Annotated in this window: 398 protein-coding genes, 5 tRNA genes and 1 riboswitch (1 of these 404 running past the window's edge); of the genes, 148 read left to right on the top strand and 255 right to left on the bottom strand. The window is 67.0% G+C overall.

Annotation, left to right across the window (positions count from 1 at the left end; all coding sequences use genetic code 11):
* Window positions 1-1010, top strand: a 1010-nt coding sequence (locus AC1D1A_RS05040; protein WP_476947256.1) for a DUF222 domain-containing protein, incomplete at its 5' end; no start/stop codon positions are given.
* Window positions 1011-1965: 955 nt separating this feature from the next.
* On the opposite strand, the gene AC1D1A_RS05035 is transcribed toward AC1D1A_RS05040, so the two are convergent.
* The 3 genes from AC1D1A_RS05035 to thiO all read right to left on the bottom strand — a co-directional run bounded on the left by AC1D1A_RS05035 (window position 1966) and on the right by thiO (window position 4339).
* On the bottom strand, window positions 1966-2751 hold the full coding sequence (locus AC1D1A_RS05035) for a thiazole synthase (protein WP_476947265.1): 786 nt from the start codon (window positions 2749-2751) through the stop codon (window positions 1966-1968).
* 44 nt (window positions 2752-2795) lie between these two features.
* A complete protein-coding gene (gene thiS / locus AC1D1A_RS05030; RefSeq protein WP_476850364.1) occupies window positions 2796-3032 on the bottom strand; it encodes a sulfur carrier protein ThiS in 237 nt (78 codons plus the stop codon).
* On the bottom strand, window positions 3029-4339 hold the full coding sequence (gene thiO / locus AC1D1A_RS05025; RefSeq protein WP_476947255.1) for a glycine oxidase ThiO: 1311 nt from the start codon (window positions 4337-4339) through the stop codon (window positions 3029-3031). Before thiO ends, thiS begins: the two co-directional genes overlap by 4 nt.
* Window positions 4333-4453: riboswitch (TPP riboswitch) on the bottom strand. Its footprint overlaps the gene before it by 7 nt.
* A 26-nt stretch (window positions 4454-4479) precedes the next feature.
* Here thiO and thiE point away from each other — a divergent pair.
* A complete protein-coding gene (thiE, locus tag AC1D1A_RS05020; RefSeq protein WP_476947254.1) occupies window positions 4480-5178 on the top strand; it encodes a thiamine phosphate synthase in 699 nt (232 codons plus the stop codon).
* Between the two features lie 37 nt (window positions 5179-5215).
* On the opposite strand, the gene AC1D1A_RS05015 is transcribed toward thiE, so the two are convergent.
* A complete protein-coding gene (locus AC1D1A_RS05015) occupies window positions 5216-5890 on the bottom strand; it encodes a ferritin-like fold-containing protein (protein ID WP_230008586.1) in 675 nt (224 codons plus the stop codon).
* A gap of 38 nt (window positions 5891-5928) precedes the next feature.
* Here AC1D1A_RS05015 and AC1D1A_RS05010 point away from each other — a divergent pair, with 38 nt between their 5' ends.
* The 3 genes from AC1D1A_RS05010 (at window position 5929) to AC1D1A_RS05000 (ending at window position 10449) form a co-directional block, all read left to right on the top strand.
* Window positions 5929-7422, top strand: coding sequence for an RNB domain-containing ribonuclease (locus tag AC1D1A_RS05010; RefSeq protein WP_476947253.1), 1494 nt, complete (start codon window positions 5929-5931; stop codon window positions 7420-7422).
* Between the two features lie 382 nt (window positions 7423-7804).
* Window positions 7805-9568: a DEAD/DEAH box helicase gene (locus AC1D1A_RS05005; protein ID WP_476855773.1), complete on the top strand. Its 1764-nt coding sequence runs from the start codon at window positions 7805-7807 to the stop codon at window positions 9566-9568.
* Between the two features lie 8 nt (window positions 9569-9576).
* Window positions 9577-10449, top strand: coding sequence for a DNA-methyltransferase (locus AC1D1A_RS05000; protein WP_223913905.1), 873 nt, complete (start codon window positions 9577-9579; stop codon window positions 10447-10449).
* A 135-nt stretch (window positions 10450-10584) separates the two neighbouring features.
* On the opposite strand, the gene AC1D1A_RS04995 is transcribed toward AC1D1A_RS05000, so the two are convergent.
* On the bottom strand, window positions 10585-11430 hold the full coding sequence (locus tag AC1D1A_RS04995) for a PHP domain-containing protein (RefSeq protein ID WP_476947252.1): 846 nt from the start codon (window positions 11428-11430) through the stop codon (window positions 10585-10587).
* A gap of 123 nt (window positions 11431-11553) precedes the next feature.
* Here AC1D1A_RS04995 and AC1D1A_RS04990 point away from each other — a divergent pair, with 123 nt between their 5' ends.
* The gene (locus AC1D1A_RS04990; protein WP_476947251.1) at window positions 11554-13137 is read left to right on the top strand and encodes an aminopeptidase P family protein; all 1584 of its coding nucleotides are present in this window, start codon (window positions 11554-11556) and stop codon (window positions 13135-13137) included.
* 112 nt (window positions 13138-13249) lie between these two features.
* On the opposite strand, the gene AC1D1A_RS04985 is transcribed toward AC1D1A_RS04990, so the two are convergent.
* Window positions 13250-14146 carry a YflT domain-containing protein gene (locus tag AC1D1A_RS04985; RefSeq protein ID WP_476947250.1) on the bottom strand — a complete coding sequence of 299 codons (897 nt, stop codon included), beginning with the start codon at window positions 14144-14146 and terminating at the stop codon, window positions 13250-13252.
* 77 nt (window positions 14147-14223) lie between these two features.
* On the opposite strand from AC1D1A_RS04985, the gene AC1D1A_RS04980 reads away from it, so the two are divergent.
* From AC1D1A_RS04980 to AC1D1A_RS04970, 3 genes are read left to right on the top strand one after another with little or no spacing between them, the layout of a single operon-like run.
* The gene (locus tag AC1D1A_RS04980) at window positions 14224-15507 is read left to right on the top strand and encodes a magnesium transporter MgtE N-terminal domain-containing protein (protein WP_028275668.1); all 1284 of its coding nucleotides are present in this window, start codon (window positions 14224-14226) and stop codon (window positions 15505-15507) included.
* A complete protein-coding gene (locus tag AC1D1A_RS04975; RefSeq protein WP_476947249.1) occupies window positions 15488-16318 on the top strand; it encodes a DUF1003 domain-containing protein in 831 nt (276 codons plus the stop codon). The genes AC1D1A_RS04980 and AC1D1A_RS04975 overlap by 20 nt, the downstream gene beginning before the upstream one ends.
* A gap of 11 nt (window positions 16319-16329) precedes the next feature.
* Window positions 16330-17457, top strand: a complete 1128-nt coding sequence (locus AC1D1A_RS04970; RefSeq protein WP_476947248.1) for an Mrp/NBP35 family ATP-binding protein — start codon at window positions 16330-16332, stop codon at window positions 17455-17457.
* A gap of 55 nt (window positions 17458-17512) precedes the next feature.
* Here the strand turns inward: AC1D1A_RS04970 and AC1D1A_RS04965 are convergent, their stop codons facing one another.
* The 3 genes from AC1D1A_RS04965 to sigE all read right to left on the bottom strand — a co-directional run bounded on the left by AC1D1A_RS04965 (window position 17513) and on the right by sigE (window position 20049).
* Complete coding sequence (locus AC1D1A_RS04965; protein WP_230008673.1) at window positions 17513-17908, bottom strand: twin-arginine translocase TatA/TatE family subunit; 396 nt, start codon at window positions 17906-17908, stop codon at window positions 17513-17515.
* Between the two features lie 81 nt (window positions 17909-17989).
* Complete coding sequence (locus AC1D1A_RS04960; RefSeq protein ID WP_476947247.1) at window positions 17990-19387, bottom strand: hypothetical protein; 1398 nt, start codon at window positions 19385-19387, stop codon at window positions 17990-17992.
* Window positions 19388-19395: 8 nt separating this feature from the next.
* Window positions 19396-20049, bottom strand: a complete 654-nt coding sequence (sigE, locus tag AC1D1A_RS04955) for an RNA polymerase sigma factor SigE (RefSeq protein WP_079550334.1) — start codon at window positions 20047-20049, stop codon at window positions 19396-19398.
* A gap of 272 nt (window positions 20050-20321) precedes the next feature.
* Here sigE and AC1D1A_RS04950 point away from each other — a divergent pair, with 272 nt between their 5' ends.
* On the top strand, window positions 20322-20954 hold the full coding sequence (locus AC1D1A_RS04950) for an O-methyltransferase (protein ID WP_018773821.1): 633 nt from the start codon (window positions 20322-20324) through the stop codon (window positions 20952-20954).
* 109 nt (window positions 20955-21063) lie between these two features.
* On the opposite strand, the gene AC1D1A_RS04945 is transcribed toward AC1D1A_RS04950, so the two are convergent.
* The 4 genes from AC1D1A_RS04945 to AC1D1A_RS04930 form a co-directional block, all read right to left on the bottom strand.
* Window positions 21064-21231, bottom strand: a complete 168-nt coding sequence (locus AC1D1A_RS04945; protein WP_079550332.1) for a DUF3117 domain-containing protein — start codon at window positions 21229-21231, stop codon at window positions 21064-21066.
* A gap of 253 nt (window positions 21232-21484) precedes the next feature.
* The gene (locus AC1D1A_RS04940; RefSeq protein ID WP_476947246.1) at window positions 21485-22876 is read right to left on the bottom strand and encodes a hypothetical protein; all 1392 of its coding nucleotides are present in this window, start codon (window positions 22874-22876) and stop codon (window positions 21485-21487) included.
* Window positions 22873-23229 (bottom strand): DivIVA domain-containing protein, encoded by a 357-nt coding sequence (locus tag AC1D1A_RS04935; protein WP_476855767.1) that lies wholly within the window; start codon window positions 23227-23229, stop codon window positions 22873-22875. The genes AC1D1A_RS04940 and AC1D1A_RS04935 overlap by 4 nt, the downstream gene beginning before the upstream one ends.
* 48 nt (window positions 23230-23277) lie before the next feature.
* Window positions 23278-24171, bottom strand: coding sequence for an LOG family protein (locus tag AC1D1A_RS04930; RefSeq protein WP_476947245.1), 894 nt, complete (start codon window positions 24169-24171; stop codon window positions 23278-23280).
* Between the two features lie 213 nt (window positions 24172-24384).
* Between AC1D1A_RS04930 and AC1D1A_RS04925 the strand changes: the two genes are divergently transcribed.
* Genes AC1D1A_RS04925 through AC1D1A_RS04910 form a run of 4 tightly spaced genes read left to right on the top strand, consistent with a single transcriptional unit; the run spans window position 24385 to window position 27619 of the window.
* A complete protein-coding gene (locus AC1D1A_RS04925) occupies window positions 24385-25140 on the top strand; it encodes an amino acid ABC transporter ATP-binding protein (RefSeq protein ID WP_028275678.1) in 756 nt (251 codons plus the stop codon).
* A gap of 58 nt (window positions 25141-25198) precedes the next feature.
* Entirely contained in the window at window positions 25199-26083 is an 885-nt protein-coding gene (locus AC1D1A_RS04920; protein ID WP_243180934.1) for a glutamate ABC transporter substrate-binding protein, read from the top strand.
* Window positions 26084-26135: 52 nt separating this feature from the next.
* The gene (locus AC1D1A_RS04915; protein ID WP_223913898.1) at window positions 26136-26786 is read left to right on the top strand and encodes an amino acid ABC transporter permease; all 651 of its coding nucleotides are present in this window, start codon (window positions 26136-26138) and stop codon (window positions 26784-26786) included.
* Window positions 26783-27619 (top strand): amino acid ABC transporter permease, encoded by an 837-nt coding sequence (locus AC1D1A_RS04910; protein WP_223913897.1) that lies wholly within the window; start codon window positions 26783-26785, stop codon window positions 27617-27619. Before AC1D1A_RS04915 ends, AC1D1A_RS04910 begins: the two co-directional genes overlap by 4 nt.
* A gap of 120 nt (window positions 27620-27739) precedes the next feature.
* Here the strand turns inward: AC1D1A_RS04910 and dapE are convergent, their stop codons facing one another.
* On the bottom strand, window positions 27740-28837 hold the full coding sequence (gene dapE / locus AC1D1A_RS04905; protein ID WP_476947264.1) for a succinyl-diaminopimelate desuccinylase: 1098 nt from the start codon (window positions 28835-28837) through the stop codon (window positions 27740-27742).
* 209 nt (window positions 28838-29046) lie between these two features.
* Here dapE and dapD point away from each other — a divergent pair, with 209 nt between their 5' ends.
* Together dapD and AC1D1A_RS04895 are read left to right on the top strand one after the other, a co-directional pair.
* Entirely contained in the window at window positions 29047-30069 is a 1023-nt protein-coding gene (gene dapD / locus AC1D1A_RS04900) for a 2,3,4,5-tetrahydropyridine-2,6-dicarboxylate N-succinyltransferase (protein WP_476931056.1), read from the top strand.
* A gap of 111 nt (window positions 30070-30180) precedes the next feature.
* Window positions 30181-31032, top strand: a complete 852-nt coding sequence (locus AC1D1A_RS04895) for a hypothetical protein (protein ID WP_476855764.1) — start codon at window positions 30181-30183, stop codon at window positions 31030-31032.
* Between the two features lie 95 nt (window positions 31033-31127).
* On the opposite strand, the gene AC1D1A_RS04890 is transcribed toward AC1D1A_RS04895, so the two are convergent.
* The 5 genes from AC1D1A_RS04890 to fdxA all read right to left on the bottom strand — a co-directional run bounded on the left by AC1D1A_RS04890 (window position 31128) and on the right by fdxA (window position 35638).
* Entirely contained in the window at window positions 31128-31739 is a 612-nt protein-coding gene (locus tag AC1D1A_RS04890; protein ID WP_028275685.1) for a hypothetical protein, read from the bottom strand.
* Window positions 31740-31786: 47 nt separating this feature from the next.
* Window positions 31787-32458 (bottom strand): TetR/AcrR family transcriptional regulator, encoded by a 672-nt coding sequence (locus AC1D1A_RS04885; protein ID WP_476947244.1) that lies wholly within the window; start codon window positions 32456-32458, stop codon window positions 31787-31789.
* Window positions 32459-32638: 180 nt separating this feature from the next.
* Complete coding sequence (locus tag AC1D1A_RS04880; protein WP_028275687.1) at window positions 32639-33922, bottom strand: citrate synthase; 1284 nt, start codon at window positions 33920-33922, stop codon at window positions 32639-32641.
* 228 nt (window positions 33923-34150) lie between these two features.
* The gene (gene dapC, locus AC1D1A_RS04875) at window positions 34151-35299 is read right to left on the bottom strand and encodes a succinyldiaminopimelate transaminase (RefSeq protein WP_476947243.1); all 1149 of its coding nucleotides are present in this window, start codon (window positions 35297-35299) and stop codon (window positions 34151-34153) included.
* 12 nt (window positions 35300-35311) lie between these two features.
* The gene (gene fdxA, locus AC1D1A_RS04870; protein ID WP_028275689.1) at window positions 35312-35638 is read right to left on the bottom strand and encodes a ferredoxin; all 327 of its coding nucleotides are present in this window, start codon (window positions 35636-35638) and stop codon (window positions 35312-35314) included.
* Between the two features lie 150 nt (window positions 35639-35788).
* Between fdxA and AC1D1A_RS04865 the strand changes: the two genes are divergently transcribed.
* Window positions 35789-36037 (top strand): putative acetyltransferase, encoded by a 249-nt coding sequence (locus AC1D1A_RS04865; RefSeq protein WP_476850345.1) that lies wholly within the window; start codon window positions 35789-35791, stop codon window positions 36035-36037.
* 490 nt (window positions 36038-36527) lie between these two features.
* Here the strand turns inward: AC1D1A_RS04865 and AC1D1A_RS04860 are convergent, their stop codons facing one another.
* The 3 genes from AC1D1A_RS04860 to typA all read right to left on the bottom strand — a co-directional run bounded on the left by AC1D1A_RS04860 (window position 36528) and on the right by typA (window position 39909).
* Entirely contained in the window at window positions 36528-37337 is an 810-nt protein-coding gene (locus AC1D1A_RS04860) for a type IV toxin-antitoxin system AbiEi family antitoxin domain-containing protein (protein ID WP_476870518.1), read from the bottom strand.
* 229 nt (window positions 37338-37566) lie between these two features.
* Window positions 37567-37953, bottom strand: coding sequence for a hypothetical protein (locus AC1D1A_RS04855; protein ID WP_476931061.1), 387 nt, complete (start codon window positions 37951-37953; stop codon window positions 37567-37569).
* Window positions 37954-37980: 27 nt separating this feature from the next.
* Window positions 37981-39909 (bottom strand): translational GTPase TypA, encoded by a 1929-nt coding sequence (gene typA / locus AC1D1A_RS04850; RefSeq protein ID WP_079550304.1) that lies wholly within the window; start codon window positions 39907-39909, stop codon window positions 37981-37983.
* Between the two features lie 282 nt (window positions 39910-40191).
* On the opposite strand from typA, the gene AC1D1A_RS04845 reads away from it, so the two are divergent.
* Window positions 40192-41124, top strand: a complete 933-nt coding sequence (locus AC1D1A_RS04845) for an SGNH/GDSL hydrolase family protein (protein WP_476947242.1) — start codon at window positions 40192-40194, stop codon at window positions 41122-41124.
* Between the two features lie 303 nt (window positions 41125-41427).
* On the opposite strand, the gene AC1D1A_RS04840 is transcribed toward AC1D1A_RS04845, so the two are convergent.
* The 5 genes from AC1D1A_RS04840 to AC1D1A_RS04820 form a co-directional block, all read right to left on the bottom strand.
* Window positions 41428-43149, bottom strand: a complete 1722-nt coding sequence (locus AC1D1A_RS04840; protein ID WP_223913888.1) for an ABC transporter ATP-binding protein — start codon at window positions 43147-43149, stop codon at window positions 41428-41430.
* An 11-nt stretch (window positions 43150-43160) separates the two neighbouring features.
* Window positions 43161-44159: an ABC transporter permease gene (locus AC1D1A_RS04835; RefSeq protein ID WP_230007110.1), complete on the bottom strand. Its 999-nt coding sequence runs from the start codon at window positions 44157-44159 to the stop codon at window positions 43161-43163.
* Window positions 44149-45078: an ABC transporter permease gene (locus AC1D1A_RS04830; protein ID WP_230007109.1), complete on the bottom strand. Its 930-nt coding sequence runs from the start codon at window positions 45076-45078 to the stop codon at window positions 44149-44151. The genes AC1D1A_RS04835 and AC1D1A_RS04830 overlap by 11 nt, the downstream gene beginning before the upstream one ends.
* Window positions 45079-45301: 223 nt before the next feature.
* Window positions 45302-46942: a peptide ABC transporter substrate-binding protein gene (locus tag AC1D1A_RS04825; protein ID WP_230007108.1), complete on the bottom strand. Its 1641-nt coding sequence runs from the start codon at window positions 46940-46942 to the stop codon at window positions 45302-45304.
* 305 nt (window positions 46943-47247) lie between these two features.
* Window positions 47248-49074, bottom strand: a complete 1827-nt coding sequence (locus AC1D1A_RS04820; RefSeq protein WP_230007107.1) for an ABC transporter ATP-binding protein — start codon at window positions 49072-49074, stop codon at window positions 47248-47250.
* A 78-nt stretch (window positions 49075-49152) separates the two neighbouring features.
* Between AC1D1A_RS04820 and AC1D1A_RS04815 the strand changes: the two genes are divergently transcribed.
* Entirely contained in the window at window positions 49153-49782 is a 630-nt protein-coding gene (locus tag AC1D1A_RS04815; protein ID WP_476850339.1) for a PH domain-containing protein, read from the top strand.
* Between the two features lie 24 nt (window positions 49783-49806).
* Here the strand turns inward: AC1D1A_RS04815 and AC1D1A_RS04810 are convergent, their stop codons facing one another.
* The 5 genes from AC1D1A_RS04810 to AC1D1A_RS04790 form a co-directional block, all read right to left on the bottom strand.
* A complete protein-coding gene (locus tag AC1D1A_RS04810; RefSeq protein ID WP_476850371.1) occupies window positions 49807-50925 on the bottom strand; it encodes an ABC transporter permease in 1119 nt (372 codons plus the stop codon).
* A 26-nt stretch (window positions 50926-50951) separates the two neighbouring features.
* Complete coding sequence (locus AC1D1A_RS04805) at window positions 50952-52493, bottom strand: ABC transporter permease (RefSeq protein ID WP_476947241.1); 1542 nt, start codon at window positions 52491-52493, stop codon at window positions 50952-50954.
* A 179-nt stretch (window positions 52494-52672) separates the two neighbouring features.
* The gene (locus AC1D1A_RS04800) at window positions 52673-54454 is read right to left on the bottom strand and encodes an ABC transporter family substrate-binding protein (RefSeq protein ID WP_223913883.1); all 1782 of its coding nucleotides are present in this window, start codon (window positions 54452-54454) and stop codon (window positions 52673-52675) included.
* A 294-nt stretch (window positions 54455-54748) separates the two neighbouring features.
* Window positions 54749-55936, bottom strand: coding sequence for a PD-(D/E)XK nuclease family protein (locus tag AC1D1A_RS04795; RefSeq protein ID WP_476947240.1), 1188 nt, complete (start codon window positions 55934-55936; stop codon window positions 54749-54751).
* Between the two features lie 216 nt (window positions 55937-56152).
* The gene (locus AC1D1A_RS04790; protein WP_476855757.1) at window positions 56153-56857 is read right to left on the bottom strand and encodes a class I SAM-dependent methyltransferase; all 705 of its coding nucleotides are present in this window, start codon (window positions 56855-56857) and stop codon (window positions 56153-56155) included.
* Window positions 56858-57073: 216 nt separating this feature from the next.
* On the opposite strand from AC1D1A_RS04790, the gene AC1D1A_RS04785 reads away from it, so the two are divergent.
* On the top strand, window positions 57074-57769 hold the full coding sequence (locus tag AC1D1A_RS04785) for an alpha/beta fold hydrolase (protein ID WP_476850335.1): 696 nt from the start codon (window positions 57074-57076) through the stop codon (window positions 57767-57769).
* Window positions 57770-58678: 909 nt separating this feature from the next.
* Here the strand turns inward: AC1D1A_RS04785 and AC1D1A_RS04780 are convergent.
* Complete coding sequence (locus tag AC1D1A_RS04780) at window positions 58679-59248, bottom strand: TetR/AcrR family transcriptional regulator (protein ID WP_476850334.1); 570 nt, start codon at window positions 59246-59248, stop codon at window positions 58679-58681.
* A gap of 55 nt (window positions 59249-59303) precedes the next feature.
* Between AC1D1A_RS04780 and AC1D1A_RS04775 the strand changes: the two genes are divergently transcribed.
* Both AC1D1A_RS04775 and AC1D1A_RS04770 read left to right on the top strand, forming a co-directional pair.
* The gene (locus AC1D1A_RS04775; protein WP_230009803.1) at window positions 59304-59807 is read left to right on the top strand and encodes a DUF4188 domain-containing protein; all 504 of its coding nucleotides are present in this window, start codon (window positions 59304-59306) and stop codon (window positions 59805-59807) included.
* Between the two features lie 210 nt (window positions 59808-60017).
* Window positions 60018-60695 (top strand): GNAT family N-acetyltransferase, encoded by a 678-nt coding sequence (locus AC1D1A_RS04770; protein WP_476850332.1) that lies wholly within the window; start codon window positions 60018-60020, stop codon window positions 60693-60695.
* A 207-nt stretch (window positions 60696-60902) separates the two neighbouring features.
* Here the strand turns inward: AC1D1A_RS04770 and ychF are convergent, their stop codons facing one another.
* On the bottom strand, window positions 60903-61988 hold the full coding sequence (ychF, locus tag AC1D1A_RS04765; RefSeq protein WP_028275710.1) for a redox-regulated ATPase YchF: 1086 nt from the start codon (window positions 61986-61988) through the stop codon (window positions 60903-60905).
* Window positions 61989-62206: 218 nt separating this feature from the next.
* On the opposite strand from ychF, the gene AC1D1A_RS04760 reads away from it, so the two are divergent.
* Window positions 62207-63445 carry a DNA recombination protein RmuC gene (locus AC1D1A_RS04760; RefSeq protein ID WP_476947239.1) on the top strand — a complete coding sequence of 413 codons (1239 nt, stop codon included), beginning with the start codon at window positions 62207-62209 and terminating at the stop codon, window positions 63443-63445.
* A gap of 92 nt (window positions 63446-63537) precedes the next feature.
* On the opposite strand, the gene AC1D1A_RS04755 is transcribed toward AC1D1A_RS04760, so the two are convergent.
* Window positions 63538-64626 carry a 4-hydroxy-3-methylbut-2-enyl diphosphate reductase gene (locus AC1D1A_RS04755; protein WP_018773787.1) on the bottom strand — a complete coding sequence of 363 codons (1089 nt, stop codon included), beginning with the start codon at window positions 64624-64626 and terminating at the stop codon, window positions 63538-63540.
* Window positions 64627-64635: 9 nt separating this feature from the next.
* Window positions 64636-65496, bottom strand: coding sequence for a hypothetical protein (locus AC1D1A_RS04750; protein ID WP_476947238.1), 861 nt, complete (start codon window positions 65494-65496; stop codon window positions 64636-64638).
* A 255-nt stretch (window positions 65497-65751) separates the two neighbouring features.
* Here AC1D1A_RS04750 and xseA point away from each other — a divergent pair, with 255 nt between their 5' ends.
* Both xseA and AC1D1A_RS04740 read left to right on the top strand, forming a co-directional pair.
* Entirely contained in the window at window positions 65752-67038 is a 1287-nt protein-coding gene (gene xseA / locus AC1D1A_RS04745) for an exodeoxyribonuclease VII large subunit (protein WP_230009060.1), read from the top strand.
* 116 nt (window positions 67039-67154) lie between these two features.
* Window positions 67155-67385 carry an exodeoxyribonuclease VII small subunit gene (locus AC1D1A_RS04740; RefSeq protein WP_018773784.1) on the top strand — a complete coding sequence of 77 codons (231 nt, stop codon included), beginning with the start codon at window positions 67155-67157 and terminating at the stop codon, window positions 67383-67385.
* Between the two features lie 36 nt (window positions 67386-67421).
* On the opposite strand, the gene AC1D1A_RS04735 is transcribed toward AC1D1A_RS04740, so the two are convergent.
* From AC1D1A_RS04735 to AC1D1A_RS04695, 9 genes are all read right to left on the bottom strand, one after another.
* Window positions 67422-68276, bottom strand: coding sequence for a polyphosphate kinase 2 family protein (locus AC1D1A_RS04735; RefSeq protein ID WP_476850328.1), 855 nt, complete (start codon window positions 68274-68276; stop codon window positions 67422-67424).
* 70 nt (window positions 68277-68346) lie between these two features.
* The gene (locus AC1D1A_RS04730; RefSeq protein ID WP_079550274.1) at window positions 68347-69567 is read right to left on the bottom strand and encodes a pyridoxal phosphate-dependent aminotransferase; all 1221 of its coding nucleotides are present in this window, start codon (window positions 69565-69567) and stop codon (window positions 68347-68349) included.
* A 131-nt stretch (window positions 69568-69698) separates the two neighbouring features.
* Entirely contained in the window at window positions 69699-70664 is a 966-nt protein-coding gene (locus tag AC1D1A_RS04725; RefSeq protein ID WP_223913874.1) for an ABC transporter substrate-binding protein, read from the bottom strand.
* The gene (locus tag AC1D1A_RS04720) at window positions 70661-71407 is read right to left on the bottom strand and encodes an ABC transporter permease (RefSeq protein WP_223913873.1); all 747 of its coding nucleotides are present in this window, start codon (window positions 71405-71407) and stop codon (window positions 70661-70663) included. The genes AC1D1A_RS04725 and AC1D1A_RS04720 overlap by 4 nt, the downstream gene beginning before the upstream one ends.
* Window positions 71404-72144 (bottom strand): ABC transporter permease, encoded by a 741-nt coding sequence (locus tag AC1D1A_RS04715; protein ID WP_476947237.1) that lies wholly within the window; start codon window positions 72142-72144, stop codon window positions 71404-71406. Before AC1D1A_RS04715 ends, AC1D1A_RS04720 begins: the two co-directional genes overlap by 4 nt.
* Complete coding sequence (locus AC1D1A_RS04710) at window positions 72144-73247, bottom strand: ABC transporter ATP-binding protein (RefSeq protein WP_476947236.1); 1104 nt, start codon at window positions 73245-73247, stop codon at window positions 72144-72146. Before AC1D1A_RS04710 ends, AC1D1A_RS04715 begins: the two co-directional genes overlap by 1 nt.
* Before the next feature lie 226 nt (window positions 73248-73473).
* Window positions 73474-74640 carry a ribosome small subunit-dependent GTPase A gene (rsgA, locus tag AC1D1A_RS04705; protein WP_476947235.1) on the bottom strand — a complete coding sequence of 389 codons (1167 nt, stop codon included), beginning with the start codon at window positions 74638-74640 and terminating at the stop codon, window positions 73474-73476.
* Window positions 74641-74980: 340 nt separating this feature from the next.
* Window positions 74981-75436 carry an NUDIX hydrolase gene (locus tag AC1D1A_RS04700; protein ID WP_028275721.1) on the bottom strand — a complete coding sequence of 152 codons (456 nt, stop codon included), beginning with the start codon at window positions 75434-75436 and terminating at the stop codon, window positions 74981-74983.
* 34 nt (window positions 75437-75470) lie between these two features.
* Window positions 75471-76409 (bottom strand): N-acetylglucosamine kinase, encoded by a 939-nt coding sequence (locus AC1D1A_RS04695; RefSeq protein ID WP_476947263.1) that lies wholly within the window; start codon window positions 76407-76409, stop codon window positions 75471-75473.
* 51 nt (window positions 76410-76460) lie between these two features.
* On the opposite strand from AC1D1A_RS04695, the gene AC1D1A_RS04690 reads away from it, so the two are divergent.
* The gene (locus tag AC1D1A_RS04690; protein WP_476947234.1) at window positions 76461-77531 is read left to right on the top strand and encodes a nitronate monooxygenase; all 1071 of its coding nucleotides are present in this window, start codon (window positions 76461-76463) and stop codon (window positions 77529-77531) included.
* Window positions 77532-77701: 170 nt separating this feature from the next.
* Here AC1D1A_RS04690 and AC1D1A_RS04685 read toward each other — a convergent pair whose 3' ends face one another.
* Complete coding sequence (locus AC1D1A_RS04685) at window positions 77702-78724, bottom strand: LysR family transcriptional regulator (RefSeq protein ID WP_476870508.1); 1023 nt, start codon at window positions 78722-78724, stop codon at window positions 77702-77704.
* Between the two features lie 92 nt (window positions 78725-78816).
* Here AC1D1A_RS04685 and AC1D1A_RS04680 point away from each other — a divergent pair, with 92 nt between their 5' ends.
* Entirely contained in the window at window positions 78817-80142 is a 1326-nt protein-coding gene (locus tag AC1D1A_RS04680) for an MFS transporter (RefSeq protein WP_476947233.1), read from the top strand.
* Window positions 80143-80158: 16 nt separating this feature from the next.
* On the opposite strand, the gene AC1D1A_RS04675 is transcribed toward AC1D1A_RS04680, so the two are convergent.
* Window positions 80159-81322: a trans-sulfuration enzyme family protein gene (locus tag AC1D1A_RS04675; RefSeq protein WP_476887728.1), complete on the bottom strand. Its 1164-nt coding sequence runs from the start codon at window positions 81320-81322 to the stop codon at window positions 80159-80161.
* Window positions 81323-81455: 133 nt separating this feature from the next.
* Here AC1D1A_RS04675 and AC1D1A_RS04670 point away from each other — a divergent pair, with 133 nt between their 5' ends.
* Entirely contained in the window at window positions 81456-81953 is a 498-nt protein-coding gene (locus tag AC1D1A_RS04670) for an Lrp/AsnC family transcriptional regulator (protein ID WP_018773770.1), read from the top strand.
* 78 nt (window positions 81954-82031) lie between these two features.
* Here the strand turns inward: AC1D1A_RS04670 and AC1D1A_RS04665 are convergent, their stop codons facing one another.
* Window positions 82032-83270 (bottom strand): MFS transporter, encoded by a 1239-nt coding sequence (locus AC1D1A_RS04665; protein ID WP_476873768.1) that lies wholly within the window; start codon window positions 83268-83270, stop codon window positions 82032-82034.
* Between the two features lie 177 nt (window positions 83271-83447).
* Between AC1D1A_RS04665 and AC1D1A_RS04660 the strand changes: the two genes are divergently transcribed.
* Both AC1D1A_RS04660 and corA read left to right on the top strand, forming a co-directional pair.
* On the top strand, window positions 83448-83987 hold the full coding sequence (locus tag AC1D1A_RS04660; RefSeq protein ID WP_476870539.1) for an Lrp/AsnC family transcriptional regulator: 540 nt from the start codon (window positions 83448-83450) through the stop codon (window positions 83985-83987).
* Between the two features lie 7 nt (window positions 83988-83994).
* Window positions 83995-84990 carry a magnesium/cobalt transporter CorA gene (corA, locus tag AC1D1A_RS04655; protein ID WP_230009012.1) on the top strand — a complete coding sequence of 332 codons (996 nt, stop codon included), beginning with the start codon at window positions 83995-83997 and terminating at the stop codon, window positions 84988-84990.
* Here corA and AC1D1A_RS04650 read toward each other — a convergent pair.
* The 5 genes from AC1D1A_RS04650 to AC1D1A_RS04630 all read right to left on the bottom strand — a co-directional run bounded on the left by AC1D1A_RS04650 (window position 84987) and on the right by AC1D1A_RS04630 (window position 88832).
* Complete coding sequence (locus AC1D1A_RS04650) at window positions 84987-85310, bottom strand: hypothetical protein (protein ID WP_476850318.1); 324 nt, start codon at window positions 85308-85310, stop codon at window positions 84987-84989. The genes corA and AC1D1A_RS04650 overlap by 4 nt on opposite strands.
* A 158-nt stretch (window positions 85311-85468) precedes the next feature.
* Complete coding sequence (locus tag AC1D1A_RS04645) at window positions 85469-86212, bottom strand: hypothetical protein (RefSeq protein ID WP_476947232.1); 744 nt, start codon at window positions 86210-86212, stop codon at window positions 85469-85471.
* 166 nt (window positions 86213-86378) lie between these two features.
* On the bottom strand, window positions 86379-87971 hold the full coding sequence (locus tag AC1D1A_RS04640) for an ABC-F family ATP-binding cassette domain-containing protein (RefSeq protein WP_476947231.1): 1593 nt from the start codon (window positions 87969-87971) through the stop codon (window positions 86379-86381).
* The gene (locus tag AC1D1A_RS04635) at window positions 87968-88438 is read right to left on the bottom strand and encodes a GatB/YqeY domain-containing protein (protein ID WP_018773763.1); all 471 of its coding nucleotides are present in this window, start codon (window positions 88436-88438) and stop codon (window positions 87968-87970) included. The genes AC1D1A_RS04640 and AC1D1A_RS04635 overlap by 4 nt, the downstream gene beginning before the upstream one ends.
* 25 nt (window positions 88439-88463) lie before the next feature.
* Window positions 88464-88832, bottom strand: a complete 369-nt coding sequence (locus AC1D1A_RS04630) for a hypothetical protein (protein WP_476850315.1) — start codon at window positions 88830-88832, stop codon at window positions 88464-88466.
* A 277-nt stretch (window positions 88833-89109) separates the two neighbouring features.
* On the opposite strand from AC1D1A_RS04630, the gene AC1D1A_RS04625 reads away from it, so the two are divergent.
* Window positions 89110-89625, top strand: coding sequence for a hypothetical protein (locus AC1D1A_RS04625; protein WP_476947230.1), 516 nt, complete (start codon window positions 89110-89112; stop codon window positions 89623-89625).
* Here AC1D1A_RS04625 and AC1D1A_RS04620 read toward each other — a convergent pair.
* From AC1D1A_RS04620 to galU (AC1D1A_RS04595), 6 genes are all read right to left on the bottom strand, one after another.
* Window positions 89622-90251: an N-acetyltransferase family protein gene (locus AC1D1A_RS04620; protein ID WP_476947229.1), complete on the bottom strand. Its 630-nt coding sequence runs from the start codon at window positions 90249-90251 to the stop codon at window positions 89622-89624. The two genes, AC1D1A_RS04625 and AC1D1A_RS04620, sit on opposite strands and share 4 nt — an antisense overlap.
* Window positions 90252-90402: 151 nt before the next feature.
* Window positions 90403-90475, bottom strand: a tRNA-Ala gene (locus AC1D1A_RS04615).
* A 46-nt stretch (window positions 90476-90521) separates the two neighbouring features.
* Window positions 90522-91334 (bottom strand): SDR family oxidoreductase, encoded by an 813-nt coding sequence (locus AC1D1A_RS04610; RefSeq protein WP_476947228.1) that lies wholly within the window; start codon window positions 91332-91334, stop codon window positions 90522-90524.
* 108 nt (window positions 91335-91442) lie between these two features.
* The gene (locus AC1D1A_RS04605; protein WP_476887744.1) at window positions 91443-92441 is read right to left on the bottom strand and encodes a hypothetical protein; all 999 of its coding nucleotides are present in this window, start codon (window positions 92439-92441) and stop codon (window positions 91443-91445) included.
* Between the two features lie 143 nt (window positions 92442-92584).
* Entirely contained in the window at window positions 92585-93205 is a 621-nt protein-coding gene (locus tag AC1D1A_RS04600; RefSeq protein ID WP_026537630.1) for a GNAT family N-acetyltransferase, read from the bottom strand.
* Between the two features lie 5 nt (window positions 93206-93210).
* On the bottom strand, window positions 93211-94128 hold the full coding sequence (galU, locus tag AC1D1A_RS04595) for a UTP--glucose-1-phosphate uridylyltransferase GalU (protein ID WP_476855733.1): 918 nt from the start codon (window positions 94126-94128) through the stop codon (window positions 93211-93213).
* Between the two features lie 104 nt (window positions 94129-94232).
* Between galU (AC1D1A_RS04595) and AC1D1A_RS04590 the strand changes: the two genes are divergently transcribed.
* From AC1D1A_RS04590 to AC1D1A_RS04580, 3 genes are all read left to right on the top strand, one after another.
* Entirely contained in the window at window positions 94233-94895 is a 663-nt protein-coding gene (locus AC1D1A_RS04590; RefSeq protein WP_476947227.1) for a 5-formyltetrahydrofolate cyclo-ligase, read from the top strand.
* 139 nt (window positions 94896-95034) lie between these two features.
* Window positions 95035-95286 carry an FmdB family zinc ribbon protein gene (locus AC1D1A_RS04585; protein ID WP_476931075.1) on the top strand — a complete coding sequence of 84 codons (252 nt, stop codon included), beginning with the start codon at window positions 95035-95037 and terminating at the stop codon, window positions 95284-95286.
* A gap of 279 nt (window positions 95287-95565) precedes the next feature.
* Window positions 95566-96360 carry an RcpC/CpaB family pilus assembly protein gene (locus AC1D1A_RS04580; RefSeq protein WP_476947226.1) on the top strand — a complete coding sequence of 265 codons (795 nt, stop codon included), beginning with the start codon at window positions 95566-95568 and terminating at the stop codon, window positions 96358-96360.
* Between the two features lie 98 nt (window positions 96361-96458).
* On the opposite strand, the gene AC1D1A_RS04575 is transcribed toward AC1D1A_RS04580, so the two are convergent.
* The 7 genes from AC1D1A_RS04575 to AC1D1A_RS04545 all read right to left on the bottom strand — a co-directional run bounded on the left by AC1D1A_RS04575 (window position 96459) and on the right by AC1D1A_RS04545 (window position 108001).
* Entirely contained in the window at window positions 96459-100703 is a 4245-nt protein-coding gene (locus AC1D1A_RS04575; RefSeq protein WP_476947225.1) for an AAA family ATPase, read from the bottom strand.
* Window positions 100704-101011: 308 nt separating this feature from the next.
* Complete coding sequence (gene guaA / locus AC1D1A_RS04570; protein ID WP_079550220.1) at window positions 101012-102601, bottom strand: glutamine-hydrolyzing GMP synthase; 1590 nt, start codon at window positions 102599-102601, stop codon at window positions 101012-101014.
* A gap of 174 nt (window positions 102602-102775) precedes the next feature.
* Window positions 102776-103285 (bottom strand): DUF3817 domain-containing protein, encoded by a 510-nt coding sequence (locus AC1D1A_RS04565; RefSeq protein ID WP_476947224.1) that lies wholly within the window; start codon window positions 103283-103285, stop codon window positions 102776-102778.
* Window positions 103282-104214 (bottom strand): SURF1 family protein, encoded by a 933-nt coding sequence (locus AC1D1A_RS04560; protein WP_476947223.1) that lies wholly within the window; start codon window positions 104212-104214, stop codon window positions 103282-103284. The genes AC1D1A_RS04565 and AC1D1A_RS04560 overlap by 4 nt, the downstream gene beginning before the upstream one ends.
* A gap of 228 nt (window positions 104215-104442) precedes the next feature.
* On the bottom strand, window positions 104443-104931 hold the full coding sequence (locus AC1D1A_RS04555; protein ID WP_028275739.1) for a PTS sugar transporter subunit IIA: 489 nt from the start codon (window positions 104929-104931) through the stop codon (window positions 104443-104445).
* Between the two features lie 89 nt (window positions 104932-105020).
* Window positions 105021-106772 carry a glycerol-3-phosphate dehydrogenase/oxidase gene (locus AC1D1A_RS04550; RefSeq protein WP_476850306.1) on the bottom strand — a complete coding sequence of 584 codons (1752 nt, stop codon included), beginning with the start codon at window positions 106770-106772 and terminating at the stop codon, window positions 105021-105023.
* A gap of 92 nt (window positions 106773-106864) precedes the next feature.
* Window positions 106865-108001, bottom strand: a complete 1137-nt coding sequence (locus AC1D1A_RS04545) for a GuaB3 family IMP dehydrogenase-related protein (RefSeq protein ID WP_230007196.1) — start codon at window positions 107999-108001, stop codon at window positions 106865-106867.
* A gap of 54 nt (window positions 108002-108055) precedes the next feature.
* Here AC1D1A_RS04545 and AC1D1A_RS04540 point away from each other — a divergent pair, with 54 nt between their 5' ends.
* Window positions 108056-108688, top strand: a complete 633-nt coding sequence (locus AC1D1A_RS04540) for a hypothetical protein (protein WP_230007195.1) — start codon at window positions 108056-108058, stop codon at window positions 108686-108688.
* Here the strand turns inward: AC1D1A_RS04540 and AC1D1A_RS04535 are convergent.
* From AC1D1A_RS04535 to AC1D1A_RS04525, 3 genes are all read right to left on the bottom strand, one after another.
* Window positions 108675-110525 carry an ABC transporter ATP-binding protein gene (locus AC1D1A_RS04535; protein WP_028275742.1) on the bottom strand — a complete coding sequence of 617 codons (1851 nt, stop codon included), beginning with the start codon at window positions 110523-110525 and terminating at the stop codon, window positions 108675-108677. The genes AC1D1A_RS04540 and AC1D1A_RS04535 overlap by 14 nt on opposite strands.
* Window positions 110526-110657: 132 nt before the next feature.
* Entirely contained in the window at window positions 110658-112169 is a 1512-nt protein-coding gene (gene guaB / locus AC1D1A_RS04530; RefSeq protein ID WP_018773740.1) for an IMP dehydrogenase, read from the bottom strand.
* Between the two features lie 280 nt (window positions 112170-112449).
* Complete coding sequence (locus AC1D1A_RS04525) at window positions 112450-114534, bottom strand: acyltransferase family protein (protein WP_476947222.1); 2085 nt, start codon at window positions 114532-114534, stop codon at window positions 112450-112452.
* A gap of 217 nt (window positions 114535-114751) precedes the next feature.
* Between AC1D1A_RS04525 and AC1D1A_RS04520 the strand changes: the two genes are divergently transcribed.
* Complete coding sequence (locus AC1D1A_RS04520) at window positions 114752-115684, top strand: DUF389 domain-containing protein (RefSeq protein WP_476947221.1); 933 nt, start codon at window positions 114752-114754, stop codon at window positions 115682-115684.
* Window positions 115685-115740: 56 nt separating this feature from the next.
* On the opposite strand, the gene AC1D1A_RS04515 is transcribed toward AC1D1A_RS04520, so the two are convergent.
* The 4 genes from AC1D1A_RS04515 to AC1D1A_RS04500 all read right to left on the bottom strand — a co-directional run bounded on the left by AC1D1A_RS04515 (window position 115741) and on the right by AC1D1A_RS04500 (window position 121243).
* Complete coding sequence (locus tag AC1D1A_RS04515; RefSeq protein WP_476947220.1) at window positions 115741-117813, bottom strand: acyltransferase family protein; 2073 nt, start codon at window positions 117811-117813, stop codon at window positions 115741-115743.
* A 267-nt stretch (window positions 117814-118080) separates the two neighbouring features.
* The gene (gene groL / locus AC1D1A_RS04510; RefSeq protein WP_476947219.1) at window positions 118081-119691 is read right to left on the bottom strand and encodes a chaperonin GroEL; all 1611 of its coding nucleotides are present in this window, start codon (window positions 119689-119691) and stop codon (window positions 118081-118083) included.
* Window positions 119692-119772: 81 nt separating this feature from the next.
* Complete coding sequence (gene groES, locus AC1D1A_RS04505) at window positions 119773-120069, bottom strand: co-chaperone GroES (RefSeq protein ID WP_028275747.1); 297 nt, start codon at window positions 120067-120069, stop codon at window positions 119773-119775.
* Window positions 120070-120808: 739 nt separating this feature from the next.
* On the bottom strand, window positions 120809-121243 hold the full coding sequence (locus tag AC1D1A_RS04500) for a hypothetical protein (protein ID WP_476850299.1): 435 nt from the start codon (window positions 121241-121243) through the stop codon (window positions 120809-120811).
* A 66-nt stretch (window positions 121244-121309) separates the two neighbouring features.
* Here AC1D1A_RS04500 and AC1D1A_RS04495 point away from each other — a divergent pair, with 66 nt between their 5' ends.
* Window positions 121310-122533, top strand: a complete 1224-nt coding sequence (locus tag AC1D1A_RS04495; protein ID WP_476850298.1) for a class I SAM-dependent methyltransferase — start codon at window positions 121310-121312, stop codon at window positions 122531-122533.
* A 96-nt stretch (window positions 122534-122629) separates the two neighbouring features.
* On the opposite strand, the gene AC1D1A_RS04490 is transcribed toward AC1D1A_RS04495, so the two are convergent.
* Window positions 122630-123463 (bottom strand): shikimate 5-dehydrogenase, encoded by an 834-nt coding sequence (locus AC1D1A_RS04490; RefSeq protein ID WP_476947218.1) that lies wholly within the window; start codon window positions 123461-123463, stop codon window positions 122630-122632.
* A 308-nt stretch (window positions 123464-123771) separates the two neighbouring features.
* Here AC1D1A_RS04490 and AC1D1A_RS04485 point away from each other — a divergent pair, with 308 nt between their 5' ends.
* Window positions 123772-124923, top strand: a complete 1152-nt coding sequence (locus AC1D1A_RS04485; protein ID WP_476873023.1) for a glutamate--cysteine ligase — start codon at window positions 123772-123774, stop codon at window positions 124921-124923.
* Between the two features lie 52 nt (window positions 124924-124975).
* On the opposite strand, the gene tsaD is transcribed toward AC1D1A_RS04485, so the two are convergent.
* The 6 genes from tsaD to AC1D1A_RS04455 all read right to left on the bottom strand — a co-directional run bounded on the left by tsaD (window position 124976) and on the right by AC1D1A_RS04455 (window position 130508).
* Window positions 124976-126076, bottom strand: coding sequence for a tRNA (adenosine(37)-N6)-threonylcarbamoyltransferase complex transferase subunit TsaD (gene tsaD, locus AC1D1A_RS04480; protein WP_476947217.1), 1101 nt, complete (start codon window positions 126074-126076; stop codon window positions 124976-124978).
* Entirely contained in the window at window positions 126073-126540 is a 468-nt protein-coding gene (rimI, locus tag AC1D1A_RS04475) for a ribosomal protein S18-alanine N-acetyltransferase (protein WP_476855785.1), read from the bottom strand. Before rimI ends, tsaD begins: the two co-directional genes overlap by 4 nt.
* A 47-nt stretch (window positions 126541-126587) precedes the next feature.
* Entirely contained in the window at window positions 126588-127259 is a 672-nt protein-coding gene (tsaB, locus tag AC1D1A_RS04470; protein ID WP_476887059.1) for a tRNA (adenosine(37)-N6)-threonylcarbamoyltransferase complex dimerization subunit type 1 TsaB, read from the bottom strand.
* Window positions 127259-127885, bottom strand: a complete 627-nt coding sequence (gene tsaE / locus AC1D1A_RS04465) for a tRNA (adenosine(37)-N6)-threonylcarbamoyltransferase complex ATPase subunit type 1 TsaE (protein WP_476947216.1) — start codon at window positions 127883-127885, stop codon at window positions 127259-127261. Before tsaE ends, tsaB begins: the two co-directional genes overlap by 1 nt.
* Window positions 127882-129102, bottom strand: coding sequence for an alanine racemase (gene alr / locus AC1D1A_RS04460; RefSeq protein WP_028275756.1), 1221 nt, complete (start codon window positions 129100-129102; stop codon window positions 127882-127884). Before alr ends, tsaE begins: the two co-directional genes overlap by 4 nt.
* 314 nt (window positions 129103-129416) lie before the next feature.
* On the bottom strand, window positions 129417-130508 hold the full coding sequence (locus tag AC1D1A_RS04455; RefSeq protein WP_476850291.1) for a carbohydrate kinase family protein: 1092 nt from the start codon (window positions 130506-130508) through the stop codon (window positions 129417-129419).
* 93 nt (window positions 130509-130601) lie between these two features.
* Here AC1D1A_RS04455 and AC1D1A_RS04450 point away from each other — a divergent pair, with 93 nt between their 5' ends.
* Window positions 130602-132077 carry a family 4 glycosyl hydrolase gene (locus AC1D1A_RS04450; protein ID WP_476947215.1) on the top strand — a complete coding sequence of 492 codons (1476 nt, stop codon included), beginning with the start codon at window positions 130602-130604 and terminating at the stop codon, window positions 132075-132077.
* A gap of 68 nt (window positions 132078-132145) precedes the next feature.
* Here AC1D1A_RS04450 and AC1D1A_RS04445 read toward each other — a convergent pair whose 3' ends face one another.
* Window positions 132146-132673: an N-acetyltransferase family protein gene (locus tag AC1D1A_RS04445; protein ID WP_476931088.1), complete on the bottom strand. Its 528-nt coding sequence runs from the start codon at window positions 132671-132673 to the stop codon at window positions 132146-132148.
* A gap of 127 nt (window positions 132674-132800) precedes the next feature.
* On the opposite strand from AC1D1A_RS04445, the gene mshA reads away from it, so the two are divergent.
* The 3 genes from mshA to AC1D1A_RS04430 all read left to right on the top strand — a co-directional run bounded on the left by mshA (window position 132801) and on the right by AC1D1A_RS04430 (window position 137007).
* Window positions 132801-134066: a D-inositol-3-phosphate glycosyltransferase gene (gene mshA, locus AC1D1A_RS04440; protein ID WP_243181048.1), complete on the top strand. Its 1266-nt coding sequence runs from the start codon at window positions 132801-132803 to the stop codon at window positions 134064-134066.
* An 89-nt stretch (window positions 134067-134155) separates the two neighbouring features.
* The gene (locus AC1D1A_RS04435) at window positions 134156-135868 is read left to right on the top strand and encodes a formate--tetrahydrofolate ligase (protein ID WP_476855719.1); all 1713 of its coding nucleotides are present in this window, start codon (window positions 134156-134158) and stop codon (window positions 135866-135868) included.
* Between the two features lie 179 nt (window positions 135869-136047).
* Window positions 136048-137007, top strand: a complete 960-nt coding sequence (locus AC1D1A_RS04430; protein WP_476850286.1) for a hypothetical protein — start codon at window positions 136048-136050, stop codon at window positions 137005-137007.
* Window positions 137008-137191: 184 nt separating this feature from the next.
* Here the strand turns inward: AC1D1A_RS04430 and AC1D1A_RS04425 are convergent, their stop codons facing one another.
* From AC1D1A_RS04425 to glmS, 8 genes are all read right to left on the bottom strand, one after another.
* Window positions 137192-138277 carry an inositol-3-phosphate synthase gene (locus AC1D1A_RS04425; protein ID WP_018773719.1) on the bottom strand — a complete coding sequence of 362 codons (1086 nt, stop codon included), beginning with the start codon at window positions 138275-138277 and terminating at the stop codon, window positions 137192-137194.
* Window positions 138278-138452: 175 nt separating this feature from the next.
* Complete coding sequence (mgrA, locus tag AC1D1A_RS04420; RefSeq protein WP_476850284.1) at window positions 138453-139493, bottom strand: L-glyceraldehyde 3-phosphate reductase; 1041 nt, start codon at window positions 139491-139493, stop codon at window positions 138453-138455.
* Window positions 139494-139508: 15 nt separating this feature from the next.
* Window positions 139509-141314: a malto-oligosyltrehalose trehalohydrolase gene (gene treZ / locus AC1D1A_RS04415; protein ID WP_476947214.1), complete on the bottom strand. Its 1806-nt coding sequence runs from the start codon at window positions 141312-141314 to the stop codon at window positions 139509-139511.
* A 51-nt stretch (window positions 141315-141365) separates the two neighbouring features.
* Window positions 141366-143702: a malto-oligosyltrehalose synthase gene (treY, locus tag AC1D1A_RS04410; RefSeq protein WP_476947213.1), complete on the bottom strand. Its 2337-nt coding sequence runs from the start codon at window positions 143700-143702 to the stop codon at window positions 141366-141368.
* The gene (gene glgX / locus AC1D1A_RS04405; RefSeq protein WP_476947212.1) at window positions 143699-146056 is read right to left on the bottom strand and encodes a glycogen debranching protein GlgX; all 2358 of its coding nucleotides are present in this window, start codon (window positions 146054-146056) and stop codon (window positions 143699-143701) included. Before glgX ends, treY begins: the two co-directional genes overlap by 4 nt.
* 91 nt (window positions 146057-146147) lie before the next feature.
* Window positions 146148-147686 (bottom strand): NAD(P)H-hydrate epimerase, encoded by a 1539-nt coding sequence (locus AC1D1A_RS04400; RefSeq protein WP_476947211.1) that lies wholly within the window; start codon window positions 147684-147686, stop codon window positions 146148-146150.
* A 68-nt stretch (window positions 147687-147754) separates the two neighbouring features.
* A complete protein-coding gene (locus tag AC1D1A_RS04395) occupies window positions 147755-148102 on the bottom strand; it encodes a holo-ACP synthase (RefSeq protein WP_018773713.1) in 348 nt (115 codons plus the stop codon).
* A 4-nt stretch (window positions 148103-148106) separates the two neighbouring features.
* Window positions 148107-149999: a glutamine--fructose-6-phosphate transaminase (isomerizing) gene (glmS, locus tag AC1D1A_RS04390; RefSeq protein ID WP_223913835.1), complete on the bottom strand. Its 1893-nt coding sequence runs from the start codon at window positions 149997-149999 to the stop codon at window positions 148107-148109.
* 145 nt (window positions 150000-150144) lie between these two features.
* Between glmS and coaA the strand changes: the two genes are divergently transcribed.
* Window positions 150145-151110, top strand: coding sequence for a type I pantothenate kinase (coaA, locus tag AC1D1A_RS04385; RefSeq protein WP_026266484.1), 966 nt, complete (start codon window positions 150145-150147; stop codon window positions 151108-151110).
* A gap of 10 nt (window positions 151111-151120) precedes the next feature.
* On the opposite strand, the gene AC1D1A_RS04380 is transcribed toward coaA, so the two are convergent.
* A complete protein-coding gene (locus AC1D1A_RS04380) occupies window positions 151121-151411 on the bottom strand; it encodes a hypothetical protein (RefSeq protein WP_476947210.1) in 291 nt (96 codons plus the stop codon).
* Window positions 151412-151490: 79 nt separating this feature from the next.
* On the opposite strand from AC1D1A_RS04380, the gene AC1D1A_RS04375 reads away from it, so the two are divergent.
* Window positions 151491-152060 (top strand): M15 family metallopeptidase, encoded by a 570-nt coding sequence (locus AC1D1A_RS04375; RefSeq protein ID WP_476931096.1) that lies wholly within the window; start codon window positions 151491-151493, stop codon window positions 152058-152060.
* Window positions 152061-152238: 178 nt separating this feature from the next.
* Here AC1D1A_RS04375 and glmM read toward each other — a convergent pair whose 3' ends face one another.
* A complete protein-coding gene (gene glmM, locus AC1D1A_RS04370; protein ID WP_476887047.1) occupies window positions 152239-153600 on the bottom strand; it encodes a phosphoglucosamine mutase in 1362 nt (453 codons plus the stop codon).
* Between the two features lie 220 nt (window positions 153601-153820).
* Between glmM and AC1D1A_RS04365 the strand changes: the two genes are divergently transcribed.
* Together AC1D1A_RS04365 and AC1D1A_RS04360 are read left to right on the top strand one after the other, a co-directional pair.
* Window positions 153821-155038, top strand: a complete 1218-nt coding sequence (locus AC1D1A_RS04365; RefSeq protein WP_476947209.1) for a bifunctional glycosyltransferase family 2/GtrA family protein — start codon at window positions 153821-153823, stop codon at window positions 155036-155038.
* Between the two features lie 161 nt (window positions 155039-155199).
* Window positions 155200-156966, top strand: a complete 1767-nt coding sequence (locus AC1D1A_RS04360; protein WP_476947208.1) for a glycosyltransferase family 39 protein — start codon at window positions 155200-155202, stop codon at window positions 156964-156966.
* Between the two features lie 83 nt (window positions 156967-157049).
* Here AC1D1A_RS04360 and rpsI read toward each other — a convergent pair whose 3' ends face one another.
* Together rpsI and rplM are read right to left on the bottom strand one after the other, a co-directional pair.
* Complete coding sequence (gene rpsI / locus AC1D1A_RS04355; protein WP_018773707.1) at window positions 157050-157559, bottom strand: 30S ribosomal protein S9; 510 nt, start codon at window positions 157557-157559, stop codon at window positions 157050-157052.
* A gap of 36 nt (window positions 157560-157595) precedes the next feature.
* The gene (gene rplM / locus AC1D1A_RS04350) at window positions 157596-158039 is read right to left on the bottom strand and encodes a 50S ribosomal protein L13 (RefSeq protein WP_015937805.1); all 444 of its coding nucleotides are present in this window, start codon (window positions 158037-158039) and stop codon (window positions 157596-157598) included.
* A gap of 320 nt (window positions 158040-158359) precedes the next feature.
* On the opposite strand from rplM, the gene AC1D1A_RS04345 reads away from it, so the two are divergent.
* From AC1D1A_RS04345 to AC1D1A_RS04260, 18 genes are all read left to right on the top strand, one after another.
* Complete coding sequence (locus tag AC1D1A_RS04345; protein WP_476947207.1) at window positions 158360-159085, top strand: prepilin peptidase; 726 nt, start codon at window positions 158360-158362, stop codon at window positions 159083-159085.
* Window positions 159086-159355: 270 nt separating this feature from the next.
* The gene (locus tag AC1D1A_RS04340) at window positions 159356-159559 is read left to right on the top strand and encodes a Flp family type IVb pilin (protein ID WP_476947206.1); all 204 of its coding nucleotides are present in this window, start codon (window positions 159356-159358) and stop codon (window positions 159557-159559) included.
* A 108-nt stretch (window positions 159560-159667) separates the two neighbouring features.
* A complete protein-coding gene (locus AC1D1A_RS04335; protein WP_476947205.1) occupies window positions 159668-160075 on the top strand; it encodes a TadE/TadG family type IV pilus assembly protein in 408 nt (135 codons plus the stop codon).
* Window positions 160076-160089: 14 nt separating this feature from the next.
* Window positions 160090-161085, top strand: coding sequence for a pilus assembly protein TadG-related protein (locus AC1D1A_RS04330; RefSeq protein ID WP_476947204.1), 996 nt, complete (start codon window positions 160090-160092; stop codon window positions 161083-161085).
* Between the two features lie 19 nt (window positions 161086-161104).
* The gene (cpaB, locus tag AC1D1A_RS04325) at window positions 161105-161887 is read left to right on the top strand and encodes a Flp pilus assembly protein CpaB (RefSeq protein ID WP_476947203.1); all 783 of its coding nucleotides are present in this window, start codon (window positions 161105-161107) and stop codon (window positions 161885-161887) included.
* Window positions 161884-163089, top strand: coding sequence for a CpaE/TadZ family protein (locus AC1D1A_RS04320; RefSeq protein ID WP_476947202.1), 1206 nt, complete (start codon window positions 161884-161886; stop codon window positions 163087-163089). Before cpaB (AC1D1A_RS04325) ends, AC1D1A_RS04320 begins: the two co-directional genes overlap by 4 nt.
* Window positions 163086-164558: a CpaF family protein gene (locus AC1D1A_RS04315; protein ID WP_476947201.1), complete on the top strand. Its 1473-nt coding sequence runs from the start codon at window positions 163086-163088 to the stop codon at window positions 164556-164558. Before AC1D1A_RS04320 ends, AC1D1A_RS04315 begins: the two co-directional genes overlap by 4 nt.
* Window positions 164559-164779: 221 nt before the next feature.
* Window positions 164780-165511, top strand: a complete 732-nt coding sequence (locus AC1D1A_RS04310; protein WP_476947200.1) for a type II secretion system F family protein — start codon at window positions 164780-164782, stop codon at window positions 165509-165511.
* Window positions 165512-165527: 16 nt separating this feature from the next.
* Entirely contained in the window at window positions 165528-166409 is an 882-nt protein-coding gene (locus tag AC1D1A_RS04305; RefSeq protein ID WP_476947199.1) for a type II secretion system F family protein, read from the top strand.
* A gap of 253 nt (window positions 166410-166662) precedes the next feature.
* Window positions 166663-166902: a Flp family type IVb pilin gene (locus AC1D1A_RS04300; protein ID WP_223913825.1), complete on the top strand. Its 240-nt coding sequence runs from the start codon at window positions 166663-166665 to the stop codon at window positions 166900-166902.
* 100 nt (window positions 166903-167002) lie between these two features.
* The gene (locus tag AC1D1A_RS04295; RefSeq protein ID WP_476947262.1) at window positions 167003-167377 is read left to right on the top strand and encodes a TadE/TadG family type IV pilus assembly protein; all 375 of its coding nucleotides are present in this window, start codon (window positions 167003-167005) and stop codon (window positions 167375-167377) included.
* The gene (locus AC1D1A_RS04290) at window positions 167365-168411 is read left to right on the top strand and encodes a pilus assembly protein TadG-related protein (protein WP_476947198.1); all 1047 of its coding nucleotides are present in this window, start codon (window positions 167365-167367) and stop codon (window positions 168409-168411) included. Before AC1D1A_RS04295 ends, AC1D1A_RS04290 begins: the two co-directional genes overlap by 13 nt.
* Window positions 168412-168457: 46 nt before the next feature.
* Complete coding sequence (gene cpaB / locus AC1D1A_RS04285; RefSeq protein ID WP_476947197.1) at window positions 168458-169234, top strand: Flp pilus assembly protein CpaB; 777 nt, start codon at window positions 168458-168460, stop codon at window positions 169232-169234.
* The gene (locus AC1D1A_RS04280; protein ID WP_476947196.1) at window positions 169231-170421 is read left to right on the top strand and encodes a CpaE/TadZ family protein; all 1191 of its coding nucleotides are present in this window, start codon (window positions 169231-169233) and stop codon (window positions 170419-170421) included. The genes cpaB (AC1D1A_RS04285) and AC1D1A_RS04280 overlap by 4 nt, the downstream gene beginning before the upstream one ends.
* Window positions 170421-171929, top strand: coding sequence for a CpaF family protein (locus AC1D1A_RS04275; protein WP_476851473.1), 1509 nt, complete (start codon window positions 170421-170423; stop codon window positions 171927-171929). The genes AC1D1A_RS04280 and AC1D1A_RS04275 overlap by 1 nt, the downstream gene beginning before the upstream one ends.
* Before the next feature lie 7 nt (window positions 171930-171936).
* Window positions 171937-172872: a type II secretion system F family protein gene (locus tag AC1D1A_RS04270; protein ID WP_476851474.1), complete on the top strand. Its 936-nt coding sequence runs from the start codon at window positions 171937-171939 to the stop codon at window positions 172870-172872.
* Window positions 172873-172879: 7 nt separating this feature from the next.
* Window positions 172880-173764, top strand: coding sequence for a type II secretion system F family protein (locus AC1D1A_RS04265; RefSeq protein ID WP_476947195.1), 885 nt, complete (start codon window positions 172880-172882; stop codon window positions 173762-173764).
* A 127-nt stretch (window positions 173765-173891) separates the two neighbouring features.
* A complete protein-coding gene (locus AC1D1A_RS04260) occupies window positions 173892-174407 on the top strand; it encodes an Hpt domain-containing protein (RefSeq protein WP_476947194.1) in 516 nt (171 codons plus the stop codon).
* A 65-nt stretch (window positions 174408-174472) separates the two neighbouring features.
* On the opposite strand, the gene AC1D1A_RS04255 is transcribed toward AC1D1A_RS04260, so the two are convergent.
* Window positions 174473-175240, bottom strand: coding sequence for a response regulator transcription factor (locus AC1D1A_RS04255; RefSeq protein ID WP_476947193.1), 768 nt, complete (start codon window positions 175238-175240; stop codon window positions 174473-174475).
* Window positions 175241-175475: 235 nt separating this feature from the next.
* Here AC1D1A_RS04255 and AC1D1A_RS04250 point away from each other — a divergent pair, with 235 nt between their 5' ends.
* Entirely contained in the window at window positions 175476-177125 is a 1650-nt protein-coding gene (locus AC1D1A_RS04250; RefSeq protein WP_476947192.1) for a sensor histidine kinase, read from the top strand.
* Between the two features lie 155 nt (window positions 177126-177280).
* Here the strand turns inward: AC1D1A_RS04250 and truA are convergent, their stop codons facing one another.
* The 31 genes from truA to rpsJ form a co-directional block, all read right to left on the bottom strand.
* Window positions 177281-178171, bottom strand: coding sequence for a tRNA pseudouridine(38-40) synthase TruA (truA, locus tag AC1D1A_RS04245; protein WP_476947191.1), 891 nt, complete (start codon window positions 178169-178171; stop codon window positions 177281-177283).
* A gap of 31 nt (window positions 178172-178202) precedes the next feature.
* A complete protein-coding gene (gene rplQ / locus AC1D1A_RS04240; RefSeq protein WP_476887033.1) occupies window positions 178203-178775 on the bottom strand; it encodes a 50S ribosomal protein L17 in 573 nt (190 codons plus the stop codon).
* Between the two features lie 76 nt (window positions 178776-178851).
* Complete coding sequence (locus AC1D1A_RS04235; protein WP_018773683.1) at window positions 178852-179862, bottom strand: DNA-directed RNA polymerase subunit alpha; 1011 nt, start codon at window positions 179860-179862, stop codon at window positions 178852-178854.
* 133 nt (window positions 179863-179995) lie between these two features.
* Window positions 179996-180397, bottom strand: a complete 402-nt coding sequence (gene rpsK, locus AC1D1A_RS04230; RefSeq protein WP_018773682.1) for a 30S ribosomal protein S11 — start codon at window positions 180395-180397, stop codon at window positions 179996-179998.
* 52 nt (window positions 180398-180449) lie between these two features.
* The gene (gene rpsM / locus AC1D1A_RS04225; protein ID WP_028275004.1) at window positions 180450-180824 is read right to left on the bottom strand and encodes a 30S ribosomal protein S13; all 375 of its coding nucleotides are present in this window, start codon (window positions 180822-180824) and stop codon (window positions 180450-180452) included.
* Window positions 180825-180997: 173 nt separating this feature from the next.
* Window positions 180998-181111, bottom strand: a complete 114-nt coding sequence (gene rpmJ / locus AC1D1A_RS04220) for a 50S ribosomal protein L36 (RefSeq protein WP_009358722.1) — start codon at window positions 181109-181111, stop codon at window positions 180998-181000.
* Between the two features lie 69 nt (window positions 181112-181180).
* Window positions 181181-181402 (bottom strand): translation initiation factor IF-1, encoded by a 222-nt coding sequence (gene infA / locus AC1D1A_RS04215; RefSeq protein ID WP_009358723.1) that lies wholly within the window; start codon window positions 181400-181402, stop codon window positions 181181-181183.
* 188 nt (window positions 181403-181590) lie between these two features.
* The gene (locus AC1D1A_RS04210; RefSeq protein WP_476947190.1) at window positions 181591-182625 is read right to left on the bottom strand and encodes a P1 family peptidase; all 1035 of its coding nucleotides are present in this window, start codon (window positions 182623-182625) and stop codon (window positions 181591-181593) included.
* 121 nt (window positions 182626-182746) lie between these two features.
* Window positions 182747-183574: a type I methionyl aminopeptidase gene (map, locus tag AC1D1A_RS04205; RefSeq protein ID WP_476947189.1), complete on the bottom strand. Its 828-nt coding sequence runs from the start codon at window positions 183572-183574 to the stop codon at window positions 182747-182749.
* A gap of 245 nt (window positions 183575-183819) precedes the next feature.
* Window positions 183820-184389 (bottom strand): adenylate kinase, encoded by a 570-nt coding sequence (locus AC1D1A_RS04200; RefSeq protein WP_173403039.1) that lies wholly within the window; start codon window positions 184387-184389, stop codon window positions 183820-183822.
* Between the two features lie 5 nt (window positions 184390-184394).
* The gene (gene secY, locus AC1D1A_RS04195) at window positions 184395-185705 is read right to left on the bottom strand and encodes a preprotein translocase subunit SecY (protein ID WP_026266474.1); all 1311 of its coding nucleotides are present in this window, start codon (window positions 185703-185705) and stop codon (window positions 184395-184397) included.
* A 187-nt stretch (window positions 185706-185892) separates the two neighbouring features.
* Window positions 185893-186384 (bottom strand): 50S ribosomal protein L15, encoded by a 492-nt coding sequence (rplO, locus tag AC1D1A_RS04190; RefSeq protein WP_018773677.1) that lies wholly within the window; start codon window positions 186382-186384, stop codon window positions 185893-185895.
* A complete protein-coding gene (gene rpmD, locus AC1D1A_RS04185; RefSeq protein ID WP_018773676.1) occupies window positions 186385-186591 on the bottom strand; it encodes a 50S ribosomal protein L30 in 207 nt (68 codons plus the stop codon).
* Between the two features lie 3 nt (window positions 186592-186594).
* Window positions 186595-187275 carry a 30S ribosomal protein S5 gene (gene rpsE, locus AC1D1A_RS04180; RefSeq protein ID WP_173403037.1) on the bottom strand — a complete coding sequence of 227 codons (681 nt, stop codon included), beginning with the start codon at window positions 187273-187275 and terminating at the stop codon, window positions 186595-186597.
* A 26-nt stretch (window positions 187276-187301) separates the two neighbouring features.
* Window positions 187302-187685, bottom strand: coding sequence for a 50S ribosomal protein L18 (gene rplR, locus AC1D1A_RS04175; protein WP_018773674.1), 384 nt, complete (start codon window positions 187683-187685; stop codon window positions 187302-187304).
* 2 nt (window positions 187686-187687) lie between these two features.
* Window positions 187688-188224 carry a 50S ribosomal protein L6 gene (gene rplF / locus AC1D1A_RS04170; protein ID WP_011692797.1) on the bottom strand — a complete coding sequence of 179 codons (537 nt, stop codon included), beginning with the start codon at window positions 188222-188224 and terminating at the stop codon, window positions 187688-187690.
* 18 nt (window positions 188225-188242) lie between these two features.
* On the bottom strand, window positions 188243-188641 hold the full coding sequence (gene rpsH, locus AC1D1A_RS04165; RefSeq protein WP_018773673.1) for a 30S ribosomal protein S8: 399 nt from the start codon (window positions 188639-188641) through the stop codon (window positions 188243-188245).
* Window positions 188642-188737: 96 nt separating this feature from the next.
* Window positions 188738-189319: a 50S ribosomal protein L5 gene (gene rplE, locus AC1D1A_RS04160; RefSeq protein WP_018773672.1), complete on the bottom strand. Its 582-nt coding sequence runs from the start codon at window positions 189317-189319 to the stop codon at window positions 188738-188740.
* The gene (gene rplX, locus AC1D1A_RS04155; RefSeq protein ID WP_028275000.1) at window positions 189319-189678 is read right to left on the bottom strand and encodes a 50S ribosomal protein L24; all 360 of its coding nucleotides are present in this window, start codon (window positions 189676-189678) and stop codon (window positions 189319-189321) included. Before rplX ends, rplE begins: the two co-directional genes overlap by 1 nt.
* 3 nt (window positions 189679-189681) lie before the next feature.
* Window positions 189682-190050, bottom strand: coding sequence for a 50S ribosomal protein L14 (gene rplN, locus AC1D1A_RS04150; protein WP_003803789.1), 369 nt, complete (start codon window positions 190048-190050; stop codon window positions 189682-189684).
* Window positions 190051-190610: 560 nt separating this feature from the next.
* The gene (rpsQ, locus tag AC1D1A_RS04145) at window positions 190611-190919 is read right to left on the bottom strand and encodes a 30S ribosomal protein S17 (protein ID WP_018773670.1); all 309 of its coding nucleotides are present in this window, start codon (window positions 190917-190919) and stop codon (window positions 190611-190613) included.
* A complete protein-coding gene (gene rpmC, locus AC1D1A_RS04140; RefSeq protein ID WP_018773669.1) occupies window positions 190916-191245 on the bottom strand; it encodes a 50S ribosomal protein L29 in 330 nt (109 codons plus the stop codon). The genes rpsQ and rpmC overlap by 4 nt, the downstream gene beginning before the upstream one ends.
* 2 nt (window positions 191246-191247) lie before the next feature.
* Window positions 191248-191664, bottom strand: a complete 417-nt coding sequence (gene rplP, locus AC1D1A_RS04135) for a 50S ribosomal protein L16 (protein WP_018773668.1) — start codon at window positions 191662-191664, stop codon at window positions 191248-191250.
* Window positions 191665-192507, bottom strand: coding sequence for a 30S ribosomal protein S3 (rpsC, locus tag AC1D1A_RS04130; RefSeq protein ID WP_028275116.1), 843 nt, complete (start codon window positions 192505-192507; stop codon window positions 191665-191667).
* Complete coding sequence (gene rplV / locus AC1D1A_RS04125) at window positions 192508-192873, bottom strand: 50S ribosomal protein L22 (protein ID WP_003803798.1); 366 nt, start codon at window positions 192871-192873, stop codon at window positions 192508-192510.
* A 38-nt stretch (window positions 192874-192911) separates the two neighbouring features.
* On the bottom strand, window positions 192912-193193 hold the full coding sequence (gene rpsS / locus AC1D1A_RS04120; protein ID WP_018773666.1) for a 30S ribosomal protein S19: 282 nt from the start codon (window positions 193191-193193) through the stop codon (window positions 192912-192914).
* A gap of 12 nt (window positions 193194-193205) precedes the next feature.
* A complete protein-coding gene (gene rplB, locus AC1D1A_RS04115) occupies window positions 193206-194045 on the bottom strand; it encodes a 50S ribosomal protein L2 (RefSeq protein ID WP_026266473.1) in 840 nt (279 codons plus the stop codon).
* Between the two features lie 29 nt (window positions 194046-194074).
* Window positions 194075-194380 carry a 50S ribosomal protein L23 gene (gene rplW, locus AC1D1A_RS04110; protein WP_018773664.1) on the bottom strand — a complete coding sequence of 102 codons (306 nt, stop codon included), beginning with the start codon at window positions 194378-194380 and terminating at the stop codon, window positions 194075-194077.
* Window positions 194377-194997 (bottom strand): 50S ribosomal protein L4, encoded by a 621-nt coding sequence (rplD, locus tag AC1D1A_RS04105; protein ID WP_028275117.1) that lies wholly within the window; start codon window positions 194995-194997, stop codon window positions 194377-194379. Before rplD ends, rplW begins: the two co-directional genes overlap by 4 nt.
* Before the next feature lie 4 nt (window positions 194998-195001).
* Window positions 195002-195652, bottom strand: a complete 651-nt coding sequence (gene rplC, locus AC1D1A_RS04100; RefSeq protein ID WP_003803812.1) for a 50S ribosomal protein L3 — start codon at window positions 195650-195652, stop codon at window positions 195002-195004.
* Between the two features lie 17 nt (window positions 195653-195669).
* Entirely contained in the window at window positions 195670-195978 is a 309-nt protein-coding gene (rpsJ, locus tag AC1D1A_RS04095) for a 30S ribosomal protein S10 (protein WP_003803825.1), read from the bottom strand.
* Between the two features lie 410 nt (window positions 195979-196388).
* On the opposite strand from rpsJ, the gene AC1D1A_RS04090 reads away from it, so the two are divergent.
* Window positions 196389-197813, top strand: coding sequence for a GH1 family beta-glucosidase (locus AC1D1A_RS04090; RefSeq protein WP_476851484.1), 1425 nt, complete (start codon window positions 196389-196391; stop codon window positions 197811-197813).
* 17 nt (window positions 197814-197830) lie between these two features.
* On the opposite strand, the gene AC1D1A_RS04085 is transcribed toward AC1D1A_RS04090, so the two are convergent.
* The 7 genes from AC1D1A_RS04085 to rpoB form a co-directional block, all read right to left on the bottom strand.
* Window positions 197831-197956: a hypothetical protein gene (locus tag AC1D1A_RS04085; RefSeq protein WP_256860042.1), complete on the bottom strand. Its 126-nt coding sequence runs from the start codon at window positions 197954-197956 to the stop codon at window positions 197831-197833.
* Window positions 197957-198100: 144 nt separating this feature from the next.
* Entirely contained in the window at window positions 198101-199291 is a 1191-nt protein-coding gene (gene tuf, locus AC1D1A_RS04080) for an elongation factor Tu (protein WP_018773660.1), read from the bottom strand.
* A 267-nt stretch (window positions 199292-199558) separates the two neighbouring features.
* Window positions 199559-201673, bottom strand: a complete 2115-nt coding sequence (fusA, locus tag AC1D1A_RS04075; RefSeq protein ID WP_079550516.1) for an elongation factor G — start codon at window positions 201671-201673, stop codon at window positions 199559-199561.
* A 69-nt stretch (window positions 201674-201742) separates the two neighbouring features.
* Entirely contained in the window at window positions 201743-202213 is a 471-nt protein-coding gene (gene rpsG, locus AC1D1A_RS04070; RefSeq protein WP_011692813.1) for a 30S ribosomal protein S7, read from the bottom strand.
* A gap of 1 nt (window position 202214) precedes the next feature.
* Entirely contained in the window at window positions 202215-202589 is a 375-nt protein-coding gene (rpsL, locus tag AC1D1A_RS04065; protein WP_018773658.1) for a 30S ribosomal protein S12, read from the bottom strand.
* Window positions 202590-202988: 399 nt separating this feature from the next.
* On the bottom strand, window positions 202989-206888 hold the full coding sequence (locus AC1D1A_RS04060; protein ID WP_223913813.1) for a DNA-directed RNA polymerase subunit beta': 3900 nt from the start codon (window positions 206886-206888) through the stop codon (window positions 202989-202991).
* A 105-nt stretch (window positions 206889-206993) separates the two neighbouring features.
* A complete protein-coding gene (gene rpoB, locus AC1D1A_RS04055) occupies window positions 206994-210509 on the bottom strand; it encodes a DNA-directed RNA polymerase subunit beta (RefSeq protein WP_028275121.1) in 3516 nt (1171 codons plus the stop codon).
* A 397-nt stretch (window positions 210510-210906) separates the two neighbouring features.
* Here rpoB and AC1D1A_RS04050 point away from each other — a divergent pair, with 397 nt between their 5' ends.
* Both AC1D1A_RS04050 and AC1D1A_RS04045 read left to right on the top strand, forming a co-directional pair.
* Window positions 210907-212106 carry an acetyl-CoA C-acetyltransferase gene (locus AC1D1A_RS04050; RefSeq protein WP_476872994.1) on the top strand — a complete coding sequence of 400 codons (1200 nt, stop codon included), beginning with the start codon at window positions 210907-210909 and terminating at the stop codon, window positions 212104-212106.
* Between the two features lie 90 nt (window positions 212107-212196).
* Window positions 212197-212682 carry an aminoacyl-tRNA deacylase gene (locus tag AC1D1A_RS04045; RefSeq protein WP_223913811.1) on the top strand — a complete coding sequence of 162 codons (486 nt, stop codon included), beginning with the start codon at window positions 212197-212199 and terminating at the stop codon, window positions 212680-212682.
* 95 nt (window positions 212683-212777) lie between these two features.
* Here AC1D1A_RS04045 and AC1D1A_RS04040 read toward each other — a convergent pair whose 3' ends face one another.
* The 10 genes from AC1D1A_RS04040 to AC1D1A_RS03995 all read right to left on the bottom strand — a co-directional run bounded on the left by AC1D1A_RS04040 (window position 212778) and on the right by AC1D1A_RS03995 (window position 221687).
* Window positions 212778-214631 carry a bifunctional metallophosphatase/5'-nucleotidase gene (locus AC1D1A_RS04040; protein WP_476947188.1) on the bottom strand — a complete coding sequence of 618 codons (1854 nt, stop codon included), beginning with the start codon at window positions 214629-214631 and terminating at the stop codon, window positions 212778-212780.
* A 242-nt stretch (window positions 214632-214873) separates the two neighbouring features.
* On the bottom strand, window positions 214874-215245 hold the full coding sequence (gene rplL / locus AC1D1A_RS04035) for a 50S ribosomal protein L7/L12 (RefSeq protein ID WP_028276543.1): 372 nt from the start codon (window positions 215243-215245) through the stop codon (window positions 214874-214876).
* A gap of 77 nt (window positions 215246-215322) precedes the next feature.
* Entirely contained in the window at window positions 215323-215916 is a 594-nt protein-coding gene (rplJ, locus tag AC1D1A_RS04030) for a 50S ribosomal protein L10 (protein WP_028276542.1), read from the bottom strand.
* A gap of 326 nt (window positions 215917-216242) precedes the next feature.
* On the bottom strand, window positions 216243-217352 hold the full coding sequence (locus AC1D1A_RS04025; RefSeq protein ID WP_028276541.1) for a GNAT family N-acetyltransferase: 1110 nt from the start codon (window positions 217350-217352) through the stop codon (window positions 216243-216245).
* Window positions 217353-217519: 167 nt separating this feature from the next.
* Window positions 217520-218659 (bottom strand): GNAT family N-acetyltransferase, encoded by a 1140-nt coding sequence (locus AC1D1A_RS04020; protein ID WP_476947187.1) that lies wholly within the window; start codon window positions 218657-218659, stop codon window positions 217520-217522.
* A gap of 173 nt (window positions 218660-218832) precedes the next feature.
* Window positions 218833-219540 (bottom strand): 50S ribosomal protein L1, encoded by a 708-nt coding sequence (gene rplA, locus AC1D1A_RS04015; RefSeq protein ID WP_018773648.1) that lies wholly within the window; start codon window positions 219538-219540, stop codon window positions 218833-218835.
* Window positions 219541-219724: 184 nt separating this feature from the next.
* Entirely contained in the window at window positions 219725-220156 is a 432-nt protein-coding gene (rplK, locus tag AC1D1A_RS04010; RefSeq protein ID WP_018773647.1) for a 50S ribosomal protein L11, read from the bottom strand.
* A gap of 129 nt (window positions 220157-220285) precedes the next feature.
* A complete protein-coding gene (gene nusG, locus AC1D1A_RS04005; RefSeq protein WP_476947186.1) occupies window positions 220286-221137 on the bottom strand; it encodes a transcription termination/antitermination protein NusG in 852 nt (283 codons plus the stop codon).
* 113 nt (window positions 221138-221250) lie between these two features.
* Window positions 221251-221535, bottom strand: a complete 285-nt coding sequence (secE, locus tag AC1D1A_RS04000; RefSeq protein ID WP_028276538.1) for a preprotein translocase subunit SecE — start codon at window positions 221533-221535, stop codon at window positions 221251-221253.
* Window positions 221536-221614: 79 nt separating this feature from the next.
* Window positions 221615-221687: transfer RNA gene (locus tag AC1D1A_RS03995), tRNA-Trp, on the bottom strand.
* Window positions 221688-221963: 276 nt separating this feature from the next.
* On the opposite strand from AC1D1A_RS03995, the gene AC1D1A_RS03990 reads away from it, so the two are divergent.
* Window positions 221964-223181 (top strand): pyridoxal phosphate-dependent aminotransferase, encoded by a 1218-nt coding sequence (locus tag AC1D1A_RS03990; protein ID WP_476858998.1) that lies wholly within the window; start codon window positions 221964-221966, stop codon window positions 223179-223181.
* Window positions 223182-223263: 82 nt separating this feature from the next.
* Here AC1D1A_RS03990 and AC1D1A_RS03985 read toward each other — a convergent pair whose 3' ends face one another.
* Together AC1D1A_RS03985 and AC1D1A_RS03980 are read right to left on the bottom strand one after the other, a co-directional pair.
* Window positions 223264-223923 carry a LuxR C-terminal-related transcriptional regulator gene (locus AC1D1A_RS03985; RefSeq protein WP_223913807.1) on the bottom strand — a complete coding sequence of 220 codons (660 nt, stop codon included), beginning with the start codon at window positions 223921-223923 and terminating at the stop codon, window positions 223264-223266.
* A gap of 23 nt (window positions 223924-223946) precedes the next feature.
* Window positions 223947-225329 (bottom strand): ATP-binding protein, encoded by a 1383-nt coding sequence (locus tag AC1D1A_RS03980; protein ID WP_476947185.1) that lies wholly within the window; start codon window positions 225327-225329, stop codon window positions 223947-223949.
* Window positions 225330-225453: 124 nt separating this feature from the next.
* Between AC1D1A_RS03980 and AC1D1A_RS03975 the strand changes: the two genes are divergently transcribed.
* The 5 genes from AC1D1A_RS03975 to AC1D1A_RS03955 all read left to right on the top strand — a co-directional run bounded on the left by AC1D1A_RS03975 (window position 225454) and on the right by AC1D1A_RS03955 (window position 229689).
* Entirely contained in the window at window positions 225454-227088 is a 1635-nt protein-coding gene (locus tag AC1D1A_RS03975) for a PspC domain-containing protein (RefSeq protein WP_476947184.1), read from the top strand.
* Between the two features lies 1 nt (window position 227089).
* Window positions 227090-227353 (top strand): hypothetical protein, encoded by a 264-nt coding sequence (locus AC1D1A_RS03970; RefSeq protein WP_028276533.1) that lies wholly within the window; start codon window positions 227090-227092, stop codon window positions 227351-227353.
* Window positions 227354-227356: 3 nt separating this feature from the next.
* Window positions 227357-227611 (top strand): PspC domain-containing protein, encoded by a 255-nt coding sequence (locus AC1D1A_RS03965; protein WP_476851311.1) that lies wholly within the window; start codon window positions 227357-227359, stop codon window positions 227609-227611.
* Between the two features lie 226 nt (window positions 227612-227837).
* On the top strand, window positions 227838-228863 hold the full coding sequence (locus AC1D1A_RS03960; RefSeq protein WP_018773638.1) for a 6-phosphofructokinase: 1026 nt from the start codon (window positions 227838-227840) through the stop codon (window positions 228861-228863).
* A gap of 115 nt (window positions 228864-228978) precedes the next feature.
* Complete coding sequence (locus AC1D1A_RS03955; RefSeq protein WP_476947183.1) at window positions 228979-229689, top strand: GNAT family N-acetyltransferase; 711 nt, start codon at window positions 228979-228981, stop codon at window positions 229687-229689.
* 16 nt (window positions 229690-229705) lie between these two features.
* Here the strand turns inward: AC1D1A_RS03955 and AC1D1A_RS03950 are convergent, their stop codons facing one another.
* The 7 genes from AC1D1A_RS03950 to AC1D1A_RS03920 form a co-directional block, all read right to left on the bottom strand.
* Window positions 229706-231268, bottom strand: a complete 1563-nt coding sequence (locus AC1D1A_RS03950; protein ID WP_476855680.1) for an MFS transporter — start codon at window positions 231266-231268, stop codon at window positions 229706-229708.
* An 83-nt stretch (window positions 231269-231351) separates the two neighbouring features.
* Window positions 231352-231915 (bottom strand): PadR family transcriptional regulator, encoded by a 564-nt coding sequence (locus AC1D1A_RS03945; RefSeq protein ID WP_476947182.1) that lies wholly within the window; start codon window positions 231913-231915, stop codon window positions 231352-231354.
* A gap of 139 nt (window positions 231916-232054) precedes the next feature.
* On the bottom strand, window positions 232055-232450 hold the full coding sequence (locus tag AC1D1A_RS03940; RefSeq protein ID WP_028276529.1) for an ankyrin repeat domain-containing protein: 396 nt from the start codon (window positions 232448-232450) through the stop codon (window positions 232055-232057).
* Window positions 232451-232464: 14 nt separating this feature from the next.
* Entirely contained in the window at window positions 232465-233547 is a 1083-nt protein-coding gene (gene ygfZ / locus AC1D1A_RS03935) for a CAF17-like 4Fe-4S cluster assembly/insertion protein YgfZ (RefSeq protein WP_476859400.1), read from the bottom strand.
* A 101-nt stretch (window positions 233548-233648) separates the two neighbouring features.
* Window positions 233649-234398, bottom strand: a complete 750-nt coding sequence (locus AC1D1A_RS03930; protein ID WP_476851316.1) for a flavodoxin family protein — start codon at window positions 234396-234398, stop codon at window positions 233649-233651.
* A gap of 53 nt (window positions 234399-234451) precedes the next feature.
* Window positions 234452-235066, bottom strand: coding sequence for a nitrobindin family protein (locus AC1D1A_RS03925; RefSeq protein ID WP_476851317.1), 615 nt, complete (start codon window positions 235064-235066; stop codon window positions 234452-234454).
* 167 nt (window positions 235067-235233) lie between these two features.
* Window positions 235234-235968, bottom strand: a complete 735-nt coding sequence (locus AC1D1A_RS03920; protein ID WP_223913795.1) for a permease — start codon at window positions 235966-235968, stop codon at window positions 235234-235236.
* 243 nt (window positions 235969-236211) lie between these two features.
* On the opposite strand from AC1D1A_RS03920, the gene AC1D1A_RS03915 reads away from it, so the two are divergent.
* From AC1D1A_RS03915 to asd, 10 genes are all read left to right on the top strand, one after another.
* Window positions 236212-236910 (top strand): winged helix-turn-helix transcriptional regulator, encoded by a 699-nt coding sequence (locus AC1D1A_RS03915; RefSeq protein WP_277526303.1) that lies wholly within the window; start codon window positions 236212-236214, stop codon window positions 236908-236910.
* Between the two features lie 325 nt (window positions 236911-237235).
* Window positions 237236-238258 (top strand): mycothiol synthase, encoded by a 1023-nt coding sequence (mshD, locus tag AC1D1A_RS03910; protein ID WP_476947181.1) that lies wholly within the window; start codon window positions 237236-237238, stop codon window positions 238256-238258.
* Window positions 238259-238347: 89 nt separating this feature from the next.
* Window positions 238348-240612: an RNA degradosome polyphosphate kinase gene (locus tag AC1D1A_RS03905; protein WP_223913793.1), complete on the top strand. Its 2265-nt coding sequence runs from the start codon at window positions 238348-238350 to the stop codon at window positions 240610-240612.
* Window positions 240613-240623: 11 nt separating this feature from the next.
* Complete coding sequence (locus AC1D1A_RS03900) at window positions 240624-241601, top strand: NUDIX hydrolase (RefSeq protein WP_476855676.1); 978 nt, start codon at window positions 240624-240626, stop codon at window positions 241599-241601.
* A gap of 78 nt (window positions 241602-241679) precedes the next feature.
* On the top strand, window positions 241680-243326 hold the full coding sequence (locus AC1D1A_RS03895; RefSeq protein WP_476947180.1) for a hypothetical protein: 1647 nt from the start codon (window positions 241680-241682) through the stop codon (window positions 243324-243326).
* Window positions 243323-243724: a GntR family transcriptional regulator gene (locus AC1D1A_RS03890; RefSeq protein WP_476947179.1), complete on the top strand. Its 402-nt coding sequence runs from the start codon at window positions 243323-243325 to the stop codon at window positions 243722-243724. The genes AC1D1A_RS03895 and AC1D1A_RS03890 overlap by 4 nt, the downstream gene beginning before the upstream one ends.
* Before the next feature lie 33 nt (window positions 243725-243757).
* Window positions 243758-244561: a thymidylate synthase gene (locus tag AC1D1A_RS03885; protein ID WP_079550143.1), complete on the top strand. Its 804-nt coding sequence runs from the start codon at window positions 243758-243760 to the stop codon at window positions 244559-244561.
* Window positions 244558-245151, top strand: coding sequence for a dihydrofolate reductase (locus tag AC1D1A_RS03880; protein WP_476851323.1), 594 nt, complete (start codon window positions 244558-244560; stop codon window positions 245149-245151). The genes AC1D1A_RS03885 and AC1D1A_RS03880 overlap by 4 nt, the downstream gene beginning before the upstream one ends.
* Entirely contained in the window at window positions 245151-245378 is a 228-nt protein-coding gene (locus AC1D1A_RS03875) for an NF038396 family protein (protein WP_028276519.1), read from the top strand. The genes AC1D1A_RS03880 and AC1D1A_RS03875 overlap by 1 nt, the downstream gene beginning before the upstream one ends.
* Window positions 245379-245423: 45 nt before the next feature.
* Window positions 245424-246566, top strand: coding sequence for an aspartate-semialdehyde dehydrogenase (gene asd, locus AC1D1A_RS03870; protein ID WP_476947178.1), 1143 nt, complete (start codon window positions 245424-245426; stop codon window positions 246564-246566).
* 68 nt (window positions 246567-246634) lie between these two features.
* On the opposite strand, the gene AC1D1A_RS03865 is transcribed toward asd, so the two are convergent.
* Entirely contained in the window at window positions 246635-247741 is a 1107-nt protein-coding gene (locus tag AC1D1A_RS03865) for a winged helix DNA-binding domain-containing protein (RefSeq protein WP_476947177.1), read from the bottom strand.
* A gap of 89 nt (window positions 247742-247830) precedes the next feature.
* Between AC1D1A_RS03865 and AC1D1A_RS03860 the strand changes: the two genes are divergently transcribed.
* Window positions 247831-248349 carry a hypothetical protein gene (locus tag AC1D1A_RS03860; protein WP_476855671.1) on the top strand — a complete coding sequence of 173 codons (519 nt, stop codon included), beginning with the start codon at window positions 247831-247833 and terminating at the stop codon, window positions 248347-248349.
* 78 nt (window positions 248350-248427) lie between these two features.
* Here the strand turns inward: AC1D1A_RS03860 and AC1D1A_RS03855 are convergent, their stop codons facing one another.
* The 4 genes from AC1D1A_RS03855 to AC1D1A_RS03840 are packed head-to-tail and all read right to left on the bottom strand — an operon-like array spanning window position 248428 to window position 251811.
* Window positions 248428-249495: a UDP-N-acetylmuramate dehydrogenase gene (locus AC1D1A_RS03855; protein ID WP_223913784.1), complete on the bottom strand. Its 1068-nt coding sequence runs from the start codon at window positions 249493-249495 to the stop codon at window positions 248428-248430.
* 56 nt (window positions 249496-249551) lie between these two features.
* A complete protein-coding gene (locus AC1D1A_RS03850) occupies window positions 249552-250877 on the bottom strand; it encodes an MFS transporter (RefSeq protein ID WP_476947176.1) in 1326 nt (441 codons plus the stop codon).
* A 14-nt stretch (window positions 250878-250891) separates the two neighbouring features.
* Window positions 250892-251329 (bottom strand): MaoC family dehydratase, encoded by a 438-nt coding sequence (locus AC1D1A_RS03845; RefSeq protein ID WP_476947175.1) that lies wholly within the window; start codon window positions 251327-251329, stop codon window positions 250892-250894.
* A 2-nt stretch (window positions 251330-251331) separates the two neighbouring features.
* On the bottom strand, window positions 251332-251811 hold the full coding sequence (locus tag AC1D1A_RS03840) for an FAS1-like dehydratase domain-containing protein (protein ID WP_476947174.1): 480 nt from the start codon (window positions 251809-251811) through the stop codon (window positions 251332-251334).
* 196 nt (window positions 251812-252007) lie between these two features.
* On the opposite strand from AC1D1A_RS03840, the gene AC1D1A_RS03835 reads away from it, so the two are divergent.
* Together AC1D1A_RS03835 and AC1D1A_RS03830 are read left to right on the top strand one after the other, a co-directional pair.
* Window positions 252008-252421, top strand: coding sequence for an ArsR/SmtB family transcription factor (locus AC1D1A_RS03835; protein WP_476851331.1), 414 nt, complete (start codon window positions 252008-252010; stop codon window positions 252419-252421).
* Window positions 252418-254115, top strand: coding sequence for a SulP family inorganic anion transporter (locus AC1D1A_RS03830; protein WP_243181115.1), 1698 nt, complete (start codon window positions 252418-252420; stop codon window positions 254113-254115). Before AC1D1A_RS03835 ends, AC1D1A_RS03830 begins: the two co-directional genes overlap by 4 nt.
* Here the strand turns inward: AC1D1A_RS03830 and AC1D1A_RS03825 are convergent.
* The 5 genes from AC1D1A_RS03825 to AC1D1A_RS03805 all read right to left on the bottom strand — a co-directional run bounded on the left by AC1D1A_RS03825 (window position 254105) and on the right by AC1D1A_RS03805 (window position 259153).
* A complete protein-coding gene (locus AC1D1A_RS03825; RefSeq protein ID WP_476947173.1) occupies window positions 254105-254329 on the bottom strand; it encodes a DUF3188 domain-containing protein in 225 nt (74 codons plus the stop codon). The two genes, AC1D1A_RS03830 and AC1D1A_RS03825, sit on opposite strands and share 11 nt — an antisense overlap.
* A gap of 128 nt (window positions 254330-254457) precedes the next feature.
* Window positions 254458-255402: a DUF2797 domain-containing protein gene (locus AC1D1A_RS03820; protein WP_476947172.1), complete on the bottom strand. Its 945-nt coding sequence runs from the start codon at window positions 255400-255402 to the stop codon at window positions 254458-254460.
* Between the two features lie 25 nt (window positions 255403-255427).
* The gene (locus AC1D1A_RS03815; protein ID WP_223913776.1) at window positions 255428-256291 is read right to left on the bottom strand and encodes an HpcH/HpaI aldolase/citrate lyase family protein; all 864 of its coding nucleotides are present in this window, start codon (window positions 256289-256291) and stop codon (window positions 255428-255430) included.
* A gap of 163 nt (window positions 256292-256454) precedes the next feature.
* On the bottom strand, window positions 256455-257450 hold the full coding sequence (locus AC1D1A_RS03810; RefSeq protein ID WP_476859388.1) for an aldo/keto reductase: 996 nt from the start codon (window positions 257448-257450) through the stop codon (window positions 256455-256457).
* A complete protein-coding gene (locus AC1D1A_RS03805; RefSeq protein WP_476851335.1) occupies window positions 257447-259153 on the bottom strand; it encodes a glycoside hydrolase family 13 protein in 1707 nt (568 codons plus the stop codon). Before AC1D1A_RS03805 ends, AC1D1A_RS03810 begins: the two co-directional genes overlap by 4 nt.
* 103 nt (window positions 259154-259256) lie before the next feature.
* On the opposite strand from AC1D1A_RS03805, the gene AC1D1A_RS03800 reads away from it, so the two are divergent.
* Window positions 259257-260435, top strand: a complete 1179-nt coding sequence (locus AC1D1A_RS03800) for an ROK family transcriptional regulator (RefSeq protein WP_476870447.1) — start codon at window positions 259257-259259, stop codon at window positions 260433-260435.
* 15 nt (window positions 260436-260450) lie between these two features.
* Here AC1D1A_RS03800 and AC1D1A_RS03795 read toward each other — a convergent pair whose 3' ends face one another.
* The 5 genes from AC1D1A_RS03795 to AC1D1A_RS03775 form a co-directional block, all read right to left on the bottom strand.
* Window positions 260451-262022, bottom strand: a complete 1572-nt coding sequence (locus AC1D1A_RS03795; RefSeq protein WP_028276506.1) for a Na+/H+ antiporter — start codon at window positions 262020-262022, stop codon at window positions 260451-260453.
* An 85-nt stretch (window positions 262023-262107) separates the two neighbouring features.
* Window positions 262108-262767: an NAD(P)H-binding protein gene (locus AC1D1A_RS03790; protein ID WP_223913773.1), complete on the bottom strand. Its 660-nt coding sequence runs from the start codon at window positions 262765-262767 to the stop codon at window positions 262108-262110.
* Complete coding sequence (gene yidC, locus AC1D1A_RS03785) at window positions 262764-263564, bottom strand: membrane protein insertase YidC (protein ID WP_476947171.1); 801 nt, start codon at window positions 263562-263564, stop codon at window positions 262764-262766. The genes AC1D1A_RS03790 and yidC overlap by 4 nt, the downstream gene beginning before the upstream one ends.
* Before the next feature lie 146 nt (window positions 263565-263710).
* Window positions 263711-265114, bottom strand: coding sequence for a sensor histidine kinase (locus AC1D1A_RS03780; RefSeq protein ID WP_476947170.1), 1404 nt, complete (start codon window positions 265112-265114; stop codon window positions 263711-263713).
* Window positions 265111-265794 carry a response regulator transcription factor gene (locus AC1D1A_RS03775; protein ID WP_476859381.1) on the bottom strand — a complete coding sequence of 228 codons (684 nt, stop codon included), beginning with the start codon at window positions 265792-265794 and terminating at the stop codon, window positions 265111-265113. Before AC1D1A_RS03775 ends, AC1D1A_RS03780 begins: the two co-directional genes overlap by 4 nt.
* 132 nt (window positions 265795-265926) lie before the next feature.
* On the opposite strand from AC1D1A_RS03775, the gene AC1D1A_RS03770 reads away from it, so the two are divergent.
* Entirely contained in the window at window positions 265927-266334 is a 408-nt protein-coding gene (locus AC1D1A_RS03770) for a hypothetical protein (RefSeq protein ID WP_476947169.1), read from the top strand.
* Between the two features lie 55 nt (window positions 266335-266389).
* On the opposite strand, the gene AC1D1A_RS03765 is transcribed toward AC1D1A_RS03770, so the two are convergent.
* The 4 genes from AC1D1A_RS03765 to AC1D1A_RS03750 all read right to left on the bottom strand — a co-directional run bounded on the left by AC1D1A_RS03765 (window position 266390) and on the right by AC1D1A_RS03750 (window position 269992).
* Window positions 266390-266463 (bottom strand) — tRNA-Met (locus AC1D1A_RS03765).
* A 62-nt stretch (window positions 266464-266525) separates the two neighbouring features.
* A tRNA-Thr gene (locus tag AC1D1A_RS03760) sits at window positions 266526-266597 on the bottom strand.
* Between the two features lie 233 nt (window positions 266598-266830).
* The gene (locus tag AC1D1A_RS03755) at window positions 266831-268948 is read right to left on the bottom strand and encodes a DEAD/DEAH box helicase (protein ID WP_476947168.1); all 2118 of its coding nucleotides are present in this window, start codon (window positions 268946-268948) and stop codon (window positions 266831-266833) included.
* A gap of 390 nt (window positions 268949-269338) precedes the next feature.
* Window positions 269339-269992: an MOSC domain-containing protein gene (locus tag AC1D1A_RS03750; protein ID WP_459385436.1), complete on the bottom strand. Its 654-nt coding sequence runs from the start codon at window positions 269990-269992 to the stop codon at window positions 269339-269341.
* A 187-nt stretch (window positions 269993-270179) separates the two neighbouring features.
* Here AC1D1A_RS03750 and AC1D1A_RS03745 point away from each other — a divergent pair, with 187 nt between their 5' ends.
* The 5 genes from AC1D1A_RS03745 to AC1D1A_RS03725 all read left to right on the top strand — a co-directional run bounded on the left by AC1D1A_RS03745 (window position 270180) and on the right by AC1D1A_RS03725 (window position 275515).
* The gene (locus AC1D1A_RS03745; protein ID WP_476855657.1) at window positions 270180-270776 is read left to right on the top strand and encodes a Tat pathway signal protein; all 597 of its coding nucleotides are present in this window, start codon (window positions 270180-270182) and stop codon (window positions 270774-270776) included.
* Between the two features lie 2 nt (window positions 270777-270778).
* Complete coding sequence (locus AC1D1A_RS03740; RefSeq protein ID WP_476870442.1) at window positions 270779-271990, top strand: glutathionylspermidine synthase family protein; 1212 nt, start codon at window positions 270779-270781, stop codon at window positions 271988-271990.
* Window positions 271987-273525: an APC family permease gene (locus tag AC1D1A_RS03735; protein WP_476947167.1), complete on the top strand. Its 1539-nt coding sequence runs from the start codon at window positions 271987-271989 to the stop codon at window positions 273523-273525. The genes AC1D1A_RS03740 and AC1D1A_RS03735 overlap by 4 nt, the downstream gene beginning before the upstream one ends.
* Window positions 273526-273534: 9 nt before the next feature.
* Window positions 273535-274743, top strand: coding sequence for an acyl-CoA dehydrogenase family protein (locus tag AC1D1A_RS03730; RefSeq protein WP_476931139.1), 1209 nt, complete (start codon window positions 273535-273537; stop codon window positions 274741-274743).
* Between the two features lie 289 nt (window positions 274744-275032).
* Complete coding sequence (locus AC1D1A_RS03725) at window positions 275033-275515, top strand: hypothetical protein (RefSeq protein ID WP_476872971.1); 483 nt, start codon at window positions 275033-275035, stop codon at window positions 275513-275515.
* Between the two features lie 81 nt (window positions 275516-275596).
* Here AC1D1A_RS03725 and AC1D1A_RS03720 read toward each other — a convergent pair whose 3' ends face one another.
* The 6 genes from AC1D1A_RS03720 to AC1D1A_RS03695 all read right to left on the bottom strand — a co-directional run bounded on the left by AC1D1A_RS03720 (window position 275597) and on the right by AC1D1A_RS03695 (window position 282495).
* A complete protein-coding gene (locus tag AC1D1A_RS03720) occupies window positions 275597-276358 on the bottom strand; it encodes an SDR family oxidoreductase (RefSeq protein ID WP_230008024.1) in 762 nt (253 codons plus the stop codon).
* Between the two features lie 83 nt (window positions 276359-276441).
* Window positions 276442-277800, bottom strand: coding sequence for a glycosyltransferase 87 family protein (locus tag AC1D1A_RS03715; RefSeq protein WP_230008025.1), 1359 nt, complete (start codon window positions 277798-277800; stop codon window positions 276442-276444).
* Between the two features lie 108 nt (window positions 277801-277908).
* Window positions 277909-279270 (bottom strand): MFS transporter, encoded by a 1362-nt coding sequence (locus AC1D1A_RS03710; protein WP_230008026.1) that lies wholly within the window; start codon window positions 279268-279270, stop codon window positions 277909-277911.
* Window positions 279267-279788 (bottom strand): winged helix-turn-helix transcriptional regulator, encoded by a 522-nt coding sequence (locus AC1D1A_RS03705; RefSeq protein ID WP_223913761.1) that lies wholly within the window; start codon window positions 279786-279788, stop codon window positions 279267-279269. Before AC1D1A_RS03705 ends, AC1D1A_RS03710 begins: the two co-directional genes overlap by 4 nt.
* A gap of 95 nt (window positions 279789-279883) precedes the next feature.
* On the bottom strand, window positions 279884-281092 hold the full coding sequence (locus tag AC1D1A_RS03700; protein ID WP_476947166.1) for a cystathionine gamma-synthase: 1209 nt from the start codon (window positions 281090-281092) through the stop codon (window positions 279884-279886).
* 17 nt (window positions 281093-281109) lie between these two features.
* Window positions 281110-282495: a cystathionine beta-synthase gene (locus AC1D1A_RS03695; protein ID WP_476947165.1), complete on the bottom strand. Its 1386-nt coding sequence runs from the start codon at window positions 282493-282495 to the stop codon at window positions 281110-281112.
* A gap of 81 nt (window positions 282496-282576) precedes the next feature.
* Between AC1D1A_RS03695 and AC1D1A_RS03690 the strand changes: the two genes are divergently transcribed.
* Entirely contained in the window at window positions 282577-283770 is a 1194-nt protein-coding gene (locus AC1D1A_RS03690; RefSeq protein WP_476851355.1) for an ArsB/NhaD family transporter, read from the top strand.
* 34 nt (window positions 283771-283804) lie between these two features.
* Here AC1D1A_RS03690 and AC1D1A_RS03685 read toward each other — a convergent pair whose 3' ends face one another.
* Complete coding sequence (locus AC1D1A_RS03685) at window positions 283805-284233, bottom strand: VOC family protein (protein ID WP_476851356.1); 429 nt, start codon at window positions 284231-284233, stop codon at window positions 283805-283807.
* 164 nt (window positions 284234-284397) lie between these two features.
* Here AC1D1A_RS03685 and AC1D1A_RS03680 point away from each other — a divergent pair, with 164 nt between their 5' ends.
* Window positions 284398-285378: a DNA-3-methyladenine glycosylase family protein gene (locus tag AC1D1A_RS03680; RefSeq protein ID WP_476855646.1), complete on the top strand. Its 981-nt coding sequence runs from the start codon at window positions 284398-284400 to the stop codon at window positions 285376-285378.
* A gap of 99 nt (window positions 285379-285477) precedes the next feature.
* On the opposite strand, the gene AC1D1A_RS03675 is transcribed toward AC1D1A_RS03680, so the two are convergent.
* Both AC1D1A_RS03675 and AC1D1A_RS03670 read right to left on the bottom strand, forming a co-directional pair.
* Window positions 285478-286395 carry a hypothetical protein gene (locus AC1D1A_RS03675; protein WP_476872967.1) on the bottom strand — a complete coding sequence of 306 codons (918 nt, stop codon included), beginning with the start codon at window positions 286393-286395 and terminating at the stop codon, window positions 285478-285480.
* 132 nt (window positions 286396-286527) lie between these two features.
* On the bottom strand, window positions 286528-288216 hold the full coding sequence (locus AC1D1A_RS03670) for an AMP-binding protein (protein WP_476947164.1): 1689 nt from the start codon (window positions 288214-288216) through the stop codon (window positions 286528-286530).
* A 111-nt stretch (window positions 288217-288327) separates the two neighbouring features.
* Between AC1D1A_RS03670 and AC1D1A_RS03665 the strand changes: the two genes are divergently transcribed.
* A complete protein-coding gene (locus AC1D1A_RS03665) occupies window positions 288328-288606 on the top strand; it encodes a putative quinol monooxygenase (protein WP_223913755.1) in 279 nt (92 codons plus the stop codon).
* A 108-nt stretch (window positions 288607-288714) separates the two neighbouring features.
* Here the strand turns inward: AC1D1A_RS03665 and trxA are convergent, their stop codons facing one another.
* The 3 genes from trxA to AC1D1A_RS03650 all read right to left on the bottom strand — a co-directional run bounded on the left by trxA (window position 288715) and on the right by AC1D1A_RS03650 (window position 290534).
* Window positions 288715-289128, bottom strand: a complete 414-nt coding sequence (gene trxA, locus AC1D1A_RS03660; protein ID WP_018773584.1) for a thioredoxin — start codon at window positions 289126-289128, stop codon at window positions 288715-288717.
* A 78-nt stretch (window positions 289129-289206) separates the two neighbouring features.
* Entirely contained in the window at window positions 289207-289752 is a 546-nt protein-coding gene (locus tag AC1D1A_RS03655; RefSeq protein WP_028276979.1) for an acyl-CoA thioesterase, read from the bottom strand.
* 53 nt (window positions 289753-289805) lie between these two features.
* Complete coding sequence (locus tag AC1D1A_RS03650) at window positions 289806-290534, bottom strand: Type 1 glutamine amidotransferase-like domain-containing protein (protein ID WP_476947163.1); 729 nt, start codon at window positions 290532-290534, stop codon at window positions 289806-289808.
* Window positions 290535-290716: 182 nt separating this feature from the next.
* Here AC1D1A_RS03650 and AC1D1A_RS03645 point away from each other — a divergent pair, with 182 nt between their 5' ends.
* Entirely contained in the window at window positions 290717-291151 is a 435-nt protein-coding gene (locus AC1D1A_RS03645) for a DUF7144 family membrane protein (RefSeq protein WP_043436157.1), read from the top strand.
* Window positions 291152-291165: 14 nt separating this feature from the next.
* On the opposite strand, the gene AC1D1A_RS03640 is transcribed toward AC1D1A_RS03645, so the two are convergent.
* From AC1D1A_RS03640 to AC1D1A_RS03620, 5 genes are all read right to left on the bottom strand, one after another.
* Complete coding sequence (locus tag AC1D1A_RS03640) at window positions 291166-291615, bottom strand: VOC family protein (RefSeq protein ID WP_476947162.1); 450 nt, start codon at window positions 291613-291615, stop codon at window positions 291166-291168.
* Window positions 291615-292157 (bottom strand): GNAT family N-acetyltransferase, encoded by a 543-nt coding sequence (locus tag AC1D1A_RS03635; RefSeq protein ID WP_476947161.1) that lies wholly within the window; start codon window positions 292155-292157, stop codon window positions 291615-291617. The genes AC1D1A_RS03640 and AC1D1A_RS03635 overlap by 1 nt, the downstream gene beginning before the upstream one ends.
* A gap of 84 nt (window positions 292158-292241) precedes the next feature.
* Window positions 292242-292973 (bottom strand): MgtC/SapB family protein, encoded by a 732-nt coding sequence (locus tag AC1D1A_RS03630; protein ID WP_476870429.1) that lies wholly within the window; start codon window positions 292971-292973, stop codon window positions 292242-292244.
* 117 nt (window positions 292974-293090) lie between these two features.
* Window positions 293091-294683, bottom strand: coding sequence for an ABC transporter permease (locus AC1D1A_RS03625; RefSeq protein ID WP_476947160.1), 1593 nt, complete (start codon window positions 294681-294683; stop codon window positions 293091-293093).
* Window positions 294676-295608 carry an ABC transporter ATP-binding protein gene (locus tag AC1D1A_RS03620; RefSeq protein WP_476947159.1) on the bottom strand — a complete coding sequence of 311 codons (933 nt, stop codon included), beginning with the start codon at window positions 295606-295608 and terminating at the stop codon, window positions 294676-294678. Before AC1D1A_RS03620 ends, AC1D1A_RS03625 begins: the two co-directional genes overlap by 8 nt.
* A gap of 116 nt (window positions 295609-295724) precedes the next feature.
* Between AC1D1A_RS03620 and AC1D1A_RS03615 the strand changes: the two genes are divergently transcribed.
* Entirely contained in the window at window positions 295725-296201 is a 477-nt protein-coding gene (locus AC1D1A_RS03615; protein ID WP_476947158.1) for a DUF1810 domain-containing protein, read from the top strand.
* Here AC1D1A_RS03615 and AC1D1A_RS03610 read toward each other — a convergent pair.
* From AC1D1A_RS03610 to AC1D1A_RS03595, 4 genes are all read right to left on the bottom strand, one after another.
* Window positions 296198-297346 (bottom strand): EAL domain-containing protein, encoded by a 1149-nt coding sequence (locus AC1D1A_RS03610; RefSeq protein ID WP_476947157.1) that lies wholly within the window; start codon window positions 297344-297346, stop codon window positions 296198-296200. The genes AC1D1A_RS03615 and AC1D1A_RS03610 overlap by 4 nt on opposite strands.
* Window positions 297343-297519 (bottom strand): DUF1059 domain-containing protein, encoded by a 177-nt coding sequence (locus AC1D1A_RS03605; protein WP_162159079.1) that lies wholly within the window; start codon window positions 297517-297519, stop codon window positions 297343-297345. Before AC1D1A_RS03605 ends, AC1D1A_RS03610 begins: the two co-directional genes overlap by 4 nt.
* 133 nt (window positions 297520-297652) lie before the next feature.
* On the bottom strand, window positions 297653-298030 hold the full coding sequence (locus AC1D1A_RS03600; RefSeq protein ID WP_476870425.1) for an META domain-containing protein: 378 nt from the start codon (window positions 298028-298030) through the stop codon (window positions 297653-297655).
* A 70-nt stretch (window positions 298031-298100) separates the two neighbouring features.
* The gene (locus AC1D1A_RS03595) at window positions 298101-298694 is read right to left on the bottom strand and encodes a DinB family protein (protein ID WP_476947156.1); all 594 of its coding nucleotides are present in this window, start codon (window positions 298692-298694) and stop codon (window positions 298101-298103) included.
* Window positions 298695-299013: 319 nt separating this feature from the next.
* Here AC1D1A_RS03595 and AC1D1A_RS03590 point away from each other — a divergent pair, with 319 nt between their 5' ends.
* On the top strand, window positions 299014-299391 hold the full coding sequence (locus AC1D1A_RS03590; RefSeq protein ID WP_476947155.1) for a LysM peptidoglycan-binding domain-containing protein: 378 nt from the start codon (window positions 299014-299016) through the stop codon (window positions 299389-299391).
* A gap of 104 nt (window positions 299392-299495) precedes the next feature.
* Here AC1D1A_RS03590 and AC1D1A_RS03585 read toward each other — a convergent pair.
* Together AC1D1A_RS03585 and AC1D1A_RS03580 are read right to left on the bottom strand one after the other, a co-directional pair.
* Window positions 299496-299577, bottom strand: a tRNA-Tyr gene (locus AC1D1A_RS03585).
* A 172-nt stretch (window positions 299578-299749) separates the two neighbouring features.
* Window positions 299750-300004 carry a hypothetical protein gene (locus tag AC1D1A_RS03580; RefSeq protein WP_028276970.1) on the bottom strand — a complete coding sequence of 85 codons (255 nt, stop codon included), beginning with the start codon at window positions 300002-300004 and terminating at the stop codon, window positions 299750-299752.
* 196 nt (window positions 300005-300200) lie between these two features.
* Here AC1D1A_RS03580 and AC1D1A_RS03575 point away from each other — a divergent pair, with 196 nt between their 5' ends.
* Entirely contained in the window at window positions 300201-300692 is a 492-nt protein-coding gene (locus tag AC1D1A_RS03575) for a YajQ family cyclic di-GMP-binding protein (RefSeq protein WP_018773569.1), read from the top strand.
* Window positions 300693-300804: 112 nt separating this feature from the next.
* Here AC1D1A_RS03575 and htpX read toward each other — a convergent pair whose 3' ends face one another.
* Window positions 300805-301674 (bottom strand): zinc metalloprotease HtpX, encoded by an 870-nt coding sequence (gene htpX / locus AC1D1A_RS03570; RefSeq protein ID WP_243181996.1) that lies wholly within the window; start codon window positions 301672-301674, stop codon window positions 300805-300807.
* A 70-nt stretch (window positions 301675-301744) separates the two neighbouring features.
* On the bottom strand, window positions 301745-303016 hold the full coding sequence (locus AC1D1A_RS03565; RefSeq protein WP_476947154.1) for an MFS transporter: 1272 nt from the start codon (window positions 303014-303016) through the stop codon (window positions 301745-301747).
* Between the two features lie 102 nt (window positions 303017-303118).
* On the opposite strand from AC1D1A_RS03565, the gene AC1D1A_RS03560 reads away from it, so the two are divergent.
* From AC1D1A_RS03560 to AC1D1A_RS03550, 3 genes are all read left to right on the top strand, one after another.
* On the top strand, window positions 303119-303586 hold the full coding sequence (locus AC1D1A_RS03560) for a Fur family transcriptional regulator (protein WP_026537503.1): 468 nt from the start codon (window positions 303119-303121) through the stop codon (window positions 303584-303586).
* 22 nt (window positions 303587-303608) lie between these two features.
* A complete protein-coding gene (locus AC1D1A_RS03555; RefSeq protein WP_223913739.1) occupies window positions 303609-305108 on the top strand; it encodes a catalase in 1500 nt (499 codons plus the stop codon).
* 189 nt (window positions 305109-305297) lie between these two features.
* The gene (locus AC1D1A_RS03550; protein WP_476947153.1) at window positions 305298-305948 is read left to right on the top strand and encodes a DUF2461 domain-containing protein; all 651 of its coding nucleotides are present in this window, start codon (window positions 305298-305300) and stop codon (window positions 305946-305948) included.
* Window positions 305949-305956: 8 nt separating this feature from the next.
* Here the strand turns inward: AC1D1A_RS03550 and AC1D1A_RS03545 are convergent, their stop codons facing one another.
* From AC1D1A_RS03545 to AC1D1A_RS03515, 7 genes are all read right to left on the bottom strand, one after another.
* On the bottom strand, window positions 305957-306562 hold the full coding sequence (locus AC1D1A_RS03545) for a TetR/AcrR family transcriptional regulator (RefSeq protein ID WP_028276965.1): 606 nt from the start codon (window positions 306560-306562) through the stop codon (window positions 305957-305959).
* Window positions 306563-306702: 140 nt separating this feature from the next.
* Window positions 306703-308259 carry an amino acid permease gene (locus AC1D1A_RS03540; protein ID WP_459385461.1) on the bottom strand — a complete coding sequence of 519 codons (1557 nt, stop codon included), beginning with the start codon at window positions 308257-308259 and terminating at the stop codon, window positions 306703-306705.
* A gap of 174 nt (window positions 308260-308433) precedes the next feature.
* Window positions 308434-308844, bottom strand: a complete 411-nt coding sequence (locus AC1D1A_RS03535) for a DUF779 domain-containing protein (protein ID WP_223913736.1) — start codon at window positions 308842-308844, stop codon at window positions 308434-308436.
* A gap of 16 nt (window positions 308845-308860) precedes the next feature.
* Complete coding sequence (adhP, locus tag AC1D1A_RS03530) at window positions 308861-309871, bottom strand: alcohol dehydrogenase AdhP (protein ID WP_476851259.1); 1011 nt, start codon at window positions 309869-309871, stop codon at window positions 308861-308863.
* Between the two features lie 163 nt (window positions 309872-310034).
* Complete coding sequence (gene exaC / locus AC1D1A_RS03525) at window positions 310035-311558, bottom strand: acetaldehyde dehydrogenase ExaC (RefSeq protein WP_230008636.1); 1524 nt, start codon at window positions 311556-311558, stop codon at window positions 310035-310037.
* A gap of 145 nt (window positions 311559-311703) precedes the next feature.
* A complete protein-coding gene (locus AC1D1A_RS03520) occupies window positions 311704-313083 on the bottom strand; it encodes a GAF domain-containing protein (RefSeq protein ID WP_476851253.1) in 1380 nt (459 codons plus the stop codon).
* A gap of 115 nt (window positions 313084-313198) precedes the next feature.
* Window positions 313199-314644, bottom strand: a complete 1446-nt coding sequence (locus AC1D1A_RS03515) for an FAD-dependent oxidoreductase (protein ID WP_476855629.1) — start codon at window positions 314642-314644, stop codon at window positions 313199-313201.
* A gap of 151 nt (window positions 314645-314795) precedes the next feature.
* On the opposite strand from AC1D1A_RS03515, the gene rarD reads away from it, so the two are divergent.
* The 4 genes from rarD to AC1D1A_RS03495 all read left to right on the top strand — a co-directional run bounded on the left by rarD (window position 314796) and on the right by AC1D1A_RS03495 (window position 318697).
* Complete coding sequence (rarD, locus tag AC1D1A_RS03510) at window positions 314796-315800, top strand: EamA family transporter RarD (protein WP_476859354.1); 1005 nt, start codon at window positions 314796-314798, stop codon at window positions 315798-315800.
* 92 nt (window positions 315801-315892) lie between these two features.
* Entirely contained in the window at window positions 315893-316297 is a 405-nt protein-coding gene (locus AC1D1A_RS03505) for a DUF7793 family protein (protein WP_223913730.1), read from the top strand.
* Window positions 316284-317816, top strand: coding sequence for a putative bifunctional diguanylate cyclase/phosphodiesterase (locus AC1D1A_RS03500; protein WP_476859353.1), 1533 nt, complete (start codon window positions 316284-316286; stop codon window positions 317814-317816). The genes AC1D1A_RS03505 and AC1D1A_RS03500 overlap by 14 nt, the downstream gene beginning before the upstream one ends.
* A 50-nt stretch (window positions 317817-317866) precedes the next feature.
* Entirely contained in the window at window positions 317867-318697 is an 831-nt protein-coding gene (locus tag AC1D1A_RS03495) for a class I SAM-dependent methyltransferase (protein WP_476863705.1), read from the top strand.
* Here the strand turns inward: AC1D1A_RS03495 and AC1D1A_RS03490 are convergent.
* Complete coding sequence (locus tag AC1D1A_RS03490) at window positions 318664-319536, bottom strand: universal stress protein (protein ID WP_476947152.1); 873 nt, start codon at window positions 319534-319536, stop codon at window positions 318664-318666. The two genes, AC1D1A_RS03495 and AC1D1A_RS03490, sit on opposite strands and share 34 nt — an antisense overlap.
* 192 nt (window positions 319537-319728) lie before the next feature.
* Here AC1D1A_RS03490 and AC1D1A_RS03485 point away from each other — a divergent pair, with 192 nt between their 5' ends.
* The gene (locus tag AC1D1A_RS03485; RefSeq protein ID WP_476947151.1) at window positions 319729-320505 is read left to right on the top strand and encodes an AMIN-like domain-containing (lipo)protein; all 777 of its coding nucleotides are present in this window, start codon (window positions 319729-319731) and stop codon (window positions 320503-320505) included.
* A gap of 191 nt (window positions 320506-320696) precedes the next feature.
* Here AC1D1A_RS03485 and gabT read toward each other — a convergent pair whose 3' ends face one another.
* Window positions 320697-322061 (bottom strand): 4-aminobutyrate--2-oxoglutarate transaminase, encoded by a 1365-nt coding sequence (gene gabT, locus AC1D1A_RS03480; protein WP_476947150.1) that lies wholly within the window; start codon window positions 322059-322061, stop codon window positions 320697-320699.
* A 77-nt stretch (window positions 322062-322138) separates the two neighbouring features.
* On the bottom strand, window positions 322139-323569 hold the full coding sequence (locus AC1D1A_RS03475) for a gamma-aminobutyraldehyde dehydrogenase (protein WP_476947149.1): 1431 nt from the start codon (window positions 323567-323569) through the stop codon (window positions 322139-322141).
* A gap of 146 nt (window positions 323570-323715) precedes the next feature.
* Between AC1D1A_RS03475 and AC1D1A_RS03470 the strand changes: the two genes are divergently transcribed.
* From AC1D1A_RS03470 to AC1D1A_RS03450, 5 genes are all read left to right on the top strand, one after another.
* Window positions 323716-325158: a PucR family transcriptional regulator gene (locus AC1D1A_RS03470; RefSeq protein ID WP_079550035.1), complete on the top strand. Its 1443-nt coding sequence runs from the start codon at window positions 323716-323718 to the stop codon at window positions 325156-325158.
* 159 nt (window positions 325159-325317) lie between these two features.
* A complete protein-coding gene (locus AC1D1A_RS03465; RefSeq protein WP_476947148.1) occupies window positions 325318-326610 on the top strand; it encodes an MFS transporter in 1293 nt (430 codons plus the stop codon).
* Window positions 326607-327287, top strand: a complete 681-nt coding sequence (locus AC1D1A_RS03460) for a FadR/GntR family transcriptional regulator (protein ID WP_476947147.1) — start codon at window positions 326607-326609, stop codon at window positions 327285-327287. The genes AC1D1A_RS03465 and AC1D1A_RS03460 overlap by 4 nt, the downstream gene beginning before the upstream one ends.
* Window positions 327288-327628: 341 nt before the next feature.
* Window positions 327629-328498 (top strand): polyphosphate kinase 2, encoded by an 870-nt coding sequence (ppk2, locus tag AC1D1A_RS03455; protein ID WP_476947146.1) that lies wholly within the window; start codon window positions 327629-327631, stop codon window positions 328496-328498.
* A 28-nt stretch (window positions 328499-328526) separates the two neighbouring features.
* Window positions 328527-331295: a cation-translocating P-type ATPase gene (locus AC1D1A_RS03450; protein WP_476931161.1), complete on the top strand. Its 2769-nt coding sequence runs from the start codon at window positions 328527-328529 to the stop codon at window positions 331293-331295.
* A gap of 94 nt (window positions 331296-331389) precedes the next feature.
* On the opposite strand, the gene AC1D1A_RS03445 is transcribed toward AC1D1A_RS03450, so the two are convergent.
* Complete coding sequence (locus AC1D1A_RS03445; protein WP_476851241.1) at window positions 331390-331926, bottom strand: hypothetical protein; 537 nt, start codon at window positions 331924-331926, stop codon at window positions 331390-331392.
* A 256-nt stretch (window positions 331927-332182) separates the two neighbouring features.
* On the opposite strand from AC1D1A_RS03445, the gene AC1D1A_RS03440 reads away from it, so the two are divergent.
* Both AC1D1A_RS03440 and AC1D1A_RS03435 read left to right on the top strand, forming a co-directional pair.
* Entirely contained in the window at window positions 332183-333022 is an 840-nt protein-coding gene (locus AC1D1A_RS03440) for a DUF1206 domain-containing protein (protein WP_476947145.1), read from the top strand.
* 113 nt (window positions 333023-333135) lie between these two features.
* The gene (locus AC1D1A_RS03435; RefSeq protein ID WP_476931162.1) at window positions 333136-333717 is read left to right on the top strand and encodes a hypothetical protein; all 582 of its coding nucleotides are present in this window, start codon (window positions 333136-333138) and stop codon (window positions 333715-333717) included.
* 25 nt (window positions 333718-333742) lie between these two features.
* On the opposite strand, the gene AC1D1A_RS03430 is transcribed toward AC1D1A_RS03435, so the two are convergent.
* The 12 genes from AC1D1A_RS03430 to AC1D1A_RS03375 all read right to left on the bottom strand — a co-directional run bounded on the left by AC1D1A_RS03430 (window position 333743) and on the right by AC1D1A_RS03375 (window position 347625).
* Window positions 333743-334744: a DNA topoisomerase IB gene (locus AC1D1A_RS03430; protein WP_476886967.1), complete on the bottom strand. Its 1002-nt coding sequence runs from the start codon at window positions 334742-334744 to the stop codon at window positions 333743-333745.
* 237 nt (window positions 334745-334981) lie between these two features.
* Complete coding sequence (locus AC1D1A_RS03425; RefSeq protein ID WP_476947144.1) at window positions 334982-336457, bottom strand: FAD-dependent oxidoreductase; 1476 nt, start codon at window positions 336455-336457, stop codon at window positions 334982-334984.
* A gap of 88 nt (window positions 336458-336545) precedes the next feature.
* A complete protein-coding gene (gene cobA, locus AC1D1A_RS03420) occupies window positions 336546-337832 on the bottom strand; it encodes a uroporphyrinogen-III C-methyltransferase (RefSeq protein ID WP_476947143.1) in 1287 nt (428 codons plus the stop codon).
* Between the two features lie 123 nt (window positions 337833-337955).
* Window positions 337956-338252: a putative quinol monooxygenase gene (locus tag AC1D1A_RS03415; RefSeq protein ID WP_223913715.1), complete on the bottom strand. Its 297-nt coding sequence runs from the start codon at window positions 338250-338252 to the stop codon at window positions 337956-337958.
* Window positions 338253-338451: 199 nt separating this feature from the next.
* The gene (locus AC1D1A_RS03410; RefSeq protein ID WP_143264635.1) at window positions 338452-339390 is read right to left on the bottom strand and encodes an ABC transporter permease; all 939 of its coding nucleotides are present in this window, start codon (window positions 339388-339390) and stop codon (window positions 338452-338454) included.
* On the bottom strand, window positions 339380-340105 hold the full coding sequence (locus tag AC1D1A_RS03405; RefSeq protein WP_230010266.1) for an ABC transporter ATP-binding protein: 726 nt from the start codon (window positions 340103-340105) through the stop codon (window positions 339380-339382). Before AC1D1A_RS03405 ends, AC1D1A_RS03410 begins: the two co-directional genes overlap by 11 nt.
* A 44-nt stretch (window positions 340106-340149) precedes the next feature.
* Window positions 340150-341325 (bottom strand): ABC transporter substrate-binding protein, encoded by a 1176-nt coding sequence (locus tag AC1D1A_RS03400; RefSeq protein ID WP_476947142.1) that lies wholly within the window; start codon window positions 341323-341325, stop codon window positions 340150-340152.
* Between the two features lie 283 nt (window positions 341326-341608).
* The gene (locus AC1D1A_RS03395; protein WP_476947141.1) at window positions 341609-343048 is read right to left on the bottom strand and encodes a sulfate adenylyltransferase subunit 1; all 1440 of its coding nucleotides are present in this window, start codon (window positions 343046-343048) and stop codon (window positions 341609-341611) included.
* On the bottom strand, window positions 343048-344115 hold the full coding sequence (gene cysD, locus AC1D1A_RS03390) for a sulfate adenylyltransferase subunit CysD (protein ID WP_476872940.1): 1068 nt from the start codon (window positions 344113-344115) through the stop codon (window positions 343048-343050). The genes AC1D1A_RS03395 and cysD overlap by 1 nt, the downstream gene beginning before the upstream one ends.
* On the bottom strand, window positions 344112-344897 hold the full coding sequence (locus AC1D1A_RS03385; protein WP_476947261.1) for a phosphoadenylyl-sulfate reductase: 786 nt from the start codon (window positions 344895-344897) through the stop codon (window positions 344112-344114). Before AC1D1A_RS03385 ends, cysD begins: the two co-directional genes overlap by 4 nt.
* Window positions 344898-345001: 104 nt before the next feature.
* Window positions 345002-346747: a nitrite/sulfite reductase gene (locus AC1D1A_RS03380; protein WP_028276668.1), complete on the bottom strand. Its 1746-nt coding sequence runs from the start codon at window positions 346745-346747 to the stop codon at window positions 345002-345004.
* Between the two features lie 131 nt (window positions 346748-346878).
* Entirely contained in the window at window positions 346879-347625 is a 747-nt protein-coding gene (locus AC1D1A_RS03375) for a sirohydrochlorin chelatase (protein WP_476947140.1), read from the bottom strand.
* A gap of 61 nt (window positions 347626-347686) precedes the next feature.
* Here AC1D1A_RS03375 and AC1D1A_RS03370 point away from each other — a divergent pair, with 61 nt between their 5' ends.
* Both AC1D1A_RS03370 and AC1D1A_RS03365 read left to right on the top strand, forming a co-directional pair.
* Window positions 347687-348352, top strand: a complete 666-nt coding sequence (locus AC1D1A_RS03370) for a trimeric intracellular cation channel family protein (protein WP_476859335.1) — start codon at window positions 347687-347689, stop codon at window positions 348350-348352.
* 20 nt (window positions 348353-348372) lie between these two features.
* Window positions 348373-348801, top strand: coding sequence for a hypothetical protein (locus tag AC1D1A_RS03365; RefSeq protein ID WP_223913705.1), 429 nt, complete (start codon window positions 348373-348375; stop codon window positions 348799-348801).
* 173 nt (window positions 348802-348974) lie between these two features.
* Here the strand turns inward: AC1D1A_RS03365 and AC1D1A_RS03360 are convergent, their stop codons facing one another.
* From AC1D1A_RS03360 to AC1D1A_RS03345, 4 genes are all read right to left on the bottom strand, one after another.
* Window positions 348975-349796: an endonuclease domain-containing protein gene (locus AC1D1A_RS03360; RefSeq protein WP_476947139.1), complete on the bottom strand. Its 822-nt coding sequence runs from the start codon at window positions 349794-349796 to the stop codon at window positions 348975-348977.
* A 508-nt stretch (window positions 349797-350304) separates the two neighbouring features.
* Window positions 350305-351405: a polyprenyl synthetase family protein gene (locus tag AC1D1A_RS03355; RefSeq protein WP_230007829.1), complete on the bottom strand. Its 1101-nt coding sequence runs from the start codon at window positions 351403-351405 to the stop codon at window positions 350305-350307.
* Between the two features lie 9 nt (window positions 351406-351414).
* Entirely contained in the window at window positions 351415-352794 is a 1380-nt protein-coding gene (locus AC1D1A_RS03350; RefSeq protein WP_476947138.1) for a geranylgeranyl reductase family protein, read from the bottom strand.
* Between the two features lie 12 nt (window positions 352795-352806).
* Window positions 352807-353598 (bottom strand): demethylmenaquinone methyltransferase, encoded by a 792-nt coding sequence (locus AC1D1A_RS03345; RefSeq protein ID WP_476947137.1) that lies wholly within the window; start codon window positions 353596-353598, stop codon window positions 352807-352809.
* A 153-nt stretch (window positions 353599-353751) separates the two neighbouring features.
* On the opposite strand from AC1D1A_RS03345, the gene AC1D1A_RS03340 reads away from it, so the two are divergent.
* The 4 genes from AC1D1A_RS03340 to AC1D1A_RS03325 all read left to right on the top strand — a co-directional run bounded on the left by AC1D1A_RS03340 (window position 353752) and on the right by AC1D1A_RS03325 (window position 358160).
* A complete protein-coding gene (locus AC1D1A_RS03340; protein ID WP_476947136.1) occupies window positions 353752-355158 on the top strand; it encodes an isochorismate synthase in 1407 nt (468 codons plus the stop codon).
* A 268-nt stretch (window positions 355159-355426) separates the two neighbouring features.
* Window positions 355427-356380, top strand: coding sequence for an ABC transporter substrate-binding protein (locus AC1D1A_RS03335; protein ID WP_476870399.1), 954 nt, complete (start codon window positions 355427-355429; stop codon window positions 356378-356380).
* 35 nt (window positions 356381-356415) lie between these two features.
* Complete coding sequence (locus tag AC1D1A_RS03330) at window positions 356416-357387, top strand: amino acid ABC transporter permease (RefSeq protein WP_476851222.1); 972 nt, start codon at window positions 356416-356418, stop codon at window positions 357385-357387.
* The gene (locus AC1D1A_RS03325) at window positions 357384-358160 is read left to right on the top strand and encodes an amino acid ABC transporter ATP-binding protein (RefSeq protein ID WP_028276658.1); all 777 of its coding nucleotides are present in this window, start codon (window positions 357384-357386) and stop codon (window positions 358158-358160) included. Before AC1D1A_RS03330 ends, AC1D1A_RS03325 begins: the two co-directional genes overlap by 4 nt.
* An 81-nt stretch (window positions 358161-358241) precedes the next feature.
* Here the strand turns inward: AC1D1A_RS03325 and menD are convergent, their stop codons facing one another.
* From menD to AC1D1A_RS03305, 4 genes are all read right to left on the bottom strand, one after another.
* Window positions 358242-359975: a 2-succinyl-5-enolpyruvyl-6-hydroxy-3-cyclohexene-1-carboxylic-acid synthase gene (gene menD / locus AC1D1A_RS03320; RefSeq protein WP_476947135.1), complete on the bottom strand. Its 1734-nt coding sequence runs from the start codon at window positions 359973-359975 to the stop codon at window positions 358242-358244.
* Complete coding sequence (gene argS, locus AC1D1A_RS03315) at window positions 359972-361807, bottom strand: arginine--tRNA ligase (RefSeq protein ID WP_476859329.1); 1836 nt, start codon at window positions 361805-361807, stop codon at window positions 359972-359974. The genes menD and argS overlap by 4 nt, the downstream gene beginning before the upstream one ends.
* A 154-nt stretch (window positions 361808-361961) precedes the next feature.
* Window positions 361962-364058 (bottom strand): PhoX family protein, encoded by a 2097-nt coding sequence (locus AC1D1A_RS03310; protein ID WP_476947134.1) that lies wholly within the window; start codon window positions 364056-364058, stop codon window positions 361962-361964.
* A gap of 158 nt (window positions 364059-364216) precedes the next feature.
* Window positions 364217-365254, bottom strand: a complete 1038-nt coding sequence (locus tag AC1D1A_RS03305; protein WP_476947133.1) for an o-succinylbenzoate synthase — start codon at window positions 365252-365254, stop codon at window positions 364217-364219.
* A gap of 359 nt (window positions 365255-365613) precedes the next feature.
* On the opposite strand from AC1D1A_RS03305, the gene AC1D1A_RS03300 reads away from it, so the two are divergent.
* A complete protein-coding gene (locus tag AC1D1A_RS03300) occupies window positions 365614-366687 on the top strand; it encodes a phosphatase PAP2 family protein (RefSeq protein WP_476872930.1) in 1074 nt (357 codons plus the stop codon).
* A gap of 60 nt (window positions 366688-366747) precedes the next feature.
* Here AC1D1A_RS03300 and AC1D1A_RS03295 read toward each other — a convergent pair whose 3' ends face one another.
* The 5 genes from AC1D1A_RS03295 to AC1D1A_RS03275 all read right to left on the bottom strand — a co-directional run bounded on the left by AC1D1A_RS03295 (window position 366748) and on the right by AC1D1A_RS03275 (window position 371728).
* On the bottom strand, window positions 366748-367254 hold the full coding sequence (locus AC1D1A_RS03295; protein WP_476855601.1) for a hypothetical protein: 507 nt from the start codon (window positions 367252-367254) through the stop codon (window positions 366748-366750).
* Between the two features lie 227 nt (window positions 367255-367481).
* Entirely contained in the window at window positions 367482-368696 is a 1215-nt protein-coding gene (locus tag AC1D1A_RS03290) for an MFS transporter (RefSeq protein ID WP_476855600.1), read from the bottom strand.
* Window positions 368697-368734: 38 nt separating this feature from the next.
* Window positions 368735-369472, bottom strand: coding sequence for a GAF and ANTAR domain-containing protein (locus AC1D1A_RS03285; RefSeq protein WP_223913693.1), 738 nt, complete (start codon window positions 369470-369472; stop codon window positions 368735-368737).
* A 36-nt stretch (window positions 369473-369508) separates the two neighbouring features.
* Window positions 369509-370795: a MinD/ParA family ATP-binding protein gene (locus tag AC1D1A_RS03280; protein WP_476855598.1), complete on the bottom strand. Its 1287-nt coding sequence runs from the start codon at window positions 370793-370795 to the stop codon at window positions 369509-369511.
* 117 nt (window positions 370796-370912) lie between these two features.
* Entirely contained in the window at window positions 370913-371728 is an 816-nt protein-coding gene (locus tag AC1D1A_RS03275) for an MBL fold metallo-hydrolase (protein ID WP_476855597.1), read from the bottom strand.
* 231 nt (window positions 371729-371959) lie between these two features.
* Here AC1D1A_RS03275 and AC1D1A_RS03270 point away from each other — a divergent pair, with 231 nt between their 5' ends.
* Window positions 371960-372586 (top strand): TMEM175 family protein, encoded by a 627-nt coding sequence (locus AC1D1A_RS03270; protein ID WP_476931636.1) that lies wholly within the window; start codon window positions 371960-371962, stop codon window positions 372584-372586.
* Window positions 372587-372635: 49 nt separating this feature from the next.
* Here AC1D1A_RS03270 and AC1D1A_RS03265 read toward each other — a convergent pair whose 3' ends face one another.
* From AC1D1A_RS03265 to pdhA, 3 genes are read right to left on the bottom strand one after another with little or no spacing between them, the layout of a single operon-like run.
* On the bottom strand, window positions 372636-374219 hold the full coding sequence (locus AC1D1A_RS03265) for a dihydrolipoamide acetyltransferase family protein (protein ID WP_476947132.1): 1584 nt from the start codon (window positions 374217-374219) through the stop codon (window positions 372636-372638).
* Between the two features lie 2 nt (window positions 374220-374221).
* Window positions 374222-375334, bottom strand: coding sequence for an alpha-ketoacid dehydrogenase subunit beta (locus tag AC1D1A_RS03260; RefSeq protein WP_018775128.1), 1113 nt, complete (start codon window positions 375332-375334; stop codon window positions 374222-374224).
* Window positions 375331-376560 carry a pyruvate dehydrogenase (acetyl-transferring) E1 component subunit alpha gene (gene pdhA / locus AC1D1A_RS03255; protein ID WP_476887298.1) on the bottom strand — a complete coding sequence of 410 codons (1230 nt, stop codon included), beginning with the start codon at window positions 376558-376560 and terminating at the stop codon, window positions 375331-375333. The genes AC1D1A_RS03260 and pdhA overlap by 4 nt, the downstream gene beginning before the upstream one ends.
* Before the next feature lie 159 nt (window positions 376561-376719).
* On the opposite strand from pdhA, the gene AC1D1A_RS03250 reads away from it, so the two are divergent.
* Complete coding sequence (locus AC1D1A_RS03250; RefSeq protein ID WP_026537452.1) at window positions 376720-377184, top strand: Lrp/AsnC family transcriptional regulator; 465 nt, start codon at window positions 376720-376722, stop codon at window positions 377182-377184.
* Here AC1D1A_RS03250 and galU (AC1D1A_RS03245) read toward each other — a convergent pair.
* The 7 genes from galU (AC1D1A_RS03245) to paaA all read right to left on the bottom strand — a co-directional run bounded on the left by galU (AC1D1A_RS03245) (window position 377181) and on the right by paaA (window position 383070).
* Complete coding sequence (gene galU, locus AC1D1A_RS03245; protein ID WP_476855591.1) at window positions 377181-378071, bottom strand: UTP--glucose-1-phosphate uridylyltransferase GalU; 891 nt, start codon at window positions 378069-378071, stop codon at window positions 377181-377183. The two genes, AC1D1A_RS03250 and galU (AC1D1A_RS03245), sit on opposite strands and share 4 nt — an antisense overlap.
* A 98-nt stretch (window positions 378072-378169) precedes the next feature.
* The gene (locus tag AC1D1A_RS03240; RefSeq protein WP_476947131.1) at window positions 378170-378949 is read right to left on the bottom strand and encodes an enoyl-CoA hydratase/isomerase family protein; all 780 of its coding nucleotides are present in this window, start codon (window positions 378947-378949) and stop codon (window positions 378170-378172) included.
* Between the two features lie 41 nt (window positions 378950-378990).
* Window positions 378991-380217 (bottom strand): 1,2-phenylacetyl-CoA epoxidase subunit PaaE, encoded by a 1227-nt coding sequence (gene paaE, locus AC1D1A_RS03235; RefSeq protein ID WP_476870389.1) that lies wholly within the window; start codon window positions 380215-380217, stop codon window positions 378991-378993.
* Between the two features lie 15 nt (window positions 380218-380232).
* Window positions 380233-380817 (bottom strand): 1,2-phenylacetyl-CoA epoxidase subunit PaaD, encoded by a 585-nt coding sequence (paaD, locus tag AC1D1A_RS03230; RefSeq protein WP_476859407.1) that lies wholly within the window; start codon window positions 380815-380817, stop codon window positions 380233-380235.
* A gap of 11 nt (window positions 380818-380828) precedes the next feature.
* A complete protein-coding gene (gene paaC / locus AC1D1A_RS03225; RefSeq protein ID WP_476947260.1) occupies window positions 380829-381725 on the bottom strand; it encodes a 1,2-phenylacetyl-CoA epoxidase subunit PaaC in 897 nt (298 codons plus the stop codon).
* 20 nt (window positions 381726-381745) lie between these two features.
* Window positions 381746-382048, bottom strand: a complete 303-nt coding sequence (gene paaB, locus AC1D1A_RS03220; protein WP_079554945.1) for a 1,2-phenylacetyl-CoA epoxidase subunit PaaB — start codon at window positions 382046-382048, stop codon at window positions 381746-381748.
* Window positions 382045-383070: a 1,2-phenylacetyl-CoA epoxidase subunit PaaA gene (paaA, locus tag AC1D1A_RS03215; protein WP_476859315.1), complete on the bottom strand. Its 1026-nt coding sequence runs from the start codon at window positions 383068-383070 to the stop codon at window positions 382045-382047. The genes paaB and paaA overlap by 4 nt, the downstream gene beginning before the upstream one ends.
* A 104-nt stretch (window positions 383071-383174) precedes the next feature.
* Here paaA and arfB point away from each other — a divergent pair, with 104 nt between their 5' ends.
* Window positions 383175-383597, top strand: coding sequence for an alternative ribosome rescue aminoacyl-tRNA hydrolase ArfB (gene arfB, locus AC1D1A_RS03210; protein ID WP_476855587.1), 423 nt, complete (start codon window positions 383175-383177; stop codon window positions 383595-383597).
* A gap of 138 nt (window positions 383598-383735) precedes the next feature.
* Window positions 383736-384359, top strand: coding sequence for an arsenate reductase/protein-tyrosine-phosphatase family protein (locus AC1D1A_RS03205; protein ID WP_476947130.1), 624 nt, complete (start codon window positions 383736-383738; stop codon window positions 384357-384359).
* Between the two features lie 69 nt (window positions 384360-384428).
* Here the strand turns inward: AC1D1A_RS03205 and AC1D1A_RS03200 are convergent, their stop codons facing one another.
* A complete protein-coding gene (locus AC1D1A_RS03200; RefSeq protein ID WP_028277742.1) occupies window positions 384429-384755 on the bottom strand; it encodes a hypothetical protein in 327 nt (108 codons plus the stop codon).
* Between the two features lie 377 nt (window positions 384756-385132).
* Here AC1D1A_RS03200 and AC1D1A_RS03195 point away from each other — a divergent pair, with 377 nt between their 5' ends.
* From AC1D1A_RS03195 to AC1D1A_RS03170, 6 genes are all read left to right on the top strand, one after another.
* The gene (locus tag AC1D1A_RS03195) at window positions 385133-386128 is read left to right on the top strand and encodes an LCP family protein (protein WP_476947129.1); all 996 of its coding nucleotides are present in this window, start codon (window positions 385133-385135) and stop codon (window positions 386126-386128) included.
* A gap of 74 nt (window positions 386129-386202) precedes the next feature.
* Window positions 386203-387300 carry an LCP family protein gene (locus AC1D1A_RS03190; protein ID WP_476947128.1) on the top strand — a complete coding sequence of 366 codons (1098 nt, stop codon included), beginning with the start codon at window positions 386203-386205 and terminating at the stop codon, window positions 387298-387300.
* Window positions 387301-387327: 27 nt separating this feature from the next.
* The gene (locus AC1D1A_RS03185; RefSeq protein ID WP_476947127.1) at window positions 387328-389544 is read left to right on the top strand and encodes a S9 family peptidase; all 2217 of its coding nucleotides are present in this window, start codon (window positions 387328-387330) and stop codon (window positions 389542-389544) included.
* 245 nt (window positions 389545-389789) lie between these two features.
* Window positions 389790-390572 carry a peptidoglycan-binding protein gene (locus AC1D1A_RS03180; RefSeq protein ID WP_476947126.1) on the top strand — a complete coding sequence of 261 codons (783 nt, stop codon included), beginning with the start codon at window positions 389790-389792 and terminating at the stop codon, window positions 390570-390572.
* Between the two features lie 7 nt (window positions 390573-390579).
* The gene (locus AC1D1A_RS03175; protein ID WP_476947125.1) at window positions 390580-393141 is read left to right on the top strand and encodes a hypothetical protein; all 2562 of its coding nucleotides are present in this window, start codon (window positions 390580-390582) and stop codon (window positions 393139-393141) included.
* Window positions 393142-393490: 349 nt separating this feature from the next.
* The gene (locus AC1D1A_RS03170; RefSeq protein WP_476947124.1) at window positions 393491-394117 is read left to right on the top strand and encodes a dihydrofolate reductase family protein; all 627 of its coding nucleotides are present in this window, start codon (window positions 393491-393493) and stop codon (window positions 394115-394117) included.
* A gap of 87 nt (window positions 394118-394204) precedes the next feature.
* Here the strand turns inward: AC1D1A_RS03170 and AC1D1A_RS03165 are convergent, their stop codons facing one another.
* The gene (locus AC1D1A_RS03165) at window positions 394205-394768 is read right to left on the bottom strand and encodes a GNAT family N-acetyltransferase (RefSeq protein WP_223913678.1); all 564 of its coding nucleotides are present in this window, start codon (window positions 394766-394768) and stop codon (window positions 394205-394207) included.
* A gap of 60 nt (window positions 394769-394828) precedes the next feature.
* Complete coding sequence (locus AC1D1A_RS03160) at window positions 394829-395998, bottom strand: acetate kinase (protein ID WP_476872917.1); 1170 nt, start codon at window positions 395996-395998, stop codon at window positions 394829-394831.
* A gap of 222 nt (window positions 395999-396220) precedes the next feature.
* Here AC1D1A_RS03160 and AC1D1A_RS03155 point away from each other — a divergent pair, with 222 nt between their 5' ends.
* Window positions 396221-396484, top strand: coding sequence for a hypothetical protein (locus tag AC1D1A_RS03155; protein WP_028276372.1), 264 nt, complete (start codon window positions 396221-396223; stop codon window positions 396482-396484).
* A gap of 31 nt (window positions 396485-396515) precedes the next feature.
* Here the strand turns inward: AC1D1A_RS03155 and pta are convergent, their stop codons facing one another.
* Complete coding sequence (pta, locus tag AC1D1A_RS03150; protein ID WP_476947123.1) at window positions 396516-398627, bottom strand: phosphate acetyltransferase; 2112 nt, start codon at window positions 398625-398627, stop codon at window positions 396516-396518.
* A gap of 91 nt (window positions 398628-398718) precedes the next feature.
* On the opposite strand from pta, the gene AC1D1A_RS03145 reads away from it, so the two are divergent.
* From AC1D1A_RS03145 to gad, 7 genes are all read left to right on the top strand, one after another.
* The gene (locus AC1D1A_RS03145) at window positions 398719-399261 is read left to right on the top strand and encodes a hotdog fold thioesterase (RefSeq protein ID WP_476931648.1); all 543 of its coding nucleotides are present in this window, start codon (window positions 398719-398721) and stop codon (window positions 399259-399261) included.
* 16 nt (window positions 399262-399277) lie between these two features.
* A complete protein-coding gene (paaK, locus tag AC1D1A_RS03140; RefSeq protein ID WP_476850180.1) occupies window positions 399278-400606 on the top strand; it encodes a phenylacetate--CoA ligase PaaK in 1329 nt (442 codons plus the stop codon).
* 31 nt (window positions 400607-400637) lie between these two features.
* Window positions 400638-401243 (top strand): TetR/AcrR family transcriptional regulator, encoded by a 606-nt coding sequence (locus tag AC1D1A_RS03135; RefSeq protein WP_028276376.1) that lies wholly within the window; start codon window positions 400638-400640, stop codon window positions 401241-401243.
* 69 nt (window positions 401244-401312) lie between these two features.
* The gene (locus AC1D1A_RS03130; protein ID WP_476872914.1) at window positions 401313-402173 is read left to right on the top strand and encodes a DUF427 domain-containing protein; all 861 of its coding nucleotides are present in this window, start codon (window positions 401313-401315) and stop codon (window positions 402171-402173) included.
* Between the two features lie 266 nt (window positions 402174-402439).
* On the top strand, window positions 402440-403816 hold the full coding sequence (locus tag AC1D1A_RS03125; protein ID WP_476872913.1) for a chloride channel protein: 1377 nt from the start codon (window positions 402440-402442) through the stop codon (window positions 403814-403816).
* A complete protein-coding gene (locus AC1D1A_RS03120; RefSeq protein WP_476850183.1) occupies window positions 403809-404510 on the top strand; it encodes a hypothetical protein in 702 nt (233 codons plus the stop codon). The genes AC1D1A_RS03125 and AC1D1A_RS03120 overlap by 8 nt, the downstream gene beginning before the upstream one ends.
* Window positions 404511-404540: 30 nt before the next feature.
* On the top strand, window positions 404541-405920 hold the full coding sequence (gene gad / locus AC1D1A_RS03115) for a glutamate decarboxylase (RefSeq protein WP_476855571.1): 1380 nt from the start codon (window positions 404541-404543) through the stop codon (window positions 405918-405920).
* A 41-nt stretch (window positions 405921-405961) separates the two neighbouring features.
* On the opposite strand, the gene AC1D1A_RS03110 is transcribed toward gad, so the two are convergent.
* Window positions 405962-406843, bottom strand: a complete 882-nt coding sequence (locus AC1D1A_RS03110; RefSeq protein ID WP_476947122.1) for a helix-turn-helix transcriptional regulator — start codon at window positions 406841-406843, stop codon at window positions 405962-405964.
* A 297-nt stretch (window positions 406844-407140) separates the two neighbouring features.
* Between AC1D1A_RS03110 and AC1D1A_RS03105 the strand changes: the two genes are divergently transcribed.
* The 4 genes from AC1D1A_RS03105 to AC1D1A_RS03090 all read left to right on the top strand — a co-directional run bounded on the left by AC1D1A_RS03105 (window position 407141) and on the right by AC1D1A_RS03090 (window position 409884).
* On the top strand, window positions 407141-408022 hold the full coding sequence (locus AC1D1A_RS03105) for an aldo/keto reductase (RefSeq protein ID WP_476947121.1): 882 nt from the start codon (window positions 407141-407143) through the stop codon (window positions 408020-408022).
* An 18-nt stretch (window positions 408023-408040) separates the two neighbouring features.
* The gene (locus AC1D1A_RS03100; RefSeq protein ID WP_476947120.1) at window positions 408041-409069 is read left to right on the top strand and encodes an aldo/keto reductase; all 1029 of its coding nucleotides are present in this window, start codon (window positions 408041-408043) and stop codon (window positions 409067-409069) included.
* 72 nt (window positions 409070-409141) lie between these two features.
* Window positions 409142-409474 (top strand): carboxymuconolactone decarboxylase family protein, encoded by a 333-nt coding sequence (locus AC1D1A_RS03095; RefSeq protein WP_476850188.1) that lies wholly within the window; start codon window positions 409142-409144, stop codon window positions 409472-409474.
* Between the two features lie 8 nt (window positions 409475-409482).
* Entirely contained in the window at window positions 409483-409884 is a 402-nt protein-coding gene (locus tag AC1D1A_RS03090) for a (R)-mandelonitrile lyase (RefSeq protein ID WP_476870370.1), read from the top strand.
* Window positions 409885-410048: 164 nt separating this feature from the next.
* On the opposite strand, the gene AC1D1A_RS03085 is transcribed toward AC1D1A_RS03090, so the two are convergent.
* Together AC1D1A_RS03085 and paaZ are read right to left on the bottom strand one after the other, a co-directional pair.
* Window positions 410049-410456, bottom strand: coding sequence for a VOC family protein (locus AC1D1A_RS03085; protein WP_476855566.1), 408 nt, complete (start codon window positions 410454-410456; stop codon window positions 410049-410051).
* 189 nt (window positions 410457-410645) lie between these two features.
* Window positions 410646-412748 (bottom strand): phenylacetic acid degradation bifunctional protein PaaZ, encoded by a 2103-nt coding sequence (paaZ, locus tag AC1D1A_RS03080; RefSeq protein ID WP_476947119.1) that lies wholly within the window; start codon window positions 412746-412748, stop codon window positions 410646-410648.
* Between the two features lie 165 nt (window positions 412749-412913).
* Here paaZ and AC1D1A_RS03075 point away from each other — a divergent pair, with 165 nt between their 5' ends.
* Window positions 412914-413330, top strand: coding sequence for a PaaI family thioesterase (locus AC1D1A_RS03075; RefSeq protein WP_230009251.1), 417 nt, complete (start codon window positions 412914-412916; stop codon window positions 413328-413330).
* A 234-nt stretch (window positions 413331-413564) separates the two neighbouring features.
* Window positions 413565-414845 (top strand): globin domain-containing protein, encoded by a 1281-nt coding sequence (locus AC1D1A_RS03070; protein WP_476947118.1) that lies wholly within the window; start codon window positions 413565-413567, stop codon window positions 414843-414845.
* A 109-nt stretch (window positions 414846-414954) separates the two neighbouring features.
* Here AC1D1A_RS03070 and AC1D1A_RS03065 read toward each other — a convergent pair whose 3' ends face one another.
* Both AC1D1A_RS03065 and AC1D1A_RS03060 read right to left on the bottom strand, forming a co-directional pair.
* Window positions 414955-417855 carry a S1 family peptidase gene (locus AC1D1A_RS03065; RefSeq protein ID WP_476947117.1) on the bottom strand — a complete coding sequence of 967 codons (2901 nt, stop codon included), beginning with the start codon at window positions 417853-417855 and terminating at the stop codon, window positions 414955-414957.
* A 24-nt stretch (window positions 417856-417879) separates the two neighbouring features.
* A complete protein-coding gene (locus AC1D1A_RS03060) occupies window positions 417880-418617 on the bottom strand; it encodes a tyrosine-protein phosphatase (protein WP_476947116.1) in 738 nt (245 codons plus the stop codon).
* A gap of 153 nt (window positions 418618-418770) precedes the next feature.
* Here AC1D1A_RS03060 and AC1D1A_RS03055 point away from each other — a divergent pair, with 153 nt between their 5' ends.
* On the top strand, window positions 418771-419607 hold the full coding sequence (locus tag AC1D1A_RS03055) for an SGNH/GDSL hydrolase family protein (RefSeq protein ID WP_476947115.1): 837 nt from the start codon (window positions 418771-418773) through the stop codon (window positions 419605-419607).
* Here AC1D1A_RS03055 and AC1D1A_RS03050 read toward each other — a convergent pair.
* The 5 genes from AC1D1A_RS03050 to AC1D1A_RS03030 form a co-directional block, all read right to left on the bottom strand.
* Window positions 419604-420227, bottom strand: a complete 624-nt coding sequence (locus AC1D1A_RS03050) for a GNAT family N-acetyltransferase (protein WP_476947114.1) — start codon at window positions 420225-420227, stop codon at window positions 419604-419606. The two genes, AC1D1A_RS03055 and AC1D1A_RS03050, sit on opposite strands and share 4 nt — an antisense overlap.
* Window positions 420228-420259: 32 nt before the next feature.
* Complete coding sequence (locus tag AC1D1A_RS03045) at window positions 420260-421132, bottom strand: 3-hydroxyacyl-CoA dehydrogenase family protein (RefSeq protein ID WP_476947113.1); 873 nt, start codon at window positions 421130-421132, stop codon at window positions 420260-420262.
* 2 nt (window positions 421133-421134) lie between these two features.
* Window positions 421135-421968, bottom strand: a complete 834-nt coding sequence (locus AC1D1A_RS03040; RefSeq protein ID WP_476947112.1) for an enoyl-CoA hydratase/isomerase family protein — start codon at window positions 421966-421968, stop codon at window positions 421135-421137.
* Complete coding sequence (locus tag AC1D1A_RS03035; RefSeq protein ID WP_476870364.1) at window positions 421968-423179, bottom strand: thiolase family protein; 1212 nt, start codon at window positions 423177-423179, stop codon at window positions 421968-421970. The genes AC1D1A_RS03040 and AC1D1A_RS03035 overlap by 1 nt, the downstream gene beginning before the upstream one ends.
* A gap of 109 nt (window positions 423180-423288) precedes the next feature.
* A protein-coding gene (locus tag AC1D1A_RS03030) for a pentapeptide repeat-containing protein (protein ID WP_476870363.1) crosses the window boundary here: on the bottom strand, window positions 423289-423567 show its end. Its footprint extends 399 nt past the window's final position; the window shows 279 of its 678 coding nt (coding positions 400-678); the start codon falls outside the window, past its right edge; the stop codon is at window positions 423289-423291.

Here is a 423567-nt window from a genome sequence, read left to right as displayed (position 1 = left end):
CGATGGAGCACGCCCTGACCCGCACCGCGGCCGAGAACGACGCCGACTTCCTGGCCCGGATCAGCCGCAGCTGGGCCGAGGCACTGGACCAGGACGGCGCCGAACCCTCCGAGGAACTGCTCCGCCAGCTCCAGGGCGCCTTCCTCCGCAAACCCCGGCACGGCCTGCAACACCTGGAAATCTTCGCCACCACGGACCAGTTCGAACACCTGATCACCGTGATGAACACCGCCACCAACCCCCGCACCGACCCAGACACCGGCCAAGGCACCACCACCGGCCACACGGCGGGTGACGGGTCCGCGGCGGCGGGTGCGCCCGGCCCGGCTGCGGAGCCCGCCACGGTGGAAGAGGACCCGTCGCTGCCGGTTCTGGACCTCCGCTCCCGGCCGCAGAAGCTGCTCGACGGCCTGGTCGGTGCCTGCAAAGCAGCCCTCGCCACCGGAGGGCTACCCGCCGCGGGCGGGCTCCGGCCCCAGGTCATGGCCACCATCGACTACCGCGACCTGCTCACCAGGCTCGGGACGACTCCCGCCGAAGCAAGCGCCCCTGCCAACACCGCACAGCACGGCACCGGAACCAGGCACGGCACCGGGACGCTGCTGTTCACCGGCCCCGTCACCGCAGGCACCATCCGCAAGCTCGCCTGCGACGCCGACATCATCCCGGTCGTCCTCGGCGGCGAGGGCCAGGTCCTGGACATCGGCCGCGCCTCCCGCATCTTCCCGCCCCACATCCGCAAGGCCATCACGGCCCGGGACCGGGGCTGCGCCTTCCCGCAATGCACCATCCCGGCCCCCTGGTGCGAGGCCCACCACATCACCTACTGGTCCCGCGGCGGAACCACCGGAACCGGCAACGGCACCCTGCTCTGCTCCCATCACCACCACGTGATCCACAAGGAACACTGGAGCATCCAGATGCGCACCGGCATCCCCTGGTTCATCCCGCCACCCCACCTCGACCCCGCCCGGACACCCCGCCGGAACACCTACTTCCGCCTGGAGTGACCCCGTGGCCGCCGCGTGACAGACGCCCTGACGGCCGGGTCACCGTGGGGGTCGAACGGCAGCGGCCCGGACGGCCGGGTGGAACAGATACTTCCGCCCCCACCAGTAGCGCCCCGCGGCGCTTACGGCTAGTCCCGCCGACACGTCACCGCCTCCACCGCGCGCAATATCGGCTGCGACTTCGACATGATCCCCGTCGTCCTCGGCGGCGAGGGCCAGGTCCTGGACACCGGCCGAATCTCTCCGCGTCCGGGGGCGAAGCCCACCCAATCACGTAGTAGTTCCGCGCCGGAACCACTGGGCTGGACAACGGGACAGGTCGATAATAAGAGCTCTGGGAGCGGTGGTTATTCCTCAGAGAATCTTGCGCCGAAGACTCACGATTGCAACGCAGTTAGGGCTGCGATAGTTTGTGCCTTGAACGACACAATCATGTGGAACCTGGGACGCCACTGTTAGGTGGCGCTCAAGTGTGGATATGAGCCACGCGCGTACTCTTTCAAGAAGGGTTTCGCTCGATGGCAAGCTGCACCAAGATCACCTACTCCACCACCTGGCACGCGAACCGCGCGCTCAAGGAAATCATCCGGCAGGGCTCGTCATCTGGGGGCAAGTTGCCCGCGAGCATATACCCATGCGGAGGCTGCAAGGGATGGCACCTGACCTCGAAAAGGGCAGCTGGAAAGGCAAAGAAGTGGCAACGCCATTCTTCGTGAAAGTTTCACCAGCGCGCTAATGGGACCCTGCGTACTCGCACAACCACGTGATCCACGAGGACTGTGGACCATCCGGATGCGGACCGACGGCATACCCGGTTCGTCCCCGCCGCACGTCGACCCGGCCGGGCCGGACCGGGCCGGGCCTACCGATGATCGCGCCGGCGCGTCATCAAGAGCAAGGGTGATCAGGAGGTCCGGCCGGCGCAACCAGATCAGCCCCGCCGGCCGAGCGGGCGTTAGAGGAACTCGGCCCGGCCTTCCATTGCCGAGGACGCCAGTGCGTGTTCCCGCCGCGGGATCCTGCCGGCCGCTTTCGCCAGCCTGCCGGCGATGACGGCATGTTTGAAGGCCTCGCCCATGAGCACCGGATTCTGCGCACGGGTCACCGCCGTAGCCAACAGCACGGCGTCGCAGCCGAGTTCCATCGCCAGGGCAGCGTCCGAGGCCGTGCCGATCCCGGCATCCAGCACCACGGGCACGGACGCGCGCGAGACGATCAGCTCGATGTTGTGCGGGTTCAGGATGCCCAGTCCGGTGCCGATCGGGGCGCCCAACGGCATCACGGCCGTCGCGCCGAGGTTTTCGAGCCGGAGGGCAAGCACGGGGTCGTCGTTCGTGTAGGCGAAGACCTTGAAGCCTCGGGCCACGAGCTGTTCGGTTGCGTCCACGAGTTCGACGGCGTCCGGCAGCAGTGTGTGCTCGTCGGCAATGACTTCGAGCTTGACCCAGTCCGTTTCCAGGGCCTCCCGCGCCAGCTCGGCGGTGAGGACGGCGTCCTTGGCGGTGAAGCAGCCTGCCGTGTTGGGCAGTACCCGGATCTGATGGTCCTCGAGCAGCTGGAACAGCGAGCCCGTCTCCGCCGGCGAATAGCGGCGCATCGCCACCGTGGTCAGCTCCGTCCCGGACGCCACCAGCGCCGCCCCGAGCCCGTCCAGGCTCGGCGCACCGCCGGTTCCCATGATGAGGCGGGAGCCGAGCCTTACGCCGTCGACCACGAACGGATCGGCCACCGCACCGGCCATGGGGACGGCCTGTGTTCCTGCGAACGTCGTCTCGTTCATGCTGGTCATCCTCCCTGGACTGCCGTGACAAGTTCGACGTCGTCGCCGTCGGCGAGCGCCGTGGCGTGCCACTGGCTGCGCGGCACCACTTCGGCGTTGCGGGCGACGGCGACACCGAGCTTCCGCCCGTCGGCGGCGCGGCCGTCGGGGCCGATGCTCCGGCCAGTGAGCTGGCTGACGAGTGCGGAGACGGAGGCGCCGTCGGCGACGCTCTGATCCGTTCCGTTAAGTCGGATGTTCATGCTGCTTCCTTCTTAGGGCTGTCCCCGGACGTAACCGGGATGCGGGAAAAACGGTCGGGGCGGAACCCGGCCCAGCGCGGGTCCGGCGTGAAATCCATGAGTTGCCGGCACACGGCGGCAGCGGCGGGGGTCAGCAGGACGCCGTGCCGGAAGAATCCTGTGGCGATAATGAGTCCCGGGACGTCGCCGCCGTCCGCTTGTGCGACCCGCCCCAGCAGCGGGGCATTGTCCGGGGTTCCGGGCCGCGCCCGCGCCGTGGCTTCCAAAAGCTCCAGCTCGGCGACCGCAGGCACCAGCTGCTGGGCATCCCGCAGCAGCTGGTAAATGCCGCCGGCGGAAACTGCGTGCGGATCCGACGGTCCATCCTCCCGCTGGGTGGCCCCGATCACCACGGTGCCGTCCTGGCGGGGGACGATGTACACCGGGATGCCGCGCACCATGCCCCGCACGGTGGCCGTGAGCAGCGGTTGCAGATGCGGAGGCACGCGGAGCCGGAGGATGTCGCCGTAGACGGGCCGCAGCGGCAGCACCAGCCCGGCCGGTAGCTCCTCGAGCGCGGCGGCGCCGAGCCCGTTGGCGACCACGGTCTCGGCAGCCCGTACGGTACCGCCGCCGGCCAACCGCACACCCGCCACCTGTCCGTCCTGCCACAGCAGGCCTGCCGCGCGCCGCCGGACGAAGCTGCCGCCTTCCGCACCGAGCACGCCGGCGAGCCGGGTGATCAGCAGGCGGGGGTCCACCTGGTGGTCGGCCGGGATGTCGAAGGCACACGAGATGCCGGGACTCAGCAGGGGCTCCCGGGTGCGCGCCTCGCGCACTGTCAGTGGCTCCACGGCCAGGCCGCATGCCTTCTGGACTTCCCTCAAGTCCGCGAGCGCGCGCCGGTCCGCCGCGTCGGCCCCCACCGCCAGGGTCGGCGTCGTTAAGTAGCCGGTACCTGCCGGGGAATCCGCGCCGGCGGCACCGGCGTCGAGAGCCGCAGCGAATCCTGGCCACAACCGGGAGGCCTCAAGCATCAGATCCAGGAGCTGTTCCTCCTGGTAGTGCAGTTCACTCACGGGGGCCAGCATGCCGGCCGCGGCCCAGCTGGCTCCGCTGCCGGGAGCATCATCGATCAGGACCACGGATCGGCCCGAGCGGATGGCCTCGAACGCGATGCCATGGCCGATCACCCCGCCGCCGATCACGGCCACGTCGGCAGTCGTATCCCCCGCGATGATTCCCTCTGCGGTACCGGGCCCCGTGTCACAAACCTGGGCGTCGGCGTCATTTGCGGCTCCGGCCGCACGGCCTGCTCGTGTGCCCATGAAGAATTCCTTCCCTACGCCGGTACTAGCCGGATCAGGTCAAGCGGTCGGCTCTGACGCCCTCTCAGCCGGGCAGCGGCGACATGGCTGCTGCGGGCTCCCGCGGTATGCGCCCAGTTTAGAGGAACTAGGCTGGTCCCATGAGCCAGGACCCTCTCCACACCACCGCCCGCCTCTATCTCTGCACCGACGCCCGCAGGGACCGCGGCGACTTCGAGGACTTCGTGGACGCCGCCTTCGCCGGCGGCGTGGACATCATCCAGTTGCGCGACAAGTCGCTCGAGGCCTCCGAGGAGCTGGAACTGCTGGAGGTCCTGCACACCGCGGCGCAGCGCCACGGGCGGCTGTGGGCCGTCAATGACCGGGCGGACATCGCCTCCCTGTCCGGGGCTCCGGTGTTCCATGTCGGTCAGAAGGACATTTCGCTCGACGCCGCCCGCGGCTTTCTCGGCAAGGATGCCGTGATCGGCCTGTCCACCCACAGCCCGAAGCAGGTGGACGCCGCCATCGCTGCCGCGCCAGGCCGCAAAGGGCTCGATTATTTCTGTGTGGGCCCCGTGTGGGCGACGCCCACCAAGCCCGGACGCGCCGCCGTCGGCCTCGATCTGGTGCGCTACGCCGCCCAGGCGATCGGCGGGGCGGACGCGGAGGGAACCGGCAAGGTCAACGAAAACGTCCTGCCGTGGTTCGCGATCGGCGGGATCGACCTCAGTAACGTGGAGCAGGTAGTCGATGCCGGTGCCCGGCGGATCGTCGTGGTCCGGGCGATTACCGACGCCACCGATCCGGCCCACGCCGCCGGAGCCTTGCTGGCGGCGCTGGACGCCGCCGCATCCTAAGCAGGTCCCCAGCCCGTAATGCCGGCCGGCACTGAAACTATCCGGCGAGACCCAGCTCCGTCATCCGGCGCGCGTGATTCGCTGCGAGTTCGGCCGCCAGGCCGTTGACCAGCGCCCGGGCGCCGGCGTCGTCCAGCCCCGACAGTCCGCCGAGGAACGCGTGCTCGGCGCTGACGCGCTGGGCGTGGTTCAGTACTTCCCCCAGCAGACGCCTGGCCCACAACGCCAGGCGCGACGCCAGCCGCGGGTCATCGGCCAGGGCCGCCTTGATGCGCGCCTGCAGCACGGCCGTGGACTCACCGGTGGAGCGGACCTGCCCGATCAACTCACGGGTCGCGGCGTCGACGTACCGGCCCACGACGCCGTAAAAGTCCGCGGCGACCGTGTCGATCACGTAGGCCTTCATGAGGGCCTCGTACCAGTCCGACGGGCGCGTGCGTTCGTGGAAGTGGTCCACCGAGGGCTGGAACGGCAGCATGGCGGCCTCCGTATCCAGGCCCATGTGTTCGAGCCGGATTCGGACGAGTTCGTAATGCTGGAACTCGACCACCGCCATCCTGCCCAGCAACGCACGGTCATGCAGCGTGGGCGAATACCGGGCACTCGAGGACAGCCGCTCGAAGGCGGAAAGCTCGCCGTACGCCAAGACTCCCAGCAGGTCGGCAAGGAAGCTGTTGTAGAGGGCAGGATCGTCCGCAGTTGCGCTCATCATCCAAGACTAATAGCGGAAATCGGGCTACCCTGATTTTCGTGTCACATCATCGCCTGACCCCCAGTGTCCACGAGCAGCAGAACCAGCTTGCCGGGGCACTCAAGGCGTTGCGCACCACGCTGGAACTGCCCGGCCCGTTCCCCGAGGGTGTGCTGCGCGACGCGGAGGCGGCGGTGGCCGAGCACAAGCTCCCGGACCTTGACCTCACGCACGTCGAGTTCGTGACTATCGATCCGGCATCGTCCACCGACCTGGACCAGGCCCTGTTTATCGAACGGAGCAACGGCGGTTACAAGGTCTTCTACGCCATCGCCGACGTCCCCTCCTTTGTCGCCCCGGGCGGGGCGCTGGACGCCGAGACCCGGCGCCGCGGCCAGACCTTCTACACCCCGGACGGCCGGATTCCGCTGCATCCGGAGATTATCAGCGAGGCCGCCGGCAGTCTGCTCGCCGGGCAGCTGTGCGCGGCGTTCGTCTGGGAGTTCGAGCTCGACGCCGCGGCAGAGGTCGCCTCGGTCCTCGTGCGCCGGGCACAGGTCCGCAGCCGCGCGAAGCTCAACTACAAAGGCGTCCAGGCCCAGCTCGACGCCGGCACCGCGGCGCCCGTGCTGCAGCTGCTGAAAGAAGTAGGCCTCAAACGGGTGGAACTGGAACGACTGCGCGGCGGCGCGAGCCTGAACATGCCGGAACAGGAGATCCAGCAACTGCCCGACGGCGGCTACCGGATCGTAGCGGCCCCGCCGCTGCCGGTGGAGGACTGGAACGCCCAGATTTCACTCATGACCGGGATGGCCGCCGCGGCGCTCATGCTCCAGGGCAAAGTCGGCATCCTGCGCACCATGCCCGCCCCGGACGAGGCATCACTGCGCCACTTCCACCGGCAGACCCACGCCCTCGGCAAGCCCTGGGACGGGGAAATGCGCTACGGCGAGTACCTGCGGACCCTTGACCCGACGGACCCCCGGCAGCTGGCCATTGTGCATTCGGCCGGGATGCTCTTCCGCGGTGCCGGATACACACCCTTCGACGGCACAGTGCCCAACGCCGCCGTCCAGTCCGCCATCGGCGCCGCGTACGCCCATTCCACGGCACCGCTGCGGCGGCTGGTCGACCGCTTCGTGCTGGTAATCTGTGAGGCCCTGAGCAACGGCACCGAAGTTCCTGCCTGGGCCCGGGAGGCGCTGCCGTCCCTCCCCGCCATCATGGGCACCTCGGACCAGTTGGCGGCAAAACTGGAGCGGCTGGCGCTGGACACCGTTGAGGCGGCCCTGCTCGTCAACCACGTCGGCCAGGAATTCGACGCTGTCGTCATCTCCGGTCCCAAGCCGGCCAAGGGCACCAACGGCACCAGCAACGGCAACGGCGGGAAGACCAACGGCAACGGAAACGGCCCGTCCGGGATCGTCCAGATCGCCGAGCCCGCCGTGACCGCACGCTGCCCCGGCGAGCTGGAACCGGGCACCAAAGTCCGGGTCCGGGTGGTGTCCTCGGACATCGTCACGCGGGAAATCCAGTTGGAGCTCGTGGGCTGACGGCCGGCTATCGGTCCGTTGACGGCCCGCTGGCCGTCCTCACGCCGTCCCCACGCCGTCGCCAGCCAGCGCTCCCGGCCGCCCTCCCGGTCACTTCCCGAGGCGCAATCACCCGCCCAGTCGAGGATCCACGCCTTGTACAGCTAGACTGAAGAGGTAGAAATGGATGCCCGGTCGTTGATTTCCATGATTTTCGAATTCAACAAGCCCGCCCCTACGCGATCTTGAGATACACCCGCTGGTCCCCAGTGCCAGCATTTAGATAGCCCGCGATCGGCTTCCACTGGAATTGCTTGCGCGCCTGAGCGTGCTCCGGAACGGCCACCACGGCCGGCCCCGTTGAGCAAGCAGCGCAGCCCAAAATGAATAAGGAAACTCCCCTGTGAGTGAATTGCACACGCACCAGCTTCTGACCGATGAGTCCGGCACGGAGACCATCGAGCCCGAAGAGACCATCATCTCGGACGAAAAGCCGCACGAGATTGCCGAGAAGACCTTTGCCGACTTCAATGTCCGTGCCGACATCGTGGAGTCCCTGGCCGACGCCGGCATCACCCACCCCTTCCCGATCCAGGCCATGACCCTGCCGGTCGCACTGGCAGGGCATGACATCATCGGCCAGGCCAAGACCGGTACTGGCAAGACCCTCGGCTTCGGCATCCCGGCGCTGCAGCGCGTCGTCGGCCGCGACGACGCCGGCTTCGACAAACTGGCCGTTCCCGGCGCCCCGCAGGCCCTGGTGATCGTGCCCACCCGCGAGCTGGCCGTCCAGGTAGCCAAAGACCTCGAAAACGCCGCCAAGAAGCGCAACGCCCGCATCGCCACCATCTACGGTGGCCGCGCTTACGAGCCGCAGGTCGAGGCGCTGCAGAACGGCGTCGAGGTTGTCGTCGGTACCCCCGGCCGCCTGATCGACCTCTTCAAGCAGAAGCACCTGAGCCTGAAGAACGTCAAGATCGTTATCCTCGACGAAGCCGACGAGATGCTGGACCTCGGGTTCCTGCCGGACGTCGAGACCCTGATCGCCGGCACGCCCGCGGTCCGCCAGACGCTCCTGTTCTCCGCCACCATGCCCGGCCCGGTCATCGCCATGGCCCGCCGCTACATGACCCAGCCGACACACATCCGCGCCGCGGACCCGGACGACGAGGGCCTGACCAAGCGCGATATCCGCCAGCTGATCTACCGTGCCCACAGCATGGACAAGGTGGAAGTGGTGGCCCGCATCCTGCAGGCCCGCGGACGCGGCCGGACCATCATCTTCACCAAGACCAAGCGCACCGCCGCGAAGGTGGCCGAGGAACTGGTGGACCGCGGTTTTGCTGCGGCCGCCATCCACGGTGACCTCGGGCAGGGCGCCCGCGAACAGGCGCTGCGCGCCTTCCGCAACAACAAGGTGGACGTCCTCGTTGCCACCGACGTCGCCGCCCGCGGCATCGACGTCGACGACGTCACCCACGTGATCAACTACCAGTGCGTCGAAGACGAGAAGATCTACCTGCACCGCGTGGGCCGCACCGGCCGTGCCGGCAACAAGGGCACCGCCGTGACGTTTGTCGACTGGGACGACATGCCGCGCTGGGGGCTCATCAACAAGGCCCTCGGCCTGAGCTACCCCGAGCCCGTGGAAACCTACTCGTCCTCGCCCCACCTGTTCGAGGAACTCGACATCCCCGCAGGCACCAAGGGCCGGCTGCCGCGCGACAAGCGTGTGCTGGCCGGGGTCGACGCGGAGGTCCTCGAAGACCTCGGCGAGACCGGCAAGAAGAACTCGCGCACCAGCGCAAAGGACGGCGCAAAGGACGGCAGCCGCACGAGCAGCCGTGACGGCGCCCGTGAAGGCAGCCGCACGAGCAGCCGTGACGGTGCCCGCGAGGGCAGCCGGACCGGCGGACGTGACTCGCGCCGCAGCGGCACCGAAGCCGGCGGACGCTCCGGCGACCGCCGTCGCCGTCCCGCCGAGGCCGATGCCGCCACGGCGTCCACTGCGAACGGACAGGGACCGGAAGCTGCTGCCGCCGCGCCGGCGAAGGCCCCCACCGAGGTGGACCGGGCTACCCGTGCCCGGCGCCGGACCCGCACCCGCCGCCGCAACGGCGAGGTAGTGGCCGGCGGCGACGCACAGCCGAGCGGCGCCGAGGCCTAATCCCCTCCATGACTGACACCGTCTGGGCGCCGGACGGCAGCAACCTGGTGGTTCACGCGGACAACGCGGAATACCTCCCCACGCTGCCGGACGGCGCCTTCACACTGATTTACGTGGACCCGCCCTTCAACACCGGCCGGGTCCAGCGGCGCCAGGAAACCAGGATGGTGCTCAACGCCGGCGGCGAGGGTGACCGCGTCGGGTTCAAGGGCCGGTCCTACGACACCATCAAGGGCGCGCTGCACAAGTACGACGACGCGTTCAGCGACTACTGGTCCTTCCTCGAGCCCCGGCTCGTGGAGGCCTGGCGGCTCCTGGCCGACGACGGCACCCTGTACCTGCACCTGGACTACCGCGAGGTGCACTACGCAAAGGTCATGCTGGACGCGATCTTCGGCCGCGAATGCTTCCTGAACGAGATCATCTGGGCGTACGACTACGGTGCACGGGCCAAGTACCGCTGGCCCACCAAGCACGACAACATCCTCGTCTACGTCAAGAACCCGGCGAAGTACCACTTCGACAGCGCCGAGGTGGACCGTGAGCCCTACATGGCGCCCGGACTGGTGACCCCCGCCAAGCGCGAGCTCGGCAAGCTGCCCACGGACGTGTGGTGGCACACGATCGTTTCGCCGACCGGCAAGGAGAAAACCGGCTACCCGACGCAGAAGCCGGAGGGGCTGATCCGCCGCGTGGTTGCGGCCTCGAGCCGGCCGGGCGACTGGTGCCTGGACTTCTTCGCAGGTTCCGGCACGCTCGGGTCCGTGGCCGCGAAACTCGACCGCAGGTTCGTGTGCGTGGACCAGAACCAGCCGGCCATCGACGTGATGGCCAAACGCCTGGCCGCGCAGGCGCAGTTCACGTCTTTCCCGACCCTCTGACCCGCCGCCCTCACCACGCCCCGCCGTTCCCGCCCGTTGCGCTAACACTTGTGGCGGCTATTCGGGTCCTGGGGGGCCTCATAGGGACGCTAAGTGATAGCTCAACACGGGTCCAGGGTCTCAGCGGACTGGGTCTCAGCGCACCACGGACGAGCCCGTGCCCAGTTCCTCGATCCGGGCAAAGACTTCTGCGGAGGTCAGATTCTCGCCCAGCAGGTTCGGCTTTCCCGCGCCGTGGTAATCGGAGGACCCTGTGATCAGCAGGCCATAGCGTTCGGCGATGCGGCGCAGGAACGTCCGGCCCTCCTCGGGGTTGTCCCGGTGGTAGATTTCCAGGCCGGCCAGGCCGGCGTCGATCATCTCCCGGTAGGTCCCCTCCCCCACGATCCGGCCGCGGGCGGATGCCACTGGGTGGGCGAACACCGGGACGCCCCCGGCTGCACGGACCAGTTCGACGGCGAGCGCCGGCTCCGGCGCATAGTGCTGGACCCAGTAGCGCGAGCGTGCTGTGAGGATGGAACCAAAAGCCTCGGCCCGGTCTTCCACCACACCGGCCGCGACGAGCGCGTCGGCGATGTGGGGGCGGCCCAGGGTGGCACCCGGCGCGACGTGATGAATCACGTCGTCCCATGTCAACGGGTAGTCCTCCGACAAAAGGGTGACCATCTTCTGCGCCCTCGTGTGCCGGGCGTCCTTGGACTTGGTGATTTCCTCAAGCAGCCCGGGATGCGCGGGGTCGTGGAGGTAGCTGAGCAGGTGAACGCTGATGCCTTCCGCGGTGCGGCAGGAGATCTCCATCCCCGGGACCAGCGCGACCCCGGCTTTCCGGGCGGCGATGGCGGCCTCCACCCACCCGGCAGTGGAATCGTGATCGGTCAGGGCGACGACGTCGAGGCCCGCGGCGGCGGCGGACTCCATGACGCCGGCCGGCGCCTGGGTGCCGTCGGAAACGTTGGAGTGCGCATGCAGGTCGATCCTCACCTCACCAGCCTAGTAGATGGCAGGATCCAAAGCCTCTGCCCCGTAGTGCCGGGGCCCGGCAGCGGCCCTGCAGCGCGAGCGCGCCGTTGGCCTAAGCCGCGGCGCTGGTGAGACTATGGGACGGTGAACGATGCAGATAACACCCTAGTCTCCGCTTCCCAGCCCCTCGAAGAGCGCGTCAACAACCGCTCGCAGCGGCCCAGCTCCGACGCCTTCAAGGCCTTCATGGCCAGCAACTGGGCGCCGGCCTCGCAACAGCTCCCCGAGCGGGATGCCGTCGCGGGCCACGCCGCAGGCCGGCGCCGCTCCATCTCAGGCCAGTTCAAAGGTGAACGCCTGGTCATCCCCGCCGGCCCGCTGAAGGTCCGCTCGAACGACTGCGACTACCGCTTCCGGCCGCACTCCGCCTTCGCGCACCTCACCGGCCTCGGCCTGGACCACGAACCTGATGCGGTCCTGATCCTGGAACCGGTCGCGGAGGGCACCGGCGACGACGGCGGAAACCACCACGCCACGCTGTACTTCCGCCCGTTGGCCGGCCGCGACACCGAGCAGTTCTACGCCGATTCCCGCTCCGGGGAGTTCTGGATCGGCGCACGCCCGACCCTGGCTGAGTTCAAGGCCAAGCTGGGACTGGACACGGCCGACATCGCCGAACTCGAACTGGCCATCACCAAGAATGTCGGTGCGCCGGAGATCGGCGGAATCTCCATCAGGCTGGTCCGCAAGGTTGACGAGAACATTGATGCCCTCGTCGACACTGCCCGCTACAACACGGCCAAGGACCCCGACAACCTCGACCTGAGTGTGCTCGACGCCCTGGACGAGAAACTCACAGAGGCCCTCTCGGAACTGCGCCTGCTCAAGGACGAGTGGGAAGTCGAACAGATGAAGAGTGCCGTCGCCGCCACCGTGGCCGGCTTCACGGAGGTGGTCAAGGCGATCCCGCGGGCGCTGACCCACCACCGCGGCGAGCGCGTCGTGGAAGGGGCGTTCTTCGCCCGGGCCCGCGAAGAAGGCAACGAGCTCGGCTACGACACCATCGCCGCCTCCGGCAACAACGCCACCGTGCTGCACTGGACCCGGAACACAGGCAAGATCAACGCCGGCGAACTGCTGCTCCTGGACGCCGGAGTCGAGGCCGACTCCCTCTACACCGCGGACATCACCCGCACCCTGCCGGCCAACGGCAAGTTCTCCGAGGTCCAGCGCAAGGTCTATGAGGCAGTGCTCGACGCCGCCGACGCCGGCTTTGCCGCTGCCCAGCCGGGCACGAAGTTCCGGGACATCCACACCGCAGCCACCACGGTGCTGGCCGAGCGGCTCGCCGAATGGGGCCTCCTGCCCGTCTCCGTCGAGGAAGCCGTGAGCACCGAGGGCCAGCAGCACCGCCGGTGGATGCCGCACGGCACCAGCCACCACCTCGGCCTCGACGTCCACGACTGCGCCCAGGCGAAGCGGGAACTCTACCTCGACGGCGTGCTCACGCCCGGCATGGTGTTCACGATCGAACCCGGCCTGTACTTCAAGAACGAGGACATCGGCATCCCCGAGGAATACCGCGGCATCGGCGTCCGGATCGAGGACGACATTCTCATGACGGCCGGCGGGCCGGTCAACCTCAGCGCCGCACTGCCGCGCAAGGCCGACGACGTCGAGTCCTGGATGGCGGGCATCTACCTGGAAGCGGACGGCCAGACGCCTTAGGTCAGCCAGGCAGTAGACAGCAGCAAATAGCAGCAAAAAGGGAGCGTCCCGGCACCGGGACGCTCCCTTTTTGCTGCTATTTGCTGCTATTTGCTGCTGTTTCCTGCCTGAATCAGTGCTGCTGGCCGTCCTGGCCTGCCGCGGGCTTCTCGCTGTCCGTGACCCTGACCCCGTACTGCGGGCGGCCGTCCGGGAGATCCGGATAGCTCACCCCGGAAACCCGGCCGGSCGGCCGGGCCGCCGCCTCCTCAGCCGCGGCCGCGGCCGGTGCCGTCGGAGCGGGGCCTGCGGGGCCCTCCTGCTGGGGTGCACCGCCCTGGTACTGTCCGGCGGGGTCTGCGCCGGTCTCCGGCGTTCTCTGGCCGTACGGGTCGTTCCAGCCCGCGGGGCGCTGCGGCGCATGGCTCTGCTGTCCCGGCTGCTGCGGGCCCGGCTGCTGCGGTGCCTGATGGCGGTAGTCCTGCTGCGCGAAACCGCCGGCTGCGGCACCGGACGCGTCATGCGCCGTCATGGGCAGCTGGTGGAGCAGGCGCCGCGCTTCGCCGGCGGCCTCGAAGGAGACCACGACGTCGTAATTGGTCGCCACCACCTGGCTGGTTGAGGTGAAGTCACGCTTGCCGCGCTGCATGGCGTACGTGACGATGCCAAACAGCATGAAGAACGCTGCACCCATCAGCACTGACGTCACAATCGAGAAATAACCGGGGGTTGTGGAGAAGAACGACAGCATGACGCCGACGAACAGGCCGAACCACATGCCGCTGAGGGCGCCGGAGAGGGCGACGCGGGGGTAGGTAAGCCGGCCGGTCACCCGCTCGACCATCTTCAGGTCATTGCCCACGATCGACACCATCTGCACGGGGAACTGCTGGTCAGCCAGGTAGTCCACCGCCTTCTGGGCATCCAGGTAGGAGTTGTAGGAACCGACAACGTCGCCTCTCGGGACGGTGCGTGCCTCGTCCGAGCCGTTGGGGGCACCGGCCCTGGGAGCACCAAAAATGTTTGACATATGCCCATTCTCACCCATCGGGCTGGTGTGCGGCTGGAAATTCAGCTAAAAGAGAGCAGACTCGGTAGCCTGTAGGGGTGAGCACGAATCTTTCGCGAGTGTTTGTCGCGCGCCTCCTCGGACTGGACGTCTTCGACCCATTGGGTGACCGTCTGGGTCGGCTGCGCGACGTCGTGGTGCTCTCCCGCGGAACCAGGGGCGCCCCGCACGTGGTGGGCATCGTCGTCGAGGTCCCCGGCAAGAAGCGCGTCTTCGTGCCGATGACCCGGATTACGTCCATAGACCAGACCCAGGTCATCTGCACCGGGCTGGTCAATCTTCGCCGTTTCGAACAGCGCGGCGCGGAAACCCTCGTGGTGGCCGAAATGTTCGACCGCCGGGTGACCCTTGCGGACGGCAGCGGCGACGCAACCATCGAGGACATCGCCATGGACCGGCACCGCTCCGGCGACTGGTTCGTCAGCAAGCTCTTCGTCCGCCGCGGCCACTCCCTCTCGCCCCTGAGCCGGCTGCGCCGCAATGAAACCCTCATCATCGACTGGGCCGATGCCCGGCAAGGCGCCAAGACCGAGCCCCAGGCCGCCACCCAGTTCGTGGCCACGCACGAGGACCTCAAGCCCGCCGACTTCGCCGAGGCCCTGCAGGAAATGAGCGACAAGCGCCGCTTCGAGGTTGCGAGCGAACTCCAGGACGAACGGCTCGCGGACGTCCTGCAGGAGATGCGCGAAGGTGACCAGGTGGAGATCCTCTCCGCCCTGGACGTCAACCGCGCCGCCGACGTCCTCGAGGAAATGGATCCGGACGACGCCGCCGACCTCCTCGCCGAACTCCCCAGCGCCCAGGCTGAAGAACTCCTGCAGTTGATGGAACCCGAAGGCGCCGAAGACGTCCGCCGCCTGCTCGAATACGACGAGGACACCGCCGGCGGGCTCATGACGCCCGTGCCGGTGATCCTGCCCCCGGAAGCAACCGTCGCCGAGGCACTCGCGCACGTACGCCGGGAGGAACTCTCCCCCGCCCTGGCGTCGTCGATCTTCGTCGCCCGGCCCCCGTTGGAGACGCCGACGGGACGATTCCTCGGTGTCGTCCATATCCAGCAGCTCTTGCGCTTTCCGCCGCCGGAGCCGCTGGGCAATCTGGTGGACAAAAGCCTGGAGCCGGTCTCCGACCAGGCCCACATCAGCGAGGTCGCCCGCGCGCTGGCAACGTACAACCTCAACTCGCTTCCAGTTGTCAACGATGACGGACGGCTTGTGGGGGCGGTGACTGTTGACGACGTGCTTGATCATCTGTTGCCGGACGACTGGCGCGCCCACGAGGACGATGCCCCGATAAGAAAGCTTGGAGGCCGCATTGGCTGATCCCACAGCACCACGGACCTCCAATGTCCGCCCTGGCGGCAGGACCACCGGCGGCCTCGACACGCCACTAAGCGGCCGGCAGCGTATCCTGCCCAACTTCCGTCCCGACCCGGACGCCTTCGGCCATGCCACGGAAGGCTTCGCCCGTTTCATGGGCACCCCCGCGTTCCTGATGTACATGACGGTGTTCTGCTTGTTCTGGCTGGGCTGGAACACGTGGGCGCCGGAGGAATGGCAGTTCGATTCACGGGCGCTGGGCTTCACGCTGCTGACCCTCATGCTGTCCCTGCAGGCCTCCTACGCCGCGCCCCTGCTGCTGCTGGCCCAGAACCGCCAGGACGACCGCGACAAGGTCTCGCTGCAGCAGGACCGCCAGCGGGCCGAGCGCAATCTCTCCGACACTGAATACCTGACCCGGGAACTTGCGTCCCTGCGCATCGCGCTGCGCGAGGTCGCCACCCGCGATTACGTCCGCGCCGAGCTCCGCAGCCTGCTGGAGGACATGCTGGAGGCCCAGGAGGAACTGCGCACCCACGATCCTTCAGCCGGCGCCCACGAGACCCCGCGGGAAAAGGTCAAGGAGAAGATGAAGGAGCGGCGCGACAAGCAGCGCAGCCCCCGGACCCAGCAAATCCCCCGGGTAAAAGCCGGCGGCAAGCGCGATGACCCGGCGAGGGACCGTGCGCAGGGCTCTTCGCAGGACCCGACAGGGAACCCTTCGGGGAAACTGCCGAACCCGTCGGCGAACCACTCCGGGGCCGTGGTCGATCCCACCCGCCAGCCCGCACACCGCACAATCCCCGAAAGCTGAGCATCGCCCGCATGAGCACCCCGCTGGAACAGGCAGTGCACGGCGCACTTGCCACCGTGATCGACCCTGAGCTCCGCCGCCCCATCACCGAGCTCGGCATGGTGGAGTCCGTTGAGATCGGCGACGGCGGCCGCGTGCGGATCGCGGTGCTGCTGACCATCGCGGGCTGCCCGCTGCGCGGAACCATCACGGCGGACACCGAGGCTGCCCTGTCCGCCGTCCCGGGCGTCACCGGCGTGGACGTGGACCTCAAAGTCATGACGCAGGTCCAGCGCGACGCCCTCAAGGAGCAGTTGCGGGGCGCCGGCGCCCAGCGCGGCATCCCGTTCAACGCGCCGGGCTCGCTGACCAAGGTGTACGCCGTCGCCAGCGGCAAGGGCGGCGTCGGCAAGTCCTCGGTCACTGTCAACCTGGCGTGCGCCCTGGCCGCCCAGGGGCTCCGTGTAGGGATCGTGGACGCGGATGTGTACGGTTTCTCCGTTCCGGCGCTGATGGGCATCACACAGGCCCCCACGCGGGTGGACGACATGATCCTGCCGCCCGTGGCCTACGGGGTCAAGGTCATCTCCATCGGCATGTTCGTCACCGGGAACCAGCCCGTGGCGTGGCGGGGCCCGATGCTGCACCGGGCGCTGGAGCAGTTCCTCACCGACGTCTACTTCGGCGACCTCGACGCCCTCTTCCTGGACCTGCCCCCCGGCACCGGCGACATCGCGATCTCCGTCGCCCAGCTGCTGCCCAAGGCGCAGATCCTCGTCGTGACCACCCCGCAGGCGGCCGCCGCGGATGTTGCCGAGCGGGCGGGTGCGATCGCCACCCAGACGGGCCAGACCGTGGCCGGCGTCGTGGAAAACATGTCCTACCTTGAAATGCCCGACGGCGGCAGGATGGAACTGTTCGGCAGCGGCGGCGGCGCCGTGCTCGCCGGTCGCCTCTCGGCCACCGTGGGTGAGGACGTGCCGCTGCTGGGCCAGATTCCGCTCGAAGTCCTGCTGCGTGAGGGTGGGGATTCCGGAGTGCCGCTGGTGCTGGGCCGTCCGGAGACGCCTGCGGCCGTGGCCTTGACGGGGATCGCCGGCAGGCTGGCGTCGGTTCCCCGCGGCCTCAAGGGCATGCCGCTGGGTCTGCAGCCCCGCTGACAGTGCCCGGCCGCATCCCTGCGCAGGCACTGCGGCAGGCCCGCCGCGGGAAGTCCTAGGTCGCCTCTGAGTCGAAGGGTGCCGGTTCGCCCTCGGGCAGCCGCTCGAGCACCCGCTCGGGGCGGTGCGCGGCGACAGCAGTCGCGGCAGCGGCCGTGGAGACCGTTGCCGGTGCCCCGGCGCTCATCGGCTTGGTGTCATCGTCAAGGAGCGCTTCCTTGATGATCCGGCGGGGATCGTACTGGCGCGGATCGTACTTCTTCCAGTCGACCTCATCGATGTCGATGCCGACTTCTTCCTTGATCTGTTCCCGCGCACCTGACGCCATCCGGCGCACTTCCTTGACAATATTGGCAAGTTTTTGGGTGTATTCGGGCAGCCTGCTGGGACCAATCACCAGAAGGCCGATGATCAGCAGAAGTAAGAACTCCGGTCCATTGATTCCAAGCACTTTAGGAAGGTTACCCTCTCGCTCGGGCTGGCGACGATTCCGCGAAGTCCGTATGCCGGCCATGTCCGGCCCGTCCCTGCCTCACGGTGCCAGGTGCTCCAGGATTCGGCTCAATCCGCGCTCGATCCGTTCCGGAATTCCGTTGTGCGAGGCCGGCACGGGAGTGCCACTGCTGACCCGGGTCAGCGCGGCAACGCCGTCGTCCGCCTGCTCGGCCGGCAGGTCCGAAATGTACGTGTATGTCGCCGCCGACGTCTGGTAGATGGCCCGGTAGGGCGGGGCGGGGTTGACCCAAAGAAAGCCATACCCGGGTTCGGGGGCGGCCGACGGCGTGCCGGCCTTGGCCGGGATAAAGCCGTCAGCCACGGCGGCGTGTCCGGTCAGCACGTTGATGGGCGAATCTTCGGCCCGTGCGGGTGCGGGGGGCGCCGCGGGCGCCCGCGTCGAAGCGTGCTGCTCAAGGACCGTGGCGAAGTGCCGGCCATCCGTGAGGCGAAGTTCCAGGACCTCGTCCCCGGAGATGACGCCGGCACGGGCCCAGATGAGGTGGAATCCGAGCTCGCGCAGCTCCGGACATGTCCACCCCTGCGACCGGAACGCAGCAAGCTCACCGGTGTTCAGCGTCCCGGCAGGGGTGAAGTCGGGCTCGCCGCCGAGGCCGAACGCAACACGGGGCCCGGTTCCCTCAGCGCCGGGGACGCCGGATCCGCTGGCGTCGAACAGCTCCGTTGCACCGAGCGGCTCACCGCTGCCGGGCAGCCCGGGGGCATCCGGGTGGGCGAGGGTGGCAGTCCCTGCGCCCTCGGCGGGGACCGCGTCGTCGCCTCCCATGACGTACGCGGTGCCGGTCATGAGGGCCAAAGCGGCGACGGCCCCGCCGACAGCAAGCACCGGCAGGCGCGGGCCGCGGCGACGGGCGCCGTGTGGACCCGCGGCGGCGGCGCGACCGGCGACCGGTCCCGCCGTCCCTGGCCGACCCGGCACGGGGTGTCCTGCCGGGAACCGGTCCGAGGGCCACGGACGATGGCCGGCCCCGGCGGCGTCCGCCGCGCCCGGCCGTTCCGCTGCATCCAATACGTCCGCTGTGTCCGCCGGGTCGGGGCGTTCCGCCATGGCCCGTTCCGGAGCTGAAGGTGCCGAAGGTGTAGGAGCCGTAGGTGCCGGAGCTGTAGCTGCAGGCACCGCAGCTTCCGGGGCTGTTTGTTCCCGCTCCGCTTCGGCTGTCCGTTCAGCCGCCGCCCGTTCCGCGGCCAGCTGACCGGTCCGTGCCAGGAGCCGTGCAGTCAGGTCCTCACTGGCCTCGGGCACGGCGGCGCCGCGGAGCTTCTCGAGGTACTGGCGTTCGCGCTGTTGCCGGGCGCGGCATTCGGCACACGATTCCACGTGGTCGTGGCGGCCGGCGGCCCATTTCCGGGTAGCCCCGGGCCCGCCCCAGAACCTGCAGCCTGGTGCTCCCAGCAGCCGTCTCAGCAGACCCATTGACCGGTTCAGAGGAGGCCGGCGATGCGCGGCATCTTGAGCCGCGGCTTGAGGGACTGCTTGGCCGGCTGCGCCGGGCGCGGGTCGCGGTGCGCGAGCTTTTCACGGAGCATTGTCCGGCCGCGGTGAATCCGGGACCGGACGGTCCCGAGTTTGATGTCCAGCGCGGCGGCGACTTCGTCGTAGGAGAGCCCTTCGAGGTCGCACAGCACGACCGCGGCGCGGAAGTCGGGCGGAAGTTCCTCGAGCGCTGCCTGGACATCGACGTCGAGGTTGTTGAATTCGAAGCTTTGCTCCGGCCCGGGCTCCCGGCCCGGCAGCCGCGACTCGGCGTCGTCGGCCAACGCATCAAAGCGGATCCGGCTCTTGCGCCGGGCCTGGTCCAGGAACAGGTTGGTGGTGATCCGGTGCAGCCAGCCATCGAGCGTGCCGGGCTTGAAGTTCTCGAGCGAACGGAAGACCCGCACGAACACCTCCTGGGTGAGGTCCTCGGCGTCGTACTTGTTTCCGGTCAGACGGTACGCAAGGCGGTAGACCTTGGCGGAGTGGTTCGTCACCACTTCCTCCCAGGTCGGCCGGACCCATTCGGCTTCCGCCGCGGTCCGGGACTGGCCGGTTGAATCTGTTGCCTCTGTTGCCGGGACAGGTGCCAGAATCGACATCGTCCACTCCCCTCGTGGATGGTACCTACGCCTGAATTGTGCCTGCTTGCACAGGTTCCTGCACCCTTCATTCGACGCCGATCACCACGCGGATGAGCGGATACCCATCATTTCAAAATAAGCTGGGAATTTCCTGATCCACCGCGGTCTTCCGCCGAAGGCAGAACGACCCCCTCCGGCCGGGGCCACGGTGCTGCCGCTTCCGCGTCCCGTCCCGCCGGACACAGTACGCTGTAGGGAACACTCCCCTGCCGCCCAGAAAGCGATATCCCATGAGCGCCGATAAGTCCACGAGCTGGTCCTATGCAGAAGATCTGCCTGCCGAGGATGAGGTCCTGTTGCACGCGCGCGAACGGTCCTTCGAGCTTGGCGTGACCCCGATCGGCCCCGGCGTGGGCGCCGTGCTGACGGTGCTGGCGGCGGCGTCCAAGGCACAGACCGCCGTGGAGATCGGCACCGGCGCAGGCGTGTCCGGCGTGTGCATCCTGCGCGGGCTGGGTCCGCAGGCTGTCCTGACCACTATCGACGTCGACGTCGAACACCTCAAGGCAGCGCGCGAAGCGTTCCAGGAGGCCGGCAGCCCCGCCAACCGCACCCGCACCATTTCGGGCCGGGCCGGGGATGTCCTGCCCCGGCTTACGGACGGCGCCTACGATCTCGTCTTCATTGACGCGGACAAACCGAACTACCCCAGTTACGTCGAACAGGCCGTGCGGCTGCTCAAATCCGGCGGGCTGCTGATCGTCAACGATGCCCTCGACAAGGACCGGGTCGCGAACCCGGCCGCCCGGGAAGCCACCACCGTGGTGTTGCGCCAGATCGGCAAGTCCATCCGCGACGACGACCGTCTCGCTTCCGCCATGCTGCCCACCGGAGACGGCCTGCTGATCGCGGTGAAGAAGTAGCCGCCAGGATTCACTAGCCCGGGTGCAGGGGCGGGCGCTGACAGCAAAGGGCGGGGTCCGCAGCCTGGTGGCCGGGACCCCGCCCTGTTGCAAAGCTCTTGGCGTGACGCTATTCGGTGACGCCGACGAGGCATTCCTTGAGGTTCGTCGCCTCAGCGGCATTGAGTTCGACTACAAGCCGCCCCCCGCCTTCGAGCGGAACACGCATGATCAGGCTTCGTCCCTCTTTCGTCACTTCCATAGGGCCGTCGCCGGTGCGTGGTTTCATTGCCGCCATAAGGAATATCCCCTCCATTAGTCCCTGACATACCAGCCCGGCCGGGCTGCGTCCGCTTGGCCAATCAAGCCGTCCGGCAGCGCTCCAGGAGGCTGCCGTGACCGGCAAACTCACAAATAAACCGCTTACAAACTGTGTGCTTCTTGTCCTTGCTTATCCTCTATTATCGCGTAACAATCCGCCCGTAGCTAATCGTTGGACTTTCCAGCGCGTCCCGCCAGGCCGGGCCGGCACCGCCAAATGGTGCTGTGCGTCACGGCGGGTAGTCCCCTCCGCCCGGCAGTTGCGCCCACGCCCACAGCCACACAATCCAGACGACCTGCAGCAGCACGAACATGACCACCACGGTGCCGCGGTAGGCGCGGGAACGCGAGAGAAGGGCGGCGCTGAGGGCGAGCGGGAACAGCGGCAGCAGCATCCTGAACGTGCTGGTCTGGGGGTGCAGGAAGACCAGCAGGTAGCCCATATAGCAGCAGCACCAGAGCCTCAGCTCGGTGCCCAGGGCGACGACCGGCCGGGACATCATCAGCAGCGTGAACGCGGCAACGAACACGAACGGAGCCAGCACGCCGAAGGTCGGCCCGAACAGCATGATGCCGGCGTCGAACCATGGCTTGAACGGCACCAGGTCATCGCCGCGCCATGCGGTTTCGGTCTTGGTGTAGGCGCCCGGATCGCCGGTCGCGGCCCAGGCGATGGCCGGCCACAGCAGGGCACCGATGCCGCTGACGGCGGTGAGCCCGCCCAGTGACCACAGCTCGGCGTTGCCGGGGAGGGCGAGGCCGTCCCGGCGCTGCACTGTGACGCCCTGTGTCGCGGGGCTCTGGTTCGCGGGGTGTTGTGCCGTGGCGTGTTGTGCCGTGGGATGCTGCACAGTGCGGGTCTGCGCAGTACGGGTTTGCGCAGTGAGGCGCTGCCAGAGACGGTAGAGCAGCAACAGGCCCATCATCGCGGCAAACGGAACCCCGGTAGGCCGGGAAAGGCACATCAGGACCACAACGGGCATGGCCCACAGGTACCGGCGCTCCATGACAAGCAGCAGCGCGGCGCCGAGGAGCAGCAGGTTGAGGGATTCGGCGTAGGGCACCTGCAGCACCGGCGCCACCGGGAAAGCCGCCAGGAACACCGTCCCCCAGAGCGCCGTGCGGTGCGTGGCCCGGTGCCGGAAAATTCTGTACGCCACGAGGGCTGCACCCACACCGGAGACCAGGGCGATGGCCGTCAGGGACCACGCCGGGCCCGTGCCTGTCAGCCCGGACACCACCCGGCCCAGCACCGGAAACAGGGGGTAGAAGGCCCACGTGTTCTCCTGGACGGTGCCGGCGTCGTCGGTCGGCAGAAGCGCCGGATACCCCGCCTGCAGCGCTTGGGCGTACCAGCGGGCATCCCAGATATTGATGAAGTTCCAATAGTCGGGCTTGGCGGGAAACCACGGATTCACGCCCTGGTGCAGGGCGGCGGCCATGAAGATGCAGGCGCTGACCAGCCTGGCGGCGATGTAAAGTCCGGCCACCTGCGCCCACCAGGGCCACCGCGCCATCCCGGCGCCCGCGGCGGCGATGCGGCTCCACAGGGCCGCGTTCAACCCCTGGGGCTTCCGGGCCTCAGGCGCCGCGACGGTCTTCGGGTCTTCCACGCGGCTCACGGACGCTGTTCGGTCGGCGGACGGAGGCGCTCCAGTTCCTCCCCGAGTGCCTCGATCTCCTGGTCCTTGGCGGTGATCTGCTCCCGCAGGTCATCCAGGACCTGATCCACCTGGTCCATCCGGTAGCCGCGGAGTCCGACGGCGAAGCGCAGACGGTCAATGTCCGCCGCGGCCGCGCGCTCGGGCAACAGGACCGGCGGCAGGGATGCGACCGGCTCGTCGAAACCGTCGTCAAAGGAACCGCCCGCACCGCCGTCCCGGCGGCGACGGAAGATCTTCGGTGCCAGGCCGGTGCCCAGGAGGACGGCGACGCCGATCAGCACAATCGCCAGGAAAACCAGGAAGAGACTCACTAGACCATCGTGCCAGAAGCCGGACGCCGGAGCGCTCAGGCGGACGGATCAGCCCCGCGTTCCCTTGATGTCCGCCGTGCCGGTCCCGTTGGTGGAGCCGCCGTTCGGGTTCCGGTGGCGGGCGGCGCCTTCCACGACCAGCTCGACGGCCCGCGCGGGGTCGTCCACCACCTGCACGAGGTCCAGGTCCTCGGCCGAGACCATTCCCTCCGCGACGAGCGTGTCCCGGACCCACTCGAGCATGGGGCTCCAGAACGCGGTTCCCACCAGGACGATCGGGAAGGAAGTGACCTTGCGGGTTTGGACCAGGACCATGGCTTCGAAGAGCTCATCCAGGGTGCCGAGGCCGCCGGGGAGCACGATGAAGCCCTGGGCGTACTTGACGAACATGGTCTTGCGGGCGAAGAAGTACCGGAAGTTGATGCCCAGGTCCACCCACTGGTTCATGCCCTGCTCGAAGGGCAGTTCGATTCCGAGCCCCACGGAGACGCCGTTGCCCTGCACGGCGCCCATGTTGGCGGCCTCCATCGAGCCGGGGCCACCGCCCGTAATCACGGCCAGGCCGGCCTCGGCCAGCCGGCGTCCGACCTCGACGCCGAGCTCGTAGTACGGGCTCCCCGGCACGGTTCGGGCGGAACCGAAGACGCTGACTGCCGGACCGAGATCGGCCAGCGCGCCGAATCCTTCCACGAACTCGCTCTGGATCCGCAGCACGCGCCAGGGGTCGGTGTGGACGAACTGTCCCGGCCCTTTGGTGTCCAGCAAGGTCTGGTCGGACATCGTGACCTTGGCGGCCTTGCGGCGCAGCTCAAGCGGACCCTTGTGGCGGATCCCGTTGGGCGCCGGTGTGCTCCGGGCCTCCCTTGCCGGCTTTCCGCCGGGATTCTGTTCCGGGTTCTGTTCGGGGTTTTGCTTGGGGCCGTGCTGCGGATCGGTACTCATGCCCATAGGCTAGCGCGGAACCCGGCCGCCGCCGCGTCGGCGCGTCGGCGCCGCACGGCCGCAGCCGCCTGCCGAGGCCGTATGCCGAGGTCAACGGCGAATGTCCGACACAGTCCAGCAAGGGGCCTGACGTGCAGGTATCTCTTGAATCACGATCTGCACCAAAATGAGTGATTGCCGTCATATCTGGTCAATCTTCGCTAGATTCGTACTATGACTACTCAAGTGCCCGGCGATGCCCTCGTCTCCCTGAAGGCCGTGAACAAGCATTACGGCCAGCTGCACGTCCTGAAGGACATCAACCTGAACGTCCGCAAGGGTGAAGTTGTTGTTGTCATCGGCCCCTCGGGTTCCGGCAAGTCGACGCTCTGCCGCGCCATCAACCGCCTCGAGACCATCGACGACGGCGACATCAAGATCGATGGCAAGGAACTGCCCGAGGAGGGCAAGGAGCTGGCCAAGCTGCGCGCCGACGTCGGCATGGTCTTCCAGTCGTTCAATCTGTTCGCCCACAAGACCATTCTGGAAAACGTCACCCTCGGCCCCATCAAGGTCAAGGGCGTTGCCAAGTCCGAAGCCGACAAGGACGCCATGGCCCTCCTGGAGCGGGTCGGCGTCGGGCATCAGGCCCCCAAACTTCCGGCCCAGCTCTCCGGCGGCCAACAGCAGCGCGTTGCCATCGCCCGTGCCCTGGCCATGAAGCCCAAGGTGATGCTCTTCGATGAGCCCACCTCTGCCCTCGACCCGGAAATGATCAACGAGGTCCTGGACGTCATGGTCCAGCTCGCCAAAGAAGGCATGACCATGATCGTGGTCACCCACGAGATGGGATTCGCCCGCAAGGCGGCCGACCGTGTCGTGTTCATGGCCGACGGCCAGATCGTTGAGGACGCGACCCCCGAGGAATTCTTCAACAACCCCAAGAGCAGCCGGGCCAAGGATTTCCTGTCCAAGCTGCTGACACACTGACCGACTACGTTTTCGCACCCTGGCTGCCGGACGGCGGCCGCCCAATGAAAGGAATGTCATGATGGCATTTTTGACCCGAAGGAAATCCCTTCTGGTTGCCGCTTCCGCAGCACTGGCACTCAGCCTGAGCGCCTGTGGCGGCAGCTCCTCCACGACCACCAACCCGCCCGTAGCCGAGAAGCCGAGCTTTCCCGCCGATTCCACCATGGCCAAGCTTTCCTCCGCGGGCAAGATCACCATCGGCACCAAGTTCGACCAGCCGCTCTTCGGCCAGAAGGGCCTCGACGGCAAGCCCGTCGGCTTCGACGTCGAAATCGGCAAGCTGATGGCTGCCAAGCTGGGCATTCCCGCCGACAAGATCGAGTGGGTCGAAACTGTCTCCGCCAACCGCGAGCAGTTCCTCAAGCAGGGCAAGGTGGACATGATCGTCGCCACCTACACCATCAATGACAAGCGCAAGGCCGAAGTCGACTTCGCCGGACCGTATTACGAGGCCGGACAGGCGCTCATGGTGAACAAGGACAACAACTCCATCACCAAGCCCGAAGACGTCAAGGGCAAGAACGTCTGCTCCGTGACCGGCTCCACGCCAGCCTCGACGATCGTGGAGAAGTACGGAGCCGTCCTGGTTCCGGCCGCGACCTACTCAGCCTGCCTGGAACCGCTGCGGAACCACCAGGTTGAAGCCGTCACCACCGACAACGTCATCCTGGCCGGTTTCGTGTCCAAGGAACCGGACGCCTTCAAGCTGGCATCGGATCAGACCTTCACCAAGGAGCCGTACGGCATCGGCCTGAAGAAGGACGACACCGCCTTCCGGACGTGGGTCAATGACCAGCTGGAGGCCTCCGACAAGGACGGGTCCTACAAGAAGGCCTGGGAAGACACGGCCGGCACCGTCATCAAGACCACGCCCGCGCTTCCCACGATCGACCGCTACTAGCCGCCACTCCCGTCTTTCGCCTGGAATCCCCTCAACGCAGCTGAAGGAACTTATGGACGTCATTATTGAAAACCTCCCCCAGTATTGGGACGGTTTTCTCCGAACCCTTTTCCTGTCCCTGGTCTCGGGGATTATCGCCTTGGTCTTCGGCACCATCCTGGCTGCCGCCCGTGTCTCGCCCGTCGCCGCGCTGCGTGGCTTCAGCATGACGTACGTCGAGATCGTCCGGAACACCCCGCTGACCATCGCGTTCTTCTTCGCCGCAGTGGTTCTGCCCCGCCTCGGCGTTACGTTCCAGCAGTTCGAGGTCGCCGCCATCATCGCCCTGAGCGCCTACACCTCGGCCTTCATTGCCGAGGCCGTGCGCTCCGGCGTCAACAGCGTCCCGGTGGGCCAGGCGGAGGCCGCCCGCAGCATCGGCATGCAGTTCACCCAGGTGCTCTCGCTGATCATCCTGCCGCAGGCCCTGCGCACCGTGATCCCGCCGTTGATCAACATTCTGATTGCCCTGGTCAAGAACTCTTCTGTGGCCGGCGCGTTCTACGTGCTGGAACTCTTCGGCCAGGGCAAGCAACTGGCCAATGCCAACGGCGACGCCGTCATGTGGGTCCTGGTCGGCATCGCATTCTTCTACCTGCTGATAACCATCCCGCTTGGCTTCCTCGCCAGCGTCGTTGAACGAAAGGTGGCGATCGCACGATGAGCTCTGTTCTCTATGACGTCCCCGGCCCCAAAGCCCGACGGGTCTCGCTGATCGGCTCCATCATCGGCGTGATCGTGATCGGCGGCCTCCTCGTCCTGGCAGTCGTGACCCTCGCCCAGCAGGGAATCTTCGACCCCAAACGCTGGGCGGTCTTCCAGCTTCCCGAGGTCTGGGCCCTGATCGCCGCCGGCATCGGCGCCACGCTGGCCGCCGCGGCCGTGTCGGCCGTGATTGCCTTCCCGCTGGGCCTGCTCCTGTGCCTGATGCGCATCTCGGACAACGCCTGGATCAGGGTGCCCACCCGGATCGTGCTGGAATTCCTGCGCGGCATGCCCGTCGTGCTCATGATGCTGTTCGTGCTGCTCGTCTTTGCCACCAGCTCGTTCATCGCCGTCGTGGCCGGCCTTGTCCTTTACAACTCGGCGATTTTCGCCGAGATCATCCGCGCCGGCGTCCAGTCGCTGCCCAAGGGCCAGCGTGAGGCCGGCCTGGCGATCGGCCTGACGAGCTTCCAGTGCCGGCTGACCATCGAGCTGCCGCAGGCCATCCGGCGCATGCTGCCGTCCCTGGTCGCGCAGCTCGTGGTGCTGCTGAAGGACACGTCGCTCGGCTACATCGTCGCCTACGGCGAGCTGCTCCGGGCCGTGCAGGTCATGGCGGACTTCCTGGGTCCGCAGTACCTGTTCCCGGTGTTCTTCGTGGCCGCGGCCATCTACATCGCGATCGACCTGGCAGTCTCCCGCCTGGCCATCTGGCTCGAACGCCGCGGCTCCAAGCGCGCCGCCGGCGGCGTGGCGCACGTGCCGGTCGCCGGTATTCCGGCCGCCAAGTAAGCCGTCCCGCGCACAAAGGGTCCGGAACCTCACGGAGGTTCCGGACCCTTTGTGCGTTGCGCCTTGTTTCCTGCCTTGTTTCCTGGTCGTGGTGTCCTGGGCGTTGCTTCCTGGCCTTTGCTAAGCGCTCAGCCAGGTCCGCAGCGCCCGCAGGCATTCGCGGATGGCGTCCGCCTCGACGTGCTCATTGTCCTTGTGCGCCAGCAGAGCATCGCCGGGTCCAAAGTTCACCGCGGGGATGCCCAGTTCACTGAAGCGTGCGACGTCGGTCCAGCCGTACTTGGGCTTCGGCTCCCCGCCGACGGCGGCGACGAAGGACGCCGCCGCGGGGTGGTGCAGGCCCGGCCTCGCGCCGGCCGCGCTGTCGGTGCGCATGACGTCGAAACCGTCCAGCAGTTCGCGCACGACGGCCTCGGCTCCGTCCGGGGTCTTGTCCGGCGCGAAGCGGTAGTTGATTTCCACGACGCATTTGTCCGGAATGACGTTTCCGGCCGTGCCGCCGTGGATCTTCACGGCGTTGAGGCTTTCGCGGTAGTCCAGGCCGTCAACCGTCACGGTCTGCGGCTCATACGCCGCCAGCCGGGCCAGGATCGGGGCCGCGGCGTGGATGGCATTGCTCCCCATCCAGGCCCGGGCCGAGTGGGCAGCCTCGCCGTTCGTAGTCACTTCGAAGCGGCTGGTGCCGTTGCAGCCGCCCTCCACCGTCCCGTCGGTCGGCTCAAGCAGGATCGCGAAGTCCCCGCCGAGCAGGGAGCCGTGATTGCGCACCAGACGGCCCAGGCCGCTCTTCACGGCCTCGACCTCCTCGTGGTCGTAGAAGACGAACGTGACGTCCTTGCCTGGTTCCGCCCCGCCGTCGAACATGGTGGCCGCCAGCGCCAGCTGCACTGCGACGCCGCCCTTCATGTCAGTGGCGCCGCGGCCGTAGAGGATCCCCTCTCCAGGGGCCCCGGAGGGCCAGTACGCCGGCACGGTCCCCAGCGAGCCCTCTGTGGTGGGCAACGGCACGGTGTCCAGGTGGCCGGCCAGGATGACGCGCTCGGCCCGGCCCAGGTTGGTGCGGGCGATGATCGAATCGCCGTCACGGACCAGCTCCAGCTGCGGCAGCTGGCGGAGGGCATGTTCCACGGCGTCGGCCAGGACCCCCTCGTTGCCGGAGACGCTGTTGATGTCGATCAGGGCGGCCGTGAGCAGGGCGACGTCCTGGCGGAGGTCCAGATGGACCGGTGTGCGGACAGGGACGCTGGCGGTGGCACTGGCAGGGGTGCGCGGGTTCGTGGGGGTCACCGTTCCACCTTATCTGTTTGCCTCCCCGTCCCACCTGAGTCGCTGCAGGGGCCGTTTCCAGGCGTCGAGAGGCCCTGCAGCGTGTCAATCAGGTTGTCATGAGTTTCAGCGCCCGACGGGCCTCTCGTTAGACTTGGGCCATGACTGAAACTGCTGCTTCCGCTGTGCCCGCCGACGCTCGTTCCGACGCCCGCTCTGCCTATGGCTACGGGGTGGCCACCGTGTCCACCCGCAACGGTGACGCCACCGTGCTGGACGTGTGGTTTCCGGCGCCCGCGCTCGGAGTCGCCGCGGAGCACCAGCGTGACGTGAAGAACGCGGACCAGTCGCTGATCGACATCGCCGCCAGCGGCATTGACCCGGACCGGGGCACAGAGCAGATCGTTGTCTTCGCCCAGATCAACCTGGATGCGGCACCCGCGGACACGGCGGACGCCTACCTTCGCTTGCACCTGCTCTCCCACCGGCTCGTCCAGCCCAACACCATCAACCTTGACGGCATCTTCGGCAAGCTTCCCAACGTGGTGTGGACCAACTTCGGCCCCGCAGCCGTGGAGGACTTCGAGCTGACCCGGGCGCGCCTGCGCAAGCGCGGCGCCGTCACGGTGTTCGGCGTGGACAAGTTCCCGCGCATGGTGGACTACGTCGTTCCCTCCGGCGTCCGGATCGCCGACGCCGACCGGGTCCGGCTCGGTGCGCACCTGGCCGAAGGCACCACGGTCATGCACGAGGGCTTCGTGAACTTCAATGCCGGAACCCTGGGTACCTCCATGGTCGAGGGCCGGATCTCGGCCGGCGTCATCACCGGCGACGGGTCCGACGTTGGCGGCGGGGCCTCGATCATGGGAACCCTCTCCGGCGGCGGCAAGGAAAAGATCTCCCTCGGCGAGCGGGTCCTCCTCGGCGCCAATTCCGGCGTGGGCATCAGCATCGGCGACGACTCGGTGGTGGAGGCAGGCCTCTACGTCACCGCCGGCACCCGTGTGCGCGTGATCGGCCCCAAGGACGCCGACGGCGAAGACACCAGCCGGATCGTCAAGGCCGTGGACCTTTCCGGCGTTCCGAACCTGCTCTTCCGCCGCAATTCCACCACTGGTGAGGTTGAGGTCCTCCCCCGCAAGGGCCAGACGGTGGAGCTCAACGAGGCCCTGCACGCCAACTGACCGCACCGGCTGGTACGGTATGGCGGGCGGCGAAGACCGCGCGGGCGGGGCCGACCCGCCCCGACGAAAAAGCCGATGACGCAGCCCGCAGGGGCCTGAGGGAGTATTTTCGTGGCACGACGAGGGAGCTGGCGGCGCCGGATTGTCCTTCTGCTGACCCTGGCGATGGTCGCGGGCGGCATCTACACCGCGGTGACGTTCCTGCAACGGTCGGAGACCTTGATCACCGAACGCTGCACGGCCACGGGAAGCGGCGGCGATGACCTCTCCACCGACCAGGCGGCCAACGCCTCCCTCATCACCGCCGTCGCGGTCCGGCGGGGACTTCCGGCCCGGGCCGCCAGCATCGCGCTGGCCACCTCGATGCAGGAATCCAAACTGCGCAACATCGGCCATGGCGACCAGGCCGGTCCCGACTCCCGCGGACTGTTCCAGCAGCGGCCGTCCCAGGGTTGGGGCACCACGGCGCAGGTGATGGACCCGTACCACGCCAGCAATGCGTTCTACGATGCCCTCGTCGAGGTTTCCGGGTACGAGTCGCTCGATATCACCGTTGCCGCCCAGCGCGTCCAGCGCTCGGCGTACCCGGAGGCCTACGCCCAGCATGAGGTGATGGCCCGCGCGTTCGCCTCCGCCCTGAGCGGGCAGACGCCCGCAGGCCTGGACTGCTCGCTGCGCTCCCCCGACGCCGCCGGGAATCCTGCCGCCGTCACCGCAGGGCTGACCGCTGCACTCGGGGACGTGACGGCGTCCACCGACGGCCGGACCCTGCTCGTCGAGGCCGAAGGAACCCAGGCCTGGGCTGTGGGCCAGTGGGCCGTGGCCAACGCCAAGGAGCTCGAAATCACCAGCGTGGAGGTCGAGGGCCGCGCCTGGAACCGGCAGTCCCGCGACGGCTGGCAGCCGGCCCAAGTCCCGGCCGGCCAGGTCAGGGTTACCGTCGCAGACGCCCCCGGCACCTGACCGCTACCGGGGGTCAGTTGGCAGCGGGGTCAGTTGCCACCGGGTCAGTTGCCGGCGGGGCAGTTGCCAGCGGGGGCAGCCGTCACCGGGCGGGCTCAGACGAGGAGATCGACCACCGGCTGCACGTAGCTGCGGAACAGCTCCGGCTGGGACAACAGCTCGTGGCTCATGATGATCTTGTCGGGCTCGAGATACCAGGCCCGCGGCTCCGCAAGCGGGAGCTCGATGATCGTCAGGCCGAAATCCTTTGAAGCCCGTCCCACGTCAAGCAGGCGGTCCTCCACCATGTCGGCCAGCAGCTCGTTGTTGCCGTTGGCTTCGCGCTCCGCCTCGAGGGTTCCGTATTCGGCGAGGCGTTCCCGGGCCCACGTCAAAGCGGCCCCGAAGTGGGCCTGCAGCACGCGCCGGAGGGCCGGCGAATTGCTGAACGCACGGAAGCCCGGAGGGGAGAGCTCGGGGGACATTTCCGGGTGGTCTTTCAGCAGCTGTTCCCACCAGGCCTCCCATTCGGTCTTGAGCGCAGCCGGGCCGCCAACCTCGGCGATCAGGTGGGAGTGGTCCGAGGCGCGGATCTTCGGTGCCGCATGGCAGAGCGCCGGGTGTCCCGCGGTGTCCAAGCCGGCGGCGTCACGAACGTAGAGGGCAATGAGCATGGGACCAGAAGTATCCATCGTGATCCGCCAGCCTGGTCCGCCGGTGTGGTGCATCCAATTGCCTCCTTGGCAAGACGTACGATCTCAGTCTATTCCTGTTGTTATGAGGCGTTAACGGCTGGCTGCCCGGCCGCCAGCCGTCGGTTCAGGCCCGCCAGGTGGGCTTCGAGCACATCCTTGCACATCACGGCCGTCATCCACTCGGGCTGCAGGAGTGCGTGCATCGTCAGGCCGTCCAGGACTGCCAGCAGCAGTTCCGCTTCGGTGACGAGCACCTGCTGGTCGAGGCCGGCCGCGTGGTCGGCGTCAGCGCCTTCAGCCTCGGCCAGCCCCAGGATGAGCCCGCCCACGACGGCGGCCACCGCCCGGTGGCTGCGGTCGGCCTCGGCGGCCAGGAACGGCCTTGTCCGGGCGGCATTCTTGAAGGCCATCCAGACGCAGGCATCAACCGCCCGTTCCTCGTCCAACGGAAGAAACTCACCCAGCAGTGCCAGGACGGCCGCATGCTGCTCCCCTGAAACCGGCGGCGTATTGCCCAGCCGGGAGTCCGCGTCGGTGAGGCGGCCGACGATTCGGTCCACCACCACGGCGAACGCGTGGGTCAACAGCTCGTCGCTGCTGGCGAAGTAGTGCCGCACCGAGCCGACGGCCAGCTGCGCTTCATCGGCAACTTCCCGCAGCGAGGCCCGCTCGAGGCCATCCGTTGCGATGATCCTGAAGACTGCGTCAACTATTTCCTGGCGCCGGATGACGGCGTCGACAAATTTAGGCACTGGTCTTTTTTAGCACGTACGTGCCGCGGCCGCCCCGGGCCACACCGGTCCCGGCGGGGACGTGGCGCGGGTCACAGCGGCACGGTGCCCCCATAAGGACGACGCCGGCCGCGCACCTCAGCAAAAGGTGCGCGGCCGGCGTCGTCCTGTCTATCGCGCACGCCGTGGCCGGCGGGCGGGCTACAGCGACGGGTAGTTGCGTTCCGGTTCGCCGACGTAGAGCTGGCGCGGGCGGCCGATCTTCGTATTGGGGTCGCTGATCATCTCGCGCCACTGGGCGATCCAGCCCGGCAGGCGCCCGATGGCGAACAGCACGGTGAACATCTTCTCCGGGAAACCCATGGCCTTGTAGATCAGGCCGGTGTAGAAGTCCACGTTGGGGTAGAGCTTGCGCTGGATGAAGTAGTCATCGCCCAGGGCTTTCTCTTCAAGGCGCATGGCGATGTCGAGGAGCTCGTCGTTTCCGCCGAGCTTGCTCAGGACTTCGTGGGCCGTGGCCTTGATGATCTTGGCGCGCGGGTCGTAGTTCTTGTAGACGCGGTGCCCGAAGCCCATGAGGCGGACGCCGTCTTCCTTGTTCTTGACCTTCTCCATGTAGTCCTCGGGCTTGATGCCGTCGGCCTGGATCTGGCGCAGCATCTTCAGGACGGCCTCGTTGGCACCGCCGTGGGCGGGGCCGAAGAGGGCGTTGATGCCGGCGGAGACGGAGGCGAACAGGTTCGCGTTCGAGGAACCGACCAGGCGGACGGTCGACGTCGAACAGTTCTGCTCGTGGTCGGCGTGCAGGATCAGGAGTAGGTCCAGGGCCTTGGCGATGACCGGGTCCACCTCGTACTGCTCGGCCGGCAGGCCAAAGCTCAGGCGCAGGAAGTTCTCCACCAGGTTCATCGAGTTGTCCGGGTACAGCATGGGCTGCCCGATCGACTTCTTGTGGGCGTAGGCGGCGATGACCGGCATCTTGGCCATGAGGCGGATGGTGGACACCTCCACCTGCTCGGCGTTGAACGGATCCAGCGAGTCCTGGTAGAACGTCGACAGCGCCGACACGGCCGAGGACAGCACCGGCATCGGGTGGGCGTCACGGGGGAAGCCGCTGAAGAAGCCCTTGAGCTCCTCGTGCAGCAGGGTGTGGTGGCGGATCCGCTGGTCGAAGGACTCCAGCTCGGTGGGGGTCGGCAGGTTGCCGTAGATCAGCAGGTAGGAGACTTCCAGGAAGCTCGAGTGCTGGGCCAGCTGCTCGATCGGGTAGCCGCGGTAGCGCAGGATGCCGGCGTCACCATCGATGTAGGTGATGGCCGAGGTGGTGGCCGCGGTGTTCATGAAACCGGGGTCGAAGGCGACGGCGCCGGTCTGCTTCAGCAGCTTGGAAACGTCGTAGCCTTCGTTCCCTTCTACAACCTTGATGCGCGGGAGTTCGAGTTCGCCGCCGGCATGGCGCAGGGTTGCGCTGGTGGTTTCAGTCATGGAGTCTCCTCATGAGGCATCGGGGCCTCTGTCGAAAGCTGGTCCAACATCTGGTGAAGCTGCCCGCGGATCCTGTGCGGACAGGATTTCCAAAGGCTGCGCTGCCTTCTTGTGGAAAGCCACCATTGATCGTCAGTTAAAAAGTACCTTCACTTCGCGGGTGGCACTAATCCGGGGGGGCCGTAAAACGCCAAAAACACGCCACATGTGGCACGCGTCACAGCATTGTTACGCTTCCGGGTCAAGCCGCGAGACGGCGGCGTCGATCCTTTCGTCGCTGGCGGTCAGCGCCACCCGGATGAACCCGTTGCCGGCGTCGCCGTAGAAGACCCCGGGGCCAACGACGATTCCGCGGTCCGCGAGCCGGCCCACGGTGTCCCACGTCGCCTCGCCGGCGGTGGCCCATAGATAAAGGCCCGCCCTCGATTCATGGATTGTCAGGCCGAAACCTTTGAGCGCGGGCACGATCCGTTCCCGACGGCCCCGGTACAGGTCCTTCTGGGCCTGGACGTGGGCGTCGTCGCCGAGGGCCACGCGCATGGCTTCCTGGACCGGATAGGGCACAATCATCCCGGCGTGCTTGCGGCTGTTGACCAGGTTCGCCATGATCACCGGATCGCCGGCGACAAATGCCGCGCGGTAACCGGCCACGTTGGACTGTTTGCTCAGCGAATAGACGGCGAGCAGGCCATCGTGGGAGCCTTCTGCGACCTGCGGATCCAGGACGCTCGGGACCGGGGCGCCGCCACGTTCGAGGTCCCACTCCCCCCAGCCGAGTTCGGCGTAGCATTCATCGGACGCGACGACGGCGCCGAGCTCGCGGGCCTGCCGGACGATCCGCCGCAGCGACGCGATGTCCCGGACGCTGCCGGTGGGGTTGGCCGGCGAATTGACCCAGACCAGGCGCACGCGGGCCCGGGTGCCGGCGTCGAGCTCGTCAAGGTCGTCCGCGGCGACCTGCTCCGCACCGGCGAAGGTGGCCCCGATGTCATAGGTGGGGTACGCAACCGTGGGCCGGACGACGACGTCGCCCGGCTTCAGGCCGAGCAGGAACGGCAGCCACGCGACGAGTTCCTTGGAACCCACCGTTGGCATCACATTCTGCGGGTCGAGCCCGGGGACGCCGCGCCGGCGCGCAAACCAGCCGGCGATGGCTTCCCGCAGGGCCGGCGTCCCGTGCACCGTGGGATAGCCGGGGGCGTCCGCGGCGGCGCGCAGTGCGTCCTGGATGAGGGCCGGCGTCGCGTCCACCGGGGTTCCGATGGAAAGGTTGACGGCTCCTGCCGGGTGCCGGGCTGCCGTGGCGAGATACGGGGCCATGGCCTCCCACGGGTAATCGGGCAGGCTCAGGCCGAAGGTGCGCACCGCGGATGTCACCGTAGCGCCGTCCTAGTTCTCTTGGTTCTGCGGCGGCAGGGCGGCGATCATGGGGTGGTCGGTGTGGGTGTTCCCAACCTTCGCGGCGCCGCCCGGGGACCCGAGTTCGTCGAAGAACTCGACGTTGGCCTTGTAGTAGTCGGCCCATTCTTCGGGGGTGTCGTCCTCGTAGTAGATCGCCTCCACGGGGCAGACCGGCTCACAGGCACCGCAGTCCACGCACTCGTCGGGGTGGATGTACAGGGAACGCTCACCCTCGTAAATGCAATCGACGGGGCACTCCTCAATACATGCCTTGTCTTTGACATCTACACACGGCTGCGCGATTACGTACGTCACGTCCCTGGCCTCTCCACGTTGGTTCCGGCGACCGGCCGGATGATTTCCAGGCCCTGAGCCGGGCTGCTGACTTCTGAGCCTATTATCTCCCAGCCTGTTCCCGCGAACCTAGCCGGACGTCACACATGCTCCGCGTCTTACGATGATCTGATGAGCTCGCCTTTGCCCTTGCCCCAGCAGTTTCTCTCCGCCGCCCCGCTCGGCACCCGCGTTGTGGTCCGGTACAGGATCGACGGCGGCCTGACGGATGCCCTCGGCGAGCTCGTGGATCGCGCCGACGGCGTATGCACCGTCCGCACCCGCCGCTCCGACGTCGTCATTGCCCTCCCCCTTGTCGTGGCAGCCAAGGAAGTCCCGCCGCCCCCGCCGCGCCGCGCCCCGCGGGTGCAGGAGCGCTGACGGGCGGTTCCGGGGTGGGCGCGTCGGTGGTTGCGCCGAGGGGACATGCCCTCCGCCCCACCCGACCACTGGACATGCCCTCCGCACCTGGCCAACCAATGGACATGCCCTCCCCTGCTGGCCAACCACGCACATGCCCAGCCTCACCCCCGGCCACCAATGGACATGCCCTCCCCTGCTGGCCAACCACGCACATGTCCAGCCCCACCTCCGGCCATCAATGGACATGCACTCCCCTTGCTGCTGGAGATGGACATTTCGGCGCCGTGCTCATCGCCGCCAGCCACCGCGGGACATGTCCAGCGGTAAACCAACAGAACAAGGGACATGTCCAGCGGTAAACCAACAGAACAAGGGACATGTCCAGTGGTGCATCGAAAGAGCGCGGGACAATTTCAGCGGTGGCTGGGCGCGGTGCAGGATCAGAGTGCAGGACCACAGTGYCGAACCGCATCGCAAGGGCACACGAAGCCGGACGTGGAGTCTGACTCTAGGCGGCGGCAGACAGCCTGTTCAGGGCTTCGCGGACCATGGCGATGAAATCCTCGGGGTGGTCCCTCAGCAGCGGGTACGTCACAACAAGAGTCGGGATTCCGCGGCGCGTGGTGACGTTCCAACGCCGCCGGTCTTCCTCGAAGCTTGCCCTGTCCATGTGGAATCCCGCCCCGTCAGTCTCGATGCCGAGACGGCCGTCGACCATCAGGTCCAGGTGTCCCATCCCTGGAACGTTGACCTGCGATTCAACATGGAAGCCGGCCCGCCGCAGCAGGAACCGGGCCAGGCACTCAATGAGCGACTGCGACTGCGGGACAATCGCCGACACGATCCGGCGCTCCCGGGTGTCGTTCCGGCCATCGAGCCGCTGACGCAATGAACCCAGCGGGAGTCCCTTCAGCACGACGGCGGATTCGGCGATGATCAGCCCGTGAGGTTCGGGTAGGCAGCGCAGGCATTGGATGACCGTGTCCAGGAGTGTCGGCGGCGCGGGCGCCCGGTGGCAGACGAAGCCCTGGTAGCTCCTGCTGTGTGTGAGGGCAACGTGCGGCTGGGCCGGGGCTTCAAGGACCCACAGCCCGCTGAAGTGTGCCGCGGTGATGCACGCCGGTTCCGCCGGAAGCGAGCGTATGGCGATCAGCTGCGCGTCTGCACCGGGCAACGCATAGACGCCGCGGGCCACCCGGGACACGGCTCCCGAGTCCATCGCGGACTTGAGCTGAAAATCGGAGACCCCCGCGGCGGCAATGTATTTGGCGCGGGCGACGCCGTCGTAATTCGAGAGCACCTCGATGACGTTGGCCATTCACCCATGGTGGAGCCGCACTCTGCGCTCTGGAAGTCGGATCCCGCACTATGTGGAAAACTGCACCGGCCGGATGGGGGCGATGCCGGACAGGTCCGACCATGAGGGCGGGGCATGTCCCGCGCACCAACCCGGGGCCGGACATAATGCCATTGTGCCCACTCGAGCGCCCGAAAAATGGGCATGTCCCGCGGGGAGCCGGGCAGGGCGGTCCGGTCCTGGCCCGTCGTCACCGGTCCTGGCCGGCCGGCCTCCTGTAGCGCCGGCACCAGGCGAGCATGGCCACGGTGATGCCTGCGATGCCGAAGACCCAGATATTGCCCGCGGCGTCGCCGATGACCAGGCGCTTGCCCGTTTCCAGGGTGGACCACCAGCCAATCAGCGCGTAGCAGAGGACTCCGCAAGCCGCCGTCGGGATGACAGAACGGAATGCCGCCCCCAGCCACAGCTGGACCGAGCCCAGCAGCACGAGCGCAGCGACGGCGCCCCACGGGACGTCCACTCCGCCCAGGACCAGATCGTGGCGGTGCAGGGCGGTGCCGGCCAGGGCAACAAAAAGAGCTGCCGGCACGGCGGCGGCAATGCCGCCTGCCGTACCGGCAGCTCTCTTAATCACGTTGTGGCTGAAGCCCGGAGACCGGGATCAGACCTTGGCGCGGGCGCGGTTGGCCTTGGCACGCTCGTTGGTGTCCAGGATGACCTTGCGGATACGGATTGAATCCGGGGTAACCTCAACGCACTCGTCTTCGCGGGCGAATTCGAGGGACTCTTCGAGGGTCAGGTCGCGCGGGGGCGTCAGGTTCTCGAAGGTGTCCGAGGAAGCTGCACGCATGTTGGTGAGCTTCTTTTCCTTCGTGATGTTCACGTCCATGTCGTCGGCGCGGGAGTTCTCGCCCACGATCATGCCCTCGTACACCTCGGAGGTGGGCTTGACGAAGAAGGATCCGCGTTCCTGCAGGTTGATCATGGCGAACGGGGTCACAACACCGGCGCGGTCGGCGATCATCGAACCGTTGGTGCGGTATTCGATGGGGCCGGCCCACGGCTCGTAGCCTTCGGAGATGGAGGCGGCGATGCCGGCGCCGCGGGTGTCCGTGAGGAACTTGGTGCGGAACCCGATCAGGCCGCGGGCCGGAACGATGAACTCCATGCGGCACCAGCCGGTGCCGTGGTTGGCCATGTTGGTCATGCGGCCCTTGCGGGCTGCCATCAGCTGGGTGACGGCGCCGAGGTACTCTTCGGGCACGTCGATGGTCATGTGTTCCATCGGCTCGTGGACCTTGCCGTCGACGGTCTTGGTAACCACCTGCGGCTTGCCGACGGTCAGCTCAAAGCCTTCGCGGCGCATCTGCTCGACCAGGATGGCCAGTGCAAGCTCGCCACGGCCCTGGACTTCCCAGGCGTCGGGACGCTCGGTGGGGAGAACCTTGATGGAGACGTTACCGATCAGTTCCTTGTCGAGGCGGTCCTTGACCTGGCGGGCCGTGACCTTGGCGCCCTTGACCTTGCCGGCCAGCGGGGAGGTGTTGATACCGATGGTCATGGAGATGGCCGGGTCGTCAACAGTGATCAGCGGCAGCGGCTGCGGGTTCTCGGCGTCGGTCAGGGTCTCACCGATGGTGATCTCCTCGATGCCGGCGACGGCGACGATCTCGCCCGGGCCAGCGGACTCAGCCGGGACGCGGTCCAGTGCCTTGGTCGCGAGAAGTTCGGTGATCTTGACGTTCTTGAGCTCGCCATTGGCGCGTGCCCAGGCCACGGTCTGGCCCTTGCGCAGGGTGCCGTTGTAGATGCGCAGCAGCGCCAGGCGGCCCAGGAACGGTGAGGCGTCCAGGTTGGTGACGTGTGCCTGCAGGACACCGTTCGGGTTGTAGGTCGGGGCCGGGATGTGCTCGATGATGGCCCGGAAGAGCGGCTCGAGGTCTTCGTTTTCCGGGGCGCTGCCGTCGGCGGGCTGCTCGAGGGAGGCGCGGCCGACCTTGGCGGCGGCGTAAACAACCGGCACGTTCAGGATCTTGTCCAGGTCGAGGTCCGGAACTTCGTCGGCGAGGTCGGAGGCCAGGCCCAGGAGCAGGTCCATGGATTCGTGGACAACTTCTTCGATCCGCGCGTCGGGGCGGTCGGTCTTGTTGACCAGGAGGATCACCGGCAGGTGCGCGGCGAGGGCCTTACGCAGCACGAAGCGGGTCTGGGGCAGCGGGCCCTCAGAGGCATCGACGAGGAGGACGACGCCGTCGACCATGGACAGGCCGCGCTCCACCTCGCCACCGAAGTCGGCGTGGCCGGGGGTGTCGATGACGTTGATGGTGATGGTTTCGCCGTTGGAGGACGGTCCGTTGTAGGCCACCGTGGTGTTCTTGGCCAGGATGGTGATGCCCTTTTCGCGTTCCAGGTCACCGGAGTCCATGACGCGGTCTTCGAGGTGGTTGTGCTCGGCAAAGGAGTTGGTCTGCTTGAGCATGGCGTCGACCAGCGTGGTCTTGCCGTGGTCAACGTGGGCCACGATCGCGACGTTGCGCAGGTCACTGCGCGATGCAGTGGCTACCGCGGTGTTGGTGGTGGTTTCAGACATGCGTTATTGCTCGATTCAGTGGTGAAGTCAGCTGTGGTATCGCGACATTTCCAACCGGAACGCACGACAGATAAGTCCCTTTGGCACAGGGCACCTACTACCATTCTAAACGCTAGGTCATTTATTGGCCTAAAATGCGGATCGGTGACCAGCGTCCGCGCTGTCGCCAGAGCAGGACGGGCGCACGGAAATGGTCTATCACGTGTGAGTAAAGTCACTGGATTTTCCAGCGCCCATGCACCATCATTGCTCTGATAGCAGCAAGCAAGCCCGGAGACATTCATGCGAAACGCCTCGGCCCTGTCCCGCTTCGTCGCAATGATGATCGCCACCGGCGTGGTTCTTGGCGGCTGCGGACAGACCTCTTATTCACCTGCGCCCGACGCGGGCTCTTCCGAAGTGGGCTCTTCCGACGCTGGATCATCAGAGTCGGAAGCTGTGGGCACGCCACTGACCGGCAGCGGGGCCGGAGCGGCCGTTGGCGCCGGAGTCCCGGTCGCGGCCGGGTCCGCGGCCAAGACGCGCATCGGGTCCACCATCGACCCCGCCGCACTGCCGGGCGGCTCGACCTACCGCAATCCTGCCAACGGCCGCAACGAGATCATCGTCAAGGACACCAGCAATGTCGCCGTGCTGATTGGCGACTCGCAATCGGAACCTTCCTACGGCTGGCCCAGGCAGGGTCTGGCCGCTGCTGGGTACAAAGTCTTCTTCTGTGGCCGGGGCGGCACCGGTTTCGTGGCGTCCAACGGCAAGACCGGCAACTACATCGACGCGCTTCAGCGCGGCGACTGGAAACTCCCGTACGGCACTCCTCCCCTCGTGGTGATCGAAGGCGGCGGGAACGATGCCGCACGCGGCGCCTCCGATGCGCAGATCGTCTCCAACGCGGAACGGCTGATCGCCAGCATCCAGCAGCGTTACCCCGCTGCCCGGATACTCATGGTCGGCACACTCGGGCGCGGCGCCCACTACGGCGGAGGACGCCGGAGCGAGGTGGACGCGCTTTTGGGGCGGGTGGCGGACCATCACGGGCTGTCGTTCGTCAGCGCAGGCGATTGGCTCACCCGGTACAACCTGACGGGCTCGATGGCGGACCGGGTCCACCTGAACCGGCAGGGCCACGCGGCCCTGGGCGCCGTTTTCGGCCAGCGGCTGCAGTCCCTGGGGTTTGACTACGCCGACCCCGGCATGCTCGCCGGCTTATCCCACTAACGCAGGTTTGTCCCACCGGCGTGGGCACCGCCAGCGGACGCGCCACCGGCGCAGGCACCGCCAGCGCCTGGCCACCGGCGTGGGCACCGCCAGCGCCGGGCCACCGGCGTGGGCACCGCCAGCGCCGGGCCACCGGCGTGGGCACCGCCAGCGCCTGGCCACCGGCGTGGGCACCGCCAGCGCCGGGCCACAGCACAACAAAGGAGCCGGTGTCCGCCCCGAAGGGAGGACACCGGCTCCTGTACTCCCAACTGCTAAGCGCTGCCGGCGGCGGACTTCTTCAAGCCCTCAGGAAGCGGCCGCTCAGGCCACGTCCATTTCCGGCGGCAGCATGAGGCCGGCGCCGGGGATGGCGTTGAGCAGCGCCCGGGTGTAGTCCTGCTGCGGCGACTCGAAGACGTCGTCCGTCGAGCCTGTTTCCACCAGCTTGCCCTTCTCCATGACGCACACGCGGTCGGCGATCTGCCGGACCACCGCGAGGTCGTGGGTGATGAACAGGTAAGTCAGGCCGAGCCTGGACTGCAGTTCGGCGAGCAGGTTCAGCACCTGCGCCTGCACCAGCACATCCAGTGCCGAGACGGCCTCGTCGCAGATGATCACTTCGGGGTCCAGGGCCAGGGCGCGGGCGATCGCGACCCGCTGGCGCTGGCCGCCGGAGAGCTCGTTGGGGTACCGCTGCATGGTGGACTGCGGCAGCGCCACCTGGTCCAGCAATTCCCGGACCTTCTTCTCGCGGCTGGCCTTGTCCCCGATCTTGTGGGTCCGCAGCGGTTCCTCGATGGTCCGGAAGATGTTGTACATCGGGTCCAGGGACCCGTACGGGTCCTGGAAGATCGGCTGTACACGGCGCCTGAAGGCGAAGAGCTCTTTGCTGTTCAGCGTGGAGGTGTCCACGCCGTCGAAGATGATCTTGCCGGAGGTCGGCGTCAGGAGGTTCAGGACCATCTGCGCCACCGTGGACTTGCCGGAACCCGACTCCCCCACGATCGCCGTCGTGGTTCCCCGCTTGACGTTGAAGGAGATGTCGTCGACGGCGGTGAAGTCCGTGGACTTGCCCAGGCCCGAACGCAGCTTGAAGACCTTCCTGAGGTTCTGGATCTGCAGGACGTCGTCGGACTTGGCCGGCTCAACCACGCCGGTCTCGCTCGGGGCGAGCATGTCGTCGGTTTCCACGCCGAGTTCCTTGGCCGCCTGGATGCGCCGGGACGCCAGCGACGGCGCCGAGGCGACCAGCCGCTGGGTGTACGGGTGCTGCGGGTTCTGCAGCAGCTCCAGCGAGGGTCCGGATTCGACAACCTGGCCGCGGTACATGACCACCACCTGATCAGCACGCTCGGCGGCGAGGCCGAGGTCGTGCGTGATCAGCAGCACCGCGGTGCCCAGTTCCGTGGTCATCTTGTCCAGGTGATCGAGGATCTGGCGCTGCACGGTCACGTCGAGCGCCGAGGTCGGCTCGTCCGCGATGAGCAGGCGCGGCTGGCAGGCGAGCCCGATCGCGATCAGCGCGCGCTGGCGCATGCCGCCGGAGAACTCGTGGGGGTACTGCTTGGCGCGGCTTCCGGCGTCGGGCAGCCCGGCCTGGGAAAGGACCTTGGCGACGTCGTCGGGGCCGCTCGGGAGTCCGTTGGCCTTCAGCGTCTCGCGGACCTGGTCGCCGATCTTCCACACCGGGTTCAGGTTGGACATCGGGTCCTGCGGGACCATGCCGATGCTGTTGCCGCGCAGTTCGATCATCCGCTTTTCGCTGGCGTTGGAGATGTCCTCGCCATCGAACAGGATCTGGCCTGCCGCGACCCGCCCGTTGCCCGGGAGCAGGCCGATAGCAGCCAGCGCGGTGGTGGACTTGCCGGAGCCCGACTCGCCCACAATCGCGACGGTTTCGCCCGGCATGACGGTGAGGTGGGCGTTGCGGACGGCGTTGACCTCGCCGTTGCTGGTGGTGAACCCGATGGCCAGGTCCTTGATTTCCAGCAGCGGGCGCTCAGTGGCGTACTCAGCTTCCTGGAAGTCAACAGAGGCGCTCATGGTGTCCCCTTTCATCGCTTGCGGGCTTTGGGATCGAGGGCATCACGCAGGGCATCGCCCAGCATGATGAAGCTCAGGACGGTGATGGACAGCGCGATGGCCGGGTAGATCAGTGGCATCGGGTTGGACCGGAGGGAAGCCTTTGCCGCGTCGATGTCATTGCCCCAGGACATGACGCTGGCCGGCAGCCCGATGCCGAGGAAGGACAGCGTGGACTCGGCCACGATGAACGTTCCCAGGGAGATGGTGGCCACGACGATGATCGGAGCCAGCGAGTTCGGCAGGACGTGGCGCATGAGGGCGCCGAACTTCGAGACGCCCAGCGACCGGGCGGCCGTGACGAAGTCGGCGTTCCGGACCTCAACGACGGCGCCGCGGGTGATGCGGGCAATCTGCGGCCAGCCGAAGATGATCAGGATGAGCACCAGCGTCCACACGGTCTTGTTAGCCCGGAACATCGGCAGCTGCATCAGCACGATCGCGCCCAGGATCAGGGGAAGGGCGAAGAAGATGTCATTGATGCGGGCCAGGACCGAGTCGATCCAGCCGCCGTAATAGCCGGCGACGGCACCCATGATGCCACCGATCAGCAGCACGCCGATGGTGGTCAACAGGCCCACGGTCACCGAGGACCGCGTACCGAAGATAACGCGGGCGTAGACGTCGCAGCCCAACTGGGTGAAGCCCAGCGGGTGGCCCGCGGCGGGGCCGGCGTCGGAGTTGGCCAGCTGGCAGGCCTCCGAGGTCGGGTCGATCGGCGAGAAGAGCCCCGGGAAGAGCGACACCGCCACGACCACGAGGATCAGGAACACGGAGATGATGAAGAGCGGCTGCTTGCGCAGGTTCTTCCAGGCCTCACCCCACAGGCTTAGCGGTGCGGCTTCGTCCTTGACCCGGTCCGTTACCTGGAGCGGAGTCTCGGAGACATCGGCCACGAAGTGCACGGTCCGGCGGGCCGGGCGGCGCGAATCGGCGTGCCGTGCGGTGGTGGTGGTGTTATCAGGAGTCATAACGGATCCTCGGGTCAAGCCAGCCGTAAAGCAGGTCAACGAGCAGGTTGGAGAGGCAGTAGATCAGCACCAGGACGGTGACGATCGAGACCACCGTGGGCCCTTCGCCGGACAACACGGCCCGGTAGAGCCGGTTGCCTACGCCCGGAACGTTGAAGATTCCTTCCGTGACGATTGCCCCGCCCATCAAGGCACCGAGGTCGGCGCCCAGGAAGGTAATGACGGGAATCAGGGAGTTGCGCAGGATGTGGACGCGGACCACCTGGAACCGGGAGAGGCCCTTGGCGGTGGCGGTGCGCACATAGTCGGCGTTCATGTTTTCGATGACGGACGTGCGGGTCAGGCGCAGGACGTAGGCGAACGATCCCAGTCCCAGCACGATCGCCGGCAGGATGAGGTCCGGGATGGTCGCCGCAGAGCTGACGGTCGGTTTGGCCCAGCCGAGCTGGACTCCGATGGTGAACTGCAGCAGGAAGCCGAGGACGAAGATCGGGATGCCGATTACGATCAGCGAAAAGATCAGGACCGTGGCGTCAAAGAGCTTGCCCTTGCGCAGGCCGGCGATGAGGCCGAAGATGATGCCGAAAAAGGCCTCGAAGATCAGCGCCATGATGGCCAGCCGCGCCGTGACGGGGAAGACCTCGCCGAGCACGGCGGCGATGGGGCGTCCGGAGAAGTCCTGGCCGAGGTCGAACGTGAAGATGCTCTTGAGGTAAAGCAGGTATTGCATCCAGAACGGCTGGTCCAGGTGGTACTGCATGCGCAGCTTGGCTGCGACCGCCTCGTTCACCGGCTTGTCGCCGAACAGGGCCACGATGGGGTCACCGGGCAGGCTGAAGACCAGGAAATAGACCAGCAGTGTTGCGCCCAGGAAGACGGGAATCAGTTGCAGGAAACGCTTGAGGATGTATGTCGACATCAGCGAGTCACACCCTCGTTGGCAGGCATCCTGTCCAGGGATGCGGCGGAGTTGTTCATCAAAGAACCTTTTCACTATGGATGCAGGCCGGCGCCGGTTTGCTCACGGCGGCAGGGCTGCGAAAAGTTCGCCCGAAAGAGCCGGGCATCAAGAAAATAAATGGAGGGGAAACACGACGACGGCGGAGGCCCCAGTATGGGCGGCCCCCGCCGTCGTTTTGTTGTTACTTACCGGTTACGTTGTAGTACAGCGGGACGCCGTCCCAGCCGTAGTCGACGTTGGTGACCTTGTCGCTCCAGCCGCCCTGGGCAACCTGGTACCACAGGGGGATGGCCGGCAGGTCCGTCAGGAGGATCTCCTGGGCCTTGTTCATGGCCTTGTTGCCGTCGCTGACCGACGCGGCGTTCAGGCCGTCGGAGATGGCCTTGTCGAACGTCGGGTTGGCGTAGCTGGCGTCGTTGGAGCCGGCACCGGTCTTGTAGATCGGGCCGAGGAAGTTGTACAGCGACGGGTAGTCTGCCTGCCAGCCGGCACGGATGGAGCCGGTGAGGGTCTTGGCGGTGGCGTCGTTGCGGGCTTCCTTGAAGGTGGCGTACGGCTTGCCTTCAACCTTGATGCCGAGCGTGTTCTTGAGCTGGTTGACTACTGCCTCAACCCAGGCCTTGTGTCCGCCCTTGTCGGCGTTGTAGGCAATGGTGAACGTCTTGTTCGCGTCCCACTTCTGGATGGCGTCAGCCTTGGCCCAGGCTTCCTTGGCCTTGTCGGCGTTGAAAGTCAGGTTCTCGGCTCCGGCGATCGAGTCGCTGTAGCCGTCAAGCACGGGTGCCGTGAAGTCCTTGGCGGGCTGGCGTGCACCGTTGAAGATCACCTTGGTGATCTCTTCGCGGTTGATCGCCATGGAGATCGCCTGGCGGCGGAGCTTGCCGGCGTCGCCGCTCCATTCCGGCAGGTATTCCGGGATGGCGATGGTCTGGTTGCCGGCGTACGGCTTGTTGATGGTGCGGTCGCCGAGGTCAGACTTGAAGTTCTTCAGCGCGCTGGTCGGGATGGTCTGCAGGATGTCCAGGTTGTTGGACATCAGGTCCTGGTACGCCGAGTCGTCGTTCTGGTAGATCTTGAACGTCACGCCGGCGTTCTTGGCCTTGCGCGGGCCGTTGTAGTCCGGGTTCGGAACGAGCTGGATCTGCACGTTGTGCTGCCAGCCGCCGTCCGCGAGCTTGTACGGGCCGTTGCCGACCGGCTTCTCGCCGAAGCCCTTCGGGTCCTTCAGGGCACCGGAGGGAACCGGAACAAACGCGGTGTAGCCAAGGCGAAGCGGCCAGTCAGATTCCGGCTGCTTCAGTTCGACGGTGAACGTCTGGTCGTCAACGACCTTCAGGCCGGACATGGTCTCAACCGTGGAGCCCTCTGCGCTGGCTTCGTCGTAGCCCTTGATGCTTTCGAAGAAGCCACCGCTGAGCTGGGCGTTCTTGGCTGCGGCGCCGAAGTTCCAGGAATCGACGAAGGACTTGGCCGTGATGGCCTCGCCGTTCGTGAACTTCTGGTCCTTCTTGACCTTGATGGTGAAGTGCTGGCCGTCCTTGCCCTCGATGGACTCGGCGAGTTCGTTGACCGGCTTGCCGCTGGGGTCGTAGCTGACCAGACCCGCGAAGATCATGTCGATGACCTTGCCACCGCCGACTTCGTTGGTGTCGGCGGGCATGAGGGGACGCTGGGGTTCGGAGCCGTCGGCGAGGATCACTTTGCTGGTGTCGCCGCCGGTACTGCCGCTACCGGTTGCGGAGCCGCTGGCACCGCATCCGGTCAGGGCGAGGGCGGCGATAGCCACCATGCCCAGTGCTTTGGAAGTGCGCGAAAAACGCATTCCGCCTCCTATGAGTTGTGGGAGTTCGTGAGGGAAAAACTTATGCTTCCCCGTAAGCAGGCACAGGGGTATCCCCTGTGACGTGGCCTACATATGGAAGTAGCCTAGCCCTAAACCGTCCAAATGTTGGAACTCTGTTGCCAAACCGTGATCCGACAATCTCATGACGAGTAACGTCAAGCGGAGTGTATTTCAAGTCACACGCTACCGGCTGGTAGTATTCGCCCGCGGTGTGACCTGGGTTACTCGCCCTTAACTGGAATCTGCCGGTTTTGGCCCCTGTTCCAACCCCCTCCAGGCAAGCCTCAGCTGGCCCCTGACAGCAGCTGCGCGCGCAGTTCGCGGCGCTCGCGCTGCTTGTCCGGATCCGGCAGCGGAACCGCCGCCAAAAGCCGCTGGGTGTAGGGCTCCTGGGGATTGCGGAGGATCTGGTCGCGGGTCCCCTGCTCCACGATCCTGCCGCGCTGCATGACACATATCCGGTCCGCGAGCACGTCCACCACCGCGAGGTCATGGGTGACGAAGAGGCAGGCGAACCCCAGTTCCTTCTGCAGGTTCTGGAAGAGATCGAGCACCTTGGCCTGGACTGAGACGTCGAGGGCGGAGGTGGGCTCGTCGGCGACCATCAGCTTGGGCTTGAGCGAGAGGGCCCGCGCGATCCCCACGCGCTGCTTCTGCCCGCCGGAGAGCTCGTGCGGGTAGCGGTTGCGGTAGTCGCGCGGCAGCTCGACCTGGTCCAGCAGCGCCTCAATCCGCCGCTGCAGGTCGGCGCCCTTCGCGGCCCGTGCCAGGAACATCGGCTCCCCGATGCTTTCCCCGATGGGCAGCCGGGGGTTCAGGGACGACGACGGATCCTGGAACACCATGCCGACATGCCGGCGCATCTCGTGGAGCTGCCGGCCGTTCCTCTTGGCGGCGGAAATGTCCTGCCCGACTACCCGCATGGTGCCTGCCGCCACCGGCAGCAGGCCGACGGCGGCCCGGCCGATGGTGGTCTTTCCGGAGCCGGACTCGCCGACGAGACCGACCACCTGTCCGGGATAGATGACCAGGTTGGCCCCTTCCACGGCACGGAAGGCCGGCACCCGGCCCTGCTTCGGGTACTCGATGGCGACATCGGTGAGCTCCAGGACCGGCTCGCCCTTCGGCTTGGCCGCTTCGGCCGCGGCCAGGGCGGCGGCGTTTTCGCGCTCGCGCCGGATCAGCTCGTCTTCAGGAATGGAGAGGATCTCGACGTGGGTCGCGGCGGCGAGGGCAGCGGTGACGTCCACGTCCGCCGTGGAATCCGCGCCGCCCTGGCCCAGGTGTGGGACCGCAGCCAGCAGCGCCTTGGTGTACTCGTGCTGCGGGTTGTGGAAGATCTGCGCTGCCGTGCCCGTCTCCACGATCAGGCCCTTGCGCATGACGGCGATCCGGTCGGCGAGGTCGGCCACCACTCCCATGTCGTGGGTGATGAGCACAATGGCGCTGTCCAGTTTGTTCCGCAGGTTGCGCATGAGGTCAAGGATTTCGGCCTGGACGGTCACGTCGAGGGCCGTGGTCGGCTCATCGGCAATGAGCAGCTTCGGGTCGCAGGAGAGCGACTGCGCGATCATGGCGCGCTGGCGCTGGCCGCCGGAAAGCTGGTGCGGGTAAGACCGGAAGGCCTTCTCCGGATCGGGCAGTTCGACAAGTTCCAGCATGCGCAGGGCCCGGAGCCGGGCTTCTTCCGGGGAAACTTCATTGTGCAGACGCACAGTTTCGACGATCTGCGACCCCACGGTGTACACCGGGTTCAGGGCCGTCATCGGCTCCTGGAAGATCACCGCGACGTCCTTGCCGCGCACCGCGCGGATATTGGCCTCATTGCTCCCCAGCAGCTCACGGCCGGCAAGCTTGACACTTCCTGTCACACGGCTGTTACTCGGCAGCAGGCCCAGCAGCGCCATCGAACTGGCGCTCTTTCCGGAGCCGGACTCCCCCACGATGGCGAGCACTTCGCCGGCCCGGACCTCGTAGTTCAGGCCGATCGCTGCCGGGACCCATTTCTTGTCCACGCCGAAATCCACGCTGAGATCCCGGACCTCCAGGACAGGTTCGCCTTTGCCAGGCACAGGTGACGCCGGCGGATCGAGGGTGATGAAGTCAGTCATGATGGGCTATCCTTCCGCCCGGGCCGCCGGTGCACCGGGGATTAGTGCTGCGGCTCGGAATACTGAATTATTGGGGGCATGAGCTCTACGCCGCACGCCGGAAATGTTGAAGTCTTCAAAGCACGAACCAACAAATGGTTCGCGTTGCTGTCCTGGGCGGTGGCCGCGTTCGGTGTCGTGGTCACGGTCGTCATGGCGGGTCCGGGGGCGCTGGGCGGCATCGCCCCGCTGGCCTTCATTGCCTTCATGGGCTGGCAACTGTTCTGGATGCCGTCCGTTGTAGTCCACGATGCCGGCGTCACCCTGGAGAATCCGTTCCGCTCGATTGAGGTGCCGTGGGCAGCGCTGGTGCACGTCGATACCCGTTTTGCGCTGACGCTGGTCACCGCCCGGAAGAGCTACACCTCCTGGGCCGCGCCGGCCCCCGGTATCTGGGGCGGCCGCCATGCCCGCCCGGAGGACCTCCACGGCCTGCCGGCAACCACCTACGGTCCCGGCAAGTCGGTCCGTCCGGGAGATCTGAAGACCACGGACTCCGGCCAGGCTGCCATGCTGGTGCGGGCCCGGTGGCATGACCTCGTGGAAGGCGGGCAGCTTGCCGCCGGCGACGCCGCCAGCACCGCGGCAACGGTGACCGTCCGCTGGGTGGCGATTGGCGCCGTCGTACTGCTCCTGGCGGCAAGCTACCTGGCGATTACCGCCGGTTAGAGCGTTCCTGCACGGGGCCGGCATCTACTGGCCCCGTGTTCCGTCAGCCGGCCCGTCGTTGCGGGGATCCTCAGGCGCCGAGGCGCCAAGTCCGGTGACGGTACCTGCCTGCACCGCGGCACCCCCATGATCGGCCGCCTTCTTGGCATTGAACTTCTTCTGCCGTGGGTCAAAGGCGTCCCGCAGGCCGTCGCCGATGAAGTTGATGCTGAGGCAAATGAGCACGATGAACATGCCCGGGAACCAGAAGAGCCAGGGCCGTGTGGCGAAGGCCTGCTGGTTCTGGGAGATGAGCAGGCCCAGCGACGTGTCCGGGGCCTTGACGCCGACGCCGAGGTAGCTCAGCGCCGTTTCGGTGAGGATCGCGGCGGACATGGTCAGGGTCACGTTCACGATCAGCACGCCGACGGCGTTGGGCAGGATGTGCTTGAAGATGATCCTGGCGTTGCTGGCGCCGGAAATCCGGGCCGCATCCACGAACTCGCGTTCGCGCAGGGACAGGAATTCGCCGCGCATCAGTCGGGCCAGGGCGACCCAGCTGATCAGGCCAAGGAAGATTCCGAGGGCCAGGACGCCGTTGGTGCTGGCGAAGGAGGCGAACCAGCTCCCCTGGTCCCGGCGGCCGGCGAGGGCGGCCATGACGGCGGCCAGCAACAGGGCCGGAATGATGATGATGACGTCGGTCAGGCGCATCAGGATGGCCTCGGACCAGCCTCGGAAGTACCCGGAGATGGCACCGACCACGACGCCGATCAGGCCGGCGATGAGGCCGATCACGATCATGATGGTGATGGACTGCTGCGCGCCGCGCATGGTCATGGCGAAGAGGTCGCGGCCGATCCGGTCCTGGCCGAACGGATGTTCGCCCCAGGCCAGCGGCCACAGCGAGGAGGTCGGTGCGCCGCCGTTGACCAGTGGCGAGACTTGCGTATGGGAGTACTTCCACCAGCCGGGGATTCCCAGGTAACCCACCGAGGTGAAGGCCAGGATGAAAATGAAGGCGAACACCACGAGGCCGATAATGGCGCCGGAGTGTCCGAGGAAACGCTTCCGGACGATCTGGCCCTGGCTGAGACCCTTGGCCTCAAGGACCGGCTCAACGCCGGCCGCGGCTGATATCCGCGAGGCTTCGTCTTCGGCCATGATTACTTCCTGCTGACTTGGCTGGCTCATGCTTTTACCCTTACGCGCGGATCCAGTGCGGAGTAGGCGAGGTCCGCGATGAGGTTGAAGACCATGGCCGTGATGGCCACGCAGATGAAGACGCCCATGACCGGGTTGGGATCGGTGTGCGCGATCCCGTCCAGGAACAGGAAGCCCATGCCGCGGACCGAGAAGACGGTTTCGGTGATGACGGCACCGCCGATCAGCGCCCCAATGTCGAAGGCCACGATCGTGGCGATCGGGATCAGGGCGTTGCGGAAGGCGTGGCGCATGATGACGGTCCGCTCGCTCAGGCCTTTGGCCCGGGCCGTGCGGATGTAGTCCATGTTCATGATTTCGAGCATCGAGGCCCGGGTGAAGCGGGTGTAGCTGGCCAGTGAAATGAGAATCAGGGCCAGGGTGGGCAGGATCAGGTGCGTGAAGGAGTCAAGGCTCAGGACCCAGAAGTCGCCCTGGATGTTCGGCGTGCTGGCACCGATGGTGGCGATCGGCCGGCCGCGCACACGGCTGTTGTTGAAGTAGCTGGGCCACGCCTGCATGTACCGGTCCAGCAGGATCAGGAAGCCGACCAGGAACGAGGTGATGGCTGCCGCCCGCATGGACTGCCCGCGGTCGTAGCCGCCCACCAGGTAGCCGATGCCCATGCCGATCAGGACGAAGGCGACCGCCAGGAGCACGATCATCAGGAACGTAGCCTCGTTGAGCAGCGGCTGAAGGAGGAAGTAGAGCACGACTCCGACGCCGACGGCGATGAGGGCCGACTGCAGGGCCTTGCGGTTTTTCAGCCCGGCGGAGAGCAGGGTCACGGCGAACGCGATGCCGACACCGGCGATGGCGATGACCACGGGGCCCATGCCCGGGGTCTTGAACCATTCGGTGGCGGAGAAGTAAATGAGCACCGCGGTGACGAAGGCGAAGGCGACGGCGCCGGCCAGCAGCCGGCGCCGTATGGTCCCGCCCGCCGCGACGGCTGTCGCTGCGCCGACGACGACGCCGATCCCGAGGGCCGCGGGCAGCGGCACGTCGGGGTTCCGCAGGAAGTCGTTGAAGCCGATGGCGCCGAATTCCTTGAGCAGGACGGCGACCCAGAAGATCGGCAGTGAGAAGAACAGGAAGGCCATGAACGTCACGCCGTAATCCAGGGTGCTGTACTGCCGCAGGGCGGTGACGATGCCCAGGGTGATGCCGATCAGGATGGCGAGCACCGTTGCCGCGGTGACGAGGGTCAGGGTCTGGACGAGCGCGAAGCCGAGGGCTTCGGTGATGGGCTGACCGGCGATGTTTTTCCCGAGGTCACAGGAGTTGGCGAACGGAACGAGGCACTGGACAGCGCCGCCGAACCATTTGAAGTACCGCAGCGGGGCCGGGGTGTCCAGCTGCAAGAGCTCGGTCCTCGCGTCCATGAGCTGCTGCTTCTGGGGCGTGGGGTTGGCGCGGAATTCCTCGAGGGGATCGCCGGACGCCGCTGTCAGGAGATATACGAGGTAAGACGCACCGAGAAGGATGAGGGCGGCAGTCACGAGCCGCCGGAAGATGTAGGTCACCATTGGAATAGAACCTCGGAATTCGGGCCCAGGGATTGCCCGGACCGGTCGCGGAGTTTGGCCGGTTCCCGCCGATGTGGCGGCGGGACCACGGCATCGTCAGGGATGTCGCCAGAAAGGCGCCGGGACCGAAGAAGCTGTGGTCCCGACGCCTTTCCAGCAGTGTTACTTGGGGTCGCGGGCTACTTCTGTGCCCATTCCCAGAAGTTCCACCAAACGCCGGTCTGGTTCGGCATGTACTTCACACCGGTGATGCGGTCGCTGTACGCGTCCACGCCAACCGACTGGAACAGCGGCAGGCCGTAGGCCGAATCCCAGATCATCTTGTCGATCTGCGCAACGAGGCCGTCCTGCTTGCTCTTGTCGGTGGTGACAATCAGTTCGTCCATCAGCTTGTCGGCTGCGGGGTCGCTGAACTGGTTGAAGTTGGAGTCGTTGCCGGACTTGAAGATCTGCGGAACGCCGGACACGCCGACACCCGAGTTGCTCCAGCCAAAGATGGTGGCATCGTAGCTGCCGTCACCGAGGGCCTTGCCCCAGTCAGACTTGCCGAGGCCGCCGTCGACGATCTTGAAGCCGGCCTTGGTGGCGGACTCGCTGATCAGGGAGAAAGCGTCAACACGGTTGGGGTTGTCCTTGTTGTACATGATGCGAACTTCGGGGGTGGCGCCGTTGAGGAGCTTCTTGGCACCCTCGATGTCCACACCCTGGTAGGCGGAGGAACCATTGTTCTTGGCCGAGTCGGCGTACGGGGCCTGGTCCGGAACGAACAGCTGGGAGTCAAGCGGTGCAGCTTTCGGGTCCAGCTTCTTGACGATCTTGTCGACGATGTCCGTACGCGGGACGGCCTTCATGAACGCCTCGCGGACGTTCTTGTCGGCAAACGGGCCCGAGTAGTTCAGGTCGATGTGGTCGTACGCGAGCTGGTTGCCGACGTCGACCGTCACGCCCTGGCTTTCGAGTGCCTTGAGCTGCTCCACGGTGTCCGCGGATGCCTGCGGGGCGATGATGTCGGCCTCGCCGTTCTTGAGAGCCTGGACCTGGGCGGGTGCCTCACCGATGTAGCGGACGGTGATTTCGTCCAGATTGGCTTCCGGTCCCCACTTGTAGTCCTTGTTCTTGACCATGGTCAGGGACTGGTCCTGGTTGACGCTCTTGACGATGAACGGACCGTTGGAGAGGTAAAGGCTCGGATCGGCCGGCAGGGTCTTGGTGTCAAAGCCGGTGTTCCACAGGTCCGCCATAGCCTTGAGCTGGGCGTTCGCCGGCTTGGGGGCCTTGGAATCGCCGCGGGGCATGCCCTTCAGCAGGTCAATGAACGCCTTGGTGTCCGCCAGGCCTGCCTTCTTGGCCAGGACGTGGGCGGGGATGTCGACGCCGGGGCCGCCGATGGCGATTTCCCAGTCCGCGAAGGGCTTGGAGTACTTCAGCGTCATGCTGCGGCCGTCGTCACCGAGTTCCGGGAAGTCGGTGAGGGCGATACCGGTGGGGTCACCGGCGTAGGAGAAGTAGGACGTTCCGGTCTTACCTTCCGCGTCGGCGTCGTTGTAGTAACCGGAGAAGGCGGCCCACTGCAGCACAAGGTCGGCTGCGGTAACAGGAGTGCCGTCGGACCACTTCACGCCGTCGTTGATGGTGTACTTCACCGTCAGCGGATCGTCAGAGACCTTTTCCATCTTGCCGAACTTCTCATTGCGGACAACGTTGAGCTTGTTGTCGATGTAGAAGAAGCCCGAGTGCGTGGCGTAGCTGACCTTTGAATTGATGTCAGTGTTTCCATCGGCCGTGTTCGGGTTGAACGTATTAAACGCGTTGACCTCTACTACAGTTGCCGATCCGCCTTGCTTGCTTGCTGCCGCCGCAGTGGTCGGGGTTGTCCCGCCACTGTTGCCCGCGCAGGCGCTGAGGGCGATGGCAGCTGCTGCCGCCACGCCCACTGCTTTGGAAATACGACCCAAGCGCATTCCGCCTCCTTGTTTCTGTGGTGTGGGTGAGACCGGCGCCGAAGGCGCCAGACAGACGTCCACACTCCCCCAGCGGCAGTGTGGCCCGTCTCACATGGCATGAAGCGTAACCCCAAAGACCGTCCGGAGCCACCAAAGTTGACTCACCGTAAAGTTCGTTATGGAGCTGCAACATTGGGCAGGTTCCACAGGGCCAGCTTTCCCACAAAACGTTGACGTCGGCGTAACAAAAGGATAAAAGCGCCGCACACAGAAAAAGCCCCAATCCGAGAATCGGGGCCCTCCAGTTAATCCTTAATTACTTGGCAGAATTACCGCGCTGAGCAACCCAGTAATCTCGTCGTGAAGCCTGGGGTCGGCGGGTCCGAGGCCGTCAAGCACGTCTTGGATACTCACGGTCGACTGACGGACTTCCTTGACGCCGGCCCGCGTGAGGAACAATCGCGAGTAGTCCGCTTGGCCCGATTCGACCGTTCGGGTCCAGCTCGGATCCCGTTCGTTGGCGAACCACGCGGACGGCCCGAACTTGAGCTGGAGCCTCGACTGGCCCAGGTCGTTCGGTTCTTCTTCCACGTCGAGGTTGATGGTCCACTGGTATATCCCCGCTAATCTCGCGTCGACTCCGCGCACAAACCCCTCGCCCCGAGTCGCGTTGAGCTGTCGTCTGAGCGGTCCTTCGCTGAAGGCGCTGAGGCGCCCCTTGACTCGCTGGAGGAGGTCGCGGCCCTCGCCAAACCGTTCCCTCGCTTGCACCGCAAGATCATCAGCAAAGCGCTTGGCGGCTACTTCCTGCGGCTGCTCCTGATATCTGCGTACCTCCCCGGTATCACACATGGCAACAACGAAGTTGAGCACTTCCTGGTCACCCACGCGACCCTTTCCTCTAACGAACTTACGGTGCAACTGTTCGATGAACGCGTAGGCATCGGGATTCTTCCGCTGGTAAGCCCTGTCGCCACCGACGTGTTCCAGCAGTCGCTCAGCCAACTTGCCATACGTGAGGACCGCGGCGTTCTCCCACCCCATGGACTGCAAGGACGCATCCTCATCGCGACACAAGAGAACGACGGAACCCCGTTTGCCGTCCCGCACGCTGAACGCCAGGTAGCCGCTGTAACTGTGTCCGTGACCGTCAGAGGTGAAATAGTTCTCGACGACGACGACCGCAGCTTCGCTCTCAAGGACAAGGTCGGCGATGTCCGCTCCCCACGCGCCCATCGCGACGTTCACCTCCTGACGCACCAAGTAGCTGCCATGCGGAAGCGGTTCGCTCCCCGCCGAAACCCGGTTCAACTCGTCGATAAAGATCCGCAGGAAACGGTCGCCCAGGTTGTGCGTCTGTTCGGGGTCCAACAACCACCTAAAGATATTCGAGATCTGCTTTTCGTGGAGTCCGTGGTGCATAACGTCAAAGACGTTGAAACCCAACTCCAGGGACCTGCCAAGCACTGGCAGGAGCCCAGTTACCAAGCCATCTGACACGACACCCTCCCCGAGCATAGAACGTGAAGGCCAGATGGAAGACGGCGACGCCGCGAGACCCCCACATGGCTATGACTGGGCACTATACATTGAATCGGAGTTCCACCCGCGTTTCGTCACGGAGAGCCTCCGTCTCATCACGGCTGACCATCGCGACAGGTCGTTGGCGTGAACTGGGACGGCGGCGGCTCGTGTCCTCACGTTCCTCAGCTGCCATCAGCCGGCTTCGAGGACGAAGAAGATGAAGGACAGGAACGCTGTCTTCTCGCCGGTGAGGATGCGCGGCGGAAGGAGTTCGTGCGGTGTGTTTGGAGATGGCCCTGGTTCGCTCACGGTGGCGACGCGGTATCCCGCCGATGTGAAGGCGTTGATCATCGCGTGAAGTGGTCGGTGCCAGAAGGTCAGAACCGCAGGCTCGCCATCGAACTCGTAATCCTCCGAGTACTGCCGGATGGCGAAGTAGTCCTCGGCTGGTTGGGTGATCACGCTGACGGTGGGGTGGTTGACCGACAGGATCAGGCGACCGCCCGGCTTCAGCACGCGCCGCAGTTCGCCAAGCGGCGCTGACCAGTCCTCCAGGTAGTGCAGAACCAAAGACGAGACAACGTCGTCGAAGGAGCCATCCGCGAAAGGCAGCGGCTTGCTGAGGTCGGCCAAGTATAGATCCGCGGTTCCGCCAAGTCGCTGTCTTGCCAGTTCGAGCATCGCAGGACTGGAATCGAATCCGGTCATGATCGCGCCCTTCGCGCTCAGTGCCGCGGACAGGGGCCCGGAGCCGCACCCTGCATCCAGGACCCGGTGGCCGTCGACGTCGCCGGCGAGGCCAATCATCGCCGGCCGCTCGTAGTAGGCGTTGAGGAGGCTGGACTCGTTTTCCGCCGAGTAGCTCTCGGCAAAACTGTCATAATGGTCGGCTTTCACGGATCCTCGCTCTCGGGTAAACGCTCATGGTCAGTAGGGTCGGCCCGATCCTAACAACGTGGCCGTAAAGCCCGTAAGCATCGCCCGTTGATAACAGATTCGGTTTCGTGTGTTGGATCAACGCGGTTGGTCTGTTCTGGTGGTCGAAATGATTACCGTGAGCCAGAACGCCTGCGTCGATAGTTTATTGTCGGCAGGTGCAGCAAGACTGAGAACGTGAATATTGTCCTGATACCGCCTCTGCTCTGCTCTCCGCTCGCTTACGCCCCGGTGATCGATACCGTCTGGACGCGCGGGCAAGTCACTTTGGCCGACACCCGGCACGACGACACCATTGCGGCCATGGCCGAACGGATCCTCCGCGAGAACGTCGGCGACATTGCTGTTCTCGGAACAAGCATGGGAGGGTACGTCGCCCTCGAAGTCATCCGCCAGGCGCCCGATCGCGTCACCGCTCTCGCACTCGTAAGCACGTCCGCCCGAGCCGACTCCGCGGAGCAGCTCCAAGCGCGGGCGCGCCAGTCCGCGCTCGTTGAAGGCGGGCATTTCGACGCTCTTGTCGACGCCGCCTTCCCTGGCGTCGTCGCGGCAGACAACGAATCCGACGATGCACTCCTAGCCACTTGGCGCTCCATGACCAGCCCAGTCGGTGCAGAAGCCTTTCTCCGACAGCAGCAGGCAGTCGTGCAGCGCGCCGATCTTCGCTCGATTCTGCCGTCCATCGCCTGCCCGACAGCGATCATCCACGGAGCCCAGGACCGCCTCATCCCTCTGAACGCTGCGGAAGAAATGGCAGAAGCGCTGCCCACGGCCCGGTTCACCGTCGTCGAGGGTGCCGGCCACTTCCTGTTCCATGAGCAGCCCGCCGCCGCACGGGACGCCGTTAGCTCCTGGCTTGAGTCCGCCACATAGCCAACTGTCCGTGAAGCCCTCACCCGCTCGCAAAAGCGATAGCCGCCAAGAACACGTGTTCTTAGCGGCTATCGCTTTTGGCCTCAGGGAGATCAGAAACCAGACGTTGAAGCGGAACTCCACGACGTTCCGCAGTCGAACAACGTCACGGGTGGCCGTTCGTGCTTCTCAGGAGGTCGAGGATGGCGGCTTCCTTGGACGGGGCCTGGATGGGTCGGGCCACCACCAGCGATGTCGCGATCGGCGCTCAGCCCTGCGTTGGGCCGCGTCCAGATAGTCCTCGCGCGCCGCATCAAAGACCTCGTGAGGAAGACTCAGCGTTGCACGGCTCAACTGGCGTCCTACCAGCAGATCGCTGATTGCCCCCGGGATCTCCCGCGTCCCCCGAGCACCTTTCACGGACCGCCTGAGCTGCACGCCCTGCTCCGTGAGCCGCATCCCCCAGGATGAGTCGACCTCAGCAAGGCTGGAACCGACCAGGACCGCTATTGCCGTCTCTACCCGTTCCCGGGAAGGGACGTCGGCCTGCAGCATGTCCCACCCCGGCAGCAGCGCACGGAGCGACGAGGAGCGCCTCCCATCATGCAGCAGGGTCACGAGCGTTGCAGCGTCATCCATGTCTATGCGGTCCACGCCGTTCAGGCTAGCGCACTCCGAGCCGCCACCGCCTCGGGAACAATCACCGTCTCGGAAGAACGTTAAGTTCCCCAACACTTCGGCCGAGGATTCCCGGGAGGTACCGGAGCTGACTCAGACGTTAAAGCGGAACTCCACCACGTTCCGTCACCAAACAACCCGTTGTAGAACAGGGGGTACGCTGACGAACATACTGGTCGACCATCACGAGATCCGGATTTCGACGGCTACTGCGACCCCATGGTCCGCCGGCTGCTTGAGGACTAATGTTCCCTAGCGTCGCAGCGAGCGGCCAATCTGGCTGATAGCGGCATCATAGGCCACATCCCAGATCCAGCCAGCAGCCGGTGCACCGGCCAGCTCCAGTGACACCAGCCCGTGGACTTGGCCCCACACGACGGCGACCATCGAGGCGATCTCGTCATCCGCTGCTCCGGGCAGCGCTGCGGCAACCGCGGCGAACAGCGGCGCGATCGACGGCTCAGTGGCACCCGGCGTCGGCCGACACGGCACCTGGCCGGCCAGTGAGCCGCCGAACATCAGGCCGTAGAGGATCGGATGCTCCAGTGCCCAAGTTCGGTAAGCCCGGCCCAATGCTTCGAGGCCGGCAGCGGCGACCTCTTGTTGGGAGGCAGCAAAGGAAGCGAAGCCATCGTCGAGCACGGCAGTCAACAGCTCCGCCTTGCCCCCGAAGAGCGAATACACCGCCGTCGTCGACGTCCCAGCGGTAGCGGCAATACTGCGCAGCGATAAGGAGGCGGCGCCGTCGCGGGCGATGAGGGAGGCTGCGGTGTCGAGCAGCCTGCGACGCAGGGTCTCATCGTGGACTATGGGTCTTGCCATAGGACAAGTATTGCATAACACTGTTCTGTAACAGCGTTATGAATAGGAGAAGCCCATGTCGGAGCAAGTGCACGCAGGACGTTTCACTGCCGATCCCGGAGGCGGCCCGGTGACAATCTTCCTGATTGGGATGCGCGCCAACCGGTGGTGGAAATTCGGGAAAGTGGCAAGGGTGGGGGCGGCCATGCCCAGGATGCTTGCCCACCTGGCCAAGACGCCGGAGGCTGGATTGTTGGGCTACCAGCAATGGTTCGGGCGGACGACCATCATGGTCAGCTACTGGAGGAGCCCGGAGCATCTGCAGCGGTTCGCGGCCGACCGGTCGGCGCCGCACCTTGAGCCCTGGCGCCGATTCATGCGCGAATCCGCCGGTACTGGCGACATCGGCGTATGGCACGAAACCTACGAGACGATGCCCGGTGGCAGGGAAAGCGTGTATAGCGATATGCCGGTCTTCGGGCTGGCAGCCGCTACCGGTCACGTACCAGTGGGAGCGGGACTGAACACCGCACGCCAGCGCTTGGAGGCAGACGAGGTAAGTTGGCGCCTGTCCGAATGAGCCGTCTAGATTGCAGTTTCTCACTGTGCAAGGTCCCCGGCCAATAGTGAAGGCAGAGCCTGTTGATTGGAGTCATCGCCGCGATTCTCCGCCACGGACGGCGACCCGGCACGCTTCCGGTGAACCCGGCGCAGCAAGCCTCACCACCGTGCGAACGGGCCGCAGCACTCCCGAAACAAATCCAAAGTTCCTACGAGGAGAAGAAACTAAATGCCGACTTTCAACGGCCCCGAAACAGGACCCGCTGTCGCCCATTTCGAAACACCGCGCCTTCATGCCCGCCCATTCCATCCGGCAGATGCAGAAGCCTTTGCCGCCTATCGCGCCCAGCCCCAGGTCGAGCGGTACCAAAGCTGGAGCAATTACACCCTTGAACAAGGTCGCACCCTCATCAACTCGATGCAAAACATCCAGCCCGGCATACCGGGAGAGTGGTACCAGTTCGCCCTCGAAAGACGTGCCGACGGCATTCTCATCGGCGATGTTGCATTAAAGGTGAACGACACTGAAAAGAGCGAGGCGGAATTGGGATTTACGCTAGCGCCCGAGCACCAGGGGCACGGGTATGGCCGTGAGGCGGTTCTGGGGCTCCTCGGCTACGCCTTCGAGCAGTTGCATCTCCACCGCATACTAGCTGTCACCGACGCGCTCAACGATTCTGCGGCCCGGCTTCTTGAGAGGGTGGGAATGCGGAGGGAAGCCCACTTCCACGAAAACGTCTTTTTCAAAGGTACGTGGGGAAGCGAGTTCGTCTTCGGAATACTGGACCGGGAGTGGACTGCAGGTCCACGGAGCGTACCGGATCTGCCTCCGACGGAATCGGGCCATAAGGAAACGACCGGGATGGCCCCCTCCCCGGTCGGCATCAAGGGGTTAGCTGTGAAATGACTCGTGAGCGCTGGTAAGGGAAAGACCCGCATCGCCTCGCGTTGGAGTCGCAGGTCATTGGGTATCCGGGGAAAAACCCCGAAATTTCCTATGCACCCGGACTCCGTCCGAAGGTCCTCGACGCTACGACTATCAATTCTGTTACAAGAAATGCCGCCCTCGTACGTTTCACGGAGGGCGGCATTTCTACTGATTCAGGCGAAGAATCTACACATTAAATCTAAATTCCACGACGTCGCCGTCGGCCATGATGTATTCCTTGCCTTCGATCCGGACCTTGCCACGGGCCTTCGCCTCGGCCATGGAACCGGCCTCGATCAGGTCATCGAAGGAGACGACCTCGGCCTTGATGAAACCGCGCTGGAAATCGGAGTGGATCACGCCAGCCGCCTGCGGGGCAGTGTCGCCCTGGCGGATGGTCCACGCGCGGGTTTCCTTGGGGCCGGCCGTCAGGTAGGTCTGCAGTCCGAGGGTGTGGAAGCCGACGCGGGCCAGCTGGTCCAGCCCGGATTCATCCTGGCCGTTCATTTCCAGCATCTCGCGGGCTTCTGCCTCGTCGAGCTCCACCAGGTCGGACTCGAGCTTGGCGTCCAGGAAGATGGCGTCGGCGGGGGCCACGAGGGCCCGCAGTTCGGCCTGCTTCTCCGGGCTGCCGAGGATTCCCTCGTCGGAGTTGAAGACATAGATGAAGGGTTTGGCCGTGAGCAGGCCGAGTTCCTTGAGGTGCTCCATCTCCAGCTTGTCGCTCTTGATGGACGAGAAGATGGTGTCGCCGCGTTCCAGCACTGCCTGTGCCGCCAGGATGGCCGCCAGTTCGGCCGCCTCCCGCTTCTTGATCTTGACTTCTTTTTCGATCCGCGGGATGGCCTTTTCGATGGTCTGCAGATCGGCCAGGATCAGCTCGGTGTTGATCGTCTCCATGTCGGAGCTGGGATCGACCTTGCCGTCGACGTGGATGACGTCCGGGTCATCGAACACGCGGACAACCTGGGCGATGGCCTCGGCCTCGCGGATGTTGGCGAGGAACTGGTTGCCGAGGCCCTCGCCCTCGGAGGCGCCCTTGACGATGCCGGCGATGTCCACGAAGGACACGGCGGCGGGCAGCAGGCGCGCGGAGCCGAAGATGCCGGCCAGCTTTTCAAGCCGGGCATCCGGCAGGTTCACGACGCCGATGTTGGGCTCGATCGTGGCGAACGGATAGTTCGCCGCGAGGACCTGGTTGCGGGTCAGTGCGTTGAAAAGGGTTGATTTGCCGACGTTGGGCAGTCCGACGATGCCAATAGTAAGAGCCACGAGCATATATTCTACCCGCACCAGCCGCCGGCCGTTGCTGCGGCCTGCGGCTGCGCCTGTGGCGCGGCAGGGTGCCGGCGCGGGCGCGGGGCGGTGTGGGGTGTTCCCGGGGCGTTGTCGGGTGGTGCGGCGGGTACATCCCGGAGTGTTCCAGGGTGTTTCAGGGTGTTCCGGGCGTCGAAGCCAAAACTGTCACAGGGGCATGTCACAGTGAAGACATGGAAGCTTTTTCTCTGATTCTCGCCCTGCTCATGCTGCTCGCGGGCGCCGTCACCGGCGCCGCCGTCGTCTATGTCCTGCTGCGCCGGCGCTATCTGGCCGTGGAACAGGACTTCGACGGCGTGTCAGCCCGGCTGTCCGAGGTCAGCGCCCAGTTCGCCGCCGCCGACGCCGAGAGGCGCCTGCTCGCGGCCCAGAACCGGGAACTCGGCGAGTCCCGGAACCACGACGGCAGTGTGCTCCGTGCGCTGGCGCCGGTGGCAGAAAAGCTCACTGCCGTGCAGCAGCAGGTATCCCTGCTCGAACGCGACCGGCTGGAGCAGTACGGCCAGCTGGCCCAGCAGCTGCAGGAGGCCCGCCTGTCCGATGAGCAGCTGCTGCGGTCCACGCATGCGCTGGAGTCCGCTCTGCGCTCCAACAGCGCCCGCGGCCAGTGGGGCGAGGTCCAGCTGCGCCGGGTGGTCGAGGCGGCAGGCATGCTGCGGCACGTGGACTTCCACGAACAGCTCCACAGCGGGCAGGCCCACAGCTCCGGCACGGACGGCAGCCTCCGGCCCGACCTCGTGGTGCAGCTGCCCGGCGACAAGCAGCTGGTGGTCGACGCAAAGGTCCCGCTGGCGTCGTATCTTGCCGCCCAGGACCTCGGCGCCGCCCAGGCGGGCCAGCAGTCCTCGCAGCTGCCCGGCAGCCAGCAGGCGCACCTCGCCGCCCATGCCAAGGCCCTGAAGGCCCATGTGGACGCGCTGGGCAGCAAGAAGTACTGGGACATCCCAGGCAACTCTCCGGAGCTGGTGGTCTGCTTCCTGCCGGCGGAATCAATCCTGGCCGCCGCCCTCACGGCCGACCCGGCCCTGCTGGACTACGCACTGGCCAAGAACGTGGTCCTGGCCTCCCCCGGGACCCTGCTGGCGGTGCTGAAGTCGGTGGCGTTCACGTGGCGGCAGGACGTGTTGACGGACAGCGCCCGGGAACTCTTCGAGCTCGCCCGGCAGCTCTACGACCGGATGGGCACGCTCGGCGAGAACGTCACCAAGCTGGGGTCCTCGCTGAAGACCTCGGTTGAGCGGTACAACTCCATGGTCGGGACCCTTGAGGCGCGCGTCCTGCCGACCGCGAGGAAACTCAACGCCCTGGAAGCCGCCGGACTGGCCACTCCCCCCGCCGTCGAAGCTACACCGCGGGCAGTCGCGGCCCCGGAACTTCAGTCCCGTGACGAGTCAGAAGAGTCCGCGGCCTAGGTGCCCTGCGCTTGGGTCTCAGCGCCCAGGACTGCCCAATGCCCAGGAGTGTCCAGTACCCAGGACGTCCAGTGCTTAGGAGTGTCCGGTGCCTAGGACTGTTCGGGGCGGGTGCCGCGGCCGCCGAGGGCGCGGGTGACGTCGCCGGCCTGCTTCAGGGTGGCCCGGAGCTCCTTCGGCAGGGAGAACAGGAGGTCTTCCTCGGCCGTGACGACTTCCTCGACCGATCCGTAGCCGTAGTCGGCGAGGAGCCGCAGCACATCCTTGACGAGGACTTCCGGGACAGAGGCCCCCGACGTCACGCCCACCGTGGCGACGCCCTCGAACCACGTCTCGTCAACCTCGTTGGCGAAGTCGACCCGGTAGGAGGCCTTGGCGCCGTATTCCAGCGCCACCTCCACGAGGCGGACCGAGTTTGAGGAGTTGGCGGAGCCCACCACGATCACCAGATCCGCCTGGGGCGAGATCTTCTTGATGGCCACCTGGCGGTTGGTGGTGGCGTAGCAGATGTCGTCGCTGGGCGGGTCCTGCAGGGTGGGGAACCGCTCCTTGAGCAGGCGCACGGTCTCCATGGTCTCGTCCACGCTGAGGGTGGTCTGCGAGAGCCAGATGACCTTTTCCGGGTCGCGGACCGTGACCTTGTCGACCTCGTGCGGGCCGTTGATGATCTGGATGTGTTCGGGGGCCTCGCCGGCGGTGCCTTCGACTTCCTCATGGCCGTCGTGGCCGATCAGCAGGATGTCGAAGTCATCCTTGGCGAACCGGACGGCTTCGCGGTGCACCTTGGTGACCAGCGGGCAGGTCGCGTCAATGGTGCGCAGGCCGCGGTCCTCGGCGGACTGGACGACGGCGGGCGAGACTCCGTGCGCGGAAAAGATCACGAGGGCGCCTTCCGGAACCTCGTCGGTTTCATCGACGAAGATGGCGCCCTTTTCCTCCAGGGAGCTGACCACATGGACGTTGTGCACGATCTGCTTGCGGACATATACCGGCGGGCCGTAGTGTTCCAGGGCTTTTTCCACCGCGATGACTGCACGGTCCACGCCGGCACAGTAGCCGCGCGGGGCTGCCAGAAGGACCTTTTTGGGACCGGCGACCGGGGCCGCGGCCAGGACGTCTTCCGGGGAACGCCGCCTGCGCGGAACGGATGGCATCGGAACGGAGACAGCGGTGGTGGTCATGCTCCCATGCTACCGGTGTTCAATCCTGCCCCGTTTGCGGCCGCCGGCGACCCGGACAGCCACTCCCGTGGCTACCAGTGCTGCTCCCGCGACGGCAGCAGCGACGATCCACTGGCCGAAGCTGGCAGAGCACGCCGTGACGAACTCGTTCTTGAACAGCTCCGCCACATCGTTGCCGCTCGAGGTCCCGGCGACAGCGGCGCCGGCGGCATCGCTGGCAAGCTTCCATACCCCCGCGAGCACCAGCGTCCCAACGCCCATTCCGACCAGCACGGTCCACCGGCGTCGGGCCGCAACGAACGCCAGAATGAAGGCGATGGCCGCGCCGACGGCAACGGCGTAGCCCATCGGGGCGTAGACGGTGACGCGTTCGATCATCTGGCGCTGGTCGGACTGCCCGATATGGATCAGCACCTGGCCGGGCGCCTCCAGCGGAAGGGTGGTCGCCGCAGTGACCTGCTTGGCCACCAGCCCGGCAAGCGGCGCGACATCCAGGGTGAGCGAGGACGACCCGTCAACCTCCGGCGGCAGCGTGCTGGGGTCGGCGAACGTGAGGCGGTGGCTCTTGCGCAGGGTTTCAGCCCAGGCCTCGGGGTAGCCGGGCAGTCCCGTCAGCGAGCGCGCCGCGCTGTCCAGGACCGGCCGGGCCAGCTCCGTGAAGGCTTCGGGAATGCCGGCGCTGGCGGCCAGGCCGTCAACGGCGGCCGCGGCCAGCCGCTGCTGGAACGCCGGGTCCTTGCCCAGCGGCGCGGTCAGGGCAACGAAGCCCTTTTCCTGGACGATGTTCTGGTCCACCCACATGGCTGGAACGGCGACGGCTGCCATCAGGAGCCCGATGAGGACGGCGACGGCAGAGACAAAAGTGCGCAAGGGATTCCTAGGAGGTTGATGGCATCCCTCCCATCCTAGGGCGGGGCCGGGCGCGGCCATAAAGTCGGACCCCGGTGGTAGAGCTATGGATAGAGTTGACAGAGACAACTTCCGGCTGCCGGCTGGCCCACCCGCCGGGGAGCGGGCCGCCGGCAGTCGCGGTGTAAGGACATGCAGTAAACGGCACGCAGCAAAGGACACGCACACATATGCACAAGGCACTCCACCAGGCACTCCCGGCCATGGAGCCCACGCATGCCTGAGGACGCGGCGGCGGCCACCACGCTACCGGCCACCGCGGCCCAAACCAGTCCGGACAACCCCTGGCCGCTGCAGTTGCTGTCCCAGAAGCTCAAGATGCATATCGACCGCGCGCCCTCGGCATGGGTTGAGGGGCAGGTAATCGAACTCAACCGGCGTGGCAGCAACGCCTACCTGACCCTGCGGGACATCGACGCCGAAATCTCGCTGCCGGCATCGGTCTGGACCACAGTGCTGGACCGCCAGGCCGCCCCGCTGGAACGCGGTTCCCGGGTTGTAGCCCTGATCAAGGCCGAATTTTGGCTCAAGACGGGCCGGCTGAACATGTCTGTGAAGGACATCCGGCCCGTGGGCCTCGGCGACCTCCTGGCCAGGATCGAGCGGCTGCGCCAGGCCCTCGCCGCCGAAGGACTCTTTGCCGATTCGCGCAAAAAGCGGCTTCCATTGCTCCCGCACCGGATCGGCCTGATCACCGGCCGCGACTCTGACGCCAAGAAGGATGTACTGCGCAATGCCGCCCTGCGCTGGCCGGCCGTCGAATTCGAGATCCGCGAAGTAGCGGTCCAGGGGAACACCGCCGTAGCCCAGATGATCGCGGCTTTGCGGGAACTCGACGCCCACCCCGTGGTCGACGTCATCGTCATCGCCCGCGGCGGGGGCGCCCTCGAGGACCTGTTGCCGTTCAGCAGCGAGGAGCTCATCCGGGCCGTCGCGGACGCGTCCACCCCCGTGGTGAGCGCGATCGGGCACGAAGCGGACCGGCCTATCCTCGATGACGTCGCAGACCTCAGGGCATCAACGCCCACCGACGCCGCGAAGAGGATAGTTCCCGACGTCGCCGAGGAGCTTGTCAGGGTCCGGCAGGCACGGGACCAGCTCCGTCGCGGGGTCACCCGGCTCGTTGAACGCGAGGGCGACCGGCTGGCCTCCCTGCGTTCGCGCCCCGTGCTGCTCTCCCCCGACGTCATGATCAGCCAGCGCCACGAGGACGTCGAACGGCTCAAGGTCCGCTCGCACTCGGCGATCAGCGCCGCCGTCGTGCGGGCAGCGGACCAACTGGTCCACCTCAAGGCGCAGGTGCGCGCACTCTCGCCGCAAAAGACACTGGATCGCGGCTACGCGGTGGTCCAGCTCGCCGGCGACGGAAACGCCCCCGCGGCGCACCGGGACGTTGTGCGCCATCCGTCCCAGGTGCCCGCCGGCACGGACCTCACGGTTCGGGTGGCCGGCGGCCGGTTCACGGCCCAATCCACCGGCGGCCAGGAACCGGCCGAGGAATAACCCCGGCGGACGGACGTGCCCACACGGCCACCCGTCAGCGCCCCGAACAGGCACCACCGTCAGCACCACAGACAGCGTCACCGCGGCACAAACCGCGACAATCAAGGAGCACCCACATGGCAGCAGAACCCAACCCGAACGCCGACATCGAGGCCCTCAGCTACGAGGACGCCCGCGAGCAGCTGGTCGCCGTGGTGGGCAAGCTGGAGGCCGGCGGCGCAAGCCTGGAGGAATCGCTTGCGCTGTGGGAACGCGGCGAAGCGCTGGCCAAGCGCTGCGAACAGTGGCTGGAAGGCGCCCGCAAGCGGCTCGCCGCGGCCCGGGACCAGGCCGCGGACAAGAACTAGGCACCGGCACGCCGCGGCGTGCCGGTTCCCTCCGTATTAGGAGCGCTCGACCAGATCCCGTTCCAGATCGACGTCGAACTCCGGATCCGGCCACTGCAGCTTCAGCCCTTCCAGGGCGTCCAGCATCAGCTGCTGCACCGCGATGCGGGCGTACCACTTCTTGTTGGCCGGCACGACGTACCAGGGCGCGATGTCAGTGGCCGTCTTCTCGAACGCCTCCTGGTACGCATCCATGTAGTCGTTCCAGAAGGCGCGCTCCTTGAGGTCGGTGCTGCTGTACTTCCACACCTTGGTTTCGTCATCCAGCCTGGCGAGCAGCCGGTCCTTCTGCTCGTCCCGGCTGATGTTGAGCATGACCTTGACCACCGTGGTCCCGGCTGCCGCCTGCCTTGCCTCGAATTCGTTGATGGCCTTGTAGCGCCGCTCCAGTTCCTCGGGACTTGCCCAGCGGTGGACCCGGTGAATCAGGACGTCCTCGTAATGCGAGCGGTCAAAGACGCCCACCATGCCGGCCCCCGGCACTGCCTTCTCGATCCGCCAGAGGAAATCGTAGGATTTCTCCTCCGGGGTCGGCGCCTTGAAGGACTTGAGCTGGACACCCTGCGGGTCCATCTGGCCCATGACATGGTTGACGATCCCGCCCTTGCCTGCGGTATCCATCGCCTGCAGGACCAGCAGGATGCGCTTGGTGCCGCCGAACCGGGATTCGGCGAAAAGCTGCTCCTGCAGGGTGGTCAGCTTGCCATCGAGCTCTGCCAGGAGCGCCTCGCCGTCGGATTTCCCGCCCGGGTAGCCCGGGGTGGAATCCGGGTCGCAGTCCTTCAGCTTGAATTTTTTTCCGACCAGCAGCGTCTCGGCGGGGTGCCGCTCGAACATCACAGCATCTGTCATGGAAAGCCTCTTTCCAGTTTCGTGCAGCCGCTTCGCGGGCGAGTCCCCGAGCTCCGCTGCTGACCGAAGCCTAGTTCCCCTTATACCGGCTCAGGAAGTCCGCCATGCGGTTGATTGCTTCCTCGAGGTCCTTGACGTTCGGCAGCGTCACCATCCGGAAGTGGTCCGGCCGGACCCAGTTGAACGCCCTTCCGTGGGACAGCAGGATCTTCTGCTCGCGGAGCAGGTCCAGGACAAATTTCTCGTCGTCGCGGATGTGGTAGACCTCGGGGTCCAGCTTCGGGAACAGATACATGGCCCCGCGCGCCTGCTGCGTGCTGACGCCCGGGATGGCGTTGAGCATGTCATAGGCCTTGTTCCGCTGTTCCAGGAGGCGCCCGCCGGGCAGGATGAGGTCGTTGATGCTCTGGTAGCCGCCGAGGGCGGTCTGGATGGCGTGCTGGGCCGGCACATTGGCGCAGAGGCGCATGTTGGCTAGCAGGTTGATGCCCTCGAGGTAGTCCGCGGCGGCCTTTTTCGGCCCGGAGATGGCCATCCAGCCGGCCCGGAAGCCGCAGACCCGGTAGGCCTTGGAGAGCCCGCTGAAGGTCAGGCACAGGACATCGTCGCCGGTGAGCGAGGCGAGGTTTACGTGTACCGCGTCTTCGTAGAGGATCTTCTCGTAGATCTCGTCGGCGAAGAGCACCAGGCCGTGTTTCTCCGCGAGGGCAACGATCTTCTTCAGCGTCGCCTTCGGGTACACCGCACCTGTCGGGTTGTTCGGGTTGATGACCACGATGCCCTTGGTGCGCGGCGTGATCTTCGCTTCCATGTCCTCGAGGTCGGGCTGCCAGCCGGATTCCTCGTCGCAGAGGTAGTGCACGGGTTTCCCGCCGGCCAGGGCAACCGAGGCCGTCCACAGCGGGTAGTCCGGGGTGGGGATGAGGACCTCATCGCCGTCGTCGAGCAGGGCCATGAGCGACATTGTGATCAGTTCGCTGACGCCGTTGCCGAGGTAGATGTCATCCACGTGGATGTTCTGGATCCCGCGGGTCTGGTAGTACTGCGAGACGGCGGTGCGGGCCGAAAAAATGCCGCGCGAGTCGCTGTAGCCCTGGGCATGCGGCAGGTGGCGGATCATGTCCACCAGGATCGCGTCCGGCGCTTCAAACCCGAACGGGGCCGGGTTTCCGATGTTCAGTTTGAGGATGCGATGACCCTCCGCCTCCATCTGCTGGGCGGCCTGAAGAATCGGTCCACGGATGTCGTAAAGGACATTATGAAGCTTGGTGGACTGCTTGAATTCTGCCATTCATCAAATATGCCATATGGAGGATGTACTTCCGCTGAGACATGACTCACACGCGGGCGCCGCAGTAACAACAACGACGCCGGTGCCCGGGCTGTAAGGCCGGACACCGGCGTCGCAGGGTCGCCAGTGGCCTACTGCTGGGCGAGGCCCTTTTCCTTCAGCCACGCGTCGGCGGCATCTTTCGGGTTCTGCTTCTGGCTGCCGCTCACGGCACGGTTGAGGTTGATGAGGTCTTCCGTGGTGAGGACCTTGGACACTGCGTTGAGCGTTTCCTTTGCCTTGTCCGTCATCTTGGCCGAGTTGTACAGCGGCAGCACCTGCTGGGCGATGAAGTTGTTCTTCGGATCCTCCAGCACCACGAGGTCGTTGTCCGGGATGGACGGGGTGGTGGTGTAGATGTCTGCGACCTGGACCTGGTCCGAGAGCAGCGCCTTGAGCGTGACGGCGCCGCCGCCGTCGCTGAACGGCTCGAGTTTCTTGGGCACGCAGTTGTAGTTCTTCGCCAGGCCCGGCAGGCCGTAGGCGCGCTCGGCGAAGGTCGCCGGGGCGCCGATGACGAGATCGCCGCAGACCTTCGCCATGTCTTCGATGGACTTCAGCTGGTGCTTCTCGGCCGTGGCCTTGGTGACCACCATGGCGTCCTTGTCCTCAGCCTTGGAGGCATCGAGCACGGCCAGGCCCTGCGGGAGCTTGGTCGGGAGTGCCTTCGCGATGTCTTCGGCGGAGACCTCGGTGGCGTCCTTGTTTACATACAGCAGCAGGTTGCCGCTGTAGTCGGGAACAACGTCCACCGAGCCGTCCTGGACTGCTTTGATGTAGACCTCGCGCGAGCCGATGTTCGGCTTGGTGCTGGCGGTGACGCCCGCGGCGTTCAGGGCACCGGCGTAGACCTCGGCCAGGATCTGGCTCTCGGGGAAATCAGCCGACCCGATCACCAGGGCACCGCCGGAACCGGAGGCGGCACCGCTGCTGGCCGGGGCCGAGCTCAGCGGGTTTGATGAGCCTCCGCAGGCGGACAGGGCCATGGCCAGGCCGACGCCGACGGCCAGGCCGCCGAATGCGCGCCGGCCAAGGCCTCGTTGGCGGGATTCCTTCATGACGTACCTCCTTGAACAACAGTCTCCGCGATCACGGGGTCTGTGAGATCAACCGCAGCCTGCTGGCTGCGGTTCGGCTTGGATGAGGCGCCCCGTGACAGGAACAGCCTCTGAATAAGGGCAAGGATAAGGTCGACGCTGATGGCAAGGGCGGCGATCAGCAGCGAGCCTCCCAGCATTTGCGGGAAGTCGGAGAGCACGAGCCCGTCGAACAGGTAACGGCCCAGGCCGCCCAGGTTGATGTAGGCGACCACGGAAACGGTGGCGATCACCTGGAGCACCCCGGTCCGGAACCCGCCGTACATCACCGGCAGCGCGTTCGGGAATTCCGCCCGGAACAGGACCTGCCACTCGGTCATGCCCATGGCGCGGGCGGCATCCACCACGTTGCGGTCGACGCTGGAGATTCCGGCGTAGGTGCCGGCGAGCAGCGGCGGGACGGTCAGGATCACGAGCGCCCAGATCGGCGGCATCAGCCCGATGCCGGCGAGCAGGACGAACAAGGTGAGCAAGCCGAGGGTGGGCAGGGCGCGCAGCGCGCCCGCGACTGACACGATCGCAACCCGCCCGCGGCCGGTATGCCCGACGAACAGGCCGATCGGGACGGCGATGGCGATGGCGATCACCATCACCAGGCCCGTGTAGAACAGGTGTTCGGCCAGGCGCACCGGGATTCCGGCACTGCCGGACCAGTTCTCCGGATCGCTGAGCCAGGCAAAGGTGTCCGTGACGACGTTATTCACGCGTTTCCCCCTCCGGTCTTGGGACGCGAAAACCGCATCGCCGCCGCGGCGGGGCCAGTCCTGTCCGGGCCCGCTCCCGAACCGGTGCTGCCACCCGTGGCCGCCGCGGCCCGGGTCCAGGGCGTCAGCAGCCGTTCAAGCAGCACCAGGACGGCGTCCATCAGCAGAGCCAGGAGAAGGATGGCGATGATGCCCACCACCACTTCGGTGACGAAGTCACGCTGGAGGCCGGAGGTGAAGAGCATTCCGAGGTTGCCGATGCCGAGCAGTGCCGCGACGCTGACCAGCGAGATATTGCTGACCGAGACCACGCGCAGCCCGGCGAACAGCACCGGCAAGGACAGCGGCAGGTCGATCTGCATGAATCGGGCGAAGGGTTTGAACCCCATGGCTACGGCGGCCTGCCGCAGGTCCTCGTCCACCGAGTCGAAGGCATCCAGCGTGGCGCGCACCAGCAGGGCGATGGCGTAGATGGTCAGGGCCACCACCACGTTGACCGGATCCAGGATCCGGGTTCCGAGGATGGTCGGAAGGATGATGAAAAGCGCCAGCGAGGGGATCGTGTACAGCAGTGAGGACCCGGTGAGCACCAAGGACCGGAGCCCGCGGCTCTGCCGGGCGAGCTGGGCCAGCGGAACGGCTATGAGGACCCCGAACACCATCGGCAGGATGGCCAGGATGAGGTGCTGGCCGGCGAGGCTGAAGACTTCGGCCCTGTTGGCCAGAAACCACTCCATCAGAGCCCTCCGTGCCGGACGTTGCGGTCTGACTCGATGACGGCGAGGACTTCGGCGGCTCCGATGACTCCGGCCACCCGGCCGTCGTCGTCCACGGCGACGCCGAGGCCCGAGGGTGAGGACAGGGCCGCGTCCAGTGCCCGGCGGAGCGTGTCCCCCTTCCGGAACAGGGAGCCTCCGGGAACCATCGCCGGGGCGGTTCCGGTGGCGCGGCGGGGCCCGGCCCAGCCCAGGGGCCGGAGAGCGTCGTCGACCACCAGCTGCCATTCATCGGAGCTGCCCTCAGCCCTGAGCTGATCGGGCGTCAGAGTGGGGACGGGGTGGATGGTGACACCGTCCGAGGGGCTGAACGCAAGGTGCCGGAACCCGCGGTCACGGCCCACGAAGGAGGCCACGAACTCGTTCGCCGGTGCCCGCAGGATCTCCGCCGGGGCGGCGTACTGCGCCAGCTTGCCGCCGACGGCGAACACGGCCACTTTGTCGCCCAGGACGGTGGCCTCGTCGATGTCGTGGGTGACGAAGACGATCGTCTTGGCCAGGTCGTGCTGGAGCCGGAGGAGCTCCTTCTGGAGTTCGTCGCGGACCACCGGGTCCACGGCGCTGAAGGGCTCGTCCATGAGCAGCACCGGAGGATCGGCCGCGAGTGCCCGGGCCACGCCTACGCGCTGCTGCTGTCCGCCCGAGAGCTGGGACGGGTACCGCTTGCCGAGCGAGGAGGCCAGCCCGACGACGTCGAGCAGTTCCTGGGCGCGCTTGCGGGCGTCGGCTTTGGACACGCCGTTGAGCCGGGGAACGGTGGCGATGTTGTCCAGCACGGAGCGGTGCGGCATCAACCCGGAGGACTGCATGACGTAGCCCATGGACCGCCGCAGCTGCGCGGCAGGGACTGAAGTGACATCGGCCCCGTCCACGGTGATGACGCCGGACGTGGGCTCCACCATGCGGTTGATCATCCGCAGGGACGTGGTCTTACCGCAGCCGGAGGGTCCGACGAAGACAGTGATGGCGCCCTTATCGATGGACATGGTCAGCCCGTCAACGGCGGCCTGACCGCCCTGGTACTGCTTGGTGACGTTCTGGAACTCGATCATGGCTTCGGCCATTTCCGGGCTTACCTAACTGTTGGCGGCGACATTGGTCGGGCCAGCGCACGGTTCGTCAGTGTGCTGGCCATAAAGCAGTTAGCTCATAGACTAACCAGCACCCCGGACTATGTCAGCGGCGCGGGGCTCCCGTAAGGCTTCGGAAGCACAACGATTTTGGATGGGTGGCGCGCCGGAAATCCTTCCGGCGCGCCACCGCGGCCCTTGTCTCACCCGGCGGTGTGCTTCAGCGGGGCCGCCGCGCACCCTTCGCGCCACTGGTGTTTCTGCTATTTCCGCCCTGGCGGCTCTTTCCGCCGCCGTGCGCGTTCTCGTGGTTGTCCCGTTCGGCTGACCGCTGGCTCTTGCCCGCTACGACGATCTTCTGGTGCCATTCGCGCTGGTAGGCGCGCCGCGCGGCCGCGTCGTGGCGGCGCGCCAGGGCGGCGAGTTCGCGTTGCAGCTTCAGGTAGCTGGCCCACCGGCGGTCCTCCAGTACGCCGTCGGCGAGCGCGGCCTGCACGGCACAGCCGGGCTCCCGGCCGTGCGCGCAGTCCGAGAAGCGGCAGTGCTCGAAGAGCTCTTCGAGGTCGCCGAACATCTCCTCCATTCCTCCCTCGGCGTCGAAGACCCCGAAGCCGCGCACCCCCGGCGTGTCCATCAGGACGGCGCCGCCGGGCAGGGGAACGAGCGCGCGGGACGTGGTGGTGTGCCTGCCCTTGCCGTCGCCCGCCCGCACTGCCCCCGTCTCTTGGGCCGGGACGCCGGCGAGGGCATTGATGAGCGTGGATTTTCCGGCGCCAGAGGGCCCCAGCAGCACCAGCGTGCCGCCGGGCAGCAGATGGCCCAGCACTTCGTCGAGGCCATCGCCGTTCTCGGCAGAGGTGGTGACGACGTCGACGCCGGCTGCCTGGCGCACGACCGTCGCCACGACGTCGTCCGCGAGGTCCACAATGTCCGCCTTCGTGATGATCACGAGCGGCGTGGCACCGGAGTCCCACGCCGCAACCAGGGTCCGTTCGAGCCGGTTGTGCGTGAGCGGACGATCCACCGGAACGACGATCCCGACGACGTCCATGTTGGCGCCAAGGACCTGCGCCTCGGACGAGGCCTCGAAGGCACGCTTGCGGCTCAGCTCCGAGTGGCGGGGCAGGATGCCCACGATGGCGGGCTCCCCCGCCGCGTTCGGACCCAGCCAGACCCAGTCCCCGGTGGCGGGAAGCTCCCCGCCGCGCGGGTAGGGCAGGTGGGCGGTTCCGCCGCCCTCGGCCACCAGGACGAGGTTGCGGTCCACCCGGATGACGCGGCCAGGGCGGTCGCCGCCCGGCACCGGCTGGGCCGCGAACCGCTCGGCGACGCCGGCCGTGTAGCCGTAGAGGACAGGACCTTCGGGGCCAGCCTCATCGGAGGGCACGGCCGTATGAAGCACAGATAAATGAGGTTCGGATGAATTGGTAATGAGGGCGCTGCCGGCGCCCCGGGATGCAGGATGAATGGTCAACGAAAACCCTTTGGTGGGGCCCCGTGGTGCGCCGCATTGCGGGCGGCGGCGGTTTGGATGCCGCGCGCGGAGACTAGCGCTCGATGGCTAGGCTGCGCCGTGGGACGGGGCAGGAGTAATGACATGGCTTGTATCGGTGCGCTGCGCGCTCAGAAATATCGCATTCATTGCTTCCACCTCCCCGTCAATTGCCGGCCTGCTGCGGCCGGCGGTTTCTACAGGATAGCCATGGTGCCCGTGCCTGGCCAGCGGTTTAGCCGGAAAGTTTTCCGTTCAGCGGCCGCTCACGGTACAGACGCAGCCCGGCATCCACGAGCGAGACCCGGTTTAGCTGCGCCACCTCATCCAGTGGAATCCAGGCCGCGTGGGTGGTGCTGCCGTTCACTTCGTGACGCAGTTCCCCGCCCGTGATCGTCGCCTCGTAGACCAGCCGGAGCGACTGGAAGTCCCGTACGCCGCCGTCGAGCCGGACTTCGGACGGCCAGTGCCCGACGTCGATCCCCAGCATGGCGCCGACCTCGGCGTCGTAACCGGTTTCCTCGTGAATCTCGCGTCGGCACCCGTCCACCGGGTGTTCAGCCAGGTCCAGGCCGCCGCCGGGCAGCGTCCAGCCCTCGCGGCCGTCCTGCTTCCAGTACGCCAGGAGGATCCCGGCATCGCGGATGATGACGGCGTAGGCGGCGGGCCGGGTGTCGAATTGCATGCTCATCCCCCCAGCGTAGTGGCCGGAGGATTGCCTCCGCCTACTCCTGTTCCGCCACCAGCTGCAGCACCCCGAACACCGGCTCCTGCGCCAGGACCCGGACATCGGTGATCCCCGCGGCGGCCAGTGCCGTGCGGAACGACTCCTGGAGCCCCGTCACGTTCATGCCGAGTCCGCCGCCCAGGATGACGGGGCCCTCGATGCCGAGCTGCCGGACGGTCTGCGCGGCGAGGTCGGCGAGGTCGCGCCCGGCCTGCTCCATGAGGGCCCGGCTCGGCGCATGCCCGGCGTCTGCAGCCTCCACCACGAGACGGGCCTGCTGGGCCCAGAACCGGCGCCCGGTCTCGGGCGAGTGGAACATGGCGATCAGCTTGTTCGGGTCATCCACCCCGCAGGATGCCAGCAGGGCAGTGGAGAGTTCGTCGGGTTCCAGCCCCTGGTTCATCCGGCGCAGGCTGTGGCGGACTGCCTCCCGGCCCAGCCAGTAGCCGCTGCCCTCGTCGCCGAGCAGGTAGCCCCAGCCCCCGGCCCGTGCTTCCTCGCCGCGGCCGTTCTTGCCCCACGCGGCCGATCCGGTGCCGGCGATGACCGCGACGCCGGTGCTGGCACCGCCTGCGGCAAGCAGCAGCCGGGAGTCGTGGACCACCGTGATCCGGGCACCGGGCACGTGCGGGGCAATCAGTGCCGCGAGCGCCGCGGCGTCGTCATCGGTGTCGATGCCGCCGGCTCCGGCGTAGACCTGGGCGACGTCTCCCCCGCCGATCCTGGCGAAGAGTTCCGCGAGGTTGAAGGCGGCTTCCTCGGGGCTGACGTTCTGGACATTGGAGCTGCCCACCGATTCATCGGCAACGGGCGCGCCGTCCTCGAACCTGACGCCCCGGGTTTTGGTGCCGCCGATGTCCAGTCCGATCACGGCACCTGTCCTCGCCGTGGCAGATGGCGTGGTGGAAGATGGAACGGAGTCCGCCGCCGGCGGCATATCAGTGTTAGTCACTGGAACAGGTTACTGAATCGCTGCAAGGAGCCCGCAATGCCCCACGATCTTTTCGGCACACCCGTCATCGCGGCGCCCATGGCCGGCGGCACCTCCACACCGGCCTTCGTCGAAGCCGTACACCGGGCTGGCGGGCTGGGCTTCCTCGCGGCCGGCTACAAGAGCGTGGCGGCCATGCAGGCGGAAATCCGCACCATCCGGGAGTCCGGCGCCCGGTTCGGCATGAATGTGTTTGTCCCGGATCCGGCCCAGCTGCCACCCTCCGCGGCGGTGCTGGCGGAACTCGAGGATTACCGGCAGCAGCTGCGCCCCGACGCCCGGCGCTACGGCGTCCAGCTTCCGCAGTTGCGGCTCGACGACGACGACGAATGGCAGGGAAAGATCGATGCCCTGCTCTCAGAGCCCGTGGAGCTGGTCAGTTTCGCGTTCGGGCTGCCCGGCCCGGACGTCGTTCGGGCCCTGCAGCGGGCGGGGTCGGCGGTGCTGGCCACTGTCACCACCGCGGCCGAGGCCGTGCAGGCGGCAGGGCAAGGCGTGGACGCCCTCGTCGTGCAGCACACGAGCGCCGGCGGACACAGCGCAGCGTTCCTTCCGGCCCCGGAGCCGCAACCGGCTTACACAGCGGAGCCGGGCGGCACAACTGCGCAGCCGGGCGGCACGACGGCGGAGCTGCTCGCCGAGGTGCGGTCCGTCGTCGACCTTCCGCTGGTGGCTGCGGGCGGCATCATGGATGCGGCCGGGCTGGACGCCGTGCTGCGTGCCGGGGCCGTCGCAGCCCAGCTCGGCACCGCGTTTCTCCGCACTGACCAAAGCGGCGCCAAGCAGCTGCACAAAGATGCCCTGGCCGATCCGCACTTCACCCGAACCCGGCTGACACGCGCATTCACCGGCCGGCAGGCCCGGGCCCTGGAGAACGAATTCGTCCGCGACCACCCCGAGGCGCCGGAGGCCTACCCTGCCGTCCACCACCTCACGGCGCCCCTGCGGGCCGCGGCCACCGCAGCCGGCGACGCGGAACGCCTGAACCTGTGGGCGGGCACGGGCTGGCAGAAGGCACAAGCCGGACCGGTGGCCGGCGTCGTGCAAGGGCTGCTCCCCGGCCGCTGACCGCAGCAGCAGCCCCCGCCGACCCCGTCCGACCCCCACCATCGGAATCCGGCCGGACCTGGCCGAACGCCGAAGTCGCCGGAAGCATGCCAAACCGCCGTCACTTTACGGCGACCTCGGGGCCAACCGGCGACCGGAGCGCACCGGCCCGGCACACCCGTCTGCCCGGCTCAGCCTGCCGAGCGTTCGCGCACGAAGCCTGCCAGGAGCGCCGGACCGTCGCGGAGCACGAATTCGCGGAACAAGCGCACGGGATCGGACTCGCCATCGGCCACGGCATTCCGCGAAACCGGCTCCCGCCAAGCGAGGCCGATCTCGCGGAACGCCAGGACTGAATCCAGGGGAATCTCAACCCAGCCCGGTCCGCCGTCGTCGGCTTCGGTGCCCCGCGACGGGTGGTGGCTGTTTTGTGCGGCTCTGCCGGGTGCGGAGCCGCCGGGCGGCAGAATGCTGACGCCGAGCCCGGCCGAGACGAGGCCGCGGACGGTGTGCGAGTCCTGGCTCTCGAAGGCAATGCGCGGGCGGAACCCCGCCTCCCGGAACAACGCGTCGGTCAGCGAGCGCATGCCGTAGCCGGACCCCATCGCTACGAAGGGCTCCTGCCGGATCTCGGCAACCTTGGCCCGACGGCGGCCGGCCAGGGCATGCCGGTGGTGGACCACCAGGCGCAACGGTTCGCGGTACAGCGCGGCCGAACCGATTCGCTTGCTGGGTGTGGCAACGGGTGCCGTGAGCGCCACGTCGGCGGAGCCCGCGGCCAGTTCCGCGAGGCAGCCGTCCCGTGCACCCTGGCTGAGGTCAAAGGCAGTCTGCGGGTGCCTGCTCCGGAACGCACTGATGAGCAGCGGCAGCATTGCCTCGCCGAAGGTGTGCTGGAACGACACGGCGATCCGGCCGCGGACCACCTCCGATTCGTGCCTGACGCTGTCCAGCCCCGTCTGGAATTCGGCCAGGGCAGCCTCGATGTGGGGCATGAGCGCCTTCGCCGCGGGCGTCAAACGCACGCCCCGGCCGTCCCGGATCAGCAGCTCCGTCCCCACGATGGCGCTGGCCCGCGCAATGGCACGGCTCACGGTCGACTGCGGCAGGCCCAGGAGCTCGGCCGTCTCGGTAATGTGCTCCGTCCGCCCCAGTTCCGCCAGCATCGGCAGCAGGGGCAGCAGCTGCACGAGCTGCCTGTGTTCGACGTCCATGTTCCCCTCCAGCACACTGATCCATATTTGCTATCTATTCTATGGAAATCATGCATTGGAAGCATCCCTCGGGCAGGCTTTAGCCTGAAGGCATGCCACGCATTTCCGCACCCACCGGCACCGGCCCACGCCCCGCGGCCAAGGACGCAGCCAATCTCGCAGCTGATTCTGCAGCCAACGCTGCCGCATGGGCTGGCCATCCGAAGGGCTCCACGGCCTACCGCCGGATCCTCGCCGGGCTTGCCTTTGCCGGCGTCGCAACCTTCGCCCAGCTCTACTCCACCCAGGCGGTGCTCCCGCTCCTGGCGGCGGATCTTCGCGTCTCGGCCGCCGAGGCCGCGCTGACCATCTCCCTGGCAACGGTAGGGCTGGCCCTGACGGTGCTCCCCTGGTCCTTCCTGGCCGACCGGATCGGCCGGGTCCGGGCAATGATGTGGGGCATCTCAGCGGCCACCGTCCTGGGCCTGCTGGTCCCCCTGGCCCCCAGCTTCCCCGTGCTGCTGTGCCTGCGGATGCTGGAGGGAATGGCCCTCGGCGGCATCCCGGCGATCGCGATCGCGTATCTCAACGAGGAGGTCAACAAGGCCCACGCCGCCGTCGCCGCCGGGAGCTATGTCGCCGGGACCACCCTGGGCGGCCTGGCCGGCCGGCTGGTCGCCGGACCCGCGGGTGAACTGTGGGGCTGGCGGGCCGCGGCCCTGGCGGTCTCCGTTCTGGCTAGCGGAGCGGCAGTCCTGTTCCTTGTTCTGGTGCCCCGGGCCAAGGGCTTCACCGCCGCGGCCGCGGGCGGCTTCCGCGGGGCCTTTCGCACGCTGGCCGGCCATGGCCGCAATCCCCGGCTCTTGGCCCTGTACGTCCAGGCATTCCTGCTCATGGGCGGTTTCGTGGCCGTCTACAACTACCTCGGATTCCGGCTGTCAGGGGAGCCGTTCAGCCTGCCCGCCACCGCGATCAGCCTGATCTTCCTGGCCTACCTCTCCGGAACCGTCTCGGCGCGCTGGGCAGCGGGCCTGACGTCGCGGTTCGGCCGGCGCACCGTCCTGATCGCCGGCACCGCACTGATGGCAGGCGGCCTGGCCCTGACGCTCACGGAACAGCTGGCCGCGATCCTGGCGGGATTGCTGCTGTTCACGGGCGGCTTCTTCGCGGCACACAGCATCGGATCCGGCTGGACCGGGCTGATCGCCACGACGGGCCGGGCGCAGGCCGCCTCGCTGTACAACCTTGCCTACTACCTCGGCTCCAGCGTGCTTGGCTGGGCCGGCGGCCTGGTCTTCCAGCGGTTCGGCTGGACGGCCCTTGCGCTGACGGTCATCGGACTGGCCGGCGCGACGGCGGCAATCACCGCCGTCGCGCATCCCGCGCCGGTGCCCGCAACCGGCACCGCGGCCGCCGGCAGGGTCACGGCATCGGGCTAGGCACCGGACCCTCGGGCTACTGCGTTGCCTCGATCGCCTGCACGAGGTCGGCGACGATGTCGGCCGGGTCCTCCAGCCCCACCGAGATCCGCAGCAGGTTCGCGTGCGGCTTGGCCGCGGCTTCGACCGGCCGGTGGGTCAGGCCGGCCGGGTGCTGGATGAGGGTATCAATCCCGCCGAGGGACACGGCGTGGGTGATCATGCCGACGGCGGCCGGGATCCGCTCGGCGTGCTCGGCGCTGGCGAGTTCGAAGGCCATGAGCGATCCCGGCCCGGACATCTGTGTGCCCACCAGGCCCTGCGGGTCGCATTCGGCCAGTCCCGGGTAGTAAACCCGCCTCACGAGCCCGTGCCCTGCCAGGGCAACCGCGATTTTTTCGGCGCCGGCCTGCTGGGCGCGGACCCGGACCGGGAGCGTTGCCAGCCCGCGGTGCAGCAGGTACGCCGGCCACGGGGTCAGGATGCCGCCGGTCACGGCCCGGATCTGGCGCAGGCGCACTGCCCATTCAGAGCCTGCGGCCACCACGCCGCCCATAGCGTCCCCGTGGCCGCCCAGGAACTTCGTGGCGCTGTGCAGCACCATGGCCGCGCCGTGCTTGAAGGGTTGCTGCAGTACCGGGCTGGCGAAGGTGTTGTCCACCAGGAGCGGCACACCGTCGGCGGCGGCTGCCACGCGGGCGATGTCCACCAGCTCGAGGGTCGGGTTGGCCGGCGTCTCGAGGATCACCAGGCCGGTGTCCGGCCGGAGGGCGGCGCCGACGCCCTCCGGCGTCGTGAAGGTGACCTCGTTGCCAAGGACGCCGGAGGCCAAAAGGTAGTCGCTGCCGCCGTACAGCGGGCGCACGGCGACAACGTGCTTCTTGCCCGCGGCCACAACCGCGAGGAGCACGGCGCTCAGCGCCGCCATTCCGGTGGCAAAGGCGACAGACTCGGGCGTGCCTTCCAGGACAGCGACGCCTTCTTCGAAGCGTGCCACCGTGGGGTTCCACAGCCGCTGGTAGACCGTGCTTTGCCCCTCCACATGTGAGCCGCCGGTGGCCATGTGCTCGTAGGCAAGGCCTCCGTCGTGCACGGACGGCAGGGGCGCCGTCGTGGACAGATCGATGGGCACCGCGTGGACGCCCAGTTCCGTGAGCCCGCTCCGGCCTGCGTGGACCGCCAATGAATCTTGAGAAAGCACCCTTGCTCCTTACGAATATTCACCATTGAATTCCGCAAGTATCTGGCAATAATTCGCGCTTTTGTAGAGGTTCTGAATGGAACTGTCGGATAACGCCGTTTATGATGAACGGAGAACACTACTAGGAGGATCCGTGAGCAGCACCGCGAAGAATGTTCGGCCGGGAGCCAGCGAGCCGCTGGACGCGATCGACGAGCGCCTGCTCGCTGCCCTCGTCGCGGACGCCCGCATCTCGAACAAACAGCTGGCAGAGCTCGTGGGGATCGCGCCGTCGACCGCGCTGATGCGCACCCGCGCCCTGTCCGAGCGCGGCATCATCGAGGGCTTCGAGGCCAATCTGAGCCTGTCCGCGATCGGGCGTTCGGTCCAGGCCCTCATTGCGGTCCGGCTCCGGGCCCATGACCGCGAGCAGATCGACCGTTTCACTGCCCGGGTGCCCAAACTGCCGGCAGTGCTCTCGACCTTCCACACGTCCGGGTCAGTGGACTACCTGCTGCACATCGCCGTCGCCACCACCGAGGACCTCCGGGACTGGGTTCTGGACAACCTGGCCACCGACCCCGTGGTGGGCCACACCGAAACCACGCTGGTCTTCGACCACATCCAGGGCAACCACGGCCCGCTGCCCTAACGGGCCCGGCCGGCGCAGTTAGACCCGGCGCAGTCAGACCCAGCGCAGTCAGACCCAGCGCAGTCAGACCCAGCGCAGTTAGCCCCGGCGCAGTGCGCCTCGCAGCGTAACGGCCGCCAGCGTCAGCGCGGCGGCCGCGCACACCGTGACGAAACCGGCGACGGCGCTCTGCAGCCCGACGATCCCGGCCGCGAGCCCCAACCCGATCACCGGGAAGGCGCTGCCAAGGTACGTGATCACATAGACGGTGCTGATGATCTGGGCGTGCCGCGCGGCCTCCACCCTGCCGGCAACGTCATTGAACACAGTCCTGAAGGCCACGCCCTGCCCCACGCCGGCAGTGATGCTGGCCAGAATCAGCAGCCACGGGCTGCTCCAGGCGGCGGCCGCGGCGATCAGCAGGACGGAGACGCCCAGGACGGCCAGGCCGGCGGACACGGCAAATCGTCCCCGGATGGCCAGCAGCTGGCTCAGGGCTGAGGACCCCAGCGTCAGCCCTGCCAGCAGGCCGATCAGCGGCCGCGAATCGGCGTGGACAATCTGGGCGAAATAGCCGGGTGCGAGCGAGAGGCAGAAACCAAAAACGGTGAAGCTCAGGAAGCCCACAGACGACGCCAGCCAGAAGGCGCCGCGCGCGTCGCTGGAGACCGAGGGTCGCCGCGGTGCCAGGACCCGCAGGGTCTGGGGACCGGCATGCAGGCTGATGGCGGGCCGCGCCTTGAGCAGGTACAAGGGCACCAGCACGGCGGCGAGGACGATGGAGTGCAGGTAGTACGGCGTCGACGTCGGGCCCGGCAGGAGGGACAGCATTCCGCCGATTGCGGGGCCGGCCGCCACCCCGCCGGCGGAGGCCAGGAGCGTGAACCGTGAGGCCCACTCCGGCCGGCTGGGCAGCAGCTCGCGCAGGGCAGCCGAGCTGGCCCCGGTGGCGAGCGCTACGGCGACGCCCTGCAGGGCGCGCCCGGCGGAGAGCGCCACGAGGTTGCCCGCGGTGGCGAAGACAAAGCCGCCGGCCAGGCCCACCAGCACTGCCAGTACGAGGGCGGCGCGGCGGCCGATGTGATCGGACCAGTGGCCGGCCAGGACGAGTGTGGCCACGAGGGCCAGGACGTAGGCCGAGAACGCCACCGTGACATCGAGCGCCGTGATTCCAAGTTTTGCCTGCAACAGCGGGTACAGCGGCGTCGCAAGATTCGCGCCGACCAGCAGCGTAAAGATCACAACCCCGGCCATCACGAGCCGTGCGGTGGTGGAAGCGTCCCAGCCCCAGCGGTCAGCTGTGGCCGGGCGCATGCGGAGTTCGCTAAAGACTGTCATGGCCGTGCCCTTGCATGAAATCGGGCCGCATGCGTTCCCTGTGGGGAACACCGACGGCCCGGTCGAAAAGATTGGTACCTACAGAATGCAATACCAATGATCTGGATGTCCAAGTTCTGTGCCAAAATTGAGCAAAACAGTCATTCTCAGACTGCTCAAGTGAACCGGAGTGATGATTTGAACAGTCTGGACCCCACCGACCTGAAGATCCTGCTGGAGCTGATCCGGGATCCGCGGATCCAGATCGGCGAGCTCAGTGACACCCTGGGCATCGCCCGGAACACCGCCCAGTCGCGCGTGCGGCGCATGCTGCGCTCCGGTGTGCTGCACGACGGCGGCCGTGAAATCGATTTGGAGGCGGTGGGGTACGACGTCGTCGCCTTCGTGACGATCGAGGTCAACCACCGGGAACTCGACGGCGTCGTGGGGGCCCTGCGGCTGATCGCCCAGGTTCTGGAAGTCCACGAGATCTCCGGGCGCGGCGACGTCTGGTGCCGGGTGGTGGCGACGGATACGCACAATCTCCAGGCGGCCCTCCGGTCGATCCTTCGGATCAAAGGCGTCATCCGCACCGAGACCGTCCTGGCGCTGCACACCCATATCCCGTACCGGACCGAGCCGCTGATCAGCCGGCTCGCCCAAGGCAACGCGCTCGCCCCCGGCCGGTCCGCGTCGCGGCGGGCCGGGTCCGCCGAATTCCAGGTGGACAAAGGATAATGTCCCGGTGACTATCATCGACAACGCCGTCTACGTTGACGGCATCCGCAGCGCCGAGCCGCGGAACCTCGAGCAGACTTTTGAGACCCTGACCGAGCACGGGGGCATGGCCTGGATCGGCCTGTACCGGCCGACCACTGAGGAAATGGCGGCCGTGGCGGCAGAATTCAACCTGCACGGGCTGGCGGTGGAGGACGCGATCTCTGCCCATCAGCGCCCCAAACTGGAACGCTACGACGACAATCTGTTCACTGTGCTCCGCCCCGCCAGATACCTGGACGAGACCGAAACCGTGGAGTTCGGCGAGCTCCACGTCTTCACGGGGCGCAACTTCGTGGTCACCGTCCGGCACGCCGAGACGAAAGTCGTGGGCCAGGTCAGGCGCCGGATGGAGGGCCGGCCCGATCTGCTGCGCCACGGGCCCGAGGCCGTCCTGTACGCGCTCATGGACCAGGTGGTGGATGACTACGGTCCCGTGGTAGCCGGGCTGGAAAACGACATCGACGAGATCGAGGACCAGCTCTTCAGCGGCGACCCCCTGGTGTCCCGGCGGATCTACGAGCTCGCCCGTGAAGTCATCCATTTCCAGCGCGCCATCCACCCGCTCCCGGCAATGATGCAACAGCTCCGGCGGGGCTTCGAGAAGTACCGGGTGGACATCGAACTGCAGCACAGCCTGCGCGACGTCGAGGACCACGTGGAACGGCTGATTTCCCGCGCCGATTCGTTCCGTGACCTGCTGCAGAATGCGCTCACCCTGGACGGAACCCTGACCGCCAACCGCCAGAACGAGGCCAGCGCGGAACAAAACGAACAGGTCAAGAAGATCTCGTCGTGGGCCGCGATCTTCTTCGCGCCGACATTTGTGGCCGGACTGTATGGCATGAACTTCGACAACATGCCGGAGCTGCACTGGACGCTTGGCTACCCGATGGCAATCACGCTCATGGCCGGCACGGCGGCGCTGATGTACGCCATCTTCAAGAAGAAGGGCTGGCTCTAGCCAGCGGCGCGGCGGTTCCGGACCTGGACCATGAGCCGTCGGAACGCCAGGACGAACACGACCTCGATCAGCACCATCAGCCCGAGCAGCAGCCACTTCCCGCTGCCGATGAAAACGATGGCTCCGGTGAGGACCAGAATGCTCCCCAGCGCCAGGGAGTAGACGGCAAATCCGAGGGCTACCCTGGCGCTGCGGACGCCCGTGCGGAAGCCGAAGCCCTGCGGTTTCCCACCGGGGTACCCGGCAACCCGGTCCGGACCGGCGGGCTGGAGCTTGTCGAACTCCTCCCACGGGTCGCGGTCCTGCTGCTGATTGGTCATGGTTCCATTATCCCGCGGGCCCGGAAACGCCGCGCCCCTGAGACCGAACCGTTGGACACTTTCGCGCTGAAACACTTTCGCGCTGAAACATTTTCGTGCCGTCACGACGACGGGGGCAGGACCAGTGGTCCGGGCCCCGTCATTGCATGCCGATTGGGCTACTTGCTGTGGCCGTGCCCGCCCGAGTCGCCGCGCTTGCTGGTCTTGGCGGCGTGATCGCTTTCAAGACCGGCCGGAGCGGCACGGTGCTCGGCGGCTTTGGCCTGGCTGGCCGCGCGGTGCTCGGCGGCCTTGGCCTGGCCGGCGGCGCGGTGTTCAGCGGCGTTGGCCTGGCCGGCGGCGCGGTGTTCAGCGGCGTTCTGGTGTGCCCATCCGCTGTTGCCGTTCGATGCGTGGGACGCGTCGGCTTCCGGCGCGTCGGCCGAATCCTTCGCATCGTGTCCGGCGGGCGCCGGGGCCGGAGCAGCGGGGGCCGGAGCCGGGGCAGCAGGCTCCTGAGCGTCCGCGACCCCTTCCGCCCCCTGGTCGTCCGCGTTCTGGTCGTCCGCGACCTCTTCCGCGCCCTGATCGTCCGCGTTCTGATCGTCCGCCTCCTGGTCATCCGACTCAGCCGGATCGCCCGGTTCAGACGATTCAGCCGGATCGCCCGGTTCAGACGATTCAGACGATTCGTGATCGGCGGCTTCCTGGTCGCCCACTACCGGAGTCTCCGACCCGGCCGACTCGACCGGCTCAGAGGTTTCGGTGCCGGTCGCCGTCATGGTTGACGTCGGGTCAGCCGGGAGATTGGTGGTCGCGGTGGCCGCCGCTGCGCCGGCGCCGCCGGTGACGACGACGGAGGCCACTACTACTGCCTTGCCTGTGGTGCCCAGAGCACTGAGCCAGCCGATGATTCCTGCCACGGGAGATTCCTTTCAAAGCGGATAAGAGACCGCTGCCGTCCCCCCGGTCGGCAGCCAGCGCCACACTACCGCTCGGAAACGACCACTTGTCCGCCCTTTAGCCGCTCAGGCCACATCCTGAGCCAATGTTGAGCAAACACTGAGCCTCGGGGCAATCACCACGTCCTTAGGCCGCGCGTACGTCGACCTCGCCGGGTTCTGCGCCGTCGGTGCCGAAGACCAGCTGACGGGTGGCGATCTTTTCGGTGAAGAAGCGGTCGTGGCTGACCACGACGACCGCGCCGGGGAAGTGGAGCAGTGCCCGCTCCATCACCTGGGTACTGGACATGTCCAGGTGGTTGGTGGGCTCATCCAGCAGCAGCACCGAGGCCCCGGACAGCAGGCACTGGGCCATGGCGACGCGGGCTTTCTGTCCGCCGGAGAGGTTCCCGATCTTCTGTTTGAGGTCGGCTTCGGAGAACTGGAACATGGCGAGGAACCTGTTGACGGACTTCTTCGTGGCGCTGAAGGCCAGGCTGTCCGGCAGCGCGTTGACCGCGTGCGAAACGGTGTCGGCGTCGTCGAGCTCTTCCAGCATTTTGTTGTAGGAAACAAAACCCGGCCCCTTCGCCCAGACCACTTCACCGGAATCCGCCGGTTCCTCCCCGGTCAGCACTTTCAGCAGCGTGGACTTGCCGCTGCCGTTGGAGCCCAGGACCACAATCCTGTTGCCGCGGCGGATCTCAAAGCTCAGGTCTTCGAACAAGACCTTGTCGCCATAGGACTTGCCCAGTCCTTCGACCCTGCAGAGGACATCCTTCACGTGCAGCCCGCCGTAGATCTCGGTGACGATCTGGTCCACGGGACGTGGTGTCCGCGCTTTCTTGATCTTGGCCAGCTGGTTCCCCAACCCGCGGCTGGCGGCCTTGGCGGCCTCCCGGCGGTCGGCGATGCCCTCCGCCTCAAAAGCCAGGAGCTCGGACTCATGGACGAACTGGGCCTCGAGCGTCTTGAGCCGGAACTGCTTCTGGACCACGTACTCGACGAAGTTGCCGGGGTACTCGTGCAGGTGGAAGTTTTCCACTTCGATGATCCGGGTGACCACCGCGTCGAGGAACTTCCTGTCGTGCGAGACGATGATCGCGGCGCCGCGGTAGTCGCGGAACCAGTTTTCGAGCCATTCGACACCGGCCACATCGAGGTAGTTGGTGGGTTCATCCAGCAGCAGGACGTCCGGGCCCTCCAACAGGATCTTGGCCAGGGCGGCGCGGTTGCGCCACCCGCCGGAGAGTTCGTCGATCGCGCACGTGCGGTGGGCGTCGCTGAACCCCAGAGTGGTCAGGACCGTGTCGATGCGCCGCTTGTAATCCCATCCGTCGAGGCGGTCCATGTCCTCGAACAGCTCGGCCTGGCGCCGGATCAGCCGGTCCAGCTCCGCCTCGGCGGGGTCAGCCGCAATGGCGGCGTCGATGGCTGCCAGCTCGGCCTCGGCAGCCTTGATCTCGACAAACAGTCCGTCAAGGACCGCAAGGATGGTTGCCTCGCCGTCGAGCTCGGAAAACTGGGAGAAGTACCCCACCCTGGTCCCCTGCTCCACGGTGACCGTTCCGGTGTCCGGGGAGACCTGGTCCAGGACGAGCTTGAGGATGGAGGTCTTCCCGGAGCCGTTCTTGCCGATCAGGCCCACCCGGTCCCCGGGCTCCAGACGGAAGAACGCCTCGCGCAGGATCTGTGTGTTGTCGAAGCGGACGCTGACGTCGTGCAGCCGGACCAGGCTCACTGCTGCGCGAGACGGTTGCGGACGATTTCGCTGACGGCCTTGCCGTCAAAACGTCCGGCCACCGTGGCGGTGACGGGCTTCATCACTGCCCCCAGCTGACGCATGGACAGCTCGACGCCGTCGGCCTTGAGCGCCGCGATGGCCTCGTCCACGATCGTCTCGACTTCCGCCGCGGTCAGTGGCTTGGGCAGGTAGGCCTCGATCACCTCGGCCTCGGCGATCTCGGCCGCGGCGCGCTCGGCTTCGCCGGCCTCGGTGTAGATGCGGGCCGTGTCGCGGCGCTTGGCGGCTTCCTTTTGCAGGAGTGCGGTCACCTGTGCGTCGTCCAGCACGATTGGCGTCTTGCCCGATTTCTCCCGGGTCTCGATCTCGCCCAGGACGTTGCGCACGGTGGTCAGGGCAACCTTGTTGCGGTCCTTCATGTGGCTCACGACGTCGGCGTGCAGGCGTTCTTTCAGGGTGGTCATAGTTCTCCTCGTGTTGTTAACAAGGCTAGCGGCAGAACCCGTTGGCCCCGATCGCCGAGATGATCCGCTGGGCGTCTTCGTCCGGGAGGGCAGGGACGTCCCCGCTGAACTCCGTCTTTGCGGCAGCGATGAGCTGGTCCGCCGTCGATTGACCCAGCAGTCGGCCGCACAGGCGGCGCGCCTTGTCGATTGCCTGGTCGTCTGGCAGGCGGGGGTTGATCTTGGCCAGCGCGGCCAGGAGGGCTTCCTGCTGGGCCGGGTCAGGCTTGGGCAGCGACGCCGGCAGGCCCGCCGCAGGGGTCCCGGCGGACGGCTCGGGGCTCGGGGAGGCGGAGCAGGCCGCGGTCAGCAGAACAGACAGCAGGGCCAGGGCGATCGGGGTGGTGTTCTTCATCGGTGGTGGCCTTGTCTGCGCTGGATGTCTGTCTTGGATGCCTGCGCTGGATTCGGCTGCCTTGCCGCTGGATTGCACGATGGTCTTGCCGCGCGGATTGCTGCGCCGGCGCGGCCACGGCGCCGTTCACGCAGGTTCACACCATCTCATGAAATCACTGGCGTTCCGTACCGGTGACCGGTCGGGAGCGCCGAACCACGCCGCGCCCGCCACACCGCCTTGCCGCGTTGCCGCCGCGCCGCCTGCCACTGTCCGGGCCGCGGCTTAGGCTGGTCGCATGCCGCCAACACCTGCCCCGTCTCCGGTTCCGGTTGAAGTCCTCCTCCACACGGGTCCGGCCGAGTGGTGGCAGATCGTTGCCGCGCTTGCCCCTGTTGCTGTACTTGTAGCGGCAGCCGTGGGAGCGTTCATGGCCTGGCGGACTCTGCGCCAGAAGGCCGTCGCCGACGACCGGGCCGAGTGGTGGAAACGGACCCAATGGGCGCTGGACCGTGCCCTGGACGAGGACGAAGACAGCAAAGCCCTGGGGCTGGCAGCGCTGGATGTGCTCGCCCGCAGCGAGTTGGCCCGCAACGAGGAGCTTGAGCTTCTGGACATCGCGTGGGAGTCCGTGAAGGGGGCCGGGGAAAGCACAGGCAACGGGCAGCACGTCGCTGCGCAGGTTACCGGTTCGGCTGCCCTCTCGCATCACCGGGTCCGGGTCGCCGCCGCCAGGCTGCGCGTCAGACTGGACAACCGGCTCGGCCGCAGGACCCCTCCCGGCACTGCGGCCCTGGCCAAGGAAGCGCTCTAGCCGCGGCTGGCCCTGCCCTCGAGTGGGAGCACCAGGATGACGGCCGCGCAGACGCACCCGGCGCCGCAGAGGGGGCAGAGGTAGCCGGCCGCCTGTTGGTCGTCCGCCCAGAAGGCGGGGATCGTGGCCACCTGCGCAAAACCGGCCCGCTCCAGCATCCCCAGGGAAGAGTGCTGTGGATCGGCCGAGACCCAGGATGCGGACACGACATCGTGGCAGCCGCGGGCCTTGAGAAAGTCCAGGCTGGCCGCGAGCATGATCGAGCCGACGCCCGTCCCCCTGGCTGCGGGCGCGACGACGATGGACTTCAGCTCCCCAACCCGGCGGCCGTCCAGGCCGGCGTCGACCCCGGTGATGCGCAGGCGGTCCTGCAGTGCGGCGTGGGACGCACGGTCCAGGACGCGGGCGGTCGCCGCGCCCAGGAGCCCGCCGTCCCGGCCGCGGGCACGGATAAGGACTCCCCCGCCATCGGCTGTGAGTTGCGCCAGCGCTGATGGCTGAGTGAAACCGGAGCCGAGGGATTCGTTGAGCAGCGCTGCCGTTTCGCTGGCCACAGCGGGTCCCGGTGCGCCAACGTGGAGGCTGACGTTCGACGCCGGCCGGGTGCCCATCGTTGCGGCTTCCATGTTTGCTCCTCGTCGGCGGGCATTAGTCGGCGGGCATCAGTACGCACCATCGCATAGCCCTGGAACCGGGCAGGGACGCGCCAGGCGGGCGGCAAATGTCATTTCACGCACTCATTCGAGCACTCAAAGGTTCAAAAACCCTTGAAATCTGTGGAGCTAAGGAGATTCGAACTCCTGACCTCTTCGATGCGAACGAAGCGCTCTACCAACTGAGCTATAGCCCCGAAGCAACGCCGGTCCTGACGGAACGGCGTTGCCGGTGTCCCTAGGCTACAAACTATCTGCGCTGTTTTCCAGCCAGCCCCGGAAAGTCTCGGTGCCGTGTCGCGCCTCCGGCACCAGGTTCAACCCCTCGCGCAGGTAGCGGCCCATCGCGCCGGGCAGTGGGAAGCGCACGAGTTGACCCTTTGCGCGGGTGGCCCGCTGCCATTCCCGGGCAAAGTCGACCATGTCTTTGGATTCGGGGCCGCCGAGGTTCAGTACCCGGTGCCGCGGGCCCGCGGCTGGAACGGACGCCGGCTCAAGGGCGGTCTCCAGCAGAACCGCGGCTGCGTCGGCCGGCGATACCGGCTGGAACCGGGCACCTCTGACCACGGGGATGATCCGCAGCTTTGAGCCGGCGTCGAACATCATCGCGAGCAACGAGTGGAACTGGGTGGCCCGGACCACCACGGTCTCGAGTCCGGACAGCTCGTAGGCGTGTTCTTTGGCAGCTTTCGATCGGTAGAAGGACGAGTTGCTGCGATCGCAGTTCACGATGGACAGCATGACGGCCCTGGCCGTTCCCGCGTCCTGTGCAGCGGCCAGAAGCCGCGCACCGCCGTCGGCGAAGTTCTTGCGCGCCTTCCCGGCGCGCCCTTCCAGGCAATCGATCACGACGTCGGCGCCGGCCAGGGCGGCCGCTATTCCCTCTCCCGTCGTGACGTCCGCGCGGAAGTACTCCGCGCCCGGGATGTTGCCGGCGGCGCCGGCCCCCGGCGGGTTGCGGCTGAGGACGGCCACGGCGTGCCCGGCGTCGACGGCCAGGCGCACCACTACTCGGCCCACTTGCCCGGTTCCACCGGCAATGCAGATCCTTGTCATGACCCGAGGCTACCGCAGCGGAGCCCGCCGGCGACGCTGCGGGGACATGAAAAACCCCGGGCCGCCATCGCTGGCTGCCCGGGGTAATCTCCGGAAGGACGGGGCGGATCAGGCGCGGCGCCGCTGGAGGACATCATCCAGGTTGCTCAAGGCGCTCTGGGCCTTGCTGAGCTGCTTAGTCTCAGAATCGTCGGCGGTCTGCGGATCGGACGCTGCCGGTCGCGCCGAGGCCTGCTTGAGAGACGGTTTCCCTACGGCCTTCGGCGCCTCGGGAAGGTCGAGGGGCATTGGGGCTGCACGTTCGGCCTTCGGGGCTTCGACGTAGGTGGGCTTGGGAACCTCGACGGGCTCCCAGCTCGTGCCCTCCGCTACTGCACCTGCGTCGGCTGCCATGGCCGCCGAGGCATCCCCAGAGGCGACGGCTTCAGCGAGGGCGGCCTGGCGGAGTTCCAGTGCCGTCAGCGGCTTCGGCGCGGGCTCGGGCGTGTCGCGGCCCGCTTCGGCGTCGAAGAGCGGGCTTTCCGGCCGGGCAGCGGGACGTCCGTCGGGAAGGGAGGGGGTCTGTTCGGGCACCGACGGCCGCGCAGGGGTGCGTTCCGGGCTGCCCATGGCTGCACGGAATGCAGCGTTCATCTTCCGCCGGCGATCGCGGACGGCAAGACGACGAAGCAGCGCCACTGCGGCGAAGGCGCCCAGGAGGGCGGTCACCGGCAGCCAGCCTGAACCGATGCCGAAAAGCCGAAGGGCTCCGGACACGACTGCCGTGAGGAGAGCCAGGAGCCCGGCTACCGCCAGCACCAGCCGCGCCCAACGAATCCGGAATGCCGGGGAGCCCGACGCAGCAATCGGATTCACCCGAGGGGTCGCCGCTTTGCCCGCCCCAGTCCCAGGTGTGCCGCCGGCCGGGTCTGCGCGCTGTGTGCTGATCATGGGTTTCTCCTGCTGCGCCGCCATTTTCATAACCTTCCCCGCATGTGGATCTGCTGGTTCCATGTCAATGACATCCGCCAGGAAGTCGCCTGCAGGCTGCAGCTGGTGGCGTCCGTTCCGGAGAACGTAAGGCGCCACCCACACGATCCAGAGCGCAACAGCAATGACAAGGATCACAGAGCTGCTAAGAGGGAAGTCCACACTCAAAACCGTATGAGGTATATGAGGTGCTGCCCCGCATTGTCAGGGGTGTGTCGCGCGCGCAGCGGCGACTGGCCGGCGTCGGGGCGTCGTGGCTGGTCAGGCGGCTCTCATGGGCCTCAGGACTGGCGGGTTCTCAGCCACCGCGCGAGGAGGCCTTCCGGCACTTCCTCAGCCGTGAGCGCGAAGGTCCGGTGGTCTGCCCATTCACCGTTGATGTGCAGGAACCTGGGCCGGAATCCCTCGTCACGAAACCCGAGTTTTTCCACCACGCGCAGGCTCGGCGCGTTCTCCGGCCTGATGTTGATCTCCATGCGGTGCAGGCCAAGGGTGCCGAAGCAATAGTCGGTCGCCATGGCCACGGCGGTCGGGGCGATCCCCCGGCCGGCCCGTTCCTTGTCGACCCAATAGCCAAGCGTCGCCATCATGGCCGACCCCCAGACAATCGAGGACACCGTCAGCTGCCCCACGATCACCGGCGCCTGATGGCCTGGTGTCCATTCCGCGATGACGAACGGCAGGGCCGTGGCCTGCGCGGCCTGGGCCTTGAGCGAGCGCACCATCTGCCGGTAGTCCGGCAGGCCGCCGCCGGGGACCGGGTTCGATGCCTCCCAGGGGGCCAGCCACTCGCAGTTGCGGGACCTGAGCGCTGTCCACTCCTTGCGGTCCCGGTACCGGATCGGGCGCAACACGATGTCGCCGCTCTCCAAGGTCACCGGCCAGGTGAAGCTGCCCCCCACGGGAGTTATTTGGCGAGGCTGGGGGCCAGGCTGGACGCGAAGCCGGGCAGCCATTCGCGCAGGCCCGGGCCGAGGTCCTCACTGTCGCAGGCGAGCTGGACACAGGCCTTGAGGTAGCTGAGCTTGTCGCCGGTGTCGTAGCGGCGGCCGCGGAAGATGACGCCGTACACGCCGTAGCCCTCGCCGGTGCCGGCCGAGAGTTCCTGCAGGGCGTCCGTGAGCTGGATTTCCCCGCCGCGGCCGGGCGCGGTGCGTTCCAGCACTTCAAAGACGGCCGGGTGCAACACGTAGCGGCCAATTACGGCCAGGTTGGACGGGGCGTCCGCGACATCGGGCTTCTCCACGAGCTGGTTGATGCGGACGTAGTCCTCACCGCCGATTGCCTCGACGTCCGCGCAGCCGTAGGCACTGATCTGGGACGGGTCCACCTCGATCAGAGCGACCACCGACCCGCCGGTCTTGGCCTGGACCTCGATCATGGTGCTGAGGAGCTCATCGCGGGCGTCAATGAGGTCATCTCCCAGGAGGACGGCGAACGGCTCATGCCCGACGTGCTGCTTGGCCCGGAGGACCGCGTGGCCGAGGCCCATGGGATCGCCCTGGCGGACGTAGTGGATGTCACCGAGGTTGCTGGCGGCCTGGATGGATTCGAGCTTCGCAGTGTCACCCTTCGCCTCCAGGGTGGACTCCAGCGCGGGGACGCGGTCGAAGTGGTCCTCCAACGCCCGCTTGTTGCGGCCAGTGATCATCAGGATGTCGTTCAGGCCGACATTCACGGCCTCCTCGACTACGTACTGGATGGCCGGCTTGTCAACGACAGGCAGCATTTCCTTGGGCATGGCCTTTGTGGCCGGGAGAAACCTGGTACCAAGGCCCGCGGCGGGGATAACGGCCTTGCGGACGGAAGCGATGGGTGTATTCACACGACTAATCTAACGGAGGGACCAATCATTGCGTAATCATTATGCGAACCGCCTGCCGGGCCCCCCGCTGCAGCGCGGCCGCAAGAGGCAGAGGACGGGCCAAGATGGCGTCAAAAGAGGAAATTCGCTCCAGCCACAGGGCGGCGCGTTCCGCACTCCCGCTGGCCGCACAGGACACCGCCGCGGCGGGCATCGCCAGCCACGGGCTCGCGTGGGCCTCCGGGCTTGGCCGCGGCCGCCAGGGCACCTTCGCGGCGTACCTCGGTGTGGGCGCCGAACCGCCCACACTGCCACTGCTGACTGCCCTGGTCGAAGCCGGGCACCGGGTGCTGCTGCCCGTTTGCGAACCCGACATCGAGCTCAGCTGGGTGTATTGGACTCCCCAGTCCGGGTTTGTCCGCAGCCGGTACGCGCCCATCCAGGAGCCTGTCGGAGAGCGCCACGGTACCGAAGTCATGCGGGACGCCACCGCAATCTTCCTGCCGGCCACCGCGGTGGATTTCTCGGGCAACCGAATCGGGCAAGGCGGCGGCTACTACGACAAGTTCCTTGCCGCCCTGGCTGCCATGTCCTCCGCGCCCGGCGGGGCGGACGCCGGGGCGGCCGACGCTGCAGCCGACGCTGTCGCGTCGCCGACTGCCGCCGTCGTCTATGACACGGAGGTGCTGCCCGCAGGCAGCATCCCCGCGGAGTCGTTCGACCGGAAAGTCGACACGGCGCTGACCCCGGGCGGGATCGTCCGACTCGGCCGATCCCGGCCCGCCTGATCCTGGTTCCCGCCAAGGTGATAGAATTGGCACTCAGGCCCTGCGACTGCTAAGGACGGAACAGGTCGATAGACATATCGGCGGTGATCCGGACTCCGCAGCACGGGACCTGCTCGTTTGCCCCTGAGGAGGATTTCCAGTGCCCACGTATGCATACGCCTGCAAGGACTGCAGCCACGCCTTCGAGATCGTGCAGTCGTTCAGCGACAACTCCTTGACGTCCTGCCCCGAGTGCCAGGGCACGCTGCGCAAGAAGTTCAACAGCGTCGGCGTAGTGTTCAAGGGCTCCGGCTTCTACCGGACCGATTCGCGCGACGCCAAGGGCAGCACGGTTTCCCCGGCTCCTGCAACTCCCGCGGCCACCCCCGCGCCCGCCGCAGCGGCCAGCTAAGGCACCTGCCGGGTTGGCACCGGCCGCCGGCTGGGCTACGGCCGGCTGATTCTCGGCACTGCCTGAATCCCTGTCCCCTGTCCGCTGTTGCCGTTGCCGTTGCCGCTGTTGCCGTTGTCCACATAGGACGTTCCGCAGCTGCCGCCGCTCTGCGCAGATCCGTAGCGTGGCGGCATGGAACTTTTCCTCACCGCGGTTTCCCCGCCTTCGTTCAAGACGGCTGCCCCGGCGGCGCCTGTGCCGTCTTCCACGCCTTCGTTCAGGCCGTTCCGCGCCGCAATGCCTGAAGCTGGCCCCGGCCGCTGGTCCCGTACCGGGATCCGCCCAACGAGACTTCCTGCCGCCACGTTTTCCGCCGCAGGCCTTCCGTTCCGGAGCCGGATCGGTCCCGCGAAACCCCGCCGGCGTCCGCCCCGCGGCCGCCCGTCGTGGCGCCGCCTGCGCGGCTGGCTGAACCGGAACCGGCGGCTTATCGCGGCCCTCCTGTTCTGCATCCCCGCCGGACTGACAGTTCAGCAACTGGCTCCAGCGCCCACTGACACTGTCGCAGCCTTCGCCGCCGCGGCCGATCTGCCCGCTGGAAAGTTTCTGGAACCCGGCGATCTCAGCAGGATCAGCGTGCCACCCGGCCTTATTCCTGCGGGCAGCCCCGGCAGCGAGACCGCGTTCGAGGGAAAACAGCTGGCCGCACCGTTGCGCCAGGGCCAGCTCCTCACCGACGCCCAGATCCTGGGACCGGGCCTGCTCGCCGGAAGCCCGCGAGGCTCTGCGGCCGTGCCGCTGAGGATGGCAGATCCGGCCTCCATCCAGCTGGTCTCCCCCGGGCAGCTCGTCAACGTGGTGCTCACTGCCGGCAACGGCATGGAACAACCCGGCGAAAGCCAAATCCTGGCCGAAGCCGTACCAGTGCTCTGGACGTCGGCGCAGGGCGGCAAGGCCGGCTCCTGGCCCGCCACTGCGGAGACTGACGGGCTGGTGGTGGTGGCAGCGACGGCCGACCAGGCCCGCAGGCTGGCGGGCGCGTCTACCCAGGGCAAATTGTTTTTCGTGCTTGTGTCGTCACCGCCGGGCTAGCCGTCCAGCCAGCAGGGCGTTTCCGCCGGGCCAGTGGCCCGGGCCGTAGGCTCCGACGCGGGCCGCGCCCGCAGGCTCTGGGCTGCGGGCGCGGCCCGTCAGCCCCAGTGCGGCGGCTTCTGTTCCTGGAGCCAGGCGTCGTGATCGTAATTATCAGGCTGGTCACCCCAGCGCCGGGGGTCGTCTTCCGCCGCCTTATTCGGCAGCACACCCTCCGGAACGGTGGCCTGTGCCTCCGAACGGCGCGACGTCTCCTTCGCGGCCTCCTGGTCCGGCCCGTCGCCGGTCGATTCCCCGGTCGATTCGCCGGCCTTCGACCCTGCGGTGTCGGCCGCGGCCCCCGTCGACTCACCCGGCTTCGGCCCCGCGGTGTCGTTCGTGTCGCCGGTCTCGCCGGTGTTGCTAGTGATGCCGTCCGCACTCATGCCGCCGGCCTCCTTACTGCCTGTATTGCCTGTCATTGCTGATGCTGGTGCCTGCCGGCGGAATTCTTGGCCAGCAGTTTCGTGGCCGCGGAACACCTGTCCCGAGGGTTCGGCCGCCACGTGGTACTCGGCGGCCCGCGCCTCGTCGATCGCCAGGTGTTCGATGCCGTCGTCGAAGAAACCGTGCGATGTCCGCAGCCGGCTGGACACGGCGGGCTTCTCCAACCCGAGGTAGCCGCCAATCCGGTCGGCGCAGGCCGAGGGGTCGGTGAAGACCTCTATGGTCCACAGGGGCATGTACCGCCAGCCAAGCCGCTCCAGGAGCTGCGGCCGGAGCCTGCTCCGTTCACGGACGCTCATCCGCCGGTAATGGCTCGTACCGTCCGACTCGATCGCCACCGGACGGGGAATCTCCGCATCGTCCTGGCCGATCGTGGTCATCGGATCGGCGGCCGCCACCATGTTCAGGACGCCGTCGTACTGGTGCCACACACGTGCCCCGCGGGCCCGGAGCCGGTCACCCAGGTCGGCCACGAGCGGATCGGCGCCGAGCGCCTGCTCGCTGGCCGCAGCCCGGGAGGCGGGGCTGCCAAGATCCGTGTTGCCCGCGATCTCACGGTCCAGGAGCTCGTAGAAGTCCACGGCGCCGTGGCTGAGGCGGCTGACATCAAGGTCTTCGGGCCGGAAGCAGCTGAGCACGTGCAGGGACCGGCGGGCACGCGTCATCGCCAGGGCGAATTTTGCTCGGCCACCTTCGGCGGAAAGCGGCCCGAGGCTGTGGAGGGTGCGCCCATGCGGGGTACGGCCATAGCCCGGGGAAAAAATGACGTGGTCGCGGACCAGGCCCTGGGCCCGTTCCAGATCCACTACGCGGAAGGACTCATCCCCCGCAGTGAAGAAGCTGCCCAGCATGGGGTAGTTGGGCAGTTGCGCCCTGATGGCCTCGCCGATCCGGGCGGCATGGCGAAGGCTGCCGGTCACCACGGCCAGCGACGTCCGGGGGCGGAGCCGGGCGTGCTCGAAGACCAGCTCCACCGCGCGGTTGACCTCGGCAACAACCGATTCGACGCCGTCGTGGTCAGCGCTGGGCAGCCCCGTGCCGTCGGGGAGGTACTCCACGCTGAGGGTACGGTCCAGCCCTGTGGCAGATTGGCCCTCCGGGAGGCGGGTGAGTTCCCCGCCGTAAAAACCCTTGCTGAGCTGGCGCACCAGGTCTTCATCGACCGCACGGTACACGGTCCTGAGGTTCCAGACCGGAAGCACGGCAGAGAGTGCCCGGAACGAGCTCTCAACGCTTTGGTAGGAGCTCTCCCCCGCGGCGAGCCGTTCGACGCCCACGGTAAAGGTCCGGGGGCTGGCGATCTGTTCGTCGCCGAAGGCGATGACCTGCCGGGACCGGGCGATCGCCGGGAGGACGGCCTGCAACGAGGTCGTCTCGGCGTCGAGAATCACGACGGCATCGAAGGTCTGCTCGATCGGCAGCAGACCCGTCATGAGGTAGGGGCTGACGGACCACACCGGTACCAGTGTGGGCAGCAGCTCCTGCGCCTGGCCGCTCAGGGCTGCCAGGGTCACCCGGCCGTCCTTCAGCAGGCTGCGCAACAGCTCGGCCTGGCGGGGGTACGCCGAGATGGCAGTGCGCCAGCGCTCGGACAGGTTCCAGCGCAGCCGGGCAGCGCCGCTGGCGATATGGGCGTTGTCCGCGAGACGGTACTCCGCCTCAAGCTGGCGCAGGGCGTCGCCGTCGGACATGGCGAGGTAGTCATCGCCGCTGATCATGGCCTCCAGGGCCGACTGCCACCAGGCCAGCTCAAGTTCGGCGGTCACCGAACCCTCCGGGACCTCTCGCTCGGCAAGGTCGGCGAGAAGCTCGCCCAGGCCGTGCTCTCGCATGCTTTCGACGAGCAGCGTGCGCTCCGGAAGGGTTTCAAGGGTCGCGGTGTCGGCGACGAGCCGCCGCACCCGGGGCAGGAGTTCGTCGTAGGGTGCGCGCTCCAAGTCGCCGCCGGCGGCGGTGTGCTTGACAGCCAGGCCCAGTTCAGCCAGTTCCGCTGCGAGCTCCCGGTAAAGGCCGCTGATTTCAGCCAGCCCGGACGGCACGGCCGGGTGCCGCTGCGTGGTCGCGTAGCCGGACCAGGCGGCGCGCTGTTCCTGCACCAGGACCAGGGAGCTGTGCAGGTCCGCGATGTGCACGCCGGGCCGGACGTACTCCTTGGCCACCCTGCGCAGGCGTGAGCGCTGCATGGACGGCATTTCGATCCCGCGTTCCCTGCGCCAGGCGGAGGACGCGGTGGCCGAGATCAGGTCGTGGACGGGCCGGTCAAAGATGTCGGGAGTGAACTTGTCCAGACTTTCGCGGACGGCCACGAGAAGTTCGATCTGCTCGCCCCATTCGGCGAAGGTCCGGCCGAGCCGGATCTCTGCGTGTTCCGCCACGGCATCCATGCGCCCGCGCAGCAACGGCAGTTTTTCCGAAACGGACTGGGCAACGCCCTGCGCTTCCTGCGTCTCCTTGCGGGTCAGCAGGCGCGCGCCGTGCCAGGGGCTGGTGGTCGACGCGCGGCTGAAGCTGCCGAGCTCGGCGGCGCGGCGGAGCCGGCCTGCGAGCTCCTCGCGGTCCCGGATATTGTCCAGCACGCTGCGCTTGAGCCGGACGGTCGTCGCCGGTGCCGGCTGGATGGAGGTCAGCTCTGCAAGGGACTGCATGGCCTCATACGGCGAGCAACCCCAGCGCGCCCGGACGTTGTGCAGGGAGGCTACGTGGTCCATGAGGGCGTGGCGGTGCCCGGTCAGGGTGGCGTGCAGGTTGCTCAGTTGCGGCTGCAGCGACTTCTCGTTGCGGACGATCGCCCGGACCAGCTGGCCCTTCAGCTGCAGCGGGCTGGCGCTGCCCGTCAGCTGCAAGAGGACCGAATCCAGGCCGAGGCCATCCAGCTGCCCGGAGATCTCGGCGAGGCTGGCCCGCCTGTCGCCAACCACCAGGACGGACTTGCCCTCGTCCACCAGGGCGCCGATGGTGTTGATGACTGTCTGGGTCTGGCCCGTGCCCGGCGGGCTGCTGACCACCAGCGAGTCGCCCGCCCGGACGGCGTCGATCACATACTGCTGGTCTGTGTCGGCGTCGAGCAGCAGAAGCTCGTCCGCGGGGTCACGGTCGTCCGTGCTGGGGAAGCGGCCGGGTTCCAGAGCAGGCACGTCGACCAGTTCGCCGGAACCGGACCGAGCCAGCGCGGTGACCAGGGGGTTGTTCTGGTTGATCCACGGATCATCGAGGTTGCCGGAGAGGTCGGCGAACGTGGAGACGAGCAGGTTGTGTTCGACCTCCGCGCCGTGAATCGGCTGGACCAGGGTGCCCAGGCGGTCCAGAACGGGCTGCGGGTCGTAACGGGCCGTGCTGTACGCCATCCTGGTCACCGCGTTGACGTCGAAAACGATCCCGTGGACGGTCTTGAGGTGCCGGACAAGCGCCGGGTTGATCTGCGCCTGTTCGGTGAGCTGCAACTCATAGTCGTCCTCGCCGGGGCGCACCGTGAGGGATATGGCGGTGAGCATGACCGGGGCCGAGATCCGTTGCGGCTTACCGCCGACGGCGGACGTCCAGACGACCGTGCCGGCAGAGAAATACCCCGCGTCGATGCCGCGGTCATTGGCGAGTTCGAAAATCTTGGAGCGCAGGTTTCGTGATGCCCTGGCCGCGACAACGAATTGCTGGCGGTCGCGGATCAGGGTCGAGAGCCGGGTACGCCGCCCTGCCATCAGCTGGGCGAGCCCCGAGGGATGGGCATGGGTCAGGTCAATTGAGCCTTCGGGCGTCTTGGTGAAGCGCAGCATGGTATCTGCACCGGTGACGGGCTTGAGCCCCGACAGCCATTTCCTGAACTCCTCGGAGCCCTCGGGGTGGCCTTGACCAACTGACACTGCTGCCTTCTTTTCTGTGCTCGACGTCTCTGTGCCGGACCGCGGCGGGCTCGGCTCTGGCGGGTTCGTCGTATCAACGCTCGTCTGTGTTGCGTCCGCGCTTTCCCTGGCCGCATCTTGTGTGCTCGCGGTTGCCAGGCTCGCGCGGGACGCCTTGGACCATACCGGCATGCTTTCGAGGGTAGCCCGAATCCCCCGCAGGTGCGGGGCCGCAACACTGGGCGGTGCGAAATTCAGGCTGAATTGTCAGAAACATTGTCAGGAACAAAATGAAATGGCCGGCCTCGAAAGGCCGGCCACTCAGATTGCTATTCCCACTCGATGGTTCCCGGCGGCTTGCTGGTCACATCCAGCACCACGCGGTTGACGCCTTCCACCTCGTTGGTGATCCGGTTGGAAATCCGGGCCAGGAGATCGTAGGGCAGCCGCGACCAGTCGGCGGTCATGGCGTCCTCGGAGGACACGGGGCGCAGGACAATCGGGTGTCCGTAAGTGCGGCCGTCGCCCTGGACGCCCACGCTGCGGACGTCCGCCAGCAGCACCACGGGCATCTGCCACACTTCGTCATCCAGTCCGGCCGCGGTCAGCTCGGCGCGGGCGATCGCGTCGGCCTTGCGGAGCAGGTCCAGGCGTTCCTTGGTGACATCGCCAACAATCCGGATGCCGAGGCCCGGGCCGGGGAAGGGCTGGCGGCCAACGATTTCCTGCGGCAGGCCGAGCTGGGCACCCACCGCGCGGACCTCGTCCTTGAACAGGGCGCGCAGCGGTTCAACCAGTTCAAACTGCAGGTCCTCGGGGAGCCCGCCCACGTTGTGGTGGCTCTTGATGTTGGCCGCACCCTCGCCGCCGCCGGATTCGACGACGTCGGGGTACAGGGTGCCCTGGACGAGGAACTTGATCTTCTCCCCGTGCGCCGCTGCCTCGGCGATGATCGCCAGTTCGGCTTCCTCGAAGGCGCGGATGAATTCGCGGCCGATGATCTTGCGTTTGGTCTCGGGATCGCTGACGCCGGCAAGGGCGCTCAGGAAGCGCTCCTGCTCGTTGGCGACGTAGAGCTTGACGCCGGTGGCGGCCACGAAGTCGCGTTCGACCTGTTCGGCTTCGCCCTCGCGCAACAGCCCGTGGTCCACGAAGACGCAGGTCAGCTGGTCGCCGACGGCGCGCTGTACCAGGGCGGCGGCCACAGCCGAGTCGACGCCGCCGGAGAGGCCGCAGATGACCCGGGCGTCGCCGATCTGGTCACGGATCCGCTGGACCTGCTCTTCCAGAATGTTGCCGGTGGTCCAGTTCGGTTCCAGCCCGGCGCCCTTGAAGAGGAAGTTTTCCAGGACCTGCTGGCCGTAGGCCGAGTGCTTGACTTCGGGGTGCCACTGGACGCCGTAGAGGCGCTTGTCCTCATTGGCGAACGCCGCGACGTCGGCGCCCGCCGTCGTCGCCAGGACCTCAAAGCCCTCGGGGGCTTCGTGGACGGAGTCGCCGTGGCTCATCCAGGTGCTCTGGTGCTGGGGCATGCCGGCCAGGATGGAACGGCCCTCGCCGAGGGTGGTGGTCTCGGTGGCGCCGTATTCGCGCAGGCCCGTCTGGGCCACCTTGCCGCCGAGGGCGTTGGCCATGGCCTGGAAGCCGTAGCAGATGCCGAAGACCGGGACGCCGGCCTCGAAGAGGTCGGCACCGACGCTGGGGGCGCCGTCGGCGTAGACGCTCGAGGGCCCGCCCGAGAGGATGATCGCGGCGGGATTCTTGGCCAGCAGCTGCTCGGTGCTGTACGTATGCGGAACCACTTCCGAATACACATTCGCTTCCCGGACGCGGCGGGCAATCAGCTGCGCGTACTGGGCACCGTAGTCAACAACCAGAACCGGCCTGTGGGACGTCTGGGATGCAGTGGGAGTAGTCACCCCACTAGCCTACTTTGCGCCGCTGCCCGCCCGCACATTGAGAAGCCGGTGCGGGCCCGAATCGCGGGCCGAGGTAAGCGAACTCACATGCCCGACGGCGGCTGCCGGCGTCGTGTCACTGTTCCGGAAGGACTGATCGGGACGGATCAGGAAGGGCGCCGGGCCAGGAGGGGTTCAGTACCGCTGGGGCGCCTGCGGGTTTGCTGCGAGTTCGGCCTCGACCTCGGCGTGGAACTTCTTCTCGACGAAGAAGGACAGGAACGGCACGACGCCACCCAGGGCCATAACCACCAGCTTGGTGAACGGCCAGCGCATGAGCGACCACAGCCGGAAGTTGGAAATCAGGTACACGACGTACATCCAGCCGTGCACGATCAGGACCGTGATGGAGAGGTTGACGCCCCCGATCACCCCTGGCGGCTCGGCGTCGGCGAATCCGAGGCCGAACGGCTGGCCGGTGACGGCGTTGGTGCCGCCGGCGAAGAGGTACTGACCGAAGCCGTACCGGGCGATCAGTTCGGCGCAGAGCAGCAGCAGCATCGTGCCAGTCAGGTAGGCGAGCACCTTGTAGAACTTCAGGGCGGACCGGATTTGGGCCTCGGTGCCGCCGAAGCGGCGCTTCTTCCCGGCATTCCCCGTGCCGTTGGTGGACTGCGGCTGGATGGCGGGCTGGGGCTCGATCATGATTGCACTCTCGGGTCTGTGGGTTGGGGGGCTGTGGGATGGGAGTCGGTGGGCGCTTGTGCCGCCTGGTGGTGGGCCGAGTTGTGGTGGGCCGCGTGGTGGTGGGCCGCGTGGCGGTCGGTTGGGGGCTCTTCGCCGGCCGTTTCCTCGTCGAGCGCGTCTTCGAGGTCGCGGCGGTAGTCGTCCTTGACGAGCCGCCACCAGATGAACAACGCGAAACCGGCGAAGACCACCCATTCCACGGAATAGAAGAGGTTGAGCCAGTTGACCTGCTGCGCGGGCGGCTGCGGGCCGATCCGGAGGGGTTTGACGTCGCCGCCTGCGGCCGCGGCCCCGACGTCGGTGCCGCCGGCCAGTTCGGTGGTCGCTGCGACAAAGCCCGGGTAGCTGCTGACGTTCCAGTCGTTGATGAGTTCGGCAACCGAGACGGCGCTGGCGCGGCCGGGTCCGGGATCCGTCCGCGGCAGCGGGGACTCGGACGGCAACAGCCGCCCGGTCAGTTCGATGGTGCCCGACGGCGGCGCCACGGCGTCCGCGGGATCCGCCACCCATCCGCGTGCGACCGGAATCCAGGTCTGCGGTGTGGCCCCGCCGCCTTTCAGGGCCGGGGCATCCTTGACGGCGAAGGCCGACACGATCCAGTAGCCCTTCGCCCCGTCATTGAGCCGGCCGGGGACGAGGACCTGCTTCTGGGGGTCGTAGCTGCCGGTGGCGGAGACCATCTGGTCAGCCACGGATCCGGGGAAGAACCCACCCGGCTGCAGGACCGAGGTCAGCTGCCGCGTTTGCTCCGTTGTGGTGGAGACCGGGGCTTCGGCCTGCGTTGAACGGCCGAACTGCCACTGGCTGAGCAGCACAAAGACCCCGGAAATGGCGATCGCGAACACGAGTCCTGCGATCCAGCGGGGTTTGAGGGCAGTTTTCAGCACCCCTTAAAGGTACTTCGTCCCTGTGTAGAACAGCGAAACGGGCCATCGAGAGTGGGGCAGCCGGGTCCCTGCGTGGCGACGGAGTCGACACGAAAGGGCCTGCCCCTAGAGAGGGGCAGCCGGGTCCCTGCGTGGCGACGGAGTCGACACGAAAGGGCCTGCCCCTAGAGAGGGGCAGCCGGGTCCCTGCGTGGCGACGGAGTCGACACGAAAGGGCCTGCCCCAATCTCAGTGGTCGAAGAACACCAGGCTGGAATTGATCAGTTCGGCGATCACTTCGGCGTCGTAGGCGCGGCGGAGCGATTCGCGGAAGGACTCTTTCGACAGTGAGCGTGCCAGCGTCGCGAGCACTTCGAGGTGATCGGAAAAGGAGCTCGCCGGGGTGGCGATGAGCAGAATCACTGTGGCCGGGCCGTCGGCCGCGCCGAAGTCCAGCGCCCTGCCGTACTTCGTGATGCCGACCGCGATGGATGTCTGTGACACGAGCTCGCTGCGGGCGTGCGGCAGGCCGACACCGCCGGGCAGGCCGGTTGCGAGCTGGTGCTCCCGGGCATTGACCTGCTTGAGGAAGCCCTCGAGATCGGAGATTCGTCCGGCAGCATGCATGCGTTCAGCGAGCTGGGCAGTGGCGTCGAGCTTGTCCGTGGCATCCATTTCGAGGATCACCATCTCGGGTGTGGTGAGCTCGGCGTCGTACCGGTCCAGTGGTTCCGCCAAGAGATGTCCCTTCGAAGTGGCGTCAGTGACGCCGGCCGGCAGTCCAATGACTAGCGTTGCAATCCTGCACTGCCGGCCGGCGCTGAGTCTTAGCGCAGGGGCACGATGTCCTCCACGCCCAGCCGTGCGGCATCGGCGGATTCGTCGTCCGGCTGCTGTTGGCTCAGGCGCTCGGCATCAACCCGGGCCAGATAGTGCTTGATTTCGCCCTCGCGCTGCGCATCACTCCAGCCGAGAACGTCTCCCATTAGTTTAGCGACTACCGGAGCGGCGGACACACCGCGGTCCCACGCTTCAATCGAAATCCGGGTGCGGCGGGTCAGGACGTCCTGGACGTGCCGGGCGCCCTCGTGCGTGGCCGCGTAGACGGCTTCGGCAGCCAGGTAGTCGTCAGCGCCCGGCAACGGTTCGGCCAGTTCCGGGCTGTCGGCGATGAGCGCCAGGACCTCCGGCGTCATGGCACCGTAGCGGTTGAGAAGGTGTTCGATCCGGGCAACGTGGACGCCGGTCTCCTCCGCCATCCGGTTCCGCTGGTTCCACGCGGCCTTGAAACCGCTCGCCCCCAGCAACGGGACGGATTCCGTGCAGCTGGCCGGGACACGCTCGTCCATGCTGCGCGTCGCCTCGTCGACGGCGTCCTTGGCCATGACCCGGTAGGTGGTCCATTTACCGCCCGCCACCACCACGAGACCCGGCACGGGGTGGGCCACCACGTGTTCGCGGGAGAGCTTCGCGGTGGAATCGCTTTCGCCGGCCAGCAGCGGCCGCAGCCCCGCGTAGACGCCCTCGACGTCCTCGCGGGTCAGCGGGCGCTTGAGGACCTTGTTGACGTGCTCGAGCAGGTAGTCGATGTCCTTGCTGGAGGCCGCGGGGTGGGCCTTGTCGAGGTGCCAGTCGGTGTCAGTGGTCCCGATGATCCAGTGCCTGCCCCAGGGGATCACGAAGAGCACGGATTTCTCGGTCCGCAGGATCAGCCCCACCGTGGACTGGATCCGGTCGCGGGGCACCACGAGGTGGATGCCCTTGGACGCCCGCACCTTGAGCTGCCCGCGGTCTGTCACCATGGCCTGGGTCTCGTCCGTCCAGACCCCGGTGGCGTTGATGACCTGCTTGGCGCGGATTTTGAAGCTGGAGCCGTCCTCGTGATTGACCACCTTGGCGCCGACCACGCGCTCGCCCTCGCGCACGAAGTCCACAACCGACATCTGGTTGACCGCGTGGGCGCCGTAGTGCGCCGCGGTCCGCACGAGGTTGGCGACGTACTTGGCGTCGTCGACCTGGCCGTCGTAGTAGCGGATGGATCCGACGAAGGCGTCGTCCTTGAGGCTGGGGGCGGCCCGCAGGGTCCCTCGCCGGGACAGGTGCTTGTGGAAGGGGACGCCGCGGCTGTGCCCGCCGGTGATGGACATCGCGTCGTACAGGGCGATTCCGGCGCCGACATAGGGCCGCTCCAGGAACGGTTTGTGGAGCGGGTACAGGAACGGGACCGGCCGGGCCAGGTGCGGCGCCAGGACGGAGAGAATGAGGCCGCGCTCATGCAGTGCCTCTTTGACCAGGCCGAAGTCGAGCATTTCGAGGTACCGGAGGCCACCGTGGATGAGCTTCGAGGACCGCGACGACGTCCCCGCAGCCCAGTCGTTCGCCTCGACGATGCCGACACTGAGCCCGCGGGTCACGGCGTCGAGGGCGGCGCCGGCACCCACGATGCCTCCGCCCACGATCAGGATGTCGAGCTCTTTGCCGGGGGCGGTGCTGCCCCTGAGCACAGTGATTGAAGCCTCGCGAGCCGTTGGCCCGAGGGCACCTCCGGCCTCGGCAGAACCGCCGGGAAAACTGTTCATGTCACGCCTCCATCCGGATCAAACCTCGTAGGGCACCAGACTACGTCCAAGTTTCCCGGATGGGCAGGGCCCTCAACGGCCCGCGCGCGGTTTCAGTTGCCGGCGTACGGCGAGACGACGACGTCGACGCGCTGGAATTCCTTCAGGTCCGAGTAGCCGGTGGTAGCCATTGAACGGCGCAGCGCGCCGACGAGGTTGGAGGTGCCGTTGGTGTGGTGGCCGGGCCCGAACAGAACCTCTTCGAGCGGCCCGACCGTTCCCACGTTGACCCTGTCGCCGCGGGGCAGTTCGAGGTGGTGGGCTTCCTGGCCCCAGTGCCAGCCCTTGCCGGGGGCTTCGTCGGCGCGGGCCAGGGCGCTGCCCAGCATCACGGCGTCGGCGCCCATGGCGATGGCTTTGACGATGTCGCCGGAGGAGCCCATGCCGCCGTCGGCGATCACATGGACGTAGCGTCCGCCGGACTCGTCCATATAGTCCCGGCGGGCCGCCGCGACGTCGGAGATCGCGGAGGCCATGGGCGAGTGGATGCCCAGGGCGCGCCGGGTGGTGGTGGTGGCTCCGCCGCCGAAGCCGACCAGCACGCCGGCGGCGCCGGTGCGCATCAGGTGCAGGGCCGGGGTGTAGCCGGCCGCCCCGCCGACGATCACGGGGACGTCGAGTTCGTAGATGAACTGCTTGAGGTTCAGCGGCTCGTGGTCCTTGGAGACGTGCTCGGCCGAGACAGTGGTCCCGCGGATGACGAAGATGTCGACGCCGGCGGCCACCACGGTCTTGTAGTGTTCCTGCGTGCGCTGCGGGGTCAGGGAGCCGGCCACCGTGACGCCGGCGGCGCGGATCTCGGCGAGGCGGGAGGTGATCAGCTCAGGCTGGATCGGCGCCTGGTAGAGCTCCTGCATGCGCCGGGTGACGGCCGGGCTGTTGGTCTCGTCAGCGAGGCCCGCGATTTCGTCCAGTACGGACTGCGGGTTCTCGTACCGGGTCCACAGGCCTTCGAGGTCGAGCACACCGAGTCCGCCGAGGCGGCCCAGGGCGATGACGGTCTCCGGCGACATGGCCGAATCCATCGGCGCAGCGATGACCGGCATGTCGAACTTGTAGGCATCGATCTGCCAGGAGACGGAGACGTCCTTGGGGTCACGGGTGCGCCGGTTGGGGACGATCGCAATGTCATCCAGGGAGTAGGCACGACGCCCACGCTTGCCACGGCCAATCTCAATCTCGTAAGTCACTGCTCTAGGTTATCCCAGCGGACGCGGGGCGCCGCTTCGGCGTACTGTGGCGTCATGCTTTGGCGTAACGGACAGCGTTGGATCTTCGACGGACACATTGCCGGACTCGGCACGGGATCGGGCCTGCGCGCGGTGGTGGGCCTGTGGACGCAGTCCCCGTTCGGGTCCTTCACCGACGCGATGGTCCAGCTGCCCTCCGGCCACCGGATCCTGCTGGCACCGAGCGTCGAGGCCGCCGGCTTCATCAGCGCGGTCTATAACTTCGACGAGACCTGCATCGTGCCCCTGGCATCAGAGCATGGGGCGGGGCAGCTCGCCGTCGACGCCGGGCCGCTGCGGATCCGCGCCCGGCTCGGGTCCCGCACCCGGCTGGGCGCCGTGGCGCGGCTGGTCCCCCGGGCTCTGGCGGTGCATCCGCGCTGGCTGCGTGCGGTCAACCCCATTGCGGGCAGAATCATCCCCGGCGTGCGCACTGCGGGCACGGCCAAGGGCGGCCGGCGGGAATACTACGGGGTCACCGATCTGCACCGCATCGACTCCGCGACCGTCAGCTGGGACGGCGCCGACGCCGGCCCGCTCACCGCCATCCGCCCCGCCGTCAGCTTCGGCTTCAGCAGCGTCCCGCCCGAACCCAGCCTGGCCCGGGTGCGGACGACCATCGAGGGCGCTCCGCTTACTCGCCGCTGACGTTCTCGGTGTCCGGGACGGTGAGCTGGGACTCGAACATCCGGAAGTACCGGCCGCGGCGCGCCACAAGTTCCCTGTGGGTGCCTTGTTCCACGATGCGGCCTTCCTCGAGCATGTAGACCACATCGGCCTTCTCGATCGTGGCCAGGCGGTGGCTGATGGCGATGATGGTGCTGCTGCGGTCGGCGAAGAGCCGCGTGAAGATCCGGTGTTCCGCCAGCGCGTCGATGGCCGACGTCGGCTCGTCCATCACCATGAACGATGCGCCGCGGTAGAAGTTCCGGGCCATCGCCAGCCGCTGCCACTGCCCGCCGGAAAGGCCGGAGCCCTTCCGCCCGCGCGGGTCCTCCATCCAGTTRCTGACGTGGTTGTCCAGGCCGTTGGGCAGTTTGTTGATGAATTCGAGGGCCTCGGCATCCGCGGCGGAGCGCCGGACCCGTCCGTCGTCGCGGGGCGAATCGACGTCGCCGAAGAAGATGTTTTCCGCCGCGGTGGCGAATTCATACTTCAGGAACTCCTGGCTGAGCACCGCCAGGTGCCGGTGCCAGGAGGTGACGTCGACGGCCGCGAGGTCCACGCCGTCGAGCATCACCTGCCCGGAGTCGGGACGGTACAGCCCGGCCAGGATACGGATCAGGGTGGACTTGCCGGCGCCGTTCTCCCCCACGATCGCGATGTGCTGGCCCTGCCTGATGGTCATCGAAATGCCGCGGATCACCTCCAGTTCGCTGCCGGTGTACGTGAAGCGGATGTCCCGCAGTTCCACCGTCTTCGGCGCCTGCAGCAGCGGCGGCGCGTGGCCGGACGGCACGGGCAGGGCCATGAAGAGCTCGTAGTCCGTGAGGTTCGCCAGGTCCTCATCGATTGAGCTCAGTGAGGAGACGAGGCTGTTGGCGGTCGAAAGGGCGCGGCTGACAATCTGCTGGACATAGAGGAACTGCCCCACCGGCTGGGCCCGGGCGATGATCTGGCCCACCACCCAGATCAGCGAGACCACCTCGGCGCCGTACTGCAGGGCATCGGCCGCGAGCTGTTTGGGGATGTAGCGCTTCTGGAAGTCCAGCCGGCGCTTTTCATCGGCGTCCCGCAGGCGGGAGCGCAGGCCCATCAGGTAGCCGACAATCCCGTAAAGCCGCATCTCGGCGATGTGCTGCGGCCGCAGGAGGTTGGTTTCGATCATCCTGCGCTGCCGGCGCGAATCGACCTGGGTGTTCCAGTGCGCGATCTGTTCGCGGGAGAGCTTGAACTGCAGGTAGACGCTGGGGACGATCGCAACCAGGACGATCACGGCGATCCACCAGCTGACCAGCAGCAGCGCGCCGATCGCCAGCAGCACGGAGACGAGCTGGGTGAAAATCGCGGCGATCCGGTCCAGGACGCGGGCGTAGGAGTCGGAGAAACGCTTCGCCCGGTCATACAGGTCCACGGTCTCTTTGTCGTCGTAGCGCCAGAAGTCCAGGGTCAGGAAGCGCTCGTACATCAGGTCACCGACGATCGCGCCGACCCGGAAACTCATGAGCTGCTGGATGTAGCGGTCCACGCTGCTGAACGATCCCCAGAAGAGCCCGAGTGCCGCGGTGATGATGACGTACACGACGGCCTGCGCGCCGGCGTCGGCGTCGCCCGCGTAGGCGGCGGCCAGCGCCGTGGTGGTCAGGGCGGCGAAGTACGTCGTGACCAGCGGCAGCAGTGCCGAGATCAGCGAGCCCAGGACCTTCATGACGACGGCGGCGGGCGAGGCCCGGAAGCTCACCCGCAGCACTTGTGCCACGGCGCGGGCGTAGGGCTTGAGCGCGAGCTTGCGTTTGGGCGCGCGTGCCGGCAGGAGTTCGGACATGCCTCCAGCCTAGTTCCGGGACCGGAGCCTGGGCGTGAGCGGCACCGCCGCCGGGAATCGGGGCGCCCTTAAACCGGGTGAGCCCGCCGAAACCATGATTTCGGCGGGCTCACCCGGTTCGGGCAGCGGGTCTTAGCGCGACCCGTAGTTCGGTGCTTCGACCGTCATCTGGATGTCGTGCGGGTGCGACTCCTTGAGCCCGGCCGCGGTGATGCGGACGAACTTGCCGCGCGCCTTCAGCTCCGCCACGGTCGGTGCGCCGGTGTAGAACATGGTCTGGCGGAGCCCGCCGACCAGCTGGTACGCCACCGACGACAGCGGACCGCGGTACGCGACCCGGCCCTCGATGCCTTCCGGGATGAGCTTGTCATCGCCGGAGACGTCGGCCTGGAAGTAACGGTCCTTGGAGTACGAGGTGTTCTTGCCACGGGTCTGCATGGCGCCGAGGGAGCCCATGCCGCGGTAGCTCTTAAACTGCTTGCCGTTGACGAAAATCAGGTCGCCCGGGGATTCGTCGCAACCGGCCAGGAGGGAACCGAGCATCACGGTGTCGGCGCCGGCGACGAGCGCCTTGCCGATGTCACCGGAGTACTGCAGGCCGCCGTCGGCGATCAGCGGCACGCCGGCCGGGATGGCGGCCTTCGCCGACTCGTAAATGGCCGTGATCTGCGGCACGCCGACGCCGGCCACCACACGGGTGGTGCAGATGGACCCGGGACCGACGCCGACCTTGATGCCGTCGGCACCGGCGTCGATCAGGGCCTGGGCGCCTTCGCGGGTGGCGGCCTGGCCGCCGATGATATCCACGTGCGCGGCAACGGGATCGGACTTGAGCCGGCGGATCATTTCCAGCACACCCTGGGAGTGGCCGTTCGCGGTGTCCACGAAGAGGGCATCCACACCGGCGTCGATCAGCGCCATGGCGCGTTCCCAGCCGTCGCCGAAGAAGCCGATCGCCGCGCCGACGCGCAGGCGGCCTTCGTCGTCCTTGGTGGCGAGCGGATACTGCTCGGCCTTGGTGAAGTCCTTCGTGGTGATCAGGCCCTTGAGCCGGCCCTGCTCGTCAACGAGCGGGAGCTTCTCGATCTTGTTCGTGGCCAGCTTGTGCGAGGCTTCCTCGCGGCTGATGCCGACGTGTCCGGTCACGAGCGGCATCTTGGTCATGACATCGCTGACCAGCCGCAGCGGGAAATCGGATTCGGGCACGAAGCGGGTGTCGCGGTTCGTGACGATGCCCAGCAGCCTGTTGCCCTCGTCCACGACCGGCAGGCCGGAAACGCGGTAGCGTGCGCAGATTTCGTCCAGCTCGGCCAGCGTGGCCTCGGGGCCGATGGTCAGGGGGTTGGTGATCATGCCGGATTCGCTGCGCTTGACCCGGTCCACCTGGTCGGCCTGGTCGGCGATGGAGAGGTTGCGGTGCACGACGCCGAGACCGCCCTGGCGGGCCATGGCGATGGCCATCCGGGACTCCGTGACGGTGTCCATCGCGGCGGAGAGCAGCGGGGTCTGGACCGTGATGCGCTTGGAGATCCGGGACGACGTGTCCGCTTCCGAGGGGATCACGTCGGTGTGGCCGGGCAGGAGCAGGACGTCGTCGTACGTCAGGCCGATGAAGCCGAAGGGATCGTGTTCGGGCTGGGTCATGAGTGCGCCTCTTACCTTGGGTTACGGGTTCACGGGTAGGGGTTGCAACAGATGACCAGCCCGTCATTACGGGTCTGGCCTGTGCAGAAGGTCATGCAGAAGGTTCGTGCAGATGATTCGTGCAGAAGTCCTCAATAAATAGTAGAACCTTGGCGGCGATAGCCATATTCCGGGCGGTAATGTCCGGTTTCAATGTAAGCCGCCCCATGCCGGACGGCTCCCCCGGCTCCCCCGGCTCCCCCGTCCGGCCGGTGCTGCTCCCCGGCCGGTCGGCGTCGGACTACTTCCAGCCGGTGGCGGCGAGCAGCCGCCGTTCGAACATGGGGATCATGGTCTGGACGTACGTCTTGGTCAGGTGGTTGTCGTCCTTGTAGACGTACACGTTGCCGACCACCGCGGGGCATGTTCCGTTGGCGCAGATGAAATCGCTCATGTCCATGAGGTGCAGCCTGGGCACCTGGCCGCGGTACGCGTCCAGCGGCGAGGACCCCGCGAGCGATTCCTGCTCCGGCACATTGCACTCCGAGGCATCCGGGCCGTTCTTCTGGACGCACTCGGGCATATTGATGGTGAAGCGGGGGTTGTCGCGGATGCCCACCACGTCCATGCCGGCGTCGGTGAAGGGCTTGATGCCCGCCAGGTACTCAGGCACTTCGGTCTCGAACGGCGCTTCCTTGTGGGTCAGGGACGCAACCGTGAAAACGGCGTCGGGGCGGTGGTCCAGGACGTACTGCGCGCTGGCCCGGTTGAAGGCGTTGCAGTCCGCGTCCCGCTCCGGGGACTCCCCGCCGAAGCGGCAGTTGCCCTTCAGGAGCGTGACAACTTCCCAGCCGTGGCTTTTCGCGATGGGGCCCAGCGCCGCCATGTACTGCTGGGCATGGGAGTCACCGAGCACCACGATCCGTTTGGTGACCTTTTCCGGCTTGTTGTTCTGCAGGCACCCCTGAAGCAGGGGGTCGCTGGGGACGTTGGCGTCCGTGCACAGCCCGTCGATGTCCGCCCACTCGTTCTTCATCGCCGCCGGCGCGGGGATGATCTTGGCTTCCGGCGTGGGTTTGCCGGCGTTTTCCGGGGCCAGGGCGGCCGCGCCGGGAGTCAGTTCCTTGGGCTGGGACGCCGCCTCGGCTTCGTCGGCCAGGAGCTGGCTCTGCCACACGGCGACGGGACCCGCCAGCAGGGCACCACAGGCGGCAATCACGACGGCGGTGCGCCAGGCGCGGCGCTTGGGCCAGTGCCATTCGCGCAGCGGCTTCTCGACGAAACGGGTGGTGAGCACGGCCAGGAAGAGGGACGCGGCAACGATGCACAGCCCCTGGAACAGGTTGGGCGCCGTGATGCCCGCCCCGGCGAGGGCCAGGACCAGCAGCGGCCAGTGCCAGAGGTAGAGCGCATAGGAGTTATCCCCCAGCGCCACCAGGGGTTTCCAGGTCAGGAAGCGGTCAACCCCGAAGCGGCTGCCGCTTTGACCGGCGGTGATGATCGCCGCGGCGGCCAGCGTGGGCCACAGCGCGATGAATCCGGGGAACGAACGGTCCACGGTCAGCAGGAGCCCGCAGGAGAGCATGGCCACGAGGCCGGCCCAGCCGAGCACGACGCGCAGGACCCTGCCCGGTTTCAGGTACGGCAGGGCGAGGGCCAGGAGCGAGCCGAGCGCGAACTCCCAGAGCCGGGCTCCGGTGTCGAAGTAGGCGTGGGCCTGGTTCGTTGCGGTCTGTTGGATCGAGTAGGCCAGGGACACCGCGAAGATGGCGCCGAAGGCCGCGGCCAGCAGGGAGCGGTAACGCAGCAGGACGTGGTCCTGGCGGGTCCGGCGGCGGAGCAGGCGGGAAAGAAGTGCGGTGCCGGCAAAGACGAGCGGCCAGAGCACGAACACCTGGCCCTGGATCGAGAGTGACCAGAAGTGCTGGAGCGGGCTCGCACCCGAATGGTCCTGGGCGTAGTAGTCCACGGCGCTGTCCGCCAGGAGCCAGTTCTGCCGGTACAGCAGGGAGGCCCAGGCCTGTTCAAGGACGTCGGGCCAGCGGCTTTGCGGCAGGATGGCCCAGGTGCCGGCGAGGACGCCGAGAACCACCACGACGACGGCGGGCAGCAGGCGCTTGAGCAGATGCAGCCAGTGGCTGAGCAGCCGCAGCGGCGCGCCGCTTTCGACTTTCCGCGTGAAGCTGAGTGTCATCAGGAAGGCTGAAATGAGGAGGAAGATGTCCACGCCGCCGGAGACCCGGCCCAGCCACACGTGGTACGTGACCACCATGAGGACCGCGAGGGCGCGAAGGCCCTGGACTTCGGGGCGGTAGCTTGTTTTTCGGGTCGCCGGAGAACCTGCATCCGCCCGTGGCGGGGTGAAGGTGGTTCGCTCGTTCGACACAAAGATCCCTTCAGGCCGGTTTCCAAAACATCAATGTTACCGAAACGTAATTTTCTTTGCCAATCACACGGGCCCGGCGGTGTCCTTCACACGCCTGGCCGGCGGCGCACCCAGGGGGGGCGGCGGCGCCGTCGGCCGCGGGGCGGAAGCTAGGCTGGTAGGAGTCTGAGGAGGCCGCCACGTGATCGTGCAGGTGCGCATTTGTGTTCCGGGTGAATTGTCCGGAGTTGTTCTCGAAAGTTGTACAAACCACGTCGGCGTCTCGGAAGTGGCGCTCGCGAAGGCCTCTTCCGTCACGCCGCCCGGGGACGTCATCGAGGTTCTGCTGGCCCGGGAATCCGTGGAGGGGCTCGTGGAGAAGCTGCACGCCCTCGACGTCCAGCAACGGGGATCGATTACGGTCATCGCACCGGACCTTGTGCTCTCGGACCGCGCCGACAGGGCGGAGGCGGAGGCTCCAGGTGAGGGCGCGGACGCCGTGATCTGGGACGAGGTGTCGCGGCAGACCGGCGAGGATTCGCGCCTGACGTGGAGTTTCCTGGCGTTCCTGGTCCTGGCGACCCAGCTGGCGGCCATCGGCATCGTGACGGACTCCACCATTGCGATCGTCGGCGCCATGGCCGTGGGCCCGGAGTTCGGCCCGCTGGCTGCCCTGGCCGTAGCCCTGGTCCGGCGCCAGCGGCGGCTCGGACGTGACGCGGCGCTGGCCCTCGGCGTCGGTTTTCCCGTCGCGATGCTGGCCGCCGCGCTGACCGCGTGGCTCTCCGTGCCACTCGGGCTGTTCCCCGCGGACGCGCTGGACCACGGTTCAGCAGTTGAATTCATCTACCACCCCGGCCCTTATTCCCTGATCGTCGCCGTCCTCGCCGGGACAGCCGGGATGCTGTCGGTCATCAGCCGGCGCTCGGCGGCGCTGATCGGGGTGTTCATCTCCGTCACGACGGTGCCGGCAGCCGGGTTCGTGGCCGTGGCACTGGTCCTGGGCGAGTACCAGAAGGCAGCCGGCTCCGCCCTGCAGCTGTTCCTGAACCTGCTCGGAATCGTGGTGGCCGCCGTCGGGGTCCTGCTGTTCTACCGGCTGGTGACCAGGCGGCTGGCGCCGGACGCTGCCCGCCAGCTGCGGCGCAGGGCGGACCGCTCCAAACGCTGACGGGCGCCCGCGGTGGCTGCCTGCTAAAGCCCGCAGGGTAAGGACCGGCACGGTCCTTACCCGGCGTTCCAACCGGTAGCTGCCATGAACTCGGTCTCAAAGTACGGAGTGAGGCTCTCCATGTAGGTTCGTGTGACGTGGTTGTCATCCTTGTAGACCATCACGTTGCCGATCACGGCCGGGCAGAGATCGTCCGGGCAGAATAACCGGCTGAAGTCGAGAAACTTGGTGGCCGGCAACTCCCCGGCCACGGCTGCATCGGGCGACGCTGCCTGATAGTTCTCAGCGGTCGTCGTTCCGCAGGCGGCGTAGTTGTCGGGGTTGCTTTCGAGGCACGCGGGAACGGCCTCGTGCATGCGCGGGGTGTCCCGCAGCGCCACGACGGGAATCCCCGCGTCGTTGATGGATTTGATCGGCGGAACCCACCCCGGATCCATGAATTCTGTGTTGCTCGGATCGGGGTCAGTCCGGGTGCTTGTTGTCACCACGAGATCCGGCTTCATCTCGAGCACCTTCTTGAGGGTGTCCTTGTTGAAGTCCAGGCAGCCCTCCGAGAGGCCCGCGGCCTGGTGGACTGTCACGGGGCAGTACCCCTTGGTGATGGCCTCCACCCTCCAGCCATGCTTCTCTGCCATAGTGAGGATGGGGGTCGCCCAGACGTGGGCATGCGAGTTGCCAATGATCAACACGGTCTTCGTGGCATTCTGCTTGCCGTTGTTGCAGACGTTCGTGAATTCCTTTTCATCCGCGGTGCAGCCGCCCGCGTACCTGGGCCATTCTTCCGCTGCCGTGGCGAGGGTGGGAAGGAGCGGGGCGGATTTGTCAGCCCCGTCGACGTAGGCGGGGTCCAACGACCGGGCACCCGGATTATTGGCCCAGGCCTGGCTCGCCGCGGCTGCCGTGGCGTAGTTGATCTGAAGCTGCCAGCCGGCCAGCGGCACGATGGCGGTGACCACAGCCGCGGCGATGGCGATGAATGCGCGGCGCCGCTGCACCTCCGGCCACTTCCATTCCCGCCATGGTTTCTCCACAAAGCGGGTGGTGAGATAGGCGAGCACCAGCGACACGGTGACGATGACGGCGCCCGTGATCGGCCCCGCACGGTCCCTGTGCGTAGCGGCAAGCGAGATGACCAGGACCGGCCAGTGCCACAGGTACAGGGCGTACGAGATGTCTCCCAGCCGGACCAACGGCTTCGAACTGAGTATCCGGTCGACGCCCAGCTTGCTGCCAGACTGCCCGGCGGCGATGACGCAGGCTGCCGCCAGGGTGGGCCAGAGTGCCACGAACCCGGGGAAGGACGCCTGGACATTGAGCAGGAGGCCGCAGCTGAGCATGGCCACAATGCCCAGCCAGCCCAGGCCAAGCCGCCAGCCCCGCGGAAGCCGCAGGGCAGGAAGGGCCAGAGCCACCAGGGTGCCGAGCGCGAACTCCCATAGCCGGGCCCAGGTATCGAAGTACGCCTCCGTCTGGCTCGCCTGGGTGAAGACGATTGAGTAGACCAGCGAAACAACGAAGATCAGGGCGAAGATGTAGCACAGCAGCACGCGATAACGGAGCCTGAAGCGCTTGGCGAGGATTGCTGCTCCGGCGAAGATGAGCGGCCACAGGATAAAGACCTGCCCCTGGATTGAGAGGGACCAGAAATGCTGGAAGGGGCTGGCCTTGCTGTGGTCCGAGGCGTAGTAGTTCGTGGCCTCGGACTGCAGGAGCCAGTTCTCGGCGTAGAACAGGGAGGCCCACCCCTGGTTGATGACTTCCAGCCAGCGAGTCCGGGGCAGAAACAGGATGCTTGCGGCGAGTACGGCCACCATGACGGTGACGGCGGCCGGGACGAGGCGCCGGAAAAGGTGCAGCCAGTGTTTGATGAGGGCCATGGACCGGCCCTGCTCGAAGCGGCCCACGAACTGCAGCGTCATAAGGAAGGCCGAGATCAGCAGGAAGACGTCCACGCCACCGGAAACCCGGCCCAGCCAGATGTGATAGCTCATGACCATCAGCACAGCGAGAGACCGGAGGCCCTGGATTTCAGGCCTGAAGGTGGATTTTCGGCCGGCCTTGGCTGCGGGATCATGCCCCGCCGCGGCAATGTGCCGGGCAGGCCGGGGCAAGGTTCCTTGCTGTGTCATAGAACTACCCCTCAACCAGATAACCAAAGCCTCCATGTTACCAAAACGTAATTTTGATGGCCAATCGTCACGGCGCCACTGATCCCCATTGAGGCATGCCAACGTGGGAGTTTCCAGTGAACCCGCGACGCTGGAGCGGCACCTGACGGGTTAACTCTGCCAGAATCACGGCAACTTGCGGCCACGAACACGGCAGAACGGCAGCAGTGACTCGACAGAAAAAGGGACGGCCCGGCAGATGCCGGACCGTCCCCCTGCGGGCAGAGCCTAGTGCCTGTGCCCTGCGTGCTCGTCTTCGTCAGCCGGCTTCTCCACCACGAGGGTTTCCGTGGTGAGGACCAGCGCCGCGATGGAGGCCGCGTTGCGCAGAGCCGCACGCGTCACCTTCACGGGGTCGATCACGCCGGCGGCGATCAGGTCTTCGTATTCGCCGGACTTGGCGTTGAAGCCCTGGTTCACGGCGGATTCGGCGACCTTGGCAGCCACGACATAGCCGTCGAAGCCGGCGTTCTGGGCGATCCAGCGCAGCGGCTGGACCAGGGCGCGGCGGACGATGCCGACGGCCGCAGCCGCGTCACCTTCGAGGGCCTGGACGGCAGCGTCCTCGTCGAGCGCCTTCAGCGCGTGGATGAGGGCGGAGCCGCCGCCGGCCACGATGCCTTCTTCGAGGGCAGCGCGGGTGGAGGACACGGCGTCCTCGATGCGGTGCTTCTTTTCCTTCAGCTCAACCTCGGTGGCGGCGCCGACCTTGATCACGCCGATGCCGCCGGCCAGCTTGGCCAGGCGTTCCTGCAGCTTTTCCTTGTCCCAGTCCGAATCGGTGCGGGTCAGCTCGGCGCGCAGCTGGGCAACACGGGCGGCAACGTCCTCGGCCGAACCGGCGCCGTCGACGATCGTGGTGTTGTCCTTGGTGATCGTGATGCGGCGTGCGGTGCCGAGCACCTCGAGGCCAACGGTGTCCAGGCTCAGGCCCAGCTCCGCGGAGACAACCTGCGCACCGGTGAGGGTCGCGATGTCCTGGAGCATGGCCTTGCGGCGGTCACCGAAGCCCGGCGCCTTGACGGCGACGACGTTCAGCGTGCCGCGGATGCGGTTGACGATCAGCGTGGACAGGGCCTCGCCCTCGACGTCTTCGGCGATGATGAAGAGCGGCTTGGAGCTCTGCAGCGCCTTTTCCAGCAGCGGCAGGAAATCCTGCACTGAGGAGATCTTGCCCTGGTTGATCAGGATCAGGGCGTCCTCGAGGACGGCCTCCTGGCGTTCCGCGTCGGTGACGAAGTACGGGGACAGGTAGCCCTTGTCGAACTGCATGCCCTCGGTCAGGACCAGCTCGGTCTGCGTGGTGGAGGACTCCTCGATGGTGATCACACCATCCTTGCCGACCTTGCCGAACGCCTCGGCCAGCAGCTCGCCGACCTCGTCGCTCTGGGCGGAGATTGCGGCAACGTTGGCAACCTGCGTGCCTTCAACCGGGCGCGCGTTCTCCAGCAGGCGGGCGGCGACGGCCTCGACCGAAACCTCGATACCGCGCTTGATTTCGCCCGGTGCGGCGCCTGCCGCTACGTTGCGCAGGCCTTCCTTGACCAGGGCCTGGGCCAGGACGGTGGCGGTGGTGGTGCCGTCGCCGGCAACGTCGTTGGTCTTGGTGGCGACCTCCTTGGCAAGCTGCGCGCCAAGGTTCTCGTAGGGGTCATCCAGCTCGATTTCACGGGCGATGGTCACACCATCGTTGGTGATCGTGGGGGCGCCCCACTTCTTGTCCAGTACGACGTTGCGGCCGCGCGGACCCAGCGTGACCTTGACGGTGTTGGCGAGCTTATCGATGCCGGCTTCAAGCGACCGGCGGGCAGCGTCGTTAAACGCAAGCTGCTTTGCCATGGTTTTGTCCTTTCAAGACAGAACCCCGCGCAACTGATCCATTCAATGCGAAAGGATCGGCTGCGCGGGGGTCCAAGAGAGTTACTTTACGACGATCGCCAGAACGTCGCGGGCGGAGAGCACGAGGTACTCGGTGCCGCCGGTCTTGACTTCGGTTCCACCGTACTTGGAGTAGATGACGACGTCGCCAACGGCAACGTCAACGGGAACGCGGTTGCCGTTGTCATCGAAGCGGCCGGGGCCTACTGCAACAACTTCGCCTTCCTGCGGCTTCTCCTGCGCGGAGTCCGGGATAACCAGGCCGGAAGCCGTGGTCTGCTCGGCTTCGAGCGGGCGGACAACAATACGATCCTCAAGAGGCTTAATAGAGACCGACACTCGGACCTCTCCTTTTCGTCAGCAAATTCGTGGACTATGAAGCGGTGATGCCAAGGCGCACAGACCGTCGTCGCGGTGCCGGCAGCGTGCCTGGCGGAACGCGCTTCATGTGTTAGCACCCTCCTAGGGAGAGTGCTAATGACGACTCTATGTAAATGGTTAGCACTCGGTCAAGGCGAGTGCCAGAAATTCGTTCCGGGTGAACATTTTCCCCCTAGGGGACATGCCCATTTTTCGCTGCGGCCAGAGGACACTGGGGCATCATGCTCTGTGCCCGTGCTGAGCGATGGACATGCCCTACGACGGCGGGCGGTCCAGAGGGCCATGCCCATTCTTCGTTGCGGCCAGAGGACACTTGGACGTCGTACTCTGTGCCCGCGCTGAGCGATGGACATACCCAACGGGTCCGGGCTGCTGGGGAGGACGTGTCCATTTCTTGCTGCGGCCAGAGGCCACTTGGGCATCATGCTCTGTGCCCGTGCTGAGCGATGGACATGCCCAACGCATACGGGCGGCCCGGGAGGACATGCCCATTTTCGCTGCGGCCAGAGGACACTTGGGCGTCGTACTCTGTGCCCGTGCTGAGCGATGGACATACCCAACGGGTGCGGGCTGCCGGGGAGGACATGTCCATCCGTGGCGCAGGAGGCTGGGCATGTCCCCTGGCCCGTGGCCGTTGGCCGTTTGGCGGTGCGGTGCGCCCCCACCAGCGGCGTCTATTCGCGCGCCTACTCGCTGGCTACTGGTCTGCGAGGTCGTCGAAGTCCACGTCCTCGCCGTCGTCTTCGTCCGTGTTCTGGCCTTCGTCATTCCGGTGCCGGAACGACAGCACGGCGCCGGCGGCGGCCAGCAGAATGCCGGCGACGAGGAAGATGATGCCGCCGAGCCGGGCCGCGGCATAGGTCTCGCGGATGGCCCGGGCCTCGTCCGTGGCGTCCTGGACGTTCTTCCCGCCGACGGAATACACGGTGGCGTTGAAGGAATCGAGGAAGAAGATAATCACCAAAAGTGCGACGGACACGACGGCGATCACCGCGCCGGCGATCAGCGCCGGTTTTGCGTAGCGGGCAAGTCCCTGCGGCCGTCGGCGCTCCTGCCTGGCGTCGTCGTCGCCGGCCGTGTCCTGCCCGGCCGTGTCCGCTGAGATGCTGTCGCCTGTGCCGCTGTCTTCCATGCCATCAAGCCTAGCCCCCGCCGTCCGGTCACAACGCGCCCGCGGACCTCAACTACGCTGGATGCCATGACTGACGCACCGCAGGAACATATTGCCCCGATCCTCACCCCCGAGGGCTGGGAGCTGCTGGCGTCGTTGGGCCCGTACCGCGAGGACGAGGCCTTCCGCCTCACGGCGTCGCTGCGCAAGGCCGGCCACTCCCCCGAGCTGGTCTCGGCCGTGCTCACCCAGTCCCGGCTGCGGACCAAGGCTGAGGCGAAGTTCGGCGAATTCGCCCGGCAGATGATTTTCACGAAGGCCGGTCTGGAGCAGGCCACCCGGCTCACGGTGGCGGCACGGCACGCGCAGCGGTTCGCGGAGGCCGGGATCGGCCACGTCGCGGATCTCGGCTGCGGGCTCGGGGCGGACTCCATGGCCCTGGCCTCCCTGGACCTGGTGGTCACCGCCGTGGAAATGGACGAGGCCACGGCCGCCTGCGCCACGATGAACCTGATCCCGTTCCGCAACGCCACGGTGGTCCATTCCGATGCAACGTCGGTATCCCTCGAGGGGATCGACGGCGTCTGGCTCGACCCAGCCCGGCGCACGACGTCCACTTCGGGAACCAAGCGGATCTGGGATCCGGAGGATTTCTCCCCGCCGCTGTCCTTCGTGGAGTCACTCGCCGGCACCGGCCGCGCCGTCGGCGTGAAGATGGGCCCCGGCATGCCGCACGATTCCGTGCCGGCCGGCTGCGAGGCGCAGTGGGTCTCTGTGGGCGGGGACGTGACCGAGGTGGCCCTGTGGTTCAACGCAGTGCGGCGTCCGGGGGTGCGGCGCGCGGCCCTCGTGCTCGGCCCCCTTGGTTCCGCTGAGCTCACCAGCGGCGAGGACTTCGGCGCCGGCCCGGTGGCGCCCGTTGGGCCCGTGGAGGGGTACCTGTATGAGCCCGACGGCGCGGTGATCCGCGCCGGCCTGGTGGCCGACGTCGCGCTCCAGCTGGGCGGGCACCTCGTGGACGAGCACATCGCCTACATCTGCGCCCCGGAGCTGCATGACACCCCGTTCGCCAAGGCGTACAGGGTCCTGGAGGTGATGCCGTTCAACGTCAAGGCACTCAAGACGTGGGTCAAGGATCAAGGCATCGGGGTCCTGGACATCAAGAAGCGCGGTATGGCTGTCACGCCCGAAGAGCTGCGCAAGCAACTCCTGCCCGGCGGCAGCGCAAAGCACAAGGACAAGAAATCCGCCACCCTGGTCCTCACCAGGATCGGCGAGGACCGGGTGGCCGTCTCGGTGGAGCCGGTCTAGCCCCGCCAGCGGGATCCCACCGGCCGAGTGCCCCGCGGCGCCGTGCCCCGCCGCCGCCGGATGTCAGCGAAGCGGCCGGTCAACTGGGCTGTCGGGCTACTGGGCCCGCGTGAACTCCTCGGCTGCCCGGATTTGCTCGTCGGTCGGCCGGATGCCGGTGTACAGCACGAACTGCTCGAGCGCCTGGATCGTGGCGACCTCGGCTCCGGTGATCACGGTCTTGCCGGCCGCGCGGCCGGCCTTGATCAGCGGTGTCTCGGCCGGGAGCGCGACGACGTCGAACACCACTTTGGCGGCATCGATGGCCTCCTGCGGGAAGGGCAGCGAGGCGGCGTCCGGGCCGCCGGCCATCCCGATGGGGGTGACGTTGATGAGCATGTCCGCCGTGCCGGTACCGGAGTCCGCAGAGCCCAGGTCCGCGCGCCAGGCGAAGCCGTACTGTTCGGCCAGGGCGCGGCCGGAGCCCTCGTTGCGGGCCACGACGGTCACGTCCTTGAACCCGGCATCCCGGAGCGCGGCCACGGTGGCCTTGGCCATGCCGCCGGAGCCCAGGACCAGCACCGAGTAGTCCGTGGGGACTGCATTGCTCTGCAAGAGCTGCTCGATTGCGGTGTAGTCGGTGTTGTACGCCGTGAGCCGGCCGCCGTCGTTGACGATGGTGTTGACCGAGTCGATGGCCTTCGCCGACGGGTCCATGACGTCAACGAGGGCGATCACGTCCTCCTTGTAAGGCATGGACACCGCGCAGCCGCGGATGCCGAGGCCGCGCACCCCGGCGATCGCCTGGGCGAGGTCGGTTGGGGCAAAGGCCTTGTAGATCCAGTTCAGGCCCAGCTGTTCGTACAGGTGGTTGTGGAAGCGCGTCCCATTGTTGCTGGGCCGGGCCGAGAGCGAGATACACAGGGTCATGTCTTTGTTCAGAATGGGCACAGCTCCATTAAACGCCAGGATCGCTCCGGCCACCCGCAGCCCAACGCGCAACCGCGCGCGCCGTCGCTGACCAGCGACGTTGTGAATACACTCACGCAGCAGCGGCAACTTTGACACCGTCCCGGGGCCGCCCCTGCACTAGACTTGGACCACCCGTAGCCCTGCCGGCCCCCGGCCGGCGCACTGGTGTGTGGGAAATTGCACGTGACACCGCCGGTGCCATGTGCAGAGGCATGTCCGAGGATGTTCGCCAGCGCATTTCCCCACCAGGACCACGGCCAGCGACAGCAGAACAGTGAAGGGACCACATGAAGATCGAGTTCGCTTCATCCAGGCAGTCGACTCTTGGCGTGGAATGGGAGCTGGCGCTCGTCGACGCCGAGACCGGTGAGCTGGCCTCCGTGGCGAACCAGGTGCTGCGCGGCGTCGCTGCCCGGCATCCCGAACTCAATGAGGACGACGAGCACCCGCACATCAAGCAGGAGCTGCTGCTGAACACCGTGGAGCTCGTCACCGGCATTTGCACCACCGTCGCGGAGGCCAAGGCGGACCTGAGCAGCTCGCTCGCGGCTGTCCGGGACGTGACCGATCCGATGGGCGTGGAGATCTTTTGCGCCGGGAGCCACCCCTTCAGCCCGCCCCAGCTGCAGCCCGTCACGGACAAGGAACGCTACGCCAAGCTCATTGACCGGACCCAGTGGTGGGGCCGGCAGATGGTCATTTACGGCGTCCATGTGCACGTCGGACTGGACAGCCGGGACAAGGTCCTTCCGGTGCTGGACGGCCTGGTCAATTACTTCCCGCACTTCCAGGCGCTCTCCGCGTCCAGCCCGTTTTGGGGCGGCGAGGACACCGGATACGCCTCGCACCGCGCCCTCATGTTCCAGCAGCTGCCCACCGCCGGGCTGCCGTTCCAGTTCGCCAGCTGGGAGGACTACGAGTCCTACGTACAGGACATGTTCACCACCGGCGTGATTGACACGCTCTCCGAGATCCGGTGGGACATCCGCCCCGTTCCGGCGCTTGGCACCATCGAGATGCGCATTTGCGACGGCCTGGCGACCCTCGAGGACGTTGGGGCGATCGCGGCGCTGACGCAGTGCCTTGTCGACGAGTTTTCCACCACGCTGGAAAACGGCGGCACCATTCCCACGATGCCCCCATGGCATGTGCAGGAAAACAAGTGGCGCGCGGCCCGGTATGGCCTGGACGCGATCATCATCCTCGACGCCGACGGCAACGAGCAGCTCGTAACAGAGCACCTGCGCGAGACGCTCAAGCGGCTTGAGCCTGTGGCGGCGAAGCTGGGCTGCAGCGCCGAACTGGCCGACGTCGAGAAGATCATCGAGCGCGGCGCCGGCTACCAGCGGCAGCGCCGGGTCGCCGCCGAGCACGGCGGGGACCTGCGCGCCGTCGTCCTGGACCTGGTCAAGCAGATGCGCCAGGGCCCGGACGCCTAGCTCCGGCGCCCAACAGCCGCCACGCAGGCGGACGAAGCCTCAGGCTGTGGCCTCAGGCGGAGACTGTCGTGACCGGCATTGAGGAATCCGGCGCGAAGCCGATCCCGCTCGGTTTCACGCCGGCCATCACCAGTTGCGCCCCGAGCGCGGCCACCATGGCGCCGTTGTCCGTGCACAGCGGCAGCGGCGGCACCGTCAGCCGGATGCCGGCCGCACTGCAGCGTTGTTCGGTGAGCTGGCGCAGCCGCGAGTTGGCGGCGACCCCGCCACCCAGGAGGACCTCCGTGACGCCGTTTTCGCGGCAGGCGAGCACTGCCTTGGCGGTAATGACATCCACCACGGCTTCCTGGAAGGCCGCGGCGATGTCCGCCACGGGCACCTCCTCGCCGCGGGCCTCGAACTGCTCCACGCAGCGGGCGACGGCAGTCTTGAGCCCGCTGAAGGACCAGTCGTAGCGGTGCGGCCCGGGTTCCTCGGCGGTCCCCATGTACTTGGGCTGGGTGAGCCCGCGCGGGAACCGGATGGCTTTGGCGTTGCCCGTGCGCGCGAGCTTGTCGATGGCCGGACCGCCCGGGTAGCCCAGGCCCAGGAGCCGCGCCACCTTGTCATACGCTTCGCCGGCGGCGTCATCGATCGTGGAGCCCAGCAGCTCGACGTCGTCCGTGATGCTCCGGATCCGCAGGATCTCGGTGTGGCCGCCGGAGACCAGGAGCGCGCCCATATTCTCCGGCAGGGCGTGCGGCGTTGTTTGCGGCGACGGTGCGCCGGCGCCCTGCTGCAGGAGCCCGACGCCGACATGCGCCACCAGGTGGTTGATGGCGTAGAGCGGTTTGCCGGTAGCGACGGCGAGCGCCTTGGCCGCGCACACCCCCACCATGAGGGCACCTGCCAGGCCCGGCCCGGAGGTGACGGCGATCGCGTCGATGTCCGCGAGCGTCACTCCCGCCTCCGCGAGGGCCTCCTCGAGGGTGGGGACGAACGCGTCGAGGTGGGCGCGGGAGGCGATCTCGGGGATCACGCCGCCGAAGCGGACGTGTTCGTCCATGGAGGACGAGACGGTGTTCGTCAGCAAGGTGGTTCCCCGGACGATGCCGACGCCGGTTTCGTCGCAGGAGGACTCGATGCCGAGCACGAGCGGCTGGGTGCGGTTCATGGTCGGCCTGCTTCCGTTGGCTGGGGGCTGAGCGGTTCGCGGGGCAGCTGGAGCCGCATGATCAGGGCGTCGACGCCGTCCCGGTAGTAGCGGGGCCGGACGTGGATCTGTTCGAAGCCGAAGCGCAGGTAGAGCTGCTGGGCCCGGGGGTTGTCCGCCCTGACCTCGAGCAGCACGTCCTGGGCGTGCCGGCGCCGGCTTTCCGCGATCAACTCGGTGAGCAGGGCAGAGCCGATGCCCTTGCCTTCCTGCTCGGGCACCACGGCGATCGTCTGGACGTCCGAGATCGGTTCGATGCACATGAGCCCGGCATAGCCCACGATCCCGCCGTGGATCTCCGCCACGAGGTAGCGGCGGGTATCCACCTGCGCCAGCTCGTCGTGGAACATCTGCAGCGGCCAGGCATCCACGGGAAAGAGCCGGAGTTCCAGGGCGTGGATGGCGGGGATGTCCGCGGCGTCCATGTCCCGCAGGGTGACTCCGCCGGGCAGCCGGACGGCTCGCTCCGCGCTCACAGGGCACGCTTTCGGGGTCCGGGCACCTGGGCGTCGGATTCGCGCAGGTACAGGGGGGTGGAGTCCAGGAGCTGTTCCCCGGCGGAGAGCCGGGCGAGTGCGAACTGGCCGAGCGAGAGGGCCTCCGGCTGGCGGGTGCTGAATTCCGCGACCGCCTTGACGGCCTCGGAGTAGATTCCTGCCCCTGCACCGTACACGGGCAGATCCGGCAGGTCCGCGGCGAATCCCACGTGCGGGCCGTCCTCCAGATGCGGCAGCTGGGCATCGGAGAGGGTGTACCGGGCCCAGTACACTTCCTTGCGGCGCGCATCGGTGGCGACAATGAACTCCGCGGCCGAGTCGGTGGATTCGGCTACTTCCAGGGCGATCGCGTCCAGGCTCATGACGCCGTACAGCGGCTTGCCCCAGACAAAGGCAAGGGTGCGGGCCGTGACGATCCCGGAGCGCAGTCCCGTGAACGGGCCGGGGCCGACGCCGGTGACGATAGCGTCGACGTCGTGGCCGCTGACGCCGGCCTCAGCCAGGAGCCCGTCGATCCCCGGGGCCAGGACCTCCGCGTGGGTGCGCGTGTCCTCGGTGGCGAAGCTGGCGAGCACGGATTCCGGCGCATCATCGGAGACCAGGGCGGCGCTGGCGACAGCTGAGGTGTCGATGGCGAGGATCAGCATCAGGGATTCCGTTCCGGGGTCTGGGGCGTGGTCCCGGGCAGGGGCTCGGCACCGGGCAGCGTCGGCGCTTCAGCCCAGCGCGGACCGAAGCCGCGGATCACGACGGTCCGCGGCTCGTCGTCGTCGTCCGTGTCGAAATCCAGAACGGGACTGGCGCCGGTTTCGGCGGGGGCTTCGGGGGTTTCGGCGGAAGCGGCGGCGCCTCCGCGGGTGCGGTGGAGTTCCACCTCCAGCCGGCTGTCGCTGAGGTGCTCAACCCGGCCGCGGCCCCACTCGACCACGGTCACGGCGCTGTCCATGGTGTTTTCAAGATCGATGTCGTCGATTTCAGCGGCCGACTCCAGCCGGTAGGCGTCCACATGCACCAGGTCCGGTCCGCCCGGCCGGGGTCCTCCGGGCAGGTTGGGGTGGATGCGCACCAGGACAAAGGTCGGCGAGATAATGCCGGCCCGCACTCCCAGGCCCTCCCCCAGCCCCTGCGTGAACGTGGTCTTGCCGGCACCCAGTTCGCCGGTCAGGACCAGCAGATCGCCGGTTTCCAGCACGGCGCCGAGGGCCGCGGCGAGCGCATGCGTCTGCGCCGCCGTGTGGACCTCAAGGCTCCGTTCCCACGCGGGCGCGCTCACGGCCGCTCTTCGCCGGTGGAGGGCTCTTCGTTCAGGTAGCGGCGCGGCACGCGGGGGCTGATCCTGGTGACGATCTCGTAGTTGTTGGTACCGGCGGCCTTGGCCCAGTCATCTGCCGTGGGTCCGCCGTCGGCGCCGTCGCCAAACAGCACTGCCTCGGCGCCGAGGATGCTCGGGCCTCCGGCCGCCACGTGGCGGGGTCCGAGGTCGATCACCATCTGGTCCATCGCAATGCGACCCACTACCGGATAGTTCACGCCCTCGACCCGGACGGGGCCGCCGGTGGCGATGCGCGGCACGCCGTCGGCGTAGCCCAGCGGGATGAGCCCGAGGGTGCTGACGCCGTCCGTGCGGTAGTTCAGCCCGTAGGAAACGCCCTGCCCGGCGGGCACGTCCTTGCAGTGCGAGACCACCGTGCGGACCGTCATGGCCGGGCGCAGCCCGAGTTCGGCCGGGCTTTGCCCTTCGAAGGGTGACAGCCCGTACAGGCCCAGCCCCACGCGGACCAGGTCAAAGTGGGTGTCCGGCCGGGAGAGGGTGGCCGGGGTGTTGGCGAGGTGTCGGACCTCGGGGTCCACGCCGGCGTCCTGGGCGACGGCGAGGACCTGGCGGAACGCGGCGAGCTGCTCGTCGGTTTCGGGCCGTTCGGGTTCGTCGGCGACGGCCAGGTGGGAGAAGATCCCCACGACCCGGAGCAGGCCCTGGTCCTGGTGTTCCATGGCTTCGCCGACCAGGCTGTCCCAGGCGTCGAGGGTTGCGCCGTTGCGGCCGAGCCCGGTGTCGACCTTCAGGTGGACGCGGGCGGGCCGTTCCTGCTCGCGGGCTGCGGCCACGATCCGGTCCAGTTCCCAGCCCGAGCAGCCGATGTCGATTCCTGCGGCCACTGCGGCGGCGAAGTTACTGTCCGGGGTGTGCAGCCAGGCCAGCAGCGGCGCCTCGATCCCGGCGGCGCGCAGGGCGAGGGCCTCGGAGATGTGGGCGACGCCAAGCCAGCTGGCCCCCGCGCCGAGGGCCGCGCGGGCCACCTGGACGGCGCCGTGCCCGTAGGCGTCGGCCTTGACCACGGCCATGACCTGCGCGGGTGAGGCCACCGCTGCGATGCGGCGGACGTTGTGCCGGATGGCGTCGAGATCGATTACGGCTGAGCGCTCCTCAGCGTGGGCCGGCACTGCCGCCGAACCGGGCAGGAGATCGCCTGTTGCTGCTTGGTAAGTCACCTAACGATTCTAGGCGCGGCGCTGCGGGCCGAATAATCGGCCGGGCCCGGCCACCGCTGGACATGCCCATTCCTCCCCGCGGGACATGCCCAATCTTCACACCAAAGGCCGCGCAGAACGGGTCCATGCCCCCGCCCCGGCCCCAGCGGAGGACATGCCCACTGGTGGCACAAATCCGGCCGCCCCCCCACCCCGGGACATGCCCAATCTTCACGCCCAAGGCCGCGCAGAACGGGTCCATGCCCACGAATCCGGCCGCAACGGAGGACATGCCCATTGGTGCCAGCCACGAAAGCCCAGCCGCGCCCGCCCGTCTACGCGTCGGACTGGTGGGCGATGGTCGCCGTCGCGCGCCGCTGCGCCTCGGGCGGGACGTCGTGCACGATCTCTTCCAGGAAGCGGTAGCGGCGAAGCCATTGGCTGCTTTGCCGTTCCTTCCGTGCGTTGGCCCGCTGCCACCAGTCGGCAATGTCGCCCCAGCCGGGCGCGGCCAGCGAGCCGCCCACCTCCTGGACGGCCAAGGCGGCGCACAGATTGGCGAAGCGGAGACGGTCTCCCAGCGGCCAGCCGGCCAGGGAGCCGACAATGAAGGCCGCACCGAAGCAGTCACCGGCGCCGGTGGGATCGTAGGCCCGGACCGGCAGGGACGGGACCCACTCCTCCTCCCCCGTTTCCGAATCCACGGCCATGGATCCCTGGGCGCCGAGGGTGACCACCGCCACCGGAACCCGGTCCGCAAGCGAGTACAGGGCGGACCAGGGGTCGTCGCAGCCCGTGAAGTTCATGGCCTCGTGCTGGTTCGGCATGAAAGCGTGGAAATACTTCAGATGGTCCAGCCGGGTCGAGGACCACGCGCCGGTGGGGTCCCAGCCGACATCGCCGAACAGCTGGACCCCGTTCTTGTGCGCGTCGACAGCCCACGGTTCGAGTTCCTCCCCCAGCTCCGCAACGGCTGCGAGCGCCGGCGGCGGGCATCCAACCAGCTCGGTGGAGGTCACCGGCGCCGGGTGCCCGTGCGTCACCATGGACCGGTCCTTCTCCACGCTCAGGGACACCGTGACGGGCGAATGCCAGCCCGGAACACGCCGGGACAGGGACAGGTCCACGTGTTCCTGGGCGGCCAGAATCTTCCAGTTGTAGTCACCGTAGCCGTCATCGCCGAACACGGCGGCAAGACCGGTCCGCAGTCCCAGCCGGGAGGCGGCGATGGCCTGATTGGCAACGCCCCCGGGGCAGCTGCCCATCCCGTCGCTCCAGATTTCCGTGCCGGGCTGCGGCGCGTGGGGCAGCCCGGTGAAGATGATGTCCTGGAACACGGTCCCGGTCAGGAGCAAGTCGAATCCGTCCGCGGCCGGGCTGCGGACGGCAGAGAGCGGATCAAATCGCCGCGCCGGGGTCGCGTCCATATACGGCACATTACGCCGTACCGCCGTCGAGGGATACCAGGGGAATGCGGGGCCCAAACCGGCGGCGAACAGGGCGGGGAATAGACTGTCCGCATGCGGCTCACGATCGCCGGCGGGGGCGGCTTCCGCGTCCCCCTGGTCTACCGGGCGCTCTCTGCCGGGCCTTTCGCGGGGCTGGTGCGGGAGCTGGTGCTCTACGACGTCGACCCCACCAGGCTGGCGGCCATCGAGGCGGTCCTGGCCTCCCTGGCCCAGCAGGGCCCGCCGGGTTCCGGCCCGCCGGGTTCCGGCCCGCAGGGTTCCGGCCCGCAGATCCGTGCCGTGTCCTCGCTCCCCGAGGCCTTGGACGGCGCCGACATGGTCTTCGCCGCCATCCGGCCCGGCGGCACCGCCGGCCGGACCGCCGACGAGCGGATCGCCCTGGACCTCGGACTCCTGGGCCAGGAAACCACCGGCGCCGGCGGGATCTCCTACGCGCTGCGCTCCATTCCGCCGATGCTGCGGCTCGCGGAGGAAATGCGGAGCCGCTGCCCCGGGGCGTGGCTGCTCAACTTCACCAACCCCGCCGGCATGGTCACGGAGGCCCTGGTCCCCGTGCTCGGTCCCAGGGTGATCGGGATTTGCGACTCCGCCAGCGGCCTGGTGCACCGTGCGGCGCGTGCCGCCGGCGTCGCGCTGCCCGAGGGCACGCTCGACGGCGTGGGCTACTACGGACTGAACCACCTCGGCTGGCTGTACCGGCTGGAGGCCGGGGGCCGGGACGCCCTCCCGGCACTGCTCGCGAACCCTGCGGCGCTGTCGGAATTCGAGGAAGGCCGGCTGTTCCCGCCCGGGTTGCTGGCCAGCCTTGGCTGCCTGCCGAATGAATATCTATTTTACTACTACGACACCGTTCGGGCGGTGGCCGGCATGCGCGCCGCAGGTCAGACCCGGGGGGAATCGATCGCCCGGCAGCAGACCGAACTCTATCCCCGCCTGGCTGCCGCCGGAGCCGAGGCTTTTGCGCTGTGGGAGGATGCCCGCAGATCCCGCGAGGAGGGCTACCTCGCGGAGGCCCGCACCTCGGGCGAACGCCGCGACGAGACCGACCTCGCCGGCGGCGGCTACGAGCGGGTGGCGCTGGCGGCCATGCGCGCCCTCTCCGGCGGCGGCCCGGCGGACCTGATCCTCAACACGCGCAACGCCGTCACCACGCCCGGGTCCGCCGGCCCGGAAGCGGCGCCCGCCGGCCCGGAAGCGGGCGGCGCCGGGTCCGGAGCGCAGGTGGTGCCGGCTGTCCCGGGGCTGCCGGCCGACGCCGTCGTCGAAGTTCCGTGCCGGGTGACGCCCGACGGCGCCGAGCCAGTCCCGCAGGACGGCCCGGGACCGGCGCAACTGGAGCTGCTGCGGCGCGTCAAGGACGTCGAACGGCTCGTGGTGGAGGCGGCGACGACCGGCCGGCGGGAGGCGGCCCTCGCCGCGTTCGCCAGGCATCCGCTCGTGGACTCGGATGACCTCGCCGGAAAACTGCTGGCCGGCTATGAAGCAGCCTTCCCGGAACTAGGCCGTCTCTGGCACGGCGGGCCGTAGCTGCCCGCGGGCCTTAACGGCCCGCCAACATCAGCGTCCCGGCGTCCCGCGGCACCGGGCCGGCAACCCTACAGCTTTCGGTACATCACGTGCAGGCCCACGTAGCCCAGTTCAGGGTGGTTGAATGCCTCGGGAATGGTCGCGAGCACCTCGAAGCCCATGGATTTCCACGCTGCCACGGCCCGGACATTGCTTTCCACCACGGCGTTGAACTGCATGGCCCGGAAACCGGCGTCGCGCGCGGCGTCGAGCGAATAGGCGCAGAGGGCCCGGGCCAGTCCGCGGCCGGCCTGGCCCGGGTGGACCATGTAACCCGCGTTGGCCACATGGCTGCCGCCGCCGCCCTGGTTGGGGTGCAGCTCGCCGGTGCCAAGAACCGCGCCGATGTCGGAGGCAACCGCGACGAACGTCCGGCCCGGCGCCTGCTTGAACCAGCGTGCGCGGGCCTCGTCCTCGGCGGTGTCCCGGTCCCAGGTGAAGGTCTCCCCGGCCCGGACGACGGGTTCCAGGATCGCCCAGATGCCCGGCCAGTCCTCCGGGCGGGCCTCCCGGATGGTCCAGCCGGCTGCAGGTTCTTGTCCTGTCGTTGTGTTCACAGCGGCCACGTTAGCAGCACGCCCCGGTCTGCGAACCGAACGGGCCCGTGAACCGGGCGGCACTTCAGGAGTAATGTTTTATCGACATGCATTGGGCAGAAAGAAATGGGCAGAGGAAAGGGGAACCGTGTCGCTGATCCGCCGCGTCGCTTTCCTTTCCCTGCACACCTCGCCCATGGAACAGCCCGGCTCCGGTGACGCCGGCGGCATGAACGTGTACGTCCGGGCGCTGGCCGCCGCCCTCGCCGAAACCGGCGTGGAAGTGGAGATCTTCACCCGGTCCACCTCGGCCACGCAGCCCGCCGTCGAACACCCGTCCCCGGGCGTGTGCGTGCACAACGTCCTCGCCGGCCCGCCCCGTAAGCTGCCCAAGGAGGAGCTCCCGGGGCTGCTGCACAGCATGGTCGCCGAGATCAACCGGATCCGGCAGCTCCAGCCGCACGGCCGGTATGACGTCATCCATTCCCACTACTGGGTCTCAGGGGTGGCCGGGCTGGAGCTCGCGGAGCTGTGGCGGCTGCCCCTCGTCCACACCATGCACACGATGGCGAAGGTCAAGAACCAGCTCCTCGAGTCCGGCGAACAGCCCGAGCCGCGGCGGCGTGAGGACGGCGAGCACCGGATTGTCGACGGCGCCACCCGGCTGATCGCCAATACCGGCACCGAAGCGGCCGAGCTGGTCTCGCACTACAACGCCGACATCGACCACATCGACGTCGCGCCGCCCGGCGTGGACCTGGCCGTCTTCACGCCGGCCTTCAGGAACCGGGCCAGGGCCCAGCACGGCATCGCCCCTGGCAAGTTCCATCTGCTGTTCGCGGGCCGGATCCAGCGGCTCAAGGGCCCGCAGATCCTGATCAAGGCGGCGGCGCTCCTGCGCTCCCGGCGCCCGGACATCGACCTGCAGCTGACCATCCTGGGGGCCGTCAGCGGCGCCAAGGACTTCAACCTCAAGACGCTGATCAGCGCCGCCGGAATGGACGACGTCGCCACCCACCACCCGCCGGTGAACGCCCCGGAGCTGGCCGGCTGGTACCGGTCCGCCGACGTGGTGGTGATGCCCTCCTACAGCGAGTCCTTCGGCCTGGTGGCGCTGGAGGCGCAGGCCTGCGGGACGCCGGTCCTCGCCACGAAAGTCGGCGGCCTCTCCCGCGCCGTCCAGGACGGACGGACCGGGATGCTGATCGAGGGCCACAAGGCCAGCGACTGGGCGGACGCCCTCGAGTCGCTCTTCGACGACACCCAAACCCGCACCGACATGGGGCGCGCCGCCGCGATCCATGCCCAGGAGTTCGGCTGGCAACGCACCGCCGCGATTACGCTGGAGAGCTACCACACCGCCGTAAGCCAGTATTTTGGAAGCCTGACCATCCCGGTGGGCCACACACCCTGAACCGGTTCCACCACCTCCGCCCGCTCCAACCCCGCCCGGCAACACCGGACCGGGACAAACCCGCCGACGCCACGAGCCGAAGGACAACGATGTCTGAGACCACCACTGCCGGGAACAACGTCCCCAGCGACCTGGAAATTGCCCAGCGGGCAGTCATGAAGCCGATCGGGGAGATTGCGGCGGCCGCCGGCATCGCCCCGGACGCGCTGGAATTCTACGGACCCTACAAGGCCAAGATCGACCCGGCGAAGCTGACCGTTCCGGCGGGCGCCCCCGTGCGCGCGCCCGGCAAGGTGGTGCTGGTCTCCGCGATGTCGCCCACCCCCGCCGGCGAAGGCAAGTCCACCACGACGGTGGGGCTCGCGGATTCCCTGGCCCGGGCCGGGCACAGCGTGATGATCGCGCTGCGCGAGCCCTCGCTCGGCCCCATCCTGGGCATGAAGGGCGGCGCGACCGGCGGCGGCTACTCCCAGGTGCTGCCGATGGACCAGATCAACCTGCACTTCACGGGCGATTTCCACGCCATCACTTCGGCGAACAACGCCCTCATGGCCCTCGTGGACAACCACATCTTCCAGGGCAACGAACTCAACATCGATCCGCGCCGGATGACGTTCAAGCGCGTCCTGGACATGAACGACCGATCCCTCCGGGAGGTCGTGATCGGCCTCGGCGGGCCCGCCCAGGGCACGCCGCGGCAGGACGGCTTCGACATCACCGTGGCCTCGGAGATCATGGCCGTGTTCTGCCTCGCCACGGACCTGAACGATCTGCGCGACCGGCTCGGCCGGATCACGTTCGGCTACACCTACGACCGCCGGCCCGTCACCGTTGCCGACCTCGGCGTCCAGGGCGCCCTGACCATGCTGCTCAAGGACGCGATCAAACCCAACCTCGTGCAGACCATCGCCGGTACCCCGGCGCTGGTGCACGGCGGGCCCTTCGCCAACATCGCCCACGGCTGCAACTCCCTCATCGCCACGCAGACGGCCCGCCGCCTTGCGGACATCGTCATCACCGAGGCGGGGTTCGGCGCGGACCTCGGCGCCGAAAAGTACATGGACATCAAGGCGCGGATGGCCGACGTCGCCCCGTCCGCCGTCGTCCTCGTGGCCACCGTCCGGGCGCTCAAGATGCACGGCGGCGTGCCGAAAGACCTGCTCAAGGAGCCCAACGTGGAGGCGCTGGCCGCCGGCGTCGCCAATCTGCGGCGCCATATCCGCAACGTCGAGAAGTTCGGCATCACCCCGGTCGTGGCGGTCAACAAATTCGCCACGGACACCGCCGAGGAGCTGGACTGGCTGCTTCAGTGGTGCGCCGCGGAGGGTGTCCAGGCCGCGGTGGCCGATGTCTGGGGCCGCGGCGGTGGCGGCGACGGCGGCGACGAGCTCGCGGCGAAGGTGGCGGCCGCGATCGACGCCCCGCACGGCTTCCGGCACCTGTATCCGCTGGAGATGTCCGTGGAGGACAAGATCCGGACCATCGTGCAGGAGATCTACGGCGCCGACGGCGTGGATTTCTCCGTGCCCGCGCTCAAACGGCTGGCCGAGATCGAGAAGAACGGCTGGTCCGGGATGCCGGTGTGCATGGCGAAGACCCAGTACTCCTTCACCGACGACGCCACCCGCCTCGGCGCGCCCAAGGGCTTCACCATCCACGTCCGGGATCTCATCCCCAAGACCGGTGCGGGCTTCATCGTTGCCCTCACCGGCGCCGTGATGACCATGCCGGGCCTGCCCAAGGTGCCGGCAGCGATGCGGATGGACGTCGACGACGCCGGCAACCCGGTCGGCCTCTTCTAACCCGCCTGACGCTCCCTCCCCTCCTGCATCCCCCCAACCAACGATCCCTCAGGTCCGGCAACTCCCCAACCGACGCTCCCTCAGGTCCGGCGCGGCGCTTGCGCCTGCCGCCGCGGGCCGATCCGGGACATCTGTGGATAACTCCTGCGCGGCTCTCCAAATAGGTTCAAAATGCCAGCATGGAAAAGCCTACGAAGCTTCCCGGTCCACTCAGCGCAGCACCCTTTACCATCGCGGATGCAAGGTCCTTGGGAGTGCCGAGAACCAGGCTCAGGCACTCCGACGTAATTCACATCAGCCGGGGTCTCTACCGGCCCACGGATTGGGACTTCGAGCTGGAGGCGGCGGCTCGTGCGTTGGCCGCAGCGTCGCCCGGCGCCTGGATCTCCCACGTCACCGCTGCCAGGCTCCGATGCCAGATATTGCCTCCTTGGCTCTCGGACTCGGAGGAGCTACACCTGAGCAAGCCGCGGGCGCTCCCGGAGGTCCGGCGCAAAGGCATTCTCGGACACACGGTTCTTGCGTTGGAGGGCGAGGTCGAGACAGTGGACGGGATCCGGATCAGCACGCGCTCCCGGACGTGGCTCGACCTCGCCCTGCGGTTGAGCCTGCCGGAGTTGGTCTGCCTGGGTGATGAGCTGGTGCGGATTCCCCGACTGGGGTTGGAAGGGCGCAGTGATCCCTTTGCGACCATCGATGAGCTGCGTTGGATGGTGGGCCGTCACCCGAACCTGCAGGGAATCGTCCGCGCCCGTGCCGCACTGGACTTGATGCGCGTGGGCTCGGATTCAGCGCCGGAGACGTTGCTGCGGCTGGCGATGTGCGACGCCGGGCTCCCGGAACCGGAACTGCAGCTCCCGCTGCGACCGGACAGTCCTGCCGCGCCGACGGCGGACCTTGGGTATCGCCGTCGGCGGCTGGCGGTTCAGTACGACGGCGGGCACCACCTGCTCCCCGCACAGATCTTCAGCGACCGCCGCCGTGACAAGGCCTTCGAGGCAGCCGGATGGACAGTGCTCGTCCTGACAAAAGATGACCTCGCGGATGGCTTCTCCGGCGCCGTCACCAAGATGAAGCGAATCCTCCGCACCTCATACCTCAGCCCGCCGGCCGCAGCTGGCTTTTCCAGCGCAATCTGAGGCAGCGAGCCGCCGATGTCTGCAAGACGTGAGGGAGGATCGGGTCGGTATCGGCCAAAGGTGAGGGAGCATCCCGGACCCAATCCGAAAACGACGACGCTCCCCCACCATTGGTGAGGGAGCGTCGGGTTGGAACACGCCAAACGTGAGGGAGCGTCCAGAGGCAGGGCGGCAGCGGGGGCGGTTAGCGCTCCAGGTCGCCGCGGATGAAGGCCTCGACCTTTTCACGGGCGAGGTCGTCGTTGAACTGCTCCGGCGGGGACTTCATGAAGTAGCTCGACGCCGAGACCAGCGGGCCGCCGATGCCGCGGTCCAGGCCGATCTTGGCGGCACGGATGGCGTCGATGATCACGCCGGCGGAGTTGGGCGAGTCCCAGACTTCGAGCTTGTATTCCAGCGACACCGGGGCGTCGCCGAAGTTGCGGCCCTCAAGGCGGACGAAGGCCCACTTGCGGTCATCGAGCCACTGGACGTAGTCGGACGGGCCGATGTGGACGTCCTTGGCGGCGAGCTCGGCCTCGACGTTGGAGGTAACGGCCTGGGTCTTGGAGATCTTCTTGGACTCCAGGCGGTCGCGCTCGAGCATGTTCTTGAAGTCCATGTTGCCGCCGACGTTCAGCTGGTACGTGCGGTCCAGGGTGACGCCGCGGTCCTCGAACAGCTTGGCCATGACGCGGTGCGTGATGGTGGCACCGATCTGGCTCTTGATGTCATCGCCCACGATCGGCACGCCCGCGGCGGTGAACTTGTCCGCCCACTCCTTGGTGCCGGCCAGGAAGACCGGCAGGGCGTTGACGAACGCCACGCCGGCATCGATCGCGCACTGGGCGTAGAACTCGGCGGCCTGCTGGGAGCCGACCGGCAGGTAGCAGACCATGACGTCAACCTGGGCGTCCTTGAGAGCCTGGACGACGTCGACCGGCTCCTCCGGGGACTGCTCGATGGTCTCGAGGTAGTACTTGCCCAGGCCGTCCAGGGTGTGGCCGCGCTGGACCGTGACGCCGGTCGGCGGGACGTCGGCGATCTTGATGGTGTTGTTTTCGCTGGCCAGGATGGCGTCGGACAGGTCCTGCCCCACCTTCTTGCCGTCGACGTCGAACGCGGCAACGAACTGGACGTCGCCGACGTGGTACTGGCCGAACTCCACGTGCATCAGGCCCGGGATCGTGGCCTTGGGGTCGGCATCTTTGTAGTACTGGACGCCCTGGACCAGCGAAGCGGCGCAGTTACCTACGCCGACGATTGCAACACGAATCGGATGTGAAGACACGGAACTCCTTTTGAGAAACAAGGGTGACCGGCGCGGCCGCACTCTGAGGTACTGCATCAGTTGTGCGGGCGGCAGGCGGACACGACGCCGTAAGGCGCCCTTAGTAGTCTAGTCAACGCCGCCGGGGCCGCGGTTGTTCCCCGGCGGCCCCGGCACTTGTGTTAACTGCGGATGCCTACGACTTCTGGGCCCACAGGTTGATATCTGATTCGACGGCGAACTCATCGATCGCGTCGATCTCATCGGCCGTGAAATCCAGGTTGTTGATCGCAGACAAGGTGTCCTCAAGCTGCCGGACGCTGGACGCGCCCACCAGTGCGGACGTGACCGACGAGCCCTTGCCCTGATCGCGCAGGATCCAGGCGATGGCCAGCTGCGCGAGCGTCTGCCCGCGGCCCTCGGCGATCCGGTTGAGCCCGCGCACGCGGTCCAGCTTCTCCTCGGTGATCATGGATTCGCCCAGGGACTTGTGCTGGGCGGCCCGGGAGTCGGCCGGAATGCCCTTCAGGTAGCGGTCGGTGAGCATGCCCTGGGCCAGCGGCGAGAACGCGATGGATCCGGCGCCCACCTGCTCCAGCGCCTCGAAGAGGTTGGGGCTGCCGTTCTCGGTCCAGCGGTTGAGCATGGAGTAGCTGGGCTGGTGGATCAGCAGCGGGGTGCCGAGTTCCTTGAGGATCCCCGCGGCCTCGATGGTCTGTTCCGGGGTGTAGGACGAAATGCCTGCGTAGAGCGCCTTGCCGGAGCGCACGGCCTGGTCCAGGGCGCCCATGGTTTCTTCCATCGGCGTTTCGGGGTCCGGGCGGTGGCTGTAGAAGATGTCCACATAGTCCAGGCCCATCCGGCCCAGCGACTGGTCCAGGCTGGCCAGCAGGTACTTGCGGGAGCCAAAGTTGCCGTACGGGCCCGGCCACATGTCGTAGCCGGCCTTGCTGGAGATGATCAGCTCGTCGCGGTACGGCTTGAAGTCGTCCTTGAAGTGGCGGCCGAAGTTGGTCTCGGCACTGCCATAGGGCGGGCCGTAGTTGTTGGCGAGGTCAAAGTGGGTGACGCCCAGGTCGAAGGCCCGGCGCAGGATGGCGCGCTGGATCTCGAACGGCTTGTCGTCGCCGAAGTTGTGCCACAGGCCCAGTGAGATGGCCGGGAGTTTCAGGCCGCTGCGCCCCACGCGGCGGTAGGGCATGGAGTCGTAGCGGGTATCAGCTGCCAAATATGTCATACGTCATATCCTGCCTTAGTGGGTGAGTACCGCGGCGCTGTGGCCGGGTAGATGCAGTGGTGTGGCCGGCGCCGCGCCGCCAGGAGCGGGTTCAGCATCGGAAGCCGGGTCCAGCCGGACGCCGTCGTCGGTTGCCAGGGCCAGGGCCGCCCCGCGGACCGGGACCCGCCGCGCCTCGGCGGAAAAGTTCATCGCCACCTCGGTGCGGCCGCGGCGCAGCAGCAGCCAGCCCTCGTCCTCGCTGACGTCGACGGCGGTGTCCTCGAAACCGGGTTCCGTCAGGTCCGGCGTGGTGCGGCGCAGCGCGATGAGCGCCCGGTACAGCTCCAGGAGGCGGGCGTGGTCCCCTCCCGAGGCCTCGGCCCAGTCCAGCTTGGACCGGGTGAAGGTCTCCGGATCCTGCGGGTCGGGGACGACGGCGGGGTCCCAGCCCATGCGCTCGAACTCCCTGATCCGGCCCTCGGCCGTCGCCTTGCCCAGCTCCGGTTCCGGGTGGGAGGTGAAGAACTGCCACGGGGTGGTGGCCCCGTATTCCTCGCCCATGAACAGCATGGGCGTGAACGGCGAAGTCAGGGTGGCGACGGCGGCGAGCGCGAGCGGCCCGTAGCCCAGGGTCTGGGACAGCCTGTCCCCGGTGGCACGGTTGCCGATCTGGTCGTGGTTCTGGCTGCACACCACCAGCGCGGCGGGGTGGACCTGGGCCGGGTCGATGGGCCGGCCGTGGTGGCGGGCGCGGAAGCTGGAGTAGCTGCCGTCGTGGAAGAACCCGCGCTCCAGGACCTTGGCCAGCGCCCCGATCGAGTCGAAGTCGGCGTAGTAGCCGGTGGTTTCGCCGCTGACGTTGACGTGGACGGCGTGGTGGAAGTCATCGCTCCACTGCCCGGCCAGCCCGTACCCGTTGGTGTCCCGCGGGTAGAGCAGGCGCGGGTTGTTCAGGTCCGATTCCGCGATCATCGTGGCCGGGCGTCCGGTCTCGGCGGCTATTTCGTCGGCGAGGGCGCCGAAGTCCTCCAGCAGGTGCACGGCGCGCTCGTCCTTGAAGGCGTGCACGGCGTCCAGGCGCAGGCCGTCCACGTGGTAATCGCGCAGCCACATAGCGGCGTTGTCCAGGATGTAGCGGCGCACCTCGTCCGACTCCGGGCCGTCCAGGTTAACCGAGTCGCCCCAGGTGTTGCCCTCCCCCGATTTCAGGTAGGGCCCGAACCGGGGAAGATAGTTGCCGCTGGGGCCGAGGTGGTTGTAGACGACGTCCTGGATGACGCCCAGGCCGGCGGCGTGGGCGGCGTCCACGAAGCGCTGGTACGCGGCGGGTCCGCCGTAGCCTTCGTGCACGGCGTACCAGAGGACACCGTCGTAGCCCCAGTTGTGGGTGCCGTTGAACCCGTTGACCGGCAGCAGCTCGACGAAGTCGATGCCCAGCTCCGCCAGGTACGCCAGCTTCCCTGCCGCGGCGTCCAGTGTTCCCTCCGGCGTGAAGGTGCCCACATGGAGTTCGTAGATGACGGCGCCCTTGAGCTCCCGCCCCGCCCACTGGCCGTCAGCCCACTGGTATTCTCCGGCGTCGAACGTGCGGGAGAGCGCGTGCACGCCCGCGGGCTGGCGGCGGGACCGCGGGTCCGGCAGCGGGGTGGGATCCCCGTCCACCAGGTAGCCGTAGTCCACGTCCCCGGCGGCGGGCGCCCCGGCGGCGGTCCACCAGCCGGGTGCCTCCGCGCCGCGGCGGGTCATGTCGTACTTCCGGCCGTCAGCGAGGAGCGTGACGTCCTGCGCTTCCGGTGCCCAGAGATCGAAGCGGTCGCTTCCGTGTGCAGGCGAGGTCATGGCATTCTTCCGTTCCCCATGTCGGTACTTTTCCCCATATCGAAGGACTGCTTAGGCGGTGGGCACCAGGAGGGCCACGGGGTAGTCCCTCAGGATCTCCCCCACCGCCACGGTGCCCGGACCGTGTGTGGCACCGGTCAGTTCATCGGCCATAGCCGCGGCGAGCTCGACGGTCGTGTCCTGCCAGCCGCCGCGCTGCTCCAGGCCGCGGGGCAGCCGGGTGGCGAGCGTCAGCGCGCCCGGGGCTGCGGGAGTCCCGCGGTCAAAGGCGAGCAGGTGCGCAGCGGCGTCGCCCGTGGCGGTGACCGGGGCGTACCCGGTGAACAGCTCCGGACGGTCCCGGCGCAGCCGCAGGGCCCGCGAGGTGACGAGGAGTTTCGCTGCCTCGTCCAGGAACGACGCCGGACGCTCACCGGCGTCGAGCGCGGCGAGGGCGCGCCGGCGGGCACCGAAGTCGAACGGCCGCCGGTTGTCCGGATCAGTCAGCGAGCGGTCCCAGAATTCGGTGCCCTGGTACACGTCCGGCACCCCGGGCATGGTGAGCTGCACGAGCTTGGCGCCCAGGGAATTGGCGGCCCCGTAGGGCTCCAGCAGGGCCACGAGGGACTCCAGTTCGGCGGTCACCTCCGGGGTGTCGAAGGCGGCGTCGACGGCGGCTGCAAGTTTCGCTTCAAAGGCCTCGTCCGGATCGATCCAGTTGGTCGAGTTCCCGGCCTCCCGGGCGGCTTTTTGCGCGTAGGACTGCAGCCGGTCCCGGTCTGCGGGCCAGACGCCTGCTAGGGCCTGCCACAGCAGGTTGGCCAGCGGGCCGTCCGGCAGCGGCGCCAGCTTCTGCAGCCGCTGCAGGGATGCCTGCCATTCCGGTGCGAGCTCGGCCAGCACCGAGATCCGGGCCCGGGTGTCCTCGCTGCGCTTGGTGTCGTGGGTGCTGAGGGTGGTCATGGACAACGGCTGCTCGGCCTGGCGCCGGGCCATCCGGGTGTGGAATTCTTCCGGTGCCACGGCGAACTCGGTGGGGTCGGCGCCGACTTCGGTCAGGGTGCCCAGCCGGGTGTAGCGGAAGAACGCGGTGTCTTCCACGCCCTTGGCCATGACCATCCCGGAGGTCTGCTGGAAGCGCATGCCCAGTTCTGCGGAGGGGGCTGCCTGCGCGTCGAGCAGCAGCGGCAGCAGCACGCCGACGGCGCCTTCCAGTTCGGGGCGGCGGCGGACCGCGAGTTCGCATGCCTCCTTCAGGACGTCAGCACCCTCCGGAAGATAGCTGCGGTAGACCGGGAACGCGGCGATGATCTCGGACAGTGCGTCCGCCGCGGCTTCCTGGCCCAGTCCTGCCGCGGCAGGGACCAGCCGTGCCAGCCGGAGCATCTCCGAGTGCAGGATTCCGTCCGTGATCCGGCGTTTGGTGCCGCGGATCATGTCCTCGTAGTCGGCAGCGCCGCCGCGCAGTTCGGCGTCGAGCGCGTCAAGCGGGCCCTGGCCCGCGGCGTCGACGAACACCCGGTCCACGTCAGCGAGGGCGTCGTAGCCGGTGGTGCCCTCGCACTCGAAGCCGGCCGGCAGGGCCTCGCCCGGTTCCAGGATCTTCTCGATCAGCAGGTAGCTGCCGCCCGTGGCCTCCCGCAGCCGGTGCAGGTATCCCTCCGGATCGGCGAGGCCGTCCGGGTGGTCGATCCGCAGCCCGTCGACGAGCCCCTCCCGGAACCAGCGCACAACCTCCGCGTGGGCTTCATCGAAGACCTCGGGGATCTCCACCCGGATCCCGGCCAGGCTGTTGACGGCAAAGAACCGGCGGTAGTTCAGGTCCGTGTCGGCCCGGCGCCAGCCGATCAGTTCGTAGTGCTGACGGTCGTGGACCTCGCGGGGATCGTCTGCAGTGGAGTCACCTGCGGTATACGTGCCCTCTGCAAGCGGAAAGCGGTGGTCGTAGTAGCGCAGTTCCCCGTCCTTGATTTCCAGCGCGTCGACGTCGGAGTCGTCCCCCAGCACCGGGATCCGCACCCGGCCGCCGCCGAAGTCCCAGTCGACGTCGAACGCCTGCGCGTAGCGGGACTGCTGCCCCTCCTTCAGGAGCGACCACCACCACGGGTTCTGGGCCGGGGTCGCGACGCCGACGTGGTTGGGCACGATATCGACCAGCACCCCCATGCCGGCCTCCCGCGCGGCGGCCGACGCCGCCAGCAGGCCGTCCGCGCCGCCCCGGTCCGGATCAATGGCGGAGGGATCGGTGACGTCGTAGCCGTGGTCCGAGCCGCGCTCCGCCGTGAGGATCGGCGAGAGGTAGATCCAGTCCACGCCCAGCGACTTCAGGTACGGCACGGTCTGCGCGGCGTCCTGCAGCGTAAACCCGGGCCGGATCTGCAGCCGGTACGTCGAGACGGGGGTTCTCATTTAGCCCGGCCCTTCGGGGTCTTCGGCTTGTCGGCCCCCGCCTTTTTCGAGCCGGAGGCTTTAGCCGAGCCCTTGGAGGCGCCGGTTGCCGGGGCCTCCGGAGCCGGGTCCGCCGGAGCCGGCGCCTCCGGTGCCGGGTCCGCCGGAGCTTCCGGTGCCTGGACCGCAGAACCTGCATCCGCCGAATCCTCGTGCTCGGCCATCGCGGCGAGGGAGGCTGCCGCGGAGTAGTCCACCTCCACCTCGGGGCCGGAGTGGGCCCGGAGCACCACCATCGACTTTGCCGCCAGCTTCAGCACGGACCCGGCTTTCAGCGGGGCCTCAGTGTCCGCCTGGTCTGCGGTGTCCACCAGCACGTCCCAGAACCGTGAGTACTCCTCGGCCGGCAGGGCGAAGTCCACGTCGCCGTCGTGGGCGTTGAAGCCGAGCAGGAAACTGTCGTCGGTGATCCGGCGTCCGCGGGAGTCCTGTTCCTGGATGCCGTGGCCGTTGTAGAACACGCCGATGGTCCGGCCGAAGCCGCTGCCCCAGTCCTCCGGGAGCATTCCGGTGCCGTCGGTCTTCAGCCAGACGATGTCCGGCAGTTTCTCGCCCTCACCGCGGACCACCGGGCGGCCGTCGAAGAAGCGGCTGCGGCGGAACGTCGGGTGGTCGTGCCGGATCTTGTTGACGACGGCGGTGAACTCCACCAGCGGCTGGTCCATCGCGTCCCAGTGGATCCAGCTCAGCTCGGAGTCCTGGCAGTAGGTGTTGTTGTTGCCCTGCTGGGTGCGGCCGAGCTCGTCGCCGTGCAGGAGCATCGGGACGCCCTGCGAGAGCAGCAAGGTGGCGATGAAGTTGCGCTGCTGGCGGGCACGGAGGGTCAGGACCTGGTCGTTGTCCGTGTCCCCTTCCTCGCCGCAGTTCCAGGAGCGGTTGTGGGATTCGCCGTCGTTGTTGCCTTCGCCGTTGGCGTCGTTGTGCTTCTCGTTGTAGGACACGAGGTCGCGCATGGTAAAGCCGTCGTGCGCCGTGACGAAGTTGATCGAGGCCACCGGGCGCCGGGCGGAGCTTTCGTAGAGGTCCGCGGAACCGGTCAGGCGGGAGGCGAATTCGCCCAGGGTCGAGGGCTCGCCGCGCCAGAAGTCGCGGACCGTGTCGCGGTATTTGCCGTTCCACTCGGTCCACTGGGGCGGGAAGTTGCCCACCTGGTAGCCGCCCGGGCCGATGTCCCACGGCTCGGCGATCAGCTTGACCTGGGAGACGATCGGGTCCTGCTGGATGAGTTCGAAGAAGGTGGACAGCTTGTCCACGTCGTAGAACTCGCGGGCCAGGGTGGAGGCGAGGTCGAAGCGGAAGCCGTCGACGTGCATTTCCGTCACCCAGTAGCGCAGGGAGTCCATCAGCAGCTGAAGGGAGTGCGGGTGCCGGACATTGAGGGAGTTACCGGTGCCGGTGTAGTCCATGTAGTGCTTCAGGTCATCGTCCACCAGCCGGTAGTAGGCCTGGTTGTCGATGCCCTTGAAGGACAGCGTGGGGCCGAGGTGGTTGCCTTCAGCGGTGTGGTTGTACACCACGTCCAGGATCACTTCGATGCCGGCCTTGTGCAGCTCGCGGACCATGGCCTTGAATTCCTGCACCTGGTGCCCGACGTCGCCGGAGGAGCTGTAGGTGTTTTGCGGGGCGAAGAAGCCGATGGTGTTGTAGCCCCAGTAGTTGTTGAGGCCCTTCTCCTCGAGCGTGCCGTCGTTGACGAACTGGTGGACGGGCATGAGCTCGATCGCGGTGACGCCGAGCTTCTTCAGGTGCTCAATCACGGCCGGGTGGGACACGCCGGCATAGGTGCCGCGCTGCTCTTCGGGAATTTCCGGGTGGAGCTCGGTCAGGCCCTTGACGTGCGCCTCGTAGATGACCGACTGGTGGTAGGGGATCCGCAGCTGGCGGTCGCCGTCCCACTCGAAGAACGGGTTGATGACGACGCCGTGCATGGTGTGCGGGGCCGAGTCGCTGTCATTGCGCGAGTCGGGGTCGCCGAATTCGTAGGTGAAGAGCGCCGGGTCCCAGTCGATCTGGCCCTGGACGGCCTTGGCGTAGGGGTCCATCAGCAGCTTGTTCGGGTTGAAGCGGTTGCCGTGTTCGGGTTCGTACGGGCCGTGGACCCGGTAGCCGTACTTCTGTCCGGGCTGGACCTGCGGCAGGTAGCAGTGCCACACGTAGCCGTCCACTTCGGTCAGTTCGATCCGGGTTTCGGTGAGGTCGTCAGCGAGGAGGCACAGTTCCACCAGCTCGGCACGCTCGCTGAACAGGGCAAAGTTGGTGCCAGTGCCGTCAAAAGTGGCTCCCAGCGGGTAAGCCGATCCGGGCCAGACTTCCATGTGTACTCCTCGTGCGGAACGAATATTCTCTAGACAGACTACTTGTAAGTAGGGTTAGTATTTGCCCGGGCGCTCGGAGCGCCCCCGTTTGTTACAGCTCCCGCATCACCTCCGGAACGGCACGGGCGATGGCCGTTGCGGTCACTGGCCCCCCGCGGGAAGCCCGGACTCCGGCAAGACCGTGGATGCTGGCTGCCATCGCCGCGATCGCCGCCCATCTGGCGTCGGGGTCGATGTCATATGCACCGAAGCGCCCGACGTCGGCGCCCAACTGGGCCAGCAGCGCGCCGATGACTCCGGCCAGGACGTCGCCGCTGCCTGCTGTGGCGAGCCAGGGCGTGCCTTCGGACTGGCTGAAGAAGTCCTGGAAGGGGGAGGCCACAAGGGTCGTGGCGCCCTTGAGCAGCACGGTGGCTTCAGTCAGGCCCGCAGCCCGCCGCACAGCGCTGAGGGTGGATGCTTCGACGGCGGAGCGGTCCAACCCAGCCCCGAGGCGCTGAAGCAATGCCGACAGTTCGCCGGCGTGGGGTGTCAGGATCACTTGCGGGGCGAGCACATCAGGCAGGGCCGGCAACGCGCCGGCGTCGGCGATCGTCGGCAGGCCCGAGTCTGCGGCGTCACGGGCGCGCTGCAACTGCTCCTCATCGGAGTCATCGAGTCCGGAGCCAACGAGCCACGCCTGAACGTGCGTGTCGGCCACGGCGCCGGCGCTGCACACCACCTCGGGACAGGAACGGCGAACCAGGTCGGCGACGTCCGGCGGCCCCAGGTACCGCACCATTCCGGCGCCGGCTGCCAGGGCGCCCTGGCAGGCCAGCACCGCGGCGCCGGGATAAGCGCCGGAGCCCGCGACCACCCCCAGCACCCCCCGGGAGTACTTGTGCGCCCGCCGCTGCGGGCGTGGCAGGAGGGCGGACAGGTCTGCGGCCTCAAGCCGTCGCAGGGACGGCCATGGCAGCGCCTGCTCGATTCCGATCGGGACCACCCGGATGGCGCCCGCGAAGTCCGCGCCCGGGTCCGCCAGCAGGCCGGCCTTGGCGGCCCCAAAGGTCACCGTCATGTCGGCCGCCAGCACCGGTGCGTGCGCCTCCCCCGTGTCCGCGTCCACCCCGCTGGGGATATCGCAGGCCACCACCAAGGGGGAACGGGAGCCTGGCCGGGAACGCTCCAGGGCCGCGACCAGTTCGGCGGCCGGTCCACGCGGCCGGCCCTGGGCTCCGGTCCCGAGGACTGCGTCGATCACGACGTCGGCGCCGCCGGCCAGCGCGGCGAGTTCGGCCGCGTTGTCACCGGTGAGGGCCACGGCATGCCCGCCGGCCTTCCGGAACGCCGCCAGCCCGGTGTCGTGGGCCGCGCCCGCGGTGAGCACCGCCGTCGTGCGCATGCCGCGGCGGGCCAGCAGCGCGGCGGCGAAGAGCCCGTCTCCGCCGTTGTTGCCCTTGCCCGCCAGCACGGCCACGCTGGAGCCGTACAGCCGCTGCCCGCGGCTCCGCAGTTCGCGGATCACGGCGTTGGCGAGGCCGTACGCGGCCCGCTGCATAAGAACAGCGCCCGCACCGGAGCCCAGGGTGTCGTCGAGAAATGGCTTTTCGGCCTCTCGCACTTGGGTTCCGGTGTAGGCGCTGATCATGGTTTCAGTCCATTCGCGGTCGCTGGGGAATGCTCGGCGCTGGGGCCGGTTCTGCCTGGACGGCCGTCTCAGCCTTCGGCGACAACCGTCGCCGTGGCGATCCCGCCGTCGTGGCTCATGGACAAGTGCCAGCGCTTGACGCCCTTGGACTCCGCCACGGCCAGCACGGTGCCTTTGACCTGGACGGTGGGGCCGTTCTGGTCCAGCCCGATCCAGCAGTCCTGCCAGTTCATGCCGGCCGGCGCCCCCAGCACCTTGGCCACGGCCTCCTTCGCGGCAAACCGCGCGGCGAGGGACCGCGTGTTCAGTTCCCGCTCGGCGGGGACGAACAGCCTGTCGCGCAGCCCGGGGGTGCGCTCAAGCTGGCGCCCGAACCGCTCAATGTCTACGACGTCTACGCCTATGCCAACAATCATGGCGTTATTCTACGGTCACGCTCTTGGCCAGGTTGCGTGGCTGGTCCACGTCGTAACCCTTGGCCGAGGCGAGTGCGAGGGCGAAGATCTGCAACGGAACCGTTGCGAGCAGCGGCGCCAGGAGCGTGGGGGTCTCCGGGATGTAGAAGACGTGTTCGGCGTACGCCTTGACGGCCTCGTCGCCTTCTTCGGCGATCACGATCGTCTTGGCGCCGCGGGCACGGACTTCCTGGATGTTGGAGACCACCTTGGAGTGCAGCGAGTCGCGGCCGCGCGGGGAGGGGACCACCACGAAGACGGGCTGGCCTTCCTCGATCAGTGCGATCGGGCCGTGCTTGAGTTCTCCGGCGGCGAAGCCCTCGGCGTGGATGTACGCGAGTTCCTTGAGCTTGAGCGCGCCCTCCATCGCCACCGGGAAACCGACGTGGCGACCCAGGAACAGCACGGACTTGGCGTCAGCCATGGACTGGCCGAGTTCCTTGATCTGGGCCTCGTTGTCGAGGATGCGCTGGATCTTGGCCGGGATCTTGCCCAGGTCGGCCAGGATGTCCTTGATCTCGCCCTGGAACTTGTTGCCGCGCAGCTGTGCCAAATAAAGGCCCAGCAGGTAGGCGGCCGTGATCTGGGCCAGGAACGCCTTGGTCGAGGCCACGGCGATTTCGGGTCCGGCGTGCGTGTAGAGCACGGCGTCGGATTCCCGCGGGATGGTGGAGCCGTTGGTGTTGCAGATGGAGACGGTCTTGGCGCCCTGTTCCTTGGCGTAGCGGACCGCCATGAGGGTGTCCATGGTCTCGCCGGACTGGGAGATGGAGACAATCAGCGTGTTCTCGTCCACGATCGGATCCCGGTAGCGGAATTCGTGCGAGAGCTCGACCTCGGTGGGGATCCGACACCAGTGCTCAATGGCATATTTCGCCACCTGCCCGGCGTAGGCGGAGGTGCCGCACGCGAGGACGATGATCTTGTTGACGTTCTTGAGCAGCTGCGGATCGACGCGGAGCTCATCAAGCGTCAGCTTGCCGTGGATGTCGGAACGGCCCAGCAAAGTCTGAAGCACGGCATCCGGCTGGTCGTGGATTTCCTTTTCCATGAAGGACGGGAAGCCGCCCTTTTCCGCCGAGGCCGGGTCCCAGTTGACGTGGTATTCCTTGCCCTCGGCGGGGGCCCCGTAGAAGTCCGTGATTTCCACGGAGTCGGCGGTGATCGTGACGATCTGGTCCTGGCCGAGTTCCACAGCGCGCCGCGTGTAGTCGATGAAGCCGGAGACGTCGGAACCGAGGAAGTTCTCGCCTTCGCCGAGACCGACGACGAGCGGGGAGTTCCGGCGGGCAGCGACCACAACGTCGGGCTGGTCGGCGTGGACGGCGAGGAGCGTGAAAGCGCCTTCGAGCCGCTGGCAGGCAAGCTGCATGGCCCGGGTGAGGCCGCCGTTGCCGGCGTCACCGCCGAGCTGGTTCCGGTACACATCCCCGAGCAGGGCGGCCGCCACTTCCGTGTCGGTCTCGGATTCGAAGGTGACGCCCTTGCGCTGGAGCTCGAGCTTGAGCTCGGCAAAGTTCTCGATGATGCCGTTGTGGATCAGGGCCAGCTTGCCGCCGTCGGACAGGTGCGGGTGCGCGTTCTGGTCCGTCGGGCCGCCGTGCGTCGCCCAGCGCGTGTGGCCGATTCCCGTGAGGGATTCCGGCAGCGGGCGGGCGTCCAGCTCCGCAATGAGGTTGCTCAGTTTGCCGGACTTCTTCCGGGAAGAAATCGTGCCGTCGGCCACTACAGCGATACCCGCGGAGTCGTAGCCGCGGTACTCCAGGCGCCGCAATCCTTCAAGGACAACGTCCAAGGCATTGTGTCCAGCATTTACCCGGCCATCTGAGTGGCCCACATATCCAACGATTCCACACATGGTCATAAGCCTAGCGGGTTTCCGGGAGGGAGGACGTGGGACGGCGGGGCGTGACGGCCCCTGCGCGGGGCTCAGGACGGCCTGCCCCGGCTTCCACCGGCCAGTCCATTTCGCTCTCGGCGTTGTGAAGGGCAGAATCTCTAGGGTGACTTTGCAACGCAATGAAGCGAACGGGGAAGGTGTCTCCCCGTTCGTGGAGCTGGACCGGCAGACCTGGTCCCGGCTCGCTGCCCAGATGGAGCAGCCCCTTAATGAAGAGGATGTGTTCCGCCTTCGCGGCCTCGGGGACCCCCTCGACATCAAGGAAGTGCGCGAGGTCTATCTGCCGCTGTCCCGGCTCCTGCACCTTTATGTGGAAGCCGCGGGCCAGCTTCACGCGGCCACCACCACCTTCCTCGGCGAAAGCACCCAGCGCACGCCGTTCGTGATCGGCGTGGCCGGTTCGGTGGCCGTGGGCAAGTCCACAATCGCCCGCGTCCTGCGCGAAATGCTCAGGCGCTGGCCCGGCACCCCCAACGTGGAGCTCATCACCACGGACGGATTCCTCTACCCGCTCGCCGAGCTCAAGCGCCGGCAACTGCTCGAGCGCAAGGGTTTTCCGGAGTCCTACGACCGCCGTGCCCTGCTGCGCTTCGTGAGCGAGATCAAGGGCGGCGCCGAGGAGGTCCGGGCCCCCTGGTATTCCCACGTCACCTATGACATCGTCCCCGGCAAGGAAGTGGTGGTGCGCCGCCCGGACGTGCTGATTGTCGAGGGGCTGAACGTCCTGGCCCCGGCCCGGCCGCGGCAGGACGGCAGGCAGGGCCTGGCCCTGAGTGACTTCTTCGATTTCTCCATCTACGTCGACGCGAAGACCTCGTATATCGAGGAGTGGTACGTGGACCGGTTCCGCAAACTGCGGAGCACAGCCTTCGCCCAGCCGGAATCGTACTTCCACCGTTACGCAACCCTCTCCGATGCCGAGGCCGAAGAGACCGCCCGTGAGATCTGGAAGCGCATCAACGAGCCCAACCTCGAGGAAAACGTCCTCCCGACCCGGGGCCGCGCGCAACTGGTCCTCACCAAGGACGCCGACCACTCCATCCGCCGGATGCTGCTGAGGAAGGTCTAGCACAGATGTGCTACGACGACGCGGACGGGACGGCGGGACGGCAGGAAGCCGGCCAGGAATCGCCGAGCCGCCGGGCCTTCAGCCGCCTCCTGCTGGCGGGCACGGGCCTCGCGGCGCTGTCCGCCTGCACCCCGGCCCAGTCCTTCACCCCGTCCGGCACGCCGGGGCCGACGCCGGGCACGGGCAGTTCGACGCCGAACGCCGCCGCGGCGTCGACCCCGCCGGCAAGCTCATCGTCGGCTTCCGTTCCGGAAAGCACCACTGCGGCGGCACAGACGCCGACGACGGCGCCGTCTGTCACTCCATCGGCCGCGGCGCACCCTCCTTCGGCCGCGGCGCCGGGGCCGCAACATTCCCTCTCGGACCCCACCAGCCCGTGGGTGGTCGTCAACAAACACCGCCCGCTCTCCCCCGCCACCTTTGTGCCGCCTGACCTGGCCCGGCCGGCCGTCCGCCTGGCAACGTCGGGCGAGGCGGCGCTGGTGAACGGCACGACGGCGGCAGCGGCTGAGAGGATGTTCGCGGCCGCGGCTGCCGACGGCGTCATCATCACCCTGGCCAGCGGGTACCGTTCGTTCGCGACGCAGCGGGCCACCTACGGCAGCTACGTGAATTCCCGCGGACAGGCGGAGGCAGACACCGCCTCGGCCCGGCCCGGCTACTCAGAGCACCAGACGGGCTGGGCGTTCGACATCGGCGACGGCAGCGGGGCGGACTCTTTCACGCCCCAGTTCAAGGACCGTCCGGCGGCGATCTGGGCAAAGGCGAATGCCCACCGCTTCGGCTTCGTGGTCCGCTACCCGTGGATGCTGCACGAAATCACCGGGTATTTCTACGAGCCATGGCATCTGCGCTTCATCGGCAAGGAGGCGGCCGCGGACATGCGCGCCCGCGGCATCGGCACGCTCGAGGAATACTTCGGCCTGGAAGCCGCCCCGGCGTACTTGTAGGGCGGCGCCCGCCTACCCGTGGGGCAGCGTCGGTCCGCGCGGAATTTCCCCATCTTTGCCACCACGACGCCGGCACACGCCGGCGCAACCGGCCCACACGCCGTCGGACGCGGGCACAGGTGGGGAAACCCGGCGTCGCCGGGCACAGCGATTCGCGGACGAAACGGTTGCCGGCCGGCTACTCGGGGACGAGCTCCAAAGCCAGTTCGGTCCGGACCACCTGGGCCAGTCGCTCCGCGACGCCCTGGGCGGTTTTGTGGTCTGCGGCCTCCACCATCACGCGCACCACCGGCTCGGTGCCCGAGGGGCGCAGCAGGACGCGTCCGGTGTCGCCGAGTTCGGATTCTGCCGCGGATACTGCCTGTGCCACCACCGCATCGCCCTTGACCCGGGTACGGTCCACGCCCTTGACGTTGATGAGGACCTGGGGCAGCTTGGTCATCACCGTGGACAGCTCCTTGAGCGGGCGGCCGGTGAGTGCCACCTGGGCGGCAATCTGCAGTCCGGTCAGTACGCCGTCGCCGGTGGTGGCGTGGTCGGCAAAAATTACGTGCCCGGACTGCTCGCCGCCAAGGCTGTAGCCGCCGTTGCGCATTTCCTCGAGGACGTAGCGGTCCCCCACGCCGGTTTCGCGCAGGCTGATCCCGGCGTCGCGCAGGGCGATCTTCAGGCCGAGGTTGCTCATGACGGTGGCCACGAGGACATCGTCCCTAAGCTTTCCGGCGTTCTTGAGTGCCACGGCCAGGATGGCCATGATCTGGTCGCCGTCCACCTCGTTGCCTTCGTGGTCCACGGCGAGGCAGCGGTCGGCGTCGCCGTCGTGCGCGATGCCGAGGTCCGCCCCGTGGTCCAGGACGGCCCGTTTGAGCGGGCCGAGGTGCGTGGAGCCGACCCCTTCGTTGATGTTGAGCCCGTCAGGTTCGGCGCCAATGACGATCACGTTGGCCCCGGCGTCCTTGAACACCTGCGGGGAACAGCCGCTGGCCGCGCCGTGGGCGCAGTCGAGGACGACCTTCAGGCCGTCCAGGCGGTGCGGAAGCGTGCCGAGCAGGTGCACGATGTAGCGGTCCTCGGCGTCGGAGAAGCGCTGGATGCGTCCCACCTCACCGCCGACGGGCCGGAAGGGCTCCTTGCCGAGCTGCACTTCGATGGCGTCCTCGACGTCGTCGGGCAGCTTCTGGCCGCCGCGGGCGAAGAACTTGATGCCGTTGTCCGGCGCGGGGTTGTGGGAGGCGGAGATCATGACGCCGAAGTCGGCGTTGAGGTCCGCCACGAGGTAGGCGGCGGCCGGGGTGGGCAGCACGCCGGCGTCGTAGACGTCGATTCCCGAGCTGGAGAGCCCCGCCTCGACGGCAGCCGCGAGGAACTCGCCGCTGGCTCTCGGGTCGCGTGCCACCACTGCGATCGGCCGCTTTCCGGTCGTGTTGCGGTCATGGCCAAGTATGACGGCGGCGGCCTGGGCCAGCTGCAAGGCGAGCTCGGCGGTCAGCAACCCGTTCGCCAGGCCCCGGACTCCATCGGTTCCAAATAATCTAGACATCGGCCCAAGTTTAGTCGATGGGTGGCCGTACGCGGTGGCGCGTCGGTTTCGGTCATCTTTCGACCCGACCGCTCCGTTGGCCCGGACGAGCCCATGTCGGGCTGGAAGCCGCCGTCGACTACTTGGTTCCAGAGATTCGTGTACTCTATTTTTCCAAATTGCTCGCCCCCCGTTCCGGTGTCCGTTTATGCTTCGTGGCATGACACCTAGCTCTGGGGGCTTGGCGCTTGAAATTGTTGTACCGGTCTTTAATGAACAGTCGGTACTCGAAAAGAGCATCACGAAGCTCGCGAATTATTTATTGCAGGAAATGCCTTCAACGTGGCAAATTACAATCGCGGATAATGCCAGCACGGACAATACAGGCGCTATTGGCTCGCGTTTGGCTGCGCAACTGCCTAACGTCGCCTATCGCAGGCTGGAGGTCAAGGGGCGCGGGTTCGCGCTGAGGGATGCTTGGAGCGCGTCCTCAGCCAAGGTCTTGGCGTATCTCGACGTTGACTTGTCAACAGACCTCGCCGCCCTTCCTCCACTGGTCGCTCCGCTATTGTCGGGGCATTCTGATGTTTCCATCGGGACCAGACTGGGGCAGAGCTCCAGGGTCAGCCGGGGTCCCAAGCGTGAATTCATCTCCCGCGCGTACAACTTTCTGCTGAGGCGGACCATGCAGGTGCGTTTTTCGGACGCCCAATGTGGATTCAAAGCCATCCGTGCAGATGTCGCTAAGCGGCTCCTCCCCCACATTGAGGACAATGGCTGGTTCTTCGACACGGAATTGCTGATCATTGCAGAGCGCTCCGGCCTCCGGATTCATGAAATCCCCGTGGACTGGGTTGACGACCCCGACAGCAGGGTCAATATCAAACAGACGGCTGTGGACGATCTCCGTGGCCTGGTCCGCGTTGCAGGTGCACTCCTGAGGGGAAGCATTCCCGTACAAGCAATCTACGCCGAGCTGGGACGGCGGCCCATCGTTCCACCTGGACGACCGAGCTTCTTCGGTCAGGTACTGCGGTTCGGATTGGTGGGCGGGGCTTCCACCATCATTTTTGCTTTGCTCTATCTGACCCTGCAAGCGCCCTTTGGCGCGCAACAGGCGAACTTCCTTGCGCTACTTCTGACCGCCGTCGGCAACACCGCCGCCAACCGCCGGTTTACGTTTGGCATCCGAGGTCCTGCGAAGCTGTTCGCCCACCAGTTCCAGGGACTTGTGGTGTTTTTGCTGGCTTGGCTAATAACGTCGTCGTCACTGGCCATCCTCCATGCGGTCAATCCCGAGGCCCCCGCGAACCACGAGCTGATGATGCTTACAGCAGCGAACATTCTTGCAACCCTCATGAGGTTTGTGCTGCTGCGCGCGTGGGTATTTCGAACGGCTCGTGCCGAAGGTCGCCCTGCCGCGCGCGGCCTGGCGCCAGCCCCAGGGCCGGTACATTGAGTCGAACCACTGCTGGCCTCGGCCGCGCAATCGGGGCATCTGGGGTCCGGCCGCACCATCGCATACTCGGGCGGCAACTTTCGAAGATTATTCGAGGCCCATCTGCGGATCCAACTTGGGAACGCCCGGCGTTGCTGGTCCTCCTTGCGTCGACTACGTTGATGTACGCGTGGGGCCTGGACCGCAACGGATGGGCGAATTCGTTCTATTCAGCGGCCGCGATGTCCGGCTCGCTCGATTGGACGGCTTTCCTTTTCGGTTCCTCGGATCCAGGCAATGCCATAAGCGTGGACAAACCCCCGCTCAGCCTCTGGGTCATGTCACTGTCGGTCCGGCTCTTTGGACTGAATTCTTGGAGCCTGCTGCTCCCCCAAGCCCTCATGGGCGTCCTTAGCGTGTATCTTCTCTACCGCATGGTCCGCAAACGCACTGATGCGGCGACTGCACTGTTGGCTGGATCCTTTATGGCCGCCATCCCGGTCGCCACAGTCATCTTCCGCTACAACAACCCAGATGCCCTCTTGACGCTGCTCGTGATTGGCATTGTGTACTCGACCCTCGAAGCCGTAGACAGCTCCAGGTTCCGGTGGCTTCTGCTGGCCGGCGTTCTTACGGGCGCGGCGTTCCTGACAAAACAGCTGCAAGTCCTTTTGGTGTTACCGTCCGTGGGCGCGACCTACCTGGTCTTTGCAAGGACCTCGATGGTCAGACGGTTCCTGCAGCTGTTGGGGGCACTCGGGGCGGCTTTGCTTGCCGGGGGATGGTGGTTGCTCCTGGTCCAGCTAACGAGCCCTGCCAACCGACCCTTCATCGGCGGATCCAGGCACAACAGCGTCATCGAACTGACTTTGGGCTACAACGGGCTTGATCGTCTCACAGGCGTGGACGCCAGCAGGACCATGAGCGTAGACGTCACTGGGCCCTCGGAAGTGTTGGATGTGGGCTTCCAGCGCTTCCTTCACCCGCAGTTTTCCGGCCAAAGCGGCTGGTTTCTTCCACTCGCAGTTGCGGGCCTGTGCGTGGGCATCTGGTGTTTGTGGCGGCGTCAGGGGCCGCCCGCGGCTCGCCCGCTCATTTTGGCATCCTGCGTCTGGTTTGTCTGCGCCGCAACTGTGATCGCTTTCATGTCAGGAATTGTTCATTCCTACTACGTGCTCACGGCGGTCCCGCCGTTGTGTTTCCTGGCAGCAATGGCCTTGGTGCGCTTCCTGCGGGGCAGGCAACGGCTCAGAATCCGTATCTTGTTCGGCCTCACCCTGATCGCGAGCATGATTTTCGCCTTTGTCACGGTCTCGCGCTCCGCTGACGAATTTCCATGGCTCCCTGTGTTCATCCTGCTGCTGTGGGGGCTGGCAATCGCGGTGGTCCTGGTCCGGCCACCCAACACCACAGTGGCAAAGATGACGGCCCCTCTAGTCATTGTCGCGTTGTTCACCGGCCCCCTCATCTGGTCCGGGAATACTGTCCTGAGCCCTCATTCGGGGGCAGGCGTTATCGCCGGGCCCAGTATTCTCGGGGCGCGGACCGATGACAGCTCCCGCGCCTCACCGGACATTCCAGCAAGCTACCTGTCGGTTTCGTACGGAGATCTGCCGTCACGATCGCTGCTGGAGAGGCTCCGTCAGTCGCCGTCGTCCGAGACGTGGGCCGCAGCTGTCGTGGGCTCGGAGACGGCAGCTAATTATCAATTAAGCCTGGGCAGGGCGGTGTTGCCGCTCGGTGGCTTTGATGGCACTGACCCGTTTCCAACCCTGGAGCAGTTCAAAGTCTTTGTCATGGAGGGCCGCATAGGATCCGTCGTGATCCAGGGGCTTCCGCCGCAGACTCTTGAGGGCCGTGGCGAGTCGGCCAGAATCGTCGAGTGGGTAAGGCAGCGATTCGTTGCCGAAGATATCGACGGTGCGCAATATTTCCGCTTTGGCCGTTAGGAACGCGTGAAACGGCGAAAGCCCGCCCCGCCGAGTGGCGGGACGGGCTTTCGTGCAAGTGCCAAAGGCGCTTGGAAGCAGAATTAACGCTTCGAGTACTGCTGAGCCTTACGGGCCTTCTTGAGACCGGCCTTCTTGCGCTCGATGACGCGAGCGTCACGGCGCAGGTAACCGGCCTTCTTCAGGGTGGCGCGGTTGTTCTCGGTGTCGATCTCGTTCAGCGAACGGGCGATGCCGAGGCGCAGGGCACCGGCCTGGCCGGAGATGCCGCCACCGTGGATGCGGGCAATGACGTCGTAGGCGCCGTCAAGATCGAGGATCTTGAAGGGCTCGTTGACGTCCTGCTGGTGCAGCTTGTTCGGGAAGTAGTTCGCCAGCTCGCGGCCGTTGATGGTCCACTTGCCGGAGCCGGGCACAACGCGAACGCGCGCAACGGCTTCCTTACGACGGCCAACTGCAGCGCCGGCAACGGTCAGTGCCGGGCGTTCCTTCTTCGGCGCAGCTGCTTCCGCAGCACCGCTCTCCGAGGTGTAGCTGGTCAGGTTTTCCTCAGCCTCAACGGCTTCGGTGGTCAGTTCTTCGTTCTGAGCCACGATTCTCCTTGATAAAAAGTTGGTTGGTGGCCAGGACTACTGGGCGACCTGGGTGATTTCGAAAGTCTTGGGCTGCTGGGCGGCGTGGGGGTGCTCTGCACCGCGGTACACCTTCAGCTTGCCCAGCTGCTGTGCAGCGAGGGAGTTCTTCGGGAGCATGCCCTTGATGGCCTTCTCCACGGCGCGAACCGGGTTGGACTCAAGCAGCTCCGCGTAGTTGACGGAGGTCAGGCCGCCCGGGTAGCCGGAGTGGCGGTATGCGCGCTTCTGCTCCAGCTTGGCGCCGGTGAGGGCAACCTTTTCAGCGTTGATGATGATGACGAAGTCGCCCATGTCCATGTGGGACGCAAAGGTGGCCTTGTGCTTGCCGCGCAGCAGGATTGCGGTCTGGCTGGCAAGACGACCAAGGACAACGTCGGTGGCGTCAATGACGTGCCACTGGCGGTTGATATCGCCGGGCTTCGGGGTGTACGTACGCACGGTGTTTGCCTCGTTCTTGTTCTGGCGTTCTTGTTTTAGGCGTCACTCTTACGGTGCACCTACTATCTATGCGCTACCGGAACAGAGGTGAGGGCTCCATGTAACCAGTCATCCTGAGGTCTCGAATGTGCACGTTGAGTAGCTATCCTGCAACCGGATTCTCAAGCGGGCACGCACCATCGAGATAGGACACGCACAACGACTACCAAGAATAGCCGACGGCGGCCTGTTGGGTCAAAATGGGGTGTCCGGATGCATCCTGTCTGCTCCCTGTTTCGTCAGACAGCCCCGTGCCGGCCCGTCACATCCTTGGAGGAACCGTGTCCGATCCCGCCGCCGGCACCATCTACCTGCTGCTTGGGCAGCCGACCCTCCTGGCGCAGCCGGTCGGGCCGCTCACCGGACTTCCCTTCATCGCCTTCATAGCCAGTGTTGGTCTCGCCGCCGCATGCCTGTCCCTGCTGGCCGACTTCATCATCCGGCGCACACTCCCCCACCTGGGCGGGCCGGTGACCGTTCGCACGAGAATCACGACGGCGGCGGCCACCTTTGCACTGTCCGCACTCATTGCGTGGCGGTTCGGCGCCTCCCCGGAGCTTCCGGCCTACGTATTACTGGCGGTCGCCGGCGTCCAGCTGGCGCGGATCGACATAATCCACCATCTGTTGCCAAACCGAATGGTCTTGCCGCTACTGGGGGCCGGCCTGGTACTCCTCGGGGCCGCAACTGCGGTGTCCGGCGAGGCAGGTAACCTGCTACGCGGGGTCACCGGCGCCGCCATATTGTTCGTTTTGTACCTTTTTCTGGCCCTGACCAGCCGAAACGGCCTCGGAATGGGCGATGTGAAGCTCGCAGCCCCGCTCGGACTGTACTTGGGCTACCTAGGCTGGTCCCAGTTGTTTTACGGTGGTGCCCTGGGGTTCGTCGCAGGTGGCGTCGCCTCCACGCTCTGGGTCCTCAAAAACCGCGGAAACAAGCCGAAGGAAGTGCCCTACGGGCCCTCGATGCTGGCCGCCGCCCTGGCAATCACCCTGCTGCTCCCCTAGGTGGTCGCCGCCTTCACCTGGACTGCTAATTAAGTAAGACGGCTGATCAAACCAAGTAATCGAGCCCCTGCCCTACTTGGAAACTGAGTACACCCCGGTTTCGGGGCAGGTGATACCCATTTTTTCCTCCAAAAAGTCGAGTATCGAACATCATTGCCGTGCCGATTGCGGCCGTGCAAATGTTGTTCCAACGAAGATCCAGCAAATAAGCAATCGGGGATTTGCTGGAAATTCGTTCAATATTCAAAACTCTGGAAAAGGATAAATAAAATGACTGGTCTCATGGTCTCAATGCTCGTTTTTGTTGCCGGCGTCAAGGACAAGCTCACCTCAGAAAAGGGAGCCACCGCGACGGAATATTCGCTGCTGGTGGGTCTCATTGCTCTCGGCATCGTTATCGGCGTCGGCGCTTTCGGCACCGCCCTCAACACCTGGTTCACCAACCTCGGCGGCCGGGTCGCCCTCTGGGTCTAGCCCGCCAGACTCAACTACAGGTCTCAGCAACAGGGTGTGCCGCGTCCGCAGAACGCGGACGCGGCACACCTTCCCTTTTTAAGCTGCATCTATCCCGGGGGGGATCCAATGAAACGCAGCAGGCCAAGAGCGCCCGGATCTCGGACGCACGGACGTGAACGGGGGGCGGCCGCCGTCGAGTTCGCACTTGTCGCGCCCGTCCTTCTCGCCCTCGTCGGCGGGATCATTGAATTTTCGTACACGTATAACCTGCAGATTTCCGTCACCCAGGCTGCCCGCGAAGCCGCCAGGACGATGGCCATCTTCAACAATCAAGGACAGGCCAAGGCGGCCGCCGTGGCTGGCGCACCTGGGCTCAGCCCGGCCGGCTTCGCGTATACCTTTACGGGGGCCTGCCCCGACGGCAGTACCGGCAATGCCCAGGTCACCGTTAACTACACGGCCAACACCATGACCGGGATCTTTGGCACTGCCGTCACCGTTCGCGGGACAGGAGCCATGCGATGCCACGGCTAAAAGCCGCCCGTGAAGTGAAGCACGACAAGGAACGCGGCGCCGCCGGCGTCCTGGTCGCAGTGATGATGCTGGTGCTGATCGGAGCCGGGGCTCTGGCCGTCGACACCGGCCAGATCTACGCCGAACGCGCACAACTGCAAAACGCTGCGGACGCGGGAGCGATCGCCGCTGCGCAACAGTGCAATAGGGCCGGCGGCTGCACAGTCGCTCAGGCAAAACTCTGGGCGGAAGAGCTCACCGGGGCGAACTCCAACGACGGCGCCACCACTGTGGATTCCGTGGATCTTTCCGTTCCACGCCAGGTGAAGGTCGTCACTTCCACCCGCAGCGGCGCCAATGGCTTTCTTACAAAGATGTTCGCCAGCGCGCTGAATGCACCGCCGGTGACGGTCCGCGCCGCCGCCACGGCATCGATGGACCCTCCGAGCGGCGGTTCCGGATTCCCTCTGGCGATCTCGAATCACTGCTACAACCTCTCCGGGGCGAGTCCTACCGGCGACGTCCAAAAGATCGCCTACAAGCCAGGCGGAACCTGCACTGGTCCGTCAGGGACACAGATCCCGGGCGGGTGGGGCTGGCTGGATCAGAGCTCCCCCTGCGTAGCAACGACCCAAACCGGGGACAACAACATGGGTTCGGACCCCGGCAACAATCCGCCGAGCGGTTGTTCCACGATCCTCGACGGCTGGAAAGCGACGATCTTGGCAGGGGGTGCGGTCAACGTAGCATTCCCGATCTTCGACAATGCCACTAATCAGGGACAGAACGGCGCCTTCCACATTATCGGCTACGCCACCTTCAAAATCTGGGGCTGGAAGTTCGGCAACAACCACTCCTACGAGTTCCGCAACTCAGCGGGCGACCCCGGGATGACTGCGGACCTGGCCTGCGACTCCGGCAATGATCGCTGCATTATCGGCCAATTTGTGAAGTTCGAAACCATTGATTCCTTCGGCGGCTCCGGAACCGGCACAGATTTCGGCACCGCTCAGATCAAATTAGTTAAATAAGAAATTCTAAGGGGATATCATGAAAACACGCCTGCTGGGGGGCATCGCCGCATTACTTGTGGCAATTATTGGAACAGTCTTGCTGGTCACCTACGTGCAGAATGCTGATAAACGAGCACTGGCCGGTACGGAAACAGAATCAATCTATGTTGTCCAGAAAGCCATTCCGGCTGGAGCCTCCGCTGAGACGATCGCTGCCTCCGTCACGACTAAATCAGTACCCAAACTCGCCGTCGCCGAAAACACGGTGACGGATCTGGCATCCCTGGGCTCGAAAGTCTCCGCCGTGGCCCTTATGCCCGGCGAGCAGTTGCTGTCCTCGCGGATGGTGGAGCAGAACGCCTACCTCGGCCCGTCCCGGGTCCAGGTTCCCTCCGGGCTCCAGGAAGTCACGCTCAAACTACCCATTGAACGCGTGGCCGGCGGGGTACTGAAGGCCGGCGACACCGTGGGAGTCTTCCTCTCGCTGGAACAGGCCGCTGACTCAAAGGCGGGCGGCAAAGCGAGCAAGACTCAACTCAGTTTTCACAAGGTCCTGGTAACCGCGGCGCAGTTCAGCGACGGCGCAGCTACGCAGACTGGCGCTTCGGATACTGCTTCGGGTGCCAGCCAGGTTTCTTCGACATCGAGCAGCAATACCCAGAGCGACGGCAACTACCTCATTACCTTGGCCAGGAACTCTGCCGACGCAGAACGAATCGTCTTCGCCGCGGAGTTCGGCAAGATCTACCTGTCCAAGGAACCGGGCGATGCACTTGAGTCCAGCACCGGTGCCGTAGACACTGCGGGGTTGTTCCGATGAGCCGCTTCGTACTGATCAGCCCAAACGGCGATTTTGAACGGCTGGTCCGTCTCGCCGTCACCGGACTCCACGGCAGCCTGCACGTATTTCAGGTCGACTATCTCCCCGAAGGGCCATCCGACATTCTTCGCCAGATGCAGGGCGAACCCCCGGAGGTCCTGATCCTCGGACCCGGCCTGCCGGTGGAGGGGTCGCTCAAGCTGGCTTCCGTTGTGGACCTCCAGTACCCGGAAATCAGTGTTGTGCTGGCCGCCACGGCTACCCCCGAGGCAGTGTTGCAGGCCATGCGGGCCGGCGTTCGGGACTTCCTGGATCCGGCAGCCGACACCGACACCATCCGCATCATGCTGGAACGCGCCAGCCTGGCGGCGGCCGGCCGGCGGCGCGGACTCGCCCCTCAGACGTCAGAGCACGTCGATCATGGCGGCGCTGGCCGCGTTATCGCGGTGATGTCGCCCAAGGGCGGTGTAGGCAAGACCACGGTGGCTACGAACCTCGCGGTTGGGCTCGGAAAAGCCTCACCGATGAGTGTGGTGATCGTCGATCTCGACCTCCAGTTCGGTGATGTGGCCAGCGGGCTGATGCTCGAGCCTGAGTTCACCATCACGGATGCCGTGATGGGCGCCGCAAGCCAGGACTCCATGGTCCTCAAGACCTATCTCACAGTCCACCCTGCTGGCATCTACGCTCTGTGCGCACCGCGTACCCCCATCGAAATGGACCGGATCACGGGGGCACACGTTTCCCACATGTTGGACCAGCTGCGGCAGGAATTCCGCTACATCGTGGTGGATACGGCTCCGGGCCTGGGTGAACATGTTCTGGCGACCCTCGAGCAGGCTACGGATGCGGTCTGGATTTGCGGCATGGATGTTCCGAGCATCAGAGGCATGCGGACTGGCTTCCAAATCTTGGAGGAACTCAACTTGGTGCCGGAGCGACGCCACATCGTATTGAACATGGCGGATCGGCGGGCGGGCTTGACTCTCAAGGATGTCGAGGCGACCGTCGGCGCCCCAGTTGATGTGGTGTTGCCGCGCTCCAAGAACTTGCCGTTCTCCACGAACAAGGGAGTTCCCGTCCTCCAGGACGGCAGCCGGGATCCCGCCTCTAAAGGGTTGCGCCAGCTGGTTGAGCGCTTCAGGCCCGAGTGGGAAGCAAGAACTCACAAGCAACTGCACAGAAGGGCGGTATTCCAGTGAGCCTCACAGACCGATTCCTGCAACTGCGCGGGGAGGCCCCCGCCGGAAAGCCCGAGGAGCCACAGCATTCGGCTCCGGTGGATGTATTCCAGTCCCCATCAACGCTTGGTCGCATTCACGAGGCCAAGACAGCCGCCGAGGCGCGGAGCGACGTTGTTGAGGTCCAGCAGACCGCTTCCATCGCCAGCGAGGCGCTCAATGCGCTCAAAGAGAGGGCCAGCCAAGCGCTGTTCGAACGTCTGGGCTCCAGGATTACCGACTCGTCCATCGGTGAGGCTGAGCTCCATCAGTCTGTCAAGGACGAGCTCAAACTGGTGGTCGAGGAAGAACAAATCCCGCTCACTGGCCAGGAACGCCAGCGGCTGATCCGTGAGATCATCGACGACATCCTCGGTCACGGGCCTATTCAGAGGTTCTTGGACGACCCTGCCGTCACTGAAGTCATGGTCAACCGCTTTGACCAGATCTACGTGGAACGCGACGGTCAGCTGCACCTGACGGACACGAAGTTCACGTCGGATGAGGCCCTCCGCAGGGTGATCGAACGAATCGTGTCCAACGTGGGCCGGCGCATCGATGAGTCTTCGCCTCTGGTGGACGCCAGGCTGTCTGACGGCTCCCGAGTCAACGCCATCATTCCGCCACTGGCCGTGAACGGACCCGCGCTGACCATTCGCAAGTTCGGAAGGGATCCGCTGACTGTCAACAACCTGATCTCGATGGGCAGTCTGTCCCCTGAGATGGCCGAGCTGTTGCAGGCCTGCGTGCAGGCCAGGATGAACATCATCGTTTCCGGCGGCACCGGCACTGGCAAGACGACCCTGCTAAACGTACTTTCCTCGTTCATTCCCCCCTCGGACCGGATTGTGACCATCGAAGACGCCGTGGAACTGCAACTCCAGCAGGACCACGTCGTCCGGTTGGAAAGCCGGCCCCGGAACATCGAAGGCAAGGGTGAAATATCCATCCGTGACCTTGTCCGGAATTCGCTGCGCATGCGGCCGGACCGAATCGTCGTCGGCGAAGTCCGCGGCGGTGAGTGCCTTGACATGTTGCAGGCCATGAACACTGGCCACGACGGCTCCATCTCAACGGTGCACGCCAACTCACCCAGGGATGCCATCGCCAGACTTGAGACCCTGGTACTCATGGCCGGCATGGACCTCCCCTTGCGGGCCGTCCGTGAGCAGGTGGCCTCGGCCGTGAACCTGATCGTGCACATCTCCAGGCTTCGGGACGGCTCCCGCCGAGTCACGCATATCACGGAGGTTCAAGGCATGGAGGGCGACATCGTCACCTTGCAGGACGCCTTCGTTTTCGATTACTCAGCCGGCGTTGACGCCAGCGGTCGGTTCCTCGGCAAGCCCATCCCTACAGGGGTCCGTCCGAGATTCACCGACCGGTTTGCCGATTTGGGTATCTCGATCTCCCCGGCGGTCTTCGGGGTCCAGCCGGTCAGGGGGCGGTAGCGATGCTTCCAGAAATTTCTCCCGTCGCTTTCGTGGCGGGCCTCCTGATGGTCTACGGTGCGCTGGCGATCACGTTCACAGTCGTGCTGAAGTCACGGTCGGCGGTTCCGCTGTCTCGTCGGCGCCCCGACGCCGTACCGCAATCCTCGGCCTTCACTAAGTTGACGGATCAGACGGTCCGGGCCATTAACAGCGGAGTTCGTGGCAGCAGTGGCGGAATCTTGAGTCGCGATCGTCTTGATGCCGCCGGCCTCAAGAAGGGACCCGGCGACTATCTGCTGATGGCCGGAGCATCTACCCTGGTGGCCGGAGTCTCGGGATATTTTGCCGGCGGATTCTTCTACACCATCCTTTTTGCAATGCTGGCTCCGGTAGGGCTGTGGGCGTTGCTCACTGTGCTGATCTCCCGGCGGCGGCGGAAATTCGATGAGCAGGTTCCGGACACGCTGCAGTTGTTTTCCGGTGGCCTCCGGGCAGGCCACAGTCTCCTTCGGGCGATTGATGCCGCGGCCCAGGAAAGCGACGCGCCCATGGCCGAGGAACTGAACCGAGTGGTAAACGAAACGAGGATCGGCCGGGACTTGGGCGAATCCCTCGACGAGGTGGCACGCCGGACAGACAACGAAGACTTCGGCTGGATCGCCCGGTCCGTGGAAATCCACCGCGAGGTCGGCGGTGACCTCGCCGAGGTCCTGGACCATGTGGGGGAAACCCTTCGGGACCGGAACCAGATCCGTGGACAAGTCCGGGCCCTGAGCGCCGAAGGAAGGATCTCGGCCGTTGTCCTGATGGCGTTGCCGATCGTCATGTTCGTGGGGCTCACCTTCCTCAATCCCTTTTATTCCAGAATCTTCACAACCACGGTGCCTGGGTATCTCATGATCGCCGCTGCGGCGGTTCTGCTGGCTGTTGGTGGTTTCTGGCTCAGCCGGCTCATTAAGCCGAAGTTCTGAAAGGAAGGCGAACATCATGGACATGATTGCCTACGCTGCGATTCTGGCGGTTATCGCACCGCTATCGGTGATGACCTGGCTGGTCGTCACCGGCGACCGTGCCGGGTTGAGAAACATCCAATCCAACCTCGGCAACCGCCCACAAAACAGCGGACCGGCGCTCGGCTCCAAGGGACAGCTCGCGGCCTGGAGCCTGAAAGTGACCCCAACGGGTTACACCGGCTGGCTGGACAAGCAGCTGGCCGGTGCCGGCCGGCCCAAGGCGTGGCCGTTGGCCAGGCTCGTTACGGTAAAGCCATTGCTCGCGCTGGCCGGGGCCGTACTCGGCATTTTTGCTTATGTTTCTGACCACTCGGCACTGAAGTTTGCCCTGATGCTCGGCCTCCCCGTCCTGTTCTATTTTGTGCCGGACATCCTGGTCCGAAACTACGCGGAAAAGCGCAGAGCCGAAATCAAGCTGGAACTTCCCAACGCTTTGGACCAAATGCTGATCTCCGTCCAGGCTGGCTTGGGCTTTGAGTCCGCCATGGCACGCGCCGGCGAAACAGGCAAAGGGCCTCTGGCAGATGAACTCGTCAGGACCCTTCAGGACATTCAGGTGGGGCGTTCCCGCAAAGAGGCGTACCTCGCTTTGGCCCAACGCGTAGATGTACCGGACCTCCGTTCCTTTGTCCGGTCCGTCGTCCAAGCTGACACCTACGGAATCGCGATCGCCAACGTCTTGAAGTCCCAGGCGCAGGTCATGAGGGTCAAACGGCGGCAGCGGGCCGAAGAACACGCGATGAAGATGCCCGTGAAGATCCTCTTCCCACTCATCTTCTCGATCCTTCCCGCCATGTTCATCATTGTTCTCGGTCCAACAGTACTGAGCATCATGGACATGTTCGCGGGCCGCTAGTCCCGCCGCCCGTTCCTCGGGCACCGACAGACCGGACCCCCTCGGACCCCAGAGCCGAGGGGGTCCTCCTGTGTGTCAAGTCAAAGGCGCATGCCCCAGCGCAGAATGGGCGCAGGGAATGTACAGGAAACGTGCAGTTTGGGAAGCCTTGGCACAGGATGCGTCAAAGGCGAATCGTCGGCGTGTCGGCGGTTGCTAAGTTCCTCTCAGTGCTGGTGCAGGGCCAGCCGCCCAACTCGCTCAGGAGTCCCAAATGCGTTCCTTTCTCTCCGCTTTCGCAAACCGTCTTCGCCGCGATCAGCGCGGCGCCACCGCCGTCGAATACGGCATCATGGTCTCCCTCATCGCCGTCGTAATCATCGTCGCAGTGGGCCTGCTCGGCGGACAGCTGAACTCCACCTTTGAGTCGGTGAACTGTTCCATGAAGGGCGGCACCATGGGGGCGGCCACCACCGTTGGCACCGTGACGACCCCGGGTACCTGCTCGAAGTAGGAAACCCAGTGCGACTGGGCAGGGTTGGGCAGGACTCCGGTCTTCCCCAACCCTGTCTGGTTCAGGCGTTCACGCACGCGACCCGGGAAGGCGGTCCCCCATTTCCAAGAAATCAGAACGGGGTGCCGTCGCCGTGGAATTCGCTCTCCTCGCGCCCGTCCTGGTGATGCTTCTGCTCGGCATCACTGAATTCGGACGGGCCTACAACGTTCAGATATCCCTTTCCAGCGCCGCCCGTGAAGGCGTGCGGGTCATGGCGATCGGGAACAACCCAACCGCTGCCCGTACTGCGGCCAAGAATGCTGCCGTTTCAGTGCAGCCCGGGCTCAGCGACGCCAACATAACCTTCAGCCCCGCAATATGCACCCCAGGGGCCCAAATGACTCTCACGATTAAGTACAGCCTGTCCACCATGACAGGCATCGCTGGCCCATTTGCCATGGAAGGCAAGGGGGTGATGCTGTGCAACGGCTAAACGACACACCCGCCCACTCTGACCGCGAGCGCGGCGCCATCAGCGTCCTGGTCGCGATCCTCATGGTGACCCTGTTGGGGTTCGCCGCGCTGGCGGTCGACGTCGGCATGCTGTACGCCGAGCGGACCCAGCTCCGCAATGGGGCTGATGCGGCAGCCCTCGCCATCGCGCAGAAGTGCGCCCGCAACATCAACGACGCCGACTGTTCCACCACCTCCGCCCTCGCCCGCAGCCTCGCCAACAGCAATGCTGGCGACGGCAAAAGCAACATTTCGGACCTCGTACTGGATAAAGCAGCCGGCACCGTCAGGGTCACCGCTGGCTCCCAGGAAGCCGGGAAGGAACCCAATAAGGTTTCGCTCTTCTTTGCACGCGCCATGGGGTTCAATAATGCGGAGGTCACGGTCGGGGCCACTGTGCGATGGGGCCAACCTGTGGCAGGGCCCTTGCCGTTTCCGCTCGCTTTCTCTGTTTGCCAGGTCAGGTACCACGTGGACGGCGGCCTGCAACAACTCCAAAGCCACGGCGACAACGCGAATCCCGACTGTATGTACGGGCCCGACGGAGCTGCCGTTCCAGGCGGTTTCGGGTGGCTCGTGAGCAGTCCGGGCGCCTGTGGCGGCCTCATCGACATCACCGTGGGGGACGCCAGCAACAGTTCCGGCAACAGCTACCCCGGCGTCGTGTGCGACAGCGTCCTGCAGAAGTGGGCGGCCGACATCACCGCAGGCAAAGACGTCACTGCCCTGCTGCCGGTCTTCAACGTAGTGACAGGAACAGGGGCCAACGCCAAGTACCATCTCACGTCCTTTGCCGCCTTCAACGTCAAGGGCTGGAAGTTCAGCGGTACTGACAACGAGTTGCCGAAATCGTTCCACAACACGAGTACGTCAGTGCCCAGCTCCGTCGCCTGCACGAACAACTGCCGCGGCATCATCGGCAGCTTCATCCAGTACGTCTCGCTGGCCGACGGCTACACATACGGAGTGACCACCGAGGACTCTGGCGCCGACATAGTGCGGCTCACGCAATAGCACCCAACGTCGCCACACCCTCCACTAACCAGTTCAGGAGCAGTTTTTGAAGTCACGCTTATTGGCAGGAATCGCGGCCCTGGTGCTGGCCGTCGTCGGAGCCATCCTGGTAGTCAGCTACGCGCAGGGCGCCGACAGCAGGGCGGTGCAGGGCCTGCAGCCCGTCACCGTTCTCGTGGTGTCGAAAGCTGTGCCGGCCGGCACGTCGGTCGCGGCCTTGAAAGCATTCGTGACCAGCCAGGATCTTCCCGGAAAAGCCGTCTCGAAGTCGGCTCTCACGAACCTGGACGGGCTGGCCGGCAAAGTCACCGCCGTCGACCTCCTCCCTGGCGAACAGCTCGTCGCCGAGCGGCTGATTGAGCCGGAGGCACTAAAGGCGAGCGGAGCGATTGAAGTGCCTAAGGGCCTGCAAGAGGTTTCCTTCCAGCTCGAGCCCCAGCGGCTCGTCGGCGGCCGTCTCGCGGCGGGCGACCATGTGGGTGTCTTCATCAACCTCAAGGACGGCGGCCTCGAGGCGAAGGCAGACAAAGAGACTACCCAGCTGACGGTACACAAGGCTCTCGTGACGGCTGTCCAGCGCGCCCCGGTGGTGGCCCCGTCCCCGCAGCCCTCTGCCGCCGGCTCCCCCGCGGAAGCCGAGGACACGTCGCTCCCCACCGGCTCCATGATCGTTACGGTCGCCGTGAATGATATGGACGCCACAAAGATTGTCTATGCCGCAAACTTCACGGAATCGGCCAGCATCTGGCTGAGCAAGGAACCGCTCAACGCCACGGACAGCGGCCGCCCCGGCATCGTAACGCGACCAGAGGTGTACAAATGAGCCGCTTTGTCCTGATTTCGCCGAACACTGATTTCGATGCCCGCGTCCGCCAGGCCCTGGCCGGCGGCCTTCCGGGCGGCCTGCAGACCTTCGCGTTCGTCAATCCCGCGAACCCGGCGGAGCTCTTCGCCAGCCTCAACCAGGAACGGCCCGAGGTCTTGATCCTGGGACCGGATGTGCCGGTGGAGGACGCCCTGCGCCTGGCGACGGTATTCGACGTCCAGCTTCCCGAGCTCAGCGTCATCCTGGTCGGCGAGGCCGATCCGAACTTCGTCCTGCTGGCCATGCGGGCCGGCATCCGCGACATCCTCAGCCCGGCGGCGGACCCGGCCCAGATCCGGGTGCTGCTGGAGCGGGCCTGCCAGTCGTTCGCCACCCGCAACCGAACCACGGCGGCCAGCCAGCCTGACAGCGCCAGGGGGTTGGTGATCGGCGTCTTCTCCCCCAAAGGCGGGGTCGGCAAAACCACGATCGCCACCAACATCGCCATCGGGCTGGGCAAAGTGGCGCCCATGGGCGTGGTCATTGTGGACCTGGACCTGCAGTTCGGGGACGTGGCCTCAGGCCTGTACCTGCACCCGGAGCACACCGTGACCGACGCCGTCTCGTCCGCGGCCAGCCAGGATTCCCTCGTCCTCAAAGCCTTCCTCACCGTCCATCCCGGGAGCATCTACGCCCTCTGCGCCCCCCGGACGCCCGAGGAGGCCGACGACATCACACCCCAGCAGGTCACGCGCCTGCTCGAACAACTGGCCGAACAGTTCCAATACGTCGTGGTCGACACCGCACCCGGGCTCCCGGAGGTCGGGCTGGCCGCCCTCGAGCAGTGCACCGACGCCGTCTGGGTGACTGCCATGGACGTGCCGAGTATCCGCGGGCTGCGCTCCGGCCTGGATATCCTCCGGCGCCTGGACCTGCTGCCCGAGACCCGCCACGTGGTGCTGAACATGGCGGACTCGAAGTCCGGGTTGAGCGTCCAGGACGTCGAGGCGACCATCGGCGCGCCCGTGGACGTCAGCATCCCGCGGTCCAAGGCAGTGGCGTTCTCCACCAACCGCGGCATCCCGGTCCTCCAGGACGGACGCAAAGATCCTGCCGTCAAGGGACTGAAACAGCTCGTCAACCGGTTCGATCCCGCCTGGCGCGCCACCGCCCAGAAGAAACTGCACCGCCGGGTGGTGGTCTGATGAAACTGTCCGAACGGCTCCGCTCCGCCGAGGGAACGATTGCGTCCGCCCCACGGGCCGAATCCCCGCAGGCCGCATCTCCGTTGGCCATGTCCCCCACCGGAGGAAGCGCGACGACGGCGGCAGCGCCGGCCGCCGTCGTGCTCCAGAAGACTGACCGCCCACCGCTGCCGGCTTTCCCGGAGCACCAGGACTCCCGCGCCCGGGGCCAGCAGCCCGTCGACGCTTTCGCCGCCCTCAAACAGCGGGCCGCCACTGCGTTGTTCGAGCGCATGGGAACCCGCTTCAACGATTCGGCAACCACGGAAGAGGACCTCCGCACCTCCGCGCGGGAGGAGCTGACGCGCATCATCGACGCCGAACAGGTCCCCCTGTCCGCCGAAGAGCGCTCCCGGCTGGTCCGCGACGTGGCCGACGACGTCCTGGGCTACGGCCCGTTGCAGCGCCTCCTGGACGATCCCGCCGTCACGGAAATCATGGTCAACCGGATGGACCAGATCTACGTGGAACGCAACGGCAAACTGACCTTGACGGAGTCGCGGTTCAGCTCCGAGGACCACCTCCGCAAGGTGATCGAGCGCATCGTTTCCAAAGTGGGCCGGCGCATCGATGAGTCCTCGCCCCTCGTGGATGCTCGGCTCGAGGACGGGTCCCGCGTCAATGCCGTTATCCCGCCGCTCGCCGTCGGCGGTTCGTCGCTGACCATCCGAAAGTTCAGCAAGGTGCCGCTGACTGTCCGGAACCTCATCGAGTTCGGCACGTTGACGCCGGAAATGGCGGAACTGCTGAACGCCTGCGTGAAGGCCAAGCTCAACATCATCGTCTCGGGCGGCACCGGCACCGGCAAAACGACACTGCTGAATGTCCTTTCCTCGTTCCTGCCCCACGACGAGCGGATCGTGACGATCGAGGACGCCGTCGAACTCCAGATCCAGCAGGAACACGTGGTGCGGCTGGAAAGCCGGCCGTCGAACACTGAGGGCAAGGGCGAGGTGACCATCCGCGAACTGCTGCGGAACTCCCTGCGCATGCGACCGGACCGGATCGTGGTGGGCGAGGTCCGCGGCGGCGAATCGCTGGACATGCTCCAGGCCATGAACACAGGCCACGACGGGTCGCTCTCGACCGTGCACTCCAACTCGCCCCGGGATGCCGTGGCCCGTCTGGAGACGCTGGTGCTCATGGCCGGCATGGACCTGCCGCTGCGCGCCATCCGGGAACAGATCGCCTCGGCCGTCAACCTGATTATCCAGATCTCCCGGCTGCGGGACGGCACCCGGCGGATCACCCACGTCACGGAGGTCCAGGGCATGGAGGGCGACATCGTCACGCTTCAGGACGCCTTCGTGTTCGACTACGCCGCCGGCGTCGACGCCCACGGCCGGTTCCTTGGCAGGCCCGTCCCCACCGGCATCCGCCCGCGTTTCATCGACCGTTTCGAGGACCTGGGCATCCATGTCTCCCCCGCTGTGTTTGCCGCGCCGCTGACCCCGGCTGGAAGGGCGTGATCTGTCCATGACTCTGCTGCCCATCGGCGTCGGCCTGCTCTTCAGCGCAGTGGTGGTCCTGGGATTCGCGCTGCTCTCCCCCGGCGGGGCCAGTGTCCCCCTGGACCGGCGCAGGCCCGTCCAGGGCCAGGCCGACTCGCAGCTGACGCGGTTCGCCGGCTCGGCCGTCCACCTGGTCGACGGATTCTTTTCCGGCCGCAAAGTCCGGCTCTTCAACCGCGAGTCGCTGGAACAGGCCGGCCTGCGCCTGGGCCAGGCCGACTTCTACGTCCTGCTCCTGGCCGGAGCGGTTGCGGGGGGCCTCGCCGGGTTCGTCGTCGCGGGCCCGTTGCTGGCGGTCCTTCTGGTGCTCCTGGCGCCGGTCGTGGGCCACCTCGTGCTCCGCATCCTGGCCGGCAAGCGCCGCACCAAGTTCGACCAGCAGCTCGGCGATACCTTGCAGCTGCTGTCCGGCGGCCTCCGGGCCGGGCACAGCATCATGCGCGCCATTGACGCCGCCGCGTCCGAATCCCAAAGCCCGACGTCGGAAGAGATGCGCCGCGTGGTTACAGAGACCAGCCTGGGCCGGGACCTCCTGGACTCCCTGAGCGACACCGCGGACCGGATGCGGAACGAGGACTTCGTCTGGATCGCCCAGGCCATCCAGATCAACCGTGAAGTGGGCGGGAATCTGGCCGAAGTCCTGGACCAGGTCAACGAGACCATCCGCGAGCGCAGCGAGATCAAAGGACACATCAAATCCCTCGCCGCCGAGGGAAAGTTTTCCGCGTACATCCTCATGGCCATGCCGATCGGGATCGTGGTGATGCTGATGCTGGTCAATCCCGGCTACATGAACCCGATGTTCACGCACCCGCTGGGCTGGGGCATGATGGCCGCCTCCGTCATCCTCATGACCATTGGCGGGCTGTGGATGCGCAAAATCATCGACCTGAAGTTCTGAGGCGGCCATGGCACCTGCTGTACTTCTTGCCACGCTGCTGGTGGCCTTGCCGCTCGGCTATCTGGCGTGGTCGCTGCTCTCCGTCGACCGGAGGTCACAGCGCGCCATGCGGGAGATGCTGGCGCTGGGCACCGACCCGGCCGAGCTCACCCATCGGGAGCACAGCAGCCTGCTGGAACGGGCCGGCTACCGGCTGACTCCCCCGGCGTACGTCCGCAAACTGGACCGGCTGTTGTCCCTCGCCGGGCGCCCCGCGTCACTGCCGTTGGGCCGCGTGCTCGCGGCCAAGCCGCTCCTTGGGCTGCTGGGCGCCCTGCTGGGCTTCTGGATCAGCGCCAACAGCCCGACGCCGGTCCTCAAGCTCGTGGGAATCTTTGTGTTCCTGCTCGGCTACTTCATCCCCGACCTCCTGCTCTACAGCAGAGGGCAGGAACGCCAGAAGACCATGCAGCTGGAACTGGCCAACACGCTGGACCAGATGCTGATCTCCGTGGAAGCGGGCCTGGGCTTCGAAGGCGCCATGGCCCGGGCCGGCGAGAACGGCAAGGGCCCCCTGGCGGAGGAACTTATCCGGACCCTGCAGGACATGCAGGTAGGGCGCAGCCGGCGCGAGTCATACGTGGCACTGGCGGAACGGACCAACGTGCCCGAGCTGCGCAGCTTCGTCCAGGCCGTGGTCCAGGCCGACACCTACGGCATTGCCATCAGCCGGGTGTTGCGGGTGCAGGCGAAGGTCATGCGGGTCAAGCGCCGGCAACGGGCCGAGGAGAAGGCCATGAAGCTGCCCGTCACCATCCTGTTTCCCCTGCTGTTCTTCATCTTCCCCGTGCTTTTCATCGCCATCCTGGGCCCGGCCGTCATCAACGCCATCGACACGTTCAGTGGCCAGTAAACGGCCGCCGACACGGCCACGGCCGGCACCAGCGGCCGGGATTGGTTCCCCTCGGGAAAGCCTCAGGGTTTCCGCAGGATAGACCGGGCTGCAAGGCATCGGCCGCATCAGCAAGTAGCGTGGTCACATGTCCCTTCCAAGCGCTTGCCCCGACGACGGAGATGCGGGCATTGCCCTCGCTCCCACCACCTCTCCGGGACTGCCGGCGCCTGCCCTCACGGCATCCAGCGCGGCAGCGGCCTTCCCAGAGGTCTTCCCGGAGGTCCTCCCGGAGGACCTGCCGCCGGCGGCCCCGCTCGTGGACCCGGCTGCGCTTCAGGACCTGGGTGCACAGCTGGAAAATCCGGCCGTGGCGAAGGGATTTGCCAGGGACTACACCCGGATGTGGGACCAGCGCTACCGCTCGCTGGCCTCAGCCCTCGAACGCGGGGATCTCGCGGGCTCGATGGACGCTGTGCTGAGCCTGAAGACGTCCTCGGCCATGGTCGGAGGCCTGCGCCTGGCCCAGCTCGCCGGCGAACTGGAGAATGCCCTCAGGGCCGGAGACATTGGCCGCGCACTGTCACTCCTGCGCGACGTTGCCGCGCGCGGCGGGGAAACCGTCGACGAGCTCCAGTTCAGCTACGTCCTGTGGGACAGCTAGGGCCGGCGGGACCGCTGCCGCCAACGGGTGTCCCGGGTGCCTGGCGCCGGAAGCCCCTCCGGAGGCTACCGCGCCGGCGACAGCCGGTAGCCCACGCCGCGGACGGTCTGCAGCCAGCGCGGCTGCACGGGGTCCTCGCCGAGTTTCCTCCGCAGGTTGCCGATATGCACCTCGACGGCGCGTTCGTCGGATTCGCTGATGTAGGCGTCCGCCCGGTAGTAATCGCCCCGGACCACGCGCACCAGCTCGGTCTTGGACCGCACGGCGCCGGCGCCCTTCAGGAGCGCCTGCAAGAGGTCGAACTCGCTGCGGGTCAGGCTGACCGCCACGCCGTCGACACTCACGGACCGGGTCTCGGGGTTCAGGTCCAGGCCGTTGTGGTGCAGCACCGGACTCTGGGACGCTGCAGGGGCGGCGGCCGCCCCAGAATCCATCGCGGATCCGTCCGCGGCGCCGAGGTCCTGCCGGGGCCGGCGCATCATGGCACCCACACGGGCGCGCAGCTCCCGGGGCCGGAATGGCTTCGCCAGGAAATCATCAGCCCCGGTATGAAACGCCGTCAGCGTGTCCAGTTCGTCGGTTCGCGCTGTCAGCATGACCACGTACGCGTCACTGAACTGCCGGATCCGGCGCAGCACCTCGAAACCGTCGATGTCGGGAAGCCCGACATCGAGGGTGACCACGCTTGCCTCCCGTGCCCTCACGACGTCGACCCCTTCACGTCCGCCGGCCGCCGAGTGGACTTCGAACCCTGCCTGGCTCAATACGGCTTCGACAAGGTTCCGAACATCTTCGTCGTCTTCTACAACGACGGCGACTCCCATGTCGGTCATGGCCCCCCTCATGTGTCACGCTACGCTGCCGTTCGCGGATGCGGCGGCAGCAATTATCTCGCCGGCCCCCACCAGCAATGTCAGAATACCCACCCTAAGGGGCAAATTCGCGGCTGCCCGGTAACAGAAATAGCAAAACTTCGATTTATGTCAAATTTGCGTGACACAGGGTGTAAAACTGGAGCAACGGGAAGGGGGCACGGCGTCTTTGCTTAGACAGCGGCTGATCCGCAGTGTGGATCGACACGGGAAGGCTTTGGGGCCGCGCGGGCGGGTCCTCGTATGCCAGTTGCCGCTGGCCGTGATGCTGGCCGGAATCGTCATGGCTGCCCCGGCCGCCTGGCCCGGCCTTCCGGACAGCATCCTGTGCCGGTACGCCTTTGCCCTGCAGGCCGCCCTCCTCGTGGCCTGCGTACTGGTCCCCTGGCAGCGTTTTGGGCCGTTGGCGCCGCTCGTCATTCCTGTCCTGGACCTGGTTGCGATTGGGCTGCTCCGGGACGGCACCACCGCCGGGCTGCCGGATCCCGGTGTGCTCTCCGTCTTGCCCGTGGTGTGGATTTCGGCGTCCAGGCTCTCCGCCCCCGCGAGCCTTTCACTGAGTTTCTCGGTGCCCCTCCTGGCCGCCCTGCCCTGGCTCCTGGCGGACCGATCGGCACCGCTTGCGGCCCGCACGGCCGAAGCCCTGCTGGTGCCCCTGATGATGCTCGCGGTGTCCCTGGCCATGCGTTTCGCGCGGGCGCGCCTGCGGCGCGAGCAGCGGCGGATCAGGTCCAAGGAAGCCGAGCTGGAGGTCCTGCTCGCGGACAGCCGGGAGCGCGAACGGCTCCTGAACACCATTCTTGACACCGTCGACGTCGGGATCGTGGCAGTGGATGCCAGCGGCCGCCGGCTGCTCACGAACACGTGGCAGGCCGAACTCGAGGAATCCGCGGCCGCGGCGCCCCGTCCTACGGCCGAACCGGCGGGGGAAGTACTGCCGGAGGAAGAGGGCCAACTCGTGCTGACCGGGCAGGACCGAAGCACCCCCCTGCCGCTGGAGCGCCGTCCCATCCGGCGGGCGCTTGCAGGCGAGTCGTTTGCCGACTACCTTGTCTGCTTCGGTGAGGCGGCGGCCAGCCGCGTGGTCTCTACCGGGGCCCGGCCCCTGAAGAACGACGCCGGCGACTTCCGCGGCGCCGTGGTGGTCTTCAACGAGGTCACCGGCCTGGTGGACGCCCTCGCAGCGAAGGACGAGGTCGTCTCCACTGTCTCCCACGAATTCCGCACGCCGTTGACGTCCATCATCGGCAACCTGGACCTGGTGCTCGCCGACACCGAGGGCCTGGACAGTCCGGTGGTCCGCCGCGTCGAAGTGGCGCAGCGCAACGCGGAGCGGCTGCTGGCCCTGGTCTCGGACCTTCTCATGTCCGCCAGCGCCGCCGTCCATGTCCATCCGCGCCGCACCGACCTCGCCGGCATCGTGGAGGCGAGCCTCGGCTCGGCCCAGGCCCACGCCCAGGCGTCCCGCGTCTGCCTCGCCACGGACGTCCAGGGTCCGCTCTGGGCCCACGTGGACCCGCTCCGGATCAGCCAGGCCCTGGACAACCTCGTTTCCAACGCGATCAAGTACTCGCCCGACGGCGGATCGGTGCGGGTCTCCGCCAGCTCCGGCGACGGCCTGGTGCGCCTTCACGTCGAGGACACCGGGATGGGCATGACCGCCGCCGACGCCGGGCGGGTCTTCACCCGTTTCTTCCGCAGCCCGGCCGTCCGGGACGGATCCATTCCGGGCGCCGGCTTAGGGCTGTCCATCACCAAGGCCATCGTGGAAGGGCACGGCGGATCCATCTCGTGCCGCACCAGTCCGGGCCACGGCAGCACTTTCACCCTCGAGCTTCCCGCCTAATTTAGGCCCGCAGGCCCACCGCCTTTTCGTGCCCACATGGCTGTGGTGGCGTCAGAGATTCCCCACCTTTGGTAGCCGACGCCGGCGTGTTGCGCCGACCCGCCGGCGTATAGCGGCCTCGCTCCGGCAAAGGTGGGGAAAATCGGTGGCGCAGTTTAGGCCCGCAGTGCCCGCGTCAGTTCGGCCCGGGCCAGCATGCCGCTCTCTGTCGGGTAGGCCACTTCCTCGAGCACCAGCGGGTGCGGGGCTGCGAGAACGGAGCGGGCGTCGCGCTGCCGGGCGAGGAGCCGCTCGTAGAGCCATTCCGGGGCCTCTTCGCCCTCCCCCACGTACAACGCCGAGCCCACCAGGGAGCGGACCATGTTGTGGCAGAACGCGTCAGCCTGAACGGTGACGACAATGACCCCGTCCGTGCCGCGCGCGAATTCGAAGCGCTGCAGTTCACGGATGGTCGTGGCCCCCTCGCGGGGCTTGCAGTACGAGCGGAAGTCCTGCAGGCCCAGCAGCGGCGCGGCGCCCTCGTTGAGGAGCCCGACGTCCAGCGGAACCTTGTGCCACAGGGTCGAGGCGCGTCCCAGCGGGTCCCACAGCGCGGGGCCGTCCGCGATCCGGTACGAATAGCGGCGCCAGAGGGCGGAGAACCGGGCATCGAAGCCAACGGGTGCCACGCTCACCCGGTGCACCTCGATGGCGCCGCTGAGGTCGCCCAGGCCACGGCTCAAGGCACCGCGGATGCGGCGGAGAAGGGCGATGGCGGGATCCAGTTCGGCGCCCCGGTTCAGGCCCAGCCACTCCGCCTCGCTGAGGTCCAGGTGGACCACCTGGCCGCGGGCGTGCACCCCGGCGTCGGTGCGCCCGGCAACCGTGACCCGGACGGGGCGGCGGATCAGCAGCGCGAGGGCCTCCTCCAGGACGCCCTGGACGGTGCGCAGTCCCGGCTGCACGGCCCACCCGCTGAACGGGCCGCCGTCGTAGGCCACATCCAGCCGGATACGCAAAAACCCGCCGCCCCCCAAGACGGGGGCAGCGGGTTTGAGCTCGTTCATAGACTTAAGTCTATAAGAAAGATTTAGCGAATTACTTCGCGTCCTTCTCGGACTCAGCGGCTGCTTCCTCAGCGGCCGGAGCCTCTTCGGTAGCGGCTTCGGCCTCAGCGGCTGGAGCCTCTTCGGTCTCAGCAGCCTCTTCGGTCTCGGCAACCGGAGCTGCGTCGGCCTTTTCGGCGTCCTTCTTGTCAGCGTCGCGCTTGGCAGCAGAGGTAGCCTCGGCTACCACGGCCTGCTTTGCGGAAACCGGCTCGAGAACCAGTTCGATGACAGCCATGGGAGCGTTGTCGCCCTTGCGGTTGCCGATCTTGGTGATGCGGGTGTAGCCGCCATCGCGGTTTTCCACTGCCTGTGCGATGTCGGTGAACAGCTCGTGGACGACGCCCTTGTTGCTGATCAGGCCGAGTACACGACGGCGGGACGCGAGGTCGCCACGCTTGGCGAAAGTCACCAGGCGCTCGGCGTACGGCTTCAGGCGCTTGGCCTTGGTCACCGTGGTGGTGATCCGCTTGTGCTCGAAAAGTGCGGCGGACAGGTTCGCGAGCATAAGACGCTCGTGAGCCGCTCCGCCTCCGAGGCGCGGACCCTTAGCGGGGGTAGGCATTATAGTTTCTCCTCATTGGAAGCCGTTGGGCTGCGCACACCAGGGTGCATCCAGCCAGCCGGCCAAGATCTGTTGGTTAGAGCTCGTCGTCGCTGAACGCGGCGTCGTCCTCTTCGATGGCTGCGGCACGTGCTGCGAGATCGAAACCGGGAGGGGAGTCCTTGAGGGACAGGCCCAGTTCGACCAGCTTGGCCTTGACCTCATCAATGGACTTCGCGCCGAAGTTGCGGATGTCCATGAGGTCAGCCTCGGAGCGGGCAACGAGTTCACCCACGGTGTGGATGCCCTCACGCTTGAGGCAGTTGTAGGAACGGACCGTCAGGTCCAGATCCTCGATCGGCAGTGCCATGTCGGCTGCCAGGGCAGCGTCCGTCGGCGACGGACCGATCTCGATACCTTCAGCTGCGGTGTTCAGCTCGCGGGCCAGACCGAACAGTTCCACCAGGGTGGTACCTGCCGAAGCAACGGCGTCGCGCGGGGCGATTGCCTGCTTGGTCTCGACGTCGACAATGAGCTTGTCGAAGTCAGTGCGCTGCTCAACACGGGTAGCTTCCACGCGGAAAGTAACCTTCAGAACCGGCGAGTAGATCGAGTCGACCGGGATGCGGCCGATCTCGGAGTCGCCGGACTTGTTCTGAGCTGCCGAAACGTAGCCGCGACCGCGCTCGATGGTCAGTTCGAGTTCGAACTTGCCCTTCGAGTTCAGCGTGGCAATGTGCAGATCCGGGTTGTGGAATTCGACGCCGGCCGGCGGAGCGATGTCCGCGGCGGTGACGACTCCCGGTCCCTGCTTGCGCAGGTAAGCAACAACCGGCTCGTCGTGCTCGGAGGAAACCGACAGGTTCTTGATGTTCAGGATGATCTCAGTGACATCTTCCTTGACACCCGGAACCGTGGTGAACTCGTGCAGCACGCCATCGATCCGGATGCTCGTTACAGAGGCACCGGGGATGGAGGAGAGCAGGGTACGGCGGAGGGAGTTTCCGAGGGTGTAACCAAAGCCCGGCTCCAGCGGTTCGATGATGAACCGTGAGCGGTTTTCGGAGACGACCTCTTCGGAGAGGGTGGGGCGCTGTGCAATGAGCACTTAGGTTTCCTTTCGGCGAGCATCCGCTATATGACGCAACACAGGTGGTGGAAAGATCGGTCTGAAGACTTAACGCGGCCGGGCCTGCCCGGACCGGTGAGGGTCCGGGCAAGCTCCTGGGCGCTGGAAAGCCTTAGACGCGGCGGCGCTTCGGCGGACGGCAGCCGTTGTGGGCGCTGGGGGTGACGTCCTGGATGGAGCCAACCTCGAGGCCAGCGGCCTGCAGCGAGCGGATGGCCGTTTCGCGTCCGGAACCCGGTCCCTTAACGAACACGTCAACCTTGCGCATGCCGTGCTCCTGTGCACGCTTTGCGGCGGCTTCGGCGGCCATCTGGGCAGCGAACGGGGTGGACTTACGCGAGCCCTTGAAGCCAACCTCACCGGACGAAGCCCAGGAGATGACAGCACCGTTCGGGTCCGTGATGGACACGATGGTGTTGTTAAAGGTGCTCTTGATGTGCGCCTGGCCCAGCGCGATATTCTTCTTGTCCTTCTTACGCGGCTTGCGAACCGCGCCACGAGTCTTCGGGGGCATTTTTTCTCCTACAGAAAGTTATCGGGGGAAAACCGAGTTAATCCCTCAGGGATTAACGGGCCTTCTTCTTGCCTGCGACGGTGCGCTTCGGACCCTTGCGGGTACGCGCGTTCGTCTTCGTACGCTGACCGCGCACTGGCAGGCCCTTGCGGTGGCGAATACCTTCGTAGCTGCCGATTTCAACCTTGCGGCGGATATCAGCGGCTACTTCGCGGCGAAGGTCACCCTCAACCTTGTAGTTGCCTTCAATGTAGTCACGCAGCTCAACCAGCTGCGCGTCGGTCAGGTCCTTGACCCGAACGTCAGCGCTGATGCCGGTAGCAGCCAGGGTTTCGTGTGCACGGGTCTTGCCCACGCCGTAGATGTAAGTAAGCGCAATTTCCAGCCGCTTTTCGCGGGGAATGTCTACGCCAGCGAGACGAGCCATATTGGCAGTACTCCTTGTATAAACCGGAGGTCGTAGGCAGTACACCCGCATGTTCAGTGCGGCCCCAGCCTCCGACCGGGGGTTAGCTGTCCGGGCTCATACGTCCCAGTTCAGCTTGTGCTGCCTTTATTTACTTGCGTGGGTTAGCAACCCAGGGTTTCCAGTGAAGGAAATTAGCCCTGGCGCTGCTTGTGGCGCGGGTTCTCGCAGATCACCATGACCCGGCCATTACGGCGGATCACTTTGCACTTTTCGCAGATCTGCTTGACGCTCGGCTTGACCTTCATGGCGTTCCTTTGCGTGTTGCAGTTGGTCAGCTGGACCGGCCCTCGGCTATTGCCCTGGCCGCCCAGTGTTTACTTGTAGCGGTAGACGATACGACCACGTGTCAGGTCGTAAGGGCTCAGCTCCACCACTACGCGGTCCTCGGGGAGGATCCTGATGTAGTGCTGGCGCATCTTTCCAGAGATGTGTGCCAGAACGATGTGCTTGTTGGTGAGCTCAACGCGAAACATCGCATTGGGCAGCGCCTCGGTCACAACGCCCTCGATCTCAATGACCCCGTCCTTCTTGGCCATACCCTCCGCTAACTGTTGTTGCCGCAGCCTCCCGGTTTGCACCGGTCATGACCGCGGACGTTTTTGATTGATTGGCTGGTGCCACCCGACCCCAAAAGGGCACAACGGGGCAGACAACCAACAGACAACACTACGCCATCGCGGCCGGATTGTTAAATCCGAAGTTAAATCCGCCCATCGTAGCGCACTCAGCGTCCGTACGCACCTAGCGTCCCGGCCGCCGTCGTCACTGCCTCCGCCTGCGAGATCCCGTCGAGGATGGCCATCCGGACGACGTCGGCGGCCGCGCTCTGCAGGGTAATGAGGCTAATCTGCCGGGCCGCCGGGGTGCTGCGGTCAAGCGCGACGGCGCCCGTCGCCAGCGCGAACACGGTATCGCCGTCGGCGAGGGTGTGGCTTGGATTCAAAGCCCGGGCCACTCCGGCATGGGCCGCCGAGGCGGTGCGTTTGCAGTCCGCCTTGTCCAGGACGGCGTCCGTGGCGACGACGACGAGCGTGGTGTTGAGCGGCGGGGGCGTACCGCCAACGCCGTAGTCTGCGGCTTCGGCCTCACCTCCCGCCCCAACAGCCGAAACCCTCTGCGTGCTCGCTCCTTCGTCGCTTAGACGCACGCTGCCGGGTTCCGCCTGCTGCGGCGATGTGCCCCACGGCAGTCCGAGCGCGTTGACGACCGCAATGGCGCCGACGGTCACCCCGTTTTCTAGGGTGAGGGAGGCTGTGCCCACTCCCCCTTTGTACGTGCCCCTGCCGATTGCCGCTCCTGTGCCGGCGCCGACGTTGCCGCGTTCGACGTCGTGCCCTTCCGGCTGCCCGGCGGCGGCGGCCGTCGCCGCGTAGCCCATCGCCTCTCCAGGGCGGGCGGAGAAATCGCCGCCGCGGCCCAGGTCGAAAATCGCGGCCGCCGGCACGATCGGAACAAGCCCGCCGGGGACCGTGAAGCCTCGGCCGTTCTCCTCGCACCAGCGCATGGCGCCGCCCGCGGCTGCGAGGCCAAAGGCGCTGCCCCCGGTCAGGACCACGGCGTCCACGGTCTGGGACAGCGTGGTGGGATCCAGTGAGTCCGTCTCATGCGTCGCAGGCCCGCCGCCCCGGACGTCGACCGAGCCGACGGTGCCCGGCGGCGGGAGAACCACAGTCACTCCGCTCAGCCAGCCGTCGCCGGACTTCTGGACATGGCCTATCCGGATGCCGGCCACGTCTGTGATGGCTCCTGTTGCTCCCATGGCTCCATTGTGCGCCCCGGCTGACCTGCGACACGCAAAATCCCTGGCGCTACCGTATTCCGGTGTCGCCAGGGATTTTGCGCGTCGCCAGAAATCCCGCGAGTCGCCTTGTAGTTCGGGCCTAGGGAATCGGGACGGGCACGACGCCGAGCGGCGCCAGTTTCGCCGCTCCCCCGTCAGGTGCCGAGAGGACCCAGATCCCCTTCTCGTGCACGGCCACCGAGTGCTCCCACTGGCAGGAGCGCTTGCCATCCGTGGTGACGACGGTCCAGTCGTCGTCCAGGATTGCGGTCTCGATGCTGCCCCGGACCAGCATGGGCTCGATTGCGAGGCACAGCCCCGGGCGGATCTTCGGCCCGCGGTGGCCGGTGCGGTAGTTCAGCACGTCCGGCGCCATGTGCATCTCGGAGCCGATTCCGTGCCCTACATAGTCCTCCAGGATGCCCAGCGGTTTGCCCGGCACGGAGGAGACGTAGTCGTCCACGGCGTTGCCGATATCGCCCACGAATTTCCCGGCGGCCAGGGCTGCGATGCCACGCCACATGGCTTCCTCGGTAACCTCGGAGAGGCGAACGTCTTCGGGATCGGCGGTGCCGACAATCACGGTCCGCGCCGAATCGGAGTGCCAGCCGTCCACGATCGCGCCGCCGTCGATCGAGATGATGTCGCCGTCCGCCAGGACCCGGCCGCCGGGGATGCCGTGCACCACCTCTTCGTTCACCGAGGTGCAGATCGTGGCCGGGAACCCGTGGTAGCCGAGGAAGTTGGACTTGGCGCCGGCGTCCTGGAGCACGGCGGCGAAGACCTCATCCAGCCGGGCAGTGGTGACGCCGGGGGCCGCGGCGGCCACCGCCGCATCCAGTGCCCGGCTCAGGACTAGTCCGGCCTCGTGCATCGTGCGCATCTGGGCGTTGGTCTTGTATTCAATGCGTGCCTGGCCGAATGCCATCGCTACCTCAAAATTTTCTCTCGCGGTCCGGGCGGGCTGGATCCCGGGCCTCCACCATGGGTCATCAACCCAAGTCTTCAAGCTCTATTCTCCCGTACCGGTTCAACGGTTCGGAACGGGCTCGCTGCGGGGCCACCCAACGCCGAAGGGCGCGTCCCGTACCCGATGGTACGGAACGCGCCCTTCTGCACTGCGTCTCTGTTCTGCGTCAGCCGCAATGAGCATGCGTGGATCAGGGGTGAGGATCAGGCGGCCTGGGCCGACTTGATCGCTTCCATGACGCGCTCGGTGACTTCGTCGATGGCACCGATGCCGTCCACCTGGGTCAGGATGCCGCGTTCGGCATACTTGGCCACCACAGGTTCGGTCTGCTCGTGGTACAGGTCCAGCCGGTGACGGATAACGCCTTCGTTATCGTCGCTGCGGCCGGTTTCCTTGGCACGGCCCAGGAGGCGGGTAACCAGTTCCTCGTCGTCAGCGGTGAGCTGGAGCACGACGTCGAGCTTCTGGTCAGCGCCGGCGAGGATGTCTTCGAGGTAGTCCACCTGCGCGGTGGTGCGCGGGTACCCGTCGAGCAGGAAGCCTGCCTCGACGTCGTCCTCATTGAGGCGGTCGCGCACCATCTTGTTGGTGACGCTGTCCGGGACGAAGTCGCCGGCGTCCATGTACTTCTTGGCTTCGACGCCGAGCGGAGTCTCACCCTTGACGTTGGCGCGGAAGATGTCTCCGGTGGAGATCGCAACGACGCCGAGGCGTTCTGAAATGCGTTCCGCCTGCGTTCCCTTGCCGGACCCGGGAGGTCCGATAATCAACATTCTCGTCATCGCAAAAGCCCTTCGTAGTGACGTTGCTGTAGTTGCGCATCAATCTGCTTCACGGTCTCCAGACCGACGCCCACCATGATCAGGATCGAGGTGCCGCCGAACGGGAAGTTCTGGTTCGCGTTAATCAGGACCAGTGCAACCAGCGGGATCAATGCCACGAAGCCGAGGTAGAAGGCGCCGGGCAGGGTGATCCGGGATAGGACGTACTGAAGATAGTCCGCGGTCGGTTTGCCGGCGCGGATGCCCGGAATGAAGCCGCCGTACTTCTTCATGTTGTCCGAGACCTCTTCGGGGTTGAAAGTAATCGCAACATAGAAGTAGGTGAAAAACACAATCATGGCGAAATACAGTGCCATATAGATCGGGTGGTCGCCCTTGGTGAGGTTGTTGTTGATCCACTCAACCCAGGGCTGTACCGGCTCGCCGGCCTTGGGCTGGTTGAACTGTGAGATCAGCCCCGGCAGGTAGAGCATGGACGAGGCGAAGATGACGGGCACGACGCCGGCCATGTTCACCTTGATGGGGATGTAGGTGCTGGTTCCGCCGACCGTGCGGCGGCCGATCATCCGCTTGGCGTACTGCACCGGGATCCGGCGCTGGGACTGCTCCACGAAGACCACCAGCGCCACGGTGAGCAGGCCGATGATCAGGACCAGGAAGAACGTGCCGGGGCCCTGGGCCTTCCAGATCGCACCGAGCGAGCCGGGGAAGCCTGCGGCGATGGACGTGAAGATCAGCAGGGACATGCCGTTGCCGACGCCCTTTTCCGTCACGAGCTCGCCCATCCACATGATCAGGCCGGTGCCGGCCGTGAGCGTGATGATGATCAGGACCGTGGTGACGATCGAGCTGTCCGGGATGATGGGCAGCTGGCAGTTAGGCAGCAGCTGGCCGGAGCGTGCCAGCGACACCAGTGTCGTGGCATTGAGCAGGCCAAGTGCGATCGTGAGGTAGCGGGTGTACTGGGTCAGTTTCGACTGCCCTGACGCGCCCTCCTCGTACAGCTGCTGGAAGCGGGGAATGACCACCCGGAGCAGCTGGACGATGATGCTGGCGGTGATGTACGGCATGATGCCGAGGGCAAAGATGGACACCTGCAGCAATGCACCGCCGCTGAACAGGTTGACGAGCTGGTAGATCCCGCCCGAGGTCTGACCGTTCTGCAAGCATTGCTGGACATTCTGGTAGCTCACACCAGGCGAGGGGATGAAGGCACCCAAGCGGAAGATTGTGATGATTCCCAGCGTGAACAACAACTTGCGTCGCAGATCAGGCGTGCGAAAGGCCCGGCCAAATGCGCTAAGCAAGCGTCCTCCTGAGTAATAAGTAAAGTCGTGTGAGACAGGTCAAATAAACCCAACAACCGAGTCTAACGGGTGGATGCGCCCCGCGAACAATCGGCGGGGCCCGGAAAATGAAAAAAACTCCCGGCACCGGGGGCCTGAGCCCCTGGTACCGGGAGTTTCAACAACGGGCAAATGCCCCGCCGCCTCGTTAGAGGGCGGTGGTGCTTCCGCCTGCTGCAGCAATCTTGTCAGCAGCGCTGGCCGAGAATGCGTGGACGGTGACGTCAACCTTGACGGTGATGTCGCCGGTGCCCAGCACCTTGACGGGCTGGTTCTTGCGAACGGCACCCTTTTCGACCAGGTTCTCCACGGTGACAGCGCCACCTTCCGGGAACAGCTCGTTGAGCTTGTCCAGGTTTACAACCTGGTACTCAACCCGGAACGGGTTCTTGAAGCCGCGCAGCTTCGGCAGGCGCATGTGCAGCGGCAGCTGGCCGCCGGCAAAGCCAGCCTTGATCTGGTAGCGGGCCTTCGTACCCTTGGTACCGCGACCAGCGGTCTTACCCTTGGAACCTTCACCACGACCAACACGGGTCTTGGCGGTCTTGGCACCCGGGGCGGGACGCAGGTGGTGAACCTTCAGTGCGTTCTGCTTCTCAGCGGCGCCCTGTGCCTTTTCGGCGGTGTTCTTCTCTGCCATTTACTTCGCCTCCTCTACCTTTACCAGGTGCGGAACCGTGTTGAGCATCCCGACGGTCACGGCGTCGGCGGTGCGGACAACGGTGTGTCCGATCCGCTTCAGGCCGAGGGACCGCAGGGTGTCGCGCTGGTTCTGCTTGCCGCCAATGGCGGACTTGATCTGAGTGATCTCCAACTTTGCGTCGGAGACAAGCACGTTCTTAGCCATGACTCAGACACCTGCCTTCTGGTTCAGGAGCGCCTTGACCATTGCCGGCGGGGCGATCTCGTCGAGCGGCAGGCCGCGGCGTGCTGCCACTGCTGCCGGCTCTTCGAGGCGCTTCAGCGCGTCAACGGTCGCGTGAACGATGTTGATGGCGTTGGAAGAACCGAGCGACTTGGAGAGGATGTCGTGGATGCCCACGCACTCCAGTACTGCACGGACCGGGCCACCGGCGATAACACCGGTACCGGCGGAAGCCGGGCGCAGCATGACGACGCCTGCGGCGGCCTCACCCTGAACGCGGTGCGGGATGGTGCTGCCGATGCGGGGAACGCGGAAGAAGGACTTCTTGGCCTCTTCAACGCCCTTCGCGATAGCGGCAGGAACTTCCTTTGCCTTGCCGTAGCCGACGCCGACCATGCCGTTGCCGTCACCGACGACGACGAGGGCGGTGAAGCTGAAGCGACGACCACCCTTGACGACCTTGGAAACGCGGTTGATGGTTACGACGCGCTCTACGAACTGGCTCTTCTCGGCCTCGCGGCCGCCGTCACGGCCACCACGGCCGCCACGGTCGCCACGGCCCTGGCCGCGGTCGCCACGCTCGCCACGACGAGCGCCACCACGGCGGTCGTCAGTGGTAGCAGGCGCAGCGGTCTCAGTTGCCGGAGCAGCTACAGCTTCAGTCACCTGAATGTCCTTTTCGTTATTTTCGGTCACAGTGCCAGCCCACCTTCACGTGCGCCGTCAGCGACGGCGGCGATCCGGCCGTGGTACTTGTTACCACCGCGGTCGAAGACAACTGCTTCGATACCGGCAGCCTTGGCACGCTCGGCGACCAGTTCGCCAACGCGCTTGGCCTTGGCGGTCTTGTCACCGTCGAATGCACGAAGGTCGGCTTCCAGTGTGGAGGCGCTTGCCACGGTCAGGCCCTTGGTGTCATCGACAACCTGGACGAATACGTGACGTGCGGAGCGGTTGACGACCAGACGCGGGCGTACAGCCGTTCCGGAGATGCGCTTGCGGATACGAAGCTGGCGGCGGCTGCGCTGGGCAGACTTGCTCTTGTTCGTACGCTTCTTGTTAATTGCGATCGCCATGGTTACTTACCAGCCTTTCCGACCTTGCGGCGGATGACTTCGCCTGCGTAACGGATGCCCTTGCCCTTGTAGGGGTCCGGCTTCCGCAGCTTGCGAATGTTGGCAGCAACCTCGCCGACCTGCTGCTTGGAGATACCTGAAACAGAGAGCTTGGTCGGGGTCTCAACTGCAAAGGTGATGCCGTTCGGTGCCGAGACGTTGACCGGGTGGCTGTAGCCCAGAGCGAACTCCAGGTCAGAACCCTTGGCCTGGACGCGGTAACCGGTACCGACAATCTCAAGCTTCTTCTCGTAGCCTGCGGTGACGCCCTGGATCATGTTGGCGATCAGGGTGCGGGTCAGGCCGTGCAGCGAACGTGAGGCGCGCTCGTCGTTCGGGCGGGCGACAGTCAGGGTGCCATCTTCCAGGGAAACCTCGATCGGGCTGGCCACAGTGTGGCTCAGCTCGCCTTTGGAACCCTTGACGCTGACGACAGAGCCGTCAACCTTGACCTCAACGCCGGCAGGAACGGTGATGGGGAGACGTCCAATACGTGACATTATTCTCTTCCTTTCCCGTTACCAGACGTAAGCGAGGACTTCGCCGCCCACGCCCTTCTTGCCGGCCTGCTTGTCAGTCAAGAGGCCGGAAGAGGTGGACAGGATTGCGACACCCAGGCCACCGAGCACGTGCGGCAGGTTGGTGGACTTTGCGTAAACGCGCAGTCCCGGCTTGGAAATACGACGAACGCCAGCGATTGAACGCTCGCGGTTCGGACCGAACTTGAGCTCGAGGGTCAGCTTCTTGCCAACCTCAGCGTCTTCTTCTTTCCAGGAGGCGATGTAACCTTCAGCCTTCAGGATGTCGGCAACGCGTGCCTTGAGCTTGCTGTACGGCATGGTCACGGAATCGTGGTATGCCGAGTTAGCGTTGCGCAGACGCGTAAGCATGTCTGCGACGGGATCTGTCATTGTCATGTGGGCTCTTGCCCTTCCTCATAACGGTTTCCGCCGTGCTGGTTGTCCCGAACAGAATTCGGAAAGGAGCGCGGGCGGACCTTTTACGTAGCTAGATTAGTCTTCGGTCTTGAACGGGAAGCCAAGCGCCTTCAGCAGCGCGCGGCCTTCGTCGTCGGTCTTGGCAGTGGTCACGACGGTGATGTCCATACCGCGAACGCGGTCAATGGAATCCTGGTCGATCTCGTGGAACATAACCTGCTCGGTCAGACCGAAGGTGTAGTTGCCGTTGCCATCGAACTGCTTGCCGCTGAGGCCACGGAAGTCGCGGATACGCGGCAGGGCCAGCGTGACCAGACGGTCCAGGAATTCCCACATGCGGTCCCCACGCAGAGTTGCGTGTGCACCGATCGGCATGCCTTCGCGCAGCTTGAACTGTGCGATCGACTTGCGGGCCTTGGTTACCTGCGGCTTCTGGCCGGTGATCAGGGTCAGATCGCGGACAGCGCCGTCGATCAGCTTGGAGTCCTTGGCGGCATCTCCAACACCCATGTTCACAACGACCTTCACCAGGCGGGGAACCTGGTTGACGTTCTGGTACTTGAATTCCTCAGTCAGCGTGTTCTTGATGGAATCGGCGTACTTGGTCTTCAGACGAGGAACGATCTTGCTTGCCGGAGTCTCGAGAGTCTCAGTCATTAGATGTCCTTCCCTGAGCTCTTGGCCACGCGGACGCGCACGTCACGCTTCACGCCATCGCGCTCAACGGTCTCGGTGCGGAAACCGACGCGGGTGGGCTTCTTGGTGGACGGGTCAACCAGAGCCACGTTGGAGATGTGGATCGAAGCCTCGACGACCTCGATGCCACCGGTCTTGGTGCCGCGCTGCGACTGACCGACCTTGGTGTGCTTGGTTACGCGGTTAATGCCTTCAACCAACACGCGGTTGGTCTCCGGGTACACGCGCAGAACCTTGCCCTGCTTACCCTTGTCGCCACCGCGCTCAGCCTTGGCGCCAGTGATGACCTGAACGAGGTCACCCTTTTTGATCTTAGCCATGGACTAGAGCACCTCCGGAGCCAGAGAAACGATCTTCATGAACTTCTTGTCGCGAAGTTCACGACCAACCGGTCCGAAGATACGGGTACCGCGGGGGTCACCGTCGTTCTTCAGGATGACGGCTGCGTTCTCGTCAAACTTGATGTAGGAACCATCCGCACGGCGGCGTTCCTTCTTGGTACGGACGATGACAGCCTTGACGACGTCGCCCTTCTTTACGTTGCCGCCCGGAATTGCGTCCTTGACGGTAGCGACGATTACGTCGCCAATGCCTGCGTAGCGACGGCCAGATCCACCGAGAACGCGAATGGTAAGGATTTCCTTAGCACCCGTGTTGTCGGCGACCTTGAGTCGCGACTCCTGCTGAATCACTATTTACTCCTTGCGTCGCGCTGGTTCTCAGACCGAAAATCTTCCTACGGAATGAGCCTTGCGGAACGGTTGATCGGGGTGTCTCTTGACCTGCCTGGATTTTGCCAGACCAGGCCTAAACGCCCGTGCCAAAAACATTTGCTTCCCAGGCGGTTCCCGACGAGTCGGGGCGCAAGGGGGCACTATGCCGTGGCACGATTGTTTACGAGGTTGATGACGGCGCGCAAAAGGCGCCATACAAACTCAAAATCTTAGCACGTTTTAGGCGTATCCCCATATCACAGCCATGGAGCCTGCACACCTCTCCCCGCAGCCGCGGCGCCGCCACGCCGGACAGGCTTTGGGCCCGCCCGCCGCCGCGCGCCCCGGGAACCCGGACCGCCGGCGTCGTAAGCCCCCAGTCGTAAGCCCCCAAAGGCTGCTTCGCGTGACGGGCACGGTAAACGGCTGCCGCCGGTCGCAGGCTGCCGCTGCGGCGGCTGCCGGCAACGCAGAAGCCCCCGCTCCCCCAAAGGGGAACGAGGGCTTCTGCTGTATCACCAGGCAAACAGGTGCAGGTGTTACTTGGCCTTCTCGAGGATCTCGACCAGACGCCACCGCTTGGTAGCGGACAGCGGGCGGGTCTCGGCAAGGAGCACCAGGTCGCCGATGCCGGCGCTGTTCTCTTCGTCGTGAGCCTTGATCTTGGCGTTGCGGCGGATGACCTTGCCGTAGAGGGCGTGCTTCACGCGGTCTTCGACCTGGACAGTGATGGTCTTTTCCATCTTGTCCGAGACGACGTAGCCGCGCTTCGTCTTACGGTAACCGCGCTCGTCAGCCTTGGCTGCGTCGGAAACAGTTTCCGTCACGTTCTCGTCCTTTTCACTCACTTGGCATCCTCCTCGGATTCAACCGTTTCAGCCTTCTCAGCCTTCTTGGTTGCAGCCTTCTTGGACTTCTTCTCTTCCTTGGCTTCCACAACCGGTGCGGCAACCTCGGCACGAATGCCGAGTTCGCGCTCACGGAGAACGGTGTAGATGCGGGCGATGTCCTTCTTTACCGCGCGCAGACGACCGTGGTTCTCCAGCTGACCGGTGGCGGACTGGAAACGCAGGTTGAACAGCTCTTCCTTGGCCTTGCGGAGTTCTTCAACGAGACGCTCGTTGTCGAAACCGTCCAGCTGTGCGGATGCAAGTTCCTTGGATCCTACTGCCATTTCTACTCACCACCTTCGCGACGCACAATGCGTGCCTTCAACGGCAGCTTGTGGATTGCCAGGCGCAGGGCCTCGCGAGCTACCTCTTCACTGACACCGGAGAGTTCGAAGAGAACCCGGCCCGGCTTGACGTTTGAGACCCACCATTCCGGAGAACCCTTACCGGAACCCATGCGGGTTTCGGCCGGCTTCTTCGTCAGCGGACGGTCCGGGTAAATGTTGATCCAGACCTTTCCGCCACGCTTGATGTGGCGGGTCATCGCGATACGGGCAGATTCGATCTGACGGTTCGTGACGTAGGCCGGGCTCAGCGCCTGGATGCCCCACTCACCGAAGGAGACCTGGGTGCCGCCCGTAGCAGCGCCGGAACGACCCGGGTGGTGCTGCTTACGGTGCTTGACTCGACGTGGGATAAGCATTTAAGCCTGTCCTCCTTCTACTGACTGTGCCGTGCCTGCGGCACCGGCTTCGACAGCCGGAGCTTCGGCGGCAGGTGCTGCCTCGGCTGCGGGGCGGTCGGGACGACGGCGGCGGTCACCACGGTCGGCGCCACCCGGGCGGCCCGGGCGGTCGCCGGCACGGCCACGGGACGGAGCAGCAGCTGCCTGCTGAGCCAGTTCCTTGGCAGTGACGTCGCCCTTGTAGATCCAGACCTTCACGCCGATGCGGCCGAAGGTGGTCTTGGCCTCGTAGAAGCCGTAGTCGATGTTCGCACGCAGGGTGTGCAGGGGCACACGGCCTTCGCGGTAGAACTCCGAGCGGGACATTTCTGCGCCGCCCAGTCGACCCGAGCAAGCGATCCGGATGCCCTTGGCACCGGCGCGCTGTGCGGACTGCATGGCCTTCTTCATCGCACGGCGGAAAGCCACGCGGGAAGTCAGCTGCTCTGCAACGCCCTGGGCAACAAGCTGGGCTTCCATCTCGGGGTTCTTGACCTCGAGGATGTTCAGCTGAACCTGCTTGCCCGTGAGCTTCTCAAGCTCGCCGCGGATGCGGTCTGCTTCAGCGCCGCGGCGGCCGATGACGATGCCCGGACGTGCCGTGTGGATATCCACGCGGACACGGTCGCGGGTGCGCTCGATTTCGACCTTGGCGATACCGGCGCGCTCCATGCCCGTGGACATGAGCTGGCGGATACGGATGTCTTCGCGAACGAAGTCCTTGTACCGCTGGCCGGCCTTGGTGCTGTCGGCGAACCAGTGCGATACGTGATCGGTGGTGATGCCGAGTCGGAACCCGTGCGGGTTAACTTTCTGTCCCACTTAGCGAGCCTCCTCTTTCTCCGGGGTAGCGACTACCACGGTGATGTGGCTCGTGCGCTTCTTGATCTGAAATGCACGACCCTGGGCTCGCGGCTGGAACCGCTTCATGGTCGGGCCTTCATCAACAAACGCTTCGCTGATGATGAGGTCACCTTCGTCAAACGCCACGCCGTCGCGGTCCGCGAGGACCCGGGCGTTGGAGATTGCCGACTGAACTACCTTGAATACCGGCTCCGAAGCTGCCTGGGGGGCAAACTTCAGAATTGCCAGAGCCTCATTCGCTTGCTTACCACGAACAAGGTTGACGACGCGCCGGGCCTTCATAGGCGTTACGCGGATGTGACGCGCAATTGCCTTGGCTTCCATTGCTTTCCTTCTCTCGTCTTTGACGTAAGTGCAGGCGCCTAGCGGCGCTTGCCCTTACGGTCGTCCTTGACATGGCCGCGGAATGTCCGCGTGGGAGCGAATTCGCCGAGCTTGTGCCCGACCATCGACTCAGTGACAAACACGGGGATGTGCTTGCGTCCGTCGTGTACGGCGATCGTGTGGCCGAGCATGTCGGGGACGATCATCGAACGGCGGGACCAGGTCTTGATGACGTTCTTGGTGCCCTTTTCGTTTTCCCTGGCTACCTTTACAAAGAGGTGCTGGTCAACGAAAGGACCTTTTTTCAGGCTGCGTGGCATGTGTCCAGGCTCCTATCGCTTGTTCTTGCCAGTACGACGGCGACGAACAATAAGCTTGTCGCTCTCTTTGTTGGGACGGCGGGTGCGGCCTTCGCGCTTACCGTTCGGGTTGACGGGGTGACGTCCACCGGACGTCTTACCCTCGCCACCACCGTGGGGGTGGTCAACCGGGTTCATGGCGACACCACGGACGGTCGGGCGAACGCCCTTCCACCGCATACGGCCGGCCTTGCCCCAGTTGATGTTCGACTGCTCGGCGTTGCCGACCTCGCCGACGGTTGCGCGGCAGCGCACGTCAACGTTGCGGATTTCGCCGGAAGGCAGACGCAGCTGGGCGAAACGGCCTTCCTTTGCAACGAGCTGGATCGATGCGCCGGCGGAGCGGCCCATCTTGGCGCCGCCACCCGGACGCAGTTCGACTGCGTGGATTACGGTACCGACCGGGATGTTGCGCAGCGGAAGGTTGTTGCCGGGCTTGATGTCAGCGTCGGCGCCGGCCTCTACGAAGTCGCCCTGGGACAGCTTGTTCGGGGCGATGATGTAACGCTTGGTGCCATCAACGTAGTGCAGGAGGGCGATCCGAGCCGTGCGGTTCGGGTCGTACTCGATTTCGGCAACGCGGGCGTTGACGCCGTCCTTGTCGTGGCGACGGAAGTCGATCAGACGGTACTGGCGCTTGTGTCCACCACCCTTGTGACGGGTCGTGATCTTACCGGAGTTGTTACGGCCACCCTTTTTCGGGAGGGGACGTACCAACGACTTTTCCGGCGTCGACCGCGTGATTTCAGTGAAGTCCGCTACGCTCGAGCCGCGACGGCCCGGGGTAGTCGGCTTGTATTTACGGATTCCCATAATTTATTTCCTCGTTAAAGTGGTCTCCGCTATGAAAGCGGACCGCCGAAGATGTCGATAGTGCCTTCTTTGAGGCTCACAATTGCACGCTTGGTGTTCTTGCGGGTACCCCAGCCGAATTTGGTGCGCTTGCGCTTACCGGCACGGTTGATGGTGTTGATCGATTCGACCTTGACGGAGAAAATCTTCTCCACGGCCAGCTTGATCTCGGTCTTGTTCGAGCGGGGGTCCACCAGGAAGGTGTACTTGCCCTCGTCGATCAGGCCGTAGCTCTTTTCCGAGACAACGGGTGCAAGCACGACGTCACGCGGGTCTTTGATGGTGGCTGCACTCACTTGGCATCCTCCTCGTTCTTTGCAACCTTGTCAGCAACGAATGCTTCGTAGGCAGCCTTGGTGAAGACTACGTCGTCGGAAACGAGAACGTCGTAGGTGTTCAGCTGGTCTGCGTACAGAACGTGAACTTCCTCGAGGTTGCGCACGGACAGTGCAGCAACATCGTTGGCGCGCTCAATGACAACGAGCAGGTTCTTGCGCTCGGAAACTCCGCGCAGGGTTGCCAGTGCTTCCTTGGAGGACGGCGTGGAGCCGGCAACCAGGTCAGCAACGACGTGGACGCGGCCGTTGCGGGCGCGGTCCGAGAGTGCGCCGCGCAGTGCAGCAGCAATCATCTTCTTGGGGGTGCGCTGGCTGTAGTCACGCGGCGTGGGGCCGTGGACAACGCCACCACCGGTCATGTGAGGAGCACGGATGGAACCCTGACGGGCGCGGCCGGTGCCCTTCTGCTTGAACGGCTTGCGACCTGCACCGGAAACCTCGGCGCGGGTCTTGGTCTTGTGGGTACCCTGGCGAGCAGCAGCGAGCTGGGCAACGACGACCTGGTGCAGCAGCGGCACGTTGGTCTGTACGTCGAAGATCTCTGCAGGCAGGTCAACCTTGACAGTGCTAGTCATTGAACTAGGCTCCCTTCACGGCGGTGCGTACGAGTACGACCTGGCCGCGGGCGCCGGGAACGGCGCCCTTGATCAGGAGCAGCGACTTCTCGACGTCAACCGCGTGGACCGTGAGGTTCAGCGTGGTGTGACGAACGGCGCCCATGCGGCCGGCCATTTTCATGCCCTTGAAGACGCGGCTCGGGGTGGATGCGCCACCGATTGAACCGGGCTTACGGTGGTTCTTGTGGGCACCGTGGGAAGCTCCAACGCCGTGGAAGCCGTGACGCTTCATAACACCGGCGAAGCCCTTACCCTTGGTGGTGCCAACGACGTCGATCTTCTGGCCGGCTTCGAAGAGCTCTACGGAGAGCTCCTGGCCCAGCTCGTAAGAGTCAGCATCTGCAGTGCGCAGTTCTACGACGTGGCGGCGAGGCGTGACGCCTGCCTTTTCAAAGTGACCAGCCAGCGGCTTGGTGACCTTGCGGGGATCGATCTGGCCGTAGCCGATCTGAACGGCGACATAGCCATCAGTTTCTGCGTTGCGCAGCTGCGTGATGACGTTCGAGTCAGCCTGGACCACAGTGACGGGGATGAGCTTGTTGTTCTCGTCCCAGACCTGGGTCATGCCGAGCTTCGTGCCCAGCAGGCCCTTTACGTTACGGGTTGCGGTCATAGTCTCTCAGCACCTCCCTACAGCTTGATTTCGATGTTCACGTCGGCCGGCAGGTCGAGACGCATGAGCGAATCAACAGCCTTGGGCGTGGGGTCGATGATGTCGATAAGACGCTTGTGCGTGCGCATTTCGAAGTGCTCGCGGCTGTCCTTGTACTTGTGCGGAGAGCGAATAACGCAGTAAACGTTCTTCTCCGTCGGCAGCGGCACGGGGCCAACTACAGTTGCGCCTGCGCGCGTGACCGTCTCAACGATCTTCCGTGCTGAAACGTCAATGACCTCGTGGTCATATGACTTCAGCCGGATGCGGATTTTTTGTCCCGCCATGTCGCCTGACTCTCTTTCAGTCTGTGCTTCCCCTGATTAGGGCTGCCCTGTTCACTTACTAGTTGTATGGCTGCCGAAGCATTTGAAGTCGTGACTACCACCCGCCGCACAAGCTGAATCCGGAAAGATCCGGGTTCCTCAACCTGCCGACGCAACCGACCCCCGCGGTCGGGCGTGTCGCATGTTTTCACACGTACGCGTCCGCAATTCCATGGGGAGTGGGTTATGTTTGGTCTCTTACTTGGACCCTGGCATCCGGCATTATCCGGATCGGGACGCGAAAGAGCGCTTGAACAACTCATCTAGTATGCCGGAATTTGCGGGCAGAAGCGAATCAGCCCTCTGCACGGCGGTGCAATCACTGCCGGAGGGCCATTGTCCTGAATCGCCGTCGAATGGATGATAGGGGCATGACTGTGCAGGACTCTGTAGCAGTTCAGGCCCTCGCCGCACGCCTGAGCCCGGGATTCACCCTGGGTGTTTCCTCCGCGGCATTCCAGATCGAGGGCAGCCTTGCCGCCGGCGGCCGCGGCCCCTCCGGCTGGGACGCCTTTGCCGAAAAGCCCGGCAACATCCTGCACGGGCACTCCCCCGCCGTGGCCTGCGACCACTACAACCGCGCCGAGGAAGACATCGAACTGATGCGGGATCTCGGGATCGATTCCTACCGCTTTTCGATCTCGTGGCCGCGGGTCCAGCCCGAGGGCAGCGGCCGCTTCAATGCGGCCGGGCTGGACTTCTACGACCGCCTGATCGACCGGCTCCTCGCCGCCGGCATCTCCCCCATGGCCACTCTCTACCACTGGGATACGCCGCTGCCCCTCGAGCACCGGGGCGGCTGGATGAACCGTTCGACGGCGGAACGGTTCGCCGAGTACAGCGCGGCCGCCGGCAAGCGGTTCGGCGACCGCGTGGCGCAGTGGGTGACGCTGAACGAGCCCGCCTCGGTTACCCTGAACGGCTACGCCCTGGGCGTCCACGCACCCGGCCGCGGCCTGCTCTTCGATGCCCTGCCGTCGGTGCGGCATCAGCTCCTGGGGCACGGGCTGGCGGTTCAGGCGCTGCGCGCGGAGGGCGTCGCCGGCGCCGTCGGCGTCACGAACCTGCATTCCCCCGTCCGGCCTGCTTCCGGTTCGCCAACAGACAGGATGCTGGCCAGGGTGTTCGACTTCGTGCTGAACCGGCTCTACGCTGACCCGATCCTCCTGGGCCGCTTTCCCCGGCTGCCGCTGATCGCCCGGCCGTGGTTCCGTTCAATGCGGAGCATCAGCGACGCGGACCTGGCCACGATCCACCAGCCGCTGGATTTCTACGGTCTGAACTATTACTACCCCGTGAAGGTGGCCACGGGCCGCGGCGTCGACAGCCCCTCGGCAACCGCGGAGGCGATGCTGAAAGTCCCGTTCCACATGGCCGCGTTCCCGGAGTATGAACGCACAGGATTCGGCTGGCCGGTCGCTCCTGACCACCTGGGGATCCTGCTCCGGGAGCTGAAGGACCGGTACGGGTCCTCGCTGCCGCCGCTCTACATCACCGAGAGCGGGGCGAGCTTCCCCGAACCGGACCACGTCACCGGCCCCATTCCCGATGCCGGCCGGATCAGCTATCTCGCCGCACATCTCAGCCAGGCGGTGGAGGCGACCTCCCCCGGGGGCGTGGCCCACGACGTCGAACTGCTCGGCTATTACGTCTGGACGCTGATGGACAACTTCGAATGGGCGGCCGGCTACTCGCAGCGCTTCGGCCTGGTGCACGTCGATTTCACGAGCCTCAAGCGCACGCCGAAAGACTCGTACTACTGGTACCAGGCCCTCGCGCGGGCACGCCGGGCCTGAGCCCCGCCCGGCCGCTGCTACTGGTTGCGGTTGGACCTATTGATGCGCTTGGCGCGCTCGATCTCCTGGCGGAAGTGCCTCTTCGCCCAAAAGAACGCGACGACGACCGCGGCGGCGATCAACAGAAAAATGAACCAGCCCATGGTGAGCTCCCTTCCCTTCCTGCAAAGGTATCAGGAACTTAAAAGGAACAGCCCCGCTGCAAGTGCAGCGGGGCTGTTCCCGATCCTCTTCTCAGCTGCCAGACGGCTGGCTGATCAGGGGCAAAGCATCAGATCGGCAAGTAATTACTTGATGATCTTGGTGACGCGTCCTGAACCAACGGTGCGGCCGCCTTCGCGGATAGCGAAGCCGAGGCCCTCTTCCATTGCGATCGGCTGGATGAGCGCAACGGTCATCTCAGTGTTGTCGCCGGGCATAACCATTTCCGTGCCTTCCGGCAGGGTGATAACGCCGGTTACGTCCGTGGTGCGGAAGTAGAACTGCGGGCGGTAGTTGGAGTAGAACGGGTTGTGACGTCCGCCTTCGTCCTTGGAGAGGATGTAGACGTTAGCCTCGAAGTCGGTGTGCGGGGTGATGGAACCCGGCTTGACGACAACCTGGCCACGCTCGACATCGTCGCGCTTCAGACCGCGGAGCAGGAGGCCACAGTTCTCGCCGGCCCATGCTTCGTCGAGCTGCTTGTGGAACATCTCGATACCGGTAACCGTGGTCTTCTGGACCGGGCGGATGCCGACGATCTCGACCTCGGAGTTGATGGCGAGGGTTCCACGCTCGGCGCGGCCCGTAACAACGGTGCCACGGCCGGTGATCGTGAAGACATCTTCGATCGGCATCAGGAAGGGCTTGTCACGGTCACGTACGGGGTCCGGAACGGACTCGTCGACAGCAGCCATGAGGTCCTCAACGGACTTGACCCAGACGGGGTCGCCTTCGAGGGCCTTCAGGCCGGAAACGCGAACAACCGGAGCCTCGTCGCCATCGAAGCCCTGCGAGCTGAGCAGCTCGCGAACTTCCATTTCAACGAGGTCGAGGAGCTCTTCGTCGTCAACCATGTCAGCCTTGTTCAGCGCGACCAGCAGGTAGGGAACGCCAACCTGGCGGGCGAGCAGAACGTGCTCGCGGGTCTGAGCCATCGGGCCGTCAGTGGCGGCAACCACGAGGATTGCACCGTCCATTTGAGCAGCGCCGGTGATCATGTTCTTGATGTAGTCAGCGTGACCCGGAGCGTCTACGTGTGCGTAGTGGCGCTTCTCGGTCTGGTACTCAACGTGGGAGATGTTGATGGTAATGCCGCGCTGACGCTCTTCGGGAGCAGAGTCAATCGACGCGAAGTCACGCTTCTCGTTGAGAGTCGGGTACTTGTCGTACAGCACCTTGGAAATGGCGGCCGTCAGCGTCGTCTTACCGTGGTCAACGTGACCAATGGTACCGATGTTAACGTGCGGCTTAGTCCGCTCGAACTTTGCCTTTGCCACAGGTTCCTCCTAGAACGTTTTCAAATTGACTTACCCTTCGGCCGCGCTTGTCGCGGCAGAAACTCCAGTAAGTCTACTTGGGGGGCTTTGGATTGATGAAATTGCAGATTCAGGTACTAATGCTAGTGCCTAGAGCCTGTTCGTGCAGGCGGCCGAACTCCGGCCTGGCCGGACTACAGCTGACCGGAGTCCGGCCACTTGCACCAGATGTGTCTCCGCTGGCGGAGACGCACCCGAGTTTCTTGTTGCTGCGAGGCGTCTAGAAGACTACTCGCCGCGGTTCTTCTGGATGATCTCGTCGGCGACTGCCTTCGGGACCTCGGCGTAGCTGTTGAACGTCATGGAGTACACAGCGCGGCCCTGGGTCTTCGAGCGCAGGTCACCGATGTAGCCGAACATGCCGGACAGCGGGACGTGTGCGCGAATAACCTTGACGCCCTGGGCATCTTCCATGGACTGCATCTGGCCACGGCGGGAGTTGAGGTCACCGATAACTTCACCCATGTATTCCTCAGGGGTGCGGACCTCGACATCCATCAGCGGTTCGAGCAGGACAGGGTTCGCCTTGCGTGCGGCTTCCTTGAAAGCCATACGGCCGGCGATCTTGAACGCCATTTCCGAGGAGTCAACATCGTGGTACGCGCCGTCAATCAGCGTCGCCTTGATGCCGACAACCGGGTAACCGGCCAGGACGCCGTCGTTAAGCGCATCCTGGATGCCGGCGTCGACCGACGGGATGTACTCGCGCGGAACGCGGCCACCGGTGACCTTGTTCTCGAACTCGTACAGCTCGCCACCTGAGGTGTCCAGCGGCTCGATCGCGATCTGGATCTTTGCGAACTGGCCGGAACCACCGGTCTGCTTCTTGTGCGTGTAGTCGTGACGCTCTACAGCACGCTTGATGGTTTCGCGGTAAGCAACCTGCGGCTTGCCAACGTTTGCCTCGACCTTGAATTCGCGGCGCATGCGGTCCACCAGGATGTCCAGGTGGAGCTCGCCCATGCCGGCGATGATGGTCTGGCCGGTGTCCTCGTTGAGGGAGACCTGGAAGGTCGGGTCCTCAGCGGAGAGCTTCTGGATGGCCGTGGAGAGCTTCTCCTGGTCACCCTTCGTGTTCGGCTCGATCGCAACCGAGATCACGGGCTCCGGGAAGCTCATGGACTCGAGGACAATCTGGTTGGCCGGATCGCACAGGGTGTCGCCCGTGGTGGTGTCCTTGAGGCCGATCGCTGCGTAGATGTGGCCGGCGGTAGCGCCTTCGACGGGCATTTCCTTGTTGGCGTGCATCTGGAACAGCTTGCCGATGCGCTCCTTCTTGCCCTTGGTGGAGTTGACCACCTGCGAGCCTGCTTCCACGTGACCGGAGTACACGCGGACGAAGGTCAGCTGGCCGAAGAAGGGGTGCGCGGCGATCTTGAACGCCAGTGCGGAGAAAGGCTCTTCAGAGGAGGGCTTACGGGTAAGCTCCTTCTCTTCGTCGCGGGGATCGTGACCGATCATCGGCGGGACGTCGAGCGGGTTCGGCAGGTAGTCCACCACAGCGTCGAGCATGGGCTGAACGCCGCGGTTCTTGAATGCAGAACCACAGAAGACCGGGTAGATCTCAGAGTTGATCGTCATCTTGCGGATGCCGGCCTTGAGCTCATCGATGCTGATCTCTTCGCCCTCAAGGTACTTCTCCATGAGTTCCTCGGAGGACTCGGCAACGGTCTCAATGAGCGTTGCGCGGTACTCTTCGGCCTTCGCCTGGAGGTCAGCCGGGATCTCGCGGATCTCGTACTTGGCACCCATGGTGACGTCACCCTTGGCGTCGCCGGGCCAGACCAGCGAACGCATGTAAAGGAGGTCGACGACGCCGATGAAGTCGTTCTCGGCGCCGATCGGCAGCTGCATGACGAGCGGCTTGGCACCGAGGCGGCTGATGATGGTGTCGACGGTGAAGTAGAAGTCAGCGCCGAGCTTGTCCATCTTGTTGACGAAGCAGATGCGCGGAACGTTGTACTTGTCAGCCTGGCGCCAAACAGTCTCGGACTGCGGCTCCACGCCTTCCTTGCCGTCGAACACGGCGACTGCGCCGTCGAGGACGCGCAGGGAGCGCTCAACCTCGACCGTGAAGTCCACGTGGCCGGGGGTGTCGATGATGTTGATCTGGTTGTTTTCCCAGAAGCAGGTCACGGCGGCAGACGTGATGGTGATGCCGCGTTCCTTTTCCTGTTCCATCCAGTCAGTCGTCGAAGCGCCGTCGTGCGTTTCGCCGATCTTGTGGTTCACACCCGTGTAGAACAGGATGCGCTCGGTAGTAGTGGTCTTGCCAGCATCGATGTGGGCCATGATGCCGATATTGCGGACCTTGCTAAGGTCGGTAAGCACGTCCTGTGCCACGGTGTCTCCCTTTCGGATGGACTGCACGTTCGCCGCCGGCTCAGTCGAGCCGGCGGCGTCCGGGAAGTATTACCAGCGGTAGTGTGCGAAGGCCTTGTTGGACTCGGCCATCTTGTGGGTGTCTTCGCGACGCTTCACAGCGGCACCGAGACCGTTCGAGGCATCCAGGATTTCGTTCTGGAGGCGCTCGGTCATGGTCTTTTCGCGGCGGGCCTTGGAGTAGCCAACCAGCCAGCGGAGGGCGAGGGCCGTGGAACGGCCCGGCTTGACCTCAACGGGAACCTGGTAGGTGGCGCCACCAACACGGCGGGAGCGGACCTCAAGCGAAGGCTTGACGTTCTCCATGGCCTTCTTGAGGGCTGCAACGGGGTCGCCGCCGGACTTGGCGCGAGCACCCTCGAGTGCACCGTAAACGATGCGCTCTGCGGTGGACTTCTTGCCGTCAACCAGCACCTTGTTGATGAGCTGGGTGACCAGCGGGGAGCCGTAAACGGGATCTAGAACTAGCGGCCGCTTGGGGGCCGGACCCTTGCGAGGCATATTACTTCTTCTCCATCTTTGCGCCGTAGCGGCTGCGAGCCTGCTTACGGTTCTTGACACCCTGGGTATCGAGGGCGCCACGGACGATCTTGTAGCGGACACCCGGAAGGTCCTTCACGCGGCCGCCGCGGACGAGCACAATGGAGTGCTCCTGCAGGTTGTGGCCCACACCGGGGATGTATGCGGTGACTTCAATGCCGCCGTTGAGGCGTACGCGAGCAACCTTACGCAGAGCCGAGTTCGGCTTCTTCGGGGTCGTCGTGTAAACGCGGGTGCAAACACCGCGGCGCATCGGGCTGCCGTTAAGCGCGGGAGCCTTGGTCTTTTTGACCTTAGGCGTGCGGCCCTTGCGGACCAGCTGGTTAATCGTAGGCACTCTCGTGTTCTCCGTTTTATCCGGAGCGGCCGTTGGCGGCCGCTCTCTTGTCGCTGCGCCTCGCCGCCCGAGCTTTGAAGTTCTCTCCAGAGCAGCTGAGGCGAAGCCTTAATAGTCGGACCGCACGCCGGGGTCCAAGGACTTTCGACCCGAACTGCCCCTAGGCATGCGAAAATGTGGCATACGTTGCACAAGAACCCTGCAAACCGGAAACGTCGTCCTGGTTGAACCTTTCAGCTGCAAGCTGTCTGGCTCAAACCGGCGCACTCATCCACTGCCACAATAACAATTAGTCTCAAGTCTAACACGGACGGGTCCCAGCCCTTAATCGGCGGGGTTTTACCACTGGAAAGGCCCCGCCCCCACCGAGGTGGGAACGGGGCCTGTCAGTCACTCAGCTCAGCGGAAGTCGCTGCCGAGATCGTAGTCATCCAGCGGGATGGCGTGGAACTCGGGAGCTCCGTCGCCGCCCAGCGAGTCGTAGGAGAAGTCACTGAATGCGCTGGGGCCGGTGAACAGGTTGGCCTTTGCTTCTTCAGTGGGTTCCACGGTGACCTCGGTGTAGCGCGGGAGACCCGTGCCGGCCGGGATGAGCTTACCGATGATGACGTTTTCCTTGAGGCCGAGCAGCGGATCGCTCTTGCCTTCCATGGCCGCCTGCGTCAGAACGCGGGTGGTCTCCTGGAAGGAAGCTGCGGACAGCCAGGACTCGGTCGCCAGGGACGCCTTGGTGATGCCCATGAGCTCGGGACGCCCGGATGCCGGCGTCTTGCCCTCGGACACAACGCGGCGGTTGGCCTCTTCGAAACGGCTGCGTTCGGCGAGCTCGCCGGGCAGCAGGTCCGATTCGCCGGACTCGATGACCGTGACGCGGCGCAGCATCTGGCGGACGATAACCTCGACGTGCTTGTCGTGGATACCGATGCCCTGGCTGCGGTACACGCCCTGGACTTCGTCCACCAGGAACTTCTGCGCGGCACGGGGACCCATGATGCGCAGCACCTGCTTGGGGTCGACCGGGCCGTTGATGAGCTTCTGGCCAACGCTGACGTGATCGCCGTCTTCGATGAGAAGACGTGAACGGCGCAGCACCGGGTAGGCGATCTCTTCAGATCCGTCATCCGGGGTGATGACCAGGCGCATCTGGCGCTCGGACTCTTCGATGGTGATGCGGCCGGCTGCTTCAGCAATCGGTGCGACACCCTTCGGAGTACGGGCTTCGAAGAGCTCCTGGATACGGGGCAGACCCTGGGTGATGTCGTCGCCACCGCTGGCGGAAACAGCACCACCGGTGTGGAACGTACGCATGGTCAGCTGGGTACCCGGCTCACCGATGGACTGCGCGGCAATGATGCCCACGGCCTCACCGATGTCGACGGTCTTGCCAGTGGCCAGCGAACGGCCGTAGCACAGGGCGCAGGTGCCGACGCTGGACTCACAGGTGAGTACAGAGCGGACCTTGACCTCGGTGATGCCGGCTGCGAACAGTTCGGCAATGACGACGTCGCCGCAGTCGGTGCCGGCAGCTGCCAGGACCTTGCCCTTGGAGTCGACGACGTCGACGGCCAGGGTGCGGGCGTAGGCGCTGTTCTCGACGTTCTCGTCCAGGACGAGGACGCCGTTGGCGTCGGCCACGGCGATGGCGGTCATCAGGCCGCGCTCGGTACCGCAGTCCTCTTCGCGGACAATGACGTCCTGCGACACGTCCACCAGACGACGGGTCAGGTAACCCGAGTTGGCGGTACGCAGGGCGGTGTCAGCCAGACCCTTACGGGCACCGTGCGTGGCGATGAAGTATTCCAGCACCGAGAGGCCCTCGCGGTAGGAGGACTTGATCGGACGCGGGATGATTTCACCCTTAGGGTTGGCCACCAGGCCACGGATACCCGCGATCTGACGGACCTGCATCCAGTTACCACGTGCGCCCGAGGACACCATGCGGTTGATCGTGTTCATCGGGGACAGGCTGTCACGCATCGCCTGGGCGATCTCGTTCGTTGCCTTGTTCCAGATTTCGATCAGTTCCTGGCGACGCTCGTCGTCGTCGATCAGGCCCTTGTCGTACTGGCCCTGGATCTTGGCGGCCATGGTCTCGTAACCGGCGAGGATCCGCGGCTTGTCCGTGGGCACCTCGATGTCGGAGATGGCAACGGTCACGCCGGAGCGGGTGGCCCAGTAGAAACCGGCATCCTTCAGGTTGTCCAGCGTTGCCGCCGTGATCACCTTCGGGTAGCGCTCGGCGAGGTCGTTGACGATCCGGGACAGCTCGCCCTTGTCGGCAACATCCTCAACCCACGGGTAATCCGCGGGCAGCGTCTGGTTGAAGATGACCTGGCCGAGGGAGGTCTCGACCAGTGCCATCTGACCGGGCTCCCAGCCCTCCGGGGCTTCCCAGCCCGCGTAGGGCACGAAGCCCTCGAGCCGGATCTTGACCTTGGAGTTCAGGTGCAGCTCGTGAAGGTCGTAGGCCATGATGGCTTCCGCGACCGAGGAGAAGATCCGGCCTTCGCCAGCTGAACCGACACGCTTGGTGGTCAGGTGGTAGAGACCGATGATCATATCCTGCGACGGCAGGGTCACCGGGCGGCCGTCAGACGGCTTCAGGATGTTGTTCGAGGAGAGCATCAGGATGCGGGCCTCGGCCTGGGCTTCGGGGCTCAGCGGCAGGTGGACTGCCATCTGGTCGCCGTCGAAGTCGGCGTTGAAAGCGCCACAAACCAGCGGGTGCAGCTGGATTGCCTTGCCTTCAACAAGCTGCGGCTCGAACGCCTGGATGCCGAGACGGTGCAGGGTAGGTGCACGGTTCAGCAGCACGGGGTGCTCGGTGATGATCTCTTCGAGGACGTCCCAGACCTGCGGACGGTAACGCTCCACCATGCGCTTGGCCGACTTGATGTTCTGGGCGTGGTTGAGGTCCACCAGGCGCTTCATCACGAACGGCTTGAAGAGCTCCAGGGCCATCTGCTTGGGCAGACCACACTGGTGCAGCTTCAGCTGCGGGCCGACGACGATGACCGAACGGCCGGAGTAGTCGACGCGCTTGCCGAGGAGGTTCTGGCGGAAACGGCCCTGCTTGCCCTTAAGCATGTCGCTCAGGGACTTCAGCGGACGGTTGCCCGGTCCGGTGACCGGACGGCCACGGCGGCCGTTGTCGAAGAGGCTGTCAACAGCTTCCTGAAGCATGCGCTTCTCGTTGTTGACGATGATCTCCGGAGCACCGAGGTCAAGCAGGCGCTTGAGGCGGTTGTTGCGGTTGATCACTCGGCGGTAGAGGTCGTTGAGGTCGGAGGTCGCGAAGCGGCCACCGTCCAGCTGGACCATCGGGCGCAGTTCCGGCGGGATCACCGGGACGGCGTCCAGCACCATGCCGAGCGGGCTGTTGTTGGTCGTCAGGAACGCGTTGACCACCTTGAGCCGCTTCAGGGCACGGGTCTTGCGCTGGCCCTTGCCGTTGGCGATGATGTCGCGCAGCATGTCCGACTCGGCCTGCATGTCGAAGTTCTCAAGACGCTTCTTGATGGCCTCGGCACCCATGGAGCCTTCGAAGTACATGCCGTAGCGGTCGCGCAGTTCGCGGTACAGGCCTTCGTCACCTTCGAGGTCGGCGACCTTGAGGTTCTTGAAGCGGTCCCAGACCTGCTCGAGGCGCTCGATTTCGGCGTCGGCACGCTTGCGTACGTTCGCCATCTGGCGGTCAGCGGAGTCGCGGGCCTTCTTCTTGTCGGCAGCCTTCGCGCCTTCGCCTTCGAGACGGGCAAGCTCGTTCTCAAGGTCGCGGGCGATCGTGGCGATGTCCGAGTCGCGGTTGTCGATCAGCTGCTTCTTCTCGATGTCGTGCTCAACCTGGAGGTTGGGCAGTTCTTCGTGGCGGCTGTCGGCGTCGACGCTCGTGATCATGTAGGCCGCGAAGTAGATGACCTTTTCGAGGTCCTTCGGTGCCAGGTCAAGGAGGTAGCCCAGGCGGGAGGGAACACCCTTGAAGTACCAGATGTGCGTGACCGGGGCGGCGAGTTCGATGTGGCCCATGCGCTCACGGCGGACCTTCGCACGGGTGACCTCAACGCCACACCGCTCGCAGATGATGCCCTTGAAGCGCACGCGCTTGTACTTACCGCAGTAGCATTCCCAGTCGCGGGACGGGCCGAAGATCTTCTCGCAGAAGAGGCCGTCCTTCTCGGGCTTGAGCGTGCGGTAGTTGATGGTTTCCGGCTTCTTAACCTCGCCGTACGACCAGCCACGGATGTCTTCCGCGGTGGCGAGGCCGATCTGCATGAGGCCGAAGGAGGATTCGCTGGACATATGGTCCCTGTTCTCTCTTGTTCTCTAAATTCTGAAGTCTTGGGTTACGGGAAGAGGGAGGTGGCTTACGACGGCGAGTGCGAACCCGCCGTCGTAAACCCCCTGCTAAACCTCTTCTACGGAACTGGGCTCTGCACGAGACAGATCGATGCCCAGTTCTTCCGCAGCCGTGAAGACTGCGTCATCAGAGTCACGCATTTCAATTGTGGTTCCGTCCGTGGAAAGCACTTCCACGTTCAGGCACAGCGACTGCATTTCCTTGATCAAGACCTTGAAGGACTCAGGAACGCCCGGCTCGGGGATGTTCTCGCCCTTGACGATGGCTTCGTAGACCTTCACACGACCGTGGATATCATCCGACTTGATCGTCAGCAGTTCCTGGAGCGTGTACGCGGCGCCGTAAGCTTCGAGCGCCCACACTTCCATTTCACCGAAGCGCTGGCCACCGAACTGTGCCTTACCACCCAGCGGCTGCTGCGTGATCATGGAGTACGGGCCGGTGGAGCGGGCGTGGATCTTGTCGTCCACCAGGTGGTGGAGCTTCAGGATGTACATGTAGCCGACCGAGATCGGATCCGGGAACGGCTCGCCGGAGCGGCCGTCGAACAGACGGGTCTTGCCGGAAGAGTTGATCAGGCGGTCGCCGTCGCGGGTGACGTTGGTGGAATCGAGCAGGCCCGTGATTTCCTCTTCACGCGCACCGTCGAAGACCGGCGTCGCCACAGTGGTCTGGCCACTCTCGCGCGGCAGGTTCGGCAGCTGCTTGACCCACTCGGGCTCGCCCTCGATCTTCCAGCCGGTCTTGGCAACCCAGCCGAGGTGCGTTTCCAGCACCTGGCCGACGTTCATGCGGCCCGGAACACCCAGCGGGTTCAGGACGATATCAACGGGGGTGCCGTCGGCAAGGAAGGGCATGTCCTCGATCGGAAGGATCTTGGAGATAACACCCTTGTTGCCGTGGCGGCCGGCGAGCTTGTCGCCGTCGGTGATCTTGCGCTTGGCAGCGACGTAGACGCGCACCAGCTGGTTGACGCCCGGGGGCAGCTCGTCGTCGTTGTCGCGGTCGAAGACGCGGACACCGATCACGGTGCCGGACTCGCCGTGCGGCACCTTCAGGGAGGTGTCGCGCACTTCGCGGGACTTCTCACCGAAGATGGCGCGCAGCAGGCGCTCTTCCGGGGTCAGCTCGGTCTCGCCCTTGGGGGTGACCTTACCGACCAGGATGTCGCCGGCCTCAACCTCGGCACCGATGTGGATGATGCCGCGCTCGTCCAGGCCTGCCAGGACTTCCTCAGACACGTTCGGGATGTCACGGGTGATTTCCTCGGCACCAAGCTTGGTGTCGCGGGCATCGATCTCGTGCTCCTCGATGTGGATCGAGGACAGGACGTCCTCGGCCACGATGCGCTGGGAGAGGATGATGGCATCCTCGAAGTTGTGGCCTTCCCATGACATGAATGCCACGAGCAGGTTCTTACCGAGGGCGAGCTCGCCCTGGTCCGTTGCCGGGCCGTCAGCGATGATGCCGCCGACCTCCAGGCGCTGGCCTTCGCTTACCAGGACACGGTGGTTGTAGCAGTTGCCCTGGTTGGAACGGGCGAACTTGTTGATGCGGTAGTTGGTTTCCGTACCGTCGTCGTTGAGCATGATGACCAGCTCAGCGGAGACCTCGGTAACCACACCGGCCTTCTTGGCGATGACAACGTCACCGGCGTCGACGGCTGCGGCGCGCTCCATGCCGGTACCGACGAACGGTGCCTCGGAACGGACCAGCGGCACGGCCTGGCGCTGCATGTTGGCACCCATGAGTGCACGGTTGGCATCGTCATGCTCGAGGAACGGGATCAGGGCGGTAGCCACGGACACCATCTGGCGCGGGGAAACGTCCATGAACTCGACGTCGGCGGCGGGAACCAGCACAGGCTCGCCTCCACCACCGCGGGCACGGACCAGGACGGTCTCTTCCGCGAAACGCTTGTTCTCGTCGAGCGGTGCGTTGGCCTGTGCGATCAGGACCTCGGCTTCGTCGTCGGCCGTGAGGTACTTGACCTCATCGGAGACGACACCCTCGGCGACAAGGCGGTACGGGGTTTCGATGAAACCGAACGGGTTGATGCGTCCGTAGGAAGCCAGCGAACCGATCAGACCAATGTTCGGGCCTTCAGGAGTTTCGATGGGGCACATACGTCCGTAGTGGGACGGGTGCACGTCACGAACTTCCATGCCGGCACGGTCACGGGACAGACCACCCGGGCCAAGCGCGGACAGGCGGCGCTTGTGGGTCAGACCCGAGAGCGGGTTGTTCTGGTCCATGAACTGGGACAGCTGGGAAGTTCCGAAGAACTCCTTGATGGCTGCCACGACGGGACGGATGTTGATCAGGGTCTGCGGCGTGATGGCCTCGACGTCCTGGGTCGTCATGCGTTCGCGGACAACGCGCTCCATGCGGGACAGGCCGGTGCGGACCTGGTTCTCGATGAGCTCGCCGACGGCGCGGATGCGGCGGTTGCCGAAGTGGTCGATGTCATCGATCTCGACGCGGAGCTCGTGGTCCTGGCCGTCGCGCTTGCCCATGAGGGTCTTCTCGCCGGCGTGCAGCGCAACCAGGAACTTGATCATGGCCACGATGTCTTCAACGTGCAGGACCGAAGCTTCCTTGTCGCCAAGGGAGCGGTCGATGCCAAGCTTGCGGTTGATCTTGTAACGGCCGACCTTGGCCAGATCGTAGCGCTTGGAGTTGAAGTACAGGTTGTCCAGCAGGGACTGGGCAGCCTCAACCGTGGGCGGCTCGCCCGGTCGCAGCTTCCGGTAGATGTCCAGCAACGCGTCTTCGCGGGTCTCGGTGGCGTCCTTCTCCAGCGTGGCGCGCATGGAGTCGTACTGGCCGAATTCCTCGAGGATCTGGCCTTCGGTCCAGCCGAGGGCCTTCAGCAGCACGGTGACGGACTGCTTGCGCTTGCGGTCAAGACGGACGCCGACCTGGTCGCGCTTGTCGATTTCGAGCTCGAACCAGGCGCCGCGGGAGGGGATGATCTTCGCGGTGAAGATGTCCTTGTCGCTGGTCTTGTCGGCGGTGCGCTCAAAGTAGGCGCCCGGCGAGCGGACCAGCTGGGAGACGACGACACGCTCGGTGCCGTTGACGACGAAGGTGCCCTTCTCGGTCATCAGCGGGAAGTCACCCATGAACACGGTCTGCTGCTTGATTTCGCCCGTGTTGTTGTTCATGAACTCGGCCTTGACGTACAGCGGAGCCGAGTACGTTGCGTCCCGGTCCTTGCACTCAGCCATGGTGTATTTGGGGTCAGCGAACTCCGGCTCGGAGAAGCTCAGGGACATGGTGCCCTGGAAGTCTTCGATCGGGGAGATCTCTTCGAAGATGTCGGACAGACCCGAGGAGGTGGCGACGCTGAGGTCGCCTTCTTCGACGGCCTTCGCAACGCGCGCCTGCCAGCGTTCGTTCCCGACCAGCCAGTCAAAGCTGTCGGTTTGCAGGGCGAGCAGATTCGGAACATCAAGGGGTTCGTGAATCTTTGCGAATGAGAGCCGGCGGGTTGCACCGTCGGTGCTGTCGGCATTGATAGCGGTAGCGTTGTTTACATTAGAGGTGCTCGAGGCGACCAAGAGGGATCCTTCCACAGACCTTCAGGCGTTGTCAGATCTCCCCCGTTATGCACTCTGCAGAATGACTCCGCAGCGCTACCAGTCCGGTTCCGCTATATGACCCGGGACCCGCGCTGTCCATAGCTGGTGCACGTGGTAGACGGCACATTGATGGAACAGCTGTCAGGCTAAGCCCACCGCTATATGAAGGCTGAAGGTAAACAGGGAAGACGCAAATATCTACGATACGGCAAAGCAACCTACTTGTCTACCCCACTTCCGGCGGGATTGCAAGCACGAAGTTTGGCGGAATTTCCACTGACTCCTGGCGGCGACCGTGTCCGCCCTGCCGAATGGATAGGTGACGGGGCTCACGATAACGTAGACATAAGTCGAAAGAAGATCGGAAGAAAACACCATGAGCAATCCTGCAGACAACAACGATGTTGTCATTCTCGCCGCAGCCCGCACCCCCCAGGGGCGCCTGAACGGGCAGCTGGCCAGCTTCACCGCCGTCGAGCTCGGCACCCACGCCATCCGCGCGGCCCTGGCCGCCAGCGGCGTCAAGGCCGACCAGGTGGACAGCGTGATCATCGGCCAGGTCCTGCAGGCCGGCGCGGGCCAGAACCCTGCGCGCCAGAGCGCCATCGGCGCCGGCATCGGCTGGAACGTGCCGACGGTGACCATCAACAAGGTCTGCCTCTCGGGCCTCACCGCCGTGATCGACGCCGCCCGGATGATCCGCAGCGGGGACGCCACGGTGGTGGTCGCCGGCGGCCAGGAGTCCATGACCCGCGCACCTCACGTGCTGCCCGGTTCCCGGCAGGGCTGGGCGTACGGAACGGTCCAGGCCCTGGACGTGGCCGCGCACGACGGCCTGACCGACGCCTTCGACGGGCAGTCCATGGGACTGTCGACCGAGAGCAAGAACCTGACCCTCGGCATTGACCGGGCCTCCCAGGACGAGGTGGCGGCCCAGTCGCACCAGCGTGCCGCCCGGGCCGCGAAGGACGGCGTCTTCGACGGCGAGATCGCCCCGATGAGCGTCAAGCAGCGCAAGGGCGATCCGATCGCCGTCACCTCCGACGAGGGCATCCGGCCCGACACGACCGTCGAGTCGCTGTCCGGCCTGCGCGCGGCGTTCGTCACTGACGGAACCATCACCGCCGGCAACTCCTCTCCCCTGTCCGACGGCGCTGCCGCCCTGGTGCTGAGCAGCCGGAAGTTCGCCGAGGACAACGGCCTCGAGTATCTCGCGGTGGTCGGCAAGCCGGGCCAGGTCGCCGGTCCGGACAACTCGCTGCATTCCCAGCCGTCGAACGCCATCAAGAACGCCCTGGACAAAGCCGGCTGGTCCGCCGCGGACCTCGACTTCATCGAAATCAACGAGGCTTTCGGTTCCGTCGCGGTGCAGTCCCTGAAGGACCTCAACTATCCGCTGGAGCAGTGCAACATCCATGGCGGGGCCATCGCCCTGGGCCACCCGATCGGGGCCTCCGGGGCCCGGCTGGCCCTGCACGCGGCCCACGAACTCAAGCGCCGGGGTACCGGCAAGGCGGCCGTGTCCCTGTGCGGCGGCGGCGGCCAAGGCGAAGCGCTGCTGCTGTACCGCGACTAAGACCGGTAACCGGCGGGCCGGGCGGGCCCGGACCACAGGGCGGCCGGGCGGACCGGAAACAGCCGCCAGGAGTCAGGAAGGTTTGACGCGATGCCAGAGCAGAAAACAACCAGCGGCCGCGAACGGTTCCTCGCCGACGCCGCGGCGCGGGGGCTGGACGTGGAGATCGTCGAACGCCTCGCCGCCCGCAGCCTTGAGGAGGCGGCCGGTATCCTCGGGATCCGGCCCGCCGATATCGTGAAGTCGCTCGTGGTCAAGCACAAGGACGGCAGTTTCCTGTTCGCGCTGGTCCCCGGAGACCGGCAGATTTCCTGGCCCAAGCTGCGGGCGCTGCTGGGCGTCAACAAGCTCTCGCTGCCGGCGGCGGATACGGCTTTCGAGGCCACCGGGTACGAGCGCGGGACCATCACGCCGCTCGGCAGCATCCGCCCCTGGCCCGTCTACGCCGACCAGACCATCACGGGCCGGCGGATCTCCATGGGCGCAGGGGAACATGGCTACAGCGCGTTCGTGGACGCGGATGCCCTGACGGCGGCGCTGGGCGCCGTCGTCGCCGACATCACTGAACCCAACTAGCGCGCCCGGGTTAACAACAACGCGGGGTCACTTGGAGCCCATCCCGACCGCCGGGATGGGCCGGAAGTGACCCCGCGTTGCTGTTTGACCGGGCGTCAGGCCGTAACCGAGAGGGGCGCCCCGTTGACGGTGAGGCGCCAGTTGGCCTGGCTGAACACGGCGACGTCCAAGGTCCCGCGGTCCACGACGTAGTCGATGATGCGCTGCCGGATCTCCTGCTGGCTGTTGGACAGCACGGGCGCGCTCTTCACGGCCGGGAAGTTGCCGCCCCCGCTCTGCCGGTAGTTGTTGATGGCCAGCGCGAATTCCTGCTCGAGCCGCAGCGGCTCGCCACCGTAGGTCAGCTTGACGATCCGGTCCCCTGCCGGCCGGGCGAGGTCGATCTCGTAGTTCAGCGGCGCGTCCAGGCCGTAGACAACGTCGTAGTTGTAGTCCGGCGTGCCGTTCGGTGCCGTGGCGGTCACGGCATTGGTGACGTCCTGGGCCCTGGCTGTGGCAGCGGTCACCGGTTTGAAGTATTGGGCGGACCACTCCAGGTATGCCTTGACCTGCGCGCCAGTGACCTTGACGGAGAGCAGCGTGTTGTCGAAGATGTACAGCCCTGCGACGTCGCGGATGGTGAGCGCCCCGGCCTTGACATCAACGGCGCGGGAGAAGGCCGCGGCAATGGACAGTACGGGCAGCCCGGCCGCGGGACCGTTGGCCAGCTCAGCCTTGATGGTGCTCGCCTGGACGTAGTTGATGGCGTCGATCGCTGCGGAGTCCTCCCAGCAGGCGGTGGCCGTGCTGAGCGGTGCCGTGGAGGTTCCGATGACCTCATTGACGTAGTTCACCGTGGCCTCATGCCCGGCCTGCACGGCCCGGACGACGGCGGGATCCGGGTTCACCGTCTTGGCGTCCAGCAAGTGCGAATGCGCCGACGTGACGGTCCACCGCCCCTGCACCTTGGCGAGCTCGAGGTCCATGACAGATACCCGCATGCCCCACTTGAGCGGCTCGGTCAGGAGCACCTGCTTGCCGGTGGCCTTGTTGGTGACGAAGCGCTCGGGGATCTCCAGGTGGGCGTGCCCGACCAGGATGGCGTCAATGCCGGGCACTTCCTCCGCCAGCTGGGTGGAGGCGTTCTCCGGGAACGGCAGGGCGTCGCCGTAAGAAGACCCCGGCGTCGCCCCGGAATGGCTCGTGACAATGACGATGTCCGCGCCGGCGGCCTTCACCTGCGGAATGACAGCTTTGGCCTCTTCGACGATGCCGTTGAAATCGAGCCTGCCTTCGACGTTGTCGCGGTCCCAGAGGGCGCAGCCGGGCGTCACGAACCCGACCAGGCCCACCGTCACCCAGCCGTTGTCCGTCTTGACCCGCTTCAGGACGTACGGCGTGAAGGCGCGCTGGCCCGAGACGGCGTCGTGCACGTTGGCGCCCAGGAGCGGAAAGTCCAGCTGCTTCTCCCAGGTGCGCAGCAGTGGAATGCCGTAGTTGAACTCGTGGTTTCCCAGCCCCGCGGCGTCATAGCCGATCGCGTTCATGGCCAGCGCCATGGGGTGTTTCACGGTGGCCGAGATGGGCTGGATTTTGGCGAAGTAGTAGGCCAGGGGCGTGCCCTGGATGGTGTCCCCGGCGTCGATAGTCAAGGTGTTCGCCGCTCCGCGCTCGGCCCGCATTGCGTTGATCAGGGTGGCAGCCTGGGCAATCCCGATCTTGTTCCCGACGGCGTCGGCATAGGGCACGTTCTTGAAGTAGTCCCAGTTGAAGACGTTGTTGTGCAGATCTGTGGTGCCGAGCACTGTCAGCGTGAAGTGCTCCTTGCCGTCCGGCCCGCCCGTGGCCGCCCGTTCGCCAGCGGCTTGGGCTGCGGGGGCTCCCGCCAGTGCGGCTGCGGCAGCGCTGCCGCCGACGAGGGCGGCTGTGAGCATCGCGCGGCGGGAGGGTGCATCGTGTGGGTTCGGCATGGTGGGTGAACTCCTGAACGTAGGGGGCCGGTGGGCACAAATCCACAGTCTAGGGGCGGCTTTACAACTGCGACAGGGGTATCAGAAAAACTTTGCCAAATCCTTGGACGCCGTTCATCCCGGGCGACGGGAGCGCTCCAGCCAGCGTGGATTCCGGTCCGGGAACGCAGGAAACCCCGCCCACTGAGTGGACGGGGTTTCCTTTGAGCAGTGCGGACCGCGATGGATCCGGACGGCGGGTGTTACTTGAGGGTAACGCGGGCGCCAGCTTCTTCGAGCTGAGCCTTTGCCTTCTCGGCAGCTTCCTTGGTGGCGCCTTCGAGAACAGCCTTGGGTGCGCTGTCAACCAGGTCCTTGGCTTCCTTGAGGCCCAGGGAGGTGATGGCGCGAACTTCCTTGATCACTGCGATCTTCTTGTCGCCAGCAGCTTCGAGGATGACGTCGAAGTCAGTCTTCTCTTCAGCTTCTTCTGCAGCAGCGGCGGGGCCGGCAACGGCAACGGCAGCAGCAGTAACTTCGAAGGTCTCTTCGAAGAGCTTGACGAACTCGGAGAGCTCGATGATGGTCAGTTCCTTGAAAGCTTCAATGAGCTCTTCGTTGGTGAGCTTCGCCATGGTGTGGCGTCCTTCCTATAGTGGTGCGCGGCGGCCCTGAGGCTCGCTGTCGCACCGGAGTCTTATGGAGAAGAGGACTAGTTCTCTTCGGGGGCTGCGGCTTCGGCCGGTGCTTCGGCCTCGGCTGCTGCATCTGCTGCGGGAGCTTCTTCAGCGGCGGGTGCTTCGGCTGCTGCCGGTGCACCGTTCTCTTCTTCAAGCTTGAGGCGCAGTGCGTCGATGATGCGTACAGCGGCGGCAGCAGGAGCCTTGAGGATCCCTGCAACCTTGGCGAGCTGCAGCTCACGGGACTCGAGTGCTGCCAGGGCAGCAACTTCGCTGGCGTTCAGTGCCTTGCCCTCGAAGTAACCGGTCTTGATGACCAGCTGCTTGTTGGCCTTGGCAAAATCCGTCAGGCTCTTGGCAGCTGCAACTGCGTCACCCTTGATGAACGCGATTGCAGTGGGGCCGGCGAGCTGACCGTCGAATGCTTCGACACCAGCTTCCTTGGCTGCAATGGCGGTCAGGGTGTTCTTGACGACCGAGAACTTGGTTTCCTGGCCGAGAGAGACACGCAGCTGCTTGAGCTGTGCAACGGTGAGCCCGCGGTATTCGGTCAGGACAGCGGCGTTCGATTCCTTGAAATCGTTAGTGATCTCAGCTACTGCTGAAACCTTGCTAGGCGTTGCCATAACCCTCCTTCCGGGGATAGTGCCGGTATGTCCGGGTCCCCGCTCAAAAGAGCTAAAAACTAAAAAACGCCCCGCGCAGATGCACGGGGCTTGTCTCGACGCGGTCCATGACCGCGGAGCTTTGCTTCGTTCACCTGCGCCGGCCGCCCTATGTTCAGGGTCCTTCGTCCGGAAATCCACTGCGCTCTCCCGGCGCGACTGCAGAAGTGAGTCTTGCTTGGGAGAGTGGATTTCCAACAACCGACGGTCTTTGGTCCTCCAAGCTTACGGGACACGGCGCGCGTGTTCCAAATCGGGCCCGGCGGGCAGTGCTGGGTGAACAGCCCTCAGCTGACAGCCGGTCCGAAGTTGGGGAGTTCTTTTTGCCAGAGACCCGTCACGCCCGCTGTCGTGAAGCCCAGCTGCTGGTTGACCTTCAGGAGGTAGCGGTTCTCCGGGGCGTTCCACGTGTACAGGACCCGGGCGTCCGGGAACTGTTCGCTGAGCCGTTCCATGTTGGCGACCTTGATCAGCAGCCCGAGCTTGTTGCCGCGGTGTTCCTGCAGCACTACCGTGTCGTCCTGGAAGACGACGTCCGGGCGCAGGGCCAGGACACTGATGGTGGTCAGGCCCACGAGCGTTCCGCTGGCGATGTGCTCGACGGCAGTGACCACCGTCCGGCGGCCCTGGGCTATGGTGACTTCCTCCGCTTCCCGGAGGATGCCGCCGTCGAACACCATTTCCTGGGCATCCGGCCCCGGCACTTCGTCCTCGCCTGCCTGGTTTTCCAGCGCGGCGACGGCCTCGAGCCACTGGTCAGGGCACCGGTCCGTCCAGTGGTGCAGACGGTAGCGGCCGGCATTGGCTTCCTCGGCCTCGGCCTCCAGGTCGGCGACGAGCTTGGTGTCCAGCGGCAACGCACAGGAGCTGAACTGCTCGATGTGCTGCAGGGTGTAGCCGGTGTGGCGGGCAAATTCCACGTCACGGCTGCCCAGCGGGACGAACCCGACACCGCTGCCGGGCACGAGCTGTTCGGCCTCCGGGTCCGTCAGGGTTGATCCCGGGTGGTTGGTGTCGATCAGGATCGTGTGGCGGCCCTCGTCCCGGGCGAAATGTTCGGCGGCCGCCAGCAGCTGCCTCCCCACGCCCTGGCGCCGGAATTCCGGCAGGATGTCGAGGGTGAATTCGGCGAGATCGAGGTTGTCCACGAGCGGCAGGGCGATGTCCGCCGTCCCGACAATCACGCCGTCGATCTTGGCGACGAGGATCACCTGGCGTTCGTAGGGGTCCGCCATCTCAAGCAGCTTTTCCTGCGGCGCGTAGGCGAGGTCGTCGGTGCCCCAGGTCTGCATCCGGACCCTGCGCCCCACCTCGATGGCGGCGAGAAAGTCGGCGGCATCGGGCGCGTCAAGGGAATCGGGGATCCACAGCTGCTCAATCCGTACATCGTTTGCCATAGAGGGCATCTTCCCAGCCGTTGTGCCACCCACCATCGGTACGGCCCGGCTCAAACCGGGCTTTCAACCGCCAGCATATGCTGGTTTGGGCCGCTGTTCCATTGGTGACGCAGGGCAGTTTCCGCTCCAGTCTGCGCCCGGCGGCTTCCGCCCCAGCCGGCGCCTGGTCAGTTCCGGATCTCATTGCCGGTGGCTGCGTCCGCGGCGGCAGCGGTCCGCTGCCATTCGCCGTCGTAGCCCGCCGGCTTGAAGCCCAGCGCGATGTTGATGCCGAGCATATGGTCGTTTTCGGCGGCGTTGTACGTCAGGACGCGCCGGACCGCTGGGTGGGACTCCCGCAGCAGGCGCAGGTTGCGGATCTTGATGAGCATGCCAAGCCGGTGGCCGCGGTGGCCCACAGCGACGAGGGTATCGTCCTGGTTGGCCAGCCAGGGCTTGTCGGCTGTTGTCTGCAGGACGGTATAGGCGGCCAGTTCGCCGCTGGCCCGGTGCCGTGCCGCCACCACGAGGGAGGACTGGCCGGCGCGCCGCCAGGTGTCCTCGACGTGGCGGACCCGGGCGACGTCCCAGATTTCCGGCTCGTAACTCAGCGCACCGGAGGGGGCGTCGGTGCTCATGCGGGACATGAGCACCGCGAGCTGGGCGGCATGTTCCTCCGGGCAGGAGTCGGTCCAGTGCAGCAGCTCATAGTCCCCCGCGCGGGCCAGGGCGTCCCGTTCCAGGGCGTCGAGGTCCGCGGCGGGCGGGACGTCGAGCGAACTGAACCGTTCGACCTGCTCCAGGCGGTAGCCGGCTTTTCCGGCGAAGCGGACGCCCGGCGCGCCGGCGGGCAGCGCTCCGGTCCCCGTGGCGGGCTTGATGAGGTTGGTGCCATCGACGTCGAAATCGGCCGGGTGCTCGGTGAAGGTCTGCAGGATGGTCCTCCCGTCGGCGGCGGCCAGCGCCTCGGCGTGCTCCAGCAGTGCCCGGCCGATCCCCCGCCCGGCGAAGGCATCCAGGACGCTCACGTGCAGCAGCGCACTGCCCAGATTCTCCTGCAGTTCACAGCGGACCCAGGAGTTGGCCGCCATGCGTCCGTCGACGCGGACGAAGAAGAGCCGCAGCCGGGTGTACGCCGTGTCCCGCCAGTACTGCAGGCGGGCCGCCGCGGACGATGCCCGGTCCAGGTTGCCCCAAGTCTGCAGGATGAGCTCATCACAGAGTTCCATGAATTCGAGGAACTCTGCCGTATCAGCGGCATCGGTGTCGGCAGCATCAAGGCTGGCGGGCAGGGAGAGTTCCTCGATGAGGTACGACGGCGTAGTCACCGGGACAGCCTAACCGGCAAGTCCGGCGGCACCAAGGGTCCCGGATGCCAAACGTTTCGCACGCCACGGGGTCCCGGCGCAGGACGGCAAAAGGCCGCCCCGCAGTTGCGGGACGGCCTTTGGCTGGAACCGGCGACGTCAGCGAAGCCGCAGTTCCGTGGATCCGGTGAGGACTAGACCTCGGTCAGGACCTTGGTGACGTTGGGGTCAACCGAGATGCCCGGGCCGAACGTGGTGGCCACGGTGGCCTTCTGGATGTAGCGGCCCTTGGAAGCGGACGGCTTGAGGCGGAGGACCTCTTCCAGTGCGGCTGCGTAGTTCTCGGCCAGCTTGATGGCGTCGAACGAAACCTTGCCGATGATGAAGTGCAGGTTCGAGTGCTTGTCGACGCGGAAGTCGATCTTGCCGCCCTTGATGTCGTTGACGGCCTTGGCGACGTCAGCGGTCACGGTGCCGGTCTTCGGGTTCGGCATCAGGTTACGCGGACCCAGGACCTTACCGAGGCGGCCAACCTTGCCCATGAGGTCAGGGGTGGCGACGGCGGCGTCGAAGTCGGTCCAGCCGCCGGCGATCTTTTCGATCAGGTCATCGGAACCAACGAAGTCGGCGCCGGCCGCGATTGCGGCCTCAGCCTTGTCGCCCGTTGCGAAGACGAGGACGCGGGCGACCTTACCGGTGCCGTGCGGCAGGTTGACGGTGCCGCGGACCATCTGGTCGGCCTTACGCGGGTCAACGCCGAGGCGGAAAGCGACCTCAACGGTGGCGTCGAACTTGGACGGGTTGGTGTCCTTGGCGAGCGTCACTGCCTCGAACGGCGCGTAGAACTTCTCCGCGTCGATCTTGGCCGCGGCTGCCTCATATGCTTTGCTGCGCTTTGCCATGCTGCTTATTTCTCCTTGTGCAGTTGTGGTCTGCGGACCGCGCTGGGCCCTGCCACAGGCGGCATTCCGGCTGGTGTATCCGTTCCGGAATTCCGCTCTTCATTGTTTAGGTGGTGCCGGCTGGCCGGCGGTGCTGACGGCGTCGTGACCGGTTTCCCGATCCCGGCGCATCAGCGGTGGGGAATTAACCCTCGACGGTGATACCCATGGAGCGGGCGGTGCCGGCGATGATCTTCGCTGCGCCTTCGAGGCTGGTGGCGTTGAGGTCTTCCATCTTGGTGGTGGCGATCTCGTTGACCTGGGCCTGGGTCAGCTTGGCAACCTTGACGGTGTGCGGGGTAGCCGAACCCTTGGCGACGCCTGCAGCCTTTTTGATGAGCTCTGCAGCCGGCGGGGTCTTGGTGATGAACGTGAAGGAACGGTCCTCGTAGACCGTGATTTCCACGGGGATAACGTTGCCGCGCTGGGCTTCCGTCGCAGCGTTGTACGCCTTGCAGAATTCCATGATGTTGACACCGTGCTGGCCGAGCGCAGGACCGATCGGCGGGGCCGGGTTAGCGGCACCTGCCTGGATCTGCAGCTTGATGAGGCCGGTGACCTTCTTCTTGGGAGCCAATGTAGGTCCTTCTCTCAAATACGTCCTGGGGCACAGGAGCGTGCCTCAGGTTGGTGGCCGCCATGGCAAGGCGGCCGGCCGCTCCGTGGCTGCTAAGCGGGCAGCCCGGGGCGAATTCTTAGGGAAAAGCTAGATCTTGCTGACCTGGTTGAACGCCAGGGTGACCGGAGTCTCGCGCTCGAAGATGGATACCAGCACCACGAGGGTCTGGGAATCGATCTTGATCTCGGAGATCGTGGCGGGGAGGGTCTCGAACGGGCCTTCCTTGACGATGACCGACTCGCCAACCTCGAAGTCGACGTCGACCTGGGCGGCGGCGTGCTTGACCGGCTTGCCCTTCTCGGCCTGCTCTTCTTCGAAGACCGGCGCGAGCATGGAGAAGACCTCATCGAGGCGCAGCGGGACCGGGTTGTGGGCGTTGCCCACGAAGCCGGTGACACCGGGGGTGTGGCGGACGGCACCCCAGGAAGCGTCGGTCAGGTCCATGCGGACCAGGACATAACCGGGGATGCGGACACGGTTGATGACCTTGCGCTGGGCGTTCTTGATCTCAACGACTTCCTCCATCGGAACCTGGATTTCGAAGATGTAATCTTCCATGTCCAGGGTCTGGATGCGGGTCTCAAGGTTGGCCTTGACGCGGTTCTCGTAGCCTGCGTAGGAGTGAATGACGTACCAGTCACCCTCCTGGCGGCGCAGCTTGGCTTTGAACTCGTCCGCGGGGTCGACGTCGGCCTTGGCGGCCGCCGCTGCTAGCACGTCGGCGTCAGCCTCATCAGCGTCGGTGTCGTCGGCCTCTGCGTCGGCTGCAACTGCTGCCTCTGCGTCGTCTGCCGCTTCTGCTTCCGTGGCTACGGCCTCGTCAGTGACGTCGGATTCGGGCGCAGCAGACACAGCCTCGGACTCTTCCGCGGCTTCCACCGCGGCGTCCTGGCTCTTATCCAGCTCAGTCTCAGTTACCTCGAGCTCCTGCTCAGACACTTGGTCTCCTGCTTCCTCATTGCCTAACATGCCTATTTAAATGACTCAATTCCGCACACCCCGCGGAATCTCCGGTTTCCCGGGGCATCCACGCAGTCTGCGGACCGGTCGCCTTAGCTGTCCGTGGGGCCGCTGCCGCCGAAGACCCAGCTGACCGCGGTCCCAAAGGCCAGGTCCAGCAAGGTGACGATCACCATCATGATGGTCACGAACACCAGTACCACGAGTGTGTAGTTGATCAGTTCTTTACGGGTCGGTGCGACGACCTTCTTCAGTTCGCCAATGACCTGGCGGATGAAGATCGCGATACGAGCGAAGAAGCCGGGCTTGGCGGCATTCTTGGCGGGGCGGCCTTTGGAGCTGCTGGCAGCTGTTTCGGTCACCTGGTCCTCACTCATCCTCGCAATGATCGGATACCCGGCTCTGAACTGAACCATGGTTGCTGCGCTGGTTCCGGATAATCCGGAACAGCATGCGCAGGGCAGACAGGACTCGAACCTGCAACCTGCGGTTTTGGAGACCGCTGCGCTACCAATTGCGCCACTACCCTTCGGGGAGAAAAACCGCTCCGGCCGATGCGTCCCACAGGCTTCCCTGAGGCGCAGGCCATCATCGTGTTTTCAACACCGGAGAACCAGTCTACGCAACAACTGCGTCTACGTCGAACCGGCCCTCTTCGGACCCCTGCGTGCCTGCGAAAACCAACTGACAGCCGTCAGTCACATTCGGGTTCAGGCACCCCGGGGGATCCGCTGAACAGCATAGAGTAGATTTCGTCGAATCCCATATCCAGCCTTCCAGCTGCCAGCGAAGAACGGACCCGCCCATGTCTGCTGCCCGCATTTCCCAGCGCATTTCCGCCATAGCCGAATCCGCCACTCTGGCCGTCGATGCCAAGGCGAAGGCGCTGAAGGCAGCCGGTCGTCCGGTTATTGGCTTCGGAGCCGGGGAACCCGACTTCCCGACCCCCGGCTACATTGTGCAGGCCGCCATCGAGGCCGCCAGCCAGCCGAAATACCACCGCTACTCCCCCGCCGGCGGGCTCCCCGAACTGAAGCAGGCCATCGCGGACAAGACCTTCCGGGATTCCGGCTACCAGGCGGCGGCGTCCCAGGTGCTGGTGACCAACGGCGGCAAGCAGGCCGTCTACAACACCTTCGCCACCCTGCTGGATCCGGGCGACGAGGTCATTGTTCCGACCCCGTTTTGGACCACATACCCGGAGGCCATCCGGCTGGGCGGCGGCGTGCCGGTAGAGGTGTTCGCGGGCCCGGAGCAGGGCTACCTGGTCACCGTGGACCAGCTGGAAGCGGCCCTCACCGAGCGCACCAAGATCCTGCTCTTCGTCTCCCCTTCCAACCCCACCGGCGCCGTGTACTCGCCGGAGCAGGTCAAGGAGATCGGCCAGTGGGCAGCGTCCAAGGGCCTGTGGGTTGTCACCGACGAGATCTACGAACACCTGACCTACGACGGCGTGCCGTTCACCTCGATCGCCACCGCGGTGCCCGAGCTCGGCGACAAGGTGGTTATCCTCAACGGCGTGGCGAAGACCTATGCCATGACCGGCTGGCGTGTGGGCTGGATGATCGGGCCCGCGGACGTCATCAAGGCCGCCACCAACCTTCAGTCGCACGCGACGTCGAACGTCTCCAACATCCCCCAGGTCGCCGCCCTCGCGGCCGTGTCCGGGCCGCTGACCGCCGTCGATGAGATGAAGGTGGCATTTGACCGCCGCCGCAAGGCGATCGTCGCGGGCCTGAACGCGATTGACGGCGTTGACTGCCCGACGCCGAAGGGCGCGTTCTACGTGTACGCGGACGTCCGCGCGCTGCTGGGCAAGGAGTTCCCGTCTGCGAACGGCCCGGCGCGGCCGGCCACCTCTGCCGAACTCGCGGCGCTGATCCTTGACGAGGTCGAGGTGGCCGTGGTTCCCGGCGAGGCGTTCGGCCCGTCCGGCTACCTGCGCCTGTCCTATGCACTCGGCGACGACGACCTGGCCACGGGCGTCGCCCGCCTGCAGGACTTCCTCGGCAAGGCGAACTAACACGTCACAAACCCCGATGCGCTATCACTTCGGGTCCTTATTCCAGTGCGATAAGGACCCTAAGTGATAGCGCATCCTTGGGTTAAAGCAGGCGGCGCTCGGCGGCCCAGCGGGTCAGCTCGTGGCGGCTGGAGAGCTGGAGCTTGCGCAGCACGGCCGAGACGTGGGTTTCAACGGTCTTGATCGAGATGAACAGTTCTTTGGCCACCTCCTTATAGCTGTAGCCGCGGGCGATAAGGCGCATCACTTCGAGCTCCCGCGCCGAGAGTTTGTCGAGCTCGTCGTCGGCGATGTCCGCGGGGGCCGTGCCGAACGCGTCCAGGACGAAGCCCGCCAGCCGGGGTGAGAAGACGGCGTCGCCGCCTGCCACGCGGCGGACAGCGCCGCTGATCTCCGCGCCGGAAATGGTCTTGGTGACATAGCCGCGCGCGCCGGCCCGGATCACGGACACCACATCTTCTGCCGCGTCGGAGACGCTCAGCGCCAGGAACCGCGTGGTGCCCAGCAGGGGCGCCGAGCCGGCCAGGACCTCGCGTCCGCCGCCACCCCGGCCGCCGGGAAGATGGACGTCAAGGAGCACGACGTCGGGGCGTTGGACTGCGATGACGGCGATTGCCTCCTCCACCGTTCCGGCCTCCCCCGCGACGACGATGTCCGGGTCCAGGTCCGCCTTCAACCCGGAGCGGAAGATGGCGTGGTCGTCCACGATCACCACGCGAATCGGTGCGGGGTTTCCTTGCACAGGGTTTCCTGATGTTGGGCTGGTCACGGTTTGGCCTCTCCGTTGGCGTTGTTGGCGGCGGCCGAGGCAGTTCCGGCAGAGGCGGCGGCGACGGGCAGCCGAAGCCGCACTTCGGTGCCGTCCGGGCTGCTGGTGATCGCGGCGGTGCCGCCGTGGCGGTTCATCCGGCCGATGATCGATTCCCTGACGCCGAGCCGGTCCGGGGGAACGGAATCCGGATCGAAGCCCGGGCCCCTGTCCTTGACGAAAACTTCCGCGGCGGCGTCGGTGACTTCCAGGTAGACGGACACGGCGCCGCCGCCGTGCCGGGCGGCGTTCAGCATGGCCTCTCGGGATGCCTGGACGAGGGCCTCGTGGCGTTGAGTCATGGCGCAGTCCCCCACGCTGACCACCTCGACGGCGTTCCCCAGGGCGTCCTCGACCTCGGCTGCGGCGGCCTTGATGCCGTCGGACAGCTGACCGGATTCCTTGTCGGCGTCCCGGTACAGCCAGCCACGCAGCTCGCGCTCCTGCGCGCGGGCCAGCCTGATGACATCGTGCTCGTTGCCGGCCCGGCGTTGGATCAGGGCGAGGGTCTGCAGCACGGAGTCATGGAGGTGGGCGGCGATCTCGGCACGCTCGGTGGCGCGGACCCGCCCCGCGCGCTCTGTTTCCAGGTCGCGCCAGAACTTCAGCCCCCATGGCAGAAGCACCAGGGCCACGCCGCCGAGCACGGCCACCGAGGCCAGGAGGGCGAGCCAGGTCTGTTCCCAGGACCCCGAGCCGGACACCATGACCAGCACGCCGGCCACGACGAGGGCGAGCCCGGCCGCGAGGCGGGCCCAGCCGCCGGCCTGGTCCGCTTTGGTCTTGTCCACGAGCCCCGCCCGGCGGGTCTCGTCCAGTTGCATCCAGGCGATCGCGGCACCGCCCAGGATCGCCGCGACCGGGATCAGGGTACCCAGCGGCACGTCGACCCCCAGGAGCCGGGCGATCAGGATCCCGGCGGCCAGCAACAGGCCCGCGCCCAGCAGGATCTCCTTGCCGAAGGGCATGCCGGAGACTTTGGACCGCCAGGACCTCGGCGCCGCCGTCGTTGGCGTTCCACTGGTTCCGGGGGCTCCCGGCATGCCGGGAGCCTCCATCAGGTTTGCCACGCCTGGGGTGTCCGGGAAGCTCACTGCCGGAGCGATGGGCGACGCCGGGCGGCGGGCGTTGCGCCGGGCGTTTTCATCCGCAGTGGGGACCATGATCCAAAGCCAGGCGTAGAAGGCCACCCCGGCCCCGCCGGCGAGCGCAGCCACTGCCATGCCGATCCTGACCATGCGCACCGGCCAGCCCAGGTGGTTGGCGAGGCCCGCGCACACGCCGGCAATCACGCGGTCGCTGCTGCGGACCAGCGGCGGGCGGGCGGGCGCGGTTGTCATGCCTCAATCCAAGCACGGATCGGGGTTTCCCGGACGCGTTTGAGGGCCCAACCGGGGGCCACTCAGGGACCGTTCAGGGTGTTCCCCAGTAGAGGCCGGCGCCGGGAACGGGAAGGATCGAAGTATGAACCCGCACACTCCGCACCCCGATGAAGGCCCGGCCTCCGCAGACCGGCCGGCCACGGATCGATCCCACCCCGAACTTCCAGAATCGGAACTTCCAGAACCGGAACCTCCCGCCACGGATCTTCCGCACACTGAGCGTTCCGTCACGGACCTTCCGCACACGGAACGTCCCGACCCCGAACTTCCAGGCACGGGCCAGCCCGCTCCGGCCTTCTCCGGGCCGGGCGGCGCGCCGCCGGAGCCGCCGCGGCTTTACCCGCCCGGCGATCCGAATGGGCCGTTGCCCGGCCGGCAAACCCAGAATTTCTTCGACTGGATCCGCAGCCAGGGCATTTACCGCGGACGCGACCGCTGGATCGGCGGCGTGGCCAGCGGCATAGCCCACCGGCTCGGCGTCGATCCGCTGATTATCCGCGGCGTCCTGATCGTCCTGACCGTCTTCGCCGGAATTGGCGTTCTCGCCTACGGCCTGGCCTGGGCGTTGCTGCCCGAACCCGACGGCCGCATTCACGTCCAGGAGGCCGCCGCAGGGCGGTGGACAGCCGGCATGACCGGCGCGCTCATCACCTCGGTCATCGGTTTCCCCAGCCTGGGCACCGGGGTCTGGGGCTGGGACCGCTTCGGCTTCGGCGCCTTCGTCTGGACCGTCTTCTGGGTGGGCGGTGCCATCTACCTCATCTACTACCTGACCCAACGCAACAAGATCCGGGACGGAGCCACTGGCATGCCTTCGCGTTACGACGCAGGCAGCCCGGCCGGCGCCGCGGCTTTTGCGGCTAGCCCCCGCACCGCCGCCGGGCCGCAATCAGCAGGCAGCTTCCCGCAGGGCGGCGGCCGGACATATGGCGACCCGGCTGACAGCTCTCGAGTCACCGGCACCGGCCCGGACTGGGGTCCGCCTCCGCCGTCGGGACCCATTGCGTCCGGCCCCGTCCCGCCCGGCCCTGTTCCCCCAGGCGGCTACGGACCGGGGTCCGGCGCCACACCGCCCGCACCGGCCGCGCGCAACCTTGGCCCGGGCGCTCCGGCGGTCGCCATCACCGTCGGCTCCGCCCTCCTGGTGGGCGGGGGCATCAAGGCCCTCGACGCCGCCAACGTGATCGATCTCGGCGATGCCGGCAACGCGCTGGTCTGGGCCTTCGGCGCGGCCATCCTGGGCCTCGGGATCCTGTTCGCAGGGCTGCGGGGCCGGACCTCCGGGATCCTGGGCTTCTTCGCGGTCGTGGCCCTGCTGATCGGCGCCATCTTCAGCGTGGTCCCGCACGGGGACCGGTTCCGCTTCCAGAACGCCGACTGGACGCCGGCGAGCATTCAGCAGGCCCAAGGCGGCTTCGAGATCACCGGCGGCGCCGGAACCGCGGACCTGACCAAGCTGGCGCTGAATCCGCCCCTGGGCTCCGACGTCGTAGTTCCGATCGACGCGACGGCCAGCAACCTCACCGTCGTCATCCCCGCCACCGTTCCGGTGCACATCCAGGCGGACATGACCATGGGCAACCTCCACGACGGCAACCAGGACCGCGGCGGCATGACGACGCAGCAAAGCGACTACAACACCGCGAAACCGGGCGCCCGGCTGGTCCTGGAGATCTCCGGCACCGTCAGCAACGTGACCATCAAGGAAGGCAACTGACATGAGCAGCTATGACGACTCGCCGCTGGCCGATGCCGGGCACGACCCCGAAGCGGGTTCGCCCGCCCGGGTGGGCACAGTGGTCTGGGGACTGACAGTGGTGGCATTGGCTGCACTGATCATCATTTCCCGGCTCGGCCTTGTGGCCCTCAACGGCACCTATGTGCTGATCGGCCTGATGATCGGGGCCGGGGGTGCCCTGGTCGTGGGCGGCCTGGTCTCGGCACGCAGGCGTGACAATAAGTCAACTACAGGGAAGTCTTGACCCATGGATAAATTCTTTGACACCATCCGGGGCCTCGGCCTGAAACGTGGTCCGCAGCGCTGGGTTGGCGGCGTTTGCGGCGGGGTTGCCGCCAAACTGAACGTTGATGTGGCCTATGTCCGGATCGCCTACCTGCTCCTGAGCCTGCTCCCTGGCCCGGCGTTCGTGGTCTACCTCGCGGCCTGGCTCCTCCTCCCGGACCAGCGCAACGCAATCGTCCTCGAAAGCTTCCTCTCGAAGCGTTCCTCCCGGCCCTGACATCCATCACAGGCCATCCGTCACAGGCCGGCCCGGCCCCGCGGCCCGGCCCGGCGGCAACCTTCCCCGGTAGCTGCGCCGCACCACGAAAAGGTGCCCCCGCCATCATGGCGGGGGCACCTTTTGTAACCGTTTGTGTCCTGCCCCACACCCGCCACTAGACTCTAGGGTGAGCTCAGCGTGGCGCTCTGCCTGTACCCCTTCAAACCAGGATTTGAGCCAAGACATGAAAATTGGAATCCTCACCAGCGGCGGAGACTGCCCCGGCCTGAACGCCGTCATCCGTGGCGCCGTCCTCAAAGGAATCGCGGTCCACGGCCAGCAGTTCGTAGGATTCAAGGATGGCTGGCGCGGCGTTGTCGAGGGCGACATCGTGGAAATTCCCCGCACCATGGTCCGCGGCATCGCCAAGCAGGGCGGCACCATCCTGGGCACGTCCCGCACCAACCCGTTTGAGAACGGCGGCGGTCCCGAGGTCATCAAAGCCAACATGGACCGGCTCGGGATCGACGCCATCATCGCCATCGGCGGCGAGGGCACCCTGGCCGCCGCAAAGCGGCTCACCGACGCCGGCCTCAAAATCGTGGGCGTGCCCAAGACGGTCGACAACGACCTCGACGCCACGGACTACACCTTCGGCTTCGACACGGCCGTGGAAATCGCCACCGAGGCAATCGACCGGCTGCGCACCACCGGAGAGTCCCACCACCGCTGCATGATTGCCGAAGTCATGGGACGGCATGTGGGCTGGATCGCCTTGCACGCCGGCATGGCCTCGGGCGCCCACGCCATCCTGATCCCGGAGCAGAAGGCCTCCATGGAACAGATCGCCGAATGGGTCGTCTCCGCCCACGACCGTGGCCGCGCCCCGCTGCTCGTCGTCGCCGAGGGGTTTGTGCCCGAAGGCCAGGAGTCCCCGCATTCGGAGCGCGGCCTCGACACCTTTGGCCGGCCCCGCCTCGGCGGCATCGCCGAAATGCTTGCCCCCGAACTGGAGGCACGCACCGGCATCGAGACCCGCGCGACGGTCCTTGGCCACATCCAGCGCGGTGGCGTCCCGACGGCGTTCGACCGGGTCCTGGCCACCCGCCTGGGCATGGCCGCCATCGATTCGGTAGTGGAAAAGCGCTGGGGCACCATGGTGTCGCTGCACGGCACGGATATTGTGCACGTCGGTTTCGACGCCGCACTCGGCAACCTCAAGTCCGTACCGCAGAGCCGCTACGACGAGGCCGCAGTCCTCTTCGGCTAAGCGGACACCGGCGGGGTCCGGCTCGGGCGCGGCCCGCAGGGAAGAAGCGGGCCGGCAGCGCCGCAGCCAGGCAGGGGGCAGCCGGACGCGCGGCCGCGATGGGTAGGGTTGATTCATGACTCTTGAGCCCGGTTCCGCAGAAATTGTCCAGCTCGCATGGGCGCGCCGCCTGGGGTTCGACGACGGCGCCTTCGCGGCTGCCGCCGGCGTGAGGCTCACCCGGGCGGATGAACCAGCCCGGTCCCTGCAGTTCGTCCGCCTGTTCGGCAACTCCGCGCTGGTGGGCCCGCAGTGGGCGCTGGACGCCGCCGAGGGTCTCTCGGACGAGGAACTGGCCCAGCACGTGACGCTGCTGACCATCACCCGCGGGCACGGCGGCCACGGGCTCGGCGCCGCGGCACTCTTCTTCGCCGACGACCTCCCCCTGCAGCAGCCTGCCGGGGAGCTGACGGTCTCGCACGGGAACCCGGAAGCGATCGAACTGGAGACCTTCTGCCCGCCCGACGACGTCAACGAGGTGGGCCTCGCCGACCTGGAACACCGCTTCACCGTCCTGCATCTGGAAGACGGGCGGCGGACGCCCGTGGCCTGCGGGGCGTATGCCGAATGGGAAGGGCTCCTGGCCCATATGGGCGTGCTGGTCGCGCCCGAATGGCGGCGCCACGGCCTGGGCAAGCTGGCCGCCTCAGTAGCCGCCCACGAGGCCCTCGCCGCCGGACTGACGCTGCAGTGGCGTTCAGAAGTCAGCAACAAGGGGTCGCTGGCGCTGGCCCGGAGCCTGGGATTTTCCGCGGGCGGCATCCAGACCAGCGTGCTGCTGGGCTGATCCGGATGCCGCCAGGCTAGCCGCGCTCCGCGGCGGCCCTGCCTGCGGCGGCCCTGTCCGTGTCTGCCTTACCCGTGTCCGCTGCTGCGGCTGTGGCTGCGGCAGCATCTGGTTCGCCCCAGCCTTGGACCGGCTTGGGCTTGGCGAAGAACAGCGCCACGGCAGCGCCGAGCAGGATGACCGCCGCCGGCAGCAGGATGGACTGGCCCATCGCCGTCGAGAACCCCTCATGAAGCTCCGCCGGCAGGGCCCCGCCGAAGCCCATCGGGCTGGCGTCTGCGCCTGCTCCGGGCCGGGCGGGGAGCTCGGCCGCCAGCCGCGACTGGATCAGGACGGCGATGGCGGCGCTGCCGAGTACGGCGCCGATCTGGCGGGTCGTGTTGTAGACGCCTGAGCCGGCTCCGGCCTGCCGCGGCGGCAGGTTGCGTGTGACGGTGGAACTCAGCGGCGCCCAGATGCCTGCATTGGCGAAGCCCAGAACTGCGCTCGGCAGCAGGAACAGCCAGATGGGGGTGTCCGGGTGCATGAGCAGGGCATTCCAGAACAGCGCCACGGACATCAGGACCAGGCCGGTCGCGGTGATGAATTTCGGGTTGACCTTGTCGATGATCCGGCCGACGACGGGGGCGAGCCCGCCCGAGATCAGCGCCATCGGCACCATCATGAGCGCCGACTGGGTCGGGGTCAGTCCGCGGACGATCTGGTAGTAGAAGATCAGCGGCAGGCTGAACGCGGTGACGGTGAAGCCCACGGTGGTGATCGCAATGTTGGCGAGCGAGAAGTTCCGGTCCTTGAAAAGGGACAGGGGCAGCAGCGGTTCACCCGTGTTGAACTTCTGCCACAGGACGAAGACCACCAGCACGGCGATGCCGCTGATGATCAGGCCCCAGACGGTGATGGGGCCGGCGATGGTGCCCCAGTCGTACGTCGCCCCCTCCTGGATGCCGAAGACCAGGAGGAACAGGCCGAGGGCGCTGAGCAGCACGCCGGGAATATCGAACTTGTGCGGGTGGGTGGTCAGCGAGGGCACGAAACGCTGGGCGAGGATGAAGCCGACAATCCCGACGGGAACGTTGATGAAGAAGATCCATTCCCAGCCGAGGCCGTCCACCAGCACGCCGCCGAGGATCGGGCCAACCAGCGTGGCGACGCCGGCCGTGGCACCCCAGATGCCCATGGCCGCTCCGCGGCGGTCCGGGGGGAAGATCCGGGTAATGACGGCCATGGTCTGCGGCGTCATCATCGCCGCGCCGAGGCCCTGGACCACACGGGCCGCGATGAGGATCTCGACGCTGCCGGAGAGGCCGCACCACAGCGATGCCACGGTGAAGACGACGAGTCCGGAGAGGTAGAGCTTTTTCGGACCGAAACGGTCCCCGAGCCGGCCCGTGATCAGCAGCGGCACGGCATAGGCGAGCAGGTAGGCGCTGGTGACCCAGATCACCGAGTTAATGTCAGTGTTGAGGCCCTCCATGATGCTGGGGTTGGCCACCGAGACGATGGTGGTGTCGATCAGGATCATGAAGAAGCCGATCACCAGGGACCAGAGTGCCGGCCATGGCCGGGCTACGTTTTCCATGCGGTTCCTTAGGGGCTGGTGTGAAACGGTGGATGGGCTGTGTGTGGGGGCGGCCGGGTTCCGGCCGCGGTCCTGTGCGGAGTTCACCACGGCAGTTCGCCGGAGCGGAGCTGGTCCTGAAGGCTGCGGATCCAGGCGATTTCGGCGCGCAGCGTGCTCTGCTGGAACTGGACATCGATCCAGTACTTGCGCTCCACGCCCTTCTTCGTGAGCAGTTCCTCGCCGGAGACCAGGAAGCCGAGCTGTTCCTCCAACGCCTGAAGGCGCCGGTCGAGGAGTTCGACGACGACGCCGGCGGGCAGGTTGTAGGCCTCGGAGACGGCCAGCGGGAAGGCCGGGTATTCGTTGACCGGGGCGGCGAGCATGTCCTGCAGCCACGCCGTGAACGCTTCGCGGCCGGCAGCCGAGATCGTGTAAGTGGTGCGCTCCGGACGGTTGCCTCCCCGGTCCGTTCCCGTGGCTGTGACCAGCCCCCGATCCTCGAGCCGCCCGACGGCGTGATAAAGCGTTCCTGGCCGCACCTTGACCAGCCGGTCCTCGTGCCGCGCGATCAGGAGCTGGTACATCTCGTAGGGATGCATCGGTTCTTCCACGAGCAGGGAAAGTGCGGCGACACCCAGGGGTGTCAATGCGGTTGCCCGGGCCATGGTGCAGTCCTTCTCGGTTTAGCAGTGTTCTCTTCGGCCTAAACGGCAGTTACTCCACTAAAGATTATTCCACGTGGAGTATTTGTGGGCAATCCTCCCCAACCCGGACCGGCCGCGCCCCGGCCCCAGGCGCGATTGGTCAGCCGAGGAGGGCCAGGATGTCCGTCCGGGCGAACATCTGCGCGGCGGCCCGCGCGGTGGGGGTGCCGGCGTCCGGGTCGGCCCCGGCGTCCAGCAGTTCCCGGGCCACGTCCGTGTAGCCCTTGAAGACAGCACCGGCCAGCGGGGTCTGGCCGCGGTCGTTCGGCGTGTTGGCGTCGCCGCCGTGGTCCAGGATCAGCCGGACAGTGCCGGCGTGGCCGTGGTAGGCCGCCAGCATCACCAGCGAGTCGCCGGAGGAGGTGGTCAGCGTGGCCGGGGCGCCGGCGGCCAGGTAGCTGCCCAGCAGCGCGGAGTTGCCCTCGCGGGCGGCGTCGAAGAGCGCGTGCGCCAGCGCGAGTGTCTCGTCGTCGGGCGCGGCGCCCGGCTCGTTCACTTTGGACCCGCCGCTCATCGGGTGCCCCGCAGGAAGCCGGTCTGGCGGCCCACCACCTGGCCGGCGTCGGGGGCCACAATGACTTCCTGGGCCGCGGAGTACGGCTCGTCCCCGTCCACGACGGTCAGGACCTCGTCCGGGGCGACGGAGCGTTTGATCACGGCCAGGGCGACGGGGCCCATCTCGTAGTGCTGCGCCACGGAGGTCACGGTGCCCACCTTGCGCTCGCCCGCACGCACCTCGCTGCCGGCCGCGGGCAGGGTGTGCTGGGAACCGTCGAGCTGGAGGAACACGAGACGGCGCGGCGGGTGGCCCAGGTTGTGGACGCGCGCGATCGTCTCCTGGCCCTTGTAGCAGCCCTTGGCCAGGTGCACGGCAGTGCGGAGGAGGTCGAGCTCATGCGGGATGGTCTTGTCGTCCGTTTCCGCGCCCCACCGGGGCCGCCACGCCGCAATCCGCAGCGCTTCGGAGGCCATGGTGCCGGCGAGGGCACGGTCGCCCACGGTCGCGACCAGTTGGTCCGCGGGGACCAGGTACTCGAACCACGGCCGTTCCAGTCCCGGATGGGCGTCCTCGCCCACCACAGCGTAGGAGTAGCCGCCGGCGCCGACGTGCGGCCACGGGTCTTCCCAGGCCTGCAGCGCGTCCCATTCCGGGATGCGGTGCGTGGAGCCGAGTACGGCCCAGTCGGCGGAGACGTCCGCGATTTCGACCCGGAGCATGAATTTCATCTTGTTGAGCCATTCGGCGAGCGGGGCCGCCTCGGCTGCCTCGACGATCAGCCAGGTCGTGGCGCCGTCGTCCACCACCCTGGCGTCAAATTCGATCCGGCCCTGCACGCTCAGCAACAGCAGTTCGGTGGACTGGCCAGGGGCCAGGGAAGTGAGCTGCTGGGAGGACAGCGTGTTGAGCCAGCTCAGGCGGTCCGGCCCGCTGACCGTCACCACGCCGCGGTGTGAGAGATCGACGACGGCGGTGCCGGCGGCCAGCGCCCGCTGCTCCCGGAGCGGCTCGCCGTAGTGGGCGGCGACGCCGGCATCGGCGCCGCCGGCCTCAACCGCGGCCGGGCGCGACAACAGGGGGCTTTTGATAGTCATATTGAAAGGAACGTCCTTAGCTCTGTGCGTATTCCGGCCCCGGCAGGTTCCGGCCCCGGCAGGGACAATCTGGCTCCGCCGGACTGTGGGGCAGGCCGGTCCTAGCGGTATTCCGGATTTTCAAAGTCGAAGCGGGTGCCCGCTTTCCAGGCGTCGGGCAGGTTTCCGTAGGCGGGAATGCCGCCCGCGTCCTTGAGCATGCGCGCCAGGTGCAGCATGTTCCAGGTCATGAAGGTGGTGTTGCGGTTGGTGAAATCGCTCTCCGGCCCCCCGGACCCCTGGTCAAGGTAGCTCGGTCCCGGCCCGACGGGACCGATCCAGCCGGCATCGGCCTGCGGCGGGATGGTGAAGCCGACGTGCTGGAGGCTGTACAGGACGTTCATGGCGCAATGCTTGATGCCGTCCTCATTGCCGGTGATGAGGCAGCCGCCCACCTTCGGGTAGTAGGCCCACTGGCCCTTCGCGTTCAGCTGCCCGGAGTGGGCGTAGAGGCGCTCGATGAGCTTCTTCGTCTGCGAGGAGTTGTCCCCCAGCCAGATGGGCCCCGCGACGACGACGATGTCCGCTTCCTGGACGGCCGGGTAGAGTTCCGGCCACTCATCGGTGGCCCAGCCGTGTTCGCGCATGTCCGGGTAGACCCCGCTGGCGATGTCGTGGTCCACCGTGCGGATCACGCGGGTGCTGACGCCCTGCTTCTCCATGATCCGGCGGCTGACCTCGATCAGGCCCTGCGTGTTGGACACGTCCGGGGACTTCTTGAGCGTGCCGTTGAAGAACACGGCCTTGAGGTCGGCGTAGCTGGCGCTGCCGGGTGCTGTGCTGCCGGCTGAGCTGGTGACTGTGTCATTCACGGTATTTCTCCTGGGTCGATGGTGACAACGGAAAAATCAGTGAGACCGCGTAATTAGCCTGCTTTGGCGAGGATGGCCGATGCGTGGGCCTCCAGGCCGCCGCCCGCCGTCGAATTCTTGCCGGTGGCCACGTCCCAGCGCCACAGCAGGTTTCCTTCCACCAGCCCGAAGATCCGGGTGGCCGCCGTGTACTCCTTGGAGTGGCTGCCGCGCATCACCATGTCGGTGCTGAGCTGGATCTGGGGGCCCTTGATCTGGCCGTAGTACAGCTCCGAGATCCCGCCGGGGTGGGCGATGGAGACCGAGATGTCGAAGCCGCCGTCGCTGTTGCGCAGGGCCTCCACCTCGTCGGCGCTCTTGAGCACCGGGACGATGTCCGCCGGGATCAGGCCGGGGCCGCCGTCCTCCTCGCGCTGCTTACGCTCCAGCGCCCAGAAGCCGGTCTCGACAGTGAGGGGACGCAGCTTCGTGCCCTCGTCGTCGGTCAGCCAGCTCTCGGCGCGGTACTGCAGGTACGGCAGGCCGTTGTGCGTAAACGAGACGTGTTGCAGGAAGTGCTCGGAGTCCTCGTCTCCAGCCCCCAGCCGGCCGCTGCCCTCCCACTCACCAATGAGCCAGGACAGCGGAACGATTTCGGGGGTCAGATCAGTAGGGATTTCAATCGGCACAGCATCTACCTCTGGAAGCTACGGGGTCTGGAACGTGTTACTTCTGGCCTTTGAAGAGGCGGTACACGACAAAGCCGGCAAACCACGCCATGGACAGGCTGGCCACGCCAAGCAGGACAAGGAAAAAGATCTCATATGCAAGTACGGACATGATGCCATCCTAACGCTTAGTAGATGAGTAGTTTGTCTATGAAGTAGGCCAGGGAACCGACAGCAGAAACCGGCCCGAGCCCCATGCCCACGGCCGCCAAAACATTAAGGCCTTCACCGTTGAGGATGACGAGGCGGCGGAAACTCACCAGCACCGCCCCCACGACGACGCCGACGAGGGCCGCCGGCAGCACGGCGATGTCGGAGAACACCAGGCCGGCGAGCGGCCCGGCAAGGCCGGCGCTCACGATGCCCAGCGGCGCCACGATCCGGTCCGGCCAGCGGATCAGCCCCGCCAGCAGCGCGATCGCCGAGCTGATGGCCGCCACGAGGATCATTTCGCGGACCCCGTTGAAGCGCGAACTCGCAATCCAGCCGGCGCCGAGGCAGGAGAGCAGGACACCCGCGCACGAGCCCAGGGTGGATTCGAGGCGCTGGGCCTGACCGGTGCCCCGGATCAGCTGCATGACGAAGATTGCCATGACCCCGACGGCCAGGAATGACGGCGTCCAGTCCAGGAAGCCCGGAGCCGGGAGATAGGTCGCAGCCACTGCCGACCCGACGCCGGGCAGGCCAATCAAGACCGCGAGGGTCTTCTTGGCGGGGATGCCGAGAAAGTAGGGCCAGCCGATACCGATGCCGGCGGCGGCGAGCGCCGCGACGGCCAGGAGGACCTCAGGCGAGGCATAGGCTCCGGCGACAATCGCCGCGAGACCGGCCAGGCCGATGATCCCGACGCTCCACGGCTTCACTGTCTGCTCGCCATCGGCAGACCCAGCATGGCCAGACCTTCGCTCACTGCGGACCCCAATTCGACTCGGCTCAATTTCGACGGGCCGCGGGCCCTGACGGTTCAATCCTGCCCTATGTGAACGGTATGTGTCGCAAAAGGAGGCGCCGGAGGTGACGGGACCATGGCCGGAATGGGGCCTTTAGGTATACTCAACATCAGCAACAAGACGCCCAACGATGCGCGGACACCCCTTGGAGGAACAATGTCGCACATCCTGCTATTGACGAACAGCACGGGAACATCCGTGGACGTCCTGCCTGCTCTGGAACTGCTGAACCACCGGGTGCATATCCTTCCGGCCGAGCCCACTGCCCTGCTCGAGACCGACCCCTGCGACATCGTCCTGCTCGATGCCCGCAAGGACCTCGTCGGCGCACGTTCCCTCACCCAGCTGCTCAAGGCGACCGGCCTCAGCGCCCCATTGATGCTGATCCTCACCGAGGGCGGCATGGCCGCGGTCTCCTCGGCGTGGGCCGTGGACGACATCCTCCTGGAATCCGCGGGCCCGGCAGAAGTCGAGGCCAGGATCCGGCTCGGCGTCGCGCGCGCCGTTCCGGACAAGGAAGACGTGCCGACCGAAATCCGGGCCGCCGGCGTCGTGATTGACGAGGCCAGCTACACCGCACGGGTCAACGGCGCCGCGCTCAACCTGACCTTCAAGGAATTTGAACTGCTGAAATACCTGGCCCAGCACCCCGGCCGGGTGTTCACCCGCCAGCAGCTGCTGACCGAAGTCTGGGGCTACGACTACTACGGCGGCACGCGCACCGTGGATGTCCACGTCCGGCGGCTGCGGGCCAAACTGGGCGCCGACCACGAGAACCTGATCAGCACCGTCCGCAACGTCGGCTACCGCCTGACCCTGGTCCGCCAGCCCGAGGACGAACTGACCGAGGCCTGAGCGCGCCACGGCCGCCACAGCGCGGCGGGGCCGGTACGCAGGGACTGTACACAAGCACTGAACGCAGGCACTGAACGCAGAAGGCCCCGGACTCTGGAWTCCAGAGTCCGGGGCCTTCTTGGTGCACCAAACCATCGGCACAAACTTCTCAGTATTTAACAGTATTTCTCAGTGGAGGACATACGGGTCGAACGTATCGAGGCCACCCCAGTGGTGGATCCCCCTCGCATCTGGCTCAACGCCGGACGAGATAACGACTATACGCGGCCGTCCGCAGTTCGACAAAATCGGCCGCTGACCCCCATGCACCCGATAGCCTTGCACCATGAGCCCTGCGCACCCGGAAAACTGGCCCGTACACACTGAAAAAGGAACCGTGGACGCCGCGCTGCTGCGGGACGTCGCCGCCCTTGTCGCCGCGGCGGAAGAGTCAGACGGCAATCCGCCGTTGTCCGAACAGACACTTGTCACGCTGCGCGCCGGCGATGCGGGCGAGCACTCGGTGCTTGCCCTGGCCCTCTATGCCCCTGACGACAAGTTGGATCCCGCGACGGCGCAGGACCTGGCCGGCGTCGCCGTCGTCATCGAGGAACCCGACGGCACCGGCATCCTCGAGGTCGCCGTCCATCCCAGCTACCGCAACCAGGGCGTGGGCGACCGCCTGCTGGGCGAACTGAAGACTGTCCGCGGCTTCGCCGGCCTGAAAGCCTGGTCCCACGGAAACCACGAGGCCGCGGCCGACCTCGCAGCCCGCTACGGCTACGGAGCCGTGCGTGAGCTGTGGAAGATGCGGTTGATGACGGCGGCAGCGGCCCTGCCGGAGGTCCAACTCCCGGACGGCGTACAGCTCCGCGCCTTCGTGCCCGGCCGGGACGAGGACGCCTGGCTGGCCGCAAACAAGGCCGCCTTCGCCCACCACCCGGAGCAAGGCAACATGACGCGGGCCGATCTGGACGCCCGGATGGCCGAACCGTGGTTTGATCCCGCGGGCTTCCTGCTGGCCGTCGACCCGGCGGACCGGCTCCTGGGATTCCATTGGACCAAAGTGCACCCCCGGCACGGCGACCATCCCGCAATGGGCGAGGTCTACGTGGTGGGCGTGACCCCCGATGCCCAGGGGTCCGGGCTGGGCAAGGCCCTCACGGTCGCCGGCATCAGGCATCTTCAGGGCCTGGGGCTCCGCGCCGTCATGCTCTACGTCGATGCCGACAACACCCCCGCCGTCGCCCTCTACCGCCGGCTCGGATTCACCCGCTGGGATGTCGACGTGATGTACGCGCCGCTGCCGCAGCAGCCATCACCGGCCGCCGCTCCCGCGCCGGACGGCGTTAGTCAAGTCGGCGGATAACCGTCCCGGCCCGGGCCGAAACCTGGGGTCATCCGGCCATGATTGCTTGTAAGGTTGAAGCTACATCGCGCCAGCATTGAGGAGACACCATGCCACGGGATACCGCCCGGACATCCACGTCTGAACCAGCAACGCCGGAAAAGGGGGCGCGTCCGGTACGTGCCCGCTTTGGCTCCTCCGAAGTGCCGGCCTCGCGCGCCACGCAGGACCGGATCGACATTCCGGAGTTCGCACCGAACCTGGAACCGGAAGGCGACATCCGCCCCGACCGGTTCCTGGACCGGGAACTGAGCTGGCTTGCGTTCAACGCGCGGGTCCTGGAATTGGCCGAGGACCCCAACCTGTACCTGCTGGAGCGGGTCAGCTTCCTGTCCATCTTCGCTTCCAACCTGGACGAGTTCTTCATGGTCCGGGTGGCCGGGCTGAAGCGGCGGATCGCCACGGGGCTCGCCGTCCCCTCCCCTGCCGGGCTGAGCCCCATGCAGGTCCTGGAGCAGATCGGCGAGGAGGCCCACCGGCTGCAGCAGCGCCACGCCCGGGTCTACGCCGAACAGATCCGTCCGGCGCTGGCCTATGAGCACATCCACCTGATGCACTGGGAGGAGCTCGACTCGCAGGCCAAGGACCAGCTCAGCGCCATGTTCGCGGAAAAGGTTTTCCCGATCCTGACGCCGCTGGCCGTGGACCCGGCGCACCCGTTCCCCTACATCTCCGGGCTGTCCCTGAACCTCGCCGTGGTGGTCCGCAACCCGGTCAGCGACAAGGAGCTCTTCGCCCGTGTCAAGGTCCCTGACCAGCTCCCGCGCCTGATCTCCATCGACGGCGCCCGCGCCGGCTCCGTCCCGGGACGGGTGGCACGGTTCATCGCGCTCGAAGAAGTGATCGCCGTGCACCTGGACCAGCTGTTCGCCGGCATGGAGGTCCTGGAACACCACATCTTCCGCGTGACCCGCAACGAGGACGTCGAGGTCGAAGAGGACGACGCCGAAAACCTGCTGCAGGCCTTGGAGAAGGAACTCCTGCGCCGCCGGTTCGGCCCGCCCGTCCGCCTTGAGGTCACCAATGACATCAACCCGAACATCCGTGCCCTGCTGATCCGCGAGCTCGGCGTCGAGGAATCCGAGGTCTACTCCGTGCCGGCGCCGCTGGACCTGCGCGGGCTCTCGGTGATTGCCGGGATCGACCGGGCGGACCTGCACTACCCCAAGCACGTCCCGCACACCTCGCGCTACCTCAACGAATCGGAAACGTCCAAGGCGGCCAACGTCTTTGCCGCCATGCGGCGACGGGACATCCTCCTGCACCACCCGTACGACTCCTTCTCCACGTCGGTCCAGGCGTTCCTGGAACAGGCAGCCGCGGACCCCAAAGTCCAGGCCATCAAGCAGACCCTGTACCGCACTTCCGGTGACTCCCCGATTGTCGATGCCCTGATCGACGCCGCCGAGGCCGGCAAGCAGGTCCTGGCGCTCGTGGAGATCAAGGCGCGCTTTGACGAACAGGCGAACATCTCCTGGGCCCGGAAACTGGAACAGGCCGGCGTCCATGTGGTGTACGGCATCGTGGGGCTCAAGACCCACTGCAAGCTCTCCCTCGTGGTCCGCCAGGAAGTGGACGGCCTGCGCCGCTACTGCCACATCGGCACCGGCAACTACCACCCCCGCACGGCCCGCTACTACGAGGATCTGGGCCTGCTGACGGCGAACGAACAGGTCGGCGAAGACCTTTCGAAGCTGTTCAACCAGCTCTCCGGCTACGCGCCGAAGTCCACGTTCAAGAGGCTGCTCGTGGCGCCGCGCTCGGTCCGTTCCGGGCTGATCGACAGGATCGAAACCGAGATCAGGAACGCCCGGGCCGGCATCCCCGCCCGCGTCCAGATCAAGGTCAATTCGATGGTGGACGAAGCCATCATCGATTCCCTGTACCGCGCGTCCCAGGCCGGGGTGCAGGTGGATGTCATTGTCCGCGGCATCTGCTCCCTGCGGCCCGGCGTTCCGGGCCTGAGCGAGAACATCACGGTCCGCTCCGTGCTGGGCCGCTTCCTGGAACACTCCCGCGTCTTCGCTTTCGCCAATGCCGGCGACCCGGTGGTTTACATCGGCTCGGCCGACATGATGCACCGCAACCTCGACCGCCGCGTGGAAGCCCTCGTGCAGCTGACGAGCGGCGACGACACGAGCTACGTCCTGGACTTGCTCAACCGCTACATGGTGCCCGAAACCGCGAGTTGGCATTTGGACAAGCAGGGTGAATGGACCCGCCACCACCTGGCGGAAGACGGCCAGGACCTCAAGGACGTGCAGTCCTGGCTGCTCGCCTCCCGCTCGCGCCAGCGCTCGACCAGCCTGCGGTAGGGATCGTGAGTGTGAGCAGCGATGCACTGGTTGCGGACCAGGCTGACCAACCCGGCGAAGAGGTTTCCGTCACGGCGGCGGGCGCCATCCCCTGGCGCCTCAATTCGGTAAACAAGGACCAGCTCGAGGTCCTGCTGATCCACCGTCCGCGGTATGACGACTGGTCCTGGCCGAAGGGCAAAATCGACGCCGGCGAGACCATCCCGGAGTGCGCCGTGCGCGAGGTGGAGGAGGAGATCGGGCTCACCGCCCCGCTGGGGATCCCGCTCCCGCCCATTCACTACCACGTGGCGGCCGGGCTGAAGGTGGTCCACTACTGGGCGGTCGACGTCGACGGCGCCGTCTTGATCCCGGACGGCACGGAAGTCGACAGCGTCATGTGGTGCCCGCCCGAGAAGGCCGCCCGCCTCCTGAGCAACCCGAGCGACATCGAGCCGCTGCAGCACCTGGTGAACGCCCACGACCGCGGGGAGCTGGCGACCTGGCCGCTGCTGATCGTGCGCCATGCGAAGGCCAAGCCCCGCTCGTCCTGGTCCAAGGCCGAGGGCGACCGTCCGCTGGCCGCCACCGGCATGCGGCAGGCGCAGTCGGTGGGGCGGCTCCTGCAGGCGTGGAAGCCCGCGCGGATCGTTTCAAGCCCGTGGCTGCGGTGCGTGGCCACCATCGCACCCTACGCCAAGGCGGCCGACGCCAAGGTCAAGCTCAACGAGGCCCTCACCGAGCACCGGCACAGCCGCAGCCCGCACAAGACGGCAGCCGTCGTCGAGGGATTGTTCGACAAGCAGCGGGCCGTCGCGCTGTGCACGCACCGTCCGGCCCTGCCCACGGTCCTGAAGCAACTCGCGAAGCACATGAACTCCCGGCTGCGGGACCTGCTGCCGTCCTCGGACCCGTTCCTGGCGCCGGGCGAGATCGTGGTCTGCCACGTCGCCCGCGGCAGCAAGAAAAAAGTGGTCGCGGTGGAGCGGTTCAAGCCGTTCGACGACTGAGGTCCTTGACCCCGGGGGGCCCTAAGCCTAGTTTGTATCAATAGCTTGATACATTACTGCTGAATCTTGGGGGATTCCGTGCCGGTCCTGTTGAACGTGCCGCCGATGCTGTTGCTCGGCCCGGCGATCGCCGCCCTGCTGGTGTATGCCGTCCTGCGGTGGGTGATCTGGGCTCCCGGGACCGGAACGTCGCCGCAGACAGTATCGGAGCACGGGCTGTGGGTAGGTGTGATCGGCTGGCTCGCAAGCTCACTCCAGGGCGCCATGACCCTGGGCATCATCCCGGCCAATCCGTCAGCGTCCGCCGTGGTGGGCGCCGACTCGATCATCCCGGCGCTGGCATGGCCGGTCCTGGGCTGCCTGGGCGTGCATGCCCTGGGACAGGTCACCTACCCGGGTCCGCGGCGAATGCGGCGGCAGGCCGTGCTGTCCGTGCGGCGCATCAAAGACTTCCTGCCCCGCAGGCTGGCATTGACCACGGCTGCGATCTTCGTCTCGGCTGCCGCGGCCATCGCCCGGACTGCCACGCTGCCCGGGTTCGCGGCCGTGGCTCCCACTACGGTCAGCGACGGCGCGTACGGCTACTACAACAGCGGCGGCGACGGCCGTATCCCCGGACCGGAGGTGGCCGCATGGCTCGGCGGCGCCCTGCTGGTGCTGGCCGTCGGCACGTGGCTGGTTTTGTGGCTGATCGCCCGCCGCCGGCAACTGGAGGCCCTTGACGCGGCGGACAACGCTGTACTGCGGACCATCGCGATGAACCGGCTGCTGCGCACAGTGTCCACAGTGGCTGCCGGCTTGGCGGTCATCGCGGGGAACTTCGCGGCCCGTCCCGATCCGGCCCAGCAAACGGGATCGTGGACGAACTTCGCCGGCCTCGCGGCGACCGTGGTCCTGCTCGTGATGTGGTGGTGGCGGCCGCCTCGGCTTGCTTCCGCCGGGCTGGGCGTCCGGAACCGGCCGGAATCAGGGATCGCCGCCGGCCGCCAGCACCCGGCCGCCAGGCTGGTCTCCTCACTTGGAGCGCTCCTGGGCCTCGCGGCCGCCGTGCCGCTGGTCGCCGGAGCCTTCCTCGCCCCCGTGATCATGGCTGCCGCCGGCTACGGACTTGCGGGACTCGTGGCCGTGATGGGCACCTGCGTCCTGCTGGTCATCGCCGGAGGCGAGCTGGTCCTGCAGCGCAACTACGGAACGCCGGAGGCGCCGCGCACCTGGCCCCGGCAGCCGGTCAGCCCCGCCCTGCTGACCACGGCGGTCCTGGCGCTGCTGGTCTTCCTGGCAGCCCTCGCCGTCACCGCCGCGGGACAGGCCCTGCTGGCCGAAGATCCCGGCTGGGTTCCGGTTGCAGTGCTCACCGCCGGGACCTGCGTTGCCGCCCTGCCGGCGTTCCTCCGGGCCCGGTCCCGCCAGGGCGTCCGCGACGCCCCGCGCGGTCTGGACGCCGCACTGCGCGCCATCACTGTCCACCGCGTCGTGCGGACCCTCGCAGCAACCCTCACGGCCCAGGCCGGTGTCCTGCTGCTGACCCAGACCAATGCCTGGGCGGCGGTGTTCGGGCCGGACGCGTTCGGCGACGCCGTCGATCCGGCCGCCGGATCGTGGTGGCCGGCAACCCTCGCCGGCGCTGTCCTGGCCGCCAGTGCCGTGGTCATCGCCGTCATCCCCGTGGGCGGCCTGGCCCGGAAGACCCCCGCTCCCCTGCCGCGGAAGGAAGTCGCCGCGTGACGGCGGGCATCGCCATCAACCTGCGTTCGCCAGTTCCCCCTTTCGAGCAGATCCGGACGCAGATCGCCTCCCTCATCAGCGTCGGGACGCTGGCAGCGGGAACCCGGCTGCCGACCGTCCGCAGCCTCGCGTCGGACTTGGGCCTCGCGGCCGGGACAGTCGCGCGGGCCTACAAGGAACTCGAACTGGCCGGACTGGTCGAAACCCGGCGACGCAACGGCACGGTGGTCGCCGGCAGCCAGCCGATCCTGATCCCGCCCGCACCTCCGCCGGGCACGGTCCCGATGGAGGTGATCGCCGCCGTCGACCGCTGCATTGCGGAAGGCCGCACTGCCGGGCTCGACGACGCGGCACTGCAGGCGATCCTGCGGGCGAGGCAGGGAGGGTCACACAAATAAGGAGAGCCGGCGAGTTCTCAGTAGACTGGAACGGTGAGCATCCCTACGCCCTATGAAGACCTCCTGCGCGACGTCCTCGAGCACGGCACGCACAAATCGGACCGCACCGGCACCGGCACCCTGAGCGTTTTTGGCCGCCAGCTCCGCTTTGACTTGAGCAAGAGCTTCCCGCTGATCACCACCAAGCGGGTGCATTTCAAGTCCGTGGCGGTGGAGCTGCTCTGGTTCCTCCGCGGCGACACGAACGTCAAATGGATGCAGGACCAGGGCGTCACCATCTGGGACGAATGGGCCGACGCCGACGGCGAACTCGGTCCCGTTTACGGGGTCCAGTGGCGTTCCTGGCCCACGCCCGACGGCGGGCACATCGACCAAATCGCCGAGCTCATCGAGAACCTGAAGTCCAACCCGGATTCGCGCCGGCACATCGTCTCGGCCTGGAACGTCTCCGAACTCAAGGACATGGCCCTGCCCCCGTGCCACGCGTTCTTCCAGTTCTACGTGGCGGACGGCAAGCTTTCGTGCCAGCTGTACCAGCGGTCGGCGGACACCTTCCTGGGCGTGCCCTTCAACATCGCGTCCTACGCCCTGCTGACACGCATGATCGCGCAGCAGACCGGCCTGGAACCGGGCGAATTCGTCTGGACCGGCGGGGATGTCCACATCTACGACAACCACATGGACCAGGTCCTCAAGCAGCTCGCCCGCGAGCCCTACGACTACCCCCAGCTGAACATCACCCGCAAGCCGGACTCCATCTTCGACTACACCCTCGAGGACTTCGAGGTGGTCGGCTACCAGCACCACCCGACGATTAAGGCCCCGATAGCCGTATGAGCAACGACAACACCGCGGGCGTGCAGCCCGGCGATTTCACGGAACAACTCCGAGCGTCCACCACTGGCCTCGGGCTCGTCTGGGCCCAGACCAGCACCGGGGTGATCGGCAAGGCCGGCGACATGCCGTGGCACCTGCCCGAAGACATGTCGCACTTCAGCCGCCTCACCACCGGCCACCCGGTCATCATGGGACGCAAGACCTGGGAATCATTCCCGGACAAGTACCGCCCCCTGCCCGGCCGGACGAACATCGTCATCACCCGCCAGGCCACCTGGCAGGACACCCCCGGCGCGGAAGGCGCCGTCGCCGTCGCGTCGCTCGATGACGCCTTGCTTGAATCCCAGTTCGTGGCCGGCCATGAGACCGTGTGGATCATCGGCGGCGGCGAAATCTTTGCCCAGTCCCTGGACCTTGCCGACGTCGCCGTCGTCACCACCATCGACACCAACGCCGAAGGGGACACCTTCGCTCCGGAACTCGGCTACGACTGGACCGTCTCGGCCAGCCTCCCGGCCAACGGCTGGCTGACCTCCGCCAACGGCACCCGCTACCGGATCACGCTGTGGCGCCGGACGGAGGCCAAGTAATGCTGAGGAAGCCAGAAACACTCTTTGTCCTGGGGTACATGCTCCTGCCCCTGCTCGCACTGCTCTCCGCGGTCGTGGGGCTGACCATGATCCTGGGCGGCAACAAGATCCTCGGGGCGATCGTGCTGGTGGTGGTGACCCAGGTCTTCACGTTCGGGGCGGTTTTCGCGCTGCGCCGGCGCAAGGCGGCGCTGCTGGAAGAGCCCCGCGGCGACTATAACGCGTGACGTAACCGACTGCGCCGGGCGGGCCGTGAAGTCTAAACTGGGCCCATGACTACAGCAGCTACCCCGTCCGTCGGCCTGGTTGGTTGGCGTGGCATGGTCGGTTCCGTCCTCATGCAGCGCATGCAGGATGAGGGCGACTTCGCCAACATCAACCCGGTCTTCTTCTCCACCTCGAACGCGGGCGGTGCCGCCCCGGCCCTGGCCGGCGCCGCTGCGGGCGCCGCCGGCAAGCTTGAGGACGCGTTCGACCTCGAGACCCTGGCGAAGCTGCCCATTATTGTCACCGCCCAGGGCGGGGACTACACCAAGCAGGTCCACGGCGAGCTCCGCAGCCGCGGCTGGGACGGCCTCTGGATCGATGCCGCCTCCACGCTGCGCATGAATGAGGATTCCATCATCGTGCTGGACCCCATCAACCGGGACGTCATCGACGCCGGCCTCTCCGGCGGGGTGAAGGACTTCGTCGGCGGCAACTGCACCGTGTCCTGCATGCTGATGGGCCTGGGCGGGCTCTTCAAGAACGACCTGGTCGAATGGGGCACGTCCATGACGTACCAGGCGGCCTCCGGCGGCGGGGCGCGCCACATGCGTGAACTGCTGAACCAGTTCGGCAGCCTCAACGCCGAGGTCAGCACCGAACTGGACGACCCGGCGTCGGCGATCCTCGAGATCGACCGCAAGGTCCTGGCACACCAGCGCGCCGGCATCGACGCCACACAGTTCGGCGTTCCGCTGGCCGGTTCGCTGATCCCCTGGATCGACGCGGACCTCGGCAACGGCCAGTCCAAGGAGGAATGGAAGGCCGGGGTGGAGACGAACAAGATCCTTGGCACCTCCGCCGCGAACCGCGTCGTCATGGACGGCCTGTGCATCCGGATCGGTGCGATGCGCTCCCACTCCCAGGCCCTGACACTGAAGCTGCGCGAGGACCTCCCGATCGCCGAGATCGAGAAGCTCGTGGACGCGGACAACCAGTGGGCCCGCGTGGTGCCAAACACCAAGGAAGCCTCAATGGCCGAGCTCACGCCCGTGGCGGCGTCCGGCACCCTGGACATTCCGGTGGGCCGGATCCGCAAGCTCGAGATGGGTCCGCAGTACATCAGCGCGTTCACGGTGGGCGACCAGCTGCTGTGGGGCGCCGCGGAGCCGCTGCGGCGCATGCTCCGCATCGCCACCGGAAACCTGTAGGAGCCCGTCCGGGACACCCTACAGGCATACGTTCAGACACCCCTTCAGGCACCTTTTCCGGCGCCTGTTCAGGCGCCAAGGAATCTGCGGTATTTCGCGGCCTGCAGCCCAAAAGACTTTTGGGCTGCAGGCCGCAGCCCGTTAACGACGTCGAAGGGTTCAGGCACGACGCCGGCACCCCTGCGGCCCGGCGGCCCGGCCCAGGTGCCGATCACGCCGCCGCCGGCCACAATGGTCTTCTTGAACACGCCGTTGCCGCCGGGGACGATCTTGTCGGCGTGCTCCGGCGGCAGCACGAGGGACCGGTCCGCGTAGCCGAGCAGGAATTCGTCGAACCCCGGCAGCGCCAGCACCGTGCGCTGACCGGGGACGCCGTCGTCGAGCAGCGCGGCTGTCTCTGCAGAGAGCCAGTAGCTGGTCCCCTCAAACTCCAGTTCCGCCAGCCGGTCCGACACCCGGGCCAGGGCGGCCCGGGTTTCCGTCAGCGGAATGCCGGCCCACCAGGCAAAATCACGTTCCGTGGCGGGGCCGTGACTGCGAAGGTAGCGCAGCAGCCACTCGGCGATGCCGTCGGAACGGTCCAGGGTCCGCGACTCGGTGATCCAGTCGCCGAAGGCCACGACCAGCTGCTGGTTGCCGGCCAGCGGACCCTGCACCAGCAACCCCCGCTGGCACAGGATCCCGAGCAGATGGATGCCGCGCTGGCCCGCCGTGGACTGGCCCGCCCGTTCGAAGGCCTGGAACAGCTCCGCCCGGCTGGCAGCTCCTCCGGAGACCAGCTGCAGGGCAGTTGCCGCGGCGGCGTCGACGTCCGCGGCCGTGATCTCGAGCTCCCGGTGGCGCCGGGCCAGGCCCTGGATCAGCCGGTCGGAGGTGATGGCCAGCATCCATTTCAAGTCCTCGGGCGCCAGCACGTGCAAGGTGCCGCGCATTGGCCAGGAACGGACGATCTCCGCCCGGTCCAGCGCCCCGCGTACGTCTTCGGCGCGGGAACCCGGCACGCGCTGGCCGACGGCCCAGAGCACGGCCTGCAGGTCCTGGGCCTGCATCGCAGTCATGCCGCGGACGGCGTCGGGGACGGACTGAAACCCCGGTCCCAGCAGTCCCTGGGCGGCGAGCCGCAGCCTGCCGATGATTCCGGGGCCAAGCCGGCGGACGCCCGTCACTGCTGCCATGGAACCATGGTAAGTCGCGTGTGCTGCCTGTCGGGTTGTTGCCCGGCTGTTCCCAGCCGCCATCCAGCAGGCTTCCCTACCCTTGAATCATGACTATGAGTGAGGTGTGGCCGCTACTGCGGCCCCTGTGCCGGAAGCTGGCCCTGCTGGGCTGGGCGTCCAGCGCCGCCGGCATGGCTGCCGGGCTCGCCGTCGCCATCGCCAGCGGTACCCGGCTCTCGCCCATGATGAGCACCCTGCAGCTGGTGGCCGCCTCGTCCATGGCGGTGTCCGTGGCCAGCTTCGTCACGGCCGCGGCGTTGCAGCCGCGGGCACGGTCTCAGGCACGGGTGCAGGCGGCCGTGAAGCACGGAAGCATCGCCCCGCAGGGCCGGGAGCTCCAGCTCGACTATGGCGGCGAATTTCCGGCCACCGTACAGGCCTTCCTGCTCGGCTCCCTGGCGTTCCTCGCCGGCGCCGTGGCGTTTGCGTGCGCCGGACTGGTGCTGCAAAGCGGGCCCAGCGTCCAGTCCGTGGCGTTCTGCCAGGTCTTCCTGCTCGGGGCCGCGGCCTCCGGTTTCACCTTCATGCTTTTCAGCAAGGTGGCACCCCGCCACACGGAACCGTAGCCGGGGCGCGGCGGTGCCCGGCCGGCGCTGCCCCGGCCTTGCCCGGGCAGCGGCCCTTTTCCTGGGGCCGGACTTTCCCTAGAGATCGACGCCGATCAGCAGCGGCTCCGGGTGCAGTTCAATGCCGAAACGTTCGACGACGCCGTGGCGGACCTCGCGCGCGACGGCCAGCATGTCCGCCGCGCTCGCCCCTCCCCGGTTGGTGATGGCAAGGGTGTGCTTGGTGGACAGCGAGGCCCGGCCGCCCGAGACGCTGTCCGGGTCCAGGCCGAAGCCCTTGGCGAACCCGGCCTGGTCGATCAGCCACGCCGCCGAGAGCTTGGTCAGCCCGTCCGCACCGGCGGGGTACCGCGGGGCCTCCTGCGGCAGCCGTGCCGCGACGTCCTCGGTCACGATCGGGTTCGTGAAAAAGGATCCCGTGGAGTAGGTGTCACGGTCGTCCGCGTCCCAGACCATGCCCTTGGACGCCCGGAGCCGCAGCACCTCGCGCCGGACGTCGGTGGAGTAGGCGCGCTGGCCCTGCTCGACGCCGAGCACCCGGGCGAGTTCGGCGTAGCGGACCGGGGCGCTCTTCCGGCCGAGCGGGAGCTGGAACTCCACGGTGAGCACCACATAGCGCGGTGAGCCGTTGACGGTGGTCTGCTTAAGGATGGAGTCCCGGTAGCCGAACTTGAGTTCGGAATTCGTGAAGGTCTTCACCGCGTTGCGTTCCCGGTCCCAGGTGCGCACGACGGCGATCGTCTGGGAGACGTCGGCCCCGTAGGCGCCGACGTTCTGCACGGGGGTGGCGCCCGTGGCACCGGGGATCCCGGAGAGTGCTTCGACGCCGGACCAGGCATGCTTCACAGCGTGTTCAACGAAGGCGTCCCAGTTGTGGCCGGCCTGGACCACCACCGCCACGCCGCCGCAGGAGTCCTCGGCGTCGACGGTGAACCCCTCCGAGGCGATCTTCAGCACCGTGCCGGGGAACCCGGCGTCGGACACCAACAGGTTGGAGCCGCCGCCGATGATCAGCAGGGACTGGCCGGCGGCGTCCGCGGTGCGCACGGCGTCGATGATCTCGGCCTCGGTGCGGGCCTCGATATAGCTGCCGGCGGGGCCGCCGACGGCGGAGGTGGTCAGGGCGGAGAGCTGGATCTGGGTCACCTGACCAGCCTAGCCGGGATCATCCGCCCGGCTAAGCCGGTACTGGCGGCACCTGGCTAGCTGTACTGTCCCGGCACGGGTACGGGCGCGGGGAGTTTGCGGGCCACCGGGGAGAGCAGGAAACTGACGATCAGCATCACCATGACGCCCAGCAGCGAGTGGAGAATGCCGACGTGCTCGGCCAGCAGGCCCAGCAGCGGCGGCCCGCACAGGAACGCTCCGTAGCCGATCGTGGACACCACGGACACCCGCGCGGCGGCCTTGACGGGGTCGTCGGCCGCGGCGGACATGCCGACCGGGAAGCCCAGGGACGCGCCGAGTCCCCAGATGGCCAGGGCCACGTAGGCCAGCCACGGTACCGGGGCGAAGACGAACAGGCCGAGGCCCAGAACCGCCAGCGCGGCGCACCAGCGCATCACCGGGACCCGGCCGAAGCGGTCCAGGACCAGGGTGCCGGCGAAGCGGCCGATGGTCATGAAGGTGACGAACAGCCCGTACCCGGCAGCTCCGGCGGCGTCGGTTTGGCCGTGGCCGTCGGCCAGCGCCAGCGCCACCCAGTCCCCCGCCGCTCCTTCGGCCAGGGCCAGCCCGAGGACCAGCACGCCCAGCAGCAGGGTGCGCCTGTCACGCCAGGCCTGGGCAATGAGGCGTTTGTTGTCCAGCGGCGGCTCCGGGACCGCGTCCGCCTGCCGGACGATCGGGATGGGACCGGTAGAAGGATCCTCGAAGGTGTCTGTCCCGGACGCCTTGAAGGGCCGCTCTGCCTCGAGGGGCGTGATGTCCGACCGGAACCAGGCCGCCGCGGTGGTCACCGAGCCGGCCACCAGCAGGCCCACCACGGCCAGGTGCAGGAAGACGGGGATCCCGGCGGCGGCAGCCCAGGCGCCCAGCCCGGCGCCCGCAACAGTGCCCAGGCTGAAGGAGCCGTGCAGCCGGGGCATGATGTGCCGCCGGACGGCGCGTTCCACCGCCGCCCCTTCGACGTTGGACGCGGTGTTCCAGCTGGCGGTGCCCAGCCCGATGATTGCCAGACCCGCGGCAACCGCCACCGGGCTGGCGAGCACCGAGGTGCCGAAGCCTGCCAGCGCCAGCCCGAATCCGACCATGATGCTGCCGATCCGGATGGTGCGCTTGGAGCCAAGGCGAAGAACAATCAGGCCCGAGGCGGACACGGACACGAAGGATCCCGCCGTCATGCAGAGCAGGAGCAGCCCGATCGTGCCCGGGGTCAGGTCCAGACCGTCGCGGATGGCCGGCAGCCGGGACACCCAGGTGGAGAATGCGATTCCGCTCGCGGCGTAGGCCACCACCACGGCGTTTCGCCAGTGCGTGATCTCGGCGGGCGGGACGAAGACTTCCTTGGTCACAGCAGCCAGATTCACAGCAACGCCATGGGCTAGGCCACCCTGACGACGGCCTGGGCCTTGACGAGGACCTTCTGGGCGGCCGAGACGACCGTGAGGTCGACGCGGGCGGTGCCGGCGTCGGCGTCGAGGGCCCCGATGGCCCCACTGATCTCGATCACGGCACCGGACTCCGGTGTCCCCGTCGTGTCGGCGACGGGAACCGGCTTCGTAAAGCGGGTCTGGAAGTCGACGACGGCGGCGGGATCGCCGGCCCAGTCGGTCACGAGCTGGACGGCCGCACCCATGGTGAACATGCCGTGCGCGATCACGCCCGGCAGGCCGACGCCGGTGGCGAAGGCCTCGTTCCAGTGGATCGGGTTGAAGTCACCGGATGCGCCGGCGTACTTGACGAGGTCGGTGCGGGTGACGGTAATGCTGCGGCTGCCAATGTGCTGGCCGACTGTGAGTGCTGCGATGTCGATGCTCATGGCTACTGTCCCTCTCCGCGGACCAGGATGGACGAGGTGGTGGTGGCGACCGGCTCCCGGACGTCGGCGGCACCGGTGGCATCGCCGGGGGCAAGGGCGAAGATTTCCGAGCGGGTGGTGATCATGGCTCCGCCGCCCATGGCGCGGACGCCGTCGACGTGCAGTTCGGCGACCAACCGGTCGCCCGCGACGATCGGGCGGTGGTGCGTGAACCGCTGGTCGGCGTGGACCACGCGGGAGAAGTCGATCCCGGATTCCGGATCCTCGATCAGCTGCGCGTCGGCGCGCTGCGCGACGATAATGGCGAAGGTCGGCGGCGCCACGAGGTCGCTGTGACCCAGCGCCTCGGCGGCGGCAACATCGAAGTGGGCAGGGTGGGTGGCCTTGACCGCGCGCGCGAACTCGCGGATCTTCTCGCGGCCGACGTCATACACCTCTGCGGCAGGGTAGCTGCGCCCCTGCAGGTCCGGATTGATAGTCATGGTTCCAGCCTATCGCCACGCCCGGAGCCGTCCGGCTTCGTGACAGGGTGCGCGCCGGGGACCGGGCGGGCACTGACGGGCGCTCCGGCGGTTCTTGACCGATACGATATGATGAAAACATCAATCCATCAATCCGAATCGCCTAGGGCGCCCCCGGACCGCGCCGCGAACGGATGCGAGAAAGTGTTTCCCCGCCATGATCTCCGCCGCGCAGACACCCCTGTACGAAATTAAGGCCAACCTGTTCAAAGCCCTGGCGCACCCGGCCCGAATCCGGATCCTCGAGCTTCTGGCGGCCGCGCCGGACAATACGGCACCGGTCAGTTACCTGCTCGCCGAGACGGGGCTGGAGCCCTCGCATCTGTCCCAGCATCTGGGGACGCTGCGCCGGCACGGTGTGGTGACGTCGGTCCGGACGGCGAATGTCGTGACCTATCGGCTGGCTCATCCCAAGATCAAGGAGCTGCTCGCGATCGCCCGGGTCTTCCTGCTGGACACCCTGGCCGGTTCCAGCGAACAGCTCCGGATAGCGCAGGAGCTGCCGGCAGGCCACCTCGACCGCGCGGGCGACGCCGACAGTACCGGCCACCTCGACGCCGCGGCAACGTGAGCGCGGCCCAGGCAGCAGACCCGGCGACGACATCTGCCACGGCCCGGGGACGCTTCGCCCGGTTTGTGCCGTCCCGCCGCGACTACGAGCTCTTGAGGTCCGCCTGGAAGACGGATCTGTTCGCCGGCATCACGGTGGGCATTGTGGCGCTCCCCCTGGCCCTGGCCTTCGGGGTCAGTTCCGGGGTCGGGGCGGAGGCCGGACTCATCACCGCGGTGGTGGCAGGACTTGTCGCCGCCGTCATGGGCGGATCCAACGTCCAGGTCTCCGGCCCGACCGGCGCCATGGTGGTGGTCCTGGCCCCGGTGGTCGCCGTCCACGGCGTCGGCAGCATTGCCCTGGTCTCTGTACTGGCCGGGCTGCTGGTCGTGGTCCTGGGCGCCAGCGGGCTGGGCCGGGCCGTCGCGTTCATCCCGTGGCCGGTCGTGGAGGGTTTCACGCTCGGCATCGCCGCCATCATTTTCCTCCAGCAGGTTCCCTTGGCCACGGGCACCGAGGGAACGCCGGGCCACAACACCCTCCTGGCCGCCGTCGAGAGCGCGTCGCAGGCCACCATGCCGACCGTGCTGGAGACGCTCGCGGTGGTGGCCTGCGTCGCGGCCGTGATGTACCTGCTGCCCAGGCTGAATAAGGCCCTGCCCGCGAGCCTGATCGCGGTGCTGCTCACCACCGCGGCGTCGGAGATGCTGGCGCTGGACATACCGCGGATCGGCGCGCTTCCGCACTCCCTGCCGGCGCCCTCGATGCCCTCTGTCGATCCGGCCGCGCTGGGAGGCCTGCTGATGCCGGCCGTGTCCATCGCGACGCTCGCCGCCATCGAATCCCTGCTCTCGGCCCGGGTGGCCGCCGGCATGGTCGGCCCCGACGGCCGTCCGTCCGGCGCGTACAGCCCGGACCGGGAGCTCACCGGCCAGGGGCTGGCCTCGATCGCTGCCGGGTTCTTCGGCGGCATGCCCGCCACGGGCGCGATCGCCCGGACCGCCGTGAACGTCCGTTCCGGGGCCAAGACCCGGCTCTCCGCGGTGGTGCACGCCCTGGTGCTGCTGGCCATCATCTACCTGGCGGCGGGGCTTGTCGGCAGGATCCCGCTGGCGGCGCTGGCCGGCATCCTCATGGTCACGGCCGTCCGCATGGTCTCGCGGCACACCGTGACGGCGATCCTGCGCTCCACCCGGGCCGACGCCGCGGTCTTCGTGGTCACCGCCCTCATTACCGTCGCCTTCGACCTCATTGTGGCCATCCAGATCGGACTCGCCGCGGCCGCCGTGTTCACGCTGCGGACATTCGCTTCCCTGAGCGGGGTCCGGCGCGAGGACATCCCGGGGCCGCCTGTTCCGGGCGACGAGCACATCGCCATCTTCCGGCTGGACGGGGCCATGTTCTTCGGTGCAGCGGAGCGGGTCCTGCAGGAGATCAGCCAGGTCAGGGACATCCAGGTGGCCGTCATCCGGCTCTCCCAGCTGCGGATGCTGGACGCCACGGGCGCCCACATGCTCGTTGAGGTGGTCTCCGCGCTGGAGCTGCGGGGGGTCACGGTCCTACTGAAGGGGGTCCAGCCGCAGCATCTGGAGCTCGTGACCAATGTGGGGGTCATCCGCTCACTGCGGCATCACAAGCACCTGTTCACATCCCTCCCGGACGCGGTGGAGCATGCCCGGAGCCATGTGGTGCGGAACGCGGCCGCTAGCGCTTGAGGTTTTTCCGGATCGCCTGGCCGCGGACCACAAGCCCGGCAAGGTGCAGGATCAGGCCGAGTCCGATCACTGCCAGTGAGGCGAGGGCAAGGGGCTGGTTGCCGGTGCTGTTGCCCACCACGCTGAGGATGATGCCGAGGGCGATCAGGCCCATGGCGCTGAAGACAATCACCTTGTAGGTGGTTGACGCGGTGGCCCAGAATTCATTCAGCACCGTGCCAGTCTACCGGGACGGCCGGACGACACCGCGAGCCGCAAAATTCCTGGCGACACTCACATTGCCTGCCGACGCGGGAATACGGGCGCGCCCGGTAATTTGCGCGTCGCGAGGCAATTCCAGCGTCAGAACAAGGCTTCCTGCACGGCCGGGACATCCGAGCCGTGGTCACCGAGTTCGATCACCCGGGCCTTGAGCTGGCCCAGGTTCACCACGAATTCCAGTCCGCTGCCATCCAGCGCCGCGAGGGCAATGCTGCCGCTCAGCGCGTCGATCCGGAACCCGTGCGCTCCGGCCGCCAGGTCGTGCGGATAGGCATGCCGGGCGGCCGGGGCGCAGGCCTTCGCGGAGAGTTCCGGCCGGTCCCACCGCTCATCCACCACCGCGAAGCCCTCCCCGCCGGCACCGGCAATCAGGGTCCGGGCCTCCCCTGCCAGCCGTCCGTTCAGGGCGTCGAGGTCGACGGCGGCTGCCGGGGCGAGCAGCGCAGCGGCCTTGGCGGCAGCGCGGACCTGCTGCGGCAGCCCGGCCTCGCGCGTGATCATGTCTTCAAGGAGGCGGACCACGCGGCCGTCCTCGGCACGGGCGACGTACCGGGCGACGACGGCGCCCTGCTCGGCGAGCCGGTTCCATTTGCGCCGGTGGGACGCGGTGCCGACCTTGCTGGCCCCGTTGGCGAAGGTGGCGACGTAGAGCCAGTGCGGCTGCATCAGGTACGCGCGCAGGCCCGGCGGGACCCGGCCGCCGCGGTGGAAGTCATGGATCAGCCGGAATTCATCCAGGACGAAGCACCGCCCGCACTGGCTGCCCCTGGCGGCGGGAGCCCGGTCCGGGCACAGGACGTGGTCCCGGTCGGCGGGTCCGTGCACCAAGTGATGCCCAAGGCACTGTTTCCCCGCGGCGGCGAGCCGGAAACCGAGGCGGGTGCCGGCGTCGAGCGTCACTGCGGTGAGGGCGCCGCCAGGGTCCTGCAGGCGCATCGCCGGCGGCCTGCCGCCGGACGCTGCGGCGGGCCCGGGCGCCGGACCATCCCAAAAGACCCCGTGCACCAGATAGCGGGTATCGGTCACGGGGTCTCCTCGAGTGGTGTGGCGGCTACAGGGCCGGCTGCACGCCAAAGGCTACCGCGAGCTTCATGATCTTCTCGGCCCGGCCCAGGCGCGGCAGGTCGGAGCCGTCCCGGATGACGCGGCCGTTGGCTTCGAAGTCGGCCATGAAGTCGGTGGCCCAGGCGACGTCGGACGGCGTGGGGCTGATGACCTCGTTGATGACCGGGGTCTGGTCGATTGCGAGGCAGAGCTTCCCGGTCATCCCCATCATCACCGTGATGCCGGTCTGTTCGCGCAGGATCGGGTGGTTCGTGCCGACGGTGGGGCCGTCGATGGGGCCGGGGAGGTTGCCCACGCGGCTGGCCACAACGAGCTTGGCGCGGGGGTAGGCCATGGCTTCCGCGGTGGCCGCCATGCCGGTGTCGCGGCGGAAGTCGCCCGAGCCGAAGGCCAGGCGGAAGGCGCCCTGGGCCTTGGCGATGTTGTTGGCTTCCTCGATGCCGACGGCGGACTCGACCAGGGGGATCACCGGGGTCTTGCCGTCCATCCGGTGGAAGCTCTCCGTGACCTGGTCGGCCGATTCGGTTTTGGCCAGCATGATGCCCAGCAGGCCGGGGGTGCCGCGCAGGCCGGCGAGGTCGTCGGCCCAGAACGGGCTGGTGGCGTCGTTGATCCGGACCCACGCGCTGCCGCCGGCTGTCAGCCAGTTCACGACGTTGGCGCGGGCGGCGTCCTTCTGCGAGGGGTCCACCGCGTCTTCGATGTCGAGGATGATCGCATCGGCCCGGGAGACGGCGGACTGGTCGAAGAGATCGGTCTTCATCGCGTTAACCAGCAGCCAGGAGCGGGCGATGTCGGCCGGGATGTTGCGTTGGGGCCGAAGTGATTCGGCGGTGGTGGTAGAGGTCATGCATCTACGCTAGTCGCCCGGGGGCACTTGCCGCTAAGCGATCCGGCCCTCAGCGGCGACCATTACGACCAAAATCACGTCCACACCCAGCTGGCCGGCAGCAGAAGCCGTTTTCGGGCTCCCAACGGCCTCGGCTGCCGGCCAGTTGGGTGGGACGGACAGGCTAGGGGATGTTGCTTCCCCGGGCCGCGACCCAGAGCCCGTACCACTCGGCGCGGGTCATCGCCGCGGCGGCCTCGGCGGCTCCGGCGCAGGCGAGGATCCGGTCCGGGTTCGCGGTGCCGATCACGGGCGCAATCCCGGCAGGGTGCCTCATGAGCCAGCCGAGCACGATCGCTTCCCCCGTGGTCCCCTTCTCGGCGGCCAGGGCGGCCACGAGGGAGGTGGCGGCCTCCTCGGCCGGCGTCCTCGCGGCCGCCGGCGCCCCGGTGTAGAGGCCGCGGGCCAGCGACCCGTATGCCTGCAGCCGGATGCCGTTCCGGACGCAGTGCTCGACGGTCCCGTGCGGGAAGCTGTAGTCCGTGCCCTCGGCATGGTTGACGAGCACTGTGCTTTCCAGCCACGCCCGTTTCAGCAGGCTCATTTCGAGCTGGTTGCCCACCACGGGAACCTCGAGCCGGTCCTGCAGCATCTCGATCTGCGGGCCCGACATGTTGGACACGCCCACGGCCCGCACCTTGCCTTCGGCCATGAGCTGCCCGACGGCGGAGGCCACCTCCGCCGGATCCATCAGGGGATCCGGGCGGTGCAGCATGAGCACGTCGACGTAGTCCGTCCGGAGCCGGGCCAGGCTTTCGTTGACCCGCTCCAGGATGCCGTCCCGGCTGAGGTCGTAGTAGGCCTCCAGGCCCTGCTCGTTGAGCCGGATGCCGCACTTGGTCTGCAGCCGGATTTTCTCCCGCAGCCCGGCGGTGCGGGCCAGGACCTCGCCGAAGACGGCTTCGGCCTTGCCATTGGTGTAGATGTCCGCGTGGTCGAACAGTGTGATGCCCGCGTTCAGGGCGGCTTCGACGGCCGCGGCCGCCTCGTCCACGTGCGCGGACGAGTACGGCTCGGCCGACCAGTCGCCGCCCAGGCCCATGCAGCCGTAGACGAGTTCCTGGGGGAGGTTCCCGGCGCCGGCGGGCGTGCCGGGCGAAGCCTGCGGTGCGGGGCTCACCGCAGCCAGACGGTGGTGTTGGCCGGCAGCTGCCCGCCATCCAGCGGGCCGCTGCTGACCAGCACCTCGCCGGCCGGCAGGTCAACCGGCGCGTCGCCGAAGTTGGTCACCGTCTGCCAGCCGCCGGGACGGCTGAAGCGCAGGACGTCGGCGCTGCCGGATTCCTGCCACTGCAGTTCCTCCGAGGTCTGCAGTTCGCGGCGCAGCTTCAGGGCCTTGCGGTAGAGCTCGAGGGTGGAACCTTCCACGCCGTCCTGGGCTGCCACCGCGTAGCGGCTGAACCAGGCCGGCTGCGGCAGGTGTGCCCCGCCGGCGCCAAAGCCGAACGAGGTGCCCTCCGGGGCCCAGGGCAGGGGCACGCGGCAGCCGTCGCGGCCGATCTCCACGCCCTTGTTCCGGAAGAAGGTGGGGTCCTGGCGCTCGGCGTCGGGGATCTCCGTGACTTCCTGCAGGCCCAGTTCCTCGCCCTGGTACAGGTAGGCCGATCCCGGCAGGGCCAGCATCAGCAAGGTCGCGGCGCGGGCCCGGCGCAGGCCGAGTTCGACGTCGAGTTCCTCGACGGGGGCGCCGGCCAGCAGCCAGCCCTTGCCGTCCTGGCCCTGGGCGTGCTTGCCCCCGCCCTGGGGCAGGCCGTAGCGGGTGGCGTGGCGGACGACGTCGTGGTTGGAGAAAACCCAGGTGGAGGAGGCACCGGACTCGGTGGCCTCGGCGAGGTTCCGGGCGATGATTTCGCGGAACTCGCCTGCGGCGAAGTCGGCCTGCAGGAGGTCGAAGTTGAACGCCTGGCCCAGGCCCTCCGGGCTGGCGTAACGGGCGCGGCGGGTGGCGTGCACCCAGGCCTCGGCGACGGCGGTGCGCGGCGGGTTGTACTCGTTGAACACCTCGCGCCATTCGGCGTAGATCTCGTGGACTTCATCGCGGTCCCAGAACGGGTGCGAGCCGTCCGGGAAGCCGTCCGTTCCGGTGTTGGCGGCGCTGAGCTCCACCTTGGAGATCAGCGGCTCGGTGAGGTCCTTGGTCAGCGCGTGGGCGACGTCGACGCGGAAGCCGTCCACGCCGCGGTCGGACCAGAAGCGGAGCGTCTTGAGGAAGTCGTCGCGGATTTCCCGGTTGGCCCAGTTCAGGTCCGGCTGTTCCTTGGCGAAGATGTGCATGTACCACTGCCCGGGCGTGCCGTCGGGCTCGGTGATGCGCTCCCAGGCGGGGCCGCCGAAGACGGATTCCCAGTCAGACGGCGCGAGTTCGCCGTTTTCGCCGAGGCCGTCGCGGAAGATGTAGCGCTCGCGGGCCGCGGAGCCGCGCGGGGAGGCCAGAGCCTCCTGGAACCACTCGTGCCGGTTCGAGGAGTGGTTGGGGACGATGTCGGCGATGAGCTTGATGCCGGCGGCGTGCAGCGCGGCGGACATCTCGTCGAAGTCCGCCAGGGTGCCGAGCTTGGGGTCCACGTCGCGGTAGTCGTCGACGTCGTAGCCTCCGTCGGCGAGCGCCGAGGGGTAGAACGGGGAGAGCCAGACGGCGTCGATCCCGAGTTCCTTCAGGTACGGGACCTTGGCGGTGATGCCCTTGATGTCGCCCAGTCCGTCACCGTTGGAGTCCGAAAAGCTCCGCGGGTAGATCTGGTACACCGATGCCTGGCGCCACCAGTTGGGGTCGGCGGCGAGATCGGAACCGGACAGGGTTGCCAGCGTGGCGGTGTTGGTCAAAGGAGATTCCTTCGGGTCTGGGAGGGCTTCTGGTAATTTAGATACAAGCTAAATATATTGCCTGAACAATTATGGGTCCGGGGACAGAAGAGGTCAAGAAGTGATGCCGCACGCAGCCGCCGCCACGCCGCAGCTGCTGCGCCGCGTCAACGCCCAGGCCGTGCTGCGCCACATCCGCGGCGCCGATGTGGCCACCGGAACCGAGTTGATGGCACTGACCGGGCTGACCCGGGCCTCGGTGATTGCTGTCTGCGAGGATCTGATCGGCCGGGGCTGGATCGTGGAGCAGGACCAGCCCGCAGACCCTGCCAGTCCGCGGAAGGGCCGGCCGGCCCGGCGCTTTGCCTTCAACCGGGAAGCGGGTTTCGTGTTGGGCCTGGACATTGGTGCCGCGACCACCACCGCCGCCGTGGCCGACCTCCGCGGCACGGTGATCGGCCGTTCCAGCGGGAGCTTCCGTGCGGCGGACATCCCCGCGCAGGAGCGGATCGGCGTCGTCGATCTCGCCTGCCGCGAGGCGCTGGAAGCGGCGGGAGCTGACCCGGGCAGGGTCCTGGCCGTCGGCGCCGGGATCGCAGCGCCGGTGGACCGCGACGGCAACGTTCTGGTGACGCAGCGGTTTTGGAGCCTGTTCGACGTCGGGCTCCGCTCCGCGCTGAAGGAGCTGCACGGCTGGACCGTGCTCCTGGAGAACGACGCCAACCTGGCTGCGCTCGGTGAGCGCTGGCGCGGGTCCGGCGTGGGCGTGGATGATCTGGTGGTGCTCCTGGCCGGCGAACGCCTCGGCGCCGGCGTGATGGAATCCGGCCGCCTGCTCCACGGCCGCGGCGGGGCCGCCGGCGAGATGGGCTATCTGGACATGGTGGAGGGTGTTGGCTCCAGCGACGGCATCGCCGCCCTGGTGCGGCAGTGGTCGGCGGCCGGCGGCGGACCCTCCGCGGGCGGCCCTGCCAGTGCGCCGCGCGTCTTCGCGGACGCGGCCGCGGGAGACCCGGCGGCCCTGGCCATCCTGGACCGGATTTCGGAGCGCATGGCCCGGGTCATCGCCTCGATCGCGAGCCTGATCAACCCCGAGCAGGTGGTGATCGGCGGCGCCGTCGCCGAGTCCGCCGGGGCGCTCCTGCCCGGCATCACAGCGCTGCTTCCCCGCTTCACCGCGACTCCCCCGCGGGTGACAGTCTCACCCCTGGGCGACGCGATCGTCACGGCGGGCGCGGTCCGGCACGCCCTGGACTACGTCGAGGCGAATGCCTTGGAGCTGGCCCTCCCCGCGCGGGGCTGACCCGGATCCGTTGCCTTAGTCCGGCATGATCATGGTGCGCAGGTCCAGCTGCCGCAGCACCCGGTCCGCGACTTCCGGGTCCATGCCCGGCTCGTTCCGGGCCGCTACGACTTCCCGGCGGGCCGCATCGAGGGCGATCGTCTGCACCGCGATCGCCAGTTCCCGGCCACGCTTACGCTGCTCCCCCGCGCTTTCATTCCGCAGGCTCCCGTCCAGCAGCTCGGCGTGCAGCCGGGTCATTTTCTCCTTCACGAGCGCCACCTTATCCGCCGGCAGCTCCTTCATGAGCTCGTTGTCCTTCAGGGCCGCGATGGCTGCCTGTTGCGCCCGGCTTGCCAACACGCGGGCGGCGTCGCGTTCTTCGGAACCGTCCTCGGACGCCTTCAGGACCCGCATGAGCCACGGCAGCGTCAGCCCGGGCAGCACCAGGGTGGCCAGCAGCACGGCGCAGGCGATCACCAGCAGCTCGCTGCGGGCCGGGAACGGCGTGCCGTCCGCAACGGTCAGCGGAAGAGCCAGGGCCAGCGCCAGGGTGGCCAGGCCGCGCATGCCGCACCACGTGAGTATCAGCACGTCCTTGGCCGAAGTAGGGCGCAGAACATCCTTCCTCGCCCGGGAGAGGCCGGACATCATGGCCAGCCAGGCGAAGCGTGCGGCGAACACCAGGACGCACACCACCGCAGCCGTCCCGACCATGCCGAAAACGCCGCTGCCTTCGTCGTGGATGACTTGCCGTACTTCCAGGCCCACCAGCCCGAACGCCAGGCCGGTGACCAGCAGTTCCACGACGTCCCAGAACGCGGTGCGGGTGACCCTCTCCGCGGCGTCCCCGGGCCGGGAGTGGCGCTGCATTTCCAGCGCGGTGACGACGACGGCGATCACCCCGGAGGCGTGCACCTCCTCGGCCAGGATGTAGGCGGCAAACGGCACCACCAGGGTGACGGCGCTCCGGGCCACCATGGAGGTCACCAGGCGGGTGATCAGGCTCGTGAGCCAGCCCATGCCGATCCCCACAACCACCGCGATCGCAGCTCCCAGGACAAACTGGAGGACAACGTCCGAGGCGATCTTGGTGCCGGCGACGGCGGCGGCCACGGCCGCCTGGAAGATGACGATGGCGGCGGCGTCGTTGAACAGGCCCTCGCTCTGGAGCACGTTGATGAGCCGCCGCGGCATGTGGACCCGGCTGGCGATGGAGTCCACGGCCACGGGATCGGGCGGGGCCACCATGGCGCCCAGGGCGATCGCGGCCGGTATGCCGATGCCCGGGATCATGAGCCAGGCCGCGCCCGCGACCACCGCCGTCGAGACCACCACGAGCGCGACGGCAAGCATCAGCAACGTGCGCCAGCGGACCCGGAAAACAGCCCACGAACTGCGCTGCGCGGTCGCGAAGAGCAGCGGGGGCAGGAAAATGGGCAGGATCAGCTCGGGCGGGATCTGGATCTCCGGGAAGCCGGGGATGAATGTCAGGGCAACGGCCAGGATCAGCATCAGCACCGGGTAGGGTAGCCGCAGCTTCTCTCCGAGACCGACAGCGCCCACCGTAGCCAGCAGAAGTCCAACGATGAGTGCCAACTGATCCATGTGCCCGCTTTCCCCGGAGGCGGGCCGGGGCATCCCGGGTGGATGCGCGGACCGCCCCCACCACCCTATCGGGAAGAGTCCTGGGCTAGCCCAACGTTTCCAGCGCTGCCGCGAGCGGGAGCGTGCCGTCCCGGAACTCGATGGTGCGCCCGATCGTGGCCGGCAGCCCGAGGACCGCCGCCGCCACCAGGGCGACGTTGGCCCGGGCGGTTTCGGTGCCGTCGGACGTGTCGGCGGGGTCGACGTCGATCATCCCGTTGCCGGGTCCCGCGGTCAGCGTCCCGGGGCCCAGGACGGTCCAGTCAAGGCCTGAACCGCGCAGGTACTCATCCGCCGCGGCCTTGGCTTCGGCGTAGGCGAAGAAGCCGTTGTCCGCGGGGACTCCGTGGTCCGGCCCGGCCCCGAAATAGGACACCATGACGTACCTGCTGACGCCGGCTTCCGCCGCAGCGTCCATGGAACGGATCGCGGCGTCGCGGTCCACGGCGTAGGTCCGTTCGGGGCTGCCGCCGCCGGCTCCGGCCGACCACACCAGGGCGTCGTGTCCGCGGAGGGCTCCGGCGATCTGCGCCGTCGTCGCGTTCTCCACATCCAGCAGCGCCGGTGTGGCGCCGGTGGCCGCGACGTCGGCCGCATGGTCCGGGTTGCGGATAAAGGAGGTCACCCCGTGCCCTTCCGCCGCGAGGATCCTGGACAGTTCCAAAGCCACCTTGCCGTGGCCGCCGATAATTGCGATGCGCGTCATGGTCCCATTCTGTCCCACCGGACAGCGAACTGCTGCCCCATGGTCCACAGGTTGGTGGTGGTCCAGTAGATCAGGACGCCGATGGGGAACAAGATCCCGCCCACACCGAAGACGACCGGCAGGCTGTACAGCAGCACCTTTTGCGGGCCCATGAACGGAGTCGCCACGGCCTCGCCGGACAAGCTCCTGGCCATGATCTGCCGCTGCGTGATGAGCTGCGAGGCCGTCATGGCCAGGATCATCGCAATGGAGAGGATCCACACCGAGAGCTGGCTGCCGCCGACGCCGTGCAGCAGCGAGGCCGAGAGCGGGGCGCCGAAAATCGTGGACTCGTCGAACTGCGCGACCTGTTCGGGGCTCATGGCCCCGACGGCTTCGCCCTGGCCGGCCGCGGCGCTGATGCCGGACAGCATCTGGAACAGCGCGAAGAAGAAGGGCATCTGGATCAGCAGGGGCAGGCAGGCGGAGAACGGGTTGGTGCCGTGCGCCTTGTAGAGGGCCATCTGTTCCTGCGCCATGGCCTGGCGGGAGAGCGGATCGGTCTTGCCTTTGTATTTGTCCTGGAGCTTCTTCAGGTCCGGCTGCAACCGCCTCATGCGCTGCTGGACGTTGACCTGTTTGAGGAACACCGGGATCAGGGCGGCGCGGATCACCAGCACCAGCCCAATGATGGACAGCGTCCAGGTCCAGCCGCTGGCCGCCGGCATGCCGATGGCGCTGAGTCCGTCATGGAAGCCCGCCATCATGGCTGAGACCAGCCATTTGAACGGAGCCATGATGGTGCCAAGAAGGTCCACTGATATCCCCAACCGTCAGTTGCTGCAAAGCTACGGCGAAAAGTGCCTCTTGTCACGGGCGCGCGTTGCGGGAAGGCACACGGCTGACCAGGAGACGATTCAGCCGGTGTCCGGGCGTGCCCGCACTGCGCTGACGCCGTTGATTTTTAGGCTGATCTGAATTGCACGCAGGCGTCCAGGCCGGTGGTGCCCGGTGCGGGCCCGGGGGCCCTGGGCCTGAGTGTTGCTTCTGCCCCGCTGGCCCGGGCCAGTTGGTGCACGATGGACAAACCGAGGCCGCTGCCCTCGCCGCCCTGGGTGCCGCGCCAGAAACGGCCAAATGCCCGTTCGCAGTCTTCCGGGGAAAGCCCGGGGCCCTCGTCCAGGATGTGCAGTTCGATGGTGCCTGGCTGTTCACCGTGGGAGACCACGAGCTGGATCAGTGACCCCGGCGGGGCGACGGCGAGGGCGTTGTCGATCAGGTTGTCGATGATTTGCTCGGCGGCCCCGGGCAGGATCAGGATGTCTGCCGCAGGCGGGCCGTCCAGGCTCAGGCGCACACCGGTCTCCTCGGCGAGGGCCTCCCATTGTTCCTTGCGGGCCTTCGCTGCCTCGACGAGGTCGGTGGTGACCGGCACGGCCGGGCTGCCTTCGGCCTTGCTGAGCAACAGCAGCCCGTCGATGATGCGCTGCAGCCGGTACGTCTCCTCCAGCGAGGCGGCCACCATGGTCCGGCCCGCTTCCGGGTCGGCGGGGATCGTGTCGTGGGCGTTCTCGAGCCTGAGCCGCAGCCCCGTCAGCGGGGTGCGGAGCTGGTGGGAGGCGTCGGAAGCGAAGCCGCGTTGTTGCTCGAGCAGGTGTTTCATCCGGTCCGCCATGCGGTTGAAGGAACCCGCGAGGGCTTTGATCTCGGGGGCGCCCCCTTCGTCGGTTCGGGTGTCCAGGTTTCCGTCGGCGAGCAGTTCCGTGGCGTCCCGCAGCCGCTGGAGTCTCCGGGTCACGGCGCCGGCCATGACGTAGGCCAGGATGCCGGCGAGCAGTACCGTGGTTCCGGCGACGGTCCAGATGGTACGCAGCTGGCCGTTCACCTGTTCGGCCACGACCGACGCCGGATACGTCAGCCGGACGACGCCGGAAATCTTCTCACCGCTGAGGACGGGAACGGCGACGTAGAGCAGGTCCAGGCCCAGTGTCTGGGAATACCGTTGGCCCGCGTTGATCTGACCGGTCAGCGCGGAGGCGATCTCGGGCCGCGAACTGTAGGGCGATCCGGTGGCCGCCTGATCGTCGTCCGAGGTCGCCACGGCCGTCCCGACGGCGTCGACGATCACCACACGGGCCCCGCCCGCCTCCCCGTACCGGCGCACGTCGGCCGCGACTTCCGGAGGCAGTGGACCGCCGGCTTTCAACGCGTCGCCGGCCCGGCCGGCCAGGAGAAAAGCGTCGCGTTCAAGGGACGTGGTGAGGCGCTCCCGTTCCACACGGACCAGATAGTTTCCCAGCGGAATGTCCTGGACCAGGACCACCAGCAAGGTGATGAGCATGAAGGCGCCGATCAGCCGCCATCTCATCCAGGCACCCCGAGCCTGAACCCGACGCCGCGGACGGCCTCGATCCAGCGGGGGTCACCGAGCTTTTTGCGGATTCCGGCAATGTGGGCATCCACGGTCTTCGTGGTGCCGTACCAGTCGCCGTCCCAGACCGCTCGCAGGATTTCCCGGCGCTCGAACACCGCGCCGGGGTCGGCGGCCAGGAAATACAGGAGTTCGAACTCCTTGGCGGTCAGATAAACCTCGGCTCCGTCCAGGAGCACGCGGCGCGAGCGCTGGTCAATACTCAGGCCGCCGATGTTCCTGCTGAGCTCCGTCCCGGGCCGGCCATCCGGGAGCCGTTCTTCGGAGCGGCGCGCCACCGCCCGGATTCTCGCGATGAGTTCCCGCATCCCGAACGGCTTGACCAGATAGTCATCGGCGCCCAGTTCCAGCGCCAGGACCCGGTCAATCTCTTCATCCCGGGCACTGACCACGATGATCGGAATCGAGGTCAGCGCCCGAATGGCGCGGCACACATCGGTGCCGTCCATGTCCGGCAGCCCCAGGTCCAGAAGGACAAAATCGGGACTGGACGCGCGGACCACCTCCAGGGCCTGGCCGCCAGTTCCGACGTGGCTGGCCCCGAAGCCGGCCCGGCCCAGTCCGTCAAGGACTCCGGTGGCAACTGATTCGTCATCCTCCACTACCAGGATCTGCATACCTGATTATGTTCCTGCCTGCCGCGAATTCTGCCGCAATCCGCGTGAGTTGGCTGATCGGGGGCGCAAACTTGGACAACTCTTGGATTTCCCCAAGACCCGTCCTTTCCCACGGATTCCTAGGGTGGAGACATGAAAACTAAAACAGTCCTCGTCCTCACGGCAGCCGGTGTCCTGCTCACCGGATCCGCGGCCCTTGCAGTCAACGCCCAGACCTTGAACGGCTCACCGGCCGGATCAACGAACCCCGCCAATACCGTCCTCCTGCCGCAAAACGCCACCACCGCCGCTTCCGGCTCCCCCACATCCACGGGCAGCACGTCCGGAACCGAGGACCGCAGCCCGGCCTCCTCGCCGAGTCCCTCCGCCACCGAGGACGCGGTCCCCGCCCCAGCACCTGCCGGCTCCAGCGAACCGGGCGAGGACCGGACCGCGGTTCCCGCCCCGGCACCTGCCGGCTCCAGCGAACCGGGCGACGACCACGGCGGACACGGCGAAAACGAGCCCGGCGACGACAAGCACAAGGGAAGCGATGACTGACAGTGGGAAGACAGAAAAACCCCCGGAATCTCAATGATTCCGGGGGTTTTGTCTGTAGCGGTGGGGAGGCTCGATCTCCCGACCTCACGATTATGAGTCGTGCGCTCTAACCAACTGAGCTACACCGCCGTAAATGAGGAAAACCTGCGCTAAGCCGGTCAAAAACCGCCTTGACACAGGCCCTCATTCAGAGCCCCCCACCGGAATCGATCCGGTGACCTCGTTCTTACCAAGAACGCGCTCTACCACTGAGCTAGGGGGGCAACGAGTAAATACTCTACCGGAAGATTCGCCCACCAACAAATCGGCGGCCGTACGACGCCGGACCGGCCGGAAACAGCGGAAATCCGGGCTCCCGGCGCGGTTTTGGGGGCCCGGATCGGCTCCCGGGACCAATCGGCGGCCGCGGCTGTGACGAAGCGAACACGGGGCCGGAATGCTTAAACAAGAACGGACCGGCTCAGGGAGCCGGCCCGTTCTCAGATGGTGCTAGTGGTTACCACTTGTTGCGGGGCTTGAAGCCGCCTTCGGTGCGGGGCTTGCGGGTGTCCGCGCCGAAGGTGCGCTGCTCGGAACGCTCGCTGAAGGAGCGGCCGCCACGGTCAGCGGAGGACCGCTCGCCGTCGCCCTTGCGGAATTCGCGCTTGAAGCCGCCGTTGCCCTTGAAGTTGCCGCTGCCGCCGGAGTAGCCGCCGCGCTCGCCGCCACGGTTGCCCTGGTAGGAGCCGCGGTCGCCGGAGGGCTTACGGCCGTTGTCGAGCTCCAGGTGGATCAGCTCGCCGCCGATCCGGGTGCGGGACAGTGCCTTGAGCTGATCGGCGCTCAGGTCCGCCGGGAGCTCCACGAGGGAGTGGTCCGAGCGGATGTCGATGCCGCCGATCTGGGCCGAGGAGATGCCGCCTTCGTTGGCGATGGCGCCAACGATGGAACCCGGCATGACGCGCTGGCGGCGTCCGACGGCGATCCGGTAGGTGGCGTTGCCCTCGGTCAGGGTGCGGGTCGGGCCGCGTGAGCCGAAGCCGTCCTTGGAGCGCTCGCGCTTCTGGAACTCGGGCGCTGCCGGCAGTTCCTTGACCAGCAGCGGCTGTCCGCCCTGGGCCATGACGGCCAGTGCGGCGGCGATTTCCGAGGCCGGCACGTTGTGCTCTTCCTCGTAGGAGGAGATCAGGTCGCGGAACGCTGCAACGTCCTCGGACGCGAGGGTCTCCGTGATGCGCTCGGCGAACTTGCCCAGGCGCAACGTGTTGACGGTCTCGGCCGTGGGCAGGTGCATCTGCTCCACCGGCTGGCGGGTTGCCTTCTCGATGGAACGCAGCAGGTACTTCTCGCGCGGGGTCATGAACAGGATCGCGTCGCCGGAACGGCCTGCGCGGCCGGTGCGGCCGATGCGGTGGACGTAGGACTCGGTGTCGTGCGGGATGTCGTAGTTGACCACGTGGCTGACACGCTCGACGTCCAGGCCGCGGGCGGCGACGTCGGTGGCGACCAGGATGTCGATCTTGCCGTCGCGCAGGGCCTCGACCGTGCGCTCACGCTGCTGCTGCGGGATGTCGCCGTTGATGGCGGCAGCCTGGAAGCCGCGCGAGCGCAGCTTGTCGGCGAGGTCCTCGGTGGCCATCTTGGTGCGGACGAAGGCGATGACGCCTTCGAACTCTTCGACCTCGAGGATGCGGGTCAGCGCATCGAGCTTGTGCGGGCCCATGACCTGCAGGTAGCGCTGGCGGGTGTTGGCGCCCGTGGTGGTCTTGGACTTGACCTGCACCTCAGCCGGGTTGTTCAGGTACTGCTTGGAGAGCCGGCGGATCTGGCTCGGCATCGTGGCGGAGAACAGCGCAACCTGGCGGCCCGCGGGGGTCTGCTGGAAGATCTGCTCCACGTCTTCGGCGAAGCCCATGCGGAGCATCTCGTCGGCCTCATCCAGCACGAGGTACTGAAGTTCGGACAGGTCCAGGGAACCCTTGGCGATGTGGTCGATGACGCGGCCGGGGGTACCGACAACAACCTGGGCACCGCGGCGCAGGCCGGCGAGCTGGGGGCCGTAGGCGGAGCCGCCGTACACCGGCAGGACGGTGAAGTCGTCGATGTGCTTGGCGTAGGAGGTGAAGGCCTCGGCAACCTGGAGCGCGAGCTCACGGGTGGGAGCCAGCACCAGGGCCTGGGTCTTGCGGGACGGGCCGTTGAGGTCGTGGAGCTCGGCCAGGCGGGAAAGTGCCGGTACTGCGAATGCTGCAGTCTTACCGGTACCCGTCTGGGCCAGGCCCACGACGTCGCGGCCTTCGAGCAGCAGCGGGATGGTTGCTGCCTGGATCGGGGACGGCTTCTCGTAGCCGACGTCCTGCAGGGCGGCCAGGACACGGCCATCGATGCCGAGGTCTACGAACTTGACGCCTTCTTCCTCGGCGTCCTCGTCCTTGGCCGGGGCGGAGGTGGCCTCGGTCTTGGTGTCAGCCTGCGGGGCAGCTTCGGCCGCCGGTGCTACAACGTTCGCAGGAGCCTCGGTGAATTCCGGGGCGGAGCCGGCTGCGGGGGCAGCCGTTTCAGAAGTCTCGACGTCGGCCTGGGTGTTCTCGGTGGCGAGTTCGGTGTCGACGGAGTTGTTCTGATTTTCGGGCATAGGTGAAATTTCCTCATCCATAGGGGCCAAGCGGCACAACCCGAGGTGAGCGGAGCCGCAGTACGCGTGACACGAATTGCCGGGCGTACGGTTGACCGGCGGGTCACATAGAAGTCCGGCGCTTTCGCAATCCCGTGGCAGGACTTCCCGCTGCATCTCTTGGCTGCTATCCCAGCAGTCTGTACAGCGTTTTCTTTTGCCGGCTCTCCCTATGAAAATGCCCGCATCACATTTGCGGGCCCCAACACTTGCCAGTCCTGCCTCAAGAATTGGGCAGGAATAAGGGATTTCCGGAGTGGGGGATATTTCAAGTGTAGGGCATGGAGCGGAACAGTGGTAATTGAGGGGCCGACGGGGGCTGGTGAGCTTGCGCACACCGGCTCCCCACGCCTAGACCCCGAGACGGCGCTGCAGCTGTTCGAACCTCTGGTGGTACTCGGGCTGCAGGCGGATCTGGCCGTCGGCGTCGGCGTCGCGCAGGGCCTCCATGTCCTCCAGGGTGGGATCGGTGAACCACTTGGCGATTGTCACGCCGTGGGCAGGGACAAAGAGCCGGTGGATGTGGTCTCCGGCCTCGATGCTGCCGGTCCGGACCACGCGGAGGTAGGTGCCCACCCTGCCGGCCTCGGTGAACCGCTGGACCCAGTGCGGCTCGCCCATCCGCCGCTGGAAGGTGGCGCAGGGGATGCGCGGGGAGGTGACTTCCACCTCGACGTCCAGTCCGACCTTCCACCGTTCGCCGATCACGGCGTTGGAGGCGTTGAGGCCCGTGATCCGCAGGTTTTCGCCGAAGATGCCCGCTGGCATGTCCCGGCCGAGTTCGCCGGCCCAGTAGTCGGCGTCGTCCTGCGAGTACGCGTAGAGTGCCTGGTCCTCGCCGCCGTGGTGGATCCTGCTCGCCTGGATATCACCGCGCAGGCCAAGTTTGTGGACTTTCACCGGTCCGTCCACGGGGCGCTTGTCGATCGCGGTGACCCCGACGCTGCCGGGATCATCGAGCAGCTGGTGAACCCTGCAGACAGCAAGCACGGATGCGGTTTCCATGGCACCAGTGTAGGCCTGCGGCGTGCCCGCGGCCCCGGACTCAGCGCCGGCACGCTTCCCACGCGCCCGCCGCAGACACGGCACGCCCTTTCCATCGCCCGGGATCCGGAGGCCGGTTAGGCTGGCGTCGGGAAAAGCACGCAAGCCTTCCGCGGGATACCCTGCGGCCAGACGTGAGGGGACACATTTGGGCCGAAACGACGAGCACCCGGACAGTCCACGGCAGGACCGGAAGCAGCCTCCGTGGCAGATTCCACAGCCGGAGCTCCGGCCCGAGCTGCAGAACCAGCCCGGCCAGCCCGCGCCGCCGGGACTTCCGGCTGACCCCACTGCCCCCGCCGTGGTTGACCCCTTCGCCCTGGAACGCGAGCGCGGCCTGGCGGCCGCGGCGGCGCGGAAGAAGCGTTCGCAGCGCCGTACCGCCGTCGTCGGGCTGGGCGTCACGGCGCTCCTGGCCGGCACGATCACCGCCATGGTGGCCAGCAACGAGGACGAGGCCGACTACGCCCAGGTGTGCTTCAACGACGACACCGGCGAGCGGGTCGACGATGCGCAGTGCAACAACAGCAGCACGGACGGCCGCAGCTCCGGCATCTACGCCTGGTACTTCTACTCCCGCGGCGCCAGCGTGCCCGGGTTGGGCCAGAACCGGTCGGGCTACCCCAGCTACAGCAGGACAGTTCCCACCGGGGCCAAGGCGTCCACGGGGTACAGCGCCAAGGGCGGCACGGTCAGCAGGGGCGGCTTCGGCGGCAGCGCCAAGGGCGGAAGCACGGGAGGCTAGGGATGAAACGACTGGGATCCGCGCCGCGGCCGGACTGGAAAGAGCGGATTGAAGCACAAGGCCTGGTTTTCTCCACCACGGCCCTGCCGGACGGCACGAACGTCGAGTACTGGCACGAAGGCGCCTACTACGAATTCACCATGGACGAAGTGGAGACCCTCGAACAGGCCGCCGAGGACATGCACCGCATGTGCCTCGAGGCCGCGAAGTTCCTCGCCACCGGGGCCATGGGCAACATCGGGATCGGGCCGCAGGCCATGGAACTGGCGGCTGCATCGCTGCAGGCCGGCGATGTGGACGTCTACGGCCGCTTCGACTTCGTCTACGACGGCCGGGGCGGCCCGGCCAAGATGCTGGAGTACAACGCGGACACCCCTACCGGACTCATTGAGGCCGCCGTCGCCCAGTGGTTCTGGCTGCAGGACGTCCATCCCGAAAAGGACCAGTGGAACGGCATCCATGAAGCCCTCATCCGGCAATGGAAGAGGCTGCAGTACCGCACCGGCATGAGCACGCTCCACGTCGCCCACTCCGAGGCGGAAGAATCCGGCGAGGACTGGATGACGGCAGCCTACATGCGGGACGTCGCGAGCCAGGCCGGCTGGACCACCATCGGCATCAACATGTCCGACATCGGCTGGGATCCGAACCTCAACCGCTTCGTGGACCTGGACAACTTCATGATCAGCACCATGTTCAAGCTCTACCCCTGGGAACTGATGATGAAGGAGCCGTTCGGGCAGCGGCTGCTGCAGCGCGCCCACAATCCGCGCTGGGTGGAGCCGGCCTGGAAGATGCTCCTGTCCAACAAGGCCCTGCTCGCGGCGCTCTGGCACCTCTACCCGGACCACCCCAACCTGCTTCCGGCCTATCTTGACGGTCCCGGGCCACTCACTGAGTGGGTGGCCAAGCCGCTGCATGGCCGCGAAGGGGACAACATCAGGATCCACGCCGCCGGCATCGACCTCGAACAGCCCGGCGACTATGGCCGGGAAGGCTGGTGTTACCAGCAGTTCCATGCCCTTCCCGATTTCGACGGCAACCGCCCTGTGCTCGGCCTCTGGGTGGTCGACGGCGAATCGGTCGGCTGCGGCATCCGCGAGTCGGACGGGCCCATCACCGACTACTTCTGCCGCTTCGTGCCCAACACGATTGACGCGCCCGCCCCGGCCTCGAACCAGGCCCACTCCAGCAAGGCAGGTATTGCCCTATGAGCACCGGAACCACGACGACGACGACGGCCGGCGGCCCCGGGGGTCCCGCGGCAGTTCCGGCCAAGGGACTGCGCGCCGGGATCCTGGATCTCGGAGACTCCGTCATGTTGGGGCTGGCCTCCACCGCGCCGGTCTATTCGCTCGCGGCGACCCTGGGACTGATCGTGGCGGTGAACGGCAACTACACCCCGTTGATCCTGCTGCTGGGCTTCGTGCCCGTGCTCTTCATCGCCTTCGCCTTCCGTGAGCTCAACAGCGCCATGCCGGACTGCGGGACCACCTTCATCTGGGCCCGCCGGGCGTTCGGTCCCTGGGCCGGCTGGCTGGGCGGATGGGGCGTGGCCCTGGCCGGCGTCGTGGTCCTGGCCAACCTCGCCCAGGTCGCCGGGCAGTACCTGTGGCTGCTGATCGGCGACGGTTCGCTGGCCGGGAACAGCCTCGTGGTCACCGCCACCGGCGTGCTGTTCATCGTGTTCATGACCCTCGTGAACTACCGCGGCATCCGCCTCGGGGAACATGTCCAGCGGGTCCTGACCTACGTGCAGTACCTCTCACTGGGCATCTTCGCGATGGCCATCATCTTCCGGATCGCGGGCGGGGTGCCCGGCGCGGCCACTGGCCAAGCCTTCGACCTTGAGTGGTTCAACCCCGCCGGTGCGTTCGCCGATCCGGGCGCGGTGGTGCACGGAGCCCTGCTGGCCCTGTTCATCTACTGGGGCTGGGATACCTGCCTCGCGGTGAACGAGGAGACCGAAAACCCTGCCACCACGCCCGGCCGAGGCGCCGTCATTTCCGCGCTTGTCCTCGTGGCGATCTACGTCTCTGTGGCCCTGCTGGTGATGATGTATGCCACGGTGGGCACGGATGGGATTGGGCTGGGCAACGAGGCCAACCAGAACGATGTCTTCCTGGCCATGAAGGACGTGGTCCTGGGCCCCTGGGGCTGGCTGATCGTCGTCGCCGTCCTGGCCTCGGTGCTGTCCTCAACCCAGACCACCATCCTTCCCACGGCCCGCGGCACCTTGTCTATGGGCGTGCACGGAGCCGTGCCGCGCAGGTTCGGCGAGGTCCACCCGCGCAACCAGACGCCGGGGTATTCCACCCAGGTCATGGGTGCCGCGGCCGTCGCCTATTACGTCCTGATGAGTCTCCTGAGCGAGAACCTGCTCGCCGACTCCATCACTTCGATCAGCTTGTTCATCGCGTTCTACTACGCCCTGACCGGCTTCGCGTGCGTCTGGTACTTCCGCTCGACCCTGCGCGGCTCGGCCCGGAACTTCTGGTTCCGCGGCGTCATGCCCCTGCTCGGCGCCCTTATGCTGACTGCGGCATTCTTCGTCTCGGCGGTGCAGATGTGGGATCCGGACTACGGTGATACGCAGATCTTCGGCGTCGGCGGGGCCTTCATCAGCGGCGTGCTGCTCCTGGGGCTGGGCGTGGTGCTGGCCGCCGTCTGCCGTTTCGCGCCGTCCACGCGGGGCTACTTCCTGCAGCACCAGCCCGCCGCCGGCGCGCCCCTGCAGGTGCGGCCGTAGGATGCTGGCATGAGCAACGAAGCTGGCATGAACAATGAGGCCAACCTTTCCGACGTCTCCGATGTCCTGGCCATCGATTCCCTGCTGAGCGCGGAGGAGCGCAGCGTGCGCGAGCGCGTCCGCGATTTCACGAACCAGCGGGTCCGGCCGGGCATCCCCGGCTGGTACGAGGACGCCGTGTTCCCCCTCGAGCTCGCCCCGGAACTTGGCGAGCTCGGCGTGCTCGGCATGCACCTGGAGGGCTACGGCTGCCCGGGCCGTTCCGCCGTCGAATATGGCCTCGCGGCGATGGAACTCGAGGCCGGCGATTCGGGCGTCCGCACGTTCGTCTCCGTGCAGGGCTCCCTCGCCATGACGGCCATCCACAAGTGGGGCTCCGAGGACCAAAAGCAGGAGTGGCTCCCCCGGATGGCCGCCGGCGAACTGATCGGCGCGTTTGCCCTGACCGAGCCCACGGCCGGCTCGGACCCTGCCTCGATGAAGACCTTCGCCCGCCGCGACGGCTCCGGCGATGACGCGGGCTGGATCCTGGACGGCGCGAAACGCTGGATCGGGCTCGCCTCCGTGGCGGGCGTGCTGGTGGTGTGGGCCATGACCGACGACGGCGTGCGCGGCTTCCTCGTCCCTGCCGGCACCGCGGGCGTCACCGCGACGCCGATCGGGCAGAAGCTCTCGATGCGCGCCTCCATCCAGTGCGACATCACGTTCGACGCCGTCCGGCTGGGCCCGGAGGCGCTGCTGCCCGCGGCGCGCGGGCTGAGGGGTCCCTTCTCCTGCCTCAACGAGGCCAGGTACGGGATCGCATGGGGAGCTATGGGCGCCGCGCGGGATTCCTATGAGGCCGCGCTGGCCTACTCCCAGGAGCGGCTGCAGTTCGGCAAGCCGCTGGCCGGGTACCAGCTGACGCAGGAGAAGCTGGTGAACATGGTCCTGGAGATCCAGAAGGGCACACTCCTGGCCCTGCACCTGGGCCGGCTCAAGGACGCCGGCAGGCTGAGCCCGGAGCAGATCTCACTCGGCAAGCTGAACAACGTGCGGGAGGCGCTCAGCATTGCCCGGGAGGCGCGCACGATTCTGGGCGGCAACGGCATCACGCTGGACTATTCCCCGCTGCGGCACGCCGCCAACCTGGAATCCGTCCGGACCTACGAGGGCACCGACGAGGTCCACACCCTGATCCTGGGCCAGCACATCACGGGTCTCCCCGCCTTCCGTTGAGAGCCGCGGGGTATTTCGCGGCGGTGTTCTGTGTCCGCTCGTCACGCGCTACGGATGAGGCCAGTGATACAAGTGGTGACTGCCGGGTTTACGGGTAGCCAACACTCGTGTCCTCCCGGGGGCGCATTCGTACAGTGGTGCCATCGCCACCGGAGCAGAGGCAGCCAAATAGCCCCCGGCACTTCTTCTCTGGCCGGTCGAACCGACGTAGTCCCGCCCGTCCCAGACAGGAGCTGAGCACTCTTCCTGCCCGACGGGTGGAACAGGCTGCCAAGTAAAGGGGGACATCATGAGTCTCAACGCAAAGCCAGCCGCGTGGACACTTCGTTTCTTTCCGGCACGTCACGCCACTGCCGGCGCGGGCGGGGACGGCCAGGACAGGTCCGCTTCCGGCCAGGGACCCCACCGGCACCGGGCCCGCATCAGCGCGGCACTCGTCCTGGACCGCGACCGGCTTCAGGAGAGCACGGGGACGGTCCAGTCGTGGAAGTTCCACGACTTCGTCAGCACATTCCAGCTCATGCTTCCCCACCGGGTCGAAAAGATTCACCAGGCCCTGGCCGGCGGGGACTGGGAGGGCGCGCGCCTGGCCGCCCAAAGCCTGTCCTGGTCCGCATCCAAGGCCGGTGCGTGCCGGCTCGAACTCATCGCCGACCTCATCGATGCCGACCTCCAGTCCGGACGCAAGACCCGGGCACGGGAGACGGCCTGCCTCCTCCAAGGCGCCGCCACCGAACTGGCAACCGCCCTCGCCCTGCTGACCGCCGGCTGAGCGCCGGCTGACCGGGTCCGGCCACCACCGGACGCCGCCCCAACACCACACACGCTCCATGAATCAGAGCGTTCCCGCGGTTCAGGCGGAGAATCCGCCGTCGGCCTTGACCAGCTGCCCGGACATCCAGCGGCCCTCGGGCGAGAGCAGGAACGCGACGGTGCCGGCCACGTCCGCCGGTGTGCCCAGCCGGCCGCCGGGTTGCCGGCGGGCCAGTTCGTCACGGAGCGGCTCATCCATCCAGCCGGTATCCACCGGTCCCGGGTTCAGGACGTTGGCGCTGATCCCGAGCGGGCCGAGTTCGCGGGCGGCGGCGATCACGATCCGGTCCAGGGCGCCCTTTGATGCCCCGTAGGGCAGGTTGAAAGCGGTGTGGTCGCTGGTCAGGGCCACGATGGCGCCGCCCTCGGGACCGGCCTGCCGGGCGAAAGCGGCAATCAACTGCCAGCTGGCCCGGGTGTTGACCGCAAAGTGCCTCTCGAAGCTCTCCAGCGACGTGTCCAGGATGGAGGAGTCCACGGATTCGGCGTGGCTGAGCACCAGACCCTGCAGGGTTCCGGCCTCCGCCGCGGCGGCGGACATCAGCCGGTCCACGGCGTGCGGGTCCTGGAAATCCGCCGGCAGCGCCACGACGGCGGCGCCGATCGCCTCGAGCTCGGCGGTGAGGCGTTCGACGTCGTCCGATTGGACTCCCCACGGCATCCGCGCGTCGTAGTCCTGCCAGTACGTCAGCACGAGGTCCCAGCCGTCCGCGGCGAGGCGGCGTGCGATGCCTGCGCCGATTCCGGCGAGCCGGCCGACACCGGTGACAAGGGCCGTCTTACGTCCGTCGGGGGAGCTCATGCCGACCAGCCTAGCGGTGGCGGCCGGCGCGGCGCCTACCAGGTGCGCGGCCTGCTAAGTGCGCGGCCTGCTACGAGCGGTGCCTACAAGGAGGCTGAGGAAGTGGAGTCGGCGGCCCGGACGTCCCGTTCGGCAGCCGGCCCGCGTGCAAGGTCCGGCTCCGGCCCCAGCGGATCCCGTCGCAGGGCCACGAGCCAGCAGACCAGCACGGCCAGGGCGCAGAAGACGCCGGCGCTGGAGGCCATGATCCACAGCCCGGGCGTCTGGATGTCGAGGTTTTCGGCGCCGAGGGCCGTACCGATGGTCTTGGGCGAGAACAGGAATACGAGGATCGACAGGCCCAGCACGCCGCCCATGGTCCAGCGCATCCCGACGTACCGGCGCGGAGCTTCCCGCAGGGTCCAGGCGAAAGCCGGAAAGACCGCCGCGACCCACACCCAGTGGTGGGACCACGAGACCGGGCTGATCAGCAGCATGGTGAGCGCGGTCGCCGATACGGCCACGACGCGGGCACCCTGATCGCTGGCGGCCTTGATCACTGCGGCGCCCACGGCCACAACCGCCAGGCTCAGCAGCAGCCACGGCACGGTGACGCGCGCTTCCGGGACCCCGAAGTGCAGCAGGGCGCCCTTAATGGACAGGTTGTCCACATAGCCCGCTCCCCCCATCCGGGAGGTGTCGGGCAGCATCTGGAGCCAGAACTGCAGGGATTCGGCGGGCCGGAGCAGCCACCCGGCCGCCACGGTGGCGGTGAAGCCGGCGGCCATGTTGCCCAGCCCGCGCCAGTCCCTGCGGACCAGAAAGTAGAGCCCGAACACCAGGGGCGTCAGCTTGATGCCGGCGGCGACGCCCACCAGGAAGCCGCTGCCGGGGAAACCGCGGGCCCAGCGCCGGTTGCGGGCCAACAGGTCCACGGCGATCAGGCCCATCAGCAGGGCGTTGATTTGGCCGAACACCAGGGTCTCGCGCCAGGGACCCAGGTTCAGCACCGCCAGGACCAGGACGGCGGCCGCCCAGCCGTTGCCCGGTGCCCGGAAGGTGTCGCGCCAGGAGGCTTTCGCGTTCCAGTACCGGACCGTTCGGACCGCGGCCAGGATCGCCACCCCGGCGCCGGCGGCGTTGAACAGGGTCAGCGCCGCCGCCAGGGGCAACCGGGCCAAGAGGCCGAAGACGATGGCGGCGAACGGCGGGTAGGTAAACATCAGCGCCGGTCCGCCGGCCCAGTCCACGTTGCCCGCATACAGCGCTGAGGGTGCCGCGCCGGCGTCGTTGAGGATTTTACCGCCGTACCAGTAGACGCTGAAGTCCAGGCCGTGCTTGCCCCAGACTCCGAGCGAGATCCAGATGAAGTAGCCCACCGCGGCGATGGCCGGGATGACGGAGAACCGGAACAGGTGCGGGACGGGTGAATACCGCGCCGGGCTGCGGTCTGAAACGGGCACTGACATGTACTCCCCCATCGGGCTGCTGATGTAGACGCTGGCCGTTTGGTCGGTTCCGTCCAGGGCGGCGCAAACGCGCCCTCGCTGTCGGGTCAGTCTACAGAACAGCTACGCCGGGACCGGGACGGACTCCGGCTTCCGGGCGTCCTTGCGGATGCTGGCGCTGATGACGGCGGCGATGGTGCACATGGCAGCGGCCGCAAACCAGGCGTAGGTGTACTGGCCGGTGGCGTCCCGGACCGCCCCGGCTGCCAGGGCCGCGGCGGCCGCGCCGAGCTGGTGGGCCGCGAACACCCAGCCGAACACGACGCTCCCGTCGGCACCGAACACCTGGCGGCAGATCGCGGCGGTCGGCGGCACCGTGGCGACCCAGTCCAGGCCGTAGATGACCACGAACACGATCATGCTGGGCTGGACGGTGGCGCTGAGCAGCAGCGGCAGGACCAGCAGCCCGATCCCGCGGAACTGGTAGTACACGGCGAGCAGGATCCGGGGGTTGAAGCGGTCCGTGAGCCACCCGGAGGCGATGGTGCCGATGATGTCGAAGAGGCCGACGACGGCAAGCAGGCCCGCCGCGGTGGTTTCGGGCATGCCGTGGTCGTGGGCGGAGGGGATGAAGTGGGTGCCGATCAGCCCGTTGGTGGTCGCGCCGCAGATCGCGAAGCCGGCCACCAGGGCCCAGAAGGTACGCACTTTGCTGGCCCGTTTGAGGACCTGCAGGGCACGGACCGCTGCGTTCCGGCGGGGCTCCTGCACTTCCTGCCCGGCGGCCGGTCCTGTCGGTTCGGGCCCGCTGGATTCCGTGCCGGCGTTCGGGCCGGGGGCCGGCGGCGTCGCCCCGTAGGGCAGCACGCCGACGTCGGCCGGTGAGTTCTTCAGGAACATCAGCACGAGCGGCACCACGGCCAGCGCGCCGGCACCGATGAGGAGCGAGGCCTGCCGCCAGCCCGGGTCCTGGGCGAGGGCGGCGATGAAGGGCAGGAACACGAGCTGTCCGGCGGCGCTGCCGGCGGTGAGGATGCCGATGACCAGGCCGCGGCTCTTGGCGAACCAGGTGTTGGCGATGGTCGCGGCGAAGACCAGCGCCATGGACCCGGTGCCGAGCCCGATCAGCAGCCCCCACGTCAGCAGGATCTGCCAGGACTGGGTCACGAGGACCGTCAGTGCGCTGCCGGCGCCGATCAGCACCAGGGCCACGGCTGTGACTGCGCGGATGCCGAAGCGTTCCATGAGCGCTGCCGCGAACGGTGCCGTGAGCCCGAAAAGCACGAGGTTGATGCTGACCGCGGCGGAGAGCACGGTGGTGGACCAGCCGAACTCGTTCTGCAGCGGCACCATCAGCACACCCGGGGCCGCCCGGAACCCTGCCGCGCCGACCAGCGCGAGGAAAGCCACGGCGGCGACGGTCCACGCCGGGTGGATGCGGCGGCGGACCGGCGCCGGGGTCACGGTGGTTTCGGGGGCATTCATGCGGCGGTTCCGTTCTGGACAGGGGTCCCGGTGCCGGCCGAGGCCAGCGGCACGGGGTCCGCGGTGCGGGAGAGGCTGTGCCAGCTCGTGTTGGCGGCCGTCAGCGGTTCCCCGCAGGCCGTGCACGTGTCAGCCGAGGAGGTCCGCTCCCCGCAGCCGCTGTGGATGACGAACATGTGTGCCTGCCCGGACGGCGCCGGGAGATGCTTTTCGGCCCAGATCACGACGGCGTTGAGCACCGGGAGGGCGTCTTCGCCCATGGCGGTGAGGACGTACTCCTGGCGGGTGCGGCCGCCGTCGTCGTAGGGCCTCCGGGCCAGGAGCCCGGCGGCGACGAGCCCGGCGAGCCGCTTGGTGAGCACGGAATCGGCCGCCCCCAGCCGGGCCTTCATGGCTTCGAAGCGGCCGTTGCCGAAGAACACCTCGCGCAGGACGAGCACGCTCCAGGGATCGCCCAGGATGTCGAGGCCGCGGGCCATGCTGCAGGTCCGTTGGGACCAGTCGGATCGAAGTGCCATGCGGCCACCCTAGCTGACTCTCTTAGAGAAAGCTAGGGTGGCCCGGCGGAATGATCCGGGCGCCGGGGTCGGTTGCCGGTGCAGCTACGGTGCAGTTAGCTGCCGGCGGCCAGGGAGGAAATCGCGGCGTCGAGGTCGGCGATCAGGTCCTCCACGTCCTCGATGCCGCACGAGAGCCGGATCAGGTTGACCGGGACCGCCAGTTCCGTGCCCTTGACCGAGGCGTGCGTCATTTCGGACGGGTAGTTCATGAGCGATTCGATCCCGCCCAGGGACTCCGCCAGGGTGAACACGGAGGTCGATTCGGCCACCTTGCGGGCCGCGGCCTCGCCGCCCTTGAACTGCACGGAGATCATGCCGCCGAACTTCTTCATCTGCTTTTTGGCCAGCTCGTGGCCGGGGTGGGTGGGCAGGCCCGGGTAGAGCACGGCCTCCACTTCGGGGCGCTCCAGCAGCCATTCGGCCACGGCCTGGGCGTTGTCGCTGTGCCGGTCCATGCGCACCCCGAGGGTTTTCAGCCCGCGGGTGGTGAGGAAGGCGTCCATCGGCCCGGACACGGCGCCGACGGCGAACTGCACAAAGCCGATCTTCTCGGCGAGGTCGGGGTCGTTGACCACGATCGCGCCGCCGACGACGTCGGAGTGCCCGCCGATGTACTTGGTGGTGGAATGCACCACCACATCGGCGCCGAGGGCCAGCGGGGTCTGCAGGTACGGGGAGGCGAAGGTGTTGTCTACCACGAGGAGCGCGCCGGCGTCGTGCGCCACCTTCGCGAGCGCCTCGATGTCGGTGATCTTCATCATCGGGTTCGACGGCGTCTCGACCCACACCAGGCGGGTCTTGCCGCCACCGTCGGCCGTGCCGCCCGCTGCGACGGCGGCCGCGACGGCGTCGAGGTCGGACATGTCCACCGGGGTGTTGCCGATGCCCCACTCCCCCAGGACCCGGCTGATGAGCCGGTACGTGCCGCCGTAGGCGTCGTTGCCGAGCACAATGTGGTCGCCGGGGCGGGTGAGGGCGCGGATCATCGAGTCCTCGGCGGCCAGGCCGGAGCCAAAGGAGAACGCGGCGCTCCCGCCTTCCAGGGCCGCCAGCTGCTCCTGCAGCGAGTCACGGGTGGGGTTGGTGCCCCGGCCGTATTCATAACCGGCCCGCAGCCCGCCGATGCCGTCCTGGGCATAGGTCGAGGAGAAGTGCACGGGGGGCACCACCGCCCCGGTGCGGGGCTCAAACGCCTGGCCGGCGTGGATGGCGCGGGTGTTGAAACCCTGGTTTTTCGAGGACGGGCTTTCAGGCACAGACATGGGACTCCTTGAACTGGTCAGTTGCTGAGGTACGCGAGGAGGTCGTGGCGGGTCAGGATCCCCACCGGGGCGCCGACGAACGTCACCATGAGGGTGTCGGCGTCGGAGAGGAGTTCGCGGGCGGTCGAGATCGATTCGAGCGAGCCGATCACGGGGAGCCGGGCCTCCATGTGTTCGGAAATCTTGTCCGAGAGCTTGGCCTCGCCGCGGAAGAGCTTGGCCGTGAGGGTGCGTTCGTCCACGGCGCCCAGCACCTCGCCCATGACGACTGGCGGTTCCTGGGACAGGACGGGGATGTGCGAGACGCCGTACTCGTTCATGATGTTGATGACGTCGCGGACGGACTCGTTCGGGTGGATGTGCACGAGGTCCGGGAGTTCACCGGTCTTGGCCTTGAGGATCTCGCCCACCGACGCCTCGTCCCCGCCGGCCAGGAAGCCGTAGGAACGCATCCACTGGTCGTTGAAGATCTTGGCCAGGTAGCCGCGGCCGGAGTCCGGCAGGATGACCACGACGACGGCGTCGGCCGGGAGGTCCTTGGCGACTTCCATGGCGGCCACGACGGCCATGCCCGAGGACCCGCCCACCAGCAGGCCTTCCTCGCGCGCCAGCCGGCGCGTCATCGCGAAGGAATCGGCGTCGCTGACGGCAATCACGTCGTCAGGGACGGACTTGTCATAGTTGGCCGGCCACATGTCCTCCCCGACGCCCTCGACAAAGTACGGGCGGCCCGTGCCGCCGGAGTACACCGAGCCTGCGGGATCCGCGCCGATGATCTTTACGACGCCGCCCTCGGCCACGGGCCGCCCGGCGGAAACTTCCTTGAGGTACCGGCCGGTGCCGGTGATCGTGCCGCCGGTCCCGGCGCCGATCACGCAGTGGGTGATGCGTCCGTCGGTGTCGTGCCAGATCTCAGGGCCCGTGGTCTCATAGTGGCTGGCCGGGGCGGCGGGGTTGGAGAACTGGTCCGGCTTGTAGGCGCCGGGGATTTCAGTGACGAGCCGGTCGGAGACGCCGTAGTAGCTTTGCGGGCTGTCCGGCGGGACGGCGGTGGGCGTGACCACCACTTCCGCGCCGTAGGCCTGGAGCACGGCCCGCTTGTCCTCGCCGACCTTGTCCGGCACGACGAAGATGCAGCGGTAGCCCTTCTGCTGCGCCACGAGCGCCAAACCGACGCCGGTGTTGCCCGAGGTGGGTTCCACGATCGTGCCGCCGGGCAGGAGCTGGCCCGTTCGTTCGGCCTCCTCGATCATCTTGACCGCAATGCGGTCCTTGATCGAACCGCCGGGGTTCAGGTATTCGAGCTTCACCAGGACCGTGGCTGCGATGCCATCGGTCACGTGGTTGAGTTTGACGAGCGGCGTATGGCCAATGAGGTCCAGGACGGACGGGGCGTACTTCATAGGTACAAAGTTACCGTCTCCGGCGCGGCGGGCACGTCGGCGCGGCCACGGCGCTCCCACGGCTCTGGCAGATGCGAGGATATGGCTGTGAAGAGGATCGCCCGGCTGAAGAAGTTCAAGAGCTACGCGCTGCCCGCGGGCATGCTGCTGGCCGGGTGCGCGGCGCTGGTGTCCGGGCTGCTGCCGGTCCCCGCCTTCCAGGCGCTGGCAGCACGCACCGTGCCGATACTGGCGTTCGTGGTCGCCATGTCCATTGTCACCGAACTGGTGGATGAGGCCGGGCTCTTCCGCGTCGTCACGGAGCGGCTGGCCGCCCTGGGCCGCGGCCGGGTCCTCTTGCTGTGGTTCCTCGCGATCGCCCTGGCCACCGTTTCCACGGTGTTCCTGTCGCTGGATACGACGGCGGTGCTGGTGACTCCCGTCGTCGTGCTGCTGGCCATTCACGCCCGCATTCCGCCGCTGCCGTTCGCGCTGACCACGGTGTGGCTGGCGAACACGGCCTCGCTGCTGCTGCCGGTCTCCAACCTGACCAACCTGCTCGCGCAGGAGCGGCTCAACCTCAGCCCCGCCGCGTTCGCTTCGCTCGTGTGGGCCCCGGCCCTGGTTGGCATCCTCGTGCCGCTGGTGCTCCTGTGGCTGGCGTTCCGGAAGGACCTGCGCGGCACGTACGGCCCCCAGCCCGTCCATAAGGTCCGGGACCGGGTGCTGCTGTACTCGGCGTCGGGGGTCATGGTGGTCCTGCTCCCGGCGCTTGTCTCCGGGGTTCCGGTGCAGATCCCGGCACTCGCGGCGGCTGCTGCCCTGCTCCTGCTCTTCCTCTGGCGGCGGCGCTCCGTCCTGCGCTGGTCCATGATTCCCTGGCGCCCGCTGATGCTCACGTCCGGACTGTTCATGGTGGTGGAGACCCTGCACGCCAACGGGCTCACCCAGTTCCTGACCGGGATCGCCGGCACGGGCGAGAGCCTGCCGGCGCTCCTGCAGCTCGCCGGCCTGGGCGCCGGGGCAGCCAACGCGGTCAACAACCTCCCCGCGTATCTGGCCCTGGAACCGGTGGGCGGCTCCCCGGCCCGGCTGGCGGCCCTGCTGATCGGCGTGAACCTGGGCCCGCTGGTGACCCCCTGGGCGTCCCTGGCCACGCTGCTGTGGCACGAGCGGCTCCGCTCCCTGAATGTGGAGATCCGCTGGGGAGGCTTCGCCCTCGCCGGCGTGGCCGCCGTCGTCCTCACCGTCCCGTTGGCGGTCGTGGCGCTGTGGCTCACCACCGGGATGCAGTGAGGTGGATGCACTGCTGCCCGGCGTGCCCGGCGCGTCAGGCGCCGATGTCATTCCCGGCGTTCGCTGCCCCGGCGCCGCCCTCACGCGGGGCGTTCTGCCAGAGGCCGACCACATTGCCCTCAGTGTCCCGGAAGTAGGCGGCCCAGCCCATGGTGCCGATTGCCTCGCGCGGTAAGACGGTGCTGCCGCCCAGTGCATTGATCTTCTCCAACGCCGCGTCGATGTCATCGACATCCACAGTGACCACCGGGGATGTGAGGTCGCCTTCGCGGCGGAACATGCCGCCGTTGATGGAGCCCGGCACGGAGGGCATGCCGTTGGCATCCGTCGGCGTCGTCTTGATCATGGCGTAGCTCATCTCCGGCACCTGGCTTACCTCCCAGCCGAACGCCGAACTGTAGAACTCGCGTGCGCGGCCCTCGTCTTCTGCGGGGATTTCGAAATGTACCACTCCACCAGCCATCACACTCTCCCAAGAACAAGGATTCGGGGCCAAGAGGCGGGCGCGGACACATCACGCCACAGCCGGATTTTAGCCCCGGCAGCGCGGGAGGTTAAGGGCCCTACGGCCCCTGCGTCGTTGCCGCGGATGCCGCTGCTGTCAGCGGGCCGTGGGAACATGTTCGAATGAGCCTTGCAGACGCCCCCGCAGGCATTGCCGCCGCGGCGGACGCCTCATTGCGGTGGCACCCGGGCGGCCCGTTCGACTTGATGCAAACCATCGGCACGCTGCTGCGCGGCCACGGCGACCCGTCCATCCGCACTGCCCCGGACGGCATCTGGTTCGCGTTCACGACGCCCCGCGGTCCGGCCACGCTGCGCCTGGCAACGGCCGGGGCGCAGGCTGACCCTGCCGTGGACGCGCAGGCCTGGGGTCCCGGAGCGGGGGACGCCGTCGATTCCGTCCCGCGCATGCTCGGGAGCGACGACGACTGGTCCGGCTTCGACGAGCCCGCATTCCACGCGACCCTCCCGCGCATGGTGGTTGAAGCCCGGCGCCGGAACCTCGCGATCCGGCTGCCTGCAACCGGCAGGATGATCGATTCACTCGTGCCGACCATCCTGGAGCAGAAGGTCACCGTTATCGAGGCCCGCCGCGGATACCGCTACCTGATGTACCGCTTCGGGACGGCGGCGCCGGGCGCCGGCACCGTCGCGCCCGCCAATCTGCTGGTCCAGCCGACGGCCGCGCAGTGGCTGCACATCCCGTCCTGGGAGTGGCACAAGGCCGGCGTGGGCCCGCAGCGGTCGGGAACCGTCATGCGGGCGCTGCGTTCGGCCGCCGCGCTGGAACGGCTCGCCGCCCTCCCCGCCGCGGAGGCGGCAGCCAAGCTGCAGACGCTGCCCGGAATCGGGGTCTGGACGGCGGCGGAGGTAGTGCAGCGCACGCACGGCTGCCCGGATTCGATCTCGGTCGGCGACTACCACCTTGCGGCCTACGTGGGCGCCGCCCTGACCGGCCGCCGGACAGACGACGCCGGCATGCTCAGGCTGCTGGCTCCATGGGCGGGGCACCGGCAGCGGGTGGTCCGGATGATCGGGCTGAGCGGCTTCCGGAAACCGACATTTGGCCCGCGCATGACCATCCAGGACCACCGCAGCCACTGACCTCAGGAGCAACGCGGGGTCACTTACGGCCCATCCGGGGCCCTTTATGGGCGCGATCTGACCCCGCGCTGGGGGCGCTTCAGGAGGGCAGGAGTTTGCTTAGGCGCGGAGCCGGGCCCTCTTGATCCGGGTGATGACGCTGTCGAATCCCTCGGCAAGATCATCGGCGTTGACTTTGAAATACGCCCATCCGGCGCTGCGGAACGCTTCGTCTCGCCGGTTGTCCCGGGTCTGCTGTTCCCGCGTGAGGTGGTGGACGCCGTCGTACTGCATGGCGATCCCGTACCTCCGGTAGCCCATGTCTGCAGCCGGTGAGCGCGGGTCTTCCGGGTCGAGCCTCAATTGCAGCTCCGGCTCCGGCAGACGCGCATCCAACAGCGCCAGCCGCAGGAATGTCTCCGGGAAAGAGTCTGCTCCCACCCGCATCTCGTCCAGCGCAAGCCGCGCCTTCTCGACGCCCTTCATGTTGGGATGCTGGCGGATCAGCAGCCGCAGGCCATCCTTGTAGGCGTAGGGCTCCGACCTCAGTTCGAGGCTGGGCCTGGGCTGTCGGATGAGCTGGTCTCCCATCGCGATGAGGTAGTTGAGCGGCAGGACTGCGGCCAGATCCAGCCAAGTGCGGGGCGGCGCCGTGACAGGGATGCCGTCGACGTCGGTCAGCTCGCCCGGAATGAGCCGCACGCGGTGACCCGTGACCCCGGCACGGCGGACTCTGGGCAGTTCATGGGGTTTGCTGAGGTGGATGGTGGGGCATTCGCCCAACCATGGCGGCAGCCCGAGCCTGGTCAGCACGGCCGCGGTTTCATGGGACGCCCAGGCACCCGGGGTAGCAGCGGCGAGGACCCTGGCCCGTTCGACGATCTCAAGCTGCCGGCCTGCCGGCAGATAGATAAGGCGGCCGCCGTCGGACAAATCGTGCGCCCGTAGACGTTTGGGCGGAATACCCAGCGCGCGCGACTCATAGACGGTGAACGGTGTGAGGGTGAGGCTTTCGGGAAGCGGCACAATGCGGACCATGCGCACCATTGTGACCGCGGATCAGCCTCGGCGCTGAGGTTATCCACAGGCCCTCCGGAATCGCCGCAACGCGGGGTCACTTACGGCCCGTCCGGCGCCCCGGGATGGGCCGTAAGTGACCCCGCGTTGCTGTCAGCCGCCGGTCTGGAGGCCCAGCCGGGCCGCGGCCTCCTGGCGCATGTCCACCTTGCGGATCTTGCCGGAAACGGTCATCGGGAAGCTCTCCCGGACATCCACGTAGCGCGGGATCTTGTAGTGCGCCAGCTTGCCGCGGCAGAAATCGGCCAGGCTGGCGGCGTCCATCGGCGCAGCCCCCGGCTTCAAAATGACGCAGGCCATCAGCTCCTCGCCGTACTTTTCGTCCGGGACACCGATCACCTGCACGTCCTGGATGTCCGGGTGGGTGTAGAGGAATTCCTCGATTTCGCGCGGATAGACGTTCTCGCCGCCGCGGATCACCATGTCCTTGATCCGGCCCTCGATCACGATGTACCCGTCCGCGTCCATCCGGGCGAGGTCCCCGGTGTGCATCCAGGCGTCGGCGTCGATCGCCTCGGCGGTCTTGTCAGGCTGGTTCCAGTACCCGCGCATCACCGCGTAGCCGCGCGTGCAGAGTTCGCCGATCCCGCCGCGCTCCACCACCTCTCCCGTGACCGGGTCCACGATCCGGCTCTCCAGGTTCGGCATGGTCCGGCCCACAGTCTCGGTGCGCTGGGCCATGGTGTCCACGCTCCGGGTCATCGTGGACACCGGCGAGGTCTCCGTCATGCCGTAGCAAATGGCGACGTCTTTCATGTTCATTTCCGTGATGACCCGGTTCATCACCTCGATGGGACACAGCGAGCCGGCCATGACGCCCGTGCGCAGTGTCGAGAGGTCGTAGGAGGCGAAGTCCGGCAGGGCGAGCTCGGCGATGAACATGGTCGGCACGCCGTACAGCGAGGTTCCGCCGAAGTCCTGCACAGCTTCCAGCGCCGCGGCCGGCGAGAATGACCGGCCGGGGATGATGGTGGCGGCCCCGTGGCTGAGCGCCGCGAGGTTCCCGATCACCATGCCGAAGCAGTGATAGAAGGGCACCGGGATCACCACGCGGTCGTGTTCCGTGTAGCCCAGCTGTTCGCCGATCGAAAAACCGTTATTAAGGATGTTGTGGTGCGTCAGCGTGGCGCCCTTCGGGAACCCCGTGGTGCCGGAGGTGTACTGCAGATTGACGGGGTCCTGCGCGTCCAGTGCCGCCATGCGCGCTTTCAGCTCGGAGTGCCCGACGTCGTCGGCCCGCTTGAGCAGCTCGGCATAGGTGCGCTCCGCGTCAGTGCCGGGTTCGCCGGCGGTCAGCCCGTCCAGGCCGGTGCCCGGGAGGAAGACCAGCTCGCGCAGATCCGGGCACGCCGCCAGGGCCTGCCGCGCCATCGCTGTGTAGTCGCTGTTCCTGTCAGACGGCGCGGTGACCAGCATGCGCATGCCGTTCTGGGTGACCACAAACTCGAGCTCATGGCTGCGGTAGGCGGGGTTGACGTTGACCAGGATCGCCCCGACCTTCGCGGTGGCGTACTGCAGGATGGTCCACTCGGCGCAGTTGGGGCTCCAGATGCCGATCCGTTCGCCCTTCGCGACGCCCAGGGCGAGGAGCGCACGTGCCAGGCGGTCGACGTCGTCGTTCAACTTGGTGTAGCTCCACCGCCGGGCCTCTTCGCCGGGTACCGCAGCCGCCTCGATCAGGGCGTCGTGGTACGGGAACCGCGCCGCGATCCGTTCGAAGTTCGCGCCAATGGTTTCCTCGAGCAGCGGGACGTCAGTGTCCCCGGCTGTGTAAGCAAGCATGGTGTGACGCTACCAACAGTGCGGAGGCAAAAGAAGGGCAAAGCTTGGAAGTCCTATGAAATCTTGGGTCATGGTCCGGCGCCTGCCCGGCAGCCCGGTAGGGTGATTGCCATGAGTGCACCCGTTGACCTTCAGGCCATTTTCATCCCCAACGACGGCGAATTCTTCCGCGTGAAGCTCGCCCTGGACATCGCGATCGACGAGGTGGTCAACGAGCCCGGCTGCATCCGCTACGAGCTCACCGAGGCCAGCGAGGACAAGCTCGTCCTGACCGAACGGTGGGCCAGCCAGGCGGACCTGGACAAGCACTCCAAGGGCACGGCCGTCCAGGACCTGAACGAATCCCTCAGCGCGCTGCTGGCCGAGCCGGTCAAGCTCGAAACGCTCTAACCCACCCTTCCATCCACAACGCGGGGTCACTCCGCGCCCATCCCAGAGGGATTTATGGGCGCGGAGTGACCCCGCGTTGCGTTAAGCCTGGGATTAAGCCGTGGCGGTTCAGGCCTCCGGGATTTGGGTGCCGTCCTGCTTGGCCGCAGCTGCGGCGGCCTCGGCCTGGGACCGGGCCACGTGGGCGTGGACTTCTTCCATGTCCAGGGCCTTGACGGCGTCGACCACCTGCTCGAGCTGCTGCGCGTTCAGGGCGCCAGGCTGCGAGAACACCAGGACCTTTTCGCGGAAGGCCATCAGCGTGGGAATCGACGTGATGCCGGCCTCGGCGGCGAGCTGCTGCTCGGCTTCGGTGTCGACCTTGGAGAAGACGACATCCGGGTGCTTCTCGGAGATCGCCGAGTACGTGGGGCCGAACTGCTTGCACGGGCCGCACCATTCGGCCCAGAAATCGACGAGGACAATGTCGTTATCCTCGACTGTCGATGCGAACTGTTCACCTGTGATGTCTACGGTAGCCATGAGTCAACGGTACGGGAGGGGGCGCGGATTGTCCCCGGCATTTCGCTGTTGGCACATCCGGGCGGGGCTGTAGGCGGGTCACGCCCAGGCGTGCGGGGCCGGACGCCTGGCGCCGGGCAGGGCGTTGGTTTCGCGCCATTCGTGGATCCACCCGGGCAGCTCCAGATCCGCCGGCGGGGCGCCGAACTCGCGGATGATCTCCTCCTGGCTGACGGGCTTGCCCTTGCTCAGAAGCCGGGTGGCGATATAGGCCCGCGCGTACACTTCGCCGTCCACCACCATCCGCTGTTCGAAGTAGATGGCCTTAGAGTCCAGGCCGATGATCCTGGACTCGATCGTGTACTGCTGCCAGAGCTGCAGCGAACGGCGGAACGCGATGGTCTCCCCCGCCGCGACCGGCGTCCAGCCCCGGCGGCGCATCTTCTTCCAGGTGCCGCTGCGGGCCATGAGGTCGAAGCGTCCGAGGTCCATGAGCGAGAAGTACATGCCGTTATTGACGTGCAGGGCGATGTCGATGTCCGTGGGCAGGACCCGCAGCGGCAGCGAGGAGTTGTCCCAGATGCTCAACGGTGAGCGGCGTGAGGACGTGAACAGCAGCAGGAGAGTCCGGAACAGGAGATGCATGAGTCATATGTTACCCGCGGGTAACAAGTGTGCCAAGGGGTGGGTGCCGGAACCTAGCTGTGCGCCGACAGAACCGAGACGGTGGCCTTGGTGCCGACGCCGCGAATCGTCCAGCAGTTCCCGGTGCCGATCACGTCCAGCTCCTCCAGGTCCGCGTGGTGCAGGACCAGGGCAGTGTCCTCGTCCACGGCGACCGCGCGGTCCACGAGACCTTTTGCCACCGCCCCAACGGCCCGGCCGAGGGTTCCCGCCTGCGCGGCGTGCACGTCGACGGCGAAAGGCACCAGGCCCAGCCCGTCGCGGATCTCCACTTCTTCCAGGCCCTCCGACCAATCCGCCGGGCAGACCTCGGTGCCGCGGATCCGGTAGCCGCCCACGATTACCCGCACCGGCGCCACCATCGCGCCGGCTGAGAATCCCATATACGGCACACCGTCGGAGACCAGACTGCGGATGGGCTGCGCGGACGGCAGCAAGCCTTCCAGATAGCCCGGCGTCGGCCCGCCCCCGACGACGATGCCGTCGACGTCGTCGAACGCGGCAGGGTCCGCGCCCCGGTTGAAGCCGAGGAGGACCGGGACGACCTCGCAGGCTGTCCGGGACTCCAACGGCACCACATAGGCAGGCAGGAAATATTCCGAGCTGCCCTCATGGTCAAAGAGAACCACAGCGACGCGCGGAACCCCGCCGGTGGCCCGGTGCCGGAGTTCCTTGACGAAGCGGTCGAAGACGGCAGCTGTGGTTACGGTGTCCGGGCCGCCGCCAACAAGCAGGATGGTCATGGTTCAACGTACCCGGATCCACGGCAATCGCAATGAGCCTGGCGCGGGCGGCTCCGAGGACCTATAGCGATTGACCGGTCCGGACTGCGAGGAACATAATCGGAATCGGTACTAGCTTCACCCCACGACTGCGCCGACCATGAGGCCGACGGCAGAGCATTCAACGGAAAGCGGTCGACACTATGAGTACTGCCCATCACCCTGTCACTGCGACCGGCTGGACCGGTTGGGTCCGTTTCGCCGGAGTCATTCTGATCATCAACGGCGTTTTCAGCGGCCTTCAAGGCCTCGTCGCGCTCACCGGACCCGACACCTACTATTTGTCGACCCCGGGAACCCTGTTCCTCTTCGATGCGAAGGGGTGGGGCTGGTGGAATGTCGCCCTCGGGGTGCTCTTGATCCTCACCGCCGTCGCGCTCTTCGCCGGCGCAACGTGGGCTCGAGTCGTTGGCGTCGTCGTTGCCGGCTTCAGTGCGGTCGTTCAACTGATGCTCATTCCGCAGCAGCCGTGGTGGTCCGTCATCGTCATCGCCATGGACGTGCTGATCATCTACGCGATCATCGCCCACGGCGAGGAACTGAAGGCCGAGCAGGCACCTCCGACAACCAATCCGTAGGGCACCGACGCCATTCAGCCTGCAGCAATCAGCTCCACTTCGTAGCCGTCCGCGTTCACGAGGTAGGCGGCGAAGTGGGCGGGGCCGCCTGCGTGCGGATACTTGTCCGGAAACAGCTCGGCCCAGCCGTGGCTGACGCTCTCGCCCGCCATGGCGTCCACGTCAGCCCGGGTCCCCGCGCTGAACGCCAGGTGGTTCAGGCCCGGGGCTTTGCGGTCGTGCGCGGTTCCGGTCAGCGCCGGGGACTGCTCGACGACGATGTACGTCGGCCCGCGGCGCCAGCTGCACCCGTGGGCCCAGTCCTGGTAGGCCTCGTAGCCCAGCCTGCCCAGCAGCCAGCCCCACTGGTCCCTGGCCCGCTGCAGGTCCGGCACCCAGAGTTCTACATGGTGCAGGGCACCAAAGTCCCCCGGTGCGATGGGAACCGGTGCAATGGGACCTGGTGCAACCGGAACATCAGCCATCAGAACAGTATCCGCTGGAAGAGGATGTGGTCCTGCCAGGATCCGGCAATCCGAAGGTACTGGGCTGCCAAACCGATCTCCTCAAAGCCAGCCCGCTTCAGGATCCGCTGGGACGCGGCGTTGTGCGGGAGGGTTGAGGCCTGCAGCCGGTGCAGTCCCAGTTCGTTGCGCGCGGTCTGGAGGGCGAACTCCACCGCGGCCGAGCCAATTCCCCGCCCCGTCAGGTCCTTGTCCACCCAGTAGCCGAGGTGGGCGCTGAGGAATGGCCCCCGGACAATCCCGCTGAGGTTGATCACCCCGATGATGCGGGAGCCTTCCACGAGGATCCAGGGCACATCCGTTCCCGCGATGAACAACCCGAGCTTGGATTCAATGCTGGCGGCCTGTCCCTCTGCGGTGAAGAATTCCTCAAACCGCACCGGTTCCCAGGGCGCCAGGTGCTCCCGGTTCCGCCGGTAGGCGTCGGCCAGGTGCCCGGCGTCGGACCTGCGCAGCACCCGCACGCACACGGTATCCGTCAAAGCGACGCTGTTCTCGGTCATCCGCAGACTCTAACGGTCATCCCGAACGGCTTCAATCAGCGTGCGCCAGTCACGGGAGTCCCGGTGGTGTGCTTGATGGGGTTCTCAGGCGCTGGGATCGTCGTCGTCCTCGTTCGGATCGCTGCCGCGAACGGTCACACTCTGCACGCCGGGCACATCAAGGAGGTAGGGGACGAGTTCCCGCAGCGGAAGATGACCATGGAAGCGGATGTCCATGAGGACGATCGGCTTTTGTTCATCGCCCGCCTTATTGATGCTCAGGATCGACGAGCTGAACCCCATATTCGTGGCGATCTCCAACACTTGCCGCAGCACGCCCCGGTTGTCGTCATAGCCCAGGTGCAGGACCCGGTGGGCGTCGGGGGTCGGGATCTTCCTGATCACGGGAGAAACGACGTACAACGTGATGAGGTGGAAAGCGGTCAGCGAAACAGCCAGGGACAGCATTCCGGCCCCGCACGCCATGCCGACGGCGGCAGAAACCCAAATGCTGGCGGCCGTCGTCAGGCCGCGGACTACGTTCCGTCCCTTGAAAATCACCCCGGCACCGAGGAAGCCGATGCCGCTGACGATTTGGGCTGCAATACGGGACGGGTCCATGGTGGCCCCGGGCGCCAGCGCGGCGGCGAAGCCGTAGGCGGAGATCAGGGTGAACGTGCACGATCCGAGGCCGACCAGGACGTGGGTGCGGTAGCCAGCGACCTTTTGCCGGACCTGCCGCTCAGTGCCAATCAGGGAGCAGAGGATAAATGTCGCCAGCAGAAGCCCGATTTCCACCAGCGTGGTCGGGGTATATAGCCCGTATGCGTCCTGCATCCCGCCCTCCGACCCGGCCCGAGAGTGGCGTCCCGTCAGTGCCGGAATGCGCCAAGAACTCCCGAATCTGATATTACCGCTGCCCCCTAGTGGCGAGTAGTGGCTGCTCTGGCCCGCTCACGGGGCCAGATCCCGGCGGCGCCAGCCGGCGTACCCCAGCGCGGCGAGCGCCGCGGCAGTCACCGTAAGTCCGAGCAACGGCCCGACGGCGCCGGAATCCAGGGGCAGCAGCGGCGAGTGCCGGAACGGGGAGAGCTCCATCAGCCACTCCGGGGCATTCCACAGCACGCCAAACTCACCAAGCGCGACGAAGAGCAGCAGCAGTGCCCAGACCGTCCCGGTGAGCCGGGGCGCCCAGCCGAACACCGCCAGCACCGCAGCGGTCATGACCCAGGCCGCGGGGATCTGGGCGGCAGCGGCCAGTGTGACGCGGCCAAGTTGGTTGGCATCGGCCAGGACGGTGGCTGCGCCGGCCCCGACCGACACTCCGGCCAGCAGCATGAGCACGGCGACGCCGGCCAGCGCCAGGGCGAAATGGCTGGTCGCCCACCGCGGCCGGGTGGTGGCGGTGCCCAGCAGTGCCTCGACGTGGCCGTCGGTCTCCTCGTCACGGAGCCGGCTGGCCGCGGACAGTCCGTAGGCAGCGGCCAGCAGTCCCATGATGCTGATCTCCGCTGCAATGAAGGCATCCGTCATGGCCTGGGTTCCGCCCAGCATCATGATCAGGTCCTGCGCGTTGGGCGAACTCAACAAGTCCATGACGTTGCCGGCCAGCGATCCGATCACCACGCCGAACACCACGAAGGCGACCGCCCAGGCCGCCAGCAGCCGGAACTGGAGCCGCACAGCGAGGTCCCCAACCCCGCGGAGCGAGCCGCGAGCCGGGCCGGGGCGCTCCTGGCGCAGGCCGGAGCCGAGGTCCCGACGGGCGCGGAGTGCCAGGGCCACGGGCACGAGTAAGGCGCACAGTGCCAGTGGCAGGGCGAGCACCCACCACTGGTCCCCGGCGAAGGCCCGGATCTGCTGGTTCCAGCCGATCGGCGAAAGCCAGGACAGGGCGGAGGGCCCCGGTTCGGCGAGGTCCCCCACCGCACGCAGCGCATAGGTCACGGCAACGACGCCGAGGCTCATTCCCGTGGCCGCCCGCGCGCTGGCCGTCAGCTGGGCGGTGACCCCGGCCACGGCACTGAATGCCATGCCGGTGGCGGCCCAGCCCAGTCCGAACGCGATCGAGCCGGCCGCCGGAAGTCCGCCGGCGGCCAAAGACACCGCAGTGACCAGCCCCAGGACAATGCTGGCTCCGAAGCTGATGGTGAGGGCGGCCGCGAGCGGCGCGTCACGGCCCATCCGGCCGCCGCCCAGGAGCTCGAGCCGCCCGGACTCTTCGTCGCTGCGGGTATGGCGAACGGTAATGAACACCATCAGGACGGCGAGGATGGCAGCCATGAACGCCGTGTACTTGATGAGGGACAAGGCACCGAGGGACGTGGGGTCGTAGACCCTGCCGAAGAGGGCCACGAGCGAGGCCGTGGCATTCAGGGCCGTCGCGGCCTCGACCCGGCTCCCCACATCGGGGTAGAGCTCGGCGCCGGCCACCGCGGTTGAATACGTTGTCGCGGCGAATCCGGCGATCCACGCCGGCAACAGCCATCGGTCGCGGCGGAGCCCGAGCCTGATCAGGACTCCGGTCCCCGCCAACGTTTCACGCATCGGCGGTGCGTCCGCTGCTCGACCCGGCCGCGGCCACGGGCACCGCAGGGCCGTAGTGGCGAAGGAAGAGATCCTCCAGGGTGGGCGGCTGGCTGGTCAGCGCGACGAGTCCCGCGTCGGTCAACGCCCGCATGAACGGGGCCAGGCCGGACGGTTCCACTTGGGCGCTGACGCGGTGGTTGGTGACGACGACGTCGTGCACGCCTGGCAGGGCATCCAAGCCCGCCGGTACCACCGCGACATCGGCAGTGACGGAGGTGCGGGTCAGGTGCCTGAGTTCATCAAGCCGCCCCGTCTCCACCACCCGGCCCTCACGGATGATGCTCACGCGGTCCGAAAGTGCCTCGGCCTCGCTGAGGATATGGCTGCTGAGCAGTACCGTGCGGCCCTGGTTACGCAGTTCCCGGATACAGCGGCGGAAGGCCTCCTCCATCAGGGGGTCCAGTCCGCTGGTGGGCTCGTCCAGCAGGAACAGCTCAGCGTCGGTGGCCAGGGCAGCGACCAGGGCCACTTTCTGCCGGTTGCCTTTGGAGTAGGCCCGGGACTTCTTGGTCGGATCGAGGTCGAAGAGCTCCAACAGCTGGGCCCGCCGGGCCAGGTCCTGGCCGCCCTGGAGCCGGCCGAGGAGGTCGATCACTTCTCCGCCGGTCAGGTTGGGCCACAACGCCACATCCCCGGGGACGTAGGCCAGGCGCCGGTGGAGGCTCGCGACGTCGCGCCACGGGTCAAGGCCCAGCACCCGGATGGAGCCAGCATTGGCGCGAAGCATGCCCAGCAGCAGGCGAATCGTGGTCGATTTGCCGGAGCCGTTCGGTCCGAGGAAGCCGTGGACCTCGCCCGCCTCGACTGAAAAGTCCAACCCATTCAAGGCAACCACGGGACCGAACCGCTTCACAACGCCGACCATCTCCAAGACATTCGCCATGGGGGACACGATACGCCCGGGATCGGCAATCCCGCCCCGGCCGAATGACCCCTTCGCCCGCGCGCGGCCTGTCGCCGTGCTGTCACTCCGGCACCGGGGGACGTAGCCTAGCGGGCATGGAAGACCCTTACGATCTTGAACGGTTCGTGGCGGCCCAGGACGCCGGCGGAACCTACGGGCACGCCCTGGCGGAGTTGCGGTCAGGCATGAAGAGGAGTCACTGGATGTGGTTCGTTTTCCCCCAGCTCGAGGGCCTGGGCCGCAGCGAAACCGCCCGGAAGTACGCCATCTCCTCCCTGGCCGAGGCCCGTGCTTACTGCCGGCACGGCGTCCTTGGCCCGCGGCTGCGGGAGGCCGCCGCCGCAGTGGCCGAACTTCAGGGGCGGTCCGCGGTGCAAATTTTCGGCGGCATCGACACCCGGAAACTGCACTCATCCATGACGCTGTTCCAGCGGGCCGCGCCCGGCGAAACCGTGTTCCGCGTCGTCCTGGACCGCTATTTCGATGGCCTGTCCGATCCCGCCACGGACCAGCTGCTGGAAGGCCAGTTGCGGGACGGACAACCCGGCGGCCCGGACCCGGCGGACGGTTAGCTGTCCGCGGCCAGCGCCGTGATCATCCGCTCCATGCGGGCGACGCCGGCAAAGCGGCCGGCGTTGTCCGTCACCAGCAGGGGGTCAAACCGGTTGGCCTGGGTCCGCGTCATGGAACGGGCCAGGGCCTCGCTGAGCGGAGTGTCCAGGTTGACCCGCATTCCCGGGCTCACGACGCCGAGGGCCGCCGCGGAGGGGTCGAGCACCGCAACGGGCCGCAAATGATCGCCCATCAGCACCACCGACTGCAGGGCCGGGTTGTCATCAAACGCGGCCGCCGCCGTCGCAGTGGTGGCGGCCGTCGTCGCGGGTTCCACGATGTCTCGGATGATGCTCTGGTGCGTCGCCGGGGGGTTGGACGCCAGCCGGTGGGCAACGTCGAGATCGATTTTTTCCCACGCCGGCCCGGGCCGGGCCAGGCAATACCCCTGCACCAGGGGTACGCCGAGGGCGACGAGGGCGTCCAGTTCCTCCACGCGCTCCACTCCCTCGGCCAGGATCCAGGCATCGACGCGGCTGGCAAAGGTTCCGAGCATGGAGATCAGGGCACGCTTGGCTTCGTCACGGTCAACATCCTGGATCAGTTCACGATCCAGCTTGATCAGCGAGGGCCGCAGGGCCAGCAGGTGCCGGAGCCCGGCATAGCCGGCACCGGCGTCGTCGACGGCGATCAGCGCGCCGGCAGCGCGCAGCTGGTTGAGGTCGGGCTCAAGCTCCAGATAGGAGTCGATCGGGGTCTGCTCTGTCAGCTCGACCACCAGTCCGGCGAGGTTTCCCTGGCCGCGCCAGATGCCACGGATCTCCTCCGTCAACAGCAGCTCCGGTGAGACGTTGAGGGTCAGGAAGCAGTTCGGCGGCAATGTGGGACGCGCCGCGAGCGCCGCCCGCAAGGCTGCGGCCTCGAGCTCGGCTGCCAGGCCATGCGTGCGCGCGGCGGCAAACCACACCTCAGGATTTTTTTCGGCGAAGCCCGGAAACCGGGCCAGGGCCTCATAGCCCACCACCGTGCCGCGCGCGGTATCAACAATGGGCTGGTAGGCCGCGGAAAGGCCAACACCCCGGCAGGCGGCCGCCAGTTGCTTCTCCCAATCCGGGCCCGGCGCGGCCCCGGCGTCGGGCGGGAGGCCGCCTGCCTCGTGAATCAACTAACGGGAACGATGGCTCTGTGGACCGACTGCACGACGTCGGCCGGCAGCTCCTCCAGCCCATGTGCGGACGCCGCGTGGGCGGCCACATTGACCAGAATTTCATCGTCGGTACTGCACACCCAGCGGGCGTCACAACCGGGAACCACATCACCACAGGCAAACGACTTCACGAATGCTCCTTCTTCTTCAACAGCGGACCGGACCACCCTACGTTGGCTCCGCACCGAAAACTGAGATTTAGCTTGCAGAAAAGCGGGGTGTTTGCCGGAACACGAACGCCCACAGAGTGCGAAGACGGCAATGTCACTGCTTGGCCAGGGTTCCGATCTTGTTACCGCTGTTGTCGTAGACGACAAGCACAGTCCCATCCACTTTGGCGGCGTGCGCCTGCGATAGCCACGTGTCGACGTCGTTGCAGGCCATCATGGTGGATGCGATCGGGCCGAAGTCGAAGGAATCGCCCGAAATCGATCCTTTGCCCGTCAAACGATTGCAGCCGTCCGTTCCTTGGAAGGAGCCGTCGTCGGTGATCGTCAGGTTGGGCTGATCTTTGACGGTCTGTCCCCAACTTCCGGCGAACGACTTCAGTGCCGGGCCGGAGCACCCCGTGATTGCCGCTAGCGCCATGCCGGCAACCAGCATGGCAACAACCAGCAGACCGCTTCGACGCAACCGACTCATGCCGCCATGCTAGTTGAGCTATTTCCCGCACGGAAGGATCATTCCGCCTCTCCGGGGCGCCTTCGGGCTCCTACCGGCCTGCCCCCGCTGCTTCGGCAGCGACGGCGGCAGCCTCGATGCGGGCCCGGTGCACGGCCCATTCCTCGGCGGTGCGCGGCGAAAGGTTCGGATCCCCGGGACGCTGGCCCGCGCTGCCGTCGATGAGTTCGCGCAGGATGTCGGCGTGTCCGAGGTGGTGGGCGGTCTCCACGCACATGTGCACGAGGATCTGCTGCAGGGTCACGTGCTTGCGCTCGTCCGGCCACCAGGGCACCACACCGGGCGCGTCGAGCGGGAGTTCGTCGATGGTGGCATCGCTGTGGGCCGCCGAGAGCCGGTGCAGCTCAGTGATCTGCTCCCGCGTCTCGCCCGGGGCTGCCCACATGTCCGCATCCGGCTCCGCGTCGTCGGCAAACCACGCCAGCTTCAGCTCGCTGGGACGGCCAAAGACCTCGCCAAAGTAGCCGAGTTCGACGCTGGCCACGTGCTTGACCAGTCCCAGCAGGTTGGTTCCCGTGGGCGTGAGGGGCCGGCGCACGTCATACTCGCTGAGGCCTTCGAGCTTCCCGAGGAGGTCTTGGCGCCGGGTGCGCAGGTAGGTGTGCAAGATCGCTTTGTCTTCCATGACCCGCACTATACCGAACGCGCGGGCGCTGCCTGGCAGAACAGCCTGGCAGAACAACGGGTTTCATAAAACGTATGGAATAATTGGCGCCAACGGGCCTCGGGGGGAGGCCCCGATCGACAGGACACCCAGGGTGAATCTCGATTCCGGTGCACATCGGGTCCGGCCCGCCGCAGTTCTCCTGGCCGCGGCTCTCGCCATTCTTTTGGCAGCCTGTTCTTCCGGCGCAGTGGCCCCGGACGGAGTTCCGGCGGGCCGGCCTGCGGCGTCCGCCCCCGCAACGTCCCCGGCGTCCGGAGGCCTGCGGGGGACGACCGAAGTGAACGGGTTCCTCCTGCCGATGCGCTACGCGGCCGTCGACGGCGACACCTGGGAGGGCATCGCCGCCCACTTCCGGATGACTCCGGAGATCCTCAGGAGCTTCAACGAAGCGGTGTCCGTTGCCGCAGGAGAGATTATCGACCTCAGGGGCGTGGACGTGCCCCAGCTAGGGGCCGGCGGCAGCGTGGCCGGGCAGGACGGGCAGGGACGGCTCCTGTACAGGGTGGGCGCCGGAGACACTCCCTCGGGCATCGCGAGCCGCTACGGCGTCCCGCTCTATGCTTTGCGGATAGCCAACCTGAACCTGTTGACCGGAGGCGAATGGATTCCGCCCGCCGGCACGACGGTAACCATTCCGAATCCCCCGGCCGACTGAGGCAGGCCTTTGAGGCAGGCCTTTGCACTGTGGAGACGGGCCGTTGGGCCGCGGACAAAGAAAAAGCCTCCGGAACCTAATGGTTCCGGAGGCTTCTCCAAGGGTGGCAGATGAGGGATTCGAACCCCCGTAGGCGTTGCCAGCTGATTTACAGTCAGCCCCCTTTGGCCGCTCGGGTAATCTGCCGAACTTCAAAAGAAGATCACTCGCGGTTTCCAGTCCCGGAACGCCTGTTTCCAGTCCGTTCCGCTTCCAGCACCCGCGGGCAAGACAACTTTACAGAACTTCCGCCGAAGAATCGAATCGGCGCCTCAGCAGATCATAAAAGGGCCGAAAAAGGGCCAAAATCCGCGGAATTTCAGGCCTCGCCGAGAATCCGCCCCGCCAGTCTTGCCTCGAATCGTGCCGCCTGCTCGGCGGTGACCTGGTTCAGCTCGACGGCACGGGCCAGGTCCGTGTGGACCCCGTCCATGCGGACTGATGCGTCGGCGGCCGGGCTCAGGATGATGGACGCCGCCAGCGCGGCGGCGGCAACGGAGCTCGCCGTCGCGGCCAGAGTGCTGGCAGCGGCGGCGGTAGTGCGGTTGACGTAGCGGACGGCTTTTTGGTGCATGTTCTTGCCTTTCAGCAGCGGTTCCAACTCTTGCAACTCTGGCCAGCCCGGCTTCGTTCCCGCCGTGATTGAGCTATGAGCGGACTGTGAAACCCGGGCCGCAAGGCCGGCCGCCACATCGGGGGCATCCGTACTAGTCTGGAATGCAGACATCCCGGCCTCACGCAGGCACCCGGCAAACATCAGGAGGAAAGTCATGGCAGGCGAATCCACGTTCGACGTCGTCAGCAAGGTAGACAAGCAGGAAGTCGCCAACGCGCTGAACCAGGCGCAGAAGGAAATTGCCCAGCGCTACGACTTCAAGGGCGTCGGCGCCGAGGTCGATTTCAGCGGCGAGAAGATCCTGATGAAGGCCAACTCCGAGGAGCGGGTGCTCGCGGTGCTCGATGTGCTGCAGTCCAAGCTCATCCGCCGCGGCATTTCGCTGAAGTCCCTCGACACAGGTGAGCCCTACGCCTCCGGCAAGGAATTCCGGCTCGAGGCCTCCATCAAGGAGGGCATCGCCCAGGACCTCGCCAAGAAGATCAACAAGTTGATCCGGGACGAGGCCCCCAAGTCCGTCAAGTCACAGATCCAGGGCGACGAGCTCCGGGTGACCTCGAAGTCCCGCGATGATCTCCAGGAGACCATGAACCTGCTGAAGGGCTTCGACGAGGCCGACCTGCAGTTCGTTAACTTCCGCAGCTAGCGGCCCGTCCGCGGCGCAAATTTGCGCGTCGCGGAAAAGGGCTGGCGACGGTGTCGCCAGCCCTTTTGCGTGTCGCGGAACTACTCGCGCGTCGCCAGAGCCGCAGCCTGCCTCAGCTGAGCGGGCGCCCGGCCATCCGCTCCAGCCGGCCGATCCGCTCGGCCATCGGCGGGTGGGTGGAGAACATCTTGGCCACGCCTCCGCCTTTGAACGGGTTGGCGATCATCATGTGCGAGGCGTTGACCAGCCGCTGGTCCTGCGGCAACGGCGCCAGCTGCACGCCCTGCTCGATCTTGCGCAGGGCGGAGGCGAGCGCCAGCGGATCTCCGGTCAGCGACGAGCCGTCCTCGTCGGCGTCGTACTCCCGTGTACGGGAGATGGCCATCTGGATCAGGGATGCGGCGAACGGGGCCAGCAGGGCCATGGCGATCGCGGCGAACGGGTTCGCATTGCGGCGGTCCCCGCCGCCGAACAGCAACATCATCTGCGCCACCGAAGTGATGACGCCGGCGACGGCGGCCGCCACCGACGCCGTCAGGATGTCCCGGTTGTAGACGTGCATCAGTTCATGCCCCAGGACGCCGCGCAGTTCGCGGGCGTCCAGCATCCGCATGATGCCCTCGGTGCAGCACACTGCCGCGTTCTGCGGGTTCCGGCCGGTGGCGAAGGCATTTGGCGCCATGGTGGGCGAGACGTAGATGCGCGGCATCGGCTGGTTGGCCCGGCCGGACAGCTCCCGGACGATCTGGTACAGCTGGGGCGCCTCGGCCTCCGTGACGGGATAGGCCTGCATGGCACGGATGGCGAGCTTGTCGCTGTTCCAGTACCCGTAGGCCGTGGTGCCGACCCCGATCAGGGCCATGATCCAGATCGGCGCCGCACTGCGGGTCCCCGCGGCGATGAACGCCCCCAGGCCCAGCAGGACCGCCCACAGCACTCCGAACAGCGCCGCGGTCTTCAGTCCGTTGTGATGCTTGTGCACTGGTCCTCCTGATACGTGTACTGCAAGCTGATGCCCTGTAATTCACTGACCTACCAAGGAAAACGAACCGCTACGGCACCGGGTTCCGCGCGTCGTACCGCAGGAATCCGACCTGCTGGCGGGCCAATATCCAGGCCACAGCAATGCACAGCACGCCGCCGAGAAGCAGGACCCACCCCTCGTTCAAAAGTTTAGTCGCGCCGCCGGCCAGCATGTCCCCGATCCGGGGTCCGCCGGCGACCACCACCACAAAGACGCCCTGCAGACGCCCGCGCAGATGGTCGGGGGTGGAGGCCTGCAGGATGGTGGTCCGGAAGACTGCGCTCACGGAATCCGCGATGCCGGCCAGCGCGCAGCACAGGGCGGCGGGCAGCAGCCACATGCCCACGCCGTCGTCGCCGGAATGACCGGCCAGGACCACCACCAGGCCGAAGGCCGCCACCGAGCCGCCCCAGCCCATCACGGACCACACCACCGCGGCCCCCTGCCGGCGGACGCCGCCCAGCGGCCCCGAGAACAGGCCGGCCAGGAACGCCCCCACGGCCATCGAGGCCAACAGGATCCCCACTGTGGCCTCACCGCCGCCGATCATCAGAGCGCCGATGGCCGGCAGGAGCGCCCGGGGCTGGGCAAAGATCATGGCCACGAGATCGATCACGAACGTCATGCGGAGGTTGGGCCGGGTGCCAAGGAAACGGAACCCCTCCACCACGGAACGCAGCCCGGCCGGCCTGGCGTGCTCGCCCGGCGGCATGGAAGGCAGTTTCAGGAGGGCCCAGAACGCAAACGCAAAGCTGATGACGTCGATCGTGTACGTCCAGCCGAACCCGGCCCACGCCACGAGCACGCCGGCCAGCAGCGGGCCGGCGGTCATGGTCAGCCCGAAAATCATCATGCTCAGGGCATTTGCGGCCGGCAGCAACTCCTTGCGCACCAGCACCGGGATGATGGCGCTGCGGGCCGGCTGGTTGATGGCCTGGGCGCCGCTCTGGACCGCCACGAGCGCATAGAGCAGCCACACGTTGCCCACTTCCAGCCACGCCTGGAGGGCCAGCGCGGCGGTGGTCAGCCAGAGGACGGACGAGGCCAGGAGGGCCACGGTGCGGCGGTCATGGGCGTCGGCGATCGAGCCGCCCAGGAGGCCGCCAAAGACCAGCGGCACGAGGGCGAAGAGACTCAGCAGGCCCACGTAGAGGCTGTCCTGGGTCAGCCGGTAGACCTCCAGGCTGACCGCCACCAAGGTCAGTTGGCTGCCCAGGGCGGAGACGGCGGACCCAAGCCACAGACGGCGGAAGGCCGGACTTTCACGCAACGGCGTGATGTCCGCCAACAATTTCTCCACCGGGCAACTCTAGTGGCGAACCGGGAGTGCCCTGTGACACGGCCGGACAATATTAGCCACGCCTTATTGTGAGGCAGTCATAATAAGTGCTTGAATGAGGGTATGACGGATTCCTCGGGCACCCACGACGCATGGGCAGCCGCCCTGCGTGCCCACGGCCGCCGGGTGACCAAACAGCGCCTGGCCGTGCTGGCCGCCGTCGAACATCACCCGCATTCGCCGGCAGAGGCAATCCTTGCCGCCGCCCGGCAGGAATTGCCGGACCTGACCGCCCAGTCCGTCTACGTGGTCCTCGGGGACCTCACGGATCTGCACATGCTGCGCCGTTTTGAGCCCCCGCACTCCCCCGCGCTGTACGAGACGCGGGTCGGGGACAACCACCACCATGCTGTGTGCATCAGCTGCGGCCGGGTGGAGGACGTCGAATGCGCCGTGGGCCACGCGCCCTGCCTGACCCCGCACTGGAACGCGGACGCCAAGCCGATGACCATCCAGATCGCGGACGTGCTGTACCAGGGCATCTGCCAGGACTGCCAGCGAACCCAACAGCTTCCCTCCGAACGAAACTAAGAAACCCAACCCAAGGAGAACTATGACTGAGATCATCTCTGCGCCCGCCGTGTCCACGACACAGTCCGGGGCTCCCGTCACTTCCGACGCCCACTCCAAGTCCGTCGGCGCCGACGGCGCGATCATCCTGACCGATCACTATCTGATCGAGAAGCTCGCGCAGTTCAACCGCGAGCGCGTCCCGGAGCGCGTCGTGCACGCCAAGGGCGGCGGCGCCTTCGGTACCTTCAAGACCACCGAGGACGTCTCGAAGTTCACCAAGGCCGCACTGTTCCAGCCCGGTGTTGAGACGGACATGCTCATCCGTTTCTCCTCCGTTGCCGGCGAGGCCGGCTCCCCCGACACCTGGCGCGACCCCCGCGGTTTCGCCGTGAAGTTCTACACCACCGAGGGCAACTACGACCTCGTCGGCAACAACACTCCGGTGTTCTTCATCCGCGACGGGATCAAGTTCCCGGACTTCATCCACTCCCAGAAGCGCCTCCCCGGCACCCACCTGCGCGACGCCGACATGCAGTGGGACTTCTGGACCCTCTCCCCCGAGTCCGCCCACCAGGTCACCTGGCTCATGGGTGACCGCGGGCTGCCGGCCTCCTGGCGTGAAATGCAGGGCTACGGCTCGCACACCTACCAGTGGATCAACGCCGAGGGCGAGCGCTTCTGGGTCAAGTACCACTTCAAGTCCAACCAGGGCGTCAAGTCCATGACCGGCGACGAGGCCGAGGCCCTTGCCGGCGCCGACGGCGACTTCTACATCCGCGACCTCCAGGAAAACATTGCCGCCGGCAACTTCCCCTCCTGGGACCTCCACGTCCAGGTCATGCCGTACGAGGACGCCAAGACGTACCGCTTCAACCCCTTCGACCTCACCAAGGTGTGGCCGCACGCGGACTACCCGCTGGTCAAGGTCGGCACCATGGAGCTGAACAAGAACCCGGAGAACTACTTCGCGCAGATCGAGCAGGCCACCTTCGCGCCGTCGAACTTCGTGCCGGGCATCGCCGCCTCCCCGGACAAGATGCTGCAGGCCCGCATCTTCTCCTACGCGGACGCGCACCGCTACCGCGTCGGCACCAACCACGCCCAGCTCCCGGTGAACCTGCCCAAGAGCCAGGTCAACAACTACAGCCAGGACGGCGCCGGGCGTTACCACTTCAACGCCCCGTCCGTTCCGGTGTACGCACCGAACTCCGTGGGCGGCCCGGCTGCCGTTGAGCCCGGCGTTGCGGGCGGCGGCTGGGAGAACGACGGCGAGCTCACGCTCTCCGCGCACTCCCTGCACGCAGAGGACGGCGACTTCGGCCAGGCCGGCACGCTGTACCGCGAGGTGTACAACGACGGCGAGAAGGCCCGCCTGCTGGAGACCGTCACCGGCGCCGTCAGCGGCGTCAAGAACGCCAGCATCAAGGAACGCGCCATCGCGTACTGGACCAACGTCGACGCCGAATTCGGCGCCAAGCTGCGCGCCAACCTCGGTGCCGGCCAGGTTGAGTCCGACGCCGAGGCCGCCAACAAGGTCTGATGGTTGCATCGAACGTTGCCTGACGGCCGGCCTTGACGGCCGCCTGGGCGGCCGGTGACCGGCATTCGGTGACCGCTGGAGCCAACAAAACGCCCCGCCACGGACTCCCGTGGCGGGGCGTTTTGCGGTTATCCACATGGGTGCGCGTGCCCCTCGCCACCGTGTGCCGCGGCTCCGTAGGATTTGGGCATGACCGCATTCGCTGGCACTCCATTCGCAGGCATTCCAAGTGACGCCTTCCGGTTCTATGCCGATCTTGAACAGAACAACAACCGGGACTGGTGGCTCGAACACAAGCCGGTCTACGAGGCCGCGGTGAAGGGGCCGCTGACCCAGCTGCTGGCCGAGCTCGAGCCACGCTTCGGACCGGCCAAGCTCTTTCGCCCCAACCGGGATGTCCGGTTCTCGCCGGACAAATCACCCTATAAGACCGCGCAGGGGGCCTTCGCGGCGGTGGACGAAGGCGTGGGCTTCTATATCCAGCTCAGCGCCGACGGCCTCCTGATCGGCGGCGGCTGCCACACCCACACTCCGGCCCAGCTGGCACGCTTTCGCGGTGCCGTAAACGATCCCGACAGCGGCGATGCCCTGCAGGCGATCGTGCGGAAGGTCGAGGCGGCAGGGTTCGCGGTGGAGGGCGAACGGCTAAAGACGGTGCCGCGGGGCTTCGACAAGGACCATCCCCGGGCGGAGCTGCTCAAGCACAAATCCCTCACGGCCGGCGTCAACGTGGGCCAGCCCGGCTGGCTTACCGGTCCCGGGGCGGTGGAGGAATTGGCACAGCGCTGGGAGCAACTGCGCCCCCTCGTGGAGTGGGAGGGCCGCTACGCTGCTCCCTGAGGTTCTGCTCAGATGTGCTGGCCGTCGGTGGCGAGGCGCCTGTCGAGGTTGTTGAAGAAGACCAGCATCATCAGCTCAAAGGCCTTGGTGGCTTCCTCTGGCTGGTTGTTGACGACGAAATCGAACTGCAGCCCGTAGAACGCGGCCGTGAACAGGCGGGCGTCGGTGTCGGCGAATTCCGGCTGGATGCCCTGGATGACCAGCCAGTCCCGGGCCTTCTCGTGCAACATCCGGAAGTGCTCCTGCGCTGTGCCGCGCGGCACCGCCGCCACAATGTCCTGCGCCGTGGCCTCAAATTCAAGCCGGGCCAGGTGCCGGTTGCGCTGCGCCATGGTCCACTGCCAGGACTCAAGCAGAAAGGCCCGCCACGCGTCCCGGTCGATGTCCCTGACGTCGGTGGCGCGGATGCTGTCCAGCCGGGATTCGATGCCGCGGATGATCTCGTTGATCAGCTGTTCGCGGTGCCCGAAGTGGTAGACCAGGACGTAGCTGCTGACACCCAGCCCGTCGGCCAGGCCGCGAAACGTCAGCTCCGCCAGGGTCTTGTCCATGAGGTAGTCGAGAATTGCCGACAGCAACTCTGATTTGCGTTCCGGTCTTGCTGGGCGGGCCATGTGTCCATCTTAGGGAGCGCCGCCCTGACGGAGCGGCGCCCGAACGCCGAAGTCGCCGGAGCCGTGCGGATACGCCGGAAATTTCCAGCGTATTCGCACGGCTCCGGCGACTTCGATGCGGGGGCCCGATCGCTCCCTTCTCAGGAGCGGGTGAGCGCGTCCTCGTTGTCCTCCGCGGGCGCTCCCGCCACGCTGGCCGTGCCGTTCACCGAGGCGCGGGCCTCCGCGAACTTTTCATTCAGCCGGGAGTGGCGCTGGCCGTAGGCGAAGTAGATCGCAATACCGATCACGAGCCAGATGGCGAAGAAGATCCAGGTTTCCACGGCCAGGTTCGTCATGAGATACAGGCACAGGACCGCAGAGACGACAGGGAGCACCTTGCCAAACGGGACACGGAAGGCCGGCTTCAGGTCCGGGCGCTTCTTGCGCAGCACCAGTATGCCAAGGCTCACCATCACGAAGGCGGACAGGGTCCCGATGTTGATCATTTCCTCGAGCAGGTCCACGTTGGTCAGGCCGGCGACGAGCGCCACTCCGGCGCCGCAGATGATCTGCAGGCGGGCCGGCGTCCCCCGCACCGAGCTGGTCTTGGACAGGGAGCGCGGAAGCAGGCCGTCGCGGCTCATCGCGAGCACCACGCGCGAGAGGCCCATGAGCAGCACCATGATCACGGTGGTCAGGCCCACGAGGGAGCCAAAGGCAATGACCTTGGCGGCGTCGGTGTTGCCGACCGCCTCGAAGGCGGTGGTGAGCGTCGGGTTCTTGGCCTCAGCCAGCTGGGTGTAGGAGACCATGCCGGTCAACGCCAGCGACACCAGGATGTACAGCACGGTAACGATTGCCAGGCCGCCGAAGATGCCGCGGGGCAGCGTCTTCTGCGGGTTCTTGACCTCTTCGGCCGAGGTGGCGACGACGTCGAAGCCGATGAAGGCGAAGAAGACCAGGGCTGCGCCGGCGAAGATACCGAGGGTTCCGTACTGGGCCGGGGCGGCGCCGGTCAGGAAGCCGAAGAACGACTGCTTGAGGACATCCGCGGTTCCGGTGCCTCCGGTCGGCTCGGAGGCCGGGACGAACGGGGCGTAGTTCTCGAACTTCACGTACGTGAAGCCGACGACGATCACGAAGAGGACCACCGCGATCTTGATGAGCGTGAAGATGTTGCCGACGCGGGCGGAGAGCTTGGTCCCGAGGACCAGCAGCACGGTGAAGATGGCAACGATCAGGAAGGCGCCCCAGTAGAGGTCGACGCCGCCCAGGGAGATCGACGGCGGAATGTCCACGCCCATGAGCGCAAAGACTTTGCTGAGGTAGATGCCCCAGTACTTCGCAATCACGGCGCCGGCAGTGAAGAGTTCGAGGATCAGGTTCCAGCCGATGATCCACGCCAGGATCTCACCCATGGTCGCGTAGGTGAAGACGTAGGCGGAGCCTGCCACCGGAATGGCCGTGGCGAACTCGGCGTAGCACATGATGGCGAGCGCGCAGGTGACGGCGGCGATCGCGAAGGAGATGGTGACGGCGGGGCCGGCAAAGTTCGCGGCGGCCTTGGCGCCGACCGAGAAGATCCCGGCGCCCACGGCAACCGCGACCCCCATGATCATGAGGTCCCACGTGCTTAGCGTGCGCTTCAGCTTGCGTCCGGGTTCATCGGCGTCGGACATGGACTGCTCGATGGATTTGGTCCGGAAAAGGTTCATTAGGAAAGTCCGCAATCTCGATAACTGGGGTGGAAACAGACCTATCCATCTTAGAGTCCATCCACTGGACGGCCATTTTTATCCCACATAGTGAGACGCAAAAGCGGGCCGTGCAGGTTTATCCTGCACGGCCCGCTTGCGCGCAGCTGCTCCGTTTCAGACCACCCAGGCCGCCTAGACCGGCCAGTTTTCCATCAGCGTCGAGCGGATCAGGAACCGCTTGCCTTCCGGCGCTTCTACCGAGAAACCACTCCCCCGGCCAGGAACGACGTCGACAGTCAGGTGCGTGTGGCTCCAGTAGTTGAACTGCTCCCGCGACATCCAGAATTCCAGCGGCTGGGGCCGCAGCCCGTCGGAAATGTCGAACAGGCCGAGCAATACGTCCGAGTCCCCCGTGATGAACTCCCCGGCGGGATAGCACATTGGCGACGAACCGTCGCAGCAGCCGCCGGACTGATGGAACATCAGCGGTCCGTGCTGCACCCACATTTTGAGCAGCAGTTCCACCGCCTCCGGGGTGAGAGCCACCCGGGAGAAGTCCTCCCCGGGGAGGGTCACGGCGGCGTCGAGCTTTGTCGCTGGCATCAGAGTCCGTCCTTCATCAGTACTTGATGACCACTCGGCCGTCGATCTTGGCGTGCTTCATCTCGTCAAGAACGGCATTGACCTCGGAGAGTTCCCTCGTGGAGACCGTGGGGTGGATCTTGCCCTGGGCGTAGAACTCGAGCGCCTCCTCCAGGTCCTGCCGGGTGCCCACGATGGAGCCGCGGACCGTCAGGCCCTTGAGCACAATCTCGAAGATCGGCGCCGGGAAGTCCCCCGGCGGCAGCCCGTTGAACACGATCGTTCCGCCGCGCCGCGCCATCCCGATGGCCTGCCCGAATGCTGACGGGTGCACTGCCGTGACCAGGACTCCATGGCAACCTCCGGTTTCGCGCTGAATAACTTCGGCCGGATCCTCGTGCAGGGCATTGACCGTCAGCTCGGCGCCGTGCTTCTTGGCCAGGGCCAGCTTGTCATCGGCGATGTCCACAGCCGCGACCCGCAGGCCCATCGCTACGGCGTACTGGACGGCGATGTGGCCGAGGCCGCCGATGCCGGAGATGGTGACCCACTGGCCGGGCCGGGCTTCGGTCATCTTCAGGCCCTTGTAGACGGTCACGCCGGCGCAAAGCACCGGAGCCACCTCGACGGGGTCCGAGCCGGCCGGGATCCTGGCCGCGAAGCGGCTGTCGACCAGCATGTACTCGCCAAAGGAACCGTCCACGCTGTAGCCGGCGTTCTGCTGGGCCTCGCACAGGGTCTCCCAGCCCGTGCGGCAGTACTGGCAGTCGCCGCAGGCGGACCAGAGCCACGCATTGCCGACCAAATCGCCGATGGCAAGGTCCGTGACGCCCTCGCCGAGGGCGACGACCTCGCCGACGCCTTCGTGGCCGGGAATGAACGGCGGGGACGGCTTGACCGGCCAGTCTCCCTCCGCGGCGTGCAGGTCGGTGTGGCAGACCCCGGTGGTCAGCACCTTGACCAGTGCCTCACCGCGGCCCGGCACGGGAACGGGGAGGGTCTGGATCTGGAGGTCCCTGCCGAATTCGGTAACTACCGCGGCTTGCATTGTCGTCGTCGTCATTGTCGTCGTCATGGCGAAATCCTTGCGTCATCAAACTTGGGTGTGGCTAAAGGGCGTGTGCAGTGAGCCGGCGTCCCTCCGTGTAGGTGCACAAGTGGTGCGGGCGGGGCGGATCATGCGCGATCCGCCCCGCCCGGGTCAGTGCGGCTTAGAAGAAGCCGAGCTTGTTCTCGTTGTAGCTGACCAGGAGGTTCTTGGTCTGCTGGTAGTGGTCCAGCATCATCGAGTGGTTCTCGCGGCCGATGCCGGAAGACTTGTACCCGCCGAACGCGGCCCCTGCCGGGTAGGCGTGGTAGTTGTTGACCCACACGCGGCCGGCCTGGATCTCGCGGCCGGCGCGGTAGGCGACGTTGCCATTGCGGGACCAGACGCCGGCGCCCAGGCCGTACAGGGTGTCGTTGGCGATGCCCATGGCGTCGTTGTAGTCGCTGAAGCGGGTCACGGAGACAACCGGGCCGAAGATTTCCTCCTGGAAGATCCGCATCTTGTTGTGGCCCTCGAAAATGGTGGGCTGGACGTAGTAGCCGCCGGCCAGGTCTCCGGGCATTTCGGCCCGGGCACCGCCGGTGAGCACCTTGGCGCCCTCCTGCTTTCCGATGTCAATGTAGGAGAGGATCTTTTCCAGCTGGTCGTTGGAGGCCTGGGCACCGAGCTGGGTTTCGGTGTCCAGCGGGTTGCCCTGGATGATTTTCTCCACCCGGGCCACGGCGTCGGCCATGAAGGATTCGTAGATGTCTTCCTGGATCAGGGCGCGCGACGGGCAGGTGCAGACTTCACCTTGGTTGAAGGCGAAGAGCGTGAAGCCCTCCTGGGCCTTGTCGTAGAACGCGTCATTGGTGTCCGCGACGTCGTTGAAGAAGATGTTCGGGCTCTTGCCGCCAAGCTCCAGCGTGACCGGAATCAGGTTCTGGCTGGCGTACTGGCTGATCAGGCGGCCCGTGGAGGTTTCGCCGGTGAAGGCGATCTTGCGGATGCGGGGGCTGGAGGCCAGTGGCTTGCCGGCCTCGACGCCGAAGCCGTTGACCACATTGAGGACACCGGCCGGCAGCAGGTCGCCGATGAGTTCCATCAGCACCAGGATCGAAGACGGCGTCTGCTCGGCCGGCTTCAGGACGACGGCGTTGCCGGCGGCGAGGGCCGGGGCGAGCTTCCAGACGGCCATGAGGATCGGGAAGTTCCAGGGGATGATCTGGCCGACGACGCCGAGCGGCTCGTGGTAGTGGTAAGCGGTGGTGTCGTCGTCGAGCTGGGACAGCCGGCCCTCCTGGGCGCGGACGGCGGAGGCGAAGTAGCGGAAATGGTCGGCGGCGAGCGGAATGTCGGCGTTGAGGGTCTCGCGGATCGGCTTGCCGTTGTCCCAGGACTCGGCGACGGCGAGCATCTCGGTGTTCTCATCGATCCGGTCGGCAATCTTGTTCAGGATCGCGGCACGCTCGGCCACGGAGGTCTTGCCCCAGGACGGTGCAATCTTGTGGGCGGCATCCAGCGCCAGTTCGATGTCCTCGGCGGTGCCGCGGGCCACCTCGCAGAAAGCCTTGCCGGTCACCGGGGTGATGTTCTCGAAGTACTGTCCCTTGACCGGCGCAACCCACTCGCCGCCGATCCAGTTTTCGTAGCGGTCCTTGAAGGTGACCTTCGAGCCCTCGGTTCCGGGCTGGGCGTAAACAGTCATTGCTAGCTCCTTTGCTGTGCAAGATGGGGGGCTGCAAGGCGCTTCCGGCCCCCGTTGCACCCAGCGTAGGCGCGTGAAGGTTGCAGTCAGGTTGCAACCGGAGTGAGCCAGGTCACTGGCGGGGCATTCCGGCGGTCCGCGACGGTCAGGCGCTTAGCTCGCGGTCCAGCCGTTCCAGATCGGCGACGACGGCGGCGCGCTTGGGCGAGCGCGGCGCCAGCAGCTTCAGCGCGGCGATGCGGACGTCGACGTCGTCCTTTGCTTCGGGCAGCGCGGCGTATTTCAGGAGCGATTCCGCGCTGCCGTCCGTCAACAGGGCCTCGCGCATCAGCGCGGAGACCCTGGCCCGCAGCTCCACGATGCCGGGGGCCTCGGAGCGGGGCAGCACGGCGCCGCGGTAGATTTCCAGCGCTATCCGGTGGGCGCCGCGCTGCAGGCAGTCCAGCACCTGTCCGGCGTCGGGGACCAGGTCCAGCGGCAGCCGGTAGGGGCGTGATTGCGGCACGGCATCGGGGTTGAGCTGCTGAAGTACCTTGCGCAGCCGCACCATCTCGGCGCGCAGCGTCATGGTGGAGGCGTCCCCGGGGTACAGGAGGGCGCAAAGCTCCTCGGCATTCAGCCCCGCCGGGTGGGTGCTGAGCAGGGCCAGGATCTCGCTGTGCCGGGCGGACATGGCCACGGTGCGGCCGTCAATGCTGAGCAGGGCCTGGTCGCGGCCGAGCAACTGGAGGCTGTTGCGGTAGAGGCTGCTGGCGCCCGGTCCCCCGGCCGTTTTCGGCGTCGAGTTCCGCCGCCTGGACGGCGAGGACTGGCCGGCGGCGGCCAGCTGCAGCCGCTCGACCCGTAGATGCGCCTGGGCCGCGGCGACCGTCGCCTCTACCAGCGACAACGTATGCGGGGCCACGGCCGACTCCGTGCCGGTGATGTCCACGACCCCCAGCAGGGCGCCGGAATCCGGATCGTGGAACGGCACCGCCGTACAGCTCCACGGATGCACGGAGCGCTTGTAGTGCTCGGCGCCGGAGATCTGGATTCCCCGGCCCAGGGCCAGCGCGGTGCCGGGGGCGCTGGTGCCGACCGTCGCCTCGGACCAGTCGGCGCCCGGGACGAACATCATGCCCTCGGCCCGGCGCTGCAGGGCGGCGTCCCCTTCCACCCAGAGGAGCCTGCCGACCTCGTCACCCACGGCTACCAGCATTCCGCTGTCGTGGCTGGGCAGGACCAGGAGCTTGTGGATCACGGGCATGATGGCGGCCAGGGGGTGCTGGCGGCGGTATTCTTCGAGTTCCTCGCGGTCCATGGCCAGCGGCGCCTCGGGGTTGTCCGGGTTGGCCTGCAGCCGGACGGAGCGCTGCCACGATTCCTGAATCAGGGTGCTGATCCCGGGCAACTGCAGGCCCTCGGAGAACGCCATTCCACGGGAATCCAGCTGCTCATGGCCCGCGCTGGCATATTGCTGGCGCAGCGCTGCGGTGACTCCGCCTGCCGGCGGCAACAGTGCTGCGGGATGGACCAGTTTCCTCATTGAACTCCCACCGGACGGGCTCGACGGCGTGCCGAAGGCCGCCTCGTCCGGCCCAGTCTAGTTCCGCGCGGGGCGTTTGGAAACGCACCGGCCTGCCGCCTCAGGCTGTCACAGCCTAGCCGCGGGAAATCTCGATCATGTCCTCGCGCGGCACCACCTTGATGCGCTCCCGTTCGATGCCGTTGGCGGACTCCGCCGCGGACCACTCGGCGCCGAGGGCGAGCTCGTGGGCATCGAGCTTGATCCACCCTTCCCACGTGGTGTACTCGATGCCGCGCTCCTGGAGCAGGTCGATGATGGCCTGCGGGTCCGGGTTCTGCGCCGGCGGCAGCGTCAGCCGGTCCTCCAGCAGGAAGCCGATGGTCTCCAGCGCGTCGCCCTTGGTGTGGCCGATCAGCCCGACGGGGCCGCGCTTGATCCAGCCCGTGGCGTAGATTCCGGGCACGGGGTTGCCCTCGGCGTCGAGCACGCGGCCGCCTTCGTTCGGGACGACGCCGCGGCGGGCATCGTATTCCAGCTCATCCAGCGGCGAACCGTGGTAGCCGATCGCGCGGTAGACGGCCTGGACCGGGTAGTCGAGGAACTCACCGGTGCCCTTGACGTTCCCGGTGCCGTCCAGCTGCATGCGTTCGAACTTGATGCCGGCGACCTTGCCGGGGTTCGCGGCGTCGTCTGTTGTTCCATAGATTTCGACGGGGCTGTGCAGGAAGTGCAGGTGCAGCCGGCGCGAGGACGGTTCCTCGGCCTCGGCGTGCTCCTCGACGAGCCAGTTCGTGAGGGTGTTGACCATGGTCCGGATCTGGTTGTTGCTGCGAATGGCCTCGTCCGAAGCCTCGTCGAATTCGAAGTCCTCTGGATACAGGACGATGTCCACGTCCTTGGCATGGCTGAGTTCGCGCAGCTCCAGCGGCGTGAACTTCACCTGGGCCGGGCCGCGGCGGCCAAACACGTGGACGTCGGTGACCGGCGAATCCTTGAGCGCCCGGTAGACGTTGTCCGGGATTTCGGTGACCAGGAGTTCATCGGCGTGCTTGACCAGCATGCGGGCCACGTCGAGGGCCACATTTCCGTTGCCGATCACCGCAATCTCCTTGGCCTCCAGCGGCCATTCCCGCGGCACGTCCGGGTGGCCGTCGTACCAGGAGACAAAGTCGGCCCCGCCGAAGGATCCCTCCAGGCCAATCCCGGGAATATCCAGGTCCGCGTCCTTGATGGCGCCGGTGGAGAAGATGACGGCGTCGTAGAACGCGCGGAAGTCATGCAGCGTCAGGTCCCGGCCATAGGTGACGTTGCCGAGGAACCGGATGTCGCCGCGGTCCAGGACCTTGTGGAGCGCGTTGACAATGCCCTTGATCCGCGGATGGTCGGGGGCCACTCCGTAGCGGATGAGGCCGTAGGGCGCCGGATACGCCTCGAAGAGGTCGATGCTGACCTGGAAGGCGCCGTCCTTGACCTCATTGGACTTCGTCAGGATGTCCGCGGCGTAGACACCGGCCGGGCCGGCGCCAACAATCGCGACACGGAGGGGACGGGAGGATGTGGATTCGGCCGAGTTGGACACCGGGAGCCCTTCTGAGTCTTAGGGACAGCGCCAGTAGTTACAGCGCACAGGCCCCCATTCTAAATGTGACCGGCCCGCTCGCGCTCCGATTGGCAGGAATAGGCGCCGCGCAGGTGGTGTTATTGGTCTTGTGTCTAAGCCCGAAGGATCCTTGTCCCCCGCCCCATTGACAGCGCCGGCCGGCCCGGCCGCTGGGGCGGGGCCGGCGCCGGCCCGGCCGGGCGGACCGGCACCGGTGGACAAGGACACGACGGCGGGAATCCTGTTCGGTATCGGCGCCTACGGGCTCTGGGGGCTGCTGCCCCTGTACTTCTACGTCCTGCATCCGGCCGGTGCGGTCGAAATCGTCGCCAACCGGGTGGTCTGGTCCCTCCTGTTCTGCGTCCTGCTCATCACCGTCACACGGTCCTGGCGGGTGCTGGCTGCTGCTTTCCGGGACCGCACGGTGATTGGGCCGCTGTCCATCGCCGCTGCCCTGATCGCGGTGAACTGGCTGACGTACACCTACGGCGTGACCACCGGCCAGGCTGTCGAGGCCTCCCTGGGCTACTTCATCAACCCGCTGGTCTCCGTATTGCTGGGGGTCTTCGTCCTGAAGGAGAAGCTGCGGCCGCTGCAGTGGGCCGCCGTCGGCATCGGCTTCGTGGCCGTCGGGGTGCTGACGGTCTCCTACGGCAAGCTCCCCTGGATAGCACTGACACTCGCGCTGAGCTTTGGCCTGTACGGATTCGTCAAGAAGCGCGTGGGCCCGCGGGCGGAGGCGATCACAAGCCTTACCGTGGAGACGATCGTCCTGGCGCCCGTAGCTGCGGCCACCATGATCTTCCTCGCGGTCAGCGGGTCGGCAACTCTGGCCGGAAACGGTGCGGGCCATTTCTGGCTGCTGGTGGCGTCGGGCGTCATCACCGCGGTGCCCCTGCTGTTCTTCGGCGCGTCCGCCCGCCGTCTGCCGATGACCACGATCGGGCTGCTGCAGTACTTCGCGCCCGTCCTGCAGTTCATCGTGGCGCTCGTCGTGTTCAAGGAAACCATGACACCTGACCGGTGGGCCGGTTTCGGCGTCGTCTGGCTGGCGCTGCTGGTACTGACCGTGGACATGCTGCACACGGCCCGGAAGAACTCCGTGACCCGGAAACGGGCCCGCGCCGCCGCCTAGCACTACCCCCCCGGCGGGTTGGCGGCCTGCTTACCCCTGCCGCCGTGCGTTAGTGTCATCATGAAGGGGACATGTCGGGGCGAAATTGAGGATTGCTGGTGCCACAAGAGGATCGTGAAACTCAGGGCGGGCGCGACATCTCGTCCCTGGACTTCGACAGCAACGGCATCTTGCGCCTTCAGTGGGCCCGCGGCGTGGTGATTGATGCCCCCAACGCCCAGCTGGCCATGGATCGTGTCAATGAGTTGTGCGGCGGCCGGCCCACGCCGCTGCTGATCGACATGGCCACCACGGAGTCCGTCAGCCGGGCCGCCCGGGCCGTGTTCGCCAAGCACTGCGACGCCTCGGCAATCGCGCTCCTCGGCTCCTCCGCCGTGGACCGGGTCCTCGCCAACTTCTTCCTCGGCGTCAATTCCGCGCCGGTTCCGACACGCTTTTTCACCAACGGTGAAGAGGCGGTCCGCTGGCTGACCTCGCAGGGCCATGACGGGGCGTGATGATGACCGCCGCCTCGAGGACCTCGTGGACGGCATCGTCGTACTGTCCTCGGGCGATCTGTCGAACCGGCTGCCGGTCTCACCGGCCCGGGACGGGATAGACGCAGTCACCACCGGCATCAACCTCCTGGCCGAAGAGCTTCAGAGCATGTACGAGGACCTGGAAGTCCGGGTCGCCGAGCGGACCGCGCTCCTGGAGGCGGCCAAAGCCGAACTCCGGCGCGTCATCAACACCGATGAGCTGACCGGCCTGGCCAGCCGCTCGCTGCTGCAGGAAAAAGTGGCCGAAGCCGTTGCCGGGGCCGGCACGGGACGCCAGCCGGCCCTGATCCTGATGGACCTTGATTCCTTCCGGCTCATCAACGACAGCCTCGGCCACGCCGCCGGGGACGCCGTGCTGCGCGAGACGGCCCTGCGGCTTAGCGCCGCGGCCGGACCGGGCCACTTGATCGCGCGCCTCAGCGGCGATGAATTCGCGGTGCTCGTCGCGGACCAGGACACGGAGTCCGTGCTGCAGACCGCTGCCCGGCTCGGCGAATCACTGAAGGACAGAATCGTTGCCGGCGGTGTGGCGGTCGCCCTCACGGCCGGCACCGGTGTCCGGCTGGGGGAACCGGGCCTGCGAAGCGAGGAACTCATCCGCGATGCCGACATCGCCATGCACGAGGCCAAGAAACGCGGCAGGGACACCCTCCTGGTGTTTTCCGCGGCCATGCACGAGGCCGCCAAGCAGCGGGTCCACCAGGTGGCGGAGCTGCGGACGGCACTGGCGATGGACCAGCTCGAGCTGGAGTACCAGCCCATCATGGACCTGCGCACCGGAGCGATCGCCGGCGCCGAGGCCCTGATCCGCTGGCGCCACCCCGCCTTGGGCCTGCTGGGGCCGGATACCTTCCTCGACGCCGCCGACGAGGCCGGGCTCACCGTGGAAATCGGCCACTGGGTGCTCCGGAACGCCATCGCACAAACCGGCCGCTGGAAGTCAGATCCGGGGCTTTCCGCGGACTTCAGCACGCACATCAACCTCTCCCCCGCGGACCTGCACCACGTCGATCTGGCACCCTACGTCGAAGGCCTGCTGGCCCAGCACGGCGTCGAGCCCCTCCATATTTCGATCGAAATCACCGAAACCGCGATCATGCGCGGCGGCCCCGAGGTGGCCGCCACCATGCAGTCACTCAATGACCTCGGCGTCCGGATCGAGATCGACGACTTCGGCACCGGCTATTCCTCCATCAGCTACCTGCGCACGCTCCCCGCCGCGCAGGCGAAGATCGATAAGTCCCTGCTCGACGGGCTGACCACGGACCGGCAGCAGGAAACCTTCGTCGCCGCCATCCTGCAGCTGATCCATTCGGCCGGGCTGGGCGCCGTCGCCGAAGGCATCGAGGACAGGGAGCAAGCCAACAGGCTGCGGCAGCTGAACTGCGAATTCGGCCAGGGCTATTTCTTCAGCCGCCCGCTCCCGGTGGCGGACATGACGGACCTGCTCGGGCACAGAGACGGCGCCGTCGCGTGAGCGTTCCGGCGGGCAGACGCAAGACAGGAACACGCAAGACAGGAAAACGCGTGCACAGGGTGGCAGACACTGTCCGGCTCGCGGCCAGGGTTGCCGTGCTCTCCCTGCACCGTCCGAGCCGCCCGGACCGGCGCTGGGATGCCTTCTGGCGCGGCGTGTCCCAGGGGTCCCTCCGGGAACCGGTCATTTGGGACGCAGCCCCGGGCGCCGGGAACGAAGAGATCCGGCACCACCTGCAGGTGATGGCCGGCGCGATGGACACCAGCCTTCCGGTGATCGATCTCGGCTGCGGGAACGGCACCATCACACGGCGACTCACCGCCATCTTCGCCTCGGTCCTCGGCGTCGACGTCTCACCCCAGGCCGTGGCAGCCGCGCATTCCGCGCAGCCGCAGGTCGCTGGCCTCAGTTTCCGGAGCCTGGATGCCACGCAGCCGGCCGCGGCGGCTGCGCTGGCGCGCGAACTCGGCGACGCCAACGTCTTTGTCCGCGGCGTGCTCCATGTCCTCAGCCGGCGTCGGCAGGCACGCCTCGCAGGCTCCATCGAAGCACTCCTGGGAACCCGGGGCAGGATCTACCTCGTCGAAACGAACGTCCCGGGCGGCGCCCTGAGCTACCTGAGGGAACTCGGCGCCACCGGCAAGCGGATCCCGGGACCGCTCCGCCAGGCCATTGCCTCGTTGCCGAAACCGGGCCACTTCGGTGCCGGGCAACGCTCCCGCGTGTTTCCCCCGGACCGCTGGACCCTCATCGCGGAGGGACCCACCGTCCTGAAGACGGTGCCGATGGAGGCCGGTGGACCGCCCAGCAACATTCCCGCGTATTGGGCGGTCCTGGCCCCGGGGCCTCAGACCTCCGGGAAGGCATCCACCCGCTGGTAGTCGCGCGGGACCACGACCATGGGAACGGGGAGCGCCCGCAGCACCTTGAAAGCCGTGCTGCCAATGAACAGTTTGTGCTTCTCCGCCAGGCGGGAGGACCCGACGATCATGACCTCGCCGTCGTCCCATTCCAGGTCATCGATCGCTTCCTCGATCGTGCGGCCGTGGGCGACCTCCACGCTGACGTGGTGGCCCTCGGGCAGACGGTGCGCGGCGGCAGCGAGGACGGTGTTGGCGTGGATGTGGGCGGCGTTGACGTTCTCCCCGCCGTCCCCCTCGACGTCCAGTTCCACGAGGGAAACCAGCCGAAGTGGCACCCCGCGGCGCTCGGCGGATTCGATCGCGACGTCGATCGCCGCCTCCGCTCCGACGCGCTGGCCCATCGCGAGGGTCAGACGCGTGATGGCTTCGGTATGGCGGTAGCCGCGCGGCGCCAGTGCCACCGGAACCGGGGCAGCGTGCAGCAGGGCGTTGGCCACGTTGCCCACGGTATGGCGCTTGAACAGGCCGCTGCTGGCGGCACCCACCACGATCAAGCCTGCCCTGTACTCGAGTGCGGCCTCAATGAGGCCGGCCGCGAACGATTCTGCCTGTCGGACATGGAAGTGCGCCTCCAGCCCCTCAGGGACCAGTTCCATTCCCTGGCGTTCCGCTGAGCGGATCTGCTGCTCCGCGGCGCTGACCTGGTTTCCTTCCGGATTCATCGCCACATAGGGCGTGTGCCGATCCACCACATAGACCAGGTCGAGATGCGCTCCCTGCGCGCGGGCCATGGCTGAGGCCAGGGCAACGGCGTCCGCACCACGTTCGGTGGGTGTATAGCCGACTACGTATCGCATGTATGAACCCCTTTTGGGTCTGGGGCAGATGCCAGCTGCGCCCCGGGGGTTCCGGGCGACGTCGGCCGGTCTGCGTTCCTGCAGTGGATAGGAACGACTCTAGTCCAGCGGAACCTCAAAAAGGTGGTGACTTATTACCCTGACCAGCACAATCTTCCGGACCTACGCTGGAATGGTCGAGGGGAGCGCACCATGGACGCCATTCGCAACGGACGGACGCGGGCCGCGGGACTGGGAACCCTGACGCTCCTGCTGGTCCTGACTGCCTGCACGCCGCCGGCCCCGCAGCCCTCCGCCGGCAGCCAGCCGCCGTCGCAGTCCCCGACCGCCTCCGCCGGCCCGACCGCCAGCCCGTCGCCGTCGGCAACCGGGGATGCCGACGAAACGGCACCGCCGCAACCAGGCGACAAGGTGATCTCCTCCACGGTCACCCACGACTGGTCCGTGCCGGGGCCAACCACCCCGTTCCATACGGACCACAAGAACCCTGTGCCGATCGCGCCCCCGCCGGCGGCACCGCTGCCGACGCTGTCCGCCATCGGCGCGGGCCAGCACCCCTCCGACGCGCCGCCGTACGACCAGTTGAGCTTCCGGTTCACCGGTGGCTTCCCCAGCTACGACGTCGAAATGGTCCCCGAACTCGTCGACGACGGCAGCGGCCTGCCCATCCCGATGCCCGGCACGGGAACCCTCCTCGAGGCGACCTTCCGCGGGGCCCAGTCACACACCGCGGACGGCACGGCCAGCACCGTGACCAGTGCGCCGCCGCCGGCAATCGGATACCAGGCGCTCACCAGCTACGCGCCGGCCGGGGACTTCGAGGGCGTGCTGAGCTACGGGATCGGCGTCGGCCGTCCGATGGGCACGATTCCGGAAACGAAGGTGCGGGTCACTGAGGTGGAGAAGATCGAGCAGGGCCAGCACCTGTACGTGGTGGCGATCCAGCTGGACGCGACCGCCTGGAAGTAGGACCGGATGCAGGGCCCGGATGCAGGGCCGGACAAGCCAGGGCCCGGATGCAGGGTCGGAAAAGCCAGGCCGGAAACAGCGGAGGAGCCACGGACATGGTGTCCGCGGCTCCTCCGCTGTGTAGCCCGTTTTCGGGTAGCGCCGGCTCGCCGGGAAAGGATCGCCTTCCCGGCAGCTCATTGGGCCTTGGGCTAGGCGTTGGCCTTAATGGCCGCGGCCAGGACCCCGAGGCCGTCCAGCAGCAGCTCGTCGCTGATGACCAGCGGCGGCAGCAGCCGGATGACGTTGCCGTAGGTGCCGCAGGTGAGGATGATGACACCCTCCTTGAGGCAGGCTGCGGCGACGGCCTTGGTCAGCTCCGGGTTCGGCTCCTTGGAACCGGCCTGGACGAGTTCAATGGCCAGCATGGCGCCGCGGCCGCGGACGTCACCGATCACCGAACCGTCAGCAAGCTCAGCGGCGAGTTCGCGCAGCTTGCCGAGGGCGATCTCTTCAATGTGCTTGGCGCGGCCGTTGAGGTCGTACTGCTCCATCGAGCCGATCGACGCCAGCGCTGCTGCGCACGCCACCGGGTTGCCGCCGTAGGTGCCGCCGAGGCCGCCCGGGTGGACGGCGTCGAGGAGATCGGCGCGGCCCGTGATGGCGGAGAGCGGCATGCCGCCGGCGATGCCCTTGGCCATGGTGATGATGTCCGGGATAACACCTTCGTGGTTCACGGCGAACCATTCACCGGTGCGGCAGAAGCCGGACTGGACCTCATCGGCGATGAACACGATGCCCTTGTCCTTGGCCCAGTCCGCCAGCGCGGGCAGGAACCCGTCGGCGGGGACAATGAAGCCGCCTTCGCCCTGGATCGGTTCGATGATGATCGCGGCAACCTGCTCGCCGCCGATCTGCTTCTCGATCATGGTGATGGCGCGCTTGGCGGCCTCGGCACCGGTGATCTCCGGGTTTTCCTCACGGAACGGGTAGCTCATCGGCATGCGGTAGACCTCGGGCGCGAACGGGCCGAAGTTGGTCTTGTAGGGCATGGCCTTGGCGGTCAGCGCCATGGTCAGGTTGGTGCGGCCGTGGTAGGCGTGGTCGAACGCGACGACGGCGTCCCGGCCGGTGGCCAGGCGGGCCACCTTGACGGCGTTTTCGACCGCCTCGGCGCCGGAGTTGAACAGCACCGTGCGCTTTTCGTGGTCGCCCGGGGTGAGGCGGTTCAGCTGCTCGGCGACGGCGACATAGCCCTCGTACGGCGTGACCATGAAGCAGGTGTGGGTGAAGTGCTCCACGGCTTCCTTCACGGCGCCGACGACGGCGGGGTCCGAGGCGCCGACGCTCGTCACGGCGATGCCGGAGCCGAGGTCAATGAAGGAGTTGCCGTCGACGTCGTGGATGATGCCGCCGTCGGCGTCGGCCACGAAGACCGGGACGCTGGACGCGACGCCGGCGGCGACGACCGCCTTGCGGCGTTCGGTCAGGGCGACGGACTTGGGGCCCGGGAAGTCGGCCTGGACGCGGCGCTTCTGCTCGAGCCGGTAGGTGATGTCATGTGCGGTGGTGGTCATGGGAAGGCCTTCCTAAGCGTGCGGTTGAGGCGCGCGAGTTATGCGTCAGGTTGAGGTGGCAGCGTTATGCGTCGGCGTTATGCATCTAATGCAGACATGACGTGCTTGATTCGGGTGTAGTCCTCCACGCCGTACATGGACAGGTCCTTGCCGTAGCCTGACTGCTTGAAGCCACCGTGCGGCATTTCGGCGGTGAGGAGAATGTGGGTGTTGATCCAGACTGCGCCGAAGTCGAGGTCGCGGCTCAGGCGCATGGCGGTTCCGTGGTTCGTCGTCCAGACGCTCGAGGCCAGGGCGTAGTCGACGTCGTTGGCCAGCTCCACGGCCTCGTCCTCGGTGCTGAACTTCTGCACCGTGATGACCGGGCCGAACGTTTCCTTCTGGACGATGTCATCGCTCTGCTTGGCGCCGGTGACGATGGTGGGCTCGAAGAAGAAGCCCTTCTCGCCCGCGCGGTGGCCGCCGGTCTCGATCTTGCAGTTGGCAGGCAGGTGCTCGACAACTGAGGTGACCGCGTTGAAGTGGTTGACGTTGTTCAGCGGGCCGAAGTAGTTGTCTTCGTCGTTCTGCGAGCCGGTGTGCAGGGTCTTGGTGTGCTCCACCATGGCGGCGACGACGTCGTCGTGCACCGAATCCTGGACGAGGACGCGCGTAATGGCCGTGCAGTCCTGGCCGGCGTTGAAGAAGGCGAACTCGGCGATCGCCGCGGCGCTCTTCTTGATGTCGGCGTCGGCGAACACAATGGCCGGGGCCTTGCCGCCGAGTTCCAGGTGGGCGCGCTTGAGTCCCTTGGCCGCACCCGAGGCGACAGCGATGCCGGCGCGGACGGAACCGGTGATGGAGACCAGGCCGGGGACCTTGTGCTCGACCATCATGGCGCCGGTTTCGCCGGTGCCCAGGACAACGTTCAGGACGCCGGCCGGGAAGATCGCACCGGCGAGCCGGGCCAGCACCAGGGTGGATTCGGGGGTGGTGTCCGAGGGCTTGAGGACCACGGTGTTGCCGGCAGCCAGGGCAGGCCCGATCTTCCAGATGGCCATGAGGAACGGGTAGTTCCAGGGGGCCACCTGCGCAACAACGCCGATCGGCTCGCGCCGCACGTAGGAGGTGTGGCCTTCGAAGTACTCGCCGGCGGACTTGCCTTCCATGATGCGGGCGGCGCCTGCGAAGAAGCGCAGCTGGTCGGCGCCCGCGGCCACTTCCTCGGAGGCGATCAGGGAGCGGACCTGGCCGGTGTTGCGGTGCTGGGCCTCCACGAACTCGTCGCTGTTGGCCTCGACGGCATCCGCCAGCTTGAGCAGCATGAGCTGCCGCTGCCCGGGCGTGGTGTGCTTCCAGGTCTTGAACGCGTTCTTGGCTGCCGTCATGGCGGCGTCGACGTCGGCCTGCACCGAGATCGGCGCCTGCGCCACCACGTCACCGTTGGTGGGGTTCACGATGGGCAGCAATCCTGTGCCGGCGGGGGTGACAAACTCGCCGTTGATGAAGTTCTGCAAGGTTTGAACCACGGTGTACAACCTCTTTCTTACTGCCAATGACGGATGTGTGACTGGTCACGAGCCTATGCCAGCAGGTCAAGGCAGGGAATAGGCACCTGCACACCATCCCCGCAGAACTTTAGTGCGCTTGACCAGCACCCGGCTATTCTGAATCCATGGCCATTTCACTCGCAGCTCTACTGGGAGTTCCGTCCCTGAATCTCACCAAGGCCGGACTCGCCGAAACCACCTGGCACCAGGACATTCTTTGGGTGGCCGTCACCGAACAGGAGGATCCGCAGCGGTTCCTCAATGGCGGCGAACTCATCCTGACGACCGGTATGCGGCTCAAAAGTGCCGCGGAGCAGCGCCGGTTCGTGCGTCAGGTCCAGCGGGCAGGCGCGGTGGGCATCGGGTTCGGGGTCGGCCTGACGCACGACGCCGTTCCGCCGGCCCTGATCGCCGAAGCCAACCGGTGGGGGCTGCCGGTGGTGGAAGTGCCCTACGAGACACCGTTCATCGCGATCGGAAAGCTCGTGGCCGACGCCCAGTCCGCGGACCACCTGGTCAAGCTTGAGCGGCTCATCGCCGGGCACCAGATCCTGGCCCGCGCCCTGCTGACGGGCGGCGGCCTGGCCGAGCTCCTGAAACACCTGGGGTCGATGCTGCGCACCGAGATCGTCCTGACCCAGTTCACCGCCCAGCTGTACAACAGCGTTGCGGGCCACCCGGCGCCCAAGGCCGAGGGTTGGGCGTCCTATCCCATCCCCACGGGACGCCGCGACGCCTGCACCCTGTGGGTGAAGCAGCCGTTCGAGGACACGGGCATCGTGGGCTACGCCCAAAACCTGATCAGCGTTGAGCTCAACAACATGGTCAAGCAACGGCAGGCGCAGCGGGCGCTGGCGGGCCAGGTCCTCGACGACGTTATCCACGGGACGCTGGAGGCGTCCGAAGCCACCCGGCGCCTGGCCGGCGTCGGCATCAACAGCACCCGCAAGAACGTGGTCCTGCTCGCCGAATCGGCCGCCCACCAGAAGCAGTTGGGCAGCTCTTCGCTGCCCCAGCCGCTGGCCGCGGCGGTCGGCTCCGTCGTCGGGAAGGACCTCGTGGTGGTGGTGGCCGACGACGGCAGCGGCGCGAGCGCCCTTGCCCGCAGCCTCAGCGACCACCTCGCCGAGGCCGGGATCCATGCCACGATCGGCATAGGCGGGGCGTACACCAAGCCCAACGGCCTGCGCTGGAGCTATTTCGAGGCCCGTGACGCGGCCAGCCACGGGCTGCCGGTCAACGAGCCCGAGCGGCTGAGTCTGACCTCGCTGCTGCTCGCGAGCGAGGACGTTCCGCTGGCGGACATGGCCAACGAATCACTGAACCCGCTGCGGGCCTTCGACGCGGCGCACGGCGCCGAACTCATGGCCACGCTGGAAAGCTACCTCGGCAACAACGGCTCGGTGGCGGCCGTCGCCGAGGAACTGACGCTGCACCGCAATACGGTCCGCTACCGGCTGGCGCAGATCACCGAACTCACCGGATACGACCCCGCGCAGACAGCGGACCGGGTGCAGCTCTGGCTCGCGCTCGCGGTGCAGCGGCTCAGCGCCCGGCATCCGCGCTGACGGCGCTTCTAGTCCGGCCCGCAGGCAACGCGGGGTCACTTAGCGCCCATTGAGCGGCCCGGGATGGGCGCTAAGTGACCCCGCGTTGCTTTCTGTCACTTGCAGAGATATTCGCCACTAAAGGCTGAGTCTCAAACATCAAACGTCTAACCTTTAGCTATGACTAGCAGCACGGCGGTTTCCGCACTTTCCCAGACAGCTCCACCCGGCGCGGTCCGCCCGCGGGGCGTGATCGTGGCCGGCGTCGTGGCGCTCGTGCTCATTGGGCTCAACCTGCGTGCCGGCATCACCGGCGCCGCCGCGCTTTTCCACGACCTGCAGGCTGTCCTCGGCTACGGCCCGCTGATCGCAGCGCTGCTCCCCTCGATCCCCACGCTGTGCTTCGCGGTGGCCGGCGCTGCCACGTCCTGGCTCACCCGGCAGCTGGGGCTGGAAAAAGCCATCCTGCTCTCCCTCGTGATGCTGGCGGCCGGGCTGCTGCTCCGCGGCGTCCCGTCCACCGGGATGCTGTTGGCCGGCACCGTGGCGGGGATGTCCGGGCTGGCCATCTGCAACGTGGCCATGCCCTCTTTCATCCGCGTGCACTTCGCGGACCGCACGTCCCTCATGACCGCCGTCTACACGCTGACCATGACCACAGGCGCCACTGCCACCGCCGTGCTGATCGTTCCGGTGGCCCAGGCCCTGGGCTCGCCGTCGGCGGGCGTCGGCGCGATCGGATTCCTGGCCCTGGGGGCGTGCCTCGGCTTCCTCCCGATCGCGGTGCACGCTCACCGCAACGCATCCCCCGGCAAGGCCGCCCGGGTTTCCCCGTGGCCCCTGCTGCGGACCCGCACCGGCGCGATGATCACGCTGGGCTTCACAGTGCAGGCGCTCCTGGCCTACGCCGTCCTCAGCTGGTTCCCCTACATGCTGGCCACGACGGGGCTCTCCGCGTCCGACAGCGGGCTGATGTTCGGGCTCATGCAGCTCGTCTCCGTCCCCGCCGGCATGGTGCTGGTGGCCATCGGATCACGCCCCCGGATGCTTCGGACCGCGTTCTATCTGGCCACCGTGACCATGGCCCTCGGCGTCCTCTCGATGCTGGTCGTGCCGACGGACTGGGCTCCTTTGACCGCGGTGCTGCTGGGATTCGGACTCGGCATTTTCCCGCTGGTCATGGTGATGATCAGCCGCAGCGGCCGCAGCACGTCCGAGACCACCGCGCTGTCCACCGTGGCCCAGTCCGCCGGGTATCTGCTGGCGACGCTCGGCCCGTTCGGCATGGGCCTGCTGCACAGCGCCACCAATTCCTGGACGTTGCCGTTGGCCCTGCTGCTGGCCGTGGCCCTCGGCCAGATCGCGGTGGGCCACCTGCTCTCGGCCGGACCGAAGGAGCTGCGGGCCAAGGAACTGGCAGCCAAAAAGCTGCGGGCCACCGCCCCGCACGCCCCGGAAGGAACCCGGCGATGACACTCACAGCTTCGCACCGGCCACCGCTGGCGGAGGAAGTCACTGCCAAGCTGCGGGCCCTGATCCACTCGGGCGAGTGGCCGCTGCAGCAGCGCATTCCGGCCGAACCTGAGCTGATGGCCGCCTTTGGGGTCTCCCGTGGCACCCTGCGTGAGGCCATCAAAGCGCTGGCCCACAGCGGAATGCTCGACGTCCGCCGCGGGGACGGCACGTATGTCCGCGCCACGAGCGAGATCGCAGGCGCCACGCAGCGGATGTATGAGGACCACTCCCAGGAGCACATCCTCGAGGTCCGGGTCGGGCTGGACACCCAGGCGGCCAGGCTCGCTGCACGCCATGCGACAGCCGACGACCTCACCGCCCTGCGCGGTTTGCTCACTGCCCGCCGTGCCGCCTGGCTCGCCGAGGACTACGCCGCGTGGGCCCGGGCAGACTGGGACTTCCATGCGCGCGTGGCGGAGGCGTCCGCCAACCCGCTGCTGCATGAGCTGTATGTCAGTTTCGGCAGCGTATTCCACAACGACCTGCTCCGCCAGCAGCGTCGGGGAGGCTTCAACGGCCTGCCGCACGAGGGCCACGACGAACTCGTGGCCGCAATTGCCGCCCGCGACGAGGCGGCCGCCGTCGAAAGCGTCACCCGGAACCTGAATTCCTGCGCGGAATGGCTCCAGGACTAACCCAAGGCTTTCCCAAGGTGCGCGGAAGATGCTCTGTCTCAGTGGCGGCCGCCACCCGCGCACCGGCCTAGCGGCCAGGCGGGTTTCCGTCATCATCGGCGCCAGCGCCGAGCCCGGACGGCCGGCCCCTGCGCCCAGCAGCAGGGGCCGGCTCGGCCGAGACACCCGGTTCCGCCGCTGCCCATTAGGGTCTTAGTGCCGTAGACCGGACCCGAGCCGCGGTCAACACTAAGAATGGCAGGACGCCGCACGAGGGTGCCCGCGACAAGTGCAGCCGCGCCCCAGTCCCGGGCCGGGGTGCCGGTCTCGTTGGATGACAGTCTCGCCGGTGTCGCAGTGTTGTGGTTTACCTCAGCAAGTACGTCGCGAGGAGGTCGATGGTGGGCAAGAAGAAGAAAAAGTCCAAGGGCTCCGACGCAGAGGACGGGCGCGCCGGGAAGAAGATGCCGCGCAAGAAGTACGAAGCGGAGATGGAGGTCCTGCAGGGTGAACTGGTCGCCATGCAGGAGTGGGTGAAGTCCACCGGAGCCAAAATCTGCATCGTCTTCGAAGGCCGCGACACGGCCGGCAAGGGCGGCACGATCAAGCGCATCGTCGAGCGGGTGAGCCCCCGGGTGTTCCGCGTGGTCGCGCTCCCCACACCGACCGAGCGGGAGAAGTCGCAGATGTACCTCCAGCGCTACATGTCTCACTTCCCGGCGGCGGGCGAGGTGGTCATCTTCGATCGCAGCTGGTACAACCGTGCGGGCGTCGAGCGGGTGATGGGTTTCTGCACACCGGAACAGACCCAGAGGTTCCTCGACATGACCCCGATGGTGGAGAAGGCGATGGTCGACTCCGGGATCATCCTGCTCAAGTACTGGCTCGAGGTCAGTGCGGACGAGCAGACCAGGCGGCTCGAGAGCCGCATGGACGACCCCCGCAAGACCTGGAAACTCTCTCCGATGGACCTGAAGTCCTACAAACGGTGGTACGACTATTCCCGGGCCCGGGACTCCATGTTCGAGGCGACCGACACCGCCTGGGCGCCGTGGTACATCGCGCACAATGACATCAAGAAGCGCGGCCGGCTCAACGTCATCAGCCATATTCTCAGCCAGGTGCCCTACGAGCCGTACCCGGGGCTCGACGTCGAGCTCCCCAAGCGCCAGAAGGCCGGCGATTACACCGAACCGGCACTGTCCGTGCGGCACATCCCCACCCCGTTCTAAGCAGCGCCCCGGCGATGAGGAGGAAGTCATGAGCGACGATCCCGGAGCAGTAGCTGGGGTGGCCCCGGCGGAGGCTGACGCGAGCTGGTACGCGCTGGCACCCGCTGAAGTGGCGGCCGAGCTGAAGGTGGATCCGGCTGGCGGATTGAGCACGGGAGAGGCGCAGCAGCGGCTGCAGGAGTACGGCCCGAACGCCCTGGCCGCCGCTAAGCAGGAGCCGGTGTGGAAGCGGTTCTTCAAGCACTATCAGGACTACATGCAGATCGTCCTTGTGGTCGCCGCCCTGGTCAGCTTGCTGATTGCGGAATACGGAACCGCCATTGGGCTTGCCCTGCTGACGCTGTTCAACGCGTGGCTGGGGTACCACCAGGAGGGCAAGGCCGAAGAAGCCGCCGCCTCCCTGGGGCAGATGATGAAGGCTATGGCCAAGGTGCGCCGCGACGGTGACGTTGTGGAGCTCCCCGCCGAACAGATCGTCCCCGGCGACATCGTGGTGGTCGATGCCGGTGACCGCGTCCCCGCCGACGGCCGGATCATCCTGGCGGCAACCCTCCAGATCGAGGAGGGCGCCCTGACCGGGGAGAGCGTCGCCGTCGAGAAGGACACCGAGACCATCGGCCGGCACGACGTCGGCATCGGCGACCGCCTGAACATGGCGTTCATGAACACGAACGTGACGCGGGGCCACGGCGAAATCCTCGTCACCACCACCGGCATGGGCTCGGAGGTCGGCCACATCGCCCACATGCTGTCCGGGCAGAAAGTGGAGAAGACCCCGCTCACCAAGCAGGTGGACCGGCTCACCATCTTCATCATTATCGCGGCCCTCTTCGCGTTTATCGCCATCGTCGTGATGGGCCTGGCCTCCGGCGAGTCCTTCGCGGTGCTCTTCGGAATCGGTGTGGCGCTGGCAGTCGGCTCCATCCCGGACGCGCTGCCCGCCGTCGTCACCACCATCCTGTCCGTCGGGTCGGTCAATATGGCCAAGAAGAACGCCATCATGAAGGTCCTCCCTGCGGTCGAGACCCTGGGCTCCACCTCGGCCATCAACTCGGACAAGACCGGCACCCTGACCCTGAACCAGATGACGGTCCGCGAGATCACCACAGTGCAGCACCACTACACCGTCAGCGGTGAGGGCTACAGTTTCGACGGCCAGATCCAACGGACCACGGGGGACGCCGAACGGGACCTGGACTACGTGATGTTCTCCTGCGCCCTGTGCAACGACTCCGATATCAACGACGGCGAGGTGGTCGGGGACCCCACCGAGGCGGCGCTCTACGTGCTCGCGCAGAAAGGCGGCGTGGACGTCAGGGAATTCCGCCGGAACAACCCGCGCGTGGCGTCGGTACCGTTCGATTCCGACTACAAGTTCATGGCCACGTTCCACCGGATGCCGGGGGCCGATGGCAGGCCCGTGATCCGGGCCTACGTGAAGGGGGCACCCGACGTCCTCCTGAGCAGGTCCTCGTTCGGCCGGATGCCGGGCGGCCACGCCGAGCGCCTCACTGACGAAATGCGGGGCAAGGTGCTTGCCGAGAACGAACGCATCGCCAGCCAGGGCAGGCGGGTGCTCGCCCTGGCGCAGCGCGAGTTCGACCCGGCGACGTTCCAGCCTTCGGGCGACCTGATGGCGCTGATGCAGGATCTGGAGATTTCGGCGCTGATCGGCGAGGTTGACCCGCCGCGCGCCGAGGCGGTGGCCGCCATCGCCAAAGCAAAGCACGCCGGCATCCGGGTCCGGATGATCACCGGCGACCACGCCGTCACCGCTGCGGCGATCGCCGACGAACTGGGCATCAGGGGCCGCGCGGTGACCGGGGCCGAGTTCGCGGCGATGAGCGACGCGGAGGCTGACAGCCAGGTGGACGGGATCGGCGTGATCGCGCGTGTCGCCCCCGAACACAAGGTCAGGCTGGTCGAGGTGCTCAAGCGCAAGGGCAACATCGTGGCCATGACCGGCGACGGCGTGAACGACGCGCCGGCCATCGCGGCCGCCGACATCGGGATCGCGATGGGCATCACCGGCACCGACGTCGCCAAGGGTGCGGCCAAGATGATCCTGGCCGACGACAACTTTGCCACCATCGTGGCGGCGGTCGAAGAGGGCCGGCTCGTGTACGACAACCTGCAGAAGTTCATCCGGATCCAGGTCGCCAACCTGTTCATGTTCATTCTGGCGTTCATCGGATCCTCGGCCTTCGCCATAGCCGGCACGGCCCTGCTCAGCCCGGCCCAGGTGCTGTGGATCCACATGGCGATCGTCGCCCCGATTGGGGCGGTGATGGGCCTGGATCTCGCGACGCCGGGCATCATGGACCGCAAACCACGGCCCTTCAACCAGCCGATCCTCGTCCGGTCGATGATGGTGCGCCTGTTCGTCGTCGGGCTTTTCATGGCGGCCGCGACGCTGATCCTCGTGCAGATCGGCAAAACCACCTACGGTTCACTGGAGGTCGGCCAGACCATGGCTGTGGTGGGGCTGGGGCTGATGAACATCTTCGTGGCGCTCAATCTGCGTTACCCGACCGAGAGCGCCTTCGGGCCCGCCACGGTGTCCAACCCGAAGCTGCTCTGGGCGTTCGCGTGGGCCGTCCTCGGCTCGATGCTGATCACCCAGATGAAGGTGATGCAGGACCTGTTCGGCACGCTGCCGCTTTCCGGCCAGCAGTGGCTGCTCTGCCTGGTGCCGGGCGTGGTGTTGCTGTTCCTCGGTGAAATCTTCAAGATCATCCTGCGGGCCCGGCAATCGAAGGGCCGGGCCGCAGTCCCGGCTCCCCCCGTTCCGGCGTGAGAGTGCTGTTCCGGCGAGAGTGCGACTGCCAATGTTGAGGGCCGGAACGCGATGTTCCGGCCCTCAACAGTGGCGCATACCGGCTGTTCCGGGGCTAGCGGACGAGGCCCTTCAGGACGTTCTTGGGCCGCTGCATCTCGCCGTGCTTGGCGCCGAGCACGATCACCCAGCCGGCGAACACGGGGATGGTCCACTGCAGGATCTTCAGCTGCTGCTGCGCGGAACGGAGTTCCTCGGAGGCACCCGGCTTCGGCTCGGTGGCACCCTTGGCGCCCTCGGCGGCCAGCTTGTCCACCTTGGCTCCCTGCAGGCCCGCGTACAGGGTCACAGCGGCACCGGCGAGGGTGACGACGGACTTGTAGACGCTCAGGCGCGTGACGCCGTCCTGCTTGGCCATCCGGCCCTTGTTCTCCCACATGACGGCGAGGCCCGAAAGAAAATGCGCCCCAAACGCCGCCGCCTGGTACGGCGCCCACTTCTTCCAGCCCAGGCTTGAGAGGCGGGTACGTTCCGCCGGGTCCTTGGCAGCAGCCGTGGCACCGTTGAGCCCAATGGCGCCCATCAGGGAACCGCCGAACCAGGCGGCCGCCGTCAGGTCGTGAATGGATCGGGCAACAAGATTACCTGCCATGTTGAGCTTCCTATCATCTGTCTTCGAATCCGAATCGCAGGGGCAGCAAGGCTGCCGGTCCGCGGCATGTCCACGAGCGGGGCCATGACCCGGCTATGGTAAGCACACTTACCATAAACGCGGTAGTCCAAGCGGCTGCCACTTCGCCGCGCGTAGAATCGGCGCCATAGGCACACCGCCGTAAGGCACAACACCGGCACACCGCCCTTGGCACGACACCGTTCCACCGGACCAGATGAGGAATAGCCGCATCACCATGGCAGAAGAAGAGTCCGGGATCGAAGCCGCCATCGGCGACGCCGTCGACACCGCGGAGGCGGCGTCGAACAGCACCGCGCTCGACGTCGTCGCCCGTTCCGGATTCGCGGTGATGGCACTGCTTCATATCGTGATCGGGGCCATCGCCGTCGCCCTGGTCCTGGGCGCGCCGGGCCAGGCCGAACCCACCGGCGCCATCGAACAACTCGCTGCCAACCCCTGGGGTCCGGCGGTGATGTGGGCGGCCTGCATCGGCTGCGCGGGACTCGCGCTCTGGCAGCTGAGCGAGGCGACGCTCCGGGGCCGCCACCTGCCGCGCCGGGAGCAGCTGGGCAAACTCATTTCCTCCGGCTTCCTTGCCATAGCGTACGGGAGCGTCGGGCTGAGCTTCGCGGGCTTCGGGCTCGGCCAGCGCGGCGATTCGGGCGACTCGACCCGGGATTTCAGCACGGCCCTGATCCAGTCACCGTTGGGGGTTCCGGCCCTGGTCGGCCTCGGGCTCACCATCATGGGAATCGGCGTGTATTTCGTCGTCAAGGGCTTCGGGAAGAAGTTCAAGGAGGAACTGCAGCATTTCGAAGGGACCCGCCGCGGCAAACTGATCAGCGTGCTTGGCGTCACCGGCCACGTCTCGAAAGGGCTGGCGCTGATCCTGACCGGGCTGCTCTTCGTCGTGGCCGCGGCGACCAACAATCCCGGTTCCTCCACCGGCCTGGACGGCAGCCTCAAGGCACTCCGGGACCACCCCTTCGGCCCGTACCTGCTCCTGGCAATCGGGGCCGGGTTCATTGCCTACGGCGTGTTCGCGCTGGTCCGGGCGCGTTTCGGCCGGATGTAGCCGCCGCCCTGGGTGGGGATTTTCTTGTTTGGCATCTGCCCGCGGGACTATCGTGGAGCTACCCCGGGCCGGGCTGGGACGGCCACCGGCGCCAGGTCTCGCAGAGGTATGGCATGAGCTACGTTCCGGTGAGCAGACGCACCCTCCGACGGCATCGTGAATCTGAGCGGTCCACGCGGCGGCTCGTGGCCGCCCTGTCCGCCGCGGCCGCGGCGGCCTGGCTGCTCTCGGTTACGTTGTCCACCGCGGTCCATGTCGACACCTATGTCCACCATGTCGCCGTCGTGCTGCACGTGCTGTCGATGGTGGTGGCCTTTGGCGCCGTCGTCCTGGTGGACTGGCACGGCTTCCTGTGGCTGATCGGCAGACGCGACCTGGCCGAAACCATCAGGCTCGACGGCGCGGCGACACCGCTGATCTGGGGCGGCCTGGCCGGCATGCTGGCCACGGGCGTGTTCCTGAATCCGCACCTGAGCAACCCGATGACGGACCTCAAGCTCGCCGCCGTCCTTGTGCTCAGCCTTAACGGGATCATGCTCATTCCGCTCATGCGGCGGCTGGCCAGGCTGACGCCCGATGCCTCGTTCAAGGACCTGACCGCCGGGCAACGGGTCCATCTGCTGCTGTGCCTGGTGATCTCGCAGCTGTGCTGGTGGACGGCGATTGTCATCGGGTTCATCAACGCCGAGTTCTGAGGTGCCGCCGGGCCGCGCCCGGGAACTAGCCGGCGGCCTTCCGCAGCGGCACCACGTCGCCTTCCTGGTACAGCAGGGCGCGGATCTCGGACTCGGCGGAATCCAGCCGCCTCGGGTCGATCGTTTCCCCGGCCGCGAAGTGGTCCAGCAGCCGGGGATCCACGTAGCTTTTCCGGGCGATCGACGGTGTGTTGCCCAGGACCGCGGCCGCGTCCTGCATGGCCTGGCTCACCGCACTCTTCCGGGCCGAGACTTTCGGCTGCGGGCCGCTCTGCGCCAGGCTGACCGCTGCCGCCGCCGTCCCCCGCAGGGTGCGGAAATCCTTCGCGGTGAAGTCCTCCCCCGTGCGCTCCTTGACGTACCCGTTGATGTCCGCGCTCGACACCGGATGCCAGCTGCGGCCGTCCTTGTAGGCCAGCAGGCGGGCGTTGCCGCCGCGGCGCTTGAGCTGGCGCACGACGGCGGCGAGGTCGGCGTCGTCAATCCGCGACTCCCAGGTCTTGCCGCTCTTGGCCGGGAAGCTGAGCCGGAGTTCGTCCTTGCGCACCGTGACGTGGGCGCAGAGCAGGGTGGCGAGGCCATGGCTGCCGTTTTCATTGGTGTAGCGCTCCGAGCCGACGCGCAATGATCCGCTGTCGAGCATCCGAAAGGCGGCCGCCAGCACGCGTTCCCGCGTCAGCCCTTCGGAGCGCAGGTCCATGGTCACCAGGCGGCGTGCGGTCGGCAGGGTCTCAGCCAGCTGGAGCGAACGGTCGAACTTCAGCCGGTCCTTCCGTTCCCGCCAGCTCGGATGGTAGATGTACTGCCGCCGGCCCACCGCGTCCACTCCCGTGGCCTGGATGTGCCCGTTGTCGTACGGGGCGATCCAGACGTCGGTCCAGGCCGGCGGGATCCCGATGCCCTCGAGCCGTTCCCGCACGGGGCCCGGCGGCAGGGTGGAGCCGTCCAGGTCCTTGTAACTGAACCCGGTCCCGGCGGGGACCCTGCGGTATCCTCGGCCGGACGCGTTGCTGTGGCGGAGCCTCATTGGCCGGCCCTGGGCGAGTGTTCATCCATGACGGTAAGCCTACTGACTACCGCCCGGGATTCCACGTAAATCAAACAACGCGGGGTCACTTAGCGCCTATAATCCCTTCCGGGATGGGCGGGAAGTGACCCCGCGCTGGTCTGCGTCGTTGTTCTGTGTTGCTCTGCGTCGTTGCTCTGTGTTGCTCTGTGTTGCTCTGTGTTGCTCTGCGTTGCTCTGTGTTGTTCTGTGTTGAGGCTAGACCTCGACGGCGGCGCCGCGGGAGATCTCCACCATGTCCTCGCGGGGCACCACCTTGATGCGCTCGCGCTGGACGGCGACGCCGTGCGACCCGCCGGCAGCGGTGGCCTTTTCACCCAGGGCGCGCTCGTGCTCGTCCAGGGCCAGCCAGCCTTCCCAGCTGGTGTACTCGACGCCGCGGCCCGCGAGGAGCTCGACGATCGCCTCGGGGGCGGGCGCCGAGGCCAGCGGCAGGTTTTCGCGGTCCTCAAACAGGTAGGTCACGGTTTCGAGGGCGTCACCCTTGGTGTGGCCGATCAGTCCCACCGGGCCGCGCTTGATCCAGCCGGTCGCGTAGATCCCCGGCATGTGGGTGCCGGCGGCGTCCAGGACCCGGCCGCCGTCGTTCGGGACGACTCCCTTGCTGTGGTCGAACTCGACCTCGGGGAGGGCGGAACCGAAGTAGCCGATGGCGCGGTACACGGCCTGGACCGGGTACTCGACAAACTCGCCCGTGCCGCGGGCGTTGCCGGTGCCGTCCAGTTCGGTGCGCTCGAACTTGATCCCGGCGACGCGGCCGGGCGCGTCGGCGCCGTCTGTTGTTTCTGCGTAGATCTCGACGGGGCTGTGCAGGAAGTGCAGGTGCAGCCGGCGGGACGCGGTGAGCTCGGAGAGGTCCTCGGGCTGCTCGGCGATCCAGTTGGTGAGCGTGCCCACCATGGTCTTGGTCTGGTTGTTGCTCTGGATCTGCCGGTCCGATTCGGCGTCGAACTCGAAGTCCTCGGCGTAGAGGATGATGTCCACGTCCTTGGAGTGGGAAAGTTCGCGCAGTTCCAGGGGCGTGAACTTGACCTGGGCGGGCCCGCGCCGGCCGAACACGTGCACGTCCGTGACCGGCGAGGACTTCAGCCCGGTGTAGACGTTGTCCGGGATTTCGGAGACCAGGAGGTCGTCGGCGTGCTTGGAGAGCATGCGGGCCACGTCGAGGGCCACGTTGCCGTTGCCGATCACGGCGATTTCCTTGGCCTCCAGCGGCCATTCGCGGGACACGTCGGGGTGCCCGTCGTACCAGGACACGAAGTCGGCGCCGCCGTAGGAGCCCTCCAGCTCGATGCCGGGGATGTTGAGGTCCGCATCCTTGATGGCGCCGGTGGCGAAGATGACGGCGTCGTAGTGGGTGCGGAGGTCATCGATGGACAAGTCCGTGCCGTAGTCCACGTTGCCGAAGAACCGGATGTCGCCGCGGTCCAGGACCTTGTGCAGGGCGTTGACGATGCCCTTGATGCGGGGGTGGTCGGGGGCCACGCCGTAGCGGATCAGACCGTAGGGTGCCGGGTAGCGGTCGAAGAGGTCGATGCTGACGGTGAGTTCGCCGCTCTTGACGGCTTCGCTCTTGGTCAGGATGTCCGCGGCGTAGACGCCGGCGGGACCGGAGCCGACGACGGCGACGCGCAGCGGGCGGGCGGCGGTTCCTACGGGGGTGCTAGTTGACACGGCTGTGTTCCTTTTTTCTTCTGCATCCGTTGCTCCACAAACGCCCTTTGGGGCTTGATAACGGCAGTTGTGGAGCAATCGACGGGTGTTAGGGGGTCAGTACGCGGGTCTTGGTGGTGCGGGGAGCGTTCGGGGAGGTGGTGCTGTAGTCCGCGGTCTTGAAGTGCGACGGCGCGAACGGGCTGACGCGGACCACGTCGCCGATCACGATCACGGCGGGATTCGCTACGCCTGCGGCCTCCGCCTGGTCCGCGATGGTCCCGAGGGTTCCGATGGTCACCCGCTGGTTTGGCAGGTATCCATTCTCTACGATGCCAACAGGCGTCTGAAGAGGCAAACCGGCGCGGGCCATGGAGGCTGCGGAATCGCGCAGCTGGCCCACACCCATGAGCAGGATCACAGTGTGGTCGGCACGGGCCGGGACTTCCGAGAGTTCCTCATGGCCGGTGACCACACTGAAGCCTTTGGCCAGCCCGCGGTGCGTGACCGGGATGCCGGCGGCGGCGGGGACGGAAATGGCCGACGTGACGCCGGAAACCACTTCGACCTCGACGCCGTGCTGCCGGCAAAATTCGGCTTCCTCGCCGCCGCGGCCCAGCACGTAGGGGTCACCGCCCTTGAGCCGGACCACGCGGTGGCCCTGCAGGGCTTCCTCGACCAGGATCCGGTTGATTTCAGACTGCGGCACCGGATGGTGGCCGGGGGTCTTGCCGACCTCCACCACACGGACATCGGGGGCCAGTTCGGCCAGGAGTTCACGCGGGCCGAGCCGGTCCGCCACCACGACGTCGGCCTGGCCAAGGAGCCGGCGGCCGCGGACGGTGATGAGTCCGGTGTCGCCGGGACCGCCGCCGACGAGGGCCACGGATCCGGGAGTTGCCCCCGTGCCGGAAACTCGGTGCCGGCGCAGCGGCAGGTCTCCGGTGGCCAGGGCGGTGGCGACGGCGTCGCGCAGGGCCATGGCGCGGCGCGGGTCTCCGCCGGCGTTGACGGCGATCTTGACGTCGTCCACCACGGCGACGGCGGGCGTCCAGGCGGCGGAGGCTTCGTGGTCGGAGGCGTTGACGCACCAGATGCGCTGCGCCTCGGCGTCGGCGGAGACCTGCGCGTCCACGGCGGCGTCGCCGGTGGCGGTCTGGACGAACCAGACGCCGTCGACGTCGGAGCGGCGGTACTGGCGGGGCTCCCAGTTCAGGAGGCCGGCGTCGGCAAGTTCAGCGAGCGCCGGGCAGGCGGCCGGTGCCACGACGGTGACGCGGGCTCCGGCGTCGAGCAGCCCCTTGGTGCGCCGGGCGGCCACCGGGCCGGCGCCGACGACCAGCACGGGACGGCCGAGGAGGCGCAGGGCCGTGGGGTAAATGTCCTGAATTGCCATGCATCGACGATAGGGCGGCGTCACATAGCGGAACAACGGTGCGGCAACACCAGTTCACGCAAGGTAACGCCGCGTCACATAATGGCAATCGCCGCTCCTGATCTGCGGCGGCCGGGGGCACCCCTATTTCACGGCGATGAGTTCGATCAGCTTGATGTCGGGATCCTTGGCGAGCAGGGCGGGACCGTGTTCGCCGAGGGCGGCGGGGATGGCGCCGCTGAGGTGGGCCTGACGGTCCTCCTCGGTATCGAAGGTGTCGAAGATGCCGAAGGTGTTCTCGTTGACCCGGAAGGCATACCAGGTGCGCGTTCCGGGCTCGTTGAGCACTATTTCGCGCCCTCCGTTCAGGAAGTCCCAGACGTCCTGTTCCTTCCCCGCTTTGGCTTCGACCAGGGCCAGCACGCCAAATTTTGCCGCCACAGCGACCTCCTAGGAATCGGGCTTTGCATCAGCCGTGGAAGGGGCCGCAACCCGGCCTCTAGGCGTGAGTGTAGGCCCGTGCCTGTACCCGGGCAAGGAGCCATCGAAAAAGCAACGCGGAGTCACTTACGGCCCATAAACCAATGGATTATGGGCCGTAGGTGACCCCGCGTTGCTTTGGAGGAGCTGGGTGGCTGGCCTAGCGGGTGCTGCCGGCCAGAAGGCCGCGGCGGCGGAGCAGCCGCTTTTCAATCGGTGCGAACACGAGCAGCTCGATCAGGATTCCGACGGCGAGGATCAGCAGGATGGCGGACATGACGATGGTCATGTCGGACAGGACGCGGCCCTGGTCCAGCATGGAGCCCAGACCGAAGCCGATGGTGCCGCCGACTGCGATGATTTCCGCCGCCATGAGCGAGCGCCAGGAGAACGCCCAGCCCTGTTTGAGACCGCCGAGGTACCCGGGCAGGGCCGCCGGCAGGATGATCTGCAAGGCCAGCTGGAGCCGGGACGCACCCAGGACCTTTCCGACGCTGCGGTACTGCGGCGGAATCTGGTCCACACCGGAGATCAGGCCGTTGATGATCGAGGGAATCGCACCCATGAACACCACGAAATACACGGTGGCATCCGTGATCCCAAACCAGAGAATAGCGGCCGGCACCCAGGCCACCGACGGCAGGACCTGCAGCCCGGAGATCAGCGGCCCGAAAGCGCGCCGCAGCGGTGCCACCTGGGCCAGCACGAGACCCACCGGCGTCGCGATCACCACGCTGATCAGGAAGCCCACGACGCCGCGCTGCAGCGAGGTCCAGACGGCCTCTTGAAGCTTGCCCTCCCCCCACAGGGTTCCGACCTGGCCGATGACATCCAGGGGGCCGGGCACGACGTCGCGCCGCTTGAAGCCGAGGGAGACGTACAACTGCCAGAGGATGATCAGCACCGCGAGCGCGGCCACCGGCAGCAGGATCCGGCTCCAGTCGATGCGGACCTTGCGGATGGAGTCTGACTGCAGGGAGTCGAGGCCCGCTTCGAGCTCGCGGAGGTCTTCCTTGCCGGTGGAGGAACGGGTCAGGGCGGCGTGGACCTTGCGGGTCTCCACCGGCGCTTCCGCCACGGGAAGCTGGTTACTTGGCATGGCGGCGGATCTCCTCGCGTAGCCGGGCGGTGATTTCGCCGGTGAGCTGGCCGGCCAGTCCGGCGTCGGTGCGGTGCTCTTCGCTGACGTGCCATTCCCGCACCACGCGGCCGGGCCGGGAGGAGAGCAGCAGGACGCGCTGGCCCAGCCGGACGGCCTCGCGGACGTTGTGGGTGACAAAGACGATGGTCCGGCCGGTTTCCTTCCAGATCCGTTCCAGCTCGTCATGGAGCAGGTCCCGCGTAATCGCGTCCAGGGCCGCGAACGGCTCGTCCATGAGCAGCAGCTGGCGGTCCTGGGCCAGCGACCGGGCCAGGGAGACGCGCTGGCGCATCCCGCCGGAGAGCTCGTGGGGCCGTTTGTCCCCCGCACCGCCCAGGTGCACCAGGTCCAGCAGCTCCCGCGCCCGGACCCGGCGGTCGGCTTTCCCGACGCCGCGCAGCTTCAGGGCCAGCTCGATGTTCTCCCGCGCGGTCAGCCAGGGAAACAGTGCCGCGTCCTGGAACATGAAGGCGGCGCCGTCGCTGGGCACTTCCAGGGCGCCCGACGTCGGGGCCTCCAGTCCCGCCATGATGTTGAGCAGGGTGGACTTGCCGCAGCCGGAGGCACCGAGCAGGGCGACAAACTCGCCCTGCCCGATGGTGGCGTTGACGTCGTCCAGCACCGGGGCGCCGGCGCCGAAGCGCTTGCCCAGGTGTTCCAGTACGACTGGCATGGTCTGGTCCTTACTGTTGTGGCGGATGGCTGGGGGCCCGGGCGCTAGTCCTTGCCGAGCCCCTCGGCGGAGATCTTCTTGCCGGCACTCTCGCTCAGAACGCTGTTGAGCGCCGTGAGGTCGAAGATGCCGTTGATGTCGGCCTGCTTCGTGGTGCCGGCGTCGACGCCGTCCTGGAGCAGCTTCTTGTACGTCCCWGCGAGCGGGTCGGTGGTGAAGAGAATGTTCTTCAGGGACCGGTCGATGACGTCGGCCGRCAACGCCTTGCCTGCGGCGGCCTTGAGTCCGTCGTTGAGGACGGTGGCTTTCTCGGCGGCGGGCGCCGCGTTGAGCCAGTCCACGGATTCGACATGGCCCTTCAGCAACGCCTGCACCGTGGCAGGGTGCTCGGCCGCGAACGTCTTGTTGACGATCAGGACGGTGGTGACGAACTCGCCCTTCTCCCACAGGTCCTTCTCGTCGACCAGGACCTTCGCGCCGGCCTGGAGCACCAGGCGGGAGGCCCAGGGCTCAGGCAGCCACGCGCCGTCGAGCTTGCCGTCCTGGAACAACTTGAGGGTCTGGGCGTTCTCGGTCGGGTTGATCGAGACGTCGCCGCTGCCGTCCGTGGAGGTCTTGAACCCCTGCTTGCCGAGCCAGGCGCGGAGGGCCACGTCCTGGGTGCCGCCGAGCTGCGGCGATGCGAGCGTCTTGCCCTTGAGGTCGGCCGCCGAGTTGATGCCGGGCTTGACCACCAGCTGCGCTCCGCCGGCCGCGGCGCCGGCGATGATGCTGATGGACTGGCCGTTGCTCTTGACGTAGGAGTTGATGGCCGGGTTGGGGCCGATGTAGGTGGCGTCGATGGCGCCGGCGTTCAGGGCCTCGAYCGCGGCCGGGCCGGCGTTGAACACCTGCGTGCTGAGCTTGGTCGCCCCGAGGTCCTTGGCGATGAACCCCTTGTTGACACCCACCAGGGCCGGAGCGTGGGTGATGTTGCCAAAGTAGCCGAGCCTGAGTTCCGTGGCCGGGCCGGCGTCCGCCGTTGCCGCTGCGGGGGCGGTTTCGGGGTTGCGGGACAGCGAGGATGCAACTGCTGCGCCGGCGCCGATCAGGAGCACGAGGCCCGCGACCAGGGCGATCTCCAGGGTGCGCTTGCGTTTGGGTTTGCCGGTCTCGCCGGCGACGATCCGGGTGGTGCCGGGCTGTGTGCCGGGCCCGGGGTTTTCGGGGGTGTGTGACATGGGTGAAGTCCTGTTCTGGGGTGTGTGCGGAAGGGCCGGGCGGATGGTCAGCGCCGGCGACATCGCCCCTGGAAGTCCCTGCGGGGGAGGCCGGGGAACCGTTCCTGTGTCTTCATTCATTCACCATAGGGAGTGTCATATTCGGGGTTCAACGGCCCGGAAACCGGGGGTCACGCGGGTTCACGCAGCGTCACATTCGGCCCCAAAAGACGGCAGCTTGTTTCCCGGACAGCCGCCCATGGCGACCGACCGGGGAACAAGCTGCGCCCATGTGACACGTGGCCTAGATCGAGTAGCGCTCGTCCTCGTGGTCGCCGGGGTGGTCGTTGACCAGGCCTGCGGCGAGGGTGTTGCCGTCGAGCGGGTCGATCACGAGGAACGCCCCGGTGCGGCGGTGGTGCAGGTAGTTCTCCAGCGGCAGCGGCGCGGCGAGCCGGAGCTGCGCGTGCCCGATGTCGTTGAGCTCCAGGGTGGTGGTCGGCTCCAGGCCGAAGCTGGCGAGGTCGAGCCTGCCTGTCACGTTCCGCACCAGGGCCTGGACTGTGCGGGTGCCGTGCTTGACCAGGACCTTGGAGCCCTCCCGGAGCGGCTTGGGCGAGAGCCAGCACAGGGCGGCGTAGAGGTCTGCCGATGCCTCGCGCACCGTCCCGGCCGCCGCGATCGTGTCACCGCGGGCGACGTCGAACTCATCGGCCAGGCGCAGGGCCACGGACTGCGGTGCAGCCGCCTCGGCGAGCTCGCGGCCCGCGAAGTCGATCCCGGTGATGGTGGTGGTGCGCGGGGCCTGGCCCGGGGTCAGGATGCTGACCTGGTCCCCCAGTTTCACGGAGCCTTCGGTGATCTGGCCGGCGTAGGCACGGTAGTCGCGGTAGGCCTCAGGATCGAGGCCGCCGGCGATGGCGTCCGGAGCCAGCGCGCCCTGCGGCCGGATCACAAGCTGGACCGGGAAACGGAAGCTTTCGAGGTGGCTTTCGAGTTCGTCGGCGGCCGGCAGCGTCTCCAGGACCTCCAGGAGCGCCGGGCCGTCGTACCACGGGGTCCGCTCCGAGCGGTCCACCACGTTGTCGCCGTCGAGGGCGGAGACGGGGACGACGAAGAGATCGGAGACCCCGTCTGCATTTGAATCGTCACGGCCGAGACCGAGTTCGCGCCCGACCTGCTGGACTTCCGCCTCGATCCCGCGGAACACTTCCTCGCTGAAATCCACAAGGTCGATCTTGTTCACGGCGACGATCACGTGTGCCACGCGCAGCAGCTGCAGCACGGACAGGTGCCTGCGGGTCTGCTCGAGGACACCCTTGCGGGCGTCGATGAGCACGACGACGGCGTCCGCGGTGGACGCACCGGTCACCGTGTTCTTGGTGTACTGCACGTGCCCGGGGCAGTCCGCGAGAATGAAGCTGCGCCGGTCCGTGGCGAAGTAGCGGTAGGCGACATCGATCGTGATGCCCTGCTCGCGCTCCGCGCGCAGGCCGTCGGTCAGCAGGGCGAGATCGATCGCTTTTGTGCCGGTGGCCCCTTCACCGCCGAACCCGCGGTCCGCCGAGGTGCGGGCGACGGCGTCGAGCTGGTCGGCGAGGATCGCCTTCGAGTCGTGCAGGAGCCGGCCCACCAGTGTGGACTTGCCGTCGTCGACGGAGCCTGCGGTGGCGAAGCGGAACAGCGTGGTGGGCAGCGCCGCGGCAACGAGGTCCGGGCCCGGGAGAAACGTTTCCGTGCTCATTAGAAATAGCCGTCCTTCTTGCGGTCTTCCATGGCGGCCTCGGAGATGCGGTCGTCGGCCCGGGTGGCGCCACGTTCGGTGATGGTCGAGGCGGCAACCTCAATGACGACGTCGCGCACCGTGGCGGCGGCCGATTCCACGGCGCCGGTGCAGGACATGTCGCCGACGGTCCGGTAGCGGACGGTCTTGGTGATGACTTCCTCGTGATCGCGCGGCTGGGAGACCTCGCCGACGGCGCGCCACATGCCGTCGCGGGCGAAGACTTCGCGGCGGTGGGCGTAGTACAGGCCCGGCAGCTCGATGTTCTCGCGCTCGATGTAGCGCCACACGTCCAGTTCGGTCCAGTTGCTGATGGGGAACGCGCGGACGTGCTGGCCCACCGTGTGCCGGCCGTTGTAGAGGTTCCACAGTTCGGGGCGCTGGTTGCGGGGGTCCCACTGGCCGAACTCGTCGCGCAGGCTCAGGATCCGCTCCTTGGCCCGGGCCTTGTCCTCGTCGCGGCGGCCGCCGCCGAAGACGGCGTCGAACTTGTTGCGCTGGATCGCATCCAGCAGCGGGACGGTCTGCAGCGGGTTCCGGGTCCCGTCCGCACGCTCGGCCAGCTCACCGGAGTCGATGAACTCCTGGACGGAGCCAACGACGAGCTTCAGGCCCAGCCGTTCCACAGTGCGGTCGCGGAAGTCGATGACCTCGGGAAAGTTGTGGCCGGTGTCCACGTGCAGCACCGGGAAGGGCACCTTGCCGGGCCAGAAGGCCTTCGTGGCCAGGTGCAGCATCACCACGGAATCCTTGCCGCCGGAGAAGAGCAGCGCAGGCTTCTCGAACTCGGCGACGACCTCGCGGATGATGTGGATGGCCTCGGACTCGAGGGTGTCGAGGCTCGAGAGGCGTGAACCTGCGACGCCGATTGCCGCCCCCGCCCCTGCGCCGCGCGGCTGATCTTCGATCAGCCCAGCGCGCGGCTCCGACAGGCCCGATGCCACTCCCTGGGCGGCAATCGGCGTCTCAGCTGCGTCGTTGTCCAGCACCGACAGCTCCAGGTCCTCGTTGGTGATTTGAGTTCTCATACGTGTAGTCCGCATTCTGTCTTGTCGGTTCCTGCCCAGCGTCCGGCGCGGGGGTCGTCGCCGGGCGCCACCTTGCGGGTGCAGGGCTGGCAGCCAATGGACGGGTAGCCCTGTGAAAGCAGCGGGTTGACGGGAAGAAGGTTGTCGTCGGAGTACTGCACCAGCTGGTCGAAAGTCCAGGCCGCCACCGGGTTGACCTTGACCAGGCCGTTGGCCTCGTCCCAGGTGACCAGCGGCGTGTTGGTGCGGGTGGGCGCCTCGTCGCGGCGGACTCCGGTGAACCAGAGCTCGTAGCCGGCCAGGGTGCGGCGCAGCGGAGCCACTTTGCGCAGGGCGCAGCACTGCGCGGGGTCGCGGGCGAAGAGGTCCTTGCCCAGGAGCCGGTCCTGCTGCTCCACGGTGTTCTCCGGCAGCACGTCCACGACGTTGACGCGCAGGTTGGCCGCGACCTCGTCGCGCGTCGCGTGCGTCTCCGGGAAGTGGTAGCCGGTCTCCAGGAACAGGACGTCGACGCCGGGGAGCTGGTCCGCGACCAGCGCCGGGAGGACTGCATCCGCCATGGAGCAGGCGACGGCGACAGTCGGCAGCTCGAAATTGCGGGCCACCCAGGCAATGACGTCGCGGGCCGGGGCGTCCCAGCCGAGCTCGGCGGCGCCGGCCTCGGCGAGGGCCTTGAGCTCGTCGTGGGAGCGGAGTGCGACGGGGCCGTTGGCAGGCGGTGCCGCCCCCGCCCCTTCGCCGCGCTGCTGATCTTCGATCAGCTCAGCGCGCGGCTCCGACAGCGGCAGTGGCCTTCCCGAAGCTCGCAAGCTCGCATCGGGTCCCTCGGCCAGTGCCTTCGATGCCACTCCCTGGGCGGCACCGCCTGTCAGCGGCTGAATGTTCGTCACTGGAGATCACCCTCCTCCGCGGCGAAGGCCCACTCGGCGAAGCTCTGGCCCTCGGAGCGGTCGGCGACGAACTTGCGGACCACGCGTTCCACGTAGTCGGGCAGTTCCCCGGCAGTGACCTTGAGGCCGCGGACGGTGCGGCCCAGGCCTGCCTCCTCGCGGCTGTCGGACGCCAGCCCGCCGCCGAGGTGGACCTGGAAGCCCGGGGTGGGGTCGCCGTCGGGCGTTGGCAGCATCATGCCTTTGAGGCCGATGTCCGCCGTCTGGATCCGGGCGCAGGAGTTGGGGCAGCCGTTGATGTGCAGGGACAGCGCCTGGGGCAGCTGCTTGCTCTCGGCGAGGTCGGCGAGCCGGCGCTCCAGCTCGGCAACCGCCGTCGCCGCGGTCACCTTCGTTTCCACGATGGCGAGCTTGCAGAACTCGATGCCGGTGCAGGCGATGGTGCCGCGCCGGAACACGGACGGGCGGGCGGACAGGCCCAGCGCGTCGAGCTCGGCCACGAGCGGGTCCACCTCATCCTTGGGCACGTCGAGGACCACGAGTTTCTGGTGCGGGGTGGTGCGCAGGCGCTGCGAGCCGCGGGCCTCCAGGGTGTCCGCGAGCTTGACCAGCTGGCTGCCGGAGAGGCGGCCGGCCAGCGGGGTGGCGCCGATGAAGAACTTGCCGTCCTTTTGTTCGTGCACGCCAATGTGGTCGCCGGGCGTGGAGGGCTTCGGGGCGGCCGGGCCGTCGGCGAGCTTGTAGCCGAGGTATTCGTCTTCGAGGACCTGGCGGAATTTCACCGGCCCCCAGTCGGCCAGCAGGAACTTCAGCCGGGCCTTGGTGCGCATGCGCCGGTAGCCGTAATCGCGGAAGATGCTGGTGACGCCGAGCCACACGTCGGCGGCCTGGTCCGGCCGGACGAAAGCGCCGAGGCGCTTGCCCAGCATGGGGTTGGTGGAGAGCGCGCCGCCCACCCAGAGGTCGTAGCCGATGCCGAGTTCGGGGTGGACCAGGCCCACCAGGGCGACGTCGTTGATCTCGTGCACCACGTCCTGGCTGGGGTGGCCGGTGATGGCGGTCTTGAATTTGCGCGGCAGGTTGGCCAGTTCCGGGTCGCCGATGAACCGCTCGGCGAGTTCCTGGATCAGCGGCGTGGGGTCGATGATCTCGTCCTTGGCGATGCCCGCCACCGGCGAGCCGAGGATGACGCGGGGCACGTCGCCGCAGGCTTCCGTGGTGGACAGTCCCACGCCTTCGAGCCGGCGCCAGATTTCGGGCATGTCTTCGACCCGGATCCAGTGCAGCTGGATGTTCTGGCGGTCCGTGAGGTCGGCCGAGTCGCGGGCGAAGTCCACGGAGATCTGGCCGATGACGCGCAGCTGCCCCGTGGTGAGCGCACCGCCGTCGATCCTGACGCGGAGCATGAAGTATTTGTCTTCGAGCTCGTGCGGCTCAAGCGTGGCGGTCTTGCCGCCGTCGATCCCGGGTTTGCGCTGGGTGTAGAGCCCCCACCAGCGGAAGCGGCCGTGCAGGTCGGTGCCGTCGATCGAGTCGAAGCCGTGCTTGGAGTAGACGGACTCAATACGCTCGCGGACGTTGAGGCCGTTGTCTTCCTGTTTCCAGGTCTCGTTGGCGTTCAGCGGCGTGGTGCCGTCCACTTTCCACTGGCCGTGCGGCTTTGCGGCCGGGCGGGGAGGGCGCTTGGTGCGGCCGGCGGCAGCCTCGTCCGTGGACGCTCCGGCTAGAGCTGTATCAGTCATGCATCGACTGTAGGGGCGGCCGTAATCCCGTCACAAAGGGTCAGAAACGGGGAGTCACCTAGGGCAACATTTCGTCACGAACCGCCGAAAACCCTTGAAGTCGCCCTGCAGCTGTGCATCTGCGCGGACCGTCAGGGCCGGGGCTGCCGGGCCCCGGCCAGCGCCGCGTCGTAACGTTCCAGGGCAATTTCGGCGAGGACCGGAGAGGGCAGCAGCGGCGCCGTCACCAGGTCCGCGCCGGCCTTGGCCAGCTGGTCATGGAAGAAGCCGGGCGCCAGGAGATACGAGGCGATGACGACGCGGCCGCCAAGGTCCACCGCTCCGGCCGACTCCCCCGCGCCGGCACCGCCGGCGGCCTCCTCGCGGAGCATGGCGACGGCGTCGGGAACCGAGGGTTTGGCGGAGGCGCCGTAGGCGGCCACGATCCGGTTGGAACGCAGGGCACGGAGCTGGTCCGTGAGTTCCTCGACATTCTGTGCGGCGCTGGGATCGGAGGACCCGGCGGCGGCGAGGACCACGGCGTCGTTGTCCGTTACCCCGGCCTCGCGCAGCCGCGCATCGAGCAGCGCCGCGAGCCGCGGATCCGGCCCCAGCGGCGCCGCGGCCAGGGTGTCCGGCCGGCTCTTCACGGCGCGGGCGATGTCCACCCTAACGTGGTATCCGACGCTGAGCAGCAGCGGAACCACGACGGCGGTTACCCCCGCCGGGAGGCCCGCCACGACGGCCGGCAGGTCCGGGTCCTGCACGTCGACGTAGGCCTCGCGGACGTCCAGCCCGGGACGGAGCCCCGCGATGCCGTCCCGGAGCGCGTTGACCTCCGCGGCCCCGTGTGGGCTCGACGTGCCGTGGGCGCAGGCGATCAGGATGGGGGTATTCATAGCCGTTAGCGTAACCTTGGAGCCGCCCTATCCGCCCCCCTGCAATCGACCGGGACGCTTCATGACCTTCTCCTTCAGCCTTGTCCTGGTCTGGCTTGACCTCGCCGGCGTGTTCTTCTTTGCGGTCTCCGGCTCATTGCTCGCGGCGCGGAAGCAGTTCGACATCATCGGCTCGCTGCTCCTGGCCTCGGTGGTGAGCCTGGGCGGCGGCGTCATCCGCGACATCATCATCAACGCGGGCCCGCCCGCCGCCTTCACCAACCCGGCGTACCTGGCACCGCCCCTGTTTGCCACGGTGCTGGTGTATTTCCTGTTCTCCAGCGTCCAGCGCTTCACGTCGCTGCTGATCCTGTTCGACGCCGGCGGGCTGGCCCTGTTCTGCATCACCGGCACACTGAAGGCGCTGGCCGCCGGCATGAATCCTGTGGCCGCCGTCCTGCTGGGTGTCACGACGGCGGTGGGTGGCGGCCTGCTGCGGGATATCACCGCCAACGAGGTCCCGCAGCTCTTCGACCCCAAGGATCTGTACGCACTGCCGGCGTTCGCCGGGTCGGCGTCGACCGTGCTCCTGTCCCTCACGGGGACCTTCACCGCGGTGAGCGCCTGCGCCGTCGCCGGGCTTGTCTTCGCCTTCCGGGTCACGGCCTGGCGGCGCCACTGGTACGTTCCGCTGGCGGTGCGCGGCTGGCACCGGCTGGGCCTGGACACCGCGGAAAACGACCGCTGAGGATTAGCTAGGATAAGACCATGACTGACATGTTCCTCGAGAAATTCCGCGCGCTTGTCCCGAAGTATCTCGAAGACGAATGGCAGGAAGAAGATGGCCTCCCGGCCGACGAACTCGACGCCGCCCTGGCCGAACACCAGTTCCAGGTCCCGATGGTCCTGCGCGAGTTCTACCTGGCAGTCGGCGGCTGCGAGGACATCATGGAGGCCTACCACTACTTCTGGGACCCCGAAGAGCTCGAAGTCGATGACGAGGGCTTCCTCATGTTCCTCGAGGACGAGGAAGAGCAGTTCACCTGGGGCTTCCGCGTCGGGGACCTCAGCATCCCGGATCCCATCGTGTACCGCCGCAACAACGCCCGCGGCCAGTGGAAGAGCGAGGAAGGGACCTTCTCCGAATTCGTCTTCGACATGTTCGAGTGGGCCTTCAACGACGAGGACGAAGACTAGGCTCCACGGCCCTCTCCTCCCATCTCCCGCCGACTCTCCCCTCTCTCCTGCGGCCGCCGATTCTCCCCTCTCTCCTGCGGCCGCCGACTCTCCCCTTGTTTGGCGTCCCCCACCGGCGTGTCCGGCGGAACCGCCGGCATTCTGTGGCAACGGGATTCCATACGTGGGGAAATTCAGCGGATGACCCTGCCGCGCAGCACCTGCCACACCTCATCGATCACCTTCTGCGGGTTGTAAACGACGTCGTGATATCCGTACCGGAGGACGGCGTAGCCGGTCAGGATGCTGGCGTTGTTCCGGCCTCGGTCCTTCTTGACCTGCGCGCGCTCAAGATGGGTGCTCCCGTCGATCTCCACGATCAGGAATCCTTCAAGCAGGAAGTCCACGACGCCGATCCCCCGCAGGTGCACCTGCGTCTGGGTGTAGATTCCCTGGCTCCGGAAGAGCAGCCTGGCAACGACCTCGATCGCCGAATCCGCCGTGCCGTCAACCAGCTCCAGGACTGCACGGGCGGCCCCGTTCCGGTTTCCCGGCAGCCGCTGGCGCAGATAGTCCAGCGAGGTGCGGCCCTGCAGCAGGGCACTTTCCACCATGACCGCCGCATCCACCGGGGGCAGGCAGCGCAGCGCGTGGAGCAGAGCGTCGGTGAGTCCGGCCACGGGGCGCGGGTATTCCGTCGGGACCAGGCTGCCGCGGTGGATGACCATTCCGGGCGCTGCGCCGTGCGCGCACAGCAGGTGCAGCCGTGCGGGCTCGTGGAGGCGCCATATGCCGTGGAACGGCGCGGCGGAGGCGCAGGTGAGCATGCCGGTCGCGAGCACGGCGGCCACGAAGTCCGCCCGCGCCCCGGGCAGCGCCACCACCCCATGGCGGAGGCGGCGAATTTCCCCGGCAGCCACGGCAGCGCGGATCCTGTTCGACGTAAAACCTGCCTGCAGCAGCGTGGCCGTGCGGGCAACCGAGCCCGCGTATTCCAGATAAACCTTAGCGTCCATGGGGCAAGCACACACGCGGCATGACAGCCCCGGGGGCCACAACATCGGTTATGTGGACAACTCCGCACCATCCGCGCCGCTGGTATTCCCCGCTTTTGACCATGTCCGACGGCGTGTCCCGCCCGCGGCCGGCGTGTCCCGAAGCTGTCCGGCCAAAGGTGGGGAAACTCAGCGCGACAACGTCCGGCAATGAATCGAAATCTTATGACAAGAAATTTACAGATAGGTCTGGACGCTATGACATAACTGTCATAGAGTTGTTTCTGGGTTCACCAAATGCCTCCGGTGGATCTGATGCGAACGGAGAAATGGCCCCGGTTCGGCACAACGGAAGACTCGGACGTTGTGAGGAACCGGGGCCATTCCGTTTAAGCCGGAAGCCAGGCTAATCGTGAGGCTGCACCCAGCCGGAGGAACCGGCCGGGGAGCGACTCCGGCCCGGCTGGACCGCCGGGCCCGGCCTAGCTGGTGTGGCCGGAGGCGGGCCCAGCGGCCGGAGGCCGGGGACCTAGCTGCTGCGGTCCACTACGGCGTGGGCGAAGCTGGTCAGCGAGGCCTTTACGACGCCTTCGGGCAGCGGGGCAAGGGCGGCAATGGCCTCATCGGCCCAGGTGCGTGCCACCACCCAGGACTGTGCAGTGACGGGGTGCTCCCGGAGTCCGGCCACGGCGGCGGCCAGGGCCTCATCCGAGCTGAGGTCACCGTCTATCAGCGTCAGCAGTTCGACGGCGGCCTGGTCGCCGTCGCGGGCCGCGTTGCGCAGCAGCAGCACGGGCAGGGTGGGCACGCCTTCGCGCAGGTCGGTTCCCGGCGACTTGCCGGACTTGACCTTGATCCCGGTGACGTCGATGACGTCGTCGGCGAGCTGGAAGGCAACGCCCACCTTCTCGCCGTACTCGACCAGGATCGGCTCGTAGGCTTCGTCGGCGCCGGAGAAGATCGCGCCCAGCTGCCCGGAGGCGGCAACGAGCGAGCCGGTTTTGTCCGCGATGACGGAGAGGTAGTGCGCCAAGGGGTCCTCGTCCGGGCGCGGTCCCACGGTCTCGTGCAGCTGGCCCAGGCAGAGCCGTTCAAAGGTGCGGGCCTGGATGCCAAGCGCCCGGGACCCGAGTTCTGAGACCAGGATGGAGGCGCGCGCAAAGATGAGGTCGCCGGTCAGGACCGCGACGGAGTTGCCCCAGACCTCGTGGGCCGTCGGCGCCCCCCGGCGGAACGGCGCGGAGTCCATGACGTCGTCGTGGTAGAGGGTGGCGAGGTGCGTCAGTTCGACGACGACGGCGGCCTGCACCACTGCGGGCAGGGAGGCGTCGCCAAGGTGGGCGCACAGCAGGGTCAGCAGCGGGCGGATCCGCTTGCCGCCGGCTTCCACGAGGTGGCGCGACGTTGCGTCAGCCAGGGGATCGGAGTTGGCAATGGCTTCGCGCAGCTTCTTCTCGACGCGCGCCAGGTTGGTGGTGAGCGCCGGGCCCAGCTCGGCGTCGCCCGCGATGGCCGAGAAGCCTGCCGGCAGTTGGAGGCCGGTGGCGATCGCGGTGGTGTTGAGGCTGGGTTCAGCGCTCGGCAGGCCGTGTCCGGCGTGCGTCCAGCTTTGGTCTGCAGAGTTGGTCACGGGTTAACCCTAACTTTTTGTTGCGGAAACCGCGGAGTTGGCGCCGGAGTGCGGAACGCTGTCCGTGGTGGACGCGGCCTTGTTGGACGTTGCCTGATTGGACGTGGCGGGAACCAGGGATTCCAGGACCCGGATGACCCGGTCCTCGAAGCCCTTGGCGGCGGGATCGGTAAGGTTGGCCAGCATCCGCACCACGAAACGCATGAGCACGGGGACAGGCATACCGGTCCGGAGGGCCAGTTTCATGACGGCCGGCTTGCCGATCAGGGCGGCGAACGCCCGTCCCAGTGTGAAGTGTGAGCCCCACTGCTGGCGCACGTAGTCGGCGTACCGGGCAAGGTGCGCGTCGGCGGCTCTGGAAGCCTCCGTCCCGGTCCCCCAGCCGGCGGACGCCGACCGGGCAGCCGCGTCGGCGATGAATTCGGCCGCGAAGCGGGCGGACTCCATGGCGTAGGAGATGCCCTCGCCGTTGAACGGGGAGACCATGCCTCCGGCGTCGCCGAGGAGCAGCAGGCCCGGAGAATAGTGCGGGGTGCGGTTGAAGCCCATGGGCAGCGCGGCACCACGGATTTCGCCCACCTGGTTGTCCGGGGTGAAGCCCCAGTCGGCGGGCATGCCGGCGGTCCATTCGCGCAGCACCTGCTTGTAGTCCAGCTTGCCGAAGTCCTTCGAGGAGTTCAGGATGCCCAGGCCCACGTTGGAGGTGCCGTCGCCGACGCCGAACACCCAGCCGTAGCCGGGCAGGAGTTTGCCGTCGCGGCCGGGAAGCTCGAGCCAGCCTTCCATCCAGTCGTCGTCGTGCCGCGGCGAGGTGAAGTAGGTCCGCACGGCCACGCCGAGCGGCCGGTCGTCGCGCTTGCCGATGCCCAGTGAGACGGCGGTGCGCGTCGAGTTCCCGTCGGCGGCGAGGACGACGTCGGCGCTGAAGTCGCGCGTCTCGCCGGTCTTGCGCCCGGAGTTGTCCAGCAGCGCTGCGCGCACGCCGGTGACCCGGCCATCCTCGGAGCGCAGCGCCTCGGTGACGCTGTGGCGTTCCAGCACGACGGCGCCCGCGGACTGGGCATGCCGGGCGAGCTGTTCGTCGAAGCCGAGCCGGGTCCAGATCAGCCCGTACTGCGGGAAGTCGGCAACCTCCGGCCAGGGCAGTTCGATCGTGCGGCCGCCGGCGATCAGGCGCAGGCCCTTGTTCCGCCGCCAGCCGTCGGCTTCGGGGTGGGCGAGGCCCAGCTTCTGGATCTCGCGGACCGCGCGCGGGGTGAGTCCGTCGCCGCAGACTTTCTCGCGGGGAAAGCTGGTTTTCTCCAGCACCGTGACGTCAATGCCGGCTTTGGCAAGGTAGTAGGCGGCGGTGGATCCGGCCGGGCCCGCCCCGACGATCAGTACATTCACAGCAGGGATCGGCTATCGGCCGGGCCGGGTGATGTTGCGGCGCAGCTTGGCCACGGGTCCGGTGTGGGCGGCCAGCGCAGCAGCGCCTGCGGCAGGGCCGTTCGAGGGGTCTGCCGGTTTCTGGGCCCGGTGCACGGCCACGATGCCGCCGCTGAGGTTGCGGTAGGTGACGGATTCCCAGCCGGCCTCCTGCAGCCAGGCCGCAAGGTGGTCCTGGTCCGGCCAGGCGCGGATGGACTCGGCGAGGTAGACGTAGGCGTCGGGGTTGGAGGAGGCCTTGACGGCGATGGCCGGCAGGGCCCGCATGAGGTATTCGGTGTACATGGTGCGCCACAGCGGCACCACTGGCTGGGAGAACTCCGCGATGACCAGCCGGCCGCCGGGCTTGGTGACCCGCAGCATCTCGGCCAGGGCCTTCTTCGGCTCGTTGACGTTGCGCAGGCCAAAGGAGATCGTGCTGGCGTCGAAGGTGTTGTCCGCGAACGGCAGGCGGGTGGCATCCCCGGCGATGAAGTCGATGTCAGGGCGGCGGCGCTTGCCGACCTTGAGCATGCCGAGGGAGAAATCGCAGGCGATGACGTTGATGCCCGCATCGGCGTACGGCTCGCTGGAGGTGCCGGTGCCGGCGGCGAGGTCCAGGACGTGCTGGCCGGCCGATACGCCCATCGCCTCCACCACCACCTTGCGCCAACGCCGCGTCTGCCCCAAGGACAGGACATCGTTGACGACGTCGTATTTGGGGGCGACGTCGTCAAACATCGTGGCTACTTCGTCCGGACGCTTATCCAAGGATGCTCGGTTCACCCTGACATTGTCTCAAATGATCGGCGCTCCCACGAACGGGCCGCCAATTGACGCGGCTTTCACCTGCGGCAACGGCCGCGGCGGCCCCGCACAGGCCCGGCCGGCCCGTGTATATCCACCCAATGGGCGATCACGGGCTAGTGTTATGCCATCATGACGAGCACGTTCCGCACCTTGACAGTCCCCCTCGATGCCGAAACTTTCCCCGGGGGCCTGCCGTCGTTTCTGGTCCGGGACGATGTCCTCTGCTGGACCCGCCGCGAGGCCGGTCTCGTGGGCTTCGGCGAGATAGCCCGTTTCACCGCCACCGGACCCGAGCGGTTCCTGGAAGCGGACATCTGGTGGCGCCACCAGGTCCTGGAGGCAGACATCCAGGACAGTGTGGGCTGCCCCGGCACCGGACCGGTCGCCTTCGGCTCCTTCGCCTTCTCCAAGGCCTCCGCCCATGAGTCCCGGCTGCTGGTCCCGGAAATCGTCGTCGGGCTCCGTGACGGCCAGGCCTGGCTGACCCAGCTCACGTTCGACGACGGCGACCTCACCGAAGCCGGTGCCCGCGCCGCCCTGGACCGCTGGCTTCACAGCACCAGCGCCAATCCCGGCTCAAATCCCCGAGCCAGCGCCAATCCCGGGACCAGCGTGACCGTGGTGGATGACCCGGTGCCGGCACCCGCGCAGACCGGTGGCGCCGTCGTACGTCCTTTGCCATTGGCCGCAGGGGCAACGTTGCACACCGGCTCGCTCAGCGAGGAAGACTGGATGGCCGCCGTTGCCGCCGGCGTCGCGGAGATCCGGACCGGCGCCCTGGAAAAGCTGGTGCTGGCGCGGGACGTCGTGGCCACCGTCCCCACCGGCGTCAAGGCCGCCGAGGTGCTGCGCGAACTGTCCGCCCGGTACCGCGAATGCTGGACGTACGGGGTGGACGGGCTGGTGGGGGCCACTCCGGAAATGCTGATCCAGGTGGAGGGCCGCACCGCGCAGGCGCGCGTCCTGGCCGGCACCCTGGACCGCCGCGACGCCGATGGCATGGCGGGCTCGCCGCTGGAATTCGCCGAACGGGTGCTGGCCGGCTCCGAGAAGCAGCGGCACGAACACGACATCGCAATCCAGTCCCTGACCACGCAGCTGGCCCCGTTTTCCGAGGCCATGAACGCGCACAGCGAGCCCTTCATCCTCGAACTGCCCAATGTGTGGCATCTGGCCTCGGACGTCAAGGCTGAGCTGGCTGAGGTGGAAGGCCACGTCCCCACGTGCCTGGCCCTGATCAACGCGCTGCATCCGACCGCCGCCGTCTGCGGTACCCCCACCACCGTGGCCGGGGCGCTCATCCGCAAGCTCGAGCACCTGGACCGCGGCCCGTACGCCGGGCCGGTCGGCTGGCTCGACGCGGCCGGCAACGGCGAGTGGGGCATCGCCCTGCGTGGCGCCGTCATCGAATCCCCGCACACGGTCCGGCTCTATGCGGGCTGCGGCGTGGTGGACGGCTCGGTTCCCGAGACTGAGCTCGCCGAGACGTGGGCGAAGTTCCGGCCGATGCTGGAGTCGCTCGGCATCAGCAGCTAGTGTGCGGGGCTCGCGAGGCCCAAGATGCGGGTGGGGCCCGTGACGCCGGCCGGGCCGGCGAATCGGCCGTCGGACTTGCACCGCAGGAACTGGCGAAACGGACAGGAATCCGGGATCACAGACAGATCGGGCATTAAAGATATTGCATTCCGGTCTGGTTTAGTTATCCAATAGTGAAACTTAGTTTTCTGTGACGTACATCTCTTGTTCGGCGATACACTATAAATCGGCCTCGTTACGCATCCCTCCGGCAACAAAAGGTAAGAAAATGCAGATCTCCCCTTCGCTCCTGAGCAACCCCGCAATGAAGGTCGCCACGGTGCTCGCCGTCGGCGCATTGGCCTTGACGGCCTGCACGAACGCTTCCGAGACCGGCCCCTCCGGCGCGGCTTCCGCTTCGGGCAGCGCCGCGGCCAGCTTTGACCCCAGCACGGTCCAGAAGGACGACACCCTGGCGGCCATGTTGCCCGAGTCGATCAAGTCAAAGGGCACCCTGACCGTGGGCTCGGATACCTCCTACGCCCCCGCGGAATTCCTCGGCACCGACGGCCAGACCCCCGTGGGCTACGACGTCGACATCGCCAAGGCGATCGGCGCGGCGCTGGGCCTGAAGGTCCAGGTCCAGACGGCCGAATTCACCGGCATCCTTCCGGCTCTCGGCCCGAAGTACGACCTCGGGGTCTCTTCCTTCACGATCAACCCGGAGCGGCTTGCCGCGGTGAACATGGTCAGCTACTACCAGGCAGGTACCGGCTGGGCCGTTCAGAAGGGCAACCCCAAGAAGATCTCCCTCGATGACCTCTGCGGCAAGTCCATCGGCGTGCAGACCGGCACCATCCAGGAAGATCCGGACCTCTCGGACCGCAACAAGAAGTGCACCGCCGAGGGCAAGCAGCCCATTAACATCGTGACCCTCAAGACCCAGACGGACATCACCACCCGACTGGTCAACGGCAGCATCGATGCCATGGCCGCCGACTCCCCCATCATCGGCTACGCACTGACCCAGACCAACGGCCAGCTCGAGAAGCTCGGCGAAGTCTACGATTCTGCTCCCCAGGGCATCGCCGTCGCCAAGTCGGACACGGCCCTGGCGGACGTCGTCCAGAAGACCATGACCAAACTGATGGAAGACGGTTCCTACAAGAAGATCCTTGAGGGCTGGGGCGTCACCGACGGTGCCATCACCAAGTCCGAGGTCAACCCGGCGGTCGCGTCTTGAGCCTCCCCACAACCGGATCCGCAGCAGGGGCAGAGATGGACAGCCATCAGGACCCTCACGCCGCACCGGTACTGAACAATGCAGTACCGGTACGGCACCCCGGCCGCTGGATCAGCGCCATCATCATCGTCGGCTTCCTGCTTGCCTTCCTGCAGAGCCTGTTCACGAACCCCAACTTCCGCTGGGACGTCGTCGGCACCTACATCCTGGACACCAAGGTGGTCCAGGGCGTCGTCTGGACCCTGTTCCTGACATTTGCGTCCATGGTCCTGGCCATCGTCCTGGCCATCCTCCTGGCGTTCATGCGGCAGTCCGACAACCCGGTGTTCCGCTGGTCCAGCTGGACCTGGGTCTGGTTCTTCCGCGGCACCCCGATCTACACCCAGCTGCTGTTCTGGGGGCTCGCCACGGTTCTCTATCCGACGATCGTCCTCGGAATCCCGTTTGGTCCTGCAACCTTCACCTGGGTGACCTCGGACCCCACGCACGGCCTGATCCCGGCAATCCTGGGCCTGGGCCTGAATGAGTCCGCGTATCTCGCAGAGATTTTCCGGGCCGGCCTGAAGTCCGTGGACCAGGGCCAAAGTGAGGCCGCCGAGGCCCTGGGCATGACGAAGGGCAAGATCATGCGGCGGATCATCCTGCCGCAGGCCATGCGCGTCATCGTGCCGCCCACTGGCAACGAGACCATCGGCATGCTGAAGACCACGTCGCTGGTCCTGGCGGTGCCGTTCACACTGGACCTGACCTTCGCGACGAACGCCCTGGCCAACCGGATTTACCTTCCCATTCCGCTCCTGATTGTCGCCGCCTTCTGGTACCTCGTCATCACCAGCATCCTGATGGTGGGCCAGCACTTCATTGAGGCGCACTACGGCAAGGGCGTGGACAACCGGGTTCCGGCAGCGATCAACCCCGCCGCCGCCAAGGCGTCCGCAGCCGTGGCCCCCAGCGCCGGGGCCGAGCCGGACCTCAAGATGGACTTCCCCGAGGAGGAGGCGAAATGACGATCACCACAGAGCAGCCCCTGGTCAAGATCGAGGGCCTTCACAAGTACTACGGCACACACCACGTGCTGCGCGGCATCGACCTGACCGTCAACCAGGGCGAGGTGTCGGTTGTGATCGGCCCGTCCGGTTCGGGCAAGTCCACCATGCTGCGCTGCGTGAACCTGCTGGAGACCATCAGTGCCGGGCGCATTTCGGTGGGCGGCGACCTGATCGGCTACCGCGAGGTCAAGGGCAGGCTCCATGACCTGAAGACCAAGGAAATCGCCGCCCAGCGCCGCGAGATCGGCATGGTCTTCCAGCGCTTCAACCTGTTCCCGCACAAAACGGCGCTGCAGAACATCATGGAAGCCCCGGTCCAGGTCAAGGGGCAGTCAAAGGCCGTCGCCCGCAAACGCGCCCTGGAGCTGTTGGACCGGGTGGGGCTCGGCGATCGCGCCGGACACTACCCGTCCCAGCTCTCCGGCGGCCAGCAGCAGCGCGTCGCGATTGCCCGGGCCCTGGCCATGGACCCCGAGCTCATGCTGTTCGATGAGCCCACGTCCGCGCTCGACCCGGAGCTCGTGGGCGATGTCCTGAACGTGATGAAGGACCTCGCCAAGTCGGGCATGACCATGATCGTGGTGACCCACGAGATCGGCTTTGCCCGGGAGGTCGGCGACCGCCTGACCTTCATGGACGGCGGCATCGTCGTGGAGTCGGGCGACCCGCGGGAGGTCCTGGCCAATCCCCAGCACCCCCGCACCAAGGAGTTCCTCAGCCGCGTGCTGTAGTTCCGGATTTCCGCACCGATTTCGGGCAGCCGCTACGTGGATCCACGTAGCGGCTGTCCTTTTTCGTAGCGGAAACGGGCGCTACGTCTGCGGGAGGCCCTCCACGGCCGTGGCCACCGCGGCCCGGACGGCGCGGTGCAGTTCCCCGAGCCGGTGCCGGTCCGTGCGCACCTCGATGATGCTGCGGCCCTCCGGCGGGCCGGACAGCGCCTCGGCGAGTTCCGCCGTCGTGCCGACCAGGCGGTGCGGGACGCCGTATGCCGCGGCCAGCGCGGCGAGGTCCACCCGCTGCGGGGTGGCGAAGAGGCGTTCGACGGCGTCGCCGTAGCGCCCCGCCGCGGCGACTGTGCCGTGCTCCAGGAGCCCGAAGATGGCACCGCCGGCGTCATTGAGCACCACGATCCGCAGCTGCGGTTCGGCCTCCCCGGCGCCGAGCAGGAGTCCCCCGGCGTCGTGCAGGAACGTCACATCCCCCATGAGCACGGTGGTTTCCTGGCCGCCGCCAAGCGCGATCCCGGTGGCGGTGGACGTGGTGCCGTCGATCCCGGCCAGGCCCCGGTTGGCGAACATTGTGGCCTGGGGTTCCGCGGGCGGCGCCCCAGCGAGGTCGACGTCGCGGATCCCGTTCGAGGAGCCCAGGACCAGCTGCCCGCGGGCATGTTTCCAGACTTCGGCGCCCACCGACGGACCGGTCGCGGCCGGGGATGCGGCCAGGATCAGGTCCACGGCATGCTGCGCGGCGGCTCCTGCCAGCAGCCAGGCATCGAGCCAGGCGGCAGATCCGCGGCCGGCGAAGTCCGCCAGGTCCGCCAGGGTTTCCAGCGGCAGTTCGGTGCGGCGGCCGGGTTCGTACCAGGCCACCGGAACCGGCTGGTACAGGGCCGACGGGACATCCGCCCGCTCCAGCAGCGCGCTCACCGGCCGGGAAAGCGTCGGCCGGCCGAAGAGGACCACGCGTTCGATCGGCTGTGCCGCGTCCGCGCCGAAGTGCTCGATCAGCAGCCGGTAGGGGCCCACCGCGTTGGGGCCGAAGCGGGCGTTGGAAGACGGCTCGGCCAGCAGCGGCAGGCCGTGCGCGCGGGCGAAAGCCTCGGCGACCGGGCCGGCGTCGTGCCCGGCCAGCACCACGGTGCGCCGCTCCGGCAGCGCCGTCGACGCGGCCGGAAAGTCCAGGGCCAGGGGGTTCCGGGCGGCCCGGTAGATGCCGTGACCGGCGGCCGCGGGCAGTCCGTCGCCCACGGCCGGGACCAGCGGGTCGCGGAAGGCGAGGTTCAGCTGCACCGGCCCGGGCGGGGCGTCCTCGAAAGCTCCGGTGGCGGCACTGAGGGCCGTTTCGACGGCGCGCTGCGGATCGCTGCCCGCGGGCACGTCGACGGCGAAGCGGACGTGGTCGCCAAAGAGGTCCAGCTGCACGGTGGTCTGGTTGGCGCCGGTCCCCCGCAGCTCCTCAGGCCGGTCGGCGGAGATGACCACGAGCGGCACCGCGGCGTGGTTGGCCTCCATGACGGCCGGGAGGAGGTTGCCGACGGCGGTCCCGGACGTGGTCAGGACGGCGGCGGGCGCGCCGGCGGACAGGGCCAGGCCCAGGGCGGTGAAGCCGGCGGACCTTTCGTCGATCCGGACCAGCAGCTCCACCCGTCCGGCGGCTTCGGCCTCGGCCAGGGCGTAGGCCATGGGCGCCGAGCGCGATCCCGGGGACACCACCACCTGGCGCACACCGGCGGCGAGCAACGTGTCGACGGCGATGCGCGCAGCCTCCACCGCGGTCAGGCCGCCAGGAGCGGATGAGCCGGCAGCGGAATCCGCCGGACTCACATGTTCTCCGGCGTTTCGATGCCCAGCAGTTCCAAGCCGCCGGAGAGGCGGCGCAGAGCCAGCGCGCACAGGGCCAGCCGCGAGTCCCGGACGGATTCCTCGGCCTTGAGCACAGGGCACTGGTCGTAGAACGTGGTGAAGAGCTGTGCGAGCTCAAAGAGGTAGCCGCAGAGCCGGTGCGGCTCCAGCGCGTCCCGCACCTTGTTCAGCGTTGCGTCGAACTCCAGCAGGTGCAGGGCCAGCGCGCGTTCTGCGGGTTCGACGACGGCGATCGCCGTGGCGGGGCCGCCGGATGCTTCGGCTGCCGGAGTGCCGGCCGCCGGAGTTCCCGCGGCGCCGGCTGACGGCGAGCCGCCGTCGCCGGTGATTTCTTCCAGTACCCCGGCTTTGCGCAGGATGGAGCGGATCCGCGCCGCAGCGTACTGCACGTAGGGTCCGGTGTTGCCGCTGAGGGCGAGCATGCGGTCGAAGTCGAAGACATACTCGGTGTCGTGGCCGGTGGAGAGGTCGGCGTACTTGACGGCGCCGATGCCCACCTGGCGGGCGGTCACGGCGCGCTCCGCCTCGCTGAGCTCGGGCCGGCTCGCGTCGATGACGGCGCGGGCACGGTCCACGGCCTCTTCGAGCAGGGCCATGAGCTTCACCGGGGCGCCGGAACGGGATTTGAGGATCTTTCCGTCCTCGCCAAGCACGTTGCCGATCTGCACGTGCACGGCCTCGACCGTCTCCGGAAGCCAGCCGGCGTCCCGGGCACTGGCCATGACCATGCGCAGGTGGACGTTCTGCGGGGCGCCCACGACGTAGAGGATCCGGTTGGCCGCCAGGTCGCGGACCCGGTAGCGGATGGTGGCGAGGTCCGTGGTGCCGTAGCCGTAGCCGCCGTCGGACTTGCGGATAATCAGCGGCAGCGGCTGCCCGTCGCGGCCGGTAAATCCTGCGGGGAAGGTGCACAGGGCGCCGTCGCTGATCCGGGCCAGGCCGCGTTCCTCGAGTTCCTGGCACAGCTGTGCCAGATGCGCGTCGTAGGAGCTTTCGCCGGCGATGTGGTCATCGGTAAGGCTGATGCCGAGGGTGGAGTAGATGGCGTTGAAGTAGCGCTTGGACTGGGCGACCAGCCGCTGCCAGACGGCGAAGGTCTCCTGGTCGCCGCCCTGCAGGGCAACGACGCGGAGCCGGGCCCGGGTGGCGAAGCCGTCCTCGTCGGTGGCGGAGGCATCGAACTTGGCCCGGGCGGCCTGGTAGAACGCGCTGGGGTCCTCCACCAGCAGCGCCGCCTCCGGGGAGTCCTCGCCGATCTCCAGCCAGTGTTCGATCAGCATCCCGAACGGGGTGCCCCAGTCACCGATATGGTTCTGCCGGATCACGGTGTCGCCGAGGGCTTCGAGCACCTTGACGAGGCTGTCCCCCACCACGGTGGTGCGCAGGTGGCCGACGTGCATTTCCTTGGCGACGTTCGGGGAGGAATAGTCGACGACGACGCGCTGCGGTGTCGCGGCGGGCGTGACGGCCGTGGCCGGGGACGCGGCCTGGACCGACTCCGCATTGAGCAGCTCCTCGATCCAGGTGCCGTCAAAGCTCAGGTTGATGAAGCCGGGCCCCGAGATTTCCACACTGGTGCAGATGCCGTCCAGGTTCAGGGCGTCCACGATCCTGGCGGCGGCGTCCCGCGGCGGCAGGCCGGCCTTTTTGGCCAGGGCCATGGCGGCGTTGATCTGGATGTCGGCGAACTGGGAGGGCCTGACCACCGGATCCGTCTGCCGGAACTCTTCGCCAAACGCGGTGGCAATTGCAGCCTGGACTCTGGGGACAACCAATTCGGCCGGATTATTCACAGTCCCAAATTATCAGTTCGGCAAAAACCCGACGCTCCCTCACGTCCCGCCGCCAAAAACCCGACGCTCCCTCACGTCCCGCCGCAAAAGTAAGGGAAGTGAGGGAGCGTGGGAAGGAAACCTGCCAAACGTGAGGGAGCGTGGCGACAGGAAGCTAGCCGCCGGTGCGGAACACCTGGACCACGGATGGACGCGGGGCGCGCACCTGGCCGGGCTTCGGTGTGGCGCCGGCCGCGACGTAGTCCGGGAAGTACGAGTGTTGTTCGGCGAAGGTGCCTTCCTCGCCCGGGTGCTGAACGGCAACGAAGACGGTGCGCTCCTCGTCGTGGATGACCGGGCCGCAGGTCTCGGCGTCGCGCGGGACGGCGAGGAACTGCTCCACCTTGCCGCGTTCGGCACCGTCCAGGGTCACTTTGAAGAGCCCGTCGGCGTAGCCGATGCTGGAGGGCGCGCCGTCGGTGGAGATCCAGAGGTTGCCCACGGAATCGAAGGCCACGTTGTCCGGGCAGGAGATCGGTGAGACCTGGCTGGCAGGGAACCCGGCGAAGTAGGTGGCGGAGTTCTTGGCCGGATCGCCGCAGACCATCAGCAGGTTCCAGCCAAACGTTGTAGAGCTCTGGTCCCCGGTCTCGGTGATTTCGACGATGTGGCCGTCGCGGTTGAGGGTACGGGGGTTGACCTCGGTGGCACCTTCCTTGCCGGGCTTGCCGCGGTCCGCGTTGTTGGTGCAGACCACGTAGACCTTGCCGGTGTGCGGGCTGGGCTGGACGTCCTCGCAGCGGTCCATCTTGGTGGGGCCCACCTTGTCGGCGGCGAGGCGGGTGTACACCAGTACCTCTTCCACGGACATCCCGGCCACCTTGGACTGTCCGCCCACCACGAGGGGCAGCCAAACACCGGCGCCGTCGAAGGCGCCGTCGGCCGGAAGCTTGCCCGCGCCGTCGAACCCGTCGGCAGGGGAATTGCCCGTGAACTTCGCGACGTACAGGTCGCCTTCCGAGAGCAGCGTGAGGTTGTTCCTGCGGTCCTCCGCCGTCTTTCCGGGCCGGTACGTGCCGGCCGAAACGAACTTGTACAGGTAGTCGAAGCGCTCGTCGTCGCCCATGTAGGCCACCACGTGACCGGACTTGGCGACGATCACGTTGGCGCCCTCGTGCTTGAAGCGGCCCATCGCGGAGTGCTTGCGGGGCGTGGAGGAGGGATCGAAGGGATCCACTTCCACGATCCAGCCGAAGCGGTTGGCCTCGTTCTGATATCCGGGGTTGCGGGTGTCGAAGCGCGGGTCATCGAGTTCCCACTGGCGGGCGGTGGGCTTGCTGGTCAGGCCGTAACGCTTGTCGGCGTCGGAGGTTCCGGGCGCGGCGAAGTAGCCGTTGAAGTTTTCCTCGCCGGAGAGGATCGTGCCCCACGGGGTGGTGCCGCCGGAGCAGTTTCCCAGGGTGCCCTGGATGGCCCGGCCGGAGGGGTCGGCGGCGGTCTTCAGCAGCGGGGACCCGGCGGCGGGGCCGTCGAGCTCGTAGGTGGTGTCGGTCAGGAAACGGCGGTTCAGCCCGGCGCCCCGGACGTAGCTCCAGGGCTTGTTCTTGTTCGCACGCTCCAACTCGACCACCGTGAGGCCGTGGGCCGCACGGCCGATCGCGCGGGCCTCGGCGGCGTCGAATCCGGCCGGCAGCATGATGGACTCGTTGGTGTATTCATGGTTGGTGAAGAGCACGGCCCGGCGGTCCTTGGAGCTATCGATCGGCAGGATGTCGGTGTAGTCGTTGTTGTAGCCGAACTGGCGGGCCTGCGCCGCCGCGCTCTGGTGGTCCAGGTCGAAGGCCGGCGAGTCGTTGAAGAGCGGGTCGCCCCAGCGGATGACCGGCTGCCAGGTGAACCCGGCCGGGACGGTCAGCTTGTCCACGCTGGCGTCCACCGGAGCGATGGCGGTGAACTGCAGCTTGGATTTTCCAAACCCGTCCTTGGCCGCGGCGGCGAGGCCCGGGCCGCCGTCGGCCACTGCCGTATCGGCGGACGTCACGGCGTTGCCGAGGACGACGGCGAGCGCGCCGGCGGCGCCGAAGCCCAGCGCGGCGCGGCGGGACATGGTGGCGGAGGCGATGTCCCGGAAGTAGCTGTTGTTGCTGGTGTTGCAGACCTCGCCCGAGCAGGCGTTGTCGCACTTCAGCGCGCAGGTGACGGGGCTTCGCTTGCCTTTGGTGTGGCCGAGCATGGGGCGCAGGGAAAATTTGCGTCCGGAGGTGACAGACATGGAGAGACCTTCCATGGGGTGAGTTGCGGTCGCGCCCACCCTTCCAGCCGCTGGCTACCGAGAGGCGTCTGTCAGATGAAGTCCCGGTGAATGCTTCGCCGTGCCGCCGAACCCATCGGTTGCTCCGTAATCGCCGTTTTCGAGGTCCTGAAGGGCCGTTACGGAGCAGTCGATGCGGCCAGTACGGCATGCACCCGCCGCAGCCGGTCCAGCCACCAGTCCCGGCGTTCCGGCGAGGCGGCGTGTTCGGCCAGCAGCTCGGGTGCCGGGCGGACGTCACGCAGGGCGATCGCGCCGTCGTCGGGTACCAGCGGATCGTGAGTGACATCGGCGGCGAGCAGGGACACCGTGCCCAGGCCGCAGGCATACGGCAGCTCGGGCAGGGCGGCGGCCAGGGCCAGTCCGGCCCGGATCCCCACCGAGGTGTCCAGCGCCGAACTCACGACGGCGGGCAGCCCGGCCTGCGCCACGATCCGCAGGGCGCGCCGCACTCCCCCGAGCGGGGCCACCTTGACCACGATCAGGTCCGCGGCGCCGGCCCGCGCCACTTTGAGGGGGTCGTCCTCCTTGCGCACGCTCTCATCCGCGGCGATCAGCACGGGGACGCCGGCGGCCCGGAGCTGCCGCCTGACCTCGGCGAGGCCCTCGATCTCCGGCACGGGCTGTTCGGCATATTCGAGCCCGACGGCGGCGAGCCGGGTCAGTGCCGCAACGGCCTCCGGCACGTCCCAGCCGCCGTTCGCGTCCACCCGGATCACGGCGTCCGGCAGCGCCGCCCGGACGGCCGCCACCCGGGCGGCGTCGTCGTCCAGGCTCTGGCCGCGCTCCGCGACCTTGACTTTGACCGCGTCCACCCGGCCGAAGCGGGCCAGGATATCGGGCACCCGGTGCGCCGGCACGGCAGGAACCGTGGCGTTGACCGGGATGCTGTCCCGCAGGGGCTCCGGGAACCCTTCCCAGCCGGCCTCGATGGCGGCCGTAAGCCAGCGGGAGGCCTCGGGGTCGCCGTATTCGGGAAAGGGACAGAATTCGCCCCAGCCCAGCGGCCCCCGGAGCAGCAGGGCCTCGCGCTGCAGGATGCCCCGGAACTTCACGCGCATCGGCAGGCTCACAACGTGGGCACCGGCCAGGAGTTCATCAAGGCCGGGCAGGGGCGCGGCGGGACGTGCCGGGGGGTCCATGGGGAGGGCAGGCATGGAGCCACTGTACTGGGAATGCACTGCGGGGAATGCACTGGGAGAAATGTACAGCGGAGCTTTCCCGGACACCGGTCGGGGACGCAGGGCGCGGGAACGCGGCACCGGGAGCCGGATATGGACCTTGATTGGGCCGGCGTCGACTGGGGGTGAGTCCCTGGTCCAGGAAACTCGTCTCCGCCGGCCCCGCTCAAGGAGCGCCGTGCCGGGGACAAGCCGCGCCAGCACACACCCGACTCTACAAATCCCGGCCCGGCGGCGCACCAGTAGTAAGTACTCGTTTATTGACGGGCACTACCCTCCGCGCCGCGCGCCGGCCCTTCAGCTGGCGCGCAGGGTTCTATGGGACTCTTAATGGCATGACTTTTCGGCAGGAACGCACCCCTTGGGACCCGTCTGCCCCGGTCTATGAAACAGAGGCCCAGAGAACCCAGGCCCGGGAGATCCCGGCCCAGGAAACACAAGTCCTCCCGGCGAGTGCGCCCGAGACGCCAGAGCGCAGCACGCGGGACCGCACAACACCGGATCCGCAGGCGCGGTGGTCCCCCGGCAAGGCCACGGCAGCCTTGTTCGTGCTGGCCACGGTTGCCTGCGTGGCCGCGCTGGCCGTCACCTATGTCTTCTTTGTCCGTACCACCACGGGCCAGTTCATTGACGAATCGGCCCTCGTGGAAGCCGTGGCGCTCAGCGGGACCGCGGGCAAGGCCGCCACCAAGCTGTTGGACTGGCTGCCGGCGCTCTCCGTGGTGATCGCGTCGGTTGTGGTCGTGTTCGTCACCATCTTGCGGCGCCGCTGGTCTGCGGCGGTGATTGCGATTGCGGCGTGTGTGGGCGCCAACCTTGCCACCCAGATCCTGAAGGACTGGCTTCCGGTCCGGCCGTACCGCGGGGTTGAGACGCTGGAGCTGAATTCGCTGCCCTCGGGCCACACCACCATGGCGGCCTCGGCCGCCGCCGCCGTGTTCCTCATGGTTTCGCCGCGCTGGCGGCCGCTGGCCGGCTATCTGGGCGGCAGCTTCGCCGTCGCCACGGGCGTGTCCACGCTGATCAACCAGTGGCACCGGCCCGCCGATGTGATGGCGGCCTTCCTGGTGGTCGGGGCTTTCATGATCCCGGCCGGCTGGCTGATCATCCGCCGGGGCCCGGGCTGGAACGTCTGGAACGGCTACAACGAACACTGGGCCTCGGCCAGGGTATGGGTGGCGCTTCCCGTCCTCACCGGTCTCGCCGCGGCCGGGGTGGCGGCCGTCGCCTTACTGAGCATCGGCCCGGGCGGCCAGGAGGTCAGCACATCCAGCTACTTTTGGGCCGGCACGTCCCTGATCGTCATTGCCGGCTACCTCGCAACGGTGGCCGGCGTGTGGCTGTTCGGCCTGGCCGCCCGGCAGCCGGACCCACGACGGCGGGACAGGCCCCTGCACCAGGAACGCTAGCGCGGCGCACGTAGGCCCGGGAACAACAGCGCGCCCGGGCCCACGCAGATCCTGCGATAGCTACTTGAGACGTGCGCAGATGTCCACGGCTTTGCCTCCGCTGGAGTCCACGGAGAGCACGTTCACGGTCGCCGGCGAGTCAATGGTGAGCTTTAACTGTCCGGTGTACTGGAAGGCCCCGGCCCCGGGCGCATCTGTCGGAAAGAAGATAAACCCAAAGTGGCCTGCGGCGCTGAACGTCCAAGTTTTTCCGTCCGGATTTTGGGTGAATTTGGCCACTGTTCCGGCCGTGTTTACCCTGTACGTCTTCCCGTTGCTCAAGTTGGTATAGGTCAGTATGACTCCCTTGCCAACCTGAAAGAAGTTGCCGTTCTTGAAGTCAATCCGTGTAATCTTTCCGCCGGTGCCGGAGACGCCCAGATCAAAGCCGCACGCTAGGTCGGCCGGAACAACAAAATCCGGCGGGTTGGGCGGACGTGTGACAGTTGCACCCGCGGGCGAAGCAGCAAATAGCAGAGCCGCTGTTGCGGCCAGGGGCGCGAACCAGCGGGACTGTTTTCCTAACATGAGCATCTCCTCATTTTTTTGCGTCGAAACGCATCACCCATCCGGGCGGAGACCATGCGCTGCAAATAATCACGGGCGGACCCTGACTGCGGCACTCGTGCCGCCCACGAAGGGCCGGTCTCGATGCACCGGCGCGCTTCCCCGACCTTACTGAGCCCACGCAGGCGTCGCCCGAGTAGTCGCTACCTGATAATCACTGCCTGCTTGGGCGCCGGCGCCCAAGCAGGTCAGTAGTTCCGGCGGTGCTTGAGCCGCGGAATGGTCACGGCGAACACGGCCGCGGCGGCGAAGCCGATCACACCGGTCGCGGCCACGCCGGCCCCCAGGGACACGGCGGCGGTGACGGCGGAGAGCAGCACGGGCCCGCCCGTCGCGCCGGCGTCGGCCATGAAGCGCCAGATGCCGAGGAACTGGCCGCGGCCGTTGTCCGGCGAAAAGTCGGCCCCGAGCGTCATGTTCAGGCCCGAGCTGATCCCGTTGCCGAAGCCGATCAGGAGCGCCGCCAGCATGAGCGAGACGAAGCCCGTGCTGAGCGGAATCAGCACCATGGCCGTCCCCATGATCAGTGTGGACGGCACGGCCACCCATTGCCGGCCCTTGCGGTCCATCAGCTTTCCCGCCGGATAGAACACCAGCATGTCGATCGCCCCGGAGATCCCGTAGATCAGCGAGGCCTGGGTGGGGTCCAGGCCCAGGTGATCGGCCCACAGCGGGATGACCACCTGGCGCGAGGCGCGCAGCCCGCTCAGCAGCAGCACCCCGGCCCCCACGCTCAGGAAGACGCCGGCGTGGGACACCGCGACGCTGCGCAAGGTGGGCTGTTGCACGGGAAGGCCGTCGGCCGGTTGCGGCTTCGCCTCGAGGTCGGGGATGGTGACTGACACGGCCGCCGCGGCGGCCATCGCCACGACGCCGGCCCAGTAGGCCCCGCTGATGCCGGCAAACTGCATCACGGCGGCGCCAACGAACGGGCCGATGAAGATCCCGATCCGGTTGACGCCGCCGAGGGTGGACAGGGCCCGGGCCCGGAGCATGACCGGCACGGCCTCGGTCAGGTATTTTTGCCGGGCCAGGCTGAATACGCTGGCGGCCATGCCGACCACCACCATCGCCGCTGCCAGCACCCAGAGGCCGCCGGAAAACAGCGGAGCGACCGCCGCCGCGGCGAGGGCGAACGCGCTGGCGGCCGCGGCCCCCACAATCGCCCAGCGTTCCCCGAATTTCAGGGTGATCAGCGACGCCGGCAGGTTGAAGAACCACGATCCGAGGCCGATCAGCGTCACAATCAGCGCGGCCCCGGCCACGGAGGCGCCAAGATCACGGGCGGACAGGGCGACCACGGGCAGGATCGCGCCCTCCCCCAGGCTGAACATGAGGGCCGGCCCGAACGCGGGAACGGCGATGCTGCGGAGGCTGAAGGGCGCGAGGCGTGTGGTGGTCATCCCCTTCATCCTAGGCACCCGCCGCGGCCGTCCCTGCCCTACGCGTCGAAGTGGGTGCGGACTTCCTCGCTGGTGAGGTGCCGGAGCACGTCCTCGGCGACCTCCCGGAGCTTTTGGTTCCGGTTGCTGGAGACCCTGGTGAGGATGGCCATGGCCTGGTCCTGGGAGCAGCGGTTCTGGGCCATGATCACGCCGCACGCCAGATCGATGGAAGTGCGGTGTTCCATGGCCGCCTGGAGATCTTCGGCCCGGGATTGGAAGGTTCCGAGCCGCACGGCCAGCCGGAGGGCGCGGCCGGCGAGGTCGGCGAATCCGGCCGCCTCCGCAATGATGTCGTCCGTGAACAGCCCGGTGTCCGCCCCGAAGAAGTTCAGGGCCGCGGCGGCGTCGTCGCCGATTTCCAGCGGAACGCCCAGCGTGCTGCGGCACCCGTTGGCGGCAAGTTGGCGCTGGTAGTCGGGCCAGCGGGGATCGGCGTCGACATCCGCCAGCAGGACCACGGACCTGGTCCGCAGCGCCTCGATGCAGGGGCCGTCGCCGAGGGTCTGTTCGATGCGGTCCAGGGTGACCGCCCGCGGGCTGCTGCCCGCGACCGTCATGGTCCGCTTGCGGCGCTGCAGGGTCACGCCGCAATCAATCTCGGCGCCGGTCGTACGGCTCAGCGTGGCGGCCGAGAACTCTGCGAGGCGGCCCAGGAAGTCCTCGACGTTGTCGGTCCCCAAAAGCAAGTCCTGGAGGTGGCGGGCGGCGTCGACCCCGAGCGAGTTGTTGGCCATGCTCAAATGTACCGCGGAGGTCGGCACGGGTCGCGCTTAGACGTATCCGTCGACGATTGCCGCGGCGATCTCCCGGTACGCGCGCCGCGTTTCGGGGCGAAGCACATCAAGGGTGACGAGGTCGCCGTCGGCCACTCCGCGGTCGTGCGGAACCGCGATCAACTGGCGGCAGATGCCGGACAGGTGTTCCTCGATGGCGTCCTTGTCCACCCGGGTGGACACCTCGTCCTTGTCCGTGATGACCACGACGGCGTTGCGGGCCAGGTCTTCGTAGCCGTGGCTGGCCAGCCAGTGAAGCGTGCTGCGGGCCCGCTTGGCGCCGCTGACGGCATAGCCGGCCGCGATGATCAGGTTGTCCGCCGACTGCAGGATGCCGCTCATGGCATTGTGGGTCACGCCCGTGCCGCAGTCGATCAGCGCCACGGAGTAGTAGGCGGAGATGAGCTTGCGGATCCGCAGGTATTCCTCGGCCGTCAGCGAATCTGAGACCTCGGGGTCCTGCTCGCCGGCAATGAGGTGGAGCCTGCCGGCGTGGTGCATGTAGCGGGCCAGGGCGGTGAGGGAATCGACTGACTCGATGTTCCTGAGCAGGTCCGTGATGGTGCGCGGGCTCTGCTGCTGGTAGATCCCCTCGCCGAGGGCGCGCTCGACGAGATCGCCGGAATCGGGGTTGGCGTCGATGGCGCACGGAGGATCGCCGCGGAACTCGGCCAGGGTCAGTCCGACGCCGACCGTCGTGGAGGTCTTCCCGATGCCGCCCTTGAGGCTCAGGACGGCCGTGTTGTAGCTGCCCTGGAGCTGGCGGGAGATGCGCCGGGCCAGTTCGTCTTCCTCACGCTGCCTGGCGCTCGGGCCAAGGTTCAGGCCGCCGCCGGTCAGGTTGTAGAGGGCACCGCGGAAACCGCCGACGGGCCGGGGCTTCTGCTCGCGGACAAAAAGACCCGGTGAGCTGATGAAGTCGGGCAGCGGGGCATCGGCCAGGGCCGCGGCTTTGCTGGCCGAACGGGTGGAACGGGTGGGCTGGGCGGGCACGGCAGGTGCGGCCTCGGGGGCAGGCGGCTTCAGCACGGGATCCTTGGACGGTTTGGCAGGCTGCGGGCGCGCCGGCGCGTCAGCGGCAGCGGCGGCCTCCGCCCAGGAACTGCTGGGGGCTGTTGGGCGCTGTTCGGCCTGGTTGCTCGAAATGATGGGCATGGTTCCTGTCCAGGCGTCGGAGTCGTCGCCGCGGCGGCGGTCTCTCCGACGCGGGAGTTGGGCCTGCTCTGCAGCTGTTTCAGCTTCAGCGAGGGCGTTGGCGGTCTTGTTTTCGACCGGTTCTGGCATGTTCGTTCCCCCCAGGGATCACAGCGCAGACCGCTGCAGTGCTCGATTGACATCGTTCAAGGAACAAGTCTAGGGGCAGTAATGAGCACACTTACCATTACCGCCCATTTCCCGGCCCTAGCGGTGGGCCCGCGTGTCCTGCAGGCGCTTGATGAACCAGCGCGACTGTTCGGGGCCGTACGGCAGGATCGGGATGGCCTTGGTGGCGTCGTCCGGGGTTTCCCGGGTGGCCTGGATCGCCTGCCGGACCGCGGTGGTCATGGTGTTGGCCATGGTCTTGACGAACTGGTCCGAGCACGGTTCGCCGTGGCCGGGAATCAGGAATTCGTAGCGGTGCCGCAGCGCGGAGAGGTGCCGGAGGGCGTCGGCCCAGTCTTCCGGGAATGAGTCCTCGAAGGACGGGTGGGAACCCTGTTCGACGAGGTCGCCGGCGAAGAGGGTGCTTGCCGTGCCGACCAGGAGGTCGCCGTCGGTGTGTCCGCGGCCCAGATAGAACAAGGTGGCGGTCTGCCCGCCAAGATCCACCAGGACCGGCTGGTCCTTCACGATGGCGTTGGGAACCACCAACTCAGCGTCGGAGCCCTGACCGGCCGCCATTTCGGGTTCCGCGGAGGCCACGAGCCGGCGCTGCTCGTCACCGTTCTCCTCGATTTCCGCGGCGCAGTTCTCGTGAGCCCAGAACTCCGTGACGCCCTCACTGGCGAAGACTGCGTTGCCGAAGAAGTGGTCAAAGTGGGCGTGCGTGTTGACCACGACGAGCGGCAGCCCGGTCTTTTCCCGCACGGCAGCCAGGATCTCGCGGCCCTGCCGGGGCCCGCCGCCGGTGTCGATCACCATGGCGCGTTCGGTGCCGACCACCAGACCCGTGTTGAGCAGGGAACCTTGAGTTGTCAGTACGTAGTTGTCCGGACCGACCTCGAGCCATCGTGACATTGAATCTCCGTATTTCCGACGCTTTTCCGGCATTGTTGGTCCAGCGTTGTTGGTGCTGTACAGGCCTCGATTCTACCCGCGCTGGCTGGCATTTCCCTTCAGGGCATGCCCGTCCCGTCCCTGTGGCGGGTATGCCCGGACCCCTCGTCGTGGCCCGCGCGGCGGTGTAGCCTGTGGGCTACTTCCCTCGATGAGCCAGGTGCTCCACCGAACGAATGGGGGTGGCTCCCGTTGAAATCCGGCACGTCCCTGGAGCGGATGGTGTTCTTCAGCGATGCCGTCTTCGCCATAGCCCTGACCCTCCTGGCCCTGGACCTGAAACTGCCTGAAGGAATTCCCGCGGACCAGGTGGACGACGCCCTGGTTGCTGCCCTGCCGCAGCTGCTGGCGTACGCCCTGTCCTTTGTCATCATCGCCAAGACGTGGATGTCCCACCACTCCGACTTTGCCCTCATCCGCCGCTTCAATGCGAACCTGGCCTGGCTGAATCTTGCCCTCTTGTTCTTCATCGCCATGCTGCCCGGTCCGACGTCGATCCTCAGCGACTACGGGGACGACCCCACCCCGTGGCCGAGCGTCCTGTACGCCGCCAACATTGCCGCTGTCTATTTGATGCTGGCGGCCATCTGGGGCTATGCGAAGCATGCGGGGCTCATGGACCGCGAGATGGCCGCCCACGTCCACCGCCGGATCTTTTATGCGCGGATTGCCGTGGCGCTGGTCTTCCTGCTCTCAATTCCCGCGGCGTTCGTCCTCAAGGCCTACACGCCGTTCGCGTGGCTGCTGCTCCTGCCGGCGTCGTGGCTGGCACAGTGGCTTTCGGCGCGGCAGGGGACGGCAGGGGCCGCACACGACTGATTGTGCGGCCCCTGTCCCCTCACCCGGGATGCAGATCCCCGGTTAAGCCTCACATGTCCGCGAGTGCCGACCCCGGGTTCTCGATCGCGTCCGCGACGTAGCGCAGGAAGCCGCCGGCCGCTCCGCCGTCGCACACCCGGTGGTCGAACGTGAGCGTCAGCTCGGTGACCTTGCGGACGGCGAGCTCGCCGTTGACCACCCAGGGCTTGTCGATGATCCGCCCGACGCCGAGGATCCCCACCTCGGGGTGGTTGATGATCGCGGCGGAACCGTCAACCCCGAACACGCCGTAGTTGTTCAGCGTGAACGTGCCGCTGCCCAGTTCCGCCGGGGTCGCTTTGCCCTCGCGCACGACGGCGGTGAGGCGGCGGATTTCGGCGTCCAGTTCGCGGGCGCTGAGCTTGTCCGCGTTCCGCACCGACGGCACCATCAGTCCGCGGTCGGTCTGTGCCGCGAACCCGAGGTTGACGCCGTCGAAGGCCACAATCTCCTGCATCGCCCCACCCGCGGCATCCTCCGTGGTCACGATCCGGGTGTTGAGCTCCGGGAACTTCTTGAGCCCGGCAGTGACAAACCGTGCGATGAAGGCCAGCAGGCCCGGGGTGTTGTGCGGGTCCGCCTTTTTCAGCGCGGCACGCAGCTCCACCAGCGCAGTGGCGTCCACGTCCACCCACACCGTGGCTTCCGGGATCTCGGAGCGGCTGCGCGACATGTTTGCCGCGACGGCCTTCCGCACTCCCCGGACCGCCGTGCGTCCGGAAATGCCCAGACCGGTGCGCGCGTCGGTGCCGGAACCCGTGGCGGGCGCGGCCGGCGCGGCAGACTCCGCAGCAGCCGGACGCTCAACCACCGGCGACGGCTTGATGATGGCCTCGACGTCGCGCCGCATGATGAGCCCGCTGGCCCCTGAGCCCTGGAGTTCCCCCAAATCAACCCCATGGTCGCGCGCCATCCGGCGAACCAGCGGAGAAATAACGGCCCCCAATTTCCCGGGAACCCGGGTGCGCAGCAGCACCAGGTCATCGGCAGCCTCCTCTGCAGCCGAAACCCCGGAAACCGGCTCGGCCCCCGCAGCCCGCTTAGGAGCCCGGGTCCGCCGGGCAACCCCATGCCCGCCCGGAGTCCCATAACCAATCAGGACATTGCCGGACCCGGCCTTCTCCTCCTCGCGATAAGCCTCAGCCGCAACAGCAGCAGGCGAAGAAACAGGAGCGGCGGCCGGTGTGCCAGCAGCGAAACCAGCCGGCGCGGATGATGCCGCCCCGGGAGTGGCATCGGGCCTTCCGGAGCCGGCAGCATCGTCCGCAGGACGAATGCTGTCCGGCGAAGGGGCGGGGGCGGCATCATCCGTGCCGGCCCCACCGACGGAAGCGCCGGAAACAGCAACACCGACCGGCATCACAGAGATCAGCGGCTTGCCGACGTCGAGCGTCTGGCCGGGCTCGCCGTGCAGCACGGCCACGGTGCCGGCGTACGGGGAGGGCACCTCCACCATGGACTTGGCGGTCTCCACCTCGGCGATCGGCTGGTCCACGCGGATCTCGTCGCCCACGGCCACGAGCCAGTTCACGAGCTCGGCTTCGGTGAGGCCTTCGCCCAGGTCCGGCAGGAGGAATACTTTCGGTTCGCTCATGGTCAGTCTTCCCACTGGAGGTCGTCAACGGCGTCGAGGATGCGGTCCACGCCGGGCAGGTAGTAGTGCTCGAGCTTCGGCGCCGGGTACGGCACGTCGAAGCCGGTGACGCGGCGGATCGGTGCGGCCAGGTGGTGGAAGCAGCGTTCCTGGACCCGGGCGACGATTTCCGAGGCCACGGACGCGAAGCCGTGGGCTTCGGCGATCACCACGGCGCGGCCGGTCTTGCGGACCGAGGCGCAGACGGTCTCATCATCGAACGGCACGATCGAGCGGACGTCGATCACTTCCAGCGAGCGGCCTTCCTCGGCGGCGGCGGCCGCTGCGGCGAGCGCCGTCGGAACGGACGGACCGTAGGCGATCAGCGTGGCGTCGGTGCCGGGGCGGGCGACGGCGGCCCGGCCCTCGGAGGACGTGCCGCGCTCGGTGTTCGCGGCGTGCTCGGCGCGCAGCGCGTCCAGGTCCACCTGGTCCTTGGACCAGTACAGCTTCTTGGGCTCCATGAACATCACGGGGTCATCGGAGTCGATGGCTTCGCGAAGCATCCGGTAGCCGTCGGCCACGGTGGCCGGGGTGAAGACCTTCAGACCGGCAGTGTGCGCGTAGTAGGCCTCGGACGAGTCGCAGTGGTGCTCCACTCCCCCGATGCCGCCGGCGTAAGGGACCCGGATGACCATGGGCAGCTTCACGGCGCCCTTGGTGCGGTTGTGCATCTTGGCGACGTGGCTGACGATCTGTTCGAAGGCCGGGTACGCGAACGCGTCGAACTGCATTTCGATGACCGGGCGCATGCCGTTCATTGCCATGCCGACGGCCATGCCGACGATGCCGGATTCGGCCAGCGGGGTGTCGAAGCAGCGGCTCGTGCCAAAGGTCTTGGTGAGCCCGTCCGTGATGCGGAAGACGCCGCCGAGCATGCCGACGTCCTCGCCGAAGACCAGGACCGAGGGGTCCGCGTGCATGGCGTCCGCCATCGCGGTGTTCAGGGCCTTGGCCAGGGTGATGGTCTGCGGGCCGGCCTGCTCGGCCGCAACAGCAGCCTTGGCGGCGGCGCGGGCGGTCGCGGCGCTGACGTTGCCGTTCGCCTCGGAGGACGTGGTGATGGTGGGGCTCATTTCCCGGCCTCCCTTGAGGTGGATGCGGATGCGGCGTCCCGGGCCAGTTCGTCGGCGAGCATGGCGGACTGTTCTTTCAGCTGTGGTGTGGGGGTGGAGAAGACGTACTTGAAGAGATCCTGCGGTTCCACCGGAACCTCTTCGCTGAGGCCTTCGCGCAGCTGCGTGGCTACCGCCTCCGCCTTGTCGGCGATCACGGCGGCGCGGTCGTCGTCCAGCAGGCCGCGGTCCGTCAGGTAGGTCTGCATCCGGCTCAGCGGGTCCTTCGCCACCCATTCGGCGACCTCGCTGTCCTGCCGGTAGCGGGTGGCGTCATCGGCGTTGGTGTGCGCCTGCATCCGGTAGGTGTGCGCCTCCACCAGCAGCGGGCCGGAACCTTCCCGGGCAAGCTTGACGGCCCGGCCGAGCACGGCGAGCAGGGCCACGATGTCGTTGCCGTCCACGCGTTCGCCGGCCATGCCGTAGCCCACGGCCTTGTGGGCCAGGGAGGGCGCAACGGACTGGTGCGCCAGCGGCACGGAGATCGCATACTGGTTGTTCTGGACGAAGAAGACCACTGGCAGGTGGAAGACGGCGGCGAAGTTCAGGGCCTCGTGGAAATCGCCTTCGCTCGTGGCGCCGTCGCCGCACATGGCCAGGACCACGGTGTCCTCGCCGCGCAGCTTGGCGGCGTGGGCAACGCCGACGCCGTGCAGCAACTGGGTGGTCAGCGGGGTGCACTGGATGCCGACCTTGTTCTTGGCGGGGTCGTAACCGCCGTGCCAGTCGCCGCGGAAGAGCGTCATCGTCTGGACCGGATCCACGCCCCGGGCCATGACGGCCACGGAGTCGCGGTAGGTGGGGAACAGCCAGTCACCCTCGGCAAGGCACAGTGCGGCGGCAACCTGGCACGCCTCCTGGCCGTGGCTCGAGGGGTAGACGGCCATGCGGCCCTGCCGGACCAGCGCGGAGTTCTGGTCATTGACGCGGCGGCCGATGACGAGCTGCTCGTAGGCGGCCATCAGTTCGGTCTCGCTGGGCAGGCTGTACTCGTGCCCCGGCTGGGTACCCTGTTCCGTGTGGGGATTCAGGGTTCCGTCCGGGCCCACCATCTGGATCTGGTGGCGTGCGGGCAGCATGTAGTCCTCAACGGTGATACCGAACTTGCTCACGGCATCACCGGCTGGATCTTGTTGCGCGGCCTGCTGTGCAGCTGGCTGCGCAGCGTGGTCTGCGGAGATCGTCATTGGTCCGTCCTTCTGTAGCCACTAATCTTTCCCAGTATGCCGCCAGCTGATGTTTCGTATCCACCTCTCCCGTGAATCGTGGAGATGTCCACAAATTTGCCCTAGTCTGGAAGACAAATCGTAAGTGTGAGCTGGATTACCGGCGGGGGTCGTAGACGAATGGCAGAGCTCGAATCAGAGCAGGTGGCGGTACCGCTGGACGATGTGGACCGGAACATCATCGCGGAGCTGACCCGAGACGGCCGGATGTCGGTGACACAGGTGGCCGAGAACGTCCACATTTCCCGCGCCCACGCCTACACCCGGATCGCCCGGCTCACGGGCGAAGGCGTCCTGACCAAGTTCACCGCCCTGGTGGATCCCATCAAAGCCGGGTTGAAGTCGTCTGCCTACGTCACGCTGAAAGTGCGCCAGCATTCCTGGCGCGAGTTGCGCGAACTCCTGCGCGCGATCCCCGAGGTCCATCACATCGCTCTGGTCGGCGGGGACTTCGATGTCATCCTGCTGGTGCGCGCCGTGGACAACATCGATCTTCGCCGGGTGATCTTCGATCAGCTGCAGTCCATGCCCGGAGTCCTGGACACCCAGACGTTCCTGGTGTTCGAGGACCTGGACACCCGCTAGCTGACGAATGCTTTCATCCAGGCCCGGAGCTCTTCGCCGAATTCCACCCGGTCGGCTGCGATCGAGATGACCGCCTTGAGGTAGCTCAGTTTGTCTCCGGTGTCGTACCGGCGGCCCCGGAAGACCACCCCGTAGACGCCTCCGCCCTCGCAGTCGGACACGGCAAGGGTCTGCAGCGCGTCGGTCAGCTGGATTTCGCCGCCGCGGCCGGGCGGAGTGTCCTCCAGGACATCGAAAATCTCCGGATGCAGGATGTACCGGCCGATCACGGCCAGGTTGGACGGGGCCTCGGCGGCGGCAGGCTTCTCCACGAGCCGGTTGACCCGCACATGGTCCTGGCCCGGCACAACCGAAACGTCGGCGCAGCCGTAGGCACTGATTTCCGCCGGATCCACCTCGATCAGGGCCACAACCGAGCCGCCGGTCCGGGCCTGGACATCCATCATGGCGGTCAGCAGCTCGTCCCGCTCGTCGATCAGGTCATCGCCCAGCAGGACGGCGAACGGTTCGTACCCGACATGCTGGCGGGCGCAGAGGACGGCATGACCGAGCCCCTTGGGGTCGCCCTGGCGCACGTAGTGCAGCGGGCCCAGGCGGGAAGCGTGGCGGACGGCCTCCAGCCTGTCGAAATCACCCTTGAGTTCGAGGGCGTGCTCCAGCGAGGGCTCGCGGTCAAAGTGGTCCTCCAGCGCCCGCTTCTGGCGCCCGGTCACCATGAGCAGATCCGTCAGCCCGGCCCGGACGGCTTCTTCCACCACGTACTGGATGGCCGGCTGGTCGACCACGGGCAGCATTTCCTTTGGCATCGCCTTAGTTGCCGGCAGGAACCGGGTTCCCAGTCCCGCCGCGGGTATGACAGCCTTATTTACAGATTTCCCCAGAGTCATAACCGAACATTACAAGCGGGTTCCGGAAATGAGAATGCTTCGAAGCAAAGACGAGTAGCCGGGAAATGCGTTTCCGGGTACCCCGACCGGGCCGGCCCTCAGCCCTTGAAAACCGGGCTGCGCTTCTCCTGGAAGGCCCGGAAACCCTCGGCGTAGTCCTCGCTCTTGCACAGCCGTGCCTGTTCTGCGTTTTCCTCTTCCATGGCCTCCCACAGCCCCAGCCGCTGGTCCCGGATGTGCGCGACGAGCTCCTTGCTGGCCCGGAACGCACCCGTGGCGCCGGTGGCAACGTCGGCCACGATGGCGCGGGTATTCTCAAGCAGTTCCGCCACGGGCATGGCCCGGCTGAACAGGCCCTGCGCCACGGCGTCGGCGCCGCTCATGAGCTCGGCGGTGTAGATCAGGTCCAGGGTCCTGTGCATGCCGAGGCGCTCGGTGAAATACCAGTGCCCGCCCGAATCGAGGGTGGCGCCGAGCTTGGCGAACGGTGAGCCGACCTTGGCATTCTCTGCCACGTAGACCACATCCGTGGCCAGCAGCAGCCCCAGCCCCACACCCAGGCAGGCGCCCTGGGCGGCGGCGAACGTGGGCGCGGGGAAGGCGCTCATTTTCTTCAGCAGCGGCTGGACGAGCCCGCCGAGGTAGGCCTGCGCGTCATCGCTCTCCGGTGTAACGCCGGCAATGTCACGGCCGGCGCAAAAGGCCCGGCCCTCGCCGCGGAGCAGCAGCGCCCGGACCTCGCCGCGCCCGGCGGCGTCAGCGGCGTCGTCGTACGCCCGGGACAAATCCGCGAGCGCCTGCTCGTCGAGGGAGTTGAGCTTGTGCGGGGCGTCGAGTACGACCTCGGCGACGCCGTCGGCAATGGAGAGGGAAATCATGGGGCTCCTTGGATTCGAAAAGGCCTGGACGTCGAAAAACCTTAGACGTCGAAGTCGACCGTGACTTCCGGTGTGGTGGGGTGGGACTGGCAGGTCAGGACGTAGCCCTTGTCGAGTTCATCCTGCTCCAGGGCGTAGTTCTCGTCCATGGTGACGTTGCCGCTGACCACCTTGGCCCGGCAGGTGCCGCAGACGCCGCCGGCGCAGGCGAACGGCACATCGGGGCGGACCCGGAGCGCGGCGTTGAGGATGGACTCGCGGGCATGGGTGGGGCTGGCCACTTCGCCCTGCAGCCCGTCCAGCTTGAACGTGATCTTGTAGGTTTCCTTGGATTCGTCCGTGACCACGGGCCGGCCGATGTTGCCCTCGGGGCGCTCCGGCTTGCCGGAAGTGAACAGTTCGAAGCGGACATGCTCCGGGGCGACGCCGCGCGCGGCGAGGGTGTCCCGGCAGAGCTGGACGAGTTCGAACGGGCCGCAGAGGAACCATTCGTCGACGTCGTCGGCGTGGATCGCTGTGCCCAGCAGCGCCTGCAGCTTCTCGGCGTCGATCCTGCCGCTGAGCAGCGGCGCGATCCGCTGTTCACGCGAGAGCACGTGGTGCAGCGCCAGCCGGGCGGGGTATCTGTCCTTCAGGTCCGCGAGTTCTTCCAGGAACATCACGTCCATCGCGGCCTTGTTGGCGTAGACGAGGTCGAAGCGGGTTTCCGGGTGGGCCGCCAGCAGGGTGCGGGCGATGGCGATCACCGGGGTGATGCCGGAGCCGGCGGCAATCGCCACGAAAGATCCGGGCTCCCCCGCCAACTCTTCCGGATGGTTCATGGAATTCATGACATTCTGTTCCACGGACTTGCCGTCGCGTCCGTGCTTGGAGACAAAGGCTCCCATGGGGCTCATGACGTCGAGGACGTCGCCGGCCTTGAGTTCGGCATTGGCCCACGTGGAGAACAGGCCGCCGAGGTCTTTCTTGATGGCCACGCGGATTTCGCTGCTGCCGTCCGCGAAACTGCGCGGTTCGGCGCAGATCGAGTAGCTGCGGCGGATCTCGTGCGGCTGGCCGTCGGCGTCGGGCAGGGTGGTGCGCAACGCGACGTACTGGCCCGGCAGGTAGTCGAACTGGCCGGCGAGCTCGGCCGGGACCCCGAACGTCACCTCGATGGCGTCGTCGGTGAGACGGCGGACTTCGTCCACCGTCAGGGTGTGGAAGGACGCACGACGGCGGCCGGTGGCTGCGGCCGACTCCGCGGCGGTCTGGCGGACAACCTTCATGGAAGCACCTGTTCCTTACAAGACTTTGAAGTAGTCGAACGGTTCCTTGCAGTCCTGGCACACGTAGAGGGCCTTGCAGGATGTGGAACCGAAGCGGGTGAGTTCTTTGGTGTTCAGAGATGAGCACTGGGGGCATTTGACGGCGAGCGAGAGCCGGACCGGGCCGGCGTGCCGGGCTGCTTTTCCGTCAACAGCCGCCCGGCCGGACGGCGGGGCTATCCCGTACTGTTCCAGCTTGGCCTTGCCGTCGGCACTCATCCAGTCAGTGGTCCAGGCCGGCGAGAGGACTAGTTCGACCCGGACGCTCGGGTACCCCGCGCGGTGGAAAGCCGTGGTGAGGTCATCCCGGATGGCGTCCATGGCGGGGCAGCCGGAGTACGTCGGGGTGATGATGACCTGGACGGCGGGAACCATCCCGCCGTCGTCAGTGCTTGGTTCCGTCGAGACCTGGACATCGCGCAGGATGCCGAGGTCCGCGATGGTGAGGACCGGGATTTCGGGGTCGCACACGGTGGCAGCGACCGCCCAGGCCTTCTCCCGGGCAGTATTGCCCTTGGCGGCGTTGCGGCGCTCGGCGGTTTCCGGATCGGAGACAAACATTTCCATGGTCCCTACCAGTTGGCTCCGGGGTACTCGCGGGCGAGCACCTGCATCTCGGCGAGGATGTAGCCGAGGTGTTCGGAGTGCAGGCCGCGGCGGCCCCCGCCCGGTGATGGCTGGACGTTGGGGACCTCGAGCTCGGCTTCGACCAGGATCTCGCCGGTGAGCCGGTCGAAGTCCTCGCGCAGGCTCGACGGCTGCGGCGCGGCGCCGGCTTCGCTGAGGCGTCCGGTGAGTTCGTCGTCGCGGAACAACTCATCGACGAAGGGCCAGACGACTTTGAACGCCTGGATCATGCGCCGGCGCGATTCGTCCGTGCCGAGGGCCAGGCGCAGCACCCACTGGGCACTGTGGTCCCGGTGGTAGTCAACTTCCTTGACCGCCTTGGCGGCGATGCCGGCCAGGGTGGAGTCGGTGGAGGACGTCAGCCGGCGGTAGAGCTCGAACTGATAGTAGCTGACCACGAACTGCCGGGCGATGGTGACGGCGAAGTCCCCGTTCGGCTGCTCGAAGAGCGCCGCGGAGCGGAACTCGTGCTCGCGGCGGAAGTAGGCGAGATCGTCTTCGCTGCGCCCATCCAGGCCGCCGGCATAACTGAGGAAGGACCGGGCATGGCCCAGTTCGTCCAGGGCGATGTTGCCGAGGGCGACGTCCTCTTCGAGCTCCGGCGCGCGGGAGATCCAGTGACCCAGGCGCTGGGCCAGGATCAGTGCGTCGTCACCCAGGCGCAGGGCGAACTCGGCAGCGTCCTCGCTCGGCTTCGCGGAGCCGCGGTTGACGGCGAGAGCGATGTCTTCCGGACGGAGGGCGTTGCCAGGGGTGATGCGGGTGGCGCTCGCGGTGCCGTCACCGCTGGCGCCCGCACCGGATACGCCGACGGAGATGTCGCCGTGGCCGCTGTCGTGCATGTCTGTTTCGGGAGTGGTGCTCACAGGTGCTTCACGCCCTCGCTCTTGGTGTAGTACGTGGCGTGGCGGTAGTCCTTGCCCTGGGGGGATTCAAAGAAGGAACCCTTGGAATCGGGGTCGCTGGAGGCGATGGCCTCGGCCGGGACCACCCAGATGGATACCCCTTCGTTGCGGCGGGTGTAGAGGTCCCGGGCGTTGCGCAGGGCCATGGCCGCGTCGGGCGCGTGCAGCGATCCTGCATGGACGTGGGACAGGCCGCGGCTGGAGCGGACGAATACTTCCCAGATGGGCCAGACGTTGCCTGCGTGGGGTTCGGTTGTCATGCTGCTGATTCCTTCTGCTTGCGGCTCTGCTTTTCCGCGTAGGCGGCGGCGGCTTCGCGCACCCAGGCGCCGTTCTGGTGTGCCTCGCGGCGCCGTTCCAGGCGCTGGGCGTTGCAGGGGCCGCGGCCGGCCAGGACTTCATGGAATTCATCCCAGTCCAGCGGCCCGTGCTCCCACTTCTTGGTTTCCTCGTTGAACCGGATGTCCTTGTCCGGAAGCGTCAGGCCGAGGACCTTGACCTGCTCCATCATCATGCCGACAAACCGGTTGCGGAGCTCGTCATTGCTGAACCGCTTGATGTTCCAGGCCATGGACTGCTTGGAGTTGGGCGAATCGTCATCCGGCGGGCCGAACATCATCAGGGCCGGGGCGTACCAGCGGTTGACCGCTTCCTGTGCCATCTGCTTCTGCTCGGGGGTGCCGTTGGAAAGTTCCAGCAGGATCTCGAAGCCCTGGCGCTGGTGGAAGGACTCTTCCTTGCAGACCCGCACCATGGCCCGGCCGTAGGGGCCGAAGGAGGCGCGGCAGAGCGGCACCTGGTTGGCGATCGCGGCGCCGTCGACCATCCATCCGATGGCACCCATGTCGGCCCAGGTGCGGGCGGGGTAGTTGAAGATGGAGGAGTACTTGGCCTTGCCGTCCATCAGGTCCTGCATCATCTGATCGCGCGGCTGGCCGAGGGTTTCAGCAGCGGAATACAGGTAGAGACCGTGGCCGGCCTCGTCCTGGACCTTGGCCATGAGGATGGCCTTACGCTTCAGGCTCGGGGCGCGGGAGATCCAGTTGGCTTCGGGCTGCATGCCGATGATCTCCGAGTGCGCGTGCTGCGAGATCTGGCGCAGGAGCGTTTTGCGGTAGGCCGGGGGCATCCAGTCACGCGGCTCGATCCGGGAATCTTCCGCCATGACCTTGTCGAAGTATGCCTGGCCCTCGGCGTCGAGCCGGGCCGCGTCCTCGGGGCTCAGTTCATGCCGTGCCTGCGATGGCTCGGCGGGCACTGACTGCAGGGTCTGCGATGCCATGGTTGCTCCTAATGATTTCGGATAAATAATTACCGACCGTTCGTTCAGGATATGCGGAAGGCCGGAGATGCGTCAAGGACAGGAATCCGTGTAACGCTGGTTGCATGGATCTGGAGGTGTCGGCCGCGCTCACCATTCCCGCGTCGGAACTCCGCTGGCGGTTCTCGCGCTCGTCCGGGCCAGGCGGCCAGCACGTCAACACCTCGGACAGCCGCGTCGAACTCTCGTGGAACGTCGCGGCCTCGACGGCGCTCTCGGATGGCCAACGGCTGATACTGGCCACCCGCCTTGAACGGCGCCTCATCGCCGGAGTGATCACCGTGACCGCCGCCGAGCAGCGCTCCCAGCTGCGCAACCGCGAGATCGCCCTGGCCAAGCTCGCCGGCCTCGTGGCAGAGGGCCTTGCCCCCGAGGCCGCCCGCCGCCGGGCGACCAAACCCACCCGCGGCTCGAACCGTCGACGCCTCGCCGCAAAGGAACAGCGGGCAGCGACGAAACAGCAACGACGGCGGCCGTCCGCCGAATAGCGCCGTCCAGCCATCCAGCCAGTCATCCAGCCGTCGGGCCAGTCATCCAGCCAGCGGGAAACGCGCGCCCGTGCCCGGGGGAAGATAAGCTCGAACATTACGTCGCCGCTAAGCATCACGAAACGGAAAATGGAAGCCTTGGAGTCGTCCCCACCCATTCGGATCCTGACCGTCTGTACAGGGAACATCTGCCGTTCCCCCGTCGCAGAACGCCTGCTCCAGGCAGGACTTGACCGGATGAAACCCGGCGCCTTCGAGGTAGAGAGTGCCGGCACCCGGGCCATGGTGGGCGAGCCCGTCCAGCCCAGCTCAGCGGACATCATCCGGAGCTATGGCGGAACACCGGACGGCTTTGCCGCCCGGCAGTTGACGCCGACGATCCTGCGCGACACCGATCTGGTGCTGACCATGGCCGCACATCACCGCGGCGAAGCACTGCAGATGGATGCCTCCCTGCTCCGGCGCACGTTCACCATCCGCGAGTTCGCGCGCATGCTGAGGGTCCTGGAACAGCGCGGCAGCACCCAGCGGGATGGCACGGCGGATCCGGCGGTGGACCTGAGAAGCTTTTGGCGCGAATTGCCCGCCCGGGCCGCTGCGGTCCGGCACCTGACACTTGCCCAGGACGCTTCAGAGGACGACGTCGTGGATCCCTACGGGCGCGGCGAGGGAATGTACCGGCAGATGGAGTACGAGCTCGCGCCCGCGCTCCTCACCATCCTGCGTTTCGCGCGCACCGCAACTGAGTTCCACAACGGCTGAGCTCCACAACGGCTGAGTGGCCGCAAGAGCCGGGCACTCCCGGAGGGGTTTTCGTTCGACGGCCCGGAGCTATGCCGCCAACCTCCTGGCCCGGGGAACCGCCATCGGTTCCACCGGCGCCACGATGCTGAGCTGGCATTCGGACTGAAGCGGATCAATGGCGGCGGGCAGGTGGTGGGAGGCTGAGCACTCCCGCAGCTGCTCCAGGGCTGCCGGCTCCACCACGGCGTGGCTGACATCCAACACCAGATGGAGTCCTTCTCTCAGGTGGTTCGCCCGCTTGACCACCACGTACAGGGCCTGGAGGCTTCTTGCCGTCACATGTCCCTGCGCTGCTACTTCTGCCTGACCGCAATCGAGGTCGAGCCTGACAAGAACCCGGAGTTTGTGGTTCAAACGATTCCCCTGTTCGTGCATTTACTGCTTTGGCCGCGACGCTGCGACCGGTTTGGCCGCGACGCTGCGACCGCCCCCAGCCTAGGCAGGGAGTGTGACGCAGGCAACAGTGCGCTTCATATCCGGGGAACCCCGCGTTATCTAGTGCCTTCTTGGTCCAAAACTGTTGTTGCCGCGCCCGGTGTACTGTAAAGAAGGCCGCCACCGGGCCCACTTTCCGGCACCTGGCCCCCGGCGCAGCCAGCCTGAGTGCAGCCAGCCTGAGTAGCGACAGATAGATTCCGGGCACCGTCCCGACTGACCAAGAGGAATACATGACGCACCCCTTCGACAGCGCAGACCAAGTCCCCGCGGCCGGATCCAGGGAACGGCGGCCCGTGAGGAAACACCGGGGCCGCAAGGTGCTGATCGCCGTCGCCGTAGTCGTGGCGCTCGTCGCGGTGGTGGCTGGCGGCTACCTCTTCAACCTGGCACGGACCTTCGACTCCGGCACGAGCAAGATTGAGCAGGCCTTCCCCGACGAGTCCACGCGTCCGCAGAAGACCAACACCGCGATGAATATCCTGGTGATGGGCAGCGACAGCCGCGGCGCCACCGAGGCTGATGCCGCGGGCGGAACGCCCACGAACCAGCGCGCGGACACGCTGATGCTCATGCACATCCCGGCGGACCGCAAGAACATCTACACGATGTCCATCATGCGCGACCTCTGGGTGGACATCCCCGGGCACGGCGAGGCGAAAATCAACTCGGCACTGGCCCTTGGCGGTACGCCGCTGATGGTGCAGACCATCGAGTCGATCTTCCACCAGCGCATCGATCACGTGGCGATGATCGACTTCGAGGGCTTCAAGGGCCTCACCGACGCGCTGGGCGGAGTAACTGTGAACATCAAGGTGCCGTTCAGCTCCACCGCGCTGCCGGGCCAGTCCTTCGCCCCGGGCCAGCACACATTCGACGGAACCCAAGCCCTGGCCTTCGTGCGCGAACGCCATGCCTACGCCGACGGCGACTACCAGCGGGTCCGCAACCAGCAGGAGTTCCTGCGGGCCATCATCAAGAAATCGACTGCCGGCCCGACGCTGAGCAACCCGATCACCATCAACAACATGGTCGGTGCCGTCTCGCCGTTCGTCACGGTCGACAAGACCTTTGATTCGGGAGCCGTGGCAGGGCTGGGGCTCGAGCTCAAGGACATCCGGGCGCAGAACACCGTCATGTTCACCCTGCCGACCGGGGGCATCGGAACGTCCACGGACGGCCAGTCGATCGTGCTGGCCGACCCGGACGCCATCCAAAAGATCTCCGCGGCGATGGCCTCTGACACCCTGGGCGAATACGTCGCGACGAACAAGTTCGAGAACGGGAACTGACTCCCGTCAACTGAGGGGCCAGGAGAGGCCCTTGGACCCTTAGCCCGCGGCAGCAGCGGTGCTAGCGTCCGTTCATGGGGAACGCTCCGGAGCCAGCAGCCGCGGCTTCCGCGGCGTCCCCTCCCCCGTCCCCGGCGGCAGGCCGCCGTCGTCCGATTATTCTGCTCCTGGGGGCGCTGCTCGCGGTCGTCGTGGCCGTCGCGGCCTACGTCCTCACCGTGCAGCGGCCCGGGAGCCCCGCTCCGGCCGGAGCTACGGCACCGGCCGCCGCCCCGGCGGCCGCGACGGCGACGGCGGCCAGCCCCACGCCGGCGCCCACCCCCACGCCCACCCCGGAACCACCCGCCGTCGCCCTCAACATCCTGCTGATCGGGAGCGACAGCCGGGTGAATGAGCGGGCGGCGGCGGCCCGCGGCACCACCTCCGACCAGCGCGGCGACGCTCTTGTGCTGATCCACCTCCCGGCGGACCGGAAGAGCGTCTACGGCATCTCGATCATGCGCGATCTTTGGGTGGACATCCCCGGCCACGGAACCTCGAAGGTGAATGCCGCGCTGGAACTGGGCGGACTGCCGCTGATGACGCGGACGGTGGAGGCGCTGCTGGGTGCGCACATCGACCACACGGTGATGCTGGATTTTCAAGGGTTCGCGGCCATGACGGACGCGCTCGGCGGTGTCGACGTCAACATCAAACAGTCATTCACCGCCACCGCAGATGACAAGGTCCACTTCCCGGCGGGCGTGAACCACCTCAACGGGCTGCAGGCCCTGGCCTTCGTCCGCGAGCGCCATGCCTTCGCCGATGGCGATTACCAGCGGGTCCGGAACCAGCAGACGTTCTTGAAAGCCATGATGGCCAAGTTGGCTTCCGAAGGCGGCCTGGCGGACCGCGGCACCGTCCGCAAACTCATCAAGACGGTGCTGCCGCACGTGACCCTGGACGCAAGCTTCACCTTGGAGTCGCTGGAAAACCTCGCCTTCGGCCTGCGGAGCACGCCGCCGGGACGTGGCGTGTTCTTCACCCTGCCGACCGCCGGCACCGGGACCAGCCGGGACGGCCAGTCGATTGTCCTGAAGGACCCTGCCGCGACCGCAGCGCTCTCCGCCGCACTGCGCTCGGGAACGCTTGCCGGCTACGTGGCGGCCAACAATCTGCAGAACGGCAATTGAGGCGCCGCTCTTCGGTAGATTGGGTCCATGACCCAGACTCCCGCCCAGCCGTCCCCGCAGCCTCCCGTCGCCCGGAAAGTTCCCTCGGTGCGCACCCATCACGGCGACGCGTTCGAGGACAACTACGAGTGGCTCCGGGACAAGGAGTCCGCAGAGGTCGTGGACCTGCTCAAAGCTGAAAACTCCTACCAGGAGTCCGTGACCGCGCACCAGGAGCCGCTGCGCGAGGCAATCTTCCAGGAAATCAGGGGCCGCACCCAGGAAACTGACCTTTCCGTCCCGAACCGCAAGGACGGCTGGTGGTATTTCACCCGCTCGGTCGAGGGCAAGGAGTACGGCATCCACTGCCGCGTGCGCGGCCAGGACACCGGGGACCGCGTCGCGGACTGGACTCCGCCGGCCGTGGAGGCCGGCGTCGTCATCCCCGGCGAGGAGGTCCTGCTCGATGGCAACCTCGAGGCCGAGGGCAAGCCGTTCTTCGCCGTGGGCGGGGCTGCCACGACCATCGACGGCACCCTCTACGCCTACGCCGTGGACAACGCCGGCGACGAGCGCTTCACCCTGCGCATCAAGGACCTCCGCACCGGCGACTTGCTGCCGGATGTGATCGAGAACGTCTTCTACGGCATCTCCTTCTCCCCCGACGGCAGCCGGATCTTCTATACCGTGGTGGACGATTCGTGGCGGCCGTACCAGGTCAAGTCCCACGTGCTCGGCACACCCGTCGGCGAGGACACGGTCATCTACCAGGAGGACGACGTCGCCATGTGGCTCGGCTTCGAGCTCTCTGCCGACCGGCGGCACCTGGTGCTCAGCATCGGCTGCTCCGAGTTCAGCGAGACCCGCCTGCTGCGCTTTGATGACCCCGACGCCGGCCCGCGCACCGTGATCTCCCGCGACGAGCGCATCCTCTACGAGGCCGAGCCGTTCCTGCTGGCGGACGCCACAGGACGGGGCCGGGAGCGGATTCTGCTCACGCACAACAAGGACGCCATCAATTCCATGGTCTCGCTGGTGGACCCGGCCGAGCTCGCAAAGCCGCTCGCCGAGCAGCACTGGGATACCGTCGTCGCCCATTCAGACCAGGTCCGGGTCAACGGCGCCGGCGTCACGTCGACCCACGCGGTGGTCTCCGTGCGCAAGGACACCATTGAACGGGTCCAGGTCCTGCCCCTGGCAGGACTGGGCACCCCGGAGCAGGGCGCCGCCGTGGAACCTGCGTTCGCCGAAGAACTGTATACCGCCGGCGTCGCGGGCTCCGACTACGAGGCGCCCGTCATCCGGATGGGCTACACCTCCTACTTCACCCCGTCGCGGGTCTACGACTTCGTGCTGCCCACCCCGGAGCTCCCGGCCGGTGAACTCCTGCTGCGCAAGGAGAGCCCGGTGCTGGGCGGCTACACGCCGTCGGACTACGTCGCCACCCGGGAATGGGCGGTGGCGTCCGACGGGACCCGGATTCCGCTCTCGGTCCTCCGCCATGCCTCCGTCCGGCAGGATTCGACGGCGGCCGGCCTGGTGTACGGCTACGGCTCCTACGAAATGAGCATGGATCCGGGCTTCGGGATCCCCCGGTTGTCCCTGCTGGACCGGGGCATCGTGTTTGTGATCGCCCACATCCGGGGCGGCGGCGAGCTGGGCCGGCACTGGTACGACGACGGCAAGAAGCTGCACAAGAAAAACACGTTCACCGACTTCATTGCGGCCACGGACTGGCTCGCCGGTTCCGGCTGGGTCGACCCGGCACGGATCGCGGCGATGGGCGGCTCCGCCGGCGGCCTGCTCATGGGCGCGGTCGCCAACCTGGCGCCGGAAAAGTACGCGGCGATCGTTGCCGCCGTCCCGTTCGTGGACGCATTGACCACCATCCTGGACCCCGACCTGCCGCTCTCGGCGCTGGAGTGGGAGGAATGGGGCAACCCAATCACCGACCCGGCCGTGTACGCGTACATGAAGTCGTACACGCCCTACGAGAACGTCCGTGCCGTGGCGTACCCGAAGATCGCCGCGGTCACCAGCTTCAACGACACCCGCGTGCTCTACGTGGAGCCGGCCAAGTGGGTGCAGCGGCTGCGCGAGGTGAACACCGGCAGCGAACCCGTCGTCCTGAAAATCGAGATGGAAGGCGGCCACGGCGGCGCGTCGGGCCGGTACGTGCAGTGGCGCGAACGGGCCTGGGACTACGCGTTCGTCGCCGATTCCCTCGGCGCCACCGAACTGCTGCCCGAATCCGGACTGAAGTAAGAACCCCATCGGTTGCTCCGTAGGCGCCCTTTGGGACCTCCATGAGGGCACTTACGGAGCAATCGATGCGTTTTCCGGCCGGTCAGCAGACTTTCCGGCAATAATCCGGGAGCCCGCTACCGATATTTGGTCATCATGCTTACTATTTACTGGCATGATGGGCACTTCGACGTGGAACCCGTCCGCTGGGGGCGGGGCGTCGTAGGGCTTTGACCGGGCACACGATGCCGGAGATGGAGTTTGTTATGAGCGTTGAGCAGGGAATGACCCCGTTGACTGATGATGAGCTGATGGCGCAGGGCGGCACCGCTCTCCCGGACAAGGAAGTCGCCTCCGTCCTGGACCTGAACGCCGACCTGAACCTGGGGATCAGCGCCGCGGCGCCGATCGACCTCGGCGTCGCGGCCAACGCCAACGTTGCCGCGCCGATTGATGCGGCTGCCTCGGCAAACGTGCTCTCTTTCGGGTCTGAGTCCCAAGCCCTCGCCGACCAGGGAACCATTATCAACCAGGGCGTCACAGGCGATGCCACGGCAGACTCCACCCAGGACAGTGTCATCGACCAGGGCACCGGTACGGATACCGGGACCACAGCAGATTCTGCCGCAGCGCCTGCCCCCACCGATCCGGCCACGCCTGCCGCCACGGCCGATCTCGGCGGCGCTGTACCCGCCGGCACGGTACCCGCCGATGCCACCGGCATCTTGCCGGATGGCACGGCCCCGGACCTGGGCGGTGCGCTGCCGACGGACGTGGGAGCCGCTGCCGGCGCCGCGGGTGCCCTCAACGGCAACCTGCTCAACGTCGATGTGAACCTGGACGCCAACGCTGGCATCGCAGCACCGATCAACGGTGCGGTGGCCGCCAACGCCAACGTGGCCGCGCCGATCGACGCTGCCGTCGGCGCCAACATCGGCTCCATCGACAGCAACGCGTTCGCCGTCGCCCAGCAGGATGCCATCATCAACCAGGACATCCATGGTGACGCTACGGCGTCGGCTGACCAGCAGTCCGACCTGAAGCAGTAGCACCTAGATGAGCACTGTGCACGGAGGGCCGTCCGGGCAGGACGGCCCTCCGGCCCTGCCTGCCACCGGCGGCGCCACATCCGCCGCCACATCGCCCGGCTCCGGCACCGACTCCGGAGCCGGTGCACGCGGCGACGCTGCCGGCCCGGCGGCGTCCGCGGCGGTCGGCCTGCACCCGGTTCCGGTGCGGGCCGCCGGCGTCCAGCTGATCGGCGAGGCGAAGGGGTCCGGTTACAAGGAAGCCCCGTCCCTCGTGCGCCGTTCCGACGGCCAGACCATCCAGCTCACCCGGCTGCTGTACCTGGTGCTCGAGGCGATCGACGGCGAGCGGGGCCTGGAAGAAATCGCCGGGCACGCCAGTGACAGTTTCGGACGGCTCGTCAGTGCCGAGAACGTCCGCACCCTGATCACTTCCCAGCTGCTCCCCCTCGGCCTCCTGCAGCTGGCGGACGGCTCCGAGCCCGCGGTAAAGAAATCGAACCCGCTGCTGGGTATGCGCTTCCGGTACTCGGTGACCGATCCGGACCGCACCCGGAAGATCACCGCGCCGTTCGCCACGCTGTTCAACCCCTTGATCGTGGTGGCTGTGACCGCGGCCTTCCTGGCCACGTGCTGGTGGGTGTTGATGGTCAAGGGTCTGGCATCGGCAACGCATGAGGCCTTCGCCAACCCCGGCCTGGTGCTTCTGATCCTGGTGGTCACGGTGCTCTCGGCCGGTTTCCATGAGTTCGGCCACGCCGCCGCCGCCCGCCGCGGCGGAGCCACCCCCGGCGCCATGGGGACCGGCCTGTATCTGATGTGGCCGGCCTTCTATACCGACGTTACGGATTCCTACCGGCTGGGGCGCGGCGGCCGGCTGCGCACGGACCTCGGCGGACTGTACTTCAATGCCATCGTGGCCGTCGCGATCATGGGTATCTGGTGGGCCACCGGCTTCGATGCGCTGCTGCTGGTGGTGGTCACCCAGATCCTGCAGATGGTCCGGCAGCTGATGCCGCTGGTCCGCTTCGACGGCTACCATATCCTGGCCGACGCTACCGGTGTCCCGGACCTGTTCCAGCGCATCAAGCCCACGCTGCTGGCCCTGGTGCCTTGGCGGAAGACAGATCCCGAAGCCGGGCTCCTGAAGCCCTGGGCGCGGGCCGTGGTCACCATCTGGGTGCTGGTCACGGTCCCCCTGCTGCTCTTCAGCATGGCCACCATGGTGCTCACCCTGCCGCGCGTCCTGGGCACCGCCTGGGACAACGGCCTGAAACAGCAGGCCATGCTTTCCCACAGCGTCGCCACCGGGGACGTCGCCGACGCCGCCGTGCGGGTGATCGCGATCGCCTGCCTGGCGCTGCCGGTGCTGGGCATCTTCTACATCCTGCTGCGCCTGGTCCGCCAGCTGGCCACCGGCCTGTGGCGCAAGACCCGCGGCAAGGCCCTCCAGCGTGCCACGGCCATCGTTGCGATCGCGGCGGTGGCGGCGGGCCTCGCCTGGGCCTGGTGGCCGGGAGCTGACACCTACCGCCCGGTCCAGCCCTACGAGCGCGGCACCCTGGCCGACGCCACCACCGCCGTCTTCCCGGCCTCCGCCGCGTCCCGGATGGCCGAGGGCCAGTCGGGAACGACCGTTGCCCTGTGGCCGGAGGGCGCCCGGCGGCCCACACGCGAGGACCCGCAGCTGAGCATGGTGCTGGTGCCCCGGCAGTCCGGCACGGCCAGCACGGCCGGCCCCGCGGCGGCGCCGGCTGCCCCTTCCTGGGTCTTCCCCTTCGACAAGCCGGCCGCTCCGGAGGACGACGGCAACCAGTCGCTCGCGGTCAACACCACTGACGGTTCCGTGGTCTACGACGTCGCCTTCGCCCTGGTCTGGGCCGAGGACGGTGACACCGTGGACACCAGGAATGAGGCGTACGCCTTTGCCAGCTGCGCGGACTGCGCCGCCGTGGCGGTGGGCTTCCAGGTGGTCCTGATTGTGGGACAGACCGATGTGATCGTTCCGGAAAATCTCTCAGCGTCGGCGAACTACAACTGCGTCCGGTGCCTGACCTACGCCCTGGCCAGCCAACTTGTCCTGACCCTGGATGGGCCCCTGAGCAGCGACGGCATGACCAGGCTCAACGAGCTGTGGCAGGAGATCGCCGCCTACGGCAAGGACCTGCGGAACCAGCCGCTCTCGGAGATCCAGGGCCGGCTCAGCGCGTACAAGGAACAGATCATGGCGGTCATCAAGGCCGATCCGAGCGCCACCCCGGCCGGGTCCGCCGGCACAGCGCCAACTCCGGGCGCCACGACCGGCGCAACCTCCGGCGCCACGCCCGGCGCAACCTCCGGCGCCACGCCTGGTGCCGGTACCGCTGCCACGCCCGGTACGACGTCGGGAGCCACTGCCGAAACCACCCCCGGCAGCACGCAGGCCCCGGCCCCGGGAACCACGGCGCCGAGTGACGGCACGACGTCGTCCGGTCCCGCCCCGGGCTCCGGTGCCACGGAGCCGGCAGGGCAGCAACTGACGCAACCCGCGGCTCCCGCACCGGGCACGGTCTCACCGGCGCCGGTATCCACCGCGCCGCCGGCACCCTAAGTCGGGAACCCGAATCGGGTTCGGCCTGGGCCCGAATTGGTTCCGAATGGACGCAGATGGCCGGAATGAGGACTTCATTCCGGCCATCTGCGTCAGATCGGCGTCCCGACAGACCGCCACCCCGTCAGGTCGGCCTTCCCTTAGATTTGCGCGTCCCTTAGATTGGGGCTTCGCTGCGCCTTCGGCCGCCGGATACCTGCTGCCGGGCCTTCCATTCATCCGCGGGGATGGTGTACACCATTTCCGTGGCCCGTTCGTCCTTGTTGTGCCACTTGCCACCTGCCGTGATTCCTGCCCAGCCCGGGCCGGTGAACCCGGCACCCAGCACCCAGCACGGAGAGGCAACACGATGAGACTAACGCTGACTGAGTTCCTCACATTGGACGGCGTGGCGCAGGGTCCTGGATCGCCCGATGAGGATACCAGCGACGGCTTCTCACAAGGAGGTTGGTTCGTCCCCTACCTTGACGAGGAATTCATCAAACAGGCGGCGGACTGGCTGGGTGAGGCGGATGCGTTGCTGTTCGGCCGCCGCACCTACGTCAACTTTGCGAGGGACTGGCCGAGAATCACGGACCCTGATGATCCGTTCTCTGAGAAGATGAACGGTTTGCCGAAGTACGTGGCCTCGCAGAGCCTGGCGCGGGCTGGTTGGGCGCCCACGACCATCCTGTCCGGGGACGTCCCCGCACAGGTCGCTAAGTTGAAGAGGCAGCCCGGCCGGGAGTTGCAGATCCACGGGAGTGCCCGGCTGGCCCAGTCGCTGCTGGCGAAGGGGCTGATCGACGAACTGAGGCTGGTGATCGCCCCTGTGGTGGTGGGTAACGGCAGGCAACTGTTTCCGGCCGGAGGCGCCCCGGCGGGCCTGCGTCTGGTCCGCCATGAGGCGACGCCGGGCGGACTCGCGATTCTTGTCTATGAGTCGGCAGGGCTTCCGACGTACGGGACCTATGAGCCTGGTTCGTCCGGCACCTGAGGCCCGTGGTTGAGCTTGCGGCCGATGGTTGAGTCGGCCGCTACGCTGCACCAGGCGGAGTTGACCGAGTTCAAGCGCCGGGCCAGGTCAGCGGGCCTTCCACTCGTCCGCGAGCATGGCGTACACCACTTCCGTGGCCCATTCGCCCTTGTAGTGCCATTTGTCCACCTGCCGTGATTCCAGGCGCATGCCGAGCCGTTCACAAAGCGCCGCCGAGGCTGTGTTCAGGGCATCGAGCTTGGCGTCGATGCGGTGGAATCCGAGGTCTTCAAACCCGAGCTTCAGCAGTGCCCGGGCAGCCTCGCTCGCGATGCCCCGTCCCCGCGCCTCCGGGGCCAGGCTCCAGCCGATCTCGGCCTGCCCGCACCCCTCCAGCCACTTCAGCACCACCTCGCCGAGGAGGCCGGGCGAATCCTGGGCCTCAATGGCCAAGGCCACCCAGTCGCCCTCCTTCTCGAACTCGAAGTTGGCGTACCGTCCCACCGTTTCCATCGACTGGGTGTAGCTCTTGGCCTCGCGGGGCAGGAACCGGGCGGTTTCCGGGAGCGAGTGGTAGGCATGGAAGGCATCGAGGTCGGCGGCTGCAAAACGCCGCAGCACCAGCCGCTCGGTGCGGATGGGCAGCGGAGGCAGTGGCTTGGGTTCATTCATGTCCCCAACGCTACCCATCCGTTGCTCCGGAAGCGCCGTTTTGCGCGGCCAACAGGGCGGCTATGGAGCAACGGATGCCTGCGCGACGGCGGCGGCCGTTGCCTCCGCGATCGCCCGTTCCTCGTCAGTGGGGACTACAAGGACCGGCAGGGCCGACGTCGGGGTGGAAATGACGCGGGGTTCCCTGGACCGTTCCCGGTTCAGCCCGGCGTCGAGTTCGACGCCGAGGGCACCGAGCCGCTGCGCCACCAGGTTCCGGAACTGGTGCGAGTTCTCGCCGATTCCGGCCGTGAAGACAAGAGCCTTCGCGCCGCCCACGGCCACGTGGTAGCCGCCGATGTACTTCGCGAGCCGGTAGGACGCGACCGCCAGGGCCATGGCCGCCTTGGCATCGCCGGCTTCCGCGGCCTCCACCACGGAGCGCATGTCGTTGTTTCCGGCCAGGCCTTTGAGCCCGGACTGCCGGTTCAGCATCGAATCCAGGTCCTCGGGTGACCATCCGTTCCGGCCGAGGAAGACCAGGATGGACGGATCGAGGTCGCCGGAGCGGGTGCCCATGACGAGACCCTCGAGGGGCGTGAATCCCATGGACGTGTCGATTGACTGGCCGCCGCGGATCGCGGTGACCGAGGCGCCGTTCCCCAGGTGGGCGATCACGGCGTCGAACTCCTCGACCGGAACATCCAGCAGCGCCGCCGCCCGGTGCGCAACGTATTCGTGCGAGGTGCCGTGGAAGCCGTAGCGGCGGATCCCGTGGTTCGTGTAGAGCTCGTCCGGCACCGCATAGCGCCAGGCGTGCTCGGGCAGGGTGCGGTGGAAGGCGGTGTCGAACACGGCCACCTGCGGCAGTTCGGGCCACTTCTTCGAGATCGCGCGGATGCCGAGGACGTTGGCGGGGTTGTGCAGCGGGGCGAGCGGGTTCAGCCGCTCAATGGCCCGGGTGATCTCGTTGTTGACCAGCACCGGCTCGGCGAAGCGCTCCCCGCCGTGCACCACGCGGTGGCCGACGGCATCCAGCACGCGGTCCCCCAAGGCGTCGTGGATGGCGGCGTCCACCTGCTCCAGCGCCTGGGCGTGGTCGCGCGGGCCCTCGATCTGGCCGTCGCCCTCACCGCCGGCACCCATGCCGATCTTCTCGACCAGGCCTTCGGTGAGCACGCTGCCGGCCTCGACGTCGCGCACCTGATACTTGAGCGAAGACGAGCCAGAGTTGATGACGAGCACGAGCATGGGGCCTCCTAAGCCTTGGCTTCGACGCTACCCGAGGGTGCGCCGGGACTGGCATCACGCCGGAGCCTGGCCGAGCGCTCCGTGGGATCCACTATAAATTGCCGGACCAAATTGCCGGAACGCCAGTGGCGCCCATCCGTTGCGAAAGCCCATCCGTTGCGAAAGCCGGGCCGGGCGCCTAGAGTCGGCGGACCAACTGGACAACTCACGAAGGGGATTTCCATGACTGACGACGCGACCCAGCCGGAGGGCACCGAACCAGCGGGCACCGAACCCGCCAGCGGTTCCGGTAAACCGGATCCCACCGGCGTCGTCGGCGCGAACCCGGCCCTGGACGACACAGGAAACCCCAAGGCCGCCGAGGTCGGCGAAGCGCCCGAGGCCCCCGAGAATCTGGAGGACCTGGATCTCACGCCGGCGGGCCTGGCCGATGAGCCCGCCAAGGAGGAAGACCCCGAAAGTCCGGCGAAGCCGGAAAACAGCTGACCCGGAGAACAGCTGCCCGGACATCTGCTGACTATGCGCGGGCAGCCGCAGGTTCCGGCTCGGTAGCGGGCTCCACGGACTGCGCCTGCACGGCGGTGATGGCCACCGTGTTCACGATGTCCTCTACGGTGCACCCGCGGGAGAGGTCGTTAACCGGCTTCCGGAGCCCCTGCAGGACCGGCCCGACGGCGACCGCACCCGAGGACTGCTGCACCGCCTTGTAGGTGTTGTTGCCGGTGTTCAGGTCCGGGAAGATGAACACGGTCGCCTGCCCTGCCACGGACGAGCCGGGCATCTTGGACGCGGCGATGGCGGCGTCGACGGCGGCGTCGTACTGGATGGGGCCTTCAACGGCCAGATCCGGGCGGCGGTCCTTCACGACTTCGGTGGCCTGCCGGACTTTGTCCACTGCTTCCCCGGTCCCGGATCCGCCGGTGGAGTAGGACAGCATGGCCACCCGCGGCTCCACGCCGAACTGGGCTGCGGTCTCGGCTGAGGCCAGCGCGATATCCGCCAGCTGCTCCGCGTTCGGGTCAGGGTTGACCGCGCAGTCGCCGTAGACCAGCACCCGGTCCGGCATCAGCATCAGGAACACCGAGGAGACGATCTTGACGCCGTCCCGCGTCTTGACGAACTCCAGCGCGGGCCGGATGGTGTGGGCCGTGGTGTGCGCGGCGCCGGACACCATGCCGTCCACCACGCCGAGCTGCACCATCATGGTGCCGAAGTAGCTGCCGTCGAGCATGACCTCCAGCGCCCGGGCCAGGTCCACGCCCTTGTGCGCCCGCAGCTCCGCGTACTTCTGGGCAAACTGCTGGCGCAGCTCCGACGTCGCGGGGTCCACGATGCTCATGCCGGAGAGGTCAATGCCCTGGGTGGACGCCAGCTCCCGGACCGCCGACTCATTGCCCAGGATCGTGAGGTCGCAGACGTCCCGCCGGTGCAGAATTTCGGCGGCCCGCAGGATCCGCACGTCGTTCCCCTCGGGCAGGACAATGTGCCGGCGCTGCAGCCGGGCCCGCTCAATGAGGTCGTGCAGGAACCGCAGCGGCGTCATCCGCTCCAGCCGCGGCAGGTGCAGCCGCTCCACCAGCTCGGCCTCGTCCACGCGCTTAGCCCACAGCCCCACGGCCGAGGCCACCTTGCGGCGGTGCCCCGACCAGATCTCGCTGCGGACCTCGGACACCCGTTTGGCGGTGGTGTAGGTATCGTCCGGGGCCGCGAACACGGGGAATGGCGCCTGCGCCAGCAGCGAGTAGATGTTGGGGTCCGGGGCCAGGCCGCCGGTGAGGATGAGCGCCGACGGCACCGGAAACTCCGGCGAGAACGACGACGCGAGGCACGCGACCATCACGTCCGCACGGTCGCCCGGGACGATCACGAGGGCGCCGTCGTCGAGCACGTGCAGGAAGTTGGCCACATTCATCGCCGCCACCTTGATGGAATGGACGTCGCGTTCCATGTCCTGCCGGCCGGCCACCTGGCGGATCCCAAGGGCCGAGGCCACCTCCCCGGTGGTGGGCCGTGCGATGTCCTCCAGTTCGGGGAAGACGTAGACGGGGCGGCCGGACGCGCCGGGCTTCACGGCGGCGACGATCTCGTCCACGTCCTCCGGGTTGGCCCGGTTCACCATGATGGCCAGGAGGCTGCAGTGTTCCGCCGCCAGTTCCTTGCGGGCAACCTCGACGGCGTCGGCAGCCTCCGCGACGGTCCGCCCCTTCGCGCCCACCACGGCGACGATCGAGGCGGCCAGGTTGTTCGCGAGGCGAGCGTTGAGGTCGAATTCGACGGCGGCATCCTGGCCGGTGAGGTCCGTCCCCTCCACAATCACCACGTCGCAGTGGCGGGACATTTCGGCGAAGATCTCCACGCAGCGGGCGTCGATCTCGGCCCTGTTGCCCTCGGCCAGCAGCCCGCGGACCTCGGCAAACGTCAGGCCGCCGCGGCAGCGCTGGTCATCAAGATCGAACCGGGCCTTCATCAGCGCCACCATCGGGTCCGCCGCGGCGTCGTTGCCGTGAACCACAGGCTTGAAGAATCCGATCCGGTCCGCGTGCCGGTGGAGGGTGTCCGCCAACCCCAGCGCTATGAGGGACTTGCCGGAGCCCGGGGTGGTCGCGCTGACGTAAATTCCTTTGGCCATGTGTCCCAGCATACTTACACCCCTTGACAGCGGGCACCCACATGGGATTACCTAATGAACATTCGGTAAATAAAGCTGGAGGCAACGACGCATGGCTGAACTGACGGTTTCCGGGGCCACCCACCCCATCCTGAAAGACGACTACGCCTCGGAATGGATGGGCATCGAAGTCCTGGCGCTGGACGACGGGCATGCCACGATCCGAATGACGCTCCGGCAGGAAATGCTCAACGGCTTCGGCATGGCCCACGGCGGAATGATCTTCGCCTTCGGCGACACCGCCTTCGCCCTCGCCTGCAACCCGGCCAGCCCGAAACCCGGCGAAGCCGGGATCGACAGCGGCAACATCACGGTTGCTGCCGGCGTCGACATCAACTTCCTGAAGCCCGCCTTCCGCGGACAGGTGCTGACCGCCGTCGCGAACCGCCGCGCCAGCACCGGACGCAGCGGGCTGTACGACATCCAGATCTACGCCGCCGACCCAGGCGCGGGCATCCCGGCGGCGGCACCGGCCGGCGCGGCCCCCGCAGCAACCCTTCCGGGCCAGCTCCCCACCGATACCGCTACCGACGCCCCTACGTGGGAACTCATCGCCGAGTTCCGCGGCCGCAGCCGCACCATCTCCAAGAAATAGAAACAGGGAACCACTGATGACCCAAGAAACTGCCGCCGCCACTACCGACGCTGTCCTGGACCGCGAGGAGACCATCTCCCGCGACGAGCTCGAGGCGCTCCAGCTCAGCCGCCTGCAGCACACGGTGGCCTACGCCTATGACCGCGTCCCCTTGTACAAGCGTAAGTTCGACGAGGCCGGCGTCCACCCGTCGGACTTGCGTGAACTCTCCGACCTCGGCAAGTTCCCCTTCACCACCAAGGAGGACCTCCGCCTCGAGTACCCCTTCGGCATGTTCGCCGTGCCGCAGAACGAGGTAGCGCGGATCCATGCCAGCTCCGGCACCACGGGCCGCGCCACCGTGGTGGGCTACACGAAGAAGGACCTCGCCGACTGGGCCAAGCTTGTGGCCCGCTCGCTGCGCGCCTCCGGCGTCCGGCCCGGCATGAAGGTGCACAACGCTTACGGCTATGGCCTGTTCACCGGCGGCATGGGCGCCCACGCCGGCGCCGAGGCCCTCGGCTGCACCGTCATCCCGATCTCCGGCGGCCAGACCGAGCGCCAGATCACCCTCATCCAGGACTTCAAGCCCGATGCCATCCTGGCCACCCCCACCTACCTGCTGACCATCGCCGACGCCATGATCAAGCAGGGCATCGACCCGGCCTCCACGTCGCTGAAGTACGCGGTCCTGGGCGCCGAGCCGTGGACCGAGGAAATGCGGCACGAGCTTGAGACCACCATGAACCTCAAGGCCTGCGACATCTACGGCCTCTCCGAGGTCATGGGCCCGGGCGTCGCCGGCGAAGCCGTGGAAACGCAGGACGGCAGCCACATCTGGGAGGACCACTTCCGGCCCGAAATCATCGACGCCTTTGACCCCACCGTAGTGCTGGGCGACGGCGAACCGGGCGAGCTGGTGTTCACCTCGCTCACCAAGGAGGCGCTGCCGATCATCCGGTACCGCACCAAGGACCTCACGCGGCTCCTGCCCGGCACCGCACGGCCGGCACACCGCCGCATGGGCCGCATCACCGGCCGCAGCGACGACATGATCATCCTGCGCGGGGTGAACCTGTTCCCGTCCCAGATCGAGGAGATCGCCCTGCGCATCCCCGAGCTCAGCCCGCACTTCCAGCTGGAGCTGACCCGGCCCGAGGGACTGCGCATGGACCAGCTGACCGTCAAGATCGAGCGCCGCGACACCGTCACCGTCGAGGGCGCCACGGCCGCCGCTAAGGTCCTGCAGCAGCAGATCAAGATCCACGTCGGCTCCTCCTGCACCGTCGACGTCGTCGACCCCGGCTCGCTGGAGCGGTCCAACGGCAAGCTGCGCCGGATCTACGACATGCGCCCCAAGGGCTGAGTGAGCACCAGATCGTGAGAAACTAGCCACTATGCCCAGCACAGCAACCACCACCAAGCGCGGCCGCCCCGGCTATGACCAGCAGTCGGTGCTGGTCATCGCCGTCGACGTCTTCAACCGCCACGGCTACGATGCCACCTCGATGGGTATCCTTGCTGAGAACCTGGGCATCTCCAAGTCCGCGATCTACCACCACGTCCCGTCCAAGGGCGACCTGCTGAAGCTCGCCCTGGACCACGCCCTGGGCGGGCTCGAGGCGATCCTGGACCAGCCCGGGGCAACCTCCGGTTCGGCCGATGCCCGGCTGGAGTTCGTGGTCCGCCAGACCATCTCGGTGCTGGTGGAGCGGCTGCCCTTCGTGACGCTGCTGCTGCGCCTGCGCGGGAACACGGAGATCGAGCGGGATGCGTTGGAACGGCGCCGCACCTTCGACCACAAGGTCGCCGCATTGATTTCCGAGGCTCGGGATGAGGGCTCGCTCCGCCAGGACATTGACCCCCGCACCGTCACCCGGCTGCTGTTCGGCACCATCAACTCGATCGTCGAGTGGTACAAGCCGGGCGGCTCGCTGTCCCCGGAGAAGCTGGCCGACGACGTCATCACCATGGCGTTCCACGGCCTTCACGTCCCCCGCTGACCGCCTGCCGGCCGGCGGGTGGCCGGGTCAGTCGTTGACGGCGGGATAACGGACGCCCACCCTGTAGTCATGGCCACGAAGATATCTGACGTCCTCTTCAGCACGTTCCCCGATTTGCGTTACCAGCCCACCGCGAAAAGGGTCCGTGCCATGGTGGGCGGGCGTGCCGTCGTCGACACTCTGGGTGCGCTCTTGGTGTGGGAGCCCAAACGCATCACCCCCGTCTACGCCGTTTCCGAAGGCGACCTCCGTGCCCAATTGGCGCCGCCGGGGCAGCAGGCGGGCGACGTCCCGGAACACGGCTTCCGAGTGAGCCGGGAGGGGCCGCGGGCGCTGGATCCGCGCACGGCGTTCGGCAGGCACACGGCGGCCGGTGAGGAGCTCGACGTCGTCGCTCCCCATGCGAGGCTGCCCCGCGCTGCCTTCCGGCCGGCGGACCCCGACCTCGCCGGCTACGTGGTGCTGGATTTCAACGCTTTCGACTGGCTCGAGGACGACGAGGAGATCATCGGCCACCCACGTGATCCGTTCCACCGTGTGGACATCCGGGCGTCCTCGCTCACCGTTGAGGTAGGGCTCGACGGCGTAACGCTCGCCACGACGAACGGCGCGCAGCTGCTCTACGAAACCATGCTGCCGGTGCGCTACTACATTCCGCCGTCGGATGTGCGGCTGGATCTGATGCAAGAGAGCCCCAAACGGACCATTTGCCCGTACAAGGGCCAGGCGAGCTACTGGAGCTACCCTGGCTCCGAGCAGGGCAGGAACGTCGCGTGGAGCTATGACCGGCGGCTCCGCGACGCCGCGCAGATCCACGGACTTGTCAGTTTCTTCAATGAGCGAGTGGACATCACGGTGGACGGCGTCCGGCAGGAGCGCCCGGTCACGCCGTGGTCACGCCCGGACGGAGCGGGGGCACCCGGGGTGTGACCGCAACGCTTTGGTTCTCTTTCACCCGCATTGGGTGACGACTGCCCCCTTGGAAGGGTTTAGCTTGGAGAACATCTGAAGGACCACCTCTATCGCTTGTGAGACCTCGCTAAAGGCTCCCGCCGTCTGGCGGAAGGAGGAGGGATGATGTTCTGCTCGTTGATCATCGGTGACCCGCGGTGTTGCCGGCCGGGCACGCCGCCCCGACCTGGAAGAAGGACATTCGGGGTCACCCGGATCGTCACAGTCGCGCCGGGTTGCCGGGAATGAGCGAGCCTGCCGCATCGCCGCCCAGTTTCGATCCGGCCGTCGTCATTCGTTCCAGGGCGTACATCTCTGCGCTCGTGCTGGCTGCGGTCTTGGGCGTTCCCATCTCGGTCATTGCGTACGGCTTTCTCGCTTTGGTCGCGGTTGTCCAGCAGTACGTCTTCGTCGGCCTGCCTGAACAAGTCCTCGGGGGTCCCGCTCCTGCCTGGTGGCCGGTTCCGTGGTTGGTGCTGTGTGGGCTGTTGACGGCGTCGACCATCCGGTATCTGCCGGGAACCGGGGGCCACTCACCGGCTTTCGGCTTCAAGACGGGCGGCGGTCCGCCCAGCGGCCGGGAGCTCGTGGGCATTATTCTCGCGGCGCTGACCACGCTCAGCCTGGGTGCGGTGCTCGGGCCGGAGGGTCCGCTGATCGCGATCGGTGGCGGCCTCGGGGCGTTGGCGGTGCACCTGGCGAAGAAGGACGCTCCGCCGATGGCCCTGACGATCATGGCGTCGGCTGGCAGCTTCGCAGCGATCAGTACCCTGCTCGGATCCCCCGTGCTCGGTGCATTCCTGATCATGGAGGCCGCCGGGATCGGGGGAATGACGCTGAGCCTGATGGCCCTGCCCGGACTGCTCGCGTCCGGCGTCGGGGCGCTGGTGTTCGTCGGCCTGGACGGCTGGACCGGGCTGGGCAGCTTCTCGCTGGCGCTGCCCGTCGTGCCGCCTGCTGTGCCGCCGACCCTGGCGACGCTGGGCTGGGCGGTGATCATGGGCGTCGTCGGTGCGCTGTTGGGATGGTTGATCCGCTGGGTCGGGCTCTCGCTTCGTCCGCTCGTGCACCTGAACCGGATGTTGGTGACCTCCGGGCTCGGCCTGCTGATCGGTCTTGCCGCAATGGCCTACCAGTTGATCTCTGGGAACAGCTTCACGCAGGTCTTGTTTTCGGGGCAGGACGCCCTTCCGGATCTGGTCGAACACGCCACGGACTACTCGCTTGCGGCGCTCCTCCTGCTGATCGTTTGTAAGGCCTTGGCCTACGGGCTCTCCCTGAGCGCTTTTCGTGGTGGGCCCGTGTTCCCTTCGATGTTCATCGGTGCGGCGCTCGGTATTGTCGCGAGCGGGTTGCCCGGAATGAATCTCGCGGCAGGACTCGGCATGGGCATGGGAGCCATGTGCGCAGCCATGCTGCGGCTGCCGTTGACGTCGACCCTGCTGGCCACGCTGCTGCTGGGAGTGGACGGTGTGGCGGTAACACCGCAGGTGGTGGTGGCTGTGGCGGTGGCCTTCGTGATCTCCAACGTGCTCCCGGTCCCGGGCCCGAAAGGGCCCGTGGCGTCTGACGCTGGCGGCAAGGTCCACCATCGGGCTGCCTCGAGGGCCGACAATGACTGAGATCTCGAGCGCGGGCCGTTTGACCGTACGGGACCGGTGGACCGCCTGGTTGTTCATCATTGGCTCGAGTCTGTTCGCCCTGGGAGCGGTGCCGCTATACGCCGAGGCCGTGGGATTGCGCTTGTGTGCAGCCACGTTCTTCGTCGGTTCGCTGTTCTTCACCTGTGCGGCGTTCCTGCAGTACCGCGAAGCCGTTGACGCGCTCCCGGCCGTGGGTGCCACGCGGCGCCATTCGTTTTGGGTATGGGCGCCACGGAATCTCGGCTGGCTTGCTGGCGCGGTTCAACTTGCCGGCACGCTGTGGTTCAACTGGAGTACGGCAAACGCAATGCGGGTCAATCTCAGTGCGGCGCTGACCGAGCAGCAAGTGTGGCGACCCGACGCTTTGGGGTCAGTCGCCTTCCTCGTTTCAAGCGGGGTGGCGTTGCGGGATGCCGGTCGCGGCGCCATTGCCGGCCGGCCCAGGACTCGAACGTGGAAGATCGGCGTGATCAACGTGGCCGGCTCCGTTGCGTTCGGCATCTCGGCTGTCGCGGCGTTTGTCATACCGTCGAGCGGCGATGTCTGGAACGCCGAGCTGTCCAATCTCGGCACATTTGTGGGAGGCCTGTGCTTTCTCACCGGCGCGGTTCTGATGCTGAGTCCAGAATCCACCGACGCCTCGTCTCCTGCAAGCCGTGGAGCTCATCCGTAACCCCCTTCAACAGTCTCTTTAGGAGAAGTGATGTCAATAAATTCCCAGCCGGCGGACGCCGACGTGGCACTGTTCGGCAACCGATTTGTCACCCAGGAGGTTCCGAGCCGGGAGTTCCCGGAGACCGGCATTCCTGCTGAGGACGCTTTGCGGCTGGTGTCGGAGGACCTGGCACTGGAGGGTGATCCGGCCCGCAACCTGGCGACCTTCGTAACGACATGGATGGAGCCGCAGGCCCAGCAGATCATCGCAGCGAACCTGCACCGCAATTTCATCGACCACGCCGAATATCCCCGCACGGCCGAAATCGAGCAGCGCTGCATTCGGATGCTCGCAGACCTTTTCCACGCTCCCGGCGAGACGACGGGCGCCCGGACCCAGGGATCGTCCGAGGCGATCATGCTCGGCGGCCTGTCCCTGAAGTGGAACTGGCGCAAACGCCGCGAGGCCGCCGGCGCATCGACGTCGAGCCCTAACCTGGTGTTCGGCGGCGACGTGCATGTTGTGTGGGAGAAGTTCTGCCGCTACTTCGACGTCGAGCCGCGGATCGTGCCCCTGCAGCCGGGGAAGTACACGATCGGCCCGGAGGACGTGCAGGCCCATATCGATGAGAACACCATCGGCGTCGCAGCCGTGCTGGGCACTACGTTCACCGGGCACAAAGACGACATCGTCGGCATCAACGACCTGCTGGTCCGGATCAAGGGTGAGCGGGGCCTTGATGTGCCGCTGCACGTGGACGGGGCCAGTGGGGGGTTTGTCTGGCCCTTCCTGTACCCGGACTCCGAGTGGGACTTCCGGCTCGAGCAGGTCCGCTCGATCAATGTCTCCGGGCACAAGTTCGGACTGGTCTATCCCGGCATCGGCTGGCTGATCTTCCGGGAGAAGGCCGACCTGGCCAAGGACCTTGTTTTTGAGGAGAACTACCTCGGCAAGACCGACTCGACGTTCACCCTGAACTTCTCCACCGGCTCGTCGATGGTTCTCGCCCAGTACTACAACTTCGTGCGCTATGGCCGCGCCGGCTACACCTACATCATGCAGAACATGCAGACCAACGCCCGCGCCCTCGCCGAGAAGTTGGAGGCCATGGGCCGGTTCGAGATCATCGGCCCCGACGAGGAGCAGCTTCCCCTGGTTGCGTTCCGGCTCGCCGGCGACCCCGGTTACGACGAGTTCGACATTGCCTGGCAGCTCTCGGCCGAACGCGGCTGGATGGTGCCGGCCTACACACTGCCGCCGAACGCCCAGGACGTGACGATCATGCGTGCGCTGGTCAAGGAAACGATGAGCCGCGAGCACGTCGACACGCTCGCCCGGGATATCGAGGAGGCGTGCTCAACGCTGGCGAAGAAGGGCGGCGCGCACGAATCCGAACGAAAGAAGATCGTCACCGGACCCGGGCATTGACCTGGTGGCGCCAACAATGAGCACGGTGGAGGAACGGTCGGTCATTCCTTCTCCCTGACTGCGGCCGCTGCCGTTTCGCGCTGGGTGGCGGCCCAGCTGGCGAGGACTTTCAGGGCGTCCTCGGAGGGTGTCCCGGGATCTGCCGTGTAGACGTTGATGCGCAATCCTGGGTCCGCGGGCAGTTCCAGTGCTTCGAAGCTCAGGTCCAGGTCCCCCACGATCGGGTGGTGGAGCCGTTTGCGGCCGGTGCGGTGGTACTTCACGTCGTGCCTCGCCCACCGGGTGCGGAACTCCTCGCTGCGGGTCGAAAGCTCTCCGATCAGGTCCGTGAGGTCTCTGTCGTAGGGGTTTTTCCCGGCGGTGGACCTCAGGACCGCGACGATGTCGTCCGCGCTGCGTTCCCAATCGGCGAAGAACTCCCGCGCTTTCGGGTTCAGGAAGGTGAACCGTGCACTGTTCGGCGGAGTCACCTGCTCAGCCATCATGTCCAGGTAGAGCGCACGGCCGAGTTCGTTGGCGGCAAGGACATCCCCGCGGTCGTTGCGGACCCAGGCCGGCGCCGTCGTGATCGCATCAATGACGCGTTGCACGCTCGGCCGCACCGTCTGCGGGCTGCGCTTTCGCCGCACCCGGGGAGCGGCCGTGGCCGCGCGGGCCAGGTCAAAAAGGTGGGCCCTCTCGGCGTCGTCAAGCTTCAGTGCACGGCAGAGGGCTTCAAGGACGCTGTCCGAGGCGCCGGAGAGGTTTCCGCGCTCAAGGCGTATGTAGTAATCGATGCTCATCCCGGCGAGCATCGCGACTTCCTCGCGGCGCAGCCCGGTAACGCGGCGGTTTCCGCCGTAGACCGGGAGGCCGGCCTCCTCCGGCGTGATCCTGGCACGGCGGGAGGTCAGGAACTTCCGCACGTCGTCGCTGTGTGTCATGGCCTCCACGCTACCCGCGGCCAATGCGACGAGGGAGGCACTGGCATTACCCGGAACGACCGTGACTCCCCGCCATTGGGAAATCACGGTTCCATGGAAAACATGAGTCTTGCACCCGCAACTACTGCCCACCCGGCGGCGATCCTGGCGATCATCCTCGCCAGCTACCTGACACCGCTCGGGGCCGCACCCGCACCCCTGGCCGAGGCCGCCCGCTGATCTATCTACATCCGAAAAGGGGGTACTCACGTGCCCTCCCACAATCCCGCACACCTGAATACCGTGAAAGGCATGCACATGGAACTTACTCTCAATAACGGCGTCACGATGCCCGCCCTCGGACTGGGCGTCTTCCAAAGCCCGCCGGAGCAAACGACGGCGGCCGTCGAAGCGGCGCTGGCGGCCGGCTACCGGCACATCGACACTGCCGCGGCGTACGGCAACGAGCGGGAGGTCGGTGAGGGCATCCGCAACTCGGGCCTGGACCGTTCCGACGTGTTCATCGAGACCAAAGTCTGGGTCAGTGACTACGGCTACGACCAGACGTTGCACGCCTGGGAAAAGGCGACAGGCAAGCTCGGCGTCGACTACCTGGACCTGTTCATCCTGCATCAGCCCGCCCCCGACCGCTTCGAAAGAACCGTCGGCGCGTACAAGGCCCTGGAGACCCTGCTTGCTGACGGGCGCGTCCGGGCGATCGGTGTCAGCAACTTCATGCCGCATCACCTGGAGCAACTGCTGGCGGCCACAGACGTCGTCCCGGCGCTGAACCAGATTGAGCTGCACCCGTACTTCGCCCAGCCGGCCGTCCAGGCAACGGACACCGAACACGGCATCCTTACCCAGGCGTGGTCACCGATCGGCGGCATCACTTTTTACCCCGGATGGGGCGAGAAGCGCAGGAACGTGATGGAAGACCCGACGATCGCCGGCATCGGACAAACACACGGAAAGAGCCCCGCCCAGGTCATGATCCGCTGGCACCTGCAGCAGGGCCGCTCAGCCATCCCGAAGTCGACCAACCCCGCACGCATCGCCGGGAACTTCGACGTCTTCGACTTCGAACTCGGCGCCGACGAACTCGCCGCCATCGACGCCCTCGACACCGGCGTTCGCAACGGACCGGACCCCGACGAGGCCCGCGAAGAGCGTTTCGCCATGGTCATCCCCGAAGCCTGAGACAGAGAGAAGCCACCCATGAAATATCGCCCCCTTGGCCGCACAGGCGTGCAGGTCAGTCCCCTATGCCTCGGCGCGATGATGTTCGGCCCCTGGGGCAACAACGACACCGCGGACTCCATTCGAATCATCCACCGCGCCCTCGACGCGGGCATCAACTTCATCGACACCGCCGATGTCTACTCCGGCGGGGCATCCGAGGAAATCGTCGGGCAGGCACTGGAGGGCCGGCGTGAGGACGTGTTCCTCGCCACGAAGTTCTTCATGCCCATGAGCGAAGACGATCCCAACCAGCGGGGTGGATCCCGCCGCTGGATCATGCGGGCGGTGGAAGACTCCCTACGCCGCTTGAACACCGACTACATCGACCTCTACCAGGTGCACCGGCCCAGCCCGGATACCGACGTCGAGGAGACTCTCGGCGCCCTCACTGATCTGGTCCGCCAGGGGAAGGTGCGGTACATCGGCTCCTCGTCGTATTCCGGGTCGCAGATCGTGGAAGCCCAGTGGGCATCCCGGGAACGCAACCTGGAGCGGTTTGTCACCGAGCAGCCGCCGTACTCGATCCTGGTCCGCGGCATCGAGGAGGACCTCCTTCCCACGGTGCAGCGCCACGGCATGGGAACCCTCACCTACAGCCCGCTCAGCGGCGGCTGGCTCTCCGGGCGCTGGCGTAAAAACGCAGCCTCCGTGCCCACCTCAACCGCGCGTCCGAACGCCCGGTTCGACATGACGAGCCCGGCCAACCAGCGCAAGCTCGACATCGTCGAAGAACTCGCCCAGCTGGCCGAACAAGCCGGATTGACGCTCATCGAACTGGCCATCGCCTTCGCGATCAACCACCCCGGCGTCACAGCCGCCATCGTCGGACCCCGCACCATGGAACAGCTCGAGTCCTACCTGCCCGCCGCGGACATCACCTTGGCCAGCGACGTGCTGAACCGCATCGACCAGCTCGTCGCACCCGGCGTTACCGTCAACCCCGACGACAACAGCTACGGCACCAACGAACTCACGCCCCTGGCGCGGCGACGGAAGCAACTGTGACCGCCGAGGCGCCTGAAGCCCTGCATGAAGCTCTGTGCAGCAGTTCGAGCTTCCACTGAAAGAAGGAACATCATGACTGACCAACCCCAACAGATCGGCGGCGGCCGGAACATGTTCGGAGACTTCGCCCCGAAGCTCGCCGAGCTCACCGACGACGTCCTGTTCGCGGACGTCTGGAACCGCCCGGAGCTTCCGGCCCGTGACCGCAGCCTTATCACCGTCGCCGTTCTCACCGCCGGCGGCAACACCGAACAGCTCGGCTTCCACCTTGGTCGCGCCATTGAGAACGGCGTCACCCGGGAAGAACTCATCGAAGCCATCACCCATGTCACGCTCTACGCAGGCTGGCCCAAGGGCATGGCCGCCATGGGCGTCGCCAAGCGGCTCTTCACCGAGAGCAAGTAAGGATCACCATGAACATCGAACCCACTGTCCCCACTGCGAAGAACCCGCCGGCCCGGTTCGCCGGCGACGTCTGGCTCGATCCGATCGCGCTCCCGCACGAGCCGGATCAGACGATGGTGGTCGCGACCGTCCGTTTCGCGCCCGGAGCCCGCACCGCTTGGCACTCCCACGAACACGGCCAGTACCTCCGCGTCACCCAGGGAGTTGGCCGGTTCGGAACCCGGGACGGCAAGATCGTCGAAGTCCACCCCGGCCAGACGCTCTACACGCCGCCCGGCGAGGAGCACTGGCACGCGGCCGCCCCTGGCTGCTTCATGGAACATATCGCCATGCTCCAGAACGGCGAGGACGCAGCGACGACCACCACGTGGGGCGAGCACATCACCGACGACGAGTACAACGGAAGCTGACCAGCCCGCGAACCAATTGCAGGGACGCAGCTGAGGACAATCCCTCTCGTGAACCTGGGCCTGGGCGCCACCGGAAGGCGGCGAGGCTCCCTGGATGGCCGCGGGCAACAGAAAAGGGCGCCCCGCTGAGCCGGAGCGCCCGAAAACCCGCCGTTGCCAGCCGTTTAGAGCTGGTAATCAGCTGCCGTGGTGATGTTCTCGTGCACGCACAGAATATTGTGCTCGGAGTCCATGAACCAGGCGCACTTCTCTGAATCAGTTGTACAAATATGGTTCTCGGTCTTGAGGTCCGGGCGATCGTAGTCCTGGAACATGACGCCCTTGGCTTCCATTTCCTGGACCGTGCGCTCGATCTCGCTGACTTCGAAGCTCAGGGTGGTGTGCTCTGAATGCATTCCATCCTTGACTGGCATCAGCTGCAGCATTGGGCCGCCTTCTGAGCCGAACAATTCGCTTCCGTCATCTGCCACGCCACGGTGCGGGAGCCCCAAAGTGTCCGCGTAGAAATGCCGGGCACGCGCTGCATCATCAACTGGCAGGACTGTTGTGGCTTTATTGAGTACTAGGGTCATTTCGCCACCTCCTACGAGCAAGATTTTACGCCGGAGCGGGATGGAAAGAGCCCGCCAATTGCTCCCTGCACGGCGAAGCCCGCCCCTGTCCCTCCCCGGTTGCCCTATCACTTGTGGCGGTCATTTCGACCTTTTGGCAGCCACAAGTGATAGCGCAACGGGAGGTAAGGCGGGAGTGAGCGGGACGGGCTACTTCTCTACGAGGGTCAGGACGTCGTAGGTCGCGACGATTTCGTCGTTCTGGTTGGTCAGGACGGCGTCCCAGGCCACCTCGCCGTACTCGTCGGTCTCGCGCGGGGTGATCTTCTTGGCCGTCAGGGTCACGCGGATGGAATCGCCCGCGGCCACGGGGGTGATGAACCGCAGGTTCTCCAGGCCGTAGTTGGCCAGGACCGGTCCCGGTGCGGGCTCCACGAACAGGCCGGCTGCCCAGCTGAGCAGGAGGTAGCCGTGCGCCACGATGCCCGGGAAGAAGGGATTGGCCGCGGCGGCTTCCTGGTTGGTGTGGGCGTAGAAGGTGTCGCCGGTGGAGTTCGCGAACTTGGTGATTTCCTCCAGCGAGACCTCGCGCAGCTCCGAGCGGATGGCGTCGCCGATGTGCAGGGTGGCGAGGGATTTCCGGAACGGGTGCTGGCCCTCGGTCTCGAGCGTGAAGTTGCGGTCCGCTCCGGTGTGCCAGAGCCCTGTGACGGCGGTGAGCATGTTCGGCGAGCCCTGGATGGCGGTGCGCTGCATGTGGTGCATCACCGAGCGGATGCCGCCGAGCTCTTCGCCGCCGCCGGCGCGGCCGGGACCGCCGTGGACCAGGTGCGGGACCGGGGAGCCGTGGCCGGTGGAGCTGCGGGCGTCCTCGCGGTTGAGCATGAGCACGCGGCCGTGGTGGGCCGCGATGCCGGTGACCAGCTGCTGGGCCACGGCGGGATCGTTCGTGCAGACCGTGGCGACCAGCGAGCCGCCGCCGCGGGCGGCGAGGCGGACGGCGTCGGCCAGGTCGGTGTAGCCGATCACCGAGGACACCGGGCCGAAGGCCTCCAGCGAGTGGACCTCCTCGGCTTCCGGGTTGGCCCAGCTCAGCAGGACCGGGGACATGAAGGCGCCGCCGTCGACGACGCCGATGCTGCCGTCCGCGCTGGTGACCTTGGGCGCGTCGAGCGTGCCGTAGGCGAGCTCCCCGCCGGCGTCGAGCATGGACTGTACGGCGGCGCGCACGTCGGCGAGCTGCTCAAGGGAGGCCAGGGCGCCCATGGTGACGCCCTCGGCGCGGGGATCACCGAGCACGACGCGTTCGCGGATGCGGTCCCCCACGGCGGCGGTGACGTCGGCGACGAGTTCCTGCGGCACGATCGCGCGGCGGATCGAGGTGCATTTCTGGCCGGCCTTGGCGGTCATCTCGGTGACGAGGGACTTGATGAAGGCGTCGAATTCCGGTGTGCCCTTGACCGCATCCGGGCCCAGGATCGCGGCATTCAGGGAGTCGGTCTCGGACGTGAAGCGGACCCCGCCCTTGACCACATTGGGGTGCGACTTGAGCGTGTTGGCGGTCGACGCGGAGCCGGTGAAGGCCACGAGGTCGCGGTAGTCCAGGTGGTCCAGCAGCGTACGGACCGAGCCGGAAATCAGCTGTAGCGAGCCGGTGGGCAGGATGCCGGATTCGTCGATCGCCTTGACCACGGCGGCGGCCACGTACCCGGTGGGGGTGGCGGGCTTGACGATGGTGGGGACGCCGGCGAGGAAGGCCGGGGCAAGCTTTTCCAGCATGCCCCAGACAGGGAAGTTGAAGGCGTTAATCTGCACGGCGACGCCGGGGATGCGGGTGTAGATGTGCTCACCGGCGAACGAGCCGTCGCGGGACAGCACCTCCATGGGGCCATCCACCACCACCTGGGAGTTGGGCAGCTCCCGGCGGCCCTTGGACCCGAAAGTGAACAGGACGCCGATGCCGCCGTCGATGTCGATCATGGAGTCGATCTTGGTAGCGCCGGTCTGCGCCGAGAGCGCGTAGAACTCCTCGCGGCGGCCATTGAGGTACTGCGCCAGTTCCTTGAGCTTGAGCGCGCGCTGGTGGAAGGTCAGCGTGCCAAGTTCCGCCTGGCCGGTGGTGCGGCCATAATCCACGACGGCGGCGAGGTCGAGCCCCTCGGTGCTCACCTTCGCCAGGAGCTCGCCGGTGCTGGCGTCCAGTACCGGCGCCGCGCCGGCGGCGGCGGCGTCGTCGGGAGTCCACCAGGAACCCCGGATGAAACTGGGAACGATCTCGACAGTGTCTACTGCGGGTGCGGCTGTGGTGGTCATCGTTGACGGGTCCTTCCAACGGGGGAGCAAGATCAACACGGCCGGAACATTACTGACCGTCCGTTCGGTAATATGATCTACAGTACATGAATGAGGCCTGCCGCACACTAGCCGCGGCGGCACCGACCGTCCGGGACCCGGCCGGCCGGCAACAAAGGAGACGCTATGACGCCCGAGACCGGCAGCACCGAATTGTGGAAAATCACCCTGGGGGAACTCGACGAGAAGATGGGCGTGAAGATCGTCGAGGAGTCCGTGGACCGCGTGGTCGCGACCATGCCGGTGGAGGGCAACCGGCAGTCGTTCGGGCTCCTGCACGGCGGCGCCTCACTGGCCGTGGGCGAGGCCGTGGGGTCCTGGGCCGCCGTCATCCACGCCAGCACCCTGGGCAAGACGGCGGTGGGCGTCGACGTCTCGGCCACGCACCACAAGTCGACCCGCGAGGGACTGATCACGATCACGGCCACCCCCATCCATCTGGGCGGCACCCTGACCACCCACGAGGTGCTGATCACGAACGAGACCGGCCAGCGAATCTGCACGCTGCGGATCACCAACCTGCTGCTGGACCGCAAGGCCTGACTTCTGCCCCGAACCCTCTGGGTCGCCGGAGACCTGCGGGGTCGCTGTAACGTTCCGGCGACCCGGGAGCTTTCCGGCGAACTCGGGCCCAGGGCGGGAGGCCGCCTACACCGGACCCCGCTCCCGATGTAGGGCCGATCGGCCCGGAAGGCGCGGTGCCGCGGCTGTTAGCTTGGAAGTGCTGAGTCGCCCGGCACCGCCGGGTATCACCGGTCTCACCGGAAGGGATGCACCATGCTCTCAGACACCTCACTTCCCGTCATTCAGGCAACGCTGCCCGTAGTCGGCGAGCACATCGAGGAGATCGCCAAGCGCTTCTACAAACATATGTTCGAGGCGCAGCCGGATCTCCTGGACGGGCTCTTCAACCGCGGAAACCAGGCGGACGGCCGCCAGCAGCAGGCGCTCGCCGGATCCATCGCGGCCTTCGCCGGCATGCTCGTGGAGAAACCGGACCAGGTGCCGGACCATCTGCTCTCCCGGGTGGCCCACAAACACGTGTCGCTGGGACTAAGCCCGGACCAGTACCAGATTGTCCACGACCACCTCATGTGGGCGATCGTGGATGTTCTGGGCGATGCCGTCACTCCCGAGGTCGCCGCCGCCTGGGACGAGGTCTACTGGCTGATGGCGAACCTGCTCATCAACAAGGAGCGCGGGCTGTACAACGCAGTGCACCTCTCCCCCGAGACCATTTGGCGGACGTGGCGGGTGGTGCAGCGGATCCAGGAGACCGCCGACGTCGTCTCGTTCGTCGTCGAGCGGACCGACGAGCGGGACGTCAAGCCGTCCCTGCCCGGGCAGTACGTGACCCTCAAGATGACCATGCCCGACGGCGTACAGCAGCCCCGGCAGTACAGCCTGACCAAGGCCGACGACGGGCAGCACCGGCAGTTCGCCGTCAAGAGGGTCCACGGACTTACGACTCCCGACGGCGAGATGTCCAGTCTGCTCCACAATGACGTCCAGGTAGGCGACGAGGTGGTGCTCTCAGCTCCGTTCGGCGACGTTGTGCTGGAGTACACGGACCGGCCCCTGGTCATGGCCAGCGCGGGAATCGGCATCACGCCCATGGCCGGGATGCTCTCCCACCTCGTGCAGTCCGGTTCACGACGCCAGGTGATGCTGCTGCATGCCGATGACAGCGAGGCATCGTTCCCGCTCCGCGCGCAGGTCAGGGAAGATCTCGCGAAACTCGCGGACGGGACCCTGAAGACGTGGTTCTTGGCTCCCGCGGGGACAGCGGGGACCGGCGGGGCGGGCGAAACGGGCGGGGCGTCCGCGGTGGCCGAAACCGGCGAGGCGGGCGGTACCGGCGAGGCGGGCGGTTCCGTGTTCTCCGGTTTCATGGACGTCGGCGACGGCGAACTCCCGGACGACGCCGAGTACTACCTCTGCGGTCCCCTGCCGTTCCTGAAGTCGGTTCGGAGCGCCTTGATTGCCGGTGGCGTCCCCGCCAAGGACATTCAGTACGAGGTTTTCGGCCCGGATCTCTGGCTGGCTGACTTCCAGTAACGCGCGGCTCGCTGTCCCGAACGCGCGGATTCGCCCAAAGCTTGCGGGGTCGCCGTAGCCTTACGGCGACCCCGCGGCTTTCCGGCGAGCCCGGGCTTGGAGGCCCCGGCTAACGCACCGCCCGGCGCCGGCCGAACGCCACGAAGGCCGCGCCGAGCAGCAGGACTCCGGCGCCGAGACCCGCTAAGGGCAGGAGCCCGCCGGCGCCCGTGCTCGCCAGCTGGCCTGAGGTGCCCGGCGTGTTGCCGGGTGCCGTGTCGTCCGGTGATGCGCTGCCCGCTGCCGCGCCGCCCACAACGACGGAGGTGTCCGACGGCGGGGCGGGAGCTTGCGCCGGTTTGACCGGTCCGGCGGGAGCCCCGGCAGGGTTGGCGGGCTGTTGCGGGACCGCCGGGTGGCCAGGCGTTGCCGGCTGCACGGATCCCGGTGTCCCGGCGGGCGGCCCGGCCGGAGTGCCCCCGGAAACGGGCGTGGCCTCGACGCTGAACGCCACGGCTGCCGGCGGCGATGCGACGCCGTCAATGGTTTGCGTCACGGTCAAGGTGTGCGCTCCGGCATCCAGTTCCGCGGGGAACGTGACACTCCACCGGGCACTGCCGGCCAAGGTCTGCGCGGTCCCGGGCTCGAGCGCGGCATTGCCCGCTCCGGAACCGGAACCGGCCTGCACGGAGTCCACGGCCACCCCGTCCACAGCCACGGCCACGCCGGCACCTCGAAGGGCTGTGCCGGAGATGGTGGCTGGCAGGGCGTCCTGGCGCAGGTGCTGGCCGTCCCTGAGGTTCGATACGGCCGGCGCCGGCGGAATGACGGTGTAGGTGCGGGTCGCCGCGGGACTGTCCATTTCTCCGGGGGCCGTGAGCACTGCCGTGACCGAAATTTTTCCGAAGACCGGCTGATCGGCCACGTTGATGCTCCAGCGGCTGTTTGCGTCGACGAGCCCGGTCCCGGTGAAGTCGCCGGAGAGCCGCACCGTGCCTCCGGCTTCTCCAGTGCCCTCGATGGTGTCGATGGCGGTGAGTCCCGGGCCGTCCGGCTGGCCGTCCGCTGGTGAGGTGATGGCCGGAGCCGCGAGCCGGGAGACGTCGACGGACAGGGCGACTGCGCCGGAGCCGCTGAAGCCGTTCACGGTTTCAGCCGAGAATTTGAAGGGCCCGGCCAACGACGGTGCGGGGAACTGCCAGTTTCCCGACGCATCGACCTGCACTTCCAGGGGCTGGCCGTCCTTCTGGCCGGAGGTCTGGCCAGGTTTCTGGTTCAGGACGGTGATGCGGACCTTGGAATTCGGAGCCACCACGGAGGCCGGACCGGCATCGATGTGCCCGGTAATCGGCTCACCGGCTGTGACGGTTCCGTTGGAGGCCGCAGCGAGCGCCGGCTTGGCCAGGAACAGTTGCAGCTGGACACCGCCGGGGACCTGGCCCATGGCGTCCTCGAGGCTGGTCGCGATGGCCCGCGTCTGGACGCCCTCGTCGGTACTTTCCGCCCCCGTGTGCAGCCCGACGGCGAAGTTCCCGCTGATCCACGGGCCGCCGGAGTCCCCGCGGTCTGAGGTGACCGACGTCGACTCGAAGCCCCGGACGGCCCGTAGATCGTTGTTCCAATCCGGCGGTAGTGAATTCGGCCCGAGTAGGACTTGGATGCCGACCGAGTCCACCGTGCCGCACCTCCACCCGGTGGTCCGGCCGGACCGGCACACGGGCTGGCCCTGGAAAGGAGCCACTGTTCCCACGATCTTCACGGACGTCGGCCCCGGGTCGGCGGGCTTGTCCCATCGGGTGACGGCGGGCTGGAGGTCCAGGCCGCTCCGGATGCCCTGGAGGACGGCGACGTCCGTGCCAACGTTGGTGCCGTCCGGCGCAACCTTGGAATTGTCCGGGCCGCCGAACTGGCTGAACCCGAATGTCCCCAAGGTTCCGGCGGCCGCACCGAAAGCTGAGCCCCACGCTGCCCGTGCCTCCGGTGGATCTTCGATCTCGGCCTGCTTCGCGGCTCCGTCAGCGGCGCAGTGCCCGGCGGTCAGAACCACCGGCTCGCCCGCGGGGCTGAAGGCGCCGAACCCTGCCGAGCACCGGGCTTGGCCGTCAATGATGAAGCCCTGGCCGCCAAAGAGGTCCTCTTCCGTCGTGATCCGGGATCCTTGTTCCAGCGTCACGTTGGCGTAGCGGGCCACGAATTCGGCCGCGGACATCTTCGGCACCGTGCCCGGAGCTTTCGCCGGCTGCACATCGGCCCCAGCGGCGGGAACAGCGGCGGCGGGAAGGGCGTCGGCAGCCGGAACGGACTGCGCCGTGTTGGTGCCGCCGGTGCGGATGACAAAGTGGCCGTCTGTGTAGGTGACGGCCTGCAGCCCGGCGGCCCCGACCTCGCGGACGTAGGCCTCGAACAGTTGCTGGGTGCTGGAGGCAACCACCTCCGCGGCCGACGGGACAGCGGCGGCGGCCGCGGGGGCGGCAAGCAGGAAGTCAGCCGGGCCGGACTGGTTCAGTTCGGCCACGCGGGCCCGGAGCTCGGCGCCGCTGCCTTCAACCGCGATCTTGCCGCCGGCGAGGCTGATCCCCACATAGCCGGGAAGCGCACGCAGGGAGGGCGCGGCGTCGGCGGCCCGCCGGGCAAGTGCACCGGCGGCGTCGAATTCCGCGAGGGTCATGCCAAGGTCCCGCCGCACGGCCTCGGCGAGGCCGGCATCGCTGATCGGCGTCGCGGACGGCACCGGAGAAGAACCAGCCAAAGGCGCGTCAGCCGGCGACGGCACCGGGACCGGGACCGCCGTCGAGATCGCAGACGCAGCCGGCGCTGGAACCGCCGTCGAGACCGGCACCGGCATCGGGACCGCCGTCGAGACCGGCGTCGCCATCGCCGATGCAGCGGGCGCCGGGTCGTCGGGGACTGGGGCGTTGGCTTCGGCCATCGCCGGGACCGCGGTCAGCGCAAAGGCAGGCACGGTACCGGCAAGCGCAATCGCGAGGGCCGCGGCGGCCCGCACCATCGGCTGGAACTTCGGAGTCTTCACTGGCCTACCCTAACTGCGCCCACCCTATCGGCCGAGCTTTCCGAGGATGGCCGCGAGTTCCGGGGTCGTCACGCCGTGGCGGAAGAGGTAGTCCGCAGTGTTGAGGGACCGGACAAATTGCAGCAGGCTCTGGCCCCGGGATTCCAGCAGGGGCGCCAGCACATTCTCGGGCAGGAAACGCTCGTGGGGATGCGGGACTGCGGCGCGCCGGAGGTGCTCGTTGATGCCCCGCATGGAGCGCTGGTAGCCGCTCACAATGGCCTCGTCGCTGTCACCGGCGAGGTCCTGGAGCATGGCTGCGATCATGCCGCTCCGGTCCCGCCCCGCGGAGCAATGGATGACCACACCGCCTTCCGCGGCGGCCACCGCCTTGAAGACCCGGGCCAGCAGGTGCGGGAACAGCCTAGCGTTGTCCGCATAACAGGCGGGGTCGTTCAGGTAAGGCACGCAGAGCTCGCGGAATTCGCGGTTGTCCGGGTCTTCGGTGGGGGCCAGCACGACGTCGAAACCGGCCAGGGCCCCAGCCCGCACCGGCGGATCGGTCTCCCGGCGCCGGATTTCGGCTTCGTTGCGGAGGTCGATGACGGTCCGGATGCCCCGGCGGTGCACCTGCCGCCAGCCGGCCTCGGTGAGCCACTCCCGCCGTCCCATGCGGAACACGTCCCCGGCCACGTGCCACGCGTTGACGGCCCCATCCCACTCCACGGTTCCGGGCACCGCCTGCCCCTTGGCTTGGCCCAGGGGCGCTGCAGGAATCATCATCCAGAAAGCTAAGCACACGCACCGGCGCGATCCGCGGCAGGATTCACAAACGTTATACACAATGGGACCATTGGCATGGTGCGGGGTTTACGCTTCGCAACACGTTTTTCACGGCACGGGCGCTGAACCCAGGGTGCCACTGAGGAGAACACCATGGGACGTCTGAAACTTCGACGCCGGCGGACGGCTCTGGCGGCCGGTCTCGCCGCCCTGGCCATGGCGGCCGGTGGGGCGGCGGTACCGGCGGAGGCGGCGGACAGGACCCGGTACGTCGCGCTCGGAGACTCCTATGCCGCCGGGCTGGGGGCGGGGCCGTACCTGGATGTTTGCTACCGCAGCGAGAACAGCTATTCCGAACTCGCTGCCCACACGAAGACCATCAAACTCGTCGCCAACGCGGCCTGCAGCGGCAAGACGACCCAGGACGTCGTCAACACCCAGCTCAGGCGGCTGAGCAGGACCACCGGGCTCGTCACCATCACTGCCGGCGGCAACAACCTCCGGTTTGCGGAAATCCTTGCCTCCTGCGGCGCCGCGATGGTGAATCCCGCTGCGGGTCCGCTGTGCGATGCCGCCAGTGCCTACGCTGAGGGCCAGATCTCCAGCCATCGACTGTCCGGTGACGTGACAGCGATGATCCAGCGCGTGAAGGCTGCCGCCCCCAACGCCAAGGTTGTCGTGACGGGCTACCCCTACCTCTATGATCCTGTCGCGCCCGGCCAGGCTGATTCGATGTCCCGGTTCATCTACAAGGCCACGGTCCTGGCGGACGGCCTGAACGGCTCCATCGCCGCCGCCGCCCGGGCCACCGGAGCGGAGTACGTCGATGTCCGGGCCGCTTTCGCCGGTCACGGCGTGAACTCTGCGGCTCCGTGGATCAATTTCAGCCGTACGGCCCTGGCCAGTCCCGAAAACTTCCACCCGAACGCGCTGGGCTACGAGGCGTACTTCGCGTCGCTTAACGGGGCCAAGGCCTACTCGGCACGCTAGCGCCGCTTGGCCAGCCGGGATTCGAGGGCGTTCCGGACCATCGGCCATTCATGTTCCAGGATGGAATACACGACGGTGTCCCGCAGCGCCCCGTCGGCGCTGCGCGTGTGGCTGCGGAGCACGCCGTCCTGTTTGGCCCCCAGCCGCGTGATCGCCTCGCGGGACTGGTGGTTGAGCCAGTGCGTCCGGAACTCGACGGCGGGGCAGCCCAGCGTCTCGAAGGCGTGCCGCAGCAGCAGCAACTTGGAGTCCGGATTGCTGCCGGTGCCATGCGCGGACGCCGCGTTCCAGGTGGAGCCGATCTCCACCCGGGGCGTGGCGGCGTCGATGTTCATGTAGGTGGTCATGCCGATCACCCGGCCCGGTCCGCCGGTAGCGGGGTCGATCAGCCGCGTGGTGAAGGGCAGCATGGCGCCGCTGTCCTGCAGGGCCAGGCGACGCTCAATCTCGGCGGCCATGTGCTGCGGTGCGGGCACGCTGGTGTACCAGAGGTGCCACAGCTCGCCGTCGCGTGCCGCCTCGACAAGGCCGTCATGGTGGTCCTGGCTCAGCGGCTCAAGGACGACGAACTTGCCGGTCAGGGTGATGGGCGCGATCGCGGGGCGGTCCAGGGAGGTCACCGCACCATCCTAGAGGCAGAGAAGAATGCCGGTCACTTGGTCCAGTCGAAGAAGCCCTTGCCGGACTTGCGGCCCAGTTCGCCGCGGGCGACCTTGTCGCGGAGGATCTGCGGCGGAGCGAAACGGTCACCCAGCGTGGACTGCAGGTACTCCGCGATGCCGAGGCGCACGTCCAGGCCCACGATGTCGGTGGTCCGCAGCGGTCCCGTGGGGTGCTTGTAGCCCAGCACCATGGCGTTGTCGATGTCTACCGCGGTGGCCACGCCCTCTTCCACCATGCGCATCGCTTCGAGGGCGATCGCGACTCCCAGCCTGGAGGAGGCGAAGCCGGGCGCGTCGTTGACCACGACGGCGGTCTTGCCGAGCGCCTCCACCCATCCGCGGGCGGCCTGGGCCAGGGCGTCGGAAGTTTGCTCGCCGAGGACCACTTCGATGAGCGTCGACGCCGGCACCGGGTTGAAGAAGTGCAGGCCCAGGAAGTTCTGCGGCCGCTTCAGTTCGCGGGCCAGACCGTTGACGGAGAGCGAGGACGTGTTGGAGGCGAGGTAGGCGCCGTCGGCGAGCCGTTCCTCGATGCCGCGCAGCGCGGTGATCTTCAGGTCCCAGTCCTCCGGAACGGCCTCGACCACCAGCTGCCGGCCGGCGAAGTCGTCGTAGTCCACGGTGACCGCGAGCCGGGAAACGATCTCGTCCAGGTTGCCGTCCACGGCGCCGCGCTCAATGCTCTTGGCGGCGGCGGACTCGACCCGCTCCCGGGCGGCCTCGGCCGACGCCTCGTCGCGCTCGACGACCACGACGTTGGCTCCGTTGATCAGGAAGGCGTGGGCGATGCCTGCGCCCATGCGGCCGCCACCGAGGACTCCCACTGCTGTCGGAAGGTTGGCGGGGAGTACGGAGTTGCCCATGTCTATTTCTGCTTCCCTGGTTCTTTAGCGGACGTGTTCTCTGGCTTCGTCACTGATTTCTTATCTGATTTCTTATCTGATTTCTTATCCAGGAATGTCTGCATACGGTCGAACTTGGCCTGGGATTCGAAGAGGATCCCCTGTGCCAGCTGGTCAATGAGGGGATGCGCCTCGGCCGGGGCATGGAACACGGACTTGGTGATCCGGACGGCGAGCGGATCCTGCGTGGCAATCCGGTCGGCGACGCTGTGGGCCGCGGCCATCAGATCGGACGGTTCATGGATTTCGGTGATGAGATTGACCGCGAGGGCACGTTCTGCGCGCAGCACGGAACCGGCGAGCAGCATTTCCTTGGCGACGGGCTCCCCCACGAGTTCCTTGAGGCGCCAGCTGGCGCCGGCGGCGGCCAGGATGCCGAGTCCGGTTTCGGGATTGCCGATCCGGACGGACGGGGTGCCGATCCGGAAGTCGGCGGCGTACGCCAGTTCGGCGCCGCCGCCGAGGCAGAAGCCGTCCAGTGCCGCGATGACGGGCATCGGCAGCTTGGCGATCCGGACGAAAATGGTGGAATTGATGCCCTGCAGGGCATCGTCGCGGCGGCGTTCGCGCAGCTGGCCGATGTCGGCGCCGGAGGCGAACACCCCGTCAGTGCCGGCGATGATGAGGACTTTGGGGTGCCGCTCGAGATGGGCGCAGACGGTGTGGAGTTCATCGACCATCTGCTGGTCGATCGCGTTGCGGACCTCGGGGCGGTTGAGCACCACCACCACGCGGTCCTCGCGCTCTTCGACCAGGAGCGTGACGAAGCCAGCCGGGTCGAGGGCCGGGGCCGCCACTAGACGCGCTCCAGCAGCATGGCCGTGCCCTGGCCGACGCCGATGCACATGGTGGCAAGGCCGATTTTGGCGTTTTCGCGCTCCATCCGGCCCAGCAGTGTGATGGCGATCCGGGAACCGGAGGACCCCAGCGGGTGGCCCAGGGAGATCGCACCGCCGTCGCGGTTTACGATCTCCGGGTCGAGGCCGAGCCGGCGCATGCTGGCCAGGGACTGGGTCGCGAACGCCTCGTTGAGCTCGACGGCGCCGAGGTCATCGACGCTGAGCCCGGAACGGGCGAGCACCTTCTGGGTGGCCGGAACCGGCCCGATGCCCATGATTTCGGGCTCGCAGCCGGCTGAGGCGCCGTCGATGATGCGGGCGCGGGCCGTGAGGCCAAGCTTCTGGATTGCGGCCTCCGAGGCAACGATGATGGCGGAGGCGCCGTCGTTGAGGGTGGAGGAGTTGCCGGCGGTGACGATCGAGCCGCCCTTGACTACCGGCCGGAGCCCCGCGAGGACGTCCATGGTGGTGCCGGCGCGGGGCCCCTCATCGGTGTCCACCACGGTCTCGCCCTTGCGGGTCTTGACGGTCACGGGGACGATTTCCTCGGCGAAGCGGCCGGCGGCGATGGCGGCCAGGGCGCGTTCGTGGGAGCGGACGGCGAAGGCGTCGGCGTCCTCCCGCGAGATGCCGTCAACCCGCCCCACCTCTTCTGCCGTCTCCGGCATGGAGTAGGTCATTTTGCCGTCCCGGGACAGCTCGCCCTTGGCGAACTGGGGGTTGACGAAACGCCAGCCGATGGAGGTGTCGAAGATTTCGCCCGGTTTGGCGAAGGCGGTCCGGGGTTTTTCCTGGACCCAGGGGGCGCGGCTCATGGATTCGACGCCACCCGCGATCACGATGTCCGCGGCGCCGGACTTGATCATGTGGCTGGCCATGATGATGGCGCTGAGCCCGGAGGCGCAGAGCCGGTTCACGGTGATGCCGGAGATGTGGAGGGGCAGCCCGGCTAGGAGGGTGGCCATGCGGGCCACGTTGCGGTTCTCTTCGCCGGCGCCGTTGGCGTTGCCGAGGATGACCTCGTCGATGGTGTCCGGATCGACGCCGGCGCGGGCCACAGCCTCGCGGACTACCAGTGCGGCCAGGTCATCGGGGCGGACTGCGGAGAGGGCGCCGCCGTAGCGGCCCACGGGAGTGCGGGCGCCGCCAACAAGAAAAGCCTCGACCATGAGAACATCCTTCACCAAGAAAGCGGGGCCGGCAGCAGAGTAATTTACCGACCGTTCGTTCTATAAAGATTACACGGCGGGGCAAGGGGGTCAACCGGATGCCGCCGGATTACGCGACGACGACGCCCAGATGAGCCGCGAGCAATGGAGCGAGCAGGGTGAGCTGGTGATCGTCGACGACGAGGCCGGACAGACTGCCCAGACCGCTGACGGTGCGGAAGTCGGTGCCCCGGAGGTCGAAGTCCTTGAGCCGGGCTCCGGTGAAATCGAGGGTGCCGATCGTGCAGTTCTTCAAGGCGACGCGCGTGGCGGTGCAGGAGCCCAGATCCAGCTCGTTAATGATGCAGTCGCTGATCTGCACGTCCGTGAGCTTGGATCCGCGCAGGTT

Source organism: Arthrobacter sp. P1_B9 (assembly GCF_056406495.1).
Note: the sequence above shows the minus strand (reverse complement) of the source record. Positions and strands in the feature narration are given on the sequence as shown.

Bases quoted from the DNA above. Each gene is read 5' to 3' on its own strand.
- AC1D1A_RS05035 (WP_476947265.1), bottom strand. From the start codon at position 2,751: ATGGCCGGTGCGGTGGCCGATCCGTTCGTGGTCGACGGCGTAAGGCTC.
- thiS (WP_476850364.1), bottom strand. From the start codon at position 3,032: ATGAACATCCGACTTAACGGAACGGATCAGAGCGTCGCCGACGGCGCC.
- thiO (WP_476947255.1), bottom strand. From the start codon at position 4,339: ATGGGCACACGAGCAGGCCGTGCGGCCGGAGCCGCAAATGACGCCGAC.
- thiE (WP_476947254.1), top strand. From the start codon at position 4,480: ATGAGCCAGGACCCTCTCCACACCACCGCCCGCCTCTATCTCTGCACC.
- AC1D1A_RS05015 (WP_230008586.1), bottom strand. From the start codon at position 5,890: ATGATGAGCGCAACTGCGGACGATCCTGCCCTCTACAACAGCTTCCTT.
- AC1D1A_RS05000 (WP_223913905.1), top strand. From the start codon at position 9,577: ATGACTGACACCGTCTGGGCGCCGGACGGCAGCAACCTGGTGGTTCAC.
- AC1D1A_RS04970 (WP_476947248.1), top strand. From the start codon at position 16,330: ATGAGCACCCCGCTGGAACAGGCAGTGCACGGCGCACTTGCCACCGTG.
- AC1D1A_RS04960 (WP_476947247.1), bottom strand. From the start codon at position 19,387: ATGGGTCTGCTGAGACGGCTGCTGGGAGCACCAGGCTGCAGGTTCTGG.
- sigE (WP_079550334.1), bottom strand. From the start codon at position 20,049: ATGTCGATTCTGGCACCTGTCCCGGCAACAGAGGCAACAGATTCAACC.
- AC1D1A_RS04950 (WP_018773821.1), top strand. From the start codon at position 20,322: ATGAGCGCCGATAAGTCCACGAGCTGGTCCTATGCAGAAGATCTGCCT.
- AC1D1A_RS04945 (WP_079550332.1), bottom strand. From the start codon at position 21,231: ATGGCGGCAATGAAACCACGCACCGGCGACGGCCCTATGGAAGTGACG.
- AC1D1A_RS04930 (WP_476947245.1), bottom strand. From the start codon at position 24,171: ATGAGTACCGATCCGCAGCACGGCCCCAAGCAAAACCCCGAACAGAAC.
- AC1D1A_RS04925 (WP_028275678.1), top strand. From the start codon at position 24,385: ATGACTACTCAAGTGCCCGGCGATGCCCTCGTCTCCCTGAAGGCCGTG.
- AC1D1A_RS04920 (WP_243180934.1), top strand. From the start codon at position 25,199: ATGATGGCATTTTTGACCCGAAGGAAATCCCTTCTGGTTGCCGCTTCC.
- AC1D1A_RS04915 (WP_223913898.1), top strand. From the start codon at position 26,136: ATGGACGTCATTATTGAAAACCTCCCCCAGTATTGGGACGGTTTTCTC.
- AC1D1A_RS04910 (WP_223913897.1), top strand. From the start codon at position 26,783: ATGAGCTCTGTTCTCTATGACGTCCCCGGCCCCAAAGCCCGACGGGTC.
- dapD (WP_476931056.1), top strand. From the start codon at position 29,047: ATGACTGAAACTGCTGCTTCCGCTGTGCCCGCCGACGCTCGTTCCGAC.
- AC1D1A_RS04890 (WP_028275685.1), bottom strand. From the start codon at position 31,739: ATGCACCACACCGGCGGACCAGGCTGGCGGATCACGATGGATACTTCT.
- AC1D1A_RS04880 (WP_028275687.1), bottom strand. From the start codon at position 33,922: ATGACTGAAACCACCAGCGCAACCCTGCGCCATGCCGGCGGCGAACTC.
- AC1D1A_RS04865 (WP_476850345.1), top strand. From the start codon at position 35,789: ATGAGCTCGCCTTTGCCCTTGCCCCAGCAGTTTCTCTCCGCCGCCCCG.
- AC1D1A_RS04860 (WP_476870518.1), bottom strand. From the start codon at position 37,337: ATGGCCAACGTCATCGAGGTGCTCTCGAATTACGACGGCGTCGCCCGC.
- typA (WP_079550304.1), bottom strand. From the start codon at position 39,909: ATGTCTGAAACCACCACCAACACCGCGGTAGCCACTGCATCGCGCAGT.
- AC1D1A_RS04845 (WP_476947242.1), top strand. From the start codon at position 40,192: ATGCGAAACGCCTCGGCCCTGTCCCGCTTCGTCGCAATGATGATCGCC.
- AC1D1A_RS04840 (WP_223913888.1), bottom strand. From the start codon at position 43,149: ATGAGCGCCTCTGTTGACTTCCAGGAAGCTGAGTACGCCACTGAGCGC.
- AC1D1A_RS04835 (WP_230007110.1), bottom strand. From the start codon at position 44,159: ATGACTCCTGATAACACCACCACCACCGCACGGCACGCCGATTCGCGC.
- AC1D1A_RS04830 (WP_230007109.1), bottom strand. From the start codon at position 45,078: ATGTCGACATACATCCTCAAGCGTTTCCTGCAACTGATTCCCGTCTTC.
- AC1D1A_RS04825 (WP_230007108.1), bottom strand. From the start codon at position 46,942: ATGCGTTTTTCGCGCACTTCCAAAGCACTGGGCATGGTGGCTATCGCC.
- AC1D1A_RS04820 (WP_230007107.1), bottom strand. From the start codon at position 49,074: ATGACTGACTTCATCACCCTCGATCCGCCGGCGTCACCTGTGCCTGGC.
- AC1D1A_RS04815 (WP_476850339.1), top strand. From the start codon at position 49,153: ATGAGCTCTACGCCGCACGCCGGAAATGTTGAAGTCTTCAAAGCACGA.
- AC1D1A_RS04810 (WP_476850371.1), bottom strand. From the start codon at position 50,925: ATGGCCGAAGACGAAGCCTCGCGGATATCAGCCGCGGCCGGCGTTGAG.
- AC1D1A_RS04805 (WP_476947241.1), bottom strand. From the start codon at position 52,493: ATGGTGACCTACATCTTCCGGCGGCTCGTGACTGCCGCCCTCATCCTT.
- AC1D1A_RS04800 (WP_223913883.1), bottom strand. From the start codon at position 54,454: ATGCGCTTGGGTCGTATTTCCAAAGCAGTGGGCGTGGCGGCAGCAGCT.
- AC1D1A_RS04780 (WP_476850334.1), bottom strand. From the start codon at position 59,248: ATGGCAAGACCCATAGTCCACGATGAGACCCTGCGTCGCAGGCTGCTC.
- AC1D1A_RS04775 (WP_230009803.1), top strand. From the start codon at position 59,304: ATGTCGGAGCAAGTGCACGCAGGACGTTTCACTGCCGATCCCGGAGGC.
- AC1D1A_RS04770 (WP_476850332.1), top strand. From the start codon at position 60,018: ATGCCGACTTTCAACGGCCCCGAAACAGGACCCGCTGTCGCCCATTTC.
- AC1D1A_RS04760 (WP_476947239.1), top strand. From the start codon at position 62,207: ATGGAAGCTTTTTCTCTGATTCTCGCCCTGCTCATGCTGCTCGCGGGC.
- AC1D1A_RS04755 (WP_018773787.1), bottom strand. From the start codon at position 64,626: ATGACCACCACCGCTGTCTCCGTTCCGATGCCATCCGTTCCGCGCAGG.
- xseA (WP_230009060.1), top strand. From the start codon at position 65,752: ATGCCTGAGGACGCGGCGGCGGCCACCACGCTACCGGCCACCGCGGCC.
- AC1D1A_RS04740 (WP_018773784.1), top strand. From the start codon at position 67,155: ATGGCAGCAGAACCCAACCCGAACGCCGACATCGAGGCCCTCAGCTAC.
- AC1D1A_RS04735 (WP_476850328.1), bottom strand. From the start codon at position 68,276: ATGACAGATGCTGTGATGTTCGAGCGGCACCCCGCCGAGACGCTGCTG.
- AC1D1A_RS04730 (WP_079550274.1), bottom strand. From the start codon at position 69,567: ATGGCAGAATTCAAGCAGTCCACCAAGCTTCATAATGTCCTTTACGAC.
- AC1D1A_RS04725 (WP_223913874.1), bottom strand. From the start codon at position 70,664: ATGAAGGAATCCCGCCAACGAGGCCTTGGCCGGCGCGCATTCGGCGGC.
- AC1D1A_RS04715 (WP_476947237.1), bottom strand. From the start codon at position 72,144: ATGGAGTGGTTTCTGGCCAACAGGGCCGAAGTCTTCAGCCTCGCCGGC.
- AC1D1A_RS04710 (WP_476947236.1), bottom strand. From the start codon at position 73,247: ATGGCCGAAGCCATGATCGAGTTCCAGAACGTCACCAAGCAGTACCAG.
- AC1D1A_RS04700 (WP_028275721.1), bottom strand. From the start codon at position 75,436: ATGAGCATGCAATTCGACACCCGGCCCGCCGCCTACGCCGTCATCATC.
- AC1D1A_RS04695 (WP_476947263.1), bottom strand. From the start codon at position 76,409: ATGCCGCCGGCGGCGGACTCCGTTCCATCTTCCACCACGCCATCTGCC.
- AC1D1A_RS04690 (WP_476947234.1), top strand. From the start codon at position 76,461: ATGCCCCACGATCTTTTCGGCACACCCGTCATCGCGGCGCCCATGGCC.
- AC1D1A_RS04685 (WP_476870508.1), bottom strand. From the start codon at position 78,724: ATGGACGTCGAACACAGGCAGCTCGTGCAGCTGCTGCCCCTGCTGCCG.
- AC1D1A_RS04680 (WP_476947233.1), top strand. From the start codon at position 78,817: ATGCCACGCATTTCCGCACCCACCGGCACCGGCCCACGCCCCGCGGCC.
- AC1D1A_RS04665 (WP_476873768.1), bottom strand. From the start codon at position 83,270: ATGACAGTCTTTAGCGAACTCCGCATGCGCCCGGCCACAGCTGACCGC.
- AC1D1A_RS04650 (WP_476850318.1), bottom strand. From the start codon at position 85,310: ATGACCAATCAGCAGCAGGACCGCGACCCGTGGGAGGAGTTCGACAAG.
- AC1D1A_RS04635 (WP_018773763.1), bottom strand. From the start codon at position 88,438: ATGACCACCCTGAAAGAACGCCTGCACGCCGACGTCGTGAGCCACATG.
- AC1D1A_RS04630 (WP_476850315.1), bottom strand. From the start codon at position 88,832: ATGAAGAACACCACCCCGATCGCCCTGGCCCTGCTGTCTGTTCTGCTG.
- AC1D1A_RS04625 (WP_476947230.1), top strand. From the start codon at position 89,110: ATGCCGCCAACACCTGCCCCGTCTCCGGTTCCGGTTGAAGTCCTCCTC.
- AC1D1A_RS04620 (WP_476947229.1), bottom strand. From the start codon at position 90,251: ATGGAAGCCGCAACGATGGGCACCCGGCCGGCGTCGAACGTCAGCCTC.
- AC1D1A_RS04610 (WP_476947228.1), bottom strand. From the start codon at position 91,334: ATGACAAGGATCTGCATTGCCGGTGGAACCGGGCAAGTGGGCCGAGTA.
- AC1D1A_RS04590 (WP_476947227.1), top strand. From the start codon at position 94,233: ATGGCGTCAAAAGAGGAAATTCGCTCCAGCCACAGGGCGGCGCGTTCC.
- AC1D1A_RS04580 (WP_476947226.1), top strand. From the start codon at position 95,566: ATGCCTGAAGCTGGCCCCGGCCGCTGGTCCCGTACCGGGATCCGCCCA.
- AC1D1A_RS04565 (WP_476947224.1), bottom strand. From the start codon at position 103,285: ATGATCGAGCCCCAGCCCGCCATCCAGCCGCAGTCCACCAACGGCACG.
- AC1D1A_RS04550 (WP_476850306.1), bottom strand. From the start codon at position 106,772: ATGAACAGTTTTCCCGGCGGTTCTGCCGAGGCCGGAGGTGCCCTCGGG.
- AC1D1A_RS04540 (WP_230007195.1), top strand. From the start codon at position 108,056: ATGCTTTGGCGTAACGGACAGCGTTGGATCTTCGACGGACACATTGCC.
- guaB (WP_018773740.1), bottom strand. From the start codon at position 112,169: ATGACCCAGCCCGAACACGATCCCTTCGGCTTCATCGGCCTGACGTAC.
- AC1D1A_RS04515 (WP_476947220.1), bottom strand. From the start codon at position 117,813: ATGACACAGCAAGGAACCTTGCCCCGGCCTGCCCGGCACATTGCCGCG.
- groL (WP_476947219.1), bottom strand. From the start codon at position 119,691: ATGGCAAAGCAGCTTGCGTTTAACGACGCTGCCCGCCGGTCGCTTGAA.
- AC1D1A_RS04500 (WP_476850299.1), bottom strand. From the start codon at position 121,243: ATGGAAGACAGCGGCACAGGCGACAGCATCTCAGCGGACACGGCCGGG.
- AC1D1A_RS04495 (WP_476850298.1), top strand. From the start codon at position 121,310: ATGACTGACGCACCGCAGGAACATATTGCCCCGATCCTCACCCCCGAG.
- AC1D1A_RS04485 (WP_476873023.1), top strand. From the start codon at position 123,772: ATGAAGATCGAGTTCGCTTCATCCAGGCAGTCGACTCTTGGCGTGGAA.
- tsaD (WP_476947217.1), bottom strand. From the start codon at position 126,076: ATGAACCGCACCCAGCCGCTCGTGCTCGGCATCGAGTCCTCCTGCGAC.
- rimI (WP_476855785.1), bottom strand. From the start codon at position 126,540: ATGGACGCCGCGGACATCCCCGCCATCCACGCCCTGGAACTCCGGCTC.
- tsaB (WP_476887059.1), bottom strand. From the start codon at position 127,259: ATGCTGATCCTCGCCATCGACACCTCAGCTGTCGCCAGCGCCGCCCTG.
- AC1D1A_RS04455 (WP_476850291.1), bottom strand. From the start codon at position 130,508: ATGGACGCGACCCCGGCGCGGCGATTTGATCCGCTCTCTGCCGTCCGC.
- AC1D1A_RS04450 (WP_476947215.1), top strand. From the start codon at position 130,602: ATGCGGCTCACGATCGCCGGCGGGGGCGGCTTCCGCGTCCCCCTGGTC.
- AC1D1A_RS04435 (WP_476855719.1), top strand. From the start codon at position 134,156: ATGTCTGAGACCACCACTGCCGGGAACAACGTCCCCAGCGACCTGGAA.
- AC1D1A_RS04430 (WP_476850286.1), top strand. From the start codon at position 136,048: ATGGAAAAGCCTACGAAGCTTCCCGGTCCACTCAGCGCAGCACCCTTT.
- mgrA (WP_476850284.1), bottom strand. From the start codon at position 139,493: ATGACATATTTGGCAGCTGATACCCGCTACGACTCCATGCCCTACCGC.
- treZ (WP_476947214.1), bottom strand. From the start codon at position 141,314: ATGACCTCGCCTGCACACGGAAGCGACCGCTTCGATCTCTGGGCACCG.
- treY (WP_476947213.1), bottom strand. From the start codon at position 143,702: ATGAGAACCCCCGTCTCGACGTACCGGCTGCAGATCCGGCCCGGGTTT.
- glgX (WP_476947212.1), bottom strand. From the start codon at position 146,056: ATGGAAGTCTGGCCCGGATCGGCTTACCCGCTGGGAGCCACTTTTGAC.
- AC1D1A_RS04400 (WP_476947211.1), bottom strand. From the start codon at position 147,686: ATGATCAGCGCCTACACCGGAACCCAAGTGCGAGAGGCCGAAAAGCCA.
- AC1D1A_RS04395 (WP_018773713.1), bottom strand. From the start codon at position 148,102: ATGATTGTTGGCATAGGCGTAGACGTCGTAGACATTGAGCGGTTCGGG.
- glmS (WP_223913835.1), bottom strand. From the start codon at position 149,999: ATGTGTGGAATCGTTGGATATGTGGGCCACTCAGATGGCCGGGTAAAT.
- glmM (WP_476887047.1), bottom strand. From the start codon at position 153,600: ATGTCTAGATTATTTGGAACCGATGGAGTCCGGGGCCTGGCGAACGGG.
- AC1D1A_RS04360 (WP_476947208.1), top strand. From the start codon at position 155,200: ATGTACGCGTGGGGCCTGGACCGCAACGGATGGGCGAATTCGTTCTAT.
- AC1D1A_RS04340 (WP_476947206.1), top strand. From the start codon at position 159,356: ATGACTGGTCTCATGGTCTCAATGCTCGTTTTTGTTGCCGGCGTCAAG.
- AC1D1A_RS04335 (WP_476947205.1), top strand. From the start codon at position 159,668: ATGAAACGCAGCAGGCCAAGAGCGCCCGGATCTCGGACGCACGGACGT.
- cpaB (WP_476947203.1), top strand. From the start codon at position 161,105: ATGAAAACACGCCTGCTGGGGGGCATCGCCGCATTACTTGTGGCAATT.
- AC1D1A_RS04320 (WP_476947202.1), top strand. From the start codon at position 161,884: ATGAGCCGCTTCGTACTGATCAGCCCAAACGGCGATTTTGAACGGCTG.
- AC1D1A_RS04305 (WP_476947199.1), top strand. From the start codon at position 165,528: ATGGACATGATTGCCTACGCTGCGATTCTGGCGGTTATCGCACCGCTA.
- AC1D1A_RS04300 (WP_223913825.1), top strand. From the start codon at position 166,663: ATGCGTTCCTTTCTCTCCGCTTTCGCAAACCGTCTTCGCCGCGATCAG.
- AC1D1A_RS04280 (WP_476947196.1), top strand. From the start codon at position 169,231: ATGAGCCGCTTTGTCCTGATTTCGCCGAACACTGATTTCGATGCCCGC.
- AC1D1A_RS04275 (WP_476851473.1), top strand. From the start codon at position 170,421: ATGAAACTGTCCGAACGGCTCCGCTCCGCCGAGGGAACGATTGCGTCC.
- AC1D1A_RS04270 (WP_476851474.1), top strand. From the start codon at position 171,937: ATGACTCTGCTGCCCATCGGCGTCGGCCTGCTCTTCAGCGCAGTGGTG.
- AC1D1A_RS04265 (WP_476947195.1), top strand. From the start codon at position 172,880: ATGGCACCTGCTGTACTTCTTGCCACGCTGCTGGTGGCCTTGCCGCTC.
- AC1D1A_RS04260 (WP_476947194.1), top strand. From the start codon at position 173,892: ATGTCCCTTCCAAGCGCTTGCCCCGACGACGGAGATGCGGGCATTGCC.
- AC1D1A_RS04255 (WP_476947193.1), bottom strand. From the start codon at position 175,240: ATGACCGACATGGGAGTCGCCGTCGTTGTAGAAGACGACGAAGATGTT.
- truA (WP_476947191.1), bottom strand. From the start codon at position 178,171: ATGAACGAGCTCAAACCCGCTGCCCCCGTCTTGGGGGGCGGCGGGTTT.
- rplQ (WP_476887033.1), bottom strand. From the start codon at position 178,775: ATGCCTACCCCCGCTAAGGGTCCGCGCCTCGGAGGCGGAGCGGCTCAC.
- rpsK (WP_018773682.1), bottom strand. From the start codon at position 180,397: ATGCCCCCGAAGACTCGTGGCGCGGTTCGCAAGCCGCGTAAGAAGGAC.
- rpsM (WP_028275004.1), bottom strand. From the start codon at position 180,824: ATGGCTCGTCTCGCTGGCGTAGACATTCCCCGCGAAAAGCGGCTGGAA.
- rpmJ (WP_009358722.1), bottom strand. From the start codon at position 181,111: ATGAAGGTCAAGCCGAGCGTCAAGCAGATCTGCGAAAAGTGCAAAGTG.
- infA (WP_009358723.1), bottom strand. From the start codon at position 181,402: ATGGCCAAGAAGGACGGGGTCATTGAGATCGAGGGCGTTGTGACCGAG.
- AC1D1A_RS04210 (WP_476947190.1), bottom strand. From the start codon at position 182,625: ATGGGAGCAACAGGAGCCATCACAGACGTGGCCGGCATCCGGATAGGC.
- map (WP_476947189.1), bottom strand. From the start codon at position 183,574: ATGGCATTCGGCCAGGCACGCATTGAATACAAGACCAACGCCCAGATG.
- AC1D1A_RS04200 (WP_173403039.1), bottom strand. From the start codon at position 184,389: ATGTTGATTATCGGACCTCCCGGGTCCGGCAAGGGAACGCAGGCGGAA.
- rplO (WP_018773677.1), bottom strand. From the start codon at position 186,384: ATGGCAGAGAAGAACACCGCCGAAAAGGCACAGGGCGCCGCTGAGAAG.
- rpmD (WP_018773676.1), bottom strand. From the start codon at position 186,591: ATGGCTAAGAACGTGCTTGTCTCCGACGCAAAGTTGGAGATCACTCAG.
- rplR (WP_018773674.1), bottom strand. From the start codon at position 187,685: ATGGCGATCGCAATTAACAAGAAGCGTACGAACAAGAGCAAGTCTGCC.
- rplF (WP_011692797.1), bottom strand. From the start codon at position 188,224: ATGTCACGTATTGGACGTCTCCCCATCACCGTTCCTGCCGGCGTTGAG.
- rpsH (WP_018773673.1), bottom strand. From the start codon at position 188,641: ATGACAATGACAGATCCCGTCGCAGACATGCTTACGCGTCTGCGCAAC.
- rplE (WP_018773672.1), bottom strand. From the start codon at position 189,319: ATGACTGAGACTCTCGAGACTCCGGCAAGCAAGATCGTTCCTCGTCTG.
- rplX (WP_028275000.1), bottom strand. From the start codon at position 189,678: ATGGCTAAGATCAAAAAGGGTGACCTCGTTCAGGTCATCACTGGCGCC.
- rpmC (WP_018773669.1), bottom strand. From the start codon at position 191,245: ATGGCAGTAGGATCCAAGGAACTTGCATCCGCACAGCTGGACGGTTTC.
- rplP (WP_018773668.1), bottom strand. From the start codon at position 191,664: ATGCTTATCCCACGTCGAGTCAAGCACCGTAAGCAGCACCACCCGGGT.
- rplV (WP_003803798.1), bottom strand. From the start codon at position 192,873: ATGGAAGCCAAGGCAATTGCGCGTCACATCCGCGTAACGCCTATGAAG.
- rpsS (WP_018773666.1), bottom strand. From the start codon at position 193,193: ATGCCACGCAGCCTGAAAAAAGGTCCTTTCGTTGACCAGCACCTCTTT.
- rplB (WP_026266473.1), bottom strand. From the start codon at position 194,045: ATGGGAATCCGTAAATACAAGCCGACTACCCCGGGCCGTCGCGGCTCG.
- rplD (WP_028275117.1), bottom strand. From the start codon at position 194,997: ATGACTAGCACTGTCAAGGTTGACCTGCCTGCAGAGATCTTCGACGTA.
- rplC (WP_003803812.1), bottom strand. From the start codon at position 195,652: ATGACCGCAACCCGTAACGTAAAGGGCCTGCTGGGCACGAAGCTCGGC.
- rpsJ (WP_003803825.1), bottom strand. From the start codon at position 195,978: ATGGCGGGACAAAAAATCCGCATCCGGCTGAAGTCATATGACCACGAG.
- AC1D1A_RS04090 (WP_476851484.1), top strand. From the start codon at position 196,389: ATGACTGTGCAGGACTCTGTAGCAGTTCAGGCCCTCGCCGCACGCCTG.
- AC1D1A_RS04085 (WP_256860042.1), bottom strand. From the start codon at position 197,956: ATGGGCTGGTTCATTTTTCTGTTGATCGCCGCCGCGGTCGTCGTCGCG.
- rpsG (WP_011692813.1), bottom strand. From the start codon at position 202,213: ATGCCTCGCAAGGGTCCGGCCCCCAAGCGGCCGCTAGTTCTAGATCCC.
- AC1D1A_RS04060 (WP_223913813.1), bottom strand. From the start codon at position 206,888: ATGTCCAGCGAATCCTCCTTCGGCCTCATGCAGATCGGCCTCGCCACC.
- AC1D1A_RS04050 (WP_476872994.1), top strand. From the start codon at position 210,907: ATGAGCAATCCTGCAGACAACAACGATGTTGTCATTCTCGCCGCAGCC.
- AC1D1A_RS04045 (WP_223913811.1), top strand. From the start codon at position 212,197: ATGCCAGAGCAGAAAACAACCAGCGGCCGCGAACGGTTCCTCGCCGAC.
- AC1D1A_RS04040 (WP_476947188.1), bottom strand. From the start codon at position 214,631: ATGCCGAACCCACACGATGCACCCTCCCGCCGCGCGATGCTCACAGCC.
- rplL (WP_028276543.1), bottom strand. From the start codon at position 215,245: ATGGCGAAGCTCACCAACGAAGAGCTCATTGAAGCTTTCAAGGAACTG.
- rplJ (WP_028276542.1), bottom strand. From the start codon at position 215,916: ATGGCAACGCCTAGCAAGGTTTCAGCAGTAGCTGAGATCACTAACGAT.
- AC1D1A_RS04025 (WP_028276541.1), bottom strand. From the start codon at position 217,352: ATGGCAAACGATGTACGGATTGAGCAGCTGTGGATCCCCGATTCCCTT.
- rplA (WP_018773648.1), bottom strand. From the start codon at position 219,540: ATGGCAAAGCGCAGCAAAGCATATGAGGCAGCCGCGGCCAAGATCGAC.
- secE (WP_028276538.1), bottom strand. From the start codon at position 221,535: ATGAGTGAGGACCAGGTGACCGAAACAGCTGCCAGCAGCTCCAAAGGC.
- AC1D1A_RS03990 (WP_476858998.1), top strand. From the start codon at position 221,964: ATGTCTGCTGCCCGCATTTCCCAGCGCATTTCCGCCATAGCCGAATCC.
- AC1D1A_RS03980 (WP_476947185.1), bottom strand. From the start codon at position 225,329: ATGACAACCGCGCCCGCCCGCCCGCCGCTGGTCCGCAGCAGCGACCGC.
- AC1D1A_RS03975 (WP_476947184.1), top strand. From the start codon at position 225,454: ATGAACCCGCACACTCCGCACCCCGATGAAGGCCCGGCCTCCGCAGAC.
- AC1D1A_RS03970 (WP_028276533.1), top strand. From the start codon at position 227,090: ATGAGCAGCTATGACGACTCGCCGCTGGCCGATGCCGGGCACGACCCC.
- AC1D1A_RS03965 (WP_476851311.1), top strand. From the start codon at position 227,357: ATGGATAAATTCTTTGACACCATCCGGGGCCTCGGCCTGAAACGTGGT.
- AC1D1A_RS03960 (WP_018773638.1), top strand. From the start codon at position 227,838: ATGAAAATTGGAATCCTCACCAGCGGCGGAGACTGCCCCGGCCTGAAC.
- AC1D1A_RS03955 (WP_476947183.1), top strand. From the start codon at position 228,979: ATGACTCTTGAGCCCGGTTCCGCAGAAATTGTCCAGCTCGCATGGGCG.
- AC1D1A_RS03950 (WP_476855680.1), bottom strand. From the start codon at position 231,268: ATGGAAAACGTAGCCCGGCCATGGCCGGCACTCTGGTCCCTGGTGATC.
- AC1D1A_RS03945 (WP_476947182.1), bottom strand. From the start codon at position 231,915: ATGGCCCGGGCAACCGCATTGACACCCCTGGGTGTCGCCGCACTTTCC.
- ygfZ (WP_476859400.1), bottom strand. From the start codon at position 233,547: ATGACTATCAAAAGCCCCCTGTTGTCGCGCCCGGCCGCGGTTGAGGCC.
- AC1D1A_RS03915 (WP_277526303.1), top strand. From the start codon at position 236,212: ATGTCGCACATCCTGCTATTGACGAACAGCACGGGAACATCCGTGGAC.
- mshD (WP_476947181.1), top strand. From the start codon at position 237,236: ATGAGCCCTGCGCACCCGGAAAACTGGCCCGTACACACTGAAAAAGGA.
- AC1D1A_RS03905 (WP_223913793.1), top strand. From the start codon at position 238,348: ATGCCACGGGATACCGCCCGGACATCCACGTCTGAACCAGCAACGCCG.
- AC1D1A_RS03880 (WP_476851323.1), top strand. From the start codon at position 244,558: ATGAGCAACGACAACACCGCGGGCGTGCAGCCCGGCGATTTCACGGAA.
- AC1D1A_RS03875 (WP_028276519.1), top strand. From the start codon at position 245,151: ATGCTGAGGAAGCCAGAAACACTCTTTGTCCTGGGGTACATGCTCCTG.
- asd (WP_476947178.1), top strand. From the start codon at position 245,424: ATGACTACAGCAGCTACCCCGTCCGTCGGCCTGGTTGGTTGGCGTGGC.
- AC1D1A_RS03865 (WP_476947177.1), bottom strand. From the start codon at position 247,741: ATGGCAGCAGTGACGGGCGTCCGCCGGCTTGGCCCCGGAATCATCGGC.
- AC1D1A_RS03860 (WP_476855671.1), top strand. From the start codon at position 247,831: ATGACTATGAGTGAGGTGTGGCCGCTACTGCGGCCCCTGTGCCGGAAG.
- AC1D1A_RS03845 (WP_476947175.1), bottom strand. From the start codon at position 251,329: ATGAGCATCGACATCGCAGCACTCACAGTCGGCCAGCACATTGGCAGC.
- AC1D1A_RS03840 (WP_476947174.1), bottom strand. From the start codon at position 251,811: ATGACTATCAATCCGGACCTGCAGGGGCGCAGCTACCCTGCCGCAGAG.
- AC1D1A_RS03835 (WP_476851331.1), top strand. From the start codon at position 252,008: ATGATCTCCGCCGCGCAGACACCCCTGTACGAAATTAAGGCCAACCTG.
- AC1D1A_RS03815 (WP_223913776.1), bottom strand. From the start codon at position 256,291: ATGACCTCTACCACCACCGCCGAATCACTTCGGCCCCAACGCAACATC.
- AC1D1A_RS03800 (WP_476870447.1), top strand. From the start codon at position 259,257: ATGCCGCACGCAGCCGCCGCCACGCCGCAGCTGCTGCGCCGCGTCAAC.
- AC1D1A_RS03795 (WP_028276506.1), bottom strand. From the start codon at position 262,022: ATGGATCAGTTGGCACTCATCGTTGGACTTCTGCTGGCTACGGTGGGC.
- AC1D1A_RS03790 (WP_223913773.1), bottom strand. From the start codon at position 262,767: ATGACGCGCATCGCAATTATCGGCGGCCACGGCAAGGTGGCTTTGGAA.
- AC1D1A_RS03780 (WP_476947170.1), bottom strand. From the start codon at position 265,114: ATGAGATGGCGGCTGATCGGCGCCTTCATGCTCATCACCTTGCTGGTG.
- AC1D1A_RS03775 (WP_476859381.1), bottom strand. From the start codon at position 265,794: ATGCAGATCCTGGTAGTGGAGGATGACGAATCAGTTGCCACCGGAGTC.
- AC1D1A_RS03770 (WP_476947169.1), top strand. From the start codon at position 265,927: ATGAAAACTAAAACAGTCCTCGTCCTCACGGCAGCCGGTGTCCTGCTC.
- AC1D1A_RS03755 (WP_476947168.1), bottom strand. From the start codon at position 268,948: ATGCCCGAAAATCAGAACAACTCCGTCGACACCGAACTCGCCACCGAG.
- AC1D1A_RS03750 (WP_459385436.1), bottom strand. From the start codon at position 269,992: ATGGAAACCGCATCCGTGCTTGCTGTCTGCAGGGTTCACCAGCTGCTC.
- AC1D1A_RS03740 (WP_476870442.1), top strand. From the start codon at position 270,779: ATGAAACGACTGGGATCCGCGCCGCGGCCGGACTGGAAAGAGCGGATT.
- AC1D1A_RS03735 (WP_476947167.1), top strand. From the start codon at position 271,987: ATGAGCACCGGAACCACGACGACGACGACGGCCGGCGGCCCCGGGGGT.
- AC1D1A_RS03730 (WP_476931139.1), top strand. From the start codon at position 273,535: ATGAGCAACGAAGCTGGCATGAACAATGAGGCCAACCTTTCCGACGTC.
- AC1D1A_RS03725 (WP_476872971.1), top strand. From the start codon at position 275,033: ATGAGTCTCAACGCAAAGCCAGCCGCGTGGACACTTCGTTTCTTTCCG.
- AC1D1A_RS03720 (WP_230008024.1), bottom strand. From the start codon at position 276,358: ATGAGCTCCCCCGACGGACGTAAGACGGCCCTTGTCACCGGTGTCGGC.
- AC1D1A_RS03710 (WP_230008026.1), bottom strand. From the start codon at position 279,270: ATGAATGCCCCCGAAACCACCGTGACCCCGGCGCCGGTCCGCCGCCGC.
- AC1D1A_RS03705 (WP_223913761.1), bottom strand. From the start codon at position 279,788: ATGGCACTTCGATCCGACTGGTCCCAACGGACCTGCAGCATGGCCCGC.
- AC1D1A_RS03700 (WP_476947166.1), bottom strand. From the start codon at position 281,092: ATGTCTGTGCCTGAAAGCCCGTCCTCGAAAAACCAGGGTTTCAACACC.
- AC1D1A_RS03695 (WP_476947165.1), bottom strand. From the start codon at position 282,495: ATGAAGTACGCCCCGTCCGTCCTGGACCTCATTGGCCATACGCCGCTC.
- AC1D1A_RS03690 (WP_476851355.1), top strand. From the start codon at position 282,577: ATGGCTGTGAAGAGGATCGCCCGGCTGAAGAAGTTCAAGAGCTACGCG.
- AC1D1A_RS03685 (WP_476851356.1), bottom strand. From the start codon at position 284,233: ATGGCTGGTGGAGTGGTACATTTCGAAATCCCCGCAGAAGACGAGGGC.
- AC1D1A_RS03680 (WP_476855646.1), top strand. From the start codon at position 284,398: ATGAGCCTTGCAGACGCCCCCGCAGGCATTGCCGCCGCGGCGGACGCC.
- AC1D1A_RS03675 (WP_476872967.1), bottom strand. From the start codon at position 286,395: ATGGTCCGCATTGTGCCGCTTCCCGAAAGCCTCACCCTCACACCGTTC.
- AC1D1A_RS03670 (WP_476947164.1), bottom strand. From the start codon at position 288,216: ATGCTTGCTTACACAGCCGGGGACACTGACGTCCCGCTGCTCGAGGAA.
- AC1D1A_RS03665 (WP_223913755.1), top strand. From the start codon at position 288,328: ATGAGTGCACCCGTTGACCTTCAGGCCATTTTCATCCCCAACGACGGC.
- trxA (WP_018773584.1), bottom strand. From the start codon at position 289,128: ATGGCTACCGTAGACATCACAGGTGAACAGTTCGCATCGACAGTCGAG.
- AC1D1A_RS03655 (WP_028276979.1), bottom strand. From the start codon at position 289,752: ATGCATCTCCTGTTCCGGACTCTCCTGCTGCTGTTCACGTCCTCACGC.
- AC1D1A_RS03650 (WP_476947163.1), bottom strand. From the start codon at position 290,534: ATGACCATCCTGCTTGTTGGCGGCGGCCCGGACACCGTAACCACAGCT.
- AC1D1A_RS03645 (WP_043436157.1), top strand. From the start codon at position 290,717: ATGAGTACTGCCCATCACCCTGTCACTGCGACCGGCTGGACCGGTTGG.
- AC1D1A_RS03640 (WP_476947162.1), bottom strand. From the start codon at position 291,615: ATGGCTGATGTTCCGGTTGCACCAGGTCCCATTGCACCGGTTCCCATC.
- AC1D1A_RS03635 (WP_476947161.1), bottom strand. From the start codon at position 292,157: ATGACCGAGAACAGCGTCGCTTTGACGGATACCGTGTGCGTGCGGGTG.
- AC1D1A_RS03630 (WP_476870429.1), bottom strand. From the start codon at position 292,973: ATGCAGGACGCATACGGGCTATATACCCCGACCACGCTGGTGGAAATC.
- AC1D1A_RS03625 (WP_476947160.1), bottom strand. From the start codon at position 294,683: ATGCGTGAAACGTTGGCGGGGACCGGAGTCCTGATCAGGCTCGGGCTC.
- AC1D1A_RS03620 (WP_476947159.1), bottom strand. From the start codon at position 295,608: ATGGCGAATGTCTTGGAGATGGTCGGCGTTGTGAAGCGGTTCGGTCCC.
- AC1D1A_RS03615 (WP_476947158.1), top strand. From the start codon at position 295,725: ATGGAAGACCCTTACGATCTTGAACGGTTCGTGGCGGCCCAGGACGCC.
- AC1D1A_RS03600 (WP_476870425.1), bottom strand. From the start codon at position 298,030: ATGAGTCGGTTGCGTCGAAGCGGTCTGCTGGTTGTTGCCATGCTGGTT.
- AC1D1A_RS03595 (WP_476947156.1), bottom strand. From the start codon at position 298,694: ATGGAAGACAAAGCGATCTTGCACACCTACCTGCGCACCCGGCGCCAA.
- AC1D1A_RS03580 (WP_028276970.1), bottom strand. From the start codon at position 300,004: ATGCACCAAAAAGCCGTCCGCTACGTCAACCGCACTACCGCCGCCGCT.
- AC1D1A_RS03575 (WP_018773569.1), top strand. From the start codon at position 300,201: ATGGCAGGCGAATCCACGTTCGACGTCGTCAGCAAGGTAGACAAGCAG.
- AC1D1A_RS03560 (WP_026537503.1), top strand. From the start codon at position 303,119: ATGACGGATTCCTCGGGCACCCACGACGCATGGGCAGCCGCCCTGCGT.
- AC1D1A_RS03555 (WP_223913739.1), top strand. From the start codon at position 303,609: ATGACTGAGATCATCTCTGCGCCCGCCGTGTCCACGACACAGTCCGGG.
- AC1D1A_RS03550 (WP_476947153.1), top strand. From the start codon at position 305,298: ATGACCGCATTCGCTGGCACTCCATTCGCAGGCATTCCAAGTGACGCC.
- AC1D1A_RS03545 (WP_028276965.1), bottom strand. From the start codon at position 306,562: ATGGCCCGCCCAGCAAGACCGGAACGCAAATCAGAGTTGCTGTCGGCA.
- AC1D1A_RS03540 (WP_459385461.1), bottom strand. From the start codon at position 308,259: ATGAACCTTTTCCGGACCAAATCCATCGAGCAGTCCATGTCCGACGCC.
- AC1D1A_RS03535 (WP_223913736.1), bottom strand. From the start codon at position 308,844: ATGCCAGCGACAAAGCTCGACGCCGCCGTGACCCTCCCCGGGGAGGAC.
- adhP (WP_476851259.1), bottom strand. From the start codon at position 309,871: ATGCAAGCCGCGGTAGTTACCGAATTCGGCAGGGACCTCCAGATCCAG.
- exaC (WP_230008636.1), bottom strand. From the start codon at position 311,558: ATGACTGTTTACGCCCAGCCCGGAACCGAGGGCTCGAAGGTCACCTTC.
- AC1D1A_RS03520 (WP_476851253.1), bottom strand. From the start codon at position 313,083: ATGAGGAAACTGGTCCATCCCGCAGCACTGTTGCCGCCGGCAGGCGGA.
- AC1D1A_RS03500 (WP_476859353.1), top strand. From the start codon at position 316,284: ATGACGGGGCGTGATGATGACCGCCGCCTCGAGGACCTCGTGGACGGC.
- AC1D1A_RS03490 (WP_476947152.1), bottom strand. From the start codon at position 319,536: ATGCGATACGTAGTCGGCTATACACCCACCGAACGTGGTGCGGACGCC.
- AC1D1A_RS03485 (WP_476947151.1), top strand. From the start codon at position 319,729: ATGGACGCCATTCGCAACGGACGGACGCGGGCCGCGGGACTGGGAACC.
- gabT (WP_476947150.1), bottom strand. From the start codon at position 322,061: ATGACCACCACCGCACATGACATCACCTACCGGCTCGAGCAGAAGCGC.
- AC1D1A_RS03470 (WP_079550035.1), top strand. From the start codon at position 323,716: ATGGCCATTTCACTCGCAGCTCTACTGGGAGTTCCGTCCCTGAATCTC.
- AC1D1A_RS03465 (WP_476947148.1), top strand. From the start codon at position 325,318: ATGACTAGCAGCACGGCGGTTTCCGCACTTTCCCAGACAGCTCCACCC.
- AC1D1A_RS03460 (WP_476947147.1), top strand. From the start codon at position 326,607: ATGACACTCACAGCTTCGCACCGGCCACCGCTGGCGGAGGAAGTCACT.
- AC1D1A_RS03450 (WP_476931161.1), top strand. From the start codon at position 328,527: ATGAGCGACGATCCCGGAGCAGTAGCTGGGGTGGCCCCGGCGGAGGCT.
- AC1D1A_RS03445 (WP_476851241.1), bottom strand. From the start codon at position 331,926: ATGGCAGGTAATCTTGTTGCCCGATCCATTCACGACCTGACGGCGGCC.
- AC1D1A_RS03440 (WP_476947145.1), top strand. From the start codon at position 332,183: ATGGCAGAAGAAGAGTCCGGGATCGAAGCCGCCATCGGCGACGCCGTC.
- AC1D1A_RS03435 (WP_476931162.1), top strand. From the start codon at position 333,136: ATGAGCTACGTTCCGGTGAGCAGACGCACCCTCCGACGGCATCGTGAA.
- AC1D1A_RS03430 (WP_476886967.1), bottom strand. From the start codon at position 334,744: ATGAGGCTCCGCCACAGCAACGCGTCCGGCCGAGGATACCGCAGGGTC.
- cobA (WP_476947143.1), bottom strand. From the start codon at position 337,832: ATGGCAATTCAGGACATTTACCCCACGGCCCTGCGCCTCCTCGGCCGT.
- AC1D1A_RS03410 (WP_143264635.1), bottom strand. From the start codon at position 339,390: ATGCCAAGTAACCAGCTTCCCGTGGCGGAAGCGCCGGTGGAGACCCGC.
- AC1D1A_RS03405 (WP_230010266.1), bottom strand. From the start codon at position 340,105: ATGCCAGTCGTACTGGAACACCTGGGCAAGCGCTTCGGCGCCGGCGCC.
- AC1D1A_RS03395 (WP_476947141.1), bottom strand. From the start codon at position 343,048: ATGAGCACGGAAACGTTTCTCCCGGGCCCGGACCTCGTTGCCGCGGCG.
- cysD (WP_476872940.1), bottom strand. From the start codon at position 344,115: ATGAGAACTCAAATCACCAACGAGGACCTGGAGCTGTCGGTGCTGGAC.
- AC1D1A_RS03380 (WP_028276668.1), bottom strand. From the start codon at position 346,747: ATGACTGATACAGCTCTAGCCGGAGCGTCCACGGACGAGGCTGCCGCC.
- AC1D1A_RS03375 (WP_476947140.1), bottom strand. From the start codon at position 347,625: ATGAATACCCCCATCCTGATCGCCTGCGCCCACGGCACGTCGAGCCCA.
- AC1D1A_RS03370 (WP_476859335.1), top strand. From the start codon at position 347,687: ATGACCTTCTCCTTCAGCCTTGTCCTGGTCTGGCTTGACCTCGCCGGC.
- AC1D1A_RS03365 (WP_223913705.1), top strand. From the start codon at position 348,373: ATGACTGACATGTTCCTCGAGAAATTCCGCGCGCTTGTCCCGAAGTAT.
- AC1D1A_RS03360 (WP_476947139.1), bottom strand. From the start codon at position 349,796: ATGGACGCTAAGGTTTATCTGGAATACGCGGGCTCGGTTGCCCGCACG.
- AC1D1A_RS03340 (WP_476947136.1), top strand. From the start codon at position 353,752: ATGACGAGCACGTTCCGCACCTTGACAGTCCCCCTCGATGCCGAAACT.
- AC1D1A_RS03335 (WP_476870399.1), top strand. From the start codon at position 355,427: ATGCAGATCTCCCCTTCGCTCCTGAGCAACCCCGCAATGAAGGTCGCC.
- AC1D1A_RS03330 (WP_476851222.1), top strand. From the start codon at position 356,416: ATGGACAGCCATCAGGACCCTCACGCCGCACCGGTACTGAACAATGCA.
- AC1D1A_RS03325 (WP_028276658.1), top strand. From the start codon at position 357,384: ATGACGATCACCACAGAGCAGCCCCTGGTCAAGATCGAGGGCCTTCAC.
- AC1D1A_RS03310 (WP_476947134.1), bottom strand. From the start codon at position 364,058: ATGTCTGTCACCTCCGGACGCAAATTTTCCCTGCGCCCCATGCTCGGC.
- AC1D1A_RS03305 (WP_476947133.1), bottom strand. From the start codon at position 365,254: ATGCCTGCCCTCCCCATGGACCCCCCGGCACGTCCCGCCGCGCCCCTG.
- AC1D1A_RS03300 (WP_476872930.1), top strand. From the start codon at position 365,614: ATGACTTTTCGGCAGGAACGCACCCCTTGGGACCCGTCTGCCCCGGTC.
- AC1D1A_RS03295 (WP_476855601.1), bottom strand. From the start codon at position 367,254: ATGTTAGGAAAACAGTCCCGCTGGTTCGCGCCCCTGGCCGCAACAGCG.
- AC1D1A_RS03290 (WP_476855600.1), bottom strand. From the start codon at position 368,696: ATGACCACCACACGCCTCGCGCCCTTCAGCCTCCGCAGCATCGCCGTT.
- AC1D1A_RS03285 (WP_223913693.1), bottom strand. From the start codon at position 369,472: ATGGCCAACAACTCGCTCGGGGTCGACGCCGCCCGCCACCTCCAGGAC.
- AC1D1A_RS03280 (WP_476855598.1), bottom strand. From the start codon at position 370,795: ATGCCAGAACCGGTCGAAAACAAGACCGCCAACGCCCTCGCTGAAGCT.
- AC1D1A_RS03275 (WP_476855597.1), bottom strand. From the start codon at position 371,728: ATGTCACGATGGCTCGAGGTCGGTCCGGACAACTACGTACTGACAACT.
- AC1D1A_RS03265 (WP_476947132.1), bottom strand. From the start codon at position 374,219: ATGAGCGAACCGAAAGTATTCCTCCTGCCGGACCTGGGCGAAGGCCTC.
- AC1D1A_RS03260 (WP_018775128.1), bottom strand. From the start codon at position 375,334: ATGAGCCCCACCATCACCACGTCCTCCGAGGCGAACGGCAACGTCAGC.
- pdhA (WP_476887298.1), bottom strand. From the start codon at position 376,560: ATGACGATCTCCGCAGACCACGCTGCGCAGCCAGCTGCACAGCAGGCC.
- AC1D1A_RS03250 (WP_026537452.1), top strand. From the start codon at position 376,720: ATGGCAGAGCTCGAATCAGAGCAGGTGGCGGTACCGCTGGACGATGTG.
- galU (WP_476855591.1), bottom strand. From the start codon at position 378,071: ATGACTCTGGGGAAATCTGTAAATAAGGCTGTCATACCCGCGGCGGGA.
- AC1D1A_RS03240 (WP_476947131.1), bottom strand. From the start codon at position 378,949: ATGATTTCCCTCTCCATTGCCGACGGCGTCGCCGAGGTCGTACTCGAC.
- paaE (WP_476870389.1), bottom strand. From the start codon at position 380,217: ATGAAGGTTGTCCGCCAGACCGCCGCGGAGTCGGCCGCAGCCACCGGC.
- paaD (WP_476859407.1), bottom strand. From the start codon at position 380,817: ATGTTTGTCTCCGATCCGGAAACCGCCGAGCGCCGCAACGCCGCCAAG.
- paaC (WP_476947260.1), bottom strand. From the start codon at position 381,725: ATGCACGACAGCGGCCACGGCGACATCTCCGTCGGCGTATCCGGTGCG.
- paaB (WP_079554945.1), bottom strand. From the start codon at position 382,048: ATGACAACCGAACCCCACGCAGGCAACGTCTGGCCCATCTGGGAAGTA.
- paaA (WP_476859315.1), bottom strand. From the start codon at position 383,070: ATGGCATCGCAGACCCTGCAGTCAGTGCCCGCCGAGCCATCGCAGGCA.
- arfB (WP_476855587.1), top strand. From the start codon at position 383,175: ATGGATCTGGAGGTGTCGGCCGCGCTCACCATTCCCGCGTCGGAACTC.
- AC1D1A_RS03190 (WP_476947128.1), top strand. From the start codon at position 386,203: ATGGGGAACGCTCCGGAGCCAGCAGCCGCGGCTTCCGCGGCGTCCCCT.
- AC1D1A_RS03185 (WP_476947127.1), top strand. From the start codon at position 387,328: ATGACCCAGACTCCCGCCCAGCCGTCCCCGCAGCCTCCCGTCGCCCGG.
- AC1D1A_RS03180 (WP_476947126.1), top strand. From the start codon at position 389,790: ATGAGCGTTGAGCAGGGAATGACCCCGTTGACTGATGATGAGCTGATG.
- AC1D1A_RS03175 (WP_476947125.1), top strand. From the start codon at position 390,580: ATGAGCACTGTGCACGGAGGGCCGTCCGGGCAGGACGGCCCTCCGGCC.
- AC1D1A_RS03170 (WP_476947124.1), top strand. From the start codon at position 393,491: ATGAGACTAACGCTGACTGAGTTCCTCACATTGGACGGCGTGGCGCAG.
- AC1D1A_RS03165 (WP_223913678.1), bottom strand. From the start codon at position 394,768: ATGAATGAACCCAAGCCACTGCCTCCGCTGCCCATCCGCACCGAGCGG.
- AC1D1A_RS03160 (WP_476872917.1), bottom strand. From the start codon at position 395,998: ATGCTCGTGCTCGTCATCAACTCTGGCTCGTCTTCGCTCAAGTATCAG.
- AC1D1A_RS03155 (WP_028276372.1), top strand. From the start codon at position 396,221: ATGACTGACGACGCGACCCAGCCGGAGGGCACCGAACCAGCGGGCACC.
- pta (WP_476947123.1), bottom strand. From the start codon at position 398,627: ATGGCCAAAGGAATTTACGTCAGCGCGACCACCCCGGGCTCCGGCAAG.
- AC1D1A_RS03145 (WP_476931648.1), top strand. From the start codon at position 398,719: ATGGCTGAACTGACGGTTTCCGGGGCCACCCACCCCATCCTGAAAGAC.
- paaK (WP_476850180.1), top strand. From the start codon at position 399,278: ATGACCCAAGAAACTGCCGCCGCCACTACCGACGCTGTCCTGGACCGC.
- AC1D1A_RS03135 (WP_028276376.1), top strand. From the start codon at position 400,638: ATGCCCAGCACAGCAACCACCACCAAGCGCGGCCGCCCCGGCTATGAC.
- AC1D1A_RS03130 (WP_476872914.1), top strand. From the start codon at position 401,313: ATGGCCACGAAGATATCTGACGTCCTCTTCAGCACGTTCCCCGATTTG.
- AC1D1A_RS03125 (WP_476872913.1), top strand. From the start codon at position 402,440: ATGAGCGAGCCTGCCGCATCGCCGCCCAGTTTCGATCCGGCCGTCGTC.
- AC1D1A_RS03120 (WP_476850183.1), top strand. From the start codon at position 403,809: ATGACTGAGATCTCGAGCGCGGGCCGTTTGACCGTACGGGACCGGTGG.
- gad (WP_476855571.1), top strand. From the start codon at position 404,541: ATGTCAATAAATTCCCAGCCGGCGGACGCCGACGTGGCACTGTTCGGC.
- AC1D1A_RS03110 (WP_476947122.1), bottom strand. From the start codon at position 406,843: ATGACACACAGCGACGACGTGCGGAAGTTCCTGACCTCCCGCCGTGCC.
- AC1D1A_RS03105 (WP_476947121.1), top strand. From the start codon at position 407,141: ATGGAACTTACTCTCAATAACGGCGTCACGATGCCCGCCCTCGGACTG.
- AC1D1A_RS03100 (WP_476947120.1), top strand. From the start codon at position 408,041: ATGAAATATCGCCCCCTTGGCCGCACAGGCGTGCAGGTCAGTCCCCTA.
- AC1D1A_RS03095 (WP_476850188.1), top strand. From the start codon at position 409,142: ATGACTGACCAACCCCAACAGATCGGCGGCGGCCGGAACATGTTCGGA.
- AC1D1A_RS03090 (WP_476870370.1), top strand. From the start codon at position 409,483: ATGAACATCGAACCCACTGTCCCCACTGCGAAGAACCCGCCGGCCCGG.
- AC1D1A_RS03085 (WP_476855566.1), bottom strand. From the start codon at position 410,456: ATGACCCTAGTACTCAATAAAGCCACAACAGTCCTGCCAGTTGATGAT.
- paaZ (WP_476947119.1), bottom strand. From the start codon at position 412,748: ATGACCACCACAGCCGCACCCGCAGTAGACACTGTCGAGATCGTTCCC.
- AC1D1A_RS03075 (WP_230009251.1), top strand. From the start codon at position 412,914: ATGACGCCCGAGACCGGCAGCACCGAATTGTGGAAAATCACCCTGGGG.
- AC1D1A_RS03070 (WP_476947118.1), top strand. From the start codon at position 413,565: ATGCTCTCAGACACCTCACTTCCCGTCATTCAGGCAACGCTGCCCGTA.
- AC1D1A_RS03060 (WP_476947116.1), bottom strand. From the start codon at position 418,617: ATGATGATTCCTGCAGCGCCCCTGGGCCAAGCCAAGGGGCAGGCGGTG.
- AC1D1A_RS03055 (WP_476947115.1), top strand. From the start codon at position 418,771: ATGGGACGTCTGAAACTTCGACGCCGGCGGACGGCTCTGGCGGCCGGT.
- AC1D1A_RS03045 (WP_476947113.1), bottom strand. From the start codon at position 421,132: ATGGGCAACTCCGTACTCCCCGCCAACCTTCCGACAGCAGTGGGAGTC.
- AC1D1A_RS03035 (WP_476870364.1), bottom strand. From the start codon at position 423,179: ATGGTCGAGGCTTTTCTTGTTGGCGGCGCCCGCACTCCCGTGGGCCGC.